Annotated in this window: 284 protein-coding genes, 10 tRNA genes and 8 pseudogenes (1 of these 302 cut by a window edge); 174 read left to right on the forward strand and 128 right to left on the reverse strand. The window is 64.3% G+C overall.

Going from position 1 to position 345,890, the window contains the following annotated elements:
* Positions 1-255: the 5' end (the start) of a YaeQ family protein gene (locus CPBF1521_RS10190; RefSeq protein ID WP_104582185.1), read on the reverse strand. The gene continues 294 nt to the left of window position 1, outside the view; only the first 255 of its 549 coding nucleotides appear in the window; its start codon is at positions 253-255; its stop codon lies off the left edge, out of view.
* A gap of 62 nt (positions 256-317) precedes the next feature.
* The gene (locus CPBF1521_RS10195) at positions 318-797 is read right to left on the reverse strand and encodes a YaiI/YqxD family protein (protein WP_115676884.1); all 480 of its coding nucleotides are present in this window, start codon (positions 795-797) and stop codon (positions 318-320) included.
* A gap of 267 nt (positions 798-1,064) precedes the next feature.
* Here CPBF1521_RS10195 and CPBF1521_RS10200 point away from each other — a divergent pair, with 267 nt between their 5' ends.
* Both CPBF1521_RS10200 and CPBF1521_RS10205 read left to right on the forward strand, forming a co-directional pair.
* Positions 1,065-1,274 carry a cold-shock protein gene (locus tag CPBF1521_RS10200; RefSeq protein WP_006451993.1) on the forward strand — a complete coding sequence of 70 codons (210 nt, stop codon included), beginning with the start codon at positions 1,065-1,067 and terminating at the stop codon, positions 1,272-1,274.
* A 172-nt stretch (positions 1,275-1,446) separates the two neighbouring features.
* On the forward strand, positions 1,447-2,145 hold the full coding sequence (locus CPBF1521_RS10205; RefSeq protein WP_115676885.1) for a glutathione S-transferase: 699 nt from the start codon (positions 1,447-1,449) through the stop codon (positions 2,143-2,145).
* A gap of 117 nt (positions 2,146-2,262) precedes the next feature.
* Here CPBF1521_RS10205 and CPBF1521_RS10210 read toward each other — a convergent pair whose 3' ends face one another.
* A complete protein-coding gene (locus CPBF1521_RS10210) occupies positions 2,263-3,138 on the reverse strand; it encodes an alpha/beta hydrolase (RefSeq protein ID WP_115676886.1) in 876 nt (291 codons plus the stop codon).
* 169 nt (positions 3,139-3,307) lie between these two features.
* Here CPBF1521_RS10210 and CPBF1521_RS10215 point away from each other — a divergent pair, with 169 nt between their 5' ends.
* The gene (locus CPBF1521_RS10215) at positions 3,308-4,864 is read left to right on the forward strand and encodes a protein adenylyltransferase SelO (protein WP_115676887.1); all 1,557 of its coding nucleotides are present in this window, start codon (positions 3,308-3,310) and stop codon (positions 4,862-4,864) included.
* 94 nt (positions 4,865-4,958) lie between these two features.
* The gene (locus CPBF1521_RS10220; RefSeq protein WP_104582190.1) at positions 4,959-5,519 is read left to right on the forward strand and encodes an adenine phosphoribosyltransferase; all 561 of its coding nucleotides are present in this window, start codon (positions 4,959-4,961) and stop codon (positions 5,517-5,519) included.
* A 180-nt stretch (positions 5,520-5,699) separates the two neighbouring features.
* On the opposite strand, the gene dbpA is transcribed toward CPBF1521_RS10220, so the two are convergent.
* The gene (dbpA, locus tag CPBF1521_RS10225) at positions 5,700-7,076 is read right to left on the reverse strand and encodes an ATP-dependent RNA helicase DbpA (RefSeq protein WP_104649036.1); all 1,377 of its coding nucleotides are present in this window, start codon (positions 7,074-7,076) and stop codon (positions 5,700-5,702) included.
* 94 nt (positions 7,077-7,170) lie between these two features.
* Here dbpA and CPBF1521_RS10230 point away from each other — a divergent pair, with 94 nt between their 5' ends.
* Complete coding sequence (locus tag CPBF1521_RS10230; RefSeq protein WP_104649035.1) at positions 7,171-9,063, forward strand: ATP-binding cassette domain-containing protein; 1,893 nt, start codon at positions 7,171-7,173, stop codon at positions 9,061-9,063.
* Between the two features lie 205 nt (positions 9,064-9,268).
* On the opposite strand, the gene CPBF1521_RS10235 is transcribed toward CPBF1521_RS10230, so the two are convergent.
* Together CPBF1521_RS10235 and CPBF1521_RS10240 are read right to left on the reverse strand one after the other, a co-directional pair.
* Positions 9,269-9,694, reverse strand: coding sequence for a barstar family protein (locus CPBF1521_RS10235; protein WP_104582193.1), 426 nt, complete (start codon positions 9,692-9,694; stop codon positions 9,269-9,271).
* Complete coding sequence (locus tag CPBF1521_RS10240; RefSeq protein ID WP_104582194.1) at positions 9,691-10,140, reverse strand: guanyl-specific ribonuclease; 450 nt, start codon at positions 10,138-10,140, stop codon at positions 9,691-9,693. The genes CPBF1521_RS10235 and CPBF1521_RS10240 overlap by 4 nt, the downstream gene beginning before the upstream one ends.
* A 259-nt stretch (positions 10,141-10,399) precedes the next feature.
* On the opposite strand from CPBF1521_RS10240, the gene CPBF1521_RS10245 reads away from it, so the two are divergent.
* Entirely contained in the window at positions 10,400-11,011 is a 612-nt protein-coding gene (locus CPBF1521_RS10245) for a superoxide dismutase (protein ID WP_104582195.1), read from the forward strand.
* 361 nt (positions 11,012-11,372) lie between these two features.
* On the opposite strand, the gene CPBF1521_RS10250 is transcribed toward CPBF1521_RS10245, so the two are convergent.
* On the reverse strand, positions 11,373-12,206 hold the full coding sequence (locus tag CPBF1521_RS10250; protein WP_016905058.1) for an inositol monophosphatase family protein: 834 nt from the start codon (positions 12,204-12,206) through the stop codon (positions 11,373-11,375).
* Positions 12,207-12,322: 116 nt separating this feature from the next.
* On the opposite strand from CPBF1521_RS10250, the gene CPBF1521_RS10255 reads away from it, so the two are divergent.
* The 3 genes from CPBF1521_RS10255 to CPBF1521_RS10265 are packed head-to-tail and all read left to right on the forward strand — an operon-like array spanning position 12,323 to position 16,191.
* On the forward strand, positions 12,323-13,096 hold the full coding sequence (locus tag CPBF1521_RS10255) for an RNA methyltransferase (protein ID WP_115676888.1): 774 nt from the start codon (positions 12,323-12,325) through the stop codon (positions 13,094-13,096).
* 51 nt (positions 13,097-13,147) lie between these two features.
* The gene (locus CPBF1521_RS10260; RefSeq protein ID WP_164739863.1) at positions 13,148-14,077 is read left to right on the forward strand and encodes a phosphate/phosphite/phosphonate ABC transporter substrate-binding protein; all 930 of its coding nucleotides are present in this window, start codon (positions 13,148-13,150) and stop codon (positions 14,075-14,077) included.
* Positions 14,074-16,191 (forward strand): putative bifunctional diguanylate cyclase/phosphodiesterase, encoded by a 2,118-nt coding sequence (locus CPBF1521_RS10265; RefSeq protein ID WP_115676889.1) that lies wholly within the window; start codon positions 14,074-14,076, stop codon positions 16,189-16,191. Before CPBF1521_RS10260 ends, CPBF1521_RS10265 begins: the two co-directional genes overlap by 4 nt.
* A 120-nt stretch (positions 16,192-16,311) precedes the next feature.
* On the opposite strand, the gene epmB is transcribed toward CPBF1521_RS10265, so the two are convergent.
* On the reverse strand, positions 16,312-17,340 hold the full coding sequence (epmB, locus tag CPBF1521_RS10270; RefSeq protein WP_115676890.1) for an EF-P beta-lysylation protein EpmB: 1,029 nt from the start codon (positions 17,338-17,340) through the stop codon (positions 16,312-16,314).
* A gap of 103 nt (positions 17,341-17,443) precedes the next feature.
* Between epmB and efp the strand changes: the two genes are divergently transcribed.
* The 6 genes from efp (at position 17,444) to CPBF1521_RS10300 (ending at position 22,467) form a co-directional block, all read left to right on the forward strand.
* Entirely contained in the window at positions 17,444-18,010 is a 567-nt protein-coding gene (gene efp / locus CPBF1521_RS10275) for an elongation factor P (RefSeq protein WP_007962665.1), read from the forward strand.
* Positions 18,011-18,176: 166 nt separating this feature from the next.
* Entirely contained in the window at positions 18,177-18,863 is a 687-nt protein-coding gene (locus CPBF1521_RS10280) for a PA3715 family protein (RefSeq protein WP_478212765.1), read from the forward strand.
* An 18-nt stretch (positions 18,864-18,881) separates the two neighbouring features.
* Positions 18,882-20,219: a TRZ/ATZ family hydrolase gene (locus CPBF1521_RS10285; protein WP_181901190.1), complete on the forward strand. Its 1,338-nt coding sequence runs from the start codon at positions 18,882-18,884 to the stop codon at positions 20,217-20,219.
* 29 nt (positions 20,220-20,248) lie between these two features.
* Positions 20,249-20,968 carry a bifunctional 2-polyprenyl-6-hydroxyphenol methylase/3-demethylubiquinol 3-O-methyltransferase UbiG gene (gene ubiG, locus CPBF1521_RS10290; RefSeq protein ID WP_104586175.1) on the forward strand — a complete coding sequence of 240 codons (720 nt, stop codon included), beginning with the start codon at positions 20,249-20,251 and terminating at the stop codon, positions 20,966-20,968.
* 115 nt (positions 20,969-21,083) lie between these two features.
* Positions 21,084-21,749: a phosphoglycolate phosphatase gene (locus CPBF1521_RS10295; protein ID WP_115676893.1), complete on the forward strand. Its 666-nt coding sequence runs from the start codon at positions 21,084-21,086 to the stop codon at positions 21,747-21,749.
* A gap of 28 nt (positions 21,750-21,777) precedes the next feature.
* Positions 21,778-22,467: an isoprenoid biosynthesis enzyme family protein gene (locus CPBF1521_RS10300; protein ID WP_115676894.1), complete on the forward strand. Its 690-nt coding sequence runs from the start codon at positions 21,778-21,780 to the stop codon at positions 22,465-22,467.
* Between the two features lie 158 nt (positions 22,468-22,625).
* On the opposite strand, the pseudogene CPBF1521_RS10305 reads toward CPBF1521_RS10300, so the two are convergent.
* Positions 22,626-22,868 (reverse strand): annotated as a pseudogene (locus CPBF1521_RS10305) (putative acyl-CoA thioester hydrolase); the annotation flags it as partial.
* Positions 22,869-22,893: 25 nt separating this feature from the next.
* Between CPBF1521_RS10305 and CPBF1521_RS10310 the strand changes: the two are divergent.
* Complete coding sequence (locus CPBF1521_RS10310) at positions 22,894-23,283, forward strand: hypothetical protein (RefSeq protein WP_201798624.1); 390 nt, start codon at positions 22,894-22,896, stop codon at positions 23,281-23,283.
* 64 nt (positions 23,284-23,347) lie between these two features.
* Here CPBF1521_RS10310 and CPBF1521_RS21500 read toward each other — a convergent pair whose 3' ends face one another.
* Together CPBF1521_RS21500 and CPBF1521_RS10315 are read right to left on the reverse strand one after the other, a co-directional pair.
* On the reverse strand, positions 23,348-23,575 hold the full coding sequence (locus CPBF1521_RS21500; RefSeq protein WP_115676895.1) for a hypothetical protein: 228 nt from the start codon (positions 23,573-23,575) through the stop codon (positions 23,348-23,350).
* Between the two features lie 35 nt (positions 23,576-23,610).
* The gene (locus CPBF1521_RS10315) at positions 23,611-24,567 is read right to left on the reverse strand and encodes a tetratricopeptide repeat protein (RefSeq protein WP_201798625.1); all 957 of its coding nucleotides are present in this window, start codon (positions 24,565-24,567) and stop codon (positions 23,611-23,613) included.
* A 29-nt stretch (positions 24,568-24,596) separates the two neighbouring features.
* On the opposite strand from CPBF1521_RS10315, the pseudogene CPBF1521_RS10320 reads away from it, so the two are divergent.
* The 3 genes and pseudogenes from CPBF1521_RS10320 to CPBF1521_RS10330 all read left to right on the forward strand — a co-directional run.
* A pseudogene (locus CPBF1521_RS10320) lies at positions 24,597-25,146 on the forward strand (transposase); the annotation flags it as partial.
* Between the two features lie 271 nt (positions 25,147-25,417).
* Entirely contained in the window at positions 25,418-25,906 is a 489-nt protein-coding gene (locus CPBF1521_RS10325) for a pyridoxamine 5'-phosphate oxidase family protein (protein WP_024940409.1), read from the forward strand.
* Positions 25,907-26,077: 171 nt separating this feature from the next.
* Complete coding sequence (locus CPBF1521_RS10330; RefSeq protein ID WP_104649024.1) at positions 26,078-26,368, forward strand: hypothetical protein; 291 nt, start codon at positions 26,078-26,080, stop codon at positions 26,366-26,368.
* 5 nt (positions 26,369-26,373) lie between these two features.
* On the opposite strand, the gene eutC is transcribed toward CPBF1521_RS10330, so the two are convergent.
* The 6 genes from eutC to yidD form a co-directional block, all read right to left on the reverse strand.
* Positions 26,374-27,225 (reverse strand): ethanolamine ammonia-lyase subunit EutC, encoded by an 852-nt coding sequence (eutC, locus tag CPBF1521_RS10335; protein ID WP_115676896.1) that lies wholly within the window; start codon positions 27,223-27,225, stop codon positions 26,374-26,376.
* The gene (locus CPBF1521_RS10340; RefSeq protein WP_104649022.1) at positions 27,222-28,631 is read right to left on the reverse strand and encodes an ethanolamine ammonia-lyase subunit EutB; all 1,410 of its coding nucleotides are present in this window, start codon (positions 28,629-28,631) and stop codon (positions 27,222-27,224) included. Before CPBF1521_RS10340 ends, eutC begins: the two co-directional genes overlap by 4 nt.
* Positions 28,628-29,992 carry an ethanolamine permease gene (eat, locus tag CPBF1521_RS10345; RefSeq protein ID WP_115676897.1) on the reverse strand — a complete coding sequence of 455 codons (1,365 nt, stop codon included), beginning with the start codon at positions 29,990-29,992 and terminating at the stop codon, positions 28,628-28,630. The genes CPBF1521_RS10340 and eat overlap by 4 nt, the downstream gene beginning before the upstream one ends.
* 207 nt (positions 29,993-30,199) lie before the next feature.
* Complete coding sequence (locus CPBF1521_RS10350) at positions 30,200-31,039, reverse strand: M23 family metallopeptidase (protein ID WP_164741098.1); 840 nt, start codon at positions 31,037-31,039, stop codon at positions 30,200-30,202.
* Entirely contained in the window at positions 31,039-32,388 is a 1,350-nt protein-coding gene (locus CPBF1521_RS10355; RefSeq protein ID WP_115676899.1) for a dihydroorotase, read from the reverse strand. Before CPBF1521_RS10355 ends, CPBF1521_RS10350 begins: the two co-directional genes overlap by 1 nt.
* The gene (yidD, locus tag CPBF1521_RS10360) at positions 32,385-32,678 is read right to left on the reverse strand and encodes a membrane protein insertion efficiency factor YidD (protein ID WP_104586168.1); all 294 of its coding nucleotides are present in this window, start codon (positions 32,676-32,678) and stop codon (positions 32,385-32,387) included. Before yidD ends, CPBF1521_RS10355 begins: the two co-directional genes overlap by 4 nt.
* A gap of 90 nt (positions 32,679-32,768) precedes the next feature.
* Between yidD and dksA the strand changes: the two genes are divergently transcribed.
* Entirely contained in the window at positions 32,769-33,812 is a 1,044-nt protein-coding gene (gene dksA, locus CPBF1521_RS21780; protein ID WP_115676900.1) for an RNA polymerase-binding protein DksA, read from the forward strand.
* A 246-nt stretch (positions 33,813-34,058) separates the two neighbouring features.
* Here dksA and CPBF1521_RS10370 read toward each other — a convergent pair whose 3' ends face one another.
* The 3 genes from CPBF1521_RS10370 to cysS all read right to left on the reverse strand — a co-directional run bounded on the left by CPBF1521_RS10370 (position 34,059) and on the right by cysS (position 37,466).
* A complete protein-coding gene (locus CPBF1521_RS10370; protein WP_104586172.1) occupies positions 34,059-35,309 on the reverse strand; it encodes an MFS transporter in 1,251 nt (416 codons plus the stop codon).
* On the reverse strand, positions 35,306-35,743 hold the full coding sequence (locus CPBF1521_RS10375; RefSeq protein WP_115676901.1) for a SufE family protein: 438 nt from the start codon (positions 35,741-35,743) through the stop codon (positions 35,306-35,308). The genes CPBF1521_RS10370 and CPBF1521_RS10375 overlap by 4 nt, the downstream gene beginning before the upstream one ends.
* Positions 35,744-36,041: 298 nt before the next feature.
* Entirely contained in the window at positions 36,042-37,466 is a 1,425-nt protein-coding gene (gene cysS, locus CPBF1521_RS10385; RefSeq protein WP_181901191.1) for a cysteine--tRNA ligase, read from the reverse strand.
* A gap of 186 nt (positions 37,467-37,652) precedes the next feature.
* Here cysS and CPBF1521_RS10395 point away from each other — a divergent pair, with 186 nt between their 5' ends.
* The 13 genes from CPBF1521_RS10395 to CPBF1521_RS10455 all read left to right on the forward strand — a co-directional run bounded on the left by CPBF1521_RS10395 (position 37,653) and on the right by CPBF1521_RS10455 (position 50,011).
* Positions 37,653-38,144 (forward strand): glycine zipper 2TM domain-containing protein, encoded by a 492-nt coding sequence (locus CPBF1521_RS10395; RefSeq protein WP_166767540.1) that lies wholly within the window; start codon positions 37,653-37,655, stop codon positions 38,142-38,144.
* Positions 38,145-38,456: 312 nt separating this feature from the next.
* Entirely contained in the window at positions 38,457-39,476 is a 1,020-nt protein-coding gene (locus CPBF1521_RS10400; protein ID WP_115676904.1) for an N-acetylornithine carbamoyltransferase, read from the forward strand.
* Positions 39,473-39,943, forward strand: coding sequence for an OsmC family protein (locus CPBF1521_RS10405; RefSeq protein ID WP_115676905.1), 471 nt, complete (start codon positions 39,473-39,475; stop codon positions 39,941-39,943). Before CPBF1521_RS10400 ends, CPBF1521_RS10405 begins: the two co-directional genes overlap by 4 nt.
* 35 nt (positions 39,944-39,978) lie before the next feature.
* Positions 39,979-41,172 carry an argininosuccinate synthase gene (locus CPBF1521_RS10410; protein ID WP_115676906.1) on the forward strand — a complete coding sequence of 398 codons (1,194 nt, stop codon included), beginning with the start codon at positions 39,979-39,981 and terminating at the stop codon, positions 41,170-41,172.
* Between the two features lie 196 nt (positions 41,173-41,368).
* Positions 41,369-42,469, forward strand: coding sequence for an acetylornithine deacetylase (locus CPBF1521_RS10415; protein WP_115676907.1), 1,101 nt, complete (start codon positions 41,369-41,371; stop codon positions 42,467-42,469).
* A 48-nt stretch (positions 42,470-42,517) separates the two neighbouring features.
* Positions 42,518-43,861, forward strand: a complete 1,344-nt coding sequence (locus CPBF1521_RS10420; protein WP_115676908.1) for an acetylglutamate kinase — start codon at positions 42,518-42,520, stop codon at positions 43,859-43,861.
* Positions 43,862-43,866: 5 nt separating this feature from the next.
* Positions 43,867-44,478, forward strand: coding sequence for a GNAT family N-acetyltransferase (locus CPBF1521_RS10425; protein ID WP_104595253.1), 612 nt, complete (start codon positions 43,867-43,869; stop codon positions 44,476-44,478).
* Positions 44,475-45,425, forward strand: coding sequence for an N-acetyl-gamma-glutamyl-phosphate reductase (argC, locus tag CPBF1521_RS10430; protein WP_115676909.1), 951 nt, complete (start codon positions 44,475-44,477; stop codon positions 45,423-45,425). The genes CPBF1521_RS10425 and argC overlap by 4 nt, the downstream gene beginning before the upstream one ends.
* 127 nt (positions 45,426-45,552) lie before the next feature.
* On the forward strand, positions 45,553-46,848 hold the full coding sequence (locus tag CPBF1521_RS10435; protein WP_115676910.1) for an argininosuccinate lyase: 1,296 nt from the start codon (positions 45,553-45,555) through the stop codon (positions 46,846-46,848).
* Complete coding sequence (locus CPBF1521_RS10440; RefSeq protein ID WP_181901192.1) at positions 46,848-47,201, forward strand: cupin domain-containing protein; 354 nt, start codon at positions 46,848-46,850, stop codon at positions 47,199-47,201. The genes CPBF1521_RS10435 and CPBF1521_RS10440 overlap by 1 nt, the downstream gene beginning before the upstream one ends.
* Positions 47,201-47,461: a YciI family protein gene (locus tag CPBF1521_RS10445; RefSeq protein ID WP_115676911.1), complete on the forward strand. Its 261-nt coding sequence runs from the start codon at positions 47,201-47,203 to the stop codon at positions 47,459-47,461. Before CPBF1521_RS10440 ends, CPBF1521_RS10445 begins: the two co-directional genes overlap by 1 nt.
* Positions 47,462-47,474: 13 nt before the next feature.
* Positions 47,475-48,629, forward strand: a complete 1,155-nt coding sequence (gene proB, locus CPBF1521_RS10450) for a glutamate 5-kinase (protein ID WP_115676912.1) — start codon at positions 47,475-47,477, stop codon at positions 48,627-48,629.
* Between the two features lie 137 nt (positions 48,630-48,766).
* The gene (locus tag CPBF1521_RS10455; RefSeq protein WP_115676913.1) at positions 48,767-50,011 is read left to right on the forward strand and encodes a glutamate-5-semialdehyde dehydrogenase; all 1,245 of its coding nucleotides are present in this window, start codon (positions 48,767-48,769) and stop codon (positions 50,009-50,011) included.
* Between the two features lie 70 nt (positions 50,012-50,081).
* Here CPBF1521_RS10455 and CPBF1521_RS10460 read toward each other — a convergent pair whose 3' ends face one another.
* Positions 50,082-50,582: a hypothetical protein gene (locus CPBF1521_RS10460; RefSeq protein WP_235858433.1), complete on the reverse strand. Its 501-nt coding sequence runs from the start codon at positions 50,580-50,582 to the stop codon at positions 50,082-50,084.
* 37 nt (positions 50,583-50,619) lie between these two features.
* On the opposite strand from CPBF1521_RS10460, the gene CPBF1521_RS10465 reads away from it, so the two are divergent.
* Together CPBF1521_RS10465 and CPBF1521_RS10470 are read left to right on the forward strand one after the other, a co-directional pair.
* Positions 50,620-51,177 carry a hypothetical protein gene (locus CPBF1521_RS10465; RefSeq protein ID WP_147295440.1) on the forward strand — a complete coding sequence of 186 codons (558 nt, stop codon included), beginning with the start codon at positions 50,620-50,622 and terminating at the stop codon, positions 51,175-51,177.
* 67 nt (positions 51,178-51,244) lie between these two features.
* Positions 51,245-53,161 carry a CocE/NonD family hydrolase gene (locus tag CPBF1521_RS10470; protein ID WP_115676915.1) on the forward strand — a complete coding sequence of 639 codons (1,917 nt, stop codon included), beginning with the start codon at positions 51,245-51,247 and terminating at the stop codon, positions 53,159-53,161.
* Here the strand turns inward: CPBF1521_RS10470 and CPBF1521_RS10475 are convergent.
* The 5 genes from CPBF1521_RS10475 to CPBF1521_RS10495 all read right to left on the reverse strand — a co-directional run bounded on the left by CPBF1521_RS10475 (position 53,142) and on the right by CPBF1521_RS10495 (position 57,616).
* Positions 53,142-54,368: a CynX/NimT family MFS transporter gene (locus tag CPBF1521_RS10475; protein ID WP_166762309.1), complete on the reverse strand. Its 1,227-nt coding sequence runs from the start codon at positions 54,366-54,368 to the stop codon at positions 53,142-53,144. The two genes, CPBF1521_RS10470 and CPBF1521_RS10475, sit on opposite strands and share 20 nt — an antisense overlap.
* Before the next feature lie 123 nt (positions 54,369-54,491).
* Positions 54,492-54,568, reverse strand: a tRNA-Pro gene (locus tag CPBF1521_RS10480).
* Between the two features lie 61 nt (positions 54,569-54,629).
* Positions 54,630-54,740, reverse strand: a complete 111-nt coding sequence (gene cydX, locus CPBF1521_RS10485; protein WP_016903201.1) for a cytochrome bd-I oxidase subunit CydX — start codon at positions 54,738-54,740, stop codon at positions 54,630-54,632.
* 86 nt (positions 54,741-54,826) lie between these two features.
* Positions 54,827-55,978: a cytochrome d ubiquinol oxidase subunit II gene (cydB, locus tag CPBF1521_RS10490; protein ID WP_104586060.1), complete on the reverse strand. Its 1,152-nt coding sequence runs from the start codon at positions 55,976-55,978 to the stop codon at positions 54,827-54,829.
* Positions 55,979-55,993: 15 nt separating this feature from the next.
* A complete protein-coding gene (locus tag CPBF1521_RS10495; RefSeq protein WP_104586081.1) occupies positions 55,994-57,616 on the reverse strand; it encodes a cytochrome ubiquinol oxidase subunit I in 1,623 nt (540 codons plus the stop codon).
* Positions 57,617-57,725: 109 nt separating this feature from the next.
* On the opposite strand from CPBF1521_RS10495, the gene cydD reads away from it, so the two are divergent.
* Both cydD and cydC read left to right on the forward strand, forming a co-directional pair.
* The gene (cydD, locus tag CPBF1521_RS10500; RefSeq protein ID WP_115676917.1) at positions 57,726-59,510 is read left to right on the forward strand and encodes a thiol reductant ABC exporter subunit CydD; all 1,785 of its coding nucleotides are present in this window, start codon (positions 57,726-57,728) and stop codon (positions 59,508-59,510) included.
* Positions 59,507-61,183 (forward strand): thiol reductant ABC exporter subunit CydC, encoded by a 1,677-nt coding sequence (cydC, locus tag CPBF1521_RS10505; protein ID WP_115676918.1) that lies wholly within the window; start codon positions 59,507-59,509, stop codon positions 61,181-61,183. The genes cydD and cydC overlap by 4 nt, the downstream gene beginning before the upstream one ends.
* A 64-nt stretch (positions 61,184-61,247) precedes the next feature.
* Here the strand turns inward: cydC and CPBF1521_RS10510 are convergent, their stop codons facing one another.
* The 11 genes from CPBF1521_RS10510 to ccmA form a co-directional block, all read right to left on the reverse strand.
* Complete coding sequence (locus tag CPBF1521_RS10510) at positions 61,248-61,688, reverse strand: DUF1294 domain-containing protein (RefSeq protein ID WP_115676919.1); 441 nt, start codon at positions 61,686-61,688, stop codon at positions 61,248-61,250.
* Positions 61,682-62,884 carry a homoserine O-acetyltransferase MetX gene (gene metX, locus CPBF1521_RS10515; RefSeq protein ID WP_115676920.1) on the reverse strand — a complete coding sequence of 401 codons (1,203 nt, stop codon included), beginning with the start codon at positions 62,882-62,884 and terminating at the stop codon, positions 61,682-61,684. The genes CPBF1521_RS10510 and metX overlap by 7 nt, the downstream gene beginning before the upstream one ends.
* A gap of 954 nt (positions 62,885-63,838) precedes the next feature.
* Entirely contained in the window at positions 63,839-64,861 is a 1,023-nt protein-coding gene (locus tag CPBF1521_RS10535; protein ID WP_181901193.1) for a tetratricopeptide repeat protein, read from the reverse strand.
* Positions 64,861-65,295: a cytochrome c-type biogenesis protein gene (locus CPBF1521_RS10540; protein WP_181901194.1), complete on the reverse strand. Its 435-nt coding sequence runs from the start codon at positions 65,293-65,295 to the stop codon at positions 64,861-64,863. The genes CPBF1521_RS10535 and CPBF1521_RS10540 overlap by 1 nt, the downstream gene beginning before the upstream one ends.
* On the reverse strand, positions 65,292-65,894 hold the full coding sequence (locus tag CPBF1521_RS10545) for a DsbE family thiol:disulfide interchange protein (RefSeq protein ID WP_026064701.1): 603 nt from the start codon (positions 65,892-65,894) through the stop codon (positions 65,292-65,294). Before CPBF1521_RS10545 ends, CPBF1521_RS10540 begins: the two co-directional genes overlap by 4 nt.
* Positions 65,887-67,824 carry a heme lyase CcmF/NrfE family subunit gene (locus CPBF1521_RS10550; protein ID WP_115676924.1) on the reverse strand — a complete coding sequence of 646 codons (1,938 nt, stop codon included), beginning with the start codon at positions 67,822-67,824 and terminating at the stop codon, positions 65,887-65,889. Before CPBF1521_RS10550 ends, CPBF1521_RS10545 begins: the two co-directional genes overlap by 8 nt.
* A 171-nt stretch (positions 67,825-67,995) precedes the next feature.
* Positions 67,996-68,466: a cytochrome c maturation protein CcmE gene (gene ccmE / locus CPBF1521_RS10555; protein WP_104582505.1), complete on the reverse strand. Its 471-nt coding sequence runs from the start codon at positions 68,464-68,466 to the stop codon at positions 67,996-67,998.
* The gene (locus CPBF1521_RS10560) at positions 68,463-68,633 is read right to left on the reverse strand and encodes a heme exporter protein CcmD (protein ID WP_033483498.1); all 171 of its coding nucleotides are present in this window, start codon (positions 68,631-68,633) and stop codon (positions 68,463-68,465) included. Before CPBF1521_RS10560 ends, ccmE begins: the two co-directional genes overlap by 4 nt.
* Positions 68,630-69,382 carry a heme ABC transporter permease CcmC gene (gene ccmC, locus CPBF1521_RS10565; protein ID WP_115676925.1) on the reverse strand — a complete coding sequence of 251 codons (753 nt, stop codon included), beginning with the start codon at positions 69,380-69,382 and terminating at the stop codon, positions 68,630-68,632. The genes CPBF1521_RS10560 and ccmC overlap by 4 nt, the downstream gene beginning before the upstream one ends.
* Positions 69,383-69,476: 94 nt before the next feature.
* The gene (ccmB, locus tag CPBF1521_RS10570) at positions 69,477-70,172 is read right to left on the reverse strand and encodes a heme exporter protein CcmB (RefSeq protein WP_006452115.1); all 696 of its coding nucleotides are present in this window, start codon (positions 70,170-70,172) and stop codon (positions 69,477-69,479) included.
* Entirely contained in the window at positions 70,169-70,813 is a 645-nt protein-coding gene (gene ccmA / locus CPBF1521_RS10575; RefSeq protein WP_104582508.1) for a heme ABC exporter ATP-binding protein CcmA, read from the reverse strand. The genes ccmB and ccmA overlap by 4 nt, the downstream gene beginning before the upstream one ends.
* Positions 70,814-71,058: 245 nt before the next feature.
* Between ccmA and CPBF1521_RS10580 the strand changes: the two genes are divergently transcribed.
* Together CPBF1521_RS10580 and CPBF1521_RS10585 are read left to right on the forward strand one after the other, a co-directional pair.
* A complete protein-coding gene (locus CPBF1521_RS10580) occupies positions 71,059-72,207 on the forward strand; it encodes a pyridoxal phosphate-dependent aminotransferase (protein WP_115676926.1) in 1,149 nt (382 codons plus the stop codon).
* Between the two features lie 162 nt (positions 72,208-72,369).
* Complete coding sequence (locus CPBF1521_RS10585; RefSeq protein ID WP_115676927.1) at positions 72,370-73,170, forward strand: amidohydrolase; 801 nt, start codon at positions 72,370-72,372, stop codon at positions 73,168-73,170.
* Between the two features lie 87 nt (positions 73,171-73,257).
* Here the strand turns inward: CPBF1521_RS10585 and CPBF1521_RS10590 are convergent, their stop codons facing one another.
* Positions 73,258-74,028: a glutaminyl-peptide cyclotransferase gene (locus CPBF1521_RS10590; RefSeq protein ID WP_115676928.1), complete on the reverse strand. Its 771-nt coding sequence runs from the start codon at positions 74,026-74,028 to the stop codon at positions 73,258-73,260.
* A gap of 163 nt (positions 74,029-74,191) precedes the next feature.
* Between CPBF1521_RS10590 and CPBF1521_RS10595 the strand changes: the two genes are divergently transcribed.
* Positions 74,192-74,629 carry a hypothetical protein gene (locus CPBF1521_RS10595; RefSeq protein ID WP_104648994.1) on the forward strand — a complete coding sequence of 146 codons (438 nt, stop codon included), beginning with the start codon at positions 74,192-74,194 and terminating at the stop codon, positions 74,627-74,629.
* Positions 74,630-74,800: 171 nt separating this feature from the next.
* On the opposite strand, the gene CPBF1521_RS10600 is transcribed toward CPBF1521_RS10595, so the two are convergent.
* From CPBF1521_RS10600 to CPBF1521_RS10610, 3 genes are read right to left on the reverse strand one after another with little or no spacing between them, the layout of a single operon-like run.
* The gene (locus CPBF1521_RS10600; RefSeq protein ID WP_104582513.1) at positions 74,801-76,438 is read right to left on the reverse strand and encodes a pseudouridine synthase; all 1,638 of its coding nucleotides are present in this window, start codon (positions 76,436-76,438) and stop codon (positions 74,801-74,803) included.
* Positions 76,431-77,633, reverse strand: coding sequence for an SMC-Scp complex subunit ScpB (gene scpB / locus CPBF1521_RS10605; protein ID WP_235858434.1), 1,203 nt, complete (start codon positions 77,631-77,633; stop codon positions 76,431-76,433). The genes CPBF1521_RS10600 and scpB overlap by 8 nt, the downstream gene beginning before the upstream one ends.
* A complete protein-coding gene (locus CPBF1521_RS10610; RefSeq protein WP_104582515.1) occupies positions 77,611-78,516 on the reverse strand; it encodes a segregation and condensation protein A in 906 nt (301 codons plus the stop codon). Before CPBF1521_RS10610 ends, scpB begins: the two co-directional genes overlap by 23 nt.
* A gap of 351 nt (positions 78,517-78,867) precedes the next feature.
* On the opposite strand from CPBF1521_RS10610, the gene CPBF1521_RS10615 reads away from it, so the two are divergent.
* The 10 genes from CPBF1521_RS10615 (at position 78,868) to CPBF1521_RS10660 (ending at position 92,830) form a co-directional block, all read left to right on the forward strand.
* Positions 78,868-79,167: a YciI family protein gene (locus tag CPBF1521_RS10615; RefSeq protein ID WP_104648991.1), complete on the forward strand. Its 300-nt coding sequence runs from the start codon at positions 78,868-78,870 to the stop codon at positions 79,165-79,167.
* Positions 79,164-79,433, forward strand: a complete 270-nt coding sequence (locus CPBF1521_RS10620) for a BolA family protein (RefSeq protein WP_104648990.1) — start codon at positions 79,164-79,166, stop codon at positions 79,431-79,433. The genes CPBF1521_RS10615 and CPBF1521_RS10620 overlap by 4 nt, the downstream gene beginning before the upstream one ends.
* A 323-nt stretch (positions 79,434-79,756) precedes the next feature.
* Complete coding sequence (locus tag CPBF1521_RS10625) at positions 79,757-80,779, forward strand: LacI family DNA-binding transcriptional regulator (protein ID WP_104648989.1); 1,023 nt, start codon at positions 79,757-79,759, stop codon at positions 80,777-80,779.
* Between the two features lie 119 nt (positions 80,780-80,898).
* The gene (locus tag CPBF1521_RS10630) at positions 80,899-83,877 is read left to right on the forward strand and encodes a TonB-dependent receptor (RefSeq protein WP_115676930.1); all 2,979 of its coding nucleotides are present in this window, start codon (positions 80,899-80,901) and stop codon (positions 83,875-83,877) included.
* Positions 83,878-83,978: 101 nt separating this feature from the next.
* Positions 83,979-85,616, forward strand: a complete 1,638-nt coding sequence (locus tag CPBF1521_RS10635) for a glucoamylase family protein (RefSeq protein WP_104582520.1) — start codon at positions 83,979-83,981, stop codon at positions 85,614-85,616.
* 3 nt (positions 85,617-85,619) lie between these two features.
* A complete protein-coding gene (locus tag CPBF1521_RS10640) occupies positions 85,620-86,978 on the forward strand; it encodes a sugar ABC transporter substrate-binding protein (protein ID WP_115676931.1) in 1,359 nt (452 codons plus the stop codon).
* Positions 86,975-87,859 carry a carbohydrate ABC transporter permease gene (locus tag CPBF1521_RS10645; RefSeq protein ID WP_104567381.1) on the forward strand — a complete coding sequence of 295 codons (885 nt, stop codon included), beginning with the start codon at positions 86,975-86,977 and terminating at the stop codon, positions 87,857-87,859. Before CPBF1521_RS10640 ends, CPBF1521_RS10645 begins: the two co-directional genes overlap by 4 nt.
* On the forward strand, positions 87,856-88,692 hold the full coding sequence (locus CPBF1521_RS10650; RefSeq protein WP_115046520.1) for a carbohydrate ABC transporter permease: 837 nt from the start codon (positions 87,856-87,858) through the stop codon (positions 88,690-88,692). The genes CPBF1521_RS10645 and CPBF1521_RS10650 overlap by 4 nt, the downstream gene beginning before the upstream one ends.
* Positions 88,693-88,718: 26 nt before the next feature.
* Entirely contained in the window at positions 88,719-91,856 is a 3,138-nt protein-coding gene (locus CPBF1521_RS10655; protein ID WP_181901195.1) for a discoidin domain-containing protein, read from the forward strand.
* A 62-nt stretch (positions 91,857-91,918) separates the two neighbouring features.
* A complete protein-coding gene (locus CPBF1521_RS10660) occupies positions 91,919-92,830 on the forward strand; it encodes an endonuclease/exonuclease/phosphatase family protein (protein WP_181901207.1) in 912 nt (303 codons plus the stop codon).
* A gap of 116 nt (positions 92,831-92,946) precedes the next feature.
* Here the strand turns inward: CPBF1521_RS10660 and CPBF1521_RS10665 are convergent, their stop codons facing one another.
* From CPBF1521_RS10665 to ykgO, 6 genes and pseudogenes are all read right to left on the reverse strand, one after another.
* Entirely contained in the window at positions 92,947-94,179 is a 1,233-nt protein-coding gene (locus CPBF1521_RS10665) for a TraB/GumN family protein (RefSeq protein WP_115676933.1), read from the reverse strand.
* Positions 94,172-94,408 (reverse strand): annotated as a pseudogene (locus tag CPBF1521_RS10670) (N-acetyltransferase family protein); the annotation flags it as partial. The pseudogene CPBF1521_RS10670 and the gene CPBF1521_RS10665, both read right to left, overlap by 8 nt.
* Before the next feature lie 40 nt (positions 94,409-94,448).
* Complete coding sequence (locus CPBF1521_RS10675) at positions 94,449-95,333, reverse strand: carbon-nitrogen hydrolase (protein WP_104582525.1); 885 nt, start codon at positions 95,331-95,333, stop codon at positions 94,449-94,451.
* 80 nt (positions 95,334-95,413) lie between these two features.
* Positions 95,414-96,448, reverse strand: coding sequence for an agmatine deiminase family protein (locus CPBF1521_RS10680; RefSeq protein ID WP_115676934.1), 1,035 nt, complete (start codon positions 96,446-96,448; stop codon positions 95,414-95,416).
* 261 nt (positions 96,449-96,709) lie between these two features.
* On the reverse strand, positions 96,710-97,039 hold the full coding sequence (locus CPBF1521_RS10685) for a hypothetical protein (RefSeq protein WP_104582527.1): 330 nt from the start codon (positions 97,037-97,039) through the stop codon (positions 96,710-96,712).
* Positions 97,040-97,280: 241 nt separating this feature from the next.
* A complete protein-coding gene (gene ykgO / locus CPBF1521_RS10690) occupies positions 97,281-97,406 on the reverse strand; it encodes a type B 50S ribosomal protein L36 (protein WP_005913193.1) in 126 nt (41 codons plus the stop codon).
* A gap of 172 nt (positions 97,407-97,578) precedes the next feature.
* Here ykgO and cmk point away from each other — a divergent pair, with 172 nt between their 5' ends.
* The 8 genes from cmk to galU all read left to right on the forward strand — a co-directional run bounded on the left by cmk (position 97,579) and on the right by galU (position 105,878).
* Positions 97,579-98,262, forward strand: coding sequence for a (d)CMP kinase (gene cmk / locus CPBF1521_RS10695; RefSeq protein ID WP_104582528.1), 684 nt, complete (start codon positions 97,579-97,581; stop codon positions 98,260-98,262).
* Positions 98,263-98,445: 183 nt separating this feature from the next.
* The gene (gene rpsA / locus CPBF1521_RS10700; protein ID WP_016903550.1) at positions 98,446-100,131 is read left to right on the forward strand and encodes a 30S ribosomal protein S1; all 1,686 of its coding nucleotides are present in this window, start codon (positions 98,446-98,448) and stop codon (positions 100,129-100,131) included.
* A gap of 87 nt (positions 100,132-100,218) precedes the next feature.
* Positions 100,219-100,530 carry an integration host factor subunit beta gene (locus CPBF1521_RS10705; RefSeq protein ID WP_016903549.1) on the forward strand — a complete coding sequence of 104 codons (312 nt, stop codon included), beginning with the start codon at positions 100,219-100,221 and terminating at the stop codon, positions 100,528-100,530.
* A gap of 66 nt (positions 100,531-100,596) precedes the next feature.
* A complete protein-coding gene (locus CPBF1521_RS10710; RefSeq protein ID WP_104533506.1) occupies positions 100,597-100,902 on the forward strand; it encodes a lipopolysaccharide assembly protein LapA domain-containing protein in 306 nt (101 codons plus the stop codon).
* A gap of 6 nt (positions 100,903-100,908) precedes the next feature.
* Entirely contained in the window at positions 100,909-102,087 is a 1,179-nt protein-coding gene (gene lapB / locus CPBF1521_RS10715) for a lipopolysaccharide assembly protein LapB (protein ID WP_104582530.1), read from the forward strand.
* Positions 102,087-103,064, forward strand: coding sequence for an MraY family glycosyltransferase (locus CPBF1521_RS10720; protein ID WP_115676935.1), 978 nt, complete (start codon positions 102,087-102,089; stop codon positions 103,062-103,064). The genes lapB and CPBF1521_RS10720 overlap by 1 nt, the downstream gene beginning before the upstream one ends.
* A 13-nt stretch (positions 103,065-103,077) precedes the next feature.
* Entirely contained in the window at positions 103,078-104,985 is a 1,908-nt protein-coding gene (locus CPBF1521_RS10725; RefSeq protein ID WP_164739802.1) for a polysaccharide biosynthesis protein, read from the forward strand.
* Entirely contained in the window at positions 104,985-105,878 is an 894-nt protein-coding gene (gene galU, locus CPBF1521_RS10730; protein ID WP_016903544.1) for a UTP--glucose-1-phosphate uridylyltransferase GalU, read from the forward strand. The genes CPBF1521_RS10725 and galU overlap by 1 nt, the downstream gene beginning before the upstream one ends.
* A gap of 364 nt (positions 105,879-106,242) precedes the next feature.
* Here the strand turns inward: galU and CPBF1521_RS10735 are convergent, their stop codons facing one another.
* Positions 106,243-106,563 carry a DUF1244 domain-containing protein gene (locus CPBF1521_RS10735; protein ID WP_104582532.1) on the reverse strand — a complete coding sequence of 107 codons (321 nt, stop codon included), beginning with the start codon at positions 106,561-106,563 and terminating at the stop codon, positions 106,243-106,245.
* A 49-nt stretch (positions 106,564-106,612) separates the two neighbouring features.
* Here CPBF1521_RS10735 and folD point away from each other — a divergent pair, with 49 nt between their 5' ends.
* From folD to guaA, 3 genes are all read left to right on the forward strand, one after another.
* Complete coding sequence (gene folD / locus CPBF1521_RS10740) at positions 106,613-107,497, forward strand: bifunctional methylenetetrahydrofolate dehydrogenase/methenyltetrahydrofolate cyclohydrolase FolD (RefSeq protein WP_104582533.1); 885 nt, start codon at positions 106,613-106,615, stop codon at positions 107,495-107,497.
* Positions 107,498-107,589: 92 nt separating this feature from the next.
* Positions 107,590-109,047, forward strand: coding sequence for an IMP dehydrogenase (guaB, locus tag CPBF1521_RS10745; RefSeq protein WP_016903541.1), 1,458 nt, complete (start codon positions 107,590-107,592; stop codon positions 109,045-109,047).
* A 100-nt stretch (positions 109,048-109,147) separates the two neighbouring features.
* Positions 109,148-110,713, forward strand: coding sequence for a glutamine-hydrolyzing GMP synthase (gene guaA, locus CPBF1521_RS10750; protein WP_115676936.1), 1,566 nt, complete (start codon positions 109,148-109,150; stop codon positions 110,711-110,713).
* 168 nt (positions 110,714-110,881) lie between these two features.
* On the opposite strand, the gene CPBF1521_RS10755 is transcribed toward guaA, so the two are convergent.
* The 4 genes from CPBF1521_RS10755 to CPBF1521_RS10770 all read right to left on the reverse strand — a co-directional run bounded on the left by CPBF1521_RS10755 (position 110,882) and on the right by CPBF1521_RS10770 (position 115,442).
* Positions 110,882-111,523: a DUF8082 domain-containing protein gene (locus CPBF1521_RS10755; RefSeq protein WP_115676937.1), complete on the reverse strand. Its 642-nt coding sequence runs from the start codon at positions 111,521-111,523 to the stop codon at positions 110,882-110,884.
* Positions 111,524-111,567: 44 nt separating this feature from the next.
* The gene (locus tag CPBF1521_RS10760) at positions 111,568-112,695 is read right to left on the reverse strand and encodes a Cache 3/Cache 2 fusion domain-containing protein (RefSeq protein WP_115676938.1); all 1,128 of its coding nucleotides are present in this window, start codon (positions 112,693-112,695) and stop codon (positions 111,568-111,570) included.
* Positions 112,696-113,044: 349 nt separating this feature from the next.
* A complete protein-coding gene (locus CPBF1521_RS10765) occupies positions 113,045-113,869 on the reverse strand; it encodes an alpha/beta fold hydrolase (RefSeq protein WP_104582537.1) in 825 nt (274 codons plus the stop codon).
* 226 nt (positions 113,870-114,095) lie between these two features.
* Entirely contained in the window at positions 114,096-115,442 is a 1,347-nt protein-coding gene (locus CPBF1521_RS10770; RefSeq protein ID WP_115676939.1) for an Nramp family divalent metal transporter, read from the reverse strand.
* A gap of 143 nt (positions 115,443-115,585) precedes the next feature.
* Here CPBF1521_RS10770 and mntR point away from each other — a divergent pair, with 143 nt between their 5' ends.
* The 3 genes from mntR (at position 115,586) to orn (ending at position 117,220) form a co-directional block, all read left to right on the forward strand.
* Positions 115,586-116,053, forward strand: coding sequence for a manganese-binding transcriptional regulator MntR (mntR, locus tag CPBF1521_RS10775; protein ID WP_024939187.1), 468 nt, complete (start codon positions 115,586-115,588; stop codon positions 116,051-116,053).
* Between the two features lie 2 nt (positions 116,054-116,055).
* Positions 116,056-116,565, forward strand: a complete 510-nt coding sequence (gene tadA / locus CPBF1521_RS10780) for a tRNA adenosine(34) deaminase TadA (RefSeq protein ID WP_115676940.1) — start codon at positions 116,056-116,058, stop codon at positions 116,563-116,565.
* A 70-nt stretch (positions 116,566-116,635) separates the two neighbouring features.
* Positions 116,636-117,220: an oligoribonuclease gene (gene orn / locus CPBF1521_RS10785; protein WP_104582713.1), complete on the forward strand. Its 585-nt coding sequence runs from the start codon at positions 116,636-116,638 to the stop codon at positions 117,218-117,220.
* A gap of 190 nt (positions 117,221-117,410) precedes the next feature.
* Here orn and CPBF1521_RS10790 read toward each other — a convergent pair whose 3' ends face one another.
* Both CPBF1521_RS10790 and ppsA read right to left on the reverse strand, forming a co-directional pair.
* Positions 117,411-118,373, reverse strand: a complete 963-nt coding sequence (locus tag CPBF1521_RS10790) for a mechanosensitive ion channel family protein (protein ID WP_115676941.1) — start codon at positions 118,371-118,373, stop codon at positions 117,411-117,413.
* Positions 118,373-120,751 (reverse strand): phosphoenolpyruvate synthase, encoded by a 2,379-nt coding sequence (gene ppsA, locus CPBF1521_RS10795; protein WP_104582541.1) that lies wholly within the window; start codon positions 120,749-120,751, stop codon positions 118,373-118,375. Before ppsA ends, CPBF1521_RS10790 begins: the two co-directional genes overlap by 1 nt.
* A gap of 142 nt (positions 120,752-120,893) precedes the next feature.
* Here ppsA and ppsR point away from each other — a divergent pair, with 142 nt between their 5' ends.
* From ppsR to CPBF1521_RS10810, 3 genes are all read left to right on the forward strand, one after another.
* A complete protein-coding gene (gene ppsR, locus CPBF1521_RS10800) occupies positions 120,894-121,715 on the forward strand; it encodes a posphoenolpyruvate synthetase regulatory kinase/phosphorylase PpsR (RefSeq protein WP_024939184.1) in 822 nt (273 codons plus the stop codon).
* Between the two features lie 200 nt (positions 121,716-121,915).
* The gene (locus CPBF1521_RS10805) at positions 121,916-122,425 is read left to right on the forward strand and encodes a DUF1249 domain-containing protein (protein ID WP_115676942.1); all 510 of its coding nucleotides are present in this window, start codon (positions 121,916-121,918) and stop codon (positions 122,423-122,425) included.
* Between the two features lie 64 nt (positions 122,426-122,489).
* Positions 122,490-122,978 carry an NUDIX hydrolase gene (locus CPBF1521_RS10810; protein WP_104582543.1) on the forward strand — a complete coding sequence of 163 codons (489 nt, stop codon included), beginning with the start codon at positions 122,490-122,492 and terminating at the stop codon, positions 122,976-122,978.
* A gap of 322 nt (positions 122,979-123,300) precedes the next feature.
* Here the strand turns inward: CPBF1521_RS10810 and CPBF1521_RS10815 are convergent, their stop codons facing one another.
* Positions 123,301-124,062: a 3-hydroxybutyrate dehydrogenase gene (locus tag CPBF1521_RS10815; protein WP_115677117.1), complete on the reverse strand. Its 762-nt coding sequence runs from the start codon at positions 124,060-124,062 to the stop codon at positions 123,301-123,303.
* Positions 124,063-124,144: 82 nt separating this feature from the next.
* Here CPBF1521_RS10815 and CPBF1521_RS10820 point away from each other — a divergent pair, with 82 nt between their 5' ends.
* The 5 genes from CPBF1521_RS10820 (at position 124,145) to CPBF1521_RS10840 (ending at position 127,890) form a co-directional block, all read left to right on the forward strand.
* Positions 124,145-124,807: a CDP-alcohol phosphatidyltransferase family protein gene (locus CPBF1521_RS10820; RefSeq protein WP_180497015.1), complete on the forward strand. Its 663-nt coding sequence runs from the start codon at positions 124,145-124,147 to the stop codon at positions 124,805-124,807.
* Positions 124,808-124,861: 54 nt separating this feature from the next.
* Positions 124,862-126,028 (forward strand): class III poly(R)-hydroxyalkanoic acid synthase subunit PhaE, encoded by a 1,167-nt coding sequence (phaE, locus tag CPBF1521_RS10825; RefSeq protein WP_181901208.1) that lies wholly within the window; start codon positions 124,862-124,864, stop codon positions 126,026-126,028.
* Positions 126,025-127,101: a class III poly(R)-hydroxyalkanoic acid synthase subunit PhaC gene (locus CPBF1521_RS10830; protein WP_016904410.1), complete on the forward strand. Its 1,077-nt coding sequence runs from the start codon at positions 126,025-126,027 to the stop codon at positions 127,099-127,101. Before phaE ends, CPBF1521_RS10830 begins: the two co-directional genes overlap by 4 nt.
* Positions 127,102-127,204: 103 nt before the next feature.
* Positions 127,205-127,405 carry a PspC domain-containing protein gene (locus CPBF1521_RS10835; protein WP_016904409.1) on the forward strand — a complete coding sequence of 67 codons (201 nt, stop codon included), beginning with the start codon at positions 127,205-127,207 and terminating at the stop codon, positions 127,403-127,405.
* Between the two features lie 65 nt (positions 127,406-127,470).
* On the forward strand, positions 127,471-127,890 hold the full coding sequence (locus CPBF1521_RS10840; protein ID WP_181901209.1) for a hypothetical protein: 420 nt from the start codon (positions 127,471-127,473) through the stop codon (positions 127,888-127,890).
* Here CPBF1521_RS10840 and CPBF1521_RS10845 read toward each other — a convergent pair.
* The gene (locus CPBF1521_RS10845) at positions 127,848-129,059 is read right to left on the reverse strand and encodes an NAD(P)/FAD-dependent oxidoreductase (protein ID WP_115676945.1); all 1,212 of its coding nucleotides are present in this window, start codon (positions 129,057-129,059) and stop codon (positions 127,848-127,850) included. The two genes, CPBF1521_RS10840 and CPBF1521_RS10845, sit on opposite strands and share 43 nt — an antisense overlap.
* A gap of 192 nt (positions 129,060-129,251) precedes the next feature.
* Between CPBF1521_RS10845 and CPBF1521_RS10850 the strand changes: the two genes are divergently transcribed.
* Together CPBF1521_RS10850 and CPBF1521_RS10855 are read left to right on the forward strand one after the other, a co-directional pair.
* A complete protein-coding gene (locus CPBF1521_RS10850) occupies positions 129,252-129,479 on the forward strand; it encodes a hypothetical protein (protein WP_016904406.1) in 228 nt (75 codons plus the stop codon).
* Positions 129,480-129,736: 257 nt separating this feature from the next.
* Positions 129,737-132,103 (forward strand): Tex family protein, encoded by a 2,367-nt coding sequence (locus tag CPBF1521_RS10855; protein WP_115676946.1) that lies wholly within the window; start codon positions 129,737-129,739, stop codon positions 132,101-132,103.
* A 380-nt stretch (positions 132,104-132,483) separates the two neighbouring features.
* Here the strand turns inward: CPBF1521_RS10855 and CPBF1521_RS10860 are convergent, their stop codons facing one another.
* Positions 132,484-136,254: a PAS domain S-box protein gene (locus tag CPBF1521_RS10860; protein ID WP_115676947.1), complete on the reverse strand. Its 3,771-nt coding sequence runs from the start codon at positions 136,252-136,254 to the stop codon at positions 132,484-132,486.
* Between the two features lie 190 nt (positions 136,255-136,444).
* A complete protein-coding gene (locus CPBF1521_RS10865; RefSeq protein WP_104582548.1) occupies positions 136,445-136,825 on the reverse strand; it encodes a response regulator in 381 nt (126 codons plus the stop codon).
* Between the two features lie 139 nt (positions 136,826-136,964).
* Between CPBF1521_RS10865 and CPBF1521_RS10870 the strand changes: the two genes are divergently transcribed.
* Both CPBF1521_RS10870 and CPBF1521_RS10875 read left to right on the forward strand, forming a co-directional pair.
* A tRNA-Leu gene (locus tag CPBF1521_RS10870) sits at positions 136,965-137,051 on the forward strand.
* Positions 137,052-137,384: 333 nt separating this feature from the next.
* A complete protein-coding gene (locus tag CPBF1521_RS10875) occupies positions 137,385-137,561 on the forward strand; it encodes a hypothetical protein (RefSeq protein ID WP_104582549.1) in 177 nt (58 codons plus the stop codon).
* Between the two features lie 254 nt (positions 137,562-137,815).
* Here CPBF1521_RS10875 and CPBF1521_RS10880 read toward each other — a convergent pair.
* From CPBF1521_RS10880 to CPBF1521_RS10905, 6 genes are all read right to left on the reverse strand, one after another.
* A tRNA-Glu gene (locus CPBF1521_RS10880) sits at positions 137,816-137,891 on the reverse strand.
* Positions 137,892-137,940: 49 nt separating this feature from the next.
* Positions 137,941-138,016, reverse strand: a tRNA-Ala gene (locus CPBF1521_RS10885).
* 499 nt (positions 138,017-138,515) lie between these two features.
* Positions 138,516-138,591 (reverse strand) — tRNA-Glu (locus tag CPBF1521_RS10890).
* 46 nt (positions 138,592-138,637) lie between these two features.
* Positions 138,638-138,713 (reverse strand) — tRNA-Ala (locus CPBF1521_RS10895).
* Between the two features lie 104 nt (positions 138,714-138,817).
* The gene (locus tag CPBF1521_RS10900) at positions 138,818-139,279 is read right to left on the reverse strand and encodes a c-type cytochrome (RefSeq protein WP_164740057.1); all 462 of its coding nucleotides are present in this window, start codon (positions 139,277-139,279) and stop codon (positions 138,818-138,820) included.
* Positions 139,280-139,287: 8 nt separating this feature from the next.
* A complete protein-coding gene (locus CPBF1521_RS10905; protein WP_115676948.1) occupies positions 139,288-139,680 on the reverse strand; it encodes a c-type cytochrome in 393 nt (130 codons plus the stop codon).
* 204 nt (positions 139,681-139,884) lie between these two features.
* Here CPBF1521_RS10905 and CPBF1521_RS10910 point away from each other — a divergent pair, with 204 nt between their 5' ends.
* From CPBF1521_RS10910 to CPBF1521_RS10920, 3 genes are read left to right on the forward strand one after another with little or no spacing between them, the layout of a single operon-like run.
* A complete protein-coding gene (locus CPBF1521_RS10910) occupies positions 139,885-141,018 on the forward strand; it encodes an efflux RND transporter periplasmic adaptor subunit (protein WP_181901197.1) in 1,134 nt (377 codons plus the stop codon).
* Entirely contained in the window at positions 141,015-144,524 is a 3,510-nt protein-coding gene (locus tag CPBF1521_RS10915) for an efflux RND transporter permease subunit (protein ID WP_115676949.1), read from the forward strand. Before CPBF1521_RS10910 ends, CPBF1521_RS10915 begins: the two co-directional genes overlap by 4 nt.
* Entirely contained in the window at positions 144,521-147,607 is a 3,087-nt protein-coding gene (locus CPBF1521_RS10920) for an efflux RND transporter permease subunit (RefSeq protein WP_115676950.1), read from the forward strand. Before CPBF1521_RS10915 ends, CPBF1521_RS10920 begins: the two co-directional genes overlap by 4 nt.
* Positions 147,608-148,209: 602 nt before the next feature.
* Here the strand turns inward: CPBF1521_RS10920 and CPBF1521_RS10930 are convergent.
* The 5 genes from CPBF1521_RS10930 to zwf all read right to left on the reverse strand — a co-directional run bounded on the left by CPBF1521_RS10930 (position 148,210) and on the right by zwf (position 154,187).
* Positions 148,210-148,869 carry a bifunctional 4-hydroxy-2-oxoglutarate aldolase/2-dehydro-3-deoxy-phosphogluconate aldolase gene (locus CPBF1521_RS10930; RefSeq protein ID WP_104650443.1) on the reverse strand — a complete coding sequence of 220 codons (660 nt, stop codon included), beginning with the start codon at positions 148,867-148,869 and terminating at the stop codon, positions 148,210-148,212.
* A 52-nt stretch (positions 148,870-148,921) separates the two neighbouring features.
* Entirely contained in the window at positions 148,922-150,838 is a 1,917-nt protein-coding gene (gene edd / locus CPBF1521_RS10935; protein WP_104650444.1) for a phosphogluconate dehydratase, read from the reverse strand.
* A gap of 198 nt (positions 150,839-151,036) precedes the next feature.
* On the reverse strand, positions 151,037-151,756 hold the full coding sequence (gene pgl, locus CPBF1521_RS10940) for a 6-phosphogluconolactonase (RefSeq protein ID WP_104582556.1): 720 nt from the start codon (positions 151,754-151,756) through the stop codon (positions 151,037-151,039).
* Positions 151,753-152,760: a glucokinase gene (glk, locus tag CPBF1521_RS10945; protein ID WP_104533472.1), complete on the reverse strand. Its 1,008-nt coding sequence runs from the start codon at positions 152,758-152,760 to the stop codon at positions 151,753-151,755. The genes pgl and glk overlap by 4 nt, the downstream gene beginning before the upstream one ends.
* Positions 152,757-154,187, reverse strand: coding sequence for a glucose-6-phosphate dehydrogenase (gene zwf, locus CPBF1521_RS10950; RefSeq protein ID WP_115676951.1), 1,431 nt, complete (start codon positions 154,185-154,187; stop codon positions 152,757-152,759). Before zwf ends, glk begins: the two co-directional genes overlap by 4 nt.
* 421 nt (positions 154,188-154,608) lie before the next feature.
* Between zwf and CPBF1521_RS10955 the strand changes: the two genes are divergently transcribed.
* A complete protein-coding gene (locus CPBF1521_RS10955) occupies positions 154,609-155,697 on the forward strand; it encodes an ABC transporter ATP-binding protein (RefSeq protein WP_115676952.1) in 1,089 nt (362 codons plus the stop codon).
* On the opposite strand, the gene ygfZ is transcribed toward CPBF1521_RS10955, so the two are convergent.
* Entirely contained in the window at positions 155,694-156,584 is an 891-nt protein-coding gene (gene ygfZ, locus CPBF1521_RS10960) for a CAF17-like 4Fe-4S cluster assembly/insertion protein YgfZ (protein ID WP_115676953.1), read from the reverse strand. The two genes, CPBF1521_RS10955 and ygfZ, sit on opposite strands and share 4 nt — an antisense overlap.
* 39 nt (positions 156,585-156,623) lie before the next feature.
* Here ygfZ and CPBF1521_RS21680 point away from each other — a divergent pair, with 39 nt between their 5' ends.
* The 10 genes from CPBF1521_RS21680 (at position 156,624) to lolD (ending at position 163,237) form a co-directional block, all read left to right on the forward strand.
* The gene (locus tag CPBF1521_RS21680) at positions 156,624-156,794 is read left to right on the forward strand and encodes a DUF1674 domain-containing protein (RefSeq protein ID WP_164739043.1); all 171 of its coding nucleotides are present in this window, start codon (positions 156,624-156,626) and stop codon (positions 156,792-156,794) included.
* Positions 156,795-156,849: 55 nt separating this feature from the next.
* Positions 156,850-157,245, forward strand: a complete 396-nt coding sequence (gene sdhC / locus CPBF1521_RS10970; RefSeq protein ID WP_104582560.1) for a succinate dehydrogenase, cytochrome b556 subunit — start codon at positions 156,850-156,852, stop codon at positions 157,243-157,245.
* Complete coding sequence (sdhD, locus tag CPBF1521_RS10975) at positions 157,242-157,628, forward strand: succinate dehydrogenase, hydrophobic membrane anchor protein (protein WP_016902592.1); 387 nt, start codon at positions 157,242-157,244, stop codon at positions 157,626-157,628. The genes sdhC and sdhD overlap by 4 nt, the downstream gene beginning before the upstream one ends.
* A 33-nt stretch (positions 157,629-157,661) precedes the next feature.
* Positions 157,662-159,452, forward strand: a complete 1,791-nt coding sequence (sdhA, locus tag CPBF1521_RS10980; protein WP_104650447.1) for a succinate dehydrogenase flavoprotein subunit — start codon at positions 157,662-157,664, stop codon at positions 159,450-159,452.
* A 3-nt stretch (positions 159,453-159,455) separates the two neighbouring features.
* Positions 159,456-159,665 (forward strand): hypothetical protein, encoded by a 210-nt coding sequence (locus CPBF1521_RS10985; RefSeq protein WP_115676954.1) that lies wholly within the window; start codon positions 159,456-159,458, stop codon positions 159,663-159,665.
* A gap of 16 nt (positions 159,666-159,681) precedes the next feature.
* The gene (locus tag CPBF1521_RS10990; protein WP_024938686.1) at positions 159,682-160,464 is read left to right on the forward strand and encodes a succinate dehydrogenase iron-sulfur subunit; all 783 of its coding nucleotides are present in this window, start codon (positions 159,682-159,684) and stop codon (positions 160,462-160,464) included.
* Between the two features lie 108 nt (positions 160,465-160,572).
* Positions 160,573-160,821: an FAD assembly factor SdhE gene (locus CPBF1521_RS10995; RefSeq protein ID WP_115676955.1), complete on the forward strand. Its 249-nt coding sequence runs from the start codon at positions 160,573-160,575 to the stop codon at positions 160,819-160,821.
* Positions 160,772-161,224, forward strand: coding sequence for a YgfX family protein (locus CPBF1521_RS11000; protein WP_115676956.1), 453 nt, complete (start codon positions 160,772-160,774; stop codon positions 161,222-161,224). Before CPBF1521_RS10995 ends, CPBF1521_RS11000 begins: the two co-directional genes overlap by 50 nt.
* A 23-nt stretch (positions 161,225-161,247) precedes the next feature.
* On the forward strand, positions 161,248-162,489 hold the full coding sequence (locus tag CPBF1521_RS11005; RefSeq protein ID WP_104596009.1) for a lipoprotein-releasing ABC transporter permease subunit: 1,242 nt from the start codon (positions 161,248-161,250) through the stop codon (positions 162,487-162,489).
* A 64-nt stretch (positions 162,490-162,553) separates the two neighbouring features.
* Positions 162,554-163,237, forward strand: a complete 684-nt coding sequence (lolD, locus tag CPBF1521_RS11010) for a lipoprotein-releasing ABC transporter ATP-binding protein LolD (protein ID WP_104582566.1) — start codon at positions 162,554-162,556, stop codon at positions 163,235-163,237.
* A 224-nt stretch (positions 163,238-163,461) separates the two neighbouring features.
* Here lolD and CPBF1521_RS11015 read toward each other — a convergent pair whose 3' ends face one another.
* Positions 163,462-164,526, reverse strand: coding sequence for an SDR family oxidoreductase (locus tag CPBF1521_RS11015; protein WP_115676957.1), 1,065 nt, complete (start codon positions 164,524-164,526; stop codon positions 163,462-163,464).
* Between the two features lie 256 nt (positions 164,527-164,782).
* Here CPBF1521_RS11015 and CPBF1521_RS11020 point away from each other — a divergent pair.
* From CPBF1521_RS11020 to CPBF1521_RS11085, 13 genes and pseudogenes are all read left to right on the forward strand, one after another.
* Positions 164,783-167,329: pseudogene (locus CPBF1521_RS11020) on the forward strand (DNA internalization-related competence protein ComEC/Rec2); the annotation flags it as partial.
* Positions 167,223-167,885: a MotA/TolQ/ExbB proton channel family protein gene (locus tag CPBF1521_RS11025; protein ID WP_115676959.1), complete on the forward strand. Its 663-nt coding sequence runs from the start codon at positions 167,223-167,225 to the stop codon at positions 167,883-167,885. The pseudogene CPBF1521_RS11020 and the gene CPBF1521_RS11025, both read left to right, overlap by 107 nt.
* 3 nt (positions 167,886-167,888) lie before the next feature.
* A complete protein-coding gene (locus tag CPBF1521_RS11030) occupies positions 167,889-168,353 on the forward strand; it encodes an ExbD/TolR family protein (protein WP_104582570.1) in 465 nt (154 codons plus the stop codon).
* Positions 168,350-170,119 (forward strand): lipid A export permease/ATP-binding protein MsbA, encoded by a 1,770-nt coding sequence (msbA, locus tag CPBF1521_RS11035; RefSeq protein WP_115676960.1) that lies wholly within the window; start codon positions 168,350-168,352, stop codon positions 170,117-170,119. The genes CPBF1521_RS11030 and msbA overlap by 4 nt, the downstream gene beginning before the upstream one ends.
* Positions 170,116-171,159, forward strand: a complete 1,044-nt coding sequence (gene lpxK / locus CPBF1521_RS11040; protein WP_115676961.1) for a tetraacyldisaccharide 4'-kinase — start codon at positions 170,116-170,118, stop codon at positions 171,157-171,159. The genes msbA and lpxK overlap by 4 nt, the downstream gene beginning before the upstream one ends.
* Before the next feature lie 554 nt (positions 171,160-171,713).
* Positions 171,714-172,493, forward strand: a complete 780-nt coding sequence (gene kdsB / locus CPBF1521_RS11050) for a 3-deoxy-manno-octulosonate cytidylyltransferase (RefSeq protein WP_115676962.1) — start codon at positions 171,714-171,716, stop codon at positions 172,491-172,493.
* Positions 172,490-172,954: a low molecular weight protein-tyrosine-phosphatase gene (locus CPBF1521_RS11055; protein WP_115676963.1), complete on the forward strand. Its 465-nt coding sequence runs from the start codon at positions 172,490-172,492 to the stop codon at positions 172,952-172,954. Before kdsB ends, CPBF1521_RS11055 begins: the two co-directional genes overlap by 4 nt.
* 23 nt (positions 172,955-172,977) lie before the next feature.
* A complete protein-coding gene (locus CPBF1521_RS11060; protein ID WP_181901198.1) occupies positions 172,978-174,396 on the forward strand; it encodes a hypothetical protein in 1,419 nt (472 codons plus the stop codon).
* Positions 174,393-176,249 (forward strand): excinuclease ABC subunit UvrC, encoded by a 1,857-nt coding sequence (gene uvrC / locus CPBF1521_RS11065; RefSeq protein WP_115676964.1) that lies wholly within the window; start codon positions 174,393-174,395, stop codon positions 176,247-176,249. Before CPBF1521_RS11060 ends, uvrC begins: the two co-directional genes overlap by 4 nt.
* Positions 176,249-176,881, forward strand: a complete 633-nt coding sequence (gene pgsA, locus CPBF1521_RS11070) for a CDP-diacylglycerol--glycerol-3-phosphate 3-phosphatidyltransferase (protein ID WP_016902574.1) — start codon at positions 176,249-176,251, stop codon at positions 176,879-176,881. The genes uvrC and pgsA overlap by 1 nt, the downstream gene beginning before the upstream one ends.
* A 36-nt stretch (positions 176,882-176,917) precedes the next feature.
* Positions 176,918-176,993 (forward strand) — tRNA-Gly (locus tag CPBF1521_RS11075).
* Between the two features lie 68 nt (positions 176,994-177,061).
* Positions 177,062-177,135, forward strand: a tRNA-Cys gene (locus CPBF1521_RS11080).
* Positions 177,136-177,215: 80 nt separating this feature from the next.
* Positions 177,216-177,291 (forward strand) — tRNA-Gly (locus tag CPBF1521_RS11085).
* Between the two features lie 351 nt (positions 177,292-177,642).
* Here CPBF1521_RS11085 and CPBF1521_RS11090 read toward each other — a convergent pair.
* A tRNA-Leu gene (locus CPBF1521_RS11090) sits at positions 177,643-177,726 on the reverse strand.
* Positions 177,727-177,868: 142 nt separating this feature from the next.
* Here CPBF1521_RS11090 and CPBF1521_RS11095 point away from each other — a divergent pair.
* Positions 177,869-179,161 (forward strand): nucleotide sugar dehydrogenase, encoded by a 1,293-nt coding sequence (locus CPBF1521_RS11095; protein WP_115676965.1) that lies wholly within the window; start codon positions 177,869-177,871, stop codon positions 179,159-179,161.
* Here CPBF1521_RS11095 and CPBF1521_RS11100 read toward each other — a convergent pair.
* Positions 179,145-180,407, reverse strand: a complete 1,263-nt coding sequence (locus CPBF1521_RS11100) for a TIGR03862 family flavoprotein (protein ID WP_115676966.1) — start codon at positions 180,405-180,407, stop codon at positions 179,145-179,147. The genes CPBF1521_RS11095 and CPBF1521_RS11100 overlap by 17 nt on opposite strands.
* An 11-nt stretch (positions 180,408-180,418) precedes the next feature.
* Positions 180,419-180,850: an FKBP-type peptidyl-prolyl cis-trans isomerase gene (locus tag CPBF1521_RS11105; RefSeq protein ID WP_164739046.1), complete on the reverse strand. Its 432-nt coding sequence runs from the start codon at positions 180,848-180,850 to the stop codon at positions 180,419-180,421.
* A gap of 61 nt (positions 180,851-180,911) precedes the next feature.
* Between CPBF1521_RS11105 and CPBF1521_RS11110 the strand changes: the two genes are divergently transcribed.
* The 3 genes from CPBF1521_RS11110 (at position 180,912) to CPBF1521_RS11120 (ending at position 182,931) form a co-directional block, all read left to right on the forward strand.
* Positions 180,912-181,277, forward strand: a complete 366-nt coding sequence (locus CPBF1521_RS11110; protein WP_115676967.1) for a DUF6164 family protein — start codon at positions 180,912-180,914, stop codon at positions 181,275-181,277.
* Between the two features lie 35 nt (positions 181,278-181,312).
* Entirely contained in the window at positions 181,313-182,074 is a 762-nt protein-coding gene (locus CPBF1521_RS11115; RefSeq protein WP_115676968.1) for a sulfurtransferase, read from the forward strand.
* A 209-nt stretch (positions 182,075-182,283) separates the two neighbouring features.
* The gene (locus CPBF1521_RS11120) at positions 182,284-182,931 is read left to right on the forward strand and encodes a response regulator (protein ID WP_016904564.1); all 648 of its coding nucleotides are present in this window, start codon (positions 182,284-182,286) and stop codon (positions 182,929-182,931) included.
* Between the two features lie 184 nt (positions 182,932-183,115).
* On the opposite strand, the gene CPBF1521_RS11125 is transcribed toward CPBF1521_RS11120, so the two are convergent.
* Entirely contained in the window at positions 183,116-186,856 is a 3,741-nt protein-coding gene (locus tag CPBF1521_RS11125; RefSeq protein WP_181901210.1) for an Rne/Rng family ribonuclease, read from the reverse strand.
* 424 nt (positions 186,857-187,280) lie between these two features.
* On the opposite strand from CPBF1521_RS11125, the gene CPBF1521_RS11130 reads away from it, so the two are divergent.
* Positions 187,281-188,267, forward strand: a complete 987-nt coding sequence (locus tag CPBF1521_RS11130) for an RluA family pseudouridine synthase (RefSeq protein WP_104582583.1) — start codon at positions 187,281-187,283, stop codon at positions 188,265-188,267.
* A gap of 208 nt (positions 188,268-188,475) precedes the next feature.
* On the opposite strand, the gene zupT is transcribed toward CPBF1521_RS11130, so the two are convergent.
* The 3 genes from zupT to CPBF1521_RS11145 form a co-directional block, all read right to left on the reverse strand.
* The gene (gene zupT, locus CPBF1521_RS11135) at positions 188,476-189,294 is read right to left on the reverse strand and encodes a zinc transporter ZupT (RefSeq protein WP_104582584.1); all 819 of its coding nucleotides are present in this window, start codon (positions 189,292-189,294) and stop codon (positions 188,476-188,478) included.
* A gap of 294 nt (positions 189,295-189,588) precedes the next feature.
* The gene (locus CPBF1521_RS11140) at positions 189,589-190,011 is read right to left on the reverse strand and encodes an energy transducer TonB (RefSeq protein ID WP_104582585.1); all 423 of its coding nucleotides are present in this window, start codon (positions 190,009-190,011) and stop codon (positions 189,589-189,591) included.
* Positions 190,008-190,364, reverse strand: a complete 357-nt coding sequence (locus tag CPBF1521_RS11145; RefSeq protein WP_046342783.1) for a 4a-hydroxytetrahydrobiopterin dehydratase — start codon at positions 190,362-190,364, stop codon at positions 190,008-190,010. Before CPBF1521_RS11145 ends, CPBF1521_RS11140 begins: the two co-directional genes overlap by 4 nt.
* An 88-nt stretch (positions 190,365-190,452) precedes the next feature.
* On the opposite strand from CPBF1521_RS11145, the gene CPBF1521_RS11150 reads away from it, so the two are divergent.
* Positions 190,453-191,052 (forward strand): NfuA family Fe-S biogenesis protein, encoded by a 600-nt coding sequence (locus CPBF1521_RS11150; RefSeq protein WP_039815233.1) that lies wholly within the window; start codon positions 190,453-190,455, stop codon positions 191,050-191,052.
* 13 nt (positions 191,053-191,065) lie between these two features.
* On the forward strand, positions 191,066-192,874 hold the full coding sequence (locus CPBF1521_RS11155) for a transmembrane repetitive protein (protein WP_115676970.1): 1,809 nt from the start codon (positions 191,066-191,068) through the stop codon (positions 192,872-192,874).
* 2,349 nt (positions 192,875-195,223) lie between these two features.
* Here the strand turns inward: CPBF1521_RS11155 and CPBF1521_RS11160 are convergent.
* Together CPBF1521_RS11160 and CPBF1521_RS11165 are read right to left on the reverse strand one after the other, a co-directional pair.
* Positions 195,224-195,802 (reverse strand): hypothetical protein, encoded by a 579-nt coding sequence (locus tag CPBF1521_RS11160; RefSeq protein ID WP_115676971.1) that lies wholly within the window; start codon positions 195,800-195,802, stop codon positions 195,224-195,226.
* 69 nt (positions 195,803-195,871) lie between these two features.
* A protein-coding gene (locus tag CPBF1521_RS11165; protein ID WP_115676972.1) for an IS3 family transposase occupies positions 195,872-196,974 on the reverse strand; the annotation gives its coding sequence in 2 pieces (ribosomal slippage) (positions 195,872-196,716 and positions 196,716-196,974; 1,104 coding nt in all).
* A gap of 252 nt (positions 196,975-197,226) precedes the next feature.
* On the opposite strand from CPBF1521_RS11165, the gene CPBF1521_RS11170 reads away from it, so the two are divergent.
* Positions 197,227-198,195, forward strand: a complete 969-nt coding sequence (locus tag CPBF1521_RS11170) for an IS5 family transposase (RefSeq protein ID WP_115676973.1) — start codon at positions 197,227-197,229, stop codon at positions 198,193-198,195.
* Between the two features lie 132 nt (positions 198,196-198,327).
* Here the strand turns inward: CPBF1521_RS11170 and CPBF1521_RS11175 are convergent, their stop codons facing one another.
* On the reverse strand, positions 198,328-199,317 hold the full coding sequence (locus tag CPBF1521_RS11175; protein ID WP_115677123.1) for an aldo/keto reductase: 990 nt from the start codon (positions 199,315-199,317) through the stop codon (positions 198,328-198,330).
* A 116-nt stretch (positions 199,318-199,433) separates the two neighbouring features.
* Between CPBF1521_RS11175 and CPBF1521_RS11180 the strand changes: the two genes are divergently transcribed.
* Positions 199,434-200,360 (forward strand): LysR family transcriptional regulator, encoded by a 927-nt coding sequence (locus CPBF1521_RS11180; RefSeq protein ID WP_115676974.1) that lies wholly within the window; start codon positions 199,434-199,436, stop codon positions 200,358-200,360.
* Here CPBF1521_RS11180 and CPBF1521_RS11185 read toward each other — a convergent pair.
* Positions 200,339-201,031 (reverse strand): RibD family protein, encoded by a 693-nt coding sequence (locus tag CPBF1521_RS11185; RefSeq protein ID WP_115676975.1) that lies wholly within the window; start codon positions 201,029-201,031, stop codon positions 200,339-200,341. The genes CPBF1521_RS11180 and CPBF1521_RS11185 overlap by 22 nt on opposite strands.
* Before the next feature lie 36 nt (positions 201,032-201,067).
* Positions 201,068-202,084 carry a zinc-dependent alcohol dehydrogenase family protein gene (locus tag CPBF1521_RS11190; protein WP_115676976.1) on the reverse strand — a complete coding sequence of 339 codons (1,017 nt, stop codon included), beginning with the start codon at positions 202,082-202,084 and terminating at the stop codon, positions 201,068-201,070.
* A 217-nt stretch (positions 202,085-202,301) separates the two neighbouring features.
* Here CPBF1521_RS11190 and CPBF1521_RS11195 point away from each other — a divergent pair, with 217 nt between their 5' ends.
* A complete protein-coding gene (locus CPBF1521_RS11195) occupies positions 202,302-203,195 on the forward strand; it encodes a LysR family transcriptional regulator (protein WP_115676977.1) in 894 nt (297 codons plus the stop codon).
* Between the two features lie 106 nt (positions 203,196-203,301).
* Positions 203,302-204,141 carry an SDR family oxidoreductase gene (locus tag CPBF1521_RS11200; RefSeq protein ID WP_115676978.1) on the forward strand — a complete coding sequence of 280 codons (840 nt, stop codon included), beginning with the start codon at positions 203,302-203,304 and terminating at the stop codon, positions 204,139-204,141.
* A 6-nt stretch (positions 204,142-204,147) separates the two neighbouring features.
* Here CPBF1521_RS11200 and CPBF1521_RS11205 read toward each other — a convergent pair whose 3' ends face one another.
* Together CPBF1521_RS11205 and CPBF1521_RS11210 are read right to left on the reverse strand one after the other, a co-directional pair.
* A complete protein-coding gene (locus tag CPBF1521_RS11205) occupies positions 204,148-205,308 on the reverse strand; it encodes an efflux RND transporter periplasmic adaptor subunit (protein WP_201798626.1) in 1,161 nt (386 codons plus the stop codon).
* A gap of 1 nt (position 205,309) precedes the next feature.
* Positions 205,310-208,504 carry an efflux RND transporter permease subunit gene (locus tag CPBF1521_RS11210; RefSeq protein ID WP_181901199.1) on the reverse strand — a complete coding sequence of 1,065 codons (3,195 nt, stop codon included), beginning with the start codon at positions 208,502-208,504 and terminating at the stop codon, positions 205,310-205,312.
* A 113-nt stretch (positions 208,505-208,617) separates the two neighbouring features.
* On the opposite strand from CPBF1521_RS11210, the gene CPBF1521_RS11215 reads away from it, so the two are divergent.
* Positions 208,618-209,514, forward strand: a complete 897-nt coding sequence (locus CPBF1521_RS11215) for a LysR family transcriptional regulator (protein WP_115676979.1) — start codon at positions 208,618-208,620, stop codon at positions 209,512-209,514.
* A gap of 64 nt (positions 209,515-209,578) precedes the next feature.
* Here CPBF1521_RS11215 and CPBF1521_RS11220 read toward each other — a convergent pair whose 3' ends face one another.
* Complete coding sequence (locus CPBF1521_RS11220; protein WP_235858435.1) at positions 209,579-210,631, reverse strand: alpha/beta hydrolase; 1,053 nt, start codon at positions 210,629-210,631, stop codon at positions 209,579-209,581.
* Positions 210,632-210,874: 243 nt separating this feature from the next.
* On the opposite strand from CPBF1521_RS11220, the gene CPBF1521_RS11225 reads away from it, so the two are divergent.
* The 3 genes from CPBF1521_RS11225 to CPBF1521_RS11235 all read left to right on the forward strand — a co-directional run bounded on the left by CPBF1521_RS11225 (position 210,875) and on the right by CPBF1521_RS11235 (position 213,804).
* Entirely contained in the window at positions 210,875-211,855 is a 981-nt protein-coding gene (locus CPBF1521_RS11225) for an aldo/keto reductase (RefSeq protein ID WP_115676980.1), read from the forward strand.
* A gap of 149 nt (positions 211,856-212,004) precedes the next feature.
* Positions 212,005-212,574: a TetR/AcrR family transcriptional regulator gene (locus CPBF1521_RS11230; RefSeq protein ID WP_115676981.1), complete on the forward strand. Its 570-nt coding sequence runs from the start codon at positions 212,005-212,007 to the stop codon at positions 212,572-212,574.
* Between the two features lie 63 nt (positions 212,575-212,637).
* The gene (locus tag CPBF1521_RS11235) at positions 212,638-213,804 is read left to right on the forward strand and encodes an MBL fold metallo-hydrolase (protein ID WP_147295442.1); all 1,167 of its coding nucleotides are present in this window, start codon (positions 212,638-212,640) and stop codon (positions 213,802-213,804) included.
* 136 nt (positions 213,805-213,940) lie between these two features.
* Here the strand turns inward: CPBF1521_RS11235 and CPBF1521_RS11240 are convergent, their stop codons facing one another.
* Together CPBF1521_RS11240 and CPBF1521_RS11245 are read right to left on the reverse strand one after the other, a co-directional pair.
* Positions 213,941-214,933: an aldo/keto reductase gene (locus CPBF1521_RS11240; protein ID WP_115676983.1), complete on the reverse strand. Its 993-nt coding sequence runs from the start codon at positions 214,931-214,933 to the stop codon at positions 213,941-213,943.
* Positions 214,934-214,943: 10 nt separating this feature from the next.
* The gene (locus tag CPBF1521_RS11245; protein ID WP_115676984.1) at positions 214,944-215,540 is read right to left on the reverse strand and encodes a flavodoxin; all 597 of its coding nucleotides are present in this window, start codon (positions 215,538-215,540) and stop codon (positions 214,944-214,946) included.
* Positions 215,541-215,614: 74 nt separating this feature from the next.
* Between CPBF1521_RS11245 and CPBF1521_RS11250 the strand changes: the two genes are divergently transcribed.
* Positions 215,615-216,508, forward strand: coding sequence for a LysR family transcriptional regulator (locus tag CPBF1521_RS11250; RefSeq protein ID WP_115676985.1), 894 nt, complete (start codon positions 215,615-215,617; stop codon positions 216,506-216,508).
* Between the two features lie 3 nt (positions 216,509-216,511).
* Here CPBF1521_RS11250 and CPBF1521_RS11255 read toward each other — a convergent pair whose 3' ends face one another.
* From CPBF1521_RS11255 to CPBF1521_RS11280, 7 genes and pseudogenes are all read right to left on the reverse strand, one after another.
* Positions 216,512-217,522, reverse strand: a complete 1,011-nt coding sequence (locus CPBF1521_RS11255) for an aldo/keto reductase (protein WP_201798631.1) — start codon at positions 217,520-217,522, stop codon at positions 216,512-216,514.
* Between the two features lie 155 nt (positions 217,523-217,677).
* Entirely contained in the window at positions 217,678-218,118 is a 441-nt protein-coding gene (locus tag CPBF1521_RS21880) for a carboxymuconolactone decarboxylase family protein (RefSeq protein ID WP_370659376.1), read from the reverse strand.
* A gap of 18 nt (positions 218,119-218,136) precedes the next feature.
* A pseudogene (locus tag CPBF1521_RS21885) lies at positions 218,137-218,832 on the reverse strand ((R)-mandelonitrile lyase); the annotation flags it as partial.
* On the reverse strand, positions 218,829-219,887 hold the full coding sequence (locus tag CPBF1521_RS11265) for an alpha/beta hydrolase (RefSeq protein ID WP_115676988.1): 1,059 nt from the start codon (positions 219,885-219,887) through the stop codon (positions 218,829-218,831). The pseudogene CPBF1521_RS21885 and the gene CPBF1521_RS11265, both read right to left, overlap by 4 nt.
* An 859-nt stretch (positions 219,888-220,746) precedes the next feature.
* Positions 220,747-221,076, reverse strand: a complete 330-nt coding sequence (locus tag CPBF1521_RS11270) for a hypothetical protein (protein ID WP_115676989.1) — start codon at positions 221,074-221,076, stop codon at positions 220,747-220,749.
* 31 nt (positions 221,077-221,107) lie between these two features.
* Positions 221,108-221,830, reverse strand: coding sequence for a hypothetical protein (locus CPBF1521_RS11275; protein ID WP_115676990.1), 723 nt, complete (start codon positions 221,828-221,830; stop codon positions 221,108-221,110).
* Between the two features lie 37 nt (positions 221,831-221,867).
* Entirely contained in the window at positions 221,868-222,839 is a 972-nt protein-coding gene (locus CPBF1521_RS11280; protein ID WP_115676991.1) for a DNA-binding protein, read from the reverse strand.
* 108 nt (positions 222,840-222,947) lie between these two features.
* Here CPBF1521_RS11280 and CPBF1521_RS11285 point away from each other — a divergent pair, with 108 nt between their 5' ends.
* A complete protein-coding gene (locus CPBF1521_RS11285; protein WP_115676992.1) occupies positions 222,948-224,027 on the forward strand; it encodes a site-specific integrase in 1,080 nt (359 codons plus the stop codon).
* Positions 224,028-224,178: 151 nt separating this feature from the next.
* On the forward strand, positions 224,179-227,142 hold the full coding sequence (locus tag CPBF1521_RS11290; RefSeq protein ID WP_147295443.1) for a hypothetical protein: 2,964 nt from the start codon (positions 224,179-224,181) through the stop codon (positions 227,140-227,142).
* A gap of 1 nt (position 227,143) precedes the next feature.
* On the opposite strand, the gene CPBF1521_RS11295 is transcribed toward CPBF1521_RS11290, so the two are convergent.
* Complete coding sequence (locus CPBF1521_RS11295; protein ID WP_235858436.1) at positions 227,144-228,037, reverse strand: BrxR family transcriptional regulator; 894 nt, start codon at positions 228,035-228,037, stop codon at positions 227,144-227,146.
* Positions 228,038-228,227: 190 nt separating this feature from the next.
* Here CPBF1521_RS11295 and CPBF1521_RS11300 point away from each other — a divergent pair, with 190 nt between their 5' ends.
* The 8 genes from CPBF1521_RS11300 (at position 228,228) to CPBF1521_RS11340 (ending at position 237,041) form a co-directional block, all read left to right on the forward strand.
* Positions 228,228-228,455 (forward strand): YegP family protein, encoded by a 228-nt coding sequence (locus tag CPBF1521_RS11300; protein ID WP_115677128.1) that lies wholly within the window; start codon positions 228,228-228,230, stop codon positions 228,453-228,455.
* Positions 228,456-228,624: 169 nt separating this feature from the next.
* Positions 228,625-229,260, forward strand: a complete 636-nt coding sequence (locus CPBF1521_RS11305) for a Cap15 family cyclic dinucleotide receptor domain-containing protein (protein WP_115676995.1) — start codon at positions 228,625-228,627, stop codon at positions 229,258-229,260.
* The gene (locus tag CPBF1521_RS11310) at positions 229,257-230,390 is read left to right on the forward strand and encodes a nucleotidyltransferase-like protein (RefSeq protein WP_115676996.1); all 1,134 of its coding nucleotides are present in this window, start codon (positions 229,257-229,259) and stop codon (positions 230,388-230,390) included. The genes CPBF1521_RS11305 and CPBF1521_RS11310 overlap by 4 nt, the downstream gene beginning before the upstream one ends.
* 910 nt (positions 230,391-231,300) lie before the next feature.
* Complete coding sequence (locus tag CPBF1521_RS11315; protein ID WP_102789238.1) at positions 231,301-231,534, forward strand: hypothetical protein; 234 nt, start codon at positions 231,301-231,303, stop codon at positions 231,532-231,534.
* Between the two features lie 353 nt (positions 231,535-231,887).
* Positions 231,888-233,032 (forward strand): IS3-like element ISXac3 family transposase gene (locus CPBF1521_RS11325; RefSeq protein WP_115676997.1). Its coding sequence is split into 2 segments (ribosomal slippage): positions 231,888-232,125 and positions 232,125-233,032, totalling 1,146 coding nucleotides; the frame shifts between segments, so codons are not numbered across the junction.
* A 215-nt stretch (positions 233,033-233,247) separates the two neighbouring features.
* On the forward strand, positions 233,248-233,577 hold the full coding sequence (locus CPBF1521_RS11330) for a hypothetical protein (RefSeq protein WP_147295444.1): 330 nt from the start codon (positions 233,248-233,250) through the stop codon (positions 233,575-233,577).
* Positions 233,578-233,628: 51 nt separating this feature from the next.
* Positions 233,629-235,827 carry an aldehyde oxidoreductase molybdenum-binding subunit PaoC gene (gene paoC / locus CPBF1521_RS11335; RefSeq protein ID WP_115676999.1) on the forward strand — a complete coding sequence of 733 codons (2,199 nt, stop codon included), beginning with the start codon at positions 233,629-233,631 and terminating at the stop codon, positions 235,825-235,827.
* Between the two features lie 212 nt (positions 235,828-236,039).
* The gene (locus CPBF1521_RS11340) at positions 236,040-237,041 is read left to right on the forward strand and encodes an aldo/keto reductase (RefSeq protein WP_201798632.1); all 1,002 of its coding nucleotides are present in this window, start codon (positions 236,040-236,042) and stop codon (positions 237,039-237,041) included.
* Between the two features lie 104 nt (positions 237,042-237,145).
* Here the strand turns inward: CPBF1521_RS11340 and CPBF1521_RS11345 are convergent, their stop codons facing one another.
* The 3 genes and pseudogenes from CPBF1521_RS11345 to CPBF1521_RS21890 form a co-directional block, all read right to left on the reverse strand.
* On the reverse strand, positions 237,146-238,141 hold the full coding sequence (locus CPBF1521_RS11345) for an aldo/keto reductase (protein ID WP_115677001.1): 996 nt from the start codon (positions 238,139-238,141) through the stop codon (positions 237,146-237,148).
* A gap of 349 nt (positions 238,142-238,490) precedes the next feature.
* Positions 238,491-239,381 (reverse strand): LysR family transcriptional regulator, encoded by an 891-nt coding sequence (locus CPBF1521_RS11350; protein WP_115677002.1) that lies wholly within the window; start codon positions 239,379-239,381, stop codon positions 238,491-238,493.
* Between the two features lie 459 nt (positions 239,382-239,840).
* A pseudogene (locus CPBF1521_RS21890) lies at positions 239,841-239,959 on the reverse strand (sensor histidine kinase); the annotation flags it as partial.
* A gap of 274 nt (positions 239,960-240,233) precedes the next feature.
* Between CPBF1521_RS21890 and CPBF1521_RS11360 the strand changes: the two are divergent.
* The 3 genes and pseudogenes from CPBF1521_RS11360 to CPBF1521_RS11370 all read left to right on the forward strand — a co-directional run bounded on the left by CPBF1521_RS11360 (position 240,234) and on the right by CPBF1521_RS11370 (position 243,439).
* Positions 240,234-240,656, forward strand: a complete 423-nt coding sequence (locus CPBF1521_RS11360) for a DUF2141 domain-containing protein (RefSeq protein WP_235858437.1) — start codon at positions 240,234-240,236, stop codon at positions 240,654-240,656.
* A 10-nt stretch (positions 240,657-240,666) separates the two neighbouring features.
* Complete coding sequence (locus CPBF1521_RS11365) at positions 240,667-242,196, forward strand: carotenoid oxygenase family protein (protein WP_115677003.1); 1,530 nt, start codon at positions 240,667-240,669, stop codon at positions 242,194-242,196.
* A gap of 142 nt (positions 242,197-242,338) precedes the next feature.
* Positions 242,339-243,439 (forward strand): annotated as a pseudogene (locus CPBF1521_RS11370) (IS3 family transposase).
* Between the two features lie 181 nt (positions 243,440-243,620).
* Here the strand turns inward: CPBF1521_RS11370 and CPBF1521_RS21820 are convergent.
* Positions 243,621-243,905 carry a helix-turn-helix domain-containing protein gene (locus CPBF1521_RS21820; RefSeq protein ID WP_115677004.1) on the reverse strand — a complete coding sequence of 95 codons (285 nt, stop codon included), beginning with the start codon at positions 243,903-243,905 and terminating at the stop codon, positions 243,621-243,623.
* Positions 243,906-244,428: 523 nt separating this feature from the next.
* Between CPBF1521_RS21820 and CPBF1521_RS11380 the strand changes: the two genes are divergently transcribed.
* On the forward strand, positions 244,429-244,734 hold the full coding sequence (locus CPBF1521_RS11380; RefSeq protein WP_147295445.1) for a hypothetical protein: 306 nt from the start codon (positions 244,429-244,431) through the stop codon (positions 244,732-244,734).
* A 121-nt stretch (positions 244,735-244,855) separates the two neighbouring features.
* Here CPBF1521_RS11380 and CPBF1521_RS11385 read toward each other — a convergent pair whose 3' ends face one another.
* The 5 genes from CPBF1521_RS11385 to CPBF1521_RS11410 all read right to left on the reverse strand — a co-directional run bounded on the left by CPBF1521_RS11385 (position 244,856) and on the right by CPBF1521_RS11410 (position 251,673).
* Positions 244,856-245,545 carry a hypothetical protein gene (locus CPBF1521_RS11385; RefSeq protein WP_147295446.1) on the reverse strand — a complete coding sequence of 230 codons (690 nt, stop codon included), beginning with the start codon at positions 245,543-245,545 and terminating at the stop codon, positions 244,856-244,858.
* 1,222 nt (positions 245,546-246,767) lie between these two features.
* Complete coding sequence (locus CPBF1521_RS11390; RefSeq protein ID WP_115677006.1) at positions 246,768-248,201, reverse strand: DUF6035 family protein; 1,434 nt, start codon at positions 248,199-248,201, stop codon at positions 246,768-246,770.
* Between the two features lie 610 nt (positions 248,202-248,811).
* A complete protein-coding gene (locus CPBF1521_RS11395) occupies positions 248,812-249,933 on the reverse strand; it encodes a PIN domain-containing protein (protein WP_115677007.1) in 1,122 nt (373 codons plus the stop codon).
* Between the two features lie 268 nt (positions 249,934-250,201).
* Positions 250,202-250,714 carry a hypothetical protein gene (locus CPBF1521_RS11405; protein ID WP_115677009.1) on the reverse strand — a complete coding sequence of 171 codons (513 nt, stop codon included), beginning with the start codon at positions 250,712-250,714 and terminating at the stop codon, positions 250,202-250,204.
* A 215-nt stretch (positions 250,715-250,929) separates the two neighbouring features.
* Positions 250,930-251,673 (reverse strand): ADP-ribosyltransferase, encoded by a 744-nt coding sequence (locus CPBF1521_RS11410; RefSeq protein WP_115677010.1) that lies wholly within the window; start codon positions 251,671-251,673, stop codon positions 250,930-250,932.
* 548 nt (positions 251,674-252,221) lie between these two features.
* On the opposite strand from CPBF1521_RS11410, the gene CPBF1521_RS11415 reads away from it, so the two are divergent.
* From CPBF1521_RS11415 to CPBF1521_RS11435, 5 genes are all read left to right on the forward strand, one after another.
* A complete protein-coding gene (locus CPBF1521_RS11415; RefSeq protein ID WP_115677011.1) occupies positions 252,222-252,731 on the forward strand; it encodes an SMI1/KNR4 family protein in 510 nt (169 codons plus the stop codon).
* Between the two features lie 23 nt (positions 252,732-252,754).
* Positions 252,755-254,422 (forward strand): hypothetical protein, encoded by a 1,668-nt coding sequence (locus CPBF1521_RS11420; RefSeq protein WP_115677012.1) that lies wholly within the window; start codon positions 252,755-252,757, stop codon positions 254,420-254,422.
* Positions 254,359-255,459 carry a coiled-coil domain-containing protein gene (locus CPBF1521_RS11425; RefSeq protein WP_181901200.1) on the forward strand — a complete coding sequence of 367 codons (1,101 nt, stop codon included), beginning with the start codon at positions 254,359-254,361 and terminating at the stop codon, positions 255,457-255,459. Before CPBF1521_RS11420 ends, CPBF1521_RS11425 begins: the two co-directional genes overlap by 64 nt.
* A gap of 98 nt (positions 255,460-255,557) precedes the next feature.
* Positions 255,558-257,564, forward strand: coding sequence for a GmrSD restriction endonuclease domain-containing protein (locus tag CPBF1521_RS11430; RefSeq protein WP_147295448.1), 2,007 nt, complete (start codon positions 255,558-255,560; stop codon positions 257,562-257,564).
* A gap of 329 nt (positions 257,565-257,893) precedes the next feature.
* A complete protein-coding gene (locus tag CPBF1521_RS11435; RefSeq protein WP_147295449.1) occupies positions 257,894-261,868 on the forward strand; it encodes an nSTAND3 domain-containing NTPase in 3,975 nt (1,324 codons plus the stop codon).
* Positions 261,869-262,235: 367 nt separating this feature from the next.
* On the opposite strand, the gene CPBF1521_RS11440 is transcribed toward CPBF1521_RS11435, so the two are convergent.
* Positions 262,236-262,577: a hypothetical protein gene (locus tag CPBF1521_RS11440; protein WP_147295450.1), complete on the reverse strand. Its 342-nt coding sequence runs from the start codon at positions 262,575-262,577 to the stop codon at positions 262,236-262,238.
* Between the two features lie 710 nt (positions 262,578-263,287).
* Between CPBF1521_RS11440 and CPBF1521_RS11445 the strand changes: the two genes are divergently transcribed.
* The 5 genes from CPBF1521_RS11445 (at position 263,288) to CPBF1521_RS11465 (ending at position 270,184) form a co-directional block, all read left to right on the forward strand.
* Entirely contained in the window at positions 263,288-264,712 is a 1,425-nt protein-coding gene (locus CPBF1521_RS11445) for a hypothetical protein (protein WP_115677016.1), read from the forward strand.
* A gap of 237 nt (positions 264,713-264,949) precedes the next feature.
* Positions 264,950-265,795: a DUF6710 family protein gene (locus CPBF1521_RS11450; RefSeq protein WP_147295451.1), complete on the forward strand. Its 846-nt coding sequence runs from the start codon at positions 264,950-264,952 to the stop codon at positions 265,793-265,795.
* Between the two features lie 759 nt (positions 265,796-266,554).
* The gene (locus CPBF1521_RS11455; RefSeq protein WP_133125686.1) at positions 266,555-267,274 is read left to right on the forward strand and encodes a hypothetical protein; all 720 of its coding nucleotides are present in this window, start codon (positions 266,555-266,557) and stop codon (positions 267,272-267,274) included.
* Positions 267,267-269,120, forward strand: a complete 1,854-nt coding sequence (locus CPBF1521_RS11460) for a hypothetical protein (protein WP_115677017.1) — start codon at positions 267,267-267,269, stop codon at positions 269,118-269,120. The genes CPBF1521_RS11455 and CPBF1521_RS11460 overlap by 8 nt, the downstream gene beginning before the upstream one ends.
* A 59-nt stretch (positions 269,121-269,179) precedes the next feature.
* The gene (locus tag CPBF1521_RS11465; RefSeq protein WP_115677018.1) at positions 269,180-270,184 is read left to right on the forward strand and encodes an AAA family ATPase; all 1,005 of its coding nucleotides are present in this window, start codon (positions 269,180-269,182) and stop codon (positions 270,182-270,184) included.
* Between the two features lie 1,835 nt (positions 270,185-272,019).
* Here CPBF1521_RS11465 and CPBF1521_RS11470 read toward each other — a convergent pair.
* Positions 272,020-272,961 carry a DNA-binding protein gene (locus CPBF1521_RS11470; RefSeq protein WP_115677019.1) on the reverse strand — a complete coding sequence of 314 codons (942 nt, stop codon included), beginning with the start codon at positions 272,959-272,961 and terminating at the stop codon, positions 272,020-272,022.
* Positions 272,962-273,066: 105 nt separating this feature from the next.
* On the opposite strand from CPBF1521_RS11470, the gene CPBF1521_RS11475 reads away from it, so the two are divergent.
* The 12 genes and pseudogenes from CPBF1521_RS11475 to CPBF1521_RS11530 all read left to right on the forward strand — a co-directional run.
* A complete protein-coding gene (locus CPBF1521_RS11475; RefSeq protein WP_115677020.1) occupies positions 273,067-274,155 on the forward strand; it encodes a site-specific integrase in 1,089 nt (362 codons plus the stop codon).
* 167 nt (positions 274,156-274,322) lie between these two features.
* Positions 274,323-275,294 carry a hypothetical protein gene (locus CPBF1521_RS11480; protein ID WP_147295452.1) on the forward strand — a complete coding sequence of 324 codons (972 nt, stop codon included), beginning with the start codon at positions 274,323-274,325 and terminating at the stop codon, positions 275,292-275,294.
* Positions 275,295-275,752: 458 nt separating this feature from the next.
* Entirely contained in the window at positions 275,753-277,312 is a 1,560-nt protein-coding gene (locus tag CPBF1521_RS11485; protein ID WP_115677022.1) for a nucleotidyl cyclase domain-containing protein, read from the forward strand.
* The gene (locus tag CPBF1521_RS11490; protein ID WP_181901201.1) at positions 277,299-279,008 is read left to right on the forward strand and encodes a ThiF family adenylyltransferase; all 1,710 of its coding nucleotides are present in this window, start codon (positions 277,299-277,301) and stop codon (positions 279,006-279,008) included. Before CPBF1521_RS11485 ends, CPBF1521_RS11490 begins: the two co-directional genes overlap by 14 nt.
* Positions 279,005-279,565 carry a Mov34/MPN/PAD-1 family protein gene (locus tag CPBF1521_RS11495; protein WP_115677024.1) on the forward strand — a complete coding sequence of 187 codons (561 nt, stop codon included), beginning with the start codon at positions 279,005-279,007 and terminating at the stop codon, positions 279,563-279,565. The genes CPBF1521_RS11490 and CPBF1521_RS11495 overlap by 4 nt, the downstream gene beginning before the upstream one ends.
* Positions 279,566-279,584: 19 nt before the next feature.
* Complete coding sequence (locus CPBF1521_RS11500) at positions 279,585-280,511, forward strand: TIR domain-containing protein (RefSeq protein WP_115677025.1); 927 nt, start codon at positions 279,585-279,587, stop codon at positions 280,509-280,511.
* Positions 280,512-280,622: 111 nt separating this feature from the next.
* Entirely contained in the window at positions 280,623-281,543 is a 921-nt protein-coding gene (locus CPBF1521_RS11505) for a TIR domain-containing protein (RefSeq protein WP_115677130.1), read from the forward strand.
* 5 nt (positions 281,544-281,548) lie between these two features.
* The gene (locus tag CPBF1521_RS21565) at positions 281,549-281,911 is read left to right on the forward strand and encodes an adenylate/guanylate cyclase domain-containing protein (RefSeq protein WP_201798628.1); all 363 of its coding nucleotides are present in this window, start codon (positions 281,549-281,551) and stop codon (positions 281,909-281,911) included.
* Positions 281,908-282,243: an adenylate/guanylate cyclase domain-containing protein gene (locus CPBF1521_RS21570; RefSeq protein WP_201798629.1), complete on the forward strand. Its 336-nt coding sequence runs from the start codon at positions 281,908-281,910 to the stop codon at positions 282,241-282,243. The genes CPBF1521_RS21565 and CPBF1521_RS21570 overlap by 4 nt, the downstream gene beginning before the upstream one ends.
* 788 nt (positions 282,244-283,031) lie before the next feature.
* Positions 283,032-284,855: a hypothetical protein gene (locus tag CPBF1521_RS11520; RefSeq protein WP_115677027.1), complete on the forward strand. Its 1,824-nt coding sequence runs from the start codon at positions 283,032-283,034 to the stop codon at positions 284,853-284,855.
* 8 nt (positions 284,856-284,863) lie between these two features.
* Entirely contained in the window at positions 284,864-286,225 is a 1,362-nt protein-coding gene (locus CPBF1521_RS11525) for an AlbA family DNA-binding domain-containing protein (RefSeq protein ID WP_115677028.1), read from the forward strand.
* A 55-nt stretch (positions 286,226-286,280) separates the two neighbouring features.
* Positions 286,281-286,476: pseudogene (locus CPBF1521_RS11530) on the forward strand (integrase core domain-containing protein); the annotation flags it as partial.
* 94 nt (positions 286,477-286,570) lie between these two features.
* Here the strand turns inward: CPBF1521_RS11530 and CPBF1521_RS11535 are convergent.
* Both CPBF1521_RS11535 and CPBF1521_RS11540 read right to left on the reverse strand, forming a co-directional pair.
* A complete protein-coding gene (locus CPBF1521_RS11535; RefSeq protein WP_147295453.1) occupies positions 286,571-287,062 on the reverse strand; it encodes a hypothetical protein in 492 nt (163 codons plus the stop codon).
* On the reverse strand, positions 287,022-291,752 hold the full coding sequence (locus tag CPBF1521_RS11540) for an RHS repeat-associated core domain-containing protein (RefSeq protein WP_115677029.1): 4,731 nt from the start codon (positions 291,750-291,752) through the stop codon (positions 287,022-287,024). The genes CPBF1521_RS11535 and CPBF1521_RS11540 overlap by 41 nt, the downstream gene beginning before the upstream one ends.
* 782 nt (positions 291,753-292,534) lie before the next feature.
* Here CPBF1521_RS11540 and CPBF1521_RS11545 point away from each other — a divergent pair.
* Positions 292,535-293,497: an RDD family protein gene (locus tag CPBF1521_RS11545; protein WP_115677031.1), complete on the forward strand. Its 963-nt coding sequence runs from the start codon at positions 292,535-292,537 to the stop codon at positions 293,495-293,497.
* Between the two features lie 284 nt (positions 293,498-293,781).
* Here the strand turns inward: CPBF1521_RS11545 and CPBF1521_RS11550 are convergent, their stop codons facing one another.
* The 5 genes from CPBF1521_RS11550 to CPBF1521_RS11570 form a co-directional block, all read right to left on the reverse strand.
* Positions 293,782-294,585: an SDR family NAD(P)-dependent oxidoreductase gene (locus CPBF1521_RS11550; RefSeq protein WP_115677032.1), complete on the reverse strand. Its 804-nt coding sequence runs from the start codon at positions 294,583-294,585 to the stop codon at positions 293,782-293,784.
* A gap of 43 nt (positions 294,586-294,628) precedes the next feature.
* Positions 294,629-296,149: a GMC family oxidoreductase gene (locus tag CPBF1521_RS11555; RefSeq protein ID WP_115677033.1), complete on the reverse strand. Its 1,521-nt coding sequence runs from the start codon at positions 296,147-296,149 to the stop codon at positions 294,629-294,631.
* Positions 296,146-297,504: an alpha/beta hydrolase gene (locus tag CPBF1521_RS11560; protein WP_115677034.1), complete on the reverse strand. Its 1,359-nt coding sequence runs from the start codon at positions 297,502-297,504 to the stop codon at positions 296,146-296,148. The genes CPBF1521_RS11555 and CPBF1521_RS11560 overlap by 4 nt, the downstream gene beginning before the upstream one ends.
* Positions 297,505-297,787: 283 nt before the next feature.
* A complete protein-coding gene (locus tag CPBF1521_RS11565; RefSeq protein ID WP_115677035.1) occupies positions 297,788-298,432 on the reverse strand; it encodes a LuxR C-terminal-related transcriptional regulator in 645 nt (214 codons plus the stop codon).
* Positions 298,425-299,864, reverse strand: a complete 1,440-nt coding sequence (locus CPBF1521_RS11570) for an ATP-binding protein (RefSeq protein WP_104582610.1) — start codon at positions 299,862-299,864, stop codon at positions 298,425-298,427. Before CPBF1521_RS11570 ends, CPBF1521_RS11565 begins: the two co-directional genes overlap by 8 nt.
* 217 nt (positions 299,865-300,081) lie before the next feature.
* Here CPBF1521_RS11570 and CPBF1521_RS11575 point away from each other — a divergent pair, with 217 nt between their 5' ends.
* A complete protein-coding gene (locus CPBF1521_RS11575) occupies positions 300,082-300,990 on the forward strand; it encodes a bestrophin family protein (RefSeq protein WP_104582611.1) in 909 nt (302 codons plus the stop codon).
* Positions 300,991-301,004: 14 nt separating this feature from the next.
* On the forward strand, positions 301,005-301,919 hold the full coding sequence (locus CPBF1521_RS11580) for a universal stress protein (protein ID WP_115677036.1): 915 nt from the start codon (positions 301,005-301,007) through the stop codon (positions 301,917-301,919).
* Positions 301,920-301,962: 43 nt separating this feature from the next.
* Here the strand turns inward: CPBF1521_RS11580 and CPBF1521_RS11585 are convergent, their stop codons facing one another.
* Positions 301,963-302,838 carry a LysR family transcriptional regulator gene (locus CPBF1521_RS11585; RefSeq protein WP_115677037.1) on the reverse strand — a complete coding sequence of 292 codons (876 nt, stop codon included), beginning with the start codon at positions 302,836-302,838 and terminating at the stop codon, positions 301,963-301,965.
* Between the two features lie 143 nt (positions 302,839-302,981).
* On the opposite strand from CPBF1521_RS11585, the gene CPBF1521_RS11590 reads away from it, so the two are divergent.
* Complete coding sequence (locus CPBF1521_RS11590) at positions 302,982-303,851, forward strand: NmrA family NAD(P)-binding protein (RefSeq protein ID WP_115677038.1); 870 nt, start codon at positions 302,982-302,984, stop codon at positions 303,849-303,851.
* A 427-nt stretch (positions 303,852-304,278) separates the two neighbouring features.
* Complete coding sequence (locus CPBF1521_RS11595) at positions 304,279-304,683, forward strand: GNAT family N-acetyltransferase (RefSeq protein WP_115677131.1); 405 nt, start codon at positions 304,279-304,281, stop codon at positions 304,681-304,683.
* A 203-nt stretch (positions 304,684-304,886) separates the two neighbouring features.
* On the opposite strand, the gene CPBF1521_RS11600 is transcribed toward CPBF1521_RS11595, so the two are convergent.
* A complete protein-coding gene (locus tag CPBF1521_RS11600; protein ID WP_115677132.1) occupies positions 304,887-305,195 on the reverse strand; it encodes a hypothetical protein in 309 nt (102 codons plus the stop codon).
* A gap of 417 nt (positions 305,196-305,612) precedes the next feature.
* On the opposite strand from CPBF1521_RS11600, the gene CPBF1521_RS11605 reads away from it, so the two are divergent.
* The gene (locus tag CPBF1521_RS11605) at positions 305,613-307,874 is read left to right on the forward strand and encodes a methyl-accepting chemotaxis protein (protein ID WP_115677039.1); all 2,262 of its coding nucleotides are present in this window, start codon (positions 305,613-305,615) and stop codon (positions 307,872-307,874) included.
* Between the two features lie 122 nt (positions 307,875-307,996).
* On the opposite strand, the gene CPBF1521_RS11610 is transcribed toward CPBF1521_RS11605, so the two are convergent.
* From CPBF1521_RS11610 to CPBF1521_RS11620, 3 genes are all read right to left on the reverse strand, one after another.
* Complete coding sequence (locus CPBF1521_RS11610) at positions 307,997-309,025, reverse strand: Gfo/Idh/MocA family protein (RefSeq protein ID WP_115677040.1); 1,029 nt, start codon at positions 309,023-309,025, stop codon at positions 307,997-307,999.
* A 108-nt stretch (positions 309,026-309,133) separates the two neighbouring features.
* Positions 309,134-310,828, reverse strand: a complete 1,695-nt coding sequence (locus CPBF1521_RS11615) for an FAD-dependent monooxygenase (RefSeq protein WP_115677041.1) — start codon at positions 310,826-310,828, stop codon at positions 309,134-309,136.
* Complete coding sequence (locus CPBF1521_RS11620; protein ID WP_115677133.1) at positions 310,825-311,331, reverse strand: MarR family winged helix-turn-helix transcriptional regulator; 507 nt, start codon at positions 311,329-311,331, stop codon at positions 310,825-310,827. The genes CPBF1521_RS11615 and CPBF1521_RS11620 overlap by 4 nt, the downstream gene beginning before the upstream one ends.
* Positions 311,332-311,740: 409 nt before the next feature.
* Between CPBF1521_RS11620 and CPBF1521_RS11625 the strand changes: the two genes are divergently transcribed.
* From CPBF1521_RS11625 to CPBF1521_RS11650, 6 genes are all read left to right on the forward strand, one after another.
* Positions 311,741-312,736 (forward strand): acyl-CoA dehydrogenase family protein, encoded by a 996-nt coding sequence (locus CPBF1521_RS11625; RefSeq protein ID WP_181901202.1) that lies wholly within the window; start codon positions 311,741-311,743, stop codon positions 312,734-312,736.
* Positions 312,724-313,485, forward strand: a complete 762-nt coding sequence (locus CPBF1521_RS11630) for a PIG-L deacetylase family protein (RefSeq protein ID WP_115677042.1) — start codon at positions 312,724-312,726, stop codon at positions 313,483-313,485. The genes CPBF1521_RS11625 and CPBF1521_RS11630 overlap by 13 nt, the downstream gene beginning before the upstream one ends.
* Positions 313,482-314,078, forward strand: a complete 597-nt coding sequence (locus CPBF1521_RS11635) for a class I SAM-dependent DNA methyltransferase (RefSeq protein WP_115677043.1) — start codon at positions 313,482-313,484, stop codon at positions 314,076-314,078. The genes CPBF1521_RS11630 and CPBF1521_RS11635 overlap by 4 nt, the downstream gene beginning before the upstream one ends.
* Complete coding sequence (locus CPBF1521_RS11640) at positions 314,075-314,755, forward strand: glycosyltransferase family 2 protein (protein ID WP_115677044.1); 681 nt, start codon at positions 314,075-314,077, stop codon at positions 314,753-314,755. Before CPBF1521_RS11635 ends, CPBF1521_RS11640 begins: the two co-directional genes overlap by 4 nt.
* A gap of 351 nt (positions 314,756-315,106) precedes the next feature.
* The gene (locus tag CPBF1521_RS11645) at positions 315,107-315,337 is read left to right on the forward strand and encodes a hypothetical protein (RefSeq protein ID WP_115677135.1); all 231 of its coding nucleotides are present in this window, start codon (positions 315,107-315,109) and stop codon (positions 315,335-315,337) included.
* 743 nt (positions 315,338-316,080) lie between these two features.
* Positions 316,081-316,449 carry a response regulator gene (locus CPBF1521_RS11650; RefSeq protein ID WP_104582620.1) on the forward strand — a complete coding sequence of 123 codons (369 nt, stop codon included), beginning with the start codon at positions 316,081-316,083 and terminating at the stop codon, positions 316,447-316,449.
* A gap of 163 nt (positions 316,450-316,612) precedes the next feature.
* Here the strand turns inward: CPBF1521_RS11650 and CPBF1521_RS11655 are convergent, their stop codons facing one another.
* From CPBF1521_RS11655 to CPBF1521_RS11665, 3 genes are all read right to left on the reverse strand, one after another.
* Positions 316,613-317,299 (reverse strand): thermonuclease family protein, encoded by a 687-nt coding sequence (locus tag CPBF1521_RS11655; RefSeq protein WP_115677136.1) that lies wholly within the window; start codon positions 317,297-317,299, stop codon positions 316,613-316,615.
* Between the two features lie 412 nt (positions 317,300-317,711).
* Positions 317,712-319,037, reverse strand: coding sequence for a PQQ-dependent sugar dehydrogenase (locus CPBF1521_RS11660; protein ID WP_115677046.1), 1,326 nt, complete (start codon positions 319,035-319,037; stop codon positions 317,712-317,714).
* Positions 319,034-319,450: a hypothetical protein gene (locus CPBF1521_RS11665; RefSeq protein ID WP_115677047.1), complete on the reverse strand. Its 417-nt coding sequence runs from the start codon at positions 319,448-319,450 to the stop codon at positions 319,034-319,036. Before CPBF1521_RS11665 ends, CPBF1521_RS11660 begins: the two co-directional genes overlap by 4 nt.
* A 270-nt stretch (positions 319,451-319,720) precedes the next feature.
* Here CPBF1521_RS11665 and CPBF1521_RS11670 point away from each other — a divergent pair, with 270 nt between their 5' ends.
* Together CPBF1521_RS11670 and CPBF1521_RS11675 are read left to right on the forward strand one after the other, a co-directional pair.
* On the forward strand, positions 319,721-319,987 hold the full coding sequence (locus CPBF1521_RS11670) for a hypothetical protein (RefSeq protein WP_147295454.1): 267 nt from the start codon (positions 319,721-319,723) through the stop codon (positions 319,985-319,987).
* 539 nt (positions 319,988-320,526) lie between these two features.
* A complete protein-coding gene (locus CPBF1521_RS11675) occupies positions 320,527-321,165 on the forward strand; it encodes a carboxymuconolactone decarboxylase family protein (protein WP_115677049.1) in 639 nt (212 codons plus the stop codon).
* Between the two features lie 91 nt (positions 321,166-321,256).
* Here CPBF1521_RS11675 and CPBF1521_RS11680 read toward each other — a convergent pair whose 3' ends face one another.
* On the reverse strand, positions 321,257-321,532 hold the full coding sequence (locus CPBF1521_RS11680; RefSeq protein ID WP_104648747.1) for a hypothetical protein: 276 nt from the start codon (positions 321,530-321,532) through the stop codon (positions 321,257-321,259).
* A gap of 1,011 nt (positions 321,533-322,543) precedes the next feature.
* On the opposite strand from CPBF1521_RS11680, the gene CPBF1521_RS11685 reads away from it, so the two are divergent.
* Positions 322,544-325,342, forward strand: coding sequence for a S8 family serine peptidase (locus CPBF1521_RS11685; RefSeq protein WP_115677050.1), 2,799 nt, complete (start codon positions 322,544-322,546; stop codon positions 325,340-325,342).
* A gap of 192 nt (positions 325,343-325,534) precedes the next feature.
* Here CPBF1521_RS11685 and CPBF1521_RS11690 read toward each other — a convergent pair whose 3' ends face one another.
* On the reverse strand, positions 325,535-336,565 hold the full coding sequence (locus tag CPBF1521_RS11690; RefSeq protein WP_115677051.1) for an autotransporter-associated beta strand repeat-containing protein: 11,031 nt from the start codon (positions 336,563-336,565) through the stop codon (positions 325,535-325,537).
* Between the two features lie 728 nt (positions 336,566-337,293).
* On the opposite strand from CPBF1521_RS11690, the gene CPBF1521_RS11695 reads away from it, so the two are divergent.
* Positions 337,294-339,105 carry an EAL domain-containing protein gene (locus CPBF1521_RS11695; protein WP_104648744.1) on the forward strand — a complete coding sequence of 604 codons (1,812 nt, stop codon included), beginning with the start codon at positions 337,294-337,296 and terminating at the stop codon, positions 339,103-339,105.
* Between the two features lie 124 nt (positions 339,106-339,229).
* On the opposite strand, the gene CPBF1521_RS11700 is transcribed toward CPBF1521_RS11695, so the two are convergent.
* From CPBF1521_RS11700 to CPBF1521_RS11715, 4 genes are all read right to left on the reverse strand, one after another.
* Entirely contained in the window at positions 339,230-339,928 is a 699-nt protein-coding gene (locus CPBF1521_RS11700; protein ID WP_115677052.1) for a DUF1349 domain-containing protein, read from the reverse strand.
* 133 nt (positions 339,929-340,061) lie between these two features.
* Positions 340,062-340,982, reverse strand: coding sequence for a M14 family metallopeptidase (locus CPBF1521_RS11705; RefSeq protein WP_115677053.1), 921 nt, complete (start codon positions 340,980-340,982; stop codon positions 340,062-340,064).
* Between the two features lie 461 nt (positions 340,983-341,443).
* On the reverse strand, positions 341,444-341,701 hold the full coding sequence (locus CPBF1521_RS11710; protein WP_024940389.1) for a KGG domain-containing protein: 258 nt from the start codon (positions 341,699-341,701) through the stop codon (positions 341,444-341,446).
* Positions 341,702-342,029: 328 nt separating this feature from the next.
* Positions 342,030-343,160: an NAD(P)/FAD-dependent oxidoreductase gene (locus CPBF1521_RS11715; protein WP_115677054.1), complete on the reverse strand. Its 1,131-nt coding sequence runs from the start codon at positions 343,158-343,160 to the stop codon at positions 342,030-342,032.
* Between the two features lie 233 nt (positions 343,161-343,393).
* On the opposite strand from CPBF1521_RS11715, the gene CPBF1521_RS11720 reads away from it, so the two are divergent.
* The 3 genes from CPBF1521_RS11720 to CPBF1521_RS11730 form a co-directional block, all read left to right on the forward strand.
* On the forward strand, positions 343,394-344,578 hold the full coding sequence (locus tag CPBF1521_RS11720; protein WP_115677055.1) for a glycosyltransferase family protein: 1,185 nt from the start codon (positions 343,394-343,396) through the stop codon (positions 344,576-344,578).
* Positions 344,579-344,630: 52 nt separating this feature from the next.
* Positions 344,631-345,404 carry a glucose-1-phosphate cytidylyltransferase gene (gene rfbF / locus CPBF1521_RS11725; RefSeq protein ID WP_047125361.1) on the forward strand — a complete coding sequence of 258 codons (774 nt, stop codon included), beginning with the start codon at positions 344,631-344,633 and terminating at the stop codon, positions 345,402-345,404.
* A 4-nt stretch (positions 345,405-345,408) separates the two neighbouring features.
* Positions 345,409-345,890, forward strand: a 482-nt coding sequence (locus tag CPBF1521_RS11730; protein ID WP_235858438.1) for an NAD-dependent epimerase/dehydratase family protein, incomplete at its 3' end; no start/stop codon positions are given.

The raw sequence follows: 345,890 nt of genomic DNA on the forward strand, positions 1-345,890 counted from the left end.
GCCGAGGTCGATCCACAGGTCCGGGTCGCCGGTGTAGTCGCGCCGCCACAGGTCGGGTTCGTCCTCGTTGCTGAGGCCGCGGCCGAATTCCAGGCGGTCGTCGGCAAACAGCGCGAACGCCAGCAGCCGCACCATCAGGCGTTCGTCGGTTTCGGAGGGGTGCTGGGCCAGGGTCAACGAATGGTTGGCGTAGTAGCCACGGTCCATGTCGCTGATCTGGAGTTCCGCCCTGCGGACGGTGGCGGTAAGGGCCATCAGGATGCCGGTTGCAAAGGGCGCCCATGATACGCCCCCGCTGCAACCCCGGCGTGCGGCGCTCAGCTGCGCGCCACCTCGGCCAGCCAGCGGTCCAGCTGGGCGGCAAATGCCTGACGGTCGCGCGGATGCAGCGCCGCAGGCCCGCCAGTGACGACGCCGGCGCCGCGCAGTTCTTCCAGAAAGCCGCGTACTGACAGGCGCTCGTTGATGCTGTCGCTGGTAAACGGCTCGCCACGCGGGCTGACGGCGGCCGCGCCGGCCTGCAGGACGCGGGCAGCCAGCGGGATGTCCTGGGTGACGACCAAGTCGCCCGCAGCCACCCGTCCGGCAATGAGGTCGTCGGCCGCGTCCGGCCCTCCGGGGACCTGCAGCGCACGCACATGCGCCAGGCGAGGGGTCTGCAGGAAATGATTGGCGACCAGTGTCACGGCCGCGCCGGTCCGTGCGGCAGCGCGGAAAAGAATGTCGCGAATGACGGCCGGGCAGGCGTCGGCATCGACCCAGATCTGCGGGCGGGACGGCAGGGGAGGCGTATTCATGTGCTGAAATCGGGAGGGAAAGGGCCTGACAGGTGGTCGGATCCGGCCTGACAGTAAAAAATTTGACGCAGGGTGTCGCTTTTTGCTGGGAACACGAGTACTGTGCACGCACTGTGTTTGCAAGGGTCACCGTGAATCGTGGCCTGATGCAGCCGGATCGTTACAGATCTCGCTTCATCGTTCCGCTTTACCAACGCCTGCAACTCAGTCTCAGCTCCGGCTTTTCGGACGCTGCGATTTATCCATCTATAGTTCAGGAGTTTGTAAATGTCAGATCGTCAGAGCGGTACCGTGAAGTGGTTCAACGATGCCAAGGGCTTCGGCTTCATCACCCCGGAAAGCGGCCCGGACCTGTTCGTGCACTTCCGTGCCATCCAGGGCACCGGCTTCAAGTCGCTGCAGGAAGGCCAGAAAGTGACCTTCGTCGCCGTGCAGGGCCAGAAGGGCATGCAGGCTGACCAGGTGCAGGCGGTCTAATCCGTCTGCAACCGTAAGGTTGCCAAAAACGCCGGTCGCGCAAGCGACCGGCGTTTTTTATTGGGCGCAATCTGATCGATGCGCCAGAGCCGGGCAGACCGACCCGCGCAGGTGAGCGCAGCGACGACACGCGGCTCGGTAGCATAGGTGCTTTCCGCGCGCAGTCCCTGCCATGATCACTGTCCACCATCTCAACAATTCCCGTTCCCAGCGCGTGCTGTGGCTGCTGGAAGAACTGGCGCTGCCGTACCAGATCGTCCGGCATGAGCGCGATCCCAAGACCATGCTGGCACCGGCGGCCTTGCGTGCCATTCATCCGCTCGGCAAGTCGCCCATCGTCGTGGACGGCGATCTGACCGTGGCCGAGTCCGGCGCGATCCTGGAGTACCTGACCGAACGCTACGACACCGAGTGCGCCTTGTCGCCGTCGCCGCGCCCGCTGGAGTCGCCGGAGCGCCTGCAATTCCGCTACTGGATGCATTACGCCGAAGGCTCGGCGATGCCGCCGTTGCTGATGACCCTGATCTTCGGGCGCATTCGCAGTGCGCCGATGCCGTTCTTCGCCAAGCCGATCGCACGCGCCATCGTGGACAAGGCGATGGCGGGCTTTGTCGGTCCGCAGCTCAAGTTGCACCTGGACTGGATGGAGCAGTCGCTACAGGCACGCGAGTGGTTTGCCGGCGAGCGTTTCACTGCGGCCGACATCCAGATGAGTTTCCCGGTGCAGGCGGCTGCTGCACGCGGCGGCGGGCTGGAGAGCTATCCACGCCTGCGTGCCTTTCTCGCGCGCATCGAAGCGCGCCCGGCATATCAGGCCGCGCTGAAGAAGGGCGGCCCGTTCGCGTTGATGGGGCGCAAGCCGGCCGGGTGACATTGCGGTCGCCGTGTCGACCGTGCGCCCACAGAAGCTGCAGGTCACCGTGCCTTGACGGTGTCCTGCCAGGGTTGGCGACTCCCGACCCCGGTTCCCCAATCCGTTACCGCCCCATCACGGCGCCCGACACTGCCGCAGGAACTGCAGCGTGTCGCGCAGCACCGGCGAGCGCTCGGGCGATTTGCGCAGTGCCAGCACCAGGCCGAGATGACCCATGCCCGGGTAGATCTTCAACTCGGCCGTGCCGCCCGTGCGTTGCAGGGCCTGCTGCAGCGAGGTGCTGTTCTGCAGCTCGACCACGTGGTCGGCATCGCCGTGCAGCAACAGCATCGGCGGTTCGTCGCCGCCAACGAAATGCACCGGCTGCGACTGCTGCTGCGTCTGCGGCGCCTTGCCGAAGATCTCCACCAGTTCCGGGTCGCTGGTGGGCAGGAAATCGTACGGCCCGGCCAGCCCCACCACCCCGCACAGCTGGCGGGGCTGGAGGCCTTGCGTCTGCAGCCAACGCGTATCGGTACCCAGGAGCGCGGCCATATGCGCACCGGCGGAGTGGCCCATCACCGCCAGGCGCGTCGGGTCGCCGCCATAGGCGTGGGCATGCCGATAGCCCCAGCCGGTGGCAGCGGCGGCATCGGACATGAAGCCTTGCGGCCCCACCTGCGGATACTTGCGATAGTCGGCCACCATCGCCACCACGCCCTGGCGCGCGAGCGCACGCCCGACCCAGCGATAGTTGGCGCGCGTTCCGCGCTTCCAGGTGCCGCCATAGAAGAACACCACCACCGGTGCATCCACCGCGCCACGCGGCTGGTAGACGTCCAGTGCCAGATCATGCGCCGCATCGAACACCTGGTCGCGATGCTCGACGATGCCGTCGCGGCTGGATGCGGCGTTGATGCCACCGAAGAACACGCTGCTGCAGGCGGTCAGCGTCAGCGAACCGAGCAACAGGAGGGCGGGGCGAAACCAGCGATAAGCGCGCGAAGGCATGGGCGATGTCTGTCGAAGGGCAGGGAGGAATAACGCTGTGGTTGTCGCTAGCATGTGCAGGACGAGCCCGCTTGCTGGCGGCCAGCTGATCGAAGATACGGTACGTGCGCAAAGCCGGATGCGTGGTTGCCCATGCGAAGTTCATTGTCGTTGGCCTACGCTGGCAGCCATGACGACCCTGCAATTTGACAACCGCCTGCGCCAGCAGCTGCCTGGTGATCCGGAACAAGGTCCACGCCGCCGCGAAGTGCGCGCCGCATGGTCGGCGGTGGCGCCGACACCGGTCGCCGCGCCGCGCCTGTTGGCGTATTCGGCAGATGTCGCGCAACGGTTGGGGCTGGACGCCGCGGAGATCGGCAGCGCGCGCTTTGCCGAGGTGTTTGCCGGCAATGCGGTGTATCCGGGCATGCAGCCATGGGCGGTCAATTATGGCGGCCACCAGTTCGGGCATTGGGCTGGCCAGCTGGGCGATGGCCGGGCGATTTCGCTGGGCGAGGCGATCGGGGTCGATGGCGGCCGCTACGAGCTGCAGCTCAAGGGCGCCGGCCCGACGCCCTATTCGCGCGGGGCCGATGGCCGGGCGGTGTTGCGCTCGTCGATTCGCGAATTCCTGTGCAGCGAAGCGATGCATCATCTGGGTGTGCCGACCACGCGCGCGCTGAGTCTGGTCACCACCGGCGATGCGGTGGTGCGCGACATGTTCTACGACGGCCGGCCGCAGCGCGAACCGGGCGCGATCGTGTGCCGGGTGGCGCCCTCGTTCATCCGCTTCGGCAATTTCGAGTTGCCCGGTGCGCGCGGCGATCTTGCGCTGCTGCGGCAATGGGTGGATTTCACCATCGCACGCGATTTCCCGCAGCTGGAAGGTGCCGGTGAGGCGTTGTACGCGGCATGGTTCGCGCAGGTCTGCGAGCGTACGGCAGTGATGGTGGCGCACTGGATGCGGGTGGGCTTCGTGCACGGGGTGATGAACACCGACAACATGTCGATCCTGGGATTGACCATCGATTACGGCCCCTATGGCTGGGTCGACGACTACGACCCGGACTGGACGCCAAACACCACCGACGCGCAGGGGCGTCGCTATCGCTTCGGCACCCAGCCTCAGGTCGCCTATTGGAACCTGGGGCGCCTGGCGCAGGCGCTGGCGCCGCTGTTTGCCGACCAGGCGCGGTTGCAGCAGGGCCTGGACCGCTTCCGCGATACCTACCTGGCCTGCGACCGCCACGACACCGCTGCCAAACTGGGCCTGGCCGACTGCCGCGACGAGGATCTGCAGTTGATCGATGCGCTGCGCGCGCTGATGCTCGACGCCGAGATGGACATGACGCTGACATTCCGCGGCCTGATCGCGTTCGCGCAGGAAAATCCTGATCCGGATCCATTGCACGAGGCGTTCTACGACCAGGACAAGCGCCTCGCGCATGCCGCGCCATTGCAGGCATGGTTGCAGCGCTACGCGGCGCGGCTGCGCCAGGACACGCTGTCGCCGGAGCAGCGGCGCGAACGCATGCGCCTGGCCAACCCGCGTTATGTGCTGCGCAACTACCTGGCGCAGCAGGCGATCGATCTGGCCGAGCAGGGCGATGCGTCGGGCGTGCAGGAATTGCTGGAGGTCATGCGCCGGCCCTACGACGACCAGCCGGGCCGCGACGCGTTTGCCGCGCGGCGGCCGGACTGGGCGCGCGACCGCGCCGGTTGCTCGATGCTGTCGTGCAGTTCCTGACGCGCTCAGATGCAGGTATGTCGTAAACCCAGCGTCGTCAGGCCGCGCAGCCTAGAATAGGGGCGTCCCCACCGGCCCTGATGCCACTGCCACCATGACTGACTGCACCCGCTGCGCCGGCACCCATTCTTCCGGACCCAATCAATGGTCCGAGCGCATCCGCGACATCGCCGATTTTCCCAAGCCGGGCATCGTCTTCAAGGACATCACGCCGCTGCTGTCCGACGGCCCGGATTTCGCTTCCGCGCTGGACGAAATGGCGCAGCCCTGGCGCACCACGCCGCTGGATGCGGTGCTGGGCATCGAAGCGCGCGGTTTCATCCTGGGGGCAGCCCTGGCGCGCGAGCTGCGCACCGGCTTCGTGCCGGTACGCAAGCCCGGCAAGCTGCCCGGGCGGACGCTGATCCAGGAATATGCGCTGGAATACGGTACCGATCGCATCGAGATGCACGAGGATGCGTTGCCGCGCGGTGCCCGTGTCTTGATCGTCGACGACGTGCTGGCCACCGGCGGTACGCTGCGCGCGGCCTTGGGTCTGGCCGCACAGCTGGAACTGGAAGTGGTCGGCGCGGCGGTGCTGGTCGAACTGCTGGCGCTGCAGGGCCGCGAGAAGTGGGCCAACGATGTGCCGCTGCTGGCCACGCTGAGCTATTGATCCAGGCCTCTTTCCGACTGCGCGTCTCGCTGCCCTGACGGCCTGCGAACCGGCGCAACGGTCGTGCTGCCGTGTGCAGATCGCCCATGTGCGCCAGCGTGCGCATCCCTGTGGATCCCGCGGCGGACGCTGTCGCCGCCGCGCAACCGGGGCGGCGGCAGGATCTCTGCCGCAGCTTGGTTACAGCTTGCTGACCCGGAACCGGCGGCCCTTGATCTTGCCCGCATGCAGATGCGCCAGCGCCTTGGCGACGTGCGCGCGGGCGATGGCGACATAGGAGCGCGTGGGGTAGATGGCGATCTTGCCGATCGCCGCGCCCGACAGTCCAGCCTCGCCGGTCAGTGCGCCGAGGATGTCGCCGGCACGCAGTTTGTCGGTCTTGCCGCCATCGATGCGCAGCGTGGTCATGGCCGCCTGCGGCAGCTGCGCGGGGCGGGCGGTTGCCAGCGGTGCGCGCGACCAGGTCAGCGGCTGGCCTTGTTCGGCTTCCAGCGCCTGCGCGCGGCCGGTCTCGCGCGAGGCCACCAGGCTGAGCGCCAACCCGCGCTTGCCGGCGCGTGCGGTACGGCCGATGCGGTGGCGGTAGGTCTCGGTATCGGTGGGCAGCTCGTAGTTGACCACGGCCGACAGGTCTTCCACGTCCAGCCCGCGTGCGGCCACGTCGCTGGCCACCAGCACGTTGCAGCTGCGGTTGACGAAGCGCACCAGCACTTCGTCACGGTCGCGCTGTTCCATGTCGCCATGCAGCGCGAGCGCTGAAAAGCCGAACTCCTGCAGCGAGCCGGCCACTTCGTCCACTTCCTTGCGGGTATTGCAGAACACCACGCTGGATTCGGGATTGAAGCGCAGCAGCAGGCCGGCGACGGCCTTCTGCCGGTAGGTCGGGTCGACCTCGAAGAACTGCTGGTCGATTTCCGGCGCGTTGTCGGCGCCTTCGACGGTGATTTCGATCGGGTCCTTCAGGATCTCGCGCGCCAGCGTGCGGATGATGTCCGGGAAGGTGGCCGAGAACAGCAGGCTCTGGCGGTGCTTGTCGCAGCGGCTGGCGATCTCGCGGATGGGTTCCTCGAAGCCCATGTCGAGCATGCGGTCGGCCTCGTCCAGCACCAGCGTGCGCACGCCGCCCAGATGCAGGGCGCGCTTGCGGGCCAGTTCCTGGATGCGGCCGGGCGTGCCGACCACCACTTGCGGGTCATGCGCTTCCAGCGAGGCCAGTTGCGGGCCCAGCGGCATGCCGCCGGTGAGCACCACCAGCTTCATGTTGGGGATGCCGGTGGCCAGCTTGCGCAGCTGCTTGCCGACCTGGTCGGCCAGTTCGCGGGTGGGACAGAGCACCAGCGCCTGCGCACGGGTCACTGCCGGATCGAGCTTTTGCAGCAGGCCCAGCCCGAAGGCGGCGGTCTTGCCGCTGCCGGTCGGCGCCTGGGCGATGACGTCCAGCCCCTGCAGGATCGGCGGCAGGCTCTGTGCCTGGATGGGAGTGAGGACGGTGTAGCCAAGGGCGTCGATGCCGGGGGCCAGGGCCGGCGACAGCGGCAGCGCGGAGAATTCGTTCATGGCGCATTTTAGCGGGAATCGGGAGTGGGGAATCGCAACGGCGAGGCTTTTTCCATTCCCGATTCACCATTCCCGATTCCCGTACAATCAGCGCATGCCCTTAATCACTCTGCAAAGCGTCGACTACAGCGTCGGCGGCCCCCTGTTGCTGGAAAAAACCGACCTCACGATCGAGCCGGGCGAGCGTATCGCCCTGATCGGCCGCAACGGCGCCGGCAAATCGACCTTGATGAAACTGATTGCCGGCGAGCTCAAGCCCGACGATGGCGAAGTGCGCGTGCAACAAGGCGTGCGTATCGCGCGGCTGGAGCAGGAAGTGCCGCAGGGCACCGGCGGCAGCGTGTTCGATGTGGTGGCCGACGGCCTGGGCGAGCTGGGTCATTGGCTGGCCGAGTTCCATCAGCTCAGCCATGCCGAGGTGTTCGATGCCGATGCGTTCGGCAAGGTGCAGGCCAAGATCGATGCAGCCGAAGGCTGGGCGCTGGATCAGCGCGTCAGCGAAACGCTGACCAAGCTGGAACTGGACGGCGATGCGGAGTTTGCGCGGCTGTCCGGCGGCATGAAGCGGCGCGTGCTGCTGGCGCGCTCGCTGGTGTCCTCGCCGGATGTGCTGCTGCTGGACGAGCCGACCAACCATCTGGACATCGAAGCCATCGACTGGCTGGAGTCGTTCCTGAAAAACTGGAACGGCAGCGTGCTGTTCGTCACCCATGACAGGCGCTTCCTGCGTGCGCTGGCCACCCGTATCGTCGAGATCGATCGTGGCCAGGTCACCAGCTGGCCGGGCGACTGGGCCAATTACGAGCGCCGCCGCGAAGAGCGGCTCAATGCGCAGGCGCAGGAAAATGCGCGCTTCGACAAGATGCTGGCGCAGGAAGAGATCTGGATCCGCCAGGGCATCAAGGCGCGGCGCACCCGCGACGAAGGCCGCGTGCGGCGTCTGGAATCGATGCGCAACGAGCGTGTGCAACGCCGCGACCTGACCGGCAACGTGCGCATGGAAGTCTCGCAGGGCGAGTCCTCCGGCAAGAAGGTGATCGAGGCCAAGGAGGTCGGCTTTGCATTCGGTGCGCGCACGATGGTCAAGGATTTTTCGACCATCATCCAGCGTGGCGACCGCATCGGTCTGATCGGCCCCAACGGCAGCGGCAAGACCACCTTGCTCAAGCTGTTGCTGGGCGATCTGCAGGCGCAGCACGGCGAGATCCGCATCGGCACCAATCTGCAGATCGCCTACTTCGACCAATACCGTTCCACGCTGCGCGAGGACTGGAGCGCGATCGAGAACGTGGCCGAAGGCCGCGATTTCATCGAGATCAACGGCAAGCGCAAGCATGTACATGCGTATCTGCAGGACTTTTTGTTCACGCCCGAGCGCGCCCGTGCGCCGATCACCCGGCTGTCCGGTGGCGAGCGCAATCGGCTGCTTTTGGCACGCCTGTTCGCGCAGCCGTCCAACCTGCTGGTGATGGACGAACCGACCAACGATCTGGACGTGGAAACGCTGGAACTGCTGGAAGAGCTGCTCGGCGAGTACACCGGCACCTTGTTGCTGGTCAGCCACGACCGCGACTTCCTCGACAACGTGGTGACCTCCACCTTGGTGATGGAAGGCGAGGGCCTGATCGGCGATTACGTCGGCGGGTACAGCGATTCGTTGCGTCAGCGTCGCACCCCTGCACCCAACGCGATGGCGGTTGCCAAGGCATCGGCAACGGCGGCGGCGACCACGCCGGTGGCGGCTGTGGTGCCGGCCGATGCCGCGCCCAAGCGCAAGCTCAGCTACAAGGACGCGCGTGAGCTGGAGCAGTTGCCGGCGTTGATCGAAACCCTGGAGCAGCAGGTCACGGCACTGACCGAGGCCATGAACGACCCGGCCTTCTATCAGCGCGACAGTGCGGCGATGGCCGCGCACACCGCCGCATTGGGCGCCGCGCAGGCGCAGCTGGATGCGGCGTTCGCGCGCTGGAGCGAACTGGATGGTTGACGATCGGGCCGGCGCGCGACTGCATGCCGGCCCTGTGGAGGTGCGGTGCCGATAGCTGGCACCACACATCCATGACGCGGTGGCAGGCGTTGGGGCCGCGCGTCAGGTAAGACGCGGGATAGATGCCCGCCGCCGCTCACCGATCGCCCGCGCAGTGCCGGTCTTGGTCTGTTCCGTGATCGCAGGCTGGTCTTGCAGACCGCGCCTAGTCGCAGGCACTGGCAGGTGCCACGAACGCCGCGAACGTGCGCCCGCGCGTGGCCCAGGCGGTAGCGGCCTGGTCGAGAATATCCAGCAAGGTGTCGCGGTCGTTCGGCGCAGTGCGCGCGAGTGCGTCGGCGCCGTCGATCAGCAGCGCATAGCCCTGCGCTGCCGGCAGCCACGCCAGGTCGCGCAAGGCATCGGAGAGCGCGTCCCAGTTGCGGCCGAAGCTGGCCGGGAAGTCCAGTTGGGTGGCCAGGCGCATCAGCAACCTGTGCTTGTCGCTGCAACCGGCCAGGTCCACGCGCAGGATGTGCAGGCCGGCATCGCGGGCAAGCGCGGCCATGGTGTCCAGATCGTCGGTGTCGGCTTGGTAGACGCCCGATTGCTGCGGGTCGGACAGATCCAGCGCGAAGTCGCCTGCGCTCATGGCGTGCGCTCCGGGGCCGGGCCCTGGAACGATTTGAAACTCTGGTAATGATCGTCGCTGTAATACCACGCCTGCGGCGGCGTGCCGCCGGTGACGATGCGCCGCGCGCCGCGATCGGGGCTGCCTGGCGTTTCCACGGTGTATTCGTGGTAGTAGCCGCGTGGGCGCGCGGGCAGGTGCTGCTCATGATTGCCAAAGACGCTGCCGTCTTGCGGATGCGGGAACGGGCCGCCGCGCTGGATCAGCACGATCGTGGCCATCGCTTCGGTCGGCAGGAACCCCGGCAACTCGTGCTGCCGGGATGGCCGTTCGGCCGGTACCGCCGCGGCGATCGGCGCGCTCAGCTGCGGCGCGAAGTGCGGCTTGGGCGTCTGCAGCGCACGCATGCCCCATAACCCGGCCACGAGCAGCACGATGGCGACGATCAGCAAAGCGGGCTTGCGCATGAAAACGTTCCGGAAGCGACGGTATGGACGGCAGGGCAAGTATGCCGTTGCCCGACTGTGTCGACTTTGAATGCACAACTGCGCCGGTCCGGTTCACGCCCAAGTAACCGGGGCATGGTGCAAGGTGTGCAGCGAACACGACGCGGCATGCGATGGGATGAAGTTTCCCTGCCACCACCCTTGGTAAGCGCCGCCGCCGTCCTTACCATCTACCCCGCAACGCCCGGTCTTCGCCGGGCGGCACGTCCAGGAGACACCCATGGCTTACACCCTTCCGCAGTTGCCCTACGCCTACGACGCGCTGGAACCCAACATCGATGCGCAGACGATGGAAATCCATCACACCAAGCATCATCAGACCTATATCAACAACGTCAACGCGGCGCTGGAAGGGACTGAGTACGCCGATCTGCCGGTGGAAGAGCTGGTGTCCAAGCTGAAGAGCCTGCCGGAAAACCTGCAGGGCCCGGTGCGTAACAACGGTGGCGGCCACGCCAACCATTCGCTGTTCTGGACCGTGCTGTCGCCCAATGGCGGCGGTGAGCCCAAGGGCGAGGTCGCCAAGGCGATCGACAAGGACCTCGGTGGTTTCGAGAAGTTCAAGGAAGCCTTCACCAAGGCCGCCGTCAGCCGTTTCGGCTCGGGCTGGGCCTGGTTGAGCGTGACCCCGGACAAGAAGCTGGTGGTGGAGAGCACCGCCAACCAGGACAGCCCGCTGTTCGAAGGCAACACCCCGATCCTGGGTCTGGACGTGTGGGAACACGCGTACTACCTGAAGTACCAGAACCGCCGCCCGGAATACATCGGCGCGTTCTACAACGCGGTGAACTGGGAAGAAGTCGAGCGCCGCTACCACGCTGCGATCGCCTGACGTCCTGCTTGAGCGCTGAATCCTGTGTAGCGCTCTACCAGTGACGCCCAACGCACAAGGCCGGGAGCGATCCCGGCCTTGTGCATTTCGCTGCACGCTGTGATGTAGGAGCGACCCTGGTCGCGAGAGGCTTTACCGGGAAAGCCCGTCGCGCTCGGGCGCGCTCCTACATCGTGCGGCGCCATTGGTTGGCGTGGAGCTGGAACGCACAAGGCCGGGAGCGATCCCGGCCTTATGCACTTTGCTCCAAGCTGTTGTAGGAGCGACCCTGGTCGCGAGAGGCTTTACCGGGAAAGCCCATCGCGCTCGGGCGCGCTCCTACGTTGTCGGCGGCGATTGGAGCTCGGCTCTCAGGCAGAGATCAGAACTTGGCGTCGAACTCGCGGGCGTAGCCGGTGTTGACGATGACCTTCTGTAGGGCGTCGCTGATCTTGATGTTGCCGGCCACGATCTGCTGGGTTTCCGGACCCATGTTGTCCATCCGCGGCGGGGTGGCGCCCTTGTAGTCGCAGACGCGGCCACCGGCTTCGCGCACCAGCAGCACGCCGGCCGCGATGTCCCAGGCTTTGACGCCGGCTTCGAAATACGCATCGGCGCGGCCACAGGCCACATAGGCCAGGTCCAGTGCGGCAGAACCGGTACGACGCACGTCTTCGGCCTGCACCAGCAGCGCATCGACGCACTTCAGCTGCGCACTGATGCGTGCGCGCTCGCGCGGCGGAAAGCCGGTGTGGACCATGGCGCCTTCCAGGTCCTTGCGTTCGGCAATGCGGATGCGACGGTCGTTGAGCACTGCGCCGGCGCCGCGGCTGGCGGTGAACAGCTCGTTGCGCAACGGGTCGAAGATCACCGCATCGGTCGGCTCGCCGTTTTCCACCAGCGCGATGGACACGCAGTAATGCGGGAAGCCGCGCAGGTAGTTGCTGGTGCCATCCAGCGGGTCGATGACCCAGGTGTAGCGGCCACTCTTGCCGCCTTGCACGCCGCCTTCTTCGCCGAACACGGCGTACTCGGGGTAGCCGCGCTTGAGTTCCTTGATGATGACCTTCTCGGCATCGGCATCGACTTCGCTTGCGTAGTCCATGCGGCCTTTTTGCACCACATTCAGCGCATCGAGCTTGTTGATGCCGCGCAACAGCACATTGCCGGCGAGGCGGGCGGCTTTGACCATGACGGTGACGGCGGGTTTCTGCATGGTTAAAGCTCCCGTGAAGGCAGAATCGAAAATGGCGAAGGTAAAAGAGCGGTCCGGCACCAAAGCCGGCCGCGCAGTTTACCATCTACGGCCGAATCGCTCCCCAATCTCTGTTCATGTCCGTCAGCCAGCGCATCCGTTTTGTTCTTGTCGGCACCCAGCATCCAGGCAACATCGGCGCCGCCGCGCGCGCGATGAAGACGATGGGCGTGTCGCGCCTGGTGCTGGTGGCGCCGGAGCGTGCGCTCGACGAAGACGCCTATCGGCGTTCGGCCGGCGCCGAGGACGTGCTCGGCGAGGCGCCGATCTTCGCCACCCTGGCCGAGGCGGTGGCCGATTGCACCCTGGTGATCGGCTGCACCGCGCGTGCGCGCCGGGTCGCGCTGGAAGAGCTACCACCGGACGCGGGCGCGCGCCGCGCCTGGTCCAAGGCCAGCGAACCGGCCGAGGTGGCGATCGTGTTCGGCCGCGAGCGTACCGGGCTGACCAACGACGAGCTGCAGCTCTGCCACGCGGCGCTGCATATCCCCTCCGACCCGGCGTTCAGCTCGCTCAACCTGGCGGCGGCGGTACAGGTGGTGGCGTACGAAGTCCGGCTGGCGCAGCTGGCGGCGTGCGAGGCAGAGCCGGCCCCGGCTGCGGCTGCAACGGGCGGCGCGCTGCGCGACGGCCCGGCCAGCCATGCGCAACTGGAGGGCATGTTCGGCCAGTTGGGCGACACCCTGGACGAGATCGACTTCCACAAGGGGCGCGCGCCGGAGTCGGCGATGCGCAAGCTGCGGCGGCTGCTGCTGCGCGCGGACATGAGCGAGCAGGAGGTGCGGTTGCTGCGCGGCATTCTGTCCGATGCGCAGCGCATGGCCATGCTGGCAAAGCGCGCCGGAAGCTGACGTCTGTCACATCTCGAAAGATTCGGCTAGGCTGTCGGCGGCTCTAGGGGAGTGTCCGTTTTGCGCGGTCTACGATGGTGTCTGATTGCCTGCGGGCTGTTGGCGGGGGCAGGCCTGGCCGCGACGGCGACGGCGGCGCCTTCCCCGGTCTTGGTGCTTGGACGGATCAGCGACGATCCCGCCACGCATTACGCGCAACTCAAGCCCTTGCTGGATTACGTGGTGCCGCGCATGCGCGAGGTGGGTATCCGCCGTGGCGAAATCCTGATGGCGCCGGATGCGCGGCAGATGTCCAGTTACCTGCGGCGTGGCCGGGTCGACTGGGTCAGCGAGACCACCGGTGCGGCGATGCTGCTGGAACAGCGCGGCAGTGCGCACCCGCTGGTGATGACCGAGCGCGATGGCCTGCGCGAGTTCCACACGGTGTTCTTCGTCCGCCGCGACAGTCCGATCCAGTCGCTCAAGCAATTGCGCGGCCACACCCTGGCATTGCAGAACGCCTCCTCCACCAGCGGCTATCTGCTGCCGATGCTGGAGCTGGTGCGCAACGGCATCGCCTGCGACGTGCTGCTGTCGCCGGACGACAGCCGAGTGCCGGGCTCGGTGGGTTACCTGATGGTCGGGTCGAAATTGAATATCGCCGCCTTCGTGCATCAGCACCTGATCGATGCGGGTGCTTTCAGCAATGCCGACTGGGACGACGAGCGCCACCTGCCACCGGTATTCAAGCGCGACTTCCGCATCGTGCATCGCAGTGCGCCGGTACCGCGCGCGGTGGAGATGGTGCGCACCGGCATGGACCCGGCGGTGGAGCGGCGGCTGCGCGTGGTGCTGCTGCAGGCGGCCTCCGATCCGAAGGCCGGGCCGGCCTTGAAGCGTTTTTTCGGCACCACCGCCTTCCACCCGCTGGATGAGGCCAGCCGCCGGCGCCTGGATGCGCTGAGCGCCGGGTTGCGACGTGTCAGGGATCACGTGGAATGACTCAGATGCGCTTCGGGCTGCAGGCACGCTTTCTCTTGGTGATGGCACTGACGCTGTTGCTGGTCGGTGCCATCCTGGCGTCGCTGCTGCAGCGCCAGAGCGCGATGCAGCGCGAGGTGCGCGGGCTCAGTGCGCAGATCCTGCACGAGCTGTTCGATCGCAGCCTGCGCACGCGCGGCGAGACCCTGGCCACCGAACTGGCGAACGGTCTGGCCAATCCGCTGTACTACTCGGACCTGGGCGCAGTGGGGGCCCTGGTGCGCAATGCCGCGCGGCAGCAGGTGGTGAGCTACGTGCTGGTGTTCGACCGACGCGGCCGGCTGGTGCACGACGGCTCGCCCAACCTGCAGCATTACGGTCAGGCCATGACCGACCCGCTCGCATTCAAGGCGGTGACGGCGCGCGCCATGGTGTTGCAGTCCTCGCCGGAGGTGCTGGACGTGACCGTGCCGATCAAGATCGGCGACCAGCGTATCGGCGGCGTCCGGGTGGGCATGTCGCTCGAACGGGTGCGCAGGATCGAATCGGGCGCCAACCTGACCCTGGTGCAGAACCTCAACGCGATCGGCAAGCGCGATCTGGGCTGGCTGCTGGTGCTGCTGGCCGCGTTGGTCGCGCTGGGTGTGCTGTTGGCCATCTATGTGCAGCGCACCCTGGTGGCGCCGGTGCGGTTGCTGGCCGCGGCCGCGCGCCAGATCGAGCGTGGCGACTATGCGGTGCAGCTGCCGCCGCATCCGCGCAACGACGAGATCGGCGAGCTGATCTCCGCCTTCGGCCGCATGAGCGAGAGCATCGCCCGGCACGATCGCGAGGTGCGCCACATGGCTTACACCGATGCGCTGACCGGCCTGACCAACCGGCTGGGATTTCGCGAAGGCCTGGATCATCTGCTCAACACCGCCCGCAGTACCGACAGCAAGCTGGCGCTGCTGTTTGCCGATATCGACGACTTCAAGCGCGTCAACGACACGCTGGGCCACGAGGCCGGCGACGAGGCCTTGCTGCAGTTCGCCAGCCGGATCAGCCGCGCGGTCGGCGCATTGGGCGGCGACGATGCGATCCTGGCGCGCTTCGGTGGCGATGAGTTCGTGATCCTGCTGCAGAACGGCGATGTCAGCCTGCTCGCCGCCCAGCTCGCCGACCGGCTGGTGCACGAGTTGAGCCGCCCCTTGAACGTGCAGGGCCGGGAGGTGTTCCTGGGCACCTCGATCGGCATCACGCTGTTCCCGGACGATGCCAGCAATGCCACTGCGTTGTTGAAGAACGGCGACATTGCGATGTATCAGGCCAAGGTCGCCGGCAAGAACTGCCATCGTTTCTACAGCCGCGCCGCCGACCATGCGGTGGAGCGGCGTGTGCACATGGAGCACGAGCTGCGCGGGGCCTGGGATCGCGATGAGTTGCGGCTGGTCTATCAGCCGATCTACCGCACCAGCGACCGTGTGCTGGTGGGGGTGGAAGTGCTGTTGCGCTGGCAGCACCCGGCGCTGGGCACGATTGCGCCGTCCACCTTCATCGATATCGCCGAGCAGAGCGGCCTGATCGAGGTGATCGGCCCCAAGGTGCTGCGCGCGGCCTGCCTGGAAGCGGCGCAATGGCCGGTGGTGGGCGATGGCCTGTTCATCTCGGTCAACGTCTCGCCGCGTCAGCTGCGCAGTGGCGACCTGATCGACACGGTGGCCGAGTGCCTGGCCGAGTCCGGCTTGCCGGCTGCGCGGCTGCATCTGGAGCTGACCGAAACGGCGGTGATCGGCGACGAAATGATGGCCGCCAGCCTGCTCGATCAGCTGCACCGCACCGGCGTAAAGGTCTGGCTGGATGACTTCGGTACCGGTTTCTCCGGCCTGAGCCACCTGCGCCAGGTGCCGGTGGACGGGGTCAAGATCGACAAGAGCTTCATCGCCGACCTGCAGCGCGACCCGGACGATCTGGCGCTGACCACAGCCATCATCGGCATGGCCCATTCGCTGGGCATCACGGTGGTGGCCGAGGGCATCGAGCAGGAAGCGCAGTTCAACCTGCTGCGCGAACGCGGCTGCGACCTGGGCCAGGGCTACTGGTTCAGCCGCCCGCTGAGCCCGGCCGATATGGTCAAGCTGATCGCGGCCGGCTGATCGGCGTAGGAGCGCACCTGGGCGCGACGGGCGGGGCTTTACCGGGCAGCCGAGGCTTTATCAGGAAGGCTTCGTCGCGCCCGGGTGCGCTCCTACGGGTCCCGTGTGTGGCGCCCTTGGTTAGAGCGGCCGCTTGCCGGTATCGCCGGGGATTTCGCGCACCAGACGCGGCACCAGATAGCCGGACAGGCGCGCGGCCAGCTCGGTGTGCAAGGCGCGCGCGCGGGCATCGTCCACTTCGAAATGCGCCACGCCGGCAACCCGGTCGAGCTGGTGCAGGTAATACGGCAGCACGCCGGCGGCAAAGCTGCGTTCGCTCAGTGCCGCCAGTGCGTCCACGCTGTCGTTGACGCCGCGCAGCAGCACGGCCTGATTGAGCAGCTGCGCACCGGCCTCGCGCAGGGCGCGCATGGCGGCGTCCACCGCGCTGTCGAATTCGTTGGCATGGTTGGCATGGACCACGAAGGCCACCGGCCACGGCAGGCTGCGCAGCCAGGCCAGCAGCGGCGCATCGACGCGCTCGGGCAGCACGATCGGCAGCCGGCTGTGGATGCGCAGGCGTTTGACATGCCCGATGGCGGCCAGCGCATCGGTGAGTTCGGCCAGCTTGCCGGTGGCCAGCGACAGCGGGTCGCCGCCGGACAGCAGCACTTCGTCGATGCCGGGGTCGGCCGCGATCGCGGCGACCGCGTCGCGCCACCCGTCGCGCGCGGCGGTTTCCTCGGCATACGGGAAGTGGCGGCGGAAGCAGTAGCGGCAGTGCACCGCGCAGCTGCCGGTGGCGATCAGCAGGGCGCGTCCGCGGTATTTCTGGATCACGCCGTCCGCGATCTTGGCGGCACCATCGCCGACCGCATCCAGGCCAAAGCCCGGCACCAGCCGCATTTCAGCGTCCAGCGGCAGCACCTGGCGCAGCAGCGGGTCGTGCCGGTCGCCACGGCGCATGCGCGCCACGAATGCCTGCGGCACCCGCAGCGGGAACTGGGCGGCGGCTGCGTCGCTGATCCCGGCGGCCTGCGCGTCCAGGCCCAGCAGCGCCAGCAGCGCGCGCGGGTCGCGCACGGCGTCGCGCCACTGCTGCTGCCAGCGCGGCGGCTGCAGGGTGGGAGGCGGAGATGGCTGCAAGGCGAGGGGGGCTGCGGGTATCATATGCGGTCACAAAACCAATGCCCGCCGGTTGCGGCGGGCGCCCCATTCTAATCCGACCTGCCACGGCCTGTGGCAGGTCGTGGTCTTATCGAGGAGCTGCACCATGGCCACTGTTGGCATGAACGACGTCAAGAACGGCATGAAGATCCTGGTCAACAACGAGCCGGCGGTCATCACCGAGACCGAATACGTCAAGCCGGGCAAGGGCCAGGCCTTCACCCGCATGAAGTACCGCTTCATCAAGTCCGGGCGCGTGGTCGAAATGACCATGAAGGCGACCGACGACGTGGAAGTGGCCGACGTGGTCGATACCGACATGCGTTACCTGTACAGCGATGGCGAGTACTGGCACTTCATGGACCCGGAAACCTTCGAGCAGGTGCAGACCGACAAGGCCGGCATGGGCGGCGCCGACAAGTGGCTCAAGGGCGAGGAAGACTGCATCGTGACCTTGTGGAACGGCACCCCGATCTGGGTGCAGCCGCCGAACTTCGTCGAGCTCAAGATTACCGAGACCGACCCGGGCGTGCGCGGCGACACCTCTGGCGGCGGCGGCAAGCCGGCCACGCTGGAAACCGGCGCAGTGGTACGCGTGCCGTTGTTCGTCAACCAGGACGAGATCATCAAGGTCGACACCCGTTCGGGCGAATATTCGGCGCGCGTCAAGTAAGACGATGCGTCCGGGACACTGGCCTGAGCTAGCGGTATGCGGTGCCAGTGTCGGGTTGGGGCTGTGGGCTGCGCTGCTTGGGTGCCCGGCGTTGGCGCAATCGGCGGCCGCAACCTGCGACGCCGGTGACGTGGCTGCCGTTGCGGCCATTGCAACGTCCGGCGTCGTGAGCGGCGCTGCCGCCACGCTGCCGGTCGACCGTCTGGTGGCCCAGGCCTGCAAGCGGTGGCCGAACGACCCGACGATCCGGCTGGCGGCACTCGCATTTGCTGGCGACACGGAGGCCGTGCCTGGCGAGCGCGACCTTGAGTTGCGCGTGGCCATGCTCGATGCCGCCAGCGGCAAGGTGCTGGCGTTCTACGCGCAGGCAATGGGCGAGGACGCCGCCTTCGAACTCGCTGCCGACAGCCTGCGCCTGGATACCGCGCGTTACGACCTGGCCAAGGGCGTGCGCGCGATCGGCGTGGTGGTGCGGAGTGCTGCGCGCGGGCCCAGCTGCCCGGATTTTTACAGCAATCAGGCGTTGACCCTGCTGGTGCGCGAGGGGCGCAGCCTGCGCCCGGTGCTGCAGCGCGATCTCTATGCATGGCGACGTGTGAGAGGCGAGCCGTGCAGTCTGGGGAAGGGCGATGTGATCACCGACGTCGCCAATCTGAGCGTGAGCATGGCGCCGCAGGGACATGCCGGCTATGCGGACATCGTGCTGACAGCCAACGTGTCTACCGTGGAGAGCGCCGCTGGCAGCGACACCGATACCGAACGCACCCGTCGCGTGCGCCAGGTGCTGCACTACAACGGCCAGCGCTATGTGCCTGTGGCCGATGGCGATTCCCGCTGGCCGTTCGATAACTAACCTTTTATGGATCCGCTCATGACCAATGCCCCTCCCGAAGTGTGCGACCTGTTGATCGAAGCCGGTTACGTGGTGCCGATCGAGCCGCATGCGGTGGTGCTCGACGATCACGCGGTGGCGGTGCACAACGGCGTCATCGTGGCGATCCTGCCGACCGCCGAGGCGCGCCTGCGATTTGCGCCGACCCGGACCGTCTCGCGTCCGGAGGCAGCCTTGATCCCGGGCCTGGTCAACGCGCATACCCACAACCCGATGACGCTGCTGCGCGGCGTGGCCGACGATCTGCCGCTGATGGTGTGGCTGCAGCAACACATCTGGCCGGTGGAGGCGGCGGTGATCGGGCCGGAATTCGTGGCTGACGGCACCACGCTGGCGATCGCCGAAATGCTGCGTGGCGGGACCACCTGCGTCAACGAGAACTACTTCTTCGCCGATGTGCAGGCGGCCGTCTACAAGCAGCACGGCTTCCGCGCGCTGGTCGGCGCGGTGATCATCGATTTCCCCACCGCCTGGGCATCGTCGGACGACGAATACTTCGCACGGGCCGGCGAGCTGCACGACCAGTGGCGCGACGATCCGCTGATCAGCACCGCGTTCGCGCCGCATGCGCCGTACACGGTCAACGACGCCAACTTCGAACGCGTGCGCATGCTGGCCGACCAGCTGGATCTGCCGGTGCATCTGCATACGCACGAAACCGCGCAGGAAGTGGCCGATTCGGTTGCCCAGTACGGGCAGCGCCCGCTGGCGCGGCTGGACCGCCTGGGGCTGGTCAACGACCGCCTGATCGCCGTCCACATGACCCAGCTCACCGACGCGGAAATCCATCTGTGCGCCGAGCGCGGTGTCAGCGTGGTGCACTGCCCGGAGTCCAACCTCAAGCTTGCCTCGGGCTTTTGCCCGGCCTGCGCGCTGCAACGTGCCGGCGTGAATCTGGCCATCGGCACCGACGGCTGCGCCAGCAACAACGACCTGGACATGTTCAGCGAGAACCGTACCGCAGCGATCCTGGCCAAGGCAGTGGCCAACGATGCGACCGCATTGGATGCGGCCACTACGCTGCGCGCGGCCACGCTGGGCGGCGCGCGTGCGTTGGGCTTCGGCGACAGGATCGGCTCGATCGAAATCGGCAAGCAGGCCGATCTGGTCTGCGTCGACTTGTCTGCACTGGAGACCCAGCCGCTGCATCATGTGCTGTCGCAACTGATCTACGCCGCCGGCCGTCATCAGGTCACCGATGTGTGGATCGCCGGCAAGCCCAAGCTGGTGCAGCGCGAGCTCATCGACATGGATACCGCTGCCCTGGTCGCCAATGCGCGGCAGTGGCGCGAGCGCATCCGCACCGTCCGCGCCTGAGCGCGCGTCATCCCATCACGGAGCTCCGCATGAATCCGAATACCCAATCCACGTCCAGCAACTTCCATCAGAGCGAACTGGACAAGTTCGCAGCATTGGCCAACCGCTGGTGGGATGCCGACGGCCCGCAGAAGCCGCTGCATGCGCTCAATCCGGTGCGTCTGGACTATGTGTCCGCACGGCTGGGCCTGGCCGGTGCGCGCGTGCTCGATGTCGGCTGCGGCGGCGGCCTGCTCAGCGAGTCTATGGCGCGCCTGGGCGCCCAGGTCACGGCGATCGATCTGGCGCCGGAGCTGGTCAAGGTGGCACGCCTGCACAGCCTGGAATCGGGCGTGCAGGTGGATTACCGCGTGCAGTCGGTAGAAGACCTGGCCGCCGAACAGCCGGGCAGTTTCGATGCGGTGACCTGCATGGAGATGCTCGAGCACGTGCCGGACCCGACCGCGATCATCCGCGCCTGCGCCAGCCTGCTCAAGCCCGGCGGCAAGCTGTTCCTGTCCACGCTCAATCGCACCCCGGCCGCGTTCGCGCTGGCGGTGGTCGGCGCCGAATACATCGCGCGGCTGCTGCCCAGGGGCACGCATCACTACAAGGATTTCATCAAGCCGGCAGAACTTGCGGCCTGGTTGCGCAGCGCCGAGCTGCAGCTGGCAGACGTCAGCGGCATGCTGTACGAGCCGTGGCGCAATCGCGCGCGCCTGTCGTCGCGCACCGAGGTCAATTACCTGGCCTATGCGGTGAAGCCGTGACGAGCGGGAATTGGACAGTGGAGATTCGGGATTCGCAACGGCACGTGCGTGTTTGATGTCGGCCGAATCGCAAGTTACCGATGACCGTAGGCAAGCGCAGAGCGGCGGGGCGGCGATGAGGTTTCCGCGTGCGGTGTTGTTCGATCTGGATGGCACCTTGCTGGATAGTGCGCCGGACATGCTGGCGACCGTCAATGCGATGCTGGAGGAACGTGGGCGCGCGCCGATGGCGTTGGCGCAGTTGCGTCCGGTGGTGTCCAAGGGCGCGCGCGCGATGCTGGCAGCGGCGTTTGCCGAACGCGATGCGGTCGAGCGCGATGCGCTGGTACCGGAATTCCTGCGTCGTTACGAAGGCTTGATCGGCACGCGGTCGCAGCTGTTCGACGGTGTCGACGAACTGCTGCTGCGGCTGGAGCGCGCCGGTTGCATCTGGGGCGTGGTGACCAACAAGCCCGAATATCTGGCCCGGCTGATCCTGCCGCAGCTGGGGTGGGAGCGGCGCTGCGCGGTGCTGATCGGCGGCGATACGCTGGCCGAGCGCAAGCCGCACCCGTTGCCCTTGCTGACAGCGGCCGAGCGCATCGGCGTTGCGCCGGCGCAGTGCGTCTACGTCGGCGACGACGAGCGCGACATTCTCGCCGCGCGCGCGGCGGCGATGCCGTCGGTGGCGGTGTTGTGGGGCTATCGGCTGCACGACGACGAGCCATCGCGCTGGCAGGCCGACGTGCTCGTGGCGCAGCCGCAGGCACTGTGGGACGCCGTGGCGTGGCCGCAGATCTGATCTTCTTTCGTTTTCTTCTGGACCCGCCATGAGCCAATCCAGCGCTCTCGACAGTTTTCTCGACAAGTGGCGCACCCGCTGGCCGGAGTGGTCGGTTGCCGAGCCATTCATTCCCGAGCCGCAGCGACGCCTCACGGCGGCCTGGTTTGCGCTGCTGCAGGAATGGGAAGACATCATGAACATCGCCGGCGACCCGTTGCCGGCCGACGCCAAGCTGGCATGGTGGCAGCAGGAGCTGCGCGATTGGTCGCAGCAGCGCTCGCGCCATCCGCTCGGGCGTGTGCTGGAGCCGGTGCCTGCGCCATGGGCGCAACTGGCCGACACCCTGCCGGCCATGCAGGACGCGCGTGCGCAGCCGCAATCGCTGCAGCAGGCGTTGGCGAGATTGCGGGCCTTCGCCGACGCCGTGGTCGCCGTGGAAGCCGCGCTATTTGCGCGCACCCAGCCTGGCGATGCCGCTGCGGTGGCGCTGCAATGGCTGGACGCACGCCAGCGGGTGGCCGGCGACAGCGCCGCACCCGGTGACATGACGCTCGCCGCATGGCGCACGCAGTTGCTGCGCGCCTGGCCGCGCAAAGCGGCGTTGGCGCGCCCGCATCGGGTATGGTCGCGGCTGGCCCGCTTGCGCCTGCAGCGCGAGCTTGCCGGCAAGGCCGCGTATCCACCGCCGGTGCAGCAGCTGTGGCATAGCTGGCGTGCTGCCAGCGGCGCGGACTGAGCGCGCGGATCTGCGGTTCCGTCGGAGCACGACCAACGACGTGGCGAAGGTGCCGCAATCGCAGGAAAGACAACGCCTGTCGGCGTACCGCATCACACGGCTTGCCGACAGGCGGGGGTGGCAACGTCTACGCGTTGCGATCCGGCGACGCGGATGACCTAGTGTGGCAGCCGTCGGTCCGCGCTGCCGGCACCGCTATTGCCGTATTCGTAGCAACGGTTGGCCGAATTGACACAGGTGCTGCTGCAGTACGGGCGGCTGACGGTGGATGCATTGCATGGTGCGGTCTTGCGGATGTGGCTGCCCAGGCTGTAATTGCGCACCGTGACCTGGCCATTGGGCGAGCTACGGTTGACGTAGGCGGACAGGCTGCTGCCGATGCCCTCGTGCCAGGCGCGCCCAGGTCGGCGCGATACATTTATTTATATGAAGGTGAAAATGCATTTTTTAACTGAAACACCATTTATCGTCGGCATTTTAATGACTGCCATTGGTTTGTTCGTGATGTTTTCAATCTTCAAGCCTGATAAAAACGAGTTGGTGAATATAAGAAACTGGAAGACCAAGGGGGAATGGCATGGTGAACTAACGACTACCGAGCCTAAGAGCTGGTCGCCAACAGATACCAAGCATGGTGATGAATTCTTCTATGATTTCAAGGTATCACTTAATATTGCTGGAGAACGGAATCTACATACTGCGAAAGGGTTGGTAAGGCCAAATGACATTCATAAATTAAAGAAAGGCATTAAAGTCATTGTTAAATATAGTGAGGATAGGCCGCCAAAAGTCGCTGTAATTGATGTTTTGTATTAGTCCTTGCGGCGAGGAAAGGACACAAAAAAAGGCCTTGAGGCGCTATCCGCCGATCTGCGCTGTCCTACATCAGGCCGGCGGCGCGGGCGCAGCCGCCCACATGCACGGCCAACTTCGGCGCCAGCTTGGTGCGCTGGGTGGCGATGCTGGTGTACGGGATACGGTGGCGCATCGCGTAAGCCGCCGGATGTGTCGACAGATCGTGGGCCAGCAGGGCAATCCCGCTAATCTGCAGATCGGGCGGCAGGCCCAGATCACCCTGTATGGCTGCATTACCCAGCGCCTCTCTCACGAGCCGTTGAGGATTCTCCGCAAGGTCATCGCGATTCAGATCAGCAAACGATCGATCAACGCCTGCTCGTAATCGTTGAGAGGCTGATTTTCGTAGAGCTTGTCGGAGGCGTCGACTAGCGCCCGGCCCTCGACTTCACGCCCACTTTCGCCATACACGTGGCCAAGGTTCTCCAGCGACTGCAGGTTGCCGTGCTTGGAGAAGGAAATCAGATACCAGCGCTCGGCCTCCTCGAGTTCGCCCAGGCGGTGGTAGGCCACCGCCAGATTGTGCTGGGCGTAGACGTGATCGGATTCCAGCGCCTGCAACAACGCCTGCCTGGCCTGCTGGTAGTCCTCGAGCTGCAGGTACAGCAGGCCGAGGTTGTTGTAGCCGTCGACATTCCCCAGCTCGGCAGCGCGCCGATAGGCCTGCTCGGCCTGCGGGTAGCGCTTGGCGTGCAGATGGACGTCGCCAAGCAGGTTCAGCGCCTCCGCATGATCGTGGCGCACGGCGTTGTCGAGGTGCTCGACGGCGGCGTCGTGATCGCCGTCCTGATAGGCCATGCTGCCGAGGTAGAAGTGGCTGCGGGGGCAATCGTACGCGGCGGCCTTCTGGAAGTATTGGCGGGCGGCGTCGTGATCGCCCTCCTGGAAGGCCATGCTGCCGAGGTTGTAGTGGCTGCCCGGATAATCGTGCTCGGCGGCCCTTTGAAAGTGGTGGCGGGCAGCGTCGTGATCACCGTCCTGATAGGCCAAGATGCCGAGGTTGTAGTGGCCGCCGGGATAATCGTGCTCGGCGGCCATCTGGAAGTGTCGATGAGCGTCGGCGTGATCTTCACGCGCCAGGCTCACCGCGCCAACGCCGTTCATCCAGCGCGGGTCGGCGGGGCACGCCTTGGCAAGGGTCTGGAAGGACTCCAGCGCGGTGTCCAGATCCTGCTCGCGAAACGCCGCCCACGCCTGCTCACTGAGCGCGGTCGCCTGCTCGTCACTGAGGTTTTTTTTATTCATGAACTACATGATGTTTCCTGCCTTGCGAGCAGGTCAAGGATGTGTGCCGTGAGCCGGGTATTTCCGATGCGACGTACTACGTCTGGACGTCCAGGTACGGCGGCACGGAAGCCTCCGACGTGCAGCGGCTGCGTGATGTTGAAGCCGAGCACGCCAAGCGCAAGCGGATGTATGCCGAGTTGGCGGTGGAAAACCATGCGTTGAAGGATCTGATTGCAAAAAAGCTGTAGACCCGGCGCATAAGCGCCCGCTTCTTGCCTGGCTCATTGAGCAGCATGGCTGCAGCGAGCGCCGGGCCTGTGCAGTAGTCGGCGTGGCTCGCTCGACAGCGCGTGATCGGCGCCGTCCCGATCGCGACGTGGAGGGCATTGCGTTGTTGTCCGAAGTGGCCGAGCGCTTTCCCGAGCGTGGTTTTGGAAAGCTCTTTCAGATCATCCGCCGTCGCGGACAGGTGTGGAACCACCAAGGGGCGGCGCGTGTATTGCCTTGATGAAGCTCAATCAGCGTCGTGGCAGCAGGCGCCGGGTCCCTACGCGCTATCCCCAACCGTTGGCGTGCGGAGCATGCTCCAATGCCGGGCGGCCTGGCAGGCGAGCTTACTGACATGGTTGCTACAGCTGCCCGGTGTCGAGGCGCAATGCTCGAGGGCTTTGCCGGCATCACGCTCTGCAAGGTGACAGCGTCGCAAACACGCAGCATGGGTGGTGGCCATTTATGCAGGTGCACCATTGCAGAGGGGCCGATCGCGTTGCTGCGGTGTGCAGGCGGGAGTGCGCATCGTCACATGCCGTGGGCAGGGAGACTTCCAGACTGAGCCACCCGCGTAGACACGCGCATGTGAGATAGCGAGATGGCAGATCCCAAAGAGCTGCAGGAAAAATTCTGGAAAGCCCTGAAGTCCGATCGCACCGTGATGCTGGGCCTGGATGGCGTGGAAGATGGGCATGCACGCCCGATGACGGCGCAGATTGAAGGCGATAGCGGTGGCCCGATCTGGTTCTTCACCTCCAAGGACAATGCGCTGATTGCCATGCTGGGGCAGGGCCGCCGCGTCATCGGTGCCTTCAGCAGCAAGGGGCACGACCTGTTCGCCAGCATCAGCGGCTCGTTGCGCGAGGACACCGATCCGGCCGTGGTCGAACGTCTGTGGAACCCGCATGTCGCGGCCTGGTATGAAGGCGGCAAGGACGATCCCAAGCTGGCGCTGCTGCGCCTGGATACCGATCACGCGCAGATCTGGCTCAACGGTTCCAGTCTGCTGGCTGGCATCAAGGTGCTGTTCGGCGTCGACCCGAAGAAGGATTACCAGGACAAGGTGGCGGACGTTCCGCTGCGCTAAGGCCTGAACGATGCAGGCGCGATCTTCGCGATGGCGTCTGCATCGTCTTCATTCACGTGCTGTCGCTTGCGCAGGTTCCGGCCCGGTTGTGAGGCTGGGTCGGCACTGGCGGCTGATTGCATGCAGGAACGCCGGCGCCATGTGCCGTGCGCCTTCCACAGGAGAAGCAAGATGCAACAGATCGAAATTGGCCAGATGGTGTTTTTGCGCGACGGCGAAGTCGGTGTCGGTGCAATCCGCGAGATCCGCAAGGATGGCGCCGAGCTCGTCGTCAATATCGAAAACGGCGGCGACTTCGTGCTGCCGGCGACGGTGGTGCGCGATGTGCATTCCGGCAAGGTGATGCTGGATGTCGAGCAACTGCCGGATGAGGTACGCAATGCCTTGCGTCACCCACACGACAATGAATTGCCGACCAGCACCTACGCGGCCAGCGATCCGCAGGATGGCGCACTCAAGTAGATCGGCTAACGTCGACTACGTTCGACATCCTGCGGCAAACCATCGGGAAGTAGAAACGTCCGTGGTGCGGCGTCGGGCAGGCCGGCCGACGGCAGCGCCGGTTGCTCGGCCTCGTCCTTGAGTTGCACGCCGGACAGCTTGCGTCGGAACGATTCGCGCAGCAGATACCCGAGCTTGTGGGTGGCGTCGGCGTAGCTCAGTCCTTCGGTGCGGATGTTGGAGATGCAGTTGCGCGCCGCGTCGGTCAGGCCTACCCGCGGGGTGTAGGTCAGATACAGGCCCAGGCTGTCGGGCGAGCTCAGGCCTGGCCGTTCGCCGATCAACACGATCACCAGGCGGGCCTTGAGCAGTTCGCCGACCTCGTCGCCGATGGCGACGCGGCCTTGCGCGACCAAGACCACCGGCGCCAGCGACCAGCCTTCGTGCGCGGCCAGGGCGTCGATATGTTCCACCATCTGCGCTGCATGCCGATGCACGGCCAATGCAGAGAGTCCGTCGGCGACCACGACAGCCACATCGTGCCCGCCGCCATGTACGGCGGTCAGGCCACGCAGATGCGCGGCCGCCTCCTCGCCCAGGCGCCGGCCCAGATCCGGACGTTGCAGGTAGGCATGCCGATCCACTGCCGCGCTGTGCAGCAGAATGCTGTCGCGCCCACGCTGTTTCAGCGCTGTTTGCAGCGGCTGTGGATCGAACGCCAGATGCACCGCATCGCGTGCCTGCGCATGCGCCAGCTGGAAATCCAGGTGCGCGGCGGTCGGCAGGCTGGTGCCGACGCGTCCCAGCGCGATGCGCGCCGGTGTGAGCCGACGCAGGTGTGCCCAGGCGTCGCGTGGTGGGGTGGTCGGATCGTTCATTGCGCGCCGCCGGTGTGCAACTGCTCCAGCGCACGCCGGAACGGTGCGGGAAGTTCGCTGCCGAGTTCGAAGCGGCCATCGCGCAGCCGCAGGATGCCTTGCTGTTCCAGCCAGTGTTCGAACTCGGGCGCGGCGCGCAGGCCGAGCGCCTGGCGCGCATACAGCGCATCGTGGAACGAGGTGGTCTGGTAGTTGAGCATCACATCGTCCGAGCCGGGAATGCCCATGATGAAATTGATGCCGGCGGTGCCGAGCAGGGTCAGCAGCACGTCCATGTCGTCCTGATCGGCTTCGGCATGATTGGTGTAGCAGATGTCGCAGCCCATCGGCACGCCGAGCAGCTTGCCGCAGAAGTGATCCTCCAGCCCGGCACGGATGATCTGCTTGCCGTCGTAGAGATACTCCGGGCCGATGAAGCCGACCACGGTGTTCACCAGCAGCGGCTTGAACTGCCGTGCCACCGCATAGGCGCGCACCTCGCAGGTCTGCTGATCGACGCCATGATGCGCGTTGGCCGACAACGCGCTGCCCTGGCCGGTCTCGAAATACATCACGTTGTCGCCGACGCTGCCGCGCCGCAACGCCACCCCGGCGTCATGGCCTTCCTGCAACAGCGCCAGATTGATGCCGAAGCTGGCATTGGCCGCCTCGGTGCCGGCGATGGACTGGAACACCAGGTCCACCGGCACGCCGCGGTTGATCGCCTCGATGGTGGTGGTGATATGCGCCAGCACGCAGGATTGGGTCGGGATCTGGTAACCGCTGATCACCGCATCGAGCATGCGCAGCAACGCGGTGGTGGCGGCCAGGCTGTCGCTGGCAGGATTGATGCCGATCACCGCATCGCCGTTGCCGTACAACAGGCCGTCGAGCACGCTGGCGGCGATGCCGGTGGCATCGTCGGTGGGGTGGTTGGGCTGCAGGCGTGTGGACAGCCGCCCGCGCAGGCCCAGCGTATTGCGAAAGCGCGTGACCACGCGGGTCTTCTGCGCGACCAGGACCAGGTCCTGCACGCGCATCAACTTCGAGACCGCTGCCACCATCTCCGGCGTCAGCCCGGGTGCCAGTGCGGTCAGCGCCGCTTCGTCGGCCTGCGCACTCAACAGCCAATCGCGAAAGCCGCCGACGGTGAGGTGCGCCACCGCGGCAAACGCGGCCGCATCGTGCTGGTCGACGATCAGGCGGGTGACCTCGTCCGCTTCATACGGCACCACCGCTTCCTCGAGGAAGTGCCGCAGCGGCAGATCGGCCAGCGCCATCTGCGCCGCCACCCGCTGCAGCCCGGAATCGGCCGCGAGCCCGGCCAGTTGGTCGCCCGAGCGCGGCGGCGTGGCCTTGGCCAGCAGGGTCTTGAGATCGGCAAACCGGAAGCGCTCGCCGCCTGCGCTGAACGCGAACCCGCTCATCTGGCACTGGCCGCCGGCGTGGCCTGGCCGCGCAGGCTCAGCACGCAGCACAGCCCGCCGAACAGCAGCAGGCCCACGAAGATCAGCGCCACGATCGGGTTGAACCAGACCATCGCCACCAGGCACACCAGCGCCAGCAGCAGCGCGATGGCCGGCACCACCGGATAGCCCGGCGCGCGAAAGCTGCGCTCCAACCCGGGTTCGGCGCGGCGCAGCTTGAACAGGCTGAGCATGCTCATCACATACATCACGATCGCGCCGAACACCGACATGGTGATCATCGCCGCGGTCAGCGACATGCCCTGGATCTTGACCACGCTGTCGCTGCAGATCGCCGCGATGCCGATCGCGCCGCCGGCAAGGATCGCCCGATGCGGCGTGCGAAAGCGCGACAGCCTGGCCAGGCCGTGTGGCAGGAAACCGGCACGCGCCAACGCGAAGAACTGGCGCGAATAGCCCAGGATGATGCCGTGGAAGCTGGCCACCAGGCCGAACAGGCCGATCCACACCAGCATATGCAGCCAGGTCGAACTGTTGCCCACCACCGCCTTCATCGCCTGCGGCAACGGGTCGTTGATGTTGGAGAGCTGACGCCAGTCGCCGACCCCGCCCGCGAACACCATCACGCCCAATGCCAGCACCACCAGGGTGAGGATGCCGGCGATGTAGGCACGCGGAATCGTACGCTTCGGCTCCTTCGCTTCTTCGGCCGCCATCGCCGCGCCCTCGATCGCCAGAAAGAACCAGATCGCGAACGGGATCGCGGCGAAGATGCCGGAGATCGCCGCCGGGCCGAACGTGTTGCTGCCGGCCCAGCCGTTGGCGGCAAAGCGCGCAACGCTGAACCCCGGCGCCACCACGCCCATGAACACCAGCAGCTCGATCACCGCCAGCAAGGTCACGATCAGTTCGAAGGTGGCGGCGATCGCCACACCGACGATGTTCAAGCCCATGAAGATCGCATACGCACCGATCGCGGCGATGCGCGGGTCCAGGGTCGGGAATTGCACATTGAGATAGGCGCCGATGGCCATCGCAATGGCCGGCGGCGCGAACACGAACTCGATCAGCGTGGCCAGGCCCGCCAGCATGCCGCCATAGGTGCCGAACGCGCGCAGGCTATAGGCGAACGGCCCGCCCGCATTGGGAATGGCGGTGGTCAGCTCGGTGAAGCTGAAGATGAAGCAGGTATACATCACCGCGACCAGCAGCGTGGTCACCAGAAAGCCCAGCGTGCCGGCGGTGCCCCAGCCGTAGCTCCAGCCGAAATATTCGCCGGAAATCACCAGACCCACGGCGATCCCCCATAGTTGCCAGGTGCCCAGGGTGGGTTTGAGCTGCTCGTTGCGCATGTCGCACATCTCCTGCGGTCGGGGGAGGGGAGATGAAGCGGTCCGGCGCCTAAACGCGGGACCGACCGCCAGCGACCGCCCGCCCGCTGCTGCAGGGCGACGATCGACGGTCGTTCCGGTTATACCCCAAAGGTCCGCGGCGAACACGAGCACGGCGGGTGGGGCGCAGCGACCATGCCGCCACGCGCCGGCCTTGTTCGGATCCCGACGCTCCGACTATTGATTGCGTTCCAGCACCAGCAACGGATCGATCCGCACGTCGAACCAGTTCATTCCCCAATGCAGGTGTGGCCCGGTGGCGCGCCCGGTGGCACCGACCGCGGCAATCACCTGGCCTTGCTCCACCCGGTCGCCCACCTTCACGTCGATGCGCGACAGGTGCAGGAAATTCGAACTCACCCCGAAGCCATGGTCCAGCAGCACGGTGCCGCCGGTCAGGTACAGGTCCGGCGCGGCGAAGGTCACCACGCCGGCGGCCGGCGCCTTGACCGGCGTGCCGGTGGGCACGGCGATATCCATGCCCGAATGGCCGGCACCGGGCTGGCCGTTGTAGACGCGTGCATTGCCGAAGCGCCCGCTGATGCGGCCCTGCACCGGCCAGATGAAGGCTTGCGCGAAATCGGGGCGGGCATCGTCGCGATCGCGCGCGGCGGTGACCTGCGCCTGCTCGCGCTTGATCCGCTCGGCGATCGCCGCAGGCGGATTGACGGTCTTGGGCGGCACGCCGTTGACGCGTTCCACCGGCCAGTCGCGCGGCGTCACCGCGATGCTGGCGGTCTGCGTGCTGCCATCGGGGCGGGTGATCTGCACCTGCAACGGGCCGGTGGCATCGCGGCCGATGCCGAACACCACGCTGCCGTAGCCGCTGACGCGCAGCGTGCGGCCGGCGTACTGCACCTGGCTACCCGCCGGCACCTTGCCGATCACCAGCGCGCCCTGCGACGCGCTTTGCGGAAACACCACGTCCGCCGCCGCCGCGGACTGCGCAACGGCACTGCCGACGGCGAGCGACAGCGGCGCCAGCGCAAGCCAGGCGCCAAACAGGGCTGCGCGCATCAGCGGTCGAAGGTCAGGCGCTGGCCGGCGGCACTGCCGAGCAACTGTTCGCCATCCCACACCTGCTGGCCGTTGACCCAGGTCGCGGCGATGCGCGAGCGGAACGTGGTGCCTTCGAACGGCGACCAACCGCACTTTGACAGCACCTGCTCGCGCTTCACGGTGAACGGGGTGTTGTCGATCATCACCAGGTCGGCGAAATAGCCTTCGCGCAGGAAGCCGCGTTCTTCCACATCGAACAACTGCGCCGGCGCATGCGCGAACTTCTGCACGATGCGGGTGATCGGCAGCTTGCCCTCGTGCACCAGCTCCAGCGCGGCGACCAGCGCGTACTGCACCAGCGGCAGGCCGGAGGGCGCCTGCGCGTAGGGCTTCTGCTTCTCTTCCCAGGTGTGCGGCGCATGGTCGGTGGCGAGCACGTCGATGACGTCCTCGGCCAGCGCCTCGATCAACGCCACGCGGTCCTCGGCGTCCTTGATCGCAGGGTTGCACTTGATCAGGTTGCCCAGCCGCGCGTAATCGCTGCGGTCGAAGCGCAGGAAGTGGATGCAGGTCTCGGCGGTGATGCGCTTGCGCAGCTTGCCGTCGGCATCGACCAGCGGGCCGGCCTCGAACAGCGCCAGCTCGTCGGCGGTGGAGATATGCAACACGTGCAGGCGGGTGTTGTGCCTGCGCGCCAGCGCCACCGCCAGCTGCGACGACTTCAGGCAGGCCTGCCGCGAGCGGATGTCCGGATGCATCTCCGGGGTCAGTGCGTCGCCGTACTTCTCCTTGTACTGCGCCAGCGTCGCATCGATGGTCGGGGTGTCTTCGCAGTGGGTGATGATCGGCGTCGGTGCGTCGCGGAAGATCGCGTCCAGCGTCTCGGGGTTGTCGACCAGCATGTTGCCGGTGGAGGCGCCCATGAACACCTTGATGCCCGGCGCGGTCTTCGGGTCCAGGGTCTGGATCGCGGCCAGGTTGTCGTTGCTGGCGCCCATGTAGAAGCCGTAGTTGGCCCAGGCGCGCCCGGCTGCAGCGTCGTACTTGGCCTGCAGTGCGGCCGCGTCCAGGGTCGGCGGATTGGTGTTGGGCATGTCCATGAAGCTGGTCAGGCCACCGGCCACCGCGGCGCCGGATTCGGTCGCGATGTCGCCCTTGTGGGTCAGGCCCGGCTCGCGGAAGTGCACCTGGTCGTCGATCATGCCCGGCAGCACCCAGCGTCCGGCGGCGTCCACCACGGTGTCGCCGGCGGCCGGGGGGATCTTGCTGGCGATCTTCGCGATGCGGCCGGCGTCGATCAGCAGATCGGCGTCGAATTCCTTGCCTTCATTGACCAGGCGGGCGTTGACGATGAGGGTTCGGCTCATGGATGAGGTCCTTTGCAACTGCAGGAAGGGGAGACGGGCGAGGCTGCAGACGCAGGCGCGTCGGGCACGGGATCGAACCCGCCCGGATGGAATGGATGGCAGCGGCCGAGCCGGCGCGTGGCCAGCCAGCAACCGCGCAGTGGGCCGAAGCGGCCGATCGCGGTCATCGCATACTCCGAACAACTGGGCGCAAAACGGCAGCGCGGCCCCAGCAAGGGGCTGATGAACCGCTTGTAGAAGCGCAGCAGCGCGATGAGCAGGCGTGAGATCACTTGCCAATGATATGCCACTTGGATTAATACGTGGTTGCCGGGGGTCCGTGGGGTAAGCTATAAAGGCCCGCTTTCCCGGGCCCCGGGGGAACCAAGGATGAGCGTTTCGTGGCTGCTAAAAAACCTGCAAAAAAGGCCGTAGAGGCCGCCAAGAAGTCCGCCAGACCCGTTGCGAAGAAGGCAGCGGCGCCCGCCGCTGTAAAACCGGCCGCCAAGCAGGCGACACCGCCCGCCAAGCCGCCTGTCGCCAAGAAGGCAGCTGCGACGAAGACCACGGCCAAGCCGGCGCCGGTCTCCAAGAGCGCAGCGTCCAAACCCGCGGCCTCCAAACCTGTAAAATCTCCTGTCGCCAAGAGTGCTGCCAAGCCGGCGGCGAACAAGGCAGCTCCGGCTGCCGCCAAACCGGCCGCCAAGCCGGTGGCGCCCAAGTCCGCACCGAAGCCGGCTACCAAGTCGGCTCCGGCCAAGTCAGTCCCGGTCAAGGCTGAAAAGCCCGCGCCCGCACCGGTCTCCAAGGCCGTCCCTGCGAAGCCGGCAAAGCCTGCGACCCCGTCACCTAAGAATCCCGTGCCCGTTTCGAAATCTTCAGCAAAAACGCCAACCAAAACCGAAGCCCCCGCCAAGCCCGCCGCGACCCGTCCGGTCGGCAAGGTGGCCGTGGCCGTGACCTCCAAGCCGTCCAGCCCGACCCCCAAGACCAAGTACAAGGTGGTCGAGTACAAGACCGATGAAGCCACCGGTCGTCCGATCCTGCCGCAGGGCTACAAGCCTGCGGCCGATGAGGAGTACATGAGCAAGCTGCAGCAGGAGTACTTCCGTCAGCGGCTGCAGAGCTGGCGCAACGACCTGGTCGAAGAGTCCAAGCAGACCATCGAAAACCTGCGCGAAGAAGTGCGCGACATCGGCGACGAAGCCGAGCGTGCCACGCGCGAGACCGAGAACTCGCTGGAGCTGCGTACCCGCGACCGTCACCGCAAGCTGATCGGCAAGATCGACAGCACGCTCAAGCGCCTGGAAGACGGCGATTACGGCTATTGCGTGGACACCGGCGAAGAGATCGGCATCGACCGCCTGGAAGCGCGTCTGACCGCCGAGCGCACCATCGACGCCCAGGAGCGTTGGGAGCACCTGCAGAAGCAGCAGGGCGACTGATCGTTCGACAGGGTCCAGGCCTTGTCCGTCGACTAAAAAACCCCGCCATGTGCGGGGTTTTTTGTGCGCATCGCGCACACGCAATGGCGTTCGATGCATCGACATGCCTGACGCAGGGCAGGCGGCCTGGTGGGGGTCGCTTGCCTGATGTGGGCCAGATGTACGGGCGTGCCGTGCCCGGCCCGGCATACGCAGCGAAACAGTGCCGGCTGCATTGGTGCAACCGGCACCGCATCGTTGCAGGGCTCACTGCAGGTCGCGCAGATCCAGCGTGCGCAGCTTGGGCGCCTTCCACGCGGTGGTGGCGACCACGCCCAGGGTCACGCAGCCGCCGATCACCACCGCCGGTACCAGGCCGACCAGGCGCGCCATCACCCCGTCGTAGAACGCGCCCAGCTCGTTGGACGAGCCGATGAAGATGCCGTTGATCGACGACACCCGGCCGCGCATCGCATCGGGCGTGGCCAGCTGCAGGATGGTCTGGCGCACCACCACCGACACGCCGTCGCACATGCCGTACACCAGCAGAATCGCCGCCGACAGCCAGAAGTGCCGCGACAGGCCGAATGCGATCGTGCACAGCCCGAAGCCGGCCACCGACAGCATCAGGATGCGCCCGGCATTGCGTTGCAGCGGGTGCCGGGCCAGCCACACCCCGACCACGATCGACCCCAGCGCCGGGGCACCGCGCAGGATGCCCAGGCCTTCCGGGCCGTAATGCAGGATGTCGTGGATGAAGGCCGGCAGCATCGACACCGCGCCGCCCAGCAGCACCGAGAACATGTCCAGCGCCATCGCGCCCAGCATGATCTGGTTGGACAGCACGAACTGCGCCCCTTCGGCGATGCTGCGGAAGATCGGCGCGCGCGGGCCTGTGTTGACCGGCTCGCTGACCCGTAACAGCGCCAGTGCCAGGATCGCCACCAACGCCACGCTGGCGGCCACGCCATAGGCCAGCCCCTTGCCGCCCCAGCCGACCAGCACGCCGCCCAGCGCCGGGCCGATCACCATGCCGGCCTGGAAGGTGACGCTGCCGATGCTGGCGCCACGGGCGAAGGCCTCGCGCGGCAGCGCACGTGCGAACAGCGCGTTATAGACCGGCGACAGGAACGAGCGTGCCGCACCGGTCAGCGCGATGGCTGCATAGATCGGCCACACGCCTTGCACCGGCAGCCAGCCATGGGTGATGGCCAGCAACAGCAGCGCGGTGGCGACCAGGCCCAGCACCGCGATCGTGCCCAGGCGGCGGCGCGGCAGGTGATCGACCAGATAGCCGGCAAACGGCGCGATGCAGAAGAACGGCAGGATCTCCGCCAGGCCGATCAAGCCGAGCGAGAGCGGATTGCGGGTGATCTCGTAGATATGCCAGCCGACCGTGACCGCAACGATCTGGTACGACAGCATCGCCGCCACGCGATACAGCAGCACCAGGCCGAAGCCGGGGTGGGCGAGCAGCGTACGCAGCGAGGCGGCGGGCGAGGGCGTCGGCGTACTCACTGCTGCGCGCGGGCGGTGTCGCGGATGAAGGCCAGCATGGCCGCCACGCCGTTGCTGCGGGTCGGCGACAGATGCTTGGCCAGCCCGATTCCGGCGATGTAGTCCGGCTCGGTGGCCAGGATCTCCTGCGCGCTACGCCCGGAGTACACGCGCAAGGCCAGATAGATCAGCCCGGACACGATCGCTGAGTCGCTGACGGCGTGGAAGTCCAGCCGCTCGGCATTGCCCTCCGGCACGATCCACACCATCGACTGGCAGCCATGCAGGCGGTGTTCTTCGGTCTTCCACTGTTCGGGGAAGCTGGGCAGCTTGCGGCCCAGGTCGATCAGGTACTGGTAGCGCTCGGACCAGTCGCCGAAGAAGGAGAACTCCTCGGCGATGGCGGCCTGTGCGTCGACGGCGGTGGGTTCGAGCGGAAAGGAGGTGGTGGTCATCAAAAATCCAGAGTCGGTCGGTGAGCGCGCTGCCCGGCGACACCGCAAGGGTGCCCCTCTCCCGCCGGGGCGAGAAGGCGCGGTTTGCGCGCCATGGGCGCGCGTGCCTTGGAGCGCCCGCGCCGCCAGCGCGGGCCGGGGCGCGGAGCGGGGGTTGGGGGTGAGGGTAGGGGTGACGCCTCGCTGGAATTCGATGCGGGTGGCGTCGCTCTTACCTCAAGGAAGGTGCATGTGGCTTCGCTCGCAGCCTCATCCGCCCCGGCGGGGCACCTTCTCCCGACGGGAGAAGGAAAGAGGGTCATGCGCGCTTCCAACGCACGCCTTGCGGGGTGTCTTCCAGCACGATGCCTTCGTCGGCCAGCTGCGTACGGATGGCATCGGCGCGGGCAAAATCCCTGGCCTTCTTCGCGGCATTGCGTGCTTCGACCAGCGCAGTGATGCGCGCATCGTCGCCGGCGCCGGTGCCGCGCGAGAACCAGGCGGCCGGATCCTGCTGCAGCAAGCCCAGTGCCAGGCCTGCGCCGAGCAGCCGCGACTTCAGCCCGGACAGCGCGGCAACACCTGCCGGTGCGTCGCCGCCATGCGCAAGTTGGGTGCGCAGCGCGCGGGCCTCGGAGGCGATGCTGGCGATGACCGACAGCGCAAGCGGCGTATTGAGGTCGTCGTCGAGCGCGGCCTCCACCTCGTCGGGAATCGCGGCCGGCGGCGCGGGGGCGATCCCTGCGGCGTGCTCGGCCGCGGCCAGGTCGCGCACGGTGCCGTACAGCCGATCCAGCGTGTTCTTGGCCTGTTCGATCAAACCATCGGACCAGTCCAGCGGCTGCCGGTAATGCGCGCTCAGCAGCGCGTAGCGCAGCGCCTCGGGCGGGTGCCTGGCGATCAGGTCGTGCACGGTCTCGATGTTGCCCAGCGACTTGCTCATCTTGGCGCCGCTGAAATTGAGCATGCCGTTGTGCAGCCAGAAGCGGGCGAAGGTGGCGCCGCCATGTGCGCATTCGCTCTGCGCAATCTCGTTCTCGTGATGCGGGAACTGCAGGTCCACGCCACCGGCATGGATGTCGATGGTCGGGCCCAGGTGCGCGGCGGCCATCGCCGAGCATTCGATATGCCAGCCCGGGCGGCCGCGGCCCCAGGGCGAGTCCCAGCCGGGCAGCTCGTCGCTGGACGGCTTCCACAGCACGAAGTCGCCCGGGTCGCGCTTGTACGGCGCCACGTCCACGCGCGCGCCAGCCAGCATCTCGTCCGGATCGCGGCGCGAGAGCTTGCCGTAGTGCGCGAAGCTGGCCACCGCGAACAGCACATGGCCCTCGGCGGCATAGGCATGCCCATTGGTGATCAGCTGCTCGATCATCGCCACGATCTGCGGGATATGCGCGGTGGCTTCCGGTTCGATGTCCGGCGGCAGCACGCCGAGCGCGGCCATATCCTGGCGATAGATCGCCGCGAAGCGGTCGGTGATGGTCGAGATCGGCACGCCCTGCGCCTGCGCGGCGGCATTGATCTTGTCGTCCACGTCGGTGATGTTGCGCGCGTAGCGCAGCGCCCCGAAGCGCCGCCGCAGCAGTGCGGCCAGCACATCGAACACGACCGGGCCGCGGGCGTTGCCGATATGCGCGTAGTTGTAGACGGTGGGGCCGCACACATACAGGGTGGGGCTGGACGGATCGAGCGGTGCGAACGGCTCGACCCGCCGCGTCAGGTTGTTGTGCAGGCGCAGGCTCATCGGCATCTGGAAAAGGATAACCGGGCGATTCTAGCCGGTCGCGGCGGGATGGCGAACCAGCCGTCTGCCTCCCATGATGCCGGTGACCGGATGGGCTGCGTTCAGCCCAAGGGATCGCAAGCTCCATACACTTACGTATTGCTTCGCTCCGCCCCCCTGGTACTGATGCGACCTTCCCCGTTCTTCCTGCTGCTGTGTGTGTTCGCCGGGCAGGCACCGTCAGCGCATGCGGCAGAGACCGATCCCAAGAACAGGGTGGTGGTGATCGAGAACGTGAAGCTGGATTACGCGCAGGTGCTCAATGTCGAGCCGGTCTACCAGACCTTGCGCGCCACCCGCATCGAGGAGCAGTGCGAGGCCGAGCCGGTCGCGCCGGTGGTGCCGGCCGAGGACGAAGGCCGCATCAACCGGATGGTGGATTCGGTCAAGGAGATGTTCTCGCGGCGCCCCGAGCCGGCCGCCGTGCCGATGGCAGTGCCACCGACCAGCACGCGGCGCAACTGCCGGGTGGTGGAAGTGCCGCGCGAGTTCCGGCGGCCGATCGCCTTCGACGTGGACTACGTCTACAAGGGCACCAAGTACCGCTCGCGGCTGCCGGAAGACCCGGGCAACCGGCTGCGCATCCGTGTGTCGGTTACCCCCTACATCCCCGACGCCATCGTCGCGCCGCCGCGTTGAGCTGCGCAGCGGTTGCGCCGTACCCGCATGCATGCGAGGATTCGCGCCCTATGCACGCAAACGCCTTTCAGCACGACACCAGCGCCGCCCGGATGGCCTCCGGCATGACCTCGCGTGCCCGCCGACCGGAATCCCACATTTTCGCTGGGTAACCGGAGCGTTTGGCTGTTCCGCTGTTGAAAACCCAGCCCTGAGGCTGGGTTTTTTCGTTTTGACGTCACAAAAGTTTCAACCGCAAGAAACGCGCATGTCGCGCACCCCGTCGCTCCTGGCGGACCACGCAGCAGAAGCACGCAGCACAAGGACCGATCGATGTCACTGAAGCACTTCTTGAACACCCAGGACTGGAGCCGCGCCGAACTGGACGCGCTGTTGACCCAGGCTGCGTTGTTCAAACGCAACAAGCTGGGAAGCGAGCTGAAGGGCAAGTCGATCGCGCTGGTGTTCTTCAACCCGTCCATGCGCACGCGGACCAGCTTCGAGCTGGGCGCGTTCCAGCTGGGCGGGCATGCAGTGGTGCTGCAGCCGGGCAAGGATGCCTGGCCGATCGAGTTCAATCTGGGCACGGTGATGGATGGCGACACCGAGGAGCACATCGCCGAAGTGGCGCGCGTGCTGGGCCGCTATGTCGACCTGATCGGCGTGCGCGCGTTCCCGAAGTTCGTCGACTGGTCCAAGGACCGCGAGGACCAGGTGCTCAGGAGCTTCGCCAAGTACTCGCCGGTGCCGGTGATCAACATGGAGACGATCACCCACCCGTGCCAGGAGCTGGCGCACGCGCTGGCCTTGCAGGAACACTTCGGCACCCAGGATCTGCGCGGCAAGAAGTACGTGCTGACCTGGACCTATCACCCCAAGCCGTTGAACACCGCAGTGGCCAATTCCGCACTGACCATCGCCACCCGCATGGGCATGGACGTGACCCTGCTGTGCCCGACGCCGGACTACATCCTGGACGAGCGCTACATGGACTGGGCAGCGCAGAACGTTGCCGAAAGCGGCGGCTCGCTACAGGTCAGCCACGACATCGACAGCGCCTATGCCGGTGCCGACGTGGTGTATGCCAAGAGCTGGGGCGCACTGCCGTTCTTCGGCAACTGGGAGCCGGAAAAGCCGATCCGCGACCGGTACCAGCACTTCATCGTCGACGAACGCAAGATGGCGCTGACCAACAACGGCGTGTTCTCGCACTGCCTGCCGCTGCGTCGCAACGTCAAGGCCACCGACGCGGTGATGGATTCGCCCAACTGTATCGCCATCGACGAGGCCGAGAACCGCCTGCATGTGCAGAAGGCGATCATGGCAGCGCTGGTCGGCCAAGGCCGGGCATGAGCGGCCACACCCATCACTACACCGCGCAGGTCACCTGGACCGGCGATCGCGGCGAGGGCACTGGGAGCTACCGCGGCTATGGCCGCGAGCACGAGATCGCCATCGCCGGCAAGCCGACGCTGGCCGGTTCGGCCGACTCGGCGTTCCGCGGCGACGCCTCGCGGCACAACCCCGAGGATCTGCTCGTGGCCTCGCTGTCGGCCTGCCACATGCTCTGGTACCTGCATCTGGCCGCCGAGTCCGGCGTGGTGGTGCGCGGCTACGTCGACGAGGCCGGCGGCACGATGCTGACCGACGCCGGCGGCGGCCAGTTCCGCGAGGTGGTGCTGCATCCGGTCGTCACGATTTCCGCCGGTGATCCGGCGGCCGCGCAGGCGCTGCACCATGCCGCGCACGCGGCCTGTTTCATCGCCCGTTCGGTCAACTTCCCGGTGCGCTGCGAGCCGCGCGTCGTGGTTGTCGAGTAGGTTCCCTTTTCTACCTTCCCCCCAGGATCTTCGTCATGAGCAGCAAAGATATCGTTCTCGCCTTCTCCGGCGGCCTCGACACCAGCTTCTGCATTCCGTATCTGCAGGCGCAGGGCTATGCGGTGCACACCGTGTTCGCCGATACCGGCGGCGTGGATGCGGAGGAACGCGACTTCATCGAGAAGCGCGCCGCCGAGCTGGGCGCGGCCAGCCATGTCACCGTCGATGGCGGTCCGGCCATCTGGCAGGGCTTCGTCAAGCCGTTCGTGTGGGCCGGCGAGGGCTACCAGGGCCAGTACCCGTTGCTGGTGTCCGACCGTTACCTGATCGTCGATGCCGCGCTCAAGCGCGCCGGGGAACTGGGCACGCGCAGCATCGCCCACGGCTGCACCGGCATGGGCAACGACCAGGTGCGCTTCGATCTGGCGGTCAAGGCGCTGGGCGACTACCAGATCGTGGCGCCGATCCGCGAGATCCAGAAGGAGCACACCCAGACCCGCGCCTACGAGCAGAAGTATCTGGAAGAGCGCGGCTTCGGCGTGCGCGCCAAGCAGCAGGCCTACACCATCAACGAGAACCTGCTCGGGCTGACCATGTCCGGCGGCGAGATCGACCGTTGGGAAGCGCCGGGTGAAGGTGCGCGTGGCTGGTGCGCGCCGCGCAGCGAGTGGCCGGCCGAAGCGCTGACCGTCACCCTGACGTTCGTCGAAGGCGAGGCTGTTGAACTCAACGGCAAGGCGCTACCGGGCGAGCAGATCCTGGCCAAGCTCAACAGGCTGTTTGCGCCCTACGGCGTGGGCCGCGGCGTGTATACCGGCGACACCGTGATCGGTTTGAAGGGCCGCATCGTCTTCGAAGCGCCCGGCCTGATTTCGCTGCTGACCGCGCACCGCGCGCTGGAAGATGCGGTGCTGACCAAGCAGCAGAACCGCTTCAAGCCGGATGTGGCGCGCAAGTGGGTGGAGCTGGTGTACGAAGGCTTCTATCACGATCCGCTCAAGACCGACATCGAGGCGTTTTTGAAGTCGTCGCAGTCCAAGGTCAACGGCGAGGTCACGCTGGAAACCCGCGGTGGCCGCGTCGATGCGGTGGCGGTGCGTTCGCCGCATCTGCTCAACACCAAGGGCGCGACCTACGCGCAGTCGGCCGACTGGGGCGTGGAAGAGGCGGAAGGCTTCATCAAGCTGTTCGGGATGAGCTCGACGCTGTACGCCCAGGTGAATCGCTGAGGCGACCGCTCCGCAGGCAGCCGGCATCTTGCTTCTCCCGCGTGCGGGAGAAGCTGGCGCATCGCGCCGGATGAGGGCGACCTGCCGCATGCCCCCATCCGCCCTGTCGGGCACCTTCCCCCGCAGGCGGGGGAAGGGCCAGAGGGGCGTTAGAAAGACCGACTACCCTCTGGCCGACGCAATCAAGACGCGATCAATGACCACACTGCTCGACAACACACTGCCGCATCTGCAAAAGCTGGTGTCCTTCGACACCCGCAATCCGCCGCGGGCGATCGCTGCCGAGGGCGGCATCTTCGATTATCTGCGCGCGCAGCTGCCCGGGTTCCAGGTCGAGGTGATCGACCACGGTGCCGGTGCGGTAAGCCTGTATGCGGTGCGCGGTGCGCCCAAGTACCTGTTCAACGTGCATCTGGATACGGTGCCGGATTCGCCGCACTGGAGTGCCGATCCGCACGTGATGCGGCGTACCGACGATCGCGTGATCGGTCTGGGCGTCTGCGACATCAAGGGGGCGGCAGCGGCGCTGGTGGCGGCGGCCAATGCCGGGCAGGGCGATGCGGCATTCCTGTTTTCTTCCGACGAGGAAGCCAACGACCCGCGCTGCATCGCCGCGTTCCTGGCGCGCGGCGTGCCGTATGAGGCGGTGCTGGTCGCCGAGCCGACCATGAGCGAGGCGGTGCTGGCGCATCGCGGAATCAGCTCGGTGCTGATGCGCTTTGCCGGGCGTGCCGGGCATGCGTCGGGCAAGCAGGATCCATCCGCCAGTGCGCTGCACCAGGCGATGCGCTGGGGCGGCAGGGCACTGGAGCATGTGGAGTCGCTGGCGCATGCGCGCTTCGGCGGCCTGACCGGCCTGCGTTTCAACATCGGCCGCGTCGAGGGTGGCATCAAGGCCAACATGATCGCGCCGGCGGCCGAGCTGCGTTTCGGCTTTCGTCCGCTGCCGTCGATGGACGTGGATGGCTTGCTGGCCACGTTTGCCGGCTTCGCCGATCCTGCGGCAGCGCAGTTCGAAGAAACCTTTCGCGGGCCGAGCCTGCCGTCGGGTGACATCGCGCGTGCCGAGGAACGCCGCCTGGCCGCACGCGATGTCGCCGATGCGCTGGACCTGCCGATCGGCAATGCAGTGGATTTCTGGACCGAGGCCTCGCTGTTCTCGGCCGGTGGCTATACCGCACTGGTGTACGGACCGGGCGACATCGCCCAGGCGCACACCGCCGACGAGTTCGTGATGCTTGCGCAGTTGCAGCGTTACGCCGAGTCGGTCCATCGCATCATCAACGGCTGCAACTGAAGCCGCGTTCCGCGCCTGGCGCGGCCATTCCTCTCTTCGATCACGGCAATGTCCCTCTCCGCACAGCCCCACAAACAGACCCGTCAGACCATCGTGCGCCTGCTTTCGAGCATGGCCAGCGCCAAGGAAATCAGCCAGTACCTCAAGCGTTTCTCGCAGCTGGATGCCAAACGCTTTGCGGTGGTCAAGGTGGGCGGCGCGGTGCTGCGCGACGACCTGGACGCGCTGACCTCGTCGCTGTCGTTCCTGCAGGAAGTGGGCCTGACCCCGATCGTGCTGCATGGCGCCGGCCCGCAGCTGGATGCGGAGCTGTCTGCAGCGGGCATCGAAAAACAGACCGTCAACGGCTTGCGGGTGACCTCGCCCGAAGCCCTGGCGATCGTGCGCAAGGTGTTCCAGGCCTCCAACCTCAAGCTGGTGGAAGCGCTGCAGCAGAATGGCGCGCGTGCGACCTCGATCACCGGCGGCGTGTTCGAAGCGCAGTATCTGGATCGCGACACCTATGGCCTGGTCGGCGAGGTCAAGGCGGTGAACCTGGCGCCGATCGAAGCCAGCCTGCAGGCCGGCTCGATTCCGGTGATCACCAGCCTGGGCGAGACGCCGAGCGGGCAGATCCTCAACGTCAACGCGGATTTTGCCGCCAATGAGCTGGTGCAGGAGCTGCAGCCGTACAAGATCATCTTCCTCACCGGCACCGGCGGTCTGCTGGATGCCGATGGCAAGGTCATCGACTCGATCAACCTGTCCACCGAGTTCGACCATCTGATGCAGCAGCCGTGGATCAACGGCGGCATGCGGGTGAAGATCGAACAGATCAAGGACCTGCTCGATCGCCTGCCGCTGGAGTCGTCGGTGTCGATCACCCGGCCGGCCGATCTGGCCAAGGAACTGTTCACCCACAAGGGCTCGGGCACGCTGGTGCGGCGCGGCGAGCGCGTGCTGCGTGCGACCTCCTGGGACGAACTGGACCTGCCGCGGCTCAGGACCCTGATCGAATCCAGCTTCGGCCGCACGCTGGTGCCCGATTACTTCAGCAACACCAAGTTGCTGCGCGCCTATGTCAGCGAGAACTACCGCGCCGCGGTGATCCTCACCGACGAAGGCATGCTGGGTGCAAGCGCGCTGATCTACCTGGACAAGTTCGCCGTGCTCGACGACGCCCAGGGCGAAGGCCTGGGCCGTGCAGTGTGGAACGTGATGCGCGAGGAAACCCCGCAACTGTTCTGGCGCTCGCGTCACAACAACCAGGTCAACATTTTCTATTACGCCGAGTCCGACGGCTGCATCAAGCAGGAGAAGTGGAAGGTGTTCTGGTACGGGCTGGAGAACTTCGAGCAGATCCAGCACTGCGTGGCGCATTGCGCGACGCGTCAGCCGACGCTGCTGGGCTGAGTACGATGGCGCCCGTCGCATTGCCAGCGCTTTGGCGCGAGCTGCCCACGTTGCGCGGGCAACACGCAACACTGGAACCATTGCAGGCTGCGCATGCCGATGGTCTGCGCGCTGCGCTGGGCGACGGGGCCTTGTCGCGGCTGTGGTACACCGGCGTGCCGGCACCGGCGCAGGTGGACGACTACGTGGGCGCGGCCTTGGATGCGCAAGCCGACGGGCGGGTGCTGCCTTACGTGGTGCGCGATGCGGCCGGCGAGGTCGTCGGCTGCACACGCTATTACGGGCTGGATGCGACAGTGCCCAAGCTGTCGATCGGCTACACCTGGTACGCGCCGCGCGTGCAGCGCAGCGGCGTCAATACCGACACCAAGCGGATGCTGCTGCAGCACGCCTTCGAGACGCTGGGCTGCCTGAGCGTGGTGTTCGAGACCAGCTGGTTCAATCACACCTCGCGCGCGGCGATTGCGCGGCTTGGTGCAAAGCAGGACGGCGTGCTGCGCAATTACACCCGTCACCCTGACGGCACGCCGCGCGACACCGTGGTGTTCTCCATCATCGATACGGAATGGGCCGGGGTCAAACGCCACCTGCAGTTTCGCCTGGAAGCAAACGCATGACTGTTCAAACAACGACCATTGGCATCGTCGGGGCCCGCGGGCATACCGGATCGGAATTGATCAAGCTGGTGGTGGCACACCCGCATCTGCAGCTGCTGTTCGTGTCCTCGCGCGAGCTGGCCGGGCAACCGGTGGCCGAGCACAACGCGGCGTATCGCGGTGAGCTGCGCTACGAGAGCCTGGATGCCGATGCGGTGGCCGCCAAGGCCGCCGACGTGGTGATCCTGGCATTGCCCAACGGCAAGGCCGAGCCCTTCGTCGCGGCGATCGATGCGGTCAGGCCGCAGACGCTGCTGATCGATCTGTCGGCCGATTACCGCTTCGATCCGGCCTGGTATTACGGGTTGCCGGAGCTGACGCGCGGCAGCTACGCCGGGCAGCGACGCATCAGCAATCCGGGCTGCTATGCCACCGCGATGCAGCTGACGATCGCGCCCTTGCTCGACCAACTGGCCGGCCCGCCACAGTGTTTCGGCGTGTCCGGGTATTCCGGCGCGGGTACCACGCCGTCGGACAAGAACAACCCCGAGTTGCTGGCCGATAACCTGATGCCGTATGCGCTGACCAACCACATGCACGAGCGCGAAGTCTCTGCGCAGCTCGGGGTGCCGGTGGAGTTCATGCCGCATGTGGCGCCGCATTTCCGCGGCATCACCATGACCGTCAACCTGTGGCTGCAGCAGCCGCTGACACGCGAGCAGATCCAGGCGCGCTACACGCAGCGTTACGCCGACGAGCCGTTGATCGAGATCGTCGATGAAGCGCCGTGGGTCAGCCGCATCGCCGGCAGGCATGGCGTGCAGATCGGCGGCGTGACGCTGGCGCCGGGCAACAAGCGCGTGGTGGTTGTGGCAACGCTGGACAACCTGCTCAAGGGCGCGGCGACGCAGGCGATGCAGAATCTCAATCTGGCGTTGGGCTGGGACGAATTGACTGCGATTGGCTGATGATGCGAGTCCCTCGCAAGAGCCCGCACATCCTTGTGCGGGGATTCAAAGGTGCGAGTCCCTCGCAGAAGCCCGCACCTCCATGTGCGGGGATTTAACTGGACGACTTATTTCGAGACGCTTTCCGATGACCAATCTGTTGTGGCAAAAACCCGGCGTGGCGGTGGACGCCAAGATCCAGAGCTTCCTGGCCGGCGACGACGTCATCCTGGACCGCGAGTTCTTCCTGTACGACATCGCTGCCAGCAAGGCGCATGCGCAGGGACTGCAGCACATCGGCATCCTGTCGCTGCAGGAGCTGGGCGGACTGAGCGAACAGCTTGACCTGCTGGCGGCCGATTTCCGCAGTGGCACGTTCGTGCTGGACGAGCGCTACGAGGACTGCCATTCGGCGATCGAGGCGCGCCTGACCGAACGGCTGGGCGATGCCGGCCGCAAGATCCACACCGGGCGCAGCCGTAACGACCAGATCCTGGTCGCTACCCGCCTGTGGTTGAAGGACAAGCTGCAACGCGTGGCCGAGCTCGGCGCGGAGATCGCCAAGGTGGCGCTGGACCGCGCGCAGGCAGAAGCCGCGTTGCCAGTGCCGGGCTATACGCATATCCAGCGTGCGGTGGTGTCCTCGGCCGGCATGTGGTGGGCGGGCTGGGCAGAGGCCTTTATCGACGACGCGGTGCGTGCGGCCGATACCTTGCGCCTGGTGGACAGCAATCCGCTCGGTACTGCGGCCGGCTATGGTGTCAACCTGCCGCTGGACCGTGCGCATACCACCGCCGAGCTGGGCTTTGCACGGCTGCAGGTCTCGCCGATCTATGCGCAGCTCTCGCGTGGCAAGTACGAACTGGCCGCGCTTGAGGCGCTTGGCAGCGCAACGCTGGACCTGCGCCGGATTGCCTGGGACCTGTCGTTGTTCACCAGCGGCGAGTTCGCCTTCGTCGCGCTGCCGGCGCAGTACACCACCGGCAGCTCGATCATGCCGAACAAGCGCAACCCCGACGTGATCGAGCTGATGCGCGCCACCCACGCCAGCGTGGCCGCCGCGCGCACCGAGATCGAACAGCTGCTGTCGCTGCCATCGGGCTATCACCGCGACCTGCAGAGCAGCAAGGGGGCGATCGTGCATGGCTTCGGGCGCGGCCTGGCGGCGCTGGAACTGCTGCCGGCCCTGCTGGCCAACCTGGAATGGCGCCCGGACAAGCTGCGTGCGGCGATCGATTCGGGCATGTACGCCACCGATGTGGCGGTGGAAGCAGCCGTTGCCGGCGTGCCGTTCCGCGAGGCCTACAAGGCCGCGGCGGAATCGGCCGACACCGCCGGGCAGGGCCGCACGCCGGAAGGCAGCCTGGCCGCGCGCGTCTCGCCAGGCGCCGCCGCGGACCTGCAGCTGGACGTGCTGCGTGCCCGCTGGGAGGCGCTGGTCTGATGGCCGTGATCAGTACCGACAGCGCAGAACATTATCCCTGGGGCGAGGCCAGCGATGGCTGGCACCTGCTGCGCGACCCCACCCTGAGCGTGCTGGAAGAACGCATGCCGCCGGGCGCTGCCGAACTGCGCCATCGGCACAGCCGCGCACGGCATTTCTTCTATGTGCTGGCCGGCGAGGTGATGCTGCAGCTGGACGGCGAGCAGCATGTGCTGCGCGCGGGGCAGGGCCTGCATGTGCCGCCCGGTTCCACCCACCAGATGCACAACCTGTCCGAGAGGGAAGCGCGCTTTCTGGTGATTTCCACGCCGTTCGGTCGTAGCGAAGCAACACCCGACAAGGAGGCCGGCTGATGGCGACGCGCTATCTGGTATTGGCGATGCGCAAGCCGGATTTCCCGGCCGATGTGGTGCAGCCGCATCGTGCATTTCTCGACACGCTTCGTGCGGCCGGGCAGCTGGAGCTGACCGGCGGCTTCAGCGATGGCAGTGGTGGCGCCTACGTGCTGGTCAACGTGGACAGCCTGCAGCAGGCGCAGCAGATCGTGGCACGTGATCCGCTGGTACTGCGCGATGCCTCCACGCTGACCGTCCATGAGTGGAACACGCACTGAGCAGATCGTCGCCATGAGCACGCCCATCGCCACTGCTGTGTCGTTTACCGAGCAGGCGCTGCCGCCGTGGCGACGCGCAGTGCTCAAGGTCGGCAGCAGCCTGCTGGCCGCCGATGGCGGTGGCTTGTCGCCACGGTTCGCATTGGGCCTGGCGCAATTCGTCTCGGCCAATCTGGCCGCCGGGCGCGAGCTGGTGATCGTGTCGTCGGGCGCGGTGGCGGCCGGCCGGGCGATCCTGCCGAAGGCGGCCGAGGCCGGCGCACCGATCGCCGCGCGCCAGGCGCTGGCTGCGCTCGGGCAGGCGCAGTTGATCGCGCTCTGGCAGCGCTTCTTCGAGCGCCCGGTGGCGCAGGTGTTGCTCACCCACGACGACCTGCGTAACCGCCGCCGCTATCTCAATGCACGCGCCACCCTGGGCGAGTTGTTGCGGCTGGGCGCGTTGCCGGTGATCAACGAAAACGACACCGTGTCGGTGGACGAGCTCAAGCTGGGCGACAACGACAACCTGGCCGCGATCGTCGCCGCCCTGGTCGATGCCGATGCCTTGTTCATCGCCACCGATATCGACGGGTTGTACAGCGCCGACCCGCGCAGCAATCCGCTGGCGCGGCCGCTCGACGAAGTGCCCGAGCTCACTGCCGAGGTGCTGGCGATGGCCGGCGGCAGCGGCAGCAGCGTGGGCACCGGCGGCATGCGCACCAAGCTGGAGGCCGCTGCCAAGGCCGGCGCGGCCGGCATCGAGACCTATCTGTTCAACGGCCGCAATGGCGATGTGGTGCGCGCCCTGGCGCAGGATCGCCTGCATGGCACGCGGATCCATGCCGCGCGCACGCGCATCGCCGCCCGCAAGTACTGGCTGCGCCACGCACCGGTGGAGGCGGGCGCAATCCTGATCGATGCCGGTGCCGCCGCCGCGCTGACCGACAAGGGCGCCTCGCTGCTGCCGGGCGGGGTGGCCGGTGCGCACGGCGACTTCCGGCGTGGCGACATGGTGGAGATCCGCCTGCGCGATGACGCCGGCGAGCGCTGCCTGGCACGCGGCGTCAGCCAGTATTCGGCCGTGGATATCCGCCGCATCGCCCGCCGCCACTCGCGCGATATCGAGCCCGTGCTCGGCTACAGCTACGGCGAGAACGTGGTGCATCGCGATGATCTGGTGCTTTTGTAGCGGGGAATTGAGAATCGGGAATCGGGAATCGGGAATCGCAAGAGCGTTTCCAGCCAACTTTCCCGCTGCCGATTCTGCCGCAGTAAAGTGATGGCGCGTGCTTTTACCATTCCCGATTCCCCACTCCCGATTCCACAATGACCATCAAATCCCTCGCCCTGCAATGCCGTGATGCGGCGCAAGTACTGTCGCAACTGTCCGCGCAGGCCAAGCAGGCCTTGTTGGAGGCGATGGCTGCCGCGCTGGAAGCCGATGCCGCATCGATCCTTGCCGCCAACGCGCGCGATCTTGAAGCCGCCCGCGCCAAGGGCACCGGCACGGCCATGCTCGACCGGCTGGCACTGGACGACAGGCGCCTGGCCGGCATCGCCGCAGCCTTGCGCGAGGTTGCGCAATTGCCCGATCCGGTCGGGCAGGTCACGCGCGAGGATGTTCGCCCCAATGGCATCGTCGTGCAGAAGGTGCGCGTGCCGCTGGGGGTGATCGCGATGATCTACGAAGCACGCCCGAATGTGACTGCCGATGCGGCAGCGCTGTGCATCAAGGCCGGCAATGGCGTGATCCTGCGGGGCGGCTCGGAAGCGATCCACTCCAATACCGCGATTGCGCGCGCCCTGCAGCGCGCCTTGCGCGAGGCCGGCGTGCCGGAAGCGGCGCTGACGCTGGTCGAGGATCTACGCCGCGAGACCATGCTGGAGCTGCTGCAACTCAGCGATATCGTCGATCTGGCGATTCCGCGTGGTGGCGAAGGACTGATCCGCTTCGTCGCCGAGCATGCGCGCGTGCCGGTGATCAAACATTACAAGGGCGTGTGCCATCTGTTCGTAGATGCGTCGGCGGACGTGGATCTGGCCGTGCGCTTGCTGGTCGATGGCAAGGCCAGCCGGCCATCGGCCTGCAATGCGCTGGAGACCTTGCTGGTGCATGCCGACATCGCCGCGCGTTTCCTGCCGGCGGCGGCGCAGGCCCTGCGCGGCCGTAACGTGGAGCTGCGTGGCGATGCGGCAACGCGCGCACTGTTGCCGGATATTGGCGCAGCCAGCGACGAGGATTACGCCGCCGAATTTCTCGACCTGATCCTGGCCATCCGCGTGGTGCCGGATCTGGACACCGCGCTGGCGCATATCCGCCAGTACGGCTCGGACCACACCGAGGTGATCGCCACGCGGGACGCCGCCAATGCCGAGCAGTTCGTGCAGTCGCTGCGCTCGGCCGTGGTGATGGTCAATGCGTCCTCGCGCTTCTCCGACGGCGGCGAGCTCGGCCTGGGTGCGGAGATCGGCATCTCCACCACGCGCTTGCATTCCTACGGCCCGATGGGCCTGGAAGCGCTCACCGTGGAGCGCTTCGTGGTGCGTGGCGAAGGCCAGGTACGCCATTGAAGTGGCATGCGTTGCCGGCTCAGTCCTGTGGCGCTGTGCATTGCAGCGCCACTGGCCGACATCGACTCGATCACGTGGCCCGCTTTTCTCCTCCAAGCACCGTGCTCATCCATTCATCGCTTGTTGGGGAAACGAAGCCAGTTCCTGACAGCCACACCTGTTTCCCGGCGCGGTCCCACTTTTCCATCTTTTCTTTGAATTCGGCGGGATAGTCGTTTGCCCTGCAGGCGATATTGCACCAGGGGTCGCAGACATAGATGTCCGCGTCCCAATCTGTCATGTCCGAAGGTAAGGTGCCTGCGCGCGGCACTGGGCCGACGATCGCGGCGGTGTGCGTTGTTCCATTGAAGAAAGCAAGGCGTGCGATCTGGTTGTGATCTTGCTGCAAATAGTGGACGGCCAGGGTAGCCAGCTCACCGCAGTTGTGCGCATTCCCCTCCATGGCCGCCGACACCACATCCTCTTCCAGGTTATCCACCTGCTGTCGCATCCGGGCGATCTCTGCAGTCGCATTGTGGATTCGAACGGCGTCCTCAAAGCCAGCGTTTCTCTTTTTGTTGCTCGATTTCAAGCGGGGCGCCTTGTAGTACTCGGCCCTGACGGACTGCATGACCTCGCTGACAGCCCTAAGGCTCGGCGAGAGGGAGCGCTGTCGTGAAGACGGTCTGCTCGCACTCCTGCGATGGCTCGCGCTGCTCAGTCCTGCCAGCACGCCACCTGTGTGGTCGGGGCTGTTGACACGCTGCGAAGTGCTGCCCGCTGGCGGCTGCTGGGCCGGAGAACTTTCGGTATATGTGAATCTTCCCGACTGGACACGATCGACGGAACCGCAAATACCCATGGATGAGCACCTGATTGGTAAAGGCCGCTCCATCATGTGCGGGAACATCCCTTTCGAAAAATGGAAGCGCGAAGCGATCGACTTGCGTGCGAATCGTGGATATCAGCAACGCCTCCAGCACGCGATGCGCGAGCAATGGCATATTTCGCTGCTGATCGTTGGGCTTGATCGCGCGCGACTTGGCGGCAGTGATGCGCTGGTCATTGTTCTCGCCAGGCCTTCGCGGCTGCCAGCTGAGCGATACATGGACTCCGTTGGTTCAGATGCCGGGGCCGCGCCTTGCGGTTGGCCCGCGTGTTCCCATCCCGCCAACCACGACCTTTGACACTCCCCCGGCAGGCCGCGTCCTGCCTACAGTCGAGGACTGCCCCCCGCACGTTCCGGAGTCGTCGATGCGCCGTTTTGCCGCCTGCCTGCTCGCCACTGCCATTGCCGCCGCCGCCACCGGCGGCGCGCTGGCGCAAACCTCGCCGATGACGCCGGACATCACCGGCAAGCCGTTCGTGGCCAGCGATGCCGCCAACGACTACATCAAGCGCGAGGTCATGATCCCGATGCGCGACGGGGTCAGGCTGCATACGGTGATCGTGCTGCCCAAGGGCGCGCGCAACGCACCGATGGTGCTGACACGCACCCCGTACAACGCCAGCGGGCGCACCGAGCGCATGGCCTCGCCGCATATGAAGGACCTGCTCGCACAGGGCGATGACGTGTTCGTGGAAGGCGGCTACATCCGCGTGATCCAGGACGTGCGCGGCAAGTACGGCTCGGAAGGCGATTACGTGATGACCCGGCCGCTGCGCGGTGCGCTCAATCCCAGCGAGGTGGACCATGCCACCGATGCCTGGGACACCATCGACTGGCTGGTGAAGAACGTGAAGGAGTCCAACGGCAAGGTCGGCATGATCGGCTCGTCCTACGAAGGTTTCACCGTGGTGATGGCGTTGACCAACCCGCATCCGGCGCTTAAGGTCGCAGTGCCGGAAAGCCCGATGATCGACGGCTGGATGGGCGACGACTGGTTCAACTATGGTGCGTTCCGCCAGGTCAACTTCGACTATTTCACCGGCCAGCTCACCCAGCGCGGCAAGGGCATCGGCATCGCGCGCCAGGGCCATGACGACTACAGCAACCTGCTGCGTGCCGGCTCGGCGGGGGATTTCGCCAAGGCCGCCGGCCTGGAGCAGCTGCCGTGGTGGCACAAGCTCACCGAACACGCCGCCTACGACACGTTCTGGCAGGAGCAGGCGCTGGACAAGGTGATGGCGCGCACGCCGCTCAAGGTGCCGACCATGTGGCTGCAGGGGCTGTGGGACCAGGAGGACATGTGGGGCGCGATTCATAGCTACGCGGCGATGGAGCCGCGCGACAAGGGCAATACGCTCAACTACCTGGTGATGGGCCCGTGGCGGCACAGCCAGGTCAACTACGACGGCAGCGCGCTGGGCGCATTGAATTTCGACGGCGATACCGCGCGCCAGTTCCGTCACGACGTGCTGCGCCCGTTCTTCGATCAATACCTGGTCGATGGCGCACCCAAGGCGAACACGCCGCCGGTGTTCATCTACAACACCGGAGAGAATCACTGGGACCGTCTGCAGGCCTGGCCGCGCAGCTGCGCCAAGGGCTGTGCCGCGGCCAGCAAACCGCTGTACCTGCAGGCCGGCGGCAAGCTGTCGTTCCAGCGGCCGGCGGCGGGGCAGCCGGGCTTCGAGGAGTACGTGGCCGACCCGGCCAAGCCGGTGCCGTTCGTGCCGCGCCCGGTGGACTTCGGCGATCGCAGCATGTGGACCACCTGGCTGGTGCAGGACCAGCGCTTCGTCGACGGCCGCCCGGATGTGCTGACCTTCGTCACCGAGCCGCTGACCGAACCCCTGCAGATCGCCGGCGCACCGGAAGTGCATCTGCAGGCCTCCACCAGCGGCAGCGACAGCGACTGGGTGGTGAAACTGATCGATGTCTATCCGGACGAGATGGCGTCCAGTCCGAAGATGGGCGGTTACGAATTGCCGGTGTCGCTGGCGATCTTCCGCGGCCGCTATCGCGAGAGTTTCAGCACGCCCAAGCCGCTGGCGTCCAATCAGCCGCTGGCGTTCCAGTTTGGCCTGCCGACTGCCAACCACACCTTCCAGCCGGGCCACCGGGTGATGGTGCAGGTGCAGTCCAGCCTGTTTCCGCTGTACGACCGCAACCCGCAAACCTACGTGGACAACATCTTCTTCGCCAGGCCCGGCGATTATCAAAAGGCCACCCAGCGCGTCTACGTGACCCCGGAGCAGCCCAGCTACATCAGTCTGCCGGTACGTTGACCACGCCGGCGCCGCGCGGCGCCGGTGCCCAGACGTCTTCCAGCAGCTGCGGGCGGCAGGCCACCCAGGCTGCCGCCAGTTGCAGCAGGATGCAGATCACCAGGAAGACGAATGGCGAGGTCCAGCCGCCGTGGTGGGCGTGCAGCCAGCCGAACAGGAACGGCCCCAGGCAGCTCATCGCATAGCCCATGCCCTGCGAAAACCCGGACAGGGCGGCCGAGCCGGCCGCGGTGCGGCTGCGCTGGTTGACCAGCACCAATGCCAGCGGAAACGTGCTCGGCCCCAGGCCGAGCAGGGTCACCCACAGGATCGGCGCGGCCAATGGCGCCCACCACAGCCCGGCGAACGCGACCAGATGGCAGGCCGCGCACAGCAGCACGATCGGAAACGGGTTGCGCATGCGCACTGCCAGCGCCGGCATGGTCAAGGCACCGACCATGCCCAGTGCGGCGAACAACGCCACCATGGTGCCGCCGAACGCGGGCGAGGCGCCGGCTTCGCGCAGCAGGGTCGGCAACCAGGTGAACATCGAATAGGTGACCAGCGAGGTCATGCCGAAGGTCACCGCCATGCTCCAGCCCAGGGCGGTGCGTGCCACGCGGCCCTCGGCTTCGGGCGTGGGCGTGACCGGTGCCGGTCCGGTCGCGCGGAGACGGCGGTGGTTGGTGTGCACCATGGCCCAGGCCACCAGTGCCAGCAGCGCCGGCAACACCCACACCACCATCGAGCTGCGCCAGCCCAGCGCATCGGCCACCGGTACCGCCAGCAGTGCCGGCAGCAGGGTGCCGACCTGCAGCACGGTGATGTAGAGCGTGCTGACGCCGCCGACGCGATCGCCGAAATAGCGCTTCACCAGCGGCGGCAGCACCACGTTGCCCATGCCCATGCCGGCCAGCGCCACCAGCGATCCGATGAACAGTCCGGTGGTCTGGGGCAACAGCGGGCGCAACACCAGGCCGAGGGTGGCCAATGCCATCGACAGCAGCGCCGTGCGCAGCAGGCCGTAGCGGCGCAGCAACGCCGGCGTGGCAACCCCGGTCAATGCGAATGCCGCGGTCGGCAACATGCCGAGCGCGCCCATGGTGGGCGCGCCGAATGCGTACTCGTGGGCAATGCGTTCCAGCAGCGGCGTCAACGAGGTCACCGCGGTGCGCAGATTGAACGCAGACAACAAAATGGCAGCCAGCACCAGGCCGCGACCACGCAACCGGGCGGACGGGGAGGCAGCGGCAATGACAACAGACATGACAGACCATCCGCACTGCGCACCTGCATGCGCCAGCGCCTGAAAACACAAAACCGGCACGAGGCCGGTTTTGTGTTTTGAAACTGGTCGGGGAGACAGGATTCGAACCTGCGACCTCTACGTCCCGAACGTAGCGCTCTACCAGACTGAGCTACACCCCGAAGGAGCCGCGTATGTTACATAGGGAATGCCAGATCGGCAAGCATCTATCGAAAATATTTTTTACCGATGCGGCTGGCCACGCTCGGGCTCGCGTGCTTCGAACCACATGCCGTTGAGCACCGCGGCCAGTGCGGCCAGGCCGGTGCCGAGGATCCAGGCGAAATACCACATTGTCATTCTCCTTGAGTCGTTGAAATACGTGAGACGTTGAAGGCCCGCCGCGGGCGCCATGCGCGCAGCAGCGCAGCGGGGCATGCTCAGTAGGCGTTTGGATTGGCCGACAGTTCGTCGGCGGTGACCTTGCCCTTGAGCACGCGATAGACCCAGCTCGTATAGGCCAGCACGATCGGCATGAACAGCGTGGTCGCCAGCAGCATGATCCACAGCGTCAGGCGGCTGCTGGAGGCATCCCACAGCGTCAGGCTTGCGCTCGGTGCGGTGGACGAGGGCAGCAGGAACGGGAACAACGCAAAGCCGACGGTGAAGACGATGCCGACGATGGCGCAACCCGACGCGATGAATGCCAGGCCGCCGCGACGTACGCGCAACAGCAGCGCATTCATCGCAAGCCCGATCAGGCCGACCAGCGGTGCGATCAAGGTGGCCGGCATGCTGCTGTAGTTGTGCAGCCAGCCGCCGGCCGCGGTGAGTGCGGCGGTCTTGGCCAGTGGGTTGGTCGGCGCATCGGTGGCCAGCACCGAGGTCACTGCATACCCCGGCAGACCCAGCGCCACCCACGCACCGGCGGCCGCAAACAACGCCACCGCGCCGAGCGCGGCGATGCTGCCGAAACGCGCGGCGCGCGCGGCCACCGGTCCGTCGGTCTTGAGCACCAGCATCGCTGCGCCGTGCGCCATCAGCATGGCCACGCTGAGCAGGCCGGCGAGCAGCGCGAACGGTGTCAGCAGTCCGAACAGGTTGCCGGTGTAGAAGATGCGCATGCTGTCGTCGAAGTGGAACGGCACACCGAGCAGCACGTTGCCGACCGCCACGCCCATGATCAGCGCCGGAATGCAGCCGCCGACGAACAACGCCCAGTCCCAGTTGTTGCGCCAGCGCTGGTCGACCAGCTTGCCGCGGAACTTGAAGCCGACCGGGCGCAGGATCAGTGCGAACAGGATCAGGAACATCGCCAGGTAGAAGCCGGAAAAACTCACCGCATACAGCGGCGGGAATGCGGCGAAGATCGCGCCGCCGCCCAGGATCAGCCACACCTGGTTGCCTTCCCAGACCGGGCCGATGGTGTTGATCACCAGCCGCCGTTCGGCATCGTTGCGGGCAACCAGCGGCAGCAAGGTGCTGACGCCCAGGTCGAAGCCGCCCATCACTGCGTAGCCGGACAGCAATACGCCAAGCAACAGCCACCAGATCACGCGCAGTGTGGTGTAGTCGAGCAAGATGAAATCCATGGTGTCTCTCCTGGCTTACGGTGCGCCGCCGGCCAGCGCGCCGGTGCTCAGTGGGGCGTTGGGTGAGGACGCGTGGGGCGAGTCGTTGTGCGGTGCCGGGGTGCGGTGCGTCGGCGGGAACAGCGCATCCGGGCCCTTGCGGATCGTCTTCAGCGACAGCTTGATCGCGATCACCAGCAGCGTGGTGTACAGCGCGGTGAAGCCGACCAGGGTCAACACGATCTCGTACAGGTCCAGTCCCGAGGCGGCATAGAAGGTCGGCAATACGCCTTCCACCGCCCACGGCTGGCGGCCGTATTCGGCCACAAACCAGCCGCACTCGATCGCGATCCACGGCAGCGGCAAGGTCCACAGCGCCACCGTCAGGAACCAGCGTTTGTCCTGGAAGTTGTGCTTGCAGGCGAACCAGAACGCGATGGCGAAGAACGCAATCAGGTAGATGCCGATGGCAGCCATGATGCGGAAGGTCCAGAACAACGGCAGTACCCGCGGCACCGTGTCCATGGCGGCCTGGGCAATCTGCTGCGGCGTGGCATTGCCGATGTCGTCGCGATAGCGCTTGAGCAGCAGGCCGTGGCCCAGATCCTGCCAATGCGCATTGAAGACCTGGCGTGCCTGGGCATCGTCCTTGTTGGCGCGGATGCGCTCCAGCGCGCCGTAGGCGATCTGGCCGCCGCGGATGCGGTGTTCGGCACGGCCGACCAGTTCCAGGATGCCGGGGATCGGCTGGTCCAGCGAACGTGTGGCGATCAACCCCATCAGATACGGAATCTTGATCGCGTAGTCGTTGCGATGGGTCTGCTGGTTGGGAATGCCGAACGCGGTGAAGTCGGCCGGCGCGGCTTCGGTCTCCCACATGGCCTCGATCGCGGCCAGCTTCATCTTCTGATGTTCGTTGGCGGCATAGCCGCTCTCATCGCCGAGCACCACCACCGACAGCGACGACAACAGGCCGAACGCGGCAGCCACCGCGAACGAACGCCGTGCCATCTCCACATGCTTGCCGCGCAGCAGGTAGAACGCGCTGATGGACATCACGAACACCGCACCGAGCACGTAGCCGGCGCTGACGGTGTGCACGAACTTGGCCTGCGCCACCGGGTTGAACAGCACCGCCATGAAATCGACCACTTCCATGCGCATGGTGTCCGGGTTGAACACCGCGCCGGTCGGGTTCTGCATCCAGCCGTTGGCGATCAGGATCCACAACGCGGAGAAGTTGCTGCCGAGTGCCACCAGCCAGGTGGTGGCCAGATGCTGCACCTTGCTCAGCCGGTTCCAGCCGAGAAAGAACAGGCCCAGGAAGGTCGCTTCCAGGAAGAACGCCATCAGGCCCTCGATCGCCAGCGGTGCGCCGAAGATGTCGCCGACGTAATGGCTGTAGTACGACCAGTTCATGCCGAACTCGAACTCCATCACGATGCCGGTGCCCACGCCCATGGCGAAGTTGATGCCGAACAGCACGCCCCAGAACATGGTCATGCGCCGCCAGATCTCCTTGCCGGTCATCACATAGACGCTCTCCATGATGCCGAGCAGGAACGACAGGCCCATGGTCAGCGGCGGAAAGATGAAGTGGTACATCGCGGTGACTGCGAACTGCAGCCGCGACAGTTCAACAACTGTCGAGTCGATCATGGCGGGTGGGCCTGGTTGGGTGTCGATGAAGGAATGCAGCCGATCATGTGCGCTTGCCGCGACATGCGCGTTGATCCAGATCAATGCCGGGGCGGACGGGTGCGGCACAATGCGCAGCCCGGAGCGGGAGGTGGCGCCTTACAATCGCCTGCAACACGATGTCTTCCCAGAGAGCGATGTGAGCCAGCCCAGCGTGCGAGCCAGCGAAACGCCAGCCCAGCGCCGCCAACGCGGCCGGTGGCTGGATGCACTGGCAGCCCCGGCCACGCGTGCGCGACGCCTGGCCGGCGTGGCGGTGGCGGTGTCCGGCGTGCTGCTGCTGGCGCAGGCGGCGGCGATCGCCTGGTTGCTGCAGGCCGTGCTGGTGCAGCATCTGGCGCTGACGCAGCTGCGCGACGTGGGCGCGGGGCTGGTCTGTGCGCTGGTGGGGCGGGCGATGCTCAATGCCTGGGCGCAGTCGCTGACCGGCGAGGTGGCCGATGTGGCCAAGCGCGAGCTGCGCGCCCGCATCGCGCGGCGCCTGGTGCAGCACGGGCCGGTGTGGTTGCGCCGGCAACGCAGCGGCGAACTGGGCGAGCTGAGCCTGGCGCACACCGATGCGTTGGAGGGCTACTTCGTCGGCTACCAGCTCGCGCGCACCGAAATGACGCTGGTGCCGCCGCTGATCCTGCTCGCGGTGTTCTCGGTCGATTGGGTGGTGGGCCTGGTGTTGCTGCTGACCGCGCCGCTGATTCCGTTTTTCATGATGCTGGTGGGCTGGGGCGCCGAAGCCGCCGGGCGCGAGCAGTTGGGCGAACTGGCACGCATGGGCGGGCACTTCGCCGATCGCCTCAAAGGCTTGGGCTTGCTGCGCGTGTATGGCCGCGGCGACGCCGAGTTGAGCGGCATTGCCGCCGCGGCAGAAGGCGTGCGCGAGCGCTCGCTCAAGGTGCTGCGCATCGCCTTCCTGTCGTCCACGGTGCTGGAGTTCTTCGCCTCGGTGAGCGTGGCGATCGTGGCGCTGTACTTCGGCCTGACCTATCTGGGCATGTTGAATCTGCATGGCTTGCCGACGCTGGGCGAGGGCATGTTCTGCCTGCTGCTGGCGCCGGAATTCTTTGCGCCATTGCGGCGGCTGGCCGCGCATTACCACGACCGCGCCAATGCCCTGGCGGCGGTGGCCGAAGCCGAGCGTCTGCTGGAAGGATTCGAGCCACCGTCGGCAACGGTGCGGGTGCCGGTGCCTCCGTTGCGTGTGATGGAACCTGCCCAGACGCAGGCCCCATTGCTGCAAGCGCATGATCTTGCGCTGCGGCCGCCGGGCGCGCCACACAGCGTGGTCGCGCATTTTTCGCTGACCTTGCAGCCCGGCCAGCGCGTGGCGGTGATCGGTGCCAGCGGTAGCGGCAAGAGCACCTTGCTCGAGGGGCTGGCCGGCTGGCTTGCGCCGGAGGCAGGCAGCGTGGTGCTGCGTCCGGATGCCCGCATCGGCTATGCCACGCAGCGGCCGTACCTGTTTCACGGCAGCATCGCCGACAACCTGCGCCTGGCCGATCCACAGGCCGGCGCGGCGCGCCTGCACGCGGTGGCCGATGCCGCGCAGGTGCTGCGCTTCGCTGCGCAGTTGCCTGCGGGCCTGGACACGGTGATCGGCGAACGCGGTTTCGGGCTTTCCGGCGGCGAGGCACGGCGCGTGGCCCTGGCACGGCTGTTGCTGCGTGAGCCGGACCTGTTGCTGCTGGACGAACCCACCGCCTTTCTCGACCCGGACACCGAAGCGGAGTTGCTGCGCACGCTGGGTGTATTCGCACGCGGCCGCGCGGTGGTGGTGGCCACGCACAGTGCGGCGGTGATGCAATGGGCCGATACGGTGATCGACCTGCGCGGCGCCACCGTGGTATCGGAGCAGCCATGAACCCCGCACAGCCCGATCGTCTGCGCACCGTGTTCCGCCGGCATGCCTGGCGCCTGCTGCTGTCGGCCCTGCTGGTATTGGTCACCATGCTGGCCGGCGTGGGCCTGCTCGGCCTGTCCGGCAGCTTTCTGACCGCCGCTGCCCTGGCCGGTGTCGCGGGCATGGGCGCCGGTTTCAATTTCTTCTCGCCTTCGGCCGGCATCCGTGCGCTGACCTTCGCGCGCATCTTTTCGCGCTATGGCGAAAAATTGATCGGCCACGACGCCACGCTGCGCATCGCCCGCGATCTGCGCGTATGGTTCTTCCGCCGCGCGTTGCCGCTCGCGCCGGGGCGCCTGTCGGCCACGCGCACCGGCGATCTGCTGGCGCGGCTGATGTCCGACATCGGCGAGGTCGATGGCGTGAGCGTGCGCGCGCTGGCACCGTTGAGCGCATTGCTCGGCATCTGGCTTGCCGGTGTGGTTGCCGCGGCGCTGATCCACCCGCCGGCTGGCCTGTTGCTGGTGGTGCTTGGCGTGGTCATCGGTGGTGTGGTGCCGTGGCAGGTGGCGCGCGGCGGGGCGCAGCGCGAACAGCTGCGCGCCCGGCAACGCACGGCATTGCGCACGCATGCATTCGAGGGCCTGGAAGGTGCGGCCGATCTCGCCGCGGTGGATGCGCAAGGTGCCTGGCTGCATCAGGTCGATGCGGCGGCGGCGGCAGTGGTCGACGGCGATCGCCTGCAGCGCCGCCGGCTGATCGGCGGCAATCTGCTGCATGCAATCTGCGGCGGTCTCGGCCTGGCCGGCATGCTGTGGCTGGCACTGGGCGCGGCCGAACGCGGATCGATTGCGGCGGGCATGGCGGCCGGGCTGGTGTTCCTGACCATGGCGCTGCTGGAAGTCTGGGCCGGCGCCGGGCTCGCCTTGCAGGCGCTGCAGAGCGCACGCGTTGCAGCCAGGCGCCTGCAGTCCATCGTCGATCAGGCGCCATCGGTGCTCGATCCCCCGCAGCCGGTGGAGGTGCCACGCAGCGGCACGCTGCAGCTGGATCAGGTCGGCTTTGCATGGCCGGGCAGCGCACGTCCGGTGCTGCAGGCGCTCGATCTGACGCTGGCGCCCGGCGAACGCATCGCCATCAGCGGCGACAGCGGCAGCGGCAAGAGCACCTTGTCCGCAGTGCTGCTGCGGCTGTGGGACCCGCAGGCCGGGCAGGTGCGCTACGCCGGTATCGACCTGCGCCACGTGGCGCAGACGCACTGGCATCGCCGCATCGCCTGGCTGCCGCAGAATGCCCCGGTGTTTGCCGGCACGGTGCGCGATAACCTGGCCATCGGCGATGCGGACGCAAGCGATGCGGCGATGTGGAGCGTGCTGGACCAGGTGCGTCTGCGCGCCTGGGCCAGCGCGCAGAACGGCCTGGACACCTGGGTCGGTGAAAACGGCGCCACGCTCTCGGCCGGCCAGGCGCGCCGGCTGGCGCTGGCGCGAGCCTTGCTGCGCGATGCAGCGATCCTGTTGCTGGACGAACCCACCGACGGCCTGGACGTGGATACCGCGCACGCCTTGCTGCTGGATCTATCGGCGGCACTGGGCGAACGCAGCCTGGTGATGATCACCCACGACAGCGTGCCCGAGGGTGTAGTGCAGCGGCGCTACCGCATGCGCGCCGGTGCACTGGAGCCGTTGGTCTAGGGGCGTCCTGCCGCTGTTGCTCGCGTTGATTGATTGGGTGCGTGAATCGCGGCGGGCCCGTCGCTCACTCCAGCAGCGCGTGGAGTGCAGTCATCAACGCAGGCTGCCGGCATGCCCAACACAAGGCAGCGACGTTCACCACGACGGTGATCCAGAACCGTAGCTGGAAGGTCGCCTTGCTGGATTTGTGCCGGAACAGTTGCTGCGCCAGCAACGCGCCCGGCCAGCCGCCGAGCAGCGCGATGAGGTGCAGGGTCGCTTCCGGTGTGCGTTGCCCGCCGCGTTGGGCCGCGCGCTTGTCGCGCCAGTAGGCGAGCATCGCCACGATGCTGGTGGCCGCGTACCACAGCGCCAGCAGCGTTGGCAGGCGACCTGCAAACGCCATCGCGGCCATGCCGACCAGAAACAGCAGCGCCAGCGTCTTGCGCGGCAGGCCATGCGGGTGCGACGGGCCACGCGGGTGCGACGAGCCACGCCGCCGTTGCGCAGGTCTGGAAATCAGCAAGCGTCCAGGAAGTTGCGTACCGCCGGCCCGAAGCGCGCGAAGTCGACCAGGAAGGCATCGTGGCCTTGTGGCGAATCCAGCCCGATGAAGCGTGCATCGGCACCGCCGGCACGCAGGCCTTCGGCGATCTGTTCCTGTTGCTGCACCGGGAACAGGATGTCGGTATTGGCACCGATCGCCAGCGCACGCGCGATGCGGATCTGCGCCAGGCCGGCCAGTACCGTGGCGTCGGTCGAGGCGCCCATGTCCGGCTTGGCGGCGACAGCAGCGCCGCCAGCTTGCGTGCCATCAGAACGTGTGTCGATGGCCGGTGTGTCATCGACATACTCGGCCAGGTCGAACCAGTCCATCGAGCGGCTCAGATACAGATAGCAGTTGGGATCGAAGAAGCGCACGAAGCGGCGCGCATGGCCTTCCAGATAACTTTCGACCTGGAATTCCAGCCCGAACGGATCATCGGCAGCCTGCTCGGAATCCAGCCGCACCCGGCCAAAACGGCCGTCCCATTCCAGCGCCGAGCGATAGGTGATCACGCCAAGCTTGCGCGCCATGCGCATGCCCGATTCCGGGTAACGGGTATCGTCGTAATGGCCGCCGTTCCAGTGCGGATCCAGGCGGATGGCTTCGCGCTGCAGCGAGCGGATCGCGATCGAGAACGGCAATGCCTGCGCACTGCCGGAGATATTGATATGGCTGCGCGCGATACCCGGGTGCCGCAGCAGCAACGCCAACGCGGTCATGCCGCCCATCGAATTACCGATCAGGCAGGCGAGTTGTGCGATGCCCAATGCGCGCACCACGTCGGCGGCGGCATCGGCCACATCTTCGATCGACAATTCCGGGAAGCTCAGGCGATACGGCGCGCCGGTGGCAGGGTTGATCGATGCCGGACCGGTCGAGCCCTTGCAGCTGCCCAGGGAATTGACGCAGACCACGAACCAGCGTCCGGTATCGATCGGCTTGCCTGGCCCCAGCATCGCCTCCCACCAGCCCGGCTCGGCATTGGCCTGATTTGCCGCAGCATGGGCGTTCGGCGACAGGCCGGTGACGATCAACACCGTGTTGCTGCGATCGGCGGCCAGCGTGCCCCAGGTTTCGTAGGCCACGTGCGCCTGGTGCAACACGCCGCCGCGCTTCATCGGAAACGGCGAGGGCAGCGCGTGGAACAGCGTGCCGGGGGGAATGAATTCGGTCATGCGGCAATTCTATCTGCCATGGCATGCGCCGGGGTGCAGGATGGAAATGGGAAATGGGAAATGGGGAATGGGGAATGGGGAATCGGTTTGAGGCCTTCCGCTGTGCGATGCCACTCTGCAGAGCGGCGGACCTGCGGCCTGGCTGCAAGGCCCTTGCCCGCCCACCATCGCGGGACACGCCGCAAGTACGTCCATGTAGGCTCCGGCGCGGCATCCATGCCGCTCAGGGTCCCGCGACGGTGAGCGGGCAAGAGCCAGTCAAGACGGTCGGTGTGCATGGTTTTCAATAAAGCAGCCGACCAACTGTCTGGTGCGGTGAGGGCGCCGCGCCCTCGACACTGCGAGTTTGCTGCAGGGCCCTTGCCCGCCCACCATCGCAGGACACGCCGCAAGTACGTCCGTGTAGGCTCTGGCGCGGCATCCATGCCGCTCAAGGTCCCGCGACGGTGAGCGGGCAAGGACCAGTCGAGATGGTCGGTACGCATAGTTAAGAGCAGCGCCTGATGCGCCTTGTTCGATCGTGAAGCATCGTGTCCACGTCTGATGCGCACCGCGCGACAAACAGCTCTTCAAACAAAGAGCCTACCAATTGTCTGGTGCGGTGCCCTTGCCGGTTGCGGGACCGTGTGGCGGCATGGATGCCGCCACACGGTCCCCAGGGACGGGTTCACGGCGTGTCCCGCAAGCGGTGAGGGCACCGCGCCCTCGACGCTGCGGGTTTGCTGCAAGGCCCTTGCCCGCCCACCATCGCGGGACACGCCGCAAGTACGTCCATGTAGGCTCCGGCGCGGCATCCATGCCGCTCAGGGTCCCGCGACGGTGGGCGGGCAAGGACCAGCACAGATGGTCGGTATGCGTGGGTTTCAGTCGGTGTGCGTGGGTTTCAACAGTGCAATCGACGCACTTCGTTGCAGTGTCATCGTTGATTGCGTCGCAACGACATATGGCGAGCAATCAGCGGCCGATCATCAACTCCACTGGCGCGGCGGCGGGCAGTTCCACCATCACCGGCGCGCTCTCGATATCATCGGCCTGGCGTATCGCGTTGCCGCTGCGCGACAGTCGCGCCAACACCTGCACGGTGTCCAGCGACGACAGCGCACGTGTCGGCATCGGGCTGTCGCCATCGTCCAGGGTGATGGTCAACGGCAGCTCGCTCAGCGTGTGTCTTTCCACTGCTACCGGCATCGGGGTGTCTGCAGCGCGTGCGATGACGAAGACGCTGGTATCGCCGGGCATTCCGGCGCGTTTGGCAAACTCGGCATCCAGCGTCACCCGCACCTTGATGCGTTTTCCGCTGGCTGCATTGGTGGTAGGGGCGGCAGGCGCCGCCGGTGCCTGGATCGGCGCCAGCCTGGCTTCCTGGCGCGCGGCATTGATCTGTTCGAGCAGGCCGGGGCGGGTCGCGGCATCGACCACACGCAGCAACGGCTCCCAGGTCTCGCTGGCCTTGGCCGGCTGACCGGCCTGTCGTTGCACCACACCCAGGAACCAGCGCGCACGTTGATGGTCCGGTTGCACGCTGAGCGCATGTTCCAGCAGACGCATGGCCTGCGGATCCGGGCGCCCGCTGTCGTCGGCGAGCATGCGCGACTGCGCGGCGGCCACCAGTACGTCCGGCTCGTCCGGACGCAGTGCGACCGCGCGCGCAAACGCATCGCGCGCTTCGGCAAATTTCTGTTGGCTGGACAGCGAGCGCCCCAGCAACACCCAGCCTTCGGCCTGGTCGGGATCGCGCGCCAGTGCCGCGCGCAGCTGCATGATGGCTTCATCCAGCGAGCGTGGCGTGGCCGGTCGCTCGGCGGGCGCCCGGATCGCGCCCGGCGTGCCGACCTGCCAATACAGCGCCGCGCTCGCCGCCAGCAGCAACACCGCGATGCCGGCAGTCAGCCCGCGCGCATCGCGCCACAGCGGCCGCAGCGCCACGCCGAAAACGACCAGGGCCAGCACCACCACCGCAATGACGAAGCCGACCATCACCACTCCTGCTCATCGGCGGGCAAGGCGGGCGCAGCCACGCTGCGTCGGCGCACCACCAACGCGACGGCGCCACCGCCGATCAACAGCGCCAGCAGCGGACCGAACCACAGCAGCCAGGTCCGCGATTCCACACGCGGGCGGTACAGCACGAACTCGCCATAGCGCGCGACCAGGAACTGGCGGATCTGCGCATCGCTGCGGCCTGCGTGCATCAGCGCCAGCACTTCGCGGCGCAGGTCCTGGGCGATCTGCGCATTGGAGTCGGCCAGCGACTGGTTCTGGCACTGCACGCAGCGCAGCTCGGCGGTGAGGGTATGGAAGCGTGCCTCTTCCTCGGCCGAGGCATAGCGCAGCGGCGCCGGGTCGCCGACCGGCTGGGCCAGCGCCAGCCAGGGCAACAGCAGCAGCGTCAGCAGCCAGGCGCGCATCATTGCGTGGCGTGCAGGTCCGGTGCGGCACTGGGCGAGCGCTCGATCTTGCTCAGCACCGGAATCAGCTGCGTGTCGATGATGGATTGGGTGAGCATGCCGCTGTACTTCCAGCGCACCACGCCGCGCCCGTCGACCAGAAAGGTCTCCGGTGCCGCAGCGATGCCGAAGTCGATCGCGGTACGGCCGTCCTTGTCGGCGACCACCAGCAGGTAGGGGTTGCCCAGCTGTTCGAGCCAGCGCAGCGCATCGTTGCGCTCGTCCTTCCAGTTGTAGCCGATCACGCGCACGCGCTTGGTCAGCGCAAAGCGGCTCAATACCGGATGCTCTTCGCGGCAGGCCGGGCACCAGCTGCCCCACACATTGATGATGTACGGTGCGCCGCGTAGTTCGCGCGCGTGCACCACAATGCTGGGGTCGTGCAGCAGCGGCAGCGCGAACTCCGGCGCAGGCTTGCCGATCAGCGCAGAGGGCAGGGCATCGCGATCGTCCTGACCGGAGCGCACCACCGCATAGACCAGCAGCGCTGCCAGTGCGAGCAGCAACACGATGGCACCCACCAGAACCGCAGTGGGCAGGCGGGGTGAACGTGACTCAACCATCTTGGATCTCCGGAGAACGACGAAAACGCCGGTCGGCCGCGGTAACCAGGCCGCCGAGCGCCATCAGCAGCGCTCCCAGCCAGATCCAGCGGACGAACGGTTTGAGGTGGACGCGGACCGCCCAGGCCTGATTGCCCAGCGGTTCGCCAAGGGCGACATACAGGTCGCCGAACGGGCCGGGGCGGATCGCCGCCTCGGTCAGGGTCTGCCCGCCGCTGGCGTAGCGGCGTTTTTCCGCGTGCAGCAGGCCGACCGGCACATCATCCTCGAACACCTGCAGGTTGGCACGGTCGGAAACGTAATTGGGCCCGCGCAGTTCTTCGACGTCATCAAAGTGCAGCATGTAGCGGCCGATCTGCATCTGCTGCCCGGGCGCCAGCGCGACCTCGCGCTGCAGGCTCAGCGATTCCACCAGCAACGCACCGGCCAGGAAGACCGCCACGCCCAGGTGGGCCAGCACCATGCCCAGCATTTCGGCGGTGAATTTACGGCCCTTGGCGGCGCGCCGTGTCCACAAAAAGCGCAGCGTGCCCAACAGCACCCAAGCCGCGCCGGCCACGCCGATCGCCGCCTTCCACTGCCCCTGCGGCGCGGCGAACCAGGCCAATACGCCTGCGGCAACCGCCAGTCCGGCCCAGGGCCCGAGCATCGCCACCGGGCGCGAGGCCTGCTCGCGCTGCCAGCGGGTCAGCGGACCGAACGGCAGCAGCGCCACCAACGGCGCCATCAGCACCACGAACAAGGTGCCGAAGTAGGGCGGGCCGACCGACAGCTTGCCCAGGCCCAAGGCGTCGGCGAGCAGCGGATACAGCGTGCCCAGCAACACCATCGCGCAGGCGCAGGTGAGCAACAGGTTGTTCAACAGCAACAAGGTTTCGCGCGAGCTGCCGGCAAAGGCGCGGCGCGGATCATCGACCAGCGACAGGCGGGGCGCGCGGATCGCGTACAGCACCAGCGAGCCACCGACCACCGCCAGCAGGAACACCAGAATGAACAGGCCGCGCGAGGGATCGGCCGCAAACGCATGCACGCTGGTCAGCACGCCCGAGCGCACCAGGAAGGTGCCCAGCAGCGATAGCGAAAACGCGGCGATCGCCAGCAGCAAGGTCCAGCTGGCGAAGCTGCCGCGCTTTTCGGTGACCGCCTGCGAATGCAGCAACGCGGTGCCCACCAGCCACGGCATGAAACTGGCGTTTTCGACCGGGTCCCAGAACCACCAGCCACCCCAGCCCAGCTCGTAATACGCCCACCAGCTGCCGAGCGCGATGCCGACGGTGAGCATCGCCCAGGCCACATTGGTCCATGGCCGGGTCCAGCGCAGCCAGCGCGCATCCATGCGGCCTTCCAGCAGCGCGGCGATGGCGAAGGCGAATGGCACCGCAAAGCCGACATAGCCGCAGTACAACATCGGCGGATGGATGATCAGCCCCGGGTCCTGCAACAGCGGATTGAGGTCGGCGCCTTCCAGCGGCACCGGCAACAAGCGCGCGAACGGATTGGAGGTGAACAGCAAAAAGGCCAGGAAGCCGATGCTGACCAGGGCCATCACCCCGAGCACGCGCGCGATGACGTGTGCGGGCAGCTGCCGCGACCACAACGCCACCGCACCGGTCCACAGCGCCAGCACCAGCGTCCACAGCAGCAATGAACCTTCGTGCGCGCCCCACACCGCCGAATAGCGATACATCACCGGCAGCAGGCTGTTGGAATTCTCGGCGACGTAGCGCACCGAAAAATCCTGCACCAGGAATGCATGCGTCAACAGCGCGAAGGCCGCCGCGATCAGGCCCAGCTGCACAAACGCGGCTGGCCGCGCCACGGCCATCCAGCTGCTGCGTCCGCGCTGCGCACCGGCCAGCGGCAACGCGGCCTGCAGCAGGGCCACCAGCAACGCCAGAATCAGCAGGAAGGTACCGAGCTCAGGCAGCATCGGGTCGGCGTATTGGTGAGCATGCAGTGGGGCAACGAATACGGGCGCAAGGCAGGGGCGGCATCCATGCAGCATCTGCCTGCGCCTGCCTGCGCGCAGCGACGGCGTCGGCCGCGCAAGCACCTTGCACGCCAACACCCCGCAGCAACGCGAACGTCGTGATGCCTGACATCAACGCAGCGCTCCGGCCTGGTCCGCGGCCGCCGGCACATCGTGCTTGCGGTGCGCGCTGCCCATCTTGTCGGCGACTTCCTTCGGCATATAGGTCTCGTCGTGCTTGGCCAGGATCTCTTCGGCCACGAACACGCCGTGCTGCATGCGACCGGTCGCCACCACCGCCTGTCCTTCGCGAAACAGGTCCGGCAGGATGCGGTCGTAGCGGACCGGCAACTGCGCATCGCCATCGGTGACGCGGAACTGCGCTTCCAACGAACCGGAGGCGCGCTGGAACGAGCCTTTCTCCACCATGCCGCCGAGCCGGAAGCGCGCGTGCTCGCCGGCGTCGCCGCGCAGCACTTCCGACGGTGTGTACAGATAGGCCACGTTGCGCTGCAGTGCCATCGCCACCAGCGTGGTCGCCAGGCCGCCGGCCAGTACCAGCGCAATCACCAGCCAGATCCGGCGGCGCCGTTGCGGGTTCACCGGATCAGCTCCGCATCGCTGGGCACCGCGCGCTTGCGCTCGCGCAGGCGCCGCGCCTGCGCGATCTTCAACGCGCGACGCACCTGCCAGCGGCCGGCGATCAGGTCCCACAGCAGCACCAGCACGAACACCGCGTAGGCGGCGATGACGTAGGGCAGGTAGCTCATGCCGCGCCCTCCGGCGCATCGCGCACGATCCAGGCCTTGCCGGCTTCGCGGCGCAGGTTGTCGGCGCGCGCACGCGTCAGCAGCGAACCGGCGAACCAGAACTTGGTGCCGATCACCATCAGCCACAGCGGCAGCAGCATGCTCGCATCGATGGTGGAAGGGCCGAGCAGGCGAATGCTCTGGCCCTGATGCAGCGAGTTCCACCACACCACCGAATAGCGGATCACCGGCAGCAGCGCCACGCCGACGATCGCCAGCAAGGCGGCCGCGCGTGCGGCCTGACGGCGATCGTCGATGGCCTGGTACAGGCCGATCACGCCCAGATACAGGAACAGCAGGATCAGCTCGGTGGTCAGGCGCGGGTCCCAATCCCACCAAGCGCCCCACATCGGCTTGCCCCAGATGCTGCCGGTCAGCAGGGTGATCACGGTGAACGCCGCGCCGATCGGCGCGCAGGCCATTGCCAGGATCTCGCAGATCTTGATGCGCCAGATCAGCGCGATCGCCGCGTATACCGCCATCAGCCCGAACACGAACAGGCTCATCCACGCGCTCGGCACATGGATATACAGAATGCGAAAGCTGTCGCCCTGCTGGTAGTCGGCCGGCACCGCAAACAAGGCCTGCCAGATGCCCGCGCCCAGCAACACCGCGGCCAGCGCGTGGCACCACGGCGCCCAGCGCGCAGTGAAACGGTCGAAGGTCGGGGGCGAGGCGAGTTGATGGAACCAGCGGACGACGACGTTCATGCGATGGCAACGGCCTTTGGAATGGCATTGGCTCTCGAAACAGCAACAACGCAGTGAGTGGAGCGTCTTATCGACAGCGCATCGACCGCACGGCTCAACTCAACGAAATCCGGATCGCGGCAGCCGCAGCCAGCGGTGCCAGCACCACGCCGATCACCAGCCCGGCGCCCAGCAACAACAACGCACCCACCGCATCCTGGCCCTGGCCGCTGGCCGCCACGCTGCCGGCACCGAACACCAGCACCGGTACGTACAACGGCAACGCCAGCAACGCCACGAGAATACCAGAGCGTTTCATCGTCACCGTCAGCGCCGCGACCACGGCGCCAAGCAGACTCAGAAGCGGTGTACCCAGCGCCAACGATGCCAGCAGCACCGGCAGTTGGTCATGTGGCAGGTGCAGCAATTCGCCCAGCAGCGGGGTCACCGCAATCAACGGCAGCGCGCTGGTGGCCCAGTGCAGCAGCACGCGCACCGCGATCAGCCACGCCAATGGCACCGGCGCCAGCAGCCATTGCTCCATCGAGCCGTCTTCCACGTCGCTGCGGAACAGCGCATCCAGCGACAGCAGGCCGGCCAGCAGCACCGACAGCCACAGCACCGCCGGTGCGGCCTGCGCCAGCAGGTCGGGGCGCCCGCCCAGGCCCAGCGCGAACAACACCACGATCAGCAGGGCGAACAATGCCGGCTGCAAGGCATCGCTGCGACGGCGCCACAGCAGCTGCAGGTCGCGGCTGAGCAGTGCACGCGCGGCCTGCCACAGCGACGGTTGTGGCGAATGCAGGCTCATGCCGCCGTCTCCAGCGTGAGCATGCGCGTGCGCACCGGCGGCGCTGCGTAGGCGCCGTGGGTGGTGACCAGCGCCGCGCCGCCGCCGCGCAGGTGCGCGGAGATCATCCGGTTGACCAGGGTGATGCCGTCCAGGTCCAGGTTGGCATAGGGCTCGTCCAGCAGCCACAGCGGGGCCGGCGACAACCACAGCCGCGCCAGCGCCAGGCGTTTGCGCTGGCCGGCCGACAGCTGCCGCACCAATGCATCTTCGTAGCCGGCCAGGCCGACGATGGCCAGCGCGCTGCCAGGCATCTGCTTGGCGCGTCGGCCATGCAGGCCGCACAGGAAGTGCAGGTTCTCCAGCGTGCTGAGATCGGCCTTCAGGCCCGGCAAATGGCCCAGATAGGCCATGAAGCGGCTGCGATCGCCGCGCCGCGCAGTCTTGCCGTCGATCTGGATCTGCCCACGCTCCACATGCAGCAGCCCGGCCAGCACCCGCAGCAGCGTGGTCTTGCCGGCGCCGTTGTCGCCCTGCACCAGCAGCGCCTCACCGGCATCGACATGGAAATCCAGCGGGCCGAACACCGGCTCCTCGTTGCGGCTGAAAGCCAGCGCGCGCGCCGCCAGCAGCGGTGGCGCAGTGTGCAGCGGTTCGATCATCGGCGCAGCGGGCTCCCGTCGCAGGACGGCATGGGGTGGGCGAGCGGGTGTCGTGCCATCGCGGGGAAGCAGCTGGCACGACACGCTGTGAGGCAGGGCGCGCATTGTAGCGACGATGGCGCGCTGCCGGGGGCGCATCGGGCGGCGTGATGTGTCCGGGAACGCTGTTTTGCATCGCCCGGACGCAACCGCCTGGCGGCTTTGCGTACACTCGCGGTCCCCCGTTTGCTGCCCGGACAGGCCCGATGCCCCTCACGACCAAGCTGCCCAAGGTGGGCACCACCATCTTCACCGTCATGTCGCAGTTGGCGGCCGAACACGGCGCGGTGAATCTGGGCCAGGGTTTTCCCGATTTCGCGGTGCCGTCGCGGCTGGTCGATGAACTGACCAAGGCCATGGCGGCCGGCCACAACCAGTACCCGCCGATGACCGGCGTGGTGGCCCTGCGCCAGGCCATTGCCGGCAAGGCGCAGCGCTGCTATGGCGCGCAGGTCGATGCCGACAGCGAGATCACCGTCACCAGCGGTGCCACCGAGGCGATCTTCAACGCCATCCACGCGGTGGTGCGTGCCGGCGAGGAGGTCATCGTGCTGGACCCGGCCTACGACTGCTACGAGCCGGCGATCGACCTGGCCGGCGCGCGCGCGGTGCACGTGGCGCTGGACCCGCAGACCTTCGCCGTCGACTGGCCGGCGCTACGCGCGGCGATCACGCCGAAGACGCGCCTGCTGATGATCAACTCGCCGCACAATCCCTCCGGCGCGATGCTGTCTGCCGACGACATGCAGACCCTGACCGAGCTGCTGCGCGGCAGCGACATCTTCCTGCTCTCGGACGAGGTGTACGAACACATCGTGTTCGATGGCCGCCGCCATGAATCGGTGCTGCGCTGGCCGGAATTGCGCGAGCGTGCGTTCGTGATTTCCAGCTTTGGCAAGACCTATCACTGCACCGGCTGGAAGATCGGCTACGCCATCGCGCCAGCGGCACTGAGCGCCGAGTTCCGCAAGGTGCACCAGTACAACACCTTCACCAGCTTCGGGCCGGCCCAGCATGCATTTGCCGCGATGATCCGCGACGAACCCGAACACGACGAGCAACTCGGCGCGTTCTACCAGGCCAAGCGCGACCGTTTCCGCGAGCAGTTGCTGACCACGCGCCTGCAGCCGTTGCCGGTGCCCGGCGGCTATTTCCAGCTGGTGGACTATTCGGCGGTCAGCGACCTGCCTGACACCGAGTTCGTGAAGTGGCTGACGGTGGAGAAGGGCGTGGCCGCGATTCCGCTGTCGCCGTTCTACCAGACGGCGCCGCAAGGACAACGGCTGGCCCGGCTATGCTTTGCCAAGAACGATGCGACCCTGGATGCGGCGATCGCGCGGTTGCAGCAGCTTTGACGAGCCGGGATTCGGGAATGGGGATTCGGGAATCGTAAGAGCGGTTGGTCGCTCTCGATCTGAATCTGCACTTGGCCCGATGCCGTAACGCCCTCACCAAACCGCTGTCCGATTCCCTATTCCCTATTCCCTATTCCCGATTCTCCATTCCCGAGCCTCAGCATGCACGACCTCCGCATCTCGCTTGTCCAAGGCGATACCCGCTGGCATGACCCGGCCGGCAATCGCGACTATTACGGTGCGTTGCTGGAGCCCTTGGCCGGGCAGACCGATCTGGTGATCCTGCCGGAGACCTTCACCAGCGGGTTCTCCAACGATGCCATCGACAAGGCCGAGGACATGGACGGGCCGACTGTTGCCTGGGTGCGTGCGCAGGCTGCGCGGCTGGGGGCGGCGGTCACCGGCAGCGTGCAGCTGCGCACCGGGCAGGGCGTGTTCAACCGGCTGCTGTGGGCCACGCCGGACGGGGCGCTGCAGTCCTACGACAAGCGCCATCTGTTCCGCTTCGGCAACGAGCACCTGCGCTACGCAGCCGGGCGCGATCGCCTGACGGTGGAGTGGAAGGGCTGGCGGATCAATCCGCAGGTCTGCTACGACCTGCGCTTTCCGGTGTTCTGCCGCAATCGCTTCGATGTCGAGCGGCCGGGTCAGCTGGATTTCGATCTGCAGCTGTTCGTTGCCAACTGGCCATCCGCGCGCGCCTATGCCTGGAAGACGCTGCTGCGCGCACGTGCGATCGAGAACCTGTGCTTCGTGGCGGCGGTCAACCGCGTCGGCGTCGATGGCAATCAGCTGCACTACGCCGGCGACAGCGCGGTGATCGATTTCCTCGGCCAGCCGCAGGTGGAAATCCGCGAGCAGCCGCAAGTGGTCACCACCACCCTCAGCGCCGCCGCCCTGGCCGAACATCGCGCACGCTTCCCGGCGATGCTGGATGCGGATGTCTTTGAGATCAGGGATTAGGGATTGGGGATTGGGGATTGGTGCAAGCAGGCCACGGCTGTCTGCTCGTTGCCGTTGCAAACCCCAATCCCAAATCCCCAATCCCGGCTACTCACCCAGCTTGATCTCGTAGATCTTCGGCCACCGCTTGCCGGTGACGAACAGGCGATCGTGCCCGGCGTCGTAGGCGATGCCGTTGAGCACATCGTTGCCGGGGTCGGTCAGGATGTCGGCGTCCGGTACCAGCGCCTGCAAGTCGATCCAGGCGATCACCTTGCCGCTGGCCGGGTCGATGCGCGCGATGCGGGTGGTCAACCAGAGGTTCGCCAACAGCTCGCCTTTCACCCATTCCAGCTCGTTGAGATTGTCCAGCGCCTTGCCGCCGGCAGTGACCTTGATGCTGCCGACCTGCTGCAGCGTCTGTGGATCCAGCCGCCGAATGCGGGCAGTGCCATCGCTCATGTACAGGCTGCTGGCGTCGCGGGTCAGCGCCCACCCCTCGCCGGAATAGCTGAACTGCGTGCGCGGCGTCAGCGTGGCCAGGTCGTAGACAAACCCGCGCTGGTTGCGCCAGGTCAGCTGGATCAGGCGGTCGTGCCAGGCCACGATGCCTTCGCCAAAAAAAGGCAACGGTGTCGTGACCTGCTGCAGGACGCGGCCGGTCTCCAGCTCGACCTTGCGCACGCTGGAGCGGCCCAACTCACCGGTGCTCTCGTACAGGAACCCGTCGAGATAGAACAGGCCTTCGGTAAAGGCGGCGGTGTCGTGCGGATAAGTGCGCACGACGGTATAGCCCTGGGTCGGGACGGCGTCGCTGCAATGGGCGAGCGGAGGCAGTAGCAGGGCGGCGAGGAGCAGGCTGTAGGCAATTGGTGGCATGCGGCGATCATCCCACGCCGCGGTTGCAGACCGTCATGGCGCAGGCAGCCAGCGGCGAATAATCATTCGCTGAACGGTCGCCTGCGCGGTGCCGGCATGTTGTCGCGGCTGCCACATCGGCGCTGCTAGGCTCGGCGCCACGTTCACCAACCGGAATGCCCGCATGATCAAGTCACTTTCCCTTTTCGCGCTGCTGGGCGCCGCCACGCTGGCACCGCAGGCGCAGGCCGCCGGCAACATCGACTGCCAGCTGTCGTTCAACCTGTCGGGCTGGTCGGTGTTCTACAAGACCGCCAGCGGCACCGGCACCATCACCTGCGACAACGGCGCGGTGATCCCGGTCAAGATCTCCAGCAAGGGCGGTGGCCTGACCGTCGGCAAGTCCAAGATCGTTGGTGGCCGCGGCAGCTTCTCCGGCGCCTACAGCCTCAATGATCTGTTCGGCACCTATGCAGCGGCCGAAGCGCATGCCGGCATCGTCAAGTCCAGCACCGCACAGGTGGTCACCAAGGGCGACATCTCGCTGGCACTGGCCGGAACGGGCGAGGGCGTGGATCTGGGTGTCAATGTCGGCAACTTCGTGATCGAGCGCCGCAAGTAATTCGCCGGTCGAGCGCGCAGTGCCTCGCCGCTCGCGCGGTCCGCGGTGACTTCATCGAGCGGGGCAGATCACACCGACCCATCCGCGCTTTGACCTGGACGTCTGGCGTGCTCTGAGCGGCAATGAAAAACGGCCCTTCGCAGGGCCGTTTTTCATGTGCGTCTTGCCAGCTTAGCGACCGCGATTACCGCCGCCTGGCGGGCGACGATTGCCGCCACCCGGCGGACGACCACCCGGGCCGCCGGGGCCACGCGACGCGCCGCCGGGACCACCGGGACCGCGATTGCCGCCCGGACCACGGTTGCCACCGGGGCCGCCTGCACGTGCGCCGCTCGGGCGGCCGGCTGCCGGACGTGCCGCGCCATACGGGCTGAAGCCCGGGTTGGCGTGGTCGGACGGAAAGCTCGGCGCATTGCCCGGATGACCATAGGGATGCTTGCGCTGGCCTTGGCCCTGCGACTGGCCCTGTCCGCCACCGGCGCCGCCACGCCCCTGGCCAGCTGCGCCGGGACGTGCATTGCCCGGGCCGCCGCCTGGACGCGCGCCACCCGGACCCTTCTTCGCATATGGGCGCGCCTGGCCGGTGCCGGGGCCACTGGGACCGGCATTGCGGTGACCGCTGGGGCCGGTACTCACGCCATCGGGCACGTACCAGCTGCGGAACGCGGCCGGGTTGCCGTCCGGCAGGGCACGGTCGCCCTTGCCGGGAGCGCGCTGCTTGAACGGGCGCTGCTGCGACTGCTTGGCCGCCGCCTCGCCGCTGACGGTGAGGCCGCCGCGGAAACCGCCCGGCTTGCCACGGCCACGGCCGCCGCGATCCTCGCGCAGATTGTCGAAGCGACGCAGCTCACGGCCTTCGTCGGCGCCGGAGGTCTGGCCGTTGACATAGGCATTGCTGCGGCCATCGCGCGAGACGTGCACGGTGGACTTGGCGGCGCGGCGCTGGCCGATCACCGGCTGCAGCGTCAATGCCGAGGGCGCGCCTTCTTCCAGCTTGAGTTCGGCGCGCAGGGCATCGACCTTGTCCTGCGCCACTTCGATCGACTGCCCGCGCAGCAGCTCGCGCGGCAGCGAGATCTTGCCGTAGCGGCTGCGCTTGAGGCGACTGACCTGGCAGCCCTGCGACTCCCACAGCCGGCGCACTTCGCGGTTGCGGCCTTCCTTGACCACCACGCGGAACCAGTCGTGCGAGTCGGTGCCGCCGATGCGTTCGATCTCGTCGAACTTGGCGCCGCCGTCTTCCAGCAGCACGCCGCGCGACAGGCGCTCGATGATCGCGTCGGAGACCTTGTCCTCGCCTTCCGGCGCACGCACGCGCACCACGTATTCGCGCTCGACCTCGTAGGAGGGATGCATCATCGCGTTGGCCAGCTCACCGTCGGTGGTCAGCAGCAGCAGGCCGGTGGTGTTGATGTCCAGGCGGCCGATCGCGATCCAGCGCGAACCCTTCAATACCGGCAGCGACTCGAACACGGTCGGCCGGCCTTCGGGATCTTCGCGCGTGGTCACTTCGCCTTCGGGCTTGTTGTAGATCAGCACGCGGGCCGGTTCGGTCAGCGCGCTGGCCACGAAACTGCGGCCGTCGAGCTCGATCTTGTCGCCGCTGCGCACCGACATGCCGGTCTGCGCGACGGCGCCATTGACCTTGATCAGACCATCGGCAATGCGCTGTTCCAGCGCGCGGCGCGACCCCAGGCCGGCCTGGGCCAGCACCTTGTGCAGGCGCTCTTCCAGCTTGGGCGCTTCGGGCGCGCTGTCGCGCTTGAGGGAAAGCTTGTTCAACGACAGCTTGCGGGGGGTGTCACTCATGTGTCTGGCTCCGGCCGACGCGTTGCGGGTCGGCCTCTGGGTCGGAATCGGCTTCGTCAACAGCCACGGTCGTCGTCGCGACGGCGTTGTCTTCGTCTTCGTTCACTGCTTCCGCGCGCGTTCCCGGCGCGGTGTCGGGGTCGCCCTCACGGGCGTCATCTGGGTCCAACGGGTTCGTGTCCTGCGCCGAGGCATGCCCGGCGCGTTGCGCTGTCTGGTCACTCGCCTCATCGGCGCTGGCGCGGTCATCGACCGCGTCGGCGTGGTATTCGTTTTCTTCGTCGACGGCAGTTGCGGTGCCGGCCGTCTGATCCTCGACATCGCCATCGACGTGCATTGCATCATCGGTGTCGCCGGTTGCGTCGGCCGTGCTGTCCGCTGCCGGCAGACCGTCTGCATCGCGGTGTTCCGGCGCAGCGTCGCTCGGGCCGGCATCGGCGTCAGCGCCACCCTCCGACTCCACGCCAGCCGCAGCGGTGGTCGCCGCACCAGCGCCGTCAGCACCCGCCATCTGCGCATCGGCGTCCGCAGCCGGACCTGCCTCGGCAAGCTCGGCATCCATTGCTGCCGACGCCGGGACCGCGCCATCCAGTTGCCCGTCGCGGTCCAGCGGCAGCTGCGGTTCCAGCTCGGCGATGTCCTTCAACTCAGACAATGGCGGCAGCTCGTCCAATCGCTTGAGCCCGAAGTAATCCAGGAAGCCCTTGGTGGTGCCGAACAGGGCCGGCTTGCCGGGCACGTCGCGGTGGCCCACCACGCGGATCCACTCGCGTTCTTCCAGCGCCTGGATGATGTTGCTGCTGACCGCCACGCCGCGTACCTGTTCGATCTCGCCGCGGGTGATCGGCTGGCGGTAGGCGATCAGTGCCAGGGTTTCCAGCGTGGCGCGGGTGTACTTGGTGCGGCGCTCGGTCCACAGCCGGGCAACCCAGCCATGCACCTCGGCCTTGACCTGGAAGCGGAAGCCCGAGGCCACCTCGACCAGTTCCACGCCGCGCTCGGCGCAGCCCTCGCGCAGCAGTTCCAGCGCGCGCTCGACGCTGCCGGGCGGCGCCGGCTCTTCTTCGGGAAACAGTCCCTGCAGCTGCGCCAGCGTCAGCGGCTGGCTGCTCGCCAGCAGGGCGGCTTCGATAATGCGGGTGATCAACGCTTGATCCATTCGGTGATCGGCTTCAGATAGGTTCGTTGGCGGCATCGCTGTCATCGAATTCGCTGGAGAATTGCAACGGCGCATTGGTGTTGCCCAAGGCCAGCGACTTCACGTAGATCGGCGCCAGCGGCGCTTCCTGCACGATGTCCAGCAATTGCTCCTTGGCCAGTTCGAGCAGCGCCAGGAAGGTGACCAGCACGCCGAGCTTGCCTTCCTCGGCCGTGAACAGCGATTCGAAGCGATAGAACCTGCCATCGTCCAGACGGCTCAGCACATCGCCCATGCGCTGGCGCACACTCAGCGCCTCGCGCTTGATCGCATGGCCGGTGAACAGTTCGGCGCGCTTGAGCACGTCGTACAGCGCCATCAGCATTTCTTTCAGTTCCACCGGCGGCGGCAGCTTGACCGCGGCGCGCTCGGGCAGATGCGCCTGCACCGGCGCACTGTCGCGGCCCATGCGCGGCAGGGTGTCCAGATCCTCGGCGGCCTGCTTGAAGCGTTCGTATTCCTGCAGGCGGCGTACCAGCTCGGCGCGCGGATCGTTTTCCTCGCCTTCCTGGCTGGGCGGGCGGGGCAACAGCATGCGCGACTTGATCTCGGCCAGGATCGCGGCCATCACCAGATATTCGGCCGCCAGTTCGAAGCGCAGCTCCTGCATCACGTTGATGTAGGCCACGTACTGCCGGGTGATCTCGGCGACGGGGATGTCCAGGATGTCCAGGTTCTGGCGGCGGATCAGATACAGCAGCAGGTCCAGCGGACCTTCGAAGGCATCCAGGATGACTTCCAGCGCGTCCGGCGGAATATACAGATCCTGCGGGATCTGCAGCACCGGTTGCCCATGCACCACCGCCAGCGGCATTTCCTGCTGCTGTGGCGGCGCGCTCGTGGCTGGCGGATTCGCGTCGTGCGCGAGTTCGGAATTCATCAGGTCGACATCGGGTCTTACGGTCGCCGGCCGCGGTCTGGGCCGCGCCTGCAGGGCTTTGCCTTGAGTTATTGCAATCAATGTCGTGCCCGTGCCGGCACGATCCTACAAATCCACATACAACGTGCGCCGCGTGGCATGCGGCGACGGGACAGCGAGGAGGTCGTCTACGCGGGTCGGCGGTGGGCAGCGAATCGGTCGTCGAGTGAGGCGTGGGGCCTGGGCCGACGGGCCGCTGCGTCCGATTGCGTGTGCAGTGGTGTCAAGGGTAATGCGTGCGCAGGGCCGGTGTCCAGCGCCGAGGCGGCTAGAATCCCACGGCTGATCTTCAGGTTCTTGGCGAGGTGGTGAATGTGGTACGTAATCGAAGGGTATGACCGGGACGATGCACTGGCGGCCCGGCAGCAGGCGCGACCGGCGCATCTGGCCCGTTTGCAGGCGCTGGCGGCGGCAGGTCGTTTGCTGGTGGCGGGCCCGTGCCCGGCGATCGATGCCGAGGATCCGGGCCCGGCCGGTTTCAGCGGCAGCGTGGTCATCGCCGAATTCGACGCGCTGGACGACGCGCGCGCCTGGGCCGATGCCGATCCGTATGTGGAGGCGGGCGTGTATGTGCGCACCGAGGTCCGCCCGTTCCGCCGGGTGCTGCCATGAGCCGGGTCGAGCGGATCCGCGCCGCGCTGCAGTCGGCCCTGGCGCCGACCGAGCTGGAGGTAGTGGACGACAGCCATCGCCATGCCGGGCATGCCGGTGCGCGCGACGGGCGGGGGCATTTCAATGTGCGCGTGGTCAGCGCCGCCTTTGCCGGCAAGCCGCCGTTGGCACGTCACCGCGCGGTCTATGCCGCGGTCGGCGAGATGATGCAGACCGATATCCACGCGCTATCGATCGAGGCCTTCGCACCAGGCGAGGCGAGGTAACCAGGCCGATCAAGCCGCCGCCGTAGGAGCGCACCCGGGCGCAAGGCAGGTTACACCGGTAAGGCCCGTCGCGCCCGGGTGCGCTCCTACGGGGTCCATGCGCAGCGGACCAAACCGCCCCAACCGTGATCGCCGTCGGCCTTCATCCGTGGACATATGGGCAGTATTTGTTGCGTCGCAACACGGTGCTTCACGTATTCATCACTTGCAGATGCTTGATCTGTAAGCGTTTTCACGGGCGTGAAGACAGGGGTTTACGCCCTTGTATGAAAACGCTTACAGTCCGCGCCAGTTTTGGGACTCGGTCGCGGAGGGCGACACGAATGGCCAAGGGTGCGGTCACCATCAAAGATGTCGCTCGGGAAGCACAGGTCTCCGTTGCAACGGTGTCGCGTGCGCTCAATGGGCATGACAACGTCGCCGGGCCGGTGCGCCAGCTGGTGCAGGACGTGGCCGCACGCTTGCGCTACAGCCCGCATGCGGCGGCGCGCAGCCTGAGCAGCCGGCGCACCCAGACCCTGGGCGTGGTACTGCCCGATCTGTACGGCGAATTCTTTTCCGAGCTGATCCGCGGGATCGACGGCGCGGCGCGTGCTGCCGGCCAGCATCTGCTGGTGTCCAGTTACCACGGCGACCCCGAAGCGCAGGGCAGGGCGTTGCAGTCCATGCGCGGGCGGGTGGATGGTCTGCTGGTGCTGTCGCCGTATGCCGAGCAGCCCGGGTTCCTCACCGACAACCTGCCGCAGGCGCTGCCCACGGTGCTGATCAACGCGCACGTTCCGGGCGACGCCTATCCGGTGCTGAGCATCGACGACCATGCCGGCGCGATGGCGATGACCGAACACCTGCTCTCGGCCGGGCATCGGCGCATCGCCTTCATCGGCGGGCCGGCGCTCAACTTCGATGCGCGCGAACGCCTGCGCGGCTTCCGCGATGCGATCGCCGCACACGGCGACACCGCGCAGGGCATCGAATTCCCTGGCGACTTCGACGAGGCCTCCGGCCACCGTGCCGGGCAGGCGATGCTGGCCGACGGCGCGCTGCCCGACGCGGTATTCGCCGCCAACGACATGACCGCACTGGGCTGCCTGTACGCCTTTGCCCAGGCCGATGTCTCGGTACCCGGCGACGTGGCACTGGCCGGCTTCGACGACATTCCGCTGGCCCGTTTCGTCCATCCGGCGCTGACCACGATGCGGGTCAGCATCGCGCGCCTGGGCGAACAGGCGATGAGCCGGCTGATGCGGCTGGTGGACCAGCCCGGCCACGACGACGGCATCCGCCAACTGCTCACGCCCGAGCTGGTGGTCCGCGCCTCCTGCGGCGCCGGCGAGCCCGGCCTCTGACGTTTCCAGCCCCTGACCCTTTCGCGGACGTCCTGTCCGCTCCCGCTGCCCCCCGCAGCGGTCGTTCCTGCAAGCCGCAACGCCACAACAACATTCTGTACCGATCCCTGGAGGGACCAATGCGCCACCACTACCCCCATTCCGCCAGTCCGGCGCGCAAGCTGCTCAGCTGCGCCCTGGCCAGTTGCCTGCTGCTGGGCGCCGCCCCGGCCTTCGCGCAGAGTGCTGCCGCGACGATCCGCGGCCAGGTCACCGTCGACTCGGCACCTGCCAGCCAGGCCCAGGTCACCGCGACCAACCTCGCCACCGGCCTGACCCGCACCGTACAGGTCAGCAACGGCGGCTACTCGCTTGGTGGCCTGCCGCCGGGTTCGTACCGCCTGGACGTCACCGCCAACGGCCAGACCACCTCGCAGAACGTCACCGTGCAGGTCGGCCAGACCGCGACCCTGAACCTGGGCGTCGGCGGCGAACCGGCCACGGCCGAAGGTGGTAACGCCACCACGCTGGACGCGGTGCAGGTCAAGGCGCCGCCGGTACTGGTGGAAACCCGTACCTCCGAGAACGCCACCTACATCTCCAACGTGCAGATCCAGAACCTGCCGCGTGCCACGCGCAACTTCCTGGAACTGGCCGACACTGTGCCGAACGTGCAGTTCACCCGCGATGCCAACGGCACCACCAAGGTCCGTTCGGGCGCCACCTCGGCCGAAGGCACCAACGTCTATATCGACGGCGTCAGCCAGAAGAACTACGTGCTCACCGGCGGCGTCAGCGGCCAGGACTCCAGCCGCGGCAATCCGTTCCCGCAGTCGGCGATCGGCGAATACAAGGTCATCACCTCCAACTACAAGGCCGAGTTCGACCAGGTCAGCGGCGCGGCCATCGTCGCCTCGTCCAAGTCCGGTACCAACGATTTCCACGGCAGCTTCTTCTGGGACACCAGCAACGACAGCTGGCGTGAAGAGAGCCCGCTGGAAAAGCGCGCCGGCGTGCGTGACGACTTCGAGGAGACCCAGTACGGCGCGACCTTCAGCGGCCCGATCCTCAAGGACAAGGCACATTTCTTCGTCGCCTATGAAGCCAAGGAATACACCACCCCGAACGTGGTGATCCCCGGTTCGATCTATTCGGACCGCGTCGATCAGCTGCCTGCGCAGTTGCAGCCGCTGGTCGCCACCTACAGCACGCCGTTCAAGGAAGACCTGTACTTCGCCAAGATCGACTGGACCATCGGCGACAACAGCCTGTTCGAGCTGAGCGGCAAGTACCGCAAGGAAGACGAGCTCAACGACGTCGGCGGCACCTCGACCCTTGAGCACGGCAGCATCAACGGCCAGGAAGAAAAGCGCGCCAACCTGCGTTGGCAGTACAGCGGCGCCAACTTCCTCAACGAGGCCAACCTCAGCTACGAGAGCGCGTTCTGGAACCAGGCGCCGATCAACAACGGCAACGGTTACATCCTCAGCTACACGCCCAACCGCGGCAACGAGACCGATGTGCTTGCCGCAGGCGCCGGCAGCAGCTTCCAGCGCAAGGGGCAGAAGGGCTGGACCTTCCAGGACGACCTGACCTTGAACAGCCTGGAATGGCACGGTGCGCATACCGTCAAGATGGGCGTGAAGTTCAAGAGCATCGATCTGGACTCCACCCAGTTCAACCCGGCCAACCCGCAGTACTACTACAACATCCTCAGCGATGTGGAAACGCCGTACCGGGTGCGCTTCGGTGCGCCGCTGGTCGAAGGTGGCGGCTCGGTGGTGTCCGAGAACAAGCAGTACGGCATCTATCTGCAGGACGACTGGGAGGTCAACGAGCACTGGACCCTGAACCTGGGCGTGCGCTACGACTACGAAGAAACCCCGGCGTTCCTGGACTTCGTGACCCCGTCCGACGTCGCCGGCGCCTTGCAGAACTGGACCAATCTGCAGAATGCCAACTACGACATCAACAACTTCATCAGCACCGGCAACAACCGCAAGGCGTTCAAGAATGCCTGGCAGCCGCGCCTGGGTGCCTCCTATGACCTGTTCGGCGATCAGGCCCACGTGATCTACGGCGGTGCCGGCCGCGCCTACGACCGCAACATCTTCGACTACCTGGCGCTCGAGCAGCTCAACAACTCGTTCAATTCCTACAGCTACTACTTCACCAGCGCCAACAACCAGGCCTGCCTGGGCGACCCATGCACGGCATGGAATCCGGCCTACGGCACGCAGGAAGGGCTGAACACCCTGACCGGCAGCAGCACCGGCGGCGGCGGGCGCGAGGTCTACCTGATCGACAACAATATCAAGACCCCGTACTCGGACCAGTTCAGCATCGGCATGCGCAACATGGTGCCGCTGTGGGGCCAGGACTGGTTCACCGACGTGACCCTGAGCCGTATCGAAAGCCATGACGGCTTCGCGTTCGTGCGCGGCAACCGCCTGCCGGACGGTTCCTTCTTCCAGCCGGGCACCACCTCCGGCTCGCCGACCGACGGCCCGGACGGCTACAGCGCCATCGTGCTCGGGACCAACGGCGTGGAAACCCGCAACAACCAGCTCGCCCTGCAGGTCGAAAAGCCGTTCGACGAGGAATCGGGCTGGGGCCTGACCGTGGCCTACACCTATTCCGATGCCAAGGAGAACCGCCAGTTCGGCGAGCACTACGCACTGGATCGCGAACGCATCGAGGACTATGGCTGGCGCGAGGCCGGCGGCATTCCGAAGAACCGCCTGGTGGTCACCGGCATCTACGAGCTGCCCTACGAGGTCAAACTGTCCGGCAAGCTGTCGCTGGCCAGCCAGACCGCGCGTTACGGGCAAAATTGCCTGGCCGGCAACGACCAGTGCTACATCGTCCAGTTCAAGCCGGACGGCACGCTGGGCTACAAGGAGTTCAGCATCGCCGCCAATAAAGAATGGGATACCGGCGGCGGTGTCAAATTCAATGTGCGTGCGGATATCCTCAACGTGTTCAATTGGGTGAACTACGCCAACTTTAACGGCGAGACCGGGACACTCGGAGACTTGAACACGGCTTACGGCACCCCGACCGGTGTGCTGGCGTCGCCGATGCGTACCTTCCGTCTGGCCTTCGGCCTGAACTGGTGAGGTACCCGACCGCCCCGGCAGCTGCCGGGGCGGTCGAACTCGGCGCTTGGATAGGGTAGGTTGGCGTGCGAGATGTAATCGATTACACGAGTGGGGGGCGGATGAACAGGGGCAGGACTTCGTATTGGTTGACGATTCCACTATTGCTGGGCGCGCTGGTGCTGGCGTCCTGCAAACAGGCAGAGGAGCCCAAGGTGGCCGAAAAGAAGGCACCGGTGAAAGTCATCCTGGTGGAAGCACAGCTGCCACCCAAGCCGGTCAAACCGGCGCTTCCGCCGCTGTTCTCGGACATCGAGCGTCGCACCTTCCAGTTTTTCTGGGACACCACCAACGAACTCAATGGGTTGTCGCCGGACCGGTTTCCGTCGCGCCCGTTCGCCAGCATCGCCTCGGTGGGGTTCGCGCTGACCGCGTATCCGATCGGGATCGAGAATGGCTGGGTCAGTCGCAATCAGGCGATCGACCGCACCTTGACAACACTGAAATTCTTCCGTGATGCGCCGATGGGGCCGCAGCGGACCGGTAGGGCCGGGTACAAGGGCTTCTACTACCACTTTCTGGACATGCAGCAGGGCAACCGCTACGACAGCTGGGTCGAGCTGTCGAGCGTGGATACCGCGCTGCTGATGATGGGCGTGCTGTTCACCCAGTCGTACTACGACGGCGACGACCCGCGCGAAAAAGAGATCCGCCAGATCGCCGATACGCTGTACAAGCGCGTGGACTGGCGCTGGCTGCAGCAACGCGCACCGCTGATCTCGATGGGCTGGTTCCCCGAGAGCGGCTTCATCGACCACGACTGGATGGGCTACAACGAGGCGATGATGCTGTACATCCTCGCGCTCGGCTCGCCGACCCATGGGGTGGATGTGGATGCGTGGACCAGCTGGACCCGCACCTACAACAACGACTGGGGCGTCTACCAGGGCCAGGAATACCTGTCTTTCGGCCCGCTGTTCGGTCACCAATACAGCCATGTCTGGATCGATTTCCGCGATATCCAGGACCAGTACATGCGCGAACGCGGCATCGACTATTTCCTCAACAGCCGCCGCGCCACCCTGGCCCAGCGCGACTACGCCATCGACAACCCGATGAAGTGGAAGGACTACGGCGAGAACGTCTGGGGTCTGACCGCCGGCGACGGCCCGCAGAACACCAGCCAGGAATACCGTGGCGAGCAGCGCCAGTTCCGCCATTACTCCTCGCGTGGCGCCGGCCTGCGCGAGAACTTCGACGACGGCACCATCGTGCCGTCGGCGGCGATTTCCTCGATCGTGTTCGCCCCGGAAGTGGTGATCCCGGCCACCGAGGAGATGCACAAGCGCTATGGCGACTTCCTGTACTCGAGCTACGGCTTTCTGGATTCGTTCAATCCCAGCTTCAACTACGACATCCCGCTCAAGACCGGGCGCATGGTGCCGGACCGCGGCTGGGTGGCCAGCGACTACATCGCCATCGACCAGGGCCCGATCCTGGCGATGATCGCCAATTACCAGAACGAATTCGTCTGGACCGTGATGAAGAAGAACCCCTACATCCGGGCCGGTCTGGAACGCGCCGGCTTCACCGGCGGCTGGCTCACCCCCGAAGGCGAGCCGCAGCCGGCGCCGCAGAAGGACGAGCAGAAGGCCGCCGCGCGTTCGCTGGGCATGGCCGAGTCGCGTGCCGCCGCTGCCCAGGCCCAGCAAGACCCCTCGCAACGCCAAAACTCCACGCAACGCCCCAAACCCGAGTAATCCGTGCGCCTTTTGAAACTGTTGATACTGTCCGCCACACTCTGTCTGGGTGTGGCCGGATGCGAACGCTCCGATCCAGGCAAGACCACCGTGCGCTTCTGGGCCATGGGCAAGGAGGCCGAAGTGGTCGCCGAGCTGGTGACCGACTTCGAGAAGCAGAACCCGGGCATCCACGTGGATGTGCAGAACATCCCGATGACGGCGGCGCACGAAAAGCTGCTGACCGCCTTTGCCGCAGACGGCTTGCCGGACGTGTGCCAGCTCGGCAACACCTGGCTGCCGGAGTTCGCCCTGCTGGACACGCTGGAACCGATGCAGCCGTACGTGGCGCGTTCCAGGATCGTCGACCCGCAGGATTATTTCCCCGGCGTGTGGGACACCAACCTGGTCGACGGCACCTTGTATGGCGTGCCGTGGTATGTGGACACCCGGCTGCTGTTCTATCGCAAGGATCTGCTGCGCGAGGCCGGCTACAGCCAGATGCCCAAGACCTGGGCCGAGATGGAACAGGTGATGGCGGCGATCAAACGCAAGGTCGGCCCGGACCGCTACGCCATCCTGATGCCGCTCAACGAGTTCGAGCAGCAGCTGTCGTTCGCACTGCAGCAGGACGACCGCCTGCTGCATGACCACGACAACTACGGCAACTTCCGCGGCGAAGGCTTCCGCAAGGCGCTGGGCTTCTACGACACCATGTACCAGAAGGGCTGGGCGCCGAAGGTCTCCGAGACCCAGGTCTCCAATGTCTGGTACGAGTTCTTCAACGGCTATTACGCGTTCTACCTGTCCGGCCCGTGGAACGTGCGCGAGTTCAAGCTGCGCCAGCCGCCGGGCATGGAAGGCAAGTGGGGCACCGCGCCGCTGCCGGGCCCCAACGGCCTGGGCGCGGGCATCGCCGGCGGTTCCAGCCTGGTGATCTTCAAATCGTCGCAGCACAAGGACGCCAGCTGGAAGCTGATCGAATACCTGTCGCAGCCGCAGGTGCAGGCGCGCTTCCACGCCATCATCGGCGACCTGCCGCCACGTCGCAGCACCTGGAAGTTGCCCTCGCTGGCCAACGATGAACTGGCGCATGCCTTCGGCGACCAGCTGGAGCGGGTCAAGGCCACGCCCAAGGTGCTGGAGTGGGAGCGCATCGTGCAGGAAATGCGCCTGGTGACCGAGCGCGTGGTGCGTGGCGGCCAATCACACGAGGCCGCCGTGCAGGAGCTGGATAAACGCGTGGACGAGATCCTGGCCAAGCGCCGCTGGATCTTCGAACAGGAGGGTGGGCATGTCGGTCCGGCCGGTGAATCAGCAATGCCTGCGGCGGGACCCGCCGCAGCGCCAGCGCCGGCAGCAGGCAAGGGAGCGGCACGATGATGAAGCGTAATTCCGTCGCCGGCTGGGTGTTCGCCGCCCCGTCGATCCTGGTGCTGGGCATGTTCTTCGGCGTGCCGGTGTTCGCCGCGCTGGTGCTCAGCGTCACCGACTTCGACCTGTATGCATTGGCCGACAGCAGCCACCTGCGCTTCGTCGGCCTGGGCAACTACATCGACCTGCTGCAGACGCCGCTGTTCTGGAAGTCGTTGTGGAACACCACGTACTTCGTGCTGCTCGGCGTGCCGATGTCGATCGGCGTGTCGCTGGGCGCCGCGTTGCTGCTCAACGCCAAGGCCTCGCGCTTCAAGGCCCTGTTCCGCACCGCCTTGTTCGCTCCGGTGGTGACCACGCTGGTGGCGGTGGCGGTGATCTGGCGCTATCTGTTCCACATCAAGTACGGCCTGGTGAACTTCGGCCTGAGCCATCTGGGCATCGCCCCGATCGACTGGCTGGGCGATCCGCGCTGGGCGATGCCGACCATCATGCTGTTCGCGGTATGGAAGAACTTCGGCTACAACATGGTGATCTTCCTGGCCGGCCTGCAGGCGATCCCGCAGGACCTGTACGAGGCCGCGCGCATCGATGGCGCCTCGCGCTGGAAGCAGTTCCTGCATATCACCCTGCCGATGCTCGGCCCGGTGCTGATGGTGGTCGGGGTGATCACCATTTCCGGCTATTTCCAGCTGTTCGCCGAACCCTATGTGATGACCCGCGGCGACCCATTGCAGAGCACCGTGAGCGTGCTGTACTTCATGTTCGAGGAAGGCTTCAAGTGGTGGAACCTCGGCCGCGCGTCGGCGGTGGCGTTCCTGCTGTTCCTGATTATTCTGGCGGTGACCACGGTGATGCTGCGCTTTGGCCGCAAGAGGGATTTGATATGAGTCGTGATGTCGGCCAATCGCGCTGGAATGCCGTGCTGATCAACGGTGGCCTGCTGGTGCTGGCGCTGGTCAGCCTGGCGCCGCTGCTGTGGATGCTGTCGGTGTCGTTCATGCCCACCGGCGAGGCCAGCCGCTTCCCGCCGCCGATGCTGCCCTCGGCGTTCACCACCGCCAACTACCACGAGCTGTTCGCGCGCACCGGCATGGCGCGCAATTTCGCCAACAGCCTGATGGTGTCCGGGCTGATCACGCTCGGCTCGCTGCTGATCAACACCATGGCCGGCTATGCGTTCGCCAAGCTGCAATTCGTCGGCCGCGAGCGCATCTTCAAGATCCTGATGGCCGCGCTGGTGATCCCTGCGCAGGTGGCGATGCTGCCGTTGTTCCTGTTGATGAAGCAGCTGCATCTGGTCAACAACATCGGCGGGGTGGTGGTGCCGGCATTGGCGACGGTGTTCGGCATCTTTCTGGTGCGCCAGTACGCGCGCAGCATTCCCGACGAGCTGATCGAAGCCGCCCGCATCGACGGTGCCAGCGAGATGCGGATCTTCTTCCAGATCGTGCTGCCGATGCTCAAGCCGGTGCTGGTCACCTTGACCATCTTCACCTTCATGGGCTCGTGGAACGACTTCATGTGGCCGCTGATCGTGCTGACCGACCAGGAGCAGTACACCTTGCCGGTGGCATTGGCGGCGCTGTCGCGCGAGCACATCATGGACGTGGAGCTGATGATGGCCGGCGCGGTGGTGACGGTGATTCCGGTGCTGCTATTGTTCGTGGCGCTGCAGCGTTACTACATCCAAGGTCTTCTGCTGGGGAGTGTGAAGGGGTGAAACCAGTGTTCCTGCGACTGTTTGCCATGACCGCTGTTGCGACGTTTGCGGGCACGGCGCAGGCGCAGGAGCGCGTGCTCGACGGCTTCAACGACATCGGCGCCTGGCGCCTGGTGGTGTCCAACCAGGTCAGTGGTTCGCTGCGGCCGGTAGCCACCAGTTCCGGCGGCCACGCCCTGTGCCTGGACTACAACTTCAATGGCGTGTCCGGCTATGTCGGCATCCGCCGCAACCTGCCGATCACCTATCCGGACAATTACCGCATCGGCTTTTCGCTGCGCGGCGATTCGCCGTCCAACGACCTGCAGGTCAAGCTGATCGATGCCAGCGGCGACAACGTGTGGTGGGTCAACCGGCCCGGCTTCAACTTCCCGAAGAACTGGACCACCGTCGGCTATCGCAAGCGCAACATCGAAAAGGCCTGGGGCCCGGGCCAGGACAAGCAACTGCGCAGCAGCGCAGATGTCGAGTTCACCATCTACAACAAGGTCGGCGGCAAGGGCACGGTGTGCTTCGACCGTCTGACGCTCACGCCGCTGCCGCCGGAAGACACCTCGCCGTTGAAGGCCGAGGCCATCACCGACACCGCGCCCGCGCTGGAACAACGCCTGGCCGACGGCAAGCCGGACACCTTCTGGCTCAGTGGCGCGGTCAAGCAGCAGACCGTCACGCTGGATCTGGGCAAGGTGCGCGAATTCGGCGGCGCGGTGGTGCAGTGGGTTCCTGGTTTGCAGGCCTCGCAATACGTGGTGCGCGCGTCCAGCGATGGGCGCGGCTGGCGTGATCTGCGCACCGTCACCGCCGGTGCCGGCGGCACCGACTGGCTGGCCTTGCCCGATACCGAGGCACGTTACCTGCGCTTCGATCTCAAGGACGGCCCCAACTGGCGCTACGGCATCAAGGAAGTCCAGCTGCAGCCGCTGGCCTTCGCCGCCACACCGAACGATTTCATCAAATCGCTGGCCGCGCAGGCGCCGCGCGGCAGCTATCCACGCGGTTTCTCCGGCGAGCAGCCGTACTGGACCATCCTGGGCCTGGATGGTGGTACCGAGCAGGGCCTGATCGGCGAGGACGGCGCGGTGGAAGTGGGCAAGGGCGGCTTCAGTATCGAGCCGTTCGTGGTCACCGGCGGTAAGCTGCTGCATTGGTCCGACGTCAGCAGCGAGCAGAGCCTGCAGGACGACTACCTGCCGATTCCCAGCGTCGACTGGCATCACGACCTGATGAACCTGCGCGTCACCGCGTTCGTGCAGGGCACGCCCGATCAGGCGCAACTGGTCGCGCGCTATCAGCTGCACAACACCGGCAAGGACGCGCGTGAGTTCACCCTGGCCTTGGCGGTGCGTCCGTTCCAGGTCAATCCGCCGACCCAGTTCCTCAACACCCTGGGCGGCGTTAGCCGGATCGACCAGCTGGCGGTGCAGGGCGCACAGGTCAGCGTCAACGGCAAGCCGCGCGTATTCGCCGCGCAACCTCCGGATGCCGGCTTTGCCAGTGCCTTCGACAGTGGCATGGACGTCAGCCATCTCACCGCCGCCACGCCGCCGGCGATCACCCAGGTCAAGGACGAGACCGGCCTGGCCTCGGGCGTGCTGCTGTATCGCTGGAAGCTGGAGCCTGGTCAACGGCGCGAGGTGGCGCTGGTGATTCCGCAGACCGGCACCGCGCAGCTGCCGGCCGGCTTCGATGCAGACAAGGCGCAGCAGCAGGTGGCCCAGCAGTGGCGCAGCAAGCTCGATCGCGTGCGCATCAGCGTGCCGGCCGAAGGCAAGCCGGTGATCGACACCTTGCGCACCGCGCTGGCGCATATGCTGATCTCGCGCATCGGCCCGCGTCTGCAGCCGGGGACGCGTTCCTACTCGCGCAGCTGGATCCGCGACGGCGCAATGATTTCCGAAGGCCTGCTGCGACTCGGCCGCGAGGACGTGGTGCGCGAATACGTCGACTGGTTCGCGCCATACCAGTTCGCCGATGGCATGGTGCCGTGCTGCGTGGACGACCGCGGCAGCGATCCGGTGCCGGAGAACGACAGCCACGGCGAGCTGATCTTCAACATCGCCGAGTATTACCGCTACACCGGCGACAAGGCATTCCTGGAAAAGATGTGGCCGCACGTGACCGGTGCGTACGACTACATGGAAACGCTACGTGCCAGCGAGCGCACCGAAGACAACTTCATGCGCAACCCAGCCTTCTACGGAATGATGCCGGTGTCGATCAGCCACGAAGGCTATTCGGCCAAGCCGGTGCATTCGTACTGGGACAACTTCTGGGCGCTGCGCGGCTACAAGGACGCGGTGATGCTGGCCGGCGCGCTCGACAAGCCCGACGAGGTCGCCCGCTTCAGCACTGCACGCGACGAATTCAGTGGCGACCTGATCGCCTCGCTGGGTGCGACGGTGCGCCAGCACTCCCTGGATTTCCTGCCCGGCTCGGCCGAGCTGGGCGACTTCGATGCGACCTCGACCACCATCGCACTGGCACCGGGGGGCGAGCAGCAACGCCTGCCGCAGGACCTGTTGAGCAATACCTTCGAGCGCTACTGGAAGGAGTTTTCCGACCGCCGCGACGGCAAGCGCGAATGGAAGGACTACACACCCTACGAATGGCGCAACGTGGCCGCATTCGTGCGCCTGGGCTGGCGCGAACGCGCCTGGGATGCCACCGCGTTCTTCTTCAAGGACCGCGCGCCGCAACCCTGGAACCAGTGGGCCGAGGTGGTCTCGCGTACGCCGCGTACGCCGTTCTTCGTCGGCGACCTGCCACATGCCTGGGTCGCCTCGGATTTCGTGCGCTCGGTGCTGGACATGTTCGCCTACGGGCGCGAATCCGACGCCAGCCTGGTCATCGCTGCCGGCACGCCGACGCGCTGGTTCGAGGGCAAGGGCATCGGCATCGCCGAATTGCGCACTCCGTATGGGCGCCTCAATTACACCTTGCAGCGCACCGACAAACAGCTGGTGCTGCAACTGCAGCCGGGGCTGATCCTGCCGCCGGGCGGGGTGGTGTTGCCATGGCCGTACCAGGGCACGCCGGGCAAGGCCAGCATCAATGGCGAATCGGCCGAGTGGCAGAACGGCGAATTGCGGATTCAACAGCTGCCGGCCAATGTGCAGATCGATGTGCCCAGCGCGGTGCGGCGGGCCGAGCGCGCCACGCAATGACTGACGCACCCCGACCGGCCTGGGCAGCGCCGGCGCGGCGACGTGCCGGATGGCCGGTCGTGTTGGCGGCGCTGCTGCCGTGCTCTGTTGCCGTACAAGCCACGCAGGCGACCCGGGCCGTGCAGGCCGCGCAACCTGTGCAGGTCGACAGGCCCGATCGCGCAGAACCCGCATCCCGGGCAGTGCCATCGACCAGCGCAGTGCAGCGCGAGATGACCCTGGTCACGCTCAACCTGCATCACGACCGCGAAGACTGGCCGGCGCGTCGTGCCCATATCGCCAAGGAACTCAGGCAACTGGCGCCGGACGTGATCGCGCTGCAGGAAGTGATCGAACGCCGCGGCAGCGTGGAGAACCAGGCCGCCTGGCTGGCGCGCAAGCTAGGGTACGACTACAGCTTTGTCTCTGTCGACCCGGTCGATGCGCCCAAGCGCTACGGCAACGCATTGCTGAGCCGGCGCAAGGTGCTGGCCCGGCATCAGCGCCTGCTGCAGCCGCTGGACGATTACCGCGTTGCCGCGCATCTGCAGGTCGATATCGACGGCCAGCCAATCAACGTCTACGTCACCCATCTCAACGAGCGTGCCGATGCACGCGGCACGGCCACGCGCACGCGCCAGGTCGCGGACCTGCTGGATTTCATTTCCTCCACCAGCAATCAGGCACCGGTCGTGATTGCCGGCGACTTCAACACCGCCGCCGATGCCCTGGATCTGGAGGCGCTACGCAAGGGCTATGGCGACAGCTACGGCAGCGTGCATCGCAACAGCGACGCCACCGTGAGCACCTTGAACCTGCATGTCTTCGACAAGCCGGCGCGTATCGACCATGTGTTCTTCCAGCAGAAGCGCCTGCTCGCCCGCGAAGCACGCATCCTGTTCGACACGCCGTATGCCGAGGGGCGCTGGGCCTCGGACCATTACGGCGTCTGGGTACGCTTGCAGCTGGCGCCCGATCAGCCAGCTACTCCGTAACTCGACCACACGTAGGAGCGCACCTGGGCGCGACGGCATTACCGATAACGCCCGTCGCGCCCAGGTGCGCTCCTACAAGGCGTCGATAGACCACACGTCGTGACGGCTTTTTTTAATCACCCGTGCAGGCGATTGAAGATCTGCACACCGGCCAGCCATACACCGGCCATGCTGCCGACGTTGGTCAGCAGGAACGTCAGCACCACGCGCGAGACGCGGTTGCGGTACCAGCCACGCAAGGTCTGCGCATCGTCGCGCAGCGACAGGAAATCGCCATAGGCCGGTTTGCGCATGTGCACCTCGACCAGCGCGGCAAACGCGCCGGTCGGCACACTCAGGCGGAACGGCTTGAAAGGCGCCACGACCGCCGCGGTGAGAATGCTCAGCGGGTGGCTGCCGGCCAGCAGACAGCCCAGCGCGGCCAGGCCGCCGGTATACATCGCCCATTGCAACAACAGGTCCGCGCCCATGCTCAGGCCGCCGCGCCAGAACCCGATGCCGATGCCGGTGATGATGATCGCCAGAATGCCCAGCGTGATCCACGGAATGCGCTTGCGCTGCTGCACATACTCCAGCGACTCGCGCAATGGGCCGGGCGCGTCGGTGTCCTGTTCCAGGTGGCGCGCAAGACCGGCCAGGTGTCCTGCGCCGACCACCGCCAGTATCTCGCGCTGGTCCGTCCTGGCTTCCTCGCGCAGGCGCGCGGCCATGTACTGGTCGCGCTCGGCAATCACGGTCTCGTACAGTTCCGGGCTCTCGCTGGCGAAATCGCCGAAGCTCGCCTCCAGCATGTCGCCTTGCTTGAGCTTCTCGATTTCCTCTTCGCCCACCTCGTCGGCCGCGAACAGCCCACCGAGCAGGCCACCGGCCAGTTTCATCTTGCCGAAGAATCCCAGCCGCCCGGACGCGCGCTTGAAGGTCAGGCCGACCTCGCGATCGATCAGGTGCACCGGCAGACCTTGCGCGCGTGCCAGGTTCACCGCTTCCTTCAACTCCGCGCCCGGCTCGATGCCAAGCTGCTTGGCCAGACGGCGCTGGTAGGCGGCCAGGGCGAGATTCGCCGCAAACAAGGCCACCCGTCCCTTGCGAATCACCTGCACCAGGTCCAGCCGGGCGAGGGCATCCGGGTCGCTGAGCGCCTGCAGGCGCTGTGCGTCCAGTTCCACTGCCACCGCGTCATAGCGGCCGCTGCCGATCGCCCGCTGCACCGCAGCCACGCTGGCGAGTGACACGTGCGCGGTGCCGAGCAAGGTATAGCGCACGCCATCGCGTTCTACGATGCGATGCGGCTGGCCGGACAGCGCATCGTCCAGAACGTGGGTGGTCTGCTCAGTCATGGGGTCATTCATCAGAAGGAGGGGCGGTGTCGCCGGAGCCGGGCGTGCCTTGCAACTGCACGCCGTCCAGCCGGCGACCATGCGTGCGGCCGTTACCGGTGAACATTCCGACCGTGCGAAAACCAAAACGTTCATGCAGCCGTCGCGATGCCAGGGTGTCGGCATCGCCGATCACCGCAATTATCGGTCGACCGCTGCGTTGTTTGCCGCGTGCGATCAGCTCGCCAAGGACGGCTTTGCCGCGGACAGCGCCAGCCTTGCGCACCTCGACTGGCATGCGGTCAGTCGATGTAGCGCTTGAGCAGATCGCCATACGCATCGATGCGGCGATCGCGCAGGAACGGCCAGATGCGACGCACGTGTTCGCTGCGCTGCAGGTCGACGTCGCACACCAGCACGGTCGGGTCCTGGCCGGCTTCGGCGATGAATTCCCCCTGCGGCCCCAGCACATGGCTGTTGCCCCAGAACTGGATGCCCGACGCGCCCAGCGGCGAGGGCTCGTGGCCGACGCGGTTGCACGACAGCACCGGCACCCCGTTGGCGACCGCATGGCCGCGATGGCTGAGCACCCAGGCATCGCGCTGGCGCTCCTGCTCGGGTTGCTGGTCGTCCGGATCCCAGCCGATCGCGGTGGGGTAGAGCAGCAGTTCCGCACCGGCCAGCGCCATCAGGCGCGCGGCCTCGGGGTACCACTGGTCCCAGCACACCAGCACGCCAAGCCGGCCGACCGAGGTATCGATCGGCGCAAAGCCCAGATCGCCCGGGGTGAAGTAGAACTTCTCATAGAAGCCCGGATCGTCCGGGATATGCATCTTGCGGTACTTGCCGAGCAGGCGGCCGTCCTTTTCGAACACCACCGCGGTGTTGTGATACAGCCCGGCCGCGCGGCGCTCGAACAACGAAGCCACCAGCACCACGCCATGTTGCCTGGCCAGCGCGCCCAGACGCTCGGTGCTGGGACCGGGGATCGGCTCGGCCAGGTCGAATTCGTCCACCGACTCGTGCTGGCAGAAATACGCACCGTTGTGCAGTTCCTGCAGTAGCACCAGCTTGGCGCCCTGCGCGGCGGCTTCGGCCACGCGCGATTCGATGATGGCCAGATTGGCCTCGGCGTCGCCGTGGTTGCGCTCCTGGATCAGCGCGACGGGAAGGAGATGACGGGTCATGGCGATTGGTCCAGCGAAGTGGCGCACTAAGGTAGCGCGCGATGGCGTAACACCGGCCTGCCGGCCGGAACAGGAATGGATCAGCCCGCCAGCAAACCGGCGGGCAGCTGCATGGTCAGGCAGTGCAGGCTGCCGTTCTGCCAGATCAGCGGGCGGCACGGCACCGGCACGATGGTGTGCTGCGGAAACGCTTCGGCCAGCACCGCCTGCGCGCTCGCATCGGCCTTGTCGCCGTAGGCCGGCATCAGCACCGCCCCGTTGACGATCAGGAAATTGGCGTACGAGGCGGCCAGGCGCCGGCCCTGATCCAGGATCGGCTCGGCCCATGGCAACACGAACAGGCGATACGGCTGCCCATCGGCGGTGCGCAACGCCGCCAGTTCGGCACCCATCGCCTGCAGTTCGGTGTAGTGCGAATCGGTAGGCACATCGCAGCCTTGGTAGACGATCGCATCCGGGCCGGCAAAGCGCGCCAGCGTGTCGATATGCGCGTCGGTGTCGTCGCCTTCCAGGTAGCCATGATCCAGCCACAGCACGCGGTCCTGCGCCAGCCATGCGGCAAGGTCGGTACTCAGCGAATCGCGCGTGCGCTGCGGATGCCGCTCGTGCAGGCACGTCCAGGTGGTCAGCAGTGTGCCGGCACCATCGGTCTCGATCGCGCCGCCTTCCAGCGCAAAGTCGACCGTCTGCACCTGCGAGGGCACGAACACCTGCGCTGCATCCAGCGAAGTGACCAGCTGATCGTCCAGGCTGGCCTCGAACTTGCCGCCCCAGCCGGTGAAGCGGAAATCCATCAGGCGGAAGCCGCCATCCTGGCGCAGCGTGATCGGGCCGGAATCGCGCAGCCAGGTGTCGTTGTAGGCCGCAACCACGAAGCGCACCCGCGCCATGTCCACCCGCGCCGAGCGCAGCCGCGCTTCCGCGTAGATCTGCAGATCGTCATCGGCCACGCACACGATCACCGGCTCGAAGCGGGAAATCGCCGTGACCAGCGCGATATAGGTCTCTTCCACCTCGGCAAGGCGCTCGGCCCAATCGGTGCCCGCATGCGGCCAGGCAATCAACACGGCGGATTGAGGTTCCCACTCGGCAGGAAAGCGGACGCTATCGGTCATACCTGAAAATTACCCATCAATGCCCAGGCAAGCCCAGGCTGTTAATTCAAATCCCCGCACAGGGATGTGCGGGCGCTTGCGAGGGACTCGCCTCAAATCGGCGCGTGCGAGTAACTCGCATCGACGCTCGCGATCTGCCTGCATCCGGGGTGTGCTGCACGACATCGCCGTTGCATGAAGCGCGCAGTGATCGTATCCCGCCCATCATTGGATCAGACCAGCGTTGCAGCCACCATCCGATGGCGCTCGAACGCCACCCGATCACCTGATCGGTGGCTTTGGTCCAATCTCGTTGGCATCGGCCTGATTGGCCACCACGTCGATCACCCGGCTCTTTTCGAAGTACACGGTGAAGGCCGGATACACCCAGCGGTGGATCGTCGGCCACTGGCGCTTCTGGCCGCCGCGCGGTTCCAGCTTTTCCTGCGGCGCACCGTAACGGCCTTCGACCTGGCTCATGCTGTCGCCACGCAGGGGCAGGGCCGCGGCAGGCTTTTGCTGTACCCGGTCCACCAGCAGCGTATCGGCCGACGCGACGGCGCTGATCCCCATCAGTGCGATCAGCGGCAGGACAAACAAACGGTTGCGCATGTCATCTACTCCCCAGTGGACAAGATTCGGATGGGATTACAGCAAAAACTCAGGACGGGCGTGCCTGCAGGGCGGTGTTACCCAACGCCGCGCCGGATGTCGGTCAGTTTGAATACCGCGCCAAGCCCGCCATGCCCCCGACACACTCCAGCCTGCATGGAGCCATTGCCGGCGTGAAGCATCGGCCAAGAAAAAACCGCCCGGAGGCGGCTTTCTCGGGTCTTGCACGCGCGGCGAAAGCTTAGCGCTGACGCGCCTTGAAACGCGGGTTCGACTTGCAGATCACGAAGACCTTGCCGCGGCGGCGGACCACCTTGCAGTCGCGGTGACGGGTCTTCGCAGACTTCAGGGAGGACAGGACTTTCATGGCACACCTCGGCGTAAACGGTTGGATTCGATGGAAGAGTGCCCGCAATCGAGGGTGCACCCGGAATTAAGCCGGCAATTCTAACCGGCTTTTCGTCGTGCTTTCAAGTGGTTGCATCGCAATCGCTGCGAGCGGCGCTACACTACCGGCTGATGACCTTCCGGAAACCTGAATGACCGACCTTTCGCCCGTCCTTACCATCGATGGTCCCTCCGGCGCCGGCAAGGGCACCGTGAGCCGGATCGTGGCCGCCCGGCTGGGCTGGCATTACCTCGATTCGGGCGCACTGTATCGCGCCGTGGGCGTGGCGGCGAGCTGGGCCGATCTGGACGTCTCCGACCCGGCCGCGCTGGTGCGCTGCACCTTCGATACCAAGGTGGAGTTCGACGACGCGGGCGAGGCGGGGCTGCGGGTACTGGTCAACGGCGCCGATGCCACTGGCGAGCTGCGCCTGGAAACCACCGGGGCGCTGGCTTCGGCAATTGCCGCCATTCCCGAGGTGCGCAGCGCGCTGAAAGAGCGTCAGCGCGCATTCAGGCGCGCGCCCGGCCTGGTCGCAGACGGGCGCGACATGGGCACGGTGATCTTCCCCGATGCCGCCTTCAAGGTGTTTCTGACCGCCAGTGCCGAAGAACGTGCGGGCCGTCGCCATAAACAGTTGATGGAAAAGGGTGTTTCGGTTATCTTTGACGACCTGCTGCGCGAGATCATGGCTCGAGATGCCCGTGATGCGCAGCGGGTGGTGGCGCCATTGCGGCCGGCCGAAGACGCCGTGCTGATCGATACCAGCGGAATAGGGATCGAGGATGTCGTCCAGCGTGTGGTCGGGGTGTTAGCCGCCCGCACGTCGTCGTAAGCGTTCCGCAAGCGGGCATGTCCCGCCGACCGTAAGGCGTTCCAAGGCTCCGTCGCACATCCCGTGTGGCGGTTCTATGACTACTTAACCGACTCGCTGTCCGGAGTCGACCAACAGGCTGGGCGCTTGGCATCTGTCGCATTCGACGATCAACGCCCGTGTGTTCAACTGAGTAAAATTCAAATGACAGAATCTTTTGCTGAACTGTTCGAAGCCAGTCAAGCCAATCTGGCGAAGCTGAAGCCGGGCTCGATCGTCACCGGTACCGTCGTGGAAGTGCGCGGCGACGTGGTGGTGATCAACGCTGGCCTGAAGTCCGAAGGCATTGTGCCGATCGAGCAGTTCCGTAATGACGCTGGCGAGATCGATGTCGGCGTAGGCGACCAGGTCAAGGTTGCCCTCGATTCCATCGAGAACGGCTTCGGTGAGACCGTGCTGTCGCGCGAGAAGGCCAAGCGCGCAATGGTGTGGGACGAGCTGGAAGAGGCGTTGGAAAAGAACGAAACCATCACCGGCCGCATCAGCGGCAAGGTCAAGGGTGGTTTCACCGTGGACATCAAGGATGTCCGCGCGTTCCTGCCTGGTTCGCTGGTGGATGTGCGCCCGGTGCGCGACCCGGCCTACCTGGAAGGCAAGGAACTCGAGTTCAAGCTGATCAAGCTGGACCGCAAGCGCAACAACGTCGTGGTCTCGCGTCGCGCCGTGGTCGAGAGCGAGCACTCGGAAGAGCGCGAGCAGCTGATGGACAAGCTGCAGGAAGGCGCGATCCTGAAGGGTGTCGTCAAGAACCTGACCGATTACGGCGCGTTCGTGGACCTGGGCGGTATCGACGGCCTGCTGCACATCACCGACATGGCCTGGAAGCGCGTGCGCCATCCGTCCGAAGTCGTCAACGTCGGCGACGAGCTGGACGTGCGCGTGCTGAAGTTCGATCGCGAGCGTAACCGCGTCAGCCTCGGCCTGAAGCAGCTGGGCGAAGATCCGTGGGACAACATCGCCCGTCGTTACCCGGCCAACAGCCGCGTGTTCGGCAAGGTCTCCAACGTCACCGATTACGGCGCATTCGTCGAGATCGAGCCGGGCGTCGAAGGTCTGGTGCACGTCTCCGAGATGGATTGGACCAACAAGAACGTCAACCCGTCCAAGGTTGTGCAGGTCGGTGACGAAGTCGAAGTGATGGTGCTGGATGTCGACGAGGAGCGTCGCCGCATCTCGCTGGGCATGAAGCAGGTTGCCGCCAATCCGTGGGAAACCTTTGCTGCCACCCACAAGAAGAACGACAAGGTGTCCGGCCAGATCAAGTCGATCACCGACTTCGGCATCTTCATCGGTCTGGACGGCGGCATCGACGGCCTGGTCCACCTGTCCGACATCAGCTGGAACACCACCGGCGAAGATGTCGTGCGCAACTACAAGAAGGGCGACACGCTGGAAGCCGTCGTGCTGGCAGTCGATCCGGAACGTGAGCGCATCAGCCTGGGCGTCAAGCAGCTGGAGCAGGATCCGTTCGGCCAGTACATGGCGTCCAACCCGAAGGGTTCGAAGGTCGAAGGCGTGGTGCGTGAAGTGGATGCCAAGGGCGCCACGATCGACCTGGCCGATGGCATCGAAGGCTACGTCGCTGCACGCGACATCGCCAACGAGCGCGTGGACGATGCGACCCAGCACCTGAAGGTCGGCGACAAGATCGAAGCCAAGTTCGTGGGCATGGACCGCAAGGGCCGCACCCTGCAGCTGTCGATCAAGGCCAAGGACGATGCCGAAATGCGCGAAACGCTGGAGGAATACCAGTCCTCCGCTGCGTCGGGCGGCATGACTCAGCTGGGTGCGCTGCTGCGTGCACAGTTGAACAGCAACAAGTCCGAGTAAGCGCGTAGCGCTCGCAAGAGCGTGATGGATCGGCCCGGGCTTGCCCGGGCCGATTCCGATGTGTCAGTCGAAAAAGCAAGTCTTCCCATGACCAAGTCCGAATTGATTGAAATCCTGGCGCGACGTCAAGCGCATCTGAAGGCGGACGACGTGGATCTGGCAGTCAAATCGCTGCTGGAAATGATGGGGCAGGCGCTCTCCGATGGTGATCGGATCGAAATCCGCGGGTTCGGCAGCTTCTCGTTGCACTACCGCCCGCCACGTCTGGGCCGTAATCCGAAGACCGGTGAATCGGTCGCGTTGCCGGGCAAGCATGTTCCGCACTTCAAGCCTGGCAAGGAATTGCGTGAGCGTGTCAGCTCCGTGGTCCCGGTCGATCTGCTTGATGCGGCCGACTGACGCTCGTTCTGCCGCTGCGTTTATGTCGGCTCGGTTAAGCTAAGCCTCTTTCGACGGAGTCCGGCCATGAAGGTGTTTCGTTTGCTGGTGATGTTGGCCTTCCTGCTGGTCGGTCTGATCATCGGCGCGGTCAATTCCCAGGACGTCACTCTCGACTTCCTTTTCTCCAGTGTGCATACGACCTCCGGGATCGCGATCATCGTCGCGCTGCTGGTCGGTGTGTTGATCGGTGCCGGCATGGTGCTGGTCAGTGTGGTGATTCCCCTCTATTCCAAACTGCGCCAGGCCAACAAGGCCGTTGCAGTCAGTCGCACCGATGCCAGGCCGATTGCGCCTGCCGCAGTCGAGCCGCGCCCTTTTGATGGACTGTAAGCGCGTATGGACTTTCTGACCGAGTGGATCTGGTTCTTCCTGTTCGTGCCGTTGGCAGCGCTGGGGGGCTGGGTCGTTGGCCGCCGCGGTGGCCAGCGCCATGGCGATACCCAGGTCAGTCGCTTGTCCAGCACCTATTTTCGCGGGCTTAACTATCTGCTCAACGAGCAGCCGGACAAGGCGATCGAGCTGTTTCTGCATATCGCCGAACTGGACAAGGAAACCTTCGAGACCCAGGTCGCGTTGGGACATCTGTTCCGCCGTCGCGGCGAGGTCGATCGCGCGATCCGGCTGCACCAGGGCCTGGTGCAACGCGCCGACCTGACCGACCAACAGCGCGTGCAGGCCTTGCTGGCGCTGGGCGAGGACTACATGAAGTCCGGCCTGCTGGATCGTGCCGAGACCGTATTCACCGAGCTGGCGCAACTGGATCAGCGTGCGCCGCAGGCGTTGCGTCATCTGATCGGCATCTATCAGGCCGAGCGTGATTGGGAAAAGGCGATCGACAACGCCACCCGTTACGAGGAAGTCACCGGCGAGCCGATGGGCAAGCTGATTTCGCAATTCGAGTGCGAGCTTGCCGATCGCTACCGCGGCTTGAGCAAGCCCGACGAAGCGCTGCAGGCGGTCGCGCGCGCCTACCAGGCCGATGGCACCTCGGTGCGTGCGGGCATTCTGGAAGGACGCATCGAAGCCGAGCGCGGACATGACGAAGCGGCCGTCCGCGCGTTCGAACGTGCGGCGCGGCACGATCCGGAATACCTGCCTGAAATCATCCCTGCGTTGATGGCGGCCTATCGCCGGGTGGGTGATATTGCAGGTGCGCGTAATTTCCTGTCGGAGATGACCGAGCACTATCGCGGCATCGCGCCGGTGCTGGCGTTGACGCAGCTGATGGAAGCGCAGGATGGCGTGGCGCCGGCGCTGGCCTACCTGGGGCGTCAGCTCAAGGATCGGCCATCGGTCCGCGGCGAATCGGCATTGATCGACCTGACCCTGGCCGAAGGCAGCGACCCGGTCGGCACCTTGCAGGATCTCAAGCACATCACCGACCAGTTGCTGGTGCGCAACCCGAGCTACCGCTGTACCCGCTGCGGTTTCGGTGCCAAGACGCACCACTGGCAATGCCCGAGCTGCAAGGAATGGGGCACGGTCAAGCCGCTGTTGAACTACGCGGTGGTCTGATGCCGCAGGCCTGGCTGTGGTGGTGTCTGTTGCACCTGACGGTTGCGGCACTGGGGACCTGGGTGTTGCGGCGCTATGCGTTGCATCGGCGCCTGCTCGATCACCCGGGCGAACGCCGCAGCCATGTGGTCGCCACACCACGGGGCGGTGGCATGGCAATCGTGGCGGCGATGCTGGCGGGGTGCGTGGCGGCAGGCGTGTTCTGGCCGGCGGCAGGCCTGGTCATCAGCTGGTTCGCCGCAGGTCTGGTGCTGGTGGCCGGGGTCGGTTGGTGGGACGACCATCGTCCGCTCTCGGCCAGGTTGCGTTTTGCGATCCATCTGCTGGCATCGGTCCTGCTGGGCTGGCTGGTCAGCCATCACACCGGCAAGCTGTGGGATGGCGTGCTCACCGCGATGGCGTCGGTGGTGTTGATCAACGTCTGGAATTTCATGGACGGCATCAACGGCCTGGCCAGCAGCCAGGCGGCGCTGGCTGCCCTGGCGTTTGCCGCGGTCGTGCCGGGCGCCTGGGCGTGGGCCGGTCTTGCCGTGGCCGCATCCTGCCTGGGATTCTTGCCGTTCAACTTTCCACGTGCGCGCATCTTTCTGGGCGACGGCGGCAGTGGTGCCTTGGGCTATGTGCTGGCGGCGTTGCTAGCGCTGACAGTGGCGAGCGGGCAGGTGAGCTGGTGGATCAGCTGGCTGCCGCTGACCGCATTTCTTGTAGACGCCGGCTTCACGCTGCTGTCTCGCATGCTCGACGGACAACGTTGGTGGGAGCCGCACGCCCAACATCTCTATCAGCGGCTGGCGCGCAGACTTGAGGCACACGTTCCGGTAACCGGGATTTATTTCGCTTTCAGTGTCGCTGCCGTCTGCTTGTATGTGTTACTTCGTCATGATGCAAATTGGCTGCAAGTGTCCGGAGCCCTGGCATGGGGCCTGGGTGCCACCGCAATCTGGTTTTTTCTGCGCGATGGAGTGCGCAATTCGTGAGTAATGGACTCTTATGATTTCCTGGCGTGATCGTTTGACCAAGGCCCTGCCGCAAGCAGCGGTGGTGCTGCACGACCTGCTGATGGTGTGGGTATGCTGGCAGCTGCTGCACGCCGGCCGCTACTCGATGCTGCGCGACGCCCCCGATCTGCCGTTATGGGATTGGCGCACCGGCGTCGTCCTGGTCGCGCAAGGCCTGGTGTTCTGGAAGATGGGCCTGTATCGCGGGCTGTGGCGGTTCGCGTCGGTGCCGGACCTGTGGAACATCTTCAAGTCGAGTTTCCTCGGCCTGGTCGCGATCGTGCTGGCGCTGTCCTATGACCGCCTGGACGGAGTGCCGCTGTCGGTGCTGGTCGTCTACCCGTTCGCCCTGTCGGCACTGCTGGGCACGCCACGGTTGCTGTATCGCGCCTGGAAGGATTACCAGATTGCACACTCCGGCGACGCCGCGCAGCGCGTATTGATCCTGGGTGCAGGTCGCGCTGCCGAGGGTCTTGTCCGCGATCTGCGCCGCACCGGTGCATTTGTGCCGGTCGGGTATCTGGACGATGCCAACAACCTGCATGGCGCCAAGATCCAGGGTCTCAACGTGCTGGGCAGCCTGGATCAGGCGGCAGCCATCGCCAAGGAGACGGCTGCCAAGCTGCTGGTCATTGCGATTCCGTCGCTGGATGCCTCCGGCATGCAGCGCGTGGTGGCCATCTGCGAAAGCACCGGGCTGCCGTTCCGCATGGTGCCCAAGTTGATCAACGTGCTGGAAGGGCGCTCCTTGCCTGGCGAATTGAAGGAGGTCGCAATCGAGGACCTGCTCAATCGCAAGCCGGTCACCCCGGACTGGCGCCTGATACGCGACTGGTTGACCAACAAGACGGTGATGGTGACCGGCGCGGGTGGCTCGATCGGTTCGGAAGTCTGCCGCCAGTGCGCCCGTCATGGCGCACGCCGCATCGTGCTGCTGGAGATTGACGAGCTGGCATTGCTGACCGTCGATTCGGACCTGCGCCGCTTGTTCCCCGATATCGAAGTGGTGCGCGTGCTGGGCGACTGCGGCGACCCGGCGGTGGTCGCGCATGCCTTGAACACCGCACCGCCGGATGCGGTGTTCCATGCCGCCGCCTACAAGCAGGTGCCGTTGCTGGAAGAGCAACTGCGCGAGGCGGTACGCAACAACGTGCTGGCCACCGAAAACGTGGCGCGCGCCTGCCAGCGTGCACGCATCGAGACCTTCGTTTTCATCTCCACCGACAAGGCGGTCGAGCCGGTCAATGTGCTGGGCGCGAGCAAGCGCTACGCCGAGATGATCTGCCAGAGTCTTGACGCGCGCGATGCGCCGACGCGCTTCATCACCGTGCGCTTCGGCAACGTGCTGGATTCGGCCGGCAGCGTGGTGCCGTTGTTCCGCGAGCAGATCCGCCAGGGCGGCCCGGTCACGGTGACGCACCCGGATGTGACACGTTACTTCATGACCATTCCGGAAGCCTGCCAGCTCGTGGTGCAAGCCGCCGCCTCCGCCTCGCACGGGGCGATCTACACATTGGACATGGGCGAGCCGGTGCCGATTCGCCTGCTCGCCGAGCAGATGATCCGTCTCGCCGGCAAGCAGCCCGGCAAGGACGTGGCGATCCTCTATACCGGCTTGCGTCCGGGCGAGAAGCTGCACGAAACCCTGTTCTATTCCGACGAAGACTATCGCCCCACCGCGCATCCCAAGATTCTGGAGGCCGGCGTGCGCGAGTTCTCGCACGAGCAGGTGTTGCAGCTGGTGACGCGCCTGCGTGAGGCGGTTAACCGCTATGACATCAAGGCGATGGAGACTGTGCTGGGCAGCCTGATGCCGGATTTCGCGGCGGCTCGACGGAAAGTCGACGCGCGATCTGATACGGTCGTTCCATTCCCCGCACGTGAGGTCAGAAGACTTTAATGAGCAAGCGTATTCGCAAGGCCGTATTCCCCGTCGCAGGTCTTGGGACCCGCTTTCTTCCGGCAACCAAAACGGTTCCGAAGGAAATGCTGCCAATCATCGACAAACCGCTGATCCAGTACGCCGTCGACGAAGCCATCCAGGCTGGTTGCGACACGCTGATCTTCGTGACCAATCGCTACAAGCACTCCATCGCCGACTACTTCGACAAGGCCTACGAGCTGGAGCAGAAGCTCGAGCGCGCCGGCAAGCTCGAGCAGCTGGAGCTGGTGCGGCATGCCCTGCCGGAAGGCGTGCGCGCCATTTTCGTGACGCAGGCCGAAGCGCTCGGCCTGGGCCATGCCGTGCTGTGTGCCAAGGCCGTCGTCGGCGATGAGCCGTTCGCGGTGTTGCTGCCGGACGACCTGATCTGGAACCGCGGCGCCGGTGCACTGACCCAGATGGCCGATGTGGCCGAGGCCTCCGGTGGCAGCGTCATCGCCGTCGAGGATGTGCCGCACGACAAGACCGCCAGTTACGGCATCGTGGCCACCGATGCATTCGATGGCCGCAAGGGCCGCATCAACGCCATTGTCGAAAAGCCCAAGCCGGAAGTGGCACCGAGCAATCTGGCCGTGGTCGGCCGCTATGTGCTCAACCCGAAGATCTTCGAGCTGCTCGAAGAGACCGGCGCCGGCGCTGGCGGCGAAATCCAGTTGACCGATGCGATTGCCGGGCTCCTGCAACAGGAAACCGTCGATGCCTACCGCTTCGAAGGCCGCCGTTTCGATTGCGGCGCGCATATCGGCCTGATCGAAGCCACCGTGCATTTCGCGCTCGAGCACGAGAAGCATGGCGGGCCTGCCAAGGAAATCCTGCGCACCGCATTGGCCGAGGCCGACGCGCGCGGCTGATTGCCTGGCCATCGCCTGCATCCACGAACGACGCCATCTGGCGTCGTTCGTCGTTTGGGCCCTTGCTGGCCAGACCGCCGTGCCGTTGGTGATCGACACGGCGGGCCAACGTGCTGATGCGCGCCTGCGGCCGTGAGCACGCAGTGCAGTTGGTCGCCGCCGGAGTGGAGTGCCAGGGTCGCGAACCTTCGCGTCGGCGCTGGCGTCCCGGCAGGCGGCCCTGGTCGAGCTGGGCGTGGACGAGGCCGCCGCCATTGCCCGCGAGATCCGGCGTCGCGATGCAGTTGTCGTAGCCGGTCGAGAACGCCTCGGGGCATTGAGCGACCGGCGCCGAGGTGCCGGCCTGGGGGACAGCCCGATTGACTCAGCCGTGCCGGCGTTGAGCGGCCGCGAAGGCGTCCAGCTGCTCGGGCGTGGCGTCTTTCTGATGCCGCTGCTTCCAGTCGGCAAACGGCATGCCGTACACCGCTTCGCGCGCCTGCTCCTTGCTCATCGGCTGGCCCTGCGCTTCGGCAGCTTCGCGGTACCAGTCACCCAGGCAGTTGCGGCAGAAGCCGGCCAGGATCATCAGGTCGATGTTCTGCACATCCGGGCGCTGCTGGTTGAGATGCTGCAACAGACGGCGAAATGCGGCCGCTTCGATGGACGTGGTGGTGGAATCGGGTGTCGAGGTGGTGTCGGTCATGGCGGAATCGGGGACAATAGACGGCCTTCGACTCTACACCTGACGCCCCATGACCGTTTCCGCGCCAGCTGCCTCTGCTCCGGCCCGCCTTCTCGATGGTCGCCGCATCGCCGAGGAACTGCTCGACGGGTTGAAGCTGCGCGTGGATGCACGCCTGGCCGCCGGCAGGACGCGCCCCGGGCTGGCGGTGGTACTGGTCGGTGGCGATCCGGCCTCGTCGGTATATGTGCGCAACAAGCGGCGTGCGGCGGAAAAGGTTGGTATCGAGGCCTTCGACTACGACTTGCCGCAAGGCACCAGCGAGGCCGAGCTGGCGCGGCTGATCGACCAGCTCAATGCCGACCCCAAGATTCACGGCATCCTGATCCAGCTGCCGTTGCCCGGCATCCCCGATGCCAACCGCCTGATCCAGCGTATCGATCCGCGCAAGGACGTCGATGGATTCCATCCGCAGAATGTCGGGCATCTGGCGCTGCGCGAATTCGGCCTGCGTCCGTGCACACCGCGCGGCATCGTGACCTTGCTGGCGCACACCGACCAGCCGGTGCGCGGCCGCAATGCGACCATCGTGGGCGTGAGCAATCACGTGGGCCGGCCGATGGGGCTGGAACTGCTGATCGCCGGTTGCACGGTCACCAGCTGCCACAAGTTCACCCCGCCCGCAGTGCTGGAAGCCAGCGTGCGCAATGCCGATATCCTGGTGGTGGCGGTGGGGCGACCGGGCCTGATTCCCGGCGAATGGGTCAAGCCGGGCGCGGTGGTGATCGATGTCGGCATCAATCGACTGGATGATGGCCGCCTGGTCGGCGATGTGGGGTTCGAGGCGGCCGTGCAACGTGCGGCCTGGATCACGCCGGTGCCGGGCGGGGTGGGGCCGATGACGGTCGCCACCTTGATGCAGAACACGCTGGAAGCGGCCGACGCGGCTGGCTGAGGCGCGCGCGTAACGCTGCATTGCAGTCGCGTTGTGTCTTCGTGAAGGCTTTCAGGGTAAAATGCCGCGCTTCCCCAAACTCGGGTCCGCCGATGCTCCGCATCCAGGCTGAAGCTCTCACCTACGACGACGTTTCCCTCGTCCCCGCCCATTCGATCGTCCTGCCCAAGGACGTCAGCCTGGAAACCCGGCTGACGCGCGATCTGCGCCTGAAACTGCCGATTCTCTCGGCCGCGATGGACACAGTGACCGAACACCGCCTGGCGGTGGCCATGGCCCAGCTGGGCGGCATTGGCATCATCCACAAGAACCTGACTCCTGCGCAGCAGGCCGGCGAAGTCGCCCGGGTCAAGAAGTTCGAATCCGGCGTGATCACCGAGCCGTTCACGGTGAGCCCGGACACGACCATCGGCGAGGTGCTCAAGCTGACCCGCGCGCGCAACATCTCCGGCGTGCCGGTGGTGGATGGCAGCGAACTGGTCGGCATCGTCACCAGCCGCGACATGCGCTTCGAGAAGAAGCTCGACGATCCGGTCCGCCACATCATGACCAAGAAGGATCGCCTGATCACCGTGCGCGAAGGCGCCAGTGACGAGGAAGTGCTGGAGCTGCTGCACCGCAACCGCATCGAAAAGATCCTGGTGGTCAACGACAGCTTCGAGCTGCGCGGCCTGATCACGGTCAAGGACATCCAGAAGAAGACCGACAACCCCAACGCCGCCAAGGACGGGTCCACGCGCCTGCTGGTCGGCGCGGCGGTCGGCGTGGGCGGCGATACCGAGCAGCGCATCGAACTACTGGCTGCGGCGGGCGTGGACGTAGTGATCGTCGATACCGCGCACGGTCATTCGCAGGGCGTGATCGATCGCGTGGCCTGGGTCAAGAAGGCGTATCCGCAGCTGCAGGTGATCGGCGGCAACATCGTCACCGGCGATGCCGCGCTGGCGCTGATGGACGCCGGCGCCGATGCGGTCAAGGTCGGCGTGGGTCCGGGTTCGATCTGCACCACGCGCGTGGTCGCCGGTGTCGGCGTGCCGCAGATCACCGCGGTGGACATGGTTGCCGAGGCGCTGCAGGACCGCATTCCGTTGATCGCCGATGGCGGCATCCGCTATTCCGGCGACATCGGCAAGGCACTGGTCGCCGGCGCCTCCACGGTGATGGTCGGCGGCCTGTTCGCCGGCACCGAGGAGGCCCCGGGCGAGGTCGAACTGTTCCAGGGCCGCAGCTACAAGAGCTACCGCGGCATGGGCAGCCTGGGCGCGATGGAGAAGGGGTCCAAGGACCGCTATTTCCAGGATTCCAGCGATGCCGACAAGCTGGTGCCGGAAGGCATCGAAGGGCGCGTGCCGTATCGCGGCCCGGTCGGCGGCATCGTCCATCAGTTGATCGGCGGCCTGCGCGCCACGATGGGCTACGTGGGTTGCGCGACCATCGAGGAAATGCGCACCAAGCCGAAGTTCGTCACCATCACCGGTGCCGGCCAGCGCGAGAGCCATGTCCACGACGTGCAGATCACCAAGGAACCGCCGAATTACCGGATGGGCTGATGCCCATGCGTGAATGGGGAATCGGGAGTCGGGAATCGATGAACCAGCGTCTGCGCCGCTTTTCCCATTCCCGATTCCCCGTTCCCGATTCCCGGCGCCAATGACCAACATCCATAGCGACAAGATCCTCATCCTCGATTTCGGCGCGCAGTACACCCAGCTGATTGCGCGGCGCATCCGCGAGATCGGGGTGTATTGCGAGATCTGGGCCTGGGATCACGACCCGTTGGAGATTGCCGGCTTCGGTGCCAAGGGCATCATCCTGTCCGGTGGTCCCGAGTCGACCACCTTGCCGGGTGCGCCGGTCGCGCCGCAGGAAGTGTTCGACAGCGGCTTGCCGGTGTTCGGCATCTGCTACGGCATGCAGACGCTGGCGGCGCAGCTGGGCGGTGCTACGGAAGCGGCCGATCAGCGCGAATTCGGTCATGCCGAAGTCGATGTGGTGGCAGCCGATGCCTTGTTCGCAGGCTTGACCGACCATGCAGGTTCGTCGCGTTTGAACGTATGGATGAGCCACGGCGACCATGTGTCGCAGGTGCCGCCGGGTTTCACTGTCACTGCAGTGACCGACCGCATTCCGGTGGCGGCGATGTCCAACGAGGACAAGCGCTGGTACGGCGTGCAGTTCCACCCGGAAGTGACACACACGCTGCAGGGCCAGACCTTGCTGCGTCGCTTCGTGGTCGATGTCTGCGGCTGCCAGACGTTGTGGACGGCGGCCAACATCATCGACGACCAGATCGCGCGCGTGCGCGAGCAGGTGGGCGATGACGAGGTGATTCTCGGCCTGTCCGGCGGCGTGGATTCGTCGGTGGTGGCCGCGCTGTTGCACAAGGCGATCGGCGACAAGCTGACCTGCGTGTTCGTCGATACCGGCCTGCTGCGCTGGCAGGAGGGCGACCAGGTGATGGCGATGTTCGCCGAGCACATGGGCGTGAAGGTGATCCGCGTCAACGCGGCCGACCGCTATTTCGCCAAGCTCGAAGGCGTCAGCGACCCGGAAGCCAAACGCAAGATCATCGGCAACCTGTTCGTGGAGATCTTCGACGAAGAGTCCAACAAGCTGGCCAACGCCAAGTGGCTGGCGCAGGGCACGATCTATCCGGACGTGATCGAGTCGGCCGGCAGCAAGACCGGCAAGGCGCACGTGATCAAGAGCCACCACAACGTCGGTGGCCTGCCCGAGCACATGAAGCTTGGCCTGGTCGAACCGCTGCGCGAGTTGTTTAAGGACGAAGTGCGTCGCCTCGGTGTCGAACTCGGCCTGCCGCGCACGATGGTGTACCGCCATCCGTTCCCCGGTCCGGGCCTGGGTGTGCGCATCCTGGGCGAAGTGAAGCGCGAATACGCCGAACTGCTGGCCAAGGCCGATGCGATCTTCATCGATGAACTGCGCAAGGCCGATCTGTATGACAAGACCAGCCAGGCATTTGCGGTGTTCCTGCCGGTCAAGTCGGTGGGTGTGGTCGGCGATGCACGCGCCTACGAATGGGTGATCGCGCTGCGCGCTGTGGAAACCATCGACTTCATGACCGCGCACTGGGCGCACCTGCCGTACGACTTCCTTGGCACGGTCAGCAACCGCATCATCAACGAACTGCGCGGCGTCTCGCGCGTTGTCTACGACATCTCCGGCAAGCCGCCGGCGACGATCGAGTGGGAATGAGTTGAACGACAAAGGCGCCGTGAGGCGCCTTTTCGTCAGGGCGTGCAGTTAGCCGACAGGTTTGCGTTCAGTGGTACATCGTCAGTTGCGCGCCGTACTGGAAAGCAGTGCGTAGCGCTTGAAGATGTCGACGTCGATTGTGCTGCGCCGCGCCGCCGCCGATCTTCTTCAGCGCACCTTGGCCAGCGCCACACGGGCATCGGCCATGAACTTCTGCGTTTCCTGCGGCGTGGAGAGGTTGGCGCCCAGCTGGTTGAGCACCTGCTCGATGTCGCTCGATGCGTCCCAGGCTTCGTCGCAGAGCATGCCGGCGATCGGGCCAAGATAATTCAGCGCGACCTTTTCCAGCGCATCGCGCACCCGCTCGTCGGGTGCCAAGCCCGCTCCCGCGGATGCAGATGTTGCGCTCGGTGCGGCGACCTGCGTTGCGGCGACCTGCGTTGCAGCGACCGGTGCCGGCGCCGATGCAACCGGTGCGCGCGGCGGTGTCGGCGCACCACCCAGATCCTGTTCGAAACCGCCCATCAACCACTGCCGCGCGTCGTCGCTCAGCAGCGACGGCTTGCCCATGCCGGCACCGGGGTCGGCCTGGAAGCGGGCCTTGGCCGCGTTGACCATGGTAAGGCGCTGTACCGCCTCGTCATTGCGCAACATGCGGAACACCACTTCTTCGATCTGCCCGGCGTTGAGGCGGACGATGCAGGAGTGGTTCTCCTCGGTGACGACGAACAGAAAGCCGGACGCCTTCTTCAGTGCCAGCGCCTTGAGCTCGCGCAGCACGTCGATCAGCGGACGGAATTCAGTGGACATGGCGTCTTCCTTGCATCATCTGGTACGAAGTGGGTGCGCGGGGCTCAGCGTTTGCTGAGCCGTTCCATCGCCAGCCGCACGCTGTTGGACAGGCGGGAAATGGCGCGCGCCAGGGTACCAATTTCATCCTTGAGGTTGACCTCGTCGATGGTGTGGTTCCACTTGCCCAGGCTCAGCTCTTCGGCCACGGTGGTCAGGTGCTGGATCGGGCGCAGCACGCGGCTCCAGATCAACGCCCATTGCAGGCCGAGCAGCAAGGCGCAGACCAGCAGGCCGATGCCGGCGATCCACAGCGACTGGCGCACGATCACGTCATTGACGTCGCTCTTGGGGTAGGCCGAGACCAGGGTGAAGCCCCAGTCCGGCACTTCCTGCTTGGTCACGACCCAGTCGTCCGGCGTGTCCTTGACGATCCGTTCGATGGTGGCGGTGTCGGTGGTGGCACCGGTGGTGGACTGGAAGCGCAGCGTGTTCTTGCTGTCGAACACGGCGATGAAGCCGGAGTCGAGCACGCGACGGCTGCTGACCACGTTTTCCAGCGCCTGCGTGTCGGCCTTGTAGCCGACGTACCAGGCACCGATCACACGCTTGTCGTTGCCCGCAAAGATCGGCTCGTAGCCGGTGACGTACGGGTTGCCGAGGATGTCGACCACGCCGTAGAAGCTTTCGCCGTTGCGCAGCTTGGCGGCGGCCTGGCCGTTGGGATCGAGCACGGTGCCGACGGCGCGGCTGCCGTCGTCCTTCTTGACGTTGGTGGAGATGCGCACGAAGTCATCGCCGGTACGCGAGAACAGCGTGGCGGTGCCTTCGTGGATGGCGGTGACATCGTCGAGCATGTCGAAGTCGTTGGCCTGCGCCTTCTGGCCCAGCAGCAGGTCGTTGGCATTGCGCTCGCCCACGCGCACTTCGTTGCCGATGCTTGCAGCGCCGTGTGCGTTGGCTTCCTTGCGCAGCTGGCGCATGGAGGAATTGACGCGGTCCAGCATCATCGCGCGGGTGACCGAGAACAAGGTCTGCAGGGACACCGACTGGCGCTCGATCGCGTCGCCGGCCTCGAACCTGACCCGGTTCGCTTCGGTAATGGCCAGAATGACCGTCAGTGCCGCCACCACGACCAGCACCAAGGCCAGCACCGGCAACAGCAGGCGCACCCGCAAAGAGTGACGAAGCATCGCAATTCCCCTGAACGCGTTTAGTGATTGGATCGAGTGCGCCGCAGCTCCCCGGCAGCGGTCGGACCTAGCCGTTATCGGCGGTTGTACACGATGCTGAAGCGGCCCCCACGCCGCTAGCGGTGCATACCATAGCGCAAGCCGGTCGATTTGACAGGGCGGCAGGTGTGCCATGTGGCCGAGCGTTCAAGCAGGCTCGACCGCATCGCAGGTCGCGGCGGAATGGGCGTGAGCAGGGGAAAAAAAACGGCGCAGTGGATCTTGCGCACTTCGAACGGGCGATGCGAATCAGGAGCGCACGAAAAAGCCGACTCTCGCGAGTCGGCTCAGTAACCCGAATCGAACCAGGTCAGGCGTTTGCAAACGCGAGCAGATCCTGGTTGAACTGATCGGCGTGGGTCACGGTGAGGCCATGCGGAGCGCCGGCGTAGATCTTCAGTTCGGCGTTCTTGATGATCTTGGCCGACAGCTTGCCGGATGCGTCGATCGGCACGATCTGGTCGTCGTCGCCATGCACCACCAGTGCGGGCACGTCGATCTTCTCCAGGTCCGGGGTGTAGTCCACTTCGGAGAACTGCTGGATGCAGTCGTACTGGCCCTTGTGGCCGCCCAGCATGCCCTGCAGCCAGAACGCGTCGCGCATGCCCTGGGTGACCTTGTGGCCATCGCGGTTGGCGCCGAAGAACGGGGTGGTCAGGTCCTGATAGAACTGCGAGCGGTCCTTGGCCACGCCGTCGCGGATGCCGTCGAACACGCTCATCGGCAGGCCGCCGGGATTGGTCGGGCTCTTGACCATTTGCGGCGGCACCGCGCCGACCAGCACCACCTTGGCCACGCGCTTGCTGCCATGGCGGCCGACGTAATGCGCCACTTCGCCGCCGCCGGTGGAATGGCCGACCAGGATCGCGTCCTGCAGGTCCAGCGTTTCGATCACCGCCGCCAGGTCGTCGGCATAGGTGTCCATGTCGTTGCCGTCCCAGGTCTGCGACGAGCGGCCATGACTGCGGCGGTCATGCGCGATCACGCGGAAGCCCTGTTGGCCCATGAACAGCATCTGCGCATCCCAGGCATCGGCGCTGAGCGGCCAGCCGTGCGAGAACACGACCGGCTGGCCCTTGCCCCAGTCCTTGTAAAAAATGGTGGCGCCGTCGGGGCGGGTGACGAAATTGGACATCGGCTTGACTCCGTTGTTGGTCGGTTGGGGCGGTGGGGTGAGCGCGTCACGCCGGGGCAGCACTGGCCAAGCCCGGCAGCGGCAACGCTGCCACGACGGCCGTGCCGGAGATGAGAAAGCTGCGGCGTCCGGCGTCGGCCGTTGTGCACTCGGTATCTGCGAGGCGCCGCCAGTGCATCAGCCTCGACCGGACGGGCAGATCACCGCCGCTGGTCGCCGAGACAGATCACTGCAGCGCGGTATCCCACAGCAGCTTCAGGTTCAAGCCGACGATCACCGTCGCGATGACCCAGGCGATGCGCACCAGCCAGGGCGGTGCCACCAGCGCGCCCATCAACGCACGGTCGGACACGAAGCGCACCAGCGGGATCACCGCAAACGGCAGCTGCATCGACAACACCACCTGGCTCAGCACCAATAGCCGCGCGGTCCCGGCCTCGCCATACAGCCAGGTCACGATCACCACCGGCACGATGGCGATGCCACGCGTGAGCAGACGGCGCAGCCACGGCGGCAAGCGCAATTGCAGGAAGCCTTCCATCACGATCTGCCCGGCCAGCGTGGCAGTGACGGTGGAATTGACGCCGGAAGCCAGCAGCGCGACGGCAAACAGCGTCGAGGCCAGGCCCACGCCGAGCATCGGTGCGAGCAGGGCATGGGCCTGTTCGATCTCCTGCACATCGGTACGGCCCTGCGCATGAAACACCGCCGCCGCCAGGATCAGGATCGAGGCATTGATGAACAGCGCGAACATCAACGCCACGGTGCTGTCGGTCACCGCCCAGCGCAGCGCCGACTTGCGGCCAACATCGGTGCGCGGGTACGCACGTGTCTGCACGATCGACGAATGCAGGTACAGGTTGTGCGGCATCACCGTCGCACCGATGATGCCGATCGCCAGATACAGCGCATGCGGGTCGGTGACCACTTGCGCACGCGGAATGAAGCCGCCCAGCACTGCCGCGAGCGGTGGTGCCGCCAGCGCGATCTGGATGCCGAAGCACACGAAGATGATCAACAGCAGCGCGATCACGAACGCTTCCAGCGCGCGGAAACCGCGATTCATCAGCAGCAGCACCAGCACCACGTCCACCGCGGTGATGATGGCGCCCACGGTCAGCGGAATGCCGAACAACAGCTTCAACGCGATGGCGGTGCCGATCACCTCGGCCAGGTCGCAGGCGATGATCGCCAGTTCGCAGATGCCCCACAGCGCCAGGTTCACCCCGCGTGGGTAACGCGCCCGGCAGGCCTGCGCCAGATCCAGTCCGGTCGCGATGCCCAACCGTGCCGACAGGCTCTGCAGCACGATCGCCATCAGGTTGGACAACAGGATCACCGACAGCAGCAGATAGCCGAACTGCGAGCCGCCGGCCAGGTCGGTGGCCCAGTTGCCGGGGTCCATGTACCCGACCGACACCATGTAGCCCGGGCCCAGAAACGCCAGCAGCCGGAACCACCAGTGGCCGCCTTTGGGTACGGCGACGCTGGCGTGGTGGTCGCCCAGCCCGCCATGGGCCGCTGCCGGCGAGGGGAGGGGCAGGGCTGCGTTGGGACGGAGATCGGCGGACATGCGGGGCAGGCTGGCTAGGGTCATATGGATGATATAGCAACTGCTATGCTGTTGAGCATTGGCAATTTAAATCGTAATGATCGGCTGCGTGCTTCAAACTACGCATCCCGGCACTGGCGCCGGACGTGATGACGGGGATGAGGGTGGGCAAGAGCGAAAAGCTGGAAGCAGCCGCGCCGGCGCTGATCGACGCGCAGGTGCACATGGAGAGCTTCCGTCAGGTGCGCGAAGCGCGCCGCGCCGAGCTGGTCGAGGACTACGTGGAGCTGATCTCCGATCTGCTGGTCGACGGCGGTGAGGCGCGCCAGGTCGATATCGCCGCGCGCCTGGGCGTGGCCCAGCCGACCGTGGCCAAGATGCTCAAGCGGCTGGTGCGCGACGGCTGGGTGGTGCAGCGCCCGTATCGTGGTGTGTTCCTGACCCCGGCCGGCGAGGCGCTGGCCGCGTCCAGCCGGCAGCGCCATCAGATCGTCGAACGCTTCCTGCTCGCGCTGGGCATCGACGAGGCCACCGCGCGGCGCGATGCCGAAGGCATCGAGCACCATGTCAGCGAAGCCACCGTGGCCGCGTTCGCCGCGTTCCTGGATCGCCAGGGCGGCAGCGCCGCGTGAGCATGCCGGTGGAAACGTCGGTCGACGCGGCGCAGGCGCTTATCGACCGACAGTGGATGCAACGCGCCCTGCAGCTGGCCGAGCGTGCCGAACGCGACTTTGACGAGATCCCGGTCGGCGCGCTGCTGGTCGATGCGCGGGGCAACGTGCTGGGCGAAGGCTGGAACTTCAATATCGCCAGCCACGATCCCAGCGCGCATGCCGAGATCATGGCCATGCGCGAAGGCGGCCGCCGCCTGGCCAACCATCGGCTGATCGGCTGCACGTTGTACGTCACGCTGGAGCCGTGCGCGATGTGCGCAATGGCGATGATCCATGCGCGTATCGCCCGGGTGGTATTCGCTGCCAGCGACCCCAAGACCGGCGCCTGCGGCAGCGTGTTCGACCTGCCCGCCGACCCGCGCCACAACCACCGCGTGCAGGTCAGCGGTGGCGTCCTGGCCGCCGAGGCGGGGCTGCGGCTGACCAATTACTTCAGGGCCAAGCGTGGCAAGCCGCCCCTCGCGCCCTGAGCGGCGCGGCCGCGGTATGATGCGCGCCCTTCAGCATCTGGCCGGCGACGGCCCTCCACAGGACGGCGACATGGCAGACACCCTTGCAGGCAACGACCGACTGATCTGGATCGATCTGGAAATGACCGGCCTGGATACCGATCGCGATTCCATCATCGAGATCGCCACCATCGTGACCGATGCGCAGTTGAACGTGCTTGCCGAAGGGCCGGAACTGGCCATCGCCCATCCGCTGGCAACGCTGGAAGCCATGGACGAATGGAACCGCAACCAGCACCGCCGTTCGGGCCTGTGGCAGCGTGTGCTCGACAGCCAGGTCACCCATGCCCAGGCCGAAGCGCAGACGGTGGCCTTCCTGAGCGAGTGGATCCGCGCCGGCGCCTCGCCGATGTGCGGCAACTCGATCTGCCAGGACCGCCGCTTCCTGCACCGCCAGATGTCGCGCCTGGAGCGCTACTTCCATTACCGCAACCTGGACGTGTCCACCATCAAGGAATTGGCACGGCGGTGGGCGCCGACAGTGGCCAATGGGGTTGCCAAGAGCTCGGCCCACACCGCCTTGAGCGATGTGCGCGATTCGATCGACGAGCTGCGTCACTACCGCCAGTTCATGGGCGCGTTGGGTGGCGATTCCCAGGCAAAGGCGCAGGGCTGAGCGCTGGCTGCGGTGTTGCACGCGGTTGGCGTGGCGTGTTGACGGTGTCCAGTTGCGACCTGCGTGCGCCGAGCAGCGCGCGGGGTTCGCCGCTGACCGCGTAGCAGACGCACACGGTGCCAGCGCATCCAGCAAAAAGGCCGCATCCTTCGATGCGGCCTTTTGCTTTTGCGTCACGCCATCCAGCGCGTCAGCGTGCCAGCGACGGTCCCTTGCTCAGGTCGCCATCGTCGGCGATGCCTCTCAGCAACAGGTCGGAGATGGGCTTGCCGTCGGCATCGTGGTGGTACACGTGCAGGTCGCGCTGCGGATACGGGATATTGAGCCCGTTTTCCAGCAACTGGTTGCGGATCTGTTCCAGCGTGGTGCTCTTGGCGGCGCCGAAATTGCCATTGGTCGCATAGGCGAACAACATCAGGTCCACCGTGCTTTCGCCAAGGTTGGTGACCTGCACGAACGGTGCCGGCGACTCAAGCAGGTTCGGATTGTCCTTGGCAATCTGCAGCAACAGCTGCTGAGCTTTTTTCAGATCGTCGCCGTAGCCCACGCCCACCGTCACTTCCAGGCGCCGGTTGGGCAGGGTGCTGTAGTTGACGATCGGCGAGGTGGTGATCGTGCTGTTGGGCAGGGTAATCATGCGCTCGTCGAACGAACGGATCCGCGTCTGGAAGATCCGGATCTCGTCGACGATGCCCTCCTGGCCGGCAATCACCACGTGGTCGCCATCGCGCATCGGCCGCAGCACGATCAGCATCACGCCTGCAGCGATATTGGACAGCGAATCCTTCAACGCCAGACCAACCGCCAGGCCGGCTGCACCCAGCACTGCAATCAGCGAGGTCGGCGGCACGCCGATCTTGCTCAACGCAGTGACGAAGACCAGCACCAGCAACAACGCATACAGCACATTGCGCAGGAAGTTGGTCAGCGTGATTTCCACGCGCGCGCGGGTCAGCGCACGGTGCAGCCACTGGCTAAGTTGCTTGGCCAGCCACATGCCGACCACCACGATCAGCAGGGCCAGTCCCCAGTTGAGCACGTACTGCGCCCACGGGATGTTTGCCCAGTTGAACGCCGGCTCCGCCGCCTTGGCCGCCACGGGCCTTGCGGCGACGGCTCCAGCCGCCGCCGCCACTGCACCCAGCATACCCATCAGCTCTCGCTCTTCAGCTTGGCCAGACGCAGCCAGGTATCGACCACCGTGTCAGGATTCAGCGACACCGACTCGATGCCTTCCTGCATCAGCCACTCGGCCAGCTCCGGGTGATCCGACGGCCCCTGGCCGCAGATGCCCACGTACTTGCCCTTGGCGCGCGCCGATTTGATCGCCATCGACAGCAGCTTCTTGACCGCCGGATTCCGCTCGTCGAACAGATGCGCCACGATCGACGAATCGCGGTCCAGGCCCAGGGTCAGCTGGGTCAGGTCGTTGGAGCCGATCGAGAAACCGTCGAAGATCTCCAGGAACTCGTCGGCCAGCAACGCATTGGACGGCAGCTCGCACATCATGATGATCTTCAGGCCGTTCTCGCCCTGCTTGAGCCCGTTCTGCTCCAGCACTTCGATCACCTTGCGGCCTTCTTCCAGCGTACGCACGAACGGGATCATCACCCAGAGGTTGTCCAGGCCCATCTCGTTGCGCACCTTCAGCACCGCCTTGCACTCCAGCGAGAAGGCCTTGGTGAAGGACGGGTCGACGTAGCGGCTGGCGCCACGGAAGCCGATCATCGGGTTCTCTTCATGCGGCTCGTAGCGCGTGCCGCCGATCAGGTTGGCGTACTCGTTGGACTTGAAGTCCGACAGGCGCACGATCACCGTGTTCGGCGCCACCGAGGCGGTCAGCGTCGCGATGCCCTCGGCCAGGCGGTTGACGTAGAAGCTCACCGGATCGCCGTAGCCGGCGGTCTTGGCGTCGATCTTCTTGCGGACGTCGGCGTCCTGCTTGTCGTACTCCAGCAGCGCGTTGGGATGGATGCCGATATGCGCGGCAATGATCATTTCCAGGCGTGCCAGGCCGATGCCGGCGTTGGGCAGCTGGCCGAAGTCGAACGCGCGCTCGGGGTTGGCCACGTTCATCATGATCTTGAGCGGGGCAGGCGGCATGTTGCCCAGGTCGGTGGTGGTGCGCTCGAACGGCAGCAGGCCGTCGTAGATGAAGCCGGTATCGCCTTCGGCGCAGCTGACCGTCACTTCCTGGCCGTCGCTGATCACGTCGGTGGCGTTGCCCGAACCGACCACGGCCGGCACGCCGAGTTCGCGCGCGATGATCGCTGCATGGCAGGTGCGGCCGCCACGGTTGGTGACGATGGCCGAGGCCCGCTTCATCACCGGCTCCCAATCCGGATCGGTCATGTCGGCGATCAACACGTCGCCGGCCTGCACGCGATTCATGTCGTCCAGCGAACGCACCACGCGGGCCACGCCGCTGCCGATCTTGGCGCCCACCGCACGGCCCTCGACCAGGACCTTGGCGTCCTTGGCTTCCAGCGAGAAACGCTCGATCTGGGTGGCATGGCTGCGCGACTTCACGGTCTCCGGGCGCGCCTGCACGATGAACAGCTTGCCGCTGACACCGTCCTTGGCCCACTCGATATCCATCGGGCGGCCGTAATGCTTTTCGATCACCAGTGCCTGCTTGGAGAGCTCCTGCACGTCTTCGTCGCTGATCGAGAAGGTGCTGCGCAGTTCCACCGGCGTGTCTTCGGTACGCACGCGCTCGCCGGGCACGTCCGAATAGACCATGCGGATCGCCTTGCTGCCGAGCGAGCGGCGCAGGATTGCCGGCTTGCCCGCAGTCAGCGTGGGCTTGTAGACATAGAACTCGTCCGGGTTGACCGCGCCCTGCACGACCATCTCGCCCAGGCCGAAGCTGGAGGTGACGAACACCACATCGCGGAAGCCCGATTCGGTGTCCAGGGTGAACAGCACGCCGGCCGCACCGACGCCCGAGCGCACCATCAACTGCACGCCGGCCGACAGGAACACGTCTTCGTGCTTGAAACCATGATGCACGCGATAGGCGATCGCACGATCGTTGTAGAGGCTGGCGAACACTTCCTTGACCTTGTGCACGACATCGTCGGCGCCGGTGACATTGAGGAAGGTTTCCTGCTGACCGGCGAACGAGGCATCGGGCAGATCTTCGGCGGTGGCCGACGAACGCACCGCCACGGCCACCTCGCCGCCACCGTTTTCCGCGCACAGCTGTGCGTAGGCGGTGCGGATGTCGCGGTCCAGTTCCGGTTGCAGCGGCGCATCGATCACCCAGCCGCGGATTTCCTTGCCGGCGATGGTGAGGGCGCCAACATCTTCGACGTCCAGCGTTGCAAGCTTGTCGAAGATCCGCTTGGACAGATCGTTATGCGCGATGAAGTCCTTGAAAGCTTCGGCGGTGGTCGCATATCCACCGGGAACCGAGACGCCAAGCCCGGCCAGGTTGCCGATCATCTCGCCGAGCGAGGAATTCTTACCGCCTACGCGGGCCAGATCGGCCAGGCGTAGCTCATGCAACCACAGGATATTCTCGTTCAAGCGCGATGCTCCGTATGGCCATCGCCCGAGCGGGCTGGATGGCCGCGTCCGTAGGAAGAAGCCGCTATGATGCAGTGCACAGCGGAATCTGCACAAGCATGAACCCGTAAGTTTTGGACACCAGTTCAAAGAGGTGGTCTTGATGTCAACAATTCGGCCGGTGTTCTACGTCTCTGATGGAACCGGTATCACCGCTGAAACGATTGGGCATAGCCTGCTCACGCAGTTCAGCGGATTCAACTTCGTCACCGACCGCATGTCGTTCATTGATGATGCAGAAAAAGCGCGCGATGCGGCGTTGCGCGTGCGCGCGGCAGGCGAGCGGTACCAGGTGCGCCCGGTGGTGGTCAATTCCTGCGTCGACCCCCAACTGAGCATGATCCTGGCCGAAAGCGGCGCCCTGATGCTGGACGTGTTCGCGCCCTTCATCGAACCGCTGGAGCGCGAGCTCAATGCGCCGCGGCATTCGCGGGTGGGGCGTGCGCACGGCATGGTGGATTTCGAGACCTATCACCGCCGCATCAACGCGATGAACTTTGCGCTGAGCCACGATGACGGCATCGCACTCAATTACGACGAGGCCGACGTGATCCTGGTGGCGGTGTCGCGCGCCGGCAAGACGCCGACCTGCATCTACCTGGCATTGCATTACGGCATCCGCGCCGCCAACTATCCGTTGACCGAGGAAGACCTGGAAAACGAGCGCCTGCCGCCGCGCCTGCGCAACTACCGCAGCAAGCTGTTCGGCCTGACCATCGACCCGGAGCGGTTGCAGCAGATCCGCCAGGAGCGGCGTGCCAATTCACGCTACAGCGCGGCAGAGACCTGCCGGCGCGAGGTGGCCACCGCCGAGCGCATGTTCCAGATGGAGCGCATTCCGACATTGAGCACTACCAATACCTCGATCGAGGAGATTTCCAGCAAGGTGTTGTCCACGCTGGGGCTGCAACGCGAGATGTTTTGAGGCGGGGATGGGTGTGGCGGGATTGGGGATTAGGGCGCTGCGTAGCGCGTTCAGGATCCCGGTTTGCCGTGGGGTAATTAGGGTTTGTCGGCAAGCGTCAAGGAAACACAGCGGGCGGGGCAGTGCTCCGCCAAGGTAGGCCTGCCGGTGGCCGGTCGTCAATGCTGCCCGTGCGGCAGCGCAGCGTGTAGGATCGGTTCATGGCGCAAGCACTGAGTAAACTCGAACGCATCCCCAAGTTGAGCCGGTTCGGCTGGCTGATGGGCTTGTACGCAGAAAACTTCCAGCACCTGACCCGGTTGTTTGCACCGGCCGACCTCGCTCCGGGCTCCTACGTGTCCTCGATCGGCGATGGCCTGGACCTGCGTATGGACGTGATCGAATGCCACCGCTACACGGTCGAGCTGCGGCTGACCTACGACCTGTGCGACCCGGTGACCGGCGAGCCGGACCCGTCGGCCTATGTGCGGCTGTACCGCGATGCCCGCCAGGCCGAGACCACCCATTGCTATGTCGGCCGTCGCTGGCAGGACGTGATGGGCCTGTTTCCGCCGCCGGCCGAGCTGATCAGCCACCGCATGCGCATGAACACCTTCCTGGGCAAGTGGCTGGACTATCTGGCCGAGCGCGGCCATGGCGTGGCCACCTTGCGCCTGGATGCCGAGTACGTGGCGCCACCGCGCCCCGGTGCGCAGGCCGCGGCCGGCTGAGTCTGCGCCACGCCGCTTGGGCGGCATCGGTCATACTGATGCGCTCGATGTCAGATCGCCCGCCATGCCCTATACCCCCATCGTCGCCACGCTCGGTTACTTGTTGTCGCCCGACGGCACCCAGGTCCTGATGATCCATCGCAATGCCCGCCCCGGCGATCAGCATCTGGGCAAGTACAACGGGCTCGGCGGCAAGGTGGAGCCGGACGAAGACGTGCTGGCCGGCATGCGCCGCGAAATTCGCGAAGAGGCCGGTGTGGAGTGCGGCGACATGCAACTGCGCGGCACCATCAGCTGGCCGGGATTCGGCAAGCATGGCGAGGACTGGCTGGGCTTCGTGTTCCTGATCCACAGCTTCGAAGGCGAGCCTCAGGCCTCCAACCCGGAAGGCACGCTGGAATGGGTGGCGATCGACCGCATGGACCAGGTGCCGATGTGGGAGGGCGACCGCAATTTCCTGCCGCTGGTCTTCGATGGCGACCCGCGCCCGTTTCATGGCGTGATGCCGTATCGCGACGGACGCATGCAGTCGTGGACGTACTCGCGCGTCTGAGTGGCGATCCGGTCAGGTGCAGTCGTCAGGCGAGCGCGGCCGCAGCCGGATGGCCGCCGGTGTCTTCCTGCGCCTGCGCACTGTTTCTTGTCTTCCCTAGACCGTGTAGTTCGGTCAGTGACGGCAATGCACGCAGGACAAGGTTGGCGAGCGCAAGCGCAAGCGGGCGTTGCACGCTGTGGCCACATGCCGGTCGCATTCGTCTCCACGCATTTCTCCACACCCGCTGTGGATGGATCCTGCGCAAGTCTGTGGACAACTGCGCGCGCGCCTTGCGGCGCAAGGCCGCCACGTCGGCTGGTGAAAATTTCGCCAGCCGTGTTTACTGCGCGGTCCAGCCGCCATCGATGGCGATCGCCTGCCCGGTGATGTTGCGCGCGGCATGCGACATCAGGAACGCGACCGTGCCGGCGAGTTCGTCGTAGTCGATGAAGGCGCCCTTGGGCATCGGCTTGAGCATCACATCGCGGATCACCGCCTCTTCGGCGATGCCGCGCGTGCGCGACTGGTCGGTGATCTGGCGCTCCACCAGCGGGGTGCGCACGTAGCTCGGGCACAGCGTGTTGACGGTGATGTCGCAGTCGGCGGTCTCCAGGGCGATGACCTTGGCCAGGCCGACCAGACCGTGCTTGGCGGCGACATAGGCACTCTTGTACGGGCTGGCGACCAGCGAGTGGATGCTGCCGATATTGACGATGCGCCCGTAGCCGGCCGCGCGCATGCCGGGCAGGACCGCGCGGCCGAGCCGTGCGGCGCCGGTCAGCATCACATCCACCAGCAAGGCCCAGCGCTGCATCGGGAAGTCTTCCAGCGCCGACACCTGCTGCAGCCCGGCATTGTTGACCAGCACCTGCGGCGCACGCGTCGCGCTTGCCAATGCCTGCGCGATGCTGTGCTCGTCGGTGACGTCCAGCGCCAGCGCTTCGGCCGAGCCACCGGTCGCGCGCAGGCCCTGCGCCGTGCGTTCGGCCGCCGCCAGGTCCATGTCGCTGACGATCAGGTGGTGGCCGCCGGCAGCCAGCTCGGTGGCGATACCGGCGCCGATGCCGCTGCCTGCGCCGGTGATCAGGATGCTGCGCTTCATGCTGCCCTCGTCGTTGATCGTGCCCGGCCGGACCGGCCGCGTCGACCGCCAGACTAGCCCATGGCGCGAAACGGTCGCCTGCATGGCGTGCGCGCGTTACCCTTTGCGCCTTGCACTTCTCAGGTTCCGCATGAAACGCCATTTCTCGATGCTGCGCGATTTCCAACTGGCGGACTGGTTCACCCTGGCCAACGCCTTCTGCGGCACCGGCGCGGTGTTTGCGTCGATGCGCTTCCTGCAGGAAGGCCATCGCGGCGACCTGCTGCTGGGCATGGCGCTGATCCCGCTGGCGTTCGTGTTCGATGCGCTGGACGGCCACGTGGCTCGCTGGCGCAAGGCGTCCTCGACCCTGGGCCGCGAGCTGGATTCACTGGCCGACGTGATCTCGTTCGGGGTGGCGCCTGCGGCACTGGGCTATGCCTGCGGCATGCGCGGCGGCTGGGATTGGCTGGTGCTGAGCTATTTCGTCTGCTGCGGCGTGAGCCGGCTGGCGCGCTACAACGTCACCGCCGAAGAGATCGCCGGCGAGGCCGACAAGGTGCCGTACTTCGAAGGCACCCCGATTCCCACCAGCCTGCTGCTGGTGATCCTGCTGGCGGTGGCCGCCAGCAGTGGCCATATCGGCCAGACCTTGTGGTGGGGCCAGTGGCAGCTCGGGCCGTGGCAGTTCCACCCGTTGGTGCTGCTGTTTGCGGTGTCCGGCTCGCTGATGATCAGCAAGACGTTGCGGATCCCCAAACCCTGACCGGTACAGCCGGGCGCACGCGGTAGGATGGCTGGTGGACAGTCACGGGAAGGGATCATGGCAACCAGCGGTTCGGACAACGGCAACTTCGAAGACAAGGCGCGCCAGTACTGGAGCGCCTGGGGAGATGCCATGCGCCACGGCCAGTCCGGCGCCGCTGCGCAGCCCGGCGCCGTTCCCGGCATGGGGCCGGGCACCGAGCCACCGCAGGATTGGCGCAAGGCGATGGACTGGTGGTCGCAGCTGCTGCCCACGCAGGCCGCACCGCAGGCGCAGGAGGCGACCGACCGCTTTCGTCATCAGGCCGGCGATTGGTTCGGCACCATGCAGCAGGTGGCCGCGCAGTTTGCCGGGCGCGACACCTCGGCCAACGAGGTCTCCGAGGCCTGGCGGCGCGCCGTGCAGGGGCAGGGCGAGCAGCTGATGCAATGGACGCTGGGCTCGCTGCGTGGCGGCAGCCCGGGCGGCTTCGACCCGTGGCTGCAGGACGCCGCGCAGGCCCTGGCAAAGTGGCGGGAGGAAAACGCGCCGTGGCTGGACATGCCGGCGTTCGGCCTGAACCGCAATCACCAGGCGCGCCTGCAGACGCTGGCCCGTGCGCAGCAGGAATACCAGGCGCAGTCGCAGGCCTATGGCGAACAACTCAAGTCGGCCATCGAGCAGGCATTCGGGCGGTTTGCCTCCAAGCTGAGCGAGCACGAAACCAGCGGCAGTCAGCTGACCAGCGCGCGTGCCTTGTTCGACCTGTGGATCGAGGCTGCCGAAGAGTCGTATGCCGACGTCGCGCTGTCCGACCAGTTTCGTGAGGTGTACGGCGGCTTTGCCAATGCGCATATGCGCTTGCGCGCCGCGCTGCAGGAAGAAGTGGAGCAGCTGAGCGAACGTTTCGGGATGCCCACGCGTTCGGAGATGGACGCCGCGCACCGCCGCATCGCCGAGCTGGAACGTGCGGTGCGGCGCCTGCTGCGCACCGCGGCCAGCCCGGCCGGCAAGCCCGCTGCAGCGGCAGCTGACCCGGTTGCGCCGGCCACGGCCAAGCGCGCCCCGGCAGCCAGGGCGGACACTGTGCCCCAGCCGTCCGCCGCCAGGAAATCGCCGGCGAAGACCGCCCCGGCCAAAGACACGAAAGACACGAAGGTGTCGAAAAACACCTCCAGGCGTTCCGGCGGCACATCCCCCGGCACGCCGGCCGCACGCAAGCCACGGGGAGCGCAGGCATGAAAGGCCCGTTGGGATTCAGCGCCGAAGACCTGATGCAGGAAACCCTGTCGATGCAGCGCAAGCTGCGCGAGGGGCTCAAGTTGCTGCCCGGCGTGGAAGACGTGGATTACGGGGTGACCGAGCGCGAGGAAATCTGGCGCGACGGCAAGGTGGTGCTGTACCGCTTTGTCGGCGAGCAGGCGCCGGTGGCCAGGACGCCGCTGCTGATCGTCTATGCGCTGGTCAACCGCCCATACATGGTCGACCTGCAGGCCGACCGCTCGCTGGTCAAGGGCCTGCTGGGCCACGGCCAGGACGTCTACGTGCTGGACTGGGGCTACCCGGACCGCTCCGAGCGTTACCTCACGCTGGAGGACTATCTGCTGCGTTACATCGATGGCGCGGTGGACCACCTGCGTGCGCAGTCGGGGCTGGAGGCGGTCGATGTGCTCGGCATCTGCCAGGGCGGCACGTTTGCGCTGTGCTACGCGGCGCTGCAGCGGCCGAAGGTGCGCAACCTGATCACCATGGTCACGCCGGTGGATTTCCATACCCCCGACAACATGCTCTCCAACTGGGCGCGCATGGTCGATGTGGATCTGTTCGTGGACACCATGGGCAACGTGCCGGCGGATCTGATGAACGCCAGTTACCTGATGCTCAAGCCGTTCCGCCTGAATCTGCAAAAATACGTCGGCTTGCTCGACATCCTCGACGACAAGCAGGCGCTGGAAGATTTCCTGCGCATGGAGAAGTGGATCTTTGATTCGCCCGACCTGGCCGGCGAGGCATTCCGCGAGTTCGTCACCCAGTTCTATCAGCGCAATGGCCTGGTGACCGGGCAGGTGCGCATCGGCGGGGAGGCGGTCGATCTGCAGGTGGTGGACATGCCGGTGCTCAACATCTATGCCGAGCACGATCATCTGGTGCCGCCCGACGCCTCGCGTGCATTGCGTGGCCTGGTCGGCAGCGACGACTACACCGAGCTGAGTTTCCGTGGCGGGCATATCGGCATCTATGTCTCCGGGCGCGCGCAGCGCGAAGTGCCGGTGGCGATCCACCGTTGGTTGCAGGAGCGGGGCGGCAACGCGTGAGGCGAGTTCGCGTTGCGCTGCACGTGAAACCGGACGCTGCAGCCATCACGACGCGCTGTCGCTGCGCTTTCTAGACTGGGCGCCACGTTCGAAGGAGCCTTCCATGGCCACGACCACCGCATTGTCCCGTTCCCTCAACGATCGCATGATCGCCGGCGTCGTCGGCGGCATCGCCCGCCGCTTCGGCTGGAGTTCCACGCTGCTGCGCGTGCTGTTCGTGATCGTGTCGATCGCCTCGGCGGCGTTTCCCGGCATCCTGGTCTATCTGATCCTGTGGCTGCTGATTCCCAACCAGGCCGACTGACGCCCGCCCGGCGCGGGTGGTCCGCGCTGCATGTGCTGGGCGCGGTGTGGACGCTGCCCAACACCATGCTCGGTCTTGCGATCGGCGCCACGGGCAGCTGCTTCGGCGCGCGTCCGCGCTGGTCCGGTGCGGAACTCGCAATCGTGTTTCATGCCTGGCCATGGGGGCCGGGCGGGGCGATGACGTTGGGCAATGTGATCCTGCTCAAGGGCGCCTCGCTCGACCTGCAATGCAGCACCTATGCGCATGCCGCCGGGCTTTGCCGGCACCCGCCGGTACGCCTGGGCGATCATGAGCGGGCCCATGTCTATCAGTACATGCTGCTCGGCCCGCTGTTTCTGCCGGTGTATTTCCTGTGCGGGGGCATCCACGTTCGCAATCCGCTGGAACGGGCAGCCGACGGATATGCGCTGCATGGCCACGGCTGGTGGCCATGGGGGGCTCAGCGCAAGCGCGAGAAACCGAACAGGTCCGACAACGGGTGAGGCCTGCCTTCCAGTTGTGCGCGCAGTAACCCTGCACCGATGGCGCTATAGGTGATGCCATTGCCGCCATAGGCCATGGCGAACGACACCCGCGGCCCATGTTCGGGATGCGTGCCGAAGAACGGCAACCCATCGGCGGTTTCGGCAAAGGTGCCGCCCCAGGCAAATACCGGGCGCAAGGTGATATCCGGCATCGTCTGGTGGATTTTCTTCAGCAGCGTTTTCAGCTTGCTCATGACACGCGCATCGCGACGCGCGGGAAGATCGACGCTGTCGTCTTCGCCGCCGGCCACCACGCGTCCATCCGGCGTGCTGCGCAGGTAGAGATAGGGCCGCGCGGTTTCCCACATCATGGTGTGCTTGAGCGCGCCCATGTCGCTGTCGTGCAGGGGATCGGTCACGAATGCGTAGCTGCTGCGGTTGCGTGCCACCCGCTGCGACAGCCACTGCTGGTTTCCATAACCCGCGGCCAGGATGACGTGCCGGGCGCGCAGCGTGACCCCCTCCTGGGTGCGCAATTGAACATGCTGGTCATAGGGTGTGATCGCGGCAATTGTGGTGCGGTCGTAGATGCGCGCGCCGTATTGCTCGCCTTCTGCAAACAGGCGGTAGCACAGCCGGTACGGGTCGACGCCGGCGGCCAGGCGGCTGAGGATGGCGCCCTCCGAGCGCACGCCGTAGTTGTGCCACAAGGGTGCGCGCTCGATCCATTCCACCGGAAGCTTGTGGGTTCTTCGCGTATCCAGTTCGCTGCGCAGGTCGTTGAGATCCCGTGACCGGCTCGCATAGTAGAGACTGTCCTGACGGCTGAAGTCGCAGCCGCCCAACGTATTGCAAAGGCCTTGCAGGTCGAGGATGGCTTGCGCGCATGCCCCGTATGCCAGCGCGGCGGCCGGCATGCCGTAGTGGTTGGCCAGCGCGATCATCGGCGTATCGATTTCGTACTGCAGCAAGGCAGTGCTGGCCGACGTACTGCCCCAGCCGATCTCGCGCTGCTCGACCACCACCACTTCGTGCCCGTGCTTGAGCAGTTCGTGTGCGATCAAGGCGGCAGTGACACCGCCACCGACGATGACGACTTCGCACTGGGTGTCCTGCTCCAGACGCGGGTAGGCGCGCATCAGCCCGTTGCGGATCGACCAGAACGGGTAACCACTTTTGAGGTCCATGCGGTGTCGTACGTGCGGGCGGAGCGCAATTGGACGGGCAGACCGGGTGAAGCGGTCGTGCAGGCGCAGACCCGGGTGCGGCGGTCACCAAACGGCAAACAGCCGGCGTTAACCTGCGTGGAAAGCTCCTCACGGCACGGTCGTTATGCTCGCGCCACTAACGTAGTCACAGTTGTTAACGAGGGTGTGGGCATGTCGATCGTTCTGTATGTCGGTGGCAGCAAAGATGGCGACAAGGGTGTTGTGCCTTACGGGTTCAGCAAGTCGCGTGCAATGACCGACGCCGGGCCGGAGATCTATGTCGAGCGCATGGTGCCGCTGAAGGACGTCGGCAAGATCCGCGTGATGGCGCTGGAGTCGCTGCACGAGAGCATCTTGGTCGAGCGCGCTGCCACCCACTACGCCGGTCGCGCCAGCTGAGCGCGGCCAACCGGGCGCCGCCGCGTACAGGCTGACGGGCGTACCGGGAGCCCTGCACCAGCAGGTATCGCTCCGGGCTGCAGCATGCAGCCACGCCCGCGCTGAGACGTCGTGACATCCAGCCAGCTACTTCAAGCCTGGGCAGCCACTTCAGTGTGCGCCGGCACAGGTTTACGGTGATCCTGTCAACGGGTTCCCGCGGCGGGCCAGCACTGCGAAAATGCTTTTTTCAGTGAAGCGGCTTTGGCCGCGCCGCCATGCACGATAGCCAGCTTGCCCAGCAGATCGCTCGCACCATCGCCGACGAGATCGGTGCCCAACCCGCCCAGGCGCGCGCCGCCATCGCCCTTCTCGACGAAGGCGCCAGCGTTCCGTTCATTGCCCGCTACCGCAAGGAAGTCACCGGCGGGCTGGACGATACGCAACTGCGCAATCTGGAAACGCGCCTGACCTATCTGCGCGAGCTGGAAGAACGGCGCGCGGCGATCCTGGCCAGCATTGGCGAGCAGGGCAAGCTCAGCGACGAATTGCGCGGTGAGATCGTGGCGGCCGACACCAAGTCGCGGCTGGAAGATCTGTACCTGCCTTACAAGCCCAAGCGCCGCACCCGCGCGCAGATCGCGCGCGAAGCCGGCCTGGAACCGCTGGCCGATGGCCTGCTGGCCGACCCGAACCAGGCGCCGGAAGTCGCTGCTGCTGCGTTCATCGATGCAGACAAGGGCGTGGCCGATATCAAGGCGGCGCTGGAAGGCGCGCGCGCCATCCTGATGGAGCGCTGGGGCGAGGACGCCGCCCTGGTGGGCGAGCTGCGCGGCTGGTTGAACGACAACGGCGTGATCCGCGCGCGCGTTGCCGAGGGCAAGGAAGAGGCCGGCGCCAAGTACCGCGATTACTTCGATCACGCCGAAGCGCTGTCCAGGATTCCCTCGCACCGCCTGTTGGCGCTGTTTCGCGCGCGCCGCGAGGAGTTCCTGTACCTGGACCTGGAGCCGGGCAACGATGCCGAGGCCGGCCATCAGTACGCCGAAGGGCGTGTGGCGCGCAACGCCGGCATCTCCAACCAGAACCGCCCGGCCGACCGCTGGTTGCTGGATGCCTGCCGGCTGACCTGGCGCGCCAAGCTGCACATGCATCTGCTGCTGGACCTGTTCAACCAGGCGCGCGAAAAGGCCGAGGCCGAGGCGATCGCCGTGTTCGGCGACAATCTCAAGGACCTGATGCTGGCCGCGCCGGCCGGCCCGCGCGTGGTGCTAGGGCTGGACCCCGGTATCCGCACCGGCTGCAAGATCGCCGTGGTCGATGCCACCGGCAAGCTGGTGGCCACCGAGACGATCTATCCGCATGAGCCCAAGCGGCAATGGGACCAGTCGCTGCAGACGATCAAGAAGCTGTGCCTGCAGCACAACGTGGAGCTGATCGCGATCGGCAACGGCACTGCCAGCCGCGAAACCGACAAGCTGGCTGGTGAGGCGATCGCGCTGTGCGGGGCGAGCAAGCTGCAGAAGATCGTGGTCAGCGAAGCGGGGGCGTCGGTGTATTCGGCGTCCGAATTCGCGGCCAAGGAGTTCCCCACCCTGGACGTGTCGCTGCGCGGCGCGGTGTCGATCGCGCGACGCCTGCAGGATCCGCTGGCCGAGCTGGTCAAGATCGAACCCAAGGCGATCGGCGTGGGCCAGTACCAGCACGACGTGGACCAGTATCGCTTGGCCAAGGCGCTGGAAGCGCGCGTGGAAGACTGCGTCAACGCGGTCGGCGTGTACGTCAACACCGCTTCGGCGGCGTTGCTGTCGCGGGTGTCCGGGCTGTCGAGCACGGTGGCGGAAAACATCGTGCGCCATCGCGACGACAACGGCCCGTTCAAGCGCCGCAAGGACCTGCTCAAGGTGCCGCGTCTGGGCGAGAAGACCTTCGAACAATGCGCCGGTTTCCTGCGCATCGCCGATGGCGACGAGCCGCTGGACGTCTCGGCGGTGCACCCGGAAGCCTATCCGGTGGTCGAGCGCATCGTCGGCAGCACCGGCAAGCCGATCAAGGCCTTGCTGGGCGACGGCAGCTTTCTGCGCGGACTCAAGCCGGAGCTGTTCACCGACGAACAGTTCGGTGTACCGACCGTGCGCGACATCCTCAAGGAGCTGGAAAAACCCGGCCGTGATCCGCGTCCCGAGTTCAAGGCCGCGCAGTTCGCCGAAGGCATCGAGGACATCAAGCACCTCAAGCCCGGCATGGTGCTCGAAGGCGTGGTCAGCAACGTGGCCGCATTCGGTGCGTTCGTCGATATCGGCGTGCACCAGGATGGCTTGGTGCACATCTCCGCGTTGTCGGACACCTTCGTCAAGGATCCGCGCGATGTGGTCAAGGCCGGCGATATCGTCAAGGTCAAGGTGCTGGAAGTGGACGTGGCGCGCAAACGCATCGCACTGACCTGCCGTCTGTCCGACACGCCTCCACCGGCCGATGGCGCAGCCCAATCGCGCGATCAGCGCGGCAACGGCGGCCCGGGGCAGGGCAGGCGCGACGGTGGCGGTGGACGTGGCCCGGCACAGGGCAACAACAAGCCACGCATCACTGCACCGCCGGCCGACAACGCGCTGGCCGCCGCATTCGCACGCGCCAAGCGCAGCTGACCCGGCGTGCCCGGCGGCTGTGCTGGCATGGCTGGGCAGTGTAGATAGACCCGCTCGCAAGGCGGCGGGTCTGCTGCTGCGATTGGATCGTGCGTGGGCAGGCTGATCTGCAACTGGCTGCTGGGTCCGTGCCCTCCGACCACCGCGGTGCGCCCATGCAGATACGATCAGTCGTAAGGCGGCTGATCTGAGGCCTTGCTGCAGGGCCCTTGCCCGCCCACCCCCGCGGGACACGCCGCAATTACGTCCTTGTAGCGGCATCCATGCCGCGTGAGGTCTCGCGACGGCGGGCGGGCAAGGACCTGTCGGGATGGTCGGTGTGTTTTGTTGCAAACAGCGCTGGTTGACCACGCTGTTTTATTAGCCGTTTCCAGGCGACCTCACGCCTCGCTGCGTACCGCGCGCGTCGGCAAGATCAGGCGTTCGATCAGGTCGACCAGTCCGGGCGGCTCCACCGGCTTGCCCATATGCGCATCGAATCCGGCCACTACGGCACGGTCGCGGTCTTCTTCGCGCACATAGGCGGTGAGGGCGATCGCGGGGATATGCCGTGGCAGGTCGGTGCGACCGGAGCGCACCGTGCGGATCAGGTCGTAGCCGTCGCGCATCGGCATGGCGATATCGCTGACCAGCACGTCGAAGGGTGCCTCTGCCAGGCATTGTTCGGCTGCCTCCACCGAGCCGGCCGCCTGCACCTGCGCGCCGGCCAGCATCAGGAACTGCACCACCGCCTCGCGCGAATCCTGGTCGTCGTCGACCAGCAACAGGCGCACGCCATCCAGGCGCCCGAGGCAGTCGCTCGGCAACGGGCCGACCTGCAGCGACTCGGACGCCGCCGGCCGCAGATCGCTGACGCCGTGCTGGAACGGCAACACGATGGTGAAGGTCGCCCCCTTGCCTTCGCCTGCACTGGATGCCCCCAGGCTGCCGCCGTGCAGATCGACCAACTGACGCGAGATCGACAAGCCCAGCCCCAGCCCACCGACGCGGCGCGTGGTCCCGGCATCGGCCTGCCGAAAACGGTCGAACACGTGCGGCAGGAAGTCGGCTGCAATCCCGATGCCGGTGTCCTGCACGCATAGCCGCAGCCGCTCGTCCTCGATGTCCAGCGCCACCCGCACCGTGCCACCGGGCGAGGTGAACTTGAGTGCGTTGCTGAGCAGATTGGTCAGCACCTGCTGCAGGCGCCCGGCATCGCCGAAGAACCACAGTTCGCCTGCATCGGGCGCATCCAGTTCCAGCGCGATGTCGCGCGCCAGTGCGGACGGCTGCATCAGTTCCACCGTGCTGCGCATCAGTCCTGCGATATCGAAGTGCTCTGCCTGCAGGCGGATCTTGCCGGACAGGATCGCGCTCATGTCGAGCAGGTCGTCGATGATCTGCGTCTGTGCACGCGCACTGCGCTCGATGATGATCAGGCCTTTGCCCACATTGGCCGGATCGAACACCTCTGACTGCATCAACCGCGACCAGCCGAGGATGGCGTTGAGCGGCGTGCGCAATTCGTGGCTGAGCGTGGCCAAAAACTCGTCCTTGACCCGGCTGGCATGCTCGGCCTGGCTGCGTGCGGCGGTCTCGGCTTGCAGCGATTGCTTGAGCTTGGCGTCCACGCGCGTGCGCTCGATGACGATGCCGGCCAGATGCGATGCAGAGCGTGCCATTGCCTGTTCGCGCAGCGAGGGCAGGTGAGCACGATCGTAGTAGATGTTGAGCGTGCCCAGCACCTGACCGTTGCTGTCCAGGATGGGCGTCACGCAGCAGGCGACGATGCCCAGTGCCGACGACACCGCATGATGGTCGCTGAAGCTGGGGTCGGCCTGGATGTCCTCGCAGATCACCTGCTGCCCGAGGTAGGCAGAGCGCGCGCAGGGCGGCCCGTTCAGCCCGATCGGCGAGGCTTCGAAATGCCCGCGGTACTCGATCGGAAAATGCGGCGCCGAGCCGAAGCTCAGCGTTTTTCGTACCTCATCGAGCACCATCACCGCGCAATACAACGTCGTCTCGCCACGCGCTTCCACACTCGATGCGATGGCATCCAGCACCACCGGCAGCGGTGCGCCGGTGGTGATCAGGCTCAGGATGGCGCGGTCGGAGGCGGTGGCATCTTCGATGTGCTTGCGTTCGGAGATATCGGTCAGCGAACCGATGTGGCCGAGAAAACGTCCATCGCTGGCGAAGTGCGGCGATGCGGTATCGATGCACCAGCGATACTGCCCATCGTGACGACGCACCCGGTACTCGGCCAGGAACTCGCCACGTTGCGCCAATGCCTGCCCGAACGCATGGCGTACGCGCTCGGCATCGTCGGGATGCATCACATCCCACCAGCCCTGATTCATCGCCTGGTCTTCGGCCTGCCCGGTGAAGTGGTACCAGCGCGGATTCCAGTACACGCAGTCACCCTGCGCATCGGCCATCCAGATCATTGCCGGCACCGTCTCGCACAAGGCGCGGAAGCGCACTTCGCTTTCGCGCAGCTGTTGCTCGAACGCACGACGGTCATGGATGTCGGTGTAGGTGCCGATCCACTCGCCGATGCTGCCGTCGTCGCCGCGCACGGGCAGGGCGCGCGCCAGGTGCCAGCGCCTCTGGCCATCGTGGCGTTGCAGTTCGCACTCCATTTCATAGGCGCGCTCGCCATCGACTGCCAGCGCCCAGGCCTGCGAAGACACCCGCAGGCCATCGGCGGTATGCGCCCGATGCCATGCAGCGGTCTGGTTGTCTGAAGGATCCAGTCCGGTGTATTCGTACCAGCGCCGATTGAAGTAATGCGGCTGACCCTCCCGGTCGGCGATGAAGATGATCTGCGGCAGCGTGTCGGCCAGTCGGCGCAGCCGCGCTTCGTTGGCGGCCAGTTGCTGCTGTGCCTTGGCGCGTTGCATGGACTCCCAGCAGCGTGCAGCGACCAGGCGGACCAGTTCGATCTCGGTGGACAACCATCGCCGCGGTGCGCGTTGATGCACGCCGATGGCCGCGACCAGGCGGCCGTGTTTGTGCAGCGGAATCGCCAGTGACGCGCGCAGGCCTGAGCGGCGGTACTGCTGCGCCACATAGTCCGGTGCACCGGGCGCCATCGCATCGGTGGTGAACCAGGGGCGGTTTTCCAGCAAGGCGTCGCGCAAGCCCTGTGCCACTTCCAGCGGAAAATCGCCCTGCAGGCTCGGCATGTCCTGCACATGGTCGCTGATCACGTGCATGGTCCTGCCGTCGGCCGCCGCCAGGCCAAACGCGCAGCGATTGACCTGCAGATGTTCGCCCAGCAATCGCACACTGGTATCGATGATCTGGCGCGGATCGGAGACGTTCTGCAGCGCGTCTTCGAGCATCAGCAAGAAGCTGTCGCGACTGGCCACGTTGCGTTGCTCGGTGACATCGAATCCGTGCACCAGGATCGCGTCGATGCGGCCATCGCGCTCGCGCATGGGCTGATACAGGAAATCCACGAAGGTCTGATCCAGCACGCTGCCGGGCCTGCGCTGCAGATAGGCCGCCATCGATTCGCCGATGAAAGGACGGCCGCTGCGTCGCACCTCATCGAGCAGCTCGACATAGCCCTGGTCGGCGAGTTCCGGCATCGCCTCGAGCAGTGGACGGCCAAGCAACGGACGGTGGCCGACCAGGTCGTGGAAGCGTTGATTCGCGCTCTCGACGATATAACCGGGGCCACGCAGCACCGCCATGAAGGCCGGCGACTGATCGAGCGCGGTGGACACCGCTGCAGGCTCGGCCTCGCTACGGGTCTGTGCCGCAGCAGGGGCGAGTGTGCCGGCGACATACAACATGCCCAGACGTTCGCCGGCCTGCAGGATCGGGCTGCACGACCACGCCGACAGCGGCAATGCCGCATGCGGATGCGCACCGTGGTGGTCGGCTTCAGTGGTGTCTGAAAGTTCCGCCAATGGCTGGCCGAATGCTGCCGGGTGGCGCTCGCCCAGCAGCGCGATGCAGGCATCGTTGTAGATGCAGCGCGACTGGTCGCCCCAGACCAGCAGCATCGGAACCTGCGCGTGCAGGCACACCGAGAGGGTCGTCCGCAGCGCCTGGCTGTCGCGCAGCAGCGGATCGGCGGCGCATGCGGACGACGACAATAATCCGGCGATCTCGCACGTTTCCGGCAGCAGACCGGCAAACGGCGACACGACGCTATCCATTGGGTGACCTGCCCATCATGCCTGGATGCACGATTCTAGTGGCAAGCGGGCTGTAGGCGAGGGGTTTGCGACAACCGGCACGGCAGCGCGAACGGCCTGCGTTAAGCGCAGCAGTGGCGCGATTGGTTACCTAAGAGTGCCAACTATCGACCGCGCCACGTGCTGGCGACACACCGGTAGGCGGTCGCGCTCAGCTGGCGGCACCGCTCAGCTGCCGTGCCCTGGACAGCGCGCTGATCAGCTCTTCGGACAAGTAAGGCTTGGTCAGGATCACGCCGCGTTCGAAGCCGCCGGGGATGGTGCCACTGGCAACACCGGTGGCCAGCACGAACGGAATCCCCAGTTCCGACAACAGTCGGGCGACCGGCTCGCTGGTCTCGCCGTTGCCAAGACGGTAATCGAGCACCGCGATTTCCGGCGCATCGGCCTTGATCAGCGTCAGCGCCTGTGCAACCTCTCCGACCGGACCCAGCACGACGGCACCGGCCTGGACGAGCTGCAGGTCGAGCAGCATGGCATTCATCTGGTCGTTCTCGACCACCAGTACCCGAACTCCACGCAACACCGACATTGCTTACTCCTTCACCTAAGTCGGCCAGTATATCGACACTGCTTCGCCGCGGCGCTGATGACTCCGCTTGCACCTGAATTCGTCAGGCGCGTTCTGACACTGTTCGTTTCATGTACAACTCGCTATACTGCGCGGCCACGCCGAAGTGGCGGAATCGGTAGACGCAGCGGACTCAAAATCCGCCGCCCTTAAAAGCGTGTGGGTTCGAGTCCCACCTTCGGCACCAGGATGTAGCGGTACAAGCAAAGCCCTTCTGGCGACGGTCAGAGGGGCTTTTCTTTTTGGCGCTCGACAGCCGTGCCGGAGCAGGCTGGTGATTGCATCGCCACGCTCGCGCAGTGCCGTCGGGCGTGGAGCGAGGGGGTGTCGATGGTGTGCGCCAGGCGGCGCAGCGTCGTGCCGTGCTTGCATGGCAGCGTGTTCGCTGGCCCGCATCGCTGCCACGTAATTGCTGAAGAATGCAGTCGAGATGAGACAGCCCTGCCACCTTGCGCCTGCAGGCACGCAACCATCACGCGCGGTGCGTACCTTGGATAGCTCTTTCAAGCAGGTGGCTTCCATGGATTTTGATTCTTCGCAGCAGCTGCGCATTTTGCGCGACATCCACGACACCAAGCCGGTGACCGACGAAGAGGCCAACTGGGCGGTGCGCGCCGGCTATGCGACACAGGCCGAAGACGGCGATATCGATCTCACCCACGAAGGCCGCAAGGCGCTGGATGTCGGCCAGACCTGATCTGGCATTGTGCGGACGTTGCTCGATGCGCAAGCCGGTTGGTGCGTCATCGAGTGCACACGTTCCACAGTTGATCGGCGGTGCGTGCGTGTGGATGCAGCGACACCGCCCCGCGCCCGTAGTCGATGGGCTCGTTGAACTGGCAGCTCAACGATGCGTGGTCGCGTCGCTACCGATCGCGTGCGGTGAAGCAGGGGGCTGCTGAGTAGCATCAGGCAAAAAAAGCCCCGGCAATGCCGAGGCTTTCTGATGATTGGCGTCCCCACGGGGATTCGAACCCCGGTGTCCACCGTGAAAGGGTGGTGTCCTAGGCCTCTAGACGATGGGGACGCGTATCAAAACCTGGTTGTAGATTCCAGACGGCCTATGTCGGGAATATTGGTGGAGCCAGGCGGGATCGAACCGCCGACCTCCTGCATGCCATGCAGGCGCTCTCCCAGCTGAGCTATGGCCCCACGATGCTGCGAGCCGGCAATCATAGCGACATCGATGACGCTTGGGAAGTGGTGCGTGCAAAAAAGATGTGCTGAGCGATTTGCCGGTGGCCGGGATCAGCATGGCGCGTGCAGGCGCAAGTATGTGATGCGTTCAAGCATCGCCGATTGATCGAGCTGGATGTCGCTGTGCGGGGATCGTCTGATCGGGTAGAGCGCAACGATGCAGTGGCCGTGGTTTTCCGCAGGCTGGGCATGTGCGACAGTCCTTGCGCAAGTGATCGACCCGCGTAGCAAGGGGTGCGCGTTCGCGGTCATCGGCATGCGTGCAGTTGCGCTGCAGCCGGCGGCGGATCAGCAAAGGGGCCGCTTGCACTGCGGCAACACGCTGCCGCTGCATCTTCGATATCCGCATGACGACATGCCGCACCAGGTGGGCCGCGTGCAGATCCACGACACACGAGCGATGCCGAAAAACACGCAAAAAAAAGCCCCGGCGATGCCGAGGCTTTCTGATGATTGGCGTCCCCACGGGGATTCGAACCCCGGTGTCCACCGTGAAAGGGTGGTGTCCTAGGCCTCTAGACGATGGGGACGCATATCAAAACCTGAGTTTGTCTACCTGGCGGCCTAAGCCAGGATTGGTGGAGCCAGGCGGGATCGAACCGCCGACCTCCTGCATGCCATGCAGGCGCTCTCCCAGCTGAGCTATGGCCCCACGAAACTGAGAACGAAATGATAGCGGCCTGTTAATGTTCGCGCAAGTGCTTTTTCATCTCGAATGAGACGCAACGTGCGCGGGGCACCCGACGCGTCTGCAACTCAGTTGACGCCGTGCAGATCGCGCAGCTGCGTCTGCCGCGCACCAAAGTAGGCGGCCAGATCGGCAATGTCCTGATCGCTCAGCGCGGTGGCCTGTGCGGTCATCAGCGGGTGCTGGCGATCGCCGCTGCGGTAGGCCTGCAGGGCGTGCGCAAGGTAGTCGCCGTACTGGCCGCCGAGCTTGGGATAGCTGGGGTCGATGGGAACATTGCCGTCGGCGCCATGGCAATCGATGCAGCTCTGGCCGGTGGCCTTGCCCTTCGCATGCGCCAGCTTGTCTCCGGCCTCGGCGCGCCCGGTCGGCAGCCCGGCGGACGAACCGGAGCCATGTTCGCCGCTGGCGTGGCCGGCATCGCCGGCGGAATGATCGGTGGACTCCACCTGGGATTGGGAGCAGGCCGCCACCATCAGGGCAGCGACCAGGACGATGGCTAGACGCGGAGCGTGCAGGGCGTTCGGCATGTGGGCGCTTATTTGAGGGTGGACAGGTAGGCGGAGATATCGGCGATGTCCTGCTCGGAAAAGCTCTGCGCCTGCGCTTGCATGGTGGGATGCTTGCGTTTGCCCTGGCGGTACTCGGTCAGCGCCTGGGTCAGATACTGACTGGACTGGCCGCCGATCTTGGGCACGCGATAACTCGGATAGGCGTTCTTGTACCCGGTAACCCCGTGGCACCCCTGACAGGTATAGGCCAGCAAGCGGCCGTTGGACGGGTTGCCGGTGGGCGCTGCGGGGGTGGCCGCCGCAGCAGTGGGCGCAGGCGTGGCGGGTGCGGCTGGCGGGACTGATGGTGTCGCTGATGCGCCCCCAAACGGCAGGAAGACGACCAGAGCGAGACAAGCGGCGAGCGGCTGCGGGCGCATGGTTTCGTATCCGGAAGACTGATTGAACGTCCGCACGTGGGGGCATGACGGAACCGGTCCGAGTATGCCTGCGATTTGGCCCCGCGCAAACGGGGTGAATAGGCGAACTTGAACAGACCATGACCTTTGGCGCATTGGCGACATCATCGTTCGGGTGGTCTACTTGCCTACAACACCTGTTCACGCATCCACTAGGACACGACGATGTCGCCACGCTCTTTCTTGCCCGGCCGCAGCGGAACCTGCGCCGCCGCATTGTTGATCACCACGAGCCTGTTGTTGGGCGGTTGCAAGGCCGGAGGTGGCGCGGCCAAGGCGGCTGAGGAAAAGAAGAGCGTCGACGCGGTGCCGGTGGAAATTGCCAAGGCCGCACGCCGTGCGGTGGCGGCCAGCTATACCGGCACCGCCGCACTGGAGCCGCGTGCCGAAGCACAGGTGGTGGCAAAGACCTCCGGCGTGGCGCTGGCGGTGATGGTGGAAGAGGGGCAGAAGGTGTCCGCGGGCCAGGCGCTGGTCCGCCTGGATCCGGACCGCGCGCATCTGGCGGTGGCGCAAAGCGAGGCGCAGCTGCGCAAGCTGGAGAACAGCTACCGCCGCGCCACCCAGTTGGTGGGGCAGCAACTGGTCAGTGCCGCCGATGTCGACCAGCTCAAGTTCGATGTCGAAAACAGCCGCGCGCAGCACCGCCTGGCATCGCTGGAACTGTCCTACACCACGGTGCAGGCGCCGATTTCCGGGGTGATCGCCTCGCGCTCGATCAAGACCGGCAACTTCGTGCAGATCAATACGCCGATCTTCCGCATCGTCGACGACTCGCAGCTGGAAGCCACGCTCAACGTGCCCGAGCGCGAACTGGCCACGCTCAAATCCGGCCAGCCGGTGACCTTGCTGGCCGATGCCTTGCCCGGCCAGCAGTTCATCGGCAAGGTCGATCGCATTGCGCCGGTGGTGGATTCGGGCAGCGGCACCTTCCGGGTGATCTGTGCGTTTGGCCAGGGCGCCGAAGCGCTGCAGCCGGGCATGTTCGGGCGCATCCGCATCGACTACGACCAGCGCAAGGATGCATTGGTGATTCCGCGCCTGGCATTGCTGGACGATGGCGAGCCGGCGGTATTCGTGGTGCGCAACGGCAAGGCCAGCCGGGTGCCGGTGAAACTCGGCTATGCCGAAGGTCCGTGGCTGGAAGTGCGGCAAGGCCTGAAGGAAGGCGACCAGGTGGTGACCGCCGGCAAGGTGGCGCTGCGCGATGGCACTGCGGTGCAGGTGATCGGCCAGCCCGATCGCAAGCCGGTTGCGGCTGCGGCGCCGGCAACCGGCAGCGACGGGAAGCGCTCATGAGCGATCACGGCAACCCGCACGGACCCGTGCACGACCCGCATGCGCCCTTGTCCGGCGGTGGCGGTCTGGTGGCCTTCGCCACGCGGCGGCGGGTGACCATCGCGATGATCACCGTGACCATGCTGCTGTTCGGCCTGATCGCCTTGCGCAGCCTCAAGGTCAATCTGCTGCCGGATCTGAGCTATCCCACGCTGACCGTGCGCACCGAATACACCGGCGCGGCGCCGGCGGAAATCGAAACGCTGGTGACCGAGCCGGTGGAAGAAGCGGTCGGCGTGGTCAAGAACCTGCGCAAGCTCAAGTCGATCTCGCGCACCGGGCAGAGCGATGTGGTGCTGGAATTCGCCTGGGGCACCAACATGGACCAGGCCAGCCTGGAGGTGCGCGACAAGATGGAAGCCTTGTCGCTGCCGCTGGAAACCAAGCCACCGGTGTTGCTGCGCTTCAATCCATCGACCGAGCCGATCATGCGGCTGGCGTTGTCGCCGAAGCAGGCACCGTCCTCCGACAGTGATGCGATCCGCCAGCTCACCGGCTTGCGTCGGTATGCCGACGAGGATCTGAAAAAGAAGCTCGAACCGGTGGCCGGCGTGGCCGCGGTCAAGGTCGGCGGCGGGCTGGAGGACGAGATCCAGGTCGATATCGATCAGCAGAAGCTGGCCCAGCTCAACCTGCCGATCGACAACGTGATCACCCGGCTCAAGGAGGAGAACGTCAACATCTCCGGCGGCCGGCTGGAAGAAGGCTCGCAGCGGTACCTGGTGCGCACGGTCAACCAGTTCGTGGATCTGGACGAGATCCGCAACATGCTGGTGACCACGCAGAGCAGCAGCGGCAGCGCCGCGGAAGCGGCGATGCAGCAGATGTATGCGATCGCCGCGTCCACCGGATCGCAGGCGGCGCTGGCGGCGGCGGCCGAAGTGCAGAGCACGTCCTCGTCGTCGACCAGCAGCATTGCCGGCGGCATGCCGGTGCGATTGAAGGATGTGGCCGAGGTGCGCCAGGGCTACAAGGAGCGCGAGGCGATCATCCGCCTGGGCGGCAAGGAAGCGGTGGAGCTGGCGATCTACAAGGAAGGCGACGCCAACACCGTGTCCACCGCCGCAGCGCTGCGCAAGCGGCTGGAGCAGTTGAAGGCGACCGTGCCCGGCGATGTCGAAATCACCACCATCGAGGACCAGTCGCACTTCATCGAGCACGCGATCAGCGACGTCAAGAAGGATGCGGTGATCGGCGGCGTGCTGGCGATCCTGATCATCTTCCTGTTCCTGCGCGATGGCTGGAGCACCTTCGTGATCAGCCTGTCGCTGCCGGTGTCGATCATCACCACGTTCTTCTTCATGGGCCAGCTGGGCCTGAGCCTCAACGTGATGTCGCTGGGCGGTCTGGCGCTGGCCACCGGCCTGGTGGTGGACGATTCGATCGTGGTGCTGGAAAGCATCGCCAAGGCGCGCGAGCGCGGCCTGAGCGTGCTGGATGCCGCAATCGCCGGCACCCGTGAAGTGAGCATGGCGGTGATGGCGTCCACGCTGACCACGATCGCGGTGTTCCTGCCGCTGGTGTTCGTCGAAGGCATCGCCGGGCAGCTGTTCCGCGACCAGGCGATGACCGTGGCGATCGCGATCGCGATCTCGCTGGTGGTGTCGATGACGCTGATCCCGATGCTGAGTTCGCTCAAGGGCGCACCGCCGATGGCGTTCCCGGACGAGCCGAGCCACCCGCAGTGGCAGCCGCAGCAGCGCTGGCTCAAGCCGGTAGCCGCCGGCCGGCGCGGAGCCGGGGCGAGCGTGCGCTATGCGTTCTTCGCTGTGGCGTGGGCGGTGGTCCGGCTGTGGCGCGGCATCGCGCGGGTGGTGTCGCCGGTGATGCGCAAGGCCAGCGATCTGGCGATGGCGCCGTATGGCCGCGCCGAGCGTGGCTATCTGGCGATGCTGCCGGCGGCGTTACGGCGGCCCGGGTTGGTGCTGGGACTGGCGGCTGCCGCGTTTGTCGGCACCGTGTTGCTGGTGCCGATGCTGGGGGCGGACCTGATTCCGCAGCTGGCGCAGGACCGCTTCGAAATGACCGTGAAGCTGCCTTCCGGTACGCCGTTGGCGCAGACCGACGCGCTGGTGCGCGAGTTGCAGCTGGCGCACGACAAGGACCCGGGCATCGCCTCGTTGTATGGGGTGAGCGGCAGCGGCACGCGGCTGGACGCCAATCCCACCGAAAGCGGCGAGAACATCGGCAAGCTCACCGTGGTGATGGCCGGTGGCGGCAGCCCGGCAGTGGAAGCGGCGGCCACCACGCGGCTGCGCAACAGCATGGCCGGGCACCCGGGGGCGCAGGTGGATTTTGCACGGCCGGCGTTGTTCAGTTTTTCCACGCCGCTGGAAGTGGAGCTGCGTGGGCAGGACCTGGGCGAGCTGGAACGTGCCGGGCAGAAGCTGGCGGCGATGCTGCGGGCCAATGGCCACTATGCCGACGTCAAGTCGACGGTGGAGGAGGGCTTCCCGGAGATCCAGATCCGTTTCGACCAGGAGCGCGCCGGTGCGCTGGGCTTGACCACGCGCCAGATCGCCGATGTCATCGTCAAGAAGGTGCGCGGGGACGTGGCCACGCGTTACAGCTTTCGCGATCGCAAGATCGACGTGCTGGTGCGCGCGCAGCACAGCGACCGCGCCAGCGTGGACGCGATCCGGCAGCTGATCGTCAACCCCGGCAGCAGCCGGCCGGTGCGTCTGGCGGCGGTGGCCGAGGTGGTGGCGACGACCGGGCCGAGCGAGATCCATCGCGCCGACCAGACCCGCGTGGCGATCGTCTCGGCCAGCCTGCATGACATGGACCTGGGCGGTGCGGTGCGCGAGGTCGAGTCGATGGTGCGCAACGATCCGCTGGCCGCCGGCGTGGGCATGCATATCGGCGGGCAGGGCGAGGAGCTGGCGCAATCGGTGAAGTCGCTGCTGTTCGCGTTCGGCCTAGCGATCTTCCTGGTCTACCTGGTGATGGCCTCGCAGTTCGAATCGCTGCTGCATCCGTTCGTCATCCTGTTCACCATCCCGCTGGCGATGGTCGGCGCGGTGCTGGCCTTGCTGATGACCGGCAAGCCGGTGTCGGTGGTGGTATTCATCGGCTTGATCCTGCTGGTGGGGTTGGTGACCAAGAACGCGATCATCCTGATCGACAAGGTCAACCAGTTGCGCGAGGACGGCGTGCCCAAGCGCGAGGCCTTGATCGAAGGTGCGCGTTCGCGCTTGCGGCCGATCGTGATGACCACGCTGTGCACCTTGTTCGGTTTCCTGCCGCTGGCGGTGGCAATGGGTGAGGGTGCCGAGGTGCGCGCGCCGATGGCGATCACCGTGATCGGCGGGTTGCTGGTGTCCACGCTGCTGACCCTGCTGGTGATCCCGGTGGTGTACGACCTGCTGGATCGACGCGCCGATGCGTACTACCTGGAGCGTGGCCGACGCATGGCCGGGCAGCGTGCGCAGGCACCCGGGAACTCCGACGGGCTGGAGGCGCTATGAGCGTTGCCGCCTTCAGCATCCGTCGCCCGGTCACCACCATCATGTGCTTTGTCTCGCTGGTGGTGGTGGGGCTGATTGCCGCATTCCGGCTGCCACTGGAGGCGCTGCCGGACATTTCCGCGCCGTTCCTGTTCGTGCAACTGCCGTACACCGGCTCCACCCCGGACGAGGTGGAACGCAACCTGGTGCGCCCGGCCGAAGAGGCGCTGGCGACGATGACCGGCATCAAGCGCATGCGCTCGACCGCCACCGCCGATGGCGCCAACATCTTCATCGAGTTCTCCGACTGGGATCGCGACATCGCCATCGCCGCATCGGATGCGCGCGAGCGGCTGGATGCCATCCGTGACGATTTTCCGGAAGATCTGCAGCGCTTCCACATCTACAAATGGTCCAGCAGCGACGAACCGGTGCTCAAGGTGCGCCTGGCCAGCCAGACCGACCTGACCGGCGCGTACGACATGCTCGACCGCGAATTCAAGCGGCGCATCGAACGGATTCCCGGCGTGGCCAAGGTGGAGATCTCCGGCGCACCGCCGAACGAGGTGGAGATCGCGATCGCGCCAGACCGGCTCACTGCGCACGACCTCAGCCTCAATGAGTTGAGCGAGCGCCTGGGCAAGCTCAATTTCTCGGTGTCCGCCGGCCAGATCGATGACAACGGCCAGCGCATTCGGGTCCAGCCGATCGGCGAATTGCGCGACTTGCAGGAGTTGCGCGAGCTGGTGCTCAACGCAAAAGGGCTGCGTCTTGGCGATATTGCGCAGGTGCGGCTGAAGCCGACGCGGATGAATTACGGACGCCGCCTGGATGGACGGCCGGCGATCGGGCTGGATATCTACAAGGAGCGCAGCGCCAACCTGGTGGATGTGTCCAGGGCGGCGTTGAAGGAGGTCGAAGACATTCGCGCCGAACCTGCGATGCGCGATGTGCAGATCAAGGTGATCGACAACCAGGGCAAGGCGGTGACCTCGTCGCTGGCGGAGCTGGCAGAAGCCGGCGCGGTGGGCTTGCTGTTGTCGATCACGGTGCTGTTCTTCTTCCTGCGCCACTGGCCATCGACGCTGATGGTGACGCTGGCGATTCCGATCTGCTTTGCGATCACGCTGGGCTTCATGTATTTCGTCGGCGTCACGCTCAACATCCTGACCATGATGGGCCTGTTGCTGGCGGTCGGCATGCTGGTCGACAACGCGGTGGTGGTGGTGGAAAGCATCTACCAGGAGCGCGAGCGCATGCCCGGCCAACCGCAGCTGGCGGCCTTGCTCGGCACGCGCAGTGTGGCGATCGCGCTCAGCGCCGGCACCTTGTGCCATTGCATCGTGTTCGTGCCGAACCTGTTCGGCGAGACCAACAACATCAGCATCTTCATGGCACAGATCGCGATCACCATTTCGGTATCGTTGCTGGCTTCATGGTTGGTGGCCATCAGCCTGATTCCGATGTTGTCGGCGCGCATGAAGACACCGCCGATGGTGAGCTCCGAGCGCGGCGTGATCGCACGGCTGCAGCGCCGTTACGCCAGGGTGCTGGCGTGGACGCTGGCGCATCGCGGCTGGAGCGTGGCCGGCATCGTGCTGGTCAGTGCGATCAGCCTGGTGCCGATGAAGTTGACCAAGGTCGACATGTTCGGTGGCGACGGCGGCAACGAGGCCTTCATCCAGTACCAGTGGAAAGGCTCGTACACCCATGAGCAGATGGGCGAGGAGGTCGGGCGGGTCGAGCACTACCTGCAGGCCCATCGCGACAAGTACCACATCACCCAGATCTATTCGTGGTTCAGCGAGGCCGAAGGCAGCAGCACCACCGTGACCTTCGACGCGGGCAAGGTCAAGGACCTGCCACCGCTGCTGGAACAGATCCGCAAGGCATTGCCGCGCTCGGCACGTGCGGACTACAGCATCGGCAACCAGGGCGATGGCGGCAGCGGCAATCAAGGGGTGCAGGTGCAGCTGGTCGGCGACTCGACCCAGGCCCTGCAGGCCTTGGCCGATGAGGTGATCCCATTGCTGGCGCAGCGCAAGGAATTGCGCGATGTCCATGTGGATACCGGCGATCGCACCAGCGAGTTGGCGATCCGGGTGGACCGCGAGCGTGCGGCGGCCTTCGGCTTCAGTGCCGAACAGGTGGCAAGCTTCGTGGGCCTGGCCTTGCGTGGCACGCCATTGCGCGAGTTCCGCCGCGGCGACAACGAGGTGCCGGTGTGGGTGCGCTTTGCCGGCGCCGAACAGAGCAAGCCGGAAGACCTGGCCAGCTTCACGGTGCGCACCAAGGATGGCCGCAGCGTGCCGTTGCTCAGCCTGGTGGATGTGCAGATTCGCCCGGCCGCCACGCAGATCGGCCGTACCAATCGGCAGACCACGCTGACCATCAAGGCCAACCTGGCCAGCAAGGTCACCGTACCGGAAGCACGCGCGGCAATGGAAAAGCCGCTCAAGGCAATGAGCTTCCCGGCCGGTTACAGCTACACCTTCGACGGCGGCGATTACCAGGACGACGGCGAAGCGATGGGCCAGATGGTGTTCAACCTGGTGATCGCGCTGGTGATGATCTATGTGGTGATGGCGGCGGTGTTCGAGTCGCTGCTGTTTCCTGCGGCGATCATGAGCGGCGTGGTGTTTTCGATCTTCGGGGTGTTCTGGCTGTTCTGGATCACCGGCACTTCGTTCGGGATCATGTCCTTCATCGGCATCCTGGTGTTGATGGGCGTGGTGGTGAACAACGGCATCGTGATGATCGAGCACATCAACAACCTGCGCCGCCGCGGCATGGGCCGCACCCAGGCGCTGATCGAAGGCTCACGCGAGCGCCTGCGGCCGATCATGATGACGATGGGCACCGCCATCCTGGCGATGGTGCCGATCTCGCTGACCAGCACCACGATGTTCAGCGACGGCCCGCCGTACTTCCCGATGGCCCGCGCGATTGCCGGCGGGCTGGCATTTTCGACGGTGGTGAGCCTGCTGTTCCTGCCGACGATCTACGCGATTCTCGATGACATGAGCAATGGCGCAGCAGCGCTGGTACGACGTGCGCGCGGTGTGCCGAAGATGCCGCCGGCGAGCGTTGCGCTTGAGTCTTGAACGTTACGCGCTGCCTGAGCCCCTCTCCCGTCGGGAGAGGGGTTGGGGTGAGGGTACGGGTTCTCCGGGCACTGCCAATCAAGCGGCTGTCAGTCGCTGGCTTCGGTGAGGGCGGCAGCGCGTCTGCGGACTGGCTCCTCGGCTCGGTCAAACATCCTGTCTGACTCGCCGCCGCGGCACATCCCTGTGCCGCTCTCCGCCAATCCCCGGCCACGCTGTCGCTTCGGCGAGTCGTTTCCGCGACGTTGGGCGACGAAAAACGGCAGCCGGTTCAGTGCTCGATTTTGATGCGTGCCAATCTGCTCTCCGTTCCGCCAACGCAGGAACATTCGAGAGTGGTCCGCGGGCGCCGGGGCGGGACCTTACACGACATGGCGCGTGTAAGAGCCCCCATGGATGGGTTCACGGCGTGTCCTGCCCCGGCGCCCGCGGGCCGCTCCCACGCATGGAATCAAGGCGCCAGCCAATCGGGCTCTCCTCGACCAAAACCAAACCGCCAGCAACCCGGGCTTTCCTCAGTCAACACCAGGACGCCAGCTGATCAGCGTTCCTCAGCCAACCAGCTTCCACCCGGCTATCCCGCGCGGGATGCGGCCCACAAATCAGCCAGCCCGCACCTGCCGCACGATCGCTGCAGCCTTGGCCGAGCTTTCCTTCACCTTGTCCCACTGGCCCTGGGCCAGCCAGTCCTTGGGCACCATCCACGAGCCGCCGATGCACAGCACGTTCGGCTGCGACAGGAACTCGGCCGCGTTGGCTTCGCTGATGCCGCCGGTGGGGCAGAGCTTGAGCTCGGACAGCGGACCGGCCAAGCCCTTGAGCATTTGCAATCCCCCCACGGCGGTGGCCGGGAACAGCTTGCAGACGCGGAAGCCCAGGCCCATCAGGGTCAGCAGTTCGGTCGGCGTGGCCGCGCCAGGCACTGCGGGAATCGGCGCGTCGGCCAGCAGGCGCGCCAGCGGCGCCGGCGTGCCCGGGGTGACCAAGAAGTCCGCACCGGCATCCACCGACTGACGCAGTTGCAGCTCGCTCAGCACGGTGCCGGCGCCGATCACGATGTCGGGCAGCTCGCGCTTGAGCATGGCCAGTGCGTCGATCGCGACCGGGGTGCGCAGGGTCAGCTCGATCGCGGGCAGGCCGCCTTCGAGCAGCGCATCGGCGACGCGGCGGGCCTGGTCCAGCGTGTCCACGGTGACCACCGGCAGGATGCCGGCGTCGCGCAGCAGCTGTTCGGCGGTGTTCTGGGTCTGGGCAATCGTCATTGCAACTCCGGTAGACGGCGACCGCAGGGCGGTCGCGCAGAGGGAAGGGGAATCAGGCGTCCTTGGACTCGTGCGGTGCGGCGGCGGCCTCGGCATCGGCACCGAGTTCGTACTCGGCGTCGTAGCTCCACAGTGCGCCGTCCGGACGGGTCGGGCCGCAGGAGATCGAGATGGCGCCCTGATCGGCGGGGCCAACCACCTGGCGGTTGATCGCGAACAGGTTGCGTCCCAGGTCGTTGCCGGCCACCGAGGTGTTCGGCGCGACCTCGCGCGATGCCCACTCTTCGGCCGACACCAGCACTTCCAGCGTGCCGGCTTCGCCGTCCAGGCGCACGATGTCGCCTTCGCGCACACGCCCGATCGGACCGCCGCGTGCGGCTTCCGGGGTCATGTGGATCGCCGCCGGGAACTTGCCCGAGGCACCCGACAGACGGCCGTCGGTGACCAGCGCCACGCGCCGGCCCTGGTTCTGCAACAGGCCCAGCAGCGGCGCCATCGAGTGCAGTTCCGGCATGCCATTGGCACGCGGACCCTGGTAGCGCAGCACCACCACGAAATCGTGCGGCAGCACGCCGGCGGCATGCAGCTTGTTGAGCACCTGCGGCGTATCGATCACCACCGCCGGCGCCTCGATCGTGCGGTGCTGCGGCTTGACCGCCGACAGCTTGATCAGCGAACGGCCCAGGTTGCCGCGCAGCAGGCGCAGGCCGCCCTGCGACTCGAACGCGGCGCTGACCGGGCGCGCCACGCTGTCGTCGGCGGTGGTCGCGGTGCCGGGCACGTACACGATCTTGCCGTCCTGCAGGCGCGGCTCGTTGGCGTAGGCGCGCATGCCGCCCTCGACCACGGTGGGCAGGTCGTCGTGCATCATCCCGGCGTCCATCAGCTCGCGGAACACGAACGCGGTGCCGCCCGCGGCCTGGAAGCGGTTCACGTCGGCTTCGCCGTTGGGGTAGATGCGGGTCAGCAACGGCACGGTCTGCGAGATCAGGTCCATGTCGTCCCAGGTCAGCACGATGCCGGCCGCGCGCGCCACCGCAATCCAGTGGATGGTGTGATTGGTCGAGCCGCCGGTGGCCATCAGCGCGACCACGGCGTTGACGATGGCGCGCTCGTCGATCAGGCGACCGAACGGACGGAAGTCCTGGCCCAGCGCGGAGATCGCCAGCGCACGCGCGGTGCCCTCGCGGGTCAGCGCATCGCGCAACTGCAGTTCCGGGTTGACGAACGAGGCGCCGGGCAGCTGCACGCCCATCGCTTCGAGCAACACCTGGTTGGAGTTGGCGGTGCCGTAGAAGGTGCAGGTGCCGGGCGAGTGATACGAGGACGATTCGGCTTCCAGCAATTCGGCGCGGGTGGCTTCGCCAGCGGCGTAGCGCTCGCGCACTTCGGCCTTCTGCTTGTTCGGAATGCCTGGCGTCATCGGGCCGGCCGGCATGAACAGCGCCGGCAGGTGCCCGAACGCCAGCGCGCCGATCAAAAGGCCCGGCACGATCTTGTCGCACACGCCCAGGTACACCACGCTGTCGAACATGTCGTGGCTCAGGCCGATCGCCGTGGCCTGGGCAATGTTGTCGCGCGAGAATAGCGACAGCTCCATGCCCGCGCGGCCCTGGGTCACCCCGTCGCACATTGCCGGCACGCCGCCGGCAACCTGCGCGGTGGCGCCGAGCGTGCGCGCGGTCTCACGGATCAGCTGCGGGTAATGCTCGAACGGCTGATGTGCCGACAGCATGTCGTTGTAGGCGGTGATGATGCCCAGGTTGGGCGTGGCCGCACCGCGCAGGCGCGACTTGTCGGTCGGCTCGGACGCAGCGAAACCATGCGCAAGATTGCCGCAGCTCAGACGGCTACGGAACGGACCCTCGCGCAGGGCGGCATCGAGACCGGCCAGATACGCCGCGCGCGATGGCGCGCTGCGCTTGCGGATACGGTCGGTGACAGCTTGGATGTTCGGATGCAGGCTCATTGGCTACCGGCTATGAGAAACGGGGGAAGAAAGTAATCACGCTTTTTTAGATCCCCGCACATGGATGTGCGGGCTGTTGCGAGGGACTCGCACGTTTGAATCCCCGCACAAGGATGTGCGGGCTGTTGCGAAGGAGTCGCACAAAATCGGCTGTTGCGAAGGACTCGCACAAAATCGGCTGTTGCGAGGGACTCGCACTCAAGCACACCAGTGAACCCGCAACTTCGGGCCCGGCTGCTGCAGCGCCACCCGGATCGGATACTCGCTGACATCATCGCCCGCCAGCGCAGCCTGCAATACGTCAAGCTTCTGCTTGCCGCGCAGCAGCAGCAAGCGGGTCGGGATGGTGGCAAGCCCGGCCGGTGTCAGCGTGATCCGCAGCGGCCACTGATTCGAACCGGGGCAGCCGGTGGCATCCAGCGACGCATAGGGCTGCGGGCTGGAAAGCGCCTTGCTCAAGTCGGTCGAGCCCGGAAACAACGAGGCGGTGTGGCCGTCGCCGCCCATGCCCAGCACTGCCAGGCATGCGGGTTCGGCATGCCTGGCCTGCAGGTTCGCGGTGTGCACGCACTCGGGCAACTGCTTGCCCGGGCGCACCAGCGGAATGAAGGTCGCCGCCGGTGCATGGGTCAAGAAGCTGTGATTGACCAGCCAGGCGTTGCTGTCCTGATCCTGCGGCGAGAGCCAGCGTTCATCGACCAGGCCCACTTCCACCCGCGACCAGTCCAGCGGACGGTGGGCGAGGGATTCGTACACCGGCGCCGGTGTGGTGCCGCCGGACAGCAGCATGCGCGCCTGGCCGCGGCGCGAGATCTCCTGTTCCAGCAGGTCGGCCATTTCGCTGGCGACCGCCTCGGTCCATTCGGCCGGGTCTTCGTAGCGCACCAGTGTGATGCGCGGGTTGTCCTGCAGGTTCATCGCTGTTCCCCTGGATGCTGACGCTGTGCATCCACCGCATAGGCGGCGGCGCCGAGCAGGCCGGCATGCGGATGCATGACTGCCAGCGACGGCACCCGCGACATGATCGCGGAGAAGCGTCCCTTGTGTTCGAAGCGCTGGCGGAAGCCGGAATGCTGTAGCGAATCCAGCACCTTGGGCACCAGCCCGCCAGTGAGGAACACGCCGTCCCAGGCGCCCTGCATCAGCACCATGTCGCCGGCGATCGCGCCGAAGATGGCGCAGAACAGATCGATGGTGCGCGACGAGCGCGGGTCGCCCGCCGCCGCACGTGCGGTGATGTCCTTGGGCTGCAACGGACCCGGGTCGACTCCGGCGATCTCGCTGAGCGCGCGGTGGATGTTGACCAGGCCGGGGCCGCAGATCAGCCGCTCGTTGGAGACCCGGCCGAACTGCTCGGACAGGATCTCCAGGATGCGGATCTCCTCCGGCGTGCCGGGCGGGAAGCTGACGTGGCCGCCTTCGGTTTCCAGCGGGAAACAGCGTCCGTTGCGGATGATCAGCCCGCCCACGCCCAGCCCGGTGCCCGGGCCGATCACGCCGTAGTTGCGCGCCTGATCGATCGGCGCCGGCCGCCAGCTGGCGCCGCCAACCTGCACCACGTCCTGCGGGCGCAGCAGGCTAATCGCCATGGCCTGCGCGGCGAAGTCGTTGATCAGGTGCAGGGTGCTGAAGCCCAGCATCGCCGCGGTGCGCGAGCGCGAGATCACCCACGGATGGTTGGTGATGCGTGCCTCGTCGCCATCCACGCGGCCGGCCACGGCAAACACGCCCTGCGTGGCCTGCACGCCGATCTGGTCGAGGTAGTAACGCGCGGCTTCGCCGAGCGAGCCGAAATCGACCACCGCAAATTCGCGCGAGGTGTCATCCAGCAGCGGTACCGAGGCGTCGACGTCGGCCAGCGCGAAGCGCGCATTGGTTCCGCCGATATCGGCAACCAGCACCGGCTTGGAAGGAGCGGTCATGCGGTGTGTCCCTGTGCGTCGGTGGCGGGGGGCAGGAAGGGGGCCGCGGCATCGGGGCCCCAACTGCCGGCCGGGTAGGGCTGCAGTGGCAACTGCGCGTCTTTCCAGGCATCGCTGACGCTGTCGATCCACGACCAGGCGGCCTTTACTTCGTCGTCGCGCACGAACAGCGCCGGGTTGCCATTGAAGGCATCCACGAACAGGCGCTCGTAGGCGATGCGCCGGTGCAGGCCGGTTGGCACTGACAGTTCCAGTTCCAGCGGCTGCAGCTCGATCGCGCCCCATTCCGGGCCGGCCAGGCTGCTCATCAGGCCGAGCTCGATGTTTTCCTGCGGCTGCAGCTGGAAGGTCAGCCGGTTGGGCACCGCGTTCTGCCGGTCCGGGCGCTCGAACAGCCAATGCGTCACCGGCTTGAGCGTGACCACGATGCGGGTGGAGCGCTCGGCCAGACGCTTGCCGGTGCACAGATGGAACGGCACCCCGGCCCAGCGCCAGTTGTCGATATGCGCGGTCACCGCGACGAAGGTTTCCACATCGCTGCCTTCCGGCGGGTGATAGGCCTGCGCCGGCTGGCCATTGATGCTGCCGGCGGTGTAGCGCCCGCGCACGCTGTCATGGGCGGCATGCTCGGCGGTCATCGGGCGCAGGGCGCGCAGCACCTTGACCTTCTCGTCGCGGATGCGGTCGGCTTCCAGCGAGGCCGGCGGCTCCATTGCCACCAGGCACAACAGCTGCAGGATGTGACTCTGCACCATGTCGCGCAGCGCGCCGGAGCGGGCGTAATAGGCATCGCGTCCGTCCACGCCTTCGCTTTCGGCCACCAGGATCTGTACCGACTCGATGTAGGTGCGGTTCCACACCGCTTCCAGCAGCGTATTGCCGAAGCGCAGCGCGATCAGGTTCTGCACCGCCGCCTTGCCCAGGTAATGGTCCAGGCGGAACACGCGGTCTTCGTCGATCAGCGCGCCGATCGACTGCAGGATCTCGCGGGCGCTGTCCGAATCGTGGCCGATCGGCTTTTCCAGCATCAGCCGGTGCGGCGCGGCCAGCGCGCCGCCCAGCGCCAGGCCCTGGCAGGTGCTGATGTACAGGCCCGGCGGAATCGCCAGATAGCTCACGCACTGGCGGTTGGCCAGCTCGCGCACGGCATTGGCCACCGACTCGGCATCACGCAGATCCACCGAGCGGTAGTCGACCCGCTGCAGCAGCGTCTGGATCTGCTCGGGCGTGGCGATCGGCAGCGCGGCGGCCAGACGCGGGCGCAGGACCTCGCGGAAGGCCTCGGTGTCGTGCGGCGACAACGCCAGCGCACGGATACGGAAATCCTCCGGCAGCAGGCCGTCGACGAACAGTCGCAGCAGGGACGGGAAGAGATAGCGCTGGGCGAGATCGCCGGTGGCGCCGAACAGGATCAGGGTGTTATGCATGGACCGAATTTCAGATTCTGGAGACATCGTGATCAGCAGCTGGTCGGAAAGGCGCCGGACAGCCGGCGGTCGGTATGTCTGTTCCTGAGCGTCACTGGCGTGCGCGCAGCGGGGGATGGACGCGCGCGCCCAGTCCCCGATTGTTGCAGCAAGTGGCCGTCAGCGGTTAGCGCCGCGGCGGTAGACCTGACCATGCGTGGCCGGATGCCGGCCCTTGCACGGTAGGCTGCACCGCTTGAAACAGCGGCTTGGGTTGGTGGCGGCATGGTCCCTCCCGAGATCGATGTTGCCATGTGAAAACGATTACATGTCAGAATAAACCAATGCATTCGTTTGCAGGAGATTTCCTTGCAGGCGCATGTGGCGTCACCGCCGTCGGGAGGGCCGAGGGCAGGGCGCACAACTTACGTTGAGGCCGAAGATGGCGAAAGTGCAGTTGGAAGGTGTCCGCAAGGTCTACGAGAACGGCCAGGTCGCGGTGCAGGGTGCGAGTTTCGAGGTCGCCGATGGCGAGTTGATGGTGCTGGTCGGTCCGTCCGGCTGCGGCAAGTCGACCCTGTTGCGCATGATCGCCGGGCTCGAGGACATCAGTGCCGGCACGTTGAAGATCGGCGAGCGTGTGGTCAACGACGTGGCTCCGAAGGACCGCGACATCGCCATGGTGTTCCAGAGCTATGCGCTCTACCCGCACATGACCGTGGCCGAGAACCTGGCCTTCGGGCTCAAGTTGCGCGGCCACCCCAAGCAGGTCATCGCCGAACGGGTCAACAACGCCGCCGAGCTGCTGGGGCTGACCCCGATGCTCGACAAGCTGCCCAAGGCGATGTCCGGCGGCCAGCGTCAGCGCGTGGCGCTGGGACGGGCGATGGTGCGCGAGTCGTCGGTGTTCCTGCTCGACGAGCCGCTGTCCAATCTGGATGCCAAGCTGCGCCACAGCGTGCGCACCGAGATCGCGCAGCTGCATCGCAAGCTGGGTACCACGATGATCTACGTCACCCACGATCAGGTCGAGGCGATGACGCTGGGTCAGCGCATCGTGGTGCTCAAGGACGGGGTGATCCAGCAGATCGACAGCCCGATGGCGCTGTACGACCGCCCGGCCAATCTGTTCGTGGCCGGATTCCTGGGCAGCCCGGCGATGAACGTGCTGCAGGGGCGCCTGGATGAGCAGGACGGCCTGCATCTGGTCATGGCCGATGGCTGGCGCGTGCCACTGGGTGCGGCCCGCATCGATCGCAGCTGGTTCGGTCGCGACGTGATCGTCGGCGTACGCCCGGAGCACCTGCAACCGTCAAGCGATGCCGCACTTGGCTTCGATGCGCGTATCGATGTGATCGAGCCGGTCGGCAACGAGATCTTCCTCAACCTCGACCGTGGCGGCCAGCCGTTGGTGATCCGTGTCGCACCGCAGGCCTTGCCGGCGGTAGGCGAGCCGCTGCGCCTGGCGCTGCGCAGCGAGGCGCTGCACTTCTTCGACCCGGCCAGCGGCGAACGGCTGGCGCCGGCCTAACGCGCCAGACCCTGCACGAACGCAAGCGGGCGGGCCGCATGCGCGCCCGCCTGCAGCACGGCGTCGGCCTCCAAGGTCAGCTCCAGCGGCAACACCGCCAGCGCGAGATCGCCCGCCACGCTGACCAGCGTGCCGACGGTGGTCTCGCCCAGCAGCACGGCCTGGCCCGGTTCGGCGGCGGCATCACCGACGGCCGCCCCGACCTGCAGTAGTTGCAGCGCACGCTTGGCCTTGCCCAGGAAATGCGTCCGCGCAACGATTTCCTGGCCCGGATAGCACCCCTTTTTGACGCTGAAGGCGTGCAGGCGATCCAGCGCCAGCTGTTGCGGCGTCCATTGCTCGCGCTGCGCGTCGGGCAGGCGCGCCAGCCCCAGTTGCAGGTCCGCACGGCGCCAATCGGCGTCCATGCGGGCAGATTCGATAGGCGCGGCCAATGCCTGCTGGTCTGACAGCACGACCAGGGTGCGCGGCAGGGCAGGGCTGCCCATGTCCAATTCGATACGCTGCGTTCCGATATCGGCCTTCGCGCCTTGCGCGCGCGCCGGTGTGGCGAAGCCGCCATAGGCCGAAAGCGCCGCCACGCTGATCTTGAGCTTGCGTCGGAACACAAAACGGCCGAGTTGCGCCGCGATCCCGGCCGCATCGCCGTCGGGCAGCAGCAGCAACAGGTGCGTGTCGTCCTCACGCAGGAGTGCGAAGATGGCGATCACGCGCCCCTTCGCCGTCAACCACGCATTCCATTGCCACTGCCCGATCGCCAGCGCCTGTACGTCGTTGGCAAATTGCGCATGCGCGAACGCCACTGCATCCGTCCCGGTCAAGCGGACGTATTGCATGTCGTGCAGGGAGCCAAAACCCTGCGGAATGAGATTCAGGTTGTCAGCCACGGAAGGGGAGGACTAAAATCGCAATGTTGTGAGACCACTATGATAGGCCATCCAACCCCCACCCCAGCGCAGGATTCCGAGACGCAGCCTTCTCCTCAGGAGCATATTCCCGAGAAGCAGCCACTGCCCAAGGAAATTGGTGGACGCGACGGCCCTGAGCCAACGCGCTACGGCGACTGGGAAAAAAATGGACGCTGCATCGATTTTTGAGCAGCTTTTAGCCACAGCGGCCTAGTGCCGCCCAGCCGAGATACGAGCCCAGCGAATGGCGATCCGCGAACGTCCTCTTTCCCCGCATCTCCAGGTGTACCGCTGGCAGATACAGATGGTGACCTCGATTCTCAATCGAGCCACCGGCATCGTACTGTCCATCGGCGCTCTGGCGATTGCCGCCGCCCTGCTGACGTTGATGCTCGGCCCCGACCACTGGAATTGTTTCCGCGCGCATGCCGGCGCCTGGTACGGGCAAGTGTTCCTGTTCGGCTGGACCTGGTGCTTTGCGTTCCATCTGTTTGGCGGCCTGCGCCACATCCTGCAGGACTTCGGGCAGGGCTATGCAGTGCGCTCGTTCGTCAGCCTCGGCTGGCTGTCGCTGATCCTGAGTTTCGTGCTCACCGCTGCCATCTGGGCATATGTGCTGCTGGCCGGAGGTGCCGTATGAACCGCTACCGTACCCCGTTGAAGAACGTGCGTGGCCTGGGTGCCGCCAAGACCGGTACCGAACACTTCGTGGTGCAGCGCCTGACCGCCACCGCCCTGGTGCCGCTGTCGATCTGGTTCCTGATCTTCGTGCTGAGCCTAATCGGTGCCGATCACGCCGCAGCCAGTGCCGCCGTGGCCAAGCCGTGGAACGCGATTCTGTTGGTTGGCTTCCTGATCGCCTCGTTCTGGCATGCGCAGCTGGGCATGCAGGTGGTGCTGGAAGATTACGTGCACAACTCGCTGCTGGCGCTTGCGGCGCAGACGATCGTGCGCTTCGTCGCCGTGCTGGGCGCCATTGTCAGCGTGTTTGCCGTGGCGCGTATTGCGCTTGGCATCAGCTGAGTCGTCCGCGACCAAACAGGAATCCATAATTCGATGTCCGCTTACAAGATCACAGAACACAAGTACGACATGGTCGTGGTGGGCGCCGGCGGCGCCGGCCTGCGCGCCACCTTCGGCCTGGCCCAGAAGGGCTTGCAGACCGTCTGCCTGACCAAGGTCTTCCCGACCCGTTCGCACACCGTGGCGGCACAGGGCGGTATTTCGGCCGCGCTCGGCAACATGGGCGAAGACGACTGGCGCTATCACTTCTACGACACCATCAAGGGCTCCGATTGGCTGGGTGACCAGGACGCAATCGAGTACATGTGCCGCGAGGCGATCCCGGCCATCATCGAGCTCGAGCACTACGGCGTGCCGTTCTCGCGTACCGAAGATGGCAAGATCTACCAGCGCCCGTTCGGCGGCATGACCACCAAGTACGGCGAGGGCCCGTCCGCGCAGCGCACCTGCGCGGCGGCCGACCGGACCGGTCACGCGATGCTGCACACGCTGTATCAGCAGTCCTTGGCGCACAACGCGCGCTTCATGATCGAGTACTTCGCGCTCGACCTGATCTTCGACGAAGAGGGCGTCTGCCGCGGCGTACTGGCGCTGGACATGGCCGATGGCAGCCTGCATCTGTTCCGCGCCCATGGCGTGGTGCTGGCCACCGGCGGCTATGGTCGCGCCTACTTCAGTGCCACCTCCGCGCACACCTGTACCGGTGACGGCGGCGGCCTGGTGATGCGTGCCGGCCTGCCGGTGCAGGACATGGAGTTCGTGCAGTTCCATCCCACCGGCATCTACGGCGCGGGCTGCCTGATCACCGAGGGCGTGCGTGGCGAAGGCGGCATCCTGCGCAACAGCAACGGCGAGCGCTTCATGGAGCGCTATGCACCGCATTACAAGGACCTGGCATCGCGCGACGTTGTCTCGCGCTCGATGACCGTGGAGATCCGCGAAGGCCGCGGCGTGGGCGAGCACAAGGACCACATCCTGCTCGACCTGACCCACCTCGGCCCGGAAGTCATCAACGAAAAGCTGCCCGGCATCGCCGAGAGCGCGCACATCTTTGCCGGTGTGGACGTGACCAAGCAGCCGATTCCGGTGCTGCCGACCGTGCACTACAACATGGGCGGCATTCCGACCAACTTCTACGGCGAAGTCGTGCGCAAGCAGGGCGACAACCCGGATGCGGTCGTGCCGGGCCTGTATGCGATCGGCGAAGCCGCCTGCGTGTCGGTGCACGGCGCCAACCGCCTGGGTTCCAACTCGCTGCTGGATCTGGTGGTGTTCGGCCGTGCGGTGGCAAACCGTTGCGCCGAGACGGTCAAGCCCAACCAGCCGCACAAGACGCTGCCGTCCGATGTCTGTGACAAGGCGCTGGGCCTGCTGGACAAGTTGCGCTACGCCAACGGCTCCACGCCGACCTCGGTGATCCGCGACAACATGCAGCGCACCATGCAGTCGGACGCGGCCGTGTTCCGTACCAGCAAGACGCTGAAGGAAGGCGTCGACAAGATGGCCGAGATCTTTGCCAGCTTCGAGGACGTCAAGGTCTCGGACCGCTCGCTGGTGTGGAACTCGGACCTGATCGAGACCTACGAGTTGAACAACCTGCTGCTCAACGCGGTGGCTACGATCAACTCGGCCGAGCAGCGCCACGAAAGCCGCGGCGCGCACTCGCACGAAGACTTCCCGGACCGCGACGACGTCAACTGGCAGAAGCACACCCTGGTCACCGTCGACGACAAGGGCAAGTGCGAGTTCGAATATCGTCCGGTGCACATGTACACGCTGAGCAAGGACGTGGACGTGGTCCCGCCGAAGCCGCGCGTTTACTGATCGATGCGCATGGATCGATCTGCTTTCGCCCTGCATCTGCTGGCCGGCCTGTCCGGGTACCGCAGCCATGCACCGCGCCAGCCGGATCGCGTCATGACGCAGGGGCAACGCCGGCACGCCGCCGGCGGTTGCGCCACCGCCTCGGCGGTGGCATCCGTCATCTTTACCTTCATGCGCACGGTGCGGTTGTCGTCCGCACCGCGCATCGCCTGAGCCAACGAGAGCAGCTATGGCAGAGTTCACCCTCCCCAAGAATTCAAAGATCGGCAAGGGCAAGCATTACCCTGCGCAGGGCGCCAAGAACACGCGCACCTTCAAGGTCTACCGCTGGGATCCGGATGGCGAGGCCAACCCGCGTACCGACAGCTACGAGATCGATCTCGACAAGTGCGGCCCGATGGTGTTGGACGCGCTGATCAAGATCAAGAACGAGATCGACCCGACGCTGGCGTTCCGTCGCTCCTGCCGCGAAGGCATCTGCGGCTCGTGCGCGATGAACATCGACGGCACCAACACGCTGGCCTGCACCAAGGCGATTGCCGCCTGCGGCAAGGCCGAGGTGCCGATCTATCCGCTGCCGCACATGAGCGTGATCAAGGACCTGGTGCCGGATCTGACGCATTTCTACGCGCAGTACGCATCGATCAAGCCGTGGATCCGCACCCAGACCCCGCCGCCGCCGGACCGCGAGCGCCTGCAGTCGCCGGAGGACCGCCGCAAGCTCGATGGTCTGTACGAGTGCATCCTGTGCGCCTGCTGCTCGACCAGCTGCCCGAGCTACTGGTGGAATGGCGAGCGTTATCTGGGCCCGGCGATCCTGCTGCAGGCGTATCGCTGGATCATCGACTCGCGCGACGAAGACACCGGTGCGCGCCTGGACGACCTGGAAGATCCGTTCAAGCTGTATCGCTGCCACACCATCATGAACTGCGCGCGGACCTGCCCGAAGGGCCTGAATCCGGCGCTGGCCATTGCCGAGATCAAGAAGCTGATGATGGCGCGTCGCGCCTGATCGCAGGTAGTGAAGTCCCGCCTTGGCGGGGAGAGGGTTCACAGCGGCACCGGCCCTTGGTCTGGTGCCGCTGTCGTTTTCGGCGCCGCGTCAGGCGAGGAGAGTGAGATGGATGAACAAATCCTGCTGAAGAAACTGCGCTGGCGTTGCCGGCGCGGCATGCGCGAGCTCGATCAATTGTTCGGGCGCTATCTGGATCAGCGCTGGGCGCAGGCTTCCGAGTCCGAGCGCGCGGTTTTCCTACAGCTGCTGGATTGCGAAGACGATAAGTTGTGGCGCTGGTTCATGGGATACGAGGCCTGCCCCGATGCCGCCAACGCCGCACTCATCGCCGATATTCGCGCCATGCCTGCTTGAATGGCGCCCCTCGCGCGGGCTGGTCTGCGCACTGGGCGTGCTGAGTGCGCTCGCGTTGTGGGCGCTCTGGCATAGCGGGGTGCCGCCGTGGTTGGCAGCGTTGTTGTCGGTCTATGCAGTGGTGGCGGGCGGCCGATCGTTACGCGTGCTGTTGCGTTCGCCAGCACGCGAGGTGATCGTGCCGTGGGGCCAAACGCCTGCCAGCGTTGACGGCAAGCAGGTGCAAGGCCTGCAGGTGGCATGGCGCGGCCCGATCGCGGTGGTGTCGTGGACTGGCCCGGATGCACGTCGCCGGCGCCTGCATTTCTGGCCGGATACCTTGCCGGTGGCGCAGCGACGTGAACTGCGTCTGGCCGCTCAGGCACACGCCATTTCGTCCGGGCGGCCGCAAGTGGCACCATAGCGTCCCTTTCCTGGTTGAACCGCATGTTCAAACCTATCCCGGTTGCCATCGGCTTGCGCTACCTGCGTGCCAAGCGGCGCAATGGCTTCATCTCGTTTATCTCGATGGCATCGATCCTGGGCATCGCCCTGGGCGTGACCGTGCTGATCACCACGCTGGCGGTGATGAGCGGTTTCCAGAAGGAGATCCGCGACCGTCTGCTGCAGATGGCCGCGCATGCCACCGTCAGTGCGGACGGCGCGCCGATGCACGACTGGCAGCATGCGGTCGAGGTCGCCATGGCCGATCCGCGCATCGCCGGTGCCGCGCCGTATATCGAAACCGAATCGTTGCTGCAGGGCCCGCGCAAGCAGCCGGCAATCGTGCGCGGCATCGTTCCTGCCGAAGAAGGCAAGGTGTCGGTGCTGGCCAAGAAGATGCAGCAGGGGTCGGTCGACAGCCTGACCCCGGGCTCCTACAACATCGTCATCGGCAAGGAGCTGGCGATCTGGCTGGGCGTGGACGTGGGCGACAGCATCGTCGTGCTGCTCAGCGATACCCAGGCCACGCCGCTGGGTGCGATGCCGCGGCTCAAACGCTTCACCGTCAGCGGAATCTTCGAGGCGGGCTACAACGAGATCGACCGCGGCCTGGCCGTGGTCAACATGCAGGACCTGGCGCGCGTGCTGCGCATGGACGGCGTCACCGGCGTGCGGCTGCGCCTGCACGACATGGACCAGGCCTGGCCGGTTGCGCGCGATCTGGCGGTGAAGTTGCATGGTCCGTACCGGGTCAGCGACTGGACCCAGGAGAACGCCAACCTCTACCACTCGCTGAAGATGGAAAAGACCGTGATGGGCATCCTGCTGTCGCTGATCGTGGCGATGGGTGCGTTCAACCTGGTGTCCTCGCAGGTGATGCTGGTCACCGACAAGCAGGCCGATATCGCCATCCTGCGCACACTGGGCCTGTCGCCTGCGGGCGTGATGCAGGTGTTCATGGTGCAGGGTTCGTTGATCGGCTTCATGGGCACGATCATGGGCGTGATCGGCGGCATCGTGCTGACGCTCAACCTGGAACGCATCCTGGGGGTGATCGAGACGATCTTCAGCGTCAAGCTGCTGCCCGAGGACGTGTATTACATCACCGGGTTGCCGACCGACATGCAGACCCAGGACGTGGTGGTGATCACCGTCGTCGCGCTGGTGATGAGCTTCCTGGCGACCTTGTATCCGGCATGGCGCGCGTCGCGGACCCAACCGGCGGAGGCGCTGCGTTATGAATGAGAACAGCACATCGGGAATCGGGAATCGGGAATCGGCCGTGCAGACGTCAAGCCACGCAGAAGCAGTGATCCGCGCCGAGGGTCTGGGCAAGACCTATGCCGAAGGCAAGATGCGCACACCGGTGTTCGATCGATTGGATCTGACCGTGGCGACCGGCGAGACCGTGGCCATTGTCGGTGCCTCCGGTGCGGGCAAGAGCACGCTGCTGCATCTGCTCGGCGGGCTGGATGTTCCGACCTCGGGCGAGGTGTATGTGGCCGGCCGGCGCATGTCGGCGTTGTCCGATGGCGAGCGCGGCAAGTTGCGCAATCAGGCCCTGGGCTTCGTGTACCAGTTCCATCACCTGTTGCCGGAATTCACCGCGCTGGAAAACGTGATGATGCCGGTGCTGTTGTCCGGAAAAGAGGTCGCGCTTGCCCGGGCGCAGGCCTTGCAGCTGCTGGAATCGGTCGGGCTCGGACATCGCATCGAACACAAGCCCAGCGAGTTGTCCGGTGGCGAGCGCCAGCGTGCGGCCGTGGCGCGTGCGCTGGTGAACAAGCCGGGCTGCGTGCTGGGCGATGAGCCAACCGGCAACCTGGACGACAAGACCGCCGAGACCGTGTTCGAGCTGATGCTGGAACTCAATCGTGCGCAGCGCACCAGCCTGGTCCTGGTGACCCACGACCGCAGTCTGGCGCGGCGTCTGGACCGCGTACTCGAATTGCACCAGGGCAAGCTGCGCGAGTTGGCGCCGTCTGCGGTGTAGGACGCACTGTCTGGCCGTCGGGCCAATCCCTGGCGGCTAGAGGGTGGTGAATCGCGGGTTTCCGATCGAAGATCCCGTATCCGGTTACCGATGCACCTGTGTGATGGGCGACCGGATGGCGACATCCTGCTCGCGCCGTATGCAGCGCCCACGAGCATCGTCGCGTCGATGCGCGCTTTGACAGGAAACGGTCGCCGTCACATGGGTGACGACGACCGGGTGTATCAGGGAATGATGCGCTGCGCGCGCAGGCGCGTGAACAATTCCAGGAACGATGCACGGCTGTCGTAGAAATCCAGAAAGCCCAGCTCGCGGCTCTTGGTCATGTCGTTGACGCACTCGATCTCGCGGCCCAGGTCGGCATCGGTGTGCCACCAGGATGCCAGCCGGTTGACGTCGGCTTCCACTAGGCCATGCTGCTTGGCGATCTCGCTCCACACCGCCGGGGCGGTCTCGCTCAGGCGTGCTTCCAGCGGCATCGGGGTCTCGGGGCAGGGCGCAGCTTCGAGCCCGAAGAAGTCGGCAATCTGGCTCCACATCCAGCGCCAGCGGAACACATCGCCATTGACGGTGTTGAAGGCCTGATTGCGCGCGGCCGGGCTCAGGCCGGCCCAGGCCAGCTGCTTGCCGAGCAGGCCGGCGTCGGTCAGGTCGGTGAGGCTGTTCCACTGTGCCTGCGATCCGGGAAACACGAACGGCTGGCCGGTGTGCTTGCACAGCGACGCGTACACCGCCAGCGTCACGCCCATGTTCATCGCATTGCTGCCGTTGGCCATGCCGATCATGGTGTGCGAGCGATGCACGCTCCAGCCGAAGCCATGCTGCTCGGCATGCGCGAACAGCAGGTCTTCCAGCGTGTAATAGAAATTCTCGCCGGGCTGGCGTGGTTCGCTTTCGCGGAACGGGGTTTCGGCCTTGCCGCTACCGTAGTTCTCGAATGCGCCCAGGTAGTGCTTGGTGCCGGTGACCAGCGCCATGTGCTGCAGCGGCGCATCGCTCAGCGCTTCGCACAGATGCCGCATCATCGCGCCGTTGGCTTCGACGTTTTCGCGCTCGGTGTCGCGCCGGGTCCAGGTGCAGAAGAATACGTGGGTGATCGGCAGGCCACGCAGCGCCTTGCTGGTGCTGTCGGCATCCAGCAGATCGGCCGCAAGCGGGATCACGCCATCCTGAGGCAGCGGGCGCCGTGCCAGGCCGTAGACGGTCCAGCCGTCGGCCACCAGGACATTGGCGAGGTTGTAACCGGAAATGCCGGTGACGCCGACAATCAGTGCAGTGCCTTTACGCATGGGGGAAACTCCTCGAAAACAGTGGCGAACATAGCGCGGCGGCCATGAAATCGAGGCGAATGCAGGCCGATACGGTCGATGTGTGGCCCGTACACACTGTCCTGCCCAGCGTGTTGCGCGTCTGTCGGGGGACGTTCCCCCGGCCGGATGCACCACGGCAGGCGCCGCCTTTTTCCTACCAGGCACAGCACCGATCGCTGCTGTGCCCGACACGGGCGCTGGCCTAACCTGAGTCGGTGGATGGACCACGGCCAGGATGGCGACCGACAGCATGCATGCGTCAGCACAGGCATCGCCTTCGCCGCAGCGCGTATCGACGATAACGATCGCAGCGGCATTGTTGCTGGGCATCGTGGTGTGTGCATGGTCGCCTGCGCTGCTGTCGCGTGCGGTCTATGCGGCCTGCCTTGGTGCAGCGCCGCTGGGCATCGGTGTCAGCACATGGCTGCGTTTGCGGCCAAGGGTGCTGGTGTGGGCGCTGGCCACCGCCGTTTTCGGTTTCGGGCTGATGGGCTGGCAGGTCGCCGGCGTCCTGCAGGCACAACTGCGCCCGCAGGATGAAGTGCGAGAACTGACGGTGCGCGGCCAGATCGTCGAATTGCCGGTCGCCGAGCCACGACGCACGCGCTTTCAACTGCGTGTGGATGACGATCCCGCGCAGCCTGCCGCACTGCGCGGCAAACTGCTGCAGCTGGCCTGGTATGACGATTTCGGTGCCGAGCGGATGGGGCCGCGTGGTGCGCTGCGCGCAGGCGCAAGCTGGCAGCTGCGGCTCAAGCTGCGTGCGCCGCGTGGCTTGCGCAATCCTGGCGGGTTCGATGCCGAGCGGCATGCGCTGGCACAGCGCATTGCCGGGACCGGCTATGTACGGGTGCCGGCCGCTGCGCAGCAGGTCGCGGCACCGCGTGGGGTGGATGCCTGGCGCGAAGGAATGTCGCAGCGCATTGCCGAGCGCGTGCCCGGGCCGTCGACGCCTTACCTGCGCGCGCTCGCGTTGGGCGACACGCGCGGGCTGGACGACGCGGCCTGGGCCACGCTGCGGGCGACCGGGCTCAGCCATCTGATTGCGATCTCGGGGTTTCATGTGGGGCTGGTCGCTGCATTCGTCGCCGTGCTGGTCGCCGGGCTCTGGCGTTGCTGGCCAGCGCTTGGAACCCGGATCCCGCGTGTCCACGCGGCGGCAGTCGCCGCCTTGTTCGGTGCAGGGGGGTATGCGGTGCTGGCGGGTCTGGCGCTGCCCACGGTGCGCACCGTGCTGATGATTGCCGTGGTCGCGTTGACGCGGGTGGTACGGCGCCGTGCCACCACCGCGCAGATCCTCGCGCTGGCGATGTTGGCAGTGCTGCTGTGGGATCCGCTGAGCGTGCTGGTGGCCGGCTTCTGGCTCAGCTTTGCCGGGGTGGCCTGGTTGGTGTGGTGTCTGCCAGCGGACGATCGCGCGATCGTGCGGGGCTTCCTGTCCGCCCAGACGGTGGCCACCGTCGGCCTGCTACCGTTGACCGTCAGCCTGTTCGGGCAGGCATCGCTGGTGGGGCCATTGGCCAATCTGGTCGCCATTCCCTGGTGGACCTTCGTGGTGGTGCCACTTGCCTTGCTGGGGACTGCGCTGGAAGCACTTCATCCGGGCCTGGGCGTGTGGGCATGGCGATTGGCGGGCTGGTGCTTCGAGCTGTCCTGGCCGGGCCTGGTCTGGCTCGGGCAGACGTCGGTGGCGTTGTGGTGGGTGCCCGAGTCCGATGCGACCGCCTTGGTCGTGGCCCTGCTCGGCGCGTTCTGGTTGTTGCTGCCGCGCGGCACGCCCGGCAAATCGCTGGCGGTGCTGCTATGGCTGCCGCTGCTGTGGCCGGACCGCGAACTGCCCGCGGCTGGCGAGGCCGACGTGCAGGTGCTGGACGTGGGGCAGGGCCTGGCGGTGCTGGTGCGCACGCAACGGCATGCGCTGCTATTCGACACCGGGCCGGCGGTGCGCGATGGTTTCGATGCCGGTGAGCGGGTGGTGCTGCCGGCATTGCGCGCGCTCGGCTTGCGCCGCCTGGATGCCATCGTGCTCAGTCATGCCGACGCCGACCACGCTGGCGGCTATGCGGCAGTACGTGCGGGATTGCCCGTTGCAATGACGGCGGCGCCGCCACAGGCGCCGCTGGACGTCAGCACGCGCTGCCGTGCCGGCCAGCAGTGGGTATGGGACGGTGTGCGCTTTCGCTTCCTGCATCCCAGCGCCGGTTTTCCGTATCTGCGCAATCAATCCAGTTGCGTGCTGCGTGTCGAGACGCGCCATGCAAGCGCGCTGTTGCCGGGCGATATCGGCGAGATCGTCGAGCGGCGCCTGCTGCGGCAGCATGCCCCGGAGTTGCGTGCCGATCTGGTGGTGGTCCCGCACCATGGCAGCGCCGACGGCTCGCATGCCGGCTTCATCGCCGCCACCGGCGCGCGGCTGGCGCTGGTGTCCTCCGGGCACGGCAATCGCTTCGGTCACCCGCGTGCCGAGGTGGTGCAGCGCTGGCAGGGCAGTGGCGCCGAGCTGCTCGACACGGCCCAGGCCGGGGCGATCCGGGTCTGGCTGGGCGCCGACGGCCTGCAGGTGCGCGAGCGGCGGCGCTGGCAGCCACGGCTGTGGGATGCTGCGGAACGGCGGCGGTCGGCTGCTATCCTATCGACCAGCGAATAGGCGGCCGCGTCGCCGGAGGAATTGAATCGTGTTGGAGCTGGTCAAGGCAGGCGGTTGGCCGATGGTGCCGTTGCTGTTGCTGGGCGTGATCGCCCTGGCGATCATGCTGGAGCGCCTGTGGAGCCTGCGCCGCAACGAGGTGGCCCCGCCAGGCCTGGGCGAAGAGGTCCGCAACTGGGCTGCGCGCGGCAAGCTGGATCCCAGCCACATCGAATCGCTGCGTCGCAATTCGCCACTGGGTGCCTTGCTGGCCGCAGCGCTGGACGTGCGTGGGCGTCCGCGTGAGTTGATTCGCGAGCGCATCGAGGACACCGGCCGGCACGTGGTGCACCGCATGGAGCGCTATCTGAATGCATTGGGCACGATCGCCTCGGCCGGGCCGTTGCTGGGACTGCTGGGCACGGTGGTCGGCATGATCCAGATGTTCCTGGGCATCCTCGATCACGGCGTGGGCGATGTGAACCAGCTGGCCGGCGGCATCGGCAAGGCGCTGGTGTGCACGGCCACCGGCATGATCATCGCGGTGCCGGCGTTGATGGCGCATCGCTTCTTCAAGGGCCGCATCGCCGGCTACATCATCGAGATGGAGCAGGAAGCCACCTTGCTGCTGGACACCATGGACGGCCGCTCGGTGCCGGCCGCCGCGGCGCCGCTTGCGGCAGCTGGCAAACCCGTCATGGCAAAGGGCTGACGGATGCGCATCGGCAGTGACCGACGCCAGGACGAGCCGCATATCGATCTGGTGCCATTGATTGACGTGATCCTTGTCCTCATCATCTTTTTCGTGGTGACCACGACCTTCGACGCACGCTCCACGCTGCAATTGCAGCTGCCGACCGCCAGCGACCAACACACCAGCGCGCCGCCGCGTTCATTGAGCGTACTGGTCAATGCCGACGGGCGTTATTTCATCAACGATCAGGAAGTGCTGCGTTCGGATGTGGATTCGCTCAAGCAGACCATTGCCCAGATCGCCGGTGACGACCGCGAGCAGACGGTGTTGATGCGCGCCGATGCGCGTACACCGTATCAGGCGGTGGTGACCGCGCAGGATGCGCTGGGGCAGCTCGGCTTCCGCCGCATCGCGATCGCCACAGCGCCGCAGGCCGGCACCACACCCACACCCGGCCACACACGCACTAACGGAACCCGCCAGTGACCACCTCCAACGACCGCCCGGCGCCAGTCTCGTCCTGGCGCACGTACCGTCGCCTGCTGGCCTTCGCCAAGCCGTATCGCCTGTTGCTGGTCGCCGCGCTGATTGCCGCGCTGATCGAAGCGGCCGGCACGACCGGCTTCCTGGCGTTGATGAAGCCGATCACCGACGAGACCTTCATCTACAAGAATGCCGAAGTCAGCCGCTGGCTGCCGGTGCAGATCATCCTGTTGTTCGTGGTGCGCGGGGTCGCCGGCTATATCACCGATATGGCGATGGGCAAATCCGCACGCAGCATCGCGCGCGATCTGCGCGTCAAGGTGATGTCCAAATACCTGCGTCTGCCGGGGTCGCGCTTCGATTCCGAGCCGGTCCCGTCGATGCTGATCCGCCTGGGCTCGGACTCGGACCAGGTGGCGCAGGCGGCGGTGGATGCGGTCAAGGTGATGATCCAGCAGTCGCTGCAGGTGATCGGCGCGTTGGCGCTGATGCTGTGGCATAGCTTGCAGGTCACGCTGACCATCCTGGTGCTGGCGCCGGTACTGGCCTGGGTGATGGACAAGGTGGCGCGGCGCTACCGGCGCATCAGCCACAGCATCCAGGAAAGCGGCGCGCATCTGTTGCAGGCGGCCGACCAGACCTTGTCCAGCCACCAGGAGGTCAAGATCTACGGCGCCCAGCAGACCGAAATGGAGCGCTATGGCGCGCTGGCCGACCGCAATCTGCGGCTGGCGATGAAGGTCGAATCCACGCGCGGCATTTCCACCGCCACGGTGCAGATGATCGGCGCGATCGGTCTGTCGGCGCTGCTGTTCGTGGCTGGTGCGCAGGCATTGGCCGGGCGGCTGACCGCAGGTGATTTCGTGGTGCTGATGACCTCGATGCTGACGATCATTCCCGGGCTCAAGCAGCTCACCAATGTGCAGAACATGGTGCAGCGCGGCCTGGCCTCGGCCGAGCGCCTTTTCTCGGTGCTCGACAGTGCCGACGAGCCGGATCAGGGCACGGTGCCGCTGACGCGCGCCAAGGGCTTGATCGAGTTCCGCAACGTCACTGCGCGTTATCCGGGGCAGGTGAATCCGGCCCTGGCCGAGGTCAGTTTCGTGGCGCAGCCGGGCACGGTGACGGCGATCGTCGGGCGTTCCGGCAGCGGCAAGTCCAGCCTGATCAAGTTGATTCCGCGCTTCTACGAGGCAGAGTCCGGGCAGATCCTGCTCGACGGGCACCCGGTGCAGGCGTACGCATTGGCCGATCTGCGTCGGCAGATCGCCCTGGTCGGCCAGCAGGTGATGCTGTTCGATGGCAGCATCGCCGACAACGTCGCCTATGGCGAAATGCGCAGTGCCGACGCCGGCCAGCTGGAACGCGCGATCCTGGGCGCCAATGCGATGGAGTTCGTCGCACAACTGCCCGAAGGCTTGCAATCACACGTGGGCACCAAGGGCGGGCGCCTGTCCGGTGGCCAGCGCCAGCGTCTGGCGATCGCGCGCGCGATGCTCAAGGACGCGCCGATCCTGATCCTGGACGAAGCCACTGCGGCGCTGGACAACGAATCCGAACGCCTGGTGCAGGACGCCCTGCATAAATTGATGCCGGACCGTACCACGCTGGTGATCGCGCACCGTCTGTCCACCATCGAGCATGCCGACCAGGTGCTGGTGATGGACCAGGGCCGTATCGTCGAGCGCGGCACGCATCACCAATTGCTCGAGCAGGGCGGCTTGTACTCGCATCTGCACGGCATGCAGTTTCGCGAACGTCAGGCATGAGCAAGCGCGGCGCCCGCACGCCGGGCTACTGGTACGACAATGCGCCGATTCCGCTGTCGGCGCGCCTGCTGGCGCCGGTCTACGGTGCAGCCATCGCGCTGCGACGCGCGCTGTATCGCCGCGGCTGGCGCAAGCGCCACGGCGTGCCGGTGCCGGTGATCGTGGTGGGCAACGTCACCGCCGGCGGCACCGGCAAGACGCCGTTGACGATTACCCTGGTCGCCAAGTTGCAGGAAGCCGGCTGGACGCCCGGCGTCGCCAGTCGCGGTTATGGCCGCGAGGCGTCGGATACTGCACGCTGGGTCGAGGCGGACACGCCGGTGGCGCTCGGCGGCGACGAGCCGGTACTGATCGCCTGGAAAACCGGCGCACGCGTGCGCGTGGACCGCGATCGCCTGGCCGCGGCGCGCGCCCTGGTCGAAGCAGGCTGCGACATCGTCGTCTGCGACGACGGGCTGCAGCACTACCGGCTCGCCCGCGATGTGGAGATCGAAGTGGTCGATGGCCAGCGCCGTTACGGCAACGGGCGCCTGTTGCCGGCCGGGCCGTTGCGCGAGCCGGCGGCGCGTGCGCGCGACTGCGATTTCCGCGTGGTCAATCTGGGCCAGGCCAGCGCAGCGACGACGACACCCGTGCCCGCGCCCGATGACGCCGGATTCGGCGAATGGCAGATGCGCCTGAGCATCGACAGCGTGCAACCGATGGATGGCAAGCGCGCTCAGCCATTGAGCAGGCTGGCCGGCCAGCGCGTGCATGCAGTGGCCGGGATTGCGCATCCGGAACGCTTCTTCGCGATGCTGCGCGCGCGCGGCATCGGCGTGGTGCCGCATGCCTTTCCCGATCACCACGTCTATCGCGCCGCCGACTTCAGTTTCGGCAGCCGCCTGCCGGTGCTGATGACCGAAAAAGACGCGGTCAAATGCCGGCCGTTCGCCGACGAGTGGCTGTACAGCGTACCGCTCAAGGCAGAGTTGCCGGCGGCGTTCTGGGTGAGTCTGCTGGATCGCCTGGACAAGTTGGCGAGTCGACAAGGTGTGTAAGCGCGGCGCCAGCAATGGCGCCGTGGATGGACCCTTCAGCGATCTGAAACGCTGGGCAATTTCCGAGTTGTCCTGAAGTGCTGGGTGCGACAATCGGCTTTGATGCCTGGCTTGGCTGCAGGGTCCTTGCCCACCCACCATCGCAGGACACGCCGCAAGTACGTCCGTGTAGGCTCTGGCGCGGCATCCATGCCGCTCAAGGTCCCGCGACGGTGGGCGGGCAAGGACCAGTCGGGATGGTCGGTGCGCACAGTTTAAAAAAAAGCAGTGCGAGAGGTGCGTTGTCCGACACTGATACGCTTTCTCGACGTCCGGTGCAGATCAAGCGGCAACCGGCTTTTCACGTGGCCAGCGACCAACTCTCTGGTGCGGTGAGGACACCACGCCCTCGATTCACTTAAGCTTTTGCTTAAGCATCGAACCGTGTTTCCGCGATGCAATGGTTTGAAATCGTGGATGCTTTATGCGTAAAAACTTCAAGCATCACGCGGGTGCATGATGCGATTTGGTCATCTCGTTTCCTCACACATTCCAGTTTTCCAGAGCGCGCACGTATGACTAACTCAACGCCTGCAGATTTCGTCGTCGCCATTCCCGCGCGCTACGCTTCCACGCGCTTGCCGGGCAAGCCGCTGCAATTGATCGGCGATCGCCCGATGATCCAGCATGTGGCCGAGCGGGCATTGCTGGCCGGGGCGCGCGAGGTCTGGGTGGCCACCGACGATGCGCGCATTGCCGAGGTGATCGACGGCCTGCCAGGCGTGCATGTGGCAATGACCGGCAATGCGCACGTATCGGGAACCGACCGGCTTGCCGAATGCGCGCGGATCGCCGGCTGGGTAGCCGACACCTGCGTGGTGAACCTGCAGGGCGACGAGCCGTTCGCGCCGGCGGCCGGCATCCGTGCGGTGGCCCAGCTGCTGCTGCATTCCGGTGCCGAGATGGCCACGCTGGCCGCACAGGTCGACGACGCGCACGAGCTGTTCGATCCGAATGTGGTCAAGCTGGTGCGTAGTGCTGGCGGCGACGCCTTGTATTTCAGCCGCGCGCCGATTCCCTGGCATCGCGACAGCTTTGCCAGTCAGCCCGACACCTTGCCCGGTGACGGGCAGTGGCTGCGCCACATCGGGATCTATGCCTACCGTGCGGGGTTTCTGCAGCGCTTTGCCGCAATGCCGCCCGGCATGCTGGAGCGCATCGAATCACTGGAACAACTGCGCGTGATGGAGGCCGGCCACCGCATCGCGGTGGCAGTGACGCCCGAGCAGTTTCCGCCGGGCATCGATACCCCGGACGATCTGGCGCGCGCGCAAGCGCGCCTGGCATCGGCATGAGGGTGCTGATCGTGTGCCTGGGCAACATCTGCCGCTCGCCAATGGGCGAGGGCGCGCTGCGTACGCGGCTGGACGAGGCGCGCTTGTCGCCGCGGATCGAGGTCGATTCGGCCGGTACCGGCGACTGGCATGCCGGCGACCCACCCGATCCGCGCGCGATTCGCTGTGCACGCGGCCATGGCGTGGATATCTCCGGATTGCGCGCGCGCCAGGTGCGTACGGCAGACTTCGAGCACTTCGACTGGCTGCTGTGCGCCGATGGCAGCAATCTGCGTGATCTGCAACGCCTTGCCCCGGCGCCGCTGCGCGACAAGCTGGCCTTGTGGCTGCCCTGGGCGGGTGTGGAAGAGCGCGACGAGATCCCCGACCCCTACACCGGTGGCATGGACGATTTCGAGCGTGCCTGGCAGCTGGTCGATATCGCTGCGCGCCAGACCGTGGCCAGGCTCACCCGCCGCTAATCGGGCTTGGGCATAATTACGATATGACTGCCCAGCTCACCCAGGAACTGCCGGAATTTCCTACCTGGCTCAACGCCAGGCCATCCACCCTGCAGGAGCATCGCGGGCGTGCACTGGTGTTGGCATTCGTCAATGCCAGCTCGGTGTGGTGCGCCGAGCGCTTGGCCGAGCTGGCGCACTGGCAGGCCCGCAGCCCCGGCCGGCTGCAGGTGATCGTGGTACAGGTGCCGCGCTTTGACAGTGAACGCGAGCCGCAACGCGCACTCAAACAACTGCGCGGTCATGGTGTCAGCGCCCCCATTTTGCTCGACAGGGACTGGGAGACCTGGCGCCGTTTCGGCATCGAATCCTGGCCCACGCTGGTGCTGCTCGATGCCTACGGCCGCGAGCGACAGCGCCTGGTCGGCGTGACTGGCGATCTCGACAAGGCACTGGCCGCATTATGTGAAGGCCAGCAGCTGCCATCCGATGCCGACCTGCATGGGGTGGCCGAGCGCGATCCCGAGCCGCGCCTGGAGCTGCGGTTTCCAACCGGTCTTGCCGCCACCGAGGACCGCTTGTACATCGCCGACACCGGTCATCACCGCGTGCTCGAATGCACGCATGGTGGCCGCGTGCTGCGCCAGTTCGGTCATGGCAATGCGGACTTCATCGATGGTGGCGTCGGTGAAGCGGCGTTCCGGCGTCCGCAGGGCCTGGCGCTGGAACGCGACCAGCTGTATGTCGCCGACACCGGCAATCACGCCTTGCGTCGCATCAACCTGCGCAGCGGGCAGGTCGACACCTTGTGCGGCACCGGGCGCTCCGGCGAGCCGGTCGAGGGGCCGCTGGCGTTCGCCGGTGCCTCGGCGCTGCATTACCCGCAAGGGCTGGCGGTTGCCGACAATCAGGTGTTGATCGCCATGGCGGGCGATAACCGCATCTGGAGCTATGACCTGGGGCGCGCCGCACTGAGCGCACGCGCCGGTACCGGCGCGCTCGAGATTCGCGATGGCAGCGGGCATCTGGCCGCGTTCGCACAGCCGGCCGGGTTGGCCGCGGTGCAGCAGGTGGCCTACGTCTGCGATGGCCTGGGTTCGTCGATCCGCACCATGCAATTGCGCGGCGATCTGGTGCAGACCCTGGTCGGCGGGCAGGGCACCTGGCAGTTCGGCGACGAGGACGGCCCGCGCGGCACGGCGCGCCTGCAGTTTCCGCAAGCCATCGCCCTGGCTACCGATTCGCCGATGCTCTGGATTGCCGACACCGGCAACGGCCGCCTGCGCTGCCTGCGTCTGGGCGGCGGCGAACTGACTACCGTCTTGCTGCCACGCCGCCTGCATGGCCCGGCCGGGCTGGCAGTTGCCGCCGGCGCGGTATGGATTGCCGAGACCGATGCCCATGCCGTGTTGCGCTACGACCTGGCGAGCGGCGAACTGCGCGATGTTTCGATAGAAGAATGAACGCAAGGCCCCAAGCCGATTTCGATGGAAAGGCGTTTGCTGCCCAACTGAGCACTGCGCCCGGCGTCTACCGCATGTACGCGGGCGACGACACCTTGCTGTACGTCGGCAAGGCCGGTGCGTTGCGCAAGCGGGTGGGCAGCTATTTCAACGGCACGCCGAAGAATGCGCGGCTGACCTCGATGTTGTCGCAGGTCGCGCGGATGGACGTCACCGTGACCCGTAGCGAGGCCGAAGCGTTGCTGCTGGAAAACCAGCTGATCAAGTCGCTGTCGCCGCGCTACAACGTGTCGCTGCGTGACGACAAGAGTTATCCCTACGTGCTGCTGACACGCGAGCAGTGGCCGCGCATCGCCCTGCACCGTGGCCCGCGCGCCGTGCAGGGGCGCTATTTCGGCCCCTATACCGGCGTCACCGGCGTGCGCGAAACGCTGAGCCTGATGCACAAGCTGTTCAAGCTGCGCAGTTGCGAGGACAGCGTGTTCCGCAATCGCTCGCGGCCCTGCCTGCAGTATCAGATCGGTCGCTGCAGCGCGCCCTGCGTGGAGCTGGTCGCCGCTTCCGACTACGCCGAATCGGTGCGCCGCGCCACCATGTTTCTGGAAGGCAAGAGCGACCAGCTCGGCGAAGAGATCATGCACTCGATGCAGCAGGCCAGCGAAGCGCTCGAGTTCGAGCGCGCCGCGCGTCTGCGCGACCTGCTGTCCTCGCTGCGCAGCATGCAGAACCGCCAGTACGTGGACGGCCGCGCGGCGGATCTGGACGTGCTGGCCTGCGCCACGCAAGCCAGCCAGGCCTGCGTGCTGCTGCTGAGTTTTCGCGATGGCCGCAACCTGGGCACGCGCTCGTTCTTTCCCAAGACCAATGGCGAAGACAGCGCGGACGAAATCCTGGCTGCATTCGTATCGCAGTACTACGCAGAGCATTCGCCGCCGCGCGAGATCCTGCTCGATCGCGAAATTCCCGATGCCGAACTGATCGAGGCCGCACTCAGCAGCGCCGCCGAGCACAAGGTCACGTTGAAGTGGAACGTGCGCGGCGAACGTGCCGGCTACCTGCTGCTGGCCACCCGCAATGCGCAGCTGACCCTGGTCACCGAACTCACCAGCCAGAGTGCGCAGCACGCACGCAGCGAGGCACTGCGCGAGATGCTGGGGCTGGCCGAGCAGGTCAAGCGGGTGGAGTGCTTCGATATCAGTCACACCATGGGCGAGGCGACGGTGGCCTCGTGCGTGGTGTTCGATGCCAACGGGCCGGTGCGCGGCCAATACCGGCGCTTCAATATCTCCGGGATCACGCCGGGCGATGACTACGCCGCGATGCGTCAGGCCATCGAACGGCGCTTTCGCCGCGCTGTGGAAGAAAACGGTGTGCTGCCGGATGTGCTGCTGATCGACGGCGGTGCCGGTCAGCTGGCGCAGGCCAAGGGCGCGCTGGCCGATCTGGGCATCGAGAACGTGCTGCTGGTCGGCGTGGCCAAGGGCGAGGAGCGCAGGGCAGGGCATGAAGCGCTGATCATGGCCGACGGCTGCGAGCTGCGGCCGGGCGCGGCATCGCCGGCACTGCAGTTCATCCAGCAGGTGCGCGACGAAGCGCACCGTTTTGCGATCACCGGTCACCGTGGCCGTCGCCAGAAGGCGCGCATGACCAGCAAGCTCGAGGATATCCCCGGCATCGGTCCGCGCCGGCGCGCGAGCCTGCTCAAGCATTTCGGCGGCCTGGTCGGGCTCAAGGCCGCCGGCGAGGCCGAGATTGCGCGGGTGGAGGGCGTCAATGCCGCACTTGCCGCGCGAATCTACGCTAACCTGCACGGGCTGGCGCTTCCCGATGCGGCAGGCGAGTCGAGTCCGTAATGAAGTTGACCATCCCCACGTGGCTGACACTGCTGAGGATCGTGATGATCCCGGTGTTGGTCGTGGTGTTCTACCTGCCGTACACCTGGACCAATTTCGCGTCCGCCGGCGTGTTCGCGCTGGCCGCCATCACCGACTGGCTGGATGGCTGGGTCGCGCGGCGTTATCACCAGTATTCGGCCTTCGGTGCATTCCTGGACCCGGTGGCCGACAAGTTGATGGTCGCGGTGGCATTGTTCCTGATCGTGCAGGGCCACCCCACGCCGTGGATGGCGTTCTGGGCGGCGGTCATCGTCGGACGTGAAATCGCGGTGTCGGCGTTGCGGGAATGGATGGCCGAGATCGGCCAGCGCGCCAAGGTGCGGGTGGCGGTGATCGGCAAGGTCAAAACCACCGCGCAGATGGTCGCGCTGCTCTGCCTGCTGTATTCGGTCACGCCGGGGCAGATGCCCACGCACGAAATCTGGTTCGGCAACCTGATCTTCCGCGCCGGTTACTGGACGCTGGCGATCGCCGCGCTGCTGACGTTGTGGTCGGGTTTCCAGTACCTGCAGGCCGCCTGGCCGAGCCTGCGTGCCGACGAAAAAGCCGCGATCACCAGCAAACCGAAAAAAGTCGAAAGCAATAGTTGACAGCGATGCTGTTCGCTGTAGAATTTCGCCTCCCAAGCGGGAATAGCTCAGTTGGTAGAGCGCAACCTTGCCAAGGTTGAGGTCGCGAGTTCGAGTCTCGTTTCCCGCTCCAGATGTAGACAAGGCCCCTTGCCCGAGGTCTCGTTGTTTCAAGGCAGGATGCCTTGGGTTTGATGTTTCGGCCTGGTGGTAGAGTGGTTATGCAGCGGACTGCAAATCCGCGTACGCCGGTTCAATTCCGGCCCAGGCCTCCACATTGCATGCGTTTTTCATGCGTCGGCAACGACGACAGGACTGGCGCAACGAAGTAACAAGCTGTACAATTTTGCTCCACGCGGGAATAGCTCAGTTGGTAGAGCGCAACCTTGCCAAGGTTGAGGTCGCGAGTTCGAGTCTCGTTTCCCGCTCCAAATTCAGGCCCCGGATATCAAGCGATATCCGGGGCTTTTTATTGGTTGATCGTCTGGTACGCAGAAGCGCGCAGCTCCATCTCGTTCAACGCAGTTTCGCATCACTGTCGACGTGGGCCGTGGCGTCGATCCATGGTCTGCTCACGATCTTCCACGTCGGGCCGGGATGCATATGCATTGACGCCTGCGATCATTTTCGGGGGCAGGGAGCTGCCTGAGGGCGCGCAATACATTGCCCAAGCACGACGCACAGGTGTGACTGATCGCCATGCGACATGGCTGCAACAACGCAACTGGGGAGACTTGTCGGTGCGTGCATGGCGTTGCGCGATTCGCAACGCGATAAGCGTGTGCCCGGGGCGGGAATCGAACCCGCATAGCCTTGCAGCTGAGGGATTTTAAGTCCCTTGCGTCTACCAGTTTCGCCACCCGGGCATTGCGATAGCGTGCCTGATTGCGCGCCGATTGTGAATCGCCGCGTCGCAGGCGCGCCGCACTGATGGCCCGATGGTCGGCTGCGCTATGCTGCCACCGCGCAGGCGCGCAGCAACCGGCTGCGCACGATTGAAGGAACCGCATGTCCAGCACCACGTTACTCGCTCCGCAGCAGGCCCGCATCGCCGTGATCGGGCTGGGCTATGTCGGCCTGCCGCTGGCCGTCGCCTTCGGCGAACAGCGCGACACCTTGGGCTTCGACATCGATGCGCAACGGGTCGGGCAATTGCGCGATGGCCATGACGCCACGCTGGAGCTGGACGACACCGAGCTGGCCGCCGCCACCCGCCTGCGCTACACCGCCAACGCTGCGGACCTGGCCGCGTGCAGCATCTTCATCGTCACCGTGCCGACGCCGATCGACAGCTTCGAGCAGCCCGACCTGGAACCGCTGCGCAGTGCCACCACGCTGATCGCCGCCGCGCTCAAACCCGGCGACCTGGTGATTTACGAATCCACCGTCTACCCGGGCACCACCGAAGAAGTCTGCGTGCCCTTGCTCGAAGCTGCCTCGGGTTTGCGCTTCAACGACGACTTCTTCTGTGGCTACAGCCCTGAGCGCGTCAATCCGGGAGACCGCCAGCGGCGCCTGCGCGATATCCGCAAGATCACTTCCGGCTCCACCGCCGAAGCCGCCGATGCGGTCGACGCCTTGTATGCCGGCATCATCACCGCCGGCACCTGGCGGGCGCCATCGATGCGCGTGGCCGAGGCCGCCAAGGTGGTCGAAAACATCCAGCGCGACGTCAACATTGCGCTGGTCAACGAGTTGGCGTTGATCTTCGACAAGCTGGGCATCGACACATTGGATGTGCTGGAGGCGGCCGGAACCAAATGGAATTTCCTGCCGTTCCGGCCCGGCCTGGTCGGTGGCCACTGCATCGGGGTGGATCCGTATTACCTGATGCACAAGTCCGAAAGCGTGGGCTATCACCCGGACCTGATCCACACCGCGCGCCAGGTCAACAACCGCGTCGGCCGGCACGTGGCCGAGCGTGTCTGCGGCATGCTGGCCACGCGTGGCGTGGTGCTTGCGCAGGCGAGGGTGCTGGTGCTGGGCGCCACCTTCAAGGAGAACTGCCCGGACCTGCGCAACAGCCGGGCGCTGGAACTGGTGCAGCTGCTGCAAGCTGCGGGCGTGCAGGTCGATACCTGCGACCCGTGGGCCGACCCCGCAGAAGCGCTGCATCATGCCGGCGTGCGGTTGTGCGCGCTTGCGGACGAGGGTGCCTACGACGCCGTGGTGCTGGCAGTGGCGCATGCGCAATACCGCGACTACGACGCGCAGCGCATCGCAGCGCTGGGCAAACCCGGTGCGGTGATCTATGACGTCAAATCGGTATGGCCGCGCGATGCGGTCAGCGATCGCCTGTAGCGCGGTCGCCCGGTCGCTGCAGCCACTGCACCGCGCCATGCGCGGCACGTAATCCGCTGGCAAAGCAGGCAGTCAGTAGATAGCCACCGGTCGGTGCTTCCCAGTCGAGCATTTCGCCGGCACAGAACACGCCGGGGTGCGCGCGCGCCATCAGTTGCGCATCCAGCGCCTCCAGCTGCACACCACCGGCCGAGCTGATTGCCTCGGCAAGCGGGCGCGGTCGCAGCAGACGTAGCGGCAATCGCTTGAGCGTGCGCGCTGCCAGCGCAGGATCGTCGCCCGCCTGCTTGCCCAGATGTTCGTAGAGCAAGGCGGCCTTGACGCCATCGATGCCGAGCTGACGGCGCAGATGCTCGCTGAAGCTGCGTCCCTTGCGCGGTTTTTCCAGCTCGGCGTTGACGCGTTCCAGCGTGCGCCCGGGCAGCAGGTCCAGCACCAGCTCCGCCACGCCATCCGCATCGATCTGCGCGCGAAGATCCGCAGCCAACGCATAGATCAGGCTGCCCTCGATGCCGGTGGACGTCGCCACGCACTCGCCCTGCAACTGATGCGGTGTGCTGTGGCGGTCCTGCCAGTGCGCAACCACGGGTTTGAGTGGCGCACCGGCATGTCGCTGCACGAAATGCGCACTCCAGGCGATGTCGAAGCCGCAGTTGGCCGGTACCAGCGGTGCCACCGCAATGCCGCGTTCCTGCAGCACCGGTTGCCAAAGACCATCGGAACCGAGCTGCGGCCAGCTGCCGCCACCGAGCGCCAGCACCACGGCATCTGCAGTGCGTTCGACGTCGCCGGTGGGCGAGTGGAAGCGCAACGCGCCGTCATCGCTCCAGCCAAGCCAGCGATGCTGCATATGAAATGCCACACCCTGTTCCTTGAGTCGGCGCACCCAGCCGCGCAACAACGGTGCGGCCTTGCGATCCATCGGGAACACGCGTCCGGAACTGCCGACGTAGGTTTCCACGCCCAGGTCGCGCGCCCAAGCACGCAGCGCGTCTGCATCGAACGCCTGCAGCCACGAGGCGACCGCCTCGGTGCGCTCGCGATAGCGCTGCGCAAACACCGGCATCGGATCGGAGTGGGTGAGGTTCAGCCCGCCCTTGCCGGCAATCAGGAACTTGCGTCCCACCGACCCCTTGGCTTCGTACAGGTCGACCGCCAGGCCCGCCGCACACGCCGCTTCTGCAGCCATCAGACCGGCCGGCCCACCACCGATCACCGCCAGCCGCCGCTTGCTCGCATCCGTCATTGTTCGGACCTTCAGCGCGGCTGCACGCCAAGCAATTCCACGTCGAACACCAGCGACGCGCCGGGCGGAATCACCCCGCCTGCACCGTTGTCGCCATAGCCGTACTCGGGCGGAATCATCAGGGTACGCTTGCCGCCCACGCGCATGCCGGCCACGCCCTCGTCCCAGCCGCGGATCACCTGACGGCCGCCCAGCGCGAACTGGAATGGCTCGGCGCGATCAAGCGAGCTGTCGAACTTCTTGCCGTGCTTGTCGGCGGCTTTTTCGTCGTACAGCCAGCCGGTGTAGTGCACGGTGACCATCGCGCCCGGCGTGGCTTCGGCACCGGTACCGACGTTGCGGTCGATCCGCTCGAACGCGGCGATGGTGCCGCCGGACGGCGGCAGGGCGGGCGTACAGGCTGCGAGCAGCAGGGCAGCACAAAGCGTCAACAGAAGGCGCATGGGAGGGTCCGGCAAGGGAAGTGCGCCATTATCGCACCCGGCTCCCGGTATCATCGCGCCCATGGCCAAGCTGCTGCTCAATCTGCGCAATGTTCCCGATGACGAGGCCGACGAGGTACGGGCGCTGATGCGCGAGCATCTCGTGCCGATCTACGAAACCCGGCCCAGTAACTGGGGCATTTCCGCCGGTGGCATCTGGCTCAGCGACGATGCCGATTACCCGCGCGCCAAGGCGGCGATGGATGCGTACCAGGCGCAGCGGGGTGCCCTCGCGCGCGCACAACGCCAGGATGCGCTCGCTGCCGGCACCGCTGAAACCTTCGGCGCGCTGCTGCGCAAGCGCCCGCTGTTCGTGATTACCACGTTGATCGGCATGCTGGTTGTCGCCTCGCTGGTGCTGCTGCCGTTCCTGCTGCTGCGCGGCTGATCGCACCTTTGGCCGCATCGGCTTAAAATGGCCGCATGATCACCAATACAGCTGCCTACCAGTTCGTCACCATCCAGGATCCGCAGTCGCTCGCCGACAGCGTCCTCGCGCAGGCCGGGCAGCAGGCCTTGAAAGGATCGGTGCTGGTGGCCGGAGAGGGGATCAACCTGTTTCTGGCCGGCGAAGCGGAACAGGTCGGCACGTTCTACGCGTGGCTGCAGGCCGATCCGCGCTTTGCACAGATGCGCATCAAGTACAGCCTGAGCGCGTCGCAGCCGTTTGCGCGGCTCAAGGTGAAGGTCAAGCCGGAGATCATCAGCTTCCGCCGCGACGATGCCTCGCCGCTGCAGGGCCGTGCGCCGGCAGTGACGCCCGCCACGCTGCGCGCGTGGATGCAGGAAGGACGCGACGATCGCGGCCGCCCGTTGGTGCTGCTGGACACGCGCAATGCCCAGGAAGTGGCGTATGGCACGTTCCAGGGAGCGTTGACGCTGCCGATCGACAAGTTCACCGACTTGCCGGCTGCGCTGGAACCGCATCGCGCTGCATTGGCCGATGCCACCGTGGTCAGCTTCTGCACCGGCGGCATCCGGTGCGAGAAAGCTGCGCTGTGGATGCAGGCCGACGGCATGGACAACGTGCTGCAGCTCGAAGGCGGCATCCTCGGCTACTTCGAGGAGGTCGGCGGCGAAGGCTACGACGGCCGCTGCTTCGTGTTCGACGAGCGCGTTGCACTCGATGCGCAACTGCGCCCCCTGGTGGACGCCGAGCGCAGCACCGAAGCAGGAAAAATCTGACCGGGGGCGAGTGAATTGCCCGATGTTCGCGCATTGGGGGCGCTCGCATCATCCGATCACGCCGCGATCGTGCATTCAATGCCTGCCATGACACGCGGCGGCAGAGTGCGTCGCATTCTTACTCAAATGTAATACGTCGCATCGAGCTTGCCCTGAATTATTCACGGAGATAGGCTGCATCAGCCAGCCGCACAGCGAGGACAACAAGGATGACCATCAGAGTTTTTCTGATCGACGATCATGCACTCGTGCGTACCGGCATGAAGATGATCCTGTCCAAGGAAGTGGACATCGATGTGGTGGGAGAAGCGGAGAGCGGGGAGGCGGCCTTGCCGCAAATTCGCCAGCTCAAACCCGAGATCGTACTCTGCGACCTGCATCTGCCCGGTGTCAGCGGCCTGGAAATCACCGAGCGCATCGTCAAGGGCGATTACGGCACCCGCGTCATCATCGTGTCGGTGCTGGAAGACGGCCCATTGCCCAAGCGTCTGCTTGAAGCTGGCGCATCTGGCTATGTCGGCAAGGGCGGCGATGCGCAGGAACTGCTGCGTGCGGTGCGCGAAGTCGCACTGGGCCGGCGCTATCTCGGCAATACCATTGCGCAGAATCTGGCCCTGTCCAATCTGGAAGGGGGCAGCTCGCCGTTCGATGCGCTATCGCCGCGCGAACTGGAGGTCGCCCTGTTGCTGACCCAGGGCCTGCGCCAGGAAGACATCGCCAAGCGCCTGAACCTCAGCGCCAAGACCATCAACACGCACAAGGCGCGCCTGTTCGAAAAGGTCGGCATCCAGGACAACATCGCCCTGGCGCGTCTGGCCAATCAGTACGGCCTGACCGACCCGGCGCGCACCCTGTAAGCCAAGTTCTCGGGTCCGATCTTGCAGATGCGGCGGTCGGATGCTGCCGCATAAGGTGCTGTTGCGGGGAGCCGGAATGCCGGCATGACACTGCTGCACGCAAAAACAAGGCGGCCCGAAGGCCGCCTTGTCTGACGCCACCTGCCTGGATTTACCCAGGCAGGTTCAACCGGCCGGGAGACGATCAGTGATCGCCGCGCGGCTTGTCGGTGTCGTCTTGCTGCGCCTGGGCGTCATCGCCGTTAGGCGATGCATCTGCCGGCTTTGCCGCCTCGGACACGACGACGGTCGGCTTCGGCTTGTCGGCAGTCGGCTCGGTGGCGTCTGCAGGCACCACGGGTGCGACCGATGCCGGCCGCTCGGGCGCCTTGTAGGGCACCGGCGTTTCGGCCTGTGGCGCTGTCGCCGCGGTTGCATCGGCCGGAGCCAAGGCGTCCAGCAGCGTGGTCTGCACCGGAGCGTACGGCTTGCGTGCCGGCGCAGCGTCGGCAGACGGGGAGGTCTGCGGCACCGTGTTGGTGGACGTCGCGGCAACATCGGTTGCCGGGCTTTCCGCCGTTGACGGCTCGGCATGCGGCGGCTTGGATGTCACCACGTTCGCCTGGGCGCTCGACGGCGTAGCAGCGACCGGCTTGGGAACGCTGCCCGCTGCCGGCGTTGCGTCGGTCTTCGCCGGCTCCGCTTGCGTTGCTGCCGCGGCGGCCACCGGTGCTGCCTGTTCCTGCCGGGCAACTTCCTGCCGAGCAACGGCCGGCGCTGCAGCGTCGGCCGATACCGACGCCGCCGGTGTTGACCGCATCGTCGGCTTGGACGAAGGCTCTGCCAAGGAAGCAGCACTCTCGACAGGCGAAGCTGCAGCAGGAGCCGCCGCCGACGTCGCAACCGGAGCCGAGGCGGCAACCGGGGTCGACGCAGCGGACGGAGTCGCAGCGGCAACCGGAGCCTGAGCCTGCAGATTCGCCGATTCCTGCGCAACGACCGGAGCCTGAGGCGCTTGCTGACGCGGTGCATTGGCCGACGCCTGCACAGCCGGTTGCGCTGCAGCTGGCGCTGCATTGCCAGCCGGGGCTGTTGCAGCCGGTGCCGGAGAGGCCGCCGGTGCATCGCCACGTGCCTGTTCGGCTGCGGTCACCGCAGGGCTTGCAGCTTGCTGCTCGAACGACGGCGTGGCGTTGGAAACCGGCGCCGTGGTCGACGTCGTGTCGGCCGCCAGCGGCGCTTCCGCACGTTCCTTCGGTACCGGGCGCGGCTTCACTGCGGCCGGAGTGCTGGACTCCGGCTTGGTGCGTGCCGCTACCGCGGGCGTGGTCGCGTCATCGTCGAAGTCGAACTCCGGCTGTCCGGCGCGCGGGGCAGCCGAGGTGTGGACCTGCGCACCGGCATCGTCGCTCTCGGTGTCGCCATCGAGATCGCCTTCGGCATCGCCGTCCAGATCGTCCGTTTCCAGACCATCGACGCCGCTGCCGCCTTCGCCGTTTGCACCAGCGCCGCGACGGCGACGACGGCCACCGCGACGACCGCGACGACGACGGCTGCCGCCTTCGCCATTGGCCGCATCATCGCCTGCCGCCTCCGGTGCCTGGCCGTCCGCATTCGCGTCGGTGCCGCGATCGGCATGCGCCTCGGTCACGATGACCTCGACCGGGTGTGCCGGCGCAGCCTCATGTGCCGAGGCCTGCGTTGCCGGTGCCGCGGTTTCGGCAATCGCCGCGACCACGGTCGCAGTCGTGGCGGTTGCGGCCGTGGAGGTCAGCGTCTGCGCCGAGGCAGTGCCTTCGTCCTGACGCGCAGGGCGCTGCTGCCGCTCGGACGGCGCGCCGTCCTGCTGCTGTGCAGCTGCACGCGGTGGGCGCGGTGCCTGGTTCTGCGGCTTCTGCTTCTGCTGCTGGGCCTGCTGCGGCTGCTTGGGTTGGTGTGCCTCGCCGCGTGGCGGCTTGGGCACCTGCACCTGCTGCGTCTGCCCGCCGTTCTGCGCAGCCTGGCCATTGGCCGGCTGACGACGCTCGTCACGACGCTCCTTGTTGACGCCATTGCCGTTGCCATTGCCGCGGTGCTGACTGCCACCGTTGCCACCATTGCGGGCATCACGGCCGTCGCGCCGCTGACCGCCACGGTCGCTACGCTCGTTACGGCTGCTGCGGCCGGCATCGTTCTGACGCGGACGCTGGGTCGACTCGGGCGCAGGCGCGACCGGCTCGACGCCACCGAAGATGCGCTTCAGCCAGCCGACCACACCGGTCACCGGCGCGGGCAGCGGCAGTGCCGCGACCGGAACCGGAGCCGGTGCAGGTGCGGCGGCAACCGGGGCAGGGGCCTCTTCACGCAGCGGCGCCGGCTGGCTCGGCTTGATCGAGGTCACTGCCGGCGCAGCCGGGATATTCAACTGTGCCTTGGTCAGCGCATGTACCGGCAACTTGCGCGGGGTGCCGCGCTGGTAGCTCGGTTTGCCGCTGTCTTCGCCCAGCTCGTTCTCGCGCAGGCGGGTGACTTCGTAGTGCGGGGTGTGCAGCTGTTCGTCGGCGACGATGATGATCGGCGATTCGTGACGCTGCTCGATCTCACGCAGCGCGCTGCGCTTTTCGTTGAGCAGGTAGTTGGCGATCTCCACCGGGGCCTGCACCAGCACCTGTCCGGTGTTTTCCTTCATGGCGTGCTCTTCGGCCACGCGGATGATCGACAGCGACAGCGACTCGACGCTGCGCATGCGGCCATGGCCGTCGCAACGCGGGCACACGATCTGGCTGGATTCGCCCAGGCTCGGACGCAGGCGCTGGCGGCTCATTTCCATCAGGCCAAAGCGGGAGATGCGGCCCAGCTGCACGCGCGCGCGGTCGTACTTGAGCGCGTTCTGCAGCTTGTTTTCGACTTCGCGCTGGTGCTTGGTCGAGGCCATGTCGATGAAGTCGATCACCACCAAGCCGCCCAGATCGCGCAGACGCAGCTGGCGGGCGACTTCCTCGGCCGCTTCCAGATTGGTCTGGAAGGCGGTCTCCTCGATGTCGCTGCCCTTGGTGGCGCGCGAGGAGTTCACGTCGACGGCGGTCAGCGCTTCGGTCTGATCGACCACGATCGAGCCACCCGAGGGCAGCCGCACGTTGCGCTCGTAGGCGCCTTCGATCTGCGATTCGATCTGGAAGCGGTTGAACAGCGGAATGTCGTCGGTGTAGTGCTTGAGCTTGCGCAGGCTCTGCGGCATCACCTGCTGCATGAACTCCTGGGCGTCGGCGTACAGCTCCGGCGTATCGACCAGGATCTCGCCGATGTCGGCGCGCAGGTAGTCGCGCAGGGCGCGGATGATCAGGCGCGATTCCTGGTAGATCAGGAACGCGGCCGGCTTGCTCAGGGCCGCCTCGGCGATCGCCTTCCAGGTCTGCAGCAGGTAGTCCAGGTCCCACTGCAGCTCTTCGGCGTCACGGCCGACACCGGCGGTGCGGATGATCACGCCCATGTCGTCGGGGATGTCGAGCTTGTCCAGCGCTTCCTTCAGCGCGGCACGGTCTTCGCCTTCGATCCGGCGCGAGACGCCACCGGCGCTCGGCGAATTGGGCATCAGCACCATGTAGCGGCCGGCCAGCGAGATGAACGTGGTCAGGGCGGCGCCCTTGTTGCCACGCTCTTCCTTGTCGACCTGCACCACGATTTCCTGGCCTTCGCGCAGCAACTCGCGGATGGTCGACTTGTTGTGGTCGACGCCAGCCTGGAAATAATCGCGGGAGATTTCCTTCAGCGGCAGGAAGCCATGGCGCTCGGCGCCATAGTCCACGAACGCCGCCTCCAGCGAGGGCTCGAGCCGGGTGATACGGCCCTTGTAGATGTTGGACTTCTTCTGTTCCTTGGACGGCTGTTCGATGTCGATGTCGTACAGGGTCTGGCCGTCCACAATCGCCACGCGCAGCTCTTCGGCCTGCGTTGCGTTGATCAGCATTCGCTTCATTATTGCGTTCCTCTCGCGCTCTACCGCGCGGAACGCCGTGACGTTTCGCCTCTGGAACAGCTTGTCGGCCCTTCGCGCAACGCGCGGACAGGCCTGACCAGGGTTTCCAGCGCTGCAACACCACGGCAGGCCGCGGGAGCGCTTGTCTTAAGTTTTATAGGTGTTTCAGGGCCGGCAGCCGCGTCCGGAAGAACCGGGGCAGCGCACGGGACATGTTCAGCGCAACGGTTTCAGCGCAACGGTCAAAAACCGCTGGCGATGGCCGGGCAGGCCGGTGAGCCGCTAACATGGCCGCCCCGGGGGCGGTGGTCGCGCACTGTACCGGAATCATCGGAAGGCAGGCTTCTGGCCAATCAACTTCCAACGAAATCAAACCCTTATCTCGCTCGCCGAGTGTAACAGAATAAAGAGCCGGATGACCGACCCCCAGCCCCCCAAGCCGCCTGCCGATCGTGTGGGCGTGCGTATTCTCAAAGTTCCGCAAGACCGTGCTGGGCAGCGGCTGGACAATTTCCTGCTCGGCCAGCTCAAGGGCGCGCCACGCAGCCTGATCTACAAGCTGGTGCGCAGCGGCCAGGTACGCGTGAACGGCGGGCGGGCCAAGGCCGAGCGCAAGCTCGAAGGCGGCGAAGAAGTGCGGATTCCGCCGGTGCGCGTTGCCGAAGAGGGCGACAAGGCCGCGCCACCGTCGTCGTTCCTGGCGCGGCTGGAAGCGGCGATCGTGTTCGAGGACGCACGCCTGCTGGCGCTCAACAAGCCATCCGGGGTCGCCAGCCATGGCGGCAGCGGGATCAGCTTCGGCGCCATCGAGACCCTGCGGGCGCTGCGGCCGAACCAGACCCTGGAACTGGTGCACCGGCTCGACCGCGATACCTCCGGGCTGTTGATCGTGGCGAAAAAGCGCTCCGCGCTGACCGAGATGCAGGCCTTGATGCGGGAGGACGACCGCGTCGAGGGCCGCGGCATCACCAAGCGCTATCTGACCTTGCTGGTCGGTCGCATGCCGGACGGGGTGATGACGGTCGATGCGCCACTGCACATCGGGCTGCGCCAGGGCGGCGAGCGGCATGTGCAGGTCAATGCGATCGGCAAGCCGTCGTTGAGCCACTTCACGCTGCTGGAGCGGCGCGGCGGGCACTCGTATTGCGAAGTCCGCATCGAAACCGGCCGCACCCACCAGATCCGCGTGCACGCCCAGCACCTGGGGCACCCGGTGGCCGGTGACGACAAGTACGGCGAGGCGGAGGTCAACAAGCGGCTGCGCGACCAGCTCGGCCTGAAGCGTTTGTTCCTGCATGCCGCGTCGCTGGAATTCACGCTGGACGGCGGCAAGACGCCCTACGTCTTGAGCGCGCCGCTAGCGCCGGAGCTGGCCGAGGCACTGGACCGACTGGGGCGCTGACGCAGCCAGGGCGGGCAGGGAGGCTACATCGGCGCGGATGCTGGGGCCGCACCCGCGCCATGTGCGGCTGCGCGGGTCACGATCCTGCCGGTAGAGCGGAACCCGCGCTCGTCAGGGGAATGGCGATCCAAACCTGGCATCCGAACGCCACCGATCGCACAAGGCAATCGCGTCTCGTTCCCAGGTCGCGTGGTCGTTGCAGGCCGCGCTAGGGCGTGGCGAAGCGGAACAACACCAGGCTGATCGCCAGCGTGCCCATGCCGGCGACCAGGCCGTAGACCGTCTCGTGGCCCTGCGCGTAGCGCTTGGCGGCCGGCAGCAATTCGTCCAGTGCCAGGAACACCATGACCCCGGAAATCAGGCCGAAGACGGTGCCGAACACCGCTTCGGACAGCACGCTGGACAAGGCCAGATAGCCGATGCCGGCGCCGATCGGTTCTGCCAGTCCGCTGAGCAGGCTGGCGCCAAAGGCGTAGAACTTGTTGCGGGTGGCGAAGTACACCGGCACCGCAATGGCGATGCCTTCGGGAATGTTGTGGATGGCGATGGCGAACGCGAGCGGCATGCCGACCGCGGGGCTTTCCAGCGTGGCGAAGAAGGTTGCCAGGCCTTCGGGGAAATTGTGCGCGGTGATGGCGATGGCCGTCATCAGGCCGACCCGGCGGATATAGGCCCGGTTGTCGTCGCGGAACAGCGGATCGTCGCTGGACAGGCTCTGGTGCGGGTTGGGCACCAGGCGGTCGATCACCATGATCAACAGCATGCCCCCCAGAAACGCCAGCGTGCCGAAGGTGAAGCCGAGCTTGTCGTTGTAGGCGTTGGAGAACGAAGCGATCGATTTGTTGAGAATCTCCGACAGCGATACGTACACCATCGCGCCGCCGGCAAATGCCAGCCCGAACGCCAGCAGGCGGGGATTGGGCTTCTTGGAGAACACGACCATCAGGCTGCCGAGTCCGGTCGCCAGGCCAGCTGCCAGCGTGACCGCAAATGCGGTCCAGACATTGTGGGATGACACTTCGAGCATGTGACGCACGACCTCGTGGAATGGAACCGACCTGCGGGGAGCGTGGCGACTGCTGCTGCGCACTTTGCGCATGGCCACGCTGCGCCTGCAGGATGGCCATGCCTGGATGACGAACACGTGGTGTCTGACGCGGCAGGCCTGGCGCGTGCACGCTGATAGCTGGCGAACACTGCGGTGCCTGGCGCTGCTGCAGGCCTGCGCGGTGCTGCAGGCCTGCGCGGTGCTCAGCGTTGGGGGCGGCGCGCCGGCGGGTTACCGCCGCCGCGTCTGTTCGCGCAACGTATCGACAGCGGCTCAGCCGCCTCGACGCGCCCGCTCTTCGATGGCAAAGCATTCGTCCGGGCGCGGCACCGGCGGCTTGAAGGCGACCGGCACCTGGATCGTCTGCGGCACCGCCTGGCCATTGCGCGTGGCGGCCCGGAATTTCCACTCGCGCACGCGTTTTTGCGCAGCTTCGTCCAGCACCGGCTGACCGCTGCTTTGCGCGACCGAGACGTCGGTCGGGGTGCCTTCGACACCGACCACCACCCGGAGCACGGCAGTGCCGCCGATGCCGGCACAGGCCAGTTGCGGGGAGTATTCCGGCGGCGGCGTCTTCAAGGCGGCCAGTTCGGTCGGAGCCACCGCCGGCGCGGCCGGCGGCTGCGACGACTTGCCACAGCCGCTGATGCCGACGGCAATGAACAGGCCGGCGAGGGCGGTGCGAGACGGGGTCATGGGGTGGCTCCTTGATCGTAGAGCTGGGCGGCCTTGGCCGCACAGATGAAGTCGTTTTCGCTCAATCCGCCGACGTCGTGGGTGGAATAGCGCACCACCACGCGGTCGTAATGCACGCCCAGGTCGGGGTGGTGGTCTTCGCGGTGGGCGATCCACGCCAGCGCGTTGACGAAGGCCAGCGTGCGGTAATAGTCGGCAAAGCGGAACGTGCGGGTGATCGCCGTGCCCAGTTCGGCCAGCTCCCAGCCTGGCACCTGCGGCAGCAATTCGGCCAGGCGCGCTTCGCCGAGCTTGTGGTCGCTGCCCTTGCGCGGCAGGCAGTGGGCCTGTTCCAGGGGAATCAGATCGGTCATGACAGTCTCGCAGGGGTGGCGGACAGCGCGTTCACTCAGGATCACGGTGTTCCATGAGCGCAGGCGCATTGAGCGGTAGAATAACCCCATGATCCAGATATCCGACAAAGCCCAAACCTATTTCCGCAAGCTCATCGAACGCGAGGGCGTGCCCGGCATGGGCGTGCGCCTGAGCGCAGTGGACGCCGGCACCCCGCGCGCCGACGCCCGGCTCGAGTTCGCCGAACCGGCGGACCTGAGCGGTGACGAATGGGCGATCGACTGCGACGGCTTCACCTTGTATATCGTCGCCGCCAGCGTGCCCTGGGTGGATGGCGCCGAAATCGACTACGTCACCCAGTCCACCGGCAACCAGCAGCTCACCATCAAGGCGCCCAAGATCAAGGGCGAAGCGCCGGCCGACTCCGCATCGATGGTGGAGCGCGTGCGCTGGGTGGTGGAGAACGAGATCAACCCGCAGCTGGCATCGCATGGTGGCCGTGTGGCGGTGCAGGAGGTCTCGGCAGAGGGTGTCGTGCTGCTGCGCTTCGGCGGCGGTTGCCACGGCTGCGGCATGGCCGATGTGACCTTGAAGCAGGGCATCGAGAAGACCTTGATGGGGCGCGTGCCCGGCGTGATTGCGGTGCGCGACGCGACCGACCACGCCACCGGCGACGCGCCGTATATTCCGCGCGACAGCGCGGCCTGATTCCGCGCCACCGGTGACCACGGCCGCCGATCTGCTGCAGGCATTGCGCGCGCGCATGCCGGGCAAGCTCATCCTGGATCGGCGCACCGGCCTGCCTTACGGTTGGGCAACCTGGATGAGCAGTCGCATCGGACCGGCGACTGCGTTCGACGATGACCAGGTGATGGGCGTGCTGCTGGCACGGCCAGCGTCGCCTGCAGGTGCTGGCATGGCGTTGCTGTTGTCGCCGTTCCAGGCATTTCGCAGCCTGTGGTGGCAGCACTGGGAGCCGCGGCCGAAGGACCAACGGCCGCAACACTGGCTGGCGCTGCTCGCTAGCCTGTTGATCCATCTCGGTTTCATCGCACTGCTGATCTGGGTCGTCACGGTGCGCTGGGCGCCGGATGACACCAAGACCGGCGACGAATCGCGGGTGCGCATGACCTTCATTGGCGACGGAGCGGCGGAGCAGGGCGGTGGACAAGGGCAGCCCGCTGACGCGGCGCAGGCCGCCTCGGGCGATGCGGCTTCAGCGCCGCAATCCGCTGCGTCCGTTGCAACCGGCAGGCCGAGCAAAGCGAGTGCAGCACCGTCGGAGCCTGCGCCCGCCGAGCCACCAGTCGATCCTTCAAGTACTGCCCAGGCGCAGGACATCGCGCCGGAACCGGTGGCTGCCGCTGCCAGCGAACCGGTGGCGCCTGAGGTGCCACGTGTGAGCGTGCAGGTGCCGCCGGTGACGATTGAATCGCCACTGCAGGTCACCGAAACACCGGTGGCCACGAACGACTTCGTCGTGCCGCCGCCGCCCACGATCACGGTGACTCCGCGTCCGGTTGCGCCGGCCGCGCCGCAGATCGAGGTGCGCCAGCGCGATATCCAGACCGTCACCGAACAGCCGCAACTGCGCGAATTGCAGGGTCCTGCAGCCACGGTTGCGGTGCGCGCTGCCAACGCGCCAACGGTGCGCGAGCGGGAAGTCGTCGTGCCGGACCGGCCACAGGTCGTTGCGCCGTCCGTGCGCAGTCGCGAGATCACGCCGACGGTTCGCATGCCCGATGTCGCCATTCGAACGGCCGAACTGCCAAGCGTGCCGGACCCGGCGCCCCAGCCGGCACCGGCGGCACCAGCCCGACAGATGCCGGTGACCCCGTCGCCGGCAGCATCTGCGTCGGCGACTGCAGCGACGCAGCCATCGGCAGCTTCCACGCAGCCCAGCCAGGCGCAGGCGAATCCGGCGCGAGGCGCGCAATCCAGCAACACCGCAGCGGCGGCCGCATCCGCAACCAGGCCGGCGTCCAGCAATGCCGGTCCAGCCCCGGCAGACCGTAGCGGCGGCTGGGATACCGCGGCCAATGCGGACGACTGGAGCAAATCCGACCGTCGTCGCAGCGGCGAAGCAACAGGTGCCAACGGAACGCGCAATGGCATGTTCAACGCAGACGGCAGCGTCCACGTCGCCGCCGGAACCGGCGATGCCGGCACCGGTGCTGGCGACCGCGGGCCGCCAGGCAGCGAAACCGATACCTGGACTCGCGACCAGATCGCCCAGGGCGGCACCTGGCTCAAACGTCCGCCATACGGCTACACGCCGACCTCGCTGGACAAGTACTGGATGCCAAACCAGTCGCTGCTGCAGGAATGGGTGCGCCGCGGCCTGAAGAAGATCGAGATCCCGATCCCGGGAACGACCACCAAGATCAGCTGCGTGGTGTCGTTGCTGCAATTCGGCGGCGGCTGCGGCCTGAGCGACCCGAATCTCAACGATCAACCGGCAACGGCCAGACCGCCGCCGGATGTGCCGTTCAAGCGGGAGCTGCAGGAAGACAATGGGGCTGTTAGGTAGTCAGCTACCGGGCTGGTTCTGACATAATATACATTATGCGAAATCGGTTCTTGGGGCGGCGCGGGCTCGGCGGCGCTGGATCTGGTGTCAGTTGATTGCCGCGGAGGAAATGCCCCCGTTCCCGCAGACATACACCCCATTCGCCGCGGAAACGCGCCCCACATTTCGCGGAACCCCGGACAAGTCGCCCCAGCTTTGATGGAACGACGGAAAAACCGCCCCGGTGTTGAGTTGTATGTGGACAGCGCACTCTTGGATGCTCCTACGCAGCACTCCCAATGCGTTTCCCACGCACTCAATGGTGATCTTCATTAGCGAGCTTCTATCGCTTCGCGGCGGCGTTGATCGCAGCGTGTGTGCGCTCTATAGAAAGCACAGGTTCGTCCTCTAGCCCTTTCACCAAGCCGGCGGCAGCATCCGCTGCCGCGATTGCTGTGCCCTCGCCTCCATCAACAAGATGGAGGGAAAACGTAGCCGTCCATACTTGAGGCACAGCCTGAGACAACAGCCATGATCGGTATTTCGGATCTCGGTAGACTGCGAGGCCATTCATGCAGCTTCTCTCTCCACACGGTACTGCTTGCGATGGTTAGCTGAGGTGCGAATTCACTCGTGCCATAGTGGCCAGCGCATTCTCGGATGCTCTTATGCAGCACTCTCAGTGCTTTTCCCACGCACTCAAGAGTGATCGCCATCTGCAGCCGCACTAGTGAGTGACAAGTTTTCCTAGCCCTGCATTCACGGGTGCTCTTTTTTAGAAGGTACCAGGCTTGTCTAACGCGCTGCGCTGCGTGGCTTGCGCGTAACTGGTAGGGCCGACTTCTGGCGTGAAGTGGGTCGCTTTGAAGCAGTCGCACGTTGTAACTCTGTTGCCAGCGTGTCGGCTCGAGCTCGCTCGATGGCAGCTTCTCGGAGCGCCTCGGCCAGCGCCTGACGGTTACTGTCTTCTTGCTGGCGAGCGTGTTGTTCAAACTTCTGATGCTCCCGTTGTGCGCTTGAGAGCTGCTTTTGAAGTCCCTGAGCTTCCTGTCGTGCGCGATCGATCTCTGCGTGCGCCCTATCCTCAATGGCGCTTGTCTGCCGGGGATAAGTTGCCCCTTTGACAGCTGAAACTGCCCCATTTTGCTGCGGAAACCCGCCCATCTTTTCGCGAGTCTTCGGACAACCCGCCCCTAATTTGGCGGAACTACGCATTACTTGCCCCGAATTCTCTTGGAGCTCGTTTGGTCACAGGACCTCCAAGTAGCTGCCTTCTTGCTGTGCACCGTCATTCAAATGCAGCCACATCGCCCTCAGAGTTCAGCCATACAGCCCTCAGCCTACGTTAGATCTGGGGCCTTTCCGGATGAATTTCCTGCAAGTTCTTTCGATTTGGGGGCAAATTGTAGTGCGACATCGTCTTGGTCTTCCTAGTGGGCAATGCAATGAATTCCCTGTCTACCTTGCAACAGATGAGCATCGTCGCAGGCGTCTTAGTAGCGCTTGTCGTTTCCATTACCTTGGCGGCAGTCTGGCTGGCCAGTCGCCAAAACGCAGCATACGATCGAGAGCTGGCAGGAGGGAAATGCCCTTGTTGCGGCAAATCGCTGGATGCCTAACGTTCAAGCGACGTTTCCCCCACAGGTTGCCTTAGTAACGCGTATGGCATCCTTGCGGAAGCAGCTCTTCTACCAGGCAGGCAGTCTATGCGCGGGCATATACCTTCGGAAACATCCGCCTCCGCTCAAGCCAGAGCAGGCGCCGCGCGGGATTGGCTCGATGCGGCGGCGTTCCAAGCGATACTGAGCCCAAATGCCGTCCAGGGCCGCACCCTGACGCAGTGCCTGCAGTCTGGGAGCGTTCGGGGCGTGTGGATCCCAGAACGGAAGGTTCATCTCTTTCCGCCGTGGCAGCTCGATCCTACTGGGACACCTTGGACCAGCCTCTCCGCAGTGTTGGCGCTACTGCGTGGGCCATATGGCATTTCAAGGGGCAAATCTACCCGTGATGCGTCGCGTTAATGCCCGAAAATCTCTTGAAATCTGACCGCGCAACCAGGGCCCTGACCCTCAGAAATCAACGCCTGTGCCGCAACACCAACGCAAGCTCGCTTGGCGATGGTCTCAAGGTCCGTACACTTTCCGGCATTGCTGGACCGGCGGCACCACAGCAAGCAGCTCGCTGACGATCGATGGTGATGGCAAGAAATCGGCCCGCCGTGGCCCGCCCCGCCCTGCGCTCAACCAGCGCCTGGCAACATCGCGATCCTGCGCAAAGTGTCGAACCCCTGCGAGGCCGCGCGGTTAACGTGGGTGGCGCAACGTCGGCACCGGGAGAATGGCAAGCTCCTGCAAGAGCACCCACCGCCCCTCAGTTGATGAGGTCAGCGTTCTCGTACAAGGGTTCAAGGTCGGCCAGGGTGATCTTGGCCTGACAAAGAAGAATAAGCGCGAAGTACAGATAGCAGAATAGGAACGTCCAAGACGCAGCGGTGACCGAGTCGCCGGAGGCGGAGAGGCTGTTCAATCGCGAAGCGGCATTTCCGTGTGCCGCATTGTTGCGACTCGCATAGAGAAGCGGGCGCACCAGGAAGGACAGCCAGTGCTGCTGACTGTTGAAGCTCCCTGTCACGGTGCCGCTCGTCACGCTGGCCCCTAAAGCCTCCTGCCGGAGCAGAAGGCTGGCTTGGTGAACAAGCCCCCTTGCCTTATTGCCATCTTGCGGCTTGATTCCAAAGTCCAGTTCCGTCCTGCAGGACGACTCTGTAATGGCGCACAACTTGGCATATTTCACGCCCATTGAGCTCTTGAGCTTGGCGTGGACGCGCTCGAAGTCTTTTTTGAAGGACCAATATGCTGCAGGAACGAGGATCAGCCTGACAGCCGTGCTGGGTGGCGCACTGGCGTTGTGCTCCTCAACCGCGATGCCGCGGAGGATGTACTGCGCCACAAAGTTGAAGTTCCTCGCCGGCGCATTTTTCAGGTAGCGACGTCCCCCCGCCCTGAGTAGCGGCCTGGTTTAGAGTCCGGGGTTGATGATATCGGTGTTTGCAAGATGTTGGGCATACGCAGCCGGCGTCATGCCGCCGATTGCTTTCTTGGGTCGGTCCTCGTTGTATTCGCGTCGCCAGCGTTCGATTTCAGTGCGCGCGTGCAGTAACGTCGGGAACCAGTGCTCGTTGAGGCATTCGTCGCGCAGTCGGCCGTTGAAGGATTCGACGTAGGCGTTCTGGTTCGGTTTGCCTGGCTGGATGAGCCGTAGTTGCACATCACGGGCATGCGCCCAGGCGATCATCGCCTTACCGCAAAACTCCTTGCCGTTGTCAGTGCGGATCACCTTCGGCAAACCGCGACTGTGCGCCAGTCGGTCCAGCACGCGCGCAACGCCGTGGCCCGAGATCGCGCGCTCCACCTCGATGGCGACCGCTTCGTGGGTTGCATCGTCCACGATCACCAGACACTTGATCACCCGGCCTTCGGCGGTGCGGTCGAACACGAAGTCCATCGACCACACCTGGTTGGCCTGCGATGGCCGCAGCAGCGGTTGACGCTCGCCTATTGGGACCTTCTTGCGCTTGCGGCGGCGCACCTGCAGCTGCTGCTCGCGGTACAACCGCTCCACACGCTGGTAGTTCACGATGCGTCCTTCCTGTCGCAGTTTGAGATAGATCATCCCCACGCCATAGCGGCGATGGCGATGTGCCAACGCACAGATGCGTTCGCGCAGTTCGCCATTGCGATCTTCGCGCGGGCAATACCGCAGTGCACTGGCGCTCATACCGATCACTGCCAACGCACGACGCTCGCTGGCACCACGCCCGATCCATTCGCGCACCAGCGTCCGACGCGCCGGTGCGCTTACCACTTTTTTCGCAGCGCATCCTTGATCAGGTCGTTCTCGAACAGCTGCTCGGCCAGCAACTTCTTCAGTCGCGCGTTCTCGGACTCGAGGTCCTTGAGCCGCTTGGCATCGGGCACGCTCATCCCACCGAACTTGCTGCGCCACAGGTAGTACGAGGCCTCGCTGAAGCCATGCCGCCGGCACAGGTCCTTGATGGCGACGCCGCTTTCGGCTTCGCGCAGGAAGCCGATGATCTGTTCTTCGGAAAAACGCTTCTTCACGTCCAATCTCCTCGGGGTAGGGAATTGGACTCCAAACTGAGGCGCTACTCAAAATTGGGGGGACGTCGGTGCATTCCACATCAGCCCAATAGCGTCGCGCTTATGAATGCACCGAAGTCCCGGACCTTCATTTCCCAATGACAAGGGAGCGCGCTTACCGGGTTTAAGGATGCTCTGAAGAAATACCTCGGTAGTGCCGGCCGCTGGCCGGCAACCTGAGAGACAATGTCAGCACCTGTTGAGGAGCCATCCATGCAGCTGACATTCGGGGACGCCGAGGGGCTGGGCAAGCGCAAACAGACCCGCCGGGAGATCTTCCTTGGCGAGATGGAGCAGGTCGTTCCGTGGAAGTCTCTACTGGCGCTGATCGAGCCGCATTACCCGACCTCCGGCCGACGCGGCCGTCCGCCGTACGCACTGGCAACCATGCTGCGCATCCATCTGCTGCAGCAGTGGTATGCGTTGAGTGATCCGGGCATGGAAGAGGCGCTGCACGAGATTGCCTCAATGCGTCTGTTCGCACGGCTCAGCGGGTTGGACACCATCCCCGACGAGACGACCATCCTCAACTTCCGTCGGTTGATGGAGACGCACGGTTTGGCCCCCAAAATGCTTGAAGCGGTCAACGCGCACCTGGCACGCAAGGGCCAGAGCCTGCGCGCCGGCACGATTGTCGACGCGACGATCATCTCGGCGCCAAGTTCGACCAAGAACGCTGCCAAAGCACGTGACTCTGAGATGCATCAGACCAGGAAGGGCAACCAGTGGTATTTCGGTATGAAGGCGCACATCGGCGTTGATGAGTTTTCCGGACTGGTGCACCACGTGAAGTGCACCGCTGCCAACGTGGGCGACGTTACGGTCACGCATGCGCTTTTGCACGGCAAGGAAGACTGCGTGCTGGGTGACAGCGGCTACACCGGAGCCGACGCGCGCGCAGAACTGCGGGGCTGCAACGCCACCTTCTTTATCGCCAAGAAGCGCGGCAAGGTGAAGGCCATCAAGAACGCCCGCGACCGCCGACAACACGAGCGCTGGGAGAGCTGCAAAGCGAGCATGCGCGCGAAGGTGGAGCATCCGTTCCGGGTGATCAAGCGCCAGTTCGGTTACACCAAGGTGCGCTATCGCGGGCTGGCGAAGAACACTGCGCAGGTGCTGACGCTGTTCGCGCTGTCCAATTTGTGGATGACGCGTCGGCAGCTGACGCCGGTCCAGGGGTAAATCCGCCTGGAGGTGCCCGCTGGCGCTTCCAAGCAGCAGAACATTATCAATCTAGGGTGTCAGTCGGTCGCAGATCGAGCCTGACCCGAAAAATCAGGGCTCAAAGCTGGTTGTTCAGAGCATCCTTAAGGCTTACCGATCGATCGCAGCGTCCAGACCCTCAGATAGCGGTGCGCCCTGGATACTGATCCTCGCAAGCGCGCTATCGATCTCACTAAGCTCTGCCTCACTGAATGTCAGGCTTGGCGCTGTGGTGTTGTCATCCAGATGTTCGAGGGTGGTTCCGCCCGGAATCGGCACGATCCACGGTCGCTGCGCAAGCAGCCATGCTAGTGCCAGCTGTGCCGGCGTGGCGCCCTTGCTGATAGCAAGTGACTGCAGGAAGTCCACGAGGGCGAAGTTGGCCTCCATTGCCTCCGGGGTGAAGCGCGGGAAATCACGACGCAGATCAGTCGGGTCATCGAAGGTCATGCCCCGGGTGATCTTCCCGGTCAGGAAGCCCTGTCCCAACGGTCCCCATGCCACCAGCCCGATACCGAGTGCCTCACAGGTAGCGAGCTTGGTCTGCTCAGGCTCGCGCATCCACAGTGAATAGTGATCCTGGATGGCCGACAGCGGCTGGACCGCGTGGGCGCGGCGGATCGTGGCATCGCTTGCCTCGGACAGACCGAGATGCCCGACCTTGCCTTCGGCAATCAGGTCCTTGACCGTACCGGCAACGTCTTCGATGGGAACGGACGGGTCCACGCGATGCTGGTATAGCAGATCGATGTGATCGGTCCGCAGGCGGCGCAGCGAGGCCTCGACGACCTTGCGGATGTGCGCCGGGCGGCTGTCCAGGCCCACGGTCTCTCCCTGATCGTTGATCTTGAAGCCGAATTTCGTGCCGATGACCACATGCTCGCGGATTGGCTGCAGCGCCTCGCCGACCAGGTCTTCGTTGACGAACGGGCCGTAGCCCTCCGCGGTATCGAAGAACGTGACTCCGCGCTCATATGCGCCCCGGATCACATTGATTGCATCGCGGCGGTCCGTCGCCGGGCCGAGACCGAAGCTGAGACCCATGCAGCCCAGCCCGATGGCTGAGACCTGCAGTCCGTTTCCGAGCATTCGCTTGTTCATCATGAGCACCTGTTTGGAGAGGATGGGCCATGATCCTGCGGACGGTTGATGCGATAAATGGGTTTATCAGACTTGCAGTGATATCGTTACTTCATCAATAGAGGCGACGGCACCGCATGAAAAGAGATGAATTCTCCGACCTCGCCGCCTTCGTGGCCGTTGCGGAGGATGCGAGTTTCACCAGGGCCGCCGCCCGCCTGGATACCTCCCAGTCGGCGCTCAGCTACACAGTCCAGCGGTTGGAGACCCGGCTGGGTGTGCGCCTGCTCAATCGCACCACGCGCCGGGTGGCCCCGACGGCGGCAGGAGAGACCTTGTTGTCGGCGCTGCGCCCTGCGCTGTCCAGCATCAGCGGCACCTTGGCCCAGATCAGCCAGCTCCAGGAAACACCCTCCGGCACGGTGCGCCTGAGTTGCAGCTCGCACGCGGCACGGACCGTGCTGTGGCCTGCAGTGGCCGCAATCGTCCCGCACCATCCGGGGCTGACCATCGAGATCGCCGTCGATGCTGCCTTGACCGATATCGTCGCCGAGCGCTTCGATGCAGGAGTTCGGCTGGGCGAGCAGGTGGACGCGGATATGGTGGCTGTACGCATCGGCCCGGAACTCAGGATGGCGGTCGTGGCCTCCCCCGCGTATCTCAGCGCCAATGGCAGCCCCGCGACCCCGCATGACCTCACCGGTCATGCGTGCATCAACATCCGCATGCCGTCCTCAGGCGGCCTGTATGCATGGGAGTTCGAGAAGGAGGGGCGCGCGCTCAATGTGCGGGTGAGCGGCCCGTTGGTGTTCAACGACATGGACATGGTCATCGCCGCGGCGGTGCAGTCCTTCGGCATCGCCTTCGTGCTCGAAGACCAGGTGCACCACCTCATCCAGCAGGGCGTCCTGGCCCGCGTGCTGTACGAGTGGTGCCCTGCCTTCCCCGGTTACCACCTGTATTACCCCAGCCGACGGCAGCCATCGGCGGCGTTCACCCTGCTGGTCGCCGCGTTACGCGCGCGCGCCGACGCCCCGGCGCTTCATGCCGGCTCCACCTTGTAGCGCAGGTGCACCACGCCGGCGTCGCAAGGGGTAGCAGACAGGAAGCGCAGCCGGAGCGTGTCGGCCAACCCGGTGGAGGTTTCAAAGAGCGTGTTGCGGCCGGTCTTGCCGTCAATGGCCGGGGCCAGCACGATGCTGACCTCGTCCACGACGCCGGCGGCCATGAAGGCGCCGTTGACCACGCCTCCGCCTTCGAGCAATACCTTGCGTGCCCCGAACGCGCTGCCGAGTATCTCGAGCACCGCTGCAGGATCCACCGGATCGTGGGGCATGACGATGTAGGACAGCCCGCGTGCGACCAGTTCACCCAGGTGGGCGTCCGTCACCGTCGGGCCGAGCACCATCACGAGATGGTCGCCATCCAGGTCGCCCGATTCCCAGTGCAGCCTGCCTTTCGGATCGATCACCACGGCCAGCCGATCACTGGCGCCCGCGGCGCGGTAGGTGGGTCGAACCGCTGTGTGCCCGGCATCCGGTGCGGCGCTGCCGGTCGCGAACGGCGCCATGGTCACCCGACCGACGATATACGCCTGCGCGTCGAACGCTTTCTCGATCCCATAGTAGAGCTGGATCCAGACATCCTCGGCCCCCTCCGCCGGTCGCGTCCAATGTCTGGGATCGACGCGCCCGTCCAACGGCGCAAGCATGTTACAGATGACATACGGCTTCATGGCGGTTCCTTTCAGTTAGCGGGGCGTGGCGGGCGGTCAAGGCCTAAGCAGCACCTTGATGGCCCGGCGCTCATCCATCGCTCGGTAGCCCTCGGCAACGTCGCTCATGGGAAGCTCGAGATCGAACACCTTGCCGGGATTGATCGTGCGGCTGAGCACCAGGTCCAGCAGATGAGGCAGGAAGCGCCTGACCGGCGCCGGTCCACCCAGCATGCCCGTCTGTGAGAAGAACAAGGCCTGTCCGTCCAGCTCGACGCCGTGCGGCACGCCGACATAGCCGATCATGCCGCCTGGCCGGGTGATCCGGATGGCCTGCTGCATGGACTCGTCGGTGCCCACGCACTCCAGCACCGAATCCGCGCCGATGCCATTGGTCAGTTCTTTGATGCGGGCGACACCGGCATCACCGCGCTCGGTGACGATGTCCGTTGCGCCGTACTCGATGGCCAAGGCCTGCCGGGGAGCATGGCGGCTCATCGCGATGATGCGCCCTGCCCCCATCTGGCTCGCCGCCAGCACGCCCATCAAGCCGACCGCGCCATCGCCAACCACCACCACGGTTCCACCGGGCTTCACCCGCGCGGCATCTGCCGCATACCAGCCGGTGCCCAGCACATCGGAGGCAGCAAGCAGACTGGGAATGAGGTCGTCATCGGGCTGCGTGTCCAAACCCACCAACGTCCCGTCGGCCAGCGGCACCCTCGCGAACGGGGCCTGCGCGCCTGTCATGAACTCACGCTGCTCGCAGGAGGACTGGAAGCCATAGTTGCAGTGCGGACAGGTGTTGTCCGAAAGGCAGAACGAGCCCACCACGAACTGCCCGGGCGTGACGGTGGTCACGGCGGTGCCCACTGCCACGACGGTGCCGCAGTACTCATGGCCCATGGCCATCGGCGCATCCACCGGGCTCAAGCCGCGATACGGCCACAGGTCCGAGCCGCAGATGCATGACGCCGCCAGCCGAATGATCACGTCGGTGGGGTGAATGATTGTCGGTTCCGGAACCGCTTCGAAACGAACGTCGCCGGGGCCGTGAAGGATCGCGCCGAGCATGGGTCAGGCCTTCTATCGAGGGATACTGAAATCCTAGCGCGGCTGGCGCACTTGACCATGCCCCAACAGCGCATGCTTCAATGAGCCTGAGTCAACAATGCATGCTGCGGACTGCTTCGCGACGATGTATTGCAGTACGCTGTGCCTGCGCATAGAGGCGTAGGCAAAGACCGCCCATTTGCCCGGCATCCGATTCTGAAGGCGTTGGAAATCCGCAATGGCCCGTGAGAACTACAACGAACTGATCGCCTTCCTGGCGGTTGCCCACGAGAAGAGCTTCACGCGGGCCGCTGCGCAGCTGGGAGTATCGCCATCGGCACTTAGCCATATGGTTCGAGCCTTCGAAACGCGGCTTGGCGTACGCCTGCTCACCCGGACCACTCGCAGCGTTTCGGCAACGGAGGCTGGCGAGCGGCTCCTGCGGACTGCGGGGTCCCAGATCAAGGAAATCGAGAACGATGTGGTGATGCTTCGCGAGTCCCGCGATACGCCTGCCGGTTCGCTGCGCATCACCACCGGCGAGCATGCCGCCGATACCGTGCTGTGGCCAAAACTGGCCGCACTGCTGCCGATCTATCCGGATATCCGGCTGGAGGTCTGTATCGACTATGGATTGACCGATATCGCAGCCGAGCGGTTCGATGCCGGGATCCGGTTGGGGGAACAGGTCGCCAAGGGCATGGAATCGGTACGCATTTCGGCGGATATCAGCATGGCAGCGGTTGCCACGCCAGCGTATTTCAGTCGATATGGCGTGCCCGTAACCCCGCAGGACTTGGTGGGGCACAACTGCATCAACCTGCGGCTGCCCACCTCCACCGGGCTGTACGCCTGGGAATTCGAAAAGGACGGCGAAGCGTTGAACGTCCAGGTGGACGGACAACTTGTGCTCAATACCATTACCCAGGTGCTGCATGCTGCGCTGGCAGGGTTCGGATTGGGGTTCGTCCCCGACGAAATCGCACGGCCGCATATCGAGGCAGGCCGACTGGGACGTGTGCTCACCTCGTGGACGCCGCAGTTTCCGGGTTATCACCTGTACTACCCGACCCGGCGGCATTCCTCGCGCGCATTGGCACTGCTGGCAGACACGCTCCGGTACACCGACTGACGGCGCACTGATGCGCTGGATTCATGACGGAATCCACGGTGGACGGGTTACTGCCCTGCGCTTGGCTGCCTACAGTGGTCCAATCATTCCATAGGTGGAGAGTGTCATGGGCAAAGCCCCAGAAGATGTAGTGGTTGTCATCGGTCCGGGTTCTATCGGGCAGGCCATTGCGCGGCGCGTCGGCGTCGGCAAGCACGTGCTGTTGGCCGACCTGCATGAGGTGAACGCCACGACCGCAGCCAAGCTTCTGCACGATGCTGGCTATGTCACCAGCACCGTAGTGGTCGACGTCGCCTCGCGCGCATCTGTGGAAGCCCTGGTGGCCCGCGCGGTGTCGTTGGGCAGGGTCACCGGTGTGGTGCACGCCGCGGGGGTTTCGCCCTCGCAGGCACCCCCGCACACCATCCTGGCCGTGGACCTGTACGGAACGGCGCTGGTGCTGGAGACGTTTGGCAACGTCATCGCGCAAGGCGGATCGGCCGTGGTGATTGCCTCCCAGTCCGGACACCGCTTGGGCGCATTATCCGTCGAACAGAATCGGGCGCTTGCGATGACGCCCGCAGATGAGCTGCTGGCCCTGCCCTTCCTGCAGCCCGACCAGATTACCGACCCGCTGAACGCGTATCAGCTTGCCAAGCGTGGCAATGCACTGCGTGTCATGGCCGAGGCAGTACGCTGGGGCAAGCGCGGGGCGCGGGTGAACACCTTGAGTCCCGGAATCATCATCACGCCGCTGGCCAATGACGAGCTAACCGGTCCGCGCGGTGACGGCTATCGACGAATGATCGACCTGAGCCCAGCCGGTCGCGCCGGCACGCCGGATGAAGTGGCCGGCGTCGCGGCACTGCTGATGGGCGCCGAAGGGGCGTTCTTGACGGGCAGCGATATCCTGATGGACGGCGGAGTCACCGCCTCGTGGTTCTACGGCGAGCTGGCCCCCCGGTAATCCGGGTCAGCTCTTCTTCTCCGGTGCCGCGAGCCGCACCCTGTCACCGTCGCGGATGCCATCGGGTGGGCTGTTGATGACCCGTGCGTTGGCCCCCAGGCTTCCACCCAGCTCGACCAGCGCACCATGGTCGCGAACGATGGTGACGTTGCTGAGCGTTACCCGGCCGGCGTCATCCACCAGCGCCACGCGCACGCCATTGCGGCCCATGATCAACGCACTGGGAGGCAGTGCATTGGCCGCCGCAGCCTGCGCGCCGGCAGATAATTGGACAGTGCCGAAGCTGCCGGGCAGCAGTCGCCCATCGTGATTGTCCACCTCCAGCTGGACGCGCATCGCCCCGGTCTGCGCATCGATGGCGCCTGCCAGTGACTGGACCGTTGCGGGGAAGGTCTCGCCCGGCCACTCCGGCACCTGCACCGCGGCGGTATCGCCGATCCTGAGGGATGCAACGCGTCGCTGCGGGATGTTCACGTAGACGCGCAGCCTGCGCACGTCAGCCACGACAAACAAGGGCGCTTCGCTGTTCGATCCGATGCCGATCAACGCACCTACATCGGTATTGCGTGCCGTCACCACGCCATCGAACGGGGCGGTGATCCGGGTGTATCGCTGCAGGGCCTCCAGCCGCTGCACATTGGCCTGCAGCGCGGATGCCTCGGCCTGGCGCGCGGCGGCGTCCGCATTGCGCTGGTCGGCATCCTGCCGGGACACCGTCTGGCTGGCGGCCAGGGTTCGCCAGCGCTCGGCCGTCGCGCCGGCAAAGGCGGCATCGCTGCGGGCACGCACCAGTTCGGCACGTGCTTGCTGCAGTGCCTGGTCCACATCGGGTGCGTCCACCACGGCCAGCAGTTCGCCGGCCTTCACGGGTTGGCCAATGTCGCGGTACCAACGCTTCAGGTACCCGTCGACCCGGGCATGGATGGGGGCTTGCGACCACGCCTCGATGCGGGCCGGCGCGGACAGCGCCGTGGTGTCCGTCGTGGCCGGAGAGATCACCGCCACCGTGCGCAGCTGCTGCGCCGCGGCATCGTCCTGCAGGCGCTCGGCGCGCGACCAGCGGCTGGCGGCGCCCACCGCCAGCACCACGATGGCCATGGCGATCAGCACAACCGCGATTTTGGGCCGTCGGGTGGCGGGCGCTTCGTTTGAGTGGGGGAAGTTCATGTCAGGACGCTCCGGAAGCGGGGAAATCAGAGGGCGGAACGGACCGGAATGCACGGCCATGGACCATGCTGAAGAGCACCGGCACAAAGACCAGCGTAGCGACCGTGGCGAACAGCAGTCCGCCGATCACCGCCCGTCCCAAGGGGGCGTTCTGCTCGCCGCCCTCACCTACGCCCAAGGCCATCGGCAGCATGCCGATCATCATGGCCAGCGCCGTCATCAACACCGGGCGGAAGCGCACGCGCCCCGCCTCCAGCGCCGCAGCGGTTGCATCCCCCAGCTCTGCCAGCTTCTCCCGCGCGAAGCTCACGACCAACACGCTGTTGGCGGTCGCCACGCCCATGCACATGATCGCGCCGGTCAGCGCCGGTACGGAGAGCGTGGTAGCGGTAGCAAACAACATCCACGCGATACCGGCCAGGGCGGCGGCAAGGCCAGCGACGATCACGGCGGGGTCGAGCCAGGACTGGAAGTTGACGACGATCAACAGATAAATCAACACGATCGCGCCGATCAGGCCGATGAACAGCCCGGTGAACGCACGGTTCATCGTCTCGACCTGGCCCATCAGGCTCACGCTCGCGCCCTGCGGCACATCGCCTTGGGTCGCAGCGATCGCCTTGCGGATATCGCCAGCTACCGCGGCCAGATCCCGGTCCTGTATCGCCGCATGGATCTGCACCATCGGCTGGATGTTGTACTGGCTCACCAGGGCACTGCCACTGGCGCGGGTCAGGGTGGCGACGCCGCCCAGCGTGGTATCGCGGATGCCCTGCCCCGTCCCGACGGGCAGATTGTTGAGGGCCTCCACCGAATCGATGTTGCGCTGGGGCGTCTGCACCACGATCGGGTAGCTCACGCCGTTGGCCGGGTTCAACCAGAACGTCGGTGCGACCTGGCTGCTGCCCGCCAGGTTGGTGACCAGGCTGTTGGTCACATCACGGGTGCTCAAGCCCAGCAACTGCGCCTGTGTGCGATCCAGCGTGATGTCGAACTTGGGTGCCTGGTTGGACTGCTGGATGCGAGCGTCCACGATGCCTGGGATGCCGCGCACACGCTGCAGCAGATCCTGCGCATAGGCGAAGTTCGCATCGAGGTTGCGCCCGCGAATCTGGATGTCGATGGGCGCTGGCGCACCGAAGTTCAGGATCTGGCTGACGATGTCGGCCGGCGGGAAGGAAAATGTTGCATCCGGGAAGGCTTCGGGCAATACCCTGCGCAGCTCGCGGACATACTCGGCGGTGGGACGATGCCCATCGGCGAGCGCAATCTGGAAGTCGCCATCCTGCGGGCCCATCACACCGGTGTTGTTGTACGTCAGGTTGATGTTGCTCGGCGGCAGGCCGATGTTGTCCACCAGTGTGTCGATCTCTTCGGCCGGAATCACCCGGCGGATCGCTGCCTCGATGGCGGCGAAGCGAACGGCACTCTCTTCCACGCGGGTGCCCACCGGCAGCCGCACATGCATCAGTACCTGTCCGGAATCCACGGAAGGGAAGAAGTTCGCGCCCAGAAACGGGAACAGTGCCAGCGACAGCGCAATCACCGTGCCAAAGCCGATGAGGAAACGGCGGCGGCCCTGCAACGCCCGCTGCAATGCCGCGAGGTACCCGGCGCGTGCGCGTTCGAACTGGACCTCGAAGCCTCGCTGGAAACGAACCAGCGCATTGCGTGACTGCGGGACGGCCGCATCGCCGGTGGCAGCGTTCCCATGAGGCTTCAGCAGAGACTTCGCCATGGTCGGGACGAGCGTGCGGGAGAGAATGAACGAGCACACCATCGCGAAGATCACCGAGAGCGCCATCGGCACGAACAGGAAGCGTGAGACGCCGTCCAGGAAGAACATCGGGACGAATGCAATGCAGATGCACAACAGCGAGACGAAGGCCGGCCCGACGATCTGGCGCGCGCCGTCGAGAATCGCGGTCTCCACGTCCTTGCCCTGCTCCAGGTGCCAGTTCACGTTCTCGATGGTGACCGTCGCATCGTCCACCAGGATGCCGATGGCGAGCGCCAGTCCCCCCAGAGTCATGAGGTTCATCGTCTGACCCAGCGCGGCCAGCCCCATGATCGAGCCCATGATGGAAAGCGGGATCGAGATGGCGATGATGACCGTTGAGCGCCAGCTGCCCAGGAACAGCAGAATCATCAAGCTGGTCATGGCGGCGGCGATCACCCCTTCCAGCGCAACCCCCTTGACCGCTGCGCGCACGAAGACGGACTGGTCATTGATCGGCAGCACGGTGAGCGCAGCGGGCAGTGAGCCTCGCATGTCGTCCAGCTTGGCGCGGATGCCATCGACGATGGCCAAGGTGGAGGCCGAGCCGCTTTTCAGTACCGTCATCAATACCGACCGGCTGCCATCAACGTGCACGATATTGGTCTGCGGCGCGTTGCCGTCACGGACGTCCGCCACATCCCGCAGGTAGATGGTCGCGCCATCCACCACTTTGACCGGCAGGTCGGCAAGGTCGGCAATCTCCCCCGGCGCGCTGTTGAGCTGGAGGGTGTATTCGCGGTCGTCGATCTTCTGCGTGCCTATCGGGGTCAGCACATTCTGTGCCGCCAGCGCCGCCGACACGTCCTGTGCAGACAGCCCCCGTGCCTGCAGGGCATCGGGCTTCAGATCGATCTGCACCTGGCGTTGCACGCCGCCATATGGCAGTGGCACCACCGCCCCTGGCACCGTGATCAGTGGAGTACGGATGCTATTCATACCGATATCGAACAGGCTTTGCTCGGTCATGCCCTGGCCGGACAGAGCCAACTGGACGATCGGGACCGTGGCGGCGTTGTAGTTGAGAATGACCGGCGGCTGCGTGCCGGCGGGCATCTGGCGCAGTGCCACCTGCGAGGCGGCGGTGATCTGTGCATTGGCCGTGGCAATGTCCACGTCTGGCTGGAAGAAGATCTTGACGATGCCGACGCCCGGATAGGTATTGGCTTCGATGTGCTCGATATCGTTGACCGATGCGCTCAGCAGCCGCTGAAACGGCGAGGTGATGCGGCCCGACATCTCATCCGGTGGCAGGCCGGTGTACTGCCACGCGGTCGCGATGACCGGAATGCGGATCTCCGGGAAGATGTCCGTGGGTGTCCTCAGTGCCGTCAATACACCGCCGATCAGGATCAGCACCGCCATGACGACAAAGGTATAAGGCCGTCGCAGCGCAATCTGGACGAGGTTCATCAGCATCAAGAGGCTCCACGGGATGCATCGGTTGCCGGAACGGCTCAGGGACTCTATCGGGCACCGCGACGCATGATTAGCTGGCACAATCCGGATACCAGCATGAAATCAGCTCAACAATGGCCAAGCACAACATCAACGACCTGTTGGCCTTTGTCACGGTGGCCCGCGAAGGAAGTTTTACGCGCGCAGCCGCGACTCTGGAGGTCTCACAATCGGCGTTGAGCCACACTATTAGCGGTTTGGAGGCGCGTTTGGGCGTCCGCCTGCTCACACGCACCACCCGTAGTGTCATCCCTACGGAAGCTGGAGACCGCTTCTATCGATCCCTTGCCCCGCGCTTCGAAGTGATTGAGGAGGAACTGGCGGCAGTAAGGGATCTTCATGATCGACCATCCGGCACGATCCGGATAAGCGCGGCTGAACACGCAGCCATGTCAGTCCTTTATCCGAAGCTAAAGCACGTTCTCGCGCAGCATCCAGGCATCCAGGTTGAAGTGACCATTGACTACGCATTGGGTGACATAGTTGCTCAAGGATATGACGCCGGGGTCCGCCTTGGCGACCATGTGGCAAAAGACATGGTCGCCGTCAGGATAAGTCCGGATCTGCGCATCGCAGTCGTAGGATCGCCCGACTACTTTGCATCGCACGTTGCGCCGGTGACGCCGCAGAACCTGGCCGAACACAACTGCATCAATCGCCGCCTACAAACGAACGGCGGCATTTACACGTGGGAGTTCTCCAAAGGCCAGAAGGAGATGAACGTGCGAGTACAGGGGCAATGGGTATTCAACAGCAGCTCGCCAGCGCTGCGAGCGGCATTGGATGGGTATGGTCTGGCCTACTTGCCTGAGGACATGGTTGAAAAACATCTGGAGAGCGGTCGGTTGATCCGCGTGCTTGACGACTGGTGCGAACCATTCCAAGGCTACTTTCTTTATTACCCAAACCGCAGACATTCCTCCCGGACGCTCCAAGTGGTGACGGATGCACTGCGATACCGGGTGGATTAATCCTGTTCAAGCGAGCAACATCGATGTGCCAAAGGGCTGTCTGGCACATAGATACATCAAGGATTCACTTTAGGAACCGGTCGAAGAACGCATCGAACTTCTGCACGGCAACGTCGACGTACTTGGGGTTATCGTAGAGGTCGAAATGCGATGCGCCTTCAAGAACAGTCAGCTCTTTGTCTCTGGACGCCGCGCGCTCATAGATCAAGTGCCCGCTTTTGTTCGATCCAAAGCCACCAGGCTTGCTCCCCACGATTACTTCTAGTGGCTGAGTCAGCAACGTCTCGGCAAGGTTGTATGCATCAAGGCTTAGAGCCGCATCCATGCTGGTGAAGCGCATCTTGTTCGGCCAGTTGGGCGTTACCCCGCCGCCGGACATGTAGTAACGATAGCCTTCACGCAGGTCGATGTCTTCAGCGTCCTTGTAGTCCTCCGGCATCCACGGCACGATCATCGGCTCCCCACCCCGTGCTTCAACGGTTCGCTGGCGAGCGATTGCGTCGAGCATTTCGATAGTGGCCGCTTGGCCTCCAGCTCGATTCTCCGTGCCTCCATCTACAGGAACCGCCAAGGCAACCGCTTTGATTCGCCGTTCCGTCATTGCCGCGCTGGCGGCATAGCTTCCACCGGCACAGATACCAAGAACCCCGATCCGATTCTCTTCGATGTAGGGCAGCGACACGAGATAGTCGACTGCGCCGCGGATGTCCTCTACGCGGGCGTAGGGGTCCTCCTTGAAGCGCGGCAGGCCGCCTGACTCGCCGTTGAAAGATGGATCGAAGGCGATCGCGACGTAGCCCGCTTGCGCCATCTTGGCAGCATAGAGCCCTGCAGTTTGTTCCTTTACCCCACTCGCAGGCCCGACCGTAACGATGGCAGGGTAGCGCTTGGCCTTGTCGAAGCCAACTGGAAGGTGGAGGTTGCCGACGAGCGACGTGCCATTGTTGTTCTTGAATGTGACTCGCAGCGTCGCCGAGGCTGGGGACGAGACCTCTGTCGGAGGTGCGGCGGCAACCGACATTGTTCCTGCCGAGAAGAGCGCGACAGCCAGCACAGTGAGACGGAGGGCAGTGAACGTCCTGGGGGTAGGAGTCGATTTGCGGGACCTGATGGTCATGGCTGTGTTCTCGGGTAGGAGGGGTGCAGGAGCAACGAGGAGTACGCCCATGCCAGAGTGAGCGCTCACGCATCATATGTTTGACCTAGCCGGAGCGCAACCTTTCGGTTCTGTGCTCCCGTTCAGGAACAGCCTAAAAGATCAACCCTGTTCAGCAGCCATCTGTTGCAACTGACCCGCCTCCTAGTCATGATGCGTGAGCGCTCACACCCTCTAAACATCCCGCCCAACGGAGCTCGCCGCATGAAGTACGTACGCCTTGGAACCACTGGCCTTCAGGTGAGCCAGCTTTGTCTCGGAGGTATGAGCTTTGGGCAACCTGCGCTTCAAGGCACCTGGACCTTGGACTACGCCGGCGCGGAGCCAATTCTTAAACGGGCATTGGACCTTGGCATAAATTTTTGGGACACCGCTAACGTTTACGGCATGGGCTCTTCCGAAGAAATCATGGGTCGAGCGATCACCAAATTCGCGAAACGCGATCATCTCGTGCTTGCAACGAAGCTCAATTTTCCAATGCACAGCGGCCCAGGTGGCTCAGGGCTTTCACGCAAGGCCATTCTGGAGCAAGTTGATGCCTCGCTGCGCCGCTTGGGTACCGACTACATCGATCTTTACCAGATTCATCGATTCGACCCCAATACGCCTGTCGAGGAGACCATGGAGGCGTTGCACGATGTCGTCAAAATGGGCAAAGCACGCTACATCGGCGCATCATCCATGTGGGCGTGGCAGTTCTCCAAGATGCAACACGTCGCCCGATCCCATGGATGGACACACTTCGTTTCCATGCAGCACCAGTACAACTTAGTTCAACGGGAAGAAGAGAGAGAGATGTTCGGGCTCCTCCAAGACCAAGGGGTAGCTTCAATGCCTTGGAGTCCGCTGGCGGCAGGCTTGCTTGCACGCCCTTGGGGCGAGCAGGGCACTACGCGTTCGAAAGAGAATCCAGACAGGGATCAGCACAATCGTCCACTATTCGCGCCCTCGGACAGGGCGATCGTAGCTGAGGTGGAACTGATCGCTCGGGAGCGTGGCGTTGAGATGGCTGCCATCGCCGTCGCATGGCTACTGTGCAACCCCGTCGTCACCTCACCCATCATCGGTGCGACAAAGATCCACCATTTGACGGCGGCGGTGGCCGCACTGGAGATCGGTCTGACGGATGACGAAGTGGCCAGGCTGCAAGCACCCTACACGCCTCGGCTGCCGACCTATTTTTGAGCGGGTGTTGCGGTTCCCGCGATGTCTGGGAGCCGGGTCTCGTTGTCCATTGTCCATGCCGCCCCGGCCTCCTATGATATCGGGTCACCACAGTGGCTGCGAGTGATTCCGACGGCCGGAATCGTCTCAGCTAAGAACCCTGGAAACCCATGGCACGCCCCAGAAGTGAAGAGAAGCGCCTTGCACTGTTGCATGCTGCTGCAGAGACGATCGCGGCGCACGGTTTGGCGTCTTCACCCACGTCCCTGATTGCCAAGCAGGCCGGTGTCGCGGAAGGAACGCTGTTCCGCTACTTTGCCACCAAGGATGAACTCTGGAATGAGCTTTACGTTCATATCAAGCAGCAGATGTGCGACGCGGTCAGCGCCAGTCACCGTCCGAGTGACCCGTTGAAGCACCGCGTAGAAGCACTTTGGGGCACGTACATCGAATGGGGCTTGGCGAATCCTATCGCCAGCAAAGCTGTCAATCAGCTCGGCGTGTCATCGGTCATTACAGCTGAGACGACCGCTACGACGGATGCCATGTTCCCTGAACTAGGGATTGCTAAAGCGTTCTCCGATAATCCTGCATTTGCAGGCGTTGGTGACTTTGCTGAGGCAATCTTTGTTGCTTTGGCAGATACCACGATGGCGTATGCCGGAAATGATCCGAGCAAGGCTTCGTTGTACAAGGCAAGTGGATTTGCCGCACTTTGGCGCATGGTCGCTACAGACTGAGTTGTGCTCGCTCGCATAGATTAGCCAGTGTTTTTGCCACCCAATAGATGAGTGAGTAGTTGCGTGAATAAATGGCGTATCAGGAAATCGAAAGGCAGCAAAGGCCGCACCAGATTGGCGCTTCTCTTTGCAGCGCTTCTGTTGAGCGCGGTTTCTTGCTCATCAACAATCCAGAGTTTCGGGCAGCTGCCTAGCGGGATTCGCTTGAAGGCCATCAAGACGTCGCGCAACTATGCGAAGGATGAGTTCAAAAACTTAGAATCGACGTCGCTTTGGACAGGCGATGCAAGCGCGACGGATTGGCTGAAAGACATGCTTACCGGGGGCCCAGAAGGGTCGAGGCCATCGCATCCAGTACCAATGCTTGACGTCGACTTCAGGTCTCTGGACAGCAATGAGGATCTCATCGTGTGGCTGGGGCACTCTTCCTACTACCTGCAGGTGTCAGGAAAGAGAATGCTCATCGACCCCGTGCTGAGTCCGCACGTCTCCCCATTCCCATTCCTGTACAGAGCATTTGACGGCTCCTATCCGTTCACCGCTCAGGCCCTACCGCCAATCGACTACGTCCTGATTTCCCACGACCACTGGGATCATCTTGACTATAAAACGATGTCGAATCTTCGGTCCAAGGTGGGAACAGTTGTAGTTCCTCTAGGTGTCGGCTCGCATCTGGAGCGCTGGGGCTACCTTCCTTCGCAGATCCGTGAAGGTGACTGGTTCGATGCAATCCAGATGGACCCCAGGATCACCATCCATGTGCTGCCCGCCCGTCACTTCTCTGGCCGTGGACTGAAGTCAAACCAGACACTCTGGGCTGGCTTCCTGATTGACGGTACGACCCGTAAGGTCTTTTATAGCGGTGACGGAGGATATGGCCCACACTTCGCCGAAATAGGCCGGCGGTATGGTCCAGTGGACGTTGCGATCATAGAGAACGGTCAATACGACAGCCTATGGGCGCAGATTCACATGATGCCTGAAGAGTCCGTCAGGGCCGCTCAGGATGTGAGAGCAAAGGTTGTTTTTCCGGCGCACGCGGGACGCTTTGCGCTGGCCTCACACCGGTGGTTCGAGCCCTACGAGCGCATACAGGAAGCAGCGTCTTCAGCAGACATCACTCTGCTCACACCGATGATTGGAGAAACTGTCCGACTTGATGGCACACAGACATCGTTCAAACGCTGGTGGCGACAAGAAATGAGCATAGAAGACGAAATCGTTGAGTGAACCGAATGCATGTGGAACAGTCGTTGAACATGGCTTCTTTCGGGCTTCAATGGCGCTTTTTACCTCAGAGGGTCGATTCCCATAGCCTCGTGCCACTTCCGCTTTCGGCCAGAAGCGGGCATCCGTCGATGCCTGCTCACTTACCGGTCATCTTCAGGGCAGCTTCCGGCAAGCGTGCACCGCTGATACTGATCCGGGTCAAATCCTCATCGATACGCGCCAGGTCGGCCGCATCGAGAACCAGATCCAACGCACCCAGATTCTCATCCAACCGATGAAGCTTGGTCGTGCCGGGGATCGGTGAGATCCACGATCGCTGAGCCAGCAGCCACGCCAGGGCCACCTGGGCAGGCGTGGCACCCTTCTCTGCCGCCATCGCCTTGACCACGTCAACCAACGCCATGTTGGCCCGGCGTGCTTCAGCGGAGAATCGCGGCACCGCATTGCGAAAATCCGCTGCATCGAACTGCGTGTTCTCGTCGATCTTCCCGGTCAGAAACCCTGCACCCAGCGGGCTGAAGGGTACGAGGCCGATGCTCAGCTCTTCAAGCAAAGGAAGCAGCACCTTCTCCGGTTCACGCCAGAACAGCGAGTACTCGCTCTGCACCGCCGTCAGCGGCTGCACCGCATGCGCCTTGCGGATTGTCTGCACACCCGCTTCGGACAAACCGAAATGCGCAACCTTGCCCTCTGCAATGAGGGCCTTCACCGTGTCGGCAACATCCTCGATCGGCACCGCCGGGTCAACGCGATGCTGGTAAAGAAGGTCGATGCGCTCGGTGCGAAGCCGCTTCAGACTGGCCTCTACGGCAGCGCGGATGTGTGCGGGCTGGCTGTTGGTACCTGTGCCGCGAGCACCCGTCACCGGGTCGATGTCAAAGCCGAACTTGGTGGCGATCACCACCTGGTCTCGAACGGGCGCCAGTGCCTCGCCCACCAGTTCTTCGTTGGCAAAGGGGCCGTAGGCTTCGGCGGTGTCGAAGTGGGTGATGCCACGCTCCACCGCAGTGCGGATCAGCGCAATCATGTCCAGCTTGCCTGCGGCCGGGCCATACGCCGCGCTCATGCCCATGCAGCCCAGGCCGAGGGCGGAAACTTCAAGGCCTTGTCCAAGGGTACGGGTCTTCATGGTCGACTCCTCATCGGGCAGTGTGCGGAGTGGTCAACCAGGCGTTGACGCTCTCCATGGTTTTACGTTCCTGGTCGGCCTGCATCACGAATGCATTCAGGATGCGGGCGTTGGGTGCGTGGCTGGCGACCACGCGCAGGCTGCTGCCCACGCCGAAGCCGCCGTGGGTGATGAACGGCACGATCGTCTTGCCCCTCATGTCGTGCTGCGACAACAACGATCGAATGATCGGCGGCGCGGTCTCGCCCCAGATGGGGAAGCCCAGGTAGACGGTGTCATAGCGATCCATGCTGGCAATGCGGGTGCGCAGTGCCGGCTCTACCCCATCGTCGCGCTCCTGCCGCGCCTGGGCCACCGTTTCCAGGTAGTCGGCCGGGTAGTCGACGGCAGGCTGTATCTCGAACAGGTCGCTGGGCATGCTGCGATGAATGAGGCCGGCAACGACCCGGGTGTTGCCCGAGCGTGAGAAGCAGGCAACCAGTGTCCGTGCGTCTGATCGACCCGCAGCGCCGCCCTCCGGCCGCTCCGCACCGGAGCATCCCAGCGGCAGCGACGCCAGCGCCGCAACGACTGCCCGGCGACCATGATTGGGGGTTGGAATCGTCATGGCGCCAATCTACGCCCCCCAAACACATTCTTGCAGAGGCATAATCGGATATCGCTTATATCCGATGCGCATCAATGAGCGTAGACAATTACGACCAGTTGGCCATGTTCGTCCTGGTGGCGCGGGAGCGCAGCTTTACCCGTGCTGCCGCCCAGCTGGGCATGTCCCAGCCGGCCCTGAGCCGATCGATGCGTCAGTTGGAAGAGCGCCTGGGTGTGCGCCTGCTTGCCCGGACCACGCGCAGTGTTTCGCCCACCGAAGCCGGAGAGCAGCTGCTGCGGGTGATTTCACCGCGCTTCGAGGAAATCGACACGGAGCTCGCCCAGCTCAACGCTTACCGCGACAAGCCCGCCGGTCGCCTCCGCATCACGGCGGGTGAGCATGCCGCGCTCACCGTGATGCAGCCGGTACTGGGCAAACTGCTGCCGGCCAATCCCGACCTGAACATCGAGGTGATCGTCGACTACGGACTGACCGACATCGTGGCCGAGGGCTTCGATGCCGGTATCCGCATGGGTGAGCAGGTGGCCAAGGATATGATCGCCGTGCGCGTGGGGCCGGACCTGCGCATGGCAGTGGTCGGATCGCCTGCCTATTTCCAGCACCATCCGAAGCCGAAATCACCGCACGACCTCACCCAGCACAATTGCATCACCATCCGCCTGCCGACCCACGGTGGCATTTTCGCGTGGGAGTTCGAAAAGAAGGGCCAGGAGCTGAAAGTACGGGTGGAAGGCCAACTGGTGTTCAACAACATCGCCCTGCGCCTGGGCGCCGCACTGGAGGGACTGGGGCTTGCCTACATGCCCGAGGATCTGGTGCGCGCCCATGTGCACGCAGGCACCCTGGTTCACGTGCTGCAGGACTGGTGCCCCTCCTTCCCCGGCTACCACCTGTACTACCCCAGTCGCAGGCAGTCATCGCCGGCGTTCACCGTGCTGCGTGATGCGTTGCGCTATCGGGAATGAGCGCTAACGCAGTGGCGCCTCCACGCCACTGTAGGCCTGTACCGCTGGCGGAAGACGCTCGCCCTGCACTGCCACCGCAGCAACTGCAGCATTGAGCTCCCGCAGCTCACCTGCGCTGAAGACCACCTCGCCTGCGCCCAGGTTGTCGAGCAGATGTGCCATCTGCGTGGTGCCGGGAATCGGCACGATCCAAGGTTGCTGCGCCATCAGCCAGGCCAACGCGATCCGTGCAGGCGTGGCCTGCTTTCGCTCGGCCCAGTCCCTGAGCAAGCGCACCAATGCCAGGTTATGTTCGATGTTCGGCGGGGTGAAGCGCGTTTCGATGCCGCGAATGTCGCCCTCGGCAAACCGTGTTCTGGCGTCGATCGCACCGGTCAGGAAGCCTACGCCCAGTGGGCTCCATGGCACGAATCCGATGCCCAGCTCGGCGCACGTGGCAAGCACCTCCTGTTCCGGCCCACGCCAGAGCATCGAGTACTCGCTCTGCACAGCCGTCACCGGCAGCGCAGCGTGCGCGCGGCGAAGCGTCTTCAGGCCCATCTCGCACAGGCCCCAATGCAGCACCTTGCCCTCGGTCATCAGGTCCTGGATCGCACCGGCCACGTCTTCGATCGGCACCTGCGGGTCCACGCGATGCTGGTACAGCAGGTCGATGCGGTCGGTACGTAGCCGCGTGAGCATGCCCTCCACCGCCCGCTTGATATGTGCGGGCCTGCTGATCAGGCCCGGGCCACGCGCACCGGTTTCCAGGTCGATGTTCCAGCCGAACTTGGTGGCGATCACCACGTCGTTGCGGAATGAGGCAACGCCTTCTCCCAGGATTCGTTCCACTTCATGCGGGCCATAGGCCTCGGCCGCATCGTAGAACGTCATCCCCCGATCGAACGCGGCACGGGTGATGCGGTGCATCTCGGTGCGCGAGGGGATGGTGGTCTGGTAGGTGCGGCTCATGTTCTGCACGCCCAGCCCGATGCTGGAAACCTGCAGCGTTCCGAGCGTGCGGCGGCCGTCCATTTTCTGCGCGGCAGCTGCGGGGGAGGCGTTTGCCGTGGACGTGGCCAGCGCGCCGGCCAGCGGCAGCGCCGCCAGCGTAGCGGCGCCCTTCAGAAGGGAGCGGCGTTGGGCATTGGTGGGCAGGGTGTTCATTGGGGTCTCCATGTGGGGCGCTGTCAGGGCCCGGGTGCCGGGGTCTGTTCCAGTGCCTGCACTGCGCGAGCGGATGCGGCTGCGTAGCCGCTGTGGGCCAGCAGTTGGGCCAGGTGCTGCAACTGTGCGCGGCTGAGGCCCACGCGCTGGCTGGCCGCCATGTGCGAGCGCAACTGCGCCTCCACGCCGGGCATCACTGCCAGCGCGCCAACCGTGGCCAGTTCACGGCTCTGCCAGTCCAGGTTGTCGCGCTCGAAGATGTCGCCGAACAGGTGCGTCTGCAGGTACTGGTTGATGATCGGGGCGAAGTCCATGAGCGGCCCGGTCACCGGGGCGCCGGAGATCCGGGTCTGGTTGGCGGTGCCCACCGCGCGCAGCGCGTCGCCCACGGGAACGTTCCTGGTGTGCGGCTGCCCGGGTGCAGTGGCGACGCCCTGCGCTTGACGTACGCGCACCACCTCCATCAGCTCGCCCAAGGCATTGAGGCTCTTCGGGAAACCCGCATAGGCATACAGCTGCACGAGCACTTCCTTGGTCTCACTCAGCGTCAGCCCTGCATCCAGTCCCCGGCGCAACGCGGCAGTGAGCTGCGGCATGTCGCTGCTGGCGGCGGCGGCCGCAATCAGCGGGATCGCCTGCTGCCTGGGCGAAAGCGGCCCGGCAACGGGAGCGACGATGCCTGCTGATGCCTCGCGATACTGGTCATCACTGACCTTCTCCAGCCACGCCACCGACTTGCCGTCTGCTACCCCGGTCACGGCAAGGTGGGTCATTGCGCTGTGGGGCGCGGCGCCGTGCCAATGCTTGACCCCGGCAGGACACACCACCACATCCCCGGCGTGTATCTGCTGCACCGGCTTACCCCATTCCTGGGTCAGCCCAACGCCGGAGGTAACCACCAGTCGCTGACCGGAGGGGTGCGTGTGCCAGGCCGAGCGCGCACCCGGTTCGAAGCTGACGTATGCGGAAGAGACGTGCACCTGCTCGTCCGCCGGGAACAGCGGATCTACCCGCACCTTGCCGACGAAGGTCGCTGCCGGACCGGCAACGGACGACTGCGTTCCCGCTCGGGTGATCTGCTGCGTAGGTGTTTCGACGGCGCCAGCGAATGGTGCCGCCACGCTCAATGCCGCGCCAAGCAGCGCCGTCTGCGCGGTTGATTTACGAGGCGCGCTCATGGCGCAAGCGTCCGGCCGTAGAACGTGGTCAGCGAGGCGACGGCGGCGTCCACGTATTTCGGCACCCAGTAGGTTTCGATATGCGTAGCGCCGTCCAGCAGCACCAGTTGTTTGTCGGCGGTACCGGTCGCCTTGGCGAAAGCGTCCTGGGTCATGTACAGGCTGTCAGCCTTGCTACCGGCAATCATCAGCAGCGGCTGGTTGATGATCTCAAGCTGGTCGGTGGCGTCCCAACGCATGAGGTCCAGCAGGCTGCTGGTCGTATAGCGGAAGGTGGAGTTGGGATGGGCGTGCGTTTTCCAGTAGTACGCATAACCTTGCCGATACAGATCGAAGGGAAGCGTGGCGATCTGCGCGTCGGTGAGGTTGGCGTCGCCGGAGTACAGCACTTCGCCGCCGGCGGCTTCCTGTGCTCGCGCATTGGAAGCCTGCTGCAGGCGCTGCTGGATCGTGTCCAGCTGCGAGTCGGCATAGCCGTTACGGCGCACCCGGCCGGAGTTGAACATGCTGATCGTGGCTACGGCCATGAACCGCTTGTCGGTCTGCGCGGCCGCCAACGAATAGCCGCCGCCGCCACAGATGCCCAGCAGACCCAGGCGCGTAGTGTCGACCCAGGGGAATCGACTGATGAAGTCCGCCATGCCGTGGATGTCTTCGATGCGGTGTGAAGGCATGTCCACGCTGCGCGGCTGGCCGCCACTCGCGCCCTGATAGGCCGCATCGGCGGTAATGGCGATGTAGCCCTGCTCGGCCAAACGCTGCGCGTACAGGCCGGCCACCTGCTCCTTGACCCCACCATTGGGGTGGGCAACCACGATGGTCGGGTATTTCCGTGCGGCATCGAAGTTGGCCGGCGTGTAGAAGTTTGCCGCGATCTCGATTCCATTCAGCGGATAGGACACCGAGTGGACGTTGACCTCGCTGGGCACATTCCGTGTGATCGCACCTTCGTAGGCCAATTTGAAGGGGTTGAGCTTGTAGTCGGCGGCGGACGTGTTGCCTGCCGCCAAGCCAAGGGACATCGCCAACAGCGTGGCGTGCACGATGTGCTTCATTCAACTGCTCCCAGTTTGGACGTTACCCCGGCCGGTGCATGTGGCGCGCCCACGTTGGCGGGGATCAGGCGTAAAACTAACCGCCGTGCACTCATAGAAAAAGAGCATTAGCCGGATATCACTCATGCATGAATGATATGAATGATAGATCGGCGAGCGACGCACCACCCGGCGCGCCACACTTCTCTCATGGCGCGATCAAAGTACGAGGCCTCGCATCGAATGCTGTGCAGCGTGTTCCACGCGCTGGCAATGCTGTACAGACCAGCAGCTCGACTAGCCGGAGGATGCTGCCTCCACCTGGGCCCCTAATACGATGAGCGCAGTCAATTCATCTTCGCTGCGCGAATATCGCTTGCTGCATCGACAAGCGCTGCATATAGCTCCCAGCTCGGCGTTTCGACGATGCCCCTGGCGCCACCCTTCTCGATCTTCCTGATTCCGCCGAATCGGCTCAACTTCTACCAAGCCCGTTCGTGTGTCGGCGCCGTGGTCCAGAGGCGTTGCCTCATGGCTGCCTCTATTTCGCCTAGCTCTAGCTCACCCTGCTGCTTGACCCACTCCATATCCGTGACTAGGCGCTCCAAGAATTGGGGTTGGGGTCGACATTGTTACTTTCGTGTTCGATCAAGGCACCGTTGAGGCGGCTGAGGATTCGCAGAAGCTGCTCGTTCAAGGTGCTGTCGAGCAAGATCGCATGGCGGCTGATCTTGTTCAATGCCGAGTGGCACGCTCGATTTGCATGATGCAGCCGCAGCCAGAACGAATGCTGGCGATACTCCGTGGTCGGACCGGAACTTGTGCGTAGTTCTTCCTGCTTCCATGGCTCCAGCTCACATTTTTCAAGGAATGCCAGCAGCTACTGCTCTTTCATGCGGTTGAGGTCAGGATAGGTCTGAAACGAGGAAGCCAAGGCAGCGGTCGACCAGAAGGCCTCATGCACCTCGTCCCACACCAGCGGCAGCAGCTCGAATTCGCGTTGGTGAAGCTTCGTGGCGCGATCAAAGAACGTGGTGAGTTCGCTGCGCAGTCGCTCGATCTCCCTGTTCTGGGTGTGAGCCAGCCCCTGCAGGCGGCTCTTGAACTTTTCGTTAAGCCAGTTCTCGGCCAGCTTCTTCAGTTCAAAGTCAGTGCAAAGTAAGTGATCGCGCTGAACCCGCCGCCCACCCCGACTACGCCGAGAATCCATTCGGAAACACTGGCCACCCTCTGCTCCTTGTCTAGTAAGAACGCATCGGCTGCGGACCGCCCGCCGCAGGTGCGTCGGGAGCTTGCCTCTTCGTGTTTTGCTTAGAAAAGTAGCTGACGCTGCGGTCGTAGACAGGGCGCACCGCTTTGTCCAGCGCGTCGGGATCCAGCGGGGAGAGGAGCATGGCAACGCTCAGTGCGAGTTGGACGAACACGGATATGTTGTCGATGTTGTGGGCCAGCTCGTCCCAGTTGATGGTCAGGTCGCCCCATTCGAGGTGTTGCGTATAGATGCCCAGCACCTCGACACCACCATGTACCAAGCCAGACAGGCTCTTCTGGTGCGTGTTGACGACCTTCAACAGCGTGGCACTGTCCCAGCCCAGGTGCTCACCAGCCTCCCGGGCAACTTCGGCGATATGGATAACCCGCTTCCCCCGCTTGGGCATTTTGCCCGTGCGCCGGAAGCGCATCAGTTCCTCGTGTCCTGCGGCTTTGGCGTAGAAGGCTGCCCGCAACACATACTCCATCTGAGTCCGCTGCAGGGTTAGCGCCGCCACCCAGAACTGGGTGAGATCTTGCTCCAACAAGACGAAAATGGCGTCTGCGGTATCCAGTGCGGCCAGTGCCAGTGGCATGGTCGTCGCGCTCCTCTCATCGACCCGGACGCCGAGCTCGGCGAATACGGGGCGGGTGAGCTGCACTAGGTCCCGGGCGGCGCGGATGCGAAGCTGCAGTTGATCGGCCGAGGCCATGGGTTGATCCTGCTGAGGAGTGGTCGCCGCCCGAATTCTAGCGCTTGCCGGTGACGCTGGTAGAGCGCCGGGTTTTGGGCGCTGGCGTGGCCTGCCCCGCGGTTGGTTTGGTCCGGCGCGCACGTTTGGAGGTGCCTGGCACGGAGCTTCCTGCAGCGACTTCCAACGCGCGCTCGAGCGTGACCACCATCGCCCGAAGCGTATCTGCGTGCTGTTGGAGATGGAGGGCCCGTTGGCGCTCCTGATCTGCAACCGTGATGGCCTCGTCCCGTTCCCGGGCAGTCACTCCCAGTTGCTGCTCAAGGGCGACGACTGCGCTGCGTGATTGGCCTTCCTGCTGCCGTATTCGCGAGCCCAGGGCCTGCGCATCTTGCCGCACCCGGTCCAGCTCGATGTTCAAGCGTTCTTCGGTCGATCGGGTATAGGCCATGAGATCGGCGCGTTCGGTCTGATCGATCTGGTGTTGGCGTGCTTGCGCCTCGTGTTGCGACTGCAATTGACGCTCTAGGCGCTCGGCGCGGGCGTACGCGCCATCGCGCTGCGCTTCCAGTTCCTTGCCACGAGCGGCGAGGCTTTCCAGCTTGTCCTGCAATGCTTCGATGGTGCTCCCCGCCGCCACGGCCTGGGCGTTGGCCTGTTGCAGCTGCCTGGCCTCTTCCGCGCGCAGTTCGTGTTGGTCCGCCAGTAGGGCGCGCTGTTGGTCCAGCTCAGCACGCTCTGCAACGAGCGCTGCGTGGGCGTGTTCCCGCGCCTCTTCCAGGGCTGCGTTCCAACAGCGTTGGGACAGCGTCACCACCGCGTCGGGCAGGTCGGGTCGGTCCGTCTCGATGGCGCGCTGGCGCAGTCGTGCGCCCACGCTGGACCACCACGTCTCCAGCCATCGGGTCACCGTATTGGGTGAGCCGGTACCCAGGTGGGCGCGGATCCGCTCCACGGTGGGGCGCTCGCCCAGGCTGACGATGTCGTCGGCGGCGTGGTGGACATCCAGTTCGGTAAGGCCGCGGGCCATGGCAGGGTCTCCTCTGTGCGGTAAGGGCGGCGCTAGGCGTCTACTTCCGATAATGTAGAATTATCGGAATAACAGCGCCGTATCTGTATTACAAAATACATAATACATATGAAAAAAATCACGTCTGCCATCGTTGATCGGCTGCCGCGCCTACCCGATCCCACCCGGCTGTCGGCCGAAGCGGCGGCCGCCGCCGACCAGATCGCCGCCGCGGCGGCCAGCGCCAACACCGCGCGCAGCTACCGCGCGGCACTGCGCTACTGGGCCGGCTGGCACCAGGGCCGCTTTGGCCAGCCGCTGCGCCTGCCGCTGCCGGCTACCGCAGTGGTGCAGTTCATCGTGGACCATCTGGAGCGCGACACCAGCGAGGGCATGCGCTGGGAGCTGCCGGCCGCACTGGACCAGGCGCTGGTGGCCGCCAAGCTCAAGACCCGTCCTGGCCCATGGCGGCTGTCCACCCTGACCCACCGCGTCTCGGTGCTGAGCAAGGTCCACCAGCACCAGCGCCTGCCCAACCCCATCGACAGCAGCGACGTGCGCCAACTGCTGGCCCACGCCCGCCGCGCCGCGCACAAGCGGGGCGAGCGCCCGTGCAAGAAGTCGGCGATCACCCGGCTCGAGCTGCAGGCGCTGATGGCCACCTGCGGCCCGGACCTGGTTGGGCTGCGCGATCGCGCCCTGCTCTGCTTCGGCTTTGCCAGCGGCGGTCGCCGGCGCAGCGAGGTCGCGGCGGCGACGCTGGCCAACCTGCGCGCCCTGCCCGAGGGCGGTTATGTCTATTACCTGGACCAGGGCAAGACCCTGCAGGACGGCCCGAGGGTTGGGGCTAGTCCGGACAAGCCCTTGCTGGGTGCGGCGGCGATTGCCCTGCAGGCATGGTTGGACGCGGCCGGGATCACCGAGGGGCCGCTGTTTCGGCGGATCTGGGGCAGCAGGATCGGCCCGGCGTTAAGTGACCGCGCCATCGCCATGGTCATCCAGCGCCGCGCCACGCTGGCCGGGCTGGAGGGGGACTTCGGCGGTCACAGCCTGCGCGCGGGCTTCATCACCGAAGGCGCGCGCCAAGGCGTGGCCCTGCCCGCGCTGATGGCGATGACCGACCATCGCTCTGTCACGAGCGTGACCGGCTACTACCAATCGGGTGGAGCGCAACGCAATCCTGCGGCACGTCTGCTGGAGGACGTCTAACTGGCGGTAGCTGCATAGCCCCATTGAAGCCTCCGAAGCGCCCTGCGCTGCCCCGCCGCCGTCCTAACGGTCTCAGGCGTGTTGCGCCATGTTGCGGCAGGTATGATGGGGAGTCGGTCACATTTTTGGGGGAAGTGTGGGTTGCGCTGATATGCAGGAAGCAGATGAGGTCGGCGGTAAGGCTGCAGCCGCCACAGAACAGGCGAAGCTCGTGCCGGACGAACAGACCGTCGGTCTGGTTCTCCCGCTCTATGGCTACCATCAAGGACCCCACCCAAGAGCCGGACGCCACGTCGGTTTGCGCAGATCGCTGCGAACTGCAGTGGTTTTAGGCACGCTGGGTGATGACACCGTACTCGTCGCCGACGAAGAGGATGGACGCGTCTACCGCACCTCTTCGGCTAGTTTGGTCACTCATCGCCAGGCTGGTCGTCTAACACTTAGTGAGCATCTTGAGCTCGCCAGGCAATTGGCTCTCAAGGCCAACCGCTATGGCATCTCCATTCTGGCGGCCCACTTTCGCGGCATCAACGGCACCGCCTACGCCAGCCCGGCCGCCTTCGCTTGGTGCGTACGCGCGATGTGCGAAGGCCACATGTTCAGAAGCGCAACCGCTGGGGTGGAGGCATGGCTACAGGCCCAGATGGAGGCCTCGTCCGATCCGGCGAACGACCTCCCTCCTCCCGCAGGCGGTAGTGAGATCGAGCTTTGGTCTGGCAAGCCAGCGCAGGCGCAAGCTGTCACTGATCTGGCATTGCGCTCACTTGAACGGGCACTGCAGCTCGGTGCGGATTCAATTGCCCAGGCCGACGGAGATTTTGAGCTTCAGCGGACGTATGCGGAAAGCCACGGCAGCAGACTGGCGACCGATGTCCAGTCCGGCCTTCAAGTGGTCGTGCTGGGACCCAGCAATGTCGAAGCGGCTGAGGGATTTGTCGATGTGTTGTTTCTGGACAACCTCGAGGCAGGCGCCCGTCATGCAAGCGGTCTGAATTTCGGTGGCGACACCATTGATCCGGGTTGGCTGTGGGAAGTGGTCACCGATTCGGCGCGTCACGGCAAATCGCCACTACCCATCGCGCTCTGGCTGGCCTCCTCAGATATCGGGCCCTCCGGCCAAGCCGACGCAAGTTTGGAGCGATCATTAACCCGGATCTTCGGGGCCGCGTTTGCTGCAAGGCAGTGGGCCAACGATCGGCCTGCGCACGCGCAGAAATGGATACGACTTGCCCGAGCGTGCTGGCGATCTCTCCCGAAGGTAGAGCAATCGCGCGTGGCGGCCGCCATTCCTGAACTGGTATCGTCGCTTTCGAAGCGACGGGTTCAAGGTCCTGTGGCTCCACTGCGGGCCGCCTTCCGTGCAACGATCGATGCGCTGCTGACGCGACACCCCGTTCCTTTGATTGCGCGCAACAGGCAACTTCCGCCGAGTCCAGCGGTAGAGATCGAGGACATTGAGGCGGTTGATCTTGTGATCGAGGCCAGTGGTCCTGCGCCCGTCATGGCAGTGCCACGAGCAAGCAACGCTCAAGCCCGTCGAAGGGTAGGTGCGGTTAAGTTTGGCAACTCACAGCGCGCCCTGCGCTTTGACTTGTCAGACCACGCATTGTTGGCTTCCGAATGGGCGCTGGTAGCCAAAGAGTCGGCCCATCTCGATGCGGTGACATCGGCTCTCAGTTGGCTAGAGGGTCGAATGGGACTGAGCCTGCCCAAGACATGGCGAGAAGGGGCGCACGAAATTGAGCGCCAGGGCGTCGCGCTCCAATTGGAGTCGGGGGACGGCATCTTTGCCTTCCGGCTGGACCACCCTGATACGACCCACCCGACTCGGTGGTGGAGGATGGAAGCCACCGTCCTGGCGGGAATGGGCGGCATCGGCGGCATGGTGGGCGTTCGCCTGAGCTCACGTGACTTGGTATCCCTGCCTGCGCCTTCCAGGACTGTTCCCGCCATTGTCCGTGATTGGGCCCGTTCCCCCGGGTTGGCTATCGCTGGAGCGCCCGCTGGAGCCCCTACATTCGTCCGTGATGAGGATGGTCTGTCGCGCCTGCTTGACGCTATCCAGGACAGCGGCCGCGACGCACCTCTCTGGGTGGTGGCGGCTCGCTTTGAGCTCATCAAGCCGCTGCAGGCTCTGGCCAGAATGTACGTCGTTGAGCCGGCGATGTGGGCCCAATATGCCGCCCATCACGGGTCGTTGGCTCCGAGCACGGTTCATGTGTTTCAAAAGGCTGGCGGCACCAAGGCTCAAGTCGACATCAGCAAGGGACAGGGACTGGAGCAGCTTCGTGAGTTGACCGTCGAGGCTCGGCAACGCCCTGAGATCCCTGCGTTTCGAGACATTCGCAATGCCATTGCCGAAGCGAGGCTGCGTGCGCTGAGCAATAGGGGAAACTCGGCGCTTAACGACGCCGCACTACCTTCGCCAGCCCCAACCGCTGAAGATATTCGGGCTTTGATTTCCAGAGAAGTCAGGGACTATGAAGAGTTGCTACAAGTCGCCGAAGACGAGCGTAACGCTGCGGTGGCAGACCGAGACTCCGCCCTGCACGATCTGCAAGCCACAACCAATGAAAATGTCGAGCTCAAGCGGCGCCTGCACAGTACGCAACTCCGGCTGGGGTCTGCGGGTCCTATTGATGAACCGGCAACCGAGCGTGCGGCGCCTCCGGCCACACTGGAGGGACTCGCGGAGTGGGCGATCTCACTACGGCCGCGGGTGGTCTTTCCCGAAAAAACGCTCCGCTCCGCGAGCCGCGTGACCCACAGTGAGACCGCCTTGGTTTATGCCTGCCTGGAACAACTGTCTGACAGCTACTGGCGATCACGCTGGGCAGACGAAGAAGCGAGTCGTCGCCAAGCCCGAGAGGAGTGGAACGAATTTCTGAAAGAGCATCGACTGCGGTGGTCCGGCGTTGGTGTCGTTGCAGCTCGCCACCTGGGCGAGTACCGAGGCATCGTGGGCGGGTCGACCTACACAATGGACATGCATGTTGCAGGTAACAACGCCCACGATCCCCTCCGCTGCCTGCGGATCTACTGTTACGTTGATGAGCCCAACCGCAGGGTGGTAGTAGGACATTTGCCCACGCATCTGACCAATGCCCTGACCTAGCTCATCTACCCACAGACAGACCTTGACGATCTTCATGCATCCATTGCGCGACTTCGTCGGGATTTCCCACGATGACATGCTGCCGAGCCGGATCAGGGTGAATCGAGAGCGACTCCAGATTCAGATGGCGCAGCGTATAGAACAACATCGCTTTTCGGCAGGGAAGAATCAGCGCGTCATCCTGCATCGCATAGTCCCGGGCCACCGCCGCCCGCTGGTTGGGCGTCAGTGCCGGGTGTGGGACAAGCCGAACCCCGACCTCCGTGAACCAGCCAATGTCATTGCTTGGATCGATCACAGGGGAGTCGGCATGGATCGTTTGGATCTCAAAGCGCCCGATGGCGAAATCCCGGAACATTAAGCGGGTGTGGCAATAAGCCCGGACGTGCCATCTGAGGCCATCGTAGCCAAGCGCGTGCGGGGAGATGGTCAGGTTGAGGGGGGCGTCCTCGTCCATGGACTGGTACCGGCCCTCCACCCTGCCGCCGTCGCGGATGGCGCGCACCCACGTGGAGATCTCCGTTGCCGCAATCGGGCGCGCTGGGGTGCCGACGATGCCGGTCAACGGCACATAGCCGATGAAGCTCTCATCTCGGGTGAGCAGGCCACGCTCCAGGCCATACAACTCGAACAGGTACTGGCTAGACGTCGCGCGGCCACTGACCGGCAAGAATCCCGGCTGTGCCCTGTAGGCCCGCGCACTCGAATCGTACTCCATGTTGCCTGGTGCGATCTTGACGTACTCAGCTAGGTCCGAAGAGGCTTGGGGAACCGATATTCCAAAGAAATCAATGAGATCGCGCCGATTCAAGCGACCGTCGTATTGCAATCGCAGATCGATGAAGGCTATACGCCGCGCCTGCCCCCAACGCAGCGAATGGGTTTCTGAAGACATGGGCACCTCGGTCTTGGGATGAGTCACGATAACACCCGTACAGAAACTTGACACGCATAGTAACTAGCCGCATAGTATGTATGCGGGCCTTGTCCAGCCCCGCTCCGAAAACGCGTTACCTATCCTTGCCCTGCCTCCAGGCTGACGGGGATGGACACGGCGCGTTCCAGCCAGAAGAGGAGAAGTGTTCATGCGTATCGAGATTTACCAGGATCGCGCCGGCGAATGGCGGTGGACGTTCTATGCCAGCAACGGCCGCAAGATTGCGGACTCCGGCGAAGGCTATGCGAGCGAATACAACGCGGTGCGCGCGGCGCGGCGATTGAAAGAGCTCGCCGCGAGTGCCCCGATCAAGCGGCGCGACGGCACCGTGTTGAACGAAAGCGCGCGCTCGGGCTTGGGGCCGGATCCGTTCTAGGACAGCAGTCCGGTCAGACCTGCGCCATCGCCGATCCCCCCCGATGCCACGCGAGCGGGCTGCGCTCTGGCGCCGGGGGGCTTTCGCGGCGTTCCCTCACCCGGTTGGGTGCGGTCCGTCGTCCTCGCAACCGAAGTGCCCTGCTCCTCTCATCGTCGGAGATCGGTCTATGGAACATGAGTACGCTGTCTTGGGCGGTTTCAACCGTGCCAATGTCGGCAAGTGGGTGATGGGGGCCTCTGTTGGGCTGGCCGCGGCAGTGAGTGCCTTGGCCGGCCTGGTTGTGGCCCTCGTGGTGGATTTCGGTGTGGAAATGCCGCGATTGGTGCTTTGGCCGGTCACTGCCGGCTCGATCTATCTGCTGCTTTACGCGCTCTTTGACCGGTGGATGTGGCGGATACCGCGCTTTTCTAGGTGGTTGCGCGTCCCCAACCTTTCTGGCACATGGGTCTGCCACGGGCAAAGCCTGCATGCTTCTGACGATCGTCCCCTGCTGGCATGGGAAGGCGAGGTCGAAATTGCTCAGAGCTGGGACAAGATCCAAATTCGCCTGCGAACCCGCCAGTCCGTCTCCAAAAGCCTGTCGGCCGCGCTGATCTATGACTGCACGGATGGATACCGTGTTCTCTACAACTATCGCAACGACCCGGGCATCGGGGAGCCTGAACTCAAGGGGCATCGCGGCTGCGCGGAACTGCTGTTTCGCCCCGACCTGACCGCTGCCACCGGTGAGTATTTCAACGGCCACGGCCGCTACACCTACGGAACCCTCACCCTGACCCGAAAGGAAACCACGACACCATGAGTGCGGACATCACCAAACGTTTGCGCGCCCTCGATGCGCGGCGCCATGGCTTCGATCGGAGCTCAATCATCTTTGACTCTGCTTCCGGGGTTGAAGCACGCGAGTACCTGAGCGAGACCTATCAGAAGCGCAGCAGTGGACAACATACGCGATATGCGCTGGGCGCAATGCAAGCGGTAGCCGCCAGCTACACCGCCTTGAGCATTGCCGAAGCTGAGCGTGTGCAAGCGCAAATCGCAACGCGATTGGATAGGGATGGGCTGAGCTGTACGTTCCGTCTGCAGGGCTCCGTGCCCGGCAACATTCATATCCGCGGCGTGAGTGATGTTGACTTCCTGGTTCTGGAGCAGCGCTTTCATCACTACGATGCGACGGGGGTCTTGGCGCAGGCTGGTTACTACCGCAACCCCTACCGGCCGTCAGCCGTCGATACATTGCTCGATCTGCGTCACCGACTGGAGACGGCGCTGAAGGATGCCTATCCGGCAGCGGAAGTCGACTGCACAGGCGCAAAGGCCATCCAGCTCTCGGGTGGATCGCTGCGCCGCGAAGTTGATGTGGTGCCGGCCTCGTGGAATGACACCGCCGAGTATCAGCGGACACAATCTGAGGATTTCCGGGGCGTCAACATCCTCGACAAACCCGCGCGTCAGTTGATCCACAATCTGCCCTTCCTGTATTTGCGACGCCTACGGGAACGTGATGAGGAGACGTGGGGCGGCCTGAAAAAAGCCATTCGACTTTGCAAGACACTGAAGGCCGACGCCATCAGCGAGGGAAAGGAAGTCGATATCAGCAGCTATGATATTGCCTCTGCTATGTGGAACGCCGCCGCTGGCAGTCTGCAGGCTGGTATCGTCCAGGAGCTCAGCATCCTTGCGGCCACCACGGACTACTTCGTGTATCTGGTCGCCAATCCTGCTTACGCAAAGACGCTGCAGACCCCGGATGGCTCGCGCAAGGTGTTTGACACCCAAGCAAAATTGGACGCCGCGGCGGTGCTCGCGCGGGAGCTGCTGGAGTTGTCGCGCAGCGTCAGTGAGGAGCATGCCCCCCGCACGGCGCACGCCAGCCTGCAAAACGATTGGCTGAGTACGCTCAAGCGGACCTCTGTACCAGCTGTTGATTGAAATCATCTCCCGCGGCAAGGGGATCCAACTGATCTGAGCCGGTCGATCGTTGTTGCCCCGCCACCAGCAGCGGGGCACTCGACACTGTGGGTTGCATCAGGCGCGTGAGGTAGATTCTGCACGCTGGCCCCTGCGGTAAAAGGGCGCGTGCCACGCGCATGCCCCTCCCCCGCTCCTCCCCCGCACGTCAGTTCTGAGTTGCCACCCCTTGGCCAGGCTGGGGGACAGGCATTCCGAGCAGTTCTTGATGGCCGCACCTTACGGGTTGGCTGCTGCCGCTGGCATGCCAACGCGCTGCGCGTGGGTATCCCGCCGCTCTGATAGCGGCCCTCTGACTTGGCTGAGCCTTGGCGCTCATTGGCGTAACGTGCTTCTTGGTGACCCGTCGTTGGCAATGGCGAAGGACTTCCATGCGTTGCTCCAGACCGGACTGAGGAAGAAAGTTGTCCGCAATGTACTGGAGCAAAAGCGGCGCACACGTCCTTCTTTATAGCGCCGCACGATGCCCTTTCCGTCGATCGATCCGCCGCGCGCGACCACGACTAAGGCCGTGCGTACTCTGCAGCAAATTTCCGCGCCGGTCACGGGCCATTCCCTTCCTTACCGCAGCACCGGCGTGATGCGGAAGCGTTGCGTCCGGAGCCGCCGTCCCTGCCATGGGTGGCTTCTATGCAGCGGGTGACATCATCCGGGCCCACTTGGCCACCGGAATGGACCTGCAACCCAAAATCCCAACCGGGGCAATTTCGCATTCCCAACCATGCGATTTGAAAGTGCTTCAACGCCTTATTTGCCGCAATTAATTCCCTTGCAATCAATATCTTAGGAATATTGCAGGGAGTGGCGCGCACGAGTAGAGTCGTTGTCAGTGCGCGACCTTGCGCGACCCCGCCGCGACTGAGCACGGCACATGTCCGAAGACTCACTCGAAACGAAGTACCTGCGCACCTTCGGTGCTGTTCTGTCTGCGGCCCAGACTGCCAGGATCCTTGGGTACAAGAGCACTGCGTCGTTAGCCAAGGCACGCGCACGCGGGTCTCTGCCCTTCCAAATGTTCCTGCTGCCCAAGCGCCGCGGCTGGTTTGCCGACACCGTAGATGTTGCCGCCTTCGTGGATTCTGCGAAGGCATCGTCCGGCGGCTAGCCGCATTTCCCAACCCATCAGGAATCCCCGAGCATGAGCTGAAACCGCCCTCTCTGACCCCTGGAAATGGCAATGCCCCCGCGTCAACGAGGGCATTGGCCTCTCGAAAGAACGAGAGGTAGGAAGCACTAAACATCCGTAGGTTTAGGCTCCCTCATTTCTTCTGCCACGTCAAGCTGCCAGCACGTGTTGGCCGGGACGGGCACGCCTTCATCTGGACCCATTAACGTCGGTCCGCCGGGTGGTCGCGCCCTGTCCCGTCCTGTCTGGAGCAGCAGGGCGCCTGCGTGTGATACGCCCAGGGTTTCCTAGACATCTCAAGGCTATGGAAAATGGCTGATTCGGAGGTGTCCATGAGAAGTAAGCGGTATACGGATGAGTTCAAGATCGAGGCGGTCCGGCAAGTGACCGATCGTGGGTTCAAGGTGGCAGAGGTCGCCGAGCGACTGGGTGTCACCACGCACAGCCTGTACGCCTGGCTGCGCAAGTTCGGCAAGCCCGGCGTAGTACAGCGCGCTGAGGCGGACCAGAGCGCCGAAGTCCGGCGGCTGAAGATCGCGTTGCGCCGGGTGACGGAGGAGCGCGACATCCTAAAAAAGGCCGCCGCGTACTTTGCCAAGGGGTAAAGGCAAAGTACCTCTTCATGCAAGTCCACCGCGAAGAATTCAGGGTGTGCGCGATGTGCCGGGTTTTGCGGGTGAACCGGGCTGGATACTACGCGTGGCTAAAGTCGCCTGACAGTGAACGCGCCAAGGAAGACGAACGCCTGCAGGGGCTGATCAAGCACCACTGGTTGGCCAGCGGCAGTGTCTATGGGCATCGCAAGATTGCCAAGGATCTACGCGATCTGGGTGAGCGTTGCAGTCGCCATCGGGTGCATCGATTGATGCGCGCCGATGGGCTGCGTGCCCAGGTGGGCTATGGCCGCAAACCGCGCTTCCATGGCGGAACGCCGTGCATGGCGGCAGCCAACCTGCTGGATCGGCAGTTCGACGTGACCGAGCCGGACACGGCCTGGGCGAGCGACTTCACCTTCATCCGGACGCATGAAGGCTGGATGTACCTGGCTGTGGTGATCGATCTGTTTTCCAGGCAGGTCGTCGGCTGGGCGATGCGCGATCGAGCCGATACCGAGTTGGTCGTGCAGGCCTTGCTGTCGGCGGTGTGGCGGCGCAAACCCAGCGCTGGTTGCCTGGTTCACTCGGACCAAGGGTCGGTCTACACCAGCGATGACTGGCGCAGTTTCCTGGCGTCCCATGGCTTGGTGTGCAGCATGAGTCGGCGTGGCAACTGCCATGACAACGCACCGGTGGAGAGCTTCTTTGGTCTGCTCAAACGCGAGCGAATCAGGCGGCGGATCTACCCCACCAAGGACGCCGCACGCGCCGAGGTGTTCGACTACATCGAGATGTTCTACAACCCACAACGCCGTCATGGTTCAACTGGCGACCTGTCCCCTGTAGAGTTTGAACGGCGCTACGCGCAACGAGGGTCTTGAGTGTCTACGGAACCCTGGGCGTATCAGCGCGCTTCGCATCTTGAGCCGCCTGAAAGTCCTCGGCCCAACGCGAATCTGGCCATGCTCTGCTTGAGTGACAAGAAGCAAGGCGGCATGTGATTGATGAAAATGACTAATAGATCCTAGCGTTCCTTACGGTCTATCTACCTTCGAAAGACCGTAAGGTTTCAATGCTCCATCGAACGGGAGTGAGCGTGCTCATCGAAAATGGTTGGCAACTGATGGAAATAGGCGGTGTCGACGTCTGGTCGAAGCCTGCATCAAGTCAGATCGATAAATCTGCCTGTCCCGTGCTGCTCTTGGTCTGGCAAGAGCCAGCCCAGCTTGATTGGGAATGGGAGGTCATGCGTCCTGCCCCAGATACGCATCTTGCTGGGGGACGCTGCTTGACCCGCGAAGAAGCAATGCACGCCGCTTCCGAGGCGTTGTGTTCCACCCCTCTCGCGCTGACCCATCCCGACCATCTTATGGACAGCAGGGCGTGGCACGCACTGCTGAGCAGCCCAAGCAATGCAGTGCAGTAGCGATGTGTGCTCGAACTGCTCTTCCAATTGCCCATGACGTGAGGCCAACAGATGAAGTTCGAGACTCCAGCGGGCAACAATCCTATCGATCGCATGCGCATCGTGGGGCAGCCGCACGACCGCATTGATGGGCCAGCGAAGACGTGCGGTGCAGCGCCATACGCTGCCGAGCGCCATGATGTGGCACCTCATCAGGCGCATGGTTATGTACTGGGTGCAAAGATCGCCAAAGGCACCATCCGGTCGATCGATGCCAGCCAGGCACGCAAGGCTGCAGGGGTCATCGCCATCGTCACCGCAGAGAGTGCCGGCCCGCTGTCCAAGGGCAACTTCATCGATGCCGCGCCGTTAGGCGGACCCGAGGTCCAGCACTACCATCAGGCGGTTGCCGTTGTCGTTGCCGAGACGTTTGAACAGGCACGTGCTGCGTCTCACCTGATCCGAGTTGACTATGCCCGTATGGCCGGCACCTTTGACCTAGAGCTGGCGGGACACTCAGCGACCAGACCCGAGCAGATGCAGGACGGCGCGGTAGGCGATTTTTACGCAGCGTTTGCTGCTGCGCCTGTCACGGTTGATGGGCGGTATAGCACACCCGACCAAAGCCACATGATGATGGAGCCACACGCGACCATTGCTGACTGGTCCGATGGCAAGCTTTCGATCTGGACATCCGTGCAGACGATCGACTGGGCAAGGCGCGACATTGCAGCCACCCTGGGTATCCCGAAGGCCAGCGTCCATGTGAGCTCGCCCTACATTGGAGGCGGCTTCGGGGGAAAGGCAACATCAATGTCCGATGCGATCTTGGCTGCGCTGGCCTCAAAGGCGGCAGGTCGCCCCGTCAAGGTGGTTCTGACGCGTGAGTTGATGGTCAATAACACGGTGCATCGTCCTGCAACCATTCAACGGTTGCGTATTGGCGCTGATCGCACTGGCCGCATTTTGGCCATCGGCCACGAGACCCTCAACGGCAATCTGCCTGGCGGGTTCGTTGAACCTGCGACCATCCAGACGCCTTCGCTCTATGCAGGGGCAAACAGGATGACGGCGACCCGCTTGGCGCAGCTCGATCTACCTGAAGGCAGTTCCATGAGAGCCCCGGGCGAAGCGCCCGGCATGATGGCGTTGGAAGCCGCGATGGACGAGTTGGCGGTCAAGCTTGGAATGGATCCCGTCGAACTTCGCATTCGTAACGATACGCAGGTCGACCCTAGCAATCCCGATCGCCCGTTCTCGTCGCGCAAGCTGGTGGAATGCTTGAAGAGGGGCGCGGAGCGTTTTGGATGGGCGAAGCGGCAAGCTCAACCCGGACGCATGCGCGATGGTGAGTGGATGGTTGGCATGGGCGTCGCCTCAGCGATACGAGGAGCACGCACGCGCAATTCCGGCGCACGCGCCAGATTGGACGCTTCCGGAACCGTCACCATCGAGACAGACATGACGGATATCGGCACCGGCAGTTACACCATCCTTGCGCAGACTGCTGCCGAAACCATGGGTGTCACCTTAGAAAAGATCGTCGTTCGCCTGGGTGATTCTGACTTTCCTGTGACCGTTGGCTCTGTTGGGCAGCGCGGTGCGGCCAGCACCTCGTCTGCTGTTTTTGCAGCATGTATGAAGCTGCGGGAAGCCGTCACGCAACGCCTTGGATTTCAGGACTCAACGGCTGACTTCTCTGACGGTCATGTCAGCTCGGCAGGACTGCGCGTGCCGCTGCAAAGCGCTGCGCGCGACGGCGAGCTGGTCGTTGAGGACACCATCGAGTTCGGCACAGAGCTCCCAAAGAAGCTGGTGCAGGAAACCTTCGGCGCTCACTTTGTTGAGGTCGGCGTGCATGCGGTCACCGGGGAGATACGGGTCCGTCGGATGCTGGCAGTCTGTGCCGCCGGGCGCATCCTCAATCCGAAAACAGCGCGCAGCCAAGTCATTGGCGCGATGACCATGGGGGTTGGCGCGGCCTTGACCGAAGAACTGGTGGTCGACAAGCGCCTGGGCTTCTTCGTCAACCATGACCTGGCCAGCTACGAGGTCCCGGTCCACGCGGATATTCCGCACCAGGAGGTCATCTTTCTTGACGAAGTTGATGCCACGGTTTCGCCGACCAAGGTGAAGGGTGTGGGCGAGCTCGGCCTGTCGGGTGTGGCAGCAGCGGTGGCCAACGCGGTCTACAACGCGACCGGCATCCGTGTTCGCGACTATCCGATCACGCTTGAGAAAATCTTGCCCGGCTTGCCGGCGATCGCTTAGCGGCCCAACCATTTGTCACGCCATGCCCTTCCCGATCCTTTGACGTTCGCCCTGGACCGTGGATCGACACACTCTAGGAAAATCCAATGCTCGAACAAAACGACACTGATCTGACTCGCACACTGATCAGCCGACGCAGAATCCTGGCTGCAGGAATGGCGGTCGCGGCTTGTGGCCTGGTTCCGTCGGCAATCGCCACCCCACGGAAGCAGATGACGCACGCGCCCACAGGTGGTCTAGGAACAAGACGTTTGGGTGCTCTTGAGGTGTCCGCGCTTGGTTTGGGGGGCATGGTGCTGACGGGCGTCTACGGTCAACCGAAGGACCGCAAATCGATGATCAAGCTGGTTCATGCTGCCTTCGACCAGGGCGTCACCATGTTTGACACCGCCGAGGCATACCCCAACGACAATGAAGCCCTGATCGGAGAAGCAATCGCTCCATTCCGAGGAGACGTCAAGGTCGTCACCAAGTTTGGTTGGAACCTCGGTCGAGAGCCCAATCGCACGGTGAACAGCCGTCCCGAGGTCATCCGAGCCGTCGCCGAAGCGTCCCTCAAAAAGCTCCGCACGGATGTCATCGATCTCTTCTACCAACACCGCGTTGATCCTGCGGTGCCCATCGAAGACGTGGCAGGAACCGTGAAAGACCTGATTGCTGAAGGCAAGGTGTTGCACTTCGGCATGTCGGAGGCGAGCGCTGCCACCATCCGCCGTGCGCATACCGTCCAGCCGGTCAGCGCGGTGCAGAGCGAATACTCTTTGCTCTGGAGAGGCCCAGAAGCGGAAGTGCTGCCCCTGTGCGAGGAGCTTGGCATCGGCTTTGTGCCCTTCACACCTTTGGGAGCCGGATTCTTGGCCGGCGCCATCGACGACTCAACACAATTCGGCGGGGATGATTTGCGTAACCGCATTCCTCGACTGATGGAGCCGGCTCGCCACGCAAACCTGGCTGTCGTCATGCTGGCTCGGGAATGGGCGCAGCGGAAGGGCGCTACCGTCGCGCAGATCTCGCTTGCCTGGTTGATGGCCCAGCGCCCGTGGATCGTGCCCATCCCTGGCACAACCCAACTCGCGCATTTGAAGGAAAACGTGGGCGCCGCAGCGGTTCAGTTCACTCCTCTTGAACTATCAGAGTTCAACACAGCGCTTTCCAAGATACAGGTCCAAGGAGCCCGCCTTTCGCCTGCCTCCTTAGCATTGACAGGACTCTGAGGTTCCACACTCTGCGGCCCGAGATCCAATTGGAAGATAGCCAACAAGAAGGGTCCCCGCCGCATGTCTGCACCAAAATAAGCGTCTTTGGGGCAGAGGCAGGATCAACGATCAATCATTGCCAGTGACGCCTCTGGCAGCCGTGCGCCTTGGAATGTAATCCCTTGCGCCGCCGTATCAATGGATACCAGATCACTGGAATCCAACACCAGGTCTGCTGCAGCCAAGTTCTCTTCCAATCGATGGAGCTTAGTGGTGCCTGGGATGGGCACGATCCACGGCCGTTGGGCGAGCAACCAAGCCAGCGCAACTTGAGCGGGAGTAGCCCCCTTCCCTGCCGCCACATCCTTTAGAAGTTCAACAAGAGCCAAATTGGCCTCCCTCGCAGCAGGAGCGAACCGAGGGACCTGACTACGGTAATCAGTGGAACCGAAGGTGGTCTGTGCATCGATCTTGCCGGTCAAAAATCCAGCGCCCAAGGGACTGAAGGGGACGAAGCCGATTCCAAGTTCTTCGCACGTGGCAAGAAGCGCTGCTTCCGGCTCGCGCCACCACAGCGAATACTCGCTTTGCAACGCCGTCACGGGCTGCACAGCGTGAGCCTTTCGGATGGTTCCGACGCCTGCTTCGGACAGCCCGAAGTGTTTCACTTTCCCTTCGTCGATCAGCTCCTTGACGGTGCCAGCAACATCTTCGATCGGCACTTCGGGATCGACGCGGTGTTGATACAACAGGTCAATTGTCTCGATGCCGAGCCGCTTGAGGGACGCTTCGGTGACGGCACGAATATGGTCCGGTCGGCTGTTGACACCCCCAAGGCGTTTGCCCGTATCGAGGTCAATATTCCAGCCAAACTTGGTTGCGATGACGACATCGTCGCGAATGCCTGAGATGGCTTTGCCAATCAGCACTTCGTTATCGAAGGGACCGTAGGCTTCGGCCGTATCGAGCAGCGTCACTCCACGCTCCACGGCAGCTCGAACCAAGGCAATCATTTCCTGGCGTTCGGGTGCCGGACCATACACGGCAGTCATGCTCATGCAGCCCATGCCAATTGCTGATACTTCAAGGCCACTGCGGCCCAAGACTCGCTTCTTCATTTTTTCTTCCTTTCTTATACGGGGGGTGCGGCTTTTCATCAGTGCGTGACCGTCAGGCATGGCGCATTGACTTGCTGGCTCCAGCCGTGCCCGATGCTTGAGAAGCCAGAACCTCTAACAGTCGATCCCACGCCTCGCTGATGAGCAGAACGGTGCGGCTGCATGCGCCGCATACCCGACAAATGCGCGTGTAGCTAAGAGCCGGCCTTTCCAGCTCAATGGACGCACTTCTCGGGCACACCTTAGCGCTAGCAAGCCAGGACTAGAACACGCTCAACTGCTATCACTTATTAGACCCGTGCATGAGTTACACAGAACGCAACAACTGTGCGCGCAGGCAGCTATTCAGTCAGTCGTGACGAAGTGCATCAATGAGCAACTTCATTCCTGGGGACAGCTGCCGTTGGCTCGAGTAGTAAAGGTGATGCCCCGGAAATGGCGGACACCAATCCTTGAGAAGTCGCACCAAGGTCCCGTCTTCCAACTGGGGCCTCACCTGATCATCAAGCAGATACGCGATGCCGAGCCCGGAAACCGCCGCATCCACGATGAAGTCACGATTGTTGAGCACGAGTTGTCCGTCCACTCTAAGACTCAACTCCTTGCCGTCTTTTTCCAAGTCCCACGCAAACAGGTTTCCCATCGTCGGGAATCGGATGTTGATGCAGTTGTGCGCGGCGAGATCTTTCGGGACACGCGGGGTTCCATGCCGACGGAGATAGGCACGAGACGCGACAACTGCCATGGTGTAAGGAGGGCCGATCTTGATCGATACCATGCCAGGAGCGACGCTTTCTCCAAGCCTTACGCCAGCATCGAAGCGCTCCGCAACGATATCCCTCAGCGCGCCGTCCACGCTTAGTTCGACCTTCAGCTGCGGATGCTCTCGGCTGAGCACCTTCAGCTTTGGCCAAATGATGGTCTTGGCCGCATGCTCGGAACTCGTGATCCGGATTGCTCCGCCAGGCGTTAGGCGCAAATCCTCAAGTGACTCAAGCGTTGAGTCGATGCTGCTCATCAGCGGGCGGACCTTCTCCATCAACCGCTCACAGGCTTCTGTTGGCGTGACCGCGCGCGTCGTTCGGTTGAGAAGGCGAATGCCGAGCCTTGCCTCCAGACGACGCACGGTATGGCTGAGGGCAGACTGCGAGATGCCTATCTTTGCGGAAGCCTTCGTGAAGCTGCCCTCGTCCGCAATGACCAGCAGAGCGGATAGATCACTGATGTCTTCGCGACGCATGCCCAGTTCCAGATTTGGAGAATAGATGGTTGCCGCTCATGTTCCCGGCACACACGAGTGCTGCCGAAAATATCGATCAATAATTATAGGTTTTTTGGCTGGGAGCTACGAAGTCGTTCAAAGACAGGGAACTCCAACGCCGCGTCCAGACTCATATGACTACGCCCAGCAGTGGCTGGCCACGTGTCATGTGTGGAGCACAGGATCGGCCAGCGCAGCATAGCGACTTGCGACTTGATGGACACCTGGACCACGGCAGATGGACAAGAACAAGCAGATCGCTTTGGCCTGATGGTGGGACTTCCATATGCATGCCGGACCTCGCCCCTAAGAGATGCAAAGCTGACTGCTATGCCGCAACGCGTGTGGCAGATGTGCATTGCATCTTGACTCTAGTGGGCTCCAAGTCCTTCCAGTGCCCGCTATTTCAGTCGCAGGGCATGATGCTGCGCGATGCTTATGCATGCCGCCAGTGGGGTAAGGCCAAGGCCGAGCTGGCCGTGCACGGTCGCCAGGCGTTCGCGCATGCCGGTGATGTCGTTGCCTTCGCGGATGCGCTCGGCGCGGCGGCCGTCGTCTTGAGTTCCGCGGCTGCGCGTTCTCGCATTTCAGCTACACGGCGACTTCATCGGCATCGGTGCTAAGCAAGTCCGGGTCGAGGCGTAGGCGCAGAGCTTCGCACGCTCGCACACAGGTTCTGCCTGCACCGCAAGCATGCGGGAGGAGTACCGCACTATCTAGTGTCGCTGCGCATCGATTGATCTGCGACGGCCGCCACCACTGCCCGGTTGGCGCGTTGCATACCATCGGGCTCCGCGCGTCGCGCCCCCCCATCGTTGCCAGGAGAATTGCATGCTTGCCCGCATTTACGCCGCTGTCGCTCTGGCCGGGCTGCTTGGGAGCACTGCCGTCAACGCCGCCGATCTGGATGTGGTCATCAGCGGCCTGCGCTCGCAGCAGGGCCAGTTGCGCATTGCAGTGATCGCCACAGCCACGCAACTGGATGGCGCACAGCCACCAGTGCAGGCGCAGACGGTGCCAATCAAAGGCAGCGCCCCGCATGTCCAGTTCAAGAATCTCGCCCCCGGACGCTACGCAGTGATGGTCAATCACGACGAAAACGCCAATGGCAAGCTGGACACCAACCTGATCGGCATGCCGCTGGAGGGCTACGGCTTCAGCAACAACCCCACCGGCATGCGTAAACCGAGCTTCGACGAAATCGTCTTTGACCTGCCGGCCAGCGGCAAACGCCTCAGCGTGCAGATGCGCTAAGGCGCTACGCATGCACCGCCGCCGCTTCCTGCAATCGTTACTGGCCGCCACCGGCAGCGCTGCGCTGGGCGGCTTTGCCTTGCACAGCCTGCCTGCACACGCCGCAGAAGCGGCCGAATTCCAGAGGCGGTTGCAGCGCACGCCGTGGCTGCTGGGCTGGCGTAGCGTCGTCAGCCCCACCCAGGGACCAGCCACCGCCACGCTGCACGGCGCATTGCCCGAAGGCTTGGCAGGCAGCCTGTATCGCAATGGCCCGGCCTGGACCGAGCGCGCCGGGTTCCGCTACGAACACTGGTTCGATGGCGACGGCATGGTGCACCGCTGGCGGCTGGGCGGCGGCCAGGTGCGACACCTTGGGCGCATGGTGGCCACCCACAAGTTCACCCAGGAACAGCAGGCCGGGCGCTTTCTCTATCACGCTGCCGGCACCTGCGTGCCGGAAATGGAGCCCGCCCGCAACAACGACGATACCAACACCGCCAACACCTCGGTGACGATGCTCAATGGCCGCCTGTTCGCGCTGTGGGAAGCCGGTTCTGCGATCGAACTGGACCCCGATGCGCTGGACACCCTCGGCCCGGTCACCTGGCGCGAGGATCTGGCCGCGATGCCGTTTTCCGCGCACCCATTGACCGACCACGACGGCAGCATGTGGAACGTCGGCTCGATCAGCGTGGTGGGCTCCACCGGCGTGGTGCTCTGGCATCTGGGCGCCGATGCCACGTTGCGCAACGTGCAGATGCTGCACACCGACGCGCCTGCCTACATGCACAGCTTTGCGATGACCGATCGCCATCTGATCCTGGTCATGGCGCCGTATCGGCGGCTGGACGGCGACGGCGCATTCTTCGAGCAGATGCGCTTCACCCCGGATGCCCCATGCCGGATTGCGGTGGTGCCCAAGGATGCGCTGGACCAACCGCGCTGGTTCGAGGCCGACTTTGCGGTCGCCTATCACTTTGCCGATGCCTATGCGCAGCAGGACCGCATCGTGGTGCGCGCCATCGTGCACACTGATCCGGAAGAAGCCCGTTCGCCGATGCGCGCGGCCATGCACGGCGACCCGCAGGCCGCGCCGGCGCCGGTGCAATTACGCAGCCTGCATCTGGACCTGGCCAGTGGCCGTGCGCACTGGCAGGTGCATCCGGTGGACAACCTGGAACTCCCGCTGTTCGACCACCGCACTCCAGGCACGCAGGGCGCACGCCTGTACGCGCCCTGCATCGATGGCCCGAATCAGTCGCCATTTCTCAACGCTGTAGCCGGCTACGACCTGGAACGCGACTGCCGCCAGGTGCACCGCTACGGCCCGCACGTACTGGCCGAAGAACATGTGTTCGTTGCGAAGCCCGGCAGCACGCGCCCGGACCAGGGCTGGCTGGTAGGAACGGTGCTCGACACCCAGCGCGCACGCACCGGACTGATGGTGCTGGACGCACAACACATCGATGCCGGACCGATTGCACAGGCATGGCTGCCTTACGCGATTCCGCTTGGATTCCATGGGCACTTTGTGGCGGCTGCGCCACGCGGCCGGTGACGTGGCCGAGCTTGCATTGAGTGACAGCTGGCACGGAGCAATGAGTAGCGCGTTGAGAACGACAAGGCAACCGCTCGACGTCCCCCAATTTTGAGTAGCGCCAAGGTTTGGAGTCCAATCCCCAATGATCAGGAGATTGGACATGAAGAAGCGTTTCAGCGAAGAACAGATCATCGGCCTCCTGCGTGAGACTGAGGCCGGCGTGGCGGTCAAGGACTTGTGCCGGCGGCACGGTTTCAGCGACGCCTCCTATTACCTGTAGCGCAGCAAGTTCGGCGGAATGAGTGTGCCCGATGCCAAGGGGCTGAAGGATCTTGAGGCCGAGAACACGCGCTTGAAGAAGCTGCTGGCTGAGCAGGTTTGAGAACGACCTGATCAAGGATGCCTTGCGAAAAAAGTGGTGAGCGCACCGGCGCGGCGTGCGCTGGTGCGTGATTGGCATGTCAGGGCTTTGAGCGAACGACGTGAGCTTGCAGTGTTGTGCATGAGCGCCAGCGCGCTGCGTTATACGCCTGCCCAAGACCGCAATGTGGAGCTGCGCAAGCGGAGCGTGGAGCTGGCACATCGGCACAAGCGCTATGGCGTGGAGATGATCTATCTCAAGCTTCGGCAGGAGGGTTGGCTGGTGAACTACAAGCGCGTGGAGCAGCTGTATCAGCAAGCGCAGTTGCAGGTGCGGCGGCGTAAGCGCAAGAAAGTGCCATTGGGCGAGCGCCAACCGGTGCTCAGGCCCGAGGCCGCCAACCATGTGTGGTCAATGGACTTCGTATTCGACCGCACAGGCGAAGGCCGAATGCTCAAGTGTCTGACCATTGCCGATGATGCGCCCCATGAGGCCGTCGCCATCGAGGTCGAGCGAGCCATCTCTGGGCACGGCGTGAGCCGTGTCCTTGACCGGCTTGCGCTCAGCCGCGGCTTGCCTGCTGTGATCAGGACCGACAACGGCAAGGAGTTCTGCGGCAAGGCGATGGTCACCTGGGCGCACGAACGCGGCGTGCAGCTTCGTCTGATCCAGCGAGGCAAGTTCAACCAGAACGCTTACATCGAGTCGTTTAACGGCCGCCTGCGCGACGAATGCCTGAACGAACACTGGTTCCCGAGCCTGCTGCACGCACGGACGATCATCGAAACCTGGCGCAGGGAATACAACGAGGAGCGGCCCAAGAAAGTGCTGGGCGGGCTGGCGCCCGCCGCCTACGCCAAACAGTTGGCCAACACCGATATCATCAACCCAGGACTCTAAAGCAGACCGATACTCAAGGCGGGGGGACGTCGGAGGCCGCATACTGCTGCTCGGGCGCAGCCGCCAACGCCTACAGCGTCGGCATACGCGCCAGTTGGCCGCGCGATCCCCGGGCACACCTGGCCCGCAATGCACTACGAAGGCCTGTCTACTCTTCCAGTGCGCGTGGGCCACTTTCTTTCTAGTCGCTACGGAACTCACGCTGCCATGCATCGGGCGGTAGGCTATCGAAATCTGAAAGTAAGGAGCGCAGCTGCTCCTCGGGAGACAGCCTCATTGCCTTACATAGTGAAACGAACTCAACCAAGTCAAGCCGTCTTTCACCTCTTTCGATCTTGGATATGACGCCCTGGGAAGTCCCCCAAGCTTTAGCAAGCTCGACCTGCGTCAATCCAGCATGGCGACGCATACGACGCAAGTGGGTAAGCAGGACACCGTAGGGGTGAAGTTTGCTGAAGCCTGACATGGAGCTAGCCGGTGGGTTGCCGGCAAGCTAGAGTCAGTTGCAAAATAGTCCAAAATCGAATATTGGATGAAGGCTAACTCGCTTGGACGTGCCCGCATGAGCAATTTAGAAATAGGACCGCTGTTGCTGTCTGATAAGGCATATGAACACCTCATGTTGCATACATCGGAGCCTAGTCCTCAGAGCACTGAAGCACACCGCCAAGCACTTCGGGATATCTTAGATGCTTTCTTGCAAGACTTATTTACAGAGAAAGCACCTCGGAATCTGCCGGTCGGGGATCTACGAAGAGCATTGAAAATTGTCTTGGGCGAACACGTATCTCTTCCGAAAGCTGCGCTCACAAACTCTTGCGCTCTGACATTCTTTATTACTCGCTTTGAGAGTAATGAGTCATAGCTGGTTCCGCATTGGCTTTCATTTGGTGCGAAAAAGTTAACCGGCTAAATTATTGAGAATTTAATGAACTACATAGCATAAATAAAAATTTACTAAGGGGGAGGTTATGGCGTCTCAGCTAACTATGAATAAAATTTATGAGGCCTTGCTTGGATATTTGCGAGGAGAGGTTCACTTGCCTATCGAATTGTCTGAAGAAATTATAGGCCTATTGAAATTGATTAATAGCCAAGGAAATGTCGCTCTGGCAGACATTCCTCCAAAACATGCTGATGATTTCTATCAATTCGCAGGAGTGATTACATGCTTTTCGGACAATGGAAGAAATTCAATGGGCTGCGACAGTTGGCTGGACTATCTGTCGTGGCTTATCAAATGTTCTACGTCAGAGCTTGACCCGTCTGGCCCTTGTTTGGATCAATTCAGCTGAAAAAAATAATAATTTACTGAATTCGCCGCAATTTTCAAACACCTACTCACGCCTGTTTGCACCGATCACTTTTTCTGAAATATTTACCATTCTGTAAGCTCTGCGTCGAACTCGCTTCGTTTTAATCAGTACCCAAAACTTGCTCAGGTCCCTGCTTTCTCCTCAAGGGGGTGCTGCTCCAGGCCGCCGCCTTGCGTTTGAGTGTATGCCAGAAACCCAAGCGGCAAACTCCATTTACCAATGCCAATGTTGAGCGAGCCTCCAGAAGAGAGATAAAGTGCCAAAACGTTTTGAACGCTGCAGCGCAGAAAACTACTCCGCCAATGACAAAAATGAATCCCTCAGATAGATCCTGTCGAGTGCCAATAAGGATTAGACCAGATCCGGACGTAGCAAGCACAATATAGCTAATCAAGCAACTAATCATCTCAAGTTCAATGCGGTGGTCTCTGCCGCGCCAGCTAACCGCCCAGGCCATTTTCTCCTGGGTGTCGTCGAAGTCAAAGAAATCGGGGGTCATGGCGACCTTGCGTAGTTTGCGCGAAGGACACTTCAAACGCGCGATATGCCGGATTAGCTGCGCAGGTATCGTAGCTCCATACCGGTGCTGGATGACTTCTTCTAGCCAAAGATCGTCATTTCGAAGTGCGTCCGTCTTCCATACATCTAAGAACTCCTTTCGCCGTTGATGCTTTCGGGTAACCAGCGCAAACAGGCCTTTCACCAATGGAACCGCACCGATGGTTATTAACACCGCTATCGGGATGATATCTCCACCCTGTACTATCTTTGCGATCGTAATCGCGTCCATTCCTACACTCCTCCACCCTAAGCGGGTACTTATAGCAGCCCTCAGCTTCGCTGTGAGTTGTCTCATATTGCGAGACCACCATTCACAAATGTGTGGAATCCATCCCGTTGCGAAAACGATACTGCTGGCCAGATGGGCGTGCAAGCAACAGCCGCAGTGCTGCTCACGTCTATGAGAATAGGCGGATGCCATCAGCTGGCGAGGCTCCTACTCCCAATCTCGCTTGGTGAGGTAGCGATGTAGCGATATGCGCAAAAGGCAAAGGTCTCGCATGTGAGCCCCTGGTCGTCGGCCGTGAGTGCAGGTTCTTGCCATCGTCTCCCAGCTAGAGTGGGCGAAGCGGCTTGGACGACGCGGACAAAATGCAATTTTTAGCTCAGCGATGCTATCAGGCAAATACCCATGACGGCATAGAAAATCGCGCCTGACGGATTGAGTGTATTACTGGTGGAAAAAATAGTCCGAGTCACTACTTTAGAATCGCACAACTATCGTTGTACTAACGCACATCACAACGTTGCTTATAAATTATCTGAGACTGTAAACCCGGGCACCAACTTTTGTTGTGATATACGCAACCTAACTTACTGAATTAACGCGGGTATTGCTTGAGAGCCGCCTGCCTGCTAGCGTCGGCAAGTAATGCAGTTGCGCTCATGTTGAGTGAGGCTTATCGCCAAAGAGCGTTGATTCGCGCAACGGCGATTCTGCAATGTAGCCCTGGTCAGCTCGGAACCGGGTCGCCACCTTTTTGACTGCGAATGAAGGCCATCCGCTCGACCAGCGGCGCACTAACAGTTTGCGGACGAATAACCCCTCGATCACTTTAAAAGGAAGACGCCTCAGACCAGTAATCGCCGCCACCGTTGAACCACCGCATCGCCGGGAAAACGCGACGGGGCCCTGCAAGGCCCCGCCCACTTCGCCTTCACAATCGAAGGATTGCGCTTTCTAGGCTGAGGGTCAAGTGTTGCCCAAAAAAGATCAGCTGATAGGGAGTGATAGGAAGCAACAGCGCAAAACGCCTCTTGTATGTAGTCGCGTCGCGGGCAAGGAAGAACCTGCACCTGATCGCGGAACGTGGCCGCGTGAACGGACTGGGGGCCGAATACGTTCCAACGGAAGTGCTTCGCAGGTGCCGGTTCGACTACGACACTTTCGCTTAGGCGCTACGCCGGCCAGCTGATACACGAGAATGATCTGCACCAGCGGATTTGCCCAGCTAACGCCGGCGCTTCGAGATCAGCTCACAAGGCTGCATCCGTAGCTTGTCCGCAGCCTCGGGAAACAGGAAGGCCAACAGATCGTCATAGCGACGATCGGGCGCGAACTGTGGATCGCCATCGAGCCAACCGGCGTGGTACTTCCCCACCTTCTTAAGCCATTCTTCCTTATTGCCCCGCGATAACAGCAGCTCGGCACGATCGTAGTGCCGCATCATCGCGGAGAAGACCAGCAGTGACCGCTTGTACGAGTTGAACAGCGTATTGGCAAGTTGGATCAAATGCGCCTGGCGGCATGCGACCGGTCGCCCCTCTTTGGCCGAGTAAGCGGCCTGCAGGATTGGGAAGAGCCCGTCGTTGTAGAAGAAGTGATCCGGCAAATCGAAGCCCCGCCGGCCGAATCGGTCACGGACGTTGTCCCACGACGCGGCGCTGTTGAGACCGTCCGCGTATCCAAGCACCATCGACTCCATCAGTTGACGCAGCGGTGCATCCACGGCCTCCCGTGCTTTGTACTGATCATATTCCGCCTGGCGACGCAATTGGTCATCCAGCGCAGCGCGAGCGCGGTCATAATCGAAGTAGTAAGTTCGCGGGGCGCCGACGGCGCTGACATCGAACTGCAACTGGTCGAAATAGACGGTGTCCTGCATGCGGACATCGACGATTGCCCCATCGACCAAGCGGGGCTCGTGCCACGCGCATTCCATCGTGAAGCGACCCTCACGCTGCGAGCGTTCAAGTGTCACCTGGCTGACGTGGAACGCATTGCGGTTGTTAGAGTAGAAGATGTCGTCTTCGGCCTGCCGGAACTTGGCGATGTCCAGGTCGCGAAAGAACCAGATCAGCCTGCCCAGGTTGCGGCGGTAGAAGGATTGCCGCTGCGCGATCACGTGCAGGAAGGTCGTGGAAAGCTGAACTTCCAGCGCCACACGCACGCCATTGCATTCGGTCTGCACATCGGGCTGGCGCCAGCGAATGCCATCCGAATCGACCCAGTGGCTTTCCACTTCCGGGTTCGTGAAGGCGGGATCGGTGGCGATGCTACGGGCAATAATGGATTTGTAGAGCTTGTGGGCAGCACCCTCCTTGGTGTTGCCATACCTCATCGCGCAGATCGCGTCGTGGGACACCCCTCTCGTTCCACCGCAGTCCTCGTTTTTGAAGCGATGCTTGAGGTAGAACCTGTTTTCCGTTTTTTTGTTCGCGGGAATGGAGCGCAACACCATGGCATTGCCGCACTTCTCGCAGACATAGCGAACCTTGCCGTCCAATAGTTCATGTTCCAGGGCGACACGTCTTCTTTCCACCAGTTCGGCGTAGTCGCCTTCACCTACGAACTCGTAGAGGTCGAGGCAGCGCCCTTCGGCCAGGTCCAGGACCCCATAGTGCGGCTCGTGGGCCAGTGCAACTTTCCTTGGCCCGCTATCCATTCCGGCAGAGACCTTCCATCCACGTCATCGATGAACTCTGGCTGCTGGATCCGGCAGCCCGCAACGGCCTGGCCCCCGGCACGAACTTCAGCCGGGCCAACACTTCGTCGTCCTGTGTCCAATAAGGCCCATCGACACCACCGACATAGTGATCGCCATGCGCCGCTCCGCAAACCTGGCCATCGTTGGCCCAGTAGATGATCCCAGACGTCTTGGTTGAAACCAGGTGCATGCAAGGGACATGTGTTCGGATCAAGAGGGTCGCCCCTTCGTCCAGTCGCTCAGGATAGGCAAGAAGTGCGGCCTCCCCGTGTCGAGGACTTCCCGTCCTCGGGATCCTCGAAATCAGCCACCCGAATCGCGGCGACCGAAGTGAGCGCTTGGCAGTGATAGCAACGGATATCCACCAGCAATAGGCCGTGGCGTGCGACAGTCAGGGTCGGGCTGCAGGTGGTCATGTCGATAGCTTGCCCAGCTGGCGTATCAATAGATGAGACGCCACTACGCGTCGGCGGATGGTGCGTGATCCGGATGCCAAAATGGCCCAGTAGGATAGTGGCAAGCCAGCCAGTTAACCGACCTCTTCGGTCGCCCCTGACGCAGGAGATCGCTAGTCCCGGTCCTCAATAAGACGTGGCGCGTCCACCGAGTCGATACTCATCTCTTCGATGGCATCCGCCAGATCGTCCTCCGGCGTGTACTCGTCTGAAACCTGGATACGCAGCATGCCGGTCACCCACAGCTCGGCCTCTTCGTCAGCTTCCACAACATAGTCGTTGTGATAGCGGTAACTAGCTCCCCGGCTCTCGATCTCGTGCGCGTCCCATTTGGATACGAAGTAGTTGATGTTGAATATCCCTGCTCCGGCGAATGGTACGACGTAAACCAGGTCGCCGTGATAAGCAGCGCTATCCCAATCAAACTCGATGTCGTACAAGTTGCCGAACTGGTAGACGTAAGCTTCGCGATCATCACCGGGAACGCCGGGTGAACTAAAGCGCATTCCCGGTATCTGCTCTCCGCCGTGGTCGGACACGTACTCCGTGAGCAAGTTCGGGAGAGTGTCGGTCAAGGCTTTCAGACGCAGCAATAGATTGGCTACGTCGTTGGCCGTATCATGCTGGGCGATGATGGCCTGGACCTCGGTCGATGCCAAGAACTCGTTGAGGTCGCCGTAATGCGTGATGCTTCCGATATCGGCAACCGAGATGGCCAGCTTCCGATCATTGCACACGAAGATCACAGATCCTGCGTTTGCTAGGTCGATCACCGCTTGGTACAGCATCGCGTCGGGAATGTCATCTCGCGTCTTCGCGGATTTGAACGGTGCCCCGGCGGCAAAATAGTTCTTCATGGCGGCAACGGCATGGTCACCACTGAGTGCCATCTCACTGACCGCATGCTCCTGCCGCCACACGGCAAAATCGGCACTGTGGGAACCGATTACCTCCTGCTTGCGTGTCTTGAACTTCCTCCTCAATTCATCAAGCTCGGCACGTAGATCGCCGGGAATGGGGCCAGCCGCCAGCCGCGTGCTGGCCTTTTCGAAGGCCGCCAGGATCTCTGCGGCATTGGTATCCAGCTGCGTCTCGAACTCGCGCCTGACAATGTATGGCAGCATAACCTCAACATGACCGTTCTGACACAAGCTGCCCAGTGTCTTGAAGGCCTGCCCTAGCCGGAACTTGTCGCCGCTGTAGACGTTTGTGTCGAGTACCACTTTGAGCGGCATCGGATGACTTCCTAGTGTCTGATGGATGGGATCATATTTAATCTGCTCCCGCTACCGTTTTGGCTTCTGCGTGAGCGCCGAACCCGCTGCTGTTCGTGCGGCCTTGCTTGAGCCGGCGCTATTAAGAGCTTTGGATGCCGCAGTAGCTGCACGATTGGAAGTAGTGTTTGTAGTGGAGCGCTGTGATAGTGCAGAACCAGCAGCCGATTTGGCGGACTTGCTCGACCCACTGTCGCGCAGCACCTTCGATGCAGCTGATGCTGCACGCTTACTTGTTACTTCGGATTTGGCCATCTTTGTTCTCCACTTGCTGTCTAAGTTTGTGGGCTATGTCATTCGTCGATGGTTCGTGCAATACGAAAACGGCAATGATGATCAGCAGAGCGGTAAAGACGATAGAGCCGATAACACCGCCAAGAACGTTCATTCCCAACTGAGGAACCCACCGCCCTAACTTCTGTATCTCAGCAACAACGATCCCTTGGGCAATTTCCTGGCGGTAAGTGTCATCGAATTCTTCGACGGCTTGTGCTCCGTAGGTACGCAACGCCGCCTCCGCTTCGGCCTTTGCCTTAACGATAGTGCTCTGCGGCTGCGACTCGTACCATGCTTGAACGTCCGCGGTTGTCGGCGAGTTTCCCGACGTTTCAAATCGGTGCTTTGCCCACTCGATCCGCTGCTCTTCGATGACTGCGAAGGCCAGGAGGCCTAGCAACCAATTTTCATCCGATTCGTCTACCAGTTCCCTGTAGATATCGTCAGGTCCAGAGTACTTCGGCATCTTGCCCCCCGGTCATGTTTGCGGAAAATTCTGCCACACCCAACGAGAGCGCGTGAGCCAGATAGAATCAACAGGTGGGCTAATGCTTCCGAGCAGAAAGGCCCCGTAGCGACTGCCACAAGTCAGATCACGTTGTTGCTGTGGACTCAATGTCCGGTTCTGTTCGGAAGCGGACAGGCTCCCGAATGCTAGCCTCGCACAAGACCGCGGCCGATTCAAAGTCGCCGGTTGTCATCGGAGGTAGAACCGCTGCTTATTGAGTTGCCTCTAAACTTATCTCCCGGAACCCCCCCCTCCCTACCAGAGAGATTTTTGACGCCCCGAACGGTTAATCGTTGCTGGCGATCCAATAAGATCTCTTGCTCTGGAGCTTCCCCATTAAGTCCATTGAGCACCGCCTCATTGGGAGGTACCAGAGCTCGAATGCGATCTATGTTCGAAAGCACCAACAACACGTTAGATGTTGCAAATCGCTCCGCACTGCTACGGCAAACTGACGTGCTCAGAAATCCATGGAACTGGATAACGTCGCCTTGGACAGCCTCAGAGAGGTTCAGATACTCATAGAACTCGTCATGGCCAACGCCTTTGTATACCACGCTTGCCGCATCAAAGCGGACTCCATGTGTTTCAAAAAGCAGATCGAGTTCCGTCTTGCTGTATTCGTAATCCTGGCCATTGGGATCTGTGAAGACCTCTAGAGACCCTAAGCGTTCCTCTGCCGAGTCCCCACCAGTCGCGTAGTAGGCGTACCTAATACCAGCCCCCACCAACGTCAAGCAATGGTTGAGCTCGTGCGCACTGAGAAAGCGCCCTTCTGCAGAGTGCTGATAGGACCTCAATACGGGATGCTGGACGGGACTGATTCCGTTGCGGGCCAAGTATTGATCGAAAAGCTTCCACTGAGGATCTTCCGCCAATGTGGGATTTGGGAGCTTAGGAAAAATAGTGGTACTCACTTGCCTACTCTGTCGACGTCTCTATGACTATCCTTTGGGCAGGCATATCTCCAGCCCAAGGACTAAGCGCTACAAGTTAACCACGTTAGAACGCAAGGGCCAACCATCTTTGGTTGCTAATCGTACGTTTGGCTACCGAGTCCGGCTAGCGCGTTAATTCCTCGGCTCTATAGACAGTCTCGCCCGTACAACCCCTTCGGGGCAGAAGCAGACATCAGCCCTACCCGCGATAAACATCCCTGATCCCCTGCTCGCTCTACATCCCCTCCCAGCCAGGAGTAGACGAGGGCACAAGGTCCTCCAGTGGCACCGCCAATCGCCCCGCCGCTTCCAACGGCACCCCAGGGCGCCCCAACCAAGAACACTTTCTGCACGCCTAAAGATGCGCGCCAGGCCGCCGATAACAGCGTGCACGAAAAGCGGCGGCAGCAGCATCGAGGCACCGCCCGCCTAGCGCGTCGCGTCTCTTCCATTGCGACGGTGCATGACTATGATGGCGCCACGTTGCCCTGGCCGATGTCAGGGTGCTACCACCACGGAACACACCAATGCAGAAGACATGGAATCGTCTTGAGCAGTGGCTGCTAGCGCATGACCCGACGCGTCTGGCCGATCTGCGCCCCCCGGCTCAAGCCGGCCAGCTTGCCGACCTGGAAGTCACCCTCTCCCTTGCCCTGCCCTACGAACTGGCCGAAAGCCTGCGCCGGCATGACGGCCAGGCGCGCAAGGGTCCAGGCCTGTTTGGTGAGATGGCCTATTCCGGCTGCGCGGCCATTGCCACCGATTGGGCCACCCTGACCCGGCTGGCAAGCGATGGCGATTTCGATGACCTGCCCAATGCGCCAGACAACGGCATTGCATCGGCGTGGTGGCATGCGAGCTGGATCCCATTCGCCGCCAACGGAGCCGGCGACCATCTCTGCATTGATACCGCCCCGTCCCGTGGTGGCCAGGTGGGGCAGATCATCACATTCCAGCACGACCACCCGCGCCGCCGCCTGGTTGCCCCCTCCCTTGGCACATGGCTGGAAGCTACCGTGCAGAAGGCCGCGCGATGACCCTCCCTTCCCCAGGATCTTCCATGACTGCCACGGAACTGCGTGAGCAACGGCTGGACCGGCTTTACCAGGAATGCCGCAAGCAGGTTTTTTCCCAGCTGATCGGGCCTTTTGGCCTGAACCCGATGATGTTCGAGGACCGCAACGGGGGCAACGTCACCACGCTGCATAACTTCGAGCGTGACGATGACAACTACGTCGCCACTGCCGAGGACAAAGCGCTGCACAAGCACTCCAAGGAAGAGTTCAACCGTGCCGAGTACACGCTGGACACCAAAGCCAAGGCCCGCGCTGCCGGCCACGGCGACAGCGATTGGAACAGCAAGCGCGACGCCCACCTGGAACGGGGCATGGACGAGTACGCCGGGCAGTCCTTCGAGACAACCGCCGATGGCAGCACCACGCAGGACGGCGTGCCTGTCACCATGGAGCTGGACCATGTCATCTCGCTGAAGGAATTCCACGAAACGCCGAAGAACCACCTGGCGCTCGGCAAGGTAACCATGGTGGATGGCACGCCGCTCGTGGACACTTCGGCTATGGCTGGCGTGGTGAACGATGAGGCGAACCTGTCGCTCACCAACAAGTCGCTCAATGCCTCCAAGGGTGGCCATCCGGTAGACGACTGGGTGGATGCCAAGCTCGCCAAGGCAGAGGAAACCGGCAAGCCGTTGGATTTCGATCCACAGGCGGTTCAGTCCTCCTACGAGCGCGCACGCGATGCCATCAATGCCAAAGTAGACACCGCCCTGCTCAAGAAGCAGGCCACCGAACTGGCCAGCACCGGCCTGGCGCAGGCCCGGCAGGTGGGCCTGCGCCAGGCCATGGGCGTGCTGCTGACCGAGCTGGTGAACAGCCTGTTCGTGGAGTTCAAGACACTCATCCGCAAGGGCATCGAACTGAGCAAGGCGCTGTTGGCGGAGCTGCGCCAGCGCTTGGTCACGGTGGCCACCAACGTGGCAAAGAAGGTGCCGGAGGCGGTTGGCGCGCTTTTCGAAGGCGGGCTCAGCGGATTCGTGAGCAACCTGCTCACCTTCCTGCTCAACAATGTGCTGTCCACGGCCAAGCGTTACGTCACGGCCATCCGTGAGGGTCTGCTGGGGCTGTTCAAGGCATTCCGCATGATCGCTTTCCCGCCCGCGCACATGAGCGAGGAGGCCGCTCTGCAGGCCGGCCTGAAGATGCTCTCGACCGTGCTGATGACTACGATGGGCGTCCTGATCGGTGAAAGCGTGGCCAACTTCCTGCTCAGCATCCCGGTACTCGTACCAGTGGCCAACGTAGTGGCTCCGGTGCTGGTGGGTATCCTCACCGGCCTGCTGTCGGCGCTGACGGCGTACCAGATCGATGCGGTGTTTGAACGCCGGCGCCACGATGCCAATTACCAGAGCATTGAAGCGATGCTGGCCGATGCCAAGGGCCGGGGACAACTGGCTGACCAGCTTGCCGAGCAGACCGCGCTGACCCTGCAGAGCTACGCATTGAACCTCCATTCACTGCACCTGTATCAGGTCGTGGGCGAGCACTACAGCGCCGCCGCCGCCGATGGTGCAGCCACTCTTTCTAGCCTGTCTCAAAGCAATGTCCGCGCGCGCGATCACGTGTCGCAGAGCGATCTCTCCCTGCAATGCCTGCAGGAAGGCCACGACTTGCTGGAAGACTTTCTCAACCGCCAACAGATTCAAGGATGAACGCCGTGACCCAACAGGCCAGTCAAGAATTGATGATTGTACGCGCCGTCGCCAGCGTGGACCTGCCGCAGAATCTGGACAACCTGGGTCGCGTGGGCGCCCTGGTGAAACGCATGGGTGAAGAAGGCAGGACCCTGCGCAGGAAGGCCAACGAGCTGGAAAAGGCGCGCCAGGAAAAGCGCGATGGCAACTTAATCGGCAACCTGTTCAAGGGCCGCCAGGAGGCCATGGAAGATGCGCAGATGGACCTCAACACGGCCATCGGCAACCTCACCGCATCCACCTCGGAACTGCTGGTGATCAACACCGCGCTTTCCAAGGTGCTGCACATTCAGCAGGAAGCCCTGCACGACCAGCAGGAGCAGCTGGAAAGCCAGGCCATCGAGATCCGCGAGCAGAACGTGCAGATCCTGCAGCAGCAGGAAGAACAGGCACGTCAACAGGAGCAGATCATCCTCGTCAGCGAGGGCATTCTGGAAGCCAAGGGGCTCACTCAAGAGCAGGCGTTGAAACTGGTGGGCTGCGTGGAGCGCGTCACCATCGCCGAGCAGGCGCTGAAGCTCGAGGTACAGCGCCTGAAAATGGACGTGGAGGAGCGCCTGGCGACCAGCTCCGTCCACACGGCCACCCAGATGAGCGTGCTGCAGGACAGCCTGACCCTGGCCCATGACCAGTTGCTGGCGAGTGTTGCCAGCCTGCATGAAACGGTGCTCGTGCCGCTGCAGGCCGACCAATCGGCACTGCGGGACGACGTGACAGTGCTGCGCCAGCATGGCGATGCCTTGGCTGCGGCCTTGGTCGTGGAGGCCGGCGCACGCCAGCATCTCGCGCAGCAGCACGCCGAGGCACTGGCCGAACAGTCCGAACGGCAAGCCCAGGCGCTGGTGGCGGCCATCGCCGGGAGTGATCGCCGCTGGGAGTCAGCGTTGGCACAGCAACAGACGGACAGCCGGGCCGCACAGGGCAAGCTGCGCCTGGCCGTGGGCGTCACTGCGGTAGCCCTGGTGGGGTTGCTGGCCTGGCAGCTGCTGGGGTGACCCTCTTCCAGCCGCACAGGGGCGGCGGCTTTCCGGCTGCACGCCTGGGGAGATCCACTCCAAACACCATCATCCAACCTGATACGCACGAGAACACCATGAGCTTCAGCAACGCAGATCTTCTCTCGATAAGCGACATCACCTCCCGTTGCACCTTGGAGATACCTGAGTTCCAACGCGGCTACTCCTGGCAGAAGGAACATTGGGAGGCCCTGTGGGACGACATCGAAAGCATCGTCAGCCGCGGCACCGCCGAGCACTACACCGGCGCCCTCATGCTGGGCGCGAGTGACGCCGACGGCATCAGTGAGCTGATTGACGGACAGCAGCGCATGGTCACCATCGCACTGATGATCTCCGCCCTCGGCGGAACCGCCTACCCGATCAGGTTCAGGAACAACCCCGTCCTGCAGGATTGCTTCGATTTCCACGCCTTGGCGCAGCGCCAGCTGGAAGCCACCGTTTCCCAGCATTCTTCCTACTACGCACGCAACATCGCGTCGGCGTGGAAATTCTTCGCTGATCGCGCCGCCCCGCTCCGTCGAGCCGAGGCGGCACAGCCGTATCTTGACGTTCTGATGCATCGCCTCAGGATTTTCGTCCTCACGATCGGCGCACAGTTCGACGTGCATGTCGCCTTCGAGACCATCAACAACCGCGGGCGCCCGCTGAGCACGCTCGAGAAGCTCAAGAACCGACTGATCTACCTGGCTTCGCAGGACCACGATCTCGTGCGCGGGAAGCACGCGGCTTCCGAAGTGCACCGCTGCTGGAAAGGCATCTACCAAAGCCTCGGGGCCGGCAAGCAGCTGCTCCAGGATGACGCGTTTCTTTCCGCCCACTCCACCGGTTGGTTCCGCGTGGAGCGCGTCTATGACTGGCTGAACGTCCAGCTCTTCGACAAGGAATTCTCCACCCGCCAGGCTGTCGACAGCGACAACATCGTGGCGTACGTCCAGAGTCTGGAACAGGCAGCGGCCTGCTGGCACCTGCTGAACGCACCGGAGAAGCTGCCTGCGACCGTCGCAGACCGTATCCATCGCTTGAATCAAGCCGCAGAAGGCGCTACTCCGCCCCTGCTGCTGTGGGCCTTGGTGCGCATTGCCCGGGAGTACCCCGCCTTCCTGCAGTATCCTGACAAGGACACCGGCTGGGCCGCGTCCTTCTCGGCACTTGTGTCCCAGGCCGAACGCTTTGGCGTACTGGTTCTGCAGGCGGCAGACCGGCCCGCCCATACCGGCAAAAGCGACCTCAATCGGTCGGCTTATGCCGTGGCCAACAACGACCCGAGTGTCCTCACGCGCCATGCTTCGCTGGTGCCCGCAGTCAACGCGGTGGGAGCTGTGGAAATCGCCACTCAGCACCTGCATTCGTTGATCAACAACGTCCAGGGCTACGATGACGAAGACGAGGAAATCCTCACCTACCCACAGTTCGATTGGCAGGGCTACTTCGGCGCCGAGGGCGTACTGGCAGCGGTAAATGACCGCTTCGCGAAGAAGGGCGGTACGGGGTTTTACGGCTGGTCGTTCGGCAAGCTGGTGGTGATGGCCTGGGAAGAGCGCCTGCGCGGATCTCGTGGCAAGCAGGAAAAGAAGCCGTGGGAGCGATTCCACTGGACCGATTCCGTGGAGCACATCTACCCACAGACGCCCAATGAACACTGGCAGCAGGCCATCATCACGAAAGGACGCAACAGCGACAGAGCCTCCGCGGCGATCGCCGGGTCATTGGGCAACCTGCTGCTGCTTTCCGGCCCGCTGAATGCCTCCAACTCGAACCATGCTTATCAGACGATAGGAGACACCCAGGGAAAGCGGAGCCGCTACGCGTCGGGCAGCTATTCGGAAATCCAGATCAGCACGCTGTGCGAGCGTTGGACGGTGGTGGAGATCGCCGCACGTGGCATCGCCATGCTGCAGAACGCCCAACATCGCTGGGGCTTCGAACTTCTTCCGGCAGATGCCAAGGAAGTAGAGTGGCTCCCCTACCTGTTTGGCCCGTTCGCCGATCGCGTTATTACTGGTCATTTCACTAAGAACGGAAGGGCCGTGGATGGGCGAAACCTAAGATCGCTGGTGGAACGCTTCACCAATTACACCTGATTCCACGATGATCCCGCCGGCGGCTGTCGTCGACTGCCATCGGCTCCATGAACGAGCCGATATACATCCGAGCTGATCTTTCGCAACGAGCACTGTTGACCGCCCCGCGACAGGATGTCCGCTTTCGGCCAGGAGCTGTCGTTCGTGAATGATGTCGCGAGCGACGGCTTTGATCCACTGCGGTCGCCCGATACAAGGAAGAGCAACAATGTTCGTCAGTTGATGGGTAAACAGAGTAATCCGGCCGGAACCGGAAAGCACCTGAAGATCGCTATAGGCGGATCATTGCAAATCAATCATTTGAAGCGAGCGACCGGAAAGGATTAGACGTGAGCAACAAGAAAACCAAAGCGCCGAGCAAGAAGAAGGCCGGCTCCGGAAGTCATTCGATGATCGGCTATGAGTATCAGATCGACGTCTCCGTCTGGTTGGCGCTCGACCTGGTGCTGTCAAGCGAGTTGGCAAATGAAGTGATCCTCGAACCAGCCACGGAGGAAGACATCGAAGCGGATCTAGCGGAAACCGAGCCTGGGCACGTTGTAACGATCGCGGAGGTCGAGCAGTACCGTTTGATTGTTCAAGCAAAGCTCCGTAGCGGCGACGCTTGGTCTGTTGCTGGGGTGAAAGGGCTGCTCGAGCACGGAACAAACCGCCCATCCGCGGCTAGCCGGTTGGCGGATCCGCAGAATCGATACCTCCTGGTGACATCCGCCGGGGTGAATGGAGGAGTTCGAGGCCTACAAGTTCGCAGCGCTGGACTCTGGCCAAAGGCCGCCGATCTGGCTACCTCAATCAGGTCTGTGCTTCCTGCTGGTTCAGAGGAGCGAGTGGCAATCATCGGAAATCAGGACTTCGAGCGACTCGAGCGAGACATCAAGGCCTTGATGTCGGAGAAGCTGCGCGTGCCGAACGCGAGATTAGAAGTGTGCCGCCGAAAGCTCCGGGACGAAGCACGCGCTCGCATGGGTGGTGCCGGTGGCGGCCGTTGGACTCGCGCGGAACTCGAAGAAGTCATACGCGCTCACGACGGCTACATCGCGAGCTCACCTGAGCTGGAGCACTACATAAAGCCAACCAACTGGGTGGAGATCAAGGCGTCAATGCTCGAGCGCAATGCAGCGTTGATCATTGGCCAGTCGGGCACCGGAAAGACGATGGCCACGCTAAAGCTCTACGATGAGCTGCGCAAAGAAATTCCTGGGCTTACCCGGGTTCCCATCAAGTACGGGCCTGACCAGATCAGGGACGACAAGACGCCGCCTCCGGTTCTTTACGACATCGAGGATCCGTGGGGGCGCTACGACTTTGATCCTAGAAGTCGCCCCTGGAACGATCAGCTCGCTCAGCACTTCGCGCATGCCCGACCTGACCGACTGGTGGTTGCCACCTCGCGTCTGGACGTCGCGAGAAGCTCCGGCGCACTAAATACGGTCAAGCGCTGGGAGGTGAGCCTTGAAGCTGAGCATTACGGTACCCGCGAGCGTCAGCGGCTCTATCAAACCCGCATTGACGGTTTGCCCCGCAACGTCCAGTTGCTGGCCAAAGAGAGCCAGTCGGTCGTACTAGCAGAACTTGCAACGCCGCTCGAAATTCAGAAGTTCTTCGACGCCTTGGCCACCCAGGCAGACAGTAAGAAGCGCTCTGACTCCCAGCTCATCAGTGATGCGATTAAACGTGCCCACCAGGACTCCATCGAACGTACGGTGGTCGACCAAGTTGAGGAGCGCAAGGATGTTCGCGCTGCGGCTGTGCTGTGGGGACTACTGAAGGCCAATGACAAGCTCTCGCTGCAGCTGCTGCGGCAGATCGATAGCGCGCTTGCCGACGCGAGCGACGCCTTCGAAAAGGGGGCGGCACCTCTGGCCAATTTCTTCGTTGCCGCGCGGAACCTGCGACAGGCAGAGGGCACGATCTCCTACTACCACCCGCGTGTGGAGGCCGGGATTGAGCAGGCGCTAAAGCGGGCCGAGACTGTAACGGTCAAGTCCTTGCGTTCTCTCATAACAACGCTTTCCTCCCCGGATGGACCGGACGAGGCGTGGGGCGTTGCCGCCTCTGCCAGGTTGCTCCATGCACTGGCGACGACGCCAGAGCTGCGGCCCAAAATATCAGCCGATGTGCAGGCAAAGATTGATGCGTGGTTAACCGACGTGGTCTGCAACGGTGGAAAAGAGTTCAAACATAATCTCAGACTTGCTGAATCGGTGGGATCCAGCGCTTGCAACATTGCGGAGGTGGCGCGCTTCCTACTGCACCGGCCTGACCGGAGCTTTGGGGGTCTTATGGCATGGGGCGAACCAGCGCACCCGGAAGCCTGGTATGAGCGCATGCGGGCAGATGAACTGGTCAGGGTGGTGGTTGAGACTTTCATCAGGGAACTTCTGCCGCATGGCCGCGATTCCCTGCGCGCAAACTTCGTAACGGCCGCTGAGCGGCTGGCTCCAAGTTTGACGCCTGCGTTTCTTGACGCCGCCTCCACCGCGGTGCACTTCGGCCATATCCAGTCCAAGGATGCCATTTTGAAGGGCGCGCTGAGGGACCTGCACGGATTTGAATCAGTCGTCGACCTTGCCGTCGCAGAGCTCATGCCCAGCAAAATTGAGCAGCAGCGGATGGCGGATTTCACACTGAGTTATAAGAACAAAGAATTCAACGAAGAATACGCCCAGCACTACTTTGAGGATGACAGCGGCTGGGTAGCTGGTGAGTTCTTGGCGGGCTATATCGACGAGGTTCGTGCAACGCTGGGTTGGAAGCATCTCCTTGAACATCGTCACAGCGACCATCTACTTCAAACTTGGCTAAATCGGCTTGACGGAGATGTCCCGCCCTCGGTTGACGAACTGAAAGGCATCTATGGACTGACGCGACATAGTGCCGGCGAGGATTTGCTTTGGCTAGTCTTGACCAAGCACTGGGTGCCCGAGTTTGAGCAAGACCTGGTGGACCTAGTAATAGCGGGCCATCAAGACCTCGGCATACGCATCAGGGCGCTGACATGTTTGGTCGAGAACGCGCTCAGTCGCTTTCCTGGCGTGGTTGACCAGCTCGTCCAAAAAGGCAACGAGGCCCGATTGGTCGAGATTGCCGTTGAACTTGGTGACCTGCGCGATCGGCGCGATGTGTCTGAGAGATATCGTGAGGAGGCAGTACCATGGGCTGCTCCATCCCTCCCGAGCCCTTTCGACCAGGTCAGCGACGCTGCCTATGCAGTCGCGAAGAAGCTAACGCCCGTTCTCTCTAACGGAGCACAGTCCGTGGTCAGGCGCATCACACCGTCCAGTGAGGAAGTGCGCGTTTTTCGGATGAAGCTAGATGCGTATGTGCCCGTCGGTTCCGCGGAAGATGCTCGGTGGCTTTTGGCCGATTGTGATGATGAGACAGCTGCGGAACTCGCGATTGACTTTTTCATCCGGCACGGCTCGACTGAGGATGTCCAGGCTGGCCTAACGCATCGATTCGCGGACGTCGTCGCGCCGGCGCTGACTGCCGTAGCGACGCCACTGCCAGCCCCGCTGCCTCCGTCGATTATCGCTCTCGCCGGGAACAAAGGTAGTCGCGTATGTCGGACTCTCGTGGACCTGCTCGACGCGAAGCCTCACCCCGACCATCGCGCCCCCCTGTTGCTGCTGTCCAAGAACGAGTGGTCGACTCGGGCGTCCTACTATGGCGAAGAGGTCGACCTCCCGATCGCGCAGGCCGCTGTAGCAGCGCTGGGCAAGCTGGGTGCGCTCGACTCAGCTACTGCCGACGAGTTGTACAGCTTGGCTATCAACACCAGTGATTTGAAACTGCGGCACGCCATCTTCGTATTGCTAGTCAACCAGGCAGAGGAGCGCTTCCAAGAAGCCTTGATAGACGTTGCCCTTAATCCCGGCGACAAATGGATTCGGCAGCAGGCATCGCTCGCGCTGGCGGTTGGGCACGAGCGCATCGTGCCTTCGGTCCTGGAGCGCATCACACCGAAGGTGCTGACAGGCAAGATTCCGGGTGTGGCGTCAAGGCTGCTGTTGTTGCTCGCTTGCGCCGGAGACGCCGATGCAGTCCTTACGGCTGCCGAGACGCTTTCAACTAGTTCGACGCGGCGCGTGCTGCTGCTACTCGCCATCTGGGTGCGTCGCGAGCATGACCAACAGTCAGCAGAACGCATCGGACGGATGCTGCCATCTAGCAGTGTAGGCGTTTCTTGGGCGTTGGCCGGGGGCGAGGAGAAGCTGCACGACACCGCGCTGGATGACTTGGGCGACCAGGCCTGTGTGGATCAGGTGCTGCATTTCATGCAGCCAAAAAGCAAGAAAAACTGATCGTTTACCTCACCAAGGGTCGATAGAAGATGCGATGGTTCGTGCCTATGATAGGTGATCATAAGTGCGGCGCTGGCTGCCATTAGCAGCGCCTATAGCCATTCACTGCAGACGCGTGAGGTTCGCGCTCGTCCTAATATTTCCCATCCGTGAGGCCGCTCAATGGCCATCAGCATCAGTTCGTTATACGACAGCGACAGGTGACAGTGACTGCGGAGCGGCCATTGGCCTTAACCCTTTGAACCTCCGCTCTGGGTCGCAATGGCCCTCCCCTACCCTCGATAAGCATCCCTAATACCTAAGCTAGTCACTGTTGGCTAGGAGCGAGCTATTGCTTCTCGTCGGCTTTGGTGCTTTGCATCTGGCTTTAGTACTTGACCACAGCTTCATCTGACAGCACCAGCGGCCGGAGCCCACCGCGCAGGCCTCGATCAACCTGTAGAACGATCCGCTGGCCAGGCGTCAATAGGCGGAGTCCTAGATACTCAGGCAGGTCTTTACGAGAATGGCGTTGAAAGCCAACTACCTGAACTCGCGCGCCGTTGTCCAGTGTCAACAATGCCATCAGGCATGGCTGCCGCTTTGACCACACTAAGCCGTCCAACTTTCCCGGGAAGCACCCTTCTCCCAAGGACTCCAAGGCATCGCTGCGATAAGAGATTGGTTCAAGCCCGGCATCGAGCGCCGCAGCGTAAGACATTTCATTCATGGCGACTACAATCCTTTCCTTGAACTTCGAGCATGTTACCTGCCGTGTTTAGGAACTGGAGCGATGTCTGCTGTGGGAGGCTGCCCTTCCTACCTCTGATAACGCTCCCTAATCCCCTGCCCTGCCCAATGTTCAGTCTCGGCCAGCAGCGGACATGCGGTCAAAGTAGGTGGTTCGCAACAGAACCCGGCAAGAACAATAGTACCTTCATCAGCAACTCCGACAGCAGCATAGCTCTGGCTGCGGTACCGAGGCTACCGACTGGCCTCATGAGCTCCGGTCATCCTACGATAAGGATGGGATTTTCCTGATAAACCATGTCGGGCCATCCGACCTGCACAGCGACCTCCTCATTCCCGGCTACGCGGAGGCGAAGGCGATCTTAAAGACCATCAATCGTTGCTTTACGCGAATCTTGCCGGCCTGCGCGCTAGCCGCTGGCAGTACTCGGTGACATGCCACGCCGCCAGTAGTTCTCTTCGGAATGCGACACGACCTAACGTGCAGATCTTTAAAGAGCAAATAGAGAAGATGCCCATTTTAAGCGTACCGAGCGCATGTACCCGGGTATCAAAGTCACGATCACATGCAGAAAGTCCGCGCCTCCTGGCTCGCTCAACGCCAAGTGGTGATCAGCCCGCTCGGCAGGCTAGGAAAAACGCGGCTGCAAGGCGAGAATCCCTGATCCAGAACTTCTCCGGCCGAGCACGATGAGCAAAGATGGAAAGGTGCACATCCAAGGGCACTTTGCACTACAGCCAGATAAACCAGTGCCGCTGCGCTCCGCTGCTTCCATTCGCTATGAGAAGCATGATCCAACCTCCCTCGAGGTTGAGGTCCTCTTCTTGGGCGGCGAAGAGGAACGCGCCGAGGCATACCTTGCAGTCCATGCCCTTGACATCAACTTAGTAAAGCTCCATCCAATCAACGAGGGCGGAGACTCCATCAACTTGCTCGGGCTCAATAGATGGCAGTCGAGTCTCACAAGCTTGAAGCTGGAGGTGGGTGCCATAGAGATCGGCATCGATCGTGATCCCGCCATAAAACCTGTCGATGTGAGCTTTACCGTTAGCCTCCAGCCAAGTGGCATCCTCACCGGCTACGGCTCGGTCGAACTTCATTACAATGGAAATATCAGTACCACACATGGCGAAGAAGAACAGATTCTTGTTCAAACGAGTCTTGGCCCAATCGAGGCGATGGAGGCGTACGACTACCTTGACGGGACGGCCTTCGGCGACAAGGTCCTCCATCGCATCCAGCGCCTTCGCCTGGTGGGCAGGATCGAGCTTCGAGTAGGCGAGACGCTGAGGTCTTTGCATGAAAAATTGCTCGAGGAAATCTTTCCGATCTGCAGTGCACTTTCCCTTTGCTACAGGCAACCGGTCGATGCATACGAGATTCAATATCTGTGGGAAGGGCCTGAAGAGGATCCCATCAAACGAGCTACCTACAGGCGTAAGTGGTATAGAAGCCGGGAAAAGGCAGGCGGCAGCGAACTTATCGATACCTCGAACTTACGAGGGGGGGGGCTTTCGGATCTGGTCAATGCTCTGAAAGGACACCCTCAAAGCAAATCACTTGACCAAGGTATCGGCTTCCTTTCGCATTCCTATGTCAGCTTTCTCGAAACTGCGTACTTCACTGCCTTTTCTGCTATGGAGACCATCGTCAACGCCGTTTGCGAAAGTGAAGAAGTGTTGCTGATCGGGCCAGCATCCTGGAGGAAGGTTGAAAAAGTGCTGCGGGCATCTCTGAAGGAACTCTCCGACGCAGAAACCATCTCTAAGAAAACCGCCACGCATATGCAGGAAAAGCTTCCGGAACTGCGGCGTGCATCGCTTGCATCGAGAATCGACAGGGTTGTCGAGGCTTACTCGATCAAGACATCCGACCTGTGGACCGCAGAAGGGTTCGCCGCTGGAATGAAGCGAGCATCTGGGTTCAGGAATGACTTGTTCCATGCCGCCCGCACCTCCGACCTAGACCTGATGGATGTGGACCTGACCAGGATTAGGGCATTTACCGAGAGGCTTCTTCTTGCTGCACTGGCGTGGCCTGAAGATCGCCGGTGGGTCTGGCGCGATGACCAGATCCATTTGATCATTCAGCCCCCGGATCCGGAGGCTGGTTAAGAGGCCTAGCGAGCTTTTCAAACAATGCGCAGGGGTGAATCAGATCCGTAACAGCACCTGCTGCATGTTTGTGGCCAATCAATGAGGATCACTGATGACTGAATTCGGGCCTTTTGCGATAAGTACCTGCGAGGCACGTTCCGCACCAGTGCAGGCCCAGGGCGACTAGTCGCTATAACGCTACTTCTGGCCAGATGGGCCGAAAGGTTCCAGCCTCTGTGGTTCCAGAGATCGAGTATGAAGCATCATTTAAAGGCAATTTCGAGAATGACCTTGAAAAATAAATTTGAAGGAATACCTCCACTAAAGAGCCCTGGTCATGCCCTGCATCTATGGAGGTTATTGATTAGGCCGTGGATGTTACGTCAAAAGAAAAAAGAAGAATTGAAATTTTTTAAGAAAAATAATCTTCCAAATTCGCGATTTAACAATCTAATGAGAACGGCTCAAGCCATTGCTGACATAAACCCTGCAGGTTTACACGACCTTGTTAAAGCTATCCTGAGGCCCATGCAAGCAGAACATATCTTGTCAATCGCCGAGTTTGGACATGGCTCAAAGACTCCGATCCAGTGGCAGACGTTTTTCGGTCCCGCAGTGCGTGACAGGATTTATGAAAGCGACGGAATGACCATCCGCCCATCAGAGCTTGATCCAGGCAAGTATCCAATCTCGCTTGCTCGCGACATCGTCCTCCCTTGGCCATGGAAAGAGACAAGCTACGCCAGTGCATTGGCGACGATAGGCACCAAAAAAACTCCGCTAACCCCAAATATAATGCATGGCTGCCAAGGGGAATGGCGTCAAGACTTAAATCATGCAATTGAGCTGTGGTTGCCATGGCGAATCGGTTTCGTCACGGGTGGAAATCACTCTATCGCTGCAGGAATTTTAGCCGGCGAAGGCACAGTCATTCCCTATTTGGTACTGGATTTCTCATATCTGTTTGATGAGTTGGCTGCGGATGGAACTGCCTTCTATGAGCTTGAAGAAAAACGCCGGATCTGTGATGTACATGATCCTCGTGTAGCTGCAGTTTTTGAAATTGGGCGCATGATTCACAAAAGCTCCCAGCCAAACTAAAACGATCAATTTACTAACGATTATTCACGCCAAGAATGCCGCCCACCCCTACTAAGAAAGGGTTACAAGTTCAGGGCGCGCCTCTCCTCGAGATATCCCCGAACCCGACTTGACTCAATCCGAGGCCTTTCGGTCTGCGAGTCTGATGGCAGCGCGTGCAACACCCATTGGCAAATGAGTTTACGAAAACAAGAAGTGAGTAACCAACTTTCGTTGTTATAAGCCAATGGCCTCAAACACAGGGTGTTGCGCCAGACTGCGCGGCCTGCTAGCGTCGTTTATCTAATAGAGCGCTGCCGGCCAGGCGAGGGATCCTCGGACAAATGATGTGCTCGCCTGAGCACCACATTGCAGCTTCGCCGTGGCTTCGTTGGAACTTGAGGCGGCGCTGCTAGGACAACCCCACTTCACAGATCTGTCGCATTCTCAACCGCATCTACATCGGAATGCCCGATATCCCACACTCGAGAAAACAGTGCATGACAAGTAGTTTTTAATTCTCTGACCATCTGAAATGAAATGCCCCCGTTGGCGCGGGGGCATTTTCCTCTCGTCGGAGCGAGAGGTAGAGGAGCACTAAGGACTCGATGCTTAGGCTCCCGCATTTCTCCTACCTAGTCAAGCCTCCGTGACGGATGGCTGGCAGAGTGTTACCGCCTTTCAGGGCCGACCGAGTTCGGCAACTGGAGCGTTGCGCCCTGCCCTGCCCCCGTAACAAGTGGCGTGGTGCCCCTGTGCACCATTTTTCAGGAGACGCAAATGACTGTTGGAGCAGCAGCCAGTGCCATAGGCACGACCTTGACACACCATGTCGATCCTTCACTGAACTACACCCCACGGCAGCTGACGCGAGGACAACGCAGCAGGCAAGAGGTGTTCGTGTATCAATCTCCGCGCAACCGGCGGGTCGTCACCGTGGCGGATCCCGCCCACTTTGCATTGGGTCTGATTCTAGAGTTCGACTCTGCAGTTCGAGCATATGTGGAACGGCCCCGTCAGCTCCAGCTGTCGCTCAAGACATCCGTTGATCTATCTTTCTGGTCGCATATGGCCAACGGAAGTCAGCAGTTCCATCTCCTCATCCCGACTGCACGCACCGCCCGTAGTAGCAGCGGCGTCGTCATGCTTCCCGCAAGAGAAGAACTTATCGAAATCGGCGTCCGGAACGGCGTGCTACTCACCTGCATGACTGAGTTGGAGCTGACCTCCTCACTGGCACGGGTGGCCGTGTGCTACGAGCTCCTGCCATTGGTCTGGGATAGCGAACGGATCATTGCTCGCGCCGCCATCGCAGAGCAGGTCAAAGAACTTCTAGGACGTGCGCCGCGCCTGAACTTGGCCAGCTTGATCTCTGCCCTCTCCTACACCGCGCACCAAACTCGGGCCACGGTTGCCTGGATGATCCATCAAGGCATCCTCGCGCTTGTAGACCACTCCCCGGGTTCAAGTGATGCGGTGCTGGAGCTCGCTCATGGCTAACCCGCGCAGACTCTACGATACCGAGGAGCTGGCCAAGTGGTACTGCCCTAGCGAGGTGGAGCTTAAGGAGGCGGATCGATCCAACTATCGCCGCGCCAGGGCCGCATTGACTGCCGCACTGACCGGTGAACTCTCCTTCTCCCGCGCTGCTGCTGCTCATCAATTGTGCCGCAAACGGCTTGCACGTATGGCTGAAGCAGCGCCACGCAGGCACGCGGACGGAATGCCCAATGGCTTTCGCGTCTGCGTCCCCTGGGGAACTTATAGTCATGGCACTGCTGGTGACGTCGGCGGCCGTGTACCTAGTGCCGCCGGCCCAGGGGCGATGCGCCAATTGCTGCAGGCGTTACCGCTAATCCGCACGTGGGTGGAGGGCTACCAGCAGCCTCTTCCCCCCGGTCGCGCTCCCAGGGGGTTTGATCGTCTGCACGAGCGCATCTGCGCGGAATTGGGGCGCCAGGACTTGGCCGACCACTATCCGTTGAACACACCAGATCGAGGCAGACGCGCACTTCTGGACTACCTTCGCCGTTCTCGGATCATGGCGGTAGTACCTGGCACTCTAGAAGTGGAGCAAGTGCCTGTGCGCAAGCTGGAAGATGCGTTCAGAGGGCGAATATTTGATCGCACCGAATTTGATGCACATCGCATTGATGTGGAGGGCACGTTGAGTGTGGACGTGCCGCTTGGTGGCACCGTCGAGAAATCGGTCACCACAATTTGGTTGCTCATTGAAGTTGAAACACGCTCCCGAGCTATTGTGTCTTGGTCACTTCGAGTTGGTCGTGGCTATAGCAATCTCGATGTGGCCACCTGCTTAGCGGTGGGACTGAGGCCGTGGGTTCCACGTGAACTGACAATCCCGAATCTGTCATATGCGCCGGGAGCGGGCATGCCGACGGGGTTGGAACCGGCGCTAGCCGCGAGGCGGTCCAGATCCATTGCGCTGGATAACGCCCTTGCTCACTCAGCATGCGACTTGGAAGCGTCCTTCTGCCATTCCCGAGGCGGCGTACTGATCTTCGGGCGCGCCCAACAACCGCGCTCTCGGCCAATTGTTGAGCAGTTGTTCTCCCGTTTGGAGCGAGGTGCACTTCGCCGTATCCCAGGTGGCTTCGAGCCGGCCAAACGTTTAGGCGATTCGAAGATTCGGATCAGCAAGGTTCACGGTGATGACCACGCTTTTCAGCTGGGTGCGTTCGAGGAGTTGATCGATGTAATAGTCGCAAACTACAACGCCACCGTACACCCTGCCTTGGGCAGCCTGTCGCCTCTGCAATTCCTACAATCGCAGGCCAGTTCTGCATTCGACTTCAGCCCCGACACCGGCGCGCAAGATGCAGATGAATTGTGTACGGTCATGGCTCCCCTAGTCGTTCATGGGAACAAGTCTCAGGGTGTTGTGCCGCACGTTAACTACAAATACGTAAAGTACCGCAGTGCGGGTCTCGAGGGGCGCTGGGAACTAGTTGGCAAGACAGTGATGGCTCGAATCAACCGAAACGATCTGCGCAGCCTGATGCTGATGCGCAGTGCAACTGCCCCACTTTGTGCAGCACGAGCCGCCTCACCATGGGACAGAACACCACACGACGAAACCACCCGCAAGTTGATCATGCAATGGGTCAAAAATCGCTCGGGCTTCAGCATTGCCGGTGCCGACTGCGCTGTGGCTGCTTATATCGCCTTCTTGCGCAATAAAGCACAGACCTCACAACTAGCTGTAGACCAGCTCGCTCGCATGGATACCGCTTTTACGCAGGAATCGCGCCCTACAAGTGGGCCCGACTACTACAGCGCAGAACTTCGAATTGCTTCCGATGGATGGGTGAGCCTGGATGAGTAACCAGGTTTTAATCGCCGCTCGCCCAAGACCATCTGCATTCTTCTGCCAGAGTCGAGTATATGAATAGTCCTCATGTCAACTCTATCACCAATAAGGTCCATCCACTTCTGATTCCCGACGGCTATCAAATCAATACAAAGCCGACAGAACGACTCGCTAATTTTATTAGAACGAACATCTTTGAGGGACACCATGGATGCTCTGCATATGGTGGCGGAGGCATCGGAAAAACTACGGCAATTACCTATCTGACAGATAACGCGTCTCGATGGTTGATCAACACTGATAAGCAGCCCATGGCAGTCGCGATGCGAATGGTCATGGCCAGCGGGATCCGCCGCACTGACAGAGCGTTCTGGTCCACCATGAATGAGCGGATAGGAATTGGCACCTCCAGCGGCACCACATCTGCAGTTGGCATGGCCAAAATCCGCCACCTCATTGGAAGTCGATGTGGACAAGCCGGCGTAAGCAGGATGGTGCTGTTCATCGACAATGCTCAGAGGATCACCGAAGCGGAGTACGAGTACATGGAGGATCTGGACAGCATGATCCTTCAGGATCGCCTGAATCTATTCCTTGTCCTGATTCGCCAGAGTGATGCCGAAGGCGTGGAGGTAGGAGACGATTGGCGCGATCGTGGTACGCACAGTATCCGGCGCTGGTTCATGGCTACTACACCTTTCGGGCCACTGGTGGGGCTGGAAGAGGTCAAGCACGCGCTCAACGGCTACGACAGTAGTTGGTGGCCCAATCCGGAAATGCCCTACAGCCGCTACTTCGCTAAGCGGGCTTTCGACAATGGATGGCGACTGAGCAGCCAGGCCTCATTGATCTGGGAAGTGGTGGGCGAGATGAGGAAGAAGGGCAAGCTTCCCGAAAGTAAAGCGTGGCCAATGGCCACCTTCACGTTGATGGTTCGGCAACTGCTTTGCGAAATTGCTTTCCGTCAGGAGAACTTCAATGGCTTCACAGCAGACCAAATAGCGATGGCCCTGCAGAACTGCGGCTACCTGCGTCTTGAGTACGTACGGGCTCGTATGCGCATGCCTCCGGGCGGTTAATCGAAGGCCACAAACTATGAGTTGGTTGCACGAAATTGAAGGTCAGCCAATTGTGCCACGTGTTATAGGGGCTGATCTCAGCCCCTATCCCTACATCTCCGGGTATGGGCTGGTACAACGAATCGCCAGATTCGCCCTGCCAACCGGCGGAGAGCTAGCCGCTTTGGGTTTAAAAAACAGAAAGGGGCTAGACGTATTGTTAGCCACTCAGAGGGCCGGCAAGACCCGATCCACCCTTCTAGGGGCGTTGGGCCTGGATGCCACGAGCGTTAGCAACTATTGGACACCAGATACCTGGTCACCAATGGATTGTCCAGAACTTTTCAATCGTCACTCTCGTCCTCTGCGTCAGTGCTGGGAGTGTGCTTGCCACGGCTATCATTGCGCATTATTTCAGCTTCCATCCGTGCGTCGTTGTCCTTGGCACGGCTCTCCACTGACCTGCACATGCCCCAGCTGCGGGGCTACTCAGTTCGCAAGGTTCAACGAGAAGGATCAGCTTGGTATCTGCCGCTGCGGATACACGGCCGCAGATGCACGCATTGCCTTGGCGGAAATGCGCACATTCCCGGCGGTCCAGTGCGCCGCTTGGACAGAAGATTATCTCGCTTGGGCAACGCGGGAACGGCGTCACCGGGTAATCTCTGTTCCGGAATCGAACCAGCGCTGGGACGAGGCGTTCGCCACATTAGCTGCGCTGCCCACAATGCTTCAATCGACGGAGTCCGCTCCCACGACAGCACAGCTGATGTGCTTTGAAGGGGCTGGGCCCGATCCTGCACCGGATGCTCTATGGGGATGGTCACTTCTGGGTGGCTCTCAGACGTTTCGCTCCGCACCCTTACCTCGCTTTGCTTTCCAAGCCCTCGCCAAGGTAACGCAGAGCGTACTAAAAAATTGCGGCTGCAACGACGACGTCGTGGCCTTTGATGGCAGCTTGAATCGTGACCCGGCCTATGAGACAGACGCTACGCCCAAATCAGGATATATATTAATCGCGCCCTATGGACTCTCCGAGAACGGGCATGCTTGGTTGAATTTGAACGTGATCGATAAAGAAGTGACCACTGCCTGCGGTATGGCTCTGTCATTGACAGCGTGTCGTCTGATTGGACCGCCTGACACGCACATGTCTCCTCAGGCAAGCATCGGCAGGTCGCTTGGCCAAGTGGTGGGGCGGCGGCACATAGTGGATGCGATGATGGCAAGCCTGTGCCGGGGCTACGCTCAAGGACTGACCTTGGTGCTGCAGCCCTCATGGTCAGGTGAACAGCTAAAGCCGCTGCGCCTTGAAGTACCCCTGATCGAATTAACAATCTGCTCTGGTGGGCTTGATCGGGTACGAATAGCGTGGGCACCCTCCTCAGCGATCCAAAGAAGCTCTACTCCTCAAGAGCATGCGGCCCCCATGCCGACGAAGAAGTCCAAATCCATAAAGCGGAAGAGCCGCGCTCGGCGCGTCATTCCGAGGTGAATCTAGAGATTAATAAATTAAGGGCATCTTCTCGGTCGTTTCGCCAATTTTGAGGTAGCTTTTCCGTTGCTCAGCAAATCTGGGGCAACATTTCCGCAGCTCGTGAAGCATGAGGCAGCTTGTCTGCAGAGACATGTACCGATACCCACCCCCGCCTCGATGTCCGTGCCATGCGAATCAATGACTTACGGGTGGGGCGACTCTTCCCCGTCAATCATCAGTTTTCTAAATTCGTGTCCTTTTTGCTCGGATCGTGCCCCTCATTGATTTGTAAGGACTTTTTCTCTCCCGCGGGACACGATCCTAAGTAAGGCCTGGGTGCTCTCCGCGCAGTCAGCACGACACCATGGCTTGCTTGGCATCAGGGCGCCGCTTTGCCGCGACTTCGCTTAGACCGCACAGGTTCTGGATGCTTGGGCTGACTCCGTCCAACATGTTGCTGCCAGGCTGCTTCGAGTGCTGCCGGCAGATCGTTCAATTTGGCCAGTTGTGCCTCAAGTGCATCGGCGCGTGCCTGCTGGATCGTCAGGTCTTGGCGGAGCTCGGAAACATTGCCTTGTGCGCGATCTAGCGCTTCGTCAAGTTGGCGCTCAGTCAGCGCTGCTTCTCGCCGGCTCGTAGCTAGCTGCTGCTTGGCCTGCTTGGACTCCTGACGCGCACGGTCGATTTCAGCATGTGCCCGGTCTTCAGTGGTGCGTATGTGTTGGCTCAAAGTGTCGCGCTCGGCACGCGCCGCATCCTGCAATTCCTGGAGCTGGATTCGCAGCATTTCACTGGCGCCTTCTGCACCGGTGGCACGCAAAGCTAAGGCGTCGCGCTGCTGGCCAAGTTCGGCCAGCTGACGCTGAAGCTGCTCGACAAGACGCTCCAGCTCCGAGGACCTTGCGGCAGCGAGCTGTTCCGCTTGCTGAGCCTCGTGGGTCGAGCTTTTCAGCCGGGCAAGTTCGGCCTGCATGGTGTGCCGATCTCGCTCTAAGGTTTCTCGGGCGTCTAGGAGGTATGCACGATCAGCAGCCAATGCCTCATCAGCGTGCACTCGGGCGTGGTCCAGCGCCAACGTCCACCACTGCCCTGCCAAGGACGCGACTGCTTCAGGCACGTTGGCCGTTGTGATCCGGATCTGACGGTCTGTTGCCAAGCGAGGACCCAAACCCTGCCACCAAGTCTCCAGCCAGCGCACAACAGTGTTCGGTGACCCTGTACCCAGGTGGGCGCGGATGCGCTCGACCGTTGGTCGTTCGCCATCTGCAACAAGTGCATCGGCAGCTTCGTGCACGTCGGATTCGGTGACGCCTCTGGCCATCAAAAATGTCTCCCGTATTGGCACCCTGCCCCACAGTTGACGTACTCGCGATAAGTGATGATTATCGTGGCTACGTCTGCTAATTCGTAGCGTACATTACATACTATGAATGCTAATTCCACTAGTGCCGCCCTCGTCCAGACCGTCCGCCAGCTGGTATTGCCCGAACAGCTGGCGCAACAGGCGGCGGACGCGGTGCGCGAGCTGCTGGCCGAAGCAGCGGCCGAGAACACCACCCGCAGCTACACCAGTGCCCTGCGCTACTGGGCCGGCTGGCATGCGGCGCGCTACGGCATCGAGCTCGCATTGCCGGTGCCCGAAGCTACCGTGCTGCAGTTTGTGGTCGACCACGTGCAGCGCCGCTCGACTGACGGTGAGCTGGCGTGGGAGCTGCCGCCGATCGTTGACCAGGCCTTGGTGGCGGCCGGCCTGAAGGCCAAGCTTGGGCCCTGGACCTTGGCCACCGTGCGGCATCGGGTCGCCGTGCTGTCCACTGCGCACAGGCTCAAACAGGTGACCAATCCCTGCGAACAGCCAGCGATCCGCACCGTGCTCAGCCGCGCCGCCCGAGCCGCAGTCAAACGCGGCGAGCGGCCGCGCAAGAAGACCGCGATCACCCTGCCCGAGCTGGAAGCCCTGTTGGCCACCTGCGACGACAGCCTAGAAGGAACACGGGATCGCGCCCTACTCTGCTTCGGGTTTGCCAGCGGTGGGCGCCGGCGCAGTGAGATCGCCGCCGCCGACCTGCGTGACCTGCGCCGGATCGGCGAAGCGGGCTACATCTACCGCCTGGAGCACAGCAAAACCCAGCAGGCCGGTGTCACCGCGAACTCGACCCCGGACAAGCCGGTGCTCGATCGGGCCGCCCTCGCGCTGCAGGACTGGCTGGACGCAGCCGGGATCACCGAGGGGGCGATCTTCCGACGGCTGTGGAAGCAGCGCGTCGGCCCTGCCCTGTCTCCGGCTGCCGTCGGGGAAATCGTGCAGCGGCGGGCGCGCCTAGCTAGGCTGGAGGGGGATTTTGGCGGGCACAGCTTGCGCTCGGGGTTCGTGACCGAGGCCAGCCGTCAGGGCGTTGCGCTGCCGGCGATCATGCAACCGACCGAGCACCGGTCGGTGTCCAGTGTGGTTGGATACTTCCAGACCGGCGGTGCATCCGCGAATCCTGCCGCTCGCCTACTGGAAGATGGCTAAAGCCGCATAAGCGATCGCCGTGGAACTTCGTTTGAGCGTCGTGGAATGATCGAAAGCCTCGGCAGCGGAAGTTTGACCGATTCTGGGTACGATACCGAAACACTTCAGCCCGGTATTGACGCATGGGACAAGCGGCTATTGCCGACAACTAGTCGCTGCAGATTGTGGTGGAGCTGCTCACCGACGGACTCGATCGCGATCAGTGTCAGCTGCTGCAGGTCACGTCTGACGGCGCCCCGCGACTGACGTCGGCACCCGCGGCGTCCATCGTACTGGAGTGCCTGTTCGACCTGCTGACTGACCTGGTCCTGCTCGACCACATCCTGGTCGAGGCCGCTCACGTGGACACGTGGCAGCGCGCCGACCATGTAGTTGCCCCCGCCACCCGCCAGGGGACCCTGCGCGGATACGACTTCCAGCCGCGGGATCCGGAATTGGGGGCGGTGCGCGATGCGTTTGCCGAGCGTCTGGCGTTTACGGCGCCGCTCCGCGAGCTCCACGCGCAGTACACGACCGTCTACCGTGAGCACGGGGTCAACTCGCACCCGCTGGAGTCGCAGATCTTGTGGAGCGGCGCGGGCATGCTGGCGCGCGCGGTCAAGTTCGACGTGCCGTACACGCCGCACCCGGCACGGCGCCGCTTTTACCAGATCGCCGGCGTCGCACTACCTGACGCCAGCGCCGCTGATCGCACCCTCGACATGGTGCGTACCAGCCGGACCAAGCTGCAGCGGCGTGAGACGCGCAATGAATCGCTGATGTCCCTTCGGTTGCTGCTAGACCCGATCCCGTTGCAGGTAATCCGTGAGGTGGACAGCCCCGCGGCCTTGATTGCCGGTGCCGTGGCGCTGCGCGACCGCTTCCGGCCAGTGTGCGACTGGCTCGGACTGTACCAGCAGCACGTCAACAACCCTAGTGGCACCCCGATCTCCACCTACGAGCGCACGCTGATCGGGATCGCGCGCGGGGTCGACGACGCCCTGGCCAGCGCGGGGCTCGATCAATCGTCGATGAGCGTGGGGTTTGACGGTTTCAGCCTGTCCTGGAACCCGGCTGCGATATGGCGCAAGTACCGCAACCGGCTCGGCGTGCGCGCGATGATCAACCAGCTGGTGCTCGCCCCCAACGGCCGCGCCTAACTGAAGAAACTGCTGGGCTGGTTTGGTGCGCAAGGGACGACGGTCGAGCTCGCCGTGTTTGATCATTTTGGACGCGCGTACTCAGGGAAATAAGAGGTCAGCGATCGACGTCTTCGTCCTGTGGAGGCGCTGGATTGTGTCTCTGCGGTGATCCCAGGTGCAGCGATAACGTACAAAAGCCGGACCCTACCGGTCCTTGCAGTTCCTACGAGGGCAGACGTCTGTCCAAGCCTGTCGATTGGGGGGCTTGAAATGCGCGCATCCGTCACAAATCATAAACGTGAACGGTCATCTGGGCGTCTCGGGGGCAACCCGCACGTAAAACGCCGGTCGCGTGTCTTGCGACGGACATGGAACACCGTTGCCAACAACCTGAGCCAAGGAAATCCACCCATGTGTAGGCACGTCGGTCCGGAATCACTGCAACCCCACCATTTGGCCACGTCGGAGGTGCGGGCATGAGTACCCGAACGTGGAACAAGGATCGCGCCGCCAAGCGCATTCAACAGAAGATCGACGAAGTCGCGTTGAAGGACTTCCAGATCAAGACCTATGTGCGCGACACCGACTTACACAGCCTGTCCAAGAATGTGGCCTACCGGGTCGACGGCGTACACCTGTATGCGGACATCCTCAATTTGAAGGACATGCTGCACGTCACGCAGGTGGAAGGCGAAACCTGCCATCGCCGCGTCCTGCGCTTTTTGAATCTCCACTATCGTGCGGTCGAGCGCATCCTCAACAACGAGGAGGCTCTGCTGATCGACTTCCACAACCAGCGCCTGCACTCAGTCGTGACGAAGCCCTACGACGACGAGGCCAAACGCATCCATCGTGCCATCGCCATCGGCCAGTTGACGATCGACGTGCTCGCCAAGACCGGCGAGGATGCCGACCATCCTGCGGCAGCGGTACGCGTCGGTATCGACACGGGCCAGGCGCTTGCCGTCAACAACGGGCGCCGTGGCCACTGTGAACCCTTGTTCCTGGGTGAGCCCGCCAATCACGCGGCAAAGCGTTCTGGTGGTGGGTCGGCCACCGGCATCTATTTGACCAACAAGGCGCGCAAAGCCATCGGCTTGGCGGCCGCCGCCAACGAGGACGCAACGGCCCTCACGGCTGAGGAGATCGCCAACAGCCAAGCGATCGCCAAGCTCTCAAGCACCGTCGACGGTGTGGTCAAGGACTGGAAGGCCGACCTCGATGCCAATCCGATTGGCAAGTTCGAGTTCAGTGGGCACACCCCGCCGTTTGCCGATCTTGACCTGGAAACGCTCTCGGTCAAGAACTCCCGCCGACAGGACGCCGCCACCGTCTATGGCGACATCGATGGATTCACCAAGTACGTAGGTGCCAACATCGCCGATGACGAGAAGGCCAAGCACGTCGTCCGTGCGCTGCGCGTTCTCCGTAGTGAGTTGGATGCCGTGCTGCACGAGGACTTCAAGGGTCGCAAAGTCCGCTTCATTGGCGACTGCATTCACGGTCTCTTTGTCGAAGGCACGGCACAGACAACCGACGTCGAGAGCACGATCAGCACGATGGTCCTGTGCGCCGGCGGCATGCGCAGCAGCTTCGACTTGGCGCTGGCCAAGTTGAAGGAAGCGGGCACGGACGCCTCAAGCCTCGGCCTGCAGGTGGGCTTCGAGTATGGCCCGATGACCGCAACCCGTCTGGGCATGAAGGGGGATCTCATTCGCTGCTCGGTCAGCCGCGGCACGCTGGTCGCCGAAGCGGAGCAAGGCCGCTGCAGCGGCGCTGAGACCGCGATTGGCCAGGTCGCCCACGACAAGGGCTCGAAAGCGGTGCAGGCGATCTTCGGATCGACGCGCAAACGCAAAGGCCTTGACTACGCGACGGCGGTCGATGAACTGGCCGCGAAGGATGACAAGACCGCACGTGTGGCCAAGGCAGCCGCGGCTGCCGGCGCTCTGCTGCAGCCGGCGACGTCTGCAGCAGATCCCTATGCCTTCCGGAATTCACCGAGCGGGCCGGCCAAACCCAATGGCTTCGCTTAGTCTCTGGTTTCTGGCTGATCAGGCGCGCTTCCGTCGTGAGCGTGAAGCGCTGGTCGAATTGGCCAACCGGACCGATTGGCTGAACTTGGGTCCCTGTCGATTTGATGCGGGATGCATGGTGGTGGACTGCGACATCGACATTGGACACCAGGTCTATCAGGCCGTTCTTCGGTTTCCGGAGACCTTCCCCCACTCCCCGCCCTCGATACGACCGCGTGACGGCCAAGGGCGGTGGTCGATCCATCAATTCGGGGATGGCGGCGATCTATGCCTGGAGTATCGCCCCGACAACTGGTCGCCGGAACTTATGGCGTGGCAGATGGTGGAGAGCGCCTATCGCCTGCTGCAGGGCGAGAACCCCGCTCCGAACGAGCATGCACGCGTAGCGTCAGCACATCGGACCACGGAAGGTCAGCGCCTTCGTGCGGCGTTCAGTCGCCTTCCGCTTACGCGTGCCCTTGAGGAACGCCTGAGCCAGTTGCTTCCTGGCGTGGGTGTCCGAGGCTCGTCAGTCCTCTATCTGACTGAGGACAACGTCGTTCGCTTCATTACCGGACTCGATTTTCCTGACGAAGACCCCTGGGTGGATCCCGATGTGCCGTCGATGCTGAGATCTGAAACATGGAAAGCGCGTGTTTATGTGAGGCGTCTGGTGGCTCATGAATCCCTGCCATCCACAGCCTGCTACGCCGAGTTTTCTGCGGGTTCCGAGCCCCTGGGATGGCAGGCGACCGACCAGCTTCTGGTTGTCATGAAGGACGATGCCATTCATGCGTATCAGACGTTTGACGACTATGTCGCCCCGGTCTCCGTCATACGCGCGGCGCCCGTTGCGTCGCGCCTTAGCGACGAGCATCGCCTTCTGGCGGACAAGCACGTCGCCGTTCTTGGATGCGGCTCGATGGGCAGCAAGATCGCGACCATGCTTGCTCGCGCCGGCGTCAAGAAGTTCGATCTCGTGGATGACGACATCCTTGGCGCAGATAACCTGGTGCGCCACGATCTGGACTGGCGTGAGGTCGGCCAACACAAAGTGATGGCTCTCGCCAATCGCATTCGCCGCGTACGGCCCGGCGCCGACGTGCGTGTGCGCACCCAACAGTTGGCGGGCCAGGAGTCCAGCCGTTCCTCCGAGACCATTCTGTCGCGACTGGCAGAGTGCGATCTCATCATCGACGCGACAGCGAATCCAGCTGCGGGCAACATCCTTTCAGGGTTCGCTCAGACCACCCATATTCCGTTACTGTGGGCAGAGGTTTTTGGAGGTGGCGTGGGTGGCCTAATCGCACGGCATCGCCCGGGCATTGAGCCTCCGGTACCCCTGATGCGTCGTGCGATTGAGAATTGGTTTGCGGACAGGGGCATCGCCCCGGAACTTCAGGTCGAGACCTATGAACGAACGGGCGATGAAGCGCCCATGGTGGCGGACGACGCCGACGTGACGACGATTGCAGCCAATACGACGCGCATGGCCATCGATGCGCTTCTGGGGAGAGATCCGTCCTATTTCCCGTGGTCGGTCTACGTCATGGGCCTATCGCCCTGCGACCTGTTCGCCCAGCCCTTTGAGACCCATCCCATCGCCTTGCCGGAGCCACCGCCAGCCGTCGCTGAGACTGTGCTGACCGAGGAGGAAGTTGGCGAGGAGATTTCCTTCTTGCAGCGGGTCCTGGCTGGGCCCACCGAGCTCACATGAGGATCCGTGTTCCTGCTTTTGTCATAGAGAAGCTAGGGCGGGAGCTGAAGGCGGCCTGTGGACGCGAAATTGGCGGTGTGCTTGTTGCAGAACGCTTGGGTGGAGACGAATTTCTGATTGCTGACCTTTCTGTGCAGCGCAGCGGTGGCTCCAGTTTCTTTTTCGAACGTGACCCGGCGGAGCATCAAGCCTTTCTGGCGGACTTCTTCTACCGAACGGACCATGACTACGCGCGATTCAACTATCTTGGTGAATGGCACTCACACCCAAACGTCGACGCAGTACCTAGCGTAAAGGACGTACTGTCTATGCAGGAGATCGTCATGGACCCAGCGGTTAACACGCCGTTCGCGGTACTCCTGATCGCGCGTAGGCGGCTCTTTCGTGGCCTCGACTTGTCGGCGACAGAATTTCGGCCAGATAAGCTTCCTTCCCCAGCTGCCTTGCTCGCGCGTGATGGAAGTGCCAATGACAAGGACTTTAATGAAGTACGGCCACGCGCCCGTCGCCGACTGCCATGGTCCTCGCCCGCCTCAACCCTCAGAGTAGATCCATAACCAACGGCAGAGCACAGTCATGAAGGAACGGTTTGAAAAGAAAGACACGCTGGTTGACGCGCTGCTGGCTCAGCGCATCATTCAGGGCAATCGTGAGCTTGCGTCCAAAATTGCTGAGGCCGGAACGCTAGTGGAGTGCCCGCCGGGTAAGAACCTCATCGAACAAGGTCATACCGATCGCGACGTCTACTTTGTCTTGACCGGAAAGCTCCGAATCATTGTGAATGGCGTCCGTCATCACACACGCGAGACGGGCGATACGGTGGGGGAAATGTCGGCGCTCAACCCCACCATTTCTCGTTCCGCCACGCTCTGCGCCGAGGAATCTTGCGTAGCGCTCAAGGTGGATGAAGCCTCCTTCGTCGCTGCGCTGGACGAGCACCCAATTTCATGGCGACTCATCGCGTCCGATCTCGCCAGGCGCATTGAGCAGCGAAATCGCTACGTAAATAGGACCAATCCGCGGCCCAGAGTCTTCATCGTCAGCTCTGTCGAAGCACTGACGATTGCAGATGAGATCCAGTTGGCTTTGCAGTATGCGAACTGCGTCGTTATTCGATGGAGCGACGATGAAATATTTCCCGTCGGCGCCTATCCGATCGAAGCGCTTGAGGAGCAGGTAAGTTCCGCGGACTTTTGCATCGCTATCGCGAGCGCGGACGATATCGTCAGGGCTCGGCATCGCCAGCACGCCGCACCCCGAGATAACGTCATCTTCGAACTTGGCTTCTTCATGTCGAGCATTGGTCGGCACCGCACGCTGCTTTTGATTCCACGGGGCAATGAAATCAAGGTTCCCACGGACTTCAAGGGCATTACGCCGATTTCATACGATGACAACACCGACGACCAGCCGCTTTCGTCAGCTCTGGGGCCCGCTGTTACGCAGATCAAGAAGACCATCGAGAAGCTCGGCGTGCGGTCTTCACTCCAGGTCGCAAAGTAGTGGTCGGGCTCAAGCGGGCCTGGTTGTAACGGCCTGATGCCGTCGTTTCAACCTCTACTCCGCTGCCTGCAGCGCGAGATGACGAAATTAGGGATGGGGAACTGTATGCGAATGATCGAACGTTTTGAAGGAGACGCCGGCAGGCGTCTCCTCGTTGACGCACTGACCAAGCAAAAGATGGTGGGTGGAAATGCGCCCTTGGCCGAGACCCTGGCTGAGCTGGTGACCCTGAAGGAGCTTGCTCCCGGGGAGGTCTTGATCGCCGAAGATGCCGCCGATAACGACCTCTATCTCGTCCTGAGCGGTACGCTGGATGTCAGCGTAAAGGGCATCAAGATTGCCCAGCGCACGACGAACGACGTCGTGGGCGAAATGGCGGCGGTTGATCCCACGCTACCTCGAAGCGCGGCAGTACTTGCCGTCACAGAAGGACTCGTGGTGAAGCTGCCCGAATCCGATCTGGCGCGAGTGGGCAACGCCTATCCGGAAGTATTCCGTCACCTAGCCGTGCTCATGGCGCATAAGCTTCAGCAGCGAAATCGCCTGGTACGTCCCGCTCGCACCAAGACACGAGTATTCCTCATCAGCTCTGTCGAGGCACTTCCGATCGCACGTGCCGTGCACAATGCGTTTGCCCATGACAAATTCGATGTCATCCCGTGGCAGGAAGGCGTGTTCAAGGCAACCAGCTATACCTTGAAGACGCTAGAAGACGAAGTCGACAAGGCTGATTTCGCCATCGCCATCGCCCATGCCGACGACATCGTTGAGTACAAAGAGACGGACTGGCCAACACCACGCGATAACGTGATATTCGAGCTGGGCCTGTTCATGGGGCGCCTGGGGACAGATCGCGCCATCCTCCTGGAGCCGCGCAACAACAAGGTCAGGTTGCCCAGCGATCTTGCAGGCGTCACGACGATCACATACCGATATGACAAAGAAAGCCCTAACAAGGCCGCACTATTGGCCCCGGCGTGCAACGAATTGAGGGATTACATCGTCGACAAGGGCCCAAAGAAGGATTGGTGATTGGTATGGCATTAAAGGACGATTTGATAACCGACTGCGCAGCTTTTCACTCGCTTGATTGGTCAATCCAAGATGCGCGTATCGTGCCTGCGCCCAGTGACCTAGCCCTGGGCAATTCGGCTAAGAAGCTCAGCTCGGCCGCCGTCCTCTACGCGGATCTCGATGGCTTCACCAGCATGGTAGATACCAAGTATTGGCATTTCAGCGCTGAGGTCTACAAGTCCTTTCTGAATGCCGTAGCCAAGATCGTGAAGAGCGAAGGCGGGTTCATCACTGCTTACGATGGCGACCGGCTCATGACCATCTTCATTGGTGACGGGAACTGCGACGCCGCGGTGCGAGCGGCCTCAAGATCCAGTGGGCGGTGAAGTACATCATCAACCCGGCGATCAAGGCGAAGTACAACACCAACTTTATCGCTCGTCATACTGTGGGTATTGATGTATCCGATCTCCACGCGGTCAGGACAGGTGTTCGTGGCGACAACGACTTAGTCTGGGTGGGGCGCGCTGCAAACTATGCGGCCAAGCTCACCACACTAAGCTCAGAGACGCCCACATGGATCACCAAGGCAGTGCATGATCGGCTGTCGCAGAAGTGGAAGAGCTCGGACGGAAAGCTCATCTGGAAAGATTGGAGTTGGACCAATATGGACAAGCACCCCATCCGATCATCCACCTGGGAGCTTGCAATTCCATGAGTAAATCCAACGCGTAACAGCAAGTGGGACTTCCGTGAAGCGCACACACCAGTAGCGCTCCAGAATCAATCGGTAGCTACCACACAGACAGCATTGATTTCGCCGCACGACGGTCAGGCTTCACGCAGTGCCGTGATGGTCCACTTGACTATCTGGCGTTTGCCCGGTCCAGTCCTGGAATGCGCGGAAAAAGGAATTGGGATCTTCGAAGCCCAGCAGGAGCAAGTGCTGCATTTCATGCAGCCAAAAAGCAAGAAAAACTGATGGTCTACCTCACCAAGGCCCGAGAGGAGATGCAATGGTTCGGGCCTATGATAAGTGATCATAAGTACGGCCTTGGCTGCTGTTAGCAGCGCCTGGAGCCAATCACTGCGGACGCGTAAGGTTTGCGCTCGTCCAAATATTTCCCATCTGTGCGGCCGCTCAATAGCCATCAGCATCAGTTCGTTATACGGCAGCGACAGGCGGCAGTCAGTGCGGAGCGGCTGTCACCAAAGGCATGGGGAATGTATGGCCTTCGCACTGGCGCTTAGTTTCCTTGCCGGGTTTTTTCTATCCTACTGGACAGGTGTCAGCAGTGCGCAGTGACTGCGAAATTGGGTCGGAAGCGAGCATGCCCCCTACCCCCGATAAATCTTCCTAATCCCCTGCCCCACTAGCCCCGGCTTCGGTCAGGAGCAGACGTTGGCCTCAGATTTAAGGCCACGCTTCGCGACCTCCGATATACTCAGGTCATCATCGGCTGTAGATGGTCAGTGGCGCTGAGCGGCAGCGTTGGAGAGCAATCTATGCAGCAGGAATGGTTCGAAATGCAGGCCGAACGGCGCCGGCCCTACGCCATGCAGACCTGGATTCCGCTGCGCGCCTTCGAGGGCACCCGGGAAGGCGACATCGCCCAGCTCGGCTACCAAGAAGACGTGTCATGCGCGGTCTCGGTCGCGGTGCAGGCCACGCAACGCACGGCGGTCGAGGACGTCGAGTGGGGGGATTCGGGGCTGAGCAACACCCAAGGCGCCTATGCCTTCGAGGACGGCCGATACAAAACTGCCGAAGCCTTCGAGATCGAGGACGGGGTCGACGTCGGCATCCAATTGGTCCTGGCGCAGTACAACCCCATCGGCGACCAAGTGTGGCACTTGAACCAGGACCTGGTGCTAGCGCTGGCGCTGATCGAGGAGAACCACAGCTGGATCCGACCCGACGAGAACTACGCCGTCGTCGCCAAGCGTACATTTCACTCCGACGGCTCGATCGCGGGCATTCATATCCGCACCGACGTGCTGCGCGACTACCTGTGCGCTCGCGGCATGGCGCTGCGCCTGCTGACCTACCGCGAACGCACCACCTACGAAGCCATGGCCGACCACATCGAGTGGCCCGGCGGCCGGATCCAGGTCCCCCTCGCCGACGGACGCTTCGAAGGTAGCGTCACCCGGGTGCTGCCAGGGGGCTATCCGGAAGGAGCCACCGTCGCCGTTCACCACGTGTGGCGCACTGACGTGGATGTCGAGGCCGATGTCCCCGTCATGAGCCCGGAGACCGACGAAGGCACCGATTACACCCATCGTCGCTTCACACGCACCGGCCCCGTGATCCACCGTATCAGCGGCCAGAGCTGGCGCCGCGAATGGATCGAACCGGCGACACGCAGTCCGCGCGTGCGCGGCGACCACGAGCCCTCAGCAACCACCTTCATTGTCAATGCCGCAGGCGACCGCCAGAACGCCGATGAGCTCAACGACGAGGACATCGGGCTGTGGCTGTGGTTCGAGCCGACGATCGTGAGCGACCTGCTGGCGCTGCGCGGCGGCAAGCTCGAGTGGTACACGCACGACACCGGAGGTCTGCAAGGCGAGCCCGGCTATAGCAGCATCCATTTCGGCATCAACGAGGCCGGACTAATCAACGTGTACGCGCGGGACGTGGCTCGGCTGTCCGAATGGCATCGGCGCATATGGGCCGGACGCAATCTCTACCCGAATGGCCGGCTCAGTGTCGAATTGGGCCAGGCGCATGTCGAGGGACGGGTGGCAGACACCACGGCGCCGGAAGCACGTACCACCGAGGCGCTGATCGCGATCGATGCGGCGGCGCAAGCCATTTGGGGTTTTCCCGTCTTCCGCCCCCACAACATCCAGGATCGACTCTTGGCGACCGTGCACCGCTTTCGCGCGACAAACCGAGACTCGCTGCTAGAGCTGGCCAAAGATGTGGCGCGACTGACGGCCGATCGCATGGATACGGTTGCGCTGCAGGCCTTCGCGCCGGTCACCCCGGAATTGGGAGGCACCGGATCGCTGAAGTCCCTCGAACGCGCGCTTGCTAAGCATGAGGGCGCGGCACAGGCACGAGCCCTCATGGGGCCGTTGGCGGGCATCTACGATCTCCGTGTCGGTGCGGCCCACCTGCCCGGATCGCAAATTAGCGACGCGTTTGCACTTGTGGGCATCGATCCGGCGGCGAAGCCCTATGATCAGGCTGTGCAACTTCTCACCACGCTGGCGACGACGCTCGAAGCGATCGCCGTGTCGATCCGCGCGAGCGCGCGGGCCCCCGCCGCGTCCAGTGCTTTGACATCGACACCTGCGTCGTCACGACGACGCGTGACCTGAGGAGTGCCATGGCATCGCTGCAGCAACGATTGGCCGACCTGCTGTTGGCCCCGCGCGAAGACCTCGATTGCGAGATCAAGAACTGGCTCGACCTCGCGAACTCGGCCGATGCCAAGGCGACGTTCGCCAAGGCGGTGCTAGCGCTCGCCAACCACGGCGGCGGCTTTGTGGTCTTCGGGCTGGCGCAGACCACGACCGGTTTCACCGAAGCGCCGGATCGCCCGGTCACACTGGATGGGTACGACCAAGACCTGATCAACGGCATCGTTGCGAACTACTGCGATCCTGCGCTGCACTGTAGCGTGCACTTCGCCACCGCCCCGGATGGTGCCGTGCATCCAATCGTGACGGTCCCGGGAGGCCACCGCATGCCGGTGCGGGCCAAGCGGGCCAGCCCCGACAACAAGACGGTGCAGAACAACGCGATCTACATGCGCCGGCCGGGACCGCGCAGCGAGATGCCACAGACGTCCCAGGACTGGGACGCGCTGCTGGCACGGTGCCAGAACAATCGCCGCGATGAGCTGTTTGACCAGATCCGCGGCTTGATCACCGGTGCCGTGCCGCAGGCGCCGCCGGCACCCGAGCCAGACCGCTTGGGCGAGTGGATGGAGCGCAGCCATGCCCGCTGGACGCAACTCGTCGACTCGGTGCCCGCCGGCACCGGGCCGCGCATGCCGCACGGTCGCTACAGCATCGGCTACGAGATCATCGGCGACCGCAAGCCAGTCACCCTCGCCCAACTGCCGGATGTGCTGCGCACCAGCGTAGTCCGCCATACCGGGTGGCCTCCGTTCTGGCTACCCACCCGGCCAGGGATTACGCCGTACGCGATGGACGGTGCCATCGAATGCTGGATCGGCGGCGACCCGGAGAATCCGCCCGAGCAGCGCGACGCCGCGCACGCCGACTTCTGGCGCATCGACCCCTCCGGTCTGGCGTATCTCATCCGTGGGTACCAGGAAGATGATCTTGGCAATCGACAAGGCCGCAGGACCTATCCGCCAGCCGCCGCTTTCGACCTGGTCATTCCCGTGTGGCGCATTGGCGAGGCCATGCTTCATGCCGAACGGCTGGCCGCCAACCTGTTCAACGGACCGACGACGATCAAGTTCAGCGTGACCTACGAAGGCTTGGCGGGCCGGGAGCTCGTGACGCTGGACGGGCGCCGCGTGCTTTTTGAAGGCCGGACCGCTCACCAGGACCAAATCACGCTGACCACGCACGTCGATGCGCAGTCCATCGGGTCGAACCTGCCCGAGATCGTGCGGCCGTTACTGGAACCGCTCTACGCCCTGTTCGACTTCTTCGTGCTGCCGGCCAACTTGGTGACTGAAGAGCTGGCGCGCATGCGCTCGGGACGCAGCTGATGTGCACCCATCGTCATAAGCTGCCCTCCCCTACCCCCGATAAACATCCCTTACCGAACGTTTCAACAGCAGCTGCCGACGCGTTGTGTTGGACATGCATGTCTTCCGCACCCTGAGCGAGGTTCGCGAACAGGTCGAGCAGTGGCTCGCCGACTACAACCAACAGATCCCGTACGACAGCCTGGAGGGCTGAGTCCGTCGAGTTCCGTGATCGACATCAACCCCAGACCCCAAGTTTTGGCTGGCACTGATCGCGGGGAGTCGACAATATGCCAGCCGCCGACTCGTAACCTTTGGTACGGCGCGTCTCCTTGGATTCGGGACTCAAGCAATTTTCTTAGCGCCTCAATTCTCCCAAAGCCTCTTTTGCGTCACGCGCCAATGCCCCTTCTGCTTCCTAAGGAACACGTCTCCACTTTTACCAGTGGGCACAAGATGAAATTGAACGAACGCTGCATCTGAATCAGCATATATCTTTTCGACGAGAATAAAATCTCGCGGGCGTACGTAATTTGGCTCAATTGATCCGATTATCCGAACATTCCCCTGCACGCGCTTACATTTACCAAAACTTCTCGACCCTTCATCCCACAAGAATACCACTTCAGAGCCGGTGAAATATTCCGAGCCATAAGCGGCTATCTCTGAGTTATTACTTATGGCAATCAGTACATCTATTATTTCACCATCGCAAGATTTAATGGGCGAATAACTTTCGTCAACCTGCGCCCCACTTTTTGAGCAAGCAGCCAAGCTTAGAAACAATCCGATAGCTACAACAAATATTCTTAATTTTTCAGTAAATTGGCATCGGCCTTCCATATACAGAATTCTCATATAAGTCGCCCTCCTCCCCCTTGAAGTTATCGCCATTGAAAAAAGCTTCGGAAAAATGTACAAGCTCATGCTCAACAGTGGCGTCAAAATCCTTTAAGAATTGAGCGTCTCGATTACCGGATTCGTATTTTTCGAAATACGCCTCATTGATAAAAATTTCACCCTGTCGAGGAGTATACTGACCATGATCATGACGCATCGCCTTAGGGGTTATAACGGGACCTGCACACTTTCTAAGCAGATCGTCCAAATGGCCCTTATCAATCCTTCCAAAGCGAGCGAATCCCTCGTACTTTTTTGGCGTCATCCTTTTCTGCAGATCGTCTAGATACGCAACGGTGCGAGGATATTTACTGACAGCCCCAAGACGATACCTTAGAAGCCCGTGGGGATCCACTGCGATAAAAGGACTTCCTTCGACATAAGAATAGGTGGAAGCTCCCCCTGCCAAGCCAATCGGATCGCTCTGCAAATACCTTCCTGTGGATGGATCATATTCACGACGATAATTTTGAACGAGTCCAGTTGAGGCGTCGTAGCGCTGACCAGGAAAACGCATATCCAGCAACAGCGCCGCACCATCGCCATCCGGATCCTGATTCGGCGCCGTGTTGCCGAAGGCCTCGCCCTTTAGGCTCCAGCTCCACACCGCCACGTTACGAACCGGGTCAACTACCACACGCGGGCTGCCCAGGTGATCGGGTTCGATGTAGTGCAGCCTGTTGGCGTTGGCCAGCAGGCCTACCGGCATGTCGTCCAGCCAGATCGCCTGCTGCTTGGGCGCGCCATTGGTGTCGTAGTCGCCCAGCCAGTGGCCGGCTTCATCGTAAAGCGTGTAGGTGTTGGTGGTGCCGAGGAAGCGGCGCACCTGCTCGCCTTTACCGTTGTAGCGATAATTCATCACAAGCGCGCCTGCACGCTTGACCATGCTCATGCGGCCGGATGCGTCGTAGGGGAACTCCCGCGCCTTGCCACCGATGCTCAGCGTATTGCCTGTCTTGTCGTAGGTGCGCGCCACGCCAGCTACTGCACTCAGGCGATGATTTGTCGTTGGATAGGTGTAAGCCTGTGTAACGCTGCCAACCTTGGCGCTGAGGCGATTGCCGGTGGCGTCATAGCTATAGCCATCAATGACGGTTCCGGTGACACCGTCGGTGAGGGCTGTGAGGCGGCCGAGCGTGTCGTAGCCCAGGCCGATCTCCGGCGTCGGATTGCCGGCTGGGGTCAGTGAGGTGAGATTGCCCACCTCATCGAACCCGAACCCGACATCCAGACCGCCAACCGCTTTGTCCTGAATGGCCTTGGGGCGGTAATCCTGGTCGTAAGCTCGGGTCAGCACGCGGCCGTTGCCGTAGGTCCAGCCGGCCACCGGGCCCATGGGCAGATACGTGGCACCCTTGACCAACACCTCGCGCGAGCCGCCAGGCGCGGTATAGCCCACCTCGGCGATCTGGCCCAGCTCATTGCGGACATAGTCAACCATCGCCCCGTCCGGATAAACCATGCTCGTCAAGTTCCCGCCTGCCGTGTAGGCATAACGGACCGTCAATGCCTTGCCATTGGTCGTCTGGACCTTGCGCACCAGGTCGCCGAATCGGTTGTAGCAATACTGCGTCGTGCCGCTGCCGTCCTTCATGCTGGCCAAGCGCCCGGCTGCGAATTGCTCTCCCGCCACGCAGACGGCCGGGGCCACGTCGTAGACAAAACGGGTCTCGAGCGCTGCATCGGCATAGGTCACCGACACTGGGCGGTTCAAGGCATCGTAGGTGTAGGTGGCCTGCCGGTTAGCTGCGTCCTTCCTGGACAGCACGTTGCCTGCGTCGTCGTAGGTGAAGCCGGTGCTGCCCGTGTCGGGACTCTGTAACGCCAACAGTTCGCCCAGACCATTGCGCTTGTAGGTCGTCTTCAAGCCTTTCGGGTCCGTCACCACTGACGGTTGTCCAAGCACGTCGTATTGGAAAGCGCTCGTCGCTTTGATGCCGCCGGTGTCTTCGATACTCTGCTTCAAGCGATGCAAGGCATCGTAGGTATAGGCGCTAGAACGGCCCATGGCGTCGGTTCGCTCCTTCATCGTGCCGACCGAGTGATAGGCAAACTTGGTCGGGTTGCCTTGCGCATCCGCCTGCGTCTCCAGACGACCGAGTTCGTCGTAAATACGAGATACCGTAAACAGCAAGGTGTTCTTGGCATCCGTGATGTCCTCCTTGATCCGGTGCCCCGACGCGTCCAGCGTGTAGACGAGGGAGTTGCCGTAACGATCCGATACCTTGGTCAGCCGAGATGCGCTGTCATAGGTGAAGTTAGACACGTCGCCGCCCGGCAGGGCAACCTGCTTGACCATGCCGGTGGGCCAATAGCTGTAGCGCGTAATGCGGTCATCCGCCTCCGAGCCGCTGTCCTGTCCCCGGACCATGCGTGCCGTCAGCCGACCTCGCGCATCGTAACTGTAGTCGGTCACGACTCCGTTCGGATCCTTCTGCGACAGCAAGCGGCCGGCGCCATCGTAACTAAGGAACTGTGTAACCTGGCCCGCGGCATTGGTGATCGTCTTCAGGTCTCCGCCCTGGGCGGCAGGATAGTAGTCGTAGGTGGTGGCGTCGCTGAGATCCGTGCGTGCCCCGTCCACACGCAGCAGCACTCCCACCAGGGGGCAGCTTCCCGCAGTTACGTCTGCCTGCTCGCAATAGGTGAAGGTCTGCTGACGCTGCTTCCCGGAAACGGCATCTTGCTCGACCTGGGTCAATGCTTGGCCGCGCTCATTGCGAGTCCAACGCTTGGACACAACCAGCCCCTGCGCCCCTTTGATGTTGAGCTCGGTCATTTGGTGTGTCAGGGCATCCCGCACGCTCTCGGTGCGCACTGCCTCCGGCGTGCCGTCACCGACCGTCACCGCTGATTGATAAGCAGGCGCGTATTCGTAGGACACCTTGCTGCCCGATGCGTCCGTCACGCTTTGCAGTCGACCATCGCTAAAGTAGGCGCTGGACGTGCTGGCTGCGCCCTCGGTCACGTTGTTAATTGGGCTGAAGATGGTAGGCCCATATTCGAAGCGCTTGACCGCGCCAGAGGCCTGGGTGACTTCCGTGACGCCTTCGGCCACGTAGTTCAGGGTCACTCCATCGACCACCTCGGTATCGCCATGGAGAACGCTGCTGATCACGCGTCCATAGGTGTCGTAACCAAACGATGCATAGCGCTGCCCGTTCTCCCCGGTGATACCAGTCAAATAGTTGACCAGCTGAGGTTCTGCAAGTCCCTTCTCGTGATAGTGGTAAAGGCGCTTCGCCTCGTCGGGATAGGTGGCGGTAATCAAATTCCCATCCACATCGTAGTCGTAAAGGACGATTCCGCCACCCGGAATCTCCATGCCTGTGACACGCCCGTCGGTGTAGGCAAACGTCACGGCGCGGCCACGGCCATCAACCAATCGCGCAATGCGCGTGCCCTCGTAAACCACAGTTACGTCACGATCCGGTGAGGCTGGATTGCGCACCGCGAGCAGCTCACCATCTTTGCCGAAATCGCGGTATTCGCCAGTTTCTTCGATGACACGGTAATACGTCGTGCTGTTGCTGATGCGGCGATATAGCCGCCCCGAATTCCGGGCACGGCCGGTGCCAGCAGCAACCGTGGTGAAAACATCCCTGTTGCCCGCCTCGTCGAGATAGGCTGTGTTGGAACTATCGAATCGGTCGCTGTAACTCAGCGACCAGCCTTCTCCGACTGGAATGACACTCTTGGTCTGGTTGACGGAATGATAGTAGCGATTGAACGAGCGACCTGCGAACTCAAAGTCTTTCTCTTCGCGAGACTTGTCGCCTGTCGTGGGATGGCAAGGATTGTTGGTGCTGCAGCTTTGGAACTGCTTTAAGGGTGACGTGACCCAGGTGTTGTCATCGTTCTTGGGCTTACAAAGAGCCTCTGTCGTAAGAGCTGCCTCCGCGAGAATTGAGTTTCCAAGAAAAGGCGTGAAGCTTGCTTCGCACGTCAACTTTCGCTTTTTGTAGACATTCCAGCGCCACGACACCGAGACAGGTGCCCCCGAGTTCGACGGACAATTAAATGTCGAGGTGAAATATTTGTCTGAGCTATAGCTAACATCGCCACTTGGAAGCAGACCCAGTCCCGTCGTGTTGTAGTCCGACGTTTGAACATTGGACTGGAGCGAGCAAGATTTCCCGACCTTGGTCGTTAGGATGTCCAACGACTTGGCGATGAGTGCTCCTTCATCCGTGCACCAGCTTGATCCAAACTCTGGGGACGCTGTGCAGCCGGGGTTTCCGACCCCGTAGATACCTAGGTTGACCCCATAGGATGGGTTAGAGACCGAGGTAGCCTTTAGCGACGGCACACGGAAGTAGGTCCAGACCTCTCCCGCCCCCCGATTCAAAAAACCTCTTGAGTAGGCCTTCAAATACTGACCGATGCCTTGGTAGTCCTTGGAGTTGCGAATGGCATCGGCGGCTTTCTCCATCGTGTCGTAGCAGCCGATGCCCGCTGCACAGAACGTAGCCTTGGGCGGGGTTTGGGCCTGCGCAGGGTTAGCAAATTGCAATGCATAGGCCCCCAGAACAACCGGCGCCAAGAGCGCCGCGTAACGCGCGCTCATTGACAGAACTGAGGAAGCAGAGAAACGCGCCACGGCCCGAATTGACACGGCAACACTCCTTGTCAGCTGCATTTGCAGCATCAGTTAGGAATCCATTCCCACCCACCCCACGCTGGCAGCGGTGGTGATCACAACCAATCCCATCAAAGAGACGGCTAGGTTTCAACGTTATAGGATTGGAGATGCGTAGACAAGCAAATCATGGTGACCCGCCCCGCTAGCGTCGCGGGAGCGGCTCTAAGACGATGTCACAAAGTTCTGAGGTGGTGATCGGCCATCGCTGCCGATCACTGCTTCACATGCATCCTTACAATCCAAACGAAACCAGATCCACCCATATCAAGGCTGGCCCAGTTCGGCCAGCCTGAGGTACCAGTAGAGTCCGACCACCAAGATGATTACGATCTGGATTGCCTTTGCAAGCCAAAGGTCACGTTCGCGCCGTGTGAGGTGCCCGCACTGGTCACACTCAGTGTCCCTCTTAAGTTGCAGGTATCCGCAGTGGTCGCAGGCGATGGTGCGGCGTCTAGGCATGCGCTTTCCCCGAAGATTGAGTCCAAGCTTCGAGGCAACTCGTCTCACAGCGTGAGAAATGCTTTGATCCGGCGACCCTACTCGATGCGGTCTAGCATCGCTATGTACGCACCAATGATCGACCGCTTTGCCTATCCACGATAACGCTCCCTAATCAGTAGTTCCTTCCCCAAGCCGTACTCCTTAACCAGACCCGGTTTTTGGCAGAAACGGAGAATTTATCTGCCACCAAATTGCAGGGGAATCACCAGCTAAAGCTGCCGGCTCGTGGTCTCCTTGACTGCAGCATGGCATCATCCCGCCCGGGAGAACACCTTACGGGGAACTACATGGAAGTTGATACTGCGCCTGGCGCGGCGGGTTTTTGGCGGCGGTCTGGTGCGTTCTTGGTCGATTGCCTGGTGCTCGGCGTGGCTGGTGCGTTGGCCGGCTGGGCGTTGATGGATGTGTTCGTGCGGATGGGCGGTTATGGGCGTTTGTTCGGATTCCTCGTTGCACTGACTTACTTCGGTGTCATGAATAGCGCGCTTTGCACAGGGCAGACTCTGGGTAAGCGCCTGCTCGGCGCGCGCGTGGCTGGCAGGGACGGTGCCCTGCTGGGGCTTCCCCAGTCGCTGCTGCGTTACTCGGTATTGGGTGTCCCGTTCTTCCTCAACGGCGCACCGTTCGACAGCGACGTATTGCTCTCGCCAATGCAGTATGTGTTGACGCTGCTGATCTTCGGCGGGACGCTCTCGATCCTTTATCTGTATCTGTTCAATCGCCGCGGCCGCCGGTCGTTGCACGACCTTGCAGTGGGAAGTTCGGTGGTGACCGCGCAGACGCCGGTCGCCGCCGTCAGGCCGATGCCGGTGTGGCGTGTGCACCTGGTCGTGGTCGGTGTGTTGCTGGTTGCAGCCGCAGCGTTACCGGCGTTTACCGGGCAACTTGCGCAGAGCGACGACTTCAAGGACTTGCTGGCGGCCCAGGAAGCCGTCAGTGCCGAGCCGGGCGTGCAGTCCGTGCGCGTCGTGCACAATACGGCGTTCGGCACGCCGAATGTCGAATCTGTGGTTGTGCAGGTCAACCTGTCCGAACGGCGCATCGACGACAAAGCGTTGGCGCAGCACATTGCCAAGGTCGTCCTCGCCAACGACAAGAAGGCGGCCGCCATGTCGGCGATCCACGTCACGCTGGTCTACGGCTATGACCTGGGCATCGCATCGTCCTGGCGCTCGATGGGTTATCGGTTCGCGCCGAAAGCGTTGGCAGCGGCCGGTGACGGCGATGCCACAGCGGGAATCGGAAAGTAGCGCCTCCTGCCTTGCCGAAGGCAATGCCTGCGACGGCGTGAGAAGGGGTATCGGGGGGCTTTGAGCAGCCGTGCTCCGCAGGTGGTGGCCAAGCGCCTGTAGATAATGCGTCGCCGCAAACGTGGTGCCCCGCTCCGCTGTAACGAGCTGGTTTCCCGGGCAACGCGGCTGCAGTATTCCTGCAGCCGGTTACGCATGCGCTTACTTATCGGCACCTGTTACCGGGTGCAAAGAAAGGATGCGGCAGCTTATGTAGCTCACCGCATTTCGGAACGACGCCCGCCTCAACCCGCGATGGTGAAGACCGACCCCGAATCCACCCTGATCCCGGCGCCGTTGATGAAGCTGGCGCGCTCGGAGCACAGGAAGGCAACCGCCGAGGCCACTTCTTCCGGGCGGCCGCGCCGCTTGAGCACCATGCCGGGACGTTCTTCGTCCAGGAACGATTGGATCGCCTGCTCGAACGTGGTTCCGTTTTCGCTGGCGCGCTTTTGCATCATCTTGTCGGTCATCGGGGTGGCGATGAATGCGGGCGACACCGTATTGACCAGCACGTTGTCCGGGCCGTAGGCCTTGGACAGGCCCTTGGCCAGGCTCAGGATGCCTGCCTTCGACGCGCAATAGGCCAATTCATCCACATAGGGCTGCACGGCGTCTTCCGAGGCGAACAGCACGATCCGGCCCCATTGCTTGCGGCGCATCGCGGGAATGGCCTGGCGACACATGCGCACCGCGCCCATCAGGTTGATGTCCAGCGTTTCGAGCCAGCCCGCATCGCTGACCTCCAGGAAATCGCCGGTTGCGCCGGTCACGCCCGCTGCGTTGATGTAGATGTCGGGGTCGCCCAGTTGTTCGCGCACCTGTGTCCAGATGGAGGTGACGTCCTGCTCGCGGGTGACATCGCCCTCGATGGCGATGATCTGCCCCAGGCCCGACAGCTCCGCCACGGCCTGGTCGAGCGTGCCGTCGGGCAGATCGGTGATTGCCACGCGCACGCCGGCTTCGAGCAGCTGCCGCGCGGTTTCCTTGCCCATTCCCGAGTCGCCGCCACTGATGAGGGCGATCCGATTGTTGATTCCGAGATCCATGCTGAACTCCTGGTGGTAGGGATTGGTGGTGGTACGCGCGTCACTAGCGGGCGAGAAAGCGCTCCGCCGTGCGCAGGCCAAGTGCCATCTGCGTCAGCGCGGGATTGGCTGCCAGTGCACTTGGAAAAATCGAGTTGTCGCAGATGTAGAGGTTGGCGATATCGAAAGCGCGGCCGTCCGGGTTCACTACCGCCTGCTCCGGATCGGTGCCCATCCGGCAGGTGCCCAGCGTGTGCGCGGAGCGGGCGGCGGCGAAGATGCGTTGGGCACCTGCCGCCTCCCAGATTGCGTGCAGCGATGCGCGGGCGTGCGCATCGAGTGCGCGTTCGTTGGGCCCGTAGCTGAAGTCGATACGCGCCTTGCGCTGGCCGAAGGCATCGCGCTCGTCGGACAGGCTCAGCCGGTTGCCGTCCTGCGGCAGGCATTCGCCATTGATGCCGATGCCGGCCAGGCGGTTGTAGCGCGCCATGGTCGATACGAGTTCCCTCCCCCACAGGCCCGCGCCACGCGCCAGCGTGTTGGCCAGGGTGATCGGCTGCACGCCCAGGCTCTGCACCAGATAGCCGCCGACGAAATCGGCATTGGCCGGGCGCAGCATGTCCTCGGTGATCAGCGACGATGGGTAGCCACGGTTCATGCGCATGTCGGCATCGAACTCCCCCCACACCTGGGTGGCGACATGCGCCATGAAATTGCGCCCCACCTGGCCGCTGGAGTTGGCCAGGCCCAGGTTGAGCAGCAGGCGCGGTGTCTCCACGCCGCCTGCGCACAGGAACAGGCTCGCGCACCGCTGGCGCAGTTCGCGCCCGTGCTGTTGGTAGACCACCGCGCTGACCATGCCACTGGCGTCGCGCTCGATATCAATGACCCGGCAATCGGGTCGCAATTGCGCGCCGTGCGCGCGCGCCAGTGGCAGCCAGGTGGTATCGACACTCACCTTGGCGCCGTTGCTGCAACCTTGATGGCAGGCACCGCAGTTGTTGCAGGCCGCGCGCCTGCCGTGGTGCGGCTGCTCGTGCGCCCTGGTCACCAATGCGGCAGGCGCATCGGTAGCGGTGATGCCCAGCGTGCGGCAACCGCGTTCCATCGCGCCGGCCGACGCATTGCGCTGCGCCGGCGGATACGCGTAGCTGCGCTCCGGATCCCAGGGATAGTGCGCCGGCCCGGACACACCGATGAACTCCTCGACGCGGCGGATGTAGGACAGCAGCTCTTCATGCGCGATCGGCCAGTCCATGCCGCGCTGCCCGGTCTGCGTTGCCAGGCTCAGGTCGCGCTTGTCCGGACGCGGGCAGAAGGCGCCCCAATGCAGGGTCGAACCACCCAGGCCCGACCCGGAATTGTTGGCGCCAAATGCGGTGGGCGTCTGCCCGCCGCTGAGGCGCTCTTCCATCCAGTAGATGCCGGTCGTCAGCTCATCGGGCAGATGGGACGCAGGGCTGAAGGCCGCACCCGCCTCCAGCACCACCACCGAAAGACCTCGTTGCGCGAGCCGTGCAGCCAATGGGCCGCCCCCTGCCCCGCTCCCCACCACCACGGCATCGACCGAAGCGTCGGGACTCATCGAAGACCCTTGGCAGGAAGCTGCCAAGCTTCCTGCCGGTCGGCTGCGGTCTGCTGATAGCCCGGGCTGTCGATACCAGCGCCGCCAACCGCGAAGCCGTCGTATCCCATTGCCGCCATCGTGGCGGGAAGACTGGCCCAGGTCCGCGCGGCTTCGGCGCGGATGTCCTCGAACCAGTGCGCCAGCTGCGCTGCATCCAGCCCGTGTGCCGAGGGATCACCGGCCGTCGCGCGCGACACCGCGCGCAGCCAGTGATCCTGGATCTCGGCAGGCAATCCAGCAAAGCCGTTGCTCAGCGCGTCGAGCGCGTCGAGCCCCAGCGGCACCGCAAGCCGGTCCGGTGGCAACGCCGCATGGCGCCAACCATCGCCGGCGCCTTCGGCAAGCTGGACATCGATGCGCCGTGCAATCGCGCGCGCATCGTCGGCGCCATCCAGGACACGTGCGACCACTGCGCCGAGGAGCTTTAGCTGATGCTGGCTCAGCACGCCCTGCGCACTGGCGGGCGGGCCCGCGTGCCGACTAAGCAGCAGCTTGCGCATGCGTGGGGAAACCCTGTCTGCGTTGAGCAGCGTGATGAAGTCCTCGGGCAGGCGCCTGTCCACGCAGTGATCCGCGTGCGCTGCGATCAGTTGCGCGAGATTTTGCGGTTGTTCGTACGGGATCAGGTGCGCGGCATCGGCCACCACGGCGATGCGCGCATCGTGATAGTGCGGCGCGTTCAATGCTGTTTGCGCCGCTTCGCCGAGGTCGCCGTCGTCACTGCCGGCGATGATCAACGCAGGCACGTGCATGCAGCCGGCCTGTGCGCTGCAATCCTCACGACTTGCATGCGCGAGCCAGGCGATCCACGCGTTGGCGTTGGTTCGCAGCACATCCTCGACAGCGGCAGTCCTGACCGGCGCTGGCAACGTCGCCGCACAGTTGTCGTCGATGAATTGCTCCGCTTCCTGCCGCGAGGGGTGGCCCTTCTCGAACCAGGCCAGCATCGTGTTTCGGCGCGACTCGTCCATCGGCTCGGGCGCCGGCGGCGATGCGGCGACCAGGATCACCCCGGCCAGGCCGGCAAGCCCCGCCACCCCCTCGCGTGCCTGCGCTGCTGCCAGGCTGGCGATCTTTCCGCCCATGCTGTGTCCGATCGCGAGCCAGCACGTCGGTTGCCGCCGAATCACCTCGTCGACGAACCAGGCAACCAGTGCGGCGGTGTCGAGATGCGTCAGCGGCGGCGCGTCCCCGAAACCGGGAATATCCAGTGCCACACAGTCGAAACGCGCATCCAGTTGCTGGATGACCCCAGACCACTCGTTGCTGCTGGACCCGAGGGCATGCAGGAAGAACAGCGTCGGCTTCGCCATGTAACACCTCAATCCATCAGGCGCGCATGATGACCGGCGCTTCGTCCACGCCTCGTGCAGATGAGTCCGACACGGTGTGATGGTTCCAGGCCCTGCGGCTGGCGGTCGACACCGCCCGCAGCATCCTGGTTGGCGTGCTTGCCGGGTGGTGGCCCTGCGTCACATCTGCTGCCCTGTTGCACGGGCCAATACGTTCCCGTGCCACTGCGACTGCATTGGCGTCAACCGCTAAGCATCTGCATCTGCATCGCTCGCGCGGCATTGCTCAAAGCGACAGGACGCCTCACACCAGGTCGCGATAATCCTGCAGGATCACCATCACCAACTGGCTGCGCGAGCGCACGTCGAGCTTGTTGAACAGCTGCTGGAACGTCGCCTTGATGGCACTCTCCGAACTGCCCAATTGGCGTGCGATCAACTTGTTGGACTGCCCACGCAACAAGCCACGCAGCACTTCGCGCTCACGGTCGGTGAAGCTGGGCCGGCTTTCCTGGGTGCCCTGGGCAACCAGCGACTGCAGGTAGCGCTGGTCGATCAGCACCCGGCCCATCGCCACCGCATGGATGCTGTCGATCAGTTCGTCGGTGGAGACATCCTTGCGGCAGATGCCGGACACGCCGAGCCGGATCAAGGCCAGTGCGTCGCGCTCGGGCAGGCCGGCGGTGACGACCAGCGTGGCCGGGCGGCGCGGCTGCTCGGCCTGGCGCCGCATGTAGTCCAGCGCGTTGTACTCGCCCATGTCGTAGTCGAGGATGACCACGTCCGGCGTCAGCGACGCGATCTGTACGATGGCCTGCGCCAAGGTGCCGGACTGCCCCACCACCTCGAAGCGGGCGTCGGCACCGAGCAGGCGCAGCAGGCCCTCGCGGAACAGCGTGTGGTCGTCCAGCAGGTAGAGGCGCACCGGTTCGCGCCGCGACTCATCCATCCAGCGCCTCCGCATACGGTGCATGCGCCAGCGGCAGATGCAGCTCGAAACAGGCGCCTTCGCCGCCGGGCGCATGGCGCAGCAGACCGCCCTGGTTGGCCATCAGGGCACGCGAGATGTACAGGCCAAGCCCGGAGCCGTCGCTGTCGCTGCGAAATGGCTGGAACAGGCGGCCCGGCTCGGCGATGCCGGGCCCGGTGTCGCGCACGCTCAGCACCGCACGCTGCTGTTCCAGGCGTGCGCTGACGATCAACTGGCGGCGTTGCGGGGGCAGCGCCTGCACCGCGCGCAACGAATTGCGTGCCAGGTTGAGCAGCACCTGCAGCAGCGCATGGCGGTCGCCATGCACCGACGGGAACTCGGCCGGGATCTGGATCACCAGCTGGCCGTCGACGTCCTCCCAGTCCGAGCGGATGATCACGTCCAGTTCGCTGCACAGCGTCTGCAGCCGCGTTTCGTGCGCCTCGTCGGGCAGCTGCCGACGCAGGTTGAAGGACGCCAGTTCCATCAATGCCGCCACCAGGCTGCGCAGTGCGGCCAGGTCCGGATCTGCGCCAATGGCCGGATGCCGCGCCAGGTTGGAGGTGACCACGCCCGCCGCCGAACACAGGTTGCGGATCTCGTGCGACACCGCGCCGGCCAGCAGGCGATTGTTCTTGAGCACATCGTCGAAGTGCGCCGATTCGCGCGCGCGCACTTCCTCGCTGGTGTCGACCAGGATCGCGGCCAGGTGCCGCTCTTCACTGTCCTCGTAGACCGAGAACCAGGTGGTGGCCGGGAAGCGGGTGCCATCGCTACGGCAGCCCCAGGTGCTGGCCGAGGTGCGCATGCCATCCAGGTTGGCGCTCATGCTCAAGGCGTCGTCCAGCAGCGGCAGGAATTCGCGGACCGCGCGGCCCTCCAGCCCACCCTCCTCGGCCATGTCCAGGATCTCGTGTGCGGCGCGGTTGGCCGCCACGATGCGGCCGTCGCCGGCCACCGTCAGCAAGGCGGCCGGGCTGCTCTCGGCGAGCAGCCGCAATTGTCGCTCCAGCCGCCGGCGCAATCGCTGCTCGGCGCGCAGCTGCACGTAATGGGCCAGGATCACCCGGCGGGTGCGGCTGATCTCGGCCACGAGCAAGCCGCAGCCGGCATAGGCGATCGTCGCCATGAAGAAGCGCAGCGCCTGTTCGACCAGGGTTTCGTCGGTCACGAACAGGCCGCGTAGTACCGCACAGGCGATCGCGGCGATGACGATGTCGCGCCGCGACAGCACCGTGGCCGCCAGTACCACCGGCAGGATGTAGAGCAGCCCCAGCGATACGCCCAGGTGCGAGTACCACTCCGCCCACACCAGCGAGGCCAGCATCGCCAGCGACGCCCACAGCGTCGGGCCGCGATTGAGCTTGACCACCTGCCCGCGCCACTTGAATGGCAGTCTCAGCCTGTCCATTGCCACCCCATGCACCTGCGCTGCAATGCCGCTCCTCTCTCGCTGTGGTTGATGCCACAGCATCGTGGCCAGGCCTGCGGATTTCACCCTATCGAAAGATAGTCCGTCCGCATCGTTCGGACGGTGCGTGCACTGTCCAACGCTGGCGCAAGGATGGCAGACACGACCGTGGAGGCTGGGTGTAATGGCCCTACCCCACGTCCATGTTGCCCTTCCCATGATCACCCGCGATACGTTTCCGTTGCGACGCATCTGGCCCAAGACCTACAAGCGCCTGCTGGTACTGCTGGCGTTCGACTGCGCGGTGGCCGTGCTGTACACCTTCTTCGGCTGGCAGTGGCTGTCGATCGAAGCCCTGCCGCTGGCCCAGCTTGGCTCGGCGCTCACCATCTTCCTGGCGTTCCGCGCCAATGCGGCCTATGGCCGCTGGTGGGAAGCGCGCCAGCTCTGGGGCACGCTGGTGAACACCTCGCGCGCCATCGCACGCCAGGCCCTGACCGCGCTGGATGTGGATGCTGCCGACCCGCGCCAGGCCACGCTGCGCGACGACATCGTGGTGCACCAGGTCGCCTTCGTGCACGCCCTGCGCTGCCATTTGCGCCGACAGAATCCGTTTCCCGAGCTGGCCGGGCTGCTCGGCCAGGCACGCGCCGACGAGCTGCGCGGCTACGCCAACATCCCCAACGCGCTGACCCTGCGGCTGGGCCAGCAACTGCAGCAGGCGCGCGACTGGGGCATGCTCGACAGCCTGCGCTGGTCGTCGCTGGACGCCAACCTCACCACGCTGGCCAATATCCAGGGCGCCTGCGAACGCATCAAGAACACCCCGCTGCCACGGCAGTTCTCCTCGCTGCCGCGCACGCTGGTGAACATGTATTGCTGGCTGGTGCCGCTGGGCCTGATCGCCGGCATGGGCCTGGCCATGCCGATCGCCTCGGTGCTGATCAGCTTCACCCTGATCGCCATCGACAGCGCCAGCAGCGCCATCGAAGACCCGTTCGAGAACACCGTGCACGACACCCCGATGACCGCTTTGTCGCGCGGCATCGAACTGACCCTGCGCGAGATGCTGGGCCAGCGCGTGCCACTGCGCGAGGTGCGCGCCATCGACGGTTTCATCTACTGACCACGGAGCCCGCCATGCAGACCACCCCCACCCAGCTGATCTTCGCCACCAATTTTTCCGAGACCTGCCATGCCGCCATCCCGACCGTGGCGCAACTGGTGGACCGCCTGCGCGCGCGCCTGACCATCCTGCACGTGCACGCCAAGGGCAAGCGTGCACAGGCCCAGCAGTCGCTGGATTCCTTCTTTGCCGAGGCCTCCAACTACCCGGGCTGCGAGCGCGCACTCGCCGGTGGCCCTGCCGCCGCCGGCATCGTCTCGTTCTGCCGCAGCCGCGAGGACGCGCTGCTGATCATGCCGCCATCCGAACGCACCGGCCTGCCGCGCCCGCTGCACGTCTCGCTGCGGGCGCGCGTGCTGCAGCGCGTGGCCACGCCCATGTTGACCCTGCCGCATGCCGATGCGATCCCGCGCGACGGGGCGGTCGGCGGCCATGTGGCCTGCTGGATCACCGGCCGCGAAACCAGCCTGGAATCGCTGCGCGATGCCGCCGCCCTGGCACGCCGCCGCGGCGCCGACCTGCACCTGCTGCACGTGGTGCCGGAGATCAGCGAAGGCCTGCTGGTGGACAGCCTGTTCCACGACAAGCCATTGGGCGAGGACGCGGCCGCCAGCTGGCTTGGCGACCTGGTCCAGCAACTGCCCGACGAGGACCTGCGCGTGCGCATCCACGTGGCCGTCGGCAACCCGCGGCGCGAGATCGCCGGCCTGCTCAAACGCGCCTGCGCGGATGTGCTGGTGGTCGAACACGACGCCGTCGTCCGCCGCGGCGTCTGGCGCTCCTCGCTGCAGTCCGCCCTGGCGAAGACGCCGTGCGTGCTGATCTGCCTGCCGCCGCCCCATCTGCGTCGCCCCATCCTGGGCAGCAATGCCGACCAGGCAGGCACAGCGCCCGGCCGTAGCCTGGCAAGGCGGCTGCTGCGCATGTGAGGGCTGGGCGAGCGCCTGGCCAGCGCAAGCGAGGTCCAGCGCCCTACCCCTTCAACACAAGCGACGCATCCGGATACCTGTCGCACATGAAGTCGACGAAGGCGCGCACCTTCGGGGCAGCCAGGCGCCTGGACGTGTGCAACACCCACAGCGCCGGCTCCACGCCGGCGATGGTGCCCCATTGCAGCAGTTCGCCACGCGCGAGCTGGTTCCATGCGATCGACTGTGGAATGAGCGCCACGCCGCCGCCGGCCATCGCTGCGTCGCGGACCATCAGGAACGAGGAAAACCGCAGCCTTGGCACGGGTTCCAGGACCAGACGCCCGTCATCGAGCGTCCATGTGGTCGGCTGGAAGCTGGACATCACCACGGCGGGAATCGGCGTGACTGCGCCGCCGGTGGGCATGGCGATGCTGGGTGCGGCCACGACCACCAGCCGATCCCTGGCGAAGCAGCGCCCGACCAAGCTGCTGTCCGGGCTCGGATTGATCCGGATGGCCACATCGAACTGCTCCTCCACCAGATCGACCGTGCGGTCCTCTGCCACCACCTCGAGCGTGATCTCCGGATAGGCCGCACAGAACTCCGCGCCAATGCGTCCCATCGCCAGTTGCGAGAACAGCACCGGCGATGCCACCCGCAAGCGCCCGCGCGGGGTCGAGAGCCCTTCGCGTGCGGCTGCCATGGCCTCGGCCACCTCGCTCAACGGCACTTCGGTGCGGTCCATCAGCAGCTGCCCGGCCTCGGTGAGCCTGAGGCCACGTGCGCTGCGCTCGACCAGCCGCACGCCCAGTTGCTCCTCCAGCTCGGCGATGCGGCGCGACAAGGTCGCCTTGGATCTGCCACTGGCACGGCTGGCCTTTCCCAGGCCCTGGTTGGCTGCGACCAGCGCGAAATCGATCAACGCATTGAGATCCATGGTGTTCCATTTTTGAAACCGGGCATCTACATCCTGGCGCCTTCGTATTGGCGATGCAACGGCATATCGTCTCGTCACCGCGACGCCAGTCGTTGCGGAGATGTCGCGCTGATGCACCCTTCCATCCACAGCAGGAGATTCACATGAGCATTCTCGTTACCGGTGCCACCGGCACCATCGGTTCCCTCGTGACCCAGGGCCTTGCCGACGCTGGCGCGGAGGTCAGGGCCTTGGTTCGCCAGCCTGGCAAGCGCGCCTTTCCGACGGGTGTCACCGAAGTGATCGCAGATCTCACCGACGTCGCGTCGATGCGTGCCGCGTTGTCGTCGGTGCGCACGCTGTTCCTGTTGAATGCAGTCACTCCAGACGAAGTGACGCAGGCGTTGATCGCCCTGAACCTGGCAAGGGACGCAGGGATCGAACGCATCGTGTACCTGTCGGTCATCCATGCCGACAAGTTCACCAACGTGCCGCACTTCACCGGCAAGCACACCGTCGAGCGCATGATCGAAAGCCTCGACATTCCGGCGACGATTCTGCGTCCTGCGTATTTCATGCAGAACGAAGCGGTGATCCAGCAGACGATCCAGCAGTACGGCATCTACCCGATGCCGATCGGCGCGGCCGGTGTGGCCATGATCGATGCGCGCGATATCGCAGACATCGCGGTGGTCGAATTGCTGCGACGCGACCGCGCACCCGCCGCGCTTGCGCGCATCACGCTCGACCTGGTCGGACCACATGCAGTGACGGGCGCCTACGCGGCGAAGGTCTGGAGTACGGCGATTGGCCGCGAGATCGCCTACGCGGGCGATGACGTGGCCGCCTTCGAAGCGCAGCTGGCCGCGTATGGCCCATCCTGGCTGGCCTACGACATGCGCCTGATGATGGCCGGCATCCAGATCCACGGCATGCAGGCGGCCGACGGCACGGTGGAACAACTGCAGGCCATCCTGGGGCGACCGCTGCGCAGCTATGCAGACTTCGTGCGCGAGGCGACGGACCGGGCCTGAGCCCAGGCGACGCAACAAGCGCGGGGTGTCCCGGCTTGTTGCGCACCGCAGGAGGCCTGGTTTGCAGGTCATGCAGCCGTGGCCCGTCTCATCCAGGCCGATGCCGCCGGGCACTCGAACTGCGCGTCAATGCGCGTGATCCGCCCGGTTGGCTCCACAGCGATCAGCAGCACGCCGAAGCCGCTGCCGTGTCGAACGCATGCGTCGCTGCGATCAAGGCATTGGCGACAGCCTGGAAGCAGGTGCGCCGCGCCCTCGCCCTGCTGCCGCGTGGCCAGGGTGACAGATGGACCTGAGGCTGTCGCTCCTTGGCGAGCTGTGTTCAGACGGCACGCGATGCCATGCCGCTACATCGCCTGCGCGTCTGGGGCAGACTACGCACATGGACACGATTCGGCCGTACCACTCCCAGGACTTCGATGTGTGCATGGCCCTGTTCGACGCGAATGTGCCGGCGTTCTTCAGTGCCGGGGAACGCGTCGACTTCGCTGGCTTCCTGATCCAGCACGCTGCGGCGTGGCACTACCAACTGCTGGAGCGTGGCAACGAGATTGCTGGCTGCGCCGGTTATGCGATCAATGCCGATGGCATCACGGCGAGCTTGTGCTGGGGCATGGTCCATCCGAGCCTGCACCGCCGCGGCGTGGGAACGCAGTTACTCCTGGCCCGGCTCGACGCATTGCACCAGAGGCCGGACATCCGGCGCGTCGTACTGGATACGAGTCAACATACCCAGCAGTTCTACGCCCGCTTCGGCTTTGTCGTGCAGCAGGTAACGGTGGACGGTTATGCGCCCGGACTGGAGCGGTGGGACATGGCGCTGGATCTGTAGCCCCGCGCCACGCCTACTGGGCGCGCCCGGTTCGCACGGTAACGCGGAGGTGCATCGCTGCGGATGTGCGGGCAGCGTGCAGACGGGTAGCCCCGTTCGTGCAGACAAATAGCCGTTGCGAGATGCCGCTTCTTTAGGCTGACCACCGATTGACCGGGCAGATACGGCCTTCTGGGGCACCTCGCACGGGCGCCCCCGCCCGGTTATCGCGCCGCGTCCTTGTTCACCTGGGCACGCGCAAGCGCACCGGTTGATACCAGCAGATCCGGCAACTCCTGGCGAAAGGCCTCGGCCTGCCCGGCCTGCAAGATTCCGTGAAAGCTCGCGTTGTCGAATACCGGCCTGCCCTGCAGGAAGAAGCCATCGCGGCCTTGCACGATGAAATTGAAACATGCCTGCCAGCGCGGGTCCGGGCTGGCCGACAAGTGCACCACGACCTCGCTGCCGGCCGATGCTGCGCCTGCCGGGGTGATCGTGATCGTTCGCGCGGTGATCTGGGTACTGCTGTTCATGGCGCGCATGATCAGGCTTGGGGCGTCGCGGCTGAGTGAGTCGGTGATGGCGCGCGACATGGCGTCCGGAGCACGGGGGGCGACCGCGCTGCAAGACCCACCAGCGGTGCCCCCGAACAGCTCGACCCCGACGCCGGCTACGAGACGTTCGCCGTCTCCGATGCCTGGGTTATACCCACGCGCCAGGACCGAGCGCGATGTTGCCGATGCAACAGCGTCAGCAGTGTCACGTGGATCGTCGCGGCGCCGCCAGTCGGTTTTTCCCTGACCTGCGTGAACGAAAATATCAGCTAAATGCGGGCTGGAGCGGAGGGTTTAAGTTTGCCTTCGTGGCGTCGTTATCACGTTGCCGAGGCATTCACGCGAACATCACGCGGTGCCGGCCGGTGCCACCCGCTGGACATCAGGACGACCCGCATGACTGCTTATTTGCAACGCTATAACGTCGGCCGCCGTCTCGGCATCGCCTTCGGTGCCCTGATCCTGCTGTCGAGCCTGCTGGTGGCAACCGGCCTGGTCACCCTGGCCAACGCAAGGCAGCAATTCGATTTCATCGTGCTCGACCGCATGGCCAAGATCCAGATCGGCAACGGCATGCTGGATGCCAACTCATCGATCCTGATTGCGCTTGGCACCTATGCCATGGCCACCAGCGATGAACTCAACAACGACGCGCTCACCACCATCAAGGCGCAGCGCCAGCGCTACAACGAGTTGCGGGCCAAGCTCGATACGCTGCCCAGCTCCGAGGAAGGTCGCAAGATTCGCACCGAGATGGACGAACGACGCGCGATCTCGGGCAAGATCAACGATCAGGTCATGGCGCTGGCCGCGCAAAACGACAATGCGCCCGCGCAGGCCTTGCTGAGCGAAAAAGCGCGCCCGGCGACGATGGCATGGCAGGACAAGATCCGCGAGCTGGTGACGCGACAGGAAGGCCAGAGCCAGCAAGCCTACGCCGACGCCGTGGCGTCGATGAATCGCGGCAAGCTGCTGATCATCTGCGGTGGCATTGCCGTGGTGGTGATCAGCAGCCTGCTCGCCTGGCTCATCACCCGCAGCCTGACCCAGCCGCTGGCACGCGCAACCCGGGCCGCAGAGGCAATTGCCAACGGCCAATTGGACAACGACGTGGACAGTGACGCCAGGGATGAAGCCGGCCGGCTGCTGCGCGCCATGCGTGGCATGCAGACGCAGCTGCAATCCTTGCTCAGCGCGCAGAGCGACATGGCCAGGCGCCACGATGATGGCCAGACCAGTTTCCGCATCGATGCCACGGCGTTTCCTGGCGACTACGGCCGCATGGCCGGGGACACCAATACGCTGGTGGCCTCGCACCTGGCGGTGCAGGCGAACCTGGCACGCATCATGGGGCGCTATGCGATCGGCGACCTCAGCGAAAGCATGGAGCGCCTGCCCGGCGAAAAAGCCGTGCTGACGCAGACCATGGACGAGGTGAAGGCCAACCTGTCTGCGATGAACCACGAGATCAAGCAGCTGGCGCAATCTGCGGCCAATGGCGACTTCAGCGCACGTGGCGATGCCGAGCGTTTTCAATACGACTTCCATGTGATGGTCGATAGCCTCAACCAGCTCATGGCCACTGCCGACGGCAACCTGCAATCGCTGTCGTCGCTGCTGCAATCCATCGCCGCAGGCGATCTCACCGCACGGATGACCGGTGACTTCAAGGGCGTGTTCGCGCAGATGCGTGACGACGCCAACGCCACTGCCGCGCAGCTGGCGGAGATTGTCGGCCGCATCCAGCACTCTGCCGTGTCGATCAATGCTGCCGCCAGCGAAATCGCCGCCGGCAATCAGGACCTGTCGCAGCGGACCGAGCAGCAGGCCGCAAACCTGGAAGAAACCGCCGCCTCGATGGAAGAGCTGACCTCCACCGTGCGCCAGAATGCCGAACACGCCCGCCAGGCCAATCAGCTGGCGATCGGTGCGGCGGGCGTGGCGTCGCAAGGCGGCGAGATCGTGAGCAAGGTCGTGGGGACCATGGCCGGTATCGAGGCCTCGTCCAGGAAGATTGCCGACATCATCTCCGTCATCGACGGCATCTCGTTCCAGACCAACATCCTGGCCCTGAATGCGGCGGTGGAAGCGGCACGTGCCGGCGAACAAGGCCGCGGCTTTGCCGTGGTGGCATCGGAAGTGCGGACGCTGGCCCAGCGCTCCACCGCGGCGGCGAAGGAGATCAAGAGCCTGATCGACGATTCGGTCGAGCGGGTCGCCGAAGGCTCGACGCTGGTGCATACGGCGGGCTCCACGATGGCCGAGATCGTGGCCAGCGTGCAGCGTGTGACCGACATCATGGGCGAGATCTCCGCGGCATCGCAGGAGCAGTCGGCCGGCATCGAACAGGTCAACACCACCGTGACGCAAATGGACGAAACCACGCAGCAGAACGCCGCGCTGGTGGAAGAAGCCACCGCGGCGGCACGCTCGATGGAAGAACAGGCCGTGCAGCTGACCCAGGCAGTGTCGGTGTTCAAGATCAGCGACGACGGCACACGCACCACGCGTCCGGCAACGCCTGTTGCGACACCGCCCCGCGTGATTGCTGGCCGCCCCGCCGTTGCTGTCAAAAACCCGCTACGCCAGGCACCTGCAGTCAACCGGCCGGTGGCCGCAGGCGCTGCGCACGATGCAAACGACTGGCAGGAGTTCTGATCGCGCACGTTGCAAGCGGCCCGGCTCGTCCGGGCCGTTTGCGTTTGGGGATCGAACCTGCGGCCAACGCGCCAGGCGATGCAATCCAGACGTGAGGATGTGCCCAGGCAAAACGCTGCCCGTCATCCCAGCTGCGCGCGCGCCGCATCCAGGGTGGTCATGATCTGGATCACTTCGTCTAGTGGATGGAGCGGCGATTCCGTGCGCCCTTCCCCGATGTAGCGCGCGGCGGCTGTCGCTTGCCACGACAGGCCTGCGTAGCCGGTGATTCCGGTGGGATCCTTCCACACCGCCGGCGTGCTGGCGTGTTCGTTGCCGACCAGGCTCAGCGAGGTCGGGTTATGGAACTCGCCGGCAAGATCGATGCGGCCTCGGCCGCCGGTGACATAGGCGCTGGAGCTGCTGCGGGCCACGATGGAACTGATCAGCGTGGATTGCGCGGTGCCGCCATGCGACAGCACCATGGTCGAAAAGGCATCCACGCCGGTGTCGGTCAGCGCGCCGGTCGTCGCGATCGCGGTCGGTGCGCCCAGAATCATCGAGGAGAACTGCACCGCATACACGCCCAGGTCCAGCAGCGCGCCGCCGCCGAGCGCAGGATTGCGCTGTCGATGCGCGGCATCGCCGGGGCCGCGCTGGCTCAGGTCGGCAAACACATGCCGAAGCTCGCCCAGCGCTCCATCGGCCAGCAGTTGTCGCAGCACCGCGGTGTGCGGCAGGTAGCGGCTCCACATGGCTTCCATCAGGAACAGACCGCGCTGCCGCGCCTCCTGCACCAGCACGCGCGCATCGTCGGCGCGCGTGGTGATGGGCTTTTCGATCAACACATGTTTGCCCGCGCGCAGCGCCAGCAAGCCATGTTGCAGATGTTCGCTGTGCGGGGTGGCAATATAGACGATATCGACATCGCGGTCCTCGACCAACGCCGCGTAGCTGTCATAGGCGCGCTGCATCGCCCACGTTCTTGCAAAGGCCTCGGCACGCGCACGCGTACGCGAGGCCACCGCGAATGGCTGTTGCCCGGTATGGCTGCGCAGCGCGCTCACGAACGCGGAGGCGATCGCCCCAGGTCCCAGCACGCCCCATCGCAACGACGGCTCGCCGCGCTCCGGCAGGAACAGCTCGGGCTCGGGAAACACGGTTGGCAGCATGCGCTTGGCTCCTGGGTCGCAGGTGCGCATCCTAACAAAGCGGGATCAGCGTTCCAGGTGGTGCCAGCTTGCAGCGGCATTGGCCGGTTTGGACGGGACGCGGCAGGCTCAGCCTGCAGTGCCTTGCACCGCCGTGACAAAGATGCGTTCGCAGTAGGCGCGCAGCAGTTCCGGCGCATCGGCACGGCCGCGGAAGGCGATGTGGCCATCCGGCCGCACCAGGATCAGCGCGCTGGTGTCTGCGATGCCGTAGGCGGCATGCGCGGCACCATCCAGGTCCGACAATGCGGTGGCATCGTCGGGCTGTGGCACGGCGGCGGCCAGGATGAGCCTGGGCCGCACCCACGGCCACGCGTCCAGCTCGGCAAGCGCCAGGCGCAGCCGTGGCATGGCATCGGGCTGCCGCCCGTCGAAGGCAAGCAGCGACCATCCCCAGCTCCATCCATCCGGGTTGTAGAGGTGCGCGAACAGCGTTGTCGAGCTGCCATCGGCGGCGACGATTGCCGCATCGGGTGCGCGGTCGCCGCAGTGCGGGACGCGGCGCTGAAGCAGTTCGCGCAGGCCGCCGAGATGATCGTCGTTGAGCGGGCTTTGCGGATAGGCCACCGACAACTGCTGAAGATCGTCCGAGCCCTGAATCAGCGTGCCGATGGTGGGAATGAGCTTGGCGGCGATGCCCATGGCTGCATCGGTGACCGGGCCGCGGTAGACGCTGGTATGGAAGCCACGTGCTTGTCGCGCGTCGAGCGCACGGTGTTCGCCGCCGCGCTCCCCATCGTAGGAGTCGAGCACCACCGGCGCTGCCTTGCCTTGCAAGGTCATCGCCAGCCGCCATGCCAGGCCGATCGCATCGTGCAGGCCTGCATTCATGCCCTGCCCGCCGATCGGCAAGGTGCGATGGCCGGCGTCGCCGACCAGCAGCACGCGCCCCTTGGCGTACTGCGCTGCAGTGCCATGCTGGAAGCGGCTGTGCGTCAGCCAGATCGGATCGCTCAACGTCAGTGTCGGGTCCTCGGTCACCTCGCGCGCGATGGCCTGCATTTCCTCCAGCGTCGGGTCGCGTTCCGGGATGCCGGCGTCATCGGCCAGGAAAAACAGGCGGTGGTAGCCGCCCCAGACCGGCAAGACACCACAAAAACCCTTGGGGTAATAGAAAAACCAGAGTTGATCGAAATCGGTGGAGCGCCGCCAGCGCAGCTTGGCATCCACTTGCCGGTTCATGCGGTTGGGCAACTTTTGGGGCTCGAAATCCAGCCCGAGCTGTTTGCGTACGACACTGTCACCGCCATCGGCGCCGATCAGGTAACGGCAGCGTAGTTGCTCGGTCGGGCCATCGACGTGATCGTCGCTGCATGTTGCCAGCGTGACGGTGACACCGTCGGCATCCTGTTCGAAGCCGACCATCCTGCGGCCGCGCTCGACGCTGCCACCTTTCGCCGCGAGCTGCTCGGCCAGGACGGTTTCGATGACGTCCTGGCCGCTGTAGAGCACCTGCGCGTACGGGCTGGGGACATCGGCAATGTCGACCGGGTCGACGGCCTGCCCATTGAGCAAGGTGCTGACCTTGGTGATCCGATACGACTTTTCCGCCAGCGCATCGCGGATGCCAATGCTGTGAAGCAGCTCCTGCGGCCGCGCCCAGAGATTGTTGGCGCGCGAATGCGGTCTGGCATGCACGCGTTGTTCGACGATACGGAAGTCGACGCCGTGATGGGCGAGCGCGCAGGCGGTGGTCAGGCCGATCGGGCCACCGCCGACGATGATGACGTCGGTGTCGACATCGCGGTGCACGGCAGTGTTCATGGCTTGCCCTTTCTTCGGGAAACGCGTGCTGCGTCGGCGGGCGCGGTCGGCGCAGCGAGGTCCTGCGCCATCACCTGGTTCATTTCGCCAAGCACCGCGAGCGCGGTTGCCACGCGCCTGGCTCCGATGCGATCCAGCATCCGCTGGTCGAGCGGAGCGGCGGCGGCTTCGGCTGCGTCCAGTGCAGCGCGGCCTGTGCGCGTGAGCACCACCAGCTTTGCGCGCTGGTGATGAGGGTTGGGTTGGAGCGCGACGAATCCCTGCTCCAGCAATAGATCGACAACGCGCTGCACCGCCTGCCGCGTGATGCCCATGTTGCGCGCGATATGCGCCACCGGCAGCGGCATCGGCGAATAGCCCAGGGCGCCCAGCACCTGCCACCACGCAGTAGTCAGCCCGGCCGAACGCACCAGTGCATTACCGGTTTCGACCAGCCGGCCGTTGGTTTCGAAGATCTTGATGACCAGGTTGCGGACAGCCAGTAAATCGTCTTGGGTGCTCATCCGCAGCATACTGCCAATTTGACAGTATGTTGTCAATCGTCGAATCGAGTCCGCCGCCGGTTGCTGCGGCTGTTCTGCACACGTGGACGCTTCTGCATCCCGAACCCGAGCGACATTGCACAGTGCTGTTGTCGAGCACGCAGGCAGGCACGTGCGTCACTGTGTCGCCCTATGGCCTGCGACGCGACTCAGATGGGCAAACACTGCACTGGACAGCGCTGCTGAGCCTGGCTGGTCATGCATACAGACGCGTCAGCGGCGCCACGTTCGGCCGCAACGAAACGGTCTCCAGCGTATCGATACGCCCGCCGAGGTGTGACGATCTGCCTGCACTTCTGCTCGCTTCGCTGGTCCAGAACCCGCATCACGCGTCACACCCCTTGCACCGTGTGCTGCTTAGCTTGTTTGAATGAGCGCACGTATTTCATCGAACACCCTTGCCTTCACGGCGAGCACGGATTCAGCCGTCAATGACGGGCTCAAGCATTCGATTGCGGACAGGTGGCTCCGCACACATCCCACGTTGCCGCTTCCCGGGCGCGGCCACACCCTGGAGCGCTGGCAAACGCTGGCCGATATCGCGGCAGAAGACCTGTGCGTGGCCAAGTTGCTGGAAGCCCATTACGACGCTCAGGCCATCTGCGCCGACCTGGGCGTGGATATCATGACGCCGACACAGCGCTGGGCGGTGTGGGCGGCCGAGCCACCGGGGTCCGATATGCGTTTTTCCGGGCAGACGCTCAGCGGCACCAAGGCGTGGTGTTCCGGCGCCGCGCAGGTGACGCATGCGCTGGTGACCACGTCCCATGCAGGCAGCAGCTGCCTGTTTGCGGTGGCACTGGATCAGCCCGGTATACAGGTCGACAGCAGTGCGTGGCAGGCAGTGGGGATGCAAGGCATCGAGACGGCCAATGTCCGCTTCTCCGATGCGCCGGCGCGGCAGATCGGCGCGGCCGACGCGTACCTGACCCGACCTGGCTTCTGGCATGGAGGCGCCGGCATCGCTGCGTGCTGGTTCGGCGCCACCGCCGCAGTTGCCGATGTGCTGCGCGCCTCTGCACGCCTGAGCAAGGATCCGCACGCGGCCGCGCATCTGGGCGCCATCGATGCAGGCCTGGCATCTGCCGCTGCGTTGTTGCGTCAGCTTGCCTTGCGCATCGATGCGCAGCCGCAGCAGGCACATCTGCGTGGCGTCCTGCAGGTCCGCAGCGTGGTCGAAGCGGTCGCACGCGATACGCTGGACCGGGTCGCTCGCGCATTGGGGCCAGGGCCGTTGTGCAATAACCGCGCACATGCGCAGCGCTGCGCCGACGTGTCGGTATTCATTCGGCAACATCATGCCGAACGCGACCTGCAGGCCCTGGGCGAGCTGTGCCAGCAGGAGGCATCGCCATGGAAGATCTAGCCGGGCGGCCCATCGAAGGCGCAGGCACGCCGGAAGCGGCATGGCGCGCCGCGCCGTGTCTGAGTGCGCTGCCACGCGTCACCCTGCCGCAGCTGCTGCAAGGCAGCCAGCGCCTGGTGGTGGTTGCGCCACATCCGGACGATGAAGTGCTCGGCTGTGGCGGATTGATTGCTGCCGCGCGTGCCGCCGGCATGCCGGTGCTGATCATCGCGTTGACCGACGGCGAGCAGGCCTATCCGGATGAACCCGGTTGGCGTCCGCAGGTGCTGGGCCCGGCGCGGCGCCTGGAACTGGATGCAGCGGCGCAGCAGCTGGGCGTATTGCCGAGCGCACTGATCCACCTCGCCTTGGGCGATGGTGCGCTGGCGGCGTCCGAAGCGCACATGGCAGAAACCATCGGCAGTCTGATCACTGCGCAGGACACGGTGCTGGTGACCTGGGAGCGCGATGGCCATCCCGATCATGAGGCGGCGTCGCGTGCGACCCGTGCTGCGTGCAAGGCGCAGTCTGCCCGGCGTCTGCAGTACCCGGTCTGGGCGTGGCATTGGGCGCGTCCGGAAGACGCCGTGTTTGCCGATGGCTCTGCGGTGCGCCTGGATCTGGCGCCTGCAGTGCTGCGTGCCAAGCAGGATGCCATCGCCTGCTTTGCCACGCAGTTGGGCCATTGCACGCCGGCGGTTGCAGACCCGATTCTGCCGCCGTCGGTGCTGGAGCGCTTCGCGCGGCCGTTTGAGGTATTCATCCGATGACGGTGCTGAGCGTTGAGCACTTCGAGCAGATGTATGCCGATGAAGACCCGTTCGGCTATCGCTCGCGCTGGTACGAGCAGCGCAAGCGCGACATCCTGCTCGGTGCCCTGCCCTACGCAAGGTTCGCGCGTGGCTGGGAATTTGGATGTTCCAACGGCGAGCTGACCGCGCAACTGGCGCCGCGCTGCGACACGCTGCTGGCCACGGATCTGTCGCAGCAGGCGGTCGAGCTGGCGAGCGCGCGCGTGCAGGGGCTGCCTGCGGTCACGCTGCAACAGGCGGCGCATCCGTCGGACTGGCCGGAGGGTCTGTTCGACCTGATTGTCTTCAGTGAGGTGGGCTATTACCTCGAAGCTCCGGCGTTCGAAGAAACCGTCGCGCTGTTCGCCCGCTCGCTCACCGCCCGGGGCTGTCTTGTGGCGTGTCACTGGCGGCATGCCTTCGAGGGTGCGCTGCGCAGCGCCGAGCAGGTCCACGGCGCGCTGAACCATGCATTGGCAATGGACACGTTGTGCGTTTATCAGGACGCGGACTTCGTGTTGCAGGCCTGGATGTCGGGCCCATCGATTGCGCAACAGGAGCAGCTGCGATGATCGCGGTCACCATCCCGGCGCATAACGAAGCGGATCTGATCAGCGACTGCCTGCAGTCCATTCTGGTGGCAGCCGCGCATCCGCACCTGTGTGGAGAGCGCGTGGAAATCCATGTCGCGCTTGATCGCTGCACCGACGGCACCGGCGCGATCGCCCGCGCGCATGGCGCAAGAACCGTTACTACCTGCGGGGGCGTCGGCATTGCGCGTGCAGCGGCGGCCTCGGCCGCGATCGCGCGCGGGGCGCGCTGGCTTGCGTTTACCGATGCCGACACCTGCGTGCCGCCGGATTGGCTCTCGGCGCAGCTCGATTGTGCCGCCGATGTGTTCTGTGGCGTGGTGGAAGTGACCGATTGGCACGATTTCCGCCCCGAGACACGGCAAGCCTTCCTGGCCAAGGAGATTCGTCGCGACGGTCACCCGCATGTGCATGGCGCCAATCTGGGCATGAGTGTGGCCGCTTATGTGGCAGCCGGTGGCTTCTCTGCGCTGAAGTGCAGCGAAGACGTGGCGCTGGTGTCGGCATTGGAGCGTGCGGGCATGCAGATTGCCCGCCTGGTCAAGCCGGTCGTCAATACCAGCGCACGCCGTATCGCCCGCGCGACCGGCGGATTCAGCGATCACCTGGCGCGCCTGGAAATGGCCGTGCTGGCAGGCGAGCCGGTGCTGGGTAATTAATGGCGTCGCTGAGCGCCTTACCGCGTCATGCGACAGCAAGCAGCCGAACCGCCAGCCCGTATCGATCGCCTGCCCGCATTTGAAGCGATCGCGTTTGCAGGCAGCGTAGATAAATCAGTTTATCCCGCTGATCGCTAGTCGATCACCGCTAGCTGCCGCGCCACAAGACAGTATGTTTATCTGTATAAGCGGGCTGTGCATATACTGTTGCGGTCGCGTTCTTTTGATTCCATTGCCGCCTGCAGATTATTCTCCATATCGCTTGCATATTGAAAAAATAGCGATCAAGGTGCAATTGCGTATTGACTGACTGCAACCGGCAAGGCGGCCGCTGCCGCTACCGAGGTTATGATGACCCCCACGATGTTTCGGCAAATCGGTCGTTACCGATTGACTGCACATACGTTTCCGGTGGACGGCGTTTTCTCCCCTGAGATCCTGGTGTCGTTCGATGATGGAATCACCTTGTACGGCCAACGACATGCAGTGCGATTCGACACGCAGCTTGCCGCGCACCATTACGCCAGACAATGGATGGACCGATGCACGGTGACGCCGCTGGGCATTCTCGAGAGCGTCTAGCTGTTTCCGGCATGTCTGATGTCGGCAACCAGGCGGCGTCGCTGCCAGCCAGCACGTTGTTTCAGGATATGGACGACACCGACCAACGGTTGAGCAACCGACTCGCCCTGCTGCGCACGTTCGCTTGGTCAGACCCTGCGTGGCCATGCAATCTCCAGCTCGACCTTGATGCCTGGAAGCCAGGCGGCTGTACCCACACGCGCTGGTTCGTGCGTAGCGACCGCAAGGTGTGCATCGTGCCTGGTTGCAGACGCGGCCCGCGTCTGCATGTCGCTGCGTGGGCGTAGCGCCTGCTGTGGTTGTTGGTGGATGATGCCGCGATTGACTGCCCGTACGTCCTTGATCCGGCCATCAGCGTTGCACAACGGGGCTTGCGCCACTACTCAACACTGCCGCTGCCGTCTGGACTTGTAGATCCGGCCCAGAATTGCGGCAACGCGCCGCGCTCGGCGGCAGCGACTGCTTGCTGCACGTGTCGCCTGAACCGCTTTGGCCATCATGCTGCCCGGAGCCGCCCCACTGCATGCGGCATCGACACGCGCCAGATATGCCAATGCATGCACGTTGACGTCGCTGGCGCGTCCATCCAGGACACTTCCCTGGTGGAATCCAGCAACGGCACGACGACTCGCCCAGAGCAATGGACGGGAAAATCCTGTGCGCTGTTCAGTGTGGCCGAATCGATCACGCGTTTTTCGCGTGGGAAACGTAGTGTGGTGCATGCATTTTCGGAAAACCGCGTTATGGGCTCTCACAACGAAAAATTGATCCTGATTGTCGAGGACGATGCCGATACCCTCGAGATCGCCACCTTGTTGCTGACCGAAAGTGGCTATGCGGTCGTGACTGCCAGCGATGCCCAAGGCGCGCTGGAGCAAATCGATCATTGTCCTGCGATAGCGCTCGTGTTCACCGACCTTCAGATGCCGGGGCTCCTGGATGGATACGGCCTGATTTCGTATCTGCGTGCCGACGGCAACAACCTGCCGGCAATTCTGACATCGGGGTTAGGGCATTCTCCCAAGGGATTGCCCAGCCGGACGATGTTTTTAAGCAAGCCTTACAATCGCCGCAGCTTGGTCCAGAATATCGAGGCATTCGTCGGCCATTAGCGTGGCCGGCGGCGAGGCAACCCTACCCTCGTCCTGATCGAGCATGCGCAGGTTTCAAGGCTGGGTCATTGCGCAGACCGGATCGATCGCGACCACCCGGTGAAACCATCGCCGTCGTCGTGGAATCCGTGCATCACGATCGGTCCCCGATCGATGCCCGGCATCATCTTGCCGCACGTCGCCAGCCTGCATTGATCGCTTCCTGGCTGGTGCAGAAAAAGCGCTCGCCCTTCGCAGGCGAGATGCTGGTCCGCTGGTAGTCGCGTTGCCCGGGCATGTGGAAGATCTTGCTGCCCTTGCTCGAGATATTGCCCTTGATGGCGCAGTGCGCAGGCAGCTGCGTCTGTGCTGCCGCCTGAGCCCGCCGTGCCGATTGGTTGCGTTTGCCGCGACGGTAGTCGGCTGGCATCTGGAAGGTGCCGGCCCAGAGGTTGCGCCGCTGTTGCTGCGCGGTGCGTTCGTCGGCGACAAACGCGGTGGCGTACTCGCGGTAGGCCACCGCCCAACCGGACTGCACCATCCAGCGGTTGACCGATTGTCCCTGCACGTAACACTCGGCAACGACCCGACCGTAGCGATCGGTGTCCTTGGGTTGGCAGCGAACCGTCTTGTCACGCAGATAGCCATCCAGGGCAGCGGCGGAACGCCGGCCGCAAGGCCACGCGCTGCCGGTATCGCTGGTGCATTGCTGCGCGCTTTCGGGGGCATCGACGCCCCACAGGCGGATACGCTTCTGCGCGAGCGTGATGGTGTCACCATCGGTGACGGTTGCCCGGCCAACCAGCTCTGCTGCGATAACGGGTGAGGCGAACAGCGCAACGACAACAACCACCGAACATCTGGACAACATCAACAACAAGCCTCGGGTGATCGGCAGAGCGTGGTCCGTCTGTTCTTGCCTGGGTGACAGCGTCTAGCCGATTGGCTAACCAGCTTCCATCGCGCTGGTGCCCGCATCGACCAAGCGACGCGGGGCGGCACTGTATGCCAACGGGAAGGCGCTGCCTATCCCTCGCCGCGGCCTGCGAGAAGGCCATGGCATGGGGCGTTCATCGAATCTCGTTCAAACCGCCGCATTCAAGGCCGGGCACACGCGGTGTGCCCGAGGTAACGGACAAGGTGTAATCCCTTGTAGATGTGTATCTCTGGACGGTTGTTTCGCCGTTGCCGAGAGACAGGTCATCCCTGCCCCAGTGCGCCGTTGGCACGCGCAAGCACCACGCGCCGCCCGGTCCCTTGCGGAACCGGGCATGCAGGCAGACTTATTGCGCTGCCGGTTGTGGCGACACAGGCGCCGCATCCGGCGTCACGCGCCAGATCGTATTGGCCAGATCGTCCGCAACGATCAACGCACCCCGCGGGTCGAGCGTCACGCCGACCGGACGGCCGCGGGTCAGACCATCGTCGCCATGGAAGCCGGAGACGAAGTCGATCGGGTTGCCCGCGGGGCGGCCATCGCGGAATGGTACGAACACCACCTTGTAGCCCACTGGCGGGTCGCGATTCCAGCTGCCGTGTTCGCCGACGAACACGCCGTCGGCAAACTGCGTCCCCATCGCGGTCGACGAGAACGCCACACCGAGTGCGGCGACATGCGAGCCCAGCGCGTAATCGGGCACGATGGCCGACGCAACCTTCTGCGGATCCTGCGGCATGACTCGCGTGTCCACATTCTTGCCCCAGTAGCTGTAGGGCCAGCCGTAGAAACCGCCTTCGCGCACCGAGGTGAGGTAGTCGGGCACCAGATTCGGACCGATCTCGTCACGCTCGTTGACCACCGCCCACAGTGCGCCGCTACCGGGCTGTATCGCCAATGCAGTGGGATTGCGCAAGCCGGTGGCATAGCTCTTGTGGGCGCCGGTTGCCGGATCCACCTGCCAGACCTGGGCGCGGTCGACCTCGGCAATCATGCCGCGCTCGGTGATGTTGCTGTTGGAGCCGATCGCAACATACAGATAGCGTCCATCCGCACTGGCGGTCAGGGCCTTGGTCCAGTGGTGGTTGATGGCCGACGGCAAGTCGGTGACCTTGCTGGGCGCAGCACTGGCCTTGGTCTGCCCCTGCTGATAGTCGAAGCGTACCAGTGCGTCCTGATTTGCCACATAAAGTGCGTTGCCGATCAGTGCCAGCCCATAGGGTGCATTGAGCTTGTCGGCAAAGACGGTCTTCAGTTCATACGTGCCGTCGCCATCGGCGTCGCGCAGCAAGGTCAGGCGGTTGCCGCTCTTGACCGAGGTGTTGCCCTTGGCCTTGATCGCTCCGGCAATCACGTCCTTGGGCTTAAGGTTGGGTGCACTGCCGCCGCGGCCTTCGGCAACCAGGATGTCGCCGTTGGGCAACACCAGCGTCTGGCGTGGAATGCCCAGCCCGGTGGCGATCGCAGCGATGCGGTAACCCGCAGGCACGGTGGGCTTGCGATCGCCCCAGGCGGTCGGCTCGGCGATGGTCATGTCGGGCAACAGGCCACGATCCGGTGCTGGCAGTTCGGGGCTGGCGCCATGTTGCGCGAGCTCGGGGGCCTTGCCGCAGGATGCAAGTGCGGCAGCAAGCACGGAAACCGACAGGATGGTCAGGGTATGACGCTTCATCGGGCACCTCCCACGCGCAGGCTGGACAGCCCCGACCAGGTTGCAACCAGGGCGAACGCGGTTGCGATCAACGAAAACGCCAACGCCGCCGGCATGATCGCCCAGGCGTCGCGCGCATGATGCAAGGCGTCGAAGAAGCCGACGATCCATGCGGCGCCGAGCGCGATCACATAGATCACGTTGCGGCTTCCGCGAACGAAGCCAACGATCGCACACAGGAGCGCGATGGTCGTCAACACCATCGCACCGATCAGCAGCCATGCGGCGAAATTGGCCCACTGGATCTGATGGCTGCTCCAGTACGCGTAGTCGCTCAGCAAGGTACCGAGAAACAGCGGCCACACACCGCCGAGCACGGCTGCATGGAACGGATGGATGGCCCAGGATCGGGCGGGCATGGCAGTGGGATTCATGGCGGACTCATTGGGAGCGTTGGTGAAACGTGCCCCGATGCTGCCAGCTGCCACGTGATGAGCGCGGTGATGCTGGGTCTTTTCTGTGCGATGGACTACTTAGACAAAAGTCGGAAGCCCAAACCACTCATCCCGCCGAGCAACTCCTGGATCGCCGGCGCGACCGTAGGTCGTAGAACGTAGGTCATGGAACCCTATGTGTGCTCCAGGCCGCTTCCTACGCTGGGCTCCATCCACTGAAGGAGCAGGCAGAGGAAAGCAGTCGCAATGATGTTGCTGGCAACCGCGTCGACCATGGCCGGCACGGCCAGCGCGACCGACACCGCGGCCACGACGCGTACGGTCGCCGCACTGGCGCGTGAGGCCGTTACCTTCTTCGACGGCCATCGGCCCGGCGATGTCGTGCTGGTCACCCCCGGGAACGCGGTGGTAGTGCGCCAGACCTCCGCAATGACCGATGTCGGGAATCGGGAGGCGATGCAGCCCGATGCCGCACTACCTCGCGTGCGGCACGAGGGGAAGACACCGACGCGCTGAGCCTGAAAAACGACTTCAAGGATCTGCCACCGGGAGTCGATCCGGGCACGCAGTTTCGCTACAACGATTCCAACTAAAGCGTGCTGACCCACCTGATTGAGTGCGCATCCGGCCAGCCCTATGCCGCCTACATGCAGTATCGGCAGCAGGGTTTCAGGATGGTTTGAAGTCCGATGCGGGTCTGCAGTGATGAGCACCGCTCATAGGACCATGCAGGCTGGATGGATGGCGCGGCGTTGCATCTGCCTCATGCTGGCTGCCGGCATCCATGGCAAGGCAACAGCGATGAAACGCGCAACCGTGATGCGTTCGATCGGCGTGATGTGTGCATCGCCAAGGCACTTTTTACGCGGGACGGCTTGGCGTCGGATGCTTGGATTCGCGCTGCCTTGCCCCTAGATCGGTGGAGGGATGCGATGCCATGTGCGAGCGCGCTGCGTCGCTCTCTCCTGTCCACGGCTGCGCTGGTGTGGAGCGCAGCTGCCTTAGTTCTCTGTTGCCCCTCCCCCACGGCAGCACATCCTTCGGAGATCACGTCCATGACGACCCACGCCACCTTGTCGCCAAGGCAGCAGGCCATTGCGCCGATTGCCGCGTTTGCGGCCACTGGCGACATCGAGCGCTTGAACACTGCATTGAAGGCGGGCCTTGATGCAGGCATGAGCATCGGCGACTGCAAGGAACTCTTGGTCCAGCTGTATGCCTACGCCGGCTTTCCACGCAGCCTCAATGCACTGGCCGCGTTGATGCAGGTCACCGATGCACGCAAGCTGCGCGGCATCGCCGATGCGCCGGGACACGACCCTGGCCCGGTACCGAGCGGCGATGCGCTGCTCGCGCTGGGCACCGCCAACCAGACCCGCCTGACCGGCGCGCCGGTGACCGGGCCGTTGTTCGTGTTTGCGCCGGCAATCGACCAATACCTCAAGACGCATCTGTTCGGCGACATCTTTGCCCGCGACAACCTGGACTGGGTGAGCCGTGAACTGGCCACGATCAGCGTGCTCGCCGCCCTGGAAGGCGTGGAGGCGCAACTGCAATCGCATTTGAAGATCGGCTTGAACATCGGTGTGACCGAGGCGCAGCTGCACGCGCTGGCCCAGGTGCTGGACAAGCGCGTCGGTGCGGCCGCGGGCACGCGTGCCAAGGCGGCACTGGCCAAAGCCAGGGCGCTGTGAGCCTGCGGCACGCTGCGATGACCGCAGCGCCTGCTGCCGCTGCGCATGCAGCTGCCGATGGCGGCGCCGGGTCGAACCCGGTCGCACGCCGCTAACGCGGCGCCGGGCCCGCCGCCAATGCAGACCTTGCGCCGGCCTGCTTGACGATCAACTGGCCGATGTACTGCTCGGCCAGCCTGGTGCCGATCTCCAGCGCGGTCTGCAGCGAGCCGAACGTGGGCGCGGTCGGCAGCGGCACCGGATGTCCACAGACCTGCAAGGTCTCCAGGACGATGCGCCGGTGCCCGAGCTGTCGAGCGACCACGCGGTACGGCAGGCCCTGGTCGGTGCCTTCGGCTGACATGCTTTCGGTGCTGTGGGTACTCATCGGACTCGAGCATAGCTGCCATGCCCAAATTCGGTGGCGGCGGAACTTGAACCATTTATGCAGACGCTAGCGCTGCGACAGCGGCTTACTGCCAACGTGGGCATGCGCCCAGACCGGCCAGCCCGTGCCGGGATGGCACTGTAGCCACGCCCCACTTGTGGATGCGCCCCCTCTCGAAACGCTGAAGACCGCTGAAAACCTGGTGTAGGGGAATGCAGAATTTCGCGTACGAACCCGGAAATACCGGCTTGAATATTCCCCCTGTATTCAGCTTGACGGTTTCAGAACGACGCGTATCAGCGCCGGAGGAACGCCGCATATCCATTGCTTCATCGATTGCGGCCCCCGCGCTTTTTCGCGGAATATGCGCGGAATCAAGCACAATGGCCGGGGTCGCTCGCTTTCGGTCAGTATAAAATCGAGCGGATATAATGATTTTTCGGCAGGAAGTGAATATAACGCCGAGGCGATTTTCGATAGGCCAAAATCCGGCGAACGCATTACGGAAGAGTCTGCCAGAATTGCTAACTTACAGTCGAATCCGCTACAACGTGTGGGTCATTCACCGACATCTTCGACGGATTTCCTGATTACCTGCGATATGCATCGCATCTAGGATTGCCGCCCCCGGAGATTCGTGACCACTTATTGTTGTGTTCGTTCCGACATTCCGTTGCGGTTGGGCTTGGTAGCGGGATTTTAATCCAATTTAGCTATGGATTAGATCGTTGAATTCTATGCGTAGCGTTTTTCTCTGAATAGCAACTGTCCGTTCAGGTTTTAGAGTTTATCGCTAGCGCCGTTAAACAATCTCGCAAGCACACGGTCGAATGCATTGGCGCATTACCGTGTTATCCGGAGCGCTTATCTGAGGGGACAGATTCGCGGCGGATAAAGTGAATAACGCGTGAAACCAATATGCCACGCCGGCCATCGCCGGTGCTGGAATCGTCTGCGCCAAATTTTAGGTTTTTGCAGTTGCGGCGCGCCACTACCGGAATCGACCAACCCATGAATCGCTCGCTACTCGCAACCACCATCGCCTCCTGCCTTTTCCTGACTGCCTGTGGCGGCGGTGGCGGTGGCGGCAATGTCCGCAGTGATCCGCCGCAGACCACGGTGGTCGCCCCGACCCCGTCGACGCCTGCACCCACCACGCCGACCACGCCGACCGCGCCAACGCCGCCCACGACCCCGACGCCGTCGGAAACGCCTACAGCCGATCCGCTGCCCAAGGCCGCCCCGGCGCCTGCACCTGCGCCCGCCCGCTACCAGGGCCTGGGCAGCAACCTGCTGGTGCCGACCAACGCAGATCTGGCGCAGCAGGCCGGTGCCAAGGGTCAGGGCGTCAAGCTGGCCGTGCTGGACGACAATCTCTACGGCAGCTACGCGCCGGTCAGCGGCAAGGTCGATGCGTTCACCGATTACACCGCCAGCCCCGGCACACCGGAATCGGCGTCGAACGCGCTGCGCGGCCACGGCACCATCATCTCGGCATTGGTGCTGGGCAATGCGCAGGACGGCTTCGCTGGCGGCATCGCCCCGGATGCGGACCTGCTCTATGCGCGTATCTGCGCCGAAAATTCCTGCGGCACCCAGCAGACCCGCAGCGCCGCGGTGGACCTGGCCGCTGCCGGCGTGCGCATCGCCAACCTGTCGATCGGTGCCTCCTATGCGGATGCGGCCAGCAGCGCGAATGCGGCCCTGGCCTGGAAGTACGCGCTGACCCCGCTGGTGCAGGCCGATGCGTTGATCGTGGCCGCCACCGGCAACGACGGCGCGGCAGAAGCCTCCTACCCGGCCGCGACGCCGGTGCAGGAAGCCAGCCTGCGCAACAACTGGCTGGCCGTGGGCGCGGTCAACATCGACAGCGCCGGCAATGCCGCCGGCCTGACCAGCTATTCCAACCATTGCGGCGCCGCGGCGCAGTGGTGCCTGGTGGCGCCGGGCAGCTACTTCGCACCGGCGCTGGCCGGTACCGAACTGCAGGGCCAGATCGCCGGCACCTCGTTCTCCACTGCCGCAGTGAGTGGCATCGCGGCCCAGGTGCTCGGTGTGTATCCGTGGATGAGCGCCTCCAACCTGCAGCAGACCTTGCTGACCACCGCCACCGACCTGGGCGACCCCGGCGTGGACGCCTTGTACGGCTTCGGCCTGGTCAATGCGGCCAAGGCGATCAAGGGCCCGGCGCAGTTCATCAACAACTGGTCGGCCAACGTGACGTCCGGCTACGACAGCACCTTCAGCAACGACATCTCCGGCGCCGGCAACCTGACCAAGAACGGCGCCGGCAAGCTCACGCTCAGCGGCAACAACAGCTACACCGGCGGCACCAGCGTCAGCGACGGCGTGCTCGCCCTGTCCGGCAGCCTGCGCTCGGACGTCATCGTGCTCAACTCGGCCACGTTCGAATCGCGCGGCGGGGTCATCAACGGTGGCTACAGCCTGGCCAACACCACCGGCACCACCGCCATCGAATTGGGCAAGGGGCTGACCGTCACCGGCCAGGCCAGCTTGAAGGGCAACCTGCTGTTGCTGCCGGAAGCGGCTGGCTACAGCGTCGGCAGCAGCGAAAAGATCGTCAAGGCCGGCGCGCTGCAAGGCAGCTTCGACCGCGTGCAGTACGCCAACAACTTCTTCTGGACCGCCTCGCTCGCCTACGACCCCACCACCGTCACCGCCACGCTGACCCGCAATGCCTCCGCTGCCAGCGCGCAGGCGGCCGGTGCGCCGCAGTCGGTGGTCAACGGTGCCACCCAGGCCGATACGCTGGTCAAGGTGCTGGACACGCGTGTGGCCGCCGGCGATACCGATAACCTGGGTGGCCTGATCAGCGCCACCGGCGCGCTGCTGGCGGCCAATGATGCGCAGGTAGCCGCATCGCTGCCGACCCTGGCCGGTCAGGTGCACGGCATCGAGCGCACGCTGGGCTTCCAGTCCGCGCTCAACGATGCGCGCGTGGCGGCCGATCGCCTGCCCTATCTGGCCGACACCAGGTCGCTGACCACCTGGATGCAGGGCAGCTATCTGGACGGCGAGTTGGGCGGCAAGGGGTTCGACTCGGCCGATTACACCCAGCAGGCCACCACCGTCGGCGTGGATCTGCCGATGGGCAGCGCCGGCACCATCGTGGGTGCGGCGCTCAGTTCGGGTCAGGATCGTGCGCATATCGACGCATCGGCCAGCCGCCTGCGCTCGGACCGCTATGCGATGACCGCGTACCTGTATCAGCCGATCGGCCAGGCATATGTGTCCGGGATCGGTTCGTACGGCATGAGCAACGTGGACACCGAACGCACGGTGCAGGCCGGCAGCATCGGCGAGCGCCTGCAGGATCGCCGCCACGACACCAACTGGTCGCTACGCGCCGAAGTCGGCCTGATGCCGCAGGCTGGGCTGTCGCCGTTCATCGCCGCAGGCGTGGTCAGCCAGACCCAGGATGCCTTCAGCGAGGCATCGGCCACCGGCCTGGGGTTGAGCGCCAACAGCGACACGCTGCGCGCCGGCTACGGCGAGGTGGGCGTGCGCGGCCATCTGGTGCGCGGCAAGTGGGGCTTCGATGGCTTGATCGCTTACCGTTCGCTGCTCGGCGACCCGAACTCTGATTTCACCGCGTGGTTCACCGGCCTGCCGGAAGCGCGCTTCAACGTGGCCGGTGAGCCGCTGTCCAAGCAGTCGGCACGTGCCTCGGTCGGCGTGCGTTACCAGCTCAACGATGCCTTCTCCATCTACGGCAACGTGGGCGCCGAGCGCGGTCGTTCGGATGCCAACAGCATCAATGCCAATGTCGGTCTGCGCTGGCAGTTCTAAGCGCCGGCCGCAACCCGCGGTGCAGCGGCAAGGCTGCGTGGCTGGCGTGCAAAATCGGTACGCGCTACGCCCGGGGTGCGGTTGCCGAGGCAGCCGACCCGCACCTGGCGGTGCAGTCGTTGCGATGGGCGTGCCTGCGCTGGTGTCGAAAAAAAGCCCCGGCAGTGCCGGGGCTTTCTGGTTTGCGGTGCATCAGAAGTTCCAGCCCCAGGTGACCTGGCCGCCGTATGCGGTCTGGCCATCGCCGTTGAGTCCTTGCAACGACAGCGCCATGCGGCTGTTGGGCGAGGTGATCAGGCTCACGCCCAGTTCGCCGACCACCGCGTTCTTCGCCAGCGTGACGCTCTGCACCGAGAACTGCGAACCGGTGCCGATGAAACCGGCCGACCGCTGCACGGCGCGGTCGCCGAATGCATGGCGCCACCCGACCGAGGCATACACCCCGGCGGCCGGACCCAATTGCCAGCGCCCGCGCAGACCCACCGTGCTGGTGGTGTACTCGTCCTTGGCACTGTCGACCAGCAGCCCGGCAACCCCGCCACGCTCGTTGAAACCATCGGTCTTCAGATGCGTGTAGTCCGCCGCGACGAAGGGGCTGTACACCGCATTGCCGGTGCGCAGGTTCCATGCCGCTTCCATCGATACGGTGATGGCCTTCGCGTCGTAATCGCTGGTCAGCCGCTCTTCGAGCACATCGGGCAGCATCACCCGGCGGCTGCTGTCCACGCTGTAGTCCGCGTAGTCGACCGACGCCTGCAGAGCGAACGCGGACCAATCGGCCTGGCCGTAGATGCCGGCATGGGTGCCATCGATATCGGAACGATCGAGGGACTCGCGCGAGCGTGTTTCGATGTCCTGGTTACCGACCGCGATACCGACCACAGTGCGCTCGCCGATGCGCCGTTCCGCACCAGCCATGATGCCGTTGTCCTCGCGTCGCACCGAGGCGGCGTTGGCATCGCCATCGACACGGTTGGGCAGGCTACGGCCGGTGATCCAGACCGTGGTGTCACCCACGCGCGCATCCTGAGTGTCGCCACGCAGGTGATTGCCGACCCCGCTCTGCAGGAAGCGGCTATCCAGCAAGGCGGTCGCCGTGCTGGCATGGCTTTCGCCCGACAACGAGGCAAACGCCGTGCTGATCGCCTGCGGGTCGTCGGGCAGACGCACCACCGCCTGGTAGACCGGGCTGGTGGTTGGCAAGCCATCCACGGCCGCTGCGGCAGCCTGCTGGTTCGGCGCGGTGACCGCATCGACCATGGCCTCGGTGTTGCGGCCGAACGACACCGACAGCGCGGTGGCGCTGGCGCTGACATTCGGTGAAACGAAGGCATAGTCGGAGACGACACTGCCGAACTGCCCGGTGAGCCCGCCAGCGGCGTTGATGACCGGAATCTCGGTAAACAACGGCAGATCCGTCGCACGCACCAGTTGCAGGGTGCTGCCCGGCGCCAGCGTGGCCGCACCGCCCACACTGATGGGTGTGACCGCACCGCCTGCGCCCGGCGTGACCTGCAAGGTGGACCCGCTGCCGAGCGTGGCATCGCCGCCGACGCTGATGGTGCCGACGCCGCCACCGATCGCCACGGTACCGCCCGAGCTCAGGCCGCCGACGCTGCCGCTGCCGGTGAGTGTGCCGCCTGGGCCCACCGTGACCGGCCCGCCCAACGCGGCACCCGGATTGGCCGGGTTGCCCACGCTCAGGGTGCCCGCAGCAACTGTGATCGGCCCGGTGAAGCCGCCGCTGTTTGCAGTGACCAGCAAGGTGCCCACGCCATCCTTGAGCAGGCTGCCGCTGCCCGACAGGATTCCCGCGTAGGTGCCATTACTGGCTTGCTGGAACACCAGCGCGCTGTTGTTGGCAATGTTGCCCTGCAGGCTGTCGGTATCGCCGATCACTGTACCGGCGTTGATCGTGGTGCCACCGAGATAGGCGTTGACACCATCCAGCGTCAACGCACCCGCACCGTTCTTGATTACCGTACCGCTACCGGTGATGTTGCCGGCAAACGTGCCATCGCCGGCCTGGTCGAACACCAGTGTCGCGTTGTCGACGATGTTGCCCTGCAGGCTGGTGGTGGTGCCGATCAGGCTGCCGCTGGCGATGGTGGTGCCACCGCTATAGGTATTGGGTGCCACCAGCGTCAACGCCCCTGCCCCCTGCTTGACCACGCTGCCCGTGCCACTGACTGCACCGGCGAACACGCCATCGCTGGCCTGATCGAACACCAGCGTGGCGTTGTCGACGATATTGCCCTGCAGGCTGGTGGTATTGCCGATCAGGCTGCCGGCGCTGATCACGGTGCCGCCGGTGTAGGTGTTGGGCCCGAGCAGTTGCAACGCGCCGGTGCCGGCCTTCTGCAGTGAGCCGGTGCCGCTGAGCGTGCCGGCATAGACGCCGGCCGTGTTCTGGTTGAACACCAGTGCCGCGTTGTTGGCGATATCGCCCTGCAGGCTGGTGGTGTCGCCGATCAAGGTGCCGGCCGTGATCGTGGTGCCGCCGGTGTAGCCATTCGCACCGTTGAGCAGCAACGCGCCGGCGCCATCCTTGATCACGCTGCCGGTGCCGGTGATCGACCCGGTGAACACGCCGTCGGCCAGCTGGTTGAATGCCAGCGTCGCGTTGTCGACGATGGCCCCCTGCAGGCTGGCGCTGTCGCCAACCAGGGTGCCGGCATTGACCGTGGTGCCACCGCTGTAGCTATTGCTGCCGTCCAGTGTCAGCGTGGAAGCACCATTCTTGATCAACCCGCCGGTGCCGGTCACCGGACCGGTCAAGGTGAGATCGTTGCTGCCCGCAACTGCGACTGCACCTGTCAGCTCGACCGCGTTGGCGACTGTCAGTGCCTGATCGGTATCCAACGTGGTGCCGATCGCGGCGGTCAACGTCCCGGTGCCCAGTGCTTGTGCATCGCCCAGCACCAAGCTGCCGCTGGCAAGCGCAGTGCCGCCGCTGTAGCTGCTGGCCTCGGCAAGCGTCAACGCCCCTGCCCCCTGCTTGACCACGCTGCCTGTGCCGCTGACTGCACCGGCGAAGACACCATCGCTGGCCTGGTCGAACACCAGCGTGGCGTTGTCGACGATGTTGCCCTGCAGGCTGGTGCTGTTGCCGATCAAGCTGCCGGCGCTGATCACGGTGCCGCCGGTGTAGGTGTTGGGCCCGAGCAGTTGCAGCGCGCCGGTGCCGGCCTTCTGCAATGAGCCGGTGCCGCTGAGCGTGCCGGCATAGACGCCGCCGGTGTCCTGGTTGAACACCAGTGCCGCGTTGTTGGCGATATCGCCCTGCAGGCTAGTGGTATCGCCGATCAAGGTGCCGGCCGTGATCGTGGTGCCGCCGGTGTACCCGTTTGCACCGTTGAGCAACAACGCGCCGGCGCCATCCTTGATCACACTGCCGGTGCCGGTGATCGACCCGGTGAACACGCCGTCAGCCAGTTGGTTGAATGCCAGCGTCGCGTTATCGACGATGGCCCCCTGCAGGCTGGCGCTGTCGCCGACCAGGGTGCCGGCATTGACCGTGGTGCCACCGCTGTAGCCATTGCTGCCGTCCAGTGTCAGCGTGCCGGTGTTGGTCTTGATCAGCGCGCCGCTGCCACCGATATCGCCGGCAAGCGTGAGGTTTGCCGGGTTGTCGACGCGCAGCGCAGCGCCCAGGGTGAGCGCATTGCCCACCGCTGCGGCAACAGGGTTGGTCAGCACCGCATCGCCGACCACCGCCAAGGTGCCGGTGCCCAACGCGGCGTTGCTGCCGATCGACAAGGTGCCATCGCTCAGCACGGTCCCGCCGGTATAGCTGTTGTTGCCACTGAGCGTGAGCGTGGACGCGCCGGCCTTGATCACGCCGCCGGCACCGCTGATCGCGCCGGTCAGGGCCAGATCGTTGCTGCCGAGCAGCGTCACCGCACCGTCGAGCACCACCGCGTTGCCCACGGCCAATGCCTGATCGGTATCGAGGCTGGTGCCGGCTGCTGCGGTCAAGGTGCCGGTTCCCAGTGCCTGCGCATCGCCCAGCACCAGCGTGCCGCCGCCGAGCGCGGTGCCGCCGGTGTAGGTATTGGCAGCGCCCAGCACCAGCGTGCCGGTATCGAGTTTCTGCAGCGTGCCCGTGCCGCCGATACCGACGTCGATGGTGCCGGTGACGCCGGGATCGACCCGGATGATGGTGGTGGCCGCATTGGCGCTCACTGCACCGGCGCCGGCATCGCTCAGCACATACCCGTCGCTGGCGAACTGCATGCCGGTGATGCCTTGCGTGCCCTGCACGCCCACGTTGCCGGCGGTACCGGCGAACACGGCAAAACTGTTCTGCCAGTTGCCGTTGCTCAGCCCATCGATCGAGGTCCAGTTGCTGGGGCCGGCCGCCCAGATGCCTGCGCCACCGTCGATGCTGCCATTGGCGATCGTCTGCGCACCGTCCCAGAACTGCACGTTGCTGCCGGGCGACACCAGCACCACGTTGACCTGCTGGGCCAGCGCGGTCTGCAGCGTCAGCTGGGCCGGGTCCACGTTGCCGGGCAGCGTGCCAACGCCCAGCCCGTTGTCGGTCAACCCACCGGTGTAGTCGATCAGGCGATACACGCCGGTGCCGAACCCGCCGATGTCGGTGATGTTGAGCGTGCCGTCCAGGGTGAGATCGCCATTGACCGCCAACACGCCGGTCTGGCTGGGGACGCCCAGGAACGCGTCGAGCGTGGCGTTGGGAGCCAGGCTCAGGCTGCCGGTGGTGAGCACTGCGCCACTGCTCACCACCAGGCGGCCGCCATCACTCACCGTCACCGCCGCATCGACCACCCCGCTGCCGCTCAGGCTGCCACCGCTGCCCACGGTCAGGCCGCCGGCACTGGCCAGCGTGCCATCCACATCCAGCGTGCCGGCGGTGACCTGGGTGGTGCCGCCGAGCGCGCTGGTGCCGGTGAGCTGCAAGGTGCCGGTGCCGACCTTGTCCAGATTGCCTGCATCGCTCAGGCTGCCGGCAAAAGTACTGCCGACGTTGTTGGCGCCAAGCTGCAGCGTGTTGCCGCCCAGCACGGCGACATTGCCCTGCCCGGTCACTGCACCCAGGGCCGCATTGCTGCCGAGCGAGAGCCCGGCACCTGCGGCAACGTCCACGGCGTTGGTGTTGCCTAACGCGCCGGGGGCGGCGGTGGCGAGCACGCCGGCCTGCACCGACACCGGGCCGGTGAACGTGTTGCCGCCGGACAAGGTCAAGGTGCCCAGGCCCGTCTTGGTCACGGCACCCGCGCCACTCAGCACCCCGGTCAAGGCCAGATCGTCCGCACTGGCAATGGTCAGATCCGCGCCCAGGTTGACGTTATTGCCCAATGCCAGCGCAATCGCATTGCTCAAGGTGGCATTGCCCAGCACCGACAGGCTGCCGACGCCCAGCGCGGTGTTGCTGCCCACCGCCAGGGTGCCTGCGTTCAACACGCTGCCGCCGACGTAGCTGTTGGCACCATCGAGCGTGAGCGTGGAAGTGCCGTTCTTGATCAGGCTGCCCGCACCGCTGATCGGGCCGGACAGGCTCAGGTCGTTGCTGCCGACCAGGGTGAGCGCACCCGTGAGCGCCACCGCATTGCCGAGCGCCAATGCCTGGTTGCTATCGAGGCTGGTGCCGGTTGCGGCGGTCAACGCGCCGCTGCCAAGTGCCTGCGCGTCGCCCAGCACCAGGGTGCCTCCGCTGAGTGCGGTGCCGCCGGTGTAGCTGTTGGCCGCATCGAGCACCAGCGTGCCGGTGTCGAGTTTTTCCACGCCACCGCTGCCGGAGATCGCCACATCGATGGTGGCGGTTGCACCTGGATCCACCCGGATCGCGGTCAGCGGGGCGGTCACCGCCAGCCCACCCGCGCCGGCGTCGGTCAACTGATAGCCATCGGTGACGAACTGCAGGCCGCCGATGTCCTGCGTGCCCGCCACGCCCACCGTGCCGGCGCTGCCGGCAAAGACCGCGAAATCGCCTTGCCAGGTGCTGTTGGCAGTGCCGTCCTGGGTGGTCCAGTTGGTCGCCGCCCCCCACGTGGCTGCACCGCCATCGACAGTGCCGTTGGCCGTGGTCTGCACCCCATCCCAGAACTGCACGATGCTGCCCGGCGCCGTCACCACCAGGTTCAGTTGCTGGCCGATGGCGGTTTGCAGCGCGAGCTGGCTGAGATCCACGCTGCCCGGAAACAGGCCGATCGCCAGGCCGTTGTTGGTGAGCAGGCCGGTGTAGTCGATCAGGCGATACACGCCCGTGCCGAACCCACCGAGGTCGGTGATGTTGAGCGTGCCGTCCAGGGTGAGGTCGCCGTTGACCGCGAGCAGCCGCGTAGTGCTCGGCGCTGCCAGTGCGACGTCCAAAAACGCACCCGGCGCCAGGGTCAGGCCACCCACGCTGAGCGAGGAGCCACTGCTCAATGCCAGCCGGCCGCCGTCGGCGATGGTCACGTTGCTGGCCACGCTGCCGGTGGTGCCGGTGCCGGTCAGGCTGCCGCCCAGCGCCACGTTCAACGCGCTGGTATCCAGGCTGCCGATCACATCCAGGGTGCCGCCGCTGACCTGGGTGGCACCACCAATCGCGCTGCTGCCGAGCAGGCGCACCGTGCCCGCGCCAACCTTGTCCAGACTGCCGCCGCCGCCCAGGCTGCCGGCAAAATCGCCGCCACCCAACTGCAGCGTGCCGCCGGCATCGGTAGTGACATTGCCGGCGCCGCTGAGCGCGGTGATCAGGCCACCGGTGCTGAGATTCAGCACTGCACCTGCAGCGACATCGACATTGCTGGCGTTGCCAAGCGAGGCGGCCGTGCTGGCCACCAGCGTGCCGGCCTGGATCGCCAGCGGGCCGGTGTAGCTGTTGCTGCCATTCAAGGTCAGGGTGCCGGCGCCGGTCTTGATCAAGTCGCCGGTCCCGCTGATGTTGCCGCTGACCAGCATGTCTGCACCGTTGTCCACGGTGAGTGCTGCGCCAAGCGCGATGTCGTTGCCCAATGCCACTGCAATCGCATTGCTTAGCGCCGCATTACCGACGACTGACAGGCTGCCGGTGCCGAGTGCGTCGTTGGCGCCGACCGCGATGGTACCGGCCGTCAACGTGGTGCCACCGCTATAGCTGTTGCCCGCGTTGAGCGACACCGTGGTGGCGCCATTCTTGATCAGGCTGCCGGTGCCGGTGATGGCACCGTTCAAGCCCAGATCGTTGCTGCCGATCAGCGTGAGCTGATCGTTCAACTGCACCGCATTGCCCAGCGTCAATGCGGCAGTGGCATCCAGTTCGGCAGGGCCGCCGACCAGCAGCGCACCCACACCCAAGGCAGTGTCGTTGCCGAGCACCAGACGCCCGGCATCGAGCGCAACACCGCCGCTGAAGGTATTGGCATTGGCCAAGGTCAGCGTGGCAGCGCCTTGCTTATCGAGACTGCCAGTGCCGCTGATGACGCCATTGAGCGTGATGTCCTGCGTGCCTGGCAACGTGAGGGCGCCATTCAAGGCAAGCGCATTGCCCAGTGTCACCGCAGTGCTGGCATCCAGCGTGGTACCAGCCGCGGCGCTGAGCGTGCCCAACCCCAGTGCGGTGTCGCTGCCGACCACCACTGCGCCGCCCTGCAATTGCAGTCCGCCCGCCCAGGTATTGCTGCCATTGAGGGTGAGCGTTTGCGTGCCGTTCTTGATCAGGCTGCCGGCGCCGTCGACCACGCCATCGAGCGTGAGGTTCTGGCCATCGATGCCGAGTTGACCGGCGACGTTGACCGCGTTCTGCAGCGTCACCGCAGTGCTGGCCGTGAGCTGGGTGCCATCGGCAGCCGTGAGCGCGCCGGTGCCGAGTGCAGTATCGCTGCCGACCACCAGGGTGCCGGTGTCGAGCAAGGTACCGCCGGTGTAGACATTGTTACCGGTGAGCGTCAGCGCACCAGCGCCCTGCTTGATCAGGCTGCCTACGCCACTGACGATGCCGGTGACGCCAAGATCGTTGTTGCCGGTGAGCGAGAGCGCACCGTTGAGCACCACAGCGTTGCCGATCGTGGTCGCGGCGGTGGCCTGCAATTGTGTGCCATCGGCAGCGGTCAGCGCTCCGGTGCCCAATGCTGCGCCGTTGCCGAGCAGCAAGGCGCCTGCATTGAGATCCACGCCACCGGCGAAACTGTTCGATCCAGCCAACGTCAATGCAGCGCCACCGTCCTTGACGATGCCACCCACGCCGCTGACCGCACCGGTGAGGGTGAGATCCTGGCTGCCGCCGAGTTGCAGATCCGCTTCCAGCGCGACATTGTTGGCGAAAGCACGTGCGGCAGTGCTGTCGAGCAGCCCGCCACCGACGGTCAGGGTGCCAAGCCCCAAGGCCGTGTCGCTGCCCAGGATCAGGCTGCCTGCACTCAGCCGCGTCCCCCCGGTATAGCTGTTGTTGCCGGCCAGGGTCAGGCTGGCGGGACCCAGCTTGTCCAGGCTGCCCACACCGGTGATGGCGCCACTGAGTGTGAGCGCGTTGCTGCCCCCCACATCGACCAGGCCCGCCAATGCAATGGCATTGGCCAGCGTGCTGACGGTTGCAGTGTCCAGGGTGGTGCCAGCCGCCGCGTTGAGCGCGCCGACACCGAGCGCGGTGTCGCTGCCCACCGTCAGTTTGCCCGCGCTGAGCGTGGTACCGCCGCTGTACAGATTGTTGCCGCTCAGCGTGAGATCGCCGCTGCCGGATTTGACCAGGCTTCCGGTCCCGCTGACCGCGCCGCTCAGCGTCAGTGCCTGCGCCCCGCTGAGTGTCAACGCACCCGGGGTCAACGCGATCGCGTTGCTCAGCGAGGTGGCCGCCGTGTTTTGCAGGGCCGCATTGCCGGTGACGTTCAACGCACCCGTGCCCAGTGCGGTGCCGCTGGCCACCTGCAAGGTGCCGGCATTGAGGTTGGTGCCGCCGGTATAGGTGTTCAGGCCGCCCAGGGTCAGGGTGCCGGTGCCAAGCTTGGTCAACGCACCGGTGCCGCCGATGGCGCCGGTCAGGTTCACGGCATTGCCGCTGCTGCCCACGCCCAAGGTGCCGGTGAGTGCAATCGTGTTGCCCAGGGTTGCCGCTGCGGTGGCATCCAGCTCGCCGCCGCTTGCGGTCAATGTGCCGGTGCCCAGTGCCGCGTTCGCGCCTACCACCAGGCGCCCGGTATTCAAGCTGGTGCCGCCGGTGTAGGCGTTGTTGCCGCTCAGCGTGAGGTCGCCCGCGCCGCTCTTGATCAGGCTGCCGCCACCGTTGATGGCACCGCTCAACGTCAGCGCCTGCGCGCCGGTCCAGTTCAACGGCCCGCCCAGGCTGATGCCGTTGGCCACCGTCAGTGGCGCACTGCTGCTGAGGTTGGACGCGCCAGTGACATTCAAGGCACCGGTGCCCAGTGCCGAAGCAGTACCCAGTTGCAAGGTGCCCGATGCCAGCGTGGTGCCGCCAGTGAAGGTGTTGGTACCGCCGAGCGAGAGCGTGCCGGTGCCGGTCTTGTTGATGCCACCGGCACCGGCAAGCGTGCCGGTCAACGTGAGCGCGTTGCCGCTGGCGCCCACGCCCAGTGTGTTGGTCAGTGCAAAATTGTTGGCCAGGGTCAGCGGAGTGCTGGTCTCCAGCTGTCCACCGGCGGCGGTCACCGTGCCCGCTCCGAGCGCGGTGTTGGTTTCGATCAGCAGCGTCCCGGCACCCAGCGTCGTGCCCCCGGCGTAGGTGTTGTTGCCGCCAAGGGTGAGCGTGCCGGTGCCGATCTTGTTCAGCGCTCCGGCGCCACTGACGCCGCCGCCGAGCCGCAGGTTGCTGGCACCGCCGATGCCGATGACGTTGTTGAGCACGAACGCGTTCGGCAGGTTGACGGCCGCACTCGCAAGTACGCTGCCGGCAGATGCGTTGACGGTGCCTGTTCCCAACGCGCTGTTGGTGCCCACGGTCAGTGACCCGCCGAGCAGGTTGACGCCGCCGCTGAAGGTATTGGTGCCGGTCAGGCCCAGCGCACCGGTACCGGTCTTGGTCAGCGCACCGGTGCCGTTGATGGGGCTGGCCACGGTCAACGCATTGGCGCCCTGCAAGGTCAGGCCACCGGTGCCCAACGTGATGCCGGCGGCCGGCGACAGGCTCAGGCCGGCGGCTGCTGCCTCCAGCGCACCGCCGTTGGCGCTGATGGCAGTCCCCAGCTGCGCGGGATTGGCGAACTGCAATACGCCGCCATTGAGCGCGCTGCTGCCGAAGTTGCTTGCGCCTCCCACCGACCAGGTGCCGCTGTTGACGCGCAGGCTGCCGAAATTGATGTACTGCGCCGTGCTGAGCGTTCCTACGCCGGTGCTGCCGCTGCCGGTTCCGCTGGCCGAATTCTGCAGGATCAGCGTATTGGTACCGCCTGCACCGCCATCCACCACACCGGTCTGCGCAAAGCTCAGCAAGCCGCCTGGTCCAAGCAATTCGAGCGCCAGCCCGCCGCCGCTGTTGACGCTGCCGCCAGTCACCGCAGTGAAGGTATTGGTGCTGCCTGCCCCCAACGACACGCTGCCGTTGATGGTGCCGGAATTGACGAAGCTGTTACCGGTGGCCGAGCTCTGGAAGCCCACGCGCCCGTTGATGGTGCCGGTGTTGACCGCATTGACGGTACCGCCGCCGCTGACCGCAATCACCGGCGTATCCGCACTCAGGACCGACAGGTTCAACAACGCACGGCTATCGATCAGGCCGGCGTTGTTGATCTGCACGACGCCATTGCTGGCCGAGGTGATGCCGAGCGCCATACCGTCGAGATTGAGCAGGTTGGCACCAAGCACGCCGCCGGTGCCGTAAATCGCGCCGCCGGCGAGATTGTTGGCGGTCACCGCGGTGGAACTGGCATTGCCCATGGTGACGCCGGTGCTTAGCACCGACAACAGGCCAAGCACGGATGGATCGATCGTCCCGCTGTTGTTGAGGGTGGAATTGGTGCCGCTGAGCGCAACGGCGGTGCCGCCAAGCAAGCCGGCGGTCATTTGCGTGCCTGCCGCCACGTTGACAGTCAGGTTGTTGGTGCCGCTTGTGAAGCTATTGCTGGTGATTGGCAGCCCGGTGCAGGTGACGGTTGCGCCCGCTGCAGGAACCGCGGGCGTGCATGCTCCCCAGGCCAGCATCGGGGCGGCCACTCCCACCGCCAGGACGACAAGGTTCGACACACTGCGGCGGGTTGCCCCGGACTTGCGCCGCCGACGCACCAGTTCGTGCGTCACGACCCAATTGCCAATTGCTGCGTTCCAGACCAGCGCAAATGCACGATTCATTTTATTCCCCCTGTATCGCCGTGCAGAGACTCACGCACACACACGCGCTCTCCAACAGCAGAAAGTTGATTTACTGTCGAGTCGGTTTAAAGCAATTAAAGCTGCGCCCGCTTTTATCGTCCTGCGGATGAGTGCGTTTAATACCACTCCATGCGAACAATAGTGGGAGATTAATAAGAAAATCGCCACGCTTGAAACTGTGCTGAATATCACTAACCACAACACTGCCCACGACGCACGTCGAAATTGTCGATTGGTTTGCTCGTGCCCGCCAACGCTCTCCAGCCGCCTCATGCGACGGTCGCCGCACGTCTGCCTGGTTGTATCTCGCTAAAAAACTGGCATTTTTTCGCATACGGAGCGAACCATGCCTGGAAGAGTCCGAATACCTGACGGCGATTTGATGCGGCCACCGAGCTGCTGGCGAACCGGGCCATTTGATTGACGATCGCGCACTTGATGCTGCGCTGCAGGAGCACTTTCCGGCATCGGCTAGCACACTCTGCCGATGAATGAGTCCGCTTTCATCATTAAGACCACCGCCAACCGTCGACGCCGATCAGCGATTACGGTATTTGTGTGCAGGCGTTCCGCCGGTCCGGTTTATTGTCGTGTTCGATAGTGCGGACGGAGTTTATTGAAAGCGGGCCGGATTGCTTCAGCGGCGTGACACCGGATGATCGTCACCTGTCGATGACCTCGGTTTGTTTCTAGTAGCCATGCGGTGTGTGATGTTCAACACGGAATCTGACGACATGACGCTTGCTTTGGACCCCAAACGGCAGGAACAGCACTTCGACTGGTCAGGCGTGCCGATCGACCTGGGCGGCATGGAGCCGCTCGATCAGATCGCGCGCCTGCTCTGCCATGCACTGGTTGCGCCCGCGGCTGCATTGACCATCGTCGAAGGTGGTCGCGTGCGCGTGCTGGCGGCGCGCGGCATCAGTACCGAGCATGTCGAGCAAGCCATCGAACTGTGCCGGCATGCGTCTGCCGCGGCCAACGGGGTGAGGGAACTGATCGAACCTGCCGCACTTGCGCCGATCCAGTTGGGCGACGCTGCCTTTCCGGGCCTGCCGGCACGGTTTATCGCGTGCGTCCCGGTGGGTGCGCCGCAGACCGGCGTGTCCGGCACCTTGTGCGTGATCGACACGCGTGAGCGTCTCCTGGCCAGCCAGGAACACCAGCAGCTGTTGATGTTCGCCAACGTGGCAGCGGCGCAGCTGGAGCTGCAGTTCGGTGCCGGGCGGCGCGAACCGCATAGCGGCTTGCTCAATGCACGCCAGCTGCAGTCGGATCTGGATGCCCTCGCCTTCGGCAGCCACTGCGTGCCCACCATTGCCGCCTTCATCGAGGTCTATGACACCCAGGCGGCCAATGAAGCGCGTCAGGCGCTGGGCATGCAGCCACTGGAGGAACTGGTGCGCCACGCCAGCTATGTGCTGACGCGCGCATTGCGCGGCAAGGCCACCGTCTATCACGTGGCACCGATGCGTTTTGCGTTCTTCCTGTTGAATTCCGCGCCCGACGAGATGGAGGACCTGTTGCTCGATCTGCGCGACATGTTGCATGCACCAATGGATGCGGCCGGCATCCCGATGTCGTTGACCTTTCATGCGGGCGTGGTGCGCTTTGCACCGCAGCAGCCGGACACCAACGATGTCATGCGCAAGGGGCTGGTGGCGCTGGGCGATGCGATCAGCAACCACGCCATCGTGTGCTGGTACAGCGCCTCCCACGACGATGCGATCCAACGCTCGTACCGGCTGGCGCTGGACGCCGAAAAGGCCCTGGAAGCCGGTGATTTCCGCCTGGTCTTCCAGCCCCGGATCAATCTCGAGGACCTGTCGGTGACCGGCTTCGAGGCACTGCTGCGCTGGCGGCATGCCAGCCTGGGCCCGATCGGCCCGGACGAATTCATCCCGCTGTTCGAAAAGACCGCCCTGATGTGCACCGTCACCAACTGGGTGATCGAGCACGCGTTGGTGCAATTGGCCAGCTGGCGCGCGCAGGGCCTGGATTTTTCCATGTCGATCAATCTGTCCTCGCGCGATTTCGGCAACCTCAATCTTGCCGCAGACCTCATCCACCGCTGCCGGGAACTGGCCATTCCCACCCAGCGGATCGAGCTGGAAATCACCGAGGGCCGCTGGCTGCGCAGCAATGTGGAGGCGGTGCCGCGACTGCGCACCCTGCGCGACGCCGGCGTCAGTGTGGCCATCGACGACTTCGGCACCGGCTACAGCAACTTCGGTTACCTCACCGAGCTGCCGGTCAACGTCCTCAAGCTCGATCGCTCGTTGGTGACCGGCATCGCCACCAAGGCCGGCATGCAGATGCGCGCCGAGGCGGTGGTACGCCTGGCCAGTGCGCTGGGATATCGCACCGTGGCAGAAGGCATCGAACACGCCGACGAAATTGCACTGCTGCGCAGTTGGGGATGCGACGAAGCACAGGGGTATCTGCTGGCCCGGCCGATGGAGGCGGAGCTGGTCGCCGCGTATGTGGCAAACGCGGTGGCCGAGCAGCGCTTGCCGTGATGCGATCTGTTCGATGCGCGCCATGTGCGCGCATCTGCAGTGATCGATGCGCGCAGTACCGCCCTCGCCTCCTGCAGTGGGACACGTGGCAACGCAGCGCGCATGCTGCGTTGCCACGCGGCGATCAACTCAGATCGTGCAGGTCCTTGCCCAGCGGCGGACCAAGCGTCCAGTCGGAAAAACGCACCTTCAGCCCGGCACGCTCCGGCGTGCAGCACATCGGCCCGACCTGATATGCCTCGGCAACGGGAAACGGGCAAAGCCTCACCAGCGGCCAGGTCTTTCCGTCGGCCGATACCTGCAGACGCAGGACGCCGTCGGCAACGGTGGCGCGGATCCAGAAATCCTTGGGGTCGCCTTCGTAGGGGCCGGTCGCCCAATCGGAGACCGGGTTGGTCAACACGCTGCTGAGCATCGCACGGCCATCGCTGAGCTCGATGCCCGCCTTGACCCAATGCTGCTCGTCCACGCGCACCATGATGCCGGCCTGATCGTAGAGCGACTCGTATTGCGCGCGCACCCGCAGCTGTGCAGTGAAGCGCGCCGCGGCGGTGAGGCCGAGAAAATGCCCGCTATCGCGGATAAACCCGTAATGCGTCTTGCGCCAGAAATCGGTGGCCTTGTCGGTGACCACATCCAGTGTGCCGCCGTCGATCGCGACGGTGCGTGGCCGATTGAGCCAGCTGCCATCCTGCCACTGCGTGTGCTGTGCCATCGTGTTCTCCGTGTTGGGTTGCCTGGCAAGCACGCCGCCGCTGATGGCCATTCCCATCGCGCCGCCCAGCAGGCGTCTGCGTGCACTGTCTATCGCATCGTGGGTCATCCAGTGTCTTCCATGCATTTGACGAACTGCATAGTCTAGCCGCGCAGTGGGTCAACGCGCATGCGCTTGCGCAGCGGTGCAGATGCTGACGTCGCCGTGGCGGCAGCTCCGATGCGCGTTGCCGGCCCGTGTGTCAGTGATGTGCGAGCGCGTAGTCCAACGCCGCGCAGATGGCCGCCACCTGCGCGGCATTGCACTGCGCAGGTGTCGCGCGTGGGCTGTCCGGATACACCTCGGTGGTGGTGCGATACCGTGCGCCGGTGACGCCTGCGCACAAACCCAGACGCCGCACCGGGTAATTGATGACGCCATGCGCGACCACCGCTGCGCCGATGATCTGGCCGTTTGCATCGGCAGGTGCGATATGGGTGACCTCGGCGACGGCGGCAATGATTGCCTGCTGAAACTGCGGTTGCGGATCTTCGCTGTCGCCCACCAGGTAGAAGCCATCGGGAATGCTGCCAGGCACGAAGTCGACGCCGTCACGTGCGGCCAGGGCCGGGCGAAATTCGCTTTCGTCGCTGTCGGTGGTTTCGTGCAGGTCGATGTGCACCAGCGCCTGCCCGGCCACTGCGGCGACCAGCTGCATCAATGCCGCCGACTCGGCGGCCGGGCTGTCCGGGCGAAACGCACGATTGGGGTCGATGGCCTCGGCATTCCAGCGCTGGACCCGCTCGTAGCCCCACGGATTGACACAGGGCGCCACCAGCAGATTGAGCTTGCCTGCGTAGGCTGCGGCACGGTGCTGCAGGAATTGCAGCGCACCTTGCACGCCGCTGGTTTCGTAGCCATGCACGCCACCGGTCACCAGCGCCCAGGGCAACGCGGCGTCCCAGCCGGCGCTGCGCAGCGCAATCAGCGGATAGTGCTCGGACGCCGCCTGGATCGTTCCGTAAGGCACGCGCTCGAGGCTGGCATTCAGCGCATCGATCACCTGCACCACATCCGTCGCATGACTGCGCTGACGCCGCTGGCGTGCCCGCCATGCGGCGCGTTCTGCATCGCCCCAGGGTTGCCCTGCAATGCCGATCGGATACGCCATGCGGTCTGTCATTCCAGGTGCCGTCCATTGAAAAGACGGCCAGGGTAAGCGCTTCACGCTGGGTGGTCCATTCGGCGGCTGGCGCGATGCCCATGGCCCGCAAGGCCGAGTCCGGTTGCAGGCTGGCGCTGCTGAAAACTCTGCAGCGGATGCAAATCCTGCATTCGCTTGCGAAAACACAGCAGGCAATTGCGAAATATTTCCCTGCAATCGATAGCGTGCGCACGGCAATCAGTGAAAAAACTTCCGACACCCCGGTGATGCATTGCACATCAACATCTGCGTCACGTCTGGAACAACTCAAGCAAGGCGAAAGTCGTCGAACACGCTGCGCAGCTGCAATCGATTGTTCATGCCTTTCTGGTGGCCTGGCGGCCACGTCCGCAAAACGACGCAGGCCCCGCACGTCGCGTGCAGGGCCTGCGGTCCCGCTGCAGCAAGAACGGCGCGCCGGATGCGCGCCGCACTCTTGCCTAGACGGCCTCTTCCTGAGGTTTGGCCTGCTTGGAACGCCCCCCCTTGCTGCCGATCCGCGACATGTGATCGCGATCGCGGCTCACGGCCTGGCCGCCCTTGCGGCCCGCTTCGCGTGCTTCGTCGCTGGTGAATTCGTGCGCATTGCCACTGGCATGCGCTGCCTTGCCGCCACTGCTCGCCAACACGCGGCGCTTTTCAGGATCCAATGCGGCAAAACCGCGCCGGCTACGAGTACTGCTTTGTCCGTCTTCCACTGTGCCTCCTCTCGATGCGTCGATCACGCCACTGGTAGGGGGGGTAACGCAACTATCGTGCCAACACGCAAAGCCAGGCGAGACGGTGCAGGGCCGCACGTTGCAGGAAAAAACAGCTGCGCTCGCTGTGCAAATCTTGCACTCCCGGTGATGGCTGGCCGACGCGTCGCAGGCCAGATGTAGATAGCGCTACCAGTGCCCCGGCGCGCGCGCCTGATCGCGCCGATGCTGCCCGACACCATCTCGGCATGCAGCATCGGCAGAGCATCGATGTCCTCGCTCGCCCAAGGAACCAGCGAGCCGGAATCAACGCCAGGGCGCGGCGACGTCAGGCCGGCAGCGCGGGAACGGTGCGCCCGGCAGCCAGCAATGCGGCCACATGCCGCGCGATGCTCAGGCAACAGGTCAGGCCTGGCGACTCGATGCCGAACAGGTTCACCAGACCGGCGATGCCGTGCATGGACGGACCATCGATACGGAAGTCGACCGCCGCCTCGCCTGGTGCGCTGATCTTCGGGCGGACGCCGCAATAGCCGGGCTGCAACGCGCCGTCCGGCAGGCCAGGCCAGTAACGCCGGATCGCTGCGGCAAACCGCGCGGCATGGCCTGGCGCGCAGTGATAGTCGGGCTGCGCGACCCACTCCACGTCGGGGCCGAAGCGCGCACGCCCGTGCAGATCCAGCGTGAGATGCACACCCAGGCCACCGGGTTCGGGCATGGGGTAGATCAACTGCTGGAATGGCGAGCGCCCTGCCAGCGTGAAGTAACTGCCCTTGGCGAAATAGCCGCGCACCTGCGCATGCGCTGGCAGGCTATCGATCCGCGCGGCCAGCGGCGGTGCACCATGACCTGCTGCGTTCACCAGGCAGGCACAGGACAGCCGTGCCGATGGCTGACCTGCGACGGTCACGCGCAGCCCTTGCGCAAGCGGCTCGACCTGGTCGACGTGCGCACGCAGCGCCACGGTGGCGCCATGCGCTTCGGCATCGCCCTGCAACGCCAGCATCAGCGCATGGCTGTCGATGATGCCGGTGGTGGTGGACTCCAGCGCCGCGACGCAGCGCAGGGCCGGCTCGCGCGCCTGCATGTGTGCCGCGTCGAGCGGCAGCAACCCGTGCGCGCCGCTGGCAATGGCGCTACGGTGCAGCCGATCAAGCTGCTCGCGCTGGCCGTGGTCGCAGGCGATGATCAATTTGCCGCAGCGCCGATGCGGCACGTGGCGCTCCTGGCAGTACGCGTACAACAGTGCATTGCCACTGATGCACAACCGCGCCTTCAACGAACCGGCCGGATAGTAGAGCCCGGCATGGATCACCTCGCTATTGCGTGCGCTGGTCCCGGTGCCGATGGCGGCTTCGGATTCCAGCACCAACACCTCGTGCCCCCGCATCGCCAGCTCGCGCGCAATTGCCAGCCCCACCACTCCGGCACCTATCACGATGCACTCGACGTCTTGCATGGCCGTTCTCACACGAGGGTCGATCAGTCTATCCGCCTACTAGAACGCACAGGGTTGTTGTGATCGCCATCACTTTTTTCTCACAAACCAGCCCTATATTCGGCTCGACACATAACGTAAATCACGTTACTCGACGCTACAGACGTTTCCCGCATTTGCGGTGTGCATTCTTCCCCCACCCGAGCGCGCGCTGTCGCGTCCGGTTCGAAGCTGCAATCACCGAAGGAGTTTGAATGGACGCAACGCGTTCGGTCCTGCTTGCCTCCAATTACGAGGCATGGCCAGAGGCCTTCAATGGGCAGGCGTATGCGTTGCTCAACGTGATCCGCAGTCTGGAACACGCGCAGTTGCTGTGTCCACCCGCGGCCGAGTACACCCGCGGACGCGGCGTCAATCCCGGCGTGTCGTATCTGCTCAACGAACTCACACACCGTGGCGTCTCTGCGCTGCAACGGCTGAGCGGGCGGCCTGCGCTGTCCAACGCACAGCCCCGGGTGGTCGAACAGGACCATGACCTGTTCTTCTACGTGTGCCAGTTCCCCAGGGAATTGGGCACGCTGGCCCGCATCAAGGGATGGCGCGAGCGCTGCCGTACCCGCGTGGTGTATCTGCTGGAAACCTGGCCGGAATTGCTGGACTCGCAGAAGGCCGAGCTGAAACTGCTGGACCAGTTCGACCATGTCTTCGTGCTCAACGCCAGTTGCGTCGATGCGCTGCGCCGCTACACCAGCACCCCGGTGTCGTTTCTGGCCAGCGCCTGCGACACACTGCTGGCGACGCCACTGCCGCGGCCGCCACAGCGCTGCATCGATGTGGTCAGCATCGGCCGGCGCATGCCGCAGGTGCATGCGCACTTGCTGGCACATGCACAGGCCAACCCCGATTTCTTCTATCTGCACGATGTGCTGCGCGGCGGCGCGGTGCAGGACTGGGCGGCACATCGGCTGCAGTCGGCCGCCATGATCAAGCGCGCCAAGTTCTTCATGGCGCACGACTTCGTGGTCGACACCCAGGGATTCTTCAAGGGTGTGAAAAAACAGGCGCTGGCAACACGCTATTTCGAAGGTGCCGCCGGCGGCGCGGTGATCCTCGGCTCCGCGCAGGCATGTCCGGAATTTGCCCAGTATTTCGATTGGGAAGACGCCGTGATCGAGCTGCCGGCCGATGGCGCGGAGATCGGCCCGTTCCTGCGCGATCTGGAGCAGCAGACCGAGCGCCTGGAGCGTGCCCGTCTGCACAACGCCGTGCAGTGCCTGCGACGGCACGACTGGGCACACCGGTGGGCGCAGATCCTGCAGACGCTGCAGGTGCCGCCCCCGCCGCTGATGGCCGAGCGCCTTGCCATGCTCGACAACCTGGCCACGATGGCCGAACAGGCCGCCTGCCCGCCGGCGATCGCGCTGAGCATGACCGCCTAGCGCCTTATCGCACTGCGCCGCGACCAGCGGCGCCTCAGTTCAAGGATCAGCAATGAAAGCAGTCATTCTGGCAGGCGGCCTGGGAACGCGCATTTCCGAGGAAACCGCGATCCGCCCCAAGCCGATGGTGGAGATCGGCGGCAAGCCGATCCTCTGGCACATCATGAAGATCTACGCGCACCACGGCATCCAGGATTTCATCGTCTGCCTGGGCTACCGCGGTGAGGTGATCAAGGATTTCTTCATGAATTACCACATGCGCGAATCCGACGTCACCTGCGACCTCGGCAGCAACACCACCACCTTGCACAACACCCGCGCCGAGCCCTGGCGTGTGACGCTGGTCGATACCGGCGCACAGACCATGACCGGCGGCCGGTTGCGCCGCGTGCGCGAACATCTGCGCGAGGAGGCCGCGTTCTGCATGACCTATGGCGATGGCGTGGCCGATGTGGACATCACTGCCGCCATCGCGCTGCACCAGCGCGAAGGCCGCATGGCCACGGTCACCGCCGTGCAACCGCCCGGCCGCTTTGGCGCCCTGCGGGTGGAAGGCGAGCAGGTCACCGGATTCCGCGAGAAGCCGCTGGATGGCGATGGCCTGATCAACGGCGGTTTCTTCGTGCTCGATCCGCGCGTGATTGATGTGATCGAGGGCGATGCCACCGTGTGGGAGAACAGCCCGCTGGAAACGCTGGTCGATCGCGACGAGCTGAGCGTGTATCGCCACGACGGCTTCTGGCAGCCGATGGACACGCTACGCGACCGCAATCATCTCGAAACCCTCTGGTCGTCCAATCGCGCGCCCTGGCGCGTGTGGGAGTAACAACATGCGTATTCTGATCACCGGCAACATGGGCTACATCGGCCCGGTCGTGGCCGCGCATTTGCGACAGCGCTATCCGCAGGCCTGGTTGGTGGGGCTGGATCGCGGCTGGTTCGCGCACTGCCTGTCCGACCCACGCCGCCTGCCGGAAGTGGTGCTGGACCAGCAATGGTTCGGCGACGTGCGCGATCTCACTGCGCAGCAGCTGCAGGGCTTCGACGCGGTGGTGCACCTGGCGGCGATCTCCAACGATGCGATGGGTAAGCGTTTCGAGCTGGTCACCGATGCGATCAACTGCCGCGCCAGCGTGGCGGTGGCGCAGGCGGCCGCGCAGGCCGGCGTGGGGCACTTCGTGTTCGCCTCCAGCTGCAGCGTGTACGGCGCCAAAACGCGTGCCGTCGATTTTCCGCGTCATGCATCTACGAGCTTGGTGCGTGAGTCGAATTTTCCGCTTCACGCATCTAAGACCTTGTGCGTGATTCGGTG

It is taken from the genome of Xanthomonas euroxanthea, assembly GCF_900476395.1.
Taxonomy (GTDB): Bacteria; Pseudomonadota; Gammaproteobacteria; order Xanthomonadales; family Xanthomonadaceae; genus Xanthomonas; species Xanthomonas euroxanthea.

What these genes read in the sequence shown, in the direction of transcription:
- CPBF1521_RS10875 (WP_104582549.1), top strand. Translation starts at nt 137,385, where the DNA reads ATGGATTTTGATTCTTCGCAGCAGCTGCGCATTTTGCGCGACATCCAC.
- CPBF1521_RS10470 (WP_115676915.1), top strand. Translation starts at nt 51,245, where the DNA reads ATGCGCCGTTTTGCCGCCTGCCTGCTCGCCACTGCCATTGCCGCCGCC.
- CPBF1521_RS10810 (WP_104582543.1), top strand. Translation starts at nt 122,490, where the DNA reads ATGCCCTATACCCCCATCGTCGCCACGCTCGGTTACTTGTTGTCGCCC.
- CPBF1521_RS11205 (WP_201798626.1), bottom strand. Translation starts at nt 205,308, where the DNA reads ATGAACTTCCCCCACTCAAACGAAGCGCCCGCCACCCGACGGCCCAAA.
- CPBF1521_RS10855 (WP_115676946.1), top strand. Translation starts at nt 129,737, where the DNA reads ATGCACGATAGCCAGCTTGCCCAGCAGATCGCTCGCACCATCGCCGAC.
- CPBF1521_RS11230 (WP_115676981.1), top strand. Translation starts at nt 212,005, where the DNA reads ATGGCACGCCCCAGAAGTGAAGAGAAGCGCCTTGCACTGTTGCATGCT.
- CPBF1521_RS10830 (WP_016904410.1), top strand. Translation starts at nt 126,025, where the DNA reads ATGAAAGGCCCGTTGGGATTCAGCGCCGAAGACCTGATGCAGGAAACC.
- CPBF1521_RS11390 (WP_115677006.1), bottom strand. Translation starts at nt 248,201, where the DNA reads ATGGATAGCGGGCCAAGGAAAGTTGCACTGGCCCACGAGCCGCACTAT.
- CPBF1521_RS11170 (WP_115676973.1), top strand. Translation starts at nt 197,227, where the DNA reads ATGCAGCTGACATTCGGGGACGCCGAGGGGCTGGGCAAGCGCAAACAG.
- paoC (WP_115676999.1), top strand. Translation starts at nt 233,629, where the DNA reads ATGAAGTTCGAGACTCCAGCGGGCAACAATCCTATCGATCGCATGCGC.
- cmk (WP_104582528.1), top strand. Translation starts at nt 97,579, where the DNA reads ATGACCGACCTTTCGCCCGTCCTTACCATCGATGGTCCCTCCGGCGCC.
- CPBF1521_RS11595 (WP_115677131.1), top strand. Translation starts at nt 304,279, where the DNA reads ATGGCCCTGTTCGACGCGAATGTGCCGGCGTTCTTCAGTGCCGGGGAA.
- zwf (WP_115676951.1), bottom strand. Translation starts at nt 154,187, where the DNA reads ATGCATAACACCCTGATCCTGTTCGGCGCCACCGGCGATCTCGCCCAG.
- CPBF1521_RS11315 (WP_102789238.1), top strand. Translation starts at nt 231,301, where the DNA reads ATGTCCGAAGACTCACTCGAAACGAAGTACCTGCGCACCTTCGGTGCT.
- galU (WP_016903544.1), top strand. Translation starts at nt 104,985, where the DNA reads ATGAGCAAGCGTATTCGCAAGGCCGTATTCCCCGTCGCAGGTCTTGGG.
- CPBF1521_RS11265 (WP_115676988.1), bottom strand. Translation starts at nt 219,887, where the DNA reads ATGAAGCACATCGTGCACGCCACGCTGTTGGCGATGTCCCTTGGCTTG.
- efp (WP_007962665.1), top strand. Translation starts at nt 17,444, where the DNA reads ATGGCCACTGTTGGCATGAACGACGTCAAGAACGGCATGAAGATCCTG.
- ccmC (WP_115676925.1), bottom strand. Translation starts at nt 69,382, where the DNA reads ATGAACGTCGTCGTCCGCTGGTTCCATCAACTCGCCTCGCCCCCGACC.
- CPBF1521_RS11360 (WP_235858437.1), top strand. Translation starts at nt 240,234, where the DNA reads ATGCTTGCCCGCATTTACGCCGCTGTCGCTCTGGCCGGGCTGCTTGGG.
- tadA (WP_115676940.1), top strand. Translation starts at nt 116,056, where the DNA reads ATGCCGGTGGAAACGTCGGTCGACGCGGCGCAGGCGCTTATCGACCGA.
- CPBF1521_RS11385 (WP_147295446.1), bottom strand. Translation starts at nt 245,545, where the DNA reads ATGGACGCGATTACGATCGCAAAGATAGTACAGGGTGGAGATATCATC.
- CPBF1521_RS10865 (WP_104582548.1), bottom strand. Translation starts at nt 136,825, where the DNA reads ATGTCGGTGTTGCGTGGAGTTCGGGTACTGGTGGTCGAGAACGACCAG.
- CPBF1521_RS11240 (WP_115676983.1), bottom strand. Translation starts at nt 214,933, where the DNA reads ATGAAGACCCGTACCCTTGGACAAGGCCTTGAAGTTTCCGCCCTCGGC.
- sdhC (WP_104582560.1), top strand. Translation starts at nt 156,850, where the DNA reads ATGGCGATCCGCGAACGTCCTCTTTCCCCGCATCTCCAGGTGTACCGC.
- CPBF1521_RS10440 (WP_181901192.1), top strand. Translation starts at nt 46,848, where the DNA reads ATGGCCGTGATCAGTACCGACAGCGCAGAACATTATCCCTGGGGCGAG.
- CPBF1521_RS10735 (WP_104582532.1), bottom strand. Translation starts at nt 106,563, where the DNA reads ATGACCGACACCACCTCGACACCCGATTCCACCACCACGTCCATCGAA.
- CPBF1521_RS11475 (WP_115677020.1), top strand. Translation starts at nt 273,067, where the DNA reads ATGAATGCTAATTCCACTAGTGCCGCCCTCGTCCAGACCGTCCGCCAG.
- CPBF1521_RS10955 (WP_115676952.1), top strand. Translation starts at nt 154,609, where the DNA reads ATGGCGAAAGTGCAGTTGGAAGGTGTCCGCAAGGTCTACGAGAACGGC.
- ppsR (WP_024939184.1), top strand. Translation starts at nt 120,894, where the DNA reads ATGTCAACAATTCGGCCGGTGTTCTACGTCTCTGATGGAACCGGTATC.
- CPBF1521_RS11430 (WP_147295448.1), top strand. Translation starts at nt 255,558, where the DNA reads ATGAGCTTCAGCAACGCAGATCTTCTCTCGATAAGCGACATCACCTCC.
- CPBF1521_RS10600 (WP_104582513.1), bottom strand. Translation starts at nt 76,438, where the DNA reads ATGAGTGACACCCCCCGCAAGCTGTCGTTGAACAAGCTTTCCCTCAAG.
- CPBF1521_RS11305 (WP_115676995.1), top strand. Translation starts at nt 228,625, where the DNA reads ATGGAACATGAGTACGCTGTCTTGGGCGGTTTCAACCGTGCCAATGTC.
- CPBF1521_RS11690 (WP_115677051.1), bottom strand. Translation starts at nt 336,565, where the DNA reads ATGAATCGTGCATTTGCGCTGGTCTGGAACGCAGCAATTGGCAATTGG.
- CPBF1521_RS11625 (WP_181901202.1), top strand. Translation starts at nt 311,741, where the DNA reads ATGAGCGCACGTATTTCATCGAACACCCTTGCCTTCACGGCGAGCACG.
- CPBF1521_RS11505 (WP_115677130.1), top strand. Translation starts at nt 280,623, where the DNA reads ATGATCGAACGTTTTGAAGGAGACGCCGGCAGGCGTCTCCTCGTTGAC.
- CPBF1521_RS10375 (WP_115676901.1), bottom strand. Translation starts at nt 35,743, where the DNA reads ATGACCACCACCTCCTTTCCGCTCGAACCCACCGCCGTCGACGCACAG.
- CPBF1521_RS11715 (WP_115677054.1), bottom strand. Translation starts at nt 343,160, where the DNA reads ATGCAAGACGTCGAGTGCATCGTGATAGGTGCCGGAGTGGTGGGGCTG.
- CPBF1521_RS10675 (WP_104582525.1), bottom strand. Translation starts at nt 95,333, where the DNA reads ATGACCCGTCATCTCCTTCCCGTCGCGCTGATCCAGGAGCGCAACCAC.
- CPBF1521_RS11610 (WP_115677040.1), bottom strand. Translation starts at nt 309,025, where the DNA reads ATGCTGCCAACCGTGTTTCCCGAGCCCGAGCTGTTCCTGCCGGAGCGC.
- CPBF1521_RS11415 (WP_115677011.1), top strand. Translation starts at nt 252,222, where the DNA reads ATGCAGAAGACATGGAATCGTCTTGAGCAGTGGCTGCTAGCGCATGAC.
- CPBF1521_RS21680 (WP_164739043.1), top strand. Translation starts at nt 156,624, where the DNA reads ATGATAGGCCATCCAACCCCCACCCCAGCGCAGGATTCCGAGACGCAG.
- zupT (WP_104582584.1), bottom strand. Translation starts at nt 189,294, where the DNA reads ATGCTCGAAGTGTCATCCCACAATGTCTGGACCGCATTTGCGGTCACG.
- metX (WP_115676920.1), bottom strand. Translation starts at nt 62,884, where the DNA reads ATGACCGAATTCATTCCCCCCGGCACGCTGTTCCACGCGCTGCCCTCG.
- CPBF1521_RS11555 (WP_115677033.1), bottom strand. Translation starts at nt 296,149, where the DNA reads ATGAGTCCCGACGCTTCGGTCGATGCCGTGGTGGTGGGGAGCGGGGCA.
- CPBF1521_RS11605 (WP_115677039.1), top strand. Translation starts at nt 305,613, where the DNA reads ATGACTGCTTATTTGCAACGCTATAACGTCGGCCGCCGTCTCGGCATC.
- CPBF1521_RS10355 (WP_115676899.1), bottom strand. Translation starts at nt 32,388, where the DNA reads ATGAGCCGAACCCTCATCGTCAACGCCCGCCTGGTCAATGAAGGCAAG.
- CPBF1521_RS10985 (WP_115676954.1), top strand. Translation starts at nt 159,456, where the DNA reads ATGCGCATGGATCGATCTGCTTTCGCCCTGCATCTGCTGGCCGGCCTG.
- CPBF1521_RS11100 (WP_115676966.1), bottom strand. Translation starts at nt 180,407, where the DNA reads ATGACGGATGCGAGCAAGCGGCGGCTGGCGGTGATCGGTGGTGGGCCG.
- CPBF1521_RS10915 (WP_115676949.1), top strand. Translation starts at nt 141,015, where the DNA reads ATGAGCGATCACGGCAACCCGCACGGACCCGTGCACGACCCGCATGCG.
- CPBF1521_RS11110 (WP_115676967.1), top strand. Translation starts at nt 180,912, where the DNA reads ATGGCCAAGCTGCTGCTCAATCTGCGCAATGTTCCCGATGACGAGGCC.
- CPBF1521_RS11275 (WP_115676990.1), bottom strand. Translation starts at nt 221,830, where the DNA reads ATGGCCTCGGCCGATCAACTGCAGCTTCGCATCCGCGCCGCCCGGGAC.
- CPBF1521_RS10200 (WP_006451993.1), top strand. Translation starts at nt 1,065, where the DNA reads ATGTCAGATCGTCAGAGCGGTACCGTGAAGTGGTTCAACGATGCCAAG.
- proB (WP_115676912.1), top strand. Translation starts at nt 47,475, where the DNA reads ATGAGCACGCCCATCGCCACTGCTGTGTCGTTTACCGAGCAGGCGCTG.
- CPBF1521_RS10255 (WP_115676888.1), top strand. Translation starts at nt 12,323, where the DNA reads ATGTCCGTCAGCCAGCGCATCCGTTTTGTTCTTGTCGGCACCCAGCAT.
- CPBF1521_RS10350 (WP_164741098.1), bottom strand. Translation starts at nt 31,039, where the DNA reads ATGCGCGCAGCCCTGTTTGGCGCCTGGCTTGCGCTGGCGCCGCTGTCG.
- CPBF1521_RS11500 (WP_115677025.1), top strand. Translation starts at nt 279,585, where the DNA reads ATGAAGGAACGGTTTGAAAAGAAAGACACGCTGGTTGACGCGCTGCTG.
- ccmA (WP_104582508.1), bottom strand. Translation starts at nt 70,813, where the DNA reads ATGATCGAACCGCTGCACACTGCGCCACCGCTGCTGGCGGCGCGCGCG.
- CPBF1521_RS11620 (WP_115677133.1), bottom strand. Translation starts at nt 311,331, where the DNA reads ATGAGCACCCAAGACGATTTACTGGCTGTCCGCAACCTGGTCATCAAG.
- CPBF1521_RS10910 (WP_181901197.1), top strand. Translation starts at nt 139,885, where the DNA reads ATGTCGCCACGCTCTTTCTTGCCCGGCCGCAGCGGAACCTGCGCCGCC.
- CPBF1521_RS10325 (WP_024940409.1), top strand. Translation starts at nt 25,418, where the DNA reads ATGGCAGATCCCAAAGAGCTGCAGGAAAAATTCTGGAAAGCCCTGAAG.
- CPBF1521_RS11590 (WP_115677038.1), top strand. Translation starts at nt 302,982, where the DNA reads ATGAGCATTCTCGTTACCGGTGCCACCGGCACCATCGGTTCCCTCGTG.
- CPBF1521_RS11350 (WP_115677002.1), bottom strand. Translation starts at nt 239,381, where the DNA reads ATGCGTCGCGAAGACATCAGTGATCTATCCGCTCTGCTGGTCATTGCG.
- CPBF1521_RS11460 (WP_115677017.1), top strand. Translation starts at nt 267,267, where the DNA reads ATGGCTAACCCGCGCAGACTCTACGATACCGAGGAGCTGGCCAAGTGG.
- dbpA (WP_104649036.1), bottom strand. Translation starts at nt 7,076, where the DNA reads ATGAACGAATTCTCCGCGCTGCCGCTGTCGCCGGCCCTGGCCCCCGGC.
- CPBF1521_RS11225 (WP_115676980.1), top strand. Translation starts at nt 210,875, where the DNA reads ATGAAGTACGTACGCCTTGGAACCACTGGCCTTCAGGTGAGCCAGCTT.
- CPBF1521_RS11665 (WP_115677047.1), bottom strand. Translation starts at nt 319,450, where the DNA reads ATGAATCCCACTGCCATGCCCGCCCGATCCTGGGCCATCCATCCGTTC.
- pgsA (WP_016902574.1), top strand. Translation starts at nt 176,249, where the DNA reads ATGAAGTTGACCATCCCCACGTGGCTGACACTGCTGAGGATCGTGATG.
- CPBF1521_RS21565 (WP_201798628.1), top strand. Translation starts at nt 281,549, where the DNA reads ATGGCATTAAAGGACGATTTGATAACCGACTGCGCAGCTTTTCACTCG.
- CPBF1521_RS11300 (WP_115677128.1), top strand. Translation starts at nt 228,228, where the DNA reads ATGCGTATCGAGATTTACCAGGATCGCGCCGGCGAATGGCGGTGGACG.
- CPBF1521_RS10265 (WP_115676889.1), top strand. Translation starts at nt 14,074, where the DNA reads ATGACTCAGATGCGCTTCGGGCTGCAGGCACGCTTTCTCTTGGTGATG.
- guaB (WP_016903541.1), top strand. Translation starts at nt 107,590, where the DNA reads ATGCTCCGCATCCAGGCTGAAGCTCTCACCTACGACGACGTTTCCCTC.
- CPBF1521_RS10615 (WP_104648991.1), top strand. Translation starts at nt 78,868, where the DNA reads ATGTGGTACGTAATCGAAGGGTATGACCGGGACGATGCACTGGCGGCC.
- CPBF1521_RS10580 (WP_115676926.1), top strand. Translation starts at nt 71,059, where the DNA reads ATGCCCCTCACGACCAAGCTGCCCAAGGTGGGCACCACCATCTTCACC.
- CPBF1521_RS10930 (WP_104650443.1), bottom strand. Translation starts at nt 148,869, where the DNA reads ATGACGATTGCCCAGACCCAGAACACCGCCGAACAGCTGCTGCGCGAC.
- CPBF1521_RS10900 (WP_164740057.1), bottom strand. Translation starts at nt 139,279, where the DNA reads ATGCCGAACGCCCTGCACGCTCCGCGTCTAGCCATCGTCCTGGTCGCT.
- scpB (WP_235858434.1), bottom strand. Translation starts at nt 77,633, where the DNA reads ATGCCGCCAACGAACCTATCTGAAGCCGATCACCGAATGGATCAAGCG.
- folD (WP_104582533.1), top strand. Translation starts at nt 106,613, where the DNA reads ATGACCGTTTCCGCGCCAGCTGCCTCTGCTCCGGCCCGCCTTCTCGAT.
- CPBF1521_RS11540 (WP_115677029.1), bottom strand. Translation starts at nt 291,752, where the DNA reads ATGCTGCAAATGCAGCTGACAAGGAGTGTTGCCGTGTCAATTCGGGCC.
- CPBF1521_RS11640 (WP_115677044.1), top strand. Translation starts at nt 314,075, where the DNA reads ATGATCGCGGTCACCATCCCGGCGCATAACGAAGCGGATCTGATCAGC.
- CPBF1521_RS11600 (WP_115677132.1), bottom strand. Translation starts at nt 305,195, where the DNA reads ATGAACAGCAGTACCCAGATCACCGCGCGAACGATCACGATCACCCCG.
- CPBF1521_RS10250 (WP_016905058.1), bottom strand. Translation starts at nt 12,206, where the DNA reads ATGCAGAAACCCGCCGTCACCGTCATGGTCAAAGCCGCCCGCCTCGCC.
- CPBF1521_RS10710 (WP_104533506.1), top strand. Translation starts at nt 100,597, where the DNA reads ATGAAGGTGTTTCGTTTGCTGGTGATGTTGGCCTTCCTGCTGGTCGGT.
- ubiG (WP_104586175.1), top strand. Translation starts at nt 20,249, where the DNA reads ATGAATCCGAATACCCAATCCACGTCCAGCAACTTCCATCAGAGCGAA.
- CPBF1521_RS11560 (WP_115677034.1), bottom strand. Translation starts at nt 297,504, where the DNA reads ATGGCGAAGCCGACGCTGTTCTTCCTGCATGCCCTCGGGTCCAGCAGC.
- CPBF1521_RS11190 (WP_115676976.1), bottom strand. Translation starts at nt 202,084, where the DNA reads ATGCTCGGCGCGATCCTTCACGGCCCCGGCGACGTTCGTTTCGAAGCG.
- CPBF1521_RS10685 (WP_104582527.1), bottom strand. Translation starts at nt 97,039, where the DNA reads ATGCGCAACCGTTTGTTTGTCCTGCCGCTGATCGCACTGATGGGGATC.
- CPBF1521_RS10420 (WP_115676908.1), top strand. Translation starts at nt 42,518, where the DNA reads ATGTCCCTCTCCGCACAGCCCCACAAACAGACCCGTCAGACCATCGTG.
- CPBF1521_RS11465 (WP_115677018.1), top strand. Translation starts at nt 269,180, where the DNA reads ATGAATAGTCCTCATGTCAACTCTATCACCAATAAGGTCCATCCACTT.
- CPBF1521_RS11280 (WP_115676991.1), bottom strand. Translation starts at nt 222,839, where the DNA reads ATGGCCCGCGGCCTTACCGAACTGGATGTCCACCACGCCGCCGACGAC.
- CPBF1521_RS10845 (WP_115676945.1), bottom strand. Translation starts at nt 129,059, where the DNA reads ATGGACCTCAAAAGTGGTTACCCGTTCTGGTCGATCCGCAACGGGCTG.
- CPBF1521_RS21880 (WP_370659376.1), bottom strand. Translation starts at nt 218,118, where the DNA reads ATGGAGGTGGTGCGCGTACGTCAAGCGCAGGGCGTCGCCACTGCACCC.
- CPBF1521_RS11420 (WP_115677012.1), top strand. Translation starts at nt 252,755, where the DNA reads ATGACTGCCACGGAACTGCGTGAGCAACGGCTGGACCGGCTTTACCAG.
- CPBF1521_RS10850 (WP_016904406.1), top strand. Translation starts at nt 129,252, where the DNA reads ATGTCGATCGTTCTGTATGTCGGTGGCAGCAAAGATGGCGACAAGGGT.
- CPBF1521_RS10590 (WP_115676928.1), bottom strand. Translation starts at nt 74,028, where the DNA reads ATGCCACCAATTGCCTACAGCCTGCTCCTCGCCGCCCTGCTACTGCCT.
- CPBF1521_RS11210 (WP_181901199.1), bottom strand. Translation starts at nt 208,504, where the DNA reads ATGCTGATGAACCTCGTCCAGATTGCGCTGCGACGGCCTTATACCTTT.
- ccmB (WP_006452115.1), bottom strand. Translation starts at nt 70,172, where the DNA reads ATGAGCCTGCATTCGCCACAACCGTCGCTGTGGCAGGCCGCGCGTGCA.
- CPBF1521_RS10790 (WP_115676941.1), bottom strand. Translation starts at nt 118,373, where the DNA reads ATGGGTATGCTGGGTGCAGTGGCGGCGGCGGCTGGAGCCGTCGCCGCA.
- CPBF1521_RS10645 (WP_104567381.1), top strand. Translation starts at nt 86,975, where the DNA reads ATGATGAAGCGTAATTCCGTCGCCGGCTGGGTGTTCGCCGCCCCGTCG.
- CPBF1521_RS11015 (WP_115676957.1), bottom strand. Translation starts at nt 164,526, where the DNA reads ATGCGTAAAGGCACTGCACTGATTGTCGGCGTCACCGGCATTTCCGGT.
- guaA (WP_115676936.1), top strand. Translation starts at nt 109,148, where the DNA reads ATGACCAACATCCATAGCGACAAGATCCTCATCCTCGATTTCGGCGCG.
- CPBF1521_RS11485 (WP_115677022.1), top strand. Translation starts at nt 275,753, where the DNA reads ATGAGTACCCGAACGTGGAACAAGGATCGCGCCGCCAAGCGCATTCAA.
- CPBF1521_RS11140 (WP_104582585.1), bottom strand. Translation starts at nt 190,011, where the DNA reads ATGACCCCGTCTCGCACCGCCCTCGCCGGCCTGTTCATTGCCGTCGGC.
- CPBF1521_RS11130 (WP_104582583.1), top strand. Translation starts at nt 187,281, where the DNA reads ATGACCGACCCCCAGCCCCCCAAGCCGCCTGCCGATCGTGTGGGCGTG.
- CPBF1521_RS10425 (WP_104595253.1), top strand. Translation starts at nt 43,867, where the DNA reads ATGGCGCCCGTCGCATTGCCAGCGCTTTGGCGCGAGCTGCCCACGTTG.
- ykgO (WP_005913193.1), bottom strand. Translation starts at nt 97,406, where the DNA reads ATGAAAGTCCTGTCCTCCCTGAAGTCTGCGAAGACCCGTCACCGCGAC.
- CPBF1521_RS11195 (WP_115676977.1), top strand. Translation starts at nt 202,302, where the DNA reads ATGGCCCGTGAGAACTACAACGAACTGATCGCCTTCCTGGCGGTTGCC.
- CPBF1521_RS11660 (WP_115677046.1), bottom strand. Translation starts at nt 319,037, where the DNA reads ATGAAGCGTCATACCCTGACCATCCTGTCGGTTTCCGTGCTTGCTGCC.
- CPBF1521_RS10245 (WP_104582195.1), top strand. Translation starts at nt 10,400, where the DNA reads ATGGCTTACACCCTTCCGCAGTTGCCCTACGCCTACGACGCGCTGGAA.
- CPBF1521_RS10560 (WP_033483498.1), bottom strand. Translation starts at nt 68,633, where the DNA reads ATGAGCTACCTGCCCTACGTCATCGCCGCCTACGCGGTGTTCGTGCTG.
- CPBF1521_RS11645 (WP_115677135.1), top strand. Translation starts at nt 315,107, where the DNA reads ATGACCCCCACGATGTTTCGGCAAATCGGTCGTTACCGATTGACTGCA.
- sdhA (WP_104650447.1), top strand. Translation starts at nt 157,662, where the DNA reads ATGTCCGCTTACAAGATCACAGAACACAAGTACGACATGGTCGTGGTG.
- CPBF1521_RS10205 (WP_115676885.1), top strand. Translation starts at nt 1,447, where the DNA reads ATGATCACTGTCCACCATCTCAACAATTCCCGTTCCCAGCGCGTGCTG.
- CPBF1521_RS11150 (WP_039815233.1), top strand. Translation starts at nt 190,453, where the DNA reads ATGATCCAGATATCCGACAAAGCCCAAACCTATTTCCGCAAGCTCATC.
- CPBF1521_RS10230 (WP_104649035.1), top strand. Translation starts at nt 7,171, where the DNA reads ATGCCCTTAATCACTCTGCAAAGCGTCGACTACAGCGTCGGCGGCCCC.
- CPBF1521_RS11380 (WP_147295445.1), top strand. Translation starts at nt 244,429, where the DNA reads ATGAATAAAATTTATGAGGCCTTGCTTGGATATTTGCGAGGAGAGGTT.
- CPBF1521_RS11490 (WP_181901201.1), top strand. Translation starts at nt 277,299, where the DNA reads ATGGCTTCGCTTAGTCTCTGGTTTCTGGCTGATCAGGCGCGCTTCCGT.
- CPBF1521_RS11120 (WP_016904564.1), top strand. Translation starts at nt 182,284, where the DNA reads ATGACCATCAGAGTTTTTCTGATCGACGATCATGCACTCGTGCGTACC.
- CPBF1521_RS11060 (WP_181901198.1), top strand. Translation starts at nt 172,978, where the DNA reads ATGACTGCCCAGCTCACCCAGGAACTGCCGGAATTTCCTACCTGGCTC.
- CPBF1521_RS11535 (WP_147295453.1), bottom strand. Translation starts at nt 287,062, where the DNA reads ATGAGAATTCTGTATATGGAAGGCCGATGCCAATTTACTGAAAAATTA.
- CPBF1521_RS10410 (WP_115676906.1), top strand. Translation starts at nt 39,979, where the DNA reads ATGAGCAGCAAAGATATCGTTCTCGCCTTCTCCGGCGGCCTCGACACC.
- CPBF1521_RS10725 (WP_164739802.1), top strand. Translation starts at nt 103,078, where the DNA reads ATGATTTCCTGGCGTGATCGTTTGACCAAGGCCCTGCCGCAAGCAGCG.
- CPBF1521_RS10415 (WP_115676907.1), top strand. Translation starts at nt 41,369, where the DNA reads ATGACCACACTGCTCGACAACACACTGCCGCATCTGCAAAAGCTGGTG.
- CPBF1521_RS11685 (WP_115677050.1), top strand. Translation starts at nt 322,544, where the DNA reads ATGAATCGCTCGCTACTCGCAACCACCATCGCCTCCTGCCTTTTCCTG.
- CPBF1521_RS11575 (WP_104582611.1), top strand. Translation starts at nt 300,082, where the DNA reads ATGATCACCCGCGATACGTTTCCGTTGCGACGCATCTGGCCCAAGACC.
- cydD (WP_115676917.1), top strand. Translation starts at nt 57,726, where the DNA reads ATGCGCAGCCCGGAGCGGGAGGTGGCGCCTTACAATCGCCTGCAACAC.
- CPBF1521_RS11470 (WP_115677019.1), bottom strand. Translation starts at nt 272,961, where the DNA reads ATGGCCAGAGGCGTCACCGAATCCGACGTGCACGAAGCTGCCGATGCA.
- CPBF1521_RS10220 (WP_104582190.1), top strand. Translation starts at nt 4,959, where the DNA reads ATGACTGACTGCACCCGCTGCGCCGGCACCCATTCTTCCGGACCCAAT.
- CPBF1521_RS10215 (WP_115676887.1), top strand. Translation starts at nt 3,308, where the DNA reads ATGACGACCCTGCAATTTGACAACCGCCTGCGCCAGCAGCTGCCTGGT.
- CPBF1521_RS11615 (WP_115677041.1), bottom strand. Translation starts at nt 310,828, where the DNA reads ATGAACACTGCCGTGCACCGCGATGTCGACACCGACGTCATCATCGTC.
- CPBF1521_RS11425 (WP_181901200.1), top strand. Translation starts at nt 254,359, where the DNA reads ATGCCTGCAGGAAGGCCACGACTTGCTGGAAGACTTTCTCAACCGCCA.
- CPBF1521_RS10240 (WP_104582194.1), bottom strand. Translation starts at nt 10,140, where the DNA reads ATGCGCAAGCCCGCTTTGCTGATCGTCGCCATCGTGCTGCTCGTGGCC.
- CPBF1521_RS10405 (WP_115676905.1), top strand. Translation starts at nt 39,473, where the DNA reads ATGAGCGGCCACACCCATCACTACACCGCGCAGGTCACCTGGACCGGC.
- edd (WP_104650444.1), bottom strand. Translation starts at nt 150,838, where the DNA reads ATGAGCCTGCATCCGAACATCCAAGCTGTCACCGACCGTATCCGCAAG.
- orn (WP_104582713.1), top strand. Translation starts at nt 116,636, where the DNA reads ATGGCAGACACCCTTGCAGGCAACGACCGACTGATCTGGATCGATCTG.
- CPBF1521_RS11520 (WP_115677027.1), top strand. Translation starts at nt 283,032, where the DNA reads ATGCAGCAGGAATGGTTCGAAATGCAGGCCGAACGGCGCCGGCCCTAC.
- CPBF1521_RS10620 (WP_104648990.1), top strand. Translation starts at nt 79,164, where the DNA reads ATGAGCCGGGTCGAGCGGATCCGCGCCGCGCTGCAGTCGGCCCTGGCG.
- CPBF1521_RS10195 (WP_115676884.1), bottom strand. Translation starts at nt 797, where the DNA reads ATGAATACGCCTCCCCTGCCGTCCCGCCCGCAGATCTGGGTCGATGCC.
- CPBF1521_RS10655 (WP_181901195.1), top strand. Translation starts at nt 88,719, where the DNA reads ATGACCGCTGTTGCGACGTTTGCGGGCACGGCGCAGGCGCAGGAGCGC.
- eat (WP_115676897.1), bottom strand. Translation starts at nt 29,992, where the DNA reads ATGTGCGACATGCGCAACGAGCAGCTCAAACCCACCCTGGGCACCTGG.
- CPBF1521_RS11200 (WP_115676978.1), top strand. Translation starts at nt 203,302, where the DNA reads ATGGGCAAAGCCCCAGAAGATGTAGTGGTTGTCATCGGTCCGGGTTCT.
- CPBF1521_RS10920 (WP_115676950.1), top strand. Translation starts at nt 144,521, where the DNA reads ATGAGCGTTGCCGCCTTCAGCATCCGTCGCCCGGTCACCACCATCATG.
- lapB (WP_104582530.1), top strand. Translation starts at nt 100,909, where the DNA reads ATGGACTTTCTGACCGAGTGGATCTGGTTCTTCCTGTTCGTGCCGTTG.
- CPBF1521_RS11250 (WP_115676985.1), top strand. Translation starts at nt 215,615, where the DNA reads ATGAGCGTAGACAATTACGACCAGTTGGCCATGTTCGTCCTGGTGGCG.
- cysS (WP_181901191.1), bottom strand. Translation starts at nt 37,466, where the DNA reads ATGAGCCTGCGCCTGCACAACAACCTGACGCGGCGGGTCGAGCCGTTC.
- CPBF1521_RS11720 (WP_115677055.1), top strand. Translation starts at nt 343,394, where the DNA reads ATGGACGCAACGCGTTCGGTCCTGCTTGCCTCCAATTACGAGGCATGG.
- CPBF1521_RS11220 (WP_235858435.1), bottom strand. Translation starts at nt 210,631, where the DNA reads ATGACCATCAGGTCCCGCAAATCGACTCCTACCCCCAGGACGTTCACT.
- CPBF1521_RS11675 (WP_115677049.1), top strand. Translation starts at nt 320,527, where the DNA reads ATGACGACCCACGCCACCTTGTCGCCAAGGCAGCAGGCCATTGCGCCG.
- CPBF1521_RS11185 (WP_115676975.1), bottom strand. Translation starts at nt 201,031, where the DNA reads ATGAAGCCGTATGTCATCTGTAACATGCTTGCGCCGTTGGACGGGCGC.
- CPBF1521_RS10720 (WP_115676935.1), top strand. Translation starts at nt 102,087, where the DNA reads ATGCCGCAGGCCTGGCTGTGGTGGTGTCTGTTGCACCTGACGGTTGCG.
- CPBF1521_RS11455 (WP_133125686.1), top strand. Translation starts at nt 266,555, where the DNA reads ATGACTGTTGGAGCAGCAGCCAGTGCCATAGGCACGACCTTGACACAC.
- CPBF1521_RS11495 (WP_115677024.1), top strand. Translation starts at nt 279,005, where the DNA reads ATGAGGATCCGTGTTCCTGCTTTTGTCATAGAGAAGCTAGGGCGGGAG.
- CPBF1521_RS10680 (WP_115676934.1), bottom strand. Translation starts at nt 96,448, where the DNA reads ATGACCGATAGCGTCCGCTTTCCTGCCGAGTGGGAACCTCAATCCGCC.
- CPBF1521_RS11705 (WP_115677053.1), bottom strand. Translation starts at nt 340,982, where the DNA reads ATGACAGACCGCATGGCGTATCCGATCGGCATTGCAGGGCAACCCTGG.
- CPBF1521_RS10210 (WP_115676886.1), bottom strand. Translation starts at nt 3,138, where the DNA reads ATGCCTTCGCGCGCTTATCGCTGGTTTCGCCCCGCCCTCCTGTTGCTC.
- CPBF1521_RS10630 (WP_115676930.1), top strand. Translation starts at nt 80,899, where the DNA reads ATGCGCCACCACTACCCCCATTCCGCCAGTCCGGCGCGCAAGCTGCTC.
- CPBF1521_RS11310 (WP_115676996.1), top strand. Translation starts at nt 229,257, where the DNA reads ATGAGTGCGGACATCACCAAACGTTTGCGCGCCCTCGATGCGCGGCGC.
- CPBF1521_RS10545 (WP_026064701.1), bottom strand. Translation starts at nt 65,894, where the DNA reads ATGGTTGAGTCACGTTCACCCCGCCTGCCCACTGCGGTTCTGGTGGGT.
- CPBF1521_RS11670 (WP_147295454.1), top strand. Translation starts at nt 319,721, where the DNA reads ATGTTGCTGGCAACCGCGTCGACCATGGCCGGCACGGCCAGCGCGACC.
- epmB (WP_115676890.1), bottom strand. Translation starts at nt 17,340, where the DNA reads ATGATACCCGCAGCCCCCCTCGCCTTGCAGCCATCTCCGCCTCCCACC.
- argC (WP_115676909.1), top strand. Translation starts at nt 44,475, where the DNA reads ATGACTGTTCAAACAACGACCATTGGCATCGTCGGGGCCCGCGGGCAT.
- CPBF1521_RS11525 (WP_115677028.1), top strand. Translation starts at nt 284,864, where the DNA reads ATGGCATCGCTGCAGCAACGATTGGCCGACCTGCTGTTGGCCCCGCGC.
- CPBF1521_RS11055 (WP_115676963.1), top strand. Translation starts at nt 172,490, where the DNA reads ATGAGGGTGCTGATCGTGTGCCTGGGCAACATCTGCCGCTCGCCAATG.
- CPBF1521_RS10860 (WP_115676947.1), bottom strand. Translation starts at nt 136,254, where the DNA reads ATGGATAGCGTCGTGTCGCCGTTTGCCGGTCTGCTGCCGGAAACGTGC.
- CPBF1521_RS11545 (WP_115677031.1), top strand. Translation starts at nt 292,535, where the DNA reads ATGGAAGTTGATACTGCGCCTGGCGCGGCGGGTTTTTGGCGGCGGTCT.
- CPBF1521_RS11175 (WP_115677123.1), bottom strand. Translation starts at nt 199,317, where the DNA reads ATGAACAAGCGAATGCTCGGAAACGGACTGCAGGTCTCAGCCATCGGG.
- CPBF1521_RS10705 (WP_016903549.1), top strand. Translation starts at nt 100,219, where the DNA reads ATGACCAAGTCCGAATTGATTGAAATCCTGGCGCGACGTCAAGCGCAT.
- cydX (WP_016903201.1), bottom strand. Translation starts at nt 54,740, where the DNA reads ATGTGGTATTTCGCCTGGATCCTCGGCACCGGCCTGGCCGCACTGGCC.
- CPBF1521_RS10990 (WP_024938686.1), top strand. Translation starts at nt 159,682, where the DNA reads ATGGCAGAGTTCACCCTCCCCAAGAATTCAAAGATCGGCAAGGGCAAG.
- CPBF1521_RS10840 (WP_181901209.1), top strand. Translation starts at nt 127,471, where the DNA reads ATGCTCGGTCTTGCGATCGGCGCCACGGGCAGCTGCTTCGGCGCGCGT.
- CPBF1521_RS11680 (WP_104648747.1), bottom strand. Translation starts at nt 321,532, where the DNA reads ATGAGTACCCACAGCACCGAAAGCATGTCAGCCGAAGGCACCGACCAG.
- CPBF1521_RS11445 (WP_115677016.1), top strand. Translation starts at nt 263,288, where the DNA reads ATGAGCAAAGATGGAAAGGTGCACATCCAAGGGCACTTTGCACTACAG.
- CPBF1521_RS11450 (WP_147295451.1), top strand. Translation starts at nt 264,950, where the DNA reads ATGAAGCATCATTTAAAGGCAATTTCGAGAATGACCTTGAAAAATAAA.
- CPBF1521_RS10835 (WP_016904409.1), top strand. Translation starts at nt 127,205, where the DNA reads ATGGCCACGACCACCGCATTGTCCCGTTCCCTCAACGATCGCATGATC.
- CPBF1521_RS11005 (WP_104596009.1), top strand. Translation starts at nt 161,248, where the DNA reads ATGTTCAAACCTATCCCGGTTGCCATCGGCTTGCGCTACCTGCGTGCC.
- CPBF1521_RS11585 (WP_115677037.1), bottom strand. Translation starts at nt 302,838, where the DNA reads ATGGATCTCAATGCGTTGATCGATTTCGCGCTGGTCGCAGCCAACCAG.
- kdsB (WP_115676962.1), top strand. Translation starts at nt 171,714, where the DNA reads ATGACTAACTCAACGCCTGCAGATTTCGTCGTCGCCATTCCCGCGCGC.
- CPBF1521_RS10760 (WP_115676938.1), bottom strand. Translation starts at nt 112,695, where the DNA reads ATGCTTCGTCACTCTTTGCGGGTGCGCCTGCTGTTGCCGGTGCTGGCC.
- CPBF1521_RS10610 (WP_104582515.1), bottom strand. Translation starts at nt 78,516, where the DNA reads ATGAATTCCGAACTCGCGCACGACGCGAATCCGCCAGCCACGAGCGCG.
- cydB (WP_104586060.1), bottom strand. Translation starts at nt 55,978, where the DNA reads ATGGATTTCATCTTGCTCGACTACACCACACTGCGCGTGATCTGGTGG.
- CPBF1521_RS10650 (WP_115046520.1), top strand. Translation starts at nt 87,856, where the DNA reads ATGAGTCGTGATGTCGGCCAATCGCGCTGGAATGCCGTGCTGATCAAC.
- CPBF1521_RS11000 (WP_115676956.1), top strand. Translation starts at nt 160,772, where the DNA reads ATGCCGCCAACGCCGCACTCATCGCCGATATTCGCGCCATGCCTGCTT.
- rpsA (WP_016903550.1), top strand. Translation starts at nt 98,446, where the DNA reads ATGACAGAATCTTTTGCTGAACTGTTCGAAGCCAGTCAAGCCAATCTG.
- CPBF1521_RS11105 (WP_164739046.1), bottom strand. Translation starts at nt 180,850, where the DNA reads ATGCGCCTTCTGTTGACGCTTTGTGCTGCCCTGCTGCTCGCAGCCTGT.
- CPBF1521_RS10905 (WP_115676948.1), bottom strand. Translation starts at nt 139,680, where the DNA reads ATGCGCCCGCAGCCGCTCGCCGCTTGTCTCGCTCTGGTCGTCTTCCTG.
- CPBF1521_RS11395 (WP_115677007.1), bottom strand. Translation starts at nt 249,933, where the DNA reads ATGCCGCTCAAAGTGGTACTCGACACAAACGTCTACAGCGGCGACAAG.
- CPBF1521_RS10765 (WP_104582537.1), bottom strand. Translation starts at nt 113,869, where the DNA reads ATGTCCAATTTCGTCACCCGCCCCGACGGCGCCACCATTTTTTACAAG.
- CPBF1521_RS10635 (WP_104582520.1), top strand. Translation starts at nt 83,979, where the DNA reads ATGAACAGGGGCAGGACTTCGTATTGGTTGACGATTCCACTATTGCTG.
- CPBF1521_RS11365 (WP_115677003.1), top strand. Translation starts at nt 240,667, where the DNA reads ATGCACCGCCGCCGCTTCCTGCAATCGTTACTGGCCGCCACCGGCAGC.
- CPBF1521_RS10625 (WP_104648989.1), top strand. Translation starts at nt 79,757, where the DNA reads ATGGCCAAGGGTGCGGTCACCATCAAAGATGTCGCTCGGGAAGCACAG.
- eutC (WP_115676896.1), bottom strand. Translation starts at nt 27,225, where the DNA reads ATGAACGATCCGACCACCCCACCACGCGACGCCTGGGCACACCTGCGT.
- CPBF1521_RS10445 (WP_115676911.1), top strand. Translation starts at nt 47,201, where the DNA reads ATGGCGACGCGCTATCTGGTATTGGCGATGCGCAAGCCGGATTTCCCG.
- CPBF1521_RS10295 (WP_115676893.1), top strand. Translation starts at nt 21,084, where the DNA reads ATGAGGTTTCCGCGTGCGGTGTTGTTCGATCTGGATGGCACCTTGCTG.
- CPBF1521_RS10465 (WP_147295440.1), top strand. Translation starts at nt 50,620, where the DNA reads ATGACCTCGCTGACAGCCCTAAGGCTCGGCGAGAGGGAGCGCTGTCGT.
- CPBF1521_RS10770 (WP_115676939.1), bottom strand. Translation starts at nt 115,442, where the DNA reads ATGTCCGCCGATCTCCGTCCCAACGCAGCCCTGCCCCTCCCCTCGCCG.
- CPBF1521_RS11030 (WP_104582570.1), top strand. Translation starts at nt 167,889, where the DNA reads ATGCGCATCGGCAGTGACCGACGCCAGGACGAGCCGCATATCGATCTG.
- CPBF1521_RS10595 (WP_104648994.1), top strand. Translation starts at nt 74,192, where the DNA reads ATGATCAAGTCACTTTCCCTTTTCGCGCTGCTGGGCGCCGCCACGCTG.
- CPBF1521_RS11570 (WP_104582610.1), bottom strand. Translation starts at nt 299,864, where the DNA reads ATGGACAGGCTGAGACTGCCATTCAAGTGGCGCGGGCAGGTGGTCAAG.
- CPBF1521_RS11115 (WP_115676968.1), top strand. Translation starts at nt 181,313, where the DNA reads ATGATCACCAATACAGCTGCCTACCAGTTCGTCACCATCCAGGATCCG.
- CPBF1521_RS11125 (WP_181901210.1), bottom strand. Translation starts at nt 186,856, where the DNA reads ATGCTGATCAACGCAACGCAGGCCGAAGAGCTGCGCGTGGCGATTGTG.
- CPBF1521_RS10805 (WP_115676942.1), top strand. Translation starts at nt 121,916, where the DNA reads ATGGCGCAAGCACTGAGTAAACTCGAACGCATCCCCAAGTTGAGCCGG.
- CPBF1521_RS10400 (WP_115676904.1), top strand. Translation starts at nt 38,457, where the DNA reads ATGTCACTGAAGCACTTCTTGAACACCCAGGACTGGAGCCGCGCCGAA.
- CPBF1521_RS10340 (WP_104649022.1), bottom strand. Translation starts at nt 28,631, where the DNA reads ATGAGCGGGTTCGCGTTCAGCGCAGGCGGCGAGCGCTTCCGGTTTGCC.
- CPBF1521_RS10550 (WP_115676924.1), bottom strand. Translation starts at nt 67,824, where the DNA reads ATGCTGCCTGAGCTCGGTACCTTCCTGCTGATTCTGGCGTTGCTGGTG.
- CPBF1521_RS11580 (WP_115677036.1), top strand. Translation starts at nt 301,005, where the DNA reads ATGCAGACCACCCCCACCCAGCTGATCTTCGCCACCAATTTTTCCGAG.
- CPBF1521_RS11650 (WP_104582620.1), top strand. Translation starts at nt 316,081, where the DNA reads ATGGGCTCTCACAACGAAAAATTGATCCTGATTGTCGAGGACGATGCC.
- CPBF1521_RS10665 (WP_115676933.1), bottom strand. Translation starts at nt 94,179, where the DNA reads ATGAATGACCCCATGACTGAGCAGACCACCCACGTTCTGGACGATGCG.
- CPBF1521_RS11215 (WP_115676979.1), top strand. Translation starts at nt 208,618, where the DNA reads ATGGCCAAGCACAACATCAACGACCTGTTGGCCTTTGTCACGGTGGCC.
- CPBF1521_RS11345 (WP_115677001.1), bottom strand. Translation starts at nt 238,141, where the DNA reads ATGAAGAAGCGAGTCTTGGGCCGCAGTGGCCTTGAAGTATCAGCAATT.
- CPBF1521_RS10435 (WP_115676910.1), top strand. Translation starts at nt 45,553, where the DNA reads ATGACCAATCTGTTGTGGCAAAAACCCGGCGTGGCGGTGGACGCCAAG.
- CPBF1521_RS11440 (WP_147295450.1), bottom strand. Translation starts at nt 262,577, where the DNA reads ATGAATGAAATGTCTTACGCTGCGGCGCTCGATGCCGGGCTTGAACCA.
- glk (WP_104533472.1), bottom strand. Translation starts at nt 152,760, where the DNA reads ATGACCGCTCCTTCCAAGCCGGTGCTGGTTGCCGATATCGGCGGAACC.
- CPBF1521_RS10585 (WP_115676927.1), top strand. Translation starts at nt 72,370, where the DNA reads ATGCACGACCTCCGCATCTCGCTTGTCCAAGGCGATACCCGCTGGCAT.
- CPBF1521_RS10755 (WP_115676937.1), bottom strand. Translation starts at nt 111,523, where the DNA reads ATGTCCACTGAATTCCGTCCGCTGATCGACGTGCTGCGCGAGCTCAAG.
- CPBF1521_RS11295 (WP_235858436.1), bottom strand. Translation starts at nt 228,037, where the DNA reads ATGTCTTCAGAAACCCATTCGCTGCGTTGGGGGCAGGCGCGGCGTATA.
- CPBF1521_RS11565 (WP_115677035.1), bottom strand. Translation starts at nt 298,432, where the DNA reads ATGGATGAGTCGCGGCGCGAACCGGTGCGCCTCTACCTGCTGGACGAC.
- CPBF1521_RS11635 (WP_115677043.1), top strand. Translation starts at nt 313,482, where the DNA reads ATGACGGTGCTGAGCGTTGAGCACTTCGAGCAGATGTATGCCGATGAA.
- cydC (WP_115676918.1), top strand. Translation starts at nt 59,507, where the DNA reads ATGAACCCCGCACAGCCCGATCGTCTGCGCACCGTGTTCCGCCGGCAT.
- CPBF1521_RS10815 (WP_115677117.1), bottom strand. Translation starts at nt 124,062, where the DNA reads ATGAAGCGCAGCATCCTGATCACCGGCGCAGGCAGCGGCATCGGCGCC.
- CPBF1521_RS10235 (WP_104582193.1), bottom strand. Translation starts at nt 9,694, where the DNA reads ATGAGCGCAGGCGACTTCGCGCTGGATCTGTCCGACCCGCAGCAATCG.
- CPBF1521_RS11655 (WP_115677136.1), bottom strand. Translation starts at nt 317,299, where the DNA reads ATGTTGTCCAGATGTTCGGTGGTTGTTGTCGTTGCGCTGTTCGCCTCA.
- CPBF1521_RS11285 (WP_115676992.1), top strand. Translation starts at nt 222,948, where the DNA reads ATGAAAAAAATCACGTCTGCCATCGTTGATCGGCTGCCGCGCCTACCC.
- CPBF1521_RS10495 (WP_104586081.1), bottom strand. Translation starts at nt 57,616, where the DNA reads ATGATCGACTCGACAGTTGTTGAACTGTCGCGGCTGCAGTTCGCAGTC.
- CPBF1521_RS10285 (WP_181901190.1), top strand. Translation starts at nt 18,882, where the DNA reads ATGACCAATGCCCCTCCCGAAGTGTGCGACCTGTTGATCGAAGCCGGT.
- pgl (WP_104582556.1), bottom strand. Translation starts at nt 151,756, where the DNA reads ATGAACCTGCAGGACAACCCGCGCATCACACTGGTGCGCTACGAAGAC.
- CPBF1521_RS11095 (WP_115676965.1), top strand. Translation starts at nt 177,869, where the DNA reads ATGTCCAGCACCACGTTACTCGCTCCGCAGCAGGCCCGCATCGCCGTG.
- CPBF1521_RS11630 (WP_115677042.1), top strand. Translation starts at nt 312,724, where the DNA reads ATGGAAGATCTAGCCGGGCGGCCCATCGAAGGCGCAGGCACGCCGGAA.
- CPBF1521_RS11405 (WP_115677009.1), bottom strand. Translation starts at nt 250,714, where the DNA reads ATGCCGAAGTACTCTGGACCTGACGATATCTACAGGGAACTGGTAGAC.
- CPBF1521_RS11290 (WP_147295443.1), top strand. Translation starts at nt 224,179, where the DNA reads ATGCAGGAAGCAGATGAGGTCGGCGGTAAGGCTGCAGCCGCCACAGAA.
- CPBF1521_RS11255 (WP_201798631.1), bottom strand. Translation starts at nt 217,522, where the DNA reads ATGGACGGCCGCCGCACGCTCGGAACGCTGCAGGTTTCCAGCATCGGG.
- CPBF1521_RS10995 (WP_115676955.1), top strand. Translation starts at nt 160,573, where the DNA reads ATGGATGAACAAATCCTGCTGAAGAAACTGCGCTGGCGTTGCCGGCGC.
- CPBF1521_RS10300 (WP_115676894.1), top strand. Translation starts at nt 21,778, where the DNA reads ATGAGCCAATCCAGCGCTCTCGACAGTTTTCTCGACAAGTGGCGCACC.
- CPBF1521_RS11340 (WP_201798632.1), top strand. Translation starts at nt 236,040, where the DNA reads ATGACGCACGCGCCCACAGGTGGTCTAGGAACAAGACGTTTGGGTGCT.
- CPBF1521_RS10535 (WP_181901193.1), bottom strand. Translation starts at nt 64,861, where the DNA reads ATGGTCGGCTTCGTCATTGCGGTGGTGGTGCTGGCCCTGGTCGTTTTC.
- CPBF1521_RS11145 (WP_046342783.1), bottom strand. Translation starts at nt 190,364, where the DNA reads ATGACCGATCTGATTCCCCTGGAACAGGCCCACTGCCTGCCGCGCAAG.
- uvrC (WP_115676964.1), top strand. Translation starts at nt 174,393, where the DNA reads ATGAACGCAAGGCCCCAAGCCGATTTCGATGGAAAGGCGTTTGCTGCC.
- CPBF1521_RS10315 (WP_201798625.1), bottom strand. Translation starts at nt 24,567, where the DNA reads ATGAATAAAAAAAACCTCAGTGACGAGCAGGCGACCGCGCTCAGTGAG.
- CPBF1521_RS10820 (WP_180497015.1), top strand. Translation starts at nt 124,145, where the DNA reads ATGGCGTGCGCGCGTTACCCTTTGCGCCTTGCACTTCTCAGGTTCCGC.
- CPBF1521_RS10540 (WP_181901194.1), bottom strand. Translation starts at nt 65,295, where the DNA reads ATGATGCGCGCCTGGCTGCTGACGCTGCTGCTGTTGCCCTGGCTGGCG.
- CPBF1521_RS11550 (WP_115677032.1), bottom strand. Translation starts at nt 294,585, where the DNA reads ATGGATCTCGGAATCAACAATCGGATCGCCCTCATCAGTGGCGGCGAC.
- sdhD (WP_016902592.1), top strand. Translation starts at nt 157,242, where the DNA reads ATGAACCGCTACCGTACCCCGTTGAAGAACGTGCGTGGCCTGGGTGCC.
- CPBF1521_RS21820 (WP_115677004.1), bottom strand. Translation starts at nt 243,905, where the DNA reads ATGTCAGGCTTCAGCAAACTTCACCCCTACGGTGTCCTGCTTACCCAC.
- lpxK (WP_115676961.1), top strand. Translation starts at nt 170,116, where the DNA reads ATGAGCAAGCGCGGCGCCCGCACGCCGGGCTACTGGTACGACAATGCG.
- CPBF1521_RS11270 (WP_115676989.1), bottom strand. Translation starts at nt 221,076, where the DNA reads ATGGATTCTCGGCGTAGTCGGGGTGGGCGGCGGGTTCAGCGCGATCAC.
- CPBF1521_RS11700 (WP_115677052.1), bottom strand. Translation starts at nt 339,928, where the DNA reads ATGACCCACGATGCGATAGACAGTGCACGCAGACGCCTGCTGGGCGGC.
- CPBF1521_RS11180 (WP_115676974.1), top strand. Translation starts at nt 199,434, where the DNA reads ATGAAAAGAGATGAATTCTCCGACCTCGCCGCCTTCGTGGCCGTTGCG.
- CPBF1521_RS10455 (WP_115676913.1), top strand. Translation starts at nt 48,767, where the DNA reads ATGACCATCAAATCCCTCGCCCTGCAATGCCGTGATGCGGCGCAAGTA.
- rfbF (WP_047125361.1), top strand. Translation starts at nt 344,631, where the DNA reads ATGAAAGCAGTCATTCTGGCAGGCGGCCTGGGAACGCGCATTTCCGAG.
- CPBF1521_RS10330 (WP_104649024.1), top strand. Translation starts at nt 26,078, where the DNA reads ATGCAACAGATCGAAATTGGCCAGATGGTGTTTTTGCGCGACGGCGAA.
- CPBF1521_RS10310 (WP_201798624.1), top strand. Translation starts at nt 22,894, where the DNA reads ATGAAGGTGAAAATGCATTTTTTAACTGAAACACCATTTATCGTCGGC.
- CPBF1521_RS11245 (WP_115676984.1), bottom strand. Translation starts at nt 215,540, where the DNA reads ATGACGATTCCAACCCCCAATCATGGTCGCCGGGCAGTCGTTGCGGCG.